This is a genomic window from Arcobacter defluvii, assembly GCF_013201725.1.
Lineage (GTDB): Bacteria > Campylobacterota > Campylobacteria > Campylobacterales > Arcobacteraceae > Aliarcobacter > Aliarcobacter defluvii.
The window spans coordinates 748,191-1,209,563 of sequence record NZ_CP053835.1; the positions used below are offsets into that span (position 1 = coordinate 748,191).

The window sequence follows — 461,373 nt, forward strand, 5'->3', positions numbered from 1 at the left end:
GTTGCATCATCACTTAATAATATAGTGTTACAGTTTTGAAATGCTTTTGTAAATGGTGCTGTTTCATTTACAATAGATTTTATTTTTACAACAGCTTTTGAACTATCTTTTAAAGAATTCTTATAGTTTATTGAACTTGTAGAATTTTTTTCGTTATGCACTGTTTTTACTAAAGTTGCAGTTGTTGAATCATTTGATAATTTAGTCAATCCATTTAATTCATAGTTCACAAACTCTTTATTTATAATATTTTCAAAACTATTTACTATAAAACCATCACCAAACTCAAGATTTGTTATTTCAAGATTTGAGCTTTTTTCTTGTTTTATACTATTTGCAAAAATCATAGAATTTGAAGCATTTATATCTTGAATTTTTACATATTCCAAAGAGGCATTTTCTTCTAAAACTATATTTCTATTTACTGTAAAAGCAGAGTTTGTAGAACTGTTTACAAAAACTTCTACAACTTGAGCTTTGATATTTTCTTTTACTTCTATTTTTAAAGAGTTAGAAAAAAGTGTTTCATCTTCTTTTATTTTATGAATTAAAAAAATTGGTTCAGCAATATTTTTATCTATAGTTAAAACTTTTTGATTTTCATCTAAACTTTTTGTAATATTAAATAAAACAGATTCATAAGAGTTTTCATCTTTTATAGTTTTTAAACCCATAATATCAAATTCATAAGTTTTAGTTTCTTTAAATTCAGTAGAAAACAAAGAATCAAAATTTATTTTTAAAAACTCTTCATCTTTTTTATTTGGAAGATTGGTGTTTAATTCATTTATTTTCATCTTTTATTCCTATTGCTTCATAACCTTTTTCATCTAGTTCTAAAGCTAAGTTATAATCTCCTGTTTTAGCAATTTTTCCATCATTTAAAATATGAACAAAATCAGGTTTAATAAGTTCTAAAAGTCTATCATAGTGTGTAATCATTAAAATTGATCGTTTTCCATCAAGCATTGAGTTTATAACATTTGCAACAGTTTTTATAGCATCTACATCAAGCCCTGAATCTATCTCATCAAGTATTATTAAATCAGGTTTTAGCATAAGTAGTTGGATTAATTCATTTCTTTTTTTCTCCCCACCACTAAATCCATCATTTAAATCTCTTTGTAGTAGTTTTCTATCAATATTAAATTTTGAAGTTTCTTCTTTTACAAGTTTTAAAAATTCCATTGCATCAAGCTCTTTTAGTCCTTCATATGCTCTTTTTTCATTTATTGCTGTTTTTAAAAAGTAACTATTGTTAACACCTGGAACTTCAACAGGAGTTTGAAAACTCATAAAAATTCCTTCATTTGCTCTTTGTGCTACATCCATTTCAAGTAAATCTTTATTTTTATAAGTTATTTTCCCTTCAGTTACAATACAGTCATAATGAGCACTGATTGTTTTTACCAAAGTAGATTTTCCTGCTCCATTTGTTCCCATAAGAACATGAACTTCACCTTCATTTATCTCTAAATCTATACCTTTTAAAATCTCTTTATCTTTTATATTAACTTTTAAATTTTCTATTTTTAATAATCTATTTTTCATAATTTATCCCACACTTCCTTCAAGCGATATATTTAATAACTCTTTTGCTTCTGCTGCAAATTCCATTGGCAATTCTTTTAAAACTTCTTTACAAAAACCATTTACAATCATAGCAATAGCATCTTCTTCTGCAATTCCTCTTTGATTTAAATAAAATAGTTGTTCATCAGAAATTTTTGAAGTTGTTGCTTCATGTTCTATATTTGCACTGCTATTTCTTATCTCATGATATGGATAAGTATGCGCATGACATTTATTTCCAATCAAAAGTGAATCACATTCAGAAATATTTCTTGCATTTGAAGCATTTTTTCCAACTCTAACAAGTCCTCTATAAGCATTTACTCCGTGCATTGCAGAAATACCTTTTGAAATAATTGTTGATTTAGTATTTTTACCTAAATGAACCATTTTTGTTCCAGTATCTGCTTGTTGTGCTTTTGAGGCAATTGCAACTGAATAAAACTCTCCAACGCTATTATCTCCTTGAAGTATACAAGAAGGATATTTCCAAGTGATTGCACTTCCAGTTTCAACTTGTGTCCAAGAAATTTTAGAGTTATCACCTTTACATAAACCTCTTTTTGTTACAAAGTTTAATATTCCACCTTTTCCATTATCATCACCTGGAAACCAGTTTTGAATAGTTGAGTATTTTATTTGTGCATTTTTTAAAGCGCATAGTTCAACAACAGCTGCGTGAAGTTGTCTTTCATCTCTTGTTGGAGCAGAACATCCTTCATTGTAAGAAACATAACTTCCTTCATCACAGATTATCAAGGTTCTTTCAAATTGTCCTGTATTTAAAGCATTTATTCTAAAATAAGTTGAAAGTTCCATCGGACATCTAGTATTAGGTGGAATATATACAAAACTACCATCAGTAAATACTGCACAATTTAAAGCTGCAAAATAGTTATCAGTTGGTGGAACAACACTTGCTAAATATTCTTTAACAAGTTCAGGGTATTTATGTGCTGCTTCACTGATTGAACAAAATATAATTCCTAATTTTTCAAGCTCTTCTTGATATGTTGTTTTAACTGAAACAGAATCAAAAACAGCATCAACTGCAACACCTGCAAGTTGTTTTTGTTCTTCAAGTGGAATACCAAGTTTTTCATAAGTTTTTAAAATTTCAGGGTCAACTTCATCCAAAGAATTTAAAGCTCGTTTAGGAGCAGAATAGTAAGCAATATCTTGATAATCAATTTTTGGATATTTCAAATGAGCCCAAGTTGGTTCTTCCATCTTTAGCCATTTTTTGTATGCTTTTAATCTAAAATCTAAAAGCCAAGATGGTTCATTTTTTTTTGCACTTATGGCTCTTATTACATCTTCATTTAAACCTTTTTCAAAAGTGTCACTTTGAACTAAAGTTTCAAATCCGAGTTTATACTCTTTATTTATTACGTCATGTATTTGTTGATTCTCACTCATGACTTCTCCAATATAATATTAATTTTTTAAATAAGATAAAAATTATCCTATTTAGAATACTATCATAAAGTAGTATACAATGTAAAGATAAATTATTTTATAAAAATTATATAAATCTAATAAAGATTATTTTCAAAATATATTATTTATTTCAAATAAAATTTTAATAAAATTTGTTATAAGATTAAAAAAACTTATAATTGAAAGCCACAATGCACATAGAAAAATTCAGAAATTTTATAGAAGAATCAATTTTAACAATTGTTATTTTTTTCTTTTTATTATTCACATCTTTTTTTTATTTTAAATTTCAGTTAGAAAAAGAGATACAAACTTATTTAACTAATTTAAAACAATTATATGCAACACAATATGATACTATTTACGATAATTTTAACAAACTTTCTCAAAATAGTTTTTATGGAATTATAAATAAACCAGAAATTTATGATTTAGTAAAATATGCATATAAACAAGATAGTGAACTTCAAAGCTTTTATCGAGAACGTTTGTATCAAAAATTAATATCTGATTATATTAGATTAAAAGAGTACAAATTTTATCAAATTCATTTTCATTTCCCAGATAATACAAGTTTTTTAAGAATGCACGAAAAAGATAAATTTGGAGATAATCTAACAAAAGATAGATTTAGTGTAAAAGAAGTAAATGAAAATTTAAAACCAGTATATGGTTATGAAATAGGGAAAATGGTTGATGGATTTAGATTTGTATATCCTCTTTTTGATGAAAAACTTTTTCATATAGGAAGTGTTGAATTATCTGTTAGCTCAGATTTTTTTGAAAAAAATTTTGAAACAAGTTTTGATGTTGATGTTCATTTTTTAATTAAAAAATCTATCGTTGAAGAAAGAGTTTTTAAAGAGTATTTGAAAATTTTTGACATTAGTAATGAAAATGATGAATATTTATATAAAGAAGATAAAACTAAAGAGTTAAATCATTTTACAAATGAAAATTTCTATACAAATGAAGAAAGAAATCTTATTAAAATAAAAATGAAAAATAGTGAAAATTTTTCAATTTATAAAAAAATAAATGGAAATTATATTGCAATTTCATTTTTATCAATAAAAAATACTCAAAATGAAAAAAATGCAGCTTATATGGTTTTATATAAAAATTCAGATTTTATAAAACAAGTTATGAATAATTATCATAAGATGATTTTGATATTAATTTTAATCTCTATAATTTTTGTTTTTTATATAAATTATAGATACAAAAAAATACAAGAAGAAAAGAATAAAGAGTATATTTTATCTCAACAGACAAAAATGGTAGCTCTTGGTGAAATGATACAAAATATTTCTCATCAATGGAGACAACCTTTAAGTGTTATATCTGTTTTAGCAAGTGGATTAAAACTCAAAAAAGAGGTTAATATTTTAGAGGACAAAGAATTTTTTGAAAGTTTGGATGGAATACTACATAATACTACTTATTTATCAAATACGATAGAAGATTTTAGAAATTATTTTAATGAAAGTTTAGAAAAAAGAGCTTTTAATTTAAAAGATACAATTTTACAATGTACTGCAATGTTCAAAGAAGATTTGAATGCAAAAAATATAATTTTAATTGAAAATTTAATCGATATAGAATTATTTACTTATGAAAATGATTTAAAACATGTACTTATAAATCTATTAAAAAATGCAAAAGATTTTACGAAACAAGGTGTAATTCTTGTTGAAATGAAAGAAGAAAAAAATGAAATTATTATTGAAATACAAGATAGTGCAGGGGGAATCCCAAAAAATATAATTGAAAAGATTTTTGAACCATATTTTTCTACAAAACATAATTCATCGGGAATAGGCTTAGGATTATATAGTGCTTATGAAATAATCACTAAAAAATTTAATGGAAATATTTTGGTTGAAAATAGAACTTTTGATTACAATTTTGAGAGTTATAAAGGTGCTTGTTTTTCAATAATTTTAGACAAAAAGAATTTACAATAAGGTATGTTATGAAAAATAGTTTTAGTTTAAAGATTTCATTTTTAGTAGGAGTTTTAACTTTTATAGTTGCTTTAATGGTAGGATTTTATTCTAATTATATATCAACACAACAACTTGAAGTAAATTCAGGTGAATCATTGCTTAAGTTATCAAAAAGAGTAAATGATATTCTTGATAGAGAGATGTTAGAAAGATTTAGAGAAATCAGATTTGCTGCATCTTTACCAATAATGACAGATGAAAATAGTTCAATAAACGAAAAAAGAGAATTGATTCAAAAAATCAAAGATAATTATAATCACCATGAATGGATAGGTTATGCACTTCTTGATGGAACAGTTGAAGTTGGAACAAATGGTTATTTAGAAGGTAAAAATGTAAAAGCTAGACCTTGGCATCCAAATGGTTTAAATGGTCCTTATATTGGCGATGTTCATGATGCTTTATTATTGGCTAAATTATTACCAAATAATAGTGGTGAAGCTATTTATTTTTCTGATGTGGCATTTCCAGTTATAAATAAAAATGGTAAAACACTTGGTGTTTTATGTACACATTTAACTTGGCAATGGACAAGAGATGTTATAAGAAGTATTCAACAAGAGCATGGTGTAGAAATCTTTTTATTATCTAAAGATGGATTGATTTTAGTAGGACCTGAAAATACTGAAAGAGCTAATATCTCAGATATATCTTTAAATGTAGCTCAATTACTTAAAACAGATGAAGAATCTTTTAAAATTCTAAATTGGAATAATAATGTTAAATATCTAACTGCAAGTAGTGTAAGTAAAGGATTTGAAGAGTACAAAGGTTTTTCTTGGAAAGTAATAGTTAGACAACCAGTTGATGAAGCTTTTAAAATAGCTCATAAAAATACAAGTTTAATTCTTTTAATAAGCGTATTTTTAGGAATTTTAGGTGCGATAATTGGAATTATAATATCAAATAAAATCTCAAAACCACTTAATAAGTTAAATCAAATAGTAGATGATATTACTAACAATAAAGAAGTAAAATTTTTGAAAAATGTTTCAAATGATGAAATAGGAAAATTACATAATGCTTTAGAAAATTTATATAAAAATTTAATTGAAGAATCTAAAGATAAAAAAAATGCGCAAATTAAAGTAGAATTGTCATTAAAAATATTTGAACAAGCTTTAGAAGGGATTATTATTTGTGATAAAAACAACAATATAATCTTAGTAAATAGAGCTTTTACTCAAATTACAGGATATGAATTAAATGATATTTATGGAAAAAATCCATCAATATTAAATTCTGGTTTACAAAATCAAGAGTTTTATGAAAATATGTGGAATAGGTTAAGAAAAGATGGAAAATGGGATGGACATCTGAAAAATAAAAGAAAAGATGGAACAATTTATGATGAGTATTTAAAAATCTCAACTCTAAAAGATAGAAAAGATGAAATTGTAAACTATTTAGCCACATTTAATAGCGGGTTTTAAAACTTTGATTAGTATAATAAAACTTACTGTATAAATAAGATAAAAACAATTAAGACAAGATTTATCCTATTTTCATTAAAATACGAAAAAGTTTTTATTTGTAACAATTAATTTTGGAATAGTTATTGCAAATAGAATTAAAAAATATAGGAATGATAAAAATGGAAGTTTATTTAGATAATAACGCAACAACAATAGTAGATCCCAAAGTTTATGAAGAAATGAAACCATTTTTCTGCGACATATATGGAAATCCAAATTCATTACACAAATTTGGAGCTGGAACTCATCCTAAAATGGTTGAAGCATTAAATTTTTTATATGAAGGTATAAACGCAGCTGATGAAGATGATGTAATCGTTACAGCAAATGCAACAGAAAGTAATAATACTGTTTTAAAAGGTATTTGGATAGATAAAATTTTAAATGGTGATAAAAAACACATTATAACAAGTGAAGTAGAACATCCATCTATTACTGCTGTTTGTAAATTTTTAGAGTCTCAAGGTGTAAGTGTAACTTATTTACCTGTAAATGAAGAGGGTGTTTTAGAAGCTTCTTTAGTTAAAGATTTTATAAAAGAAGATACAGCTTTAGTATCAATTATGTGGGCAAATAATGAAACAGGAAAAATATTCCCAATCAAAGAAATAGGAGCAATTTGTAAAGAAGCAGGAGTTCCATTTCATACAGATGCAACTCAAGCTATTGGAAAAATTCCAGTTGATGTTCAAGACTGTAATGTAGACTATTTATCATTCTCAGCTCATAAATTCCATGGACCAAAAGGTGTTGGTGGTTTATATGTAAGAAAAGGTTTCTCTTTAACTCCTTTACTTCACGGTGGTGAGCAAATGGGTGGATTAAGAGCTGGAACAGTTGATGTGGCTTCAATGGTTGGAATGGGATGGGCTATGAAATTAGCAACATCTACTATGGCAATTGCTTATGAAAAAAATCATGTTAGTAAATTAAGAGATAAATTAGAAGCAGCAATTTTAGAATTACCTGAAACAATTGTTATTGGTGGAAAAGAGAACAGAACTCCAAATACAACTTTAATCTCTTTTAGAGGTGTAGAGGGTGAATCAATGCTTTGGGATTTAAATCAAGCAGGAATAGGTGCAAGTACAGGAAGTGCATGTGCCTCTGAAGATTTAGAAGCAAATCCAGTTATGAATGCTTTTGGAAGTGATAGTGAATTAGCTCATACAGGAGTTAGATTTAGTTTAAGTAGATTTAATACTGAAGAGCAAATAGATTATGCAATAGACGTTATTAAAAAAGCAGTTACTAGACTTAGAGCAATTTCAAGTTCTTATGCTTATGCTCCATCGTGTCATAAGTCTGGATTATAATAGAAAATCGAATAATATTTAAAGGAAAATAAGATGGCAAAAAATAGTTTAATAAGCGGATCGATTTGGGATGAATACTCAAATCAAGTTGTAAATAGAATGAACAACCCTAAACATCAAGGGGAAATTACTGAAGAAAAAGCTGCAGAACTTGGAGCAAAATTAATTGTTGCAGATTTTGGAGCGGAATCATGTGGTGATGCTGTAAGACTTTATTGGGCAGTTGATGAAAATACAGATAAAATTTTAGAATCAAAATTTAAATCTTTTGGTTGTGGTACTGCAATCGCATCATCTGATGTTATGGCTGAATTATGTATTGGAAAAACAGTTGATGAAGCTGTAAAAATTACAAATATTGATGTTGAATTTGCATTAAGAGATACTCCTGATGTTCCAGCTGTTCCACCTCAAAAAATGCACTGTTCGGTTATGGCTTATGATGTTATCAAAAAAGCAGCAGCTGAATACAAAGGTGTTGATATGGAATCTTTTGAGGAAGAGCAAATCGTTTGCGAATGTGCAAGGGTTTCATTAGCTACTTTAAAAGAAGTAATCAAAATCAATGATTTAAAAACTGTTGAAGAAATTACAGATTATACAAAAGCAGGAGCTTTTTGTAAATCATGTATTAAACCAGGTGGACATGAAGCAAAAGATATCTATTTAGTAGATATTTTAAAAGATGTTAGAGCTGAAATGGAACATAATAAATTAAAAACAGCAGCAGATGCAAGTGCAGCTGGTGAATTAACATTTGATAAAATGACATTAGTTCAAAGAATTAAAACTATTGATTCAGTTTTAGATTCAGACATTAGACCAATGTTAGTTATGGATGGTGGAAATATGGAGATTATTGATATCAAAGAAAATCTACCACATTATGATATTTATATCAGATATTTAGGTTCTTGTTCAGGATGTTCGTCTGGAAGTACAGGAACTTTATTTGCAATTGAATCTGTATTACAACAAAAAATTGATGAAAATTTAAGAGTTTTACCAATCTGATTTTTCCAATTTTTTAATTTAAAAAAGGGACTTGTTTTTTCAAGTCCCTTTTTTTATATTTTATAAATTATCATCAAAGCTACAAACGTAAGAAAAACTGCAGAGATTTTTTCTATTAGATAAATATATCTATTAAAAAGTTGTTTTATTTTTTTTAAATTTAAAATATAAACTATAAAAACATCCCAAATTAGAACTGCAAAAAACATCCATAAACCATAAATAGTTTGAATAAAAAAAGGTGTATTATTTTGAAATGTTATACTAAACATAGAAAAATAAAAGATAAAATTTTTAGGATTTAAAATGGCACTTAAAAAGCCTTTGAAAAAACTTGATAGGTGATTGTCAACTTTTCTATTTTTTGATACATTTTCAAACAAATTTTTTCTCTTTGATTTAAATAAATAATATGAAATATAAAATAGATACACACAACCTGAAAGTTTTAAAAAGTTAAAAATAAATAGATTGTCTTTTATAAACATAATTCCAAAAAGAGCTAAAAGTATATAAACTAAATTTGCAATGGCAATTCCAAAAGCTACTATTATTCCAGCTCTTTTACCATTTTTTATAGTTGAATTAATGATAATAAAAAAATCAACTCCAGGACTAATCAAAGCTAAAAAATGAGCGAAAGCAAGTATAAAAAAACTTTGTAAATAAATCTCTATTTCCATAAATCCCCTTTTATTTTGAAGATTGTATAAAAAGAGAAGAATTAATTATTGTATAAAATTGTCCTGATACTCTTTTGGAGTAATTGCAACTATTTTTTTGAAGTTTCTATGAAAATGACTTTGGTCAAAAAAGCCACATTCAAGGGCAGTTTCTACTATGGAAAAACCTTTCTTTAGTAACTCTTTTGCAAACTCAATTTTTAGATTTATAAAGTATGAATGAGCTGAAATATTAAGTTCTTTTTTGAAAAGTTTTATGATATAAAAAGTTGATAGATTAAACTCTTTTGATAAACAATTTAAACTAATATCTTCTTTTAGATGATTTTTCATATATAAAATGATATTTTCAATTTTTTCACTGGTTTTTAACTCTATTTGTATATTTTTGTTATATTTTGTGTATAAAGAGCAAAAAAAGTCAATAATACAACTCTCTTTTTCCAAAATCAAAGCATTTGAAAATAGTAATTCACAAAGAGTTATAAACTTTTTATATAGAGTTTTATTTTTTAATATTTCATTTGAAAAAGGAATAAACTCATTTATGTTTGGAAATATACTTTTTTGAAGCTCAAAACACCAGTTTTTATCTAAATATAACATATAAATTTTATTTACAATTTTTGAAGAGGAGTTACAACTATGAATAGTATTTGGGTTTATGATAGCTAGTTGATTTTTTTCTAAAGTTATAGTTTTATTTTTATTTGTATAGATTCTTTGTCCATCAAGTATTGCACCAATTGAAAGGCTATTATGAATATGTTGTTTATAACATTGATTTGATATTGAGTATCTAAGTTCTAAAAAATCCAATTTTTCATAGCTAAAATATAGTGTTTTATTCATTGGAAAATAGTAATGTAAAATTTGTTATAAAGCCTTTAACAAAAACGTAAATTTTTCTAAGTTAAAATCCCAGATGGAAATAGCAAAGTTAAAAGAACTATGCCTAAATCAGGCACAATTTTATTATGAATATGTAAAAAAATATAGTGAAAACAATGAAAAAAGTATAGACAAAGTTGTATCTATAAAATACCAAAAAGATAGTTCACCAAAACTCTATGAAATAAAACTCGAAAAAGCTATTTATGATTTTGAAAAGACTTATTATAAAAACAATCAAACAAATGAATATTACTTTAATAAAAAAGATATTTTAATCAAAGAGTATGATGAAAAAAATAGGCTTTTGTATGTTCAAGTTTTAAATCCTGATATTGAATTTGAAAAGATAAAAAGTGATGATTTTTTTGTTGTTACTGATTTACTTTTTTTGATTAAAAATTTGATTGAATGGTATGAAAAAAATTCACATAAACTTACTTTTGATGATAAATTAACTTTTGATTTAAAACCAAATTTAGAGATTTTAAAAGATACAAAACTAAATCAAAATCAAATTGAAGCTGTAAGTTCTATATTTAAAAATTCTTATTCTTACATTTGGGGACCTCCTGGAACTGGAAAAACAAAAGCTGTTTTATCAACTGCTTTGATAAACTATATAACTTCAAATAAAAAAGTTTTGATTGTTGCTCCAACGAATATTGCCTTAGAACAGATACTTTTTGGAGTTTTAGAAAATACTGAAAAACTTCAAATCCAAAATGAAAAGATTTTACGAATAGGAATTCCTTCAAAAGATTTTTTTGATAAATATAGTGAAGTTTGTGAAACAAAAGGAATAGAAAGAGTTTTAGAATCACTTGAAAATGAGATAAATATATTAAGTAGAGTGATTAAATATCGAGAAGGTAGAATAATCAGTGAAGATTTAGAAAAAATCTTAGAGCATTTTTCAAAACTTCAAGAAAACAAAATAAAAATTATAAAACTTGAAAATGAAAAAGAGTATCTTCAACCTTTGATAAATCTTTTAACTTTACCTTTAAAAGCTTATCATTTTTCAAATAATTCAAGAATGATAAAAGATGCGATTAAAAAACATGAAAAAAATTATTGTATAAATTATGATGAAAAACTTATTGAAGAAAATAGATTAAAAGAAGTTGTAAATATAGATTGTATTAGAAAAGAGTTAGAAAATAAAGATGAAAAGATAAAAAAAATAAATCAAGAAAACTTTGAAATATTAACACTTTGTAAGAAAATAATAAAAAGTGAAAAGATTTATAATGAGATATTTAAAGATTTAACTCAAACAAATCTAGATGAAAAACAACTTCAAATTAATCAAAAAATATCCCAATTAAATCTTTGGTGCAAAAGAAGTTTAGAATCAATCAAAACTTTAGTAATGCAGACAAATGATGAGTTGATAAATCAAGCTTTAGATATACATCATAAAAATTTTGATGATAAAAAATTAAAAGAGAAATTAGCTTTTTTAATCGATGAAAAAGATTTATTGATTGAACAAAGTACAAAACAAAGAGTAAAAAATAGTTTAGTAATTGCAATGACTATTGATGCATATATTCAATACACAATAAATGAGAATATTGAAGTAAATCATATCTTTTGTGATGAAGCTGGATATATGTCAACAATTAAGGCTTTGAGTTTATTTAAGTCTAATAGTTCAATTACATTTTTGGGTGACCATATGCAGCTTCCACCTGTTAGTGAAATAAAAACAGATGATATAAACTCATATAAAAAGAGTTTTTTATGGAGTCAATCTGCACTTTTCTTTGAGACACTTTTTTTGAAAAATAGTGTTGAAGAGATTTATTTTGACTTTACAAATAATACAACGCCAAAGTTTGAAAAAACATCACAAGTAAATCTACTTTCAACTCATAGATTTGGAAAAAATTTAGCACAAATTTTAAATAAATTTGTTTATAAATTTGGTTTTGAGTCAGCTTTGAATATTGATACAAATCTATTTTTTATAGATAGTAATTCAAATGTAGATGAAGCAATTGAGCGTTCATCTTTAGAAGAAGTAATTATAATAAAAGAGTTAGTAAAAAAGTTTGAAGGAAAATCTTTTGTTATATTAACTCCATATAAAAAGCAAGTGAAACTGCTAAAAGAGCATTTAGGTAGAAAATATTTTGAAAATATTATGACAATACACAAATCCCAAGGAAGTGAATGGGACAATGTGATTTTTAGTGTTGTAGATGATTCAAATAGTGGAAAAAGAAGAATGTTTTTTACAAATACTATAAATGAAAACTTTAAAGGTTTAAATCTAATAAACACAGTTGTAAGTAGAACGAAAAAAAGATTAATCATTGTTGCAAATGAAGACTTTTGGATAAAACAAAAAGATACTCAATTAATAGGAAATCTAATCTTTAATTCGAAAAAAGTTATAGCTTGAAAAAATTATTAACTATTTATCAAATAATCTGTATCATCATACTATCAATAAGGAGTAAAATATGTTTGCAATATATAATAATGGAAGAGTAGGTTTTAGAAGTACTGTTGATAATTTATATAATTTAAAAAATGTTGATGAATTAGATAAAACTAGATTTAAACCTGATGAGGGATTAATCCAAAGTTTTTCAAATGAAGAAAAAGAAGAACAAAAAAAAGAATTTTTAAATTCATATAAAAAAATGGCAAATATTGATACTCTTGAACCTGTATATTATATAAAAGATATTATGACTAGAGATGTTTTTTCATTGGATAATAAAGCAACTATTGAAGATGCGTATAATTTTTTGAAAGATAATAAAATTACACAAGCTCCAATTATTGATTTTGGGAAAAAAATAATTGGAATGATTAATAAAAAAATAATACTTAATTTACTGATGGAAGATATTGAAAATATAAAATCAATTTTAAATAAAAAAATAGAAGATATTTATCTTCCAGAAGTAATAACATCTGAACCACTTTCTGAAGTAAGAACAGTTGTAAAAGTGATGTTAGATTTTAAACTTGAAGCAATACCAATTGTTGATGAGGATGGTATTTTATTAGGAATTGTTTCTCAAACAAATATTTTAAAAGCAGTTGCACATCTTCCAAAATTACAATTATGGTCATAAAAAATATTATTTTATGAAATTTTTGTATAACTTTTATATAATTTTTTGATATACTTCGCAAAAAAATAAAGAGTATATATGGATTTTTTACAAGAAATAACCACTTTGTGGATTATTATTTTTATGATTACGGGATTTGTTGCAGGTTATATTGATTCTATTGCTGGTGGAGGAGGAATGATACAAGTTCCTGTTTTACTTTATAGTGGTATTCCTCCTATTTTTGTTTTAGCAACTAATAAAATTGCATCTCTATTTGGAACTTTAATGGCAACAATAAAATATTTTTTAAGTAAAAAAATATCATTTAGAATTGTTGCTATTGGTTTGATTCCTTGTTTATTAGCTTCTTACATTGGAAGTAAACTTGTTATGTATATTCCAGATTATGTTATAAAATGGGCAATATTAATAGCAATTCCAATTGCACTATTTTTTTTATTAAAAAAGAGTAAAAGTATAGCTGAAGAAAATACAAAATTAACGAATAAAAATATAATACTAGCAACTGCACCAATAGGGTTTTATGATGGTATTTTAGGACCTGGAACGGGAACTTATTTGACTATTTCTATGAAAAAGTTTTTACATTTAGATTATATTATTGCAACTGCGTCAACTAAACCTTTAAATTTAGCTACAAATGTAGGTTCTGCTATTGCTTTTATAATGGCAGGAAAAGTTTTATGGATGATTGCAATTCCTATGGCAATTTCAAATATGTTAGGTTCTTATGTTGGAAGTCATTTTGCAATTAAAGGTGGAGAAGTTTTTATAAAAAAAGTTTTGATTTTTGTATTAATTTTTATGCTGATTGCAAATATAATAAAGATTATTCTATCTTAATAGAATAATCTTTTTATATCTCTATTCCATTATCAAAGATTATTTTATCTCTTCCTTTATGCTTAGCTTCATAAAGTAACTCATCGGCTCTTTTTTTAGCTTCTAGAAAAGAATCATATTTATTTCTATAACTAATTCCTGCTGAAAATTTTATTTTTATTTCAATATCTTTGTATATAAAATTACAGTTTTCAATAGTTTTTTTTACTCTTTTTAAATATCTTTGAACTTCTACTTCTTCTTGATAATTAATAAGTGCGATAAACTCTTCACCACCATATCTAGCAATAATATCTTCTTTTCTTGTTAAATCTTTCAAAATACCTGCAAAACTTTTTAAAACTAAATCTCCGCATGAGTGTCCAAATTTATCATTTATATCTTTAAAGTGGTCAATATCATAAAAAACTATTGCATAATCTGCATCAAAAATCGAAAATTTCTTTTCCATTTTGTCAACTTCTTGATGATAAGCTCTTCTATTTAAAATATTAGTTAAATAATCAATTTGATGTTCTTCTTTAACTAAAACTAACTCTTTTTGAAGATCTTCTATTTGTTTATTTAAATGCTCAAATTTTTCTCTACTATTAGTAATAATTTTACGATTTTCTTTTATAGAGTTTTCTAATTTATAGATAGTATCTATAAGTTTTTTTTGTACAATTTTTAATTCTCTATGTGAAGAATTTGATATATTCAGATTGATTAACTCATCTTTTATTTTTAATATTTCTTCTGTTGAATTTTCACCTTCACTTAAAGTTTTGTCAAAATATCTACTCATTAAAGATGTAAGTTTTACTATGTCATCTGTTTTATCTTTTAAAACTTTTCTATCTGCGTCTATTCTATGTTTTGAAAGTTCTTTTAATTTTGAAATAGAGTCAGTTGATGTTAATTTTTTAGGATCTTTTAAAATTTTCAGGATAAATTCTTCAATATCTTCAATAAAACTAAAATCAACAGAAGGTATTAAAATATCATTAAGTGCTTCAACTAACTGTTTTAATTCTTCAGTACTTGTTCTTTGTATTAAGATATTTGCTAAATCATTGAAAGATTCTAGTTTTGAAGATTTTTTTTCTTCTTCTGTTAAATTTTCTTTTATTTTTTCAAATAATTCAAATTCTTTTAAATTTACATTATTTAATTTTGCTTGTTTTTTGAATTCTATAAAATAGTGTTCAGGCGTAGTGGCGATATTTTCTTCTTTTAATTGAAAAAGTGTATCTTTTGTTAGTTCTTTAATATTTACCAAATAATAATACCTTATACTTTTAATGTTACTAATTATAGCAATTAATTAATAATAATAAAAATAAAAAGGAATAAAAATGACAGCACAAGATAAAGAATTGGCTCAACTTCACGATGCTATCGTAGATGATGTTAAATTATTAGTTGATAAATATATGTCAATTATTGGTTGGGATGTTCCAGAAAATGATGAAAATAATGCAAAAAGTAAACTTTTATATATTATAAAAGATGCAATAGAAGAAATTGAGGAAGAAGAAAATAGTATTGATTAATATCAATTAAAAAGATTTTTAATTACTTTATAATTTAAGAAAAATAATAAGGTAGATATTATGAATACGATTTCAGAATTTTTAACAACTGATCATAGATGTTGTGATGAAAGCTTTGCAAGTTTAGAAAATAGTGTTGCAATTCAAAACTGGGAAGAAGCAAAAGAAAAAATACAAAAATTTTCTTTTGATTTATTACATCATTTTGATATGGAAGAAAAGGTAATGTTTCCAACCTTTGAAGAAAAAACTGGTATGACTCAAGGTCCAACTATGATTATGACAATGGAACATAATCAAATGAGGCAACTTTTAAGTGTATTAGAAAATGATATTGAGAAAAAAGATAAAAATCATTTTTTTGGAGTTAGTGAAAGTTTGATGATGTTAATGCAACAACATAATATGAAAGAAGAGCAAATGCTTTATAAAATGGCTGATGCACATCTTGGAAGTTTAGTAAATTCAGTTATTGAAAAGATGAAGGCTTTATAATTATGTTTAATCAAGGTCTAAGTCTTGACCAAGCACCACCTATTTCTATCCCATTTCGGTTTTTTCTAAGTGCTCCTTTTTTTGGAGTACTTATATCTTTAGTTTTTTTGATTTTCCCTTTTGATGAAGTATCAAATCAATACATACATTTTGCAGTAGGAGTTGTTCATCTTTTTACTTTGGGAATTTTAACAATGATAATTTTTGGAGCGATGCAACAAATGATGCCAGTTCTTGCAGGTGCAATAATTAAAAAACCACAAGTATTTGCAAATATTGTACATTCTTGTTTAGTCATTGGAACTTTAGGTTTAAGTTTCTCTTTTATTTTAGAGTTGAAATTTTTACTTTATATGGGTGTATTATTTTTATCTATTTCTTTTCTTACTTTTTTTATTGTTTCAATAAAACTTTTATTTCAAGTAAGATTTATGACTTCAACAGTAAAAGCCATGAGGCTTTTTTCACTAGCTGGAATAATTACTTTTATTTTTGGATTTTATTTGGCAGTTTGTCACATAAATTTAAATTTAGGTGAGCATTATTTTGCATTTATTAATATACATATTTTATTTGGATTTTTTGGTTTTGCATTTTTACTTATAATGGGTGTTTCCTTTCAAGTTATTCCTATGTTTTATGTTGCATTAGATTTTCCAAAATTTATTCAACATAAATTTCCAGTATTAATATTTATTTTACTTTTCATCTCTTTTTTATTTTTTTATTTTGATATAAATTTTTTAATTTTAAAAATTTTATTTGTTTTATTGATTTGTTTCTTTACATATTTTGCTTTAAAATCTTTAAATAATAGAAAAAGACCTGTTTTTGATGTGACCTTATGGTATTGGAAATTTTCTTTAATATCTTTATTTATAAGTATGATTATTTGGTTATTTGATATTTTTGATACAAACTATGTTCTAGCAATCATTTTTGCTTTTGGATTTTTATATTCTCTTTTACAAGGAATGGTTTATAAAATAATTCCATTTTTATCATGGTTTCATTTAAATTCAAAAGGATATTTTTCTATTCCAACAATTAGAGAGTTTATAGATGAAAAATATATAAGGATTCATTTCTTTCTTCATATTCTTTCAATAATATTTTTTGTAATAGCATATTTTCAAAATATTTTTATCTATTTTGCTTCAATTATATTTTTAATATCAAATATTTTGTTTTTTATAAATTCAATGATAGCAGTAAAAAAATATATAAATATCTCAAAAACTAATCCTATGGATTTTTCTTCTTTTAAATAATATCACTTGTGTTATAATGTTGCCACAATTTAAAGGCACATTATAATTTTAGGAAACCAAATGGCAAATCAAAATAATCAGATTTTAAAAAATACAAATGCACAAATCTTAGATGAGTTCAATGCTTCAATAATGTTTGATAAAGAACTTTATGCTCAAGATATTAGAGGTAGTATTGCTCATTCACAAATGTTAGCTCAACAAGGTATTTTAACAAGTGAAGAGCAAAAAGCAATAGAAACTGGACTTTTACAAGTTAAAGAAGAGATTGAAAGTGGAGAATTTAAATTTACATTAGCTTATGAAGATATTCATATGGCTGTTGAAACAAGACTTACTGAAATCATTGGAGAACCTGGAAAAAGACTTCATACTGCACGAAGTAGAAATGATCAAGTTGCAACAGATTTTAGACTTTATGTTCAAGATAAATCTTTAAGTATAAAAGAGCAATTAAAAGAGTTAATTGAAACTTTTGTAAATGTTGCAGGCAAATATACAACAACTTTAATTCCAGGAATGACACATTTACAACATGCTCAACCTCTTAATTTTGGTTTCCATTTATTAGCTTATGCAAATATGTTTAAAAGAGATTATGAAAGATTTGAAAGTTCTTATGATAGAAATAACTATTGTCCTTTAGGAAGTGCTGCACTTGCTGGAACACCACACAATATAAATAGAGAATTAACATCTTCTAAACTGGGATTTATTTCTCCTACACTTCATGCAATGGATACAGTATCAGATAGAGATTTCGCTTTAGAAATTTTATTTAATATAAGTACAACAATGATGCATATTAGTAGAATTTCGGAAGAGTTGATTTTATGGTCATCTTATGAGTTCCAATTTGTAAGAATGAGTGATGAATATGCAACAACAAGTTCAATTATGCCACAAAAGAAAAATCCAGATGTGCCTGAACTTCTAAGAGGAAAAACAGGTCGAGTTTATGGAAATTTAATCTCTCTTTTAACAGTGATGAAGGGTTTACCATTAGCTTATAATAAAGATACACAAGAAGATAAAGAAGGAGTTTTTGATTCAGTTAAAACAGTAGAAATTTCAATTTCAATTTTAAATGAAGTTATAAAAACTATGATTGTGAATGTTGAAAAAATGGAACAAGCTTGTAAAATAGGGCATTTAACAGCAACTGATTTAGCTGATTATTTAGTACAAAAACAAAATATGCCATTTAGAACTGCTTATTATATTACAAAAGATGTTGTAGCTCTTGCAAATAAATTAAATAAAGATATTAGTGAATTAAATATTTATGAAATTAGAAGTGCAAATGAAGAGTTAAAAAATGTAAGTGATGAAATTGTTATGTACTTAGATTTAAGAAACTCAATGAATGCAAGAAATTCATTTGGTGGAACTTCGACAATTCAAACAGAAAGTCAAATTAAATTTTTTGAAGAGTGGTTAAAAAATATATGAATAAGATGAGTTTTATTACTCATCTTATTTAAAAAAAGTTATTTTAATAAGAATTTTTTAGTTAATTTAAAAAGACTTGAAATATCAGTTTTTCCAACAAAACCATCAACTCCAACTTGATTCATTTTACCTCTTACTGCATCTGTTGTCATTGAAGAGTTTACAATGATTGGAATATGTGCTAAGTTTTTATTATTTTTTATAAATGATGCAACTTGATAACCATCAGTTCCTGGCATTTCAATATCTGTAATTACCATACCAATTTTATCAGGATTTAGTTCTTCTAATCTTTTTATTAATAATGTACCATTTGTATAAATTTCATAATCAAGACCTGTTTCTTCAAAAAATGAACTTAAAACTTCTCTAGCAACACCTGAATCTTCAGCTGCCAAAATTAGCTTATCAGAATGAAGTTTTTCTTCTACATATTTTTTGATTTCGTCAGAACCATCATCCGTCCATTTAATATCTCTTAAAAGTTGTTCAGCATTAAATACAGTACATAATTCATCTTTATTATTTACTTTTACATATGTTGTGTAAGTTATTTTTGAATTTGTTTCTTCTGTATGTCTTAATTCCTGAGTTGTTTTTTCAACTATATCAAGCATATCTTTTACTAAAAAACCAATTTTTTTATGATTAAATTCACAAAAGATAATAAGTTTATAATCTTTTACAGCTAATGCTGGAAGTCCTAACCAAGCATCAAGATTGATTAATGTTACAGGTTCTCCTCTGATTGTTGCAATTCCTGCAATAACATTAGTATCTTTTGGAGTATCATTAATTGCTACTTCTTCTGTGATTATAAAAGCTTTAACTTTTGCTATATTAATTGCGTAAATATTATTATGACCAGTGTAAAATACTGCTAATTGTTGAACATTTCTTAAATGTCCTTGCGTCATTTGCTCTACACTACCGCTAATACCGCTCATGTGAATCCTTTTTCATGTAAGTTAATTATTATATATCTTTTAAACTTTGAGTATCTTTAAGTTATTTTTCCATCTTTTTTAATAATTTTTGTACTGTAACAGATGCCATCATTAAACCAAATGAACCAGTAACTCCCTCAAAACTACCCTTTTCAATACATTTTGGATTTTCCGATGAAAAAATTACTTTAAATTTTTTCTTAAATCCTTGTTTCTTTAACTCTTCTCTAATCTTTTTAATAAATGGATCATTATATGTATCCCAAATAGAAATATATTCTATTTTACTTGGATCAATTCTTTTTGCTCCACCACTTGTACTAATAACTTTAGTAAAGTATTTTTTTATTAGATGAACTTTTGGTCTTATATCATCAATTGCATCTAAAATATAATCATAAGATGAAAAATCAAAATCATCAATCCATTCTGGCGTGATTTTTACATGAATAGGAGTAACAGTTGGATATTTTTCTTTTAAAGCTTCAACCTTTATTTTTCCAATATTTCCATGGCTACCAAGTTGTCTATTCATATTTGATTCTTCATAGGTATCAAAATCAACTATTGTGATATCTGTAATCCCAGTATTATAAAGAGCATCAAGTGCAAAACTTCCAACACCACCAACTCCTAAAAGTATTAATTTGGCATTTTTCAAATTTTCAAATGCCTCATCACCAAATAGCTTTTTTGTTCTATCATATCTCATCTAAACTTCTCTTTTACTATTTTTAGGTATTATAACATAAATAAATTTATTGGAGATGTTGATGGATAAAGAACCAATGACAATGGCTGGATATAATAAAATTACAGGAGAATTGGAGTTTTTAAAAAAAACTGAAAGACCAGAAACTGTAATTGCATTAGACGAAGCTAGACAATTAGGAGATTTAAAAGAAAATGCTGAATATCACTCTGCAAAAGATAAATTAGCATTAATTGATTCTCAAATTGCTGAATTAAATGCGGTTATTTCAAAAGCAGTAATAATCGATCCTTCAACTCTTCCTCATGATAAAGTAAGTTTTGGTTCAACTGTTAGTTTAGTTGATGTAAATACAAATGAAGAATTTACTTATACAATAGTTGGTGGAGTTGAGTCTAATGCTGATAAAGGAATGATTTCTTTTAATTCACCACTTGCAAAACAATTAATGGGAAAAGAAGAGGGTGATGAAGTAAGAGCAACACTTCCAGGTGGAGTTAAAACTTATGAAGTTTTAGCTGTAGGTTACAAGGATATAGCGTTACTATGAATATAATTATTTTTGAAATTTTTAATAATTATCAAAAATTTAATATTTTATATGCCATAATTCAAAATATTAGAAGAACTGCAAGATAGCTCATGGATTTTTTTATAAAACAAGGAGCTATTTTTGTAGCTGACTCACATTTTAATCAAAAAAATAAAGAATTTTTGATACTTCTAAAAAAAATAGAAAATAAAGAAATTTTACCTCCTCAAATCTTTTTAATGGGTGATATGATAGATTTTATTTCAAGTGAATGTAAATATTTTGTTAAACAAAATATGGAGATAATAGAACTTTTAAATAAATTATCTAAAGATATTGAAATTGTTTATTTAGAAGGAAATCACGATTTTAATTTGAAAGAACTTTTTTCAGAAATAAAGATTGTAAAAAGAGAGAATCAACCACTTTTAGCAAAATATGAAAATAAGACTGTTAGTTTATCTCATGGTGACAATTTTATAAATTGGAAATATGATTTATTTTGTAAAATTGTAAGAAATAGATTTTTTTTGAAATTTATGAATTTTATAGATGTAAACTTTTTTATTTCAAAAAAAATAGAAGAGGTATTATGTAAAAAAAATATTTGCCATAAAATAGATAATTTTGAAAAGATAGTTTTGAAAAGATTAAAAAATTACAATACAGATATTGTAATAGAGGGACATTATCACCAAGGAAAAATTTTTTTTATTGAAAATAAGAAATATTTAAATGTTCCATCATTATGCTGTCAAAAAAAATATATGAAATTTAATAATTCAAATTTTGAAGAGGAAAGTATATGCATCTTACCATAATAGGTATAGTAATAGTAATTACTATCTTATTGTTGATTATTTTAATTTATTTATTAATGAACAATGAAAATAGTACAAATCCTAATAATAAAAAAGAGATGGTACAATCTATAAAAATTGTAAAATTAGAAGAGATAAAATTTCCTAAAAATGTGGAAAAGATGAATATTAATGCTTTATCAAAAGCTTGTAGAGTTATTTTAGATTCTTATAGAGCATTGGATTATGTAAGTAAATTGCCAAGTGCAATGGATAAAATAGAGTGGCATACTTGGCAAGTTTCTATTCTTTTACATTTTTTAAAAACTGATGGTAAATTAACAGTTTCAAATAGTGATAATTTTTTTCATATAACTATTTTAGAGTTAAGAGATGAACTTAGAAAACAAGATATGCAAAGAATTTTAAATAAATATTTGAATAATGCAAATATTGAAAAAGATAGAGATACTTTAAGTCGAGATGTTATTTGGACAGCAAGAGATGTATCAATTATTTTATATGAAATCCTAAAAGATAGATAAAGGAGTTCCCATAGCAAATTTTAAAGTAGTAAGTGATTATGAACCAAGTGGAGACCAACCAAAAGCAATAAAGGCTTTGAGTGATAGTATAGAAGCTGGAAACCAATATAACACGCTTTTAGGAGTTACTGGAAGTGGTAAAACTTATACAATAGCTAAAGTTATTGAAAAAGTTCAAAAGCCAACTCTTATAATGACTCACAATAAAACTTTAGCAGCTCAGCTATACTCTGAATTTAAACAATTTTTCCCAAACAATCATGTTGAATATTTTATTTCTTATTATGATTATTATCAACCAGAAGCTTATATTCCGAGAAGTGATTTATTTATTGAAAAAGATAGTTCAATAAATGAAGAATTAGAAAGATTAAGACTTAGTGCAACAGCTTCACTTTTATCTTTTGATGATGTTATTGTAATTGCTTCTGTTTCTGCAAACTATGGTTTAGGAAATCCTGCTGAATATAAAGCAATGGTTCAAAGAGTTGAAGTAGGTTTTGAGTATTCACAAAAAGAGTTTTTATTAAAACTTGTAGAAATGGGTTATAAAAGAAATGATAAATTCTTTGATAGGGCTGATTTTAGAGTAAATGGTGATGTAATAGATATTTTTCCTGCTTATTTTGAAGATGAATTTATTAGAGTTGAATTTTTTGGTGATGAGGTTGAATCTATTTCAAAACATGAATATATCACAAATAATAGAGTAAAAGATTTACAAGAAGTAATAATTTATTCAGTTAATCCTTTCGTTGTTTCAAATGATAAACTTGCAAATGCTGTAAAAGAAATTGAAGAAGAGTTAGATGAAAGACTTGAATACTTTCAAAAAGAGCAAAAGTTAGTTGAATATCAAAGGCTAAAACAAAGAGTTGAGTTTGATTTAGAGATGATTGAAGGAACTGGAATGTGTAAAGGAATTGAAAACTATGCACGACATCTAACAGGTCAAAAACCAGGTGAAACTCCTTATTCTTTACTTGATTATTTTGAACAAATGGAAAAAGATTTTTTACTTGTAGTTGATGAATCACATGTTTCACTTTCTCAATTTAGAGGAATGCATGCTGCTGATAGAAGCAGAAAAGAGGTTTTAGTAGAGTATGGATTTAGACTTCCTTCTGCACTTGATAATAGACCATTAAAATTTGATGAGTTTATAAAAAAAGCTCCACATTATGTATTTGTAAGTGCAACTCCAAATGAACTTGAACTTGAGATGAGTTCAGTTGTAGCTGAGCAGATTATCCGACCAACTGGACTTCTTGATCCAGTTATTGATATTGTTGATAGTGAATTTCAAGTGGAAAAACTTCACGATGAAATCAAAAAAGTAATTGCAAAAAATGAAAGAGTTTTAGTAACTGTTTTAACTAAAAAAATGGCTGAAGAGTTAGCAAGTTATTATGCTGATTTAGGAATAAAAGTAAAATATATGCACTCTGAAATTGATGCGATTGAAAGAAATCAAATAATTAGAGAATTAAGACTTGGAACTTTTGATGTATTAATCGGAATTAATCTTTTAAGAGAAGGTTTGGATATTCCTGAAACTTCTTTAGTTGCTATTTTAGATGCAGATAAAGAAGGTTTTTTAAGAAGTCGTACTTCACTTATTCAAACAATAGGAAGAGCAGCTAGAAATGAAAATGGAAGAGTTATTTTATTTGCCAAAAAAATCACAGCTTCAATGCAATTTGCAATAGATGAAACAAATAGAAGAAGAAAAATCCAAGAAGAACACAATATCAAAAACAATATAACTCCAAAATCTACAAAAAGAAAACTAGATGAAAATTTAAAACTCGAAGAGTATGATGATGTGGCTTGGAAAAAACAAAAACTTGAAAAAATGCCAGCAGCTGAGAGAAAGAAAATCTTAATAGAATTAAATAAACAAATGAAAAAAGCAGCTTCTGATTTAAACTTTGAAGAAGCTATTAGATTAAGAGATGAGATAGCTAAGATTAAAGAGATATAAGATGAAAAAAGCAACAAAACAAGATATAGAAATAATCAAACAAGCTTTTATTGAAAAGTATAGTGATGCAGTTACAGAGCTAAATTATCGAAATGATTATGAATTATTAATAGCTATTATTTTAAGTGCTCAATGTACAGATAAAAGAGTAAATATAATAACTCCAGCACTTTTTGAAAAATATCCAAGTGTTAAAGAGTTGGCTGTTGCTGAACTTGATGATGTGAAAGAGTTATTAAAATCTTGTTCATTTTTTAATAATAAAGCAAAAAATATCATTAAAATGGCTCAAAGTGTTTTGATGAATTATGATGGTGAGATTCCCCATGACCAACAAAAACTAATGAAATTAGCAGGTGTTGGAAACAAAACTGCAAATGTTTTTATGATTGAGTTTGAGGGTGCAAATCTTATGGCTGTTGATACTCATGTTTTTAGAGTTTCTCATAGACTAGGACTTAGTGACGGAAAAACAGTTGATATAACTGAAGCTGATTTGGTTAAAAAACTAAAAGGGCATGATTTACATATTTTTCATCAAGCAATGGTTTTATTTGGAAGATATATTTGTAAAGCTGTAAAACCTGAGTGTGAAAATTGTTTGTTTCCTCAGGTTTGTAAAAGTAAAAGTGGATTTAAACCAGCATAAAAGAAGAGTTACTTTAACGTACATTCTTCTTTTAAATTTGAGAAATCTTTAAATACAAAATTATTTTCTATTTTGTCTATTTCAACATTTGAAGATACACATAAAAACTCTTTGTCATTTTTCTTTATAAGATATGTAAATTTATAAATAAATTTTGTTTTAGAACTTACTACTTTGTTGTTTAATAGTTCAGCTGTCAATCCTTCTATACTTACATTTTTTTCTTTTTCATATTTTTCTTTAAACATTTTAGGAAAAAAGTTCTCTTGGTTTTTTTCATATACTATGAAAGCAACAGTAGAAATAATAATAATCAATAAAAGGATTATAAACTCTCTTTTTTCAAATTGGCTATTTACTTTATACAATATCAAAGTAATAGCTATGATTAAAATAGCAATGGCAATAATTATTTGCATTTAATTCCTTTTTATTTATTTTTATTATATCCTAGCTTAGCAAAAAGCTTTTTTTAAATACCTTTAATTGAGAAAAATATGATAAATTCAATAGATGAAAACTATGATATTGTTGTGATTGGCGGTGGAGCTGTTGGAAGTGGAATATGTCTTGATGCAACACTTAGAGGTTATAAAGTTTTACTTTTAGAAAAAGATGATTTTGGAAGTAAAGCTAGTTCTAAAAGTTCAAAATTAGTTCATGGTGGAGTTAGGTATCTTGAAAAAGCAATTAAAGAGTTTGATAAATCTCAATATAATTTAGTAAAAGAAGCTTTAAAAGAAAGAGCAATTTTTTTAAAAAATGCTTCAAATATATCAAGAAAATTAAAAATAAATATTCCAAATTATTCTTATTTTAGCCTAATTAAAAACTATATAGGTTTGTTTATTTATAAAATAATTTCATTTAAAAATAGTTTAGGTAATAGCACTTTTTTAAATAAAGTTGTTAGTAGCTACTATTTTAAAAATTTAAGAAAAAAGAATTTAAAAGCATGTATTTCATTTTACGATGGAACTTTTTTAGATTTTAGAATGATAATCTCACTTATACAATCAGCTTTTGAAAATGGTGCAGTTGTTAAAAATTATTGTGAAGTTAAAAATTTTTTATATGATGATAATCATAATATTTTAGGTGTGAAGTATTTTGATAAAGTAAAAAATGAAGAGTTTGAAATCAAATCAAAAGTTATCATAAATGCAACAGGTGCAAATGTTGATAATATGAGATTTTTAGATAATGAAACAAAAGAAGTTTTAACTTTAAGTAGTGGAATTCATATTGTTGTTTCAAAGGATTTTTTATCTTCTGATGAAGCAATTTTGATACCAAATACAAGTGATAATAGAGTTATTTTTGTATTGCCTTTTTTAGAACATTGTTTAATAGGAACAACAGATAATAAAACTTTTTATGAGGAAAATTCAAAAGTAAAAGATGAAGAAATAGAGTATTTATTAAAAGAGGTAAATAATTATTTTGATAAAACTTTATCAAAAGATGATATTTTATCTTCATGGAGTGGAATTCGACCTCTTGTAAAAAGTGACAAATCAAAAACAGAACAAATAAACAGAGAACATTCGATTTTTACTTCAAAAAGTGGTTTAGTTTCGATTTGCGGTGGAAAATGGACTACTTATAGAAAAATGGCAAATGATATGATGGATTATTTAATAAAGCAAGAAAAAATTGAAAAGAAAGAGCTGTGTAAAACAAAAAAATATAAACTTGTAGGAAATAAACAAAAGAAAAAAAACTTAGAAAAATTAACTTCATTTTATCCTATTTCAAAAAAAACAAAAAAATCTTTGATTTCACTTTATGGAGATAATTCAACAAAGATTTTAGCACTTGCAGATGAAAATAAAGATTTTGATTTATTACATGAAAGATTTCCTTATTTAAAAAAAGAGATAGAATATTGTATAAAAGAAGAGTTTATTCAAAAACCAATAGATTATTTAGCAAGAAGAATAGGGCTTTGTTTTGTAGATAAAAAATCTTCTTTAGAACTTGTTGATATTGTTTGTGAAAAAATGGCAAAAATTTTGAAATGGGATATTGAAAAAAAAGAAAAAGAGAAATTTGAAGCAAAAGAGTTTATTCAAAACTATTTTTAATAATTAACAGTAAATTAACAGCTCTTTGTAATACTTTCATAAATTTTTAATACAAGGTAAAATTTATGAATAGAATTATTTCTCTATCACTTGTAACAACTGCTGTTTTATTTGCAAGTGAAACTAATACATTGGAAACTATCAGTGTAGTTGAAACTGCAAACTCAAAAATAGTAAAAGATGTTAGCAGTGAACAAATAAAAAGTGCCGATTTAGCAGAAGCATTGATGAAAAATATACCATCAATTTCAATTGTAAGAAGAAGTGGAATAGCAAATGATATTATTTTAAGAGGACAAAAAAAAGATAATATAAATATTTTACTTGATGATGCAAAAATTTATGGAGCTTGTCCAAATAGAATGGATCCAGCAACATCTCATGTTTTAACTAATAATATTGAAAGTGTAAAAGTAATTGAAGGTCCTTATGATGTTGAAAACTTTGGAACTTTAAGTGGTTTAGTTCAAGTTAAAACTAAAGAACCAACAAAAGATCTTCATGGTGAAATTAACTTAAATGCAGGAAGTTATGGTTATACAAAAGCTAGTGCAACTGTAAGTGGTGGAACAGATAGATTTAAACTTTTAGTTTCTGCTTCAACTGAAAGAAGTGATCAGTATGAAGATGGAAATGGGAATGATTTTTATGAACAACAAATATTAAAAGGAATGAATGCTATTCCAAATGCAATGAATCCAATGATGCCAGCAACTAATGCTACATATATTAATCCAAACCAAAAAGCATATGAGAAACAAACTGTTTTAACAAAAGGTCAATTTAATATAGATGATGATCAAGAAATAAAACTTTCTTACACAGCAAATAGAAGTGATAATGTTTTATATCCAACAGGAACAATGGATGCTGATTATGATGATTCAAATATTTATACAGTTGGATATACTGCAAGAAATTTAGGAGATTTTTCTAAACAATTAGATTTAGATTATTACTATTCAGATGTTGATCATCCTATGAGTACAAGATTGAGAAATAGTGGATTAACAACTTATAATACTGCTCATTATAAAACTTCAATTTGGGGAACTAAAATAAAAAATAGCGTTGAAGTTGCAGATTCATTAGTTACTGTAGGATTAGATACAAGTGTAAGAAACTGGAGAGGTGAAAACTTTAGAACGGATACAACAACAGGAATTACAACTTATACAGGTTCTAGTTTAGCATCAACTGATACAACAAATAAAGCCATTTTTTCAAAAATTGAAAAATCATTTGGAAAATTAGATTTAGAAATGGGTGCAAGATATGATTATACAGATATTGATTCATCAAGTATTTTAAAAACTGATAAAAAATATGCTTCATTAAATGCAAATATTTTTGGAATTTATAATGCTGATGAATATACAAAATATTTTGCAGGAATAGGAAAATCAGCAAGAGTTCCAGATGCAAGAGAACTTTATACAACTGGTATGGGAACTCAAGGAAATTCTGATTTAGAAGATGTAAAAAATTATGAAGTAGATTTAGGATTTGATAAGACTATTGGAAATTTCAATATAAGACCAAAATTATTTTATTCAGTGCTAAAAGATTATATTTATAATACTGGAAATAAATTTGAAAATATTGATGCAAAAATTTATGGATTTGATGTAAGTGGACTTTATGTAGTTACAGATAATTTTTCATTTGATTATGGTATAGCTTACCAAAGAGGTAAAAAAGATGAGGATGTTACTGATAAAGATTTAGCAGAAATACCACCATTAAAAGTAAATCTAGCTTTAAATTATGAACAAGATAAAGCTAAATATACAGCTGAGGTTATTGCAGTTGATAGATGGGATAGTTATGATGATAGTGCCAGAGAACAAGAATTAGGTGGTTATGCAGTTGTTAATTTAAAATATACAAATCAATTACATAAAAATTTTAGTTTAACACTTGGTATTGATAATATATTTGATAAAACTTATGCTTCAACAAATACATATCAAGATATTACGTATGCAACAATTAATTCAGAAAGAGTGTTACTTAATGATCCAGGACGTTATGGATATGTAAACTTAAAATATAGCTTTTAAAAGCTATATTTTAATCAAAATCCATTCTAGCTTGTGTTTGTCCTGTTGTTCCAAATTCATAATCGATTTGAGTAGCAATTGCTTTGAAATCTATTCCTTGAATCTCTTTTAAACTTTTTAAAATCTCTTTTTTACCACTTATTAATTCTTTAGATTTTATTCCATGTGAGATTGATAAACTAGCTTCCACAAATGCTGATAATTTATCACACTGTTTTAATGCAAGTCCATCAATTGCTTCATATTTATCAATGTTATATTTTGAAATATCTTCTACAACTTCAATTTTTCCATTGTGTTTGATTTTATTTGTAAATTCTTCTTTAATTCCATCATAAAGACCTAAGATATAAGAAAACTCTTCATGCAAAGTTTCTGGAATATTTGGCAGAATATCATCTTCAATTTTTTCTATTTCATACTCTGCAATTATGTCAGATAATTCATCAACGCAGTATTTTACAGGAGTAATAATATCTCGTGTTAAAGCTTCAGGTAAATCATGAAATAAAGCTGTAAAAAAATTGTTTTGTAATCTTTTATCACAAGCTTTTACTTCAAGTGAGAAAAAATATCCAAATATTGCAACAGTAAGCATATGTCCTAAAACTGATGTTTCAGGGATTCTTGGAGTTTGAGCCCATCTTTTTTGGAATCTTAATCTACCACTTAAATCTACAATTTTTCCTAATTTTTTATTTAATGCAATTTTTCGCACTCCAATTAATTCATAATAATCTTCAAGCTCTTCATCAACACTTTTTTTTACATCTTCAATATCATTTAAAAATTGACTTGTTTGATAAACTATTGAAAACTCCCATTTTGTTGCAAGATATGAAGCTGCTTTTAAAATAAATCTCTCTTTTTTATACATTTCTGGATTGTTTAAAAACTCTTCAAATTTTTGTAAAAAAGTTCCATTATCAATATCTTTTATAGAAGAAGATAATTTTGAAATAACCCAACTATTAATCTCTTTTGATTTTTTTTGTAAAGCTTTTCTAAAAACATCAGGTCTTATATCAGTTACAACTACACGTCTTAAAAATTCAAAAATACCAGCTTCTATTAAGTGTGTAAAATTTATATCTTTTTCCAGTTTTGCTATAAAATAAGCAATTATAAATTTGTGAGCTTGTTTATCAAGTTCTACTAGTTCAACCATTCTTGGATAATCATTCCATCTTTGAATAGATGCACTTGAGAAAATATAATCTATAATCTTTGGATTTATCAATTTTTATCCTTTGGATCTTTTTTATCATCGTTAAAAAACATCATTTTTTTGCCAAGTAACATTAAACTAACAACAATAAACATCATTAAATATACTTGCCAATCATTCATAAAATATGCCTTTTTAAATTTGTTTGATTATGTCATAATATTGATAAATAGGCACTTATAAGAAATATTTTATCACTTTGATGCAAAATCAAAAATTAGATGTATAATTCGCAAAAAATTTCTTAAGGAAAAAACAAAATGTCAACTTTGACAATAAACAATCATACTTTAGAACACTTTGATTTAAGTGCAAAAGATACGATGAATGAATACTTAAAATTAATAAATGTTGATTTAAGTGATTATACATTTGCTGGAAATTACATATGGTTATCAACAGCAACAGGATTTTATGCAATAGTAAATGATACTTTTTGTCTGTTTATTCTAAATTCTGGAACATTAACTATGCTTTTACCTCCAATTGGTAAAAAAGAGAATACTTATGAAGCAATGCTTAAATGCTTTGAAATAATGAATGCACATAATAGTAATAGAAATTATTCAAAAATAGAGTATGTTCATGAAGAGTTACTCGAAGGTTTTGTTGATTATTTAGAAGAGGGGACTTTAGTTTATGAAATGCTAAAAGATTTTATTGTAGAGAAGAAACTTGTAGATTATATTTATAAAGTTGAAGATTTAATAGATTTAAAAGGCGATTCATACAAATCAAAAAGAAATGAAATAAATAGATTTAGAAAAGTTTATCCAAATCATAGATTAGAAATTTTAGACAAAGAAAAACATTCAAAAGAAGTTTTAGCTCTTTTTAACAAATGGGTAAAAGATAGAACAACTTATATGCCAAAAGAAGAGGTTGAAGCTTTTTTAGATGGAATATATTTTGAAAGATTTGCAGTTAAAAGACTGATAAATGATTATGACAAATTAGATGTTATAGGTTTAGTAATTTATATAAATGATGAAATAAAAGGTTTTACTGTTGGTGAAAAAATAAATGAAACTACAGCTAGTGTAATTATAGAAAAAACAGATTTTGAAGTTTTAGGTTGTGCTCAGTTTATTTTTAGAGAGTTTACAAAAATACTAAAAGATAAATATGCAATCGAATATATTAATGTTGGTGATGATATGGGATTTGAAAATCTTAAAAAAGTAAAAATGTCATATAGACCTAAAAAAATTGTTCCTAAATATGTAATTTATCAAAAATGATTAAAAAAGCAAAAAAAGAAAATCTAAAATTTTTATATGATTTAGAAAACAAAGTTTTTACAAATGACCCTTTTTCTTTAAGTAAAGAGTCTTTTAAATATCATATTTTGAAAAACTATTTATATGTATTTGAAATAGATGAAAAAATTGTTGGTTATATTTTATGGCTTGAAAGAAAAAACTATTTTAGATTATATTCTTTAGCAATTGATAGTGATTTTCAAGCTTTAGGAATTGCTTCAAAATTACTTGAATATAGTTTTGAAAATCTCAAAAATAAAAATTACTCATTAGAAGTTAAAATAACAAATATAAAAGCAATAAAATTATATGAAAAATTTGGATTTAAAATAAAAAAAGTTTTAAAAGATTATTATGAAGATAGTGATGGATATTTGATGGTAAAGTAGAGCATAATATTATGCTCTACAACTTCCCATTTTCCCTAAGGCATTGATTTTTTCAACTCTTTGAGAATGTCTTCCACCTTCAAATGAAGCTTTATCCCAAGCATCAACGATAGCTTCAATCATTCCATAACCTGAAACTCTTTCGCCTAAACAAATAACATTTGCATCGTTATGTTCTCTTGCCATTTTTGCAGAGTATTCATTGTGGCATAAAGCGGCTCTTATTCCATCAAATTTATTTGCAGCCATACTCATACCTATTCCTGAACCACAAATTAAAATTCCTTTAGAACCTTCATCTTCTAATACATTCTTACAAACAAGTGCAGCAAAATCAGGATAATCAACTCTATTTTTATTATTTGGACCTAAATCTATAACTTCATGTCCTTTTTTCTCAAAAAGTTCTTTAACATAAGCTTTGATGTCTATTCCCGCATGATCAGCACCAATATAATATCTCATTAATAGATTCCTTCTTGATGATTTATTTCTATATTTTTTGTATCCATATTTTCTTCAATACTTTTTACACTTTTTAGAACTCTATCCCATCTGATTTCTTTATTCTCATCCCAAGAAAAATATACAAACCAAGGTGTTCCTACAATAAATTTATATGGAACTGTTCCCCAAAATCTTGAGTCATTTGAGTGATCTCTATTGTCTCCCATCATAAATGTTTCATCTTCAGGAACAATTATAGGCATCATATTAAATAATTCACTAGGATTTAAACCATTATTTACAACAGATGGATCATGATGAATTCCAGGATGTTCATGCATATAAGGATCAACAACCCAAAGTTTATCTTCAACTTCAATAATATTTTCTTTTGGATAATTTGCTTTTACAAATTCATTACCTTCTTTTGGATGTAATAAAAGATGTTTATCTTTTATTGCAACTAAATCTCCACCTGTTGCAACTGCTCTTTTTACATAGTGAATTGTTTCATTTTTAGGATATCTAAAAACAACAATATCACCACGTTTTGGTCTTTCACCTTCAATTAAATGACCATTTCCATTAAAATCAGGTAAAACTTTTATTTCAAGCCATGGAATTCTTGGTGTTGGAATTCCATATGAAAATTTTTTTACAAAAAGCATATCTCCAATAAGTAAAGTATTTTTCATACTTCCACTTGGAATTACAAATGCTTGTGCAATAAAAAATATAATTGCAAGAACTATTACTATTGTTCCCGTCCATGAAGAGGACCAGTTATATATTTTTTTTAACATTTATTTTATTTCTCTTTTATCTCTTAATTTAGCAGCTTTGATAGTATTTTTTAATAACATAGCAATAGTCATTGGACCAACTCCACCAGGAACTGGAGTTAAAAAAGAACATTTATCTTTTAAACCTTCAAAATCAGCATCTCCAACTAATTTTCCAGTTTCAAGTCTATTAATACCAACATCAATAACAACAGCGCCATCTTTTACCATATCAGCTTTTAATAGATATGGAACTCCAACTGCAATTACAACAATATCAGCTGCAAGTGTATGAGCTTTTAAATCTTTTGTTCTTGAATTACAAACAGTTACAGTTGCTTTTGCATTGATTAAAAGTGAAGCCATTGGTTTTCCAACAATATCACTACTTCCAATAACTACAACATTTTTTCCACTTAATTCAATCCCATACTCTTCAAACATTCTCATAACACCAAATGGAGTTGCAGGTAAAAAGGCATCAAGATTTGAAACCATTCTTCCTACGTTGTATGGATGGAAACCATCAACATCTTTTAAAGGATTAATTGCTTCAAGAACAATTGTTGTATCAATATGTTTAGGAAGTGGAAGTTGAACTAAAATACCATCAAGTTTTGGATTTTCATTCATTCTTGCAATTGTTTCAAGTAATTCTTCTTGAGTTATACTTTCAGGCATTTCATGAACAACAGAGTAGATTCCTGCATTTTTACATGATTTTGCTTTACTTGCTACATAAGTTGCACTTGCTGGATCATTTCCAACTAAAATTACTGCAAGTCCTGGAGTTATTTGTTTCTCTTCTACAAGTTGGGCAACTTCAACTTTAACTTCTTCTTTGATTTTTTCAGATAATGCTTTTCCATCTAATAATATCATCGGATTTTAACCTTATATTTGTTTTTTATTGAGGTAATTATGTTATCTAAAATTCTATTAATAAAAGTTAAATAAATAATTAATAAAAACTTAAACCAATATTTAGTTAAAATTAAATATAATCCCGTCTCAAATTATAAAATTAAACAAAAGGATCGTTATGTTAGAGGGTATCATTAGAGATAGTATGACAAAACAAGCTACTAAAACTTTAAGAAGAGAAGGATATTTAATTGCAAATATCTACGGTAAAGGTTTAGAAAATATTTCAGCTGCATTTAAAAGAAATGAATTTATTAAATTCTTAAGAAATAAAGAAACATTAGCATTTGATGTTAATTTATCTGGAAATGTATTAAAAGTTGTAGTTCAAGAGTATCAAAAATGTCCATTAACTTCTGAGTTATTACATGTTGATTTAATGGTTGCACAAGCAGGTGTTAAAACTTCATATAAAATTCCAGTTAAAACTACAGGTATTGCTAAAGGTCTTAAAAATAAAGGTCTTTTAATGGTTCATACAAAAAGAGTACCTGTTAAATGTACAATTGAAGAATTACCAAACAATATTACTTTAGATGTAACAAATTTAGATACAGGTGATAATATCTTAATTAGAGATTTAACTTTACCAGAAAATATAGATTGTTTCTTAGATCCAAGAGTACCAGTTGTTGGTGTAATTAAAGCTAAATAATAAAAATTTATGCATTTAATCGTAGGTCTTGGAAATATTGGTGAAAAGTATCATTTAACAAGACATAATATAGGATTTTTAGTTATCGATGAGATGACTAAAAATCTTTCTACTTCAAATATAAATAATTCAAATTTCCAATCAACACTTTTAAAATCAGGATATAACCTTTTTGCAAAACCAACAACATATATGAATAATTCGGGTGTTGCTGTTCATGCTATAAAAGAGTATTACAAAATTGAGTTAGAGAATATTATTGTAATTCATGATGATTTAGATTTACCATTTGGAACAGTAAAGTTTAAAATTGGTGGTGGGCATGGTGGACACAATGGTCTTAGATCTTTAGATTCTCACATTGGAAAAGATTATATTAGGGTTAGAATAGGAATTGGAAAACCAACAGATAAAAATGATGTTGCAAATTATGTATTAAGTAACTTTTCAAAAGAAGAGTTAAATAAATTGCAAGATATAATACCACATACTATAAAAGCGATAGAAGCACTTAAAACTGAAGAAATCGATTATGTAAAATCTAAATTTACATTGAAGTAAACATGAGCATATTAACAAAATATATTTTAAAAAGATACATACTTAATTTTATTATTGTCTTAATCTCTCTTGAACTATTTTTTGTTGGAATTGATTATTTACAAAATTTTAAAAATGTTCCAACATCAGCAAATTTACAATTACTTTATATTTTATACAACAGTTTTTTTACTTTAACTTTAGCCTTACCCTTATCGATAGTTTTTGGTTGGGTTATTACTTTAGTAGTTTTTGTAAGAAATAATGAATTTGTTGCATTTAATGCTCTTGGTGCTACAAGAAAAGAGATATTTATGCCAGTTGTTTCAATTTCAATTTTACTATTATTTTTATTGATTTTTTTACAGATGACACCTCTTGCTTATTCTTATGATCAAAAAAGAAAGATATTAAATAATGAATATTTCACAAGTACAAAAAATGATATTTTTTTAAAATATAATGATTATTATGTATATTTTGAAAAATTATTACCTTTAGAAAAAAGAGCTGAAAATATACATATCTTTAGAGTAAATAATAGTGATGTTGTTGAAAGTATTATAGGAGAAAAAGCATATTTTCAAAATAATAGATGGTATGTTGTTAATGTTAAAATAATAAATAAACCCGAAAATATTGATGTAGATAATTCAAAATTAGATATAAAATATGAAAAATTTTTACATACTTTAGATGGATTTAAACCAAAAATTTTAGATAATGTATATGAAAGTAAAACAGATTTTTCTATTTTTGATGCAATTTCTGCATTGGTTTTATTAAAAGAACAAGGTATAAATACCCAAAAAATCAGAGGAGTGCTATATAATCAATTAGTTATTCCATTTTTTGTTATTCCTATATTATTATTAATTTATGCATATGCATCTTTAAATAGTAGATTTTTTAATATTGGAAAGTTTACTTCTCTTTCAATTTTTGGAACATTGATTGTATGGGGATTTTTCTTTATGTTATTCAAACTTACAAGTTCAGGCAGTATTACTCCTGAAATATCTTTATTATTACCAATGTTATTTTGGTTGATTTTCTCTACATCTGTTTATAATAAAAAAATAAATTCTTAAAAGGCTAAAACAAAATGAGATCTCATGTTAAGGCATATGGTGTTGTACCATATATGGTAAAAGGTGATGATATAAAAATATTATTATGCCGTTCAATTGCAAGTAAAGATAAATGGGGTTGTTTAAAAGGAACAAAAAATAGAAACGAAACAGCTTATGAATGTGCAAAAAGAGAGTTTATTGAAGAGAGTTCAATAAATGTTGATATTGCATTATTTGAAGATTATTTTGAACAAATAAATATAGACAAAGATATTGGTATTTGGTTAGTAAATAGTAAAAATATTGAAGATTTAGAAAAATATTTTTTAAATGATACTTTAAAAAGTAACTATTTATCTTGGGAAAATTCAAAAGTAAAGTTTTTTTCTTTAAATAATCTTCCAAGAATTAAAAATAAACAAGAGATTTTAATAAAAGAAATTACGGATTTTTTAAAAAGTAAGAATCTACACCATTAGCAATTCCATTTGCTAATAGTTGTTGATACTCTTTATTATACAATCTACGACTCTCTTCAGGATGAGATATATATCCTAACTCAACTAAAATTGATGGCATTTGTGCTCCAACTAAAACCCAAAATGGTCCTTCTCTTACACCTGAGTCACCTACATCTTTATATTTAGTACGAGCTGATTGCAAAATTCCAGCTTGTACATCAATTGCTAATTTATGAGATGCAGTTATTCTTGGACGATTTAATGATTCTAAAAATACATCTTTAGAAGAAGAACTCATTTCTCTTATATCTGATTTATTTTCAAGTGCTGCTACTCTTTTTGCTCTTTCACTTCTTGCTGGACTTAAGAAGAATGTTTCTATTCCAGCAACTTCATGAGCTTTTTCTTTTGGTACAGCATTAGTGTGAATAGAAATAAATATATCAGCATTTTTCTCATTTGCCAAAATAGTTCTATTCATAACTTTTATAAATCTATCATTGTTTCTTGTTAAAAATACTTTGTAACCTCTTTGTTTTAAAATAGTATATAAATATTTTGAAACATTTAGGTTTATAACTTTTTCATATTTTTTGTTTGGTCCAACTGCTCCAACATCATCTCCACCATGTCCAGCATCTATAACAATAATTTTATTTATTATTCTTTGTGGTGTAGTTTTAACAGCAGTATCTGTAGGTGTATTTACTGTAATTATTAATTCTCTTTGATTTAAAGAATAATTAATTTTACTATTTACTTTATTCGTTAATCTAATTCTTACTAAATTATTGCCATTTTGTGTTGAAACTATTTTGTCAATACCTAGAATATTTAATTTTAAAGGAACAATATATTTGTATTTTCCATCTATATCAAAAATATTTTCATAGTTTCCATTTTGTTTAAAAGCTCTAAACTTGATATTGTTTTTTGAATAATTTTTATTAAATTTAACAATGATTTTATTATCTTCAGTTGTTATTAATCTAATAGAATTTTTTTCATCAATAAAATCATTTGTTGGATTCTTTACTTCTTTTATAGGAGTAATTTCTTCTATTTTTTTATCTAATATTGGTTCTTTTATCTTATTAGATGGAAGATTATTTACTGTAATAATAATTTGCCGTTTATTTATACTTATTGATGAACTGATAGCTTTTTTATCTGATAATACTATTCTCAAAACATTTGGTTTAAATTGTCCAAGAGTTATTTTATCTAATCCATTAATATCAAGTTTAGTAGGTATTGCATCTTTAAAATAACCATTTATATCAAACACATCTTTATATAAACTTGTTTGATTTAACTCAAAAAATTTAATATCATTTTTATCAATATCAACATTAAAATCAATAATAATTTGATTATTTGACGTATAAACAGATTTTATAGAGTAAATAATATTAGATGAATTACTATTTTTCTTATTATCAGATGCTTTTTCTATATTAATTGAAGAAGATGTATTGTTTTGAGAATTTTTATTTTGACGAGAGATAAGAATTTCTAATTTTTTCTTATCAGGGCGAACATCTTTTTTTAATTTTTCACCTAATTCAATCACTTTTTTTAGTTCATCAATCTTTAGCTGCTCATCTTTTTTCAAAGCAGCTTTTAAAAACTCTATTTTTGCTGCTCGATATTGTTGTTCTAAATTATCAATATAAGAATTTGCAAATAACAGATTAAATGTGATGATTAGAATAAAAAATTTTTTAAAGATTTCTATTCTCCCATAGTTAATTTTTGCATTAATTCTTTTACTGTAATTATTTTATCAATTCTATAACCATTTGAACCTGAGAAAAATAGACCAGTTTCAAGATCACCTTTATATGCTGCTCCTAGTCTATCTGCAATACAATATCCAACAAGTTTAGCTTCATGACCTCTATTACATGGACTTACACAATTTGAAACACACTGAACTTTAGGTGCAGTATGATTTTCAATCGAAAATTGCAGATTTGTTCTTACACCACGTGCTGGAAGTCCAACAGGAGATTTCATAAGTTGAATATCTTCTTTTTTAGCATTAAGTAATACATTTTTAAAGTTTGCATCAGCATCACATTCAAATGTTCCTATAAATCTAGTTGCCATTTGAACACCAGCACAACCCATTGCTAAAAATTTGTCTATGTCTTTTTTATCCCAAACTCCACCAGCTGCAATAACTGGAATATTTCCCCATTTTTTTGCTTCTTCTATTACTGGAGGAACAATATTTTCTAACTGGAACTCTTCTTTATAACAATCTTCATATTTAAATCCTTGATGTCCACCACTTAGAGGTCCTTCAACAATAATTGCATCAGGAATTTTGTTATATCTTTCCCATTTTTTACAAATAAGTTTTAAAGCCCTTGCACTTGAAACTATTGGTACAAGTGCAACATCAGGATAATCTTTTGTAAATTCAGGCATATTTGTAGGAAGTCCAGCACCTGTAATAATAATATTAGCACCTGCTTCACAAGCATCATGAACAACTCTTCCATAATCATTTATTGCATACAATACATTACAAGCAAGTGGAGCATCTCCACAAATTTTTCTAGCATTATCAAAAATCTCTTTTAAAGCATCTTTACTATAAAAATTGATTACATCTTTAGGCTTATCTTTTTTTGTAATTATGTGAACATTCTCACTTTTATTTTTATAATATCCTGTTCCAACAGCTGAAATTACACCAAGTCCACCTTCTAAACTAACGCTTCCAGCTAATTGATCCCAACTTATTCCTACACCCATTCCACCTTGTATGATTGGATGCTTTATTTCATACTTTCCTATTCTCAAAATTAGCCTTTCTATTTTATTACTATCTTAGCGAAACTTTTTTTACCTTTTTGTAAAATATATTCACCTTTTTCTAAATTTAACTTATCATCATTTATTTTTTCTTGATTAATTGATACCGCATTTGCTTTTATATCCCGTCTTGCTTGTGAAGTTGAATCAACTAATTTTGAATCAACTAAAGCTTGACAAATCCAGATAGAATCTTCAAAAATAAATTCTGGCATATCTGTTGGAATGTCTTTTTTTGCGAATACTCTTTCAAATTCTTCTTTTGCTTTTTCACCAAAACCAGCACCATGGAATCTATCTACTATTTCCATTGCTAATTCTTCTTTTACTTTTTTAGGATGTAATGTACCATTTTTTACACCATTTTGAATATCTTCAATTTCTTTTAAAGATTTTGAAGATAATAATTCAAAATATCTCCACATTAGTTCATCAGAAATTGAAAGAATTTTTCCAAACATATCAAAAGGTTCATCTGTAACTCCAATATAGTTACCTAAAGATTTAGACATTTTTTGAACACCATCTAATCCTTCAAGAATTGGCATCATTAAAACAGCTTGTTGTTTTTTACAATTGTATGCTTTTTGTAAAGTTCTTCCCATTAGAAGATTGAATTTTTGGTCTGTTCCTCCAAGTTCAATATCTGTATTCATAGCAACAGAATCATAACCTTGCAATAAAGGATATAAAAATTCACTTACAGCTATTGGTGTATTTGATGCATATCTTTTTGAAAAATCATCACGTTCTAACATTCTTGCAACTGTTAAATTTGAAGCAAGTGCAATTAAACCACCTGTTCCTAACTCTTTTAGCCAAGAACTATTAAATACTACTTGAGTTTTATTTGAATCTAAAATTTTAAATACTTGTTCTTTATATGTTTCTGCATTTTTTAATACTTGTTCACTACTTAAAACTTTTCTTGTTTCACTTTTCCCTGTTGGATCTCCAATAGTTGCAGTAAAATCTCCAATCAAAAATTGAATAATTCCACCAAATTTTTGAAAAGTTGCAAGTTTTTGAATTAATACTGTATGTCCTAAATGTAAGTCAGGAGCAGTTGGATCAAAACCAGCTTTTACAAAAAAATTTTCACCTGTTTCAAAATATTTTTTTATTAATTTTTCAATTGCTTCAATATCAATTATTTCTGCGCATCCTCTTTTTATTTCATTTAATGCTTCTTTAATTCTATTTTCCATTAATTTTTTAACCCTTTAATTATTTATTATAAGCATCTTTTTTTGAAAAGAACTCGATAACTTTAACTTTTTTCTCTATTATTCTTCTTACTTCATCAATACTTGATTTATTTGTTTCAAATTCAATATCACAATATTGAATATATGAATGTTTTTGTCTTCCAAATTCTACACCTAAGATATAAAATTCATATTGTGCCATATAAGTTAAAACTTTGGCTAATTCACCTCTCGTATTTGGAATACTTATTACCATTTTGTATTGATATACACTATTTTGAGTCCATTTACAAAAAAGCATTTCTTGATTTGTTTTTATTTTATTGTAAGCTTTATCACACATTTTGTGATGAATTATAGCATCATTACCATTTCTAAATGCTACTATGTCATCTCCAAATTTAGGATGACAACAATGGTCAAATGATACAGAACTTATACTGAAATTTGAATATATTAAGATATTGTCAAATTTATACTCTTTTATTTTACTTGTTAATATCTTAAATCTAGTCATTAGACCTTTATCTCTAATTATATTTTTTTCAATAATTAATTTTGTATGTTTGAAAAAATCTAAAATTTGAGGTATTTTATACAATGATTCAACAGGATAAATTTTTGTTATATCTTCATAATATCTTGAAAAAACAGTATTAATAATATTTTTACCAGATAATTCATCAATCTCTTTTTGTCTATGTGCACAAAGTAGTTTTATCTGTTTTTTAGCACGCGAAGTTTTAATCATTTCTATCCATGAACATCGAACAACAGTCTCATCTCCAATTTCAATTGATACAATATCGGTACTTTTTAAAACAGTTAAAAGAGATTTCTTTATTTTGTTAATATGACAAGAAACAGCACGTTTACCAATATTTGTGTGAACTGCAAAAGCAAAATCATAAGCAGTTGAACCAACTGGAAGTGTAAAAACTTCTCCCTTTGGTGAATAAACTATAATCTCTTCATTATACAAATCAGCTTTTGTTTCTTGATAAAATTCTTCTATATTTTCATTTGAAAATTCTAATGATTTTAACCAGTTAAGATTTGTTGTATTTTTTACACCAGTTTTATAAATCCAATGTGCTGCTATTCCATATTCTGCAATCTTATTCATTTCAAAAGAACGAATTTGTATTTCATAAACTTTAGAGTTATAAAATACTGTAGTATGAATTGTTTGATAACCATTCTCTTTTGGAGTTGCAACATAATCTTTAAATCTTGAAATTAAAGGTTTATATTCTAAATGAATAAATCCTAAAACTTTATAGCAATCTATGTCTTTATCAACTAAAATTCTAATTGCAAATAAATCTAAAACTTCTTCAATAGAAATACCTTTTCTTTGCATTTTTAAATAAATTGAATAGTGATGTTTTATTCTTGAGTATATTTTTATTTTATCTAAATCAAAACCATTTTTTTCTAATAAATTTTTAGTAGTAGTAATAAAATTATTAAAACTTAACTGCATTGCATGTTCATGTTCTTTTAAAAAAAGATCAATTTTTTTATATTCATTTGGATAAATATAAAAAAAGGCTAAATCTTCAAGAGAATTTTTTAAAGTTGAAATTCCTAATCTATTTGCAATTGGAACATAAACAACCAATGTTTCTTCAGCAATTCTTTTTTGTTTATTTGGAGGTAAAACACTAAGCGTTAGCATATTATGAAGTCTGTCACACAGTTTTACAACTAAAACTCTTGGATCATCTATTGATGCAATAAGCATTTTTCTAAAAGTTAGTGCAGAAGAGATAATCTTAGAATCATTTGCATCTTTTGAAGTTACAAATTCATGTTCTCTTATTTCAACAATCTTTGTAAGTCCATCAACCATATGTGCAATATCACTACCCCAAGCATCATTTACAAAATCTAAAGAATATTCTGTATCTTCTACTACATCATGTAGTAAAGCAGTTGCGATGATTGCTTCATCTTTTGAAAAACTAGCAGTTACACAAGCAACTAGTATTGGATGAACACAATAAGGCTCACCACTTTTTCTAAATTGACCCTCATGTGCTTCTATAATAAAGTTAATAATTTCATATAACTTAGGTGATATATCAATCTGAGTTTTTAGTTTGTTAATAGCATCTTCAACACTATTTATGTGCTGAATTTCTTTGAAAAATTGCTCCATGTTATTTGAAACCTAAAGATAAGTTTTTTAACTTATCTTTATTTTTTATCAACAAATCCTTCAATTTTAAGAAGTCCACTTGCAATTTCATCTATTGCAATATCTGTATATTTCATTTTTTGAGTATTTAATTCTAATAAAGGTTTTGCACCTTTACTTAATTCATCTGCTCTTTGACCAACTGCAATTGCTAAAATATATCTGTCATTATCAACTTGTTTTAATGCTTTTGAAATTCTCTCTTCTAATCTTATCATACACTTTCCTTTGTATTTTTTTATTTAACGATTGAACATTTACTATAATCACCACTAATGATTTTAAGTAAATTGCCTTTTTCACTCATATTTGCAACAACTATTGGAAGTTTATTGTCTTTTGCCAATGCAATTGCTGTATCATCCATAACTTTGATATGGTCTTCTAATGCTTTATCATACGATAAAGTTTCTAATTTCTTTGCATCAGGATATTTCATTGGATCTTTATCATAAACACCATCAACTTTTGTTGCTTTTATTAACATTGATGCACCAATTTCTGTTGCTCTTAATGTTGCACCTGTATCTGTTGTGAAGTATGGATTTCCTGTCCCAGCTCCAAATATCACAACTCTACCTTTTTCTAAATGTCTCATTGCTTTTCTAACAATAAATGGTTCAGCTATTTGTTCCATTTTTATCGCAGTTTGAAGTCTTGCACTAAGCCCTTTATACTCTAAGGCTTCTTGCATTGCTATACCATTTATAACAGTTCCTAACATTCCCATATAATCAGCACTTGTTCTTTTTATTACACCATCAGCAGCGGCAGTTACACCCCGAATAATATTACCACCACCAATAACAATACCAACTTGAATATTGTTTTCTACTAAACTTTTTATCTCTTCAGCTATATAATCAAGTATTTGAGTATCAATACCATAACCTTCAGCACCAGCTAGTGCTTCACCAGAAAATTTAACAAGTACCCGTTTGTTCATATGTTTTTTTCCTTCAATAATTTTTGGATTTTATCTAAAAATATATTAACAAATTCTTAGCTTATAGCCCATTCATAAAAAGGAATTACATTTATTTTAATTTTTGGGTCATTAATTTTTTCACTATTTGAAATAGTTATTATATTTATTTCATTTATATTTAATTCAGATGCATTTTTTATTATTTTTTTTACTAAATTATTATTTAAAGAAGTATTAAAGAATGGAATTGAAACTATTGCTATATTTTTAGATTTTATATAAAAATCAATATTATCTAAATAAAAAATTTCGTCATTTTTATTTAAAAGTTCTAAAAAAATCATATTTGAAAATTCATTTTTAAACTTTTTCGTATATGATATGGCATTTAAAAAAGAGTAATTGTAGCAAAAGATTTTTTTTGATGTTTTTTCTTGATTATATTTTGATAAAAAAAATATAATTTTATTATTTTCTAAAATTTTGCAGATTTCATAAAATTTATCTTTTGAGAGTTTGATTTTTGTTTTTAGTGAATTAAACAATTGAAAAAGGGATTTTTTTTCATCAATATTTTCAATCATTATTTTAATTATTTCATATTGTGTCTCATCTTTACAAATAAGTTTAATAATCTCTTGTAACCGTTGAATTTTTTTATGCTCCTCAAGATTTATAATTTCAGGAAGATTTCCAAATTTTAAAAAACTATTAAAACTTTGAGTAATATTTTGATGTTTATTATCATGTAAAAGATACTCTTCAAAATCTAATGCATTTAGATTTATTTGCTCAAAACCTTCAATATTTTGTTTCGAGGTTGTTGAAATTATGATGTTCTCACATTGAGGAAGTAAGAAAGAAAAATCAAAATTTTCTAAAATTAAAACACTAATTTCATTTTTTTTTATAAATTCTTGTAAATTTTTTGAAATATCATTTAAATCATTTCTCAAATCTGAGAAATCTACATAAAGATAATCTTTTGCTTTAAAATTTGATAAAAAATCATAAATTAAATAACTTTTTCCTGTCTTTGGAGCACCACTTATGATAGTTTTTGGATTTTCAATTTTGACTTTTCTTTCTATAAAATTAATTTTCGAAAAATTAATTTCATAGCAAGCTTCTAAATTTTTCATTTTTGTTTTGATACTAAATTTATTGCTTCTTTTATTGCATTTATATAACTTTGAGTATTTACATTTTCATTTTTATATGCAATGTTAAATGCAGTTCCATGGTCAACAGAAGTTCTAATTATTGGTAAATTTAGGCTTACATTTATACTTTCATCAAAATATAAAGCTTTGAGTGGAGCTAATCCTTGATCATGATACATAGCAACAAAATATGTATAATTTTTTCTTGAAAGAGGAGAAAATGCTGTATCTGGAACTAATGGCCCTTTAAAAATATCTTTTCCTAAATGTTTATTTGCTTTTTTTATAGCTTTAAAGATTTCTACCTCTTCATCACCTAAAACACCATTATCACTAGCATGAGGATTTAAGCCTAAAACACCGATATTATCATTTTTTACATTGTTATAAAAATCTATTAAAAATTGAGTTAGATCTTCTTCATTGATTTTTTTTGCAACTTTTCTTAAAGCAATATGTTCTGTAAATAAAGCTACAAACATTTTAGAACAACCAAGCATCATAATGGCATTTTTACCAAAATAATCTCTTAAAACTTCTGTATGACCTTTGTATCTTATTCCAGCTTTATTCCAAGATTCTTTATTAATAGGAAGTGTACATATTGCATCAACTTCTTTTTTATTTGCTAAATTTATTGCATCCATAAATGAATCATAAGAGTATTTACCTGATTTTTTTGTAACTGTTCCTGGTTTTATTTCAAATTCACCTTTTGTTTTATGAATTTCAAAATTTTCTGGAATTTTAGTTTTCAACTCTTCAGAAGCTTTTTTTAACATTTTATTATTAATGCAATAAATTGGGTGACAAATTTTTGAGATATCATCATGACATTTAAATGCTATTTCAATTCCAATACCATTTAAATCACCTATACTTATAGCTATTTTAGGTAGTTCTTTAGTCATTTTTTATTAATTCTTTCATATCAATTATTGCTTGATTTAATCCTGTAAAAATAGAACGTGCAATTATACTTTGACCTATATTTAACTCTTCAATTTCAGGTACTTTTGAAATAAAAGTCACATTTTGATAGTTTAATCCATGCCCCGCTGCAACTTTTAAGCCTAATTTTTTTGCAAGTTTTGAAGAATTTTCAATCTCTTTTATAGATTTATTAAGTTTTATTTTTAATTCACTTTTACTTAATTCTAGCTCTTTTATTGAGTGATGAGTTGAACTTAAATTTGAATAAAGCATTGCATAAATATTCGCAAATGTTCCAGTATGAAGTTCAACCCATTCAACTTCTAACTCTTTTGATAATTCAATAATTTCATCTTTTGGATCAATAAAAAGAGAAACTTCAATCTCATTTTGGTGAAGTTTATCTATTACTTTTTGTAATTTTTCAAAATTTCCTTTGACATCAAGTCCACCTTCTGTTGTAACTTCATTTCTATTTTCAGGTACAAGAGTAGCCCTTGTTGGTTTTAATTTACAAACTATATCTATAATATCACTATTTATTGAACATTCTAAATTTACTGGAAGAGAAGAATTATTTATTATAGCAATCGCATCTTCATCGTGAATATGACGTCTATCTTCTCTTAAATGAATAGTTATTTGGTTTGCACCAGATAGTTTACATATATTAAGTGCATCAAGGGGATTAGGGTCGTTTATCTTTCTAGCTTCTCTCAAAACTGCAATGTGGTCAATATTTACACCAAGTAACAAATTGTATCCTTTAATATTGGCTTTTTAGTATGAAATAATAGCCAATATTAAATTAAGAAATTAAGATAAGTCTTTTAAAGTTGAGATATTAGCTGCAAGTTTATTTTGAACTTCAAGATATTCAAGTTCAGGATTAGAATCAGCAACAACTCCAGCACCTGCTTGGAAAATTACTGTATCATCAGTTAACATAGTAGTTCTTATTGTAATTGCACTATCCATATTTCCATCAAAACCAAAATAAGCAATACTTCCAGAATAGAAGTTTCTTTTTATTCCTTCAAATTGTGCTATTAATTCCATTGCTCTTATTTTTGGAGCTCCTGTCATTGTCCCAGCTGTAAAAGTAGCCATAAATAAATCAAACATATCGTATTTGTCATCAATTATAGCTTCAACATCAGAAACCATATGCATAACGTGAGAATATCTCTCCACTCTCATCAAGTCTGTTACTTTTACAGTTCCTGGCCGTGCAACACGTCCTACATCATTTCTCCCTAAATCTACAAGCATGATATGTTCTGCTCTCTCTTTTGCATCATTTACCATCTCAAGTTCAAGTTCTAAATCTCTATCAGGATTTTTCCCTCTTTTTCTTGTACCTGCAATTGGTCTTAAAAGTAAATGCCCATCAACAAGCCTAATCATAACTTCTGGACTACTCCCTGCAATAGTGAATCTTTCAAATTCAAGTAAGAATAAATAAGGACTTGGGTTTTTACTTCTTAATGCTCTATAAAAACTTAAGTGATCCACGATAGCTTTTTGAGTGAATCTATTTGACATTAAAATTTGAAAAACATCTCCTGCTTTAATCATCTCTTTAGATTTTGAAACCATTTCAAAAAATTTTTCTTTTGTAAAATTGAATTTACCTTCATCTAAAATAGTTGCTTTTTTTAAAGGAGCATATGAATAAGTTGTATAGAGAATATCTTCAATTATATCTAGTTCATTTTTTTTAGATTCGACAGATGTAACCATAACAAGTTTTGAAGTTTTATGAGAAAATCCTAAAATTATATTTGGTCTTATTAAGTCCAAATCAGGAATATCTAGTTGATCAACTAAATTATTCATTGAATTTTTTAATTTTGGTTCAAATTCTTTTCCAATATCATAACCAACATTCCCAATAAAACCATCTATTAAACTAATTCCTAATTCTAAAGCTTTATCTTTGTATATTTGTTTATCAAAATTTTTATAATATTTTTTTAAAAAAGCTAAAGGATTTGAATCTACAATTTGAACATCACCTTGTTCATTTTTATAATAACAAGTATCTTTGTCATACCAAACTCTTTCTCTATCTCCTATAATTATATAAGAGTAACTCCCTTCATTCGAATTAGTATTAATTGTACTTTCGAATAAAAAAGTAATCTCATTTTGATATAATGATTTTACTTTTTCATAAATTGAAACAGGTGTGAATTGGTCTAAAAAAAGTTCTTTTGTGTAAAAATTCATAATTTTCTCTTTTTAAAATTTAACAACAAAGGCACTTGTAAGATTAAGTTTTTGTTTTATGTCTTCCACACTTTCAGATGCAGCTGCTTTTGATGAATATGGTCCAATTAAAACTTTATTATATGTTACGCCTTTTATTTCTTGTTGATAAACTTTATATTTAAATTTGGCATTTCTTATTGTATTTATATAACTATCAGATGGTTTTTTTGTAAAAGCTCCAACTTGAACAAAATATCCAGATGAAATTGATGAAGAAGATGGCGAATCCATTAAATCTCTAACAGATTTTTTTTGTTCAACATTTCTTTCACTAACTTCTTTTACTGTATTAGCTTTTTTTTCTGATGTTTGAACTACTTTTTCTTTTTGAGTAGATTTTTTTTCTTCTATTTTTTTTATAGTTTCATCTAAAGTTTCATTAGAAATATTAGAAGGTGCTTCCTCTTGAATAGTTTCTCTTTCTTGTTGAGGCTCATTATCTGTTGTTTGTTGCATATTTTGAAGCCTTTGATCTGCTGGAATTGCATTTTCAGGGATCATTGGTTCATTTGAATCTTTTTTTACTCTTTCATTAATAATTTTTTGGAAATTTTCCTCAATATTATTATTTTCAGATAATTTTTTTATTTCTGAAGAGTTAGCATTATTTGATGTGAATTGATCATCCTTAGCTGGATCATTTGTAAGAAGTCTTATAATAATAATAGTTAATAAAAATAGTACTACAAGAACAATACCTAAGATTAGGTATTTTTTCTTATTTTCTTCATTATTATCATTTGAAGTTCCAAGCATAATATTATCAAGTTCATGTTCATTTGATTCAAATTGCGTATTTCTATTTAAACCAATTGAATCATTATTCATATTTAAATTATTATTAAGATTAATATCGTTAATTGAAACTTCAACTTCTTCAAGTTCACTTAGCTTTCGCTCTAACTCTTCTCTTTCTTGTTGAAGTTGAACTTTTTTTATGAACTCTTCACCTTTTATTTGCATAACTTATCCTTATTTTATCTCTAAATCCTAGAAAGTCGATTGATTGTAAATCACAAAGTTTGAAGCAAGTTCTTCTAACTCTTTGCTGATTTTAGCATGTAATGCTGAATCTTCAATGTTATCTAATACATCACAAATTTTGTTTGCAATAATTTCAAACTCTTTTTCTTTCATCCCACGTGCAGTTAATGCTGGACTTCCTATTCTAATCCCTGATGTTACAAATGGACTTCTTGTCTCACCTGGAACTGTATTTTTATTTACAGTAATCCCTGCATTTCCTAAAGCTGCATCTGCATCTTTTCCACTGAATGGTTTATTTAAAAATGATACTAAAATTAAGTGATTATCTGTTCCACCACTTACGATGTCATATCCTCTTTTTGTAAGTACTTCTGCTAATACTTTTGCATTTGCTTTTACTTGTTTTGCATAATCTTTCCATGATGGATCTAAAATCTCTTTAAATGCAACAGCTTTTGCAGCAATTACATGAACAAGTGGTCCACCTTGTAATCCTGGGAAAATAGCACTATTTATTTTTTTAGCAATGTCTTCATCATTTGTCATAATCATACCACCTCTTGGACCTCTTAAAGTCTTGTGAGTAGTAGTTGTAACAACATCAGCATATGGAAATGGACTCATGTGTTCACCAGCAGCAACAAGTCCTGCTATGTGAGCAATATCAGCAAATAAAATAGCACCAACAGCATCAGCTATTTCTCTGAATTTTTTAAAGTCAATTTCTCTTGCGTATGCAGAAGCACCACATACAATGATTTTTGGTTGACATATTTTTGCAATTTCCATAACTTTGTCATAATTGATTCTACCATCTAATTCAACACCATAATAAAAAGCAGAATAGTTTTTACCAGAAAAAGAAGGTTTAGAACCATGAGTTAAATGTCCACCATGAGATAAATCCATACCTAAGATTTTATCACCAGCACTTAATAATGCAGCATAAACAGCACCATTAGCTTGGCTTCCTGAATGAGGTTGAACATTAGCATAAGTACAACCAAAGATTTTACAAGCTCTATCAATTGCTAATTGCTCAACAGCATCAGCAAACTCACAACCACCATAATATCTTTTATAAGGATAACCCTCAGCATATTTGTTAGTAAAAACAGAACCCATAGCTTGCATAACAGCAGGACTAGTGAAGTTTTCACTAGCAATCATTTCTAAATGATTTGTTTGTCTTTTTAATTCATTTTCTATTATTGAAAATACTTCATTATCTGCTTCTTTTAGATTTGCGCTTGATACAAAACTCATCTTCTCTCCTATTTCTTTTATTTTATATTTCTTGATCTGATAAAAGATCTATTTCTTGTTTAATTGGTTTCATTGCTGGGAAAAGTAATACATCTCTAATAGAGTGTTCATTTGTTAACATCATTACTAATCTATCAATACCAATACCTTGACCCGCTGTTGGAGCCATTCCATAAGATAATGCATTTACAAAATCTTCATCCATTTCATGTGCTTCATCATCACCACTATTTTTTGCTGCCATTTGTCCTTCAAATCTTTGAAGTTGGTCTAATGGGTCATTTAACTCACTAAAGGCATTTGCAATTTCTTTACCTGCAATAAATAACTCAAATCTATCTGTTAAATGTGGTTTTTCATCATTTCTTCTTGCAAGTGGAGAAATTTCTACTGGATATTCAGTTATAAATGTAGGATTGATTAATTTTTCTTCAACATATTCATCAAATAATTCACCTTGTAGTTGTCCTAAATTCATATTTTCATTTGCTTCAAGATTATTTGCTCTTAAAAATGCAAGAATTTTATCTTTATCTTCAACTATGTCTTGTGGTACTCCACCAATTTCATATAAAGATTGAATTAATGGAATCTCTGTAAATTTATTAAAATCAATTTTTAATTCACCATAAGGTAGAAGAGTTGGTAAATTTAAATGTTCAAATAAATATTCAAAATATTCTTTTGTAATAACAATTAAATCTTTGTAAGTTTTATATGCCCAATAAAATTCAATAGAAGTAAATTCTGGATTATGAGTTGCATCCATTCCTTCATTTCTAAAGTTTCTATTAATTTCAAATACAGCTTCGAATCCACCAACTATTAATCTTTTTAAATATAATTCTGGTGCAATTCTTAAAAATCTATCAACACCTAAAGCATTGTGATGAGTAACAAATGGTTTTGCATTCGCTCCTCCTGCAATTGGGTGCATCATTGGAGTTTCAACTTCTAAGAAACCTTTGTTTTCAAAGAATCTTCTTGTAAGACTTATAACTTTACTTCTAATTTGAAAAGTTTTTCTAACTTCACTATTCATAATTAAATCTAAATATCTTTGTCTATATCTTAACTCTTTATCTTGGATTCCATGATATTTTTCAGGAAGTGGAGAAATGGCTTTTGTAAGTATTTTTAAACCATCAGCGTGAAGTGAAAGTTCTCCTTGTCCTGTAACAAATGGGAAACCTGAAACTTCTATAATATCTCCAACTTCAACATTTTTTTTGAAAATGTCATTGTAAAAACCTTCTGGTAAATTATCTCTTGATACATAAATTTGAAGCATTCCACTTTCATCTTCTATTTTTACAAATGCAGCTTTTCCCATAAGTCTAAAAAATTTAATTCTACCTGCAACTGTATAATTTCTATTTTCATCTCTTTTTTCTTCGATTTGTAAAATATCACTATTTACATTTAGATATTTTGCAATTGTACAATTTCTTGAACTTTCATTTGAATAAGGGTTAATCCCTGCTTCTCTTAACTTCTCTGCTTTTTCTATTCTTTGTTGTATATAATTATTTTCAAACAATATTAAATCCCTTTATTGATTTTCTTCTGGTTTATTTGCAATATTTTTTAATTTTTCTTTTATCGCATCTACTTGTTCCGAAGTTTTATTTGTAGAATCTTCTATTTTTTCTTCTACTTGTTGTATAACTTCTTCTTTCACAGCTTCTTGAACATCATTTACAGTTGAATTAACTTCTTCTTTGATATTTGAAGTAGCATCTTTAATAATTGGAGCATCTTTTACCGTTTTTACAGCTTTATCAAAACTATTAGCAATAGAATCGGTATCTAATTTTATGATATATGATCCAACGCTAATTAGATGTGGCATTACAATAGAAGTTGCAAATTTCTCATCAATAACTTTTCTGAAAGAATGAACTTGATAAAGCGCATAGGCAATAACTGAAAAAATTAAAAATATTTTAGCTGCACCAAATACAAATCCTAAAATTCTATCAATTATTCCTAATCCACTTGCAGAAAATATTTTACTAACCACAAGTCCAGCACTATAAACAACAAGCCAAACACCAACTAAAGCAACTACAAATCCAATTAATTTGATAGTTGCTTCATTTTCTAATACTAATATTGGAGCTAATAAATCACCTGTTTCTTTTGAAATCCTTGAAGCTACAAAAATTGCACCAATGATTCCAATAATTCCAAAAACTTCTTTGATAAGCCCTCTAAATAGACCTTTTAATCCTAAAATAAGAGTAATAGATATTATTATTAAATCAAAAATAGCAAAACCTTGCATAAAAATCCTTTTCTTATTAATGCGGGTATTGTATCTAATCTTTTCAAAATAGAAGTTTAATTAAAATCAATAATAAAATTAGTTCCAGAATATTCTTTATTCTCATAGTCAAAGGTTACATTTTTAATATCAATTTTATAAGCTAAATTTTTTACAAAAAATTCTTGAACTACATAAAGACCTAATCCAACGCCAAAAGCTTGGTGTTTTGTAGTAAAATATGGTTCTAGTATTTTTGAGAGTAATTTCTCATCTATTCCATTTCCTGTATCTTTTATTTGTAAGATTTTATTTGTAAAATCAATAAAAATATATCTCTCATCTTCCTGTTTATTTTCTATCAAAGCATAAACTGAGTTATCAAGAATATTTAAAATTGCTTGAGAAAAGTCATTTTTATTACAATCCAAAATCATATCATTGTCATAAGTAAATATGCATTTTATTGAATTTTTTTCAAATATTGAGTCAAAAAAATTAATGGTGTTTTTTATTGATTCTACAAAGGAAAATCTTACTATGCTATCATCTTTATTGAAAAAATTTGTAAAGTTTTCTATTGTATTTGAAAGTCTTTGAGTATTATCTATTATGGTATTGCAAGAGTTATTAAAATCTTCATTAGTTAAAGAATTTAACTCTTTTTGGATTTTCATTCCACTTGCTATTGTACTTATTACACTTAAAGGTTGTCTCCATTGATGAGCAATATTTTTTAAAGTATCTGCAATCGCAGCTATTTTTGATTGTTGATAAAGCAATCTATCTTTTTCTTTATCTTTTTCTATTTGTTCAACTTCTTTTGTTATATCTGTAAATGTAGCTATTATGTAATTTTCATTATTTATCATTGAAGCTTTTAATGAAAAATGAGTAATTTTATCATTTGAGTTTTTTATAGCAACTTTAAAATTTTTATCTTCATTATTTAAAACATATTCCGCCCAATTTTTGCCACCATAATCTTTTTTTATTATATAAAATTCATTGTCCATATCAAGAAAAGTATTACAAATACAAACATAATTCTTTCTAAATTCTTCTAGATTATTTGCATCTTTAAAAAAATCATATAATTTTTTATTTGCATCAATTATCTCTTCACCATTTGTAATTACGATTATATTTGATTGAGAATCTAAGATTGATTGTTTTTTATTTTCTTGAGATTTTATCTCTTTTAGATGAGATGAATATAAATAGATTAGAAATGAGAAAAATATTATGATTAGTGCAATTACAGAAACCATGATAATTTGAACTTTAAATGATTTTACAATTTGTAAATCAATATTATTTAAATCCATAAAATTTATAATGTAAGCTAATTTTTCATTATTCTTGTTATATAAAATAAAATTTGAAATTAGATAACCATTTTCAACAATATAATTTGGAATATTGATATATTTTTCTACATCATTGTTTTTTACATAATTTACTAAATCCATATTCGCATTTTTATTTGCAATATAATAATCATCTATAAAAATATTTGTATATGGATATTTTAATATTTTTCTATATTTTTTATCAGTGATTACTAAACAATCAATATTATTTTCTTTTAAATCTTTGGAGATAGAATTGAAGTGAGTGATAACTTCTAAAGCTCCTAAAAAATTGTTGTTATAATCAAAAATAGGTGTTCTTGCTTTTAATGTAAGATTAAATAAAGCTACACTTATTGAAGTAGAAACATTTTGATTTGTTAAAGTGTTTTTTAAATCTTTTCTAAAAAGTAAATTATCACCTTTTAAATCAGTCCAAGAACGATAAACACTTTTTCCATTTTTATCAACTATTTGAATCCAAACATTTTTATATTTTGAATATTGATTTAACTCATCTGAAATTTTTTTATATTCTAATTTATCATAATCTTTATTTTCCATAAGTCTATATAAACTATCATTTTTTGCAAGTGCAAGAGCTATTGCTAAAGTAGTATTTTGTTTGTCTTTTATAAGATTTTGAGTCGTTTTTACAATATTTATATGTGTTGAATTATAAATAGATTTTAAAAGATTCTCTTGTTTACTTGAAATATAATAATAGGTTCCTAAAATTATGAAAGTTGTAAGAGTTAAAAATAATAAAATTATGATGTAGATATTCTTTTTTGATGTCATATGATTACAGTAACTTATTGCTAAATTTATTAGCTTTGATTATATAAAATAACTTCTTTTTTTTTTATTAAAATGTTTCATATTAAATTAATATTTTTGTGATAAAATCTCGTTTATGATAAAAAGATACCCAACAAAACAGATATTCGTAGGAAATGTTCCTATTGGTGGTGATGCACCAATTCCAGTACAATCAATGACTTTTTCAAAAACATCAGATGTTAAAGCAACAGTAGAACAAATCACAAAATTACATTTTGCTGGTGCTGATATAGTAAGAGTTGCTGTTCCAAATATGGAAGCAGCCTTGGCATTAAAAGAGATTAAATCACAAGTAGAATTGCCACTTGTAGCAGATATTCATTTTCATTATAAATTAGCTTTGGTTGCTGCTGAAGTTGTGGATTGTATTAGAATCAATCCAGGAAATATTGGTGATAAAAATAGAGTTCAAGAAGTTGTTAAGGCTTGTACAGAGCGAAATATACCTATTAGAATTGGAGTAAATTCTGGGTCGCTTGAAAAGCAATTTGAAGACAAATATGGACAAACGCCTCAAGGTATGGTAGCTAGTGCTGATTACAATATCAAGTATCTTGAAGATTTAGGATTTACAAATTTAAAAGTTTCACTAAAAGCAAGTGATGTTCAAAGAACAGTAGAAGCTTATAGAATGTTAAGACCTATGAATAATTATCCATTTCATTTAGGTGTTACAGAAGCTGGAACTCAATTTCACTCAACTATTAAATCATCAATAGCTTTAGGTTCACTTTTACTTGATGGAATAGGAGATACTTTAAGAGTATCTATGACAGGAGAACTTGAAGAAGAGATAAAAGTTGGACGTGCAATACTAAAAGATGTCGGAATTGCAAAAGAGGGATTAAATATCGTTTCTTGTCCTACTTGTGGAAGAATAGAAGCAGATTTAGTAAGTGCAGTTACAGAAATAGAAAATAGAACAAAACATATTAAAACACCACTAGATGTTTCAGTTATGGGATGTGTTGTAAATGCAATAGGTGAAGCAAAAAGTGCAGATGTTGCAATTGCATTTGGAAAAGGAAGTGGACTTGTAATGAAAAAAGGTGAAATCATAGCCAAACTTTCAGGTAGTGAATTAATAAACAAATTTATTGAGGAAGTAGAAATAGAGGCAGAAAAAAGAAAATAATGCAAACTGCAAAAGCTAATTTTCAATTTTTTTTGGCGACTGAAGTTGAATCTATCACTGATGAATTTTTGAAGAAGTATATTATAAATGTGCGAGATATTGAAGATGAAGAGTTTGAAGAGATAAAAAACTTTTTTTCTTTGATAATAAAATACATTTGTACAAGCCAGATAGATAAAGCAGTTATAATTTGTAAAGAGTTGATACATAACAACATTGGATTGGGCATTCCATATGTTATGTTGACTCATGAATTAATCAATCTAATAGGCTTGATTATGAAAAAGTTACTTTATAAAAATGCAAAAAATGAACTTTATGAATTGTATCAGTTACAAGCAGTTTTTGAAGATACTATCGCAAAAATCTATTTAGATAAATATGTAAAAGATTTACAAAAGAAAAATTCTTTGAGAATATCAGGACTTAGTGATATATATGAACAAAATATTATTTTGTATTATAAATCTCATTTAGAATGGCTAACAGATTTATCAACAGCAGTTTCTCTAAGAGAAAATAGATTTTTCCCTGAAACAAATCATAATTTATGTGTTTTTGGTAAATGGTTATTAGATTCAGGAAAAAATATAATACAAAATAATTCAAAATATAAAAATATTTCAAAGTTACATGAAAATTTACATTTTATTGCAAAGCAGATTCAAAATTATATTTTAGAAGAAAAACCAAATAATCATATAATATTGACATATTTAGAAAAATGTGAAATGTTGTCTTTATCTTTGGGAACAGAATTGGCTTTGATTGATAATACTTTGATAAATTCTCAAGCTTCAAAAGACCCTTTAACAGGTGCTTTAAATAGACAAAGATTAAATAAACTTTATACAAATCAACTAGAAATATCTTTTGCCACAAGCGAGCCTTTTGTTCTTGCTATGTGTGATTTTGATTTTTTTAAAAAAATAAATGATAATTATGGTCATATAGCAGGAGATAAAATGCTTGAAAATTTTGTCCCATTAGTGAAACAAACTCTTAGAACTTCGGATATGATTATTAGATATGGTGGTGAAGAGTTTATATTTATTTTACCTGCAATAAAAGAGAAAAAAGCAAGAGAATTATTGAATGAAGTAAAAGAAAATTTTGCAAAATTTGTATTAGATTATGAAAATCATAAAATATCTACGACTTTAAGTATAGGGATGTATGAAATCAATCCTGAAAATTGTGATAGAAGTTTTTTTAGAGATTCAAATAATGCAATCTCAATAGTCGATAAAAAATTATATGAAGCAAAAAATAGCGGTAGAAATAGGGTTTGTTGATACTTTAATTTGCTTTTAGATACAATCATTTCCTTAAAAAATTGGAGACGGAATGGATAGTGTTTATAGTATAAATATTGAAAGAGCTGTATTAAGTTCTATTTTATTTAACCCAGAAGAGTTAGAAGATGTTTTAGGTGTATTAAAACCAAAAGATTTTTATCTTCCAGCTCATAAAAAAATTTTTGAAGTGATGGTAAAACTTCATAATGATGATATGCCAATAGATGAAGAATTTATACGAAAAAGACTTGATTCTAAAGATGTTGATGACTCTATCTTACTTGAAATTCTTTCTGCAAATCCAATAACAAATACTTTAGCTTATGTAAGAGAAATCAAAGATGGTGCGGTAAAAAGAGAATTAGCCTCACTAGCAACAACTATAAAAAAAGTGGCTATTGAAGAAGAAGTAAGTGCAAATGAAGCACTTGATACTATTCAAGGTGAACTTTATAAAATATCAACAGATAGTGCAACTAGCGAATTAAAAGATATGCATACTATCACTCATGATACTTTATCTTATATTGAAAAGATGAAAAAACTTGGAAATAAACATCTTATTGGTGAAACAACAGGTTTTGATGCACTTGATAGAAGAACGACAGGTTTTAATGAAGGGGATTTGATAATCATAGCAGCACGGCCAGCTATGGGGAAAACTGCCCTTGTACTTAATATGGCACTTAAAAATGTGGAAAGAGGAAAAGGAGTAATATTTTTCTCTCTAGAGATGCCAGCAGAACAACTAATGCTTAGGATGTTGGCTGCAAAAACTTCTATTCCTTTACAAAATCTTAGAAAAGGTGATATGGATGATTCTCAATGGTCAAATCTTAGTGCAGCTTTTGATGATTTAAATAAAAAGAAACTTTTTGTTGATGATGGTGGAAGTATTAATATCAACCAACTTAGAGCAAGAGTGAGAAAGTTAGCTCAAAATGAAGCAAACAATATAAAACTTGTGATTATTGATTATCTTCAACTAATGCAAGGAACTGGAAATAAAGATAGACACCAAGAAGTTTCTGATATTTCAAGAGGTTTAAAAATGCTTGCAAGGGAGATGAAAATACCTATTATTGCACTTTCTCAGCTAAATAGGGGACTTGAAAATAGACCAGATAAAAGACCTATGTTAAGTGATTTAAGAGAATCTGGAGCTATTGAGCAAGATGCTGATATCATCATGTTTGTTTATAGAGATGATGTTTATAAAGAGAGAGACGAAGCTAAAAAAGAAAAAGAAGCAAAAGATAAAGGTGAAGATTATAAATCTAAATTTATAAATAAACCAGTTGAAGAAGCAGAAGTTATTATAGGTAAGCAAAGAAATGGTCCAATTGGAACAGTTAAACTTGATTTCCAAAAAGCACTTACAAGATTTGTTGATAAAGAAAATGAAAATAGTGCAGCTCCAATAGAAGTGATATTTGAAAATATTGCTGATACAGAAAAAGAGACAAATATTGATATACCTGATATTTTGTAATTTAGAATAACAATAATTTTTAAAAAATAATATAATTATCCCTTATAATTAGTTACTAAATGACACATAAAATGAGATTTGTTTGAGATTTTAATATTAAATTTTCAATATTTAAAAAAAGAGTCCAAAAAGAGTCATTTACAAGTTATAATAACAACTAATTTTAGAATAGGGAAGATAGAGTTTTGCAAGAAAAAGAATATATAGTTGAAGATGAAATAGATTTGAAAGAGTTATTTAAAGTACTTTGGAACAAAAGAGTATTTATTTTAATTATTACAGCAATTATTACACTATTAGCAATAATTTATGTAAATATAAAAACACCAATTTATGAGGTAAAATCAGTAGTACGAATAGGTTATATTGGTGGAGCTTTAGTTGAAAATAGTAATGTTTTAGAAAAAAAATTAAGGCTTATTTTTAATGTTGATATTCCTCAACAAATAACAAAAGATGAAGCTATAGTATCAAATATCGCAGCAGTTAAAAAAGTAGAAAATTTTTTGGAAATCGCTACTTTAGGATATTCAAATGATCAAGCCTTAGCAAAAAATAAAGAAATTTTAGATTTCTTACAAAATGAATATAAATATAAGATAGATGAATATATCTTAAATACAAATTTAAATATAAAAAATCTTGAAGAACAGATAAAATATATAGAAAATGTAACAAAAGTTGAAAAAGAAGAACAGATAAATTTTTTAAATAGTATTGAATTAACAACAATAGAAAATAAACTAAATTTCAATAAAGAAAAATTATCACAATATCAAGAAAATATAAATCAAATAACAAAAAGAAGAAGTTCTGATAATACACAAAATATGTTATCAGCGATGGAAATATTGAATTATCAAAATTTGATATTAAATCTTCAAAATCAAATCGAGAATTTAAATAAAGAAAAACAAAATATTTTAAATGAAAAAATACCAAATCTAAAAAGAGATTTGGAATTTGATATAAAAAATAGAATAGAAAAAATAAAAGACAATATCTCACTAGAAAAACTAAAACTTACAAACAATATAGCAAAAAATAGTGAAGTTGTTGGAGATGTTTTAGTAGATGATAAACCAATAAAACCTAAAAAATTATTGATTATAGTTGTTGCCTTTGTAACAGGATTTATACTTGCTATATTTGCTGTATTTTTTATGCAATTTATAAATAATATTAAAAATGATTAATTCAATATTATTTAACAATAATGTTAGGAAGATGTGGGTATAATCCCGCATTTTATTTGATAGGAACAAGTTTGGATAATAAAGCAGATATTTTGGAAGATGAAATAGATTTGAAAGAGTTGTTTAAAACAATTTGGAATAAAAGAGTGTTTATTTTGATCGTTACATCAGTTATTACATTGTTAACAATAGTTTATGTAAATATTAAAACGCCAATATATGAAGTTAAAGCTTTAATTGAAATAGGTACTTATAAGACTGAAACAAATCAAAATATATCAATAGATGATGCGGATATTCTTGCAAAAAAACTGTCTACAATATTTATAGATTTAAGAAAAAATATAAATGATAAAGAGTTTGAAATTACAAAAACAATTCCTTTAAAAGGAATGAAAAATTTTATTGAAATTTCAAGTGAAGCAAAATCAAATACAGATGCAATCAATGGATTAAACGAAGTTATTGAGTATATAAAAAAAGATCATTTATTAATTTTAAATGATATTAAAGAAAAAAATGAAGCAGAATTGAAAAATTTAGAATTAACTATCAAAAATATAAAAGAAGATAAAATTGTTAATATAGATAAAAAGATAGAGTTATATACTCAAAATATATTAAATCTTGAAGAACAAATGAAATATGTAACTGAAGTATTACAAAATATAACAAAATTAGATCCTTCTATATCTGCTCTTAAACTTATGGAAAAAAGAGACATATCAAATGCAATAATAGAAAATAAATCAACTTTATTTGATTTAACTGAGCAAAAAGAAAATTTATTGAATGTACAAATAAATAAATTATTAGAAAGAAAAAAATTATTTGAAGCTTTATTGTTGCCTTATAATTTAAAAAATAGTGAAATTGTTGGAAAGATTTTAGTAGATGACAAACCAATAAAACCTAAAAAATTGTTGATTATAGTTGTTGCCTTTGTAACAGGATTTATACTTGCTATATTTGCTGTATTTTTTATGCAGTTTATCAATAATATGAGAAAAGAAGAAAAATAAAATATGAAAATTTTAATAACTGGTGGAGCTGGATATATAGGTTCACATACTTTAGTCGAGTTAAATAAAGTAGGTTATGATTTCATAGTTTATGATAACTTATCAAACTCTTCAAAAGAGAGTTTAAAAAGAGTAAAAAAGATAACTGGTAAAAAAGTAGATTTTGTAAAAGGTGATATAAGAGATAAAAATAGTTTAGAAAAAGTATTTAAAAAATATAAAATTGATTCGGTTATCCATTTTGCTGGACTTAAAGCAGTAGGTGAAAGTGTAGAAAAACCACTAAAATATTATGATAATAATGTAAATGGAATCTTAGTTTTATTAAAAGTGATGGAAAAGTATAATTGCAAAAAAATAGTATTTTCTAGTTCTGCAACTGTATATGGAAATCCTAGTTCAAATCCAATAGATGAGACTTTTCCTGTTGGAGCTACAACAAACCCTTATGGTACAAGTAAATATATTTGTGAGAGGATTTTAGAAGATGTTTATACTTCAAATAACACTTTTAAAATAGCAATTTTAAGATACTTTAACCCTGTTGGAGCACATGAAAGTGGTATGATAGGAGAAGACCCAAATGGGATACCAAATAACCTTATGCCATATATTTCTCAAGTAGCAGTTGGAAAAAGAGAGTATTTGAATGTATTTGGAATTGATTATGATACTTTTGATGGTACAGGAGTGAGAGATTATATCCATGTTGTTGATTTAGCAAATGCTCATGTAAAAGCCATTGATTATTTAAATTCATTGAATAATAATACTAAACCTCTAATTGTAAATATAGGAACAGGTATAGGATATAGTGTACTTGATATGATAAAAGCTTTTGAAAAAGTATCAAATAAAAGCATACCATATGAAATAGTTTCAAGAAGAGCTGGAGATATAGCAACATGTTTTGCAAATCCAACAAAAGCAAAAGAAATTTTAGGCTGGGAAGCAAAAAAAAGTATAGAAGATATGTGTGCTGATAGTTGGAGATGGCAGAGTAATAATCCAGATGGATATATTAAAACCAAAGGAGAAAAATAAATGAAAGGGATAATACTAGCCGGAGGAAGTGGGACAAGATTGTACCCGATAACAAAGGGTGTCTCAAAACAATTAGTTCCAATCTATGATAAACCAATGATATATTATCCACTTTCAGTTTTGATGTTAGCAGGAATAAAAGAAGTATTAATAATAACAACTCCTCAAGACCAACCAAGCTTTATTAATCTTTTAGGTGATGGAAAAGATTTAGGAATGAGATTTGAATATGTAGTTCAACCAAGCCCAGATGGATTAGCACAAGCATTTATCTTAGGTGAAGAATTTTTAAATGGCGATGATGCATGCTTAGTATTAGGTGATAATATCTTCTATGGTCATGGATTAACAAACCTTCTAGCTCAAAGTATAAAAAATATTAAAGATGAAAATAAAGCAACAGTGTTTGGATATTATGTAAGTGATCCAGAACGATATGGGGTTGCAGAATTTAATGATAGTGGAGATGTAATCTCTATTGAAGAAAAACCAAAAGAGCCAAAATCAAACTACGCAGTTGTAGGATTGTATTTTTATCCAAATGATGTAGTAAAAAAAGCAAAAGAAGTAAAACCAAGTGATCGTGGTGAATTAGAAATCACAACACTAAACCAAGATTACCTAAATGAAAATAGATTAAAAGTAGAATTGATGGGAAGAGGGTACGCTTGGCTTGATACAGGAACTCATGAATCTTTACTAGAAGCTTCAAGTTTTATTCAAACAATAGAAAATAGACAATCTTTAAAAGTTGCATGTTTAGAAGAAATAGCATATGAAATGGGATATATAACTAAAGAGAAACTTTTAGAATTAGTAGAACCCCTAAAAAAGAATCAATATGGACAATATCTAATATCAAGAGCAAATCATCCAAGAAGGATGAAATAATATGCAATTTATTAGAACAGCTATTCCTGATGTAATAATTATCGAACCAACCGTTCATGGTGATAGTAGAGGATACTTTGTTGAAACTTTTAGGCAAGATAAACTTGAAGAATTTTTAGGATATAAAATAAACTTTTGCCAAGATAATGAAAGTAAATCTTCAAAAGGAGTTCTAAGAGGACTTCATTATCAACTTCCACCTCATGCTCAAACGAAACTTGTAAGAGTAATTCACGGACGAGTTCTAGATGTAGCAGTTGATATTAGAAAAAACTCACCAACATTTGGAAAATATGTAGCAGTAGATTTAAGTGGTGAAAATAAAAAACAACTACTAATTCCTAGAGGTTTTGCTCATGGATTTGTAGTGCTTGAAGATGATACAATATTTGCTTATAAAGTAGATAATTACTACAGCCCACAATGTGACAGAGGAATAGCTTTTGATGATAAAAATCTAAATATAGATTGGATTTTAAATCATAATGAATTAAATCTATCTGCTAAAGATACAAAACAACCAAAACTAAATGAAACAAATGACTTATTTGAATTTGGAGTAGATTATTATGCTTAATTCAAGCTCTTTAACTACTACTTACAATATACTTGTAATAGGTTCAATGGGTCAGCTTGGAAGTGAAATAAAAGAGCTTTCTTCAAACTATAATTATAATTTCTTTTTTACTACAAGAGATGATATTGATATTACAGATAAAGAAAATATTAAATCTTTTTGTGAAAAAAACTCTATTAATGTAATTATTAACTGTGCAGCATACACAGCAGTTGATAAAGCTGAAAGTGATGAAATAAATGCAGATTTAGTAAATAGAAAAGCTGTTAAAAAATTATCAATCGTTGCCAAAGAGTTAAATATTAAATTAATTCATATCTCTACAGATTATGTGTTTGATGGAAAAAACTTTAAACCATATGTTGAAGAGTTTCAAACAAATCCACAATCAGTTTATGGTAAAACAAAACTTGATGGTGAAAATGAAATCAGAGATATAAATCCATTAAACTCTATTATTATTAGAACTTCATGGGTTTATTCATATTACGGTAATAACTTTGTAAAAACAATGCTTCGATTAGGAAAAGAAAAAGAAGAATTAGGTGTAATATTTGATCAAGTTGGAACACCAACTTATGCAAAAGATTTAGCTAAAACTATTCTTGATATCATTCCACAAATAGAAAATTCTAAAGTAGAAATATACAACTACTCAAATGAAGGAGTTCTATCTTGGTATGATTTTGCAAAAGAGATTATGAAAATGGCAAAACTAAATTGTAAAATAAAAGCAATAGAGACATACCAATACCCAACACCAGCTAAACGACCACATTTCTCACTTTTAAATAAAAGTAAAATAAAACAGAAGTTTAATATAGAAATACCATACTGGAAAGATGGATTAGACGATTGCTTAAAGAGATTAGGTGAGAGAAGATGAATAACAAACTCATTGTTCAAGAAACTTTAATCTCTATTGGTCAACACGAAAAAGAGGATTTTATATCTCTTACAGATATTGCAAGAGCAAAAAATTCTGATGAACCAAAAGATGTGGTAAAAAATTGGTTAAGAAATAAAAATACAATAGAGTTTTTAGGACTTTGGGAGCAAATAAATAATCCAGATTTTAAAGGGGTCGAATTCGACGGGTTTAAAAATTCTGCAGGTCTTAATAGTTTTACAATGTCACCTGTTAAATGGATTGAAACAACAAATGCAATAGGAATTATTAGTAAATCAGGAAGATATGGTGGAACTTTTGCTCATAAAGATATAGCGTTTGAGTTTGCTAGTTGGATTAGTGCTGAATTTAAACTATTTTTAATTAAAGAGTTTCAAAGACTCAAAAATGAAGAGATAGAAAATAAATCATTAGAATGGAACTTGAGCAGAAGCCTTTCTAAAATAAATTATAAAATCCACACAGATGCTATAAAAGAGCATCTTGTACCAAATATACTTTCAAGACCAAAAGATGGATTTGTATATGCAACTGAAGCTGATGTATTAAATATTGCACTATTTGGACAAACAGCAAAAGAGTGGCGAGAAAATAATCCAAAGCAAGATGGAAATATAAGAGATTATGCAAGTGTAGAACAGCTTATCGTGCTTTCAAATATGGAAAGTGTAAATGCAGAACTTATAAAGCAAGGTATGCAACAAGCTGATAGATTGCTAGTGCTAAATAGTATGGCAATATCTCAGATGAAATCTTTAATAAATAATCCAACTATAAAAAAATTAGGAAAATAAAATGTTCAATAATAACAATAAAACAATACTTGTAACTGGATGTGCTGGATTTATAGGTTCAAACTTTGTGCCATATTTTTTAGAAAAATACCCAAACTATAACTTAGTAAATCTAGATCTTTTAACATATGCTGGAGATTTGGAAAATCTAAAAGAGTGTGAAGCAAATCCTAGATATAAATTTATAAAAGGTGATATCTGTAATAGAGAATTAGTTGAATTTATATTTAATGAATATGATATAAAAGGTGTTATTCACTTTGCAGCAGAATCTCATGTAGATAACTCTATTAAAAATCCAGGTGTATTTGTTCAAACAAATGTAAATGGAACATTTACTCTGATTGATGTAGCTTATAAATATTGGATGGAGAAACCATTTACTTATAAATCAGAATATCAAGACTGTAGATTTCATCATATCTCAACAGATGAAGTATATGGAACACTTACTCTTGATCCAAATGATCTGTTCACTGAAAAAACTCCTTATGCTCCAAACTCTCCATACTCTGCAAGTAAAGCTTCAAGTGATATGATAATAAGAGCATATAATGAAACCTATGGATTAAATACAGTTATTACAAACTGCTCAAATAACTATGGTCCAAAACAACATGATGAAAAATTAATCCCTACGATTATAAGAAATGCTTTGAAACAAAATCCAATTCCAATTTATGGGGATGGGAAAAATATAAGAGATTGGTTGTATGTACTTGATCACTGTAAAGGTATAGATCTGGTTTATCATACTGGAAAAAATGGTGAAACTTATAATATAGGTGGAAGAAATGAAAGAACAAATCTTCAAATAGTTGATACAATAACAACTATTTTAGATAAAGAAGTTCCACAATCAAACTTCTCATATAAAAGTTTAATAACTTTCGTTGAAGATAGAGCAGGACATGATAGAAGATATGCAATAGATGCGAGTAAACTAGAAAATGAACTTGGATGGAAAGCAGATGAGAATTTTGATAGTGGGATTGTTAAGACTATTGAGTGGTATTTGAATAAATATGGAATAAACAAATGATTTTATATCTTATAAGAAAAGAAAAAGTCAATAAGCTTTTTAAAGATAGAATCAACAAAAAACAAAAGATTATTTTTCAGAAAATAATTTAAAAAAACAAATTGAAAGACTATTTAATGAATAATGTATTAATTGTGATTACAGGGACAACGCAAGGTTTAGGAAAAGAATTAGAAAGAGTATTTATTAATAACAATATTTTGACACTAAATAGGAAATCAAAAGAACATACTAATAATTTAATATTAGATTTATCGGAAAAGAATATTAATTTAGATGAGTTTAATAATATTATTGATAAATATGAAAAAATATTTTTTATTTCAAATGCATCTATTGTAAAACCAATAAAAAATATTAAAGATATAACAAATAATGATTTAGATATTTCTATTCATACAAATTTTATAAATCAAGCAAAAATTATTATGAAAATAGTTCAAAGTAATAAAAAATATTCTATATTAAATATTACATCAGGAGCAGCTTTTACTTCAAATGCTGAACTCTCTTTATACAGCTCTTCAAAAGCTGCTATGCATAGATTTATTGAGATATTAAAAAAAGAAGAAATAAATAATCCTAATGCATTATATATAGATAACTTTGATCCAGGTAGAATGCAAACAGAGATGCAAAAAGATTTGATGAGTCAGAAAAAACTAAATATAAACATAGAAAATTTAAAAACAGTTGAAGAAGTGGCAAAAGATATATATCAAATATTAGGGAAATATATAAATGAATGATAAGATTAGAGTTTTAGTTGATGGTGTAGGCGGAGATGTTGGGCAAGGTATTTTAAAATCTCTTTTAGATACTAAATTAGATATTGAATTATATGCTTCGTGTATTAGTGATAAGAGTAGTTGGTTATATAAAATTAAAAATAGTTATATATTTCCATTAGTAAGCGATGATAATTTTATAGATTTTTTGGTTGATTTTATTAATAAATACAAAATAGATGTATATTTTCCTACTGTTGATTCAACTTTATTAAAAATATCTAAATATAAAGAATTTATTGAGAGTAAAACAAATGTAAAAATATTTATAGATAATTTAGAAAAAATAGAAATTTGCGACGATAAATATCTTACAAATAAATTTTTAGTTAAAAATAGTTTTTATGCTCCTAAAACAGTTAGTATGGATGATTTAAATTTAAATGAATTTTTATCAAAAAATAATTATCCATTAATCTTAAAAACAAAAAGTGGGAATGGTGCTAAAAATGTTATAAAGGTAAATAATTATAAAGAATTGAAGCCTTTTATAGGCAATTCATCTTGGCTTTTACAAGAATTCTTAAATATTGAAAATGAAATTACAAGTGGAATATATATAGGAGAAGATAAAGAAATAAAGGGAATTTATATTTTAAAAAGAACTTTAAAATCAGGTTCTACCCATCATGCTGAAAGAATTATAGATGAAATTTTAGAAAAACAGCTTATAGATATTGCAAAAAAGATGGATATGAAATATTTAAATATTCAAGCTATATATGAAAACAATAAAGTTTTACCTTTTGAATTTAATGGAAGATTATCAGGAACAACAGGGGCTATGAGACAGATTTTTAATGTTCCAGAGATGTTTATTAAAGAATGTATATTAAAAGAGTATATAACTCCAAGTGATAATAATGAAAAAATATTTTTTACAAGATACAATGAAGAGATTATTTATACTCAAAAAGATATAGACAATCTAAAAACAAGGAGCGATTCTTGAAAAATAAATTAGTAATATTCGATTTTGCTGATACTATTGCAAAATTATCACCATCAAAAGAAGAACTTTTTCATAGATTTATATTAAATGAATTGAATTTAGATATTCCATTAAAACATATTGAAGAAGTTTATCATTATGCTACAAATTTACTTTTTTATAGTTCAGTAAATATACAAAAAATAGATTCAAAAAAAGAATTTTATAAAAAGTTTAATAATGATATTTTATCTTTATTAGGTATTGCTCATTTAATTGATTCAGAAAAATTGTTTAATTATTTTAATGAAAATGGACAACATTGGGTACTTAAAAATGGTGTTAAAGAACTTTTTATAAGTCTTAAAGAAAAAGGATTTATAATCAGTCTTGTTTCTAATTTTGATGAAAGATTAAATCAAGTTTTAAAAAATTTAGAAATTTATGATTTATTAGATTCTAAATTTATTTCTCAAGAAATAGGTTTAGAAAAACCAGATATAGAATTTTTTAAATTACCATTAAAGAAACATAACATAGATGCTAAAGATACTTTTTTTATAGGAGATAGCTATTTTTTAGATTTTATTCCATCTCAAAGTTTAGGAATTTTTCCAATATTGTTAGATGAAAACGATAGATTTCCTTTAATTCAAAAAATTAATAAAATTTCCAATATAATCGAATGCAAAGATATAATATTTGAGAGAATTTCAAAATGAAATTAGTTATTTATGGAAATAGTGATTTTGCAGAATTGATGTATTATTATTTCACAAATGATAGTAAATATGAAGTGGTTGGATTTTGTGTTGATAAGGATTTTATAAAGAGCGATAAATTTTTGGATAGACCACTTGTGCCATTTGAGGAAATTGAAAAAATATTCCCCCCAAATGAGTATAAAATGTTTGTAGCAGTTGGATATAAAAATATGAGATTACGAGCAAAACTATATAAAAAAACTGTTGATAAAAAATATGAACATATAAACTACATAAGTAGCAAATCAATAATTGATGAATCAAATATAATAGGTAAAAATAACGCAATACTACATGGAGTAGTTTTAGAGCCTTTTGCAAAAATAGGTGATAATAATATTATAAATACAAATGTAACTATTTGTCATCATGCAAAGATTATGAATGATTGTTTTATTGCTGCTAAATCTTTAGTAGGTGGCTTTACAACTATTAAAAATAACTGTTTTATAGGTTTTTCTTCTACAATATTACAAAAATTAATAATTGAAGATGAAACCTTGGTGGCAGCAGGTTCTATTGTGAATAAAAATTCATCTAAATTTGATTTTTTAGCAGGAATACCTGCTAAAGTTGTATCAAACCATAAAGAAAATGGGATAGAGATAAAAGGATAAAAAATGAAAATTATGACTAGTTATTATAATTTTATAAAAAAGTTATATGAAAAAGAGGAATCAGGGTTAGCTTTAGCTTTGTTTAGAATAGTTTATGGTTTAGTAGTACTTGCCGAAGTTTGGCAAATATTTTATTTTAGACATCTGATATTTGATCCTATTCCTTATGTTCAAACTGCTTCTTTTATGATTCATCCAATGTTAATTATTTGGATAATTTCTATAGTATTTATTACGGTAGGTTTGTTCACTAGAAAGGCAACTATAGTAAATTATCTTTTTACAGTATTATTTATGGGATTTACATTTCAATTTACTGGACTTGGTAATGAATTTGATTATCATATAGATAAAGAGTTTATACCTGTAGCTTTTTTACTTATGTTTATGCCTATTTCAAGAAGACTCTCTTTTGATAGATTAATTGAAAAAATAAAATATTCAAATACAAAACAAGAGTATAATCCAAAGACTACAGTATCGAGTTTAAACTATATTATCTTAATTATAGCAGCTGGTTTGATATATTTCGATTCTATTTTTTATAAGCTTTATTCTCCTATGTGGTTAGGTGGATTAGGTGTTTGGTTACCTGCTTCTTTACCTTGGGCAACTTGGCTTGATTTAAGTTTTATTTTAAATCAGGAGCATTTGATTAAGTTTTTAGGTTACTTAACTTTATTCTTTCAAATTACATATATCTTTTTTGTTTGGTTTAAAAAATTTAAAGTTTTTTATTTATTGGTTGGAATAGGCTTACATATAGGAATAGCTTTGGCATTTCCAATTCCTTGGTTTGCTTTAGCTATGGTAGCTTTGTATATAGGAATAATACCTTCTAGCTTTTATTCAAATTTATATGAAAAAATATTTAAAAGTAAAAAGAAACCAACACTTAAATTTTATTTTGATGAAAATTGTCCTTTATGCAATAGATTAAGAATTATTGTTCAATATTTTGATAATAGCAGAAATATAGAGTTTTTATCTACACAACAAGAAGCTCATAAAAATGATTTACTTAAAAATATACCTCTACAACAACTTTTAGACAATGTTTATAGTGTAGATAATAAAAACAACGTATTTAGTGGAATAGAGACTTATGTAAAAGTTTTAAATAAAGTTTGGATTTTTAAACCAATAGGAATATTACTATATATCCCTTTTATAAAATCAATAGGTTCAAAAATATATGGATATATAGCACAGCATAGGATAACTTATGGATGTACAGAAGATAGTTGTAGCATGCCTATACATAATACTGTTTATATAGAACAAGATGATTCAAAAATCAAAATACTTCAAAACTTAGATTTAAAAACAATTAAAATATTTTTTATAGCTTTTTTTATAGCTTGGTTGAGTATATCTCAATTATTAATGATACAAAGTTCGCTTTTGATGAATCATATTTATTCAAAATTGAACATATCCAATGAAACACTTAGATATATAAATGGGGGGGCAAATTTGTATAAAAATATTTTTTATCCTTTTACGGGGTTATCTCAACATGCAGTTTTTATGGATTATCATTTCCAAAATTATAATCATACAGTTGCTATTACATATTTTGATGGTAAAGAAGATATATTTTTGCCTATTATCGATGAAAAAGGTCATGCTTCTTGGTATGATAGTGGACGGCAGTGGGTAAATTATAGCTTTAGAGTAAGTAATAAAGATTTTAATTCAAAACAATATTCACATGGAATTAAAAAATATATTTATTTTTGGGCTTATAAAAATAATATTGATTTGAATAATGCAACTTTTAAAGTTAAATATAAATATAACGAAGTTCCTTATAAGTGGGAAAAAGATTTATTAAAAAAAGGACTGAATAAACCTTGGCAAGAAGCAGGAACATTAGGTTGGAAAAATGGCGAGTTTTTTGCAAATATAATAGAAATAGAAAATCAAAAGGATTAAATAAAATGATACCATTTAATAAACCACCATATACGGGTAATGAAGAAAAATATGTTTTAGAATCAATTAAAAGTAGTAAAATTTCAGGAGATGGGGAATTTACAAAACGATGCCATAAATGGTTTGAAGAGAAGTTAAATTGTAAAAAAGTTTTATTAACTACTTCTTGTACACATGCTCTTGAAATGGCTGCTATTTTATTAGATATAAAAGAAGGTGATGAAGTGATAATGCCTTCATATACTTTTGTATCTACTGCAAATGCTTTTGTATTAAGAGGCGCTAAAATAGTGTTTGTAGATATAAAACCTGATACCATGAATATAGATGAAACAAAAATAGAACAAGCAATTACTTCTAAAACAAAAGTTATTGTTCCAGTTCACTATGCAGGTGTTGCTTGTGAGATGGATACTATTATGGATATTGCAAAAAGATACAATCTTTTTGTAGTAGAAGATGCAGCTCAAGGTATGATGAGTACATATAAAGGTAAAGCTTTAGGTACTATTGGACATCTTGGTGCATATAGTTTTCATGAAACAAAAAACTATACAAGTGCAGGAGAAGGAGGACTTCTTTTAGTAAACGATGATAAATTTGTTCAAAGAGCAGAAATTATAAGAGAAAAAGGAACTAATAGAAGTTTGTTTTTCCGTGGTATGGTAGATAAGTATTCTTGGGTAGATTTAGGAAGTAGCTATCTTATGAATGATGTAAGTGCAGCATATCTTTGGGGAAATTTAGAAAAAGCAGATGAAATAAATCAAAATAGATTAAATACTTGGCAAAAATATTATGATGGATTAAAAATATTAGAAAAAAGAGGGATAATTCAGCTTCCGAAAATCTCTGAAGAATGTATTCATAACGCGCATATGTTTTATCTAAAAGTAAAAGATTTAGAGGAAAGAACAAAACTATTAGAATATCTAAAAGAAAATGGTATTTTAGCTGTATTTCATTATATCCCTTTACATTCTGCACCAGCAGGTTTAAAGTTTGGTGAATTTAATGGTGAAGATAAATTTACTACAAATGAAAGTGAAAGATTGATTAGATTACCAGTTTGGTATAAAATTCCAATTGAAGATATAAATATAATAATTAAATTTATATATAATTTTTACAAATGACAATTAAAAAATTTTTGGTTTTGGCTTTGGGACCAATTGGTGCAGCATTTTTTAGTTTAATTACTTTACCATTTATAGCTTGGTTTTTTAATGCAGAAGATGTTGGTCGATTTAATATGCTACAAGTTTTTTTAGGTTTAACTGTAACAATATTTAGTTTACAAATGCATCAATCATATGTCAGAGAATATTATGAAGAAGAAGATAAAGAGATGTTATTAAAAATGACTATATTGCCAGGTTTTTTTCTTTTAATCATTGCAATTATTTTATTGTTTATATTTTCATTTTCAATATCTAAAATATTATTTGATGTTGAATCTTTTGAAATAGATATATTAGTATTATTAACAGTAATTAGTAGTTTCTTTATAAATTCTTTTTCCCATGTGATTAGAATGATGGGAAAAGAATGGTTTTTTGCAATTAGTCAAATTTTTCCTAAAATAATTTTATTCATTTTATTAGGAGTAATACTTTTATTTAATTTTGAATATAGTTTTCTTATTCTTATGAACATCAATACAATAACTTTGGTATTATCTACTATTTTATTTATTTATTTATCTAATACTAGTTGGAAAATTTTTAAATTAAATAAGATTAATTTATTACTTTTAAATAAAATAGTTAAATTTAGTTTACCTTTAGTTTTAGGTGGATTAGCCTATTGGGGATTATCATATATAGATAGATTTTTCTTAAAGAATTATTCAGGATTAGAAGAAGTGGGTATTTATTCAATAGCATCAACTTTAGCTGGTGTTATTTCTATTTTTACAACAGTATTTGCAACTATTTGGCATCCTTTGATATTTAAATGGATAAAAGAAGGGATAGATCCTAAAAGAGTTCAGAATGTAATTAATATTCTTTTTGTTTTCATTACATTTATTTGGAGTATTTTTGGTTTGTTTTCATGGATAATTCCTATTTTTTTACCTGAAAATTACGAACTTGTTCAATATATAATTGTAGGTTGTACAGCAGGATCATTATTATATTTACTTTCTGAAGCTACTACAGTTGGGATAGGTATTTCTAGACGTTCTATCTTTTCATTATTGTCCTCATTTCTAGCTTTTGTAGTTAGTGTAATTTTGAATTATTTATTAGTTCCTTGTTTTGGTGGAATAGGCGCTTCTATATCTATCATGATTTCTTTTTATATATTTTTTATTATAAGAACTGAAGCAACAATTTATTTATGGCATTTTTTAGATAGAAAATTGATATATGCTATGTTATTTTTATATATATTAAATACGATTTTTATGTTAATTATAAAACCAAATTCTATGATGTATAGTATAACATGGATTTTTTTATTTATATTTTCTTTGATACCGTTTTATAAAACAATATACAAAATTATAAAAAATAGAGGAGTATAGTTATGTTGTTTATTTATAGTTCACTTCAATTGGGAGGGATAGAAACATTTATTATGCGAATGGCTAAGGCTAGATTTTTGATAGGTAAAAAGACTAAAGTTTTATTATTAGATAAAAAAATTAAGAATGATCACTATTTGATTAGTGAAACAGAGAAATATGCTGATATTTTTTTTCTAGAAGATTTTTACAAATATAATTTTAATAAATATTTACCAATTCATTTACTTTTAATAAAAAATATTAAATTTCAGGAATTATATTTTTTATTTAAGGATATATCTCAAATTCATGTTACAAATTCTATATGTGGACTTTTTTATAAAAAAATAGCCGATCAACTTAATTTGGAAATACCACTTACTATAGGAATTTATCATGCTAAAGAGTTTACTTGGTATATAGATAAGTTACCCTATTTTGAAAAGCTTAATAGAGAATTTTTTAGAAGAATACTTTCTTCTAAAGGAGTAATATTTTTTAATGAAATGCTTCCAAAAATTTATTCTAAATATTATAATATTTCTTTCAATGATTTAAATTTATTTCCTTTAGGTGTTATTGCAGATAATAAATATAATGTAGATCCAATTTTACACAAAGATAAACAAATTATAAAGATTGTATCTGTTGGACGATTAGTCAAATTTAAAACATATAATTTATATATGTTGGATATTATAAATAAACTTAAAGATAAATATAAAATAGAGTATCATGTATATGGTACAGGACCTTTGGATAAAGAAATGATGGAAAAAATAAGAAAGTATAATCTTGAAAACTATGTATTTTTAAAAGGGGAATTACCTTATTCACAGTTTTCCAAAACGCTTAAAGAATTTGATATATTTATCGGTTCTGGTACATCTATCGTAGAAGCTAGTTCATTAGGACTTCCCTCTATTATTGCAATTGAAACGAATATAGAGCCATTAACATATGGATATTTATCTGATATAAAAGGATTTACCTATCATGAAGATAATTTGTATGATAAAGTATCAGTAGAACATTTGCTAATAGATTTTTTTAGTTATAGTTCAAATAAAGTTACTGAGCTTAAAAATCTTCATATAAAATGGACAAAAAAGTTTTTAATGAATGAATGTGTAATTAATTTTGATAAAGTTGTTTCTATGAATGATAATTTTCTTAAAATAGATTTTAAAATGACGAATAGGGAATGTTATATGTATTCCCTAAGTTTTCTAGCTTTTGAACTTTATCATATGATAAGGGGTAAAAAATCTAGTCAAACTATATATAGTTAGATAGGGAATATTCAAATTATTTAATATAAAATATTTAAGTGTTTTACTTTTTATTTTTTTTATTTTAAGGCTTTAAATGTTATTAAATTTTTCATTAATTATTGCAACTTTGGGAAGAAAAAAAGAGTTGTTTGATCTTATAGATTCTTTGAGAAAAGGTGATTATTATACTAGTAAAATCCAAATTATAATTGTTGATCAAAACGAAAAAGGGTTTTTAGATAAACAGTTATTGTCAGAATACAAAGATTTAGATATAAAATATATCCATTCTGATACTAAAGGTTTATCTTTAAATAGAAATATAGGTTTGAAATATGCCACTGGAGATATAATATGTTTTCCTGATGATGATTGTAAATTTTATAATGATACTTTAATTGAAATATCAAACATACTTTTGAATCCAAATATAGATTTTTGCATGGGTCAAATTTATGATAGAGAAACAAAAAAAGATATAATTAAAAGATGGTCAAAAAAGGACTTAAAAGTAAATAGATTTAATTCATACTTTATAAATTCTTCTATTACAATGTTCATAAAAAAGAATTTGGTTTTAGATTTTGATGAAAATTTAGGCGTTGGTGCTAAGTTTGGTTCTTGTGAAGATGCAGATTTTATCTATAGAATTTTACAAAATAAAGCAAATGGCATTTATACTCCTAAAATAGAACTTTGGCATCCAGAACCAAATTATCAAGAGATATCTTTGGAAAAAGTAAAAAATTATGCTTCTGGATTTGGATATTTTATTAGAAAAAATATAGATACCATTAAAATTTTATTATTTATTTTATTGATTGGTAAAAAAATGATGCAATTTATCCTAAATATTTTTAAAAAAAGATTCCCAAAAGGATATTTTAAATCTTTTTTTAATGGATTATATATTGGAATAAAGGAATATAAATTATGCTAGCATATTTGGGAGTATACTTTTTCATAATATTTGCATTATTCTTGAATTATATGTATAAAACCAAGTATTTTATATATTTTACTTTTGTATTATTACTATTATTCTCATCTTTAAGGTTTGAAGTAGGTGCAGATTATTTAGTTTATTATGATATGTTTATTGATTTTAAAAAAAATATTGCATTATTTGATTTTGAACCTTTAAATATGTTGATTATAAATAGTGTAAATTTTTCTGATATAAATGTTTATTTTATTTTTTTTATTTATTCATTTCTAATTTTATGTGGAATTTATTATTTTATATTTAAATTAAGTTTATCAAAAGAAATATCAATAATTCTTTTTTTCTTAATAGGAATATTTTATCTATCTACTCTTAATGGAATAAGACAATGGGCTGCTATTTCTATGATATTAGTTGCAATAGTGAATATAATAAATAAACAAAATTTTAGAGGATTCTTTTTTATATTTTTGGCGATGATGTTTCACTCATCCGCAATAGTTTTATTTGTACTATTTTTTTTGAAGAGAAAATTTAAATTAACTACATTATTAATAATATTAATAATAGTAGTTATAGTTTCTGGGTTCTTAGTTGATGCTATAACTAATACAGGTTATCGAAGATATTTAATTGAAGGACTTTATACTCAAAGCGTAAATCTAATTCTACTATCTATATATATATTTAGTTTAATGATATTTCCTTTTTTATTTAAATATTTTAATAAAAATGTAGAATTATCCAATAAAATGGTATTTCTTTTAAATATGAATTTTGTATCAGTGTTAATTTTGGTAATAGGGTATATTTTAGAATTAAGTATGATATCTATAATGAGAATAAATATGTATTTTCAATTACAGATTATCATATTAATTCCTGAGTTTCTTTTAATTATAAAAAATAAATACATTAGGTTTTTATTACAGTATTTAATGATTTTAGTTTTATCTATATATTTTTTCTATACATTATTTGTTAATGGAGAACTATATAAATTAGTCCCATATAATACTTATTTAGGTTAAATATCATGGCAAAAATATCAAATAACTTCGACATCCTAAGACTTATATTGGCCATCTTAGTATTTTTTGCCCATTGGAACATTTTAACATCACAAGATATATCAAATCCACTTTTTAATCTTAGTGGATATGCTGTTCATATGTTTTTTATAGTGAGTGGATTTTTAATATTTTGGAGTTTTGATGCAGATCAAAACAAAAAGCATTTTTATATCAAACGATTTTTTAGGATATTTCCTCTTTATGCTTTTTTGATTATTTTACAAACACTGTTTTTTATAGGTTTTTCAGATGGAAGTACATTTGAGGTTATAAAGTATTTTATAGCAAATATATTCTTTTTAAACTTTTTAGCTCCATCGGTTGGTAGCACATTGAGTAGTTTGGAAGTAAATGCAATAAATGGAAGTCTTTGGACACTTAAAAATGAAGTGGTTTTTTATCTTATTGTTCCTTTATTGTTTATGTTCTATAAAAAATGGGGGGGGTACATTCTTTTGATACTTTATAGTTTATCTGTTGTATATATGTTTGCTGTGGATTATTTAGGTATAGAAAAGTTATTAGTTCAATTTCCAGCTCAAGTTCGACTTTTTATGGTTGGAATTTTACTGTATATACTATTTGATAAATTTAATAAAAACAATATATATTTATTAGCTATTGTTAGTTTAATTTTACTGATAGTTTTAAAAGACAATACATATTTTAACTATATTTTATACCCTTTTTGTATAGGTTTTATGATGATATTTTTAGTATATTTTGTAAAAAATATCAAAGTAAATTTTGATTTTTCATATAGTTTTTATATTTTGCATTTTCCAGTTATTCAGTTGGCTTTGTATTTTGAAATAAACCCTACAAATCCAATAATCTCTTTTGTAGTTTTATTTGCTGTGATTTTAGTATTGAGTTATTTTAGTGAAAAATATATAGAGAAAAGATTTATAAAAATAGGTAGAGAAATAGTAAAAAAGGATAGAAGTGAATAAAAAAATAGCAGTATTATTAGCTTCATACAATGGAGTAAAATATATAAAAGAGCAAATAGATAGTATCTTAAATCAAAAAGAAGTAGATGTTACTATATTTATAAGTGATGATTTATCTACAGATGGAACTATTGAATATTTACAAGATATTTATAAAGATTTTAAAAATATAGTTTATCTACCTAGTGGTTCAAAATTTGGAGGAGCTGGAAAAAACTTTTTTAGACTTATAAGAGATGTAGATTTTAGTTCTTTCGATTTTATCTCTTTTGTAGATCAAGATGATATTTGGTATGAAGATAAACTAATACGAGCTATTAAAACTATAGAAGAAAAACAAATAGATGCTTACTCTAGCAATGTTTTGGCATTTTGGGAAGATGGTAAAGAGATGGTTATAAATAAATCAAGCTCACAAGCTAGATATGATTATCTATTTGAGGCAGCTGGTCCTGGATGTACTTATGTGTTAAAAAAAGATTTAGCTATTTTTTTGCAAAAGTTTATTTGTGAAAATTGGGAAGATGTAAATAAAGTAGAACTTCATGATTGGTTTATATATGCATTTGCAAGAGAAAATAACTACAAGTGGCATATAGATGAAAAACTATCTATGAGATATAGACAACACACTTCAAATCAAGTTGGAGCAAATGATGGTTTGAAAGCCAAACTAAAAAGACTTAAAAAAGTTTTTTCATCTTGGTATAGAGAAGAGATAATAAAGATTATAAAAGTTTTAAGATTGGAAAATAAATATAAATTTTCTAAATATATTTTAAATAAGAGTTATTTGAATAATCTTTTGCTTTTAAAATATAGTTTTGAGTTTAGAAGAAATAAAAAAGAGAAATTATTTTTAAGCTTATTAATACTATTAGGAATTTTTTAAAATGAAAAAACTATTAATCACTGGCTCAAATGGTTTTGTAGGAAATTACTTTATAAATAAATATAAAAATAAATACGATATCAAAACATTCAGCTTTTTAAAAGATAATATTAATACTTTAGATTGTAATAATATAGATGTAGTTTTTCATTTATCAGCTTTGGTTCATCAAATGGGTGGAGCAAGTACTGAAGAATATGAAAAAGTAAATGTTATTCAAACTTTAGAGCTTGCAAAGAAAGCTAAAGAAAGTGGAGTAAAACATTTTGTATTTATGAGTACTGTCAAAGTCTATGGAGAAGAAACAAATAATGTATACACAGAAACTACTATTTGTAATCCAGAAGATGAATACGGGAAGAGTAAATTAAAAGCTGAATTAGAATTATCAAAACTAGAAGATGAAAATTTTAAAGTAAGTATTCTAAGAACTCCTATTATTTATGGATATGGAGTAAAAGCAAATATCAAAAATCTTGTAAACCTAGTAAATAAAATTCCAGTTTTACCTTTTGGTGGAATTTTAAATAAAAGAAGCATGGTATATATAGGAAATATTTGTCATTTAGTTGATGAAATTATTAGATTCCGTATCGAGTACGGAATGACAGGTGAAAATATATTTTTAGCTAGCGATGATGAACCACTTAGTACTTCAAGATTAATTGAACTAATAGCTAAAAATTTAGATAAAAAAATATATTTAGTCAAAATACCATTTTTTGAAAGTTTATTGAAGATATTAAAACCATCATTTCACAAAAGACTTTATGGAAGTTTAGAAGTGGATAATAGTATTACTAAAGAGAAGTTAAATTTAGTCAATCCTTATAGTGTAGAAGAGGGGATTAGGTTGATGATAAAAGAAGAAAAATATTATAAAAGTTAAATTATAGTATGATATAGAGTATGAATAATAGTAAGATAAAGGAGATGATAATGTTAAGAAAAACAGTAACAATAAATGACTCATTATATGATGTATTAAAATCAACTAATATAACAAAACAATATAGTTCTTTTTCAGAGTTAGTATCAAATGCTTTAGAGTTATTAATAGAAAAAAATAAAAAAGAGCAATATAAAAAGGCCATGATAGAAGCTTCACAAGATAAGCTTTATATTCAAGACATGGAAGATATTATAAATGATTTCAAATATGTTGATTTCGAAGAGAAATAGATGAATCAGTATGATATTTATTTAGCTGATTTAAATCCAATTGTTGGAAGAGAACAATCAGGAACTAGGCCAGTTTTAGTAATATCAAATGATTATGAAAATATTTTAGATATTATTACAATTATTCCCATAACTTCACTAAAAGATGGAAGAAAAATTTATCCAAATGAACTTTTACTAAAAGATGAGTTAGAGAAGCCTTCAATACTTTTATGCCAACAAATAAGGACTATTTCAAAAAATAGACTTATAAAAAAACTAGCTTCAATCTCAAGTATTAAAACACAAGAAAAGATTTTACAGATACTTTGTCAAAGATTTGAAAGGATTTAAGAATGTTTAGAACCTTGAAAGTAAATTCAATATGTCTTATGATATAATGTACAAAATAATGTAAGGAATAAATATGCAAGTAGTAAGTATGACAGAGGCTAGAAATAATTTCAAAGCGATATTTGATGCTGTTTATAATGATAATGATGAAGTAATTATTCATAGAAAAGGGAAAGAAAATGTCGTAGTAATACCTTTTAGTGAATACAATTCTATAAAAGAGACAAACTATTTATTAAGTAATAAGAATAATGCAAAAAATTTACAAGAGTCTATAAAACAATTAAGAGAAGGTAAAGTTATTCAAAAAGAGTTAGTTGAATGAATTTAATATTTTCAGATAAAGCTTGGGACGAATATATGTATTGGCAACAAACAGATAAACAAATTTTAAAGAAAATCAATCAACTAATAAGAGATATAAAAAGGGAACCATTTGATGGTATTGGTAAACCAGAACCATTAAAATATGAATTAAGCGGTTTTTGGTCGAGAAGAATAAGTGATGAACATAGATTAGTATATGAGGTTAGTGAAAGTTATATTGCTATAGTATCTTGTAGGTTTCACTACTAATGGTTTACATAATATTATTTCTAATTTCATTTTCTTTAACATATATTATAAAAAACTATATGATAAAAAAGTCATTGGTGGCAAGTGTAAATGAGCGAAGTTCACATACCATTCCAACTCCTCATGGTGGAGGAATAGCAATAGCTATTACTTGGTTTATAGGTTTATTTTATCTTTATTTTGCTGGGCAAATAGAACAAAATCTTTTTTATGCTTTACTTTTTGGAGCAGTTATATCTATAGTGAGTTTTTTTGATGATATATATGAATTAAGCCCAAAGTTAAGACTTATAGTCCAAGCTCTTGTAGCTATAGGTGGATTATATTTTCTAGGTGGATTTGAAACTCTTACTTTTGGAATTTTTAATATACAAAACCATATTTTTACAAATATTTTTGCTTTTTTTATGATAATTTGGTTTATAAACCTTTATAACTTTTTAGATGGTATAAATGGCTATGCTGGAAGTGAAGCGGTATTTTTAGCAGTAGCTGGATTTATTTTATTTGGTGGAAATCATTTTTTAGTTTTAGCTATGGCAGTTTTAGGATTTTTATATTGGAATTGGAACAAAGCTAAAATATTTATGGGAGATGTAGGAAGTACACTTCTTGGATATAATATAGCAATTTTTACAATATATTATACAAATCAAGAACCAACAAACTTTTGGGTATGGATTATTTTATTTAGTGTTTATTGGTTTGATGCAACTTTGACTTTAATAAGAAGAAAATTAAATAAAGAAAAACTCTCTCTTGCCCATAAAAAGCATGCATATCAAAGACTTACCCAAGCAGGATGGAGTCACTATAAAGTGACGAATTATTCTATTGGATTAAATATATTATTATTAGGAATTGTATATTTCCTACCAAATATTTTAGTAGCAATTATTGTATCTTTGTTAGTTATAATCATAGTTATGAAATTTATAGATAATAAAAAGAAGTTTGAATAATGACATATAAAAGACTTGAAATACCTGAGTTAGTGCTATGTGAACCAACTTTCCATGAAGATAATCGTGGATTTGTTTTCGAATCATTTAAAAAAAAATCTTTTGACGATTTTTTAGGATTTAAAGTAGATTTTTCTCAAGATAATATCTCTTATAGTAAGTATGGAGTTGTAAGAGGACTTCATACAAATACTTATGAATTTGCCCAATCAAAGCTGATAAGTGTTTTAAAAGGTAAAATCCTTGATGTAGCAGTTGATTTTAGAGTAGGAAGTCCAAGTTTTGGAAAAGTAGTAAGTGTAGAGTTAAATAGTGAAGAAAATAAACAACTTTTCATACCAAGAGGTTTTTTACATGGTTTTTCAGTTTTAAGTGAAGATGCACTTGTTATGATAAAAATTGATAGATATTTTGCAAGTGGTGAAAGTATAGGTATCAGATATGATGACAAAGATTTATCAATTGATTGGAAAATAGATGAAAAATTTGTTATTTTATCTGAAGCTGATAAAAAATTATCAAATTTTAAAGACATAAAATCACCATTTGTTTATGGTGAAAATTATTATTAGAAGGCTTTTATGAATTATCTAAGAGATAAAAGATTTTTAGGGATTATAGCAACGATTGTTATATCAATTTTTTCATTTTTTTTGGTTACATTTTTGTTAGCCAAAGGTGTTTTTTTAGAAGCTTTAATCATTATTCTTATTTTTAGAGTGATTGCATCATTTTTATTTTTTGATGATTATAAATTATCTTGGTCAAAAGCCTCTACAAAAACTGGACTTATGAAAGTTATACTAGCTGTTATAAGTTTTGTTGTTTATATGCCTATCTTGTATTATTGGTTTAAAATACCTTTTAATCTTATGTTTATTGATTTGATATTTTATACTTTTATAGTAAATATTTTAGTATATGTTTACAAGTATTATCATACAGTTGGAAGAAATCAAAAAACAAAAAAACTTGTGATATATGGTGCAGGAAAAGCTGGTTTGCAACTTCAAAGAGAATTTTTAAATAGTGAGTATCATTTAGTTTGTTTTATTGATGATGATGAAATCTTACATCATAGAAGTATAGATGGTATTTCTATTTATTCTCAAGAAAAATATTATAGTTTATTTCAAGAAGAAAAATTTGATATGATGGTTATAGCTATGCCATCTGTCTCAAAAGATAGAATAAAAAATATTTATGAAACTATGCAAGGAAACTTTGATAGAATCAAAATCCTACCAAGTATTCAAAATATCTTGAAAAAAGAAGAGTTTACAAAACAACTAAAAGATATTTCAGTTGAAGATTTACTTGCTCGTCATCCAAAAGATTTGGATAAAAAACAAATAGAAAATTTTATAAAAGATAAAGTAGTCCTTATAACTGGTGCAGGTGGAAGTATAGGAAGTGAGATAAGTAGACAATGTAAAGCTTATGGAGCAAAACAATTAATACTTTTAGATCATAGTGAGTTTAATCTTTATTCTATTATGGAAGAATTAAAAGATGAAAATGTTATTCCAGTTATGCAAACAGTTAGAAATTTTGGTTTTATAGAAAATACTTTTGAAAAATATAAACCGCAGATTGTTATTCACGCAGCTGCTTACAAACACGTTCCTTTAGTTGAACACAATATTTTAGAAGGTATTTCAAACAATATAATTGGAACTAAAAATTGTATAGATTTATCTATAAAATATGGAGTTGAAAAATTTGTATTAATCTCAACTGATAAAGCTGTTCGTCCAACAAATGTAATGGGAACAACAAAAAGAATTTGTGAATTATATGCTCAAAATGTAAATGCAGAAAATACAGAAATAGTAGCAGTTAGATTTGGTAATGTTTTAGGAAGTAGTGGAAGTGTTATTCCAAAATTCAAATCTCAAATAGAACAAGGTAAAAATATAACTGTTACTCATCCAGATATTACAAGGTATTTTATGCTTATTCCTGAAGCTTGTGAACTTGTACTTCAAGCAGCAAGTATTGGAAAAGGTGGAGAAATTTTTATACTTGATATGGGTGAACCTATAAAGATAGTTGATTTAGCTAAAAAAATGATAGAACTAAGTGGAAGAAATGAGATAAATATTGAGTTTTGTGGCTTAAGACCTGGTGAAAAACTATATGAAGAATTATTGATAAATGATAGCGATCAAAAAACAAAGTATGAATCAATCACAGTTGCAAGCCCAACGAATTTTGATATAAATAAACTAAATCAAAAAATTGATGATTTACTTGTTTGTGATGATAAAATAGCAAAATTAAAAGAAATTGTTCCAGAATTTAATCATCAGCTTAATAATTAATAATATTATCTTAAGAAACTATAACTTATAATCTTTTAAATTATTATTTAAAGGATTTAGTTATGAAATCGGCCTTTTCTTTACTAGAATTGATTTTTGCGATAGTTATTTTGGGGATTATTGCATCTTTTGCTGTTCCAAAATATATGGATACAAAAGATAGTGCTTTGGTATCAACTATAAAAAGAGATATAAATACAGCTATAAATTCTATTCAAAGTTATTATTTATTAAATCAAAAGATAGAAAAAATAAGTGATACTATGAATGTAAATGATACAAACTGGACAATTGCTGATTTAAAAATGACTGATAAAAATTCTTGTTTAAGTTTAGAAGTAAAAACAGATTCAAATAGTACAAAAACTTTAGAATTAACTATTGATGATACAAAAGATACAACTATTTGTAAAAAGATTCAAAATTCAGGTTTAGTAAGTAAAACTTATGAATTGTATTAAAAGAGTTTTACTCTTTTTTTCTAATTCTTAAAAAAGAGGCAAATTTTGGTTTGTTGTTTTTTGTAAATCCATAATATTTAAAAGTTATGATTTCACCAATTTTTGGTGGGTTAAGTCTTTCTTTATTTGAAAAACCACCGCCAAGATTGAAAACTATACCGTTTTTTAGTTTTATAACTAAACTTTTAAAGTTTTTCTCTTTATTATAATTATGACCTATTACAACTCCCTCATCATCGAAAAATGTTTTTACTTTTAAAATATTATTTGTTCTTCCATTTTCATAGTTTAAATATGGATTTTTTAAAATTATTCCTTCTGCTTTTTTATTTACTAATTCTTCTAAATATTTATTTAAATGTTTTTTATCTTTACAAATTATTTGAGGAATAATTTTTATGAAATTATTTGGATTTTTATTTAACCAAATTTTTATTTTTTCTAATCTTTTATCAAAATTTCCTTTTATATTGGGGACTTCAAAGATATTATACGTTATTTGTTGCCAATCTTTTGATGGATTTGTATCAAGAACTATATTTTGAATATTCTCGAAATCATCTCTTTTTGTATAAAGTTCCCCATCTAGTTCAAATGGTGGAAAATTTTTTGTAAACCAAATTGGTGCATAGATTTTATTTCCATTTTTACTAAGTAGTTCTTTACCATTCCAATAAGCTCTAATTCCATCTAATTTTTCACTCATATACCATCCGTTTATTTGATGTTTAGTTTCATCATAAATATTTGCTTTTTGTAAATCTAGTGCATACATTGAGATATTTAGTAAAAAGATAAGTATAAGTTTCATTTTTAAATCCATTAAATAATATAATTTATTATATTTATAATATTCTTAAATATTTGAAAAACATCATAAAACCATAATAAATATTTAGCTAAAATAATCCACTTTTCAGAAGAAATAGATATAAAAGGACTCAAATTGGGTGAAAATAAGATATTAGATGAAAATAGCAAAAAGATATTATTAGATTCAATTAGAAGTGTAAAAGATTTTCCAAAAGCGGGCATTGTATTTAAAGATATTACGACTTTATTAAATAACAAAGATGCATTTAAACTTTTGATGAATCACTTAGAAGATAGATATAAATCTTATAATTTAGATTATATTGCTGGAATTGATTCAAGAGGTTTTATATTTGGTTCAGCTTTAGCAGATAGATTAGGTGTTGGTTTTGTTCCTGTTAGAAAAAAGGGAAAATTACCAAACACAACTGTTTGTGAAAAATATGAGTTAGAGTATGGTTTTGATGAGGTTGAATTACATCTTGATGCTTTCAATAATCAAAAAAATGTAAATGTTTTATTAATTGATGATATTATTGTAAGTGGTGGAACTGCATACGCAGCAGCAAATTTAATAAAAAAACTTGATGTAAATTTAGTTGAAATGTGTTTTTTAATGAATATTCATATTTTAAATGGTGCAAAAAAATTAAGTGAAGTTGCACCTGTATATTCTGTATTAGAAATTTAATAAAAAGAGAAATAAATGAGTAATTATATTCCAAAACCTAGTATTTTTGATCCTGATGATAAAGGACAATTTGGTATTTTTGGAGGTCAATATGTACCTGAAACTTTAATGCCAATTTTAAAAGAATTAGAAGCAACATATAAAAAATATAGATTTGATGAAGAGTTTTGGGCAGAAGTAAATGCTTTATTAAAAGATTATGTAGGACGAGAAAATCCACTTTATTTTGCAAAAAATATAAGTGAAGAAATAGGTGCAAAAGTTTATTTAAAAAGAGAAGATTTAAATCATACGGGCGCTCATAAAGTAAATAATGTTATAGCTCAAGGATTACTTGCTAAAAGAATGGGCAAAACGAAAGTAATTGCAGAAACAGGAGCTGGGCAACATGGAGTTGCAACTGCTACAATTGCAGCACTTATGGGATTAGAATGTACAGTGTTTATGGGTGCAAAAGATGTAGAAAGACAAGAATTAAATGTATTTAGAATGAAACTTTTAGGAGCTAAAGTAATAGCAGTTGAAAGTGGAAGTAAAACTTTAAAAGATGCAATGAATGATGCTATTAGATATTGGGTTACAAACGCACGTGATACATTTTATATAATTGGAACAGTTGCTGGTCCTCACCCATATCCTATGATGGTGCGAGATTTTCAAGCAGTTATAGGTTATGAAGCAAGAAAACAGATTTTAGAAAAGGAGGGAAAACTTCCTGATTATGTTGTTGCATGTATTGGTGGTGGATCAAATGCAATAGGTATGTTTTCACATTTTTTAGAAGATAAAGAAGTAAGTTGCGTTGGTATTGAAGCTGGTGGTTTAGGGTTAGATACTGATAAACATGGATGTAGTTTGGAAAAAGGAAGTCCTGGAGTATTACATGGACAATGTTCATATTTACTTCAAGATGAAGATGGACAAATTTTAGAAGCTCACAGTATAAGTGCAGGACTTGATTATCCAGGAATTGGACCTGAACACGCTTTTCACAAAGATAATAAAACAGTAAGTTATGATTCTATAACTGATAAAGAAGCTTTAGATGCTTTTGTATGGTTGAGTAGAGCAGAGGGAATTATTCCAGCTTTTGAATCATCTCATGCAATTGCATACTTAAAAAAAGCAAAAGAAAAATTAAAAGGAAAAATAGTTATCATAAGTCTATCTGGACGTGGAGATAAAGATATGATACAAGCAAAAAGTTTGTTAGATTTTAAGTAGTAGGGATAAAATGTGAAAGAACTTTTTAGAAAGATCCAGCCTTATTCAGGGAAGATATTAACTATTATTTTAATAGTGTTTTTCTCTTTTCTTATTTACAATTTATATCAAGCTCCTGTTGAAGGAATTGAAGAAAAGTTTATATACCTACTTAAAAAATATGGTTATATAATTCTTTTTGCCTGGGGAATGCTTGAAGGTGAAGCTGGTCTGATTATGGCTGGATTATTGTCTCATACCGGTGATATGAATTTATATATAGCTATTTTTGTAGCTGGACTTGGTGGCTTTGCTGGTGATCAAGTCTATTTTTATATTGGAAGATTTAATAAATCTTATGTTCACAAAAAATTTAAAAATCAAAGAAGAAAATTTGCCCTTGCTCATTTATTACTTAAAAAGCATGGTTGGCCTATAATTTTTATACAAAGATATATGTATGGAATGAGAACAGTTATTCCCATTTCAATTGGTCTTACAAGATATAGTGCTAAAATGTTTGCGTTTATAAATCTAATATCAGCTTGGTGTTGGGCTGCCCTTACAATAGTACCAGTTTGGTATTTTGGAAATGAAATATTAGTTGTATTAGAGTGGATAAAAGAGCATTGGTATTTAGCTATTCCAATTGCTGCAATATTTGGTGGAAGTATTTTATACTATATAAATCAAACTACAAAAAAAGTAGAAAAAAGAGGTCAAAATGAAGATTAATTTAGTAAAAAAAAGTGAAAAAGTTAGTTCAGAAATTGAAATAATTTTTGTAAAAGAAATTGATAGTATTGATAATGACAAAGAACTTTTAGAAATTCTTGATTTTAAAGCAAAAGATGAAACTTGTGTTTTATTAGCTGAATCTAAAAAAGTTTATGTAGGATATGAAGAAAATAGTTATGATTGCATTGCAATAGCAGTAGCAACAGCAATTAAAAAAATCCAAACAACAAAATTTAAAAGTGCTAAAATTGAATTAACACCTGAATTAGAAGAACATTTTAAAGCTTTAGTTGAAGGTGCAGTGTTAGGTGAATATAAATTTACTGATTATAAATCAGAAAAAGATGAAAAAATAAAATTAGAGTTAGATATAGTAGTTGAAGAAAAATCATCTAAACTAGAAACAATTTTAAAAGATTCAAAAATCATTGCAAAAGCTGTAAATAAAGCAAGAAATATGGTAAATACAGCTCCTGCTGATTTTTATCCTGAAATTATGGCTTCTATGGCTGAAGAAATTGCAAAAGATGTAGAAATAAAATGTGAAATACATGGTGAAAAATATTTAGAAAAACACAATATGATGGCAATGCACAGTGTTGGACGTGCCTCTATTCATGAATCAAAACTTATTCATCTAACATATAAACCTAAAAATCCTAAGTTTAAAATTGTTTTAGTTGGAAAAGGTTTGACATATGATTCAGGTGGTTTATCTTTAAAACCAAGTGATTTTATGGTTACAATGAAAGCTGATAAATCAGGTGGTTGTGCAGTTTTATCAACACTTTGGGCAATTGCAAAATTAGAACTTCCTTTTGAAGTTCATGGAATAGTTGGTGCGGTTGAAAATATGATAGGTGGAAATGCATATAAACCTGATGACATTTTAACAGCAAGAAATGGGAAAACAATAGAAGTAAGAAATACAGATGCAGAAGGAAGATTAGTTCTTGCAGATTGTTTATGTTATGCTCAAGATGAAATAAAAGATATTGATTATATTTTTGATTATGCTACATTAACAGGTGCTTGTGTAGTTGGTGTTGGTGAGTATACAACAGGAATTATGGGGAATAATGAAGTATTAAAAAGAAATACAGTTGCAAGTGCTTTAAAAGCTGGAGAATATGCAACATCGTTAGATTTTAACAGATATTTGAAAAAAACTATTAAATCTGAAATTGCAGATATTTGTAATGTTGCAAATACAAGATATGGTGGAGCAATAACTGCTGGAATGTTCTTAGACAATTTTATTTATGATGAAAATAAAAGTAAATGGGTACATTTTGATATAGCAGGTCCTGCATATGTAGAAAAAAATTGGGGATATAACTCTATTGGAGCAAGTGGAGCAGGGGTAAGAACTACAATTGGATTTTTACAAGATTTATTAGAAAATTAAAATAATGGGGAAAACCCCATTATTATTTTTTAGGTTCAGTAACAAGTGAGATATTAAAAAAATCATTTTTTTGTAATATTTCTAAAATCTCAACTATCTTTTCATATTTTACATCTTTGTCAATTCTAAAGATTATATTTTTTTGTTTATTATCTATTAATTCTATCTCTTTTTCTAGCTCTTCTAAAGTTGTCTCTTTACCAAAAAGTGCAAGCTTTTCACCATCAAGTTCAATAACCAACTCTTTTTCTTTTAATTCTATTTCTTGAGCTGTTGAGCTTGGAAGATTTAAAACTAAAGCAAGTTCATCTTTTTTGAATACAGAAGATACAATGAAAAATATAAGTAAGATAAAAACAACATCAATAAGTGGCGTAATATCTGGAGTTAATATTTCTCTTTTTTTCATATCTTTTTAAGAACCTCTTTTTGAATTTTTAGTTCAATATCATCTAAAATTCCTACAATATAGTTGTATCCAATATAATGAGGAATCGCTACAATTAAACCAGCTATAGTTGTGATTAACGCAACAGAAATTCCATTTGAAAATATAGATGGATCACCTAAACCACTTTTTGTAATAGAATCAAATGAATCTAAAACACCAATAACTGTACCTAAAAGACCAAGTAAAGGTGCAACAGATGCGATTATTTTAACAGTATTTAATCCAAATTCTAATTTTCTAATTTTTCTATTGATATAATTTTCAATAGAATCTTTTTTAAATTCTTGACTATTTGACTTCGCAAAATTAATGATTTCAGATATCAGAAGTTCTCTTTTATTTCCAGATAACGCAATAACAACAAGTTTCCAAAACATAATTGTAAAACCTATAATATTTAGAAAAATAAGTATATAAACTATTATTCCACCCCTATCAATATAATTGATTAAATCAATTCCCATTCATTAGCTCCTTGTGATTTGATAAACAATTGGTACAGTAATTTCCCAAGAGTTTTTATTTAATTTTTCTGGTATTGGTTCAAAATTACTAATTTTGGTTAAAATCTCAATTGCTGCTTCATCTAACTTTTCAAAACTTGATTTTTTAACTATTCTTATGTTTTTGATTTGTCCATCTTTTGAAACAACAAAACAAACATGAACTTTTCCCATTTGGTTTAATCTTTTAGCAGATTTAGGATAGATTTTATTTTTTTCTATCAACATTCTAATTTTGGCTAAATATTCATTTTCCAAAGCATCTTTTAAAGATGGATCAATATCTTTTTTTACACTTTTAATATCAGAAGAACTCTCAAGTGGAATAACTTCTTTTATTTCCTGTTTAACTTCTTTTATCTCCTCTATTTTTTTTTCAACCTTTTTTTCAACTTTTTTCTCTTTTTTATGATGTTCTTTTTTCTTCACTTGTTTGATTTTGTTTTTACTTTCAGTTTTAGGTAAAGGTTTAATTTCAACAGGTTTCTCAATAACTGGTTCTACCACAGGTTCAGGCTTTTTTAATACTACATTTTGTAAATTTATCTTTGTAACTTGAGCAGGAGGTTCAGCAGGTAATTCCACCTCTTCAGTGACTTTTAAATTTGCAAATAGTAACAAATGTGCTGATATTGTTAGTGTTAATATAACTAATAGACTTTTTTTGTTTTCCATAAGTGCAATTTTAATACAATATTGATAATAATTATCTTAATTGAAATTAAATATTAAAAAGTTGTTAAAAAATCATTAAAAGAAAATATATATAATTCAACTGAATAAAAAAGAAGGATTGTCATTTGCGTAAAATAATAGTATGCTCACTATTTTGTAGTTTAGCCTTTGCAAATAACCTAGATATTTTGCAAAAAGATAAAAAAGAATCAAGAGAACTCGAAAAGAAATACATTGAATCAAATTATGAGAGTAATAAAAATGATTGGATTTCTCCTATAAATTTAAATTCAAGTTTAAATAGAAGTCATTCAATATCTAGTGATAATGATAAATTTTCAAAAAGTGTATCCATTGGATTTACACAAAGTATTTATGAATCAGGTGGCATAGAATTTACTATTCAGTATGCAAAGGATAAACTAAAGTATGATTTATTATCTTGGGAAAATCAAAATTCTCAACTTCTAGAATCAATTTACGATACATTGCTTGAAATATCAAAATTAAAATTGCAAATTGAACAAAGTCGTTATAAACTTGAAAATAAAGATATAGAATTAATTATAAAAAAGATTCAATATGAAGCAGGAAGAACAGATATTGTAGAGTTAAATAATGCAATTATGGCAAAAAACACTCAATTTAAAGATAACATTTCTTTAGAAAATTCTTTAAAAGATAAAGAGTATGAGTTATCAAAATATACAGATTTAAAATATGATGAAATAGAAATCTTAGATTTTAAAAATGTTTCGAAAGAGGATTTTATTAATTATAATTTAGATTTTTTACAAGAAGATTCAAAAGTTGAAATGTTAAATACAAGTTATAAAAAAACAAAAACAAACTATCTTCCAAAAGTCTCTTTAGGTGCAACAGGTTCTTATTCTAATATAGATGATTTGATAAAAAATGCAAATGAAGATGAAACTTCTGCCTCAGCATCTCTAACGCTTTTGGTTCCTTTATATGATTATAATAAATCAAATAAATTACAAGATTCAAAATTGGAATATTTAAAACAAAGAAGCCAAGTAAATGATTTGAAAAATGAAATTGCATATGAATATGAACAGATATTAAATCAAATAGATACATATGAAAAATATAATAAAACTATAGATGATAATATTAAATTATATAATGAATTAATAAGTGCAAATATAAGTTCAAATGAAGCTGGAATGACTTCTGTATATGATTTAGATATATTAAAAAATACAAAAAAAATAAACGAGTATGATATGTTGATAAATGATATAAATATCAAATTAGAATACTCAAAACTATATTTTAAGATTAAAGGCTAAAGTAAATGCAAGATACAAAATTGATTAAAGAATTAGATAATTATGGAAATAAGAAATCAAAAAAAGTATATTTTTGGATGATTTTGATTGGCTTATTAGTATTAGTTGGAGCGTATTATTATTTTATATATAAAAAGAATCAAAATGTTCAAACAGTTGAATACTTAACAAAAAAAGTTACTAGAGGAGATTTATCTGTTGTTGTAAATGCAACGGGAAATTTAAATCCTACAAATAGCGTTGATATTGGTATTGAGGTATCAGGAACGATAAAAGAAATTTATGTAGATTTTAATGATGAGGTTGAAGTAGGGCAAGTTTTAGCAAAACTTGATACAACAAAATTACAATCAGAAGTTGATAGTTTAACAGCATCATTAACTATTGCAAAAGCAAACCAAAAAGAGAGTGAAGTAAATCTTAGAAATAAAAAGTCTGTTTATGATAGAACTTTAAAAATGTTTAAAAGTTCAGGTGGAAAATATCCATCACAAAATGAATTAGATGATACAAAATTCACTTATGAAGCTGCAATATCATCTTTGGAAGCTTCAAAAGCTAAGGTTGAGCAAGCAGTTTATAATCTAAAAACAGCTCAACAAAATCTTGAAAAAGCTGTAGTAAAATCTTCTATTAAAGGTATTGTTTTAAATAGAGAAGTTGAAGTTGGACAAACTGTTGCTGCTTCAATGTCAACTCCAACTTTATTTACTTTGGCAAAAGATTTGACAAATATGGATTTGATTGTAAGTATAGATGAAGCGGATGTTGCAGATATTAAAAAAGATTTACCAGTTAGTTTTTCAGTTGATGCATATCCAAATAGAATATTTCAAGGGAAAATAAAACAAGTAAGATTAAATCCAGTTGATGTAAATGGAGTAATTACTTATGAAACAGTAGTTTCAGTGAATAATGAAGAATTACTTTTAAGACCAGGTATGACAGCAACTGCTAAGATTATTACTAAACAAAGCAAAGATAAGTTAATTATTCCAAATGGTGCTTTACGATTTAAATTAAAAAATCAAACTTTAGAAAAACAAACAACAATGAATTTTGTAGGACCTCCAAAACGTCCATCAGGTGATAATGGAGCTAAAAATATAGCAAAAAAAGAGTTTTCTACAATATATGTTTTAGAAAATAATCAGCCGAAAAAAATGATGATTAAAGTTTTAGATACAGATGGTAAATCAACAACAATTGAATCAAAAGATTTAAAAATTGATGATGAGGTAATAATCTCTCAAAAGAGTGATAATGGAAACTAAAAAAACTATCATTGAATTTAAAAATATTGTAAAAACTTATGGTGTAGGAGAAGCTCAAACTTTTGCTTTAAATGGAGTAAGTTTTACAATAAATGAAGGTGAATTCATCGCTATCATGGGAGCAAGTGGTAGTGGAAAATCAACTTCTATGAATATGATAGGATGTTTGGATAAACCAAGTAGTGGCGAATATTTTTTTAATGGAATTAATGTTGAAAAATTAAATAGAAATCAAATGGCACTTTTACGAAGAAATTATTTAGGATTTGTTTTTCAAGGCTTTAATTTATTAGGAAGAACATCAGCATTAGAAAATGTTGAATTACCTTTGATTTATAGAAAAGTTCCAGCAAAAGAAAGAAAAACTTTAGCATTTGAAGCTTTAAAAAAAGTTGGTCTTGAAAGTGTTGCTCATCATACTCCTGCTGAATTAAGTGGTGGACAGCAGCAACGTGTTGCAATTGCAAGGGCAATTGTAACAAATCCTTTAGTTTTATTAGCTGATGAACCAACAGGAAATCTTGATAGTATAAAAAGTTTAGAAATTATGAATTTATTAAAACAGTTAAATGAAGAATCAGGAATTACTATAATTATGGTAACACATGAGGAAGAGATGGCAAAATTTGCAAATAGAGTTATCTATTTTAGAGATGGTCATATTGAAGATAGTTTGAAAAAAGGATTTAAATAATGTTAGTAAATGCCTTTTTAATTGCTTTAAAAGAGATACGAAGAAATATATTAAGATCTTTTCTTACAATATTAGGAATTGTAATTGGAGTGGCTTCAGTTATTGCTATGGTTATGATAGGTGATGGAACAACTGAAAATGTAAAAGAGAGTATTTCGAAATTAGGAACAAATATGTTAACTTTAAGAGTGGGACAAGAAAGACGAGGACCACCACGAGAAGATAATAGTTCTAAACCTTTTACAAATGAAGATATAACAGCAATAAAAAATGAAGTTCAAAATATAAAAGCAGTTGCAGCTGAAAATTCTGCAACAGTTAATGTGGTATATGGAAATAAAAGTAATAGTTCTTCTGTAATTGGTACAAGTAATGATTATTTTATTATAAAAGATTGGGAAGTAACTGATGGAAGAACATTTGATGATGCTGAGTTAAATAGTGGAAAATCTTCTTGTATAATTGGTACAACAATAGTAAAGCAACTGTTTGAAAATGAAAATGCAGTTGGTGCAAATATTAGATTAAAAAATTTCTCTTGTAATGTAATTGGAGTATTAAAATCAAAAGGTGCAGCAGCTTTTGGTAGAGATCAAGATGAAATAGTTATCGTTCCTCTTAAAATGTTTCAAAGAAAAATAAAAGGAGATAAAGACATATCTTCAATTCTTATTTCCATAACTGAGGGCAAATATATAGAAAATGCAAAAACTGAAATTACATCACTTATGCAAGAAAGAAGAAATATAAAAATAGGAGAAACTGATAATTTTTATATAAGAGATATGGAAGAAATACTTTCAACAATGACATCAACTACACAAATGTTAACTTATCTTTTGGGTTCAATAGCTGCAATTAGTTTACTTGTTGGTGGTATTGGTATTATGAATATTATGTTAGTTTCTGTAACTGAAAGAACAAGAGAGATAGGTGTTAGACTTGCAATTGGAGCAATGGAAAGTGAAGTTTTACTTCAATTTTTAGTTGAGGCAGTTGTTTTATCAACTTTAGGTGGAATGATTGGAATATTATTTGGACTTGCAATTGGATATATTGTTGTTCATTCAATGAGCTTAGCATTTATTATAAATAATCAAATAATTATGATTTCATTTTTCTTTTCAACTTTAATTGGTATTGTATTTGGATATTTCCCAGCTAGAAAAGCTGCAAGATTAAATCCAATTGATGCTTTACGATATGAATAAATTTTAAGTAGAAATTCTAAAGATTTCTACTTAATTATTTAACTCTTTGAATTTTTCTATTAGAAAATCAATTTTTAGATTGTTTGCAAGATTTATTGCACTATTACCTAAAAAATCTTCGTGTTCTATATTTGCACCATTTTCAATAAGATAACTTATACTATTTTGTTTATTGTATAAAATTGCATAAATCAAAGGAGTAGAGTTTATATCATCTATTTCATTTATATCTAAACCACAATTTTTTAGGCATTTGATAATTTTTATATTATCTTTATAAACAGCATAATTAATAGCAGATAAATTTTGAGAAACTTCTGTACTTATATTTAGTTCAAGTAACTTTTTTATTATATCTGTTTTGTTTTTGGAAATTGCCCAATATAGAGCATTTCTTCCCCTATAATCTCTTGCATTAATATTTAAGACACGTAGTCTAAACATCTCGATTAACATTTCCCATTTTTCACTATTAATAAGTGATGAAAATATATTTGCAACAATTTTTTCATTTAAATTCTTTTCAAGAAGATGATTATTAGACATACTAATCCTTTATAAAAATGATAATTGTTATCATAATATAAAGAATCTTAAGTGGAGTTGAAGATATTAATTAAGTTGAGTTTTTTGTTCTTTTGAATTTTTTATTTGTTTAGATTTTTTAGGTTGATAAAGCATATGATGCCAAAGTGCAAAACCACAGAAAGCAACACCTGCAACAACATGAGTTTTTTTAGCAATAGAATTTTTCATAAACATTGACGTAACAACTGTTGCACCAAGTGTCGCAGTCATTCCAATTTTTGCAGCTTCTTTTTGAAGTTCTAAATCAAATTTCATCTCTTAGTTTCCTTTTTTTTCTTTTTTCCATAGTTTTTACTGTTTTATTTACTGTTTTAACTGTTAAAATTGCTGTTAATGCTGTTGCAAATAATAATATAGGCATAAAAAAATCCTTTTGATAATAATTATCACAATTCTATCTATTTATACTTAAATAAAACCGATAACTATTATCATAATTGTTAGATTTTTACACCTTTTATTGAGTTAAACAATAATCCAATAGTTGTACCATTGTGTAAAACTGCTGTTACAATTGGAGAAAATACTCCAAAAGTTGCACCTGCTAAAATACAAGAGTTTATTCCTACTGTCGCATTGAAATTATTGTTTATTAAATTCATAGTTTTATTTGCATACTCTTTAGCTTCAATAACTGCTGCAATATCATCTTTTAATAGACTTATATCAGCAGTTGCTTTTGCTATATCTGCACCTCTACTCATAGAAATTCCTACATGAGCAGAGATTAGTGCAGGTGCATCATTTATTCCATCACCTACAAATGCTACTTTTTTACCTTCACTCATAAGCTCTTTTACAATATTAGCTTTATCTTGAGGTAAAAGTTCTGCTCTTACTTCATCAATACCTAGTTCATCAGCTAGCATTTGAGCTTTTTGTTTCGTATCACCTGTTAGCATAATGATATTTTTTACACCAAGTTTTTTTAGTTTTTTTATCGATTCTTTTGCATTAAATCTTAATTCATCAGCTAAACCAATAGTTCCTAAAAGTTTTCCATCATATCCAATGTAAAGTAGAGTTTTCCCATTTTTTAATGAATTTTCTATTTTATCTATATGTTCACTAAAATCAATTTTTTCATCATCTTCAACAAAATGACGACTTCCTATAACAACTGATTTTCCATTTACTTCGGTTTTTACTCCATGTGCAACTATAAATTCAACTTCTTCATGGTGCATATGTACAAAACCTCTTTGTTTTGCAGCTTTTACAACAGCTTCTGCTACTGGATGAAAGTAATGTTCTTCTGTTGAAGCTGTAAGATTTAGTAATTCTTCTTCACTCCATTTATCACTGTAAGATTCTACACTTATAACTTCAAGTTCACCTGCTGTTAAAGTTCCTGTTTTATCAAATACAAAAGTATCTGCATTGCTCAATGCTTCTATTGATTTTGCACCTTTTATCATAATTCCATTATGCCCAGCTTTTGAAATAGTTGATTTAAATGCAACAGGAGTTGCTAGTTTTAGTGCACATGAGTAATCAGCTTGTAAAATAGAAGCAACTCTTTCAAAATCTTTTGCAAATATATAAGAAACACCTGCAAGTCCAAGAGTAACAGGAACTAATTTATTTGCTAATTTATTTGCTTTTAGTTGAACAGATGATTTTTCATTTAATGAGTTTTCTATATAGTGTTTTATTCTTTGGGTTGCTGTATTAGCTCCTACATGTTCAGCCCAAATTCTAAATCTTCCTTCTTCAACAATTGTTCCAGAAATTACTCTATCGCCTCTATATTTTATTACAGGTTCAGCTTCTCCTGTCATAGAAACTTGATTTACACTTCCAGTTCCTTCTACTATATGTCCATCAACAGGGATGGTATTTCCAATCCCAACAACAACAATATCTCCTACTTCTACATCAGAACTTTTTATTAAAATTTCTGTAACTTTTCCATCAATTTTTCTTTCAACCCAAGCTTCTTCTACATTTGGTTTTGAAAGCTCTTTTAATAAATCATCACTTTTATGAACAGTTGTTTCTTCTATATATTCACCTAATTCAAGCATTGCATTTGTTGAGTTTGCAGCTAAATAATCTTTTCTGTATATTGAAATTGCAACTGCTGCACTTTCTAAAACTTTAGATGTTAAACCATTATTTAATAGTTCTTTTGAACCTTCAATCAATAAAGGAATGGAAGCAGCAGTTGTAATACCAGCTTTTAAAGTATTATTTGTAATAAATCTTTCAACAATTAAAGCAGAACTAGCTCTTATTATTCCTTTTAAAGAAGGTTCTTCATTACTTACGCAAGATACACAAACAGCTGCAATTTCTTCTTCATAAGATTTTAGTAATTCTTCAACTGTTAGAGTATCCAAAATTTTTTCTATTTTATTTGTAATATCACATTTAAGTTCAAAGATAATACTGTAAGCTTTTTTATTTATTCTTATATTTTCTATCTCTTTTATTTTTTTAAAGTAATTTTTTAAAACTTCTTCATCAATAAATTTTTCTTTTAATAAAAAGAGTTTATATCGAACTCTAGAAGCTGTTTGATGTACTTTTAGAAAATTTTTTTTCATTTTTATTGTTCTTGCTGAGCTTGCATTTGAGCTTTTGCATCTTCATATCTTTCTTTTAATTCTTCAATTCCAGCACTAAATAATTCACTTCCTTTTCCAAAAGCTTTTAAAATAGTTTCTTGTGCATTTTTATTAGTAAGAAGATAAGTTACAGCTGCACCTAAAAGAGCACCTTTTATAAAATCACCATTAGTAAATCCATTATTTTGTGTTGTTGATGGATTTTGAATAGGTGTTTGTAAAGGATTTAAATTTTGATTTATATATGGATTTTGATTTATATTTGCTCCTGATTGAATATTTTGAGCTCTGCTATTTTCAATATTTAAATCATATTGATTATTTGGTATATTTTGTTTATTCATAATCTTCTTCCTCAACTGTAAAGTTTTCATTTGTCAAATATTTTTGATCAAGTTTTTCTTCAATTACCTCAATTGCATATATTCCCATCATTCCAATAGAAGCAGCAGTTATTGCTTTGAAAAATCCACCTTTTTGACCTAAATAATTAGCAGTTGCAATTGCACATCCTGTTGTAATTGCTCCTTGGGATGTTCTTTTAATAGTATCTTTAATAGCTTCTTTTTTTGTAATTTGTCTTGCTTGAGCTTTTTTATAATTGATTGCACCACTTATAACAGCACTAGCAACTGCACCACTTATAACGTGTCCTAGTACATTTCTTGGTGTTCCTGTATCAATAGTTATCTCTTTCATTCTGCTTCCTTAACTTTAGGTTTTCTTTGATATTTTCTTGTTTTTGGTTTTTCCGTAGTTTTTTCTTCACTTTTTTTTTCTATTTTTTCTTCAATACACTCTTTTGTTGCACATAATTTATCTTTTATCTCTTCAACACCATCTTTTGTTTTTTCAAATAATTCAGAAGTTTTCTTTTTTAGTTTATCTTTATTGCTAAAAGCAACAACCGCACCAGCACCAACAGCCAATCCTAATATAAATGGTAAAGCCATTTTTTACTCCTCTTCTTTTTTATCTTTTTTAGAGATATAGTTATTTAAAAGTGCAATAACAGCACCACCTAAAACAGCACCACTAACCATAGATAAGTTTAATTTTGAAAAGATTTGAGATATAGAATTTTCATCAATATTTCCAGACATAATATCATCTAAAATAACTTGATATTCTCCAAGTTTCTCTATGATGTTTTCTTGAGATATATTTGATGTATTTTCAATATTGTAGTGATTTATTACACAATTTCTAAAAGCAGGTAAATGATTATTAAATGAAGCTGCTTGAAGTTTAAAAAGTGTATCTTTTATATCTGCATCTATTGTATAACTCAATAAATTATTATACATTGCAATGTTATTTATTTCTGCAGCAACTCCCATTTCACAACATTCAATCAAAGTGTTTGGAATTTCTATTTTTGAAGCCCAATTATTTATAGGAACTTCAATATTATATCTTTGCATAAGTTGAATAAGCGCTGCGTAATGAATAGCTTCTGCTTCTTTTATATTTACAAAAGGTTGAACTAAACCAAATTTTTCAATTATTTTTGTATAAGTTTCATAAGCTTTAAATTCATCATAAACAGCAATTCTTAGAATTTGTGTTCTAATATCAATATCGCTATTAGTATCAATTCTTGCGTTTATTAATAACTGTTCATCAATATTTTCTTCCATTAAATTACCTCCTTTGCAAGTTCGTTTATTAATATAGATATCTCATCTATATTTTCATTTTTTACTAAATCTTCCCAAAGTTTTGGTTTGAAAATATTTGGGTCATAAGTAATTGTTACTGAGGCAATAATCTTATTTATTTTAATATGATTTATTCCATCAATCTTTTTTGGTAAATCTTCTATGTCACTTAAAGAGATATTTCCAGCATTTTGTGTTATTTTTGGATTTACTCTTACTCTTAATCTTCCTGGAGTATGTGCAATAATAGAAAAAAAACTAGCAATTTTTATAATATCATCTGTACTAATCAAAATAATCCTTTCTAAGATGTATTTTTTCTTTTTTAATATTAAATGGAACTTATTATAAACTAATAATTATTATCATGATTTATTGACAATCTTCACATAAACCATAAATTGTCATAACATGTTCTTTTAATATAAAATTATTTTTTGTTGCAATTTTAATTTGATTTAATTCAATTAAATCATCGTTAAATTCAATAATTTTCCCACAGTTCGTGCAGATTAAATGGTCATGATGTTCTGTAAGATTAAGTTCATATCTTAAAATACCATCTCCTATATCTAACTGATTTACTAATTTCATATCATGAAAAAATTTCATTGCTCTATAAACAGTGGCAATTCCTATTGATACATTATAAATAGATTTTATTTCATTTGATATTTCTTCAGCTGTTAGATGTTTTTTAGAAAAATATAATACTTTTAAAATATAATCTTTTTGGATAGAATTTTTTAAACCAATTTTAGAAACTTGTTTTTTAAAGTTTTTTAGAAAAATATTAAATGCTATATCTTGATTATTTTCCATTAATTTATCCCTTTTATTAATATAAAAATTATGCTAAAACTAAGAGTTAAACCATAAAGTTTCCACAAGTTCTTATGGATTTTAATATTTCTTTTGTACAAAGGTGAATTTGTTATTTCATTTTGATTATTTAGATTTTCCACATTAACTCCTTTTATAATCAAAAGGATATCATAAAATTCTTAAAAGAATATTGATTGTAATTATCATTTTAAATCAAATTTTAAGTATTTCATAAATATAATCAAAAAAACAAAAAAGGATTTTTATGTTGAATGTTACACTTTTAACATCTGTTGCAAAAAGTGCTTTAGTTGGAGCAGTAGCTACAAAAATAGTTGATACTTTAGTTTCTTCAAAAATAAATAATAAAATTGAACAAACAAAATGGCTTAGAAACACAAAGTTAGATCTGTTTTCAAAACTAACAGAAGAGATAATGCTAATAGATAATGAAAATTTTAAAACACAATTAAAAGATATAAAAAGAATATCAGCAAAAATAATTCTTTTAGTTAATGATAGAAAATTGGAAGATAAAATAGAAGATTATATAACTAGATTAAATAGATTTTCTCAAAATGAAAAGATTGAAAGAAATGCTTTATCTTTGGTAAATAAAGATATGATCTCTTTTTTACAGAAAAATATACGTTTATAAAAAATTAAATAATTATTAAGATATTATATATAATAATGATACTCTATATCAATTAATAGGAAAAACAATGGATTTTAGAATTGAAAAAGATACAATGGGTGAAATTAAAGTTCCAAATAATCAATATTGGGGTGCACAAACTCAAAGAAGTTTAGAAAACTTTCCAATCGGTGGTGAGAAAATGCCTAAAGAGATAATTGAAGGATTTGCTTATTTAAAAAAAGCTTGCGCTATTGTAAATAATAAATTAAATAGATTAGATAAAATAAAAACAGATGCAATTTGTGTAAGTTGTGATGAAATAATTCAAGGTAAATTAGCAAATGAATTTCCTTTGGTTGTTTGGCAAACAGGTTCAGGAACACAATCTAATATGAATGTAAATGAAGTAGTCGCTTCAAGAGCAACTGAAAACTTGGGAAAAGATTTTAGAGTTGAAAAACTTATTCATCCAAATGATGATGTAAATAAAGGACAAAGTTCAAATGATACTTATCCAACAGCTATGAGAATAGCATTTGTTCTTGAACTTCAAAAAAGATTGATTCCATCTATTAATGTTTTAAAATCAACTTTAGAAAATAAATCAAAAGAGTTTGAAAATATTGTAAAAATAGGAAGAACTCACCTTCAAGATGCAACACCTTTAACTTTAGGACAAGAAATTTCAGCTTATGTTGATATGTTGGATAAAGCTTTAAATCAAATTGATGATTCTATGAAATATATTGTTGAACTTGCTATTGGTGGAACTGCTGTTGGAACGGGACTAAATTCTCATCCAAATTTTTCACCTATGGTTTGTGAAGTTTTAAATATCTTAACAAATACAAAATATGAGTTTAAATCTCATCCAAATAAATTTCATGCTTTAACATCTCATGATGGAGAAGTTTTTTTAAGTGGAGCTTTAAATGCCCTTGCTTCAAATCTTATGAAAATAGCAAATGATATAAGATGGCTTTCATCAGGTCCTAGATGCGGAATAGGGGAGATTACAATTCCTGAAAATGAGCCAGGAAGTTCAATAATGCCAGGAAAAGTAAATCCAACTCAAAGTGAAGCTATGACTATGGTTGCTGTTCAAGTTATGGGAAATCATACAACTGTTAGTGTAGCTGCATCTCAGGGTAATTTTGAATTAAATGTATTTAAACCTGTAATTGCATTAAACATTATTCAATCAATAAGACTTTTAAGTGATACGATGCTTGCTTTTAATGATAATTGTGCAGTTGGAATAGAGCCAAATCTATCAAATATCAATAAATATCTAAATGATTCACTTATGCTTGTAACTGCACTTAATCCATATATTGGTTATGAAAAAGCTGCGCTTATCGCAAAAACAGCTCATAAAAATGGAACAACATTAAAACAAGAAGCATTAAATCTTGGGATTTTGACTGAATCAGAGTTTGATTCTTATGTAAAACCAGAAAATATGATTCATCCTACTTTATAATTTGGAGAAATGATTGAAAGATTTAGAAAAGTATTTTTTAATAGAAGATTTTGAAGATGGTTGGGGTATGGAAGATGAGTTTATTTGTGAGGAACAATTATTTGATTATTGTGTTGAAGCTTTATTTATTCCTGATGAAAAAATTGAAGAGTTAAATATGATTGATGGTGAGTTAGAAATTTTTTTAAAAGATTTAGACGTTGAAGATATATCAGAAGATTGGTATGTCAATCTTATAAAAAATTCTAAAGATAATTAAATGTAAAATAGCAGAATTTCTGCTATTTTACACTTCAATAGAAAAAGCAACACCATTTTGTTTATTTGTAACTAAAATATTACCTTTAAAATGGCTTTCAATAATCATTTTAGACATATAAAGTCCTATTCCACCAGCATTATCTAAAATACTTGTAATTGAAAGATTATTTTTTATATTAATTTCTATTTTTATTTTTGGATTTTTTATATTTCTTGAAATAATCGCATCTTTTGCATTAAAGAAAATCAATAAAATAGGAGTTTAGATGAAAAATATATTTATATTTTTAACAATTTGTTTATCAGTTAGTTTAAATGCTCATAATTTAATTATAAATGTTATGGATAATTCAGACAATACTATTACAGTAAGAGGTGAATTTAGTACAGGTGAAGATGCAGCAGGAGCTATGATAAGATTAGAATCACTTGTAAGTGGTGATATTTTATTTAAACAAAGGCTTCCTGCTGAAAGTGAACTAATTGTAAATATCCCAAAAGAACCATATCAAATAGTTCTTGATGGAGGTCCTGGTCATACAATAATAAAAGATGGAATAGCGCCACTTGAAGGATTTGCAGAAGAGTTAAAAGAGAAAGTAACTGATGTTAATACAAAACTATCAAAACCAGAAAATTTAAATAATGAATGGGATTTTCTAACAATTTTCTTTTTTACTTTATGTTTGATTTTATTTGCACTTTCAATATATTTTAGTAACAAAAATACAAATAAAATTTTAGAGAAAATAAAAGAAGTTTAAAGCTATAATATTGATATCAATTATCAATTTTATTAATTCTTAAGATTTCTTGCGTTAATATCCTATTTATAATTTGTTAAATAAGTTATTTAGGAAAAAAATGCAAGAAGAAAAAGAAAAAAAGATTGATAGTAAAGATATCTTTGAACATAAAACTACAATCACTATTGTTCATGAAGGACAAGAATATCAACTTAGAATTACAAAAGCAAATAAGTTGATTTTAACAAAATGATAGATTTCTCTTAAATTTTTTAAGAGAAATCTGTTTATTTATTGAGTTATATCTTTGCTTTTTATATAAACTTCATGTCCTTCACCTGCATCTAAAATAGCCGTAAATTCACCTTTTGGTTTTTTAAAAGTTACTTCACTATTTTCATTCATTTTAGTTTCATATATCTCTTTACCATCTTGTTCTATTATAAAATACACACCATTTGCACTACTGCCATCACTAAAGCCACCTTCACAAGTGATAGTTTCATCTGCATTATCAAAGCAGTTCATTATTGCAGAATGAGCAAATGCTGAACTTGCTAAGATTGAAAGTAAAAATATAGTTTTTTTAATCATTTTTTATCCTTTTTATTAAATTGATTTTTTTATTTTTCATATTGTTAAGAGTTTTTTAATCCTCCTTTCCAATTGATTGATTTATTGGGATACAGTCCTAATACTAGGGTAATTGTTAAAACTATAAAGTAGTAATAACTCATGGCTTCAAAGCCACTCAACGTATAAATATTTCCTAAAGTAAACACAATTGAAGCTATCAATATTCCTAAAGTTACAGGAAAAAATATTGCAAATAACATCCATTTGAAACTATTTGTTTGCATTTTTACAACTATCATTGTTGCTATGCAAGGAGGAGTTAAAAGCATAAAAATTATAATTGCAGTAGCATGAAGTGGAGTATATCCACTGTTAAGTGCCATCGCTTCTTCAGCTCTTAGATTATCTGCTTTATTGTTTTCATATAAAGAACCCAGCGTTGCAACAGCACTTTCTCTTGCTGCAAATGAACTTAAAAATGCAACATTGATTTTCCAATCAAATCCTGCAAATTGAGTGAGAGGTTCTATAGAACGTCCAGCCATTCCAAGAAGTGAATTTTCAACTTTTTCATTTTTTATTTCTCTTAAAATAGATTTTCTATCATTTGATAACTCTCTTAAAGCAATGTTGATTTTTTTTGCTTCAACATCTTTTAAAGGTCTTATTAATTTATAATATAAGGCATTTTCTTTTTTGAATTTTTCATCAACGCTACTTGATGAATTTGCCATTTTTTTAGTTCTATAATTATCATAATAGTTTAAAAGCTCAGATACTTTTTCTTTTGAATTTATATGTTCATAATATATTGAGTCTTTTATTTTTGAATCAAAATTTACTAAAGCATCATTTGACATATTTTCAAATTTAGTTTTAGATTCTTCTGTTAATCCTGGAAATTGAAGTAGGGCGAAAAGTACAATTGCAACAGCTAAAACAATCGTTACAACTTTTTTGATATATAACCAAACTCTTTGAGAAGAACGAATAATAATACCTTTTAGAGTTGGTAAATGATAAGGTGGTAATTCCATAACAAAAGGAGCTGTTTCTCTATTTTTTAAAACAGTGCTAGTTAAAATTTTTGCAACTATTAATGCTGAAAAAATTGTTATTGTAGAAATATAAAACATCATCAAAGCCATATCAGGTTTAAAAAATGCTCCTAAAAGTAGGGTGTAAAATGGAACTTTTGCTAAACAATTCATATAAGGAACTGTTAAAATTGTAGCCATTCTAGCTCTTTCATCTGCAATTCCTTTTGTTGACATAACAGCAGGAACTGCACAACCTCCAACCATCGCACCGCCAAGTACAAGTGGAAGAGTAGATTGTCCATGAAGACCAAATTTTCTAAATACTCTATCAAGAATAAATGCCATTCTTGGCATATATCCAACATCTTCCATGATAGCAATTAAGGCAAATAAAATAAAAAATATTGGAATATAATTTAGTAAAGCATTTGCACTATTTACCATCCAAATAGCAAAATCAGTTATCATTGGAACATCTGTAAAATTTGCATTAGGCATAATATCAATCACAAAATTTTTAATACTTGCTAAAATAGGCCAAGTATAATCTGTGAGTTTATAGCCATAGACAATAGATATTTCATAAACCAAAAACATCAAAGCAAATAAAATAGGTAAAGCCAAAAATCTATTTAAAATGATTTTGTCTGCTTTATCTGTTAGTGTTTCTTTATTTTTCTTCTCTTCAATAACATTTTTTTGATAAATTATTTCTGCACTGTCATATCTAAATGTTGCGAGAAAAGTAATGATGTTTTTATTATATTTTGTTTCAAAAAGTTGATTATCCTTTTCCAGTTTTTCTTCAATCTTTAAAAAATCTTTTTTTAGATATTCAATAACTGTTGAATCACCTTCTAAAGCTTTTATTGCAAGCCATCTTTTTGATAAATATGAAGTGGAATTTTTGATTTCATTTTCTATATCTAAAATAAAACTTTCTAACTCTTCATAATTTATTTTAAACTCTTCAAAATTTGTTTTATTTTCATGTAGATTTATAATAGTTTTCATAATCTCTTCACTACCAATACCTTTTGCTCCACTTGCTTCAACAACTGGACATCCAAGCATTAAAGAGATTTTTTTGCTATCTATTTTTATTCCTCTTCTTGAAGCAACATCCATCATATTTAAAACTATAACAACAGGAAGTCCCATTTCTAAAAGTTGAAAAGTTAGATATAGATTTCTTTTTAAATTTGAAGCATCAACAACATTTATTATGATGTCTGGATTTTCATTTAAAATAAACTCTTTTGCAACTCTTTCTTCTAATGAATAAGAACTAAAAGAGTAAGTTCCTGGTAAATCAACCATTTGTACTTTGTACTCTTCATATTTAAAAAAACCTGTTTTTTTATCAACTGTAACGCCAGGATAATTTGCAATATGTTGTTCTATTCCACTTACTAGATTAAATATTGTAGATTTTCCACAGTTTGGTTGTCCTGCTAATACTGTTTTTATATTTTTCATATTATTTCAATTTCTATTAATTTTGCTTCACTTTTTCTAAGAGTTAAATTGTAATTATGTATTTTTAACTCCATTGGATCATATAAAGGTGCTTCTCTTATTATTTCAATAAATGCTCCCTTTACAAATCCCATATCAAGTAATTTATAAAGTAGTTTTCCTTTAGCGTTTAATCTTAAAACTTTTACTTTATTTCCTTTTTTTACTTCATCCAATCCCATAAAATATTCTCCTTATTTTTAAAATGAATTTTTTTGATTTTTATAGTTATATAGTTGTTTTTATGTTATATAAGTAGAATATTAATTACAATATTTTATTTCTCATTTGATTTGCAAGAGTCTTTTCCACAGTTACAACTATTGTTTCTAAAAACTTTTTTATAAAGATAAAAAAGTGCTGCTAGTGTAATAATTAATAAAAAGAGATTTTCCATTATTTTTCCTAATTTTAAATAAATAAGATATTATCAAATTAAAACTTAAATATTAATGATACTAATTATCAATTTTATTTAAAATTAAGATTAACTCTGTTAATATTCCATTGATTTTTTGTTAATGATTAGTTAAATAAAGCGAACAAACTAAACTAACAAAAACATTTATAATATTTACTAGCTAGCAAAATTTCTAATTATGTTCTCCTAAAAAGTAGCCAGCCAAAAATCAAAATCAAACATAAAAAATATTTAATTTTCTTGGAGGAAAATAGATTGAGAAATTACATCGTAAGTAAAAAACACAAAACTACAAATTATTTAGGTGCATCAGTTGTATCAGCAACAGTGTTATTAACTGCACCAATTATGTTAAATGCAGAAGCAACTTTATTGGATAAAGTTGATGTTGTAAGTACTGCTTCTGGATATGAGCAAAATATTCAAGATGCTGCTGCAACTATTTCAGTTATTACAGCAGAAGAAATAGAAAAAAAATCTTATACCGATGTTACAGATGTTCTTAAAAATGTACCAGGTGTATTTGTAAATGGTGGAGGAAGTAATCAATCAATTTCTATAAGAGGTATGGGTGCTGATTATACTTTATTCTTAATCGATGGTAAACCAATGCAAGGAAATGATGCTTTTAATCCAAATGGAAGTTTTGGTGGAGCTCAAATCAATTTTTTACCGCCATTAGAAGCAATTGAAAGAATAGAAGTAGTTAGGGGTCCTGCTTCTTCTTTATATGGTTCAGATGCAATGGGTGGAGTTATAAATATTATTACAAAAAAACATCAAAATAAAGTAACCGCAAGTATAAAAGCGGAATATATTAAAGCGGATTCTTCAAATAAAGTAAATAATGATTCAAGAAATACAAATATATTTGTAAATGTACCTGTTGTAAAAGATTTATTATCAGTTCAATTAACAGCAGGACTTTTAGATACAGATGAAAGTGATTTTAATGCAGGTGGTTCAACAAAAAGTGCAGGGAGTGATCCTGATTTTAAAAGAGAAAATTTTGGTACAAAAGCAATCTTAACTCCAAATGAAGATAATACAATTACAGCTGAGTATAATTATAGTACGCAAGAAAGAACAACAACTCCTGGAAAAAGTATTTCAACAACTTCTACAGGTGAAGCAACTAAATTAATAAAATATAACTATAATTTGACTCATCAATTTAAAGAAGCTAAATTTTTACTAGATTCATATTTGAATTATGATAATGCAAATAATCCTTCAAGAACAAATTCATCAACAGGTAATGGTATAAAATTTGATACAATCACTGCAAATTCGCAAGGAACATATTTTTTTGATACAAATTCTTTAACAGTTGGAGCGAACTACAAAAAAGAAAAGCTTGAAGATGGAGCAACAAGTTCTTTAAATAATAGTATTGTAGAGATGCAAAGATACCAATGGGCACTTTTTGCAGAAGATACTTGGAATGTAACTGATGATTTAGCGTTAACTTTAAGTGGAAGATATGATTATAATGAAATTTTTGGAAGTGAATTTAGTCCAAAAATTTATGCTGTTTATAGTTTAACAGATAATTTAAATTTAAAAGGTGGTGTAACAAGTGGATATAAAGCACCATCATTAAGACAAGCAGCACCTGATTTTGCAGGAGTTTCAAGAGGTGGAGTTATGATTGGAAATCCAGATTTAACTCCTGAAACAAGTGTAAATTATGAGGCTGGAGTTTCTTATGATAATCCAGATATTGGTTTAGATGGAAGTTTAGTTGTATTTAAAACAGATTTTAAAGATAAAATTACAAGAACAGGAAGAATTTGTCAACCTAATACAGCTTGTACTTATAAAGGAACAATTTATGATGCTCATCAATATGGATATACAGCTTATGAAAATGTAGATAAAGCAGAAATCAAAGGTATAGAACTTACAACTGATTATTATATTTTAGATAATTTAAAATATAGACACTCTTATACATATACACATAGTGAACAAAAATCAGGAGCAAATCAAGGTAATCCTTTAAATGATATCTCAAAACATATGTTTAATGCTGGACTTGATTGGGACGTAACATCTAAAGTTTTATTATGGACACAAGTAAATTATAGAGGTAAAACAGCAGGTTCAAGTAGTAATGCAAGTGATAAAAATCCTGCTTATACATATGTAGATTTGGGTTCAGTATATAATTATGATAAAAAAATAAGTTTCACTGCTGGTGTTTATAATGTAGCAAATAAAGAGGTTACAAGTGAAGATGGATTTGATTATATTTTAGATGGAAGAAGATTTAGCCTAGCAATGAATGTTAAATTTTAATTAAAAGCAAGGATTTTTCTCCTTGCTTATGATTTCTAAAGTAATTATTTTAAAAAAATTATAAGGATAAAAATGAAAAATTTAACAAAGCTATTATTTATCATATCTTTTTTAAATCTTTATTTGTTTGCAAACTCTGAAATAAACGTACAAAAAAATATTTCTTTAGTTGGTGCTGAACAAAATCAAGAATTTGTCATATCTTCAAAATTTCATGAACAAAAATATTTAATACAAGTTTATAAACCTAAAACTAAAGAGCCAAAAAATGGTTATGATGTTGTATATATTTTAGATGGAAATGCAACTTTCCCTTATGCTTCTATTATGGCTCAAGTTATTGATAATATGTCTTATCGTACAAAAAAAACTCCACCTATTATAGTAGCTATTGGCTATGCTTCTAAAGATCTTTTTGATATAAAAGCTAGAAGTTATGATTATACACCACCATATAAAGGTGAGTTAAAGATTTTAGCAAATCGTGGAAGTTCTGAATATTTGCAAGGAGGAGCTGAGAAGTTTTATAACTTTTTACAAAATGAGTTAAAGCCAATAATTGAAGAAAATTATCCAATAAACACAAAAAAACAGACTTTGTTTGGACACTCTTATGGTGGACTTTTTACTCTATATGCTTTTCTAAATCATAGTGAAGATTTTCAAAATTTTATAGCAGCAAGCCCATCTATTTGGTGGAATGATTTTAATATCTTAAAAGAATTAAAAAATAAAAAATTTAAAATAAAAAATCCTAAGAAATTATATTTAAGTGTTGGCGAGATAGAAAATAAAGGAAAAAATCCCAGTGATATTGAAACTTTTGCTTCATATTTAAAAAATACTCAAAATTTAGAAATAAAGATTTTAAATATATCTAATGCTTCTCATATTGAAGCATTATTTCCAGCTTTGAATCAAATTTTTAAATTAGAATAATAAAATTAAAGATGCTTGTATTTTAGATTTTTTTTCGTCTATATTTTAAGTAAAATTTTACTTGATTTTATTCTTTTATTTCACCTAAAATTGTAAATTTTGCACCATTGTCAAAAGTATATGAAATACTTCCCATTAATTGATGTCTTACAATCATATCTATAAGTCTTAAACCTAATGTTTCATTTGAAATTATATTAAAATCATTTTTTAAACCTTTACCATTATCTTTTATTTCAACTAATATTTTTTTATTATTTTGATTAGAAATTTTTATATCAAGTTTTGGATTAATTATGTCAATAAATGCATATTTAAAAGAGTTAGTTATTATTTCATTTAAAATCAATCCATACGGCATAGCTGTTTCAATATTTAAATCCATATCTTCTATAAAGAAATTTATTTCTACATTTTTATTTTTATCATATGTGTTTGAAATAGCATTTATTAAGTCAACAACATAAATTTTAAAAGGAATTTTATTTAAATTTGTAGATTCATAAAGTTTTCTATGTAAAAGCTCCATAGTATAAATTCTTTCTTGTATATCAATCAATACTTTTCTTGTTTTTTCATCTTCAATTTCCTCTTCTTGAAGTTCAATTAAACTTATTGTTAAAGCAAGATTATTTTTAACTCTATGGTGAATTTCTTTTAACAATATCTCTTTTTCTTCAAGTGATTTTGAAATCTCTTTTGTTTTTTCTTCTACTTTTTTATCCAATGTTTTTATACTTTTTTCAAAAAAATCTAACATTGAGTCAAAAGATTGACCTAAAATCCCCACATCATCTTCACCTTTTACATGACTTCTAATATTTTTTTCTCCTTGATTTACTCTCATAGCAGTTTTTGTTAAAGTATTTATATTTTTTAATAATCTTTTAAAAATAAATAAAATTAAAATAAAACTTATTCCAATTGCAATAAGAGTTTCAAATAAAAATATTTCTGAAAGGTTATTTTTATTTTCTAATTGGCTTTTATTTATTGAATAAGCTAAAAATACATTTTTCGAAGGATTTAAATTTAAATCTAAAATCCAAGTTAAAACTTCTTTATTATCTATTTTATGTGTGATAGGTTTTCCACTATTTTTTGAATCTAATATTTGTTCAAGAGTCAAATTCCCTGTAGGAATATTTTTTACATTTGATAACATACTGATATGATATTTCTCTTTTCTAAGTTCTTTGTTCTCTTCTCTCAAAATATTATTTTTTGTTTTTAAAGCATTTGAATTAATCCAAAAAACAGCCATTTTTGTATCTTCAAGTTCAGAATCAATTAATAATTTAGTTTTTAAATGTTTTTTTAAATCCAGTTCAAAAGTCATATGATTAGGATTTAAAGAATTTTGAGAGCATATGAGTTCAAGTATAAAATTTGAGTTTTTTAATTTGTAGTTAAATAAAAAATTTTGTTCTTTTTTTTCCCATTTATTTAAAATATTATTGTTATTTAAAGATAAATTGTAAGTACAAAATTGTGAAATTGAACTTTTTTTCAACAAACTAAACAGATCTTTTTTTTCTAATAAATTATTGATTTTTAAATCTAAACTCTTTATTTCATTTTCAATAATATTTTTTGATAAGTTTATTTCTAAATCTGTTTGCATCTTAAGAGACTTACCAATAATTTTTATCTCTTCTTTTGTAATAAGTAAAGCTCTTGTGATATATTCAATTTCTCTATTTATTGCATTGCTCTGTATTTTTGGTGTAGTTAAAGTAATTTTTATCAATTTAAAAATTATTATAAATAATAAAAGAGAAAGTATAATTTTTGTGGAAAAAGAGTAATAATTAAAATTAAATATTTTTTTCAAAAGTTTTTATCCTGTATCCTTCTTCATATAAGTTTTCAAATGGATTAAAACCAAGTTTAGTTTTTAATCTATATATTAATGAACGTAATTTTGATAAATCATAAACATCTTCTCTATAAATAAAATTGAAAATTGTGTCAAAACTTACAACTTTTCCTTCTTGTGAAGTAAGAATATCAAAAAGCTTTTTTTCTGTTTTTGTTAAATTGAAAATTTTTTCATCAACATATAATTCTTGCTGAATTAAATCAAATTTTATATTTTTAGTTAAATAAATAAATTTGTTTTCTAAGGGTTTAAGAATATTTTTGTTTTTAAAAAAGAATTGATGTTTGTGCATGGATGTATTTATTGCTACTTTTAATTCTTCATTTCTACAAGGTTTTATTAAATATGCATAAGGTTCAGCTTCCATTGCTTGAGTTAAAATTTTGTCATTGTAGTAAGAGGTCAAAAAAATAATTGGAATATGAAAATTTTTCCAAATATATGTTGCTACATCTATACCTGATTTTGTTGAATTTAAATTTATATCTACTATTGCCAAATCAGGATGTCTATTTTGCATATGTAAAATAGCATTATCAGGAGTTGTAGCAATTCCACTTACTCCAAATCCAAGCTTTTTTAACTTAACTTCCATAGCCATAGCTAAAATAGGCTCATCTTCAACAATTAATATATCAAAATTTTTTTTTGAGAAAAAAGTATTAGACAATCTTGACTTCCATATTTTTTAAGAATAATAGTCTAATTCTTATTAAAAATATTTTAATTATAATAGTTATTATCAAAAAATCATTTTTTAATCATTATTCCTAAATATAATTTCATTCTAATGAATTTAAATCGCAAGCAAAAGTACATTTTCTACAAGTAGCCAGCTAAAAATCAAAACTTAACAAGGATTATTATGAAAATTAAAATTGCAAGTTCAGTTGCAGTATTGTTGGTTACTCAAACATTATTAGCAAATGAAACTACAACACTAGATGAAGTTCAAGTAGTATCTTCTGCTTCAGGATATGAGCAAAAAATAACAGATGCCCCTGCAAGTATTTCAGTTATAACTCAAGAAGATTTACAAAAAAAACCCTACACAAATCTATTAGATGCTGTAAAAGATATAGAAGGTGTTGATATTGGTGAAAGTACAGATAAATCTGGACAAGGTACGGTAAGTATAAGAGGTATGGGGGCTGATTATACACTTGTTTTAATTGATGGTAAAAAGCAAAATAATAATGGAGATATTTATCCAAATAACTTTGGTGGTTTACAATTTGCAAATATTCCACCAGTGTCTATGGTAGAAAGAATAGAAGTTGTAAGAGGACCAATGTCTACACTTTATGGTGCAGATGCAATGGGTGGTGTAATAAATATTATTACTAAAAAGATATCAAATGAATGGACAGGTTCTATAAATCATAGTAGAACTTTTCAAACAGAAAGTTATTGGGGAGATAGAGATACAACAGATTTCTCTATTATGGGACCTCTTATAAAAGATAAATTGGGCTTAAGTTTAAGAGGAAGTTATTATGATAATGAAGAATCAAATCCAGAATGGGCTAAAGATAGTTTCAATGGAAAAGATTCAAGTAAATCAAATAGTAGTTTTGGTGCAAATGGTAAAACAATGGATAACCAAAATTGGACATTTGGTGCAGGTTTAACTTTCACTCCAAATGAAAATCATACAATCAAAGCTGATTTCGATATAGCTAAACAAAAATATGATAATACAAATGGTAGTGTAGGAACAGTTGATAGCTATGATACTATATTTAGTACTCAAAGAGTTGGATATGCTCCAATTCAAAGAATGGAAAGAGAACAATATGCTTTAAATTGGGAAGCAAACTGGGACTTAGGTAAGAGTACAATAGGCGTTCATCATATAGAATCTTCAAATTTAGGAAGAAGTTTACCTTTAAATGCAAAGCAAAGACAATATATTAAAGATAATAAATCTAATTGGGCAAATTTAGATGCAGCTATGCAAGATCCTTATTTTGTTGCACTTATGCCAAGACCAACTAGAACTTTAGAGTCTAAAAATACAACATTTAATGCAAAATATGAGATGCCATTAAATAACCATTTTGTTGTTGTTGGGACTGAATATCTAAAAGCAGAATTACAAGATGGTGTATTTGGAATGAGTGAAGGAAAGTCAAATCTTACAAAAGAATATTATCAATATGGATTTTTTGCAGAAGATAATTGGAATATTATAGAACCTTTAACTCTTACTCTTGGTGCAAGATATGATAAGCATGAAGATTTTGGAAGTCATGTAAGTCCTAGAGCATATTTAACTTATAATGTAACTAATAATTGGACATTAAAAGGAGGAGTTGCAACTGGATATAAAACTCCTAAAACTACCGATTTACAAGAAGGTATTACAGGATTTGGTGGGCAAGGTACATCTCCTATGATTGGAAATCCAGATTTAAAACCTGAAGAGTCTGTAAGTTATGAATTAGCAGCTTATTATGAACATGAAAATAAACATAATTTTAATGTAACATTATTTCAAAATGATTTTAAAGATAAAATCGAGAGTGGTGATGTTATAGGTTCTATAGGTGATGAATGGCGAGCTTTAGGGTATGACCCTACGATGAAACAAAATGTTGGAAAAGCAACGATTAAAGGTTTAGAAGTTGCAGGAAAATATTTTATTTTAGATAATTTATCTATTAAAGCAAATTGGACATATATGGATTCTGAAATAGAATCAGATGATCCAAGTACAAATGGAAAACCTTTAAGAAGTAGTCCAGAACAAATGTATAATGCCACTTTAGATTGGCAAGCAACAACGAAATTTAATACTTATTTACAATATTCAGGAGAAGTTAACAGATTTAATTCAAGATATAAAGTAGGAAATGAGTATAAAGATTTGTATTATAAAGATTATTCTATTTGGAATTTAGGTTCTTCATATAAAGTTAATAAAAATTTAACTTTTAATGGTAGAGTTAATAATCTATTTGATAAAGATTTTATGGAATATAATGCAGTTGCAGAAGGTTCAGGAAGAACACCTTATTACTATGAACAATATAGTAATATCACTGCTGGTAGAAACTTTTGGATAAGTGCAAATTATACTTTTTAGAATAGTTAAATAAAATATAAAGTTTTAAAAAAGATAGGTAATTTTCTACTTATCTTTTTTTATTTTATAATTTAATTTCAATAACAATTATCATTTTTGTTAAAAAACCGTTAAAAATCATAAGTTAAAATTTGCACATTAAAAAAAGAGGAGTTACTTTGAAAAAATTAGTTTATTTGATATTCTTATCACTTTTTGCCACAATTAGTTTAAATGCCCATGAAATTTGGTTAGAACTAGATGATAAAAAAGATGAAGCAAAATTGTTTTTTGGACATTTTGATGGAAAACAGTTAGAAAGTGGTGAAAAATTTTCTAGGATAAAAGAAGGTGAGGTTTATCCTACAGAATTGCTAAAAGAAGTTAAAAAAAATAATAACAATATCACTTATGTATTAAATAAAAAAGGTGATATAACAATTGTTAGAACATCTGAACCTAGAAAGGCTAGAGATTCAGAAATTATAGAGAACAAAATTGCTTATTCAAAAGCAGGAAGAACAAATACACAGGTTGTTACTGATTTTGACATTATTCCAATTGAAAAAAATAGTAATACTTTTAAAATAGTTTTCAAAAATGAACCAATAAAGAAATCTAAAATTAGAGTTATTTCTCCAACTGGTTGGGAAAAAACTTTTGATTCAAATGACAAAGGTGAATTTACAATTCATACTCCTTGGATAGGAAAATATTTAATTCAAGCAAATTTTGAAGATGAAACAAAAGGTGAAATTGATGGAAAGGAATATGATAAAACAATTCACGCAATTACATACACTATAGATGTAGAACAAGGTATACCTTGGAATATAAAAAGATAAAGAAGTAAAATATGCATAAAAAAATATGGTTTAAGATACATTGGATTTTAGGAATAACAGCAGGGATAGTTCTTTTTGTTGTTGGAGTAACAGGGGCGGTATTATCTTTTGAAAAAGAGATAACAAGATTTATAAATCAAGATAGTTTTGTTGTAAGTGTTCCAGAAAATAAAACTAAATTATCAACAAAAGAGTTATTAGAAAAGTTTCAAGCAGGAAATCCTAAAGCAAAAATTAATAGTATCTCTATTTCTAGTGATTTAGATGCTTCAGTTGTTTTAAATGTTGAAGGAGAAGGAAAAGATGCTAGAAGAGGAGTAAATTATTATTTAAATCCCTATACAGCAGAAATTTTACCTGACTTAAAAGGAAGAGATTTCTTTTCATTAATGCTAAGATTACATAGATGGTTGGCTTTAGAGGGAGATGCGCGAGAAGTTGGAAAACAAACTGTTGCTATTTCAACAGTCTCTTTAATAATTCTTGTAATTAGTGGTATTATTGTTTATTGGGGAAGAATAAAACACTCTTTTTTCAAAAGTTTCACTTTTAAATTTAAACATAAGGGTAGAGCATTTTTATCAACAATGCATAGTGCAATAGGAATGTGGGTTATACCATTTTATTTGCTTGCTGCATTAACTGGACTTTACTGGTCTTATGGTTGGTATAATACAATGTTATATAAAATAGCAGGTGTTGAAAAACCTCAAAGAATGATGCCTCCAAAAGAACAGCAAAAAGTTGAGGGGCAAAAAGTAGAGCAAAAGCCAATAGCACAAGCACCTAGAGGAGAAAAACCAAAAAGAGATATTTCTCAAATGGGAGAAAATCCAAAAATGCAAGTTCAAAGGAGAGAAGAAAATTCTCAATCCAAATTTGCTGATGTTCAAAAAGCTATAGATATGTTTAATATTTTTATTCAAAAAGATTATTATTCATTTACAGTTAGATTACCTCAAAAAGGAACGATTTATAGTTTTACTTATTTAGATGATAAATCAGACTATTTTAGACATTCAAATACTTTAGAATTAGATATTAATTCTTGGCAATTATTAAAAGATGATAGATTTAAAGAAAAACCTTTAAATGAACAATTAATGAGAAGTATTTTGCCTTTACACACAGGTGAGTATTTTGGGATTATTGGTCAAATTGGTATGTTTTTAGCTTCATCTTTAATGGCACTTTTTGTAATAACTGGATTTATGTTATTTATAAATAGACATAAAAAGAAAAAAGCAAAAAAATAGTAAAGAAGTAGTAAAAACTACTTCTTTAGATTCTAATTAAATATCCTAAATCTTTAATAGTTATTATTACTTCTGTATCTAATTTTTTTCTTAATCTATAAACCATATTTCTCAATGTATTTTCATCAACATTTTCTTTAAAAACAATATTTTCGATAATCTCTTTTGTAACTAATTGATTTGATTTATCCAATAAAAGCTCTAAGAATAGTATTTCATTTTTACTTAGTGATATTTCTTGTTCATTTTTTATAATATTTTTTGTAATGAATGAATAACAAGTATTTTCATCAAGTTTTGTAAGAATTAAATTATTAGTTTCTAAAAAATGTATTACACTATCAAATGCATTTATTAAGTCATCATATAAAATAGGTTTTTCTAAATATTTTATTAAATTAATTTCAATTGCATTTAGTAACTTTTCTTTATCAGTATATGCACTCACAAGAATAATAGGGATCTTTTTATTTAATTCTCTTATAATTTTAGCTGTTTGGAATCCATCTAAATTAGGCATAACGTAGTCTAACATAAGAACATTAGGTTTTTTATTTTCATAGATTTTTAATGCTTCATTTCCATCAGATGCAATAAAAACTTCTTTAAAGAACATTTTTAAAATTCTTGTTATAGTTTCTCTAATTACTATGTCATCTTCTGCATAAAGAATTGATAATGATTTTAATATATTTATATTTTTAATCAAAGTTATAACCTTTTTTTAATAATTATAAAAAACAAATATCATTTTTATATCACGATTATTATTTTTTATCAAATAAAGTGATTTTTGCACCTGTTTTAGAATTTTCTATGATTATTCCCCAATCATTTTTTTCTAATATTTTAGAACTCATTTTTAATCCTAATCCTTTTTGTTCATTATTTAGGATTGTTTTTAATATATCTTTTTTGAAACCTTCACAATTGTCTCTAAAAATTATATTTTTTTCATTTATAAGTATTTCAATTTTCGGAATTTCAATATTTCTAATTTTAGAAATTTTAATACAATTTGTGAATAAATTTAACCAAATATGCATCCATTCATTTTTATTAGCACTTATTTTTAAAGGAAAATTTTCAATTATTTTAATATCAATTTTAGAATTTTTTATTTCAATATCAACTAATTTTAAAACCTCATTTATATTGTTTTTGATATTAAATTCTGAAAAATGATTCTCTTCTTTATAATAATTTAAAAATGTATTCATAGTATCAATCATAAATTTTATAGAATTTTCTGTATCTTTTAATCTATCATAAAAGGCTTCATTATTAATAAAATCTTCTTTTAGTTCATACATTAAAATCATCTCTAAATTCAATGAAGATATTTGTGTTAAACCATTTTTCCATTGATGAGAAATATTGCCTAGTAGTTCTCCAATTTCTGCTTTTCTTTTTTGTTCTATTAATTGCTGTTGTTGTTTTTGATTTTTCTTAATTTCGTTTTTTACTTTTTTATTCAGCATATAATTCCACAAAAGAATTATAAAAACAGCAATTAATAAAGTAGCTAAAATCCAAAGAGCAACCGTAAAAGTGGTAGTCTTTTCAATTACTATAGTTACATATTTATTTATAATGTTATCTATATCTTTTTTTGTGATTTTATTTATAGCTTTATTTAATATATCTCTTAAAATTGGCTCATCTTTTCTTACACCAATTCTTAGATTATTCTCATATCCTTTAGGTTCACCAATTATTTTAAGATTAAATATTCCATTTTTTTTGATAGTGTAAGCCGTAACTATCATAGATCGAAGCGTTAAATCTGCTTTTTGTTCTTCTACAAGTTTAAATGCCTCATCTTCACTATCTGTTGGTATGATTGTAAGATTTGGAAAATCTTTTGCAAAACGTTCAGCCATTGCTGTCTCTTTTGGAAGTGCTATTGATAAATTTTCTTTTGAAATATCTTCAATATATTTTCTTTCAACTCTTCCAACAAGGACATTTGGATCTTCAAATAAAACATCTGTAAATGTTAGCCATTCTCTTCTCTTTTGAGTATCATTTAAAAAACTTAAAATATCACATTTTTTCTCTTTTGAAAAAAGAATACTTTCATCCCAATTAGTTGTATAAATTAACTTAATTTTTATTTTTAATTTTTCTGAAATTAATTTTATTAAATCTGCTGCTATACCTTCATGAAATCCCTCTTTATTTATTTTTTCAAAGGGTTCCCAATCTGGGTCAACACACATAGTTATAGTTTTTTTTTCTTTTAAATAATTAATCTCTTTTTCATTTAAATTTATGTTTTTTGAAAAAAGTGAAGAAATTAAAAATAAAAAGATTAAAAAGATTTTTTTCATAGTTACTCAAATCATTTAAATTTTGCATATTTTACATAAATATGATTCTAAATGCAAAATAATCAAGTAAATAAGTGATATAGAAATGATATTAGAACTATATACTTTAGTGATAAATTTCTCTAATTAGGAAAATGAAATGATAAAATTTAATCATGATTTTAGCTCACGATTTAGAATCTTAAAAGGTGGGAAAATAAGTCTAGTTGTATCAGCAATGCTAGGAAGTGCAATAATAGCAAGTGCAAGTCCAACACAAGGAGTTGTAACAAGTGGAAATGCAATAATTTCTCAAAGTGGGAATACAACAAATATAAATCAAAGTACACAAAAAGCCTCAATAAATTGGAAAGACTTTTCAATAAAATCAAATGAAGTAGTAAATTTTAATCAACCAAATCAAAATTCAATCACTCTAAATAGAGTAGTAGGTAATGAGAAATCAGTAATAGATGGAGCATTGAACGCAAATGGACAAGTTTGGATATTAAACTCAAATGGAATATTGTTTAATAAAAATGCAAAAGTAAATACAGCAGGATTAGTAGCAACAACAAAAGAACTTGCAGATAAGGATTTTCAAGCAGGGAATTATAATTTTAAAGGTGATAGTACAAATAGCGTAATAAACCTAGGAACAATAGAAGTAACAAATAATTCATATGTAGTGTTAGCTTCAAATGAAGTAAAAAATTCTGGAACAATAAAAGCAATAAAAGGGAAAGTATATTTAAGTGGAGCAAGTGAATATACAGTAAACCTAAATGGGAATTCTATTGTAGATTTAGTAGTGTCAAAAGGAGTTCTTGATGCAATGGTTGAGAACTCAGGAACTATTGTAGCAAATGGTGGAGAAATATATTTAACAACAAATGCAGTAAATGAACTGTTAAAAGGAGTTGTAAATAATACAGGAGTTATAGAAGCTAATAGTTTAGATGATATTTCAGGTAAAGTAGAACTTGTAGCAAATAATGGAGATGTTATAAATTCAGGAACCATAGATGTTAGTTCTAATACTGGAAAAGCAGGAAAAATTATTGTAACAGGTGAAAACACAACTATAACTCAAACAGCTTCAATAAAAGCAGATGGAAAAACAGGTGGTGGAACTATTTACGTTGGAGGAAGTTGGCAAAATAGTGATAAATCAGTTTCTCAAGCTACAAAAACAATTGTTGAAAAAAATGCAAAAATCACAGCAAATGCAACAGACAATGGTGATGGAGGAACTATTGCTATTTGGTCAGATGTAACAAAATCAAATTCTCTTACAAAAGTAGCTGCTACACTTGAAGCAAAAGCTGGAAAAAATGGTGGAAATGGTGGAAAAATTGAAACATCAGGATATACACTTGATACTGAAAATATAAGTGTAACAGCAGCTGCACCAAAAGGAAAAGGTGGTTTATGGTTATTAGATCCAACTGATACAACAATAACGCAATCTGTAGCAAATAGTTATGTTAGTACTTTAAATGGTGGAACAAGTGTAGAAAATATAGTCTCAGGTTCTATGACAATTTCAAATGGAGTAATTATCTCTAAAACATCAGGAAATGAAGTTACATTAAAACTACAATCAACAGGTTCAGGTTATATTTATATAGGTTCAGGTGTACAAATTAGTGATACAGCTTCAAGTATATTGAATTTTACTATTGAAACAGCAGGTCCAGTTTATTTTGAAAACAATGGTAGTTCTAATCAAACTATAAATATACATGGAGATTTAGATATAGGGGCTGCTTCAAATGGGTATTCTGTTGGAAATACTACTTATGATGATGGTGTATATATAGGTAACTATAATAATTTCACAGCTGATAATATAAATATTAGAGGTAAAGGTTTTGATTATACTTCTAGTTCTTACAATGGACAAGGAAAAGATGGAGGAGAAGGAATATTTGTAGGTTCAAGTACTAATATTTTATCACTTACAGATATAAATCTTAAAGGACAAGGTGGAGCTGGTTCAAATGCAAGTGATGCAGCAAATGCTGAAAACAATGTAACTATTTCAGGTTTAACAGGTAATAACTATGATTATTCTGCAGGGGCTGCAAGTGGAGGGAATTATACTCAACCAAGTGCAGTTTCATCAGGTGCAGGTACTGATAGTCATGGTGCTGCAGGAAGATCATCTACTGGTGGACAAGGATCATCTGGAAGTAATGGAGATAGTGCTTCAAGTACTGCAGCAGCTGGAGGAAATGGAGTAAGAATCTCATCAAGTACAACTATTGAAGCTGGAAGAGACCTAACTGTAACAGGTATTGGTGGAAAAGGTGGAAATGGTGGAAGAGGTGGAAACGGTGGAATGGGAGACACCGGAGGAACTGCTTACAATGGAGAAGGTGGAGGTAATGCTAAAGGAGGAGATACTTCTGGAACATACCAACAATTTGACCATTATTCTTATCACTATGATGGGGCAGGACCTTATAATTCATCTGGTCAATGGGTTGGTTATGGTCAACCTGGAAGTGGATATTATCAACAAGCTAATTATATAACAGCTTATCACTCTGGCGGATATGCTTATGGAGGTACAGGAGGTAACTCTATTGGTGGAACAGGAGGAACAGGAGGTACTGGTGGAAACGGAAGTGCAGGTGCAAGTGGTGGTATTGGTATAAAAGTAACTAGTGCTACTTTAGAAGCCCGAAGAGACTTAAAACTTGAAGCAACTGGAGGAGCAGGAGGTACAGGAGGCTCTGGTGGAACCGGAGGAACAGGAGGAACCGGAGGTACTTATGCTACAGCTGGACAAGGAGGTAATGTAGAGCTTGGACACAACACTATTAGTGGCGCTAATTATGGCGGTTATACTTATGGTTCAAGTGGTTCAGCACATATGGGAGATGGTGGAACAGGTGGACAAGGTGGAACAGGTGGAGTTGGTGGAAACTCTGGATATGCAATATCTTTAGAATCAGCTACTTCAATTCATGCAGATGAAAATATTACTTTTGATACTACAAGAGGTGCTGCAGGATATGGAGGAAATACTGGATATGGAGGTACTGGAGGTACTGGTTGGAACAATGGAAGTTCAGGAAGTAGTGGCTCTTCTTGGGGTAGTGGTTATGTATATGCAGGTATTTATACAAATGGAGCTGCTGTAATAGGAGATACAAATTCTTCAGGTGGAACATATACAGGGAATATTAATCTTATAGCGGATGCAATTTCTTTAAATACAAGCACAACTATAAAATCTCTTGGTGGGATATTAAATATAAAAGCAAAAACTGATGGTACAAGTATAGGTATTGGAAGTTATGGAACACTTAATTTATCATCAAACTTTTTTTGGAATGGAACTTCAGGTATTGCAAAAGATGGTTTTAGTGTAATAAATATAGGAAGTGCTGATTTATCGAATCCTATTTCAATTTCAGGAAATGTTACAGCAACTGATAATTTAAATTTCATTACAAAATCTGGAACTTATATAGATTTATATACAGGAACTTTAACAAGTGATGATAATAATATCACTTTCAATGGTGCAGTTAGAGTTTTAGGAGGTCAAGATAGTACAATTAGTACAGGAAGTGGAAGTGGAAATATAGTATTTAATGATACTATAAATGGAAATACTACAAATTCTGGAAACTTAATATTAAATGCTGGTACTGGAAATATTGATTTTAATGGAGCTATAGGAAATAATACAACTTTTGCAAATTTAACAATCACAAATTCTGCTTTAACGAATTTTAATAGTACAGTAAATATTGGTACAAATCTTACTCAAACAAATGCAGCAACTAATACTACAACCTTTGCAAATACAGTAAATGTTGGTGGAGCAGCAACTTTAAGAGGTACTGTTTTTAATATAAACAATAGTTGGAATAGTACAGGAGCAACTTCATTTATAAATTCAGGATTAATTACTAAATCACAAACAGGAGATATAACTGCAAATGGTGGTTTTAGTACATCAGGAGATATTAATCTTGCTTCAAATATTAGTACAACAAATACAAACTTATCAATAGGTGGAAATTTAACTATTGCTGAAGGAAAATCTGTTCTTTTAAGTACATCAACGGGTGCAGGAAATATTACTGTTAGTGGGCAAACACAAGGAACAAGTGGTGGAACAAATGAAGCTTTAGCTTTAACTGCTGGTGCGGGAAATATTACTTTTTCTGATTTAGTTGGGAGAAAAGAGGATTTTGATTTAACTACTTTAACAATAAACTCAGTTGGAACAGCAACTTTTGATAAAAAAGTTGATTTAAAAGGAACATTTTCACAAATTGCTGGAAGTGTAGCTACAACATTTAATGATGAGGTTGATGTAGGAACTCTTACTTTAACTGGAACAGCTTTTAATTTTAATAATAATTTAAATTCAGATTCAACTACAACTATCACAAATAGTGGCTTAGTTACAAAATCTAATGTAGGAAATATTACATCAACAGGAGCATTTAGTACAAGTGGTGCATTAACTTTAGGTAGTGATTTAACAACTGCAACAGGTAGTATTTCTGTGGGAGGAGCCTTGACATTAAGTGTACCAACAGATGGTGCAAATGGGATAGTAACTATACTTGCAAATGATAGAGCAAGTAATATTACTATTAATTCTATAACTGGTGCAAATCAAAACTTAGAATTAATTTCAGGTTCAGGAAATATTACAGTTACAAATAATGCAACTGGATTAAATAAATTAATTTTACAAGAAGATGCTGAAACATCAACAGGAAGTGTTACTCTAAATGGAAATGTTGGAGTAGTTGATTTTGAAACTTATGCAAGAAGTTATGATGTCTCTTTATTAGGTTCTTCAAATACATTTACAAATCAAACAACTTTTTTAAATAAAGGTAACTTAGTTTTAGGAAATGCAACAGCTGATACATTTAATTTTACAAATGGTTTAAATACAGTTACAGCTTCAACAGATACAAATAAAAAAGTTCAACTTTTCTCTACAATCAATACAACAAATAGTGACATAGTTACAGATGATGTGACTTTAAATGGAAATACAATAATAAGTACAAATAGTGGAATTGGAAATATAGATTTCCAAGGAACAGTAGATGGAACTTATGATTTAACTTTAAGTGCTGGAACTGGAAATGTTACTTTTGAAGATAAAGTTGGAGAGACTAATAGATTAGCAAATTTAGTTATAAATTCTGCAACAAAAACAGATTTTAATGATTCTGTAAAAGTTGCAAGTGCATCACTTACAGGTGGAATTTTTAATCTAAATAATACTTGGAATTCTACAACTTCAACAGCATTTACAAATAGTGGATTAATCACTGTTAATCAAAATTCAGATATTACAACAGGAACTACATTTAGTACAACAGGAGATATTAGTTTAAATTCAAATATTACTACAACAAATAATAATCTTACAATTGGTGGAAATCTGAATTTACTTGCTAATACTGTTACTTTATCAACAGGAACAGGAGTTGGAAATATTAGTTTAAATTCAGCAACTGGAAATAATAAAAATCTAAAATTAATTTCAGGGCAAGGAACTATAACTTCAAGCGGAAGTATAAGTGGAATTGATACTTTAAGTATTCAAGAGGGAATTACTACAACTCCAGGAAGTGTTGTATTTAATGGAAATTTATCTGTAAATACTCTAAGTACACAAGCAAGTAATTATGATATAAGTTTATATGGAACAAATACAACTATACAAAATGCTATTACTTTTAATAATACTGGAAATTTAAATTTAGGAAATGGTTCAGACACAATAAATTTTGTAAATGGATTAAATACTGATAATCCAAGTTTAGTAAATATCAATGGAACTATTCAATCAGAGGGTACTTCAGTTATTTCATTAGGTGATAGTAACACAGCTGTAAAAATTTTAGGTAATTCAACAATTGGAGGAACTTCAACTGGAAATATTGATATTTCAGCAGTAACTTTAAGTGATGGAGCTACATTAACTTTAGGAACAGGAATAAATAATGATATTGCAGTTGATTCAATTACAGGAACGGCAAGTGGAGCAGTTTCAAATTTAGGAATTAACTCTATAGGAAATGTTTCAATTGGAAATATTGGAACAGATATAGGAACTATCACTATTACAAAAAGTGCAGATACAACATTTACAGGAACTGTTAATACTAATAACCTGACTATTTTAAACGGTACAGAAAATAAAACAATAGCTTTCGATGGTGATTTAACTGTAAATACAGCTATGTCTGCATCAGCTGGTAGCTCAAATTATAATATAGCATTATTAGGGAGTTCAAACTCAATAGCTGGAAATACAACTTTGAGTAATACAGGAAATTTAACATTAGGTGATTCTTCTACTGATACGACAACTTTTACAAATGGTTTAACTGCAACTTCTCAAAATAGTATAAATTTATTTGGTGAAACAAAATCGACTACATCAGCAGCTACAATTACACTAGGTAATAGTGAATTATTAGGTACTTCTAAATTAACTACAAATAATGGAAACATAAATTTAAATGGTAGATTAAATGGTGCAAATAATATCACTTTAACAGCTGGAACAGGAAATATTAATATAAATAATACAATTGGCGATACAGCTCGTTTAGGAGCACTTACAATTGCATCTGCTACTACTACAAATATAGCAAGTGATATTAAGGCAAATTCTACTTCAATTACAAGTGGTACGATTAATATTAATAGTGGAGCCGATTCCGTTGATACTACATCAACACAGCTTTATACAGGAGCCGTAGTCTTAGGACAAAACACAACTCTAACAGGAAGTGATGTAACATTTGGGGGAACATTAAACTCAAGTAATACAGCAGGAATAAGTGATTATAGAACATTAAGTATAAATGGGAATGGAATATTTAATGGAATAGTAGGAGCAACATACGCTTTAGGAAGTTTAGATGTAAGTGGAACAACTGCAATAAATAGTACAAGTGTAAGAACAAAAGATAATCAAACATATAATGGTGTGACAACTCTAGGAGCAAATACAACATTAAGTACAATAAATAATGGAACAATCTGGTTTAAAGATAATTTAGATAGTACAACAAGTGCAAGAAATTTAACTATTAATAATGGAAATGGGAATGTAATATTTGATGGAACTACAGGAAATACATTAGCCTTAGGAACAGTAGGAATAACAGGTAATAATGTAACAATAAATAAAGCATTTAATAGTGGAGCAATGAGTGTAACAAACTCAGGATTGTTTACAACAAGTAGTGAAGGAGATATAAACGCAAGTGGAGGATTTACACAAAATGGTGTAGGAACAAATAGCTTAGCAGGAGATATCACAACAGTAAATAATAATATAAGCTTTGCAAAAGCAGTAGTATTAACAGATGATGTTGTAATGAGTACAGGAAGTGGTGCTGGTAATATCTCTTTTGCTCAAACTATAGATGGAACAACACCATCAACTGAAACTTTAACTTTAACAGCAGGAACTGGAAATGTAGTATTTACTGGATTAGTTGGAAATACAACAGAATTAGGTGATATTATAATAAACTCAGCAACAAATGTAACTACAAATGGTATTAAAGCTGCAAGTTTTGAACAAAAAGCTGGAACTGGAACAACAACTGTTAATTTGGGGACATTTAGTGAAGTTGGACAACAATCACTTTATACAAGTGCTACAAAAGGGATTGATATAACTACTTCTACAATCTCATTTACAGGAGCAATTCAAACTGTTAATAATGGTAATTTAAGACTAAAAGCAAATAATAACTTATCTCTAACTCAAACTGCAACAGCAGATGGTTCAGGAAATGTTAATCTTGAAGCTGGTGGATTACTTACTATTGGAGCATTAGTTTCAACAGGAACAGGAAATATTACATTAATTGGTGGAACAGGTGTTACACATACTGGATCAGCTGGTGGACTTAGAACTACTGAAAATGGAGAAATAAGTGTTACAGCTACAACTGGAAATATCACAATGGCAGATGGAACAGTATATGAAGTTGATGATGGTGATGTTACATTATTAGCTGCAAATAACATTTTATTAGGTGAAATTAAAGCACAAAAAGTTGTTGGTGGAAATACTGTTGATGGAGATAGTTTAATAAGAGTTACTGCAACAAATGGAAATATTACAGATAATACAGCTTCTAGTAATCCAAATATCATAGGTAGAGTTGCAGCTTTAAATGGTAAAACAGGAGTAGGTGCTAGTAATAAATATATTCAAACACAAGTAAAAGAATTAAGTCTTAATGCAAATACCGGTGGAATATATGTAAATAGTTATGGTGATGTTGCCTTTGGAAGTGCTGATGGTGGAGTAACTGGAACTACAACTTCAGGAGATATTGTTGTAACTGCAACAGGAACAATTACTACTGCTGGTGAAGTTGTAACAAAAGGAGCTATTACTTTAGATAATTTAACGGCAACTGGTTCAGAAGGTATAGTTTTAAATGATAATATAACAGCTGATGGATTAGTAACATTTAAAACACATGGTGATTTTTCAATGCTTGGAGAAGCTGATATTTTTGCAAAAGGAGGTTTCTCTATTTTAGCTGATGGAGATACTAAATTAGCTGGAAAAATTAGAACTAACAATAGTGACATTACATTTAACAGTAAGTTTTATTTAGTTGGTGATTTAACTTTAGATACAAATACTGGTGCTGGAAATATTAGTTTACAAGAAGTTGAAAATGATGCAACAGCTTTAGGTAGTCCACATAGTTTGACTTTAGCAGCAGGAACAGGAAATGTTATATTCAATAAAACGTTAGGTGTTGATGCGCTTACAGGTAAACTTGATGAGTTAAAAATAACTTCAGCAAATAGTGTAACTTTAGATAAAGACCACCAAGTAAACTCTATAGATTGGACAGCAACAAATATTAATTTAAATAGAGCTAATTATGTAACAAGTGGTTCTCAAAGTTATAACGGAGCCGTAGTCTTAGGACAAAACACAACTCTAACAGGAAGTGATGTAACATTTGGAGGAACATTAAACTCAAGTAATACAGCAGGAATAAGTGATTATAGAACATTAAGTATAAATGGGAATGGAATATTTAATGGAATAGTAGGAGCAACATACGCTTTAGGAAGTTTAGATGTAAGTGGAACAACAGCAATAAATAGTACAAGTGTAAGAACAAAAGATAATCAAACATATAATGGTGTGACAACTCTAGGAGCAAATACAACATTAAGTACAATAAATAATGGAACAATCTGGTTTAAAGATAATTTAGATAGTACAACAATCGTAAGAAATTTAACTATTAATAATGGAAATGGGAATGTAATATTTGATGGAACTACAGGAAATACATTAGCCTTAGGAACAGTAGGAATAACAGGGAATGATGTAACAATAAATAAAGCATTTAATAGTGGAGCAATGAGTGTAACAAACTCAGGATTGTTTACAACAAGTAGTGAAGGGGATATAAACGCAAGTGGAGGATTTACACAAAATGGTGTAGGAACAAATAGCTTAGCAGGAGATATCACAACAGTAAATAATAATATAAGCTTTGCAAAAGCAGTAGTATTAACAGATGATGTTGTAATGAGTACAGGAAGTGGTGCTGGTAATATCTCTTTTGCAGATACTGTAAACAGTGATGATGTATCTACCCTAGAGATTTAACATTATCAACAGGAACAGGAACTAATAGTTTTGGTGGTGCAGTTGGAAATACAGCTGCTTTAGATGAATTAATAATAAATTCATCTAATACTTTAAATTTAAATCAATCTATTAAATCTTCTAAACTTAAAGCAAATAGTGATTTAATTACTTTAGGAAGTAATGCTGATATTCAGACTTCTGGAACACAAAATTATAATGGTGCAGTTGTTTTAAATGCAAATACAACATTAACAGGAAGTAAAATTACTTTTGAAAATACTGTGGATAGTGATAATACAGGTGGAGCAACACCAATATCAAATTATAGATTTTTAGACATTGTTGGAGATGTTGTATTTAATGGAGCAGTGGGTTCTAATTATGAATTAGGAACATTAAGTGTATCAGGTGATTCTGAAATAAATGGAGGAGTTGTAAAAACTAATGGAACTCAAACATATACAGGTGCAGTTACATTAGGAAATGACACTTCATTTGTTACAAATAATTCAGATATAACTTTTGGCAGTTCTATCGATGCAAAAGCTGGAGTTACACCTGCCCCAAATCTATCTTTTACAGCTGGAAATGGTGATATTTCAGTTTCAGGTGCAATTGGTTCAAATTCAGCTTTAGGTGATATTGAAATAGTATCAGCAAAAGATGTAACAACAAATGGAATTACAGCAGATAATTTTACACAGTTATCAGGTACTGGAACAAGTACTTTTAATGGAACAACAGATTTAACAGGAAATTTTGATTTTACAGGAACAAATTTAACTGTAAATGCTCCTATGAATATAGATGGAAGTGCTGAAATTACAAATTCAGGATTATTTACAACAAGTTCAAACGGTGATATTTTAGCTAAAGATGGTTTTGTTCAAAATGGAACAGGAGATAATAGTTTAGCTGGAGATATAACAACTGATGGAAATAATATTAGTTTTGCTGGAAATGTAACTTTAACTGATGATATTACTATAAGTACAGGAACTGGTCCAGGAGATGTGACATTTGCAAAAGAAGTTAATAGTGATGGTAGTACACCTGCAAATGGACTTACAATTAATGCTTTAGATGGAGTAGTTAAATTTGATGAAGCTATTGGAGGAACATCACCTTTAGGTAATTTTAGTGTTACATCAAATGAGTTTTTATTTAATGATTTAACATCAACTTCAAATGTTGATATAAATGTACAAGGTGATTTTGAATCAGGTAATATAACAGCTGGTGGAGATATGTCAATCTCTACAACAGGTGATATAACACAAAAAAGTGGTTCAAATTTGGTTATTACTGGCGATTCAACTTTTGAAGCAGTAGGAGGAGATTTAATTCTTACTGAAGCTGGAAATTCATTTACTGGTCAAGTAAATATGACTGCACAAGATATACAAATAGATTATGCAGGAGGAGATTTTACTGTTGGAAATGTATCTTCAACAAATCTTGATATTACTTCAACTACTGGAGATATAACTCAAGCGAGTGGAACATCTATCGTTGTATTAAATGAGACAACATTGGCTTCAACTTCTGGTGATATAACTCTTTCAGGAGAAAATGACTTCCAAGGAACAGTAAACGCAAGTGGAGCAAATGTAGCATTAAATGATGTAAATGGAATAGAATTAGGAACAATAAGCGCAAGTGAATCTTTAGGTGTAAGTGCAACAGATGATATAACACAAAGCCCAACATCAGTAATTACTTCAAATGGTGAAACAACATTGGCTTCAACAACTGGAGATGTAACACTAGATGGAGAAAATGACTTCCAAGGAACAGTAAACGCAAGTGGAGCAAATGTAGCATTAAATGATGTAAATGGAATAGAATTAGGAACAATAAGCGCAAGTGAATCTTTAGGTGTAAGTGCAACAGATGATATAACACAAAGCCCAACATCAGTAATTACTTCAAATGGTGAAACAACATTGGCTTCAACAACTGGAGATGTAACACTAGATGGAGAAAATGACTTCCAAGGAACAGTAAACGCAAGTGGAGCAAATGTAGCATTAAATGATGTAAATGGAATAGAATTAGGAACAATAAGCGCAAGTGAATCTTTAGGTGTAAGTGCAACAGATGATATAACACAAAGCTCAAGTTCAGTAATTACTTCAAATGGTAAGACAACATTGGCTTCAACAACTGGTGATGTAACACTAGATGGAGAAAATGACTTCCAAGGAACAGTAAACGCAAGTGGAGCAAATGTAGCATTAAATGATGTAAATGGAATAGAATTAGGAACAATCACTGCAAGTGAATCTTTAGGTGTAAGTGCAACAGATGATATAACACAAAGCCCAAGTTCAGTAATTACTTCAAATGGTAAGACAACATTGGCTTCAACAACTGGTGATGTAACACTAGATGGGAGAACTAATCAATTTAAGGGCAAAATAAATCTAAATGCAAAAAATGCAAAAATAAATGCGACATCAAAGCTCAATTTAGGTGATATAAAACTTAATACAAAACTTCAAGGAACAGGTGCCCCTAATGATACTTTGAATGCATCAGATATATCTAATATCATTACGAAAGATTTTTCAAATGTTGAAAAAAATATAAAAATAGTTACTGATAATTTAAAAAATTTATTTTCAAATAAATTAGAAAATAATAATTTAACAGCATCAATTATAGAAAGATTGAATTTTCCTAACACAAATAATATTTCATTAGTTTCAATTCCTCCTGAAAAAATAGAAGTTGAAAAAATAACTTTTAGTGAATTAGTTTTAATGAATGAAAAAAGCCAAAATAAAGATGTTAATAGTGACATAATTATAGCTTTAGCAGAAAATTCAGCTATCAAACTTATAAATAGTGGTGTAAATCTTCCTGAAGGTGTTGAACAAGAATTTTATGTAATTAAACAAGATAAAGATAACAAAGGTATAAATCAATGAAAAAAGTAATAATAGTTTCTTTTTTAGCTTCAAATATTTTATTTGGAGCTAATTTTCCAAATGTTGATGCAATACAAAACTCTATAAATCTACCAAAAACTGTTGAAGAAAAAAATTTAGAAAATAAAAATAATTTAATAGAAATAGATGGTAAAAAAAAATATGCTCCTATAATGATTGATGATAAAAGTGGTAAAAAGTTATATATAAAAAACTATACTTTTGAAGGAAATGAACATATTTTATCTATAGATTTAGAAAAATTAACAAACAGTTTTAAAGATAAAGAATTAAGTTTCTCTGAACTTCAAAATATAGCTTCTTTAATTACAAAAGAGTATAGAGATAGAGGATATTTTGTTGCGCGAGCTTATATACCCAAACAAAATATTCAAGAAAACGATAATGTTTTGAAAATAGCAATAATAGAAGGAAATTATGGGCAATTTAAATTAACAAATAATTCTTATGTAAAAGATTTTTTTATACAAGCAATATTGGATGATGCAAAAAGTAGAGATGATGTAATTGGTACAAATACTTTAGAAAGAAGTATGTTAATTATAAATGATTTACCAGGAGTAATTGTATCAAAAGCAAATGTAAAACCAGGAGTAGATGTAGGAACTAGTGATTTTGAGATAGAAACTCAAAAGACTTCATTTTATGATGGATATTTAGTGGGTGATAATTATGGGAGTAAATTTACTGGTAAGAATAGAATTATTGCAGGATTAAATCTAAATTCTCCATTACAGCTTGGAGATAAATTATCTTTCAATGGTTTGATAAGTAATGGAGAAAATATAAAAAATTATAAAATGGGATATAGTTTCCCTCTTATGGCAAACGGATTAAAAGCTGAGACAAGCTATTCAAAAACAAAATATGATTTAGTCAAATTAGATCAAACAACGCCAGATGGAATTTATGATGGATATACTTCAAATATTGAAGCAGGAATAATTTATCCTATCATTAGGTCAAGAATAGAAAATTTAAATATTTCAACTTATTATTCTAATAAAAAGTTAAAAGATTATTATGATGATTCTATATCAAAAAATAGGGAAATAAATAATATAAAAATAGGATTAGATTATACAAAAAATTATAGTTTATTAGGTTTTGATACATATACAAAATTAGAGTCTTTTTACACTTTAGGAAAGTTAAATATAAAGGATGCAGACTCAAAAGAACTAGATAAAAATGGTGTAAATACTCAAGGAAGTTATTCTAAAGTAAATTTAAATTTAGAATCAGAAATGATTTTCACTCCAGTGTATTCATTAAATACGAATATAAAAACACAATATGCTTTAAAAAATAAAAATTTAGATGGAAGTGAAGATTTTACATTAGGTGGAAGTGATGGAGTAAAAGTATTTTCAGATAGTGAACAAAGCGTTGAAAATGCATTGGTATTTAATGTAGAATTTTTTACAAAATTACCAAATATATCTGAACTTAATCATAAAATAGGTTTTTTTTATGATTTAGGTACAGGAGATATGAGTAATAGCTCAAAAGATACAGAATTTGAAAAAAGAACTTTACAAGATATAGGTATTGGATATTATACAAATTATAAAAATTCATTTACTAGATTACAATTAGCAAGAGTAGTTGGTGGTCAAGATATTGAAGTTGAAAGTGTTGGAAATATTTCTAGAGTTCTTCTTCAAATAGGAATAGTGTTTTAAAATATTTTAAATAAGGAATGATTTGTAGAATTTTATCAATATTTTATAAGTAAATTAAAATTAATTAAGCCTTTAGAAATAATATACATTTTATCTATTTCTTTGGCATTTTCAACTATAATATAGTTAATTGTTAAATATAAATATTTTATTTTGCTATTGAAAATAATGATAAAAGGAATATAATGGGATTAGGTGTAGGAATAGTAGGACTTCCAAACGTAGGTAAATCAACAACTTTTAATGCTTTAACAAAAGCTCAAAATGCAGAAGCACAAAATTATCCGTTTTGTACAATTGAACCAAATAAAGCGATTGTTCCCGTACCTGATAAAAGACTTGATGAGTTAGCAAAAATTGTAAATCCAAATAAAATTCAACATTCAACTATCGATTTTGTTGATATTGCAGGGCTTGTAAGAGGTGCAAGTAAAGGTGAAGGATTAGGGAATCAATTTTTATCAAATATCAGAGAAGTTGAAGTTATTTTACATATGGTAAGATGTTTTGAGGATGGAAATATTACTCACGTTGAAGGAGATGTTAATCCTCTAAGAGATATTGAAATCATTGAAACAGAACTTATTTATGCTGATATTTCTCAATTAGAGAAAAAAATAGATAGACTTAAAAAACAAGCAAAAGCATCAAAAGAAGCTGCTTCTCAATTAGTAATCGCAGAAGAGTTATATGCTCATATTGGTGAATTACAACCTGTAAAAACTTTTGAAAAACTAGAAGATGAATCATTTAAAGCTTTAGATAAAGAGTTAAGATTTTTATCAAATAAAGATGTGATTTATGGTGCAAATGTTGATGAAGATTCATTAGCTGATGGTGGGAATAAATTTGTTGATATGGTAAGAGAACATGCATCAAATGTAAATGCTGATGTTATTATGCTTTGTGCAAAAATTGAAGAAGAATTAGTTGGTCTTTCAGATGAAGAAGCAACAGAATTTTTATCTGATTTAGGTGTTCAAGAATCAGGATTAGAGCAAATTATTCATAAAGCATTTGATAAATTAGGTTTAATGAGTTATTTTACAGCTGGAAAAGTGGAAGTTAGAGCATGGACTATTAGAAAAAATACAAAAGCACCTCAAGCAGCAGCAGTAATTCATAATGATTTTGAAAAAGGTTTTATTAAAGCAGAAGTAATCTCTTATGCAGATTTTGTAGCTTTAGGTGGCGAATCAAAATGTAAAGAATCAGGTAAGTTAAGACTTGAAGGTAAAGATTATGTTGTTCAAGATGGTGATATAATGCATTTTAGATTTAATGTTTAAAATAAATTTATACGTAATTGATAATTTTTTAGTTAGAATGAACATTATAATTGAATTAGGAGTTTAAATTTGTTGTCTAATAATATCCTAGAAAAGATAGAATCTCTTCCTCCCTTGCCAAAAACAATAATAGAGATTGAAGAGTTTAGAAAAAAACCAAATAAAGAAGCCATTGATTTACTAAAAATAATTGAAAAAGATGCCTTAATAATATCAACATTGTTAAAAATCTCGAATTCTGCAATGTTTGGTTTTAGGTCAAAAGTTGAAACACCAAGTCGAGCTATTAATCTACTTGGAATCAATTTTACTATTTCTATTGCTATTGGTGGAACAGTACAAAATCTTTTAATGACAAATTTAGAACCATATGCTATTAATAGCGATGATTTTATGAGAGCTTCAAATATTTCTTCAACTTTAGCCAATATATGGCTTTCAAAAATTGATGCAGAATTAAAAGAAGATATTATTTTACCTGCGCTTTTACAAGAAACAGGAAAATTTATTTTAGCTGATATTATATCTAGTGAAGGAAAAGCAGATTTATTTAAATCAAAAATATCAGCTGGTGCATCTATTGAATCAGTAGAAAAAGAGTTATTAGATGTAACTACTTCACAAGTTACTGCTCAAATATTTAGATATTGGAAATTAAGTGAAAATCTTATAAATATGATTGAAAATGTAGATGATGTTTCAAAAGCTACACCTGAATATAAGAAAAAAACTCAGATTTTAGATGTTATTAAAACAGCAGCATATATAAAAGAACCATTAAGTGATGAAAATGTAGAAAGAGCTATAAAAAAAGCAACTTTATATGGATTTGATATAAAAAATCTAAAAAATGCAATAGAAACTCTACAAGATAGATTACTTGACGAATAGAATTTTTGTCAAGTAAATTATAAACCTAAAAGAATTATATTCCATAAGTATTCAACTTCTTCATCAGTTAGGTTTATAGTTTTTTTCTTTTCAAAGAGTTCTGAAATTTTATTTAACTTAAAAATTTTTCCTCTTGTACATTCAGTATGAAGGGGTAAAAATCCTCTAACTAACGATACATCTTCATAAATTTTTGTTTCGCACAATAAACATTCAAAGTCAGAATGAAGTCTTCCTTCAAATTCAAGTAAAGAGATATATGATTCACAAATTGCTCTTAAAACATTTTGTTTAGACATAATATGAACTAAGTTTTCTAAGGAGTAAAAATAAAAAGAATCTAACTCTTCAAGTTCTTTTAAATGTGGATAAAATAGTTTAATATATCGTTGCCAACAATACATTTTTTCATTATCAAGTATCCAAGGGAAACCAAGTTGAATTACATCTTTTAATCTTGGAATATTAGCCCTTGTATTTTCTAGTTCAAAATCAATTTTATAGCCTATATTTATATTTGAATGTCTAGCTCCATAAAATCTATAAGTTGTAAGAAGTTCATTTTCAGTTATTATAGTTACAATTAAATCATCATCTTTAACAGGTTTTATATCTATAATGTAACCTTGCATAAAAGTTATTAGTCCTCTAAATCTTCTTTTCTCATTTCATTTATTTCATCAATGATTTCTTTACACTCTTCATCATCAATGTCTCCATGAGTTAAATCAACTAACATTTCTTCAAAATCTTTTTTCATTTCTTGTATTTGTTTTAATTCTTCTTTTATATTATCATCATCTTTTTTTGCTGCAATAATTTCAAATAATTCATCAATATAATCTTCAATCTCAATAAGAACTTCATTTTTTATTAAATTCTCTAACTCTTCTTGAATAGTCATTTTTACACCTTTTTTAAAAATTTGGAAATTATAACAAAAAAGAACTACTCTTTTGCTTCAATATAATCATATAATTGTTGTGTTAAAATATAATAAATAATAACGTAAGGAAAGTAAATGGCAGAGTTTAAAGGTGTTTCTATTGCAAAAGCAGCAAATATTCTTTTTGAAGGTAATATTACAAGTAGATCTATCACATTTGAAGATGGTTCTAGAAAAACTTTAGGAATAATGCTTCCAGGTGAATATGAGTTGAACACAGTTCATAAAGAAATTATGGATATTCAAAGAGGTGTTTTAGAAGTTTTATTACCAGCTCAAGAATGGGTAAAATATGAAGGACCAGCATCATTTGAAATACAAGCTAATTCAAAATTCAAATTAAGAGTTCATTCTTTAGTTGATTATTGTTGTTCTTTTATAAAAAATCATTAATTGTTATTTGTTTCTTACAAACAATGCGATAGAATCGCATTGTAATGTAAGTTAAAATAACATTTCTTTTTTTATTTCTTCAAATTTTAAAACTTTTTTCCCAAAATGATCTTCCATAAATTTTTTTGCTTGATTCTCATTTTTAAACGGAATTAACTCTTCTCCCATTGGACCATAAACATTTGAACCTATTACAAAGTAAGCATTTTTTGCATTTGTAATTTCTAAAGTATAATAATCAGTTACATTTATATCTTTTAATTCATCTTTATTGTGAGTATGACCATATTTTGAAGGTTCAAAATAGAACTTCATCATATCTTTTACTCCATCAAAATAATGAGAGTGACCATCTTTTGTAGTAATTTGGGCAGCCCATTTTGGATATTTTGATACAAACATACCACAAACTGGGCATTTTGCATCTTTTGGTGTATCAATCATTTTAGATTTTTCACTTGCTAAAAGAGGATTACTTAAATAAACAGAAACAGCTTGAAGCATTTGTTTATCTAAATTTTTACAAACTTTATTATCAATTAGATATTGTTTAGCTTCTCCAATCGAATTAAAGTCTTTTATTTTATTGATGTCACACATTGATTCAAAAATTTTTTTTCCTTTTTTAGCAATAGGAACTCTTTTTTCATCTAAGATTTTATTATCATTTGGTAAATCTTCTAAAGCTATTTTCATCGTTTCATCAAAATTATGAATTTCACCACCAAACTCTTTTTGAAATTTTAAAGCATCATCTTTTGATATAAATGCATATTTACTCACTGGACTCATTGTCCCTTCTTTTGAGCTACCAATAACATAAAATGCTTTTGTTGCATCAATTAATTTTAAAGAATTTGTATCTACCACTTGGATATTTTTTATTTTATCTTTGTAATCTCTATAGATTTCTGCTTGACAATGAATAGAACAATATTGCTCTTTATGACCATTTTTAAATTCTGTTACATGATTTGTTTTATAGTATTTTGATAAATGCATACCACAAACATTACAAAACTCTTTTGATGAATCACTTTTAACTAAAGTTGCATCTTTGGGTTCAACTGTTTGAAACATTTCATTTGCATTTAAGTTTGTAAAGATTAATGCAAATAAAAACATAAGTAAACTTAGACTCTTTTTCATAATTTTTCCTTATAATAAATATATGAAATTATAGTTAATAGTAGTTAATTTTTTGTTAAATCAATAAACATTAAAGTTAAAAAAATCTTAATTTATTTGCACCAAAGTACAATATACATAGTTTAAAAAAAATTATATACTAGGATAAATAATTTGTAAGGAGTATATTATGGCTGGAGAAATTGGAAAAATCATATCTTTAAATGGATCTTTTTTTATAAAACATCCAAATGGAAGTGTAAGTACTGCAAAAGTAAATGATATCTTAAATGATGGCGATATTATAATTGGTAGTTCTTCAAATACTAATTCAAATATGCTTAAAGTTTTACTTTCTGATAATTCTGGTGATATACAAGTTGTTGGAAATAATGAACAACTTTTTGATGTAACTTTATTATCAGGTGAATTACCTGAAGATACTGTAGTTCAAAATAATGAAGTTAGTGATTTATTGGAGCAATCAACAAAAAATATTCAAGAAAATCCTGCACAAACTGATGAGCAAGCAACCCTTACTTTAGATCAAATTGAGAAATTAGATGCAGCAGCAGCTGGAGAAGATCAGACAACTACTGATCCTGTAGGAATTATCCCTCTAAGATTGGAAGATAGAACAGCTGGTGAAACAAATATTACAACAGATTTAAGAGATGCTGTATCTACTACAACTATAGTAGATGATACAGTTGCTACAAATAATACAATTTTAGTAGATGCAACATTAACGTTAACAGATACAACTATTCTTGAAGGAAATGAAAATGCAACAGTATCTGCTAGTTTAGATCAAACACCAAGAACTACTTTAATAGTAACATTATCAAATGGTGCAACAATTACATTTGGAACAGATTATGTCCCTGGAACATTAGTAGAATCAACTTCATTTCCAATTCAAGGTGATGATGTATACATTGATGCTGAAGCATATACTGTGAGTGGAACATCTTATGTTGGAGGTGGATTTAATAGTATTGTAGGATATCCATCAACAGTAACTATTAGTGATACAAATGATACAGTAACAGCAACATTAACATCTTCTTTAGCAACAGGAAGTAATGAAGATGCAGGATCAATCACATATACAATAACGTTAACAAATGTAGATGGATTACCAGTAGCTCCAACAGCAGTAGCAGGAGAGACATTTAGCTTTACATTAAATGATGGAACAGAAGTAAGTGTAGTAGTACCACAAAATGGAACAACAGGATCAACTACGTTAAACTGGTCAGCAAGTGCTTCAGACTTTACAGCATTAGCAGATGCAGATGTATTTAGTGATACAACAACAGTTAGCTTGAATGGAATAATAACATCAACAAATAATAGTGGATATGAAAACTTAGTAACAGCAGGAACAAGTAGTCATACAGTAGTAGATACAAATGATACAGTAACAGCAACATTAACATCTTCTTTAGCAACAGGAAGTAATGAAGATGCAGGATCAATCACATATACAATAACGTTAACAAATGCAGATGGATTACCAGTAGCTCCAACAGCAGTAGCAGGAGAGACATTTAGCTTTACATTAAATGATGGAACAGAAGTAAGTGTAGTAGTACCACAAAATGGAACAACAGGATCAACTACGTTAAACTGGTCAGCAAGTGCTTCAGACTTTATATCATTAGCAGATGCAGATGTATTTAGTGATACAACAACAGTTAGCTTGAATGGAACAATAACATCAACAAATAATAGTGGATATGAAAACTTAGTAACAGCAGGAACAAGTAGTCATACAGTAGTAGATAGTGAGGATACAGTAACAGTAACATTAACATCTTCTTTAGCAACAGGAAGTAATGAAGATGCAGGATCAATCACATATACAATAACGTTAACAAATGCAGATGGATTACCAGTAGCTCCAACAGCAGTAGCAGGAGAGACATTTAGTTTTACATTAAATGATGGAACAGAAGTAAGTGTAGTAGTACCACAAAATGGAACAACAGGATCAACTACGTTAAACTGGTCAGCAAGTGCTTCAGACTTTATATCATTAGCAGATGCAGATGTATTTAGTGATACAACAACAGTTAGCTTGAATGGAACAATAACATCAACAAATAATAGTGGATATGAAAACTTAGTAACAGCAGGAACAAGTAGTCATACAGTAGTAGATAGTGAGGATACAACAATATTAAAAGTAAATGAATCATTAAACAGTGATGGTTCTTATACATATACAGCTGTAGTTTCAAATGCTCCTGATACAGGAAATAATTTAGTTATAACTTTAGATAATGGTAAAACAATAATTTTGGATAGTTCTGTTATTACAGCAAGTGTAAATAGTGATACTCAGGCTTTATCAGTAACTTCAGTAACAGGTGGAAATTATGAAGATTTAAAAGTTGTCTATGGATTCGGTCAAGATATAATCATGAAAATTGCTGCAAATAATTCATTAGATGATGTTGATACAAATACTTCATATTTTGATTCAGATACTATAAATACTGAAATTGCACTTTCTTCTATAAAATTAACGCCACAAGTGGATGTAAATGGATATGCAATAAATATTAATGGAGATAGAATAACATCAACAGATAATATTGGTACATCACAAGAAACAACATATTATATAAAATATGATAATTCAAATCCAGATAATATAACTGCATATAGAGTTAGTTCATCAGGTACAGAATATACTTCCCAAGTTGTATTTACAATTTCTTCTGATACAACAAATGAAAACTATTCAATAACTTTAGGTACATATCCTTTAGATGGTGCAGCGTATACAATGCAAAATATTTTTGAATCATCATCAACTTCATATAATGGAGGAAATGAATTAAGTTTATTATTTAATGTTAATGATTTGTATGTTTTAGCATCTGCTACAAGTGATACAGGTGTTGCTGGAAGTGGAAATAATGCGTATCAAGTAAATTATTCTACAGGTAATGGATTAGGTGTTGATGATGCTGGAACAATAGGTACAGATGAAAAATTATATTTAAATTTTACGAATAGTACAATGAGTAGTAATCTATTATTGGGTGGAAATGGTAATGATACAGATGGTAATGATAATACAATAACAGATTCTGTAGATAATAGAACTTATGCTCAAAATAATGAACAATATTTGACAAATGCTATTTTTTCATTACAAAAATGGCAAAGTGGAGATCAAGCTATATGGCAAGCATTTAATGGTACAGTATTAATTGCAGAAGGAACAAAAGATTATGTAGCAAATGATTCAACATTGGCTGTTTCATCAGAAGTTTCTAATATAAATATCACAACAAGTGGAATTACTTGGAGTATGTATGACAATGTATTAACTAATGATAGTGGCAGTGCACAAACAGCTGATGTAAGTTATACGATTAATGAAGGAACGACCATTAAGTACGACTATTACATTAGATGCAGGTGAAAGTTTTAATTTTAATGCATTTAATGAAATTCAGTTTACAGCTGGATCTGGGGATTATAGTTTATCTTCCATGAGTGCATCAAATACTGAAAGTATTCCTCCTGAAAATCAAGTAATAAATGTAGGTATAGACACATATATTAATGGTACAGAACATTCTAGTGGTGTAATGCAAATTACATTTGATGGAGATGGAGCAATAGTTGGTACATCTGAAAGTGAAGTTATTGATTATACAGATGTAACATCAATTGATGGAGGAGATGGAATAGATACTCTTGTTCTAAGCGGTAATGAATCAATTGATTTTTCTTCAATCCCAGATAATTCAATTGTAAGTATAGAACACATTGATCTAACAGCAGATGGAGCACAATCAGTTAGTAAATTGACATTATCAGATGTAGTAGATTTAGTTCCTAATATATCAGGTATTACAGATACAGCTACAAATATTTCATCAAGTGACCACTTATTAAAAATTACAGGAGATGGAGAAGATAGTGTAAGTTTATTGAATACAACAGACAGTTGGACAAAAGCATCTTCTACATATACAGATGTAGATAGTATAGTATATGATGTATTTTCAAATAATGAAGATTCAAGTTATAAAGTTTTGATTCAACAAAACGTTCAAGATACAATTACAAATTCATAAAAATAAGAAAAGTAGATTTTCTACTTTCTTATAAAGAAAAAAAGGTAAAAGATAGAAATCTCTTACCTTTTTAATAAAAACATTATTCTAATTACTCAGTAACTTCAACAGTTACAGGTGTACCTTCCCAGATACCATGTTTTGTACAGTAACCGTGAGCAACTAAATTTAATTTTGAACCAGTTGGGATGATTGTAAATGTAGTTGTATTATGTGCTTTTACATTTCCTAATGTTCCTGGTACATAAGTAGCTTTTGCTAATAATGTTTCACCATTAAATAAAGAAACAGATTCGATGTAGTGATCAAAATCATCTGGATGAGTGTATTCGTTACCCATTTTAACAGTAACTTCAAATGGTTCACCTTTTTTTGCAGTTGAAGCACAGTGAATAAATGGACTGTGTCTATCAATTAAATCTTTTTTTGCTTCTCTTTCAACAGTATCAATATCAACATATTTGTTAATTTTTGGCATAGTATCTCCTAATAAAATTATTTTAAAAAGGGCATTATACTATAAATTTTATAAAATAAAGAGGATAGAATTTATCCTCTTTGTTAAATTTGATAAAAATTTATTTTTATCAAGTATATTTTACACATCTTTGATATAATTGCGTATGAATAAAGAAGAGTATTTTATAAATCAATTTTCAAATAAAAAAATTATTGGTGATGATGGTGCTTTTATTGATGGATTTGTTTATTCAATGGATGCTTTTTTTGAAAATGTACATTTCAAAAAAGAATGGATGAATTTAAAACAAATTGCTTATAAATCAATGATTGTAAATATTTCAGATGCCATAGTAATGAATGCAAAACCAATTTATGCACTTTTGAGTGTAGCTATTCCTAAAACATATTCTGAAAAAGATTTAATAGATTTATCAAAAGGTTTTAAAAAAGCTGCAAAAGAGTTTGGAATAGAGATAATTGGCGGAGATACAATATCAAATGAAAAACTTGATATAAGTGTGACTATTATTTCTAAAACATCAAATCCTATTTATAGAAATGGAGTTAAAAAAGGCGATTTACTCTGTTATACGGGAACTTTGGGATTATCAAAAGCTGATTTAGAAAAACTTTTAAAAAATAAAGAGATTTCTAAAAAATCAAAATTTATTAAACCTGTTTTAAATCCAGATTTTTTTTATGAAATTTCTCCTTATATAACTGCTTCAATGGATATTTCAGATGGATTATTTTTTGAATTAGAAAGATTATCAAAAGCTAGTAATGTAGGGTTTGAGTTTTTTTATAATATTGATGAAGAGATAGGAACTTCTGGAGAAGAGTATGAAATACTTTTTTCATTTAATGAAAAAAATTTAGAAAAAATAAAAAAAATAGCTCTAAAACATAAAATAAAATTAAATATATTTGCAAAAGCTATTAAAGGCAAATATAGAACAGATTGTAAAAATCACCATTTTTAAAAGATAATAAGGAAAAATATATTGGAACAATTACAAAGATATTTAAATCACTCAAAAATAGATGTTGTATTTAAACAAAATAAAGATGATTTTGTGGTTACTGAAATACCACTTTATGAATTTTCAGGTGAGGGCGAGCATTTAGTTTTAAAGATTAGAAAAAAAGATTTAGCAACTTGGGATGCTATAGAAATTTTAGCTAATTATTTAGGTTGTAGCACGAGAGAGTTTGGATATGCAGGGCTTAAAGATAAAAATGCGATGACAATTCAATCTATTTCAATTCATAGAAAATTTGAAGAAGCTTTAAAATCTTTTGAACATGAAAACATAAAAATACTTGAAACAACTTATCATAATAATAAAATAAAAGTAGGGCATTTAAAAGGTAATAAATTTTTTATTAGATTAAAAAGAGTTGGTCTTGTTGAAAAAAGAAAAATAGAAGAAGCTTTAGCTCAAATAGCAACTTATGGAATTCCAAACTATTTTGGTTTTCAAAGATTTGGAGTAGAAGGTGACAATTATAAAAAAGGTAAAGATATAATTGATGGAAAATTAAAAGAAAAAAGAAGAAACTTGAAACAAATGTATATCAATGCTTATCAAAGTTATCTTTTTAATAATTGGCTTTCAAAAAGAATTGAAATATCAAAACTAATTGATGCTTTTGAACCAAAAGAGATTTATCAAAAATTGAATCTTCCAGTTGAAATTGTAAAAAGAATGAAAAAACAAAAACATCCTTTTAAATTAATAACTGGTGATTTATTGTCTCATTATCCTTTTGGAAAGATTTTTACTATTGAAGATTTAGAAACAGAATCAGATAAATTTTATGAAAGAGATAGGGTTCCAACAGGTCTTTTAAGTGGAAATAGAGTTAAAACTTCAATCGATTTAGCTTATGAAATTGAAAAAGAATTTGAAGAAAAAACAGGTGAAGATGGAGCAAGAAGATTTGCTTGGATTTTTCCAGAAGAAATAGGGAGTAATTATAAAGAAGACAAAAATTGGATGGAATTACAATTTTACCTTCCAAAAGGTTCTTATGCAACTGAAGTAATAGCAGAAATAATTCATTAATAATAAAATCTAGTAAAAATTATTAAGTAAAAATAAGTTAAACTCTTCATACTTAAAATAGCAAGGGAAATAAATGAAATATGAAGAGTTGATTTCACAATTGTGTGAAGTGATAAAAGAATCAGAAAATAATGCACAATCAATTTATGAGAATACTGAAGATATAGATAATATCATAAATGATTTAGAAATTCCTTCACATAAGAAAAGTAAAATCCAAAATATTGTTTCAAATATTTATGGGTTATTACAAAATCAAGATTTACATAGACAAAAGATAGAAAGAGTAGTTAATTTTGTTTGTGAAAATAATAATATTGATAAAAGTAAATATAATTTAGCTCCTAGTGCAAAGAATATTGATGCTTCTGATGATACTTTATCACCAGATGAATTAGAAGAATTAATAAAACAAATGCAAGCTTAAACTAAATTCTTTAGTATATTGTCAAAAACAATATACTAAGTTTAGAAAATGTATTTATATGTTAAAAATCCATTTCTTGGTGCACCATAAATCATTCCATCACTTCCAATACCTTCGTAATATTTTTTATCAAATATATTATTTATATTTAATTGAATTTTTGAATTTTTATCTACATCATAAGCTAATAAGGCATTTGTTAGAATGTAACTTTTTTGTTCTATTAGGCTTTTCCCTTCTCCTGTGTAAAATCTACTTTTATAATTTAATCCAGCACCTATTTTAAAATCTCCTATTTTATAAGTAGTAAATAAATTGGATGTAGTTCTTGATGACTTCGTAGAATATTTTTCACCTTGTGCATTTTCAGCTGAAAAATTTGAGATACCATATTTTATATTTAATTTATCAGTAATATTCCCTGCTAAAATAAAATCAAAACCTTTACTCTCAACACCTTTTGCTGCTCTATAAGCTTGGGTAGAAGTTCCAGGGATATAAACTCCATCTATTGATTCTGCAACATTATCTTGTAGAATTTTAAATAAAGAAAATGAAGAATTTAATTTTCCATCAAAATATTCTCCTTTAATTCCCGTTTCATAGTTTTTACCTACAATAGGATCTAAATAGTTATCATTAATATCTCTTTGGGATTGAGGTTGAAAAATATCAGTATAACTTACATAAATAGAGTGTTGTTCATTTATATTATAAACAATACCAGCATATGGAGTTAGTTCATCTCTAAATGTTCTTGATTTATATCTTGGATCTTCATTTATTAGAGTATATTTTGATAATCTTGCACCTAATATCAGCTTTAAATTTTCTAACAGTGAGATTTTCTGATTTATATAAAAGGCTGTTTGAGTTGTATGATTTAGTGGTCTATATATTATCTCTGAATTTTTTGGGTATATTTCTTCAATGTAATAATTATAAAAATTTGGAATACTAATTTCATCCCAATCATTTAAATATGCTACTTTGTTTTTTAAAGTTGCATATTTATTGTATGAATATCCTAAAATAAATTCTTGATCCAAATTAGCAATAGTAAATGGAATTTTTGAATTTAAATCAAAACTTTCATCACTTACTCTTGATTCTCCTTCATAAGCTTTTGCAGACATTCCACTTCCATCAGTAGTATCTAATTGTCCCATAAACCATAACAATTTAGACTCTTTTTCTTTATTAGCAAAACTATAATTTGCATTTAATGAAATTTTATCTGTAATATATTGTTCTACATTTGTGAAAAAAGATGTAGTTTGAGTATTTGTATAAGTCCAATCTTCTGTAACAGATTGAGAACGATTAAAATCTATTCTATTATTATTTATATCAAATGCAGGAAGTCCTCCCCAAGCTACACCATTTTTATCTAATTTTTCAAAAGACCCACCAACTGAAAAATATGTTGTGTCTGTTAAATCAACATCAATTATTCCATATAATAAATTTTTTTCTTTTTCATATTTATTCATAAAAGAGTCTTCTTCTTGATGTTTTACGATAATTCTTCCTCTTATATTTCCTTTTTCATTTAATGCAGATGAAACATCAATCATTGATAAATAATTATCCCAAGAACCTGCACTTAAAGTTAAATCACCTTTAAATTCTTTACTATTTGCATGTTTTCTAATATAGTTTAAACTAATTGCAGGATTACCAGAACCAGTTGTTAAGCCATTTGCACCTCTTACTATTTCAATACGGTCAAACATTGCTAAATCTAAATCACTTGAAGATGAAAAACCATATTGAGTCATACCATCAATTTTGAAATAATCTATTGCAAAACCTCTTGATGTTGGACTAATACTTTCATCAACTCTATTAAGTGTAATTCCAGGAATCTCTTCTAATAATTTTTGATTTGTAGTAATATTCTTATCTTTTAATTCTTGTGTTGTCACAACACTTACAGATTGTGGAGTATCTTTTATTGATAAATCAAGTTTTGTTGATGTATTCATAGAACCAGTTGTATAAGAGTTTGTTCCTTCTGTTGTATTAAATAATTTATTTTCATAAATAAATATTTGTTCTAATTTTTCTTCAGAATGAAGATGGTTATTTAAAGTAATTATTGCGCATAATGAGAGCAAAAGAGGATTTTTTATATTTCTTTTCATATTATTCCTAAATGAATTGAATTAATAATGAATAAGTGAACATAATGTAGAAATTATAGTAATCAAAATTAAATCAAGCAATTGTAAGTTTTTTTTGTAAGATGAAATATTATTTTTTAACTGTTAATTAAGTGTTAAGTTAGGAATATAGGTAAAATAAAAGAAGTTAACTTCTTTTATTTTTTACAAGCTTCTCTTTTTACATTATTTAAATTACCAAAGATTCGTAATGCATCCATTTCAACATCTTTAGCTTTTTTATTTAGTTCTTCATTTTTTTCTTTATTTGAGTTTGCATCTACAAGTTCTTGAAGATTTTTATGGAATTTTATATTTAATTCTTCTATATTTTTCATTATTTCCATATCAATTCTTTTTCCTGAATTTACATGCTTTTCACACCAATCTTTTAAGCTTTGATTTTCTTCTATTTTAAAGGCTTTATAATCACCTAACTTCCCATAAACACTATCTTTTGTATTTAGTAAATCTACTTTTAGTAAAGCTGTATCATAAACTAGATCTACATCACAAACTTTATCTAATGAATCTTTTAAGAAATTAGCTCTTGCAGCAGCTGTAACAAGAGAGTTTGACATTAATGCTATATTTGATGCCATTGTCGATATTTGATCTGCAACTTGTGCATTTTTTTGTGTTGCTTGATCTAACATATTTATTGCATCATTTATTTGAACAATTCCTCTTTCTTGCTCTTTTGAAGCGTTTGCTACTTTATCAATAGTTACAATTGTATTTGAAATATTTTCATTTAATTCTTTATAACCATTTATCATATTATCAGAAATTTCTTTCCCTTCTTTTGCTTTTTTACTTGCAAGTTCTACTATATTTTTTATTTCACGTGCAGCTTCTGCACTTCTATTTGCTAGATTTCGCACTTCTTGTGCAACAACTGCAAATCCTTTTCCTGCTTCGCCAGCAGTTGCTGCTTCAACTGCTGCATTAAGTGAAAGAATATTTGTTTGGAATGCAATTTGATCAATTACTTCTATTGCTTCATTTATTGAACTTACTTCTACATTTATATCATCCATTGATTTTGCTGTTAAATTAGCTAATTCTTGACCATTTTTTGCAGAATGTGTAACATTTTGTGCAAGTTTTGACATATCTGTTGTTGCTTGAGTATTTGCTTGAATTGTCGCTGTTATTTCTTCTAACGCTGCAGCTGTTTCTTCCAAAGATGCTGCTTGTTGATTTGAAGATGTTGATAAATTATTTGATGCACCAGATAATATTTTTGTATTTTCATTTAATGAATTTCCAGTATTCATAACCATTGCTAAAATTTCTGAAGTATTATTCCCTACAAGTTTAATCCCAGAAGTTAGGGAACCTAAATTACCATAAATTCCATCATCATTTATTACAAAATCATATTTTGATTCAGAATAATATCTCAAAGCTTCATTTATTTTACCAACTGTTTCATTTGTTTTTAAAATCATTGAATTTAATTTATTTTTTAAATCTTCAACATGAGGGTTAGAAGCTTTCCCATTAACTTTATAAACGAAGAATCCATTTGCCGTTTTTTCTAATACATCACTCGCTTCTTCAATTACTTTTTCATCTTGTTTTAAGCCAGCTCGCACTTTATCCATGTAAGCATTAAATAAATTAGCAACTTCACCTATTTCATCTTTTGATTCTACATTTAAAGTAATGTTTGTATCGTTTGAATTTAATAAATTTTCAAATCCATCTTTTAATTTTCCTATTGGATTTGTCGCTTTTTTTACTATAAAAAATATCAATGCTATTGTTATAATTGCAAGAAGAATAGAAATAAATGCTATCCCAGTAACTAAACTTTTAATTTTTTTATCTGCTTCATCTAAAGAAAAAGTTAAATCCATTACTCCTATTACATCACCTTCATTTTGATTTGCATGACACATTAAACATTCACTTGTTGCAATCATTGGTTTTACCATTCTTAATGTATGTCCATTTTTGTCATCCGTTTGTAATAATAAAGGTTTTTTTGATTCAAAAGTACTAAGTATTGTTTCATCTGTTGTATAAGCTTCATTTGAAGGATAAAGTTCCATTAAAGATTTACTTTTAGCAACAGTTAAATTTCGTACACCTTTTATTTGTCTTGCATCTTCTTCAGCTTTTGCAATTTGAACAGGATCTCCTGTATTCATAGCATTTCTTAGACTTTGAAACATTGCTGCATTTAGCATTTCCAAGTTTTCTTTTGTTTTTACTATAGAATCTTCTGTTACTTTTGAGGTAGTAACAAATATAATTGTTAAGCTACTTAAAGACATTAATATAAATAATGCTACGATAATTTTATTACTTATCTTTTTTGTTATTATTTCTAACATCTCTCTTGCCTTTTTGTTTAAGTGTAATTATTATATAATGAAATTTATTTATTAAATATTAAATGGAAAATTTTATTAAACAAAGAGTAAAAATAATGATTGTAGGGCTTGTAGGAAAAATAACAAAGAAAGAACCGACGTTATTAAACATTAATGTAAATGGAATTATTTATGAAGTATTTGTATCAATTAATTGTAGTTCAAAAATTATTTCAGATGATGTGAAATTAGAAATAACTCACATAATAAGAGAAGATTCTCAGTCTTTATATGGTTTTTTAGATTCAAATGAAAAAAAACTTTTTGATACAGTTATTAAAATAAATGGAGTTGGTCCAAAAGTTGCACTTGCAATTTGCTCCACTTTCACACCAACATCATTTGCTCAAATCGTAAATGAAAATGATGTCTCAATGTTGAAAAGAGTTCCTGGAATTGGACCTAAAGGTGCTAGTCGAATTTTAGTAGAATTATCTGGATTTATTGTAGATTCTAATGACAGTGATGACAGTTCTAGTTTATCTTCATCATTTGAAGCGGCTCTTGCTTTAGAATCTCTAGGATTTAAAAAAGATATTGTAACTAAAATTTTAAAAACTTGTGTTAGCTCAAATACGAGTGATTTAGTAAAAGAAGCATTAAAAAAATTACAAAAATAAAAAAATATATTTATAAAAAAGGAATATAATGAAAGTAGCTATAGTTTTTGGTGGTGTTAGTTTCGAACATGAAATTTCAATTGTAAGTGCAATTGCAATGAAAGATGTTTTAAAAGAAGAATTAATTTATCTTTTTTTAGATCCTTCAAGAAATATGTATCATATCCCCACTAATATTATAAAATCAAAGCTATTTAGTTCAGGTGATTATAAAAAATTTGAAAAAGTTTATTTTCAAAAAGGTGGATTTTATAAAAAAGGTGGATTTCTTTCAAAAGATAAAGAAGTTGATTTTGATGTCGTTTTAAACCTTTCTCACGGTGGAGATGGTGAAGATGGTATTTTATCATCAGTATTAGATTTTTATGATATTCCTTTTATTGCTCCAAGAACAGAAGCTTGTGTTATAAGTTCAAATAAATTTTTAACAAAAGGTTATGCTTCAAGTGTAGAAGTAAATACTTTAGATTACAAATATTATACAAAAGGTGAAATTGTTTGTGTAGATTCTTTTCCTGTAATATTAAAGCCAGTTAAATTAGGAAGTTCAATAGGTGTTTCTATTGTTAAATCGCAAGAAGAGTTAGAATACGCACTTGATGTGGCTTATGAATTTGATAATGCAGTTATAATTGAACCATTTATTAGTGGTGTAAAAGAATATAACTTAGCTGGAACAAAAGTAAATGGGGAATTTAGATTTTCAATTATTGAAGAACCACAAAAAGCTGAGTTTTTAGATTTTGATAAGAAATATTTAGATTTTTCAAGAACTTCAAAAGCAAAAGAGGTTGATTTAGGTGAAAAATTAAATACACAGATAAAAGAATCATTTAAAAGACTTTATAATACATTATTTGAAGGTTCAATTATCAGATGTGATTTTTTTGTTGTAGATGATAAAGTATATTTAAATGAAATAAATTCTATACCTGGATCTATGGCAAATTATTTATTTGAAGATTTTGCAAATTTATTTGAAGAAGTTGCAAATAATTTACCTCAGAAAAAGCACATTCCAATAACTTATGAATATGTAAATAAAATACACGCAAGTAAGGGAAAATAAACTTTGGCAACAAAAAGTTTAACTATTAATAACAAATTTTTTGAAATTTCATATGAAATTGTAAATCCAACTGCAACTAAAGATATGGTTTTTTTACATGGTTGGGGTTCCAATAAAGATATTATGAAAAATGTATTTTCTTCTTATTTGAAAAATTTTAGACATATTTATATAGATTTTCCAGGTTTTGGAAAAAGTAAAAATGAATATGTTTTAAATACAAATGATTATGCAAATATTACAAATGAGTTTTTAAAACTTTTAAACTCATCAAAAGATGTGATAGTTGGTCATTCTTATGGTGGGAAAATTGCTACATTACTTAATCCAAAGAATCTTGTACTTTTAAGTAGTGCAGGGATTTTAGAAGAAAAACCATTTGATGTGAAAATTAAAATATTTTTTGCAAAAGTGTTAAATTTTTTAGGATTAAAAAATTTAACAAAAAGATTTCGAAGTAAAGATGTAAATACAATGAGTGAAAATATGTATGCCACATTTAAAAATGTTGTAAACGAAGATTTATCATCAAGTTTTTCAAATTTTTCAAATAATGCTTTGATTTTTTGGGGTGAAAAAGATAGTGCTACTTCATTGGAATCAGGTAAAAAAATAGCAAATTTAATAAAAAAATCAACATTTATATCATATGATGGTGATCACTTCTTCTTTGCTAAAAATGCAAAAGATATTACAACGAGAATCGAAAATGGAATATGTTAATATAATTACACACATAATATTGATTATGGCATTAGGTTGGTATTTAATTACTAATTTACAATGGTATAACTATAAGTTAGAAAGAGTTGTTTTTAAACATCATAAATGGCAATGGCACATAACATATTTTTTATCACCAATAGTTTTATTTTATATTATTCCTGAGCCTTATTTTGCAATTTACTTTTTTATTGTTTACATGACAAGTTTTGTTTTATGGAATAAAAAACTAGATAGACCAGTAGTTTTAACAGCTCGTGTAAAAAGATTTTTAGCTATTTTACTTTTTTCAACTTTTGCAATAACAGCACTTTGTTTATCAAATGAAAATTGTACAAATATGTTTGTTTTTACTCCACTAATTTTGACTTATGCAATTTCAACTATTATGGAAAAAATATTCTTTATTTCATTTAAACACAAAGGGAAACAAAGACTTCAAAGTATAGCGGGTTTACGAACAATAGCTATAACAGCTTCATTTGGAAAAACATCAATTAAAAATTATTTATACCATATTTTAAAAAATAAATTTAAGGTTTACAAAACTCCAAGAAGTGTAAATACAATAGCTGGAATAGTTCTTGATGTAAATAGAGATGTTCCACTTGATACACAAATATATATAGCAGAAGCAGGAGCTAGAGTAAAAGGTGATATTGAAGAAATTACAATGTTTTTAGAACCTCAAATCTGTATTATTGGAAGTGTTGGAGAACAGCATATTGAGTATTTTAAAACCTTGGATAATATAATACATACAAAAATGGAACTTTTAAAATCTCCAAAAATGAAAAGAGGATTTGTTCATGAATCTGTTCCAATAAAAGATTACCCAACTATTACAAAATTCCCAAATAATTTGCATATTACAAAAAGTAATTTAGATGGAATATGGTTTGATGTTGAAGTTGCTGGAAATATTGAACATTTTCATGCTCCAATTTTAGGAAGTTTTAATGCAATAAATTTAACAGCAGTGATTTTGGTATCTCATTATTTAGGAATGACAATTCCAGAAATTAAAGTTGCACTTACAACTTTACCTCAAGTTGAGCATAGACTTCAAAAGATTGAAGCAAATGGAAAAGTAATAATAGATGATTCATTTAATGGGAATTTAGAAGGAATGCTTGAAGCCATAAATATTTGTTCAAATCATAAAGGAAGAAAAGTAATAATAACTCCAGGACTTGTAGAATCTACAGATGAAGCAAATATTCTTTTGGCAAAAGCAATAAATGATACTTTTGATTTTGTTATTTTAACAGGAAGTTTAAATACACATTTATTTATAGCAAATATTGATAAAGAAAAAGTTCATATTTTAAAAGATAAAGCTCAAATGGAAGTAACATTAGCTAAAACTACAAGAGTTGGTGATTTGATTTTATTTGCAAATGATGCACCAAATTTTATATAGATAAAAATAGGAAATTATATGGAACATTTATATGCACCTTGGCGATATGATTATGTAAGTGAAGAAAAAATTGAAGGTTGTGTTTTTTGTCATATAGGAAAAAATTTAGAGGATGAAAAATTACAAGTTTTATTTAGTGATGAATATTGTTACGTTGTAATGAATAAATTTCCATATAGTCCAGGGCATATGATGGTTATTCCTTTTTTTCATACTGATAAAATTGAAGAATTAGATGAAAATACTTGGCAAGCTATGAGTAAAAGAGTAAGACAAGGTGTTAAACTTTTAAAAGAAATTATGCCATGTGAAGGTGTAAATATTGGGATGAATTTAGGAAAAGCAGCAGGTGCTGGAATCGAACAACATGTTCATTATCATATGTTACCAAGATGGCTTGGTGATACAAATTTTATAAGTTCTATTGGAGGAATAAGAGTTTATCCTGCTTCTTTTGAAGAAATTTTTAATAAACTTAAATTAAATGCTCCTAAATATTTTTTATAAAAATAACTTAGGATCATTCATGAAAAATTTTATTAAAAGTTTTTATACAAATAATTTTATCTATAAAGGTAAAGAAAAGTTATCTAAACTTACAATTTTAGCTCTTATTATTTTAGATATATTTGTACTAAGTACACTTTTCCAAGGAATAGATTTTCAAACTAAAGTTATAAATAATCCAAATACAAAATTCCCTTATGATTGTCAAGATGTTATAACTTATAGTTCTAGTATGGATGATTTTAATAGTTATCTATATAATAACTATAATTATGATTCAAAATACCAAAACATCAAAGATTTAGAAGTAGATGAAAGATGTAATACAATATTTGATAAAGTTGAATTGATTAAAAATAAAATTGATATTAAAAACTTAAAAAAACAAAATGAAGAACTAAATAATAAATCTTATAATTTAAGCAATCAGTTAACATATTTAAAAGATAACTACAATACTATTTTATTTGAAAAAATGAGTGAACAAGAGATCGATAAATCAATCATAAAAGGTGAAGTCTCAGCAGAAAATATAAAAGAAAAATATGAATTATTAACAAAAGAGTTAGAATCAATTGATAAAGAAAAAGAAAAATTATCAAATGAATTTAAAGAAGAAAATTTAGTAAAAGATTTGATAAGTTATTTAGCTTTAAATAAAGATACAATTTTAATTGATATTGAAAAAGCACAAAAGTTTTATTCTATAAAATATGAATTAGTAATATTATTATTTTTAATTCCTTTAGTAGCTATTTTCTTTTATTTAATGAAAAGATATCTTCATAAAGATAAATATATTTTGTATATTATTTTTAAAAATATTTTAATAGTAACTTTAATACCAACTTTTATCTCATTTTTTAGTTTGATAAATATTTTTATTCCTAAAATATTTCTTGAAAAAGTATTGATGTTTTTTTATAGTTTAGAAATACCTTTTATAGTTTATTATTTAGCTATTGCAATTGCTGTTTTGATATTTATTTTTATAATAATAAAAATACAAAAAAAATTTAAAGAAGATAATGAAAAATTAAAAAATAACAATATATCAATAATAGATGCCTATAATAAGAATATTTGTATAAAATGTGGAAATAGGGTAGATTTTACTCTTATGAATTACTGTCCTTGTTGTCAAAATCAACTAAAAATAGAGTGCAAAAGTTGTCATGCAAATACTATAAAAGGTTTGGATTATTGCTCTAATTGCGGTTCAAATATAGAAAAATAAATGTAGGAAATAACCTACATTTATTAATATTTTCCTTGATAAAAACCAGAAAATAAAAGAATATCATCACTATTTTTATTCTCTAAATCATTTACAATAAAATCTTTTAATATAGAAGCTAGTGCTGGACCAAAAGTCATTCCTAGCCAACCTAATCCCATACCATAAATCAAGTTTTTATATTTTTCATCTCTTCCAATAAGTGGCATATCATTAGGTGTTAAAGGTCTAAATCCAGTCCACTCAATAATATCTTCCATGATAAAAGGAACAGTATATTTTTTGAAATTTTCTTTTATACTCTCAATTTGTTTTTTTACTATTTGATGATTTGTTGAACCAATCTCTAATTTTGATGTAATTCTTACATCATCACGTCTTGGTGTCATAACAATAAATAAATCAGAAAATAGTGTAGAGGTAACTGGTTGCAATTCTTTAGGCATTTTAAAAGTGATACTATATCCTTTTGCAGGCGTCATCATAAGATTTTGATTTACTTTATCTGCTAAATGTGTCTGATGACCTGTTGACATTATATATGTATCTGCTTCATAAGTATTTAGAGCTGAACTAATAGATTCAATTTTTGAATCAGAATATTTGATATGTGAAATTCTTTCATTTAAAATAAATTCAGCACCGTTTTCTTTTAAATATCTTTTTAATTCTAACATTGTTCTTTTTGGGTCAAAGTGAGTATTTCTTTTAAAATGAATAGCACCTTTCGCATCATTTGTAATACAAGGTATAAATTCTTTTATTTTGTTTTTTTCAATAATTTCAAAAACATCATCATTTTTTATTGCATAATCAAGTAATTTTTTATCATAACTTTTTTGTTCCGTAAAAACAGATAACATACCCTTTCTATGAAAATCTAAATCTAAACCATCAATATTTTGCATCTTTTCATAAGCATCATTTGATATATGCCCATATTTTTCAAATAAAGCTAAAGTTCGTTTTAGTCTATCTTTATTAGCACTGTTTACAAATTTCCATAACCATTTATATATTTTTGTATCTAAAGTAGGATGTATATTTACAGGTGATTCACCTTTTATCATAAGTTTTAATGTATTAAAAACAATCCCTGGATTTGCAAGTGGTCCTTTATCAAATGCAGATAATAAACCAGCATTTCCAAAAGAGGTTGAATCTGTTATATCACTTTCATCTATAATTGTAACTTTTCTACCTGCTTTAAGAAGTTCGTATGCAGTTGTTAAACCCATAATCCCTGCACCAATTATTATAATATCTCGTTTCATTTATCAACTCCTTATTGAAGAAAAACTAAAAAATAATATACAATATTTATTCCTAAAAACAATAGTATTTGAGTTTAAAAAAAATAGTATTCTATATTTGTTAATAAAAGTAAAAGAAAAATTAGTAGAAAAACAATTTCTTAAAGAAAACTTACTATAGTACGATTAATAGTAATATTATCCTTTTTAAAAGGAAATAAAATTAGTAAAATTATTTATAAAGCCCCGTAATACTTGACATTTAACTACAATTAAGTTATAATCCGCGTCCACTAAATGTGGTTAGGGTGTTTTTTTACACATCTAACGAGTTCTTTAAAGGAAAATTAATGGAAAAAATCAGATTAAAGCTTAAAGCTTATGATCATAGAGTTTTAGACAGAAGTGTTGCTTCAATTGTTGAAGCTGTTAAAAGAACTGGTGCTGATTTGAGAGGTCCAATCCCTCTTCCTACAAAAATCAGAAGATATACAGTTATTAAAGGTCCTCACGTAAATAAGGATTCAAGAGAGCAATTTGAAATCAGAGTTCATTCAAGAATTATTGATATTATTGCTGCAACTCCTGATACTGTAGATTCGCTAATGAAACTTGACTTAGCTCCTGAAGTTGATGTTGAAGTTAGATCTATGGGTCAAGAATAAAAGAAAGGGTAATACAAGATGGAATTTATAGTTCAAAAAATCGGTATGAGTAGAACAGTTTCTGTTCCTAGTACAGCTGTTACACTTTTAAAAGTTCTTGATACTAAAGTATGTGAAGTATCTGAAGGTGTAGCACTAGTTTCTTATAGCAATGGTAAAAAATTTAACAAAGCTATTGAAGGTCAACAAAAAAAGTTCAACTTATCTAAAGAGTTTAACAGATTTGCAACAATTACTGTAGCAAATGGTGAAGCTGGTGATTTAGATGTTTCTGGATTAGGTGAAGCTAAATTAGTAAAATCAACTTTTAAAACTAAAGGTAGAGGTTTCTCTGGTGCAGTTAAAAGATGGAATTTTGCTGGTGGTAGAGCATCTCATGGTCACAGAATGGGTAAAAGAGTTGGTTCAATCGGTAACTGCGAATGGCCAGGTAGAGTTCAGCCAGGTAAAAAAATGCCAGGGCAATACGGAAATACAAATGTATCTGTAAAAAATGAAGTTATTTCATTTGATGCTGAGACAGGAATTTTAGTTCTTAAAGGTTCAGTATCTGGTGCAAATGGTTCATTAGGAAAAGTAAAGGTTGCTAAATGAGCAAAGCTATAGTATTAAACGAAAAATTTGAAAATAATGGTGAAGTAGTTTTACCAGCAAGTTATGAAGAGATTAACTCTCACAACTTATATTTATATGTAAAATCATATTTAGCAGCATTAAGATCAAATACAGCAAGAGCTAAAACAAGAGCAGAAGTAAGCGGTGGTGGTAAAAAACCTAAAGCTCAAAAAGGTTCTGGTGCAGCTAGATGGGGTTCAAAAAGATCTCCTTTATTCGTTGGTGGGGGACAAGCATTTGGACCTACTAAAAGAAACTATAACCAAAAAGTTAATAAAAAACAAAAAGCTTTAGCATTAAAATATGCTATTAATGCACAAGCTAACAATGGTTCGTTATTTGTTGTTGATTCTTTAAAAATTGAGTCAGGTAAAACAAAAGAGGCAGTTGCAGTTTTAAATAAACTAAATAAAAGAGATACATTAATAGTATGCGATGTTATTGATGAAAAAACATATTTAGCATTTAGAAATATTAAAAACTGTTATATGGTTGAAAAGCAAGAAGTTAACGCTTATATAATTGCTACATACCATTCAGTATTAATTGAAAAATCAGTGCTTGATGCATTAACAAAAGAGGCTTAAGATGGCAGATATTACAGATATTAAAGCAATATTATATACAGAAAAAACAATTGAGCTTCAAGAAAATGGTGTAATCGTTGTTCAAACTAGTCCAAGAATGACTAAAAGCGGTTTAAAAGAAGTATTTAAAGAATATTTTGGTGTTACTCCATCAAAAGTTAATTCTTTAAGACAAGATGGTAAAGTAAAAAGATTTAAAGGAAAATTAGGTAAAAGACCTGATTTCAAAAAATTCTATGTAACATTACCAGAGGGCGCAGCTATTGCGAACCTATCAGCTTAAGGAGTAGAAAATGGCAATTAAAAAATTTAGACCAATAACTCCTGCAAGAAGATTCATGTCTGTTATGGATAGTTCTGATATTACTTCTAAACCAACAGTTAAATCTTTACTTGTAAGAGTAAAAGCAGCAGCTGGTAGAAATAATAACGGTAGAATTACATCTAGACACAAAGAAGCAGGTGCTAAAAAATTATATAGAATTATTGATTTCAAAAGAAATAAATTCGGTGTTGAGGGTACAGTATCTACTATAGAATACGATCCATACAGAAACTGTAGAATTTGTTTAGTTACATATTTGGATGGGGATAAAAGATATATTATTCAACCTTCTGGATTAAAAGTTGGTGATAAAGTTCAAGCTTCTGAATCAGGTCTTGATATTTTACCAGGTAATGCAATGAATTTAATTAATATTCCTGTTGGAACAATGGTTCATAATATCGAAATGAAACCAGGAAAAGGTGGTCAAATCGCTAGATCTGCTGGTGGATATGCTCAAATTATGGGTAGAGAAGATAAATATGTAATCATGAGATTACCATCTGGTGAAATGAGAAAAATTCTTGGTGTTTGTATGGCTACAATTGGTGTAGTTGGAAATGAAGATTTCACAAATATGGTTGTTGGTAAAGCTGGTAGAAGTAGATACCTTGGTATTAGACCTCAAACTAGAGGATCTGCAATGAACCCTATTGATCACCCACACGGTGGAGGGGAAGGTAAAACTAACTCTGGTAGACATCCTGTTACTCCATGGGGTATGCCAACTAAAGGTTATAAAACTAGAAAGAAAAAAGCTAGTGACAAACTAATCATTTCAAAAAGAAAGAAGTAAGGGTTTAAGATGGCAAGATCGATAAAAAAAGGTCCATTCGTAGACGCACACCTAATGAAAAAAGTTATTAGTGCAAATAGTGCTAATGATAAAAAACCAATCAAAACTTGGTCAAGAAGATCAACTGTATTACCAGATATGATTGGATTAACTTTCAATGTGCACAATGGAAGAAATTTCGTTCCTGTAAATATTACAGAGAACCACGTTGGATATAAATTAGGTGAATTTGCACCAACTAGAACATTTAAGGGCCATAAAGGTTCTGTTCAAAGAAAGGCATAAGAATGGCTAAAGCAATATTAAAATTTATTAGACTTTCTCCAATCAAAGCAAGATTAATTGCAAGAGAAGTTCAAGGAATGAATGCAGAGTATGCAATTGCATCTTTACAATTTACTCCAAATAAAGCTGCTGGAATTATTTCTAAAGTTATAGCATCTGCTGTTGCAAATGCAGGTTTAGATCCAGTTGATGCAGTTATCACATCAGCTAGAGTTGATAAAGGTCCAGTTCTTAAGAGATTTACTCCAAGAGCAAGAGGTTCAGCTTCACCAAAGCACAAACCAACTGCACATATTATGATTGAAGTAGCTGCTGCAACTAAAGGAGATAAGTAATGGGTCAAAAAGTTAATCCAATTGGACTAAGATTAGGTATTAATAGAAATTGGGAATCAAGATGGTTTCCTAAATTTGAAACTATGCCAGCAAATGTTGCAGAAGATGACAAAATCAGAAAGTATGTTAAAAAAGAATTATACTATGCTGGAATTGCTCAAACTATTGTTGAAAGAACAGCGAAAAAAGTTAGAGTTACAGTTGTTGCAGCAAGACCTGGTATTATCATTGGTAAAAAAGGTGCAGATGTTGAAAAACTAAAAAATGCACTTTCAAAATTAGTTGGTAAAGAAATTGCTGTTAACATCAAAGAAGAAAGAAAACCACAAATCTCTGCTCAATTATCTGCTGAGAACGTTGCTCAACAATTAGAAAGAAGAGTTGCATTCAGAAGAGCTATGAAAAGAGTTATGCAAAATGCATTAAAAGGTGGAGCAAAAGGTATTAAAGTATCTGTTTCTGGAAGACTTGGTGGAGCTGAAATGGCAAGAACTGAGTGGTATTTAGAAGGTAGAGTTCCATTACATACTTTAAGAGCAAGAATCGATTATGGTTTTGCTGAAGCTCATACAACTTATGGTTGTATTGGTATTAAAGTTTGGATTTTCAAAGGTGAAGTATTAGCTAAAGGTATTCCAACTGAAAAAGCTGAAGAATCAACTTCTAAACCTAAAAGAAGACCAACTAAGAAAAGAGGTAAATAATTATGTTAATGCCTAAAAGAACTAAGTTCAGAAAAATGATGAAAGGCCGAAATAGAGGTATGGCTCATAGAGGAAACTCTTTAGCATACGGAGATATCGGTATCAAAGCAGTTGAACACGGTAGAATCGATTCAAGACAAATTGAAGCGTCAAGAATTGCAATGACAAGAAAAGTAAAAAGACAAGCAAAAGTTTGGATTATGGTATTCCCTGATAAACCACTTACTGCTAAACCATTAGAAACAAGAATGGGTAAAGGTAAAGGTTCTGTTGATAAATGGGTTATGAACATTAAGCCTGGAAGAATTTGTTTTGAAATGGCTGGAGTATCTGAAGAATTAGCGAGAGAAGCTTTAACTTTAGCAATGCATAAGCTACCATTTAAAACTAAAATTGTAACAAGAGATAGCGAAAATGAACTATACTGATTTAAAAGACAAAAACTTGAATGAACTTCAAGTATTATTAAAAGAGAAAAAGGTGCTTCTTTTTGAATTAAAAGCTAAGCTAAAAACAATGCAGTTAACAAATACTTCTGAATTAAGAGTTGCTAAAAAAGACATCGCTAAAATTCAAACAGCTATAACTGCTGCAAAAGCTAACTAAGGATCTAAGTATGACACATAAAAGAGAGATTCAAGGTGTAGTGGTAAAAAAATCAGGTGATAAAACTGCTTCTATTTTAGTTACAAGATCAGTTTTACATCCAAAATATCACAAAACTGTAAAGAGATTTAAAAAATATTTAGTTCACGATGAAAAAAATGAATTAAATGTTGGTGATAGTGTTATCGCTGTTGAGTGTAGACCATTGTCAAAGACTAAATCTTTTAGATTAAAGACGATAGTAGCTACAGGAGTTAAATAATGATTCAAAGTTTTACAAGATTAAACGTAGCTGACAACACAGGTGCTAAAGAGATTATGTGTATCAAAGTTTTAGGTGGGTCTAAAAGAAGATATGCAACTGTTGGTGATGTTATTGTTGCTTCAGTTAAAAAAGCTTTACCAACTGGAAAAATTAAAAAAGGTCAAGTTGTAAAAGCTGTTGTTGTTAGAACTCATAAAGAAGTTCATAGAGAAAATGGTTCATTAATTAGATTTGATGATAATGCAGCGGTTATTCTAGATGCAAAAAGAGAGCCAGTTGGAACAAGAATCTTTGGACCAGTTGCTAGGGAAGTAAGATATTCAGGTTTCATGAAAATCGTTTCACTTGCACCGGAGGTATTATAATATGGCAATTAAATTAAAAATCAAAAAAGGTGATACTGTAAAAATCATCGCTGGTGATGATAAAGGTAAAACTGGTGAAGTTTTAGCTGTATTACCAAAAGAAAGAAAAGTAATTGTAAAAGATTGCAAAGTTGCTAAAAAAACAGTTAAACCTGATCAAGAAAAAAATCCAGAAGGTGGATTTGTAAACAAAGAAATGCCAATTGACATTTCAAATGTAGCAAAAGTAGAGGGTAACTAATATGGCATCAAGATTATTTGAAAAATATAAATCAGAAATCAAACCAGCATTAGAAGCTGAATTTCCAAAAAACAAATGTTTAACAGCTAAATTAGAAAAAGTTGTTATCTCTGTTGGTGCTGGTGAAGCAATGAAAGATTCTAAATTAATTCAAAATATTGAAGATACAATCTCTTTAATTGCTGGTCAAAGAGCAGTTAAAGTAATTGCTAAAAAATCAGTAGCTGGATTTAAAGTTAGAGAAGGTATGCCAGTTGGTGTTAAAGTTACTTTAAGAGGTGAACAAATGTATCATTTCTTAGATAAATTATGTAACGTTGCATTACCAAGAGTAAAAGACTTTAGAGGTCTTAACAAAAATGGTTTTGATGGTAGAGGGAATTTCAATTTTGGTTTAGACGAGCAATTAATGTTCCCAGAAGTTGTATATGATAATATTATCAAAACACACGGTATGAATATTTCAATTTCTACAAGTTCTTCTAATGATGCTGAAGCATTCAGATTATTAGAATTAGTAGGAATTCCATTTACAAAAGGAAGAGCGTAATGGCAAAAAAATCTATGATCGCTAAACAACAAAGAACACCTAAGTTTGCTGTAAGAGCATACACAAGATGTTCTGTTTGTGGAAGACCTCACTCTGTTTATAGAGATTTTGGTTTATGTAGAGTTTGTTTAAGAAAAATGGCTAACGAAGGTTTATTACCTGGTGTTAGAAAAGCTAGTTGGTAGGAGAAAAAAGCTATGATGAATGATATAATCGCAGATGCTTTAACTAGAATTAGAAATGCTGCAATGAGAAAATTAGAAGTTGCAACATTATTACACTCAAATACAGTAGTAGGTGTTTTAAACGTTTTATTACAAAAAGAGTATATTACTGGATTCAAAGTTATTGATGGACAAAACAACAAAAAAACAATTCAAGTTGAATTGAAATATGATGATAATGAGAAATCAGTAATTAATGAAATTACAAGAGTTTCTAAACCAGGAAGAAGAGTTTACAAAAACGCTTCTGAAATTAAAAACTTTAAAAATGGGTACGGTACTATTATCGTTTCAACTAACAAAGGTGTAATTGCTAATGATGAAGCATATGCAGCTAATGTTGGTGGTGAAGTACTTTGTACTGTATGGTAGGAGAGTGTAATGTCAAGAATTGGTAAAAAACCTATCGCAATTCCTTCAGGAATTGAAGTTACAGTAAGTGGTACAGTAATTAGTGTAAAAAAAGGAAACAATGTTTCTACAGTTGAAACTCATGGAAGAGTTGGTATTGAAATTGCTAACTCTCAAGTTGTATTAACTAGAAATGGTGAATCAAAAGAGTCTTCAGCATTTTGGGGAACTTATAGAGCTTTAACAGCTAATGCTATCAATGGTCTTAATGTAGGATTTACAAAATCTTTAGAAATCAATGGAGTTGGTTATAGAGCTGCTGTAAAAGGTAATGTATTAGAACTATTATTAGGTTATTCTCACCCAATTAACTATGAAATCCCAAAAGGATTAGAAGTTACTGTTGAAAAAAACATTATTAATGTAAAAGGTGCTGACAAACAACAAGTTGGTCAAGCTGCTGCAATTATTAGAGGCTTTAGAAAACCAGAACCGTATAAAGGTAAAGGTGTTAAATATACTGATGAGAAAATCATCAGAAAAGCCGGAAAAACTTCTAAGAAGTAAGGTGTAACTATGAGTAGAGAAAAAGATTTAGCTAAAAAAAATGCTTTAAGAATCAAAAGAAAAAAAAGAGTTAGAAGTTCAATCTTTGGTACAGCTGAAAAGCCAAGAGTATCAATTTTTAAATCTAACAAATACGTTAGTGCACAAGCTATCAATGATGTTGAAGGTGTAACTTTAGCAGCAGTTAGCTCAAAAGCTATGGGTTTAAATGTGAATAAAGAAAATGCAATTAAAGTTGCAGCACAACTTGCTGAAAATTTAAAAGCAGCTGGAATCGAAGCAGTAGTTTACGATAGAAATGGTTATCTTTATCATGGTGTTGTAGCAGCATTTGCTGACGCATTAAGAGAAAACGGTATCAAATTATAAGGGTTAATGATGGCAGTAAATAGAGAAGACTTTCAAGAAGCAATCGTTAAAATCGGAAGAGTAACAAAAGTTGTAAAGGGTGGTAGAAGATTCAGATTTACAGCTTTAGTTGTTGTTGGTGATAAAAACGGTACAGTAGGATTTGGAACTGGTAAAGCTAAAGAGGTTCCTGATGCAATTAAAAAAGCATTAGATGATGCATTCAAAAGCTTAGTTACTGTTTCTATTAAAGGAACTACAATAGCACATGATATTGAACATAAATATAATGCAAGTAAAATATTATTAAAACCAGCATCTGAGGGTACTGGACTAATCGCTGGGGGAGCTGCAAGACCTGTTCTTGAGCTTTCAGGGGTTAAAGATATTATTGCTAAATCTTTAGGTTCAAATAATCCAAACAACCTTGTACAAGCTACTGTTGAAGCATTAGCTAAGATAAAAGGATAAGAATATGGCATTAGAAAATTTACAACCAGCAGCTGGTAGTACAAAAAATGTAAAAAGAATTGGTAGAGGTCAAGGTAGTGGTACAGGTAAAACTGCTGGAAAAGGTAACAAAGGTCAAAAAGCAAGATCTGGTTACAAAATGAAAAGAGGATTTGAAGGTGGTCAACAACCACTTTATAAAAGACTTCCAAAAGTTGGTTTCTTTTCAAGAGTAGTTAAACCTTATTCTATCAATGTTGATAAAGTATCTCAAATTGCAAAACTTGATGAAATTACATTAGATTCTATTAAATCAGTGTATAAATTATCAAAATCAGTTGAAAAAGTTAAATTAATTGGTTCAACTGCAAAAGATTTAGTAGCTAAGATTAAAGACGAAAACGTTACAACTACTGGAAAATAGCCATGAGTAAAGATCTAATAAATAAGATTCTTATTACATTAGGCTTTATTTTCCTTTACAGGTTATTGGCATACGTGCCAGTACCTGGAGTTAATATAGACGTAGTTAAAGAATTTTTCGACTCAAATGCAAATAATGCATTAGGTCTTGTTAATATGTTTAGTGGTAATGCAGTTGAAAGACTAAGTATTATTTCACTAGGAATTATGCCTTACATTACTGCTTCTATTATTATGGAACTTCTAGCAGCAACTTTCCCAGCACTTGGTAAAATGAAAAAAGAAAGAGATGGTATGCAAAAATATATGCAAATCATCAGATATACAACTATTGTTATTACATTAATACAATCAATTGGTGTTTCAGTTGGTCTTAATTCATTAACTGGTCAAAGTGGACAAGGTGCAATCTCAATTGATATGAATACATTTATTGCAGTTTCTGCAATTTCAATGTTAACTGGTACTATGCTTTTAATGTGGATTGGTGAACAAATCACACAAAAAGGTATTGGGAATGGTATTTCATTGATTATTTTTGCAGGTATCGTTTCAGCAATTCCAAGTGCAATTGGTGGAACTATTGAGTTAGTAAATAATGGTCAAATGAATTTCCTAACAGTTATTGGAATTTTAATTGTAATTCTTGCAACAGTAGGTGCAATTATATATGTTGAGTTAGGTGAGAGAAGAGTTCCTGTATCATATTCTAGAAAAGTTATGATGCAAAATCAGAAAAAAAGAGTTATGAATTATATTCCAATTAAAGTTAATTTAAGTGGAGTAATTCCAGCAATTTTTGCAAGTGCTATTTTAATGTTTCCTGCAACTGTGTTACAAGGAAGTCAAAATAAATATTTAGTTGCAATAGCTGATTATCTAAGTCCTAGTTCATATACTTTTAATTTATTTATGTTTTTATTTGTAGTTTTCTTTGCATTTTTTTATGCATCAATTACTTTTAATGCAAAAGATATTTCAGAAAATTTAAAAAAACAAGGTGGATTTATCCCAGGTGTTAGACCAGGAGCAAGTACAGCTGAATTTTTAAATGAAGTAGCAAGTAGATTGACTTTTTGGGGTGCAATTTATATGGGATTAATATCAACTTTACCTTGGCTTATTGTAAAAGCTATGGGGGTACCTTTCTATTTTGGAGGAGTTGCAGTATTAATCGTTGTTCAGGTTGCAATTGATACAATGAGAAAAATCGAAGCTCAACAATATATGAATAAATATCAAACATTAAGTGCGGTTGGACTGTAAAATGGCAATTCCATTAAGAAAACCAAATGAAATAGAAAAACTTCGTGTTGCAAATATTGCAGTTGCAAAAACTTTAAATTTCTTAAGAGAAAATGTAAAAGCTGGTATGACTTTAAAAGAAGTTGATGCTATGGGGGAAAAGTTCATGAGAAATCTAGGAGCTAGACCCTCATTTAAAGGTTTATACGGTTTCCCAAATGCAATTTGTACTTCGTTAAATGAAGTTATAATACACGGAATTCCTAGTGATGTTATTCTTAAAGAAGGTGATATTCTTGGTCTTGACATTGGTACTGAAATTGAGGGATGGTATGGTGATTCCGCAATAACAATGCCAATAGGAAAAATTTCAAAAGAAGATGAAGATTTGATTGCTTGTGCAAAAGATTCTTTGTATTATGCTATCGAACAAGTGCAAGAAGGTCTTAGATTTAAAGAGTTATCTAAATTAATCGAAGATTTTATTGTTGCAAGAGGTTATCAACCGCTTGTGAGATTTTGTGGGCATGGAATTGGTAAAAGACCACATGAAGAACCAGAGATTCCTAATTATTTAGAAAATGGAAATACAAAATCTGGACCAAAGATCAAAAATGGAATGGTATTTTGTATAGAACCAATGATTTGTTGTAAAGATAGAAATCCTGTTATTCTAAAAAATGGTTGGGATGTTGTCTCAGCTGATGGATTAAGAGGTAGTCATTATGAACATACAGTTGCTGTTATTAATGGTAAAGCAGTTATTTTAAGTAATTCGGAAGATTAAGGGGAAAATGTGGCAAAAGATGATGTAATTGTAATTGATGGTAAAGTAATTGAAGCTCTACCAAATGCTATGTTTAGAGTTGAATTAGATAATGGACATGTAGTTTTATGTCATATCTCAGGAAAAATGAGAATGCACTATATCAAAATATTACCTAATGATACTGTAAAAGTAGAAATCACACCTTATTCACTAGATAAAGGTAGAATCACTCATAGATATAAATAAATATCTATAACAATATTAAATAAGGAAAGATTTTCCTTATTTATGTCTAATATAAAATTCTTATTAAAATTTATTTTAAATACAAAAAACTATGAAGCCAAAATAAATAATACTTCGCACACTTTAAAAAAGTTATATTATTATGTTAGCTCCATAACTTTTCATACTAAACTATTCTATTCTTTGTAATGTCAATCTCTTTTTCAATAATTTCTTTTTGTTCCATCAATAATTCTAAATGCTTTTTTAGAATTTCTCTATTTTTATAAGATTCCATAATAAATTCAAATAATTTTGGTCTATTTCTTTTCCAATTGTGTAAAGTTGTCTTATTTACTTCTAAATCAAATTCTAGTTTTCTTAAACTAGGCATACTCATTTTTATTCCTATTATTAAAACATTTATTATTTTATAAAATATTGGAACAAAAGTCAAGTAAAATTATATTTTTGTTTTATATATTGGAACAAATAATTGTTCAAGAAGTTTTTTTGTACAATTCCATATGACAAAATTAGTTAAAAATCAATTATTAAAGTATTTATACAATTTAAAATCATTTGGCTTTGAGTATCACGAACCTTTAGATTTTTTTTCAACAGAATTAAAAAATATTAAATTGCCCAATAATTTAATAGAATTAAAAAATAGTGTTGATCACTGTTATTTATGTGAACTTTCAAAATGTCGTAAAAATGTTCTTTTTGGTTATGGTAATTTTAATTCAAAAGTTATGTTCATAAGTGATGAACCAACTAAAACAGAAGATGAGTTAGCTTCTTATTATGTTGGAAAAACTGGTGAACTTTTGGCTAAAATGATAGAAAATGTATTAAATATTAAAAAAGAAGAGATTTACATAACAACTTTGGTAAAATGCAAAAGTTTAAATGGTGCTACAAACTCTAATATGGATGTTTGTAATGATTATTTGTTAAAACAAATAGAGCTTATTAAACCTAAATTAATAGTGGCTTTAGGTGAAAAAACATACACTTATTTGTTCAAAAATAGTGATAATTTTTCACAAATAAGAGGTAAAGAGCTTAGTTTTAATGGAATTAGTTTACTTCCAACATTTTCACCAACTTTTTTGTTGAGAAATCCATCTTTTAAAAAAGATGCATACTATGATATGTTAAAAATAAAAAATTTTATGGAGGCTTTAAATTGAAACAAATATTAGCATTAATTTTATTTGTATTCGTTTTCTTTGGGTGTACACAAAAACAAGTTGTAGAGTTGAAATTACCAAATAAAAACAAAATAGAAAAACAAGTTCAAAAAGAAAAAAAAGTTGAAGAAGATTCAGTTACAATCGTGGAAGAATTTACTCCTATTGATATAAAAGAAAGTGATATTAAAGAAGAAACTATTCCAAATGGCAGTATGAATACAATAGATGAAGAAAATATAAATATTCAAATTGATGAAACAAAAGCAAAAATCAAAATTGCATTTATTTATCCCTCATCTTTAGTTTCAAAATATGCAAAAAATTCTATGAACACTATTTCAGGTTATTTATCTTATAAAAAAGCTGATTATAATTTAGTAGTAATAGATTGTGAAAATGAAAGTTACGATAAAATCAGTTCTGCCTTCTCAAAAATTGAAGAAGAAGGCATTACTAAGGTTATCGCATTATTTACTCCTAATGCAATAAATACTCTAAACAAAGTTGTTTCAAATGATTTAAAAGTGTATCTTCCTTTAATTGAAAAAAAAGATTCTTTAGAAAATAATGATAATTTAATTTTTGGTTCTATTTCGTATGATGAGCAACTTAAAAAATTAAGTTATTATTCAACTGGAAATAATGCGATGTTTTATCAAGACACATATTTAGGTTCTAAACTAAAAAGAAGTTACGATAATGTTGTTACTAATACAACAGTTAGAAAAGAGATAAAAAAAAATGAAACAAATTTTAAAAATATAGTAAATGATTATAGGTTAAAAAATTCATCACTTTTTTTAAATACTGACTTAGTAAAAACATCTTTAATTTTATCTCAATTAAGAGCTTATGATGTTTATCCTAAGATTATTTTTTCAACTCAATTAAATTATGATCCTATGCTTATGATATTAACACAAGATAAAGATAGAGAAAAGCTTGTAATTGCAAATTCAATTGATAGTGTTGATGCAAAACTTAAAGATGAAATAACAACTTTTGGAGGAAATATAACTTATGAATGGGTTGACTATTCAACTTTAGTTGGAATTAATTATTTGTATAATGATGGTAATTCATCTTCAATCCCAACACAAATAGTAGACAATGAAGTTATTTACACTCCTAGATTGTTTAAAAGTACTGAAGTAGGCTTTTTAGAAATTAAGTAAAAATTAGATAAAATCGCGAATATTTATAGAAATGGAGTTAGACTTGAGAACACATTATTGTACAGATGTAACTGAAAATATTATAGGTGAAACTGTAACTGTTGCTGGTTGGGTAAACAGTAGACGTGACCATGGTGGAATTATATTTATTGATTTAAGAGATAAAAGTGGATTAGTTCAACTTGTAGCAGACCCACAAGATTGTAAAGATGCTTTGGCTGTTGCTGAAAATGTAAGAGATGAATATGTATTAATTGCAACAGGAAAAGTAAGAGCAAGAGGTGAGGGATTAGAAAATCCAAATTTAGTTACTGGAAAAATTGAAATCATTTTAGAAAAGTTAGTAATTGAAAATAAATCAAAACCTATGCCATTTGATATTAATGATGAAAAAGTAAATGATGAGATCAAATTAAGAAATAGATTTTTAGAATTAAGAAGTAGAAAATCATTTGAAATTTTCCAATTAAGATCTAAAGCAACTATTCAAGTAAGAAATACACTTGATGAATTAGGATTCTTAGATGTTGAAACACCAATTCTTACTAAATCGACTCCAGAAGGTGCAAGAGATTATTTAGTTCCTTCACGAGTTCATCCAGGTGAATTTTATGCACTTCCTCAATCTCCACAATTATTTAAACAATTATTAATGGTTGCAGGTTTTGATAAATATTTTCAAATTGCAAAGTGTTTTAGAGATGAAGATTTAAGAGCTGATAGACAACCTGAATTTACTCAAATTGACGTAGAAATGTCTTTTTGTACACAAGAAGATGTTATCGCAGTTGCTGAAAGATTAATTTACGATGTATTCACAAAATGTGGTAAAAATGTTCCTTCAACTTTTAGAAGAATGAAATATTCTGAAGCTATGGAAAAATATGGTTCTGATAAACCTGATTTAAGAATTGATATGCCACTTGTTGATGTTATTGATATTTTTGCAAACTCAACAAATGAAATTTTTGCTGATATTGCAAAAGATAAAAAGAATAATAGAATCAAAGCTTTAAAATGTAAAAACGGAGATAATATTTTCTCTAAAAGACAAATGAAAGGTTTTGAAGATTATGTTAGAAAATTTGGAGCTAAAGGTTTAGGTTACTTCCAAATGAAAGAAGATGGATTAAAAGGTCCATTAACTAAATTCTTTAGTGATGCTGATTTAGAAGAAATTGTAAAAGTAACTGAACTTGAAGTTGGTGATGTTGTATTCTTTGGAGCTGGAGCTAAAAAAGTAGTTTGGGATTATATGGGAAGATTTAGATTATTCCTAGCTCAAGAGATGAATATAGTTCCTGAAGATGCTTATGAATTTTTATGGGTTGTAGATTTCCCAATGTTTGAAGTTGAAGATGGAAGAACAAAAGCTTTACACCATCCATTTACAATGCCAAATGTTGAAAAATATGATTTAGATAATATCGAAGATTTAGAAGAAATTGAATCAATTGCTTATGATATTGTTTTAAATGGAACAGAACTTGGTGGAGGAAGTATAAGAATCCACAAAGAAGAAATTCAATCAAAAGTATTCAAATTAATGGGAATTAGTGATGAAGAAGCTAAAGATAAATTTGGATTCTTACTTGATGCTTTAGCTTATGGTGCACCAAGCCATGGTGGATTTGCAATGGGTCTTGATAGAATGATTATGCTTTTAGCTGGAACTGATTCAATCAGAGATGTAATTGCATTCCCTAAAACTCAAAAAGCTCAATGTTTATTAACTCAAGCTCCATCAACTGTTGATGAAGAACAATTGAAAGAACTAAATATTAGATTAAGAAAAACAGTAGCTGATATTTAATTTTTTTGGAAAGAAGAGTATGAAAAAATTTTTATTTATTTTATTCTTCTTTCCAGTTTTTTTATTCTCAAAATACCAAGTTATTACTTATTTCCCTTTAGAATCTTATTTAGTTAGAAAAATAGCACATGAAGAGGTAAAAATAAGAGAAATTTCCAATAGATATATTTCTGAATATCAAGAATTACCTTATTCTGAGATTTCAAAACTTTCAAATGCAAAAGCTTATTTTCATTTTTCTTTAGATGTAGAAAATAAATATGCAAAAATATTAAAAGAAAAAAATCCAGAAATAATTCTTGTTGATCTTTCTTCTAATATTTTTAAAATTGATGATAATCCTTATGTTTGGACAGATCCTTTACTTTTACGTGAAGTAGCAAAAAATATATATGAAACATTAGTAATCATAAACAAAGATAAAAAAGACTTTTATAAAAAAAATTATGAAATTTTTTTAAATGAAATTGATGATACATTTTTAAGAATCAAACAAAAATTTAGAAGTAGTGAAACAAATGTCATTTATGTTTTTGATGACTATTGGGAATATTTTACAAGAAGATTTAGAATTAAAACTATTAGAAGAGAGAAAAAATATATAAGTATACAAGATGTACCAGAATTAATTAAATTTACTCAAAAAAAAGATGTAAAAAAAATATTATTTCTTGATAATTATGATTACAATCTTGCCCTTTCTCTTGGTACAAATTTAAATATTCAAATTGTCCAAGAAGATATATTTAATTCAAACTGGCAAATAAATTTATTAGAACTGACAGATAAACTTTCAAAATAAGCAAAAAAAATTATTTTTCATAATATGTTATTTTATATACAGCTGTATATTTAAAAAAAATTTTAATTGCAATATAATCTTATTATAGAAAAAAATAGGAAATAACAGATGTCAAATAATAATATTATTAATTACAAAGGAATTAATATAAAAGCTGATTTGTATCCAATAATAAAACATATAGAAGATGTTGATAAATACAAAGATGAATTAGGAAGATTGAGCTCTTCTTGGGATATGTTAGCCCTGTTAGGACAATTAGGTGATATAAATATTGATATAGGTAAAACAAAAGAAAATTTTTTAAATTTAACTTCAACTTTATTAAATCATTTAAGTGAACAACAAGTAAAAAGAGTTGCACAAGAAATGAAATTTAAGGCACAAGTTGCAATAGATGTACTTATTAGAAATCTTTTTGAAAGAACAGCAGATATTGGATTTTTAGCAACTGATGATGATATAAGAATATTTATTCAAAATTATGTTTCAAAATATAATGATGAAAGTTTAGTTTTAAGACAAAATATACAAAAAAGATTTAAAGAATATGTATCAAAATATTCAGTATATTTTGATATTGTTTTATTAGATACTTATGGAAAAATAGTTGTAAGATTAAATGATGATATTAAAGTAGAAAAAGTTGATACTTCATTTGTTCAAAAAGTTTTAAATTCAAATGATGATTATGTTGAAACATATAAATATCATGATTTTATTCCTCAATATAAAAAGTCTTTAGTTTATTCATACAAAGTTACAAAATCAAATGATTCAAATTCAGAAAATTTAGGAGTATTAGCACTTTGTTTTAAATTTTCAGATGAAATGAATGGAATTTTCAATAATTTAATTGATGAAAAAAATAAAGAGTGTTTAGTAATATTAGATGAAGATGGATATGTAATAGCAAGTAGCGATAAAGAACATATTGGTTTAGGCGCAAAACTTCCAATTATTTTAAATGAAAACTATAAAATCATCTCTTATGCAGGACGTGATTATATAGCAAAAACATGTGAAACAAATGGTTATCAAGGTTTTTATGGTTTAAAATGGTACGGACATATTATGATTCCACTTGAATATGCTTTTTTAAGTGATGAATTAAATTCTATAAAAGTTGATAATAAAATCATAAATGCAATGATGGAAAATGAACAACATTTTTCAAAAGAGTTAAAAGAAGTTTTTAATAAAAGTAGAACTATTCAAGATAATTTGACAAGAGTTATCTGGAATGGAAATATTGTTCAAAGTAAATTAAATTCTGTAAATAGAGAATTTTCAAAATCTTTATTAAATGAGATAGGAATTACTGGTAATAAAGCAAACTCTTCATTGGAAAATTTAAATCAAACAATCATATCTGCAATATTAAAAGATAGTGAATTTTTATCATCTTTAGCAATTGATATAATGGATAGAAATTTATATGAAAGAGCTAATGATTGTAGATGGTGGGCATTAAACTCATATTTTAGAGAAACATTTGATAATTATTCAATTTTACATAATAAAAAAAGTGAAATTACATCAATTCTAAAATATATAAATGAACTATATACAGTTTATACAAATCTTATTATTTTTGACAAATCAGGAAAAATAATAGCTGTTTCAAATGAAAAAGAAGACCATTTAGTAGGAAAAATTTTAACTCAAGAATGGGTAGAAAAAACTTTAAATTTGAAAGATACATCAAAATATACAGTATCAAAATTTGAAAAAACAAATCTTTATAACAATGAATCAACATACATTTATAGCAGTGCAATTAGATCTTTAAAAGATGAAAAACAAATTACAGGTGGAATTGCTGTTGTTTTTGATTCTACTCCACAGTTTTATTCTATGTTAGAAGAGACAATGCCTAAAGATGCAAATGGAGAAAAAGTTCCTGGTGTATTTGCTATATTTACAGATAAAAATAAACAGATAATTTCTTCAACAAATGATGATTTAGAAGTTGATTCTTATTTAAATATTGATGATATGTTTTTTACTTTAAAAAATGCACAAAATATGAGTAAAATTATTGAATTTAATGGCTCATATTATGCTGTAGGTGCAAAATGTTCAACAGGATATAGGGAGTATAAAAGTAGAGTTGATGATTATAAAAATGATGTAATATGTTTTGTTTTTGTTTATATTGGAAGTATAAATTGTTATACATTTCTTGAAAATACAAAATCTAAATTTTTATCTTCAGTAAAAACAAAATTTACTCCTTCAAGTATGGAGTTAGCAACTTTTTATTTAGGAAAAAAATTTTTAGCTGTAAATGCAAAAAATGTAATAGAATCAATTGGAATTGAAGAGTTACAAGAATCAATAGATATGGACAAAAAGAACCATTTTAAAGGTATGGTTTTATATAAAGATAAATTAGTTTCAGTTTTAGATATAAGAGATTTTGTAAATGAAGAAATTACAAATGAAAAACTAACAAATATAATTTTAGTTGAATATGATAAAGATAATATTCAACATTGTGTTGGAATTATGGTTTCTTCTTTAGAAACAGTTTGTGTTGTTGAAGAAAAAACTATTCAACATATTCAAAATCATTTCTTAGGAGCAGGAACTTTAATAGAAAGTTTAGTTGAGATTAAAGAGTTAGAAGATTCAAAAATAGCAATGATGTTAGATATTAAAAAACTTGATACAAATTTAACAAAAAGAGTTTAATTTTTTATAGTAGGGGTTAAAATATATTCAGGCACAATACGAAAAAACTAATATATTTTATAAAGAAGAAAAATGAATAATTCAGAAAAATTAAATAAATTTTTACCTACTACAAAAAAAGAGATGAATGAACGTGGTTGGGATGAACTTGATGTCATCCTAATCACAGGTGATGCCTATATAGATTCTCCATTTATGGGAATTGCAGTTGTTGGAAGACTGCTTGAAGATATAGGACTTCGTGTTGGAATTATAGGTCAGCCTGATGTAAATAGTGATGTTGATATTAAAAGATTAGGCGAACCAAAACTGTTTTGGGGAGTAAGTGGTGGAAGCATTGATTCAATGGTTTCAAACTATACTGCAACTAAAAAATTTAGAAATGATGATGACTATACTCCTGGTGGAAAAAACAATAAAAGACCAGATAGAGCTACTTTAGTATATACAAATCTAATCAGAAGATATTTTAAAAATACTGTTCCTATTGTTCTTGGTGGAATTGAAGCAAGTCTTAGAAGACTTACTCATTATGACTACTGGACAAATAAACTTAGAAAACCAATATTATTTGATACCAAAGCTGATTATATGGTTTATGGTATGGCTGAACAAGCAATAATGGATTTGGGTAATTATCTAAAAGAAGGAAAAGACCCAAGAACTATAAAAGGACTTTGTTATATCTCAAAAGAACCAGTAAATGATTATCTACAAATTCCATCACATCAAGAGTGTTTAGATTTTAAAGAAAAATATATTGACCTTTTTAAAACTTTTTATGACAATAATGACCCAGTTTATTCAAAAGGTTTATGCCAAGAGATTGATGGACGATATTTAATCCAAAATCCACCAAGCAGGCATTTGGAAGAAGAAGAGATGGATCATATTGCATCTTTTCCATATCAAAGAGATTTACATCCATATCATGCAAAAGAGGGAAAAGTAAAATGTCTTGAAACTATTAAGTTTTCTATTATGACTCACCATGGATGTTGGGGAGAGTGTAACTTCTGTGCAATTGCTGCTCATCAAGGAAGAACTATACGAACTAGAAGCGAAAAAAATATTTTAGCTGAAGCAAAACACTTTACAACAATGAAAGATTTTAAAGGAATTATTTCAGATGTTGGAGGACCAACTGCTAATATGTATGGATATGAGTGTAAGAAAAAAATAAATCTTGGAACTTGTGTTGATAATAAAAGATGTGTAGATGCTCACAGACTTTGTCGAACGATGAAAGTTGACCATAGTAGAAACATACAACTTTTAAAAGATATTAGAGCTGTTCCTGGAATTAAAAAAGCATTTGTGGCTTCAGGCGTTCGATATGATTTAATCACAGCTGATAAAAAGCATGGAAAAGAGTATTTAAAAGAGATGATAGACCATCATATTTCAGGGCAAATGAAAGTAGCACCAGAACATACAAATGATGAGGTTTTACATCATATGGGAAAACCTGGAAAACAAACGTTAATTGATTTTAAAAAGATGTATGATGATTTAAATAAAGAATCTGGTAAAAAACAGTTTTTAACATATTATTTAATTGCTGCACATCCAGGTTGTGAAGAAAAACATATGCATGAGTTAAAGCAGTTTACAACACATGAATTAAAAATGAATCCAGAACAAGCTCAGGTATTTACTCCAACACCAGGGACTTACTCAGCTGTTATGTATTACACAGAAATGGATCCATTTACTAAGAAAAAAATATTTGTTGAAAAAGACCAAAGAAGAAAAGAGAAACAAAAAGAGATTGTAGTTGCAAAAAATAAATTTGCAACAAACAATAAAAAGCCATTTACTTCTGGAATGCAAGGCTAGAATTTTTAATAATTTTAAATAAAAAAAAGGGGCAACTAAAATTAGTCCCCTTTTTACTTTTTTAAAAAAGAGTTTACGCTAAAGCGTTGAACATATCTGCTGTAACTTCTGAAACATCTTTTGTTCCATCAAGTTCCATAAATACACCCATTTTTGTATAGAATTCAATTAATGGTGCAGTTTGTGTGTGGTATGCATCAAGTCTACTAATAACAGTTTGGGCATTGTCATCTTTTCTGATGATTAATTCACCACCACAGTAGTCACAATCATTTTCTTTTTTAGATGGATTAAATTCTACATGGAAAGATGCTCCACATTTTGAACATACTCTTCTTCCTGTAATTCTTCCAACGATTAATTCATCAGGAACATTTAATGAGATAACTTTATCTAAAGAGATTCCCATATTTTTCATTAGTTCATTTAAAGCCTCAGCTTGAGCTAAAGTTCTTGGAAAACCATCAAGAATAAAACCATCTTTACAGTCAGACTCAGCTAATCTATCTTTAATAATACCAATAATAGTAGAATCTGGAACTAACTGTCCAGCGTCCATAAATTTTTTTGCTTCCATTCCCATATCAGTTTTATCTGCAATAGCTGCTCTTAAAATATCGCCTGTTGAGATTTGTGGAATGTTATATTTTTCGATTAAAAATTTTGCTTGTGTCCCTTTACCAGCACCAGGTGCTCCAAATAGCATTAAATTCATATTTCGTTTCCTTAATTTTTCGTGTATTGTATAAAAAAAGCTTTTAATAATACATAAGCTCTAAATACTACATCAAGAATTTAAATGATTTTTGATACAATTATTCCCTCAAAATTCAACTAAGGTTATAAATGAAAAAATTATTTTTAATTATTGGGGCACCTGGCAGTGGCAAAACTACTGATGCAGAATTAATTGCAGTAAATCACAATAATATAACTCATTATTCAACTGGTGATATGTTTAGGACAGAAGTATCAAGTGGATCTCAAAGAGGTCAAATAATTGAAAAATATATAAGTGCAGGAAATATTGTACCAATTGATATAGCTATTGAAACAATTATTGGAGCTATAAAAAAAGCATCAACAGATATTGTGATTATCGATGGATATCCAAGAAGTATAGAACAAATGGTTGAATTAGATAAATATTTAGCAAATGAAGATGAAGTAGAGTTAGTAAACTGTATAGAAGTTGAAGTTAGTGAACAAGTTGCAAGAGATAGAGTTTTAGGACGTGCAAGGGGAACTGATGACAATGTTGAAGTATTTAACAATAGAATGAAAGTTTTTGCTGAACCATTAGAAGAAATTAGAGCATTTTATTCAAAAAAAGATTTATTAAAAGTAATAAATGGGGAAGGAACTATTAAAGAAATTGTAGATGAAATGGAAAAATTTATCCAATCGAGAATTTAATGAGTACTCAAAAAATCAATTTTTATTCAGTGATTATTGGTACTGAATTACTAAATGGACGTCGTAAAGATGCCCATTTTTCTTTCTTAAACGAACAACTTTTAAAAAGAGGTTGGGAACAAAAAGGCTCTTTTGTAATAGAAGATGACCAAAAACTTATGTTTGATATTTTTAATCTTATAAAATCTGATCCAAATTCTGTTATGTTTTGTTTTGGTGGGATTGGAGCTACACCTGACGATTATACTAGAGTTGTAGCTGCAAAGGCATTTACAAATGGAAAAATGGAATTTCATGAAGAGGCAAAAAATAGAATTATAAATCAATTTAAAGAAGAAGCTTATCCTCACAGAATAAATATGGCATATCTGCCAATAAATGCAAAACTTCTTACAAATGTAGTAAATGATGTAGCTGGATTTTATCTTGAAGATAGATTTTTTTTCACTCCAGGTTTTCCATCTATGAGTCAAGCTATGGTAATGGAAGCATTAGATAAATTATATCCAAAATCAAATATTGAAAAATATAGAAATACAATGACTATAGAAACAAGTGAAAATGATTTGATTGATACTATGAAAAAAATTCCTTCACATCTTGATTTTTCATCATTACCTAAAATAATAGCAGATAAAAGAAAAGTTGTGATTAGTCTTGCTGGATATGATAAAGATGAAGTTGATAAATATTTTCAATATTTTATAGAATTTTGTGAAAAAAATGAAAAAGAGTTTATCTTAGAAGATATAAGTTTATAGTTTATTTAACAGGCTCATTATAATCACCAATTTTCCAACCATCATCTTTTGGATATTTTCCTAGATTATAGTCATTCCAAACTTTTACACAAAGTTTGTTCCCTTTTTGGTACTCATCATTTGCAAAAACATGAGCTCTTCCAAAATTTGGAAAAACTCCCATTCCTGCTGCATACATATATGCAATATAGCAGTTTGCTTCGTACTCTTTTTGTTTTGAAGCTAGTTTGAAGTAGTGTAAAGCTTTTTCATAATCTTTATCTACTATTTCTCCCATCAAAAGAAATCTTCCTATCATCATTTGAGATTTTGCATGACCTTTATTTGCTGCATCAACAAAAAAATTATAGGCTTTTACTAAATTATAATATTGAGTTGATTTTGATAGATGAATTTTTCCAAGAACATAAGTCGATTCTAAAAATCCTAAATTTGAAGCTTTTGTGAAATATTCATATGCTTTATTTACATTTTTAGCTATTCCATCACCAGTTAGATAAATAATACCTAACTCATGGATAGCTTTTGGATTATTATCTTTCTCTAACTCTTTATAATAACCCAATGCTTTCATTGTTCCTTGCACTTTATGAATAGTATAAACTTCTTCAAATGTCATTGCATTTGAAAGAGTTACTAAAACAAAAAGTGAAAGAACAAATTTTTTCATACTATTTCTTTTTCTATATTTGGATTTAGTGTTGTTGTGATTTCATAAGTAATTGTATCATGAACTTTTGCTAAAGCATTTACATCATCAAAAATACAAACTTTTTCATCATCTGTATTTAAAGATAAATTATCCATTGATACTCGACCTAAAACTTTATAACCTTTTGGAGTAGTATAAGTTTTTCTTTCATTTAATCTTAAAAAACCATCTCCATAACCAACATCATAATTTGAAACAATCATATCTTCAGTTGCTGAAAATTTACCACCATAACCTACACTTTGACCTTTTTTTAAAGTTCTAGTTGAAATTCTATTTGCCCAAAGTGACATAACAGGTTTTAATTTTGGAAATTTAAATACATCTGCATTATCTATGTATCCATAAGTTGCTATTCCCACTCTTGCAAAATCTTCATCAAAATCTGATGTTCTAAAAAGTGCTGCTGAGTTACAAGAATGGAAAGCCGGAATAGGTAAAGAAAGTTGTTCACATATTTTTTTCACATTCTCTTTAATACTAGAAAAAACGGCTTTTTGCCAGAAAAAGTTTGTTGATAATTCATCAGCACCTTTATGATGTGTGAATACTCCTGTAATGTGTATATTTCTCTTAGAAAGCCCTAAAATAGCCTTTTCTAGCTCAGAAGGTTTTATTCCACTTCTGTGCATTCCTGTATCAATTTTGATATGGACATTTGAATTTATGGGTAGTCTTTCAATGTCTTCACATGTGTTGAGTGCTATGTGAAAAGTATGTGAATAAGTGTGAAAAGATTTTTCTGCAAGTATTACAATATAATCAAAGAATTTTTCAATTTTAAGTGCATCATCTATTGTTCTAACGACTGCTTTTTTAATTCCATATTCACTTGCAAGTTTTCCTATTTCAATAAGTCCATGTCCATAAGCATTATCTTTTAAAACAACTGCAACCTTTTCAATTGAGCCAGCTTTTTTTGAAATAATATCTAGATTGTAAAATAGATTTTCTTTTCTTAATAAGATTTTTGCCAAAATTAATCCTTTGAGGCTATAAAATAATTTAAAATTGTATTTGCATCTTTTTCATTTAATACATTTTTTAATTCTTCTAAAGATGCATTTTTTATTTTTTCAAATTCTCCAAAATATAAAAGAAGCTTTTTGATTTTTGCTTCACCAATTCCTTTGATTTGTAATAAAGAAATTTGTTTATCTTGGGCTCTTTTCTGTTTTTTATGGAATGTTATAGCAAATCTGTGAGCTTCATCCCTTTGTCTTTGAACGAATTGTAATCTTTTATCACTTGTTAATAAGTTAAAACTTTTAAATTCACCATTTTTATTTTTATAATGAATTATATCTTTTGCTGCACCTTTTGCTCTGTGAGCTTTTGCATCAAGTTTTTCTTTTGCAATTGCAATAATATCAAGATTAACTCCAACAGATTGTACTATGTCATATGCCAGTTTCAAAAGAGTTTCTCCACCATCTATTATCCACAAATCAGGTGCCGGATTTTTTTCAAAACTTTCAACTCTTCTTATTAACATTTCTCTCATTTGAGAGTATTCGTCTTTTGATTCAAGATTATAGTGTCTAAAAGCTTTTTTATCAAAAGAGTTTAAAGTTTCATTCCAAACTATCATAGCTCCAACAGTTGCTTGTCCCATCATATGAGAGTTATCAAAACTTTCAATTATATATGGAAGAGTTTGAAGAGTAAATAACTCTTTTAAATCCTCATAAATAGAAGTTTGATTTTTTGATGATTCTAGTCTTAAAAGTTCATCACAGTTATTAAAGGCAATTTGAACAATATCTTTTTTCTTATCTTTTTTAGGATTTATAATTTTTATCTTTTTATTAAATCTTGTATATAAAAATTCTTCAATCTCTTTTGTTTCTTCTAATTCACATCCAACTAAAATCTCTTTTGGTAAAAGAGGAATTTCATTGTCATAATAGTTTATAATAGCTCTTTTATAAGCCTCTTCATAATCAAAATCAAACTCTTGTGTAAAATTATCAATTTTTAAAAAGTCATGACTTGATGAAGTTAATTTTCCATCTCTTAAAAACATTCGTACAATTACTGCTTTTTTATTGTTTGTAGTTATTACGAAAATATCAATATCTTCATTTGTAGCTAAATCAATTCCAGTTTTTATTTGTGATTTTTCAATAGTTTTGATTCTATCTCTTAAAGTCATTGCCTCTTCAAATCTAAAATCATTTGAATATTGAAGCATTTTTTCATTTAGTTTAGAAATGAGTTTTGTTTTATTATAGATAAATTCTAAGGCATTTTCTACTATTTTTGCATAATCATCTTTTGAAATCTTATTTTCGCACGGAGCATAACATTTTTGTATTTGATGAAATAGACAAGCTTTTTTACCTTTTACACAAGATTTTTTTTGAACTAATGGAACAATCTCATAAATGCTATCAAGCATATCTTTTGCACCTGTTGAATAAGGTCCAAAATATTTTATATTTTTGCTTTTATGTATTTTTCTTGTGATTTCAAGTCTTGGAAAATCTTCATTGTAATCAATAAAAATATATGGATATGTTTTATCATCACGAAGTAAAATATTATATTTTGGTTTTAATTGCTTGATTAATGAATTTTCTAAAATAAGTGCATCATGTTCATTTGGTACAACAATCCACTCAAGAGCTTCAACTTCGCTAATCATTTTATAAATTCTTGGACTTAGTTTATCTGCTGGTTGTAGTTTTGGCACAAATTTAAAATATGACTTAACTCTATTTTTTAGAACTTTTGCTTTTCCAATATAAAGTAAATGACCATCTTTATCAAAGTATTGATAAACTCCCGAATCATTAGGAAGTTGTTTTAGTTTCTCATGTAAATTCATTTTAGAATAATACCCTAAAGAGTTTTAAATATGTAAAAAAAATTCATGTATATAATATAAACAATTAATATCTCTAATCTTTATAAAATAAGACTAGAATGAAAAGAAGGATAAAAAATGAAAGTTATTGAATTAAACAGAGAAGAGTATCTTATCTCAGTAAAAAAAATTGCTGATTTTAAAAGTTTATCATTTTCAAAAAATGCTCTTGAATGGTGGGATAATTATTATAGTTGGGAAAAATTTCCACCAATTTGTTTAATTAATGATAAAAACAAACATTTATGTTATTTATTTTACTCTATTTCAAAAGATAATGAATATTTAACTATTCATAATTTATTAACACCAAATATACATAGACATAATGGATATGCTTATAAATTATTAAAATATCTTTTTAATCATTTATCAAATCAAGATATTAAAAGATTTAAGATGAATTGTGTGAGTTCGTCTTTAGATTTTTATAATAAATTAGGATTGGAATATTGGGGAATAAATGATTTATCTCAATATTATTGTGATTTCAAAATGCCAAATTTAGATATTAGTGAAATTCCTCAAATAGTAAAAGATTCAAAATTAAGTGAATTAAGTGATGAAAGAGTTTTACAAATATTTGAATCATTAAAAAACAACGGAACAACATTGGATGATAAGATGAAAGAAAAATTTGAAGATTCTAAAGAAAAACTAAAAGGCAAATATCATTTTGATTTACTTCTAAAAAGAGCTATAAAAGTTAAAAATGATATATGACAGTTTTATTTCTTGAATCTTTTTTTGCAATATAAAGCGCTCGATCTGCTCTTAATATAATAGAATCTAAATCTTCATCATCATCTTTTAGTTGGCTAATTCCTAAGCTAATAGTAATTTTTACATCAATTTCATCATTTTTATAACTTGAAGTTTCGACTATATTTCTTAGTTTTTCTGCAAGAATAAATGCGCTATTTTCATTAGTATTATTTAATAAAATAGTAAACTCTTCTCCACCAGTTCTTGCAAGAATATCTGATTTTCTTACACATTTTGACATTTTATTTGCAATAAGTTTTAAAATTTCATCTCCAATATGATGACCATAATTATCATTTATTTGTTTAAAAAAATCAATATCAATACAAATTATTGATAAATCATTTTTTTCTCTTTTTGCTAAATGAAAAGCTTTTATTCCAATATCAAAAAAATGTCGTCGATTTGATAAATTTGTTAAATAATCAATAGTTGAAATTTCTAGTAATTTTTTATTTGCTCTTCTTAACTCTTTTGTTCTTTGATTAACTTTACTTTCAAGAGTTTTATTTAGTTTCATGATATTTAATTCTCTTGTATAAATAGAATGAATTGTAAATGTAATAATTATTATGAATATAATCGAAGTAAAAAATGTAACAAGATAAAGTAAATTGGTTTTTGAGTTTATAATCTCTATATTTTCTGTATAATGTTCAGTTGGAATACTAACTCTTATTCCTCCAATTATATCTCCAACTTTATAGTTATTTGTATTATGACACTCCAGACAAGATACTTCAACTTTTAAAGGTGCAACAAAATCATATTTATATTTTCCTATACTTGTATAAAATTCTTCATTACTATTTTTCAAACTCTTTAATGCAAGTTTTTCAAAATCATCAGGAGCATTTATTGGATTCAGAGGGTTCAAACTGGTAATTTTGAAAAAATAATTTTCTTTTTTGTTAGACATTTCTGATATTTGTCTTGTCATCCAAGCAGGATTCATTTTTATAAGTAATTCACCATTTTTAGTATATTCATGATTATCTTGTAAATAAGGATTTGGTTTTATTCCATCATGTGCTTTTATATAAACTGCACCGTGATCAGAACTCCATTTTCTGGTATTTACTATGTTATTAAATAGTGTTGATGCTTGTTGAAATAATATTTTTTCAGAAATCTTTTGATAATCATTTTTTGTATCACTTATATATTTTATTATAAAAAGTGTAAAACAAAATATCATTGTAACTGTAAAATAAATAAGTAAATTTTTATTTTTCATAGACATCTTTTTAATTATTTTATAATAATTATAGCATAAAAATAATTTTTTATGCTAGTAAAATATAATATTGTTATTCATAATTTATAAACCATAAAGTACAAAGATTTTTATATATTTTTTTATAAAGTTCTAATTTTTTAATATCATTTTTTTTAATTTTTTTTAAATATGTTTTTAATAATATTTTTTCTTCTATATTATTTAATGAAAACTCTATACAAACAGAAGCTAAATCAAAAAATTTATCATTTGTTCCAACATATTCCCAATCAATTATTTTTATTTTATTATTTCTAAAAATTATATTTTTGGGATTTAGATCATGATGCGTTAAAACTAATTCTTTTTTGTACTTTTTTAATATATTGAGATTTTTAAAAGAGTTTTGTAAAAGTTTTTGACTTTTTTCATCTTTTAGAATTTTTTTATATGAAAGTAAATCTTTTTTTATATTATAAGATATAGTTTTTATTTTTATTTGATGTAGTTTTTTTATTTTTAAAACAAGAGTTTTAAGTTCATGAGTTTTCAATTTTGTTTTATGAAATCCCTTTTGATATTCATAAACCATAAATTTATTATTTAAAAAAATAGGTTTTGAACAAATATCTTTTTTGTATGCAAGTTTTTGGATTTTAAATTCAAATTCTCTACTAATATTTACACTACTATTTGATTTGAAAACTCTGATTACATAAGAGTTGATAGATGTTTTTAAAAGATAACTTATATTATTAAACCCTTGATTTTTTAGTAATTCAAGGCTTAATAATTTTTCTTTAAAAATATTATATGTTTCTAATTCTTCAATAGTCAAAACTTATATACTCTTTTTTCCATTGTTTAAATGCAATTATTGCAAGAATAGTATATATTGAAAATAAAACAGCTGTTAAATAAAAACCTTTATGTATATAAATATAAATCGAAACAGCATCTATAACAACCCAATAAAGCCAATTTTCTAATACTTTTTTTGTAAGCATATAAGTAGCAAAAACAGCAAAAACAGTTGTAAATGTATCTAAATATGCATAATCTGCTCTTGTATAATTTGCCATATAATATCCCAAACATAAAGAGATAATTGTCAAAGAAAGGATGATTTTTATATTTTTAGAAAAACTATAACTACTTATTTCAAGTTCTTTTTCTATTTGGGTTATATTTCCAAATTTCCAAGAATACCAACCATAAAGAGCCATTATTAGATAAAAAATATTTAAAAAACTATCCATCAAAAGTGAAGCATCAAAAAACAAAATACTATAAATTAATGTACTAAAAAATGCAGCAGCCCAACACCAAAGATTTTGTTTTATAGCAAGTACTAGATATGTAATTGATAAAAAAACTGCTAACATCTCCCAAGAAGTCATATATGAAATTGCTTCTTGGATATTATTTAAAAAATTTTCTATTTTTTATCCTTTTATAAAAGATTTAATATATCTTTTTCTATTGATTCAGGAGTCGTAGAACTTCCATATCTATTTACAATATTTCCATCTTTATCAACTAAAAATTTTGTAAAGTTCCATTTTATATCTTTTGTTCCTAAAATACCTTTTTGTTCATTTTTTAAAAAAGTATATAAAGGAGATTCATTTTTTCCATTTACATCTATTTTTGCAAACATATCAAATTTTACATCATATGTTAAACTACAAAACTCTTTGATTTTTTCATTTGATTCAGGTTCTTGATTTGCAAATTGATTTGATGGAAATCCTAAAATCATAAAATCTTTATTTTTATATTTCTCAAAAAGAGTTTCTAATCCTTCATATTGACCTGTAAATCCACATTTACTTGCAACATTTACAATCAAAAGAACTTTGCCTTTATATTTTGACATTGAAATCTCTTTACCATCAATTGTTTTTACATTAAAATCATAAATACTCATATTGTTCTCCTTTGAAAATAATGAACTAAAAATCAGCAAAATTAAAAGTAATATCTTTTTTATCATTATAATTCCTTTATTAAATTTTATCTTATCTAAGAGAAATTTTATCCTATTTATCTTTATTTAATATAATGATATATTTACGCTATATTTGTTTGATATTAAAGATTAATTTAAAAATGATACTTTTATAGTATTATCGTTTAGTATTATTATAATTTAGAATTGAGTCATAAAATAATGAGAAGTTTTGTATATACATAAGAGCTTCTAAGCTTTTAATATAAATTTATAATAGGAAAAAAAATGCTTAAAAATTTAAAAGTTGCAAAAAAACTTATTTTGGGTTTTGGAATAGTATCTTTATTAATAGTTGTTTTAGGAATAGTTTCAATAATAAAAATGGAAACAGTTAACGAACAATCTACAATAATGGCAGAAAATTGGATGCCAAGTATTGTTATAACAAATAAAATCAATACAGAAACATCGGATTTTAGGATATTTGAATATGATCATATTTTATCAAAAAGTGATGAAGAAATGGCAAAAGATGAAGTTCAGATGAAAGAAACTTTGGAAGTTATGAAAAAAGATTTTCAAACATATGAAAGTTTAATATCTTCAGATGAAGAAAGAGCAATCTATGGAAAATTTACTGAAAGATTCAATGAATATTTAAGACTACATGAAAAGCTTATTTCTGCTTCGAGAGAAAATAGAACAGAAGATGCACTTAAATTGGTTAGAGAAAGTAATAAGGTATATAATGAATTTTCTTCAATATTAATAAGTTTAGTTGATTTAAATATTAAAGGTGGACAAGAGTCAAGTCATGAGGGTGATGTTATATACTCAAATGCAAAAATATTACTTATAAGTATTATTGTTATTGTTATTTTAATATCTATTATAATTGCATTTTTCATTACAAATTCAATAACAAATTCTCTTAAATATTTACAACAAGGTTTATTTAGTTTCTTTGCATATTTAAATAAAGAATCATCAAATGTTGAATTAATTAAAGCTGATTCAAAAGATGAATTTGGAGAAATGGCTGTTGTAGTAAATGAAAACATTGAGAAAACAAGAACAGTTATTGAAGAAGATAATGCTTTAATTGAAGATGCAAAAGTAGTAATGAGCAGAGTAAATAATGGATGGTATGGACAATTTATTGAGAAAAAAACTTCAAATACATCATTAGAAGAGTTTAAAAATAATGTAAATAAAATGATTCAAGATACAAGAAATAGATTTACTCATGTAAATGAAGTTTTAACTCAATATTCAAACAATGATTTTAGAAAAGCTCTTCAAATGGAAGAAAATGATGAAAAAGGTGGAGTTTTTGAAAACTTAGTAAATGGGTTAAATTCTTTGCAACAAACTTTAACTCAAATGTTAATAGATAATAAAACAAATGGATTAACATTAAACGCAAGTTCTGATATATTGTTATCAAATGTAGATAAATTAAATTTAAGTTCAAATGAAGCAGCAGCATCTTTAGAAGAAACAGCAGCAGCACTTGAGGAGATAACTTCAAATATTAGAAATAATACACAAAATATAGCAAAAATGGCAAAATTATCTAATGAAGTTACGTCTTCAGCAAATCAAGGTGAAAAACTAGCAAATCAAACAACAAATGCAATGGATGAAATAAATAATCAAGTAAATCTAATCAATGAAGCTATAAGTGTAATTGACCAAATTGCTTTTCAAACAAATATTCTTTCACTTAATGCAGCAGTAGAAGCAGCAACTGCTGGTGAAGCAGGGCGAGGATTTGCAGTTGTTGCACAAGAAGTAAGAAATCTAGCATCACGAAGTGCTGAAGCAGCAAAAGAGATAAAAGCAATTGTTGAAAATGCAACAAGTAAAGCAAATCAAGGAAAAGAAATAGCTTCAAATATGATTGATGGATATAAACAACTAAATGAAAATATATCTCAAACTATTAATTTAATTCAAGATATAGATATGTCTAGTAAAGAACAATTAAGTGGAATAGAACAAATAAATGATGCAGTGAATCAATTAGACCAACAAACACAACAAAATGCTATGGTAGCAAATCAAACTCATGATGTAGCTGTTGTTACAGATGAAATTGCAAAATTAATTGTTGCAAATGCAAATGAAAAAGAGTTTAATGGTAAAAACGAAGTAAAAGCAAAAGATATGAATTTAACTTCTAAAAAAGATACTCATACAATACCTGTGAAAAAAACTACATTAAAACCTTCTTCAACAACTTCAGCAAAAAAAGATACAAAAATAGTATCTACAAAAATAAATAACGATGAGTGGGAAAGCTTTTAGGCTTTCCTTTTATTTAAAAGATTAATCTTTTTTTTGTTTTGTTATTTGTTTGTAATTCTTCTAAAAAGATATTGTTGTAATACTATTTTTCGCTATAATTGCGAAAAATTATACAAATAGTTAAAAAATAATCAGGAGTTTATTAATGTTGCAGAATTTAAAAACCAAACTAAAGTTATCAATACTTTCTTTTGTTGCTTTGGTTGGAATTATCATTTTAGGTGCTTTAGGAATAATTCAACTAAAAGAGGTAAACAATGGTTTAGAAAGAGTTTATAATGATAGAGTTGTTCCATTAGAACAATTAAAAATAATTGCAGATGAATATGCTGTAAATATTGTTGATACGACACATCAAACAAGAAATGGTAATTTTGAATTTGAAAAATGTATATCAAATATCAATAGTGCTCAAGAAAAGATAAAAAATAATTGGAATAAATATTTATCAACATCTTTAACTAAAGAAGAAGAAACATTAGTAAAAGATGTAAATCATTTAATGGATATAGGTAATAGTGAAGTAAATAAAATAAAACAAGCCTGTGAAGATAAAAATCTTGATTTAATCTCAAAAATAACTATTGAAGAACTTTATCCAAATATAGATCCAATTGGTGAAAAAATTTCAGCATTAATTACACTTCAACTAGATGTTGCAAAAAGTGAAACTCAAATTGCAGAAAATATTTATAGCACAAGTATAACAGTGATTATAATGACGATTTTAGGTTCTTTTTTAATAATTTTATTTTTATCATATACGATTATTACTGATATTACAGGAAAACTAAATAGCTTTAAAAAAGAGTTATTAAATTTCTTCTCTTTTTTAAATAAAGAGACTTCAGATGTAACTCTTTTAGAAATTAAATCAAAAGATGAATTTGGTGAAATGGCTGATGTAATTAATGAAAATATAATTAAAACTCAAAAATTAATTCAAGAAGATAATTTCTTAATAGATGAAGCAAAAATAGTAATGACAAGAGTTAATAATGGTTGGTATTCACAATTTATTGAGAAAAAAACTTCAAATAGTTCTTTAGAAGAGTTTAAAAATAACGTAAATAAAATGATTGAAAATACAAGAACAAGATTCGAGCATGTAAATGAAGTTTTAAATTCTTATTCTCATAATGATTTCAGACCTAAGTTCAAAATGGAAAAAGATGATGAAAAAGGTGGAGTGTTTGAGACTTTAGTAAATGGTTTAAATACATTACAAGAAACATTAACACACATGCTAAAAGAGAATAAAACAAATGGATTGACGTTGGATGAAAGCTCGGATATATTATTGGCAAATGTAGATAAATTAAATATAAGCTCAAATGAAGCAGCAGCAAGTTTAGAAGAAACAGCAGCAGCCTTAGAACAAATAACTTCAAATATAAGAAATAATACACAAAATATAGCGAAAATGGCTAGTTACTCAAATAGTGTAACAAAGTCAGCAAGTGATGGTGAAAAACTTGCAAATCAAACAACTCAGTCAATGGATGAAATAAATAATCAAGTAAATCTAATCAATGAAGCAATAACAGTAATTGATCAAATAGCATTCCAAACAAATATACTTTCACTTAATGCAGCAGTAGAAGCAGCAACAGCAGGTGAAGCAGGGAAAGGATTTGCAGTAGTAGCACAAGAAGTAAGAAATTTAGCATCTCGTTCAGCAGAAGCAGCAAAAGAGATAAAAGTAATAGTAGAAAATGCAACAAAAAAAGCGAATGATGGAAAAGAGATAGCATCAAATATGATAAGTGGATATAAAGAATTAAATCAAAATATATCACAAACAATAAACTTAATACAAGATATAGAGATGTCAAGTAAAGAACAATTAAGTGGAATAGAACAAATAAATGATGCAGTAAATCAATTAGACCAACAAACACAACAAAATGCAGCAGTAGCGAGTCAAACACATGATGTAGCAATAATAACAGATGAAATAGCAAAATTAATAGTAAATGATGCAAATGCAAAAGAGTTTGAAGGGAAGAATGAAGTAAAAGCAAAAGATATAAAAATAAATAAAAAAGATAATTCAAATCCAATAAAATCAAATTCAAAACAAAAAGATACACAAACAAAAAAAGATACAAAAGTAGTATCTAACAAAACAAACAACGACGAGTGGGAAAGCTTTTAGGCTTTCGCACTTTTTCAAAAAAACTATTCATCCCAAAAAAATATTTACAACTGTTTAAAAAATAATATATTTAGAAGTTTTATTTTTCAATAAAAATGATATTATAATGTTATTAAAAAGAATTATATTTCTAAATAATAATTCTATACCAACTACTCGAGGAGTAAGAATGAATAAGTTGAATTTTGGGACAAAATTATTACTAATTTTAGTTTCAACAAGTATAGTTTCTCTTAGTTTAATGATATATATTGTATCTTCATATTCTTATGAAAATTCAAGAAATGATGCCCAACATTATATAAATGAATTAGCTAAAAAGAATGCTTTAGATATTAGAAATACTCTTGATAAAGCAATAGTTATTTCAAATACAATATCGAATAAATACGAAAGTGCTATTGAACATCATGAAAAATTGTCAAAAGAGGGAACAATAAAATATTTTAAATCTCTTTTAGAACAAAATAAGTTTATTTTAGGTGTATGGTTTACTTTTGAAGATGGAACATTAGTATATGAAAAAAATGATGGTACAGATAAAGAAAATTACTATACAAAAAAAGGTGCATTTCAACCTTATGTTGTAAGAAATAGTGATGGTTCTTTCAATATAGAGCCTTCTTCTGATTTTAACATAAACTCTGAATGGATAAATCTTCCTTATAAAAATAAACAAGTTTCTATAACACAACCATATGATTATGATATAAATGGGAAAAAGGTACTTTTAACTACAGTTTCTTCTCCTGTGTATTTTCAAGGTAAATTTATAGGTGCAGTTGGAGTTGATTTTTCTTTAGATTCATTTAATAAAAAAGTTAATGAAATTAAATTATTTGATACAGGATATGGAACAGTTGTTGATGCTTATGGAAAAATAATTAGTCATGCAAATCCTGAAAATTTAGGAAAAAGTTTAAAAGATTTAACAAAAAATGAAAATATTTTAAAATCGCTAGAAATGTCTAAAAAAGGTGAAGATTATTCATATCTTGCAAAAAATCTAAAAAGTGGTGAAGATTCTTACTCTTATGCTTATCCATTTGAATTTGGTGAAACAAAAAATTATTGGACATTTATAGCTACTGTTCCAGAAAAAGAGTATTTAAAACAATCAAATTTTATTAGAAATTTTTCGATAGTTTCAGGTTTAATAGTATTAGTAGTTATTGTTCTTGTATTGATTTATAGTATGAGAATTTTAAATAAAAATTTAACAACAATAAAAAATGGATTATTAGATTTCTTCTCATATTTAAATAAAGAGAGTAAAGTTGCAAAATCAATACAAATAGATTCGTTAGATGAATTTGGTCAAATGGCAAAAATGATAAATGAAAATATCAAGAAAACGGAAAAATTAATTATTCAAGATAATGATTTGATAGAAGATGTAAAAAGAGTTGTTAATGAAGTAAAAAATGGGAAATTCAATAAACGAATAGAAAAATCAACTGAAAATGAAAATCTTGAAGAGTTAAAAAACACATTTAATGAAATGCTTGAAACAACTAAAAATTCTGTATGCGAAGATGTAAACAACGTAATAAAAGTTTTAGATAATTTTGCAAAACTTGATTTTAGAGGAAGAATTGATGATAAAGGTAATATTTCTGTTGGAATAAATAACTTAGCTCAAATAATTAATACAATGCTAAAAGAGAATAAAACAAATGGATTGACGTTGGATGAAAGCTCGGATATATTATTGGCAAATGTAGATAAATTAAATATAAGCTCAAATGAAGCAGCAGCAAGTTTAGAAGAAACAGCAGCAGCCTTAGAACAAATAACTTCAAATATCAGAAATAATACACAAAATATAGCGAAAATGGCTAGTTACTCAAATAGTGTAACAAAGTCAGCAAGTGATGGTGAAAAACTTGCAAATCAAACAACTCAGTCAATGGATGAAATAAATAATCAAGTAAACTTGATAAATGAAGCAATAACTGTAATTGATCAAATAGCATTCCAAACAAATATACTTTCACTTAATGCAGCAGTAGAAGCAGCAACAGCAGGTGAAGCAGGAAAAGGATTTGCAGTAGTAGCACAAGAAGTAAGAAATCTAGCATCTCGTTCAGCAGAAGCAGCAAAAGAGATAAAAATAATAGTAGAAAATGCAACAAAAAAAGCGAATGATGGAAAAGAGATAGCATCAAATATGATAAGTGGATATAAAGAATTAAATCAAAATATATCACAAACAATAAACTTAATACAAGATATAGAGATGTCAAGTAAAGAACAATTAAGTGGAATAGAACAAATAAATGATGCAGTAAATCAATTAGACCAACAAACACAACAAAATGCAGCAGTAGCGAGTCAAACACATGATGTAGCAATAATAACAGATGAAATAGCAAAATTAATAGTAAATGATGCAAATGCAAAAGAGTTTGAAGGAAAGAATGAAGTAAAAGCAAAAGATATAAAAATAAATAAAAAAGATAATTCAAATCCAATAAAATCAAATTCAAAACAAAAAGATACACAAACAAAAAAAGATACAAAAGTAGTATCTAACAAAACAAACAACGACGAGTGGGAAAGCTTTTAGGCTTTTCTACTTTCCCTAAATATTATTATTTTTAAGCTAATTTAATTTTAAATGTTAGTTATTTTATGATTTTATAAACAAATAAATATCTGCTTTTAAAAGACTTTTCCAAATTTTTTATAATTATTTAATTATGTATAAATTATGTATTAATAAATTATTAATTATATATTAATTATCATACATATTAAAATTAAAAAAAGGGAAAGTATGAAAAATTTTTCTATAAAGAATAAATTACTCATAATAGTGATTGTAACGATAGTTCTTGTTGCTACAATGATTGCATTGAAGTCAATTTATGAGATTAATAATCTAACAAATAAAAATATTGAAGAGTATAAAGAAAATACTTATGCAACAACTCAAGAAGAGTTGAAAGTTTATACAAGTTTTGCAAAAAATATTGTTGAAAACCTTTATAAACAATCACTTCCAGAAAATGTAAAAGAAAATGTGAAAGAAGACTTGAAAGCTCAAACAGATTTTTTATTTACAATGTTAACAAAATTATATGATGAAGAAAAAGATAAAGTTTCAGAATCAGAACTAAAAAAAATGCTTTTAGATACTATTGGAGCTGTAAGGTATGGAAAAAATAATGATTATTTTTTTGTTTATGATAAAAACTCAACAATTTTAAAATTACCATTAACTCCTCAAAGAGAAGGAACAAAAAATACAGGGAAACATATTTTAGAATTTATTGATACAGCATTTAATAAAGGTGAAGGATTAGTTCCTTATGACCAAGTTATTCCAAATAAAGCTCCTAGAAAAAAAGTATCTTTTGTTAAATTATTTAAACCATTTGATTGGGTAATTGGAACAGGAACATATATAGATAATGTAACAGAAGATTTGCAAAAAAAAGCTTTAGAAGAGATTTCTCAACTTAGATTTGGTAAAGATGGTTATTTTTATGTTTATGATTATAATGGTGTAAATTTAATGCATCCAATAAAACCTGAACTTGTAGGAAAAAATTTAATAGACTTAAAAAGTAAAAAAGGTGTTTACTATATAAAAGATTTAATTGAAGTTGCAAAAAAAGATGGTGGAATAGTAAATTTTGATTTTGAAAAAACAGGTGATGATAAACTATATGAAAAAATAGGTTATGCTGTAGGTTTTAACCAATGGCAATGGATGATTGGAACAGGTTCATATAATGATGAAATAGAAAAAAATATAGAGATATTAAAACAAAATTCACAAGATAAAATCAGTTCAATAATATTTGGAATAATTTTAATAGCAATTATTGTTTCTATAATTATCATTTTATTTGTAACATTCTTTATAAATAAAGAGATAATTGTGCCTTTAAATAGATTTCAAATAGGTCTTTTAGATTTCTTTAAATACTTAAATAAAGAGACAAAAACAGTAGAAAAAATTTCAATTAAATCAAATGATGAAATAGGTTTAATGACTGAAATTGTAAATAAAAATATTGAAAAAACAAATCAATTAATTGAACAAGATGAAAAATTAATATCAAATGTTAAAGCAGTTGTTTCTGAAATAAATAAAGGTAAATTAAAAAATAAAATTGAAGGACAAACTGACAATCAAAGTTTAGAAGATTTAAAAAATATTTTAAATGAAATGTTAGTTTTAATTTCAAGTAAAATAAATGATGACTTAAAAATCATTGATGATGTTTTAGCTAAATATAAAAATATGAATTTTACTTATAGAATAGAAAATCCTCATGGAGAAGTCGCAAAAGCTATAAACTCTTTAGCTGAAACAATAAATCATATGTTAGTAGAGAATAAAACAAATGGATTAACATTAAATGAGAGTTCACATATACTTTTATCAAATGTAGATAAGTTAAATATGAGTTCAAACGAAGCAGCTGCAAGTTTAGAAGAAACAGCAGCAGCAATAGAAGAAATAACATCAAATATAAGAAATAATACTCAAAATATAGCAAAGATGGCTAGTTACTCAAATAATTTAACAAAATCAGCAAATGATGGTGAAAAACTTGCAAACCAAACAACAAGTGCTATGGATGAAATAAATAATGAAGTTAAACTAATCAATGAAGCAATAAGTGTAATTGATCAAATAGCATTCCAAACAAATATTCTTTCACTTAATGCAGCCGTTGAAGCTGCAACTGCTGGTGAAGCAGGGAAAGGATTTGCAGTAGTAGCAGCAGAAGTAAGAAATCTTGCTAGCAGAAGTGCAGAAGCAGCACGTGAAATAAAAACAATAGTTGAAAATGCAACTTCAAAGGCAAATCAAGGAAAAGAGATTTCAAATAATATGATAGTTGGTTATAAACAATTAAATGAAAATATCACACAAACGATAAACTTAATACAAGATATAGAAATGTCAAGTAAAGAACAATTAAGTGGAATAGAACAAATAAATGATGCAGTAAATCAATTAGACCAACAAACACAACAAAATGCGATGATAGCTTCTCAAACTCAAAATGTTGCAACATTAACAGATGAAATAGCAAAACTAATAGTAAATGATGCAAATGCAAAAGAGTTTATAGGTAAAAATGAAGTAAAAGCTAAAGAGATAAATTTAGATAGTTCAAAAAATGAGAATAATATAATCAAAGCAAAAAAATCTACTTCAAAAATAGATAAAACAACTAATAAAAATGAGATAGATGAGTGGGAAAGCTTCTAAGCTTTCTTCACTTTTCTTAAAATATTTTAGATATTTTTATACATCTTCTTTAGAAACTTTTTCAAATAATTAGATAGAATAAAACCAAAACAAAAAAAGGGAAAAAAGTGTTTAAGAAGTTAGAAGTATTAAATAAAATTCAACATAAAAATAAAGGAATAGAAGAAGTAACAAATTTTTCTTATTCAAAAGAACTGATTAATGCTCCAGTTGCAATATCAGAATTTTTTGAAGCTTGTAAAAATTATCCTATATTTTTTGCAAAAGATAAAGACAATAATTGGTTTGCATCTGTTTTACTTGGTTACAAACAAGGTGAAAATCTTTTTATAGATAAAAAAGGAAACTGGAAAGAATTACACTATATTCCAGCATTTGTAAGAAGTTATCCATTTATTTTAGTGAATAAAGAAAATCAAAAAGATTTAGTAATTGCTATTGAAGGTGAATATTTAAGTGATAAAGAAGATGCCAAAAAACTATTTGATGAAGAAGGGAATAATAGTGAGTTTTTAAATAGTGCTTTAAATTTTTTAAATCAATATTATGCAGATTCTCTTTCAACAACACAATTTATAAAACAACTTGAAGATTGGGAACTTTTAGAAGAAAAAATTGCAACAGTTGTAAATACAAAAGGTGAAAAATTTAGTTTAAATGGTTTTTTTGTAATCAATGAAGAGAAATTAAAACATTTAAGTAAAAAGAAAAAAGATGATATTTGTGCAAAAAATGCCTATTCATTAATCACAGCTCATTTGATTTCGCTTTCAAATCTTCAAAAATTAGGTGCAATTAAATAAAAGAAATGTTGGCTATTTTATAAGTTTATAGCCAACTCCTCGTAAGTTTAAAATCATTCCATTTTTTAGCTTTTTTTTGAGTTTATGAACAATAGTTCTCATACTTACAGTTTCCATTTCTTTACTATCCCAAACATATTCGTGAATCATTTCATTTGTTACAGTGTTATTTATATTTTTTACTAAAAGAGTTAAAAGAAGTTTTTCTTTGTTTGTTAGTTCTATTTCAAATTTTGATTTATGTAAAGTTTGCTCCATCAAATTAAATGAAAAGTCATATCCTAAATCAACTATAAAATCGCTATTTTCATCTTTTTTTATGTGACTTAAATGATATTGTATTCGTAAAAATAGTTCTTCAAAATCAAAAGGTTTTTTTATATAATCATTACAACCTAAAGTGTAAGATTTTTTGATATTTTCTATATCAATTTCTGCACTTATCATAATAATTGGAACATTTAAATCATCATTTCTAATAAATTCTAAAACCTTATGACCATCAAATCCTAAAACATTTAAATCTAAGATATACAAATCATATTTACTATTTGAGATAAATTCTATTGCTTTATAACCATCTGTAAAACTATCCACATAAAAACCTCGATTTTGTAAAGATTGTTTTATGATTTTATTTAAAGCAAAATCATCTTCTAGTAAAAATATTTTCATAAATTAATCTCCTTTTATAACTCTGTTTTGTGGAAAAATATATTTAAAAACAGTGTTGTTTTTTTCTGAACTTAGTTCTATTTTTATTTCATTTTTGTCACAAATCTCTTTTACAATACTAAGTCCTAATCCTAAACCAATATTTTTATCTTTTTGTTGATAGTAGGCTTGAAATACAGCTTTTGTATCAGCTATTCCTATTCCTTCATCTTTTATTGAAAGGATATAGTTTTCATCTTCTTTATCTAAAGTTATCTCTATAGTTGAGTCTTCAAAAGAGTATTTAATAGCATTTGAAATTGTGTTATCAATAACCCTTTCAAGTTCATAAGAATCCATAAAAACGTCAAACTCTTTATGAATATCCAAAGCTATATCAATATTTTTTATATTTGCCATTTCATCAAAAAAAGCAACCCTTGAAGATAAAAATCGCACTAAATTTATACTTTTTTCTTCAATAATTCTTTTTTCTTTTTTTGTTAAGTAATATAAATCATTGTAAATAGAAGAAAGGGATTTTGAAGAAGCTTTTATAGCTTCAAATTGTTCTTTATATCCTAAAGTTGATTCTAAATTGTCAATATTTAAACCAATGATACTCAAAGGTGTATTCATCTCATGGATTATTTTTTTTAGGAAAAAGTCTTGTTGTTCAAGTAATTTTGAAATAGTATTTTTACTTTCAAATATTTTTAGTTGAGTTTTAACTCTTGCAATTACTTCTTCTTTTTCAAAAGGTTTAGTTATATAATCAACACCACCTTCATTTAGAGCTTTTACTTTACTTTGTGTGTCATCTAAAGCACTAATAAATATGATAGGAATCTCTTTTAAAACTTCGTCTTCTTTTAATATTTTACAAACTTCAAAGCCACTGATATTTGGCATTTTTATATCTAAAAGTATTAAATCAGGTGGATTTAACCTTGAAGAGTTTATAGCAAAGTTTGCATCAGTTGTTGCTCGTATTAAAAAATTTTCTTCTTTTAAAATAGTATTTAAGTAGTGTAAGTTTTCTGATTTGTCATCTATTATCAGTATTGTATAGTTTTTATCCATTTAGTTATTCTTTTTACAAATTCATATTTGTTAAGATTATAGGAAAAAACTCTTTAGGATTTTGTTTGAAATTAAAAAAACTTTTTATGTTGCTGTTTATTTTAAATACAGTCTCTTTCATAAGTGTTGCAATTGTGATAAATAAATATCAGAAATCAACAATAAATCTTGAAGATGCATATAACATGCAATATAAATCTTTGATTTTAGCAGATGAGTTAAGACAAAGTAGTGATGACTTGACAAGAATGGCACGAACTTATGTAATAACTGGAAATTCTATGTATGAAGAGCAGTATAAAACAGTTTTGGCTATACGAAATGGAGAGTTACCAAGACCTAAAAGATACAATGGAATTTTTTGGGATTTTTTATCAATTGATGGAAGTATTCCAAAACTAGATGGAGAAAAAATACCTCTTCGAGAGTTGATGAAAAATGCAAATTTCCCAGAATCAGAACTAAATATGCTTTTTACTTCTCAAAATGAATCAGATGATTTAACAAAACTTGAACATAAAGCTATGAATGCGATTAAAGGTATATTTTTAGATAAAGATGGAAATTACACTATAAAAGGTAAACCAGATTTTGCACTTGCAAGAGAACTTATGCATTCAAAAGAGTATCATGAAGCAAAAATTAGAATCATGGAACCTTTAGATAGATTTTATAAAGCTTTTGAAAATAGAACAAAACAAAAAGTTGATGAAGCAAGAGCAACAGTAAAAGAGTTGGAGTTTTATGTAAATGTTATAGTTTTATTTTCAATAGTTTTCTTTTTGATGTCATTTTTTATAATTTTATTTAGAATTGTTTACCCAATTGATTTATTAAGACGAGTGATGTTAAAACTTTCAAAAAATGATATGAGTGTAGAAATAGATAAAAATAAATTTGATGATGAAGTAGGGGATATGATAGGGGCTGTTGAGATTTTTAAAGAAAATACTCAAAAACTTCTTACAAGTGAACATCAAATAAAACAAGCAATGCAAGAAGCAACAACAGCAAATAAAGCAAAATCAATCTTTCTTGCTCGAATGAGTCATGAACTACGAACTCCACTAAATGCCATATTAGGTTTTACAAATATTTTACAAAAATCAATGAATGCAACTACAGTTGAAAAAGAGAACTTAAATGTCATAAAAAGAAGTGCTGACCATCTTCTAAATATTATAAATGAAATTTTAGAGTTATCAAAAATAGAAGCTGGAAAAATGGAGTTGAGTCTTAAAAATTTTAATTTATTTGAGTTAATAAAAGAGATAGAAGATATTTTTGCTTTTAGATGTGAAAATAAAGGCTTAAAATTTAAAATAGAGACTTTGAATCTTCCAAAATATATAAAAGCTGATGAACAAAGATTAAGACAAATTTTGATTAATCTTTTAGGAAATTCTTTGAAGTTTACAAATGAAGGTGAAATTTCTTTGTATATTTATGAATTAAATAAAAAACTATTTTTTGAAGTAAAAGATAGTGGAATTGGAATAGATAAATCAAATCTTGAAAAAGTTTTTAAACCTTTTGAACAAGTAAAACAAGATAATTATACACAACAAGGTACAGGATTAGGGTTATCTATTACCAAAGAGTTAGTTTCTTTGATGGGTGGAAATATCTATTTAAAAAGTCAAGTTGGAGTTGGAAGTGAATTTTATTTTAGTATTAATTATGAAAAAGCAAATGAAGAAGAACTTTCAAAAGAGAATAATGCAAAAAATATAGTTGGAATTAAAAATGAAAATTTCACTAAAACTATTTTAGTTGTAGATGATATAAAAGAAAATAGAGATTTGATAACTTTACTTTTAAACTCTTATGGGTTTAAAACTTTAGAAGCTACAAGTGGGAAAGAAGCTTTAGATGTTTTTGAAAATGAAAAACTTGATTTGATTTTTATGGATATTTTGATGGAAGGAATGGATGGTTTAGAAACTATGCAAAATATCAGAGCTTCAAAAAATGGTAAGGATATTCCCATTATTGCACTTTCAGCCAATGTTTTTGAAGAAGATAAAAAGGAAGCTATAAAAAATGGTGCAAATGACTTTTTAGCAAAACCTGTGGAAGAAAAAGAGATTTTATTGATTTTAGAAAAATATTTGCATATAGAATTAGAGTATGAAAATAAAGAAAAAAGAATCAATGTGAAAAAAGAGTTAGAAACTTTACCTCAAGAGTTTGTAGAAAAATTAAAAGAAAAAGCACTTCTAATGGATAATGATGGAATTTTTGAACTACTAAAAGAGTATGAATTATCAAATGATTTAAAAATTTATATCAAAAATTTAGTTGATGAATTTAAGTATCAAGAGTTGCTAAATCTAGTTTAATTTCCTTTTTTTATCTTTTTGTTACAATACACAAAAATACAAAAGGTTATTTATAATGGAAATAGAAATTTCAACACCTGCTTTATTATTCCCAGCTATTTCGTTACTTCTTTTAGCATATACAAATAGATTTTTAACAACAGGACAACTTATTCGTTCAATCTCTCATCAAGCAAGAGAACACGGTGGACAAGAATTGGCTGGACAAATAGAAAATCTAAAAAAAAGACTCGAACTTACAAAATGGATGCAATTTTTTGGAGTAGTATCGATTCTTTTATGTACGATGTCAATGTTTTCTCTTTTTTTAGAATTTCATAATTTTGGAAAAGCGATATTTGGATTGAGTTTAGTAACTATGTGTTTGTCTTTGTTTATCTCTTTATGGGAAGTTTATATCTCTTCAAATGCTTTGAATTTGGAGTTGAAAGATTTATATGAGAAGTGTAAATGAAAAAGATTATATTTTTAATTTTACTATCAGTTTTAAATATAAGTTTATATGCAAATGATTTTAATTTAGCATTAGAACTTCAAAATAAAGGTGAAATAAATAAAGCAGTTAGTTTATTTGAAAAGGCTTGTAATAATGATGATTTAAAGGCTTGTTATAATCTAGCAATTTTATATTTTGATGGAAAAGAGATAAAACAAGATTATTCAAAAGCTAAAAATTTATATACAAAATCTTGCGAAGCAGGGCATGTTTCTAGTTGTTATAATTTAGGACTGATGTATGACAATGCAAATGGTGTAACAAAAGATATATTAAAAGCAAAAGAATTATATATAAAAGCTTGTGATGCTGGCGATCCTTATGCTTGTATTAACACAGGATATATTTATGAAAATGATGAATCTTTAAGAGATTATGAAAAGGCTAAGAAGTATTATCAAAAAGCTTGTGATAAAGATGATTCTTCAGGATGTCATAATCTTGCAGTTATGTATATAAAAGGCTTAGGAACAGAACAGAGTTATAAAAAAGCAAAAGAGTATTATCAAAAAGCTTGCGATATGGCTTATTCTTCAAGTTGTATAAATTTAGGTGTAATGTATGCAAAAGCTCAAGGTGTAAAACAAAATAGTTTTAAAGCTAAAGAGTTATTTAAAAAAGCTTGTGATGCTGGAGATGCTAAAGGATGTAGAAACTATTCTGTTATGAATAGATAAAACACTATTTTAGATTTTTAAAAAATCTAAAATAATTTGTTTATGGTCAAAAACAAGTTTTTCAAGTGGTATTTCATCTAACTTATAGACATAAACCTCTTTTGCATCATCTTGTGCAACAGGTTCTCCATAAGCTTTACAAATATAAACAATAGATGCTGTATGAAATCTTTCATCTCTTGCGGGATCTGAATAAACTCCAAGAAGTTTTTCAATCGTAACATCCAAAGAAGTCTCTTCTTTCATTTCTCGAACAACTGCATTTTCAACTGTTTCACCAATATCAACAAATCCACCAGGAATGGCAATACCTAAAGGTCTATTTAATCTTTCAATCAAAACAATTCCTTTAAAATTTTCATTTTCATCATAAAGTTTTATTATTCCATCAACGGCTAAAAAGGGTGTTTTTATCATAGTTATCTCTTATTTAAGTGTTTTATTGAAAGGAGTTTATCATATTTTTCTAAGTTTTGTTTTTAAGAGAGATTTCAAAACTCCATCTATGAAGATGAAGTTTTATAAAAAATAAATAGTATTAGTTAAATAGTTTAAACTAAAACCATTTTCAATCCAACACAAGCTAAAAATACTGCAAAAGCAACTTTAAGTTGTTTTACATTTAAGCTATATGCTAATTTTACACCATATGGTGCAAAGAACATTGTCATAGGAACTAGTACTGCAAATGCTAGCCAATTTACATATCCAGTTGAAGCTAAAGGTAAATTTTCTACATTCCATCCAACAATTATATAACCAATTGTTGCAGGAACGCTAATAATCAAACCAAACAAAGATGCTGTACTAACTGCTCTATGAATAGGAAAAGAAAATAGTGTTAGTAAAGGAACCATAATAGTTCCTCCTCCAATTCCAAGTAATGAAGCAAATCCTCCAACAAGTACAGCAAAAATAGATTGTAAAAATCTTCCTGGTAAAGAATCTGCTATTACTAGATTTTTAAAACTACTAATAATCATATTTATTGATACTACTAAAAGTAAGATACCAAACATAAATTTTAAGTTCGCTCCATCTATATATTTTGATGTGAAAGAACTTATTAAAACCCCAAGAATTACAAAAGGAATCCATCTTTTAGATAAATCCCAATCAATTCCACCTTTTTTATGGTGAGAACGTGCAGATATAATTGAAGTTACAACAATAGTTGATAAAGATGTACCAATTGATAAAGGCATAGCAATTGAGATATCAATATTCATATAGATAAATATATGATAAAGCATAGGAACAATTACAATTCCTCCTCCAACACCAAGTAATCCTGCTAGTAAACCAGCAACTACTCCACTTGCTAACAAAATTGGTACTAAAATTAATAATTCATTCATAAAAATTTGTCCTTATTTAAAAGCCTGAAGCTTTTCCATCACTTCTTGGGTCAAATGCCCCTTTTATTGTTTTTGATTTATCATAAACTAAAGCTCCAGCATGTCCAACAGCTGAATCAAATTCTCCTAAGATTTCAACATCATGCCCTTTTGCTTTTAATTCTTCAATTAACTTTTTATCAAATCTTGATTCAAGTTTTAAACTTTGAGATGAATTACCCCATGTTCTTCCTAAAAGCCATCTTGGATTATTTATGCAAGTTTGTAAATCTTCATTATAATAAGCATATCTAGAAAATATTGCTGCTTGTGTTTGAGGTTGTCCATCTCCACCCATTGTTCCATAAGCCATAACTCTTCCATCATCAAAAAGAGCAATCGCAGGATTTAATGTATGAAAAGGTTTTTTATGTGGCTTTAAAGCTTGAATATGTGTTGAATCAAGTTTAAAGCTACAACCTCTATTTTGCCAAACAATACCAGTTTTAGGAAGTGTTAATCCACTTCCAAACTCATGATAAATACTTTGAATCGCACTTACAACTCTTCCTTCATTATCTGAAACTGCAAACCAAGTAGTATCGCCTGGTGCTGCATTCTCACCCCAAGGCATAGCTTTTTCTAAATCAATTTCTTGACTTAATTTATCTAAATATTCAGGTTCAAGCCAAGCTTGAAGTTCTTCGGGAGTTGCAGCTGTATTCATTTTATCTCTATGTTTAAAAGCAATTTTTGTTGCTTCAACCAATAAATGAACATGGTTAGATGAATCCTTTTGTGGCAATTTTTCAAGCCATCTATCAAATAAACCTAAAATCATCAGTGATGCAACTCCTTGTGTTGGAGCTGAAGCATTAAATAATTTTGCATTACTCGTTTTCATTTCTAAAGGTGTATTCCAAGAAGCATGGTGCTCTTGTAAATCTTTTTTTGATAATAAAGAATCTCTATCTTCTAAATCTTTTGAGATATTTTGAGCTAAAGTTCCTCTATAAAAATCATCAAATCCATTAATTCCAAGAGTTTTTAAAGTATTTCCAAGTTTTTCTTGTATTAGACTTTCACCTTTTTGTGGTACTTTCCCTTTTGGATAATAGATATCTGCAAAATATGAATCTACTATTAACTCATCTTTTTTCTCTTCTAAAGTTTGAGATAAAGATTGTGTTACAACTATTCCATTTATAGCTGAATCAACTGCTTCTTCAACAAGTTTTGATGTTGAAAGTTTTCCATTCCACTTTTTTTTACTTTTTTCATAAGCTAAATTCCAAGCTGAAACTGCACCAGCTACACTATTTGCAGCTAATCTTCCTCTAAAAGGAATGTCTTTTAAACCTTTATATTGATTCATATTAACATCAAAACCTGAGTAACCTGATGCTTCAATAAAACTTACGCCCTCTTTAGGGTCATAAATTAGCCAAAAGGCATCTCCACCAATCCCAGTCATATGTGGGTAGTGAACTGCCAACGATGAGGCAACTGCAATTGTAGCTTCAATTGCATTTCCTCCTTGTTTTAAGATTTCAAGTCCAGCATCAGATGCTTTATGGTGTGGTGAAACTACCATACCGTTGTTTGAAATTTGTGTTAAAGGTAAATTATTCATATTACATCCATCCTATTGCTTTGGGTAACCAAAGTGCTATTTCTGGGAATACCATAACAAGTACAATTACAATAATCTGAATTGCAATAAATGGTAATACCCCTTTATATATATCCATTGTTTTAATTTCTTTTGGAGCTACTCCTTTTAAGAAGAATAGTGACCAACCAAAAGGTGGGGTTAAAAATGAAGATTGTAAATTTAGTGCAACTAAAATTCCAAGCCATATCATATCTACATTTAGTGCGTGAAAAATCGGTAATACAAGAGGAAGCACTATATATGAAATTTCTATCCATTCTAAGAAAAAACCTAAAAAGAATAAAACAATCATCATAAATATTATTGCACCCCACATACCACCAGGTATTGAAGCAAATAAATCTTCAACTAAATAATCTCCATCTAATCCTCTAAAACTTAATCCAAAAACTTGAGAAGCAATTAAAACGAACATAATCATTCCAGTTACTTTCATAGTTTCATATATAGTTTCTTTTAAAATTTCTAAACTTAATCTTTTACTTATAAAAACTATTACTAAAGCACCAATTGCTCCCATTGATGCAGCTTCTGTTGGAGCTGCAAGTCCACCTATGATTGAACCTAATACGGCAAAAATTAGTAAAAAAGGTGGTGCAACAGATTTAAAGAACTCAATCCATAACTCTTTTTTTGAGTATTGTGAAATCTCTTCTTCATCAATAGCAGGTACATGATGAGGTGCAAATTTACTTAATAAAATAATATAAATTATATAACAAACACTCAAAAGTAGTCCAGGCATAAGAGCTGCTGCAAATAAAGGACCAATAGCCTCTCCACTAATATCAGCTAATAAAATTAAAACTAAACTAGGAGGAATAATTTGTCCTAAAGTCCCAGAGGCACAAATAGTACCACAAGCTACACTATGACTATAATTCCTTTTTAATAGTGTTGGAAGTGCTATCATAGTTAAAGTTACAACTGTAGCTCCTACAATTCCTGTTGAAGCACCCATTAAAATTCCAACTACAATAATTGCTATTGCCATACCACCAGGTTTTTTTCCAGATAATAGTCCTAATACATCAAGCATTCTTTCAGCTAAACGAGATTTTTCCAATAAAATACCCATAAAGACAAAAAGAGGAACAGCAAGTAAAGTATAGTTCGTTAAAACACCAAAAATTCTAGAAGGTAAAAGATTAAATAGATTTAAATCAACTCCAATAACTCCAAAAACTAAACCAGCTCCTGCAATTGCAAATGCAACAGGAACTCCTAATAAAATAAGTGCAAAAAGAGATACCACCATCATAATTGCTAATATTTGCGGATCCATTTACTATTTTTCCTCTTTTAGTTTAGATACAGCTTTTAATAAAACTGCTAACCCTTGTATTAAAATAAGTATAAATCCAATTGGTATTAAAGATTTAACTAAATATCTATAAGGTAAACCCCCCTGGGTCTGGAGAGATTTCCCCTGTATTGTATGATTGCATCACATATTCACTTGATAAATATATTATAAATATTGAAAAAGGAATAATGATTAATATAGGAACTAATATATCCATATATAGTTTTACTTTTTTACTATAGTGATTATAAAAAAGATCAACTCTTACATGTTCACCTTGTTGAAAAGTAAAAGCAGAACCAAACATAGCAATAGCTGCTAAAATGTGCCATTGTAACTCTTGTTCAGCAATTGAGCTAATATGAAAAAAATATCTAAAAAGAACATCTCCCGCAACCATTAAAACCAAAATAAGAATCAACCAAGAAGTTATTTGACCTGTGCGTTCTACGAACGCATCAAGTCTATTTGAAATATCTGAAATCATGATGACAACTTAGTCATTACTACTTCTTCACTTTTATTTTGCCACTCATCGTGCATTGCTTTAAAAGTAAAGTAGCTATCGTGAACTTTTTTAACTAAAGGATTTTCTGCTGTTAATTTATCATATGTAGCAAACGTAACTTCTCTTAATTTTTCAATAACAGAATCAGGTAATGTTTTTGCTTGTACACCTTGATTTTTAACTAAATCTTCTAAAGCTTCAGAGTTATTTGCTTCAGACCAAGATAATCCCATAAGATTACACTCTGCTGCAACTGCTCTTACGATTGCTTGTAAATCTTTTGGTAACGAATCCCACGCATCTTTATTGATTAAACACTCTGTTGTATTACTTGGTTCTCCCCATCCTGTTGTATAGTAATATTTTGCAGCTTTTTGGAATTCCATTTTTCTATCTTGAAATGGTCCCACAAATTCAGCAGCATCAATTACACCTCTTTCAAGTGCAGGGAAAATTTCTCCACCTGGAAGTAATTTAACACTAACTCCAAGTTGTTCTAATACTTTTCCAGCAAGTCCAGGAACTCTCATTCTAAGACCATTTAAATCTGCAACAGAGTTAATCTCTTTTTTAAACCAACCTGTCATTTGAACACCTGTATTCCCTGCTGCTAGTCCTATTACATTAAATGGTTTATAAACTTCATCCCATAACTCTTGTCCTCCACCAAATTGAAGCCAAGCATTTGTTCCTTGGAAGTTCATTCCAAAAGGAACAGCAGTAAAATATTGAGCTGCAAATGTTTTACCAGCCCAAAAAAATGAGTTACCCCAGTTCATTTGGATTGTACCTTTTGATACTGAATCAAAACCTTCCATTGCAGGAATAAGTTCACCAGCAGGATAGTGTTTAATTTTTAATCTACCTCCTGATAATTCATCAACTCTTTCACAAAAGTAACTTGCACTTCCAGGACCAACAGAATAAAATGGTGCTCCTGCTCCATAACAATTTGTCATTTTCCATCTAAAAGTTTTAGTTGATTCTGCACTTGCAATTGAGGGTATTGCAATTGCAGCACCAATACCAGCTAAACCTGTTTTCTTAATAAATTCTCTTCTATTATTAGTCATGTTATTCCTTTTTTCAAAAATTAGATTCATGATGAATCCACCTAATGACAACTCTTTTAAGAGCTAATATATTTAAAACATTAAAGAGTTACTTATATTTTTAGATAATTATCTCTTTCATAAATCTACACAATAATTAAAATTAAATTTTTGTAAGACGTTGTATCTCTAATATGTTTTCTGCTGCTATTCTATACCTTGCATGATTTTTTGTAAAGATATTTTTTAATAATATGTGTACATAAACTATGCATATATTTTATACAGTAGAATAATAAATTTTATACATCTATTTAAATATAAAAAAATATCCTATATGTAATTGAATTTATGATAAAATGTCACGATTAAACCGTTATATAGAGCAATTAGCTTGCATTATTTAGTATAAATAATTTTATTAAAATAGTAAGGTTTAGTATATAAAATATATAAGAGAAGATGAGTTGAAAATATAATATGAGAATAGAAATAAAACCAAAACCTCTAACAAGAGAAGCTTTTAAAAAATTCGGTGAAGTTATAGAAAAAGAGGGCAGAGAATCTATGATTATAAATAGAGGATCTGCTGAAAAATTTTATGAAGTATGTAATATGGATGCAAATGAAAAAGGAGTAAAATCAATTTTACATATTTATATAGGAAAAGGTAGAGAATTTCCTCTACATATAAATATGTTAGAAAAACATCCATACTTTTCTCAAACTTTTGTGCCAAGAAGTAAAGAACCTTTTTATTGTGTTGTTGCTTTGGGTGGTAGAGAACCAGATTTATCAACTTTAGAAATATTTAAAACAAATGGAGATCAAGGTGTTCATTTAAATAGAGGAACTTGGCATTTCCCTTTAATTTGTATAGAAGATAAACAAGAGTTCATCGTTTTGGATGGTGTAGGTATTAATCTTGATGAAAAAAAAGTAATCGAATGTGTAGAATATAATATGCAAGATAAAGAGATATTTTTAATAAAAGATTAAATAAATTTTATTTGTTGTTTAGTGCTTGTTATTATTAAATATTTTATTATGGTTAATGTTTAAAATATATACAACAACTTTTTAAATTACTATCAAAAACAACACTAAAACAACACTTCTTTTTTATACTTCGTTTAGAAATAAAAAAGGAGACTTAGATGAAAAGATTATTTGCAAAAGCAATTGTAACTTCTGCATTATTAGGTGGAATGTTAGTTCACGCTGCTGATACTATCAAAGTTGGAGTTTTACACTCTCTTTCAGGAACTATGGCTATTAGTGAAACAACACTTAAAGACACAGTTTTAATGCTAATTGATGAGCAAAACAAAAAAGGTGGAGTTTTAGGAAAAAAACTTGAACCAGTTGTTGTTGACCCAGCTTCAAATTGGCCTTTATTTGCTGAAAAAATGAGAAGTTTATTAACTAAAGATAAAGTTGATGTAACTTTTGGTTGTTGGACATCAGTTTCAAGAAAATCTGTTCTTCCTGTTGTTGAAGAGTTAAATGGATTATTATTCTATCCAGTTCAATATGAAGGTGAAGAGTCTTCTAAAAATGTATTTTATACAGGTGCTGCGCCAAATCAACAAGCAATTCCAGCAGTTGATTATTTGATGAATGAAATGGGAGTAAAAAGATTTGTTTTAGCTGGAACAGATTATGTTTATCCAAGAACTACAAATAAAATCTTAGAAGCATATTTATTATCAAAAGGTGTTAAAAAAGAAGATATTATGATTAATTATACGCCATTTGGTCACTCTGATTGGCAATCAATTGTAAGTGATATTAAAAAATTTGGTTCAACTGGTGTTAAAACAGCTGTTGTTTCAACTATCAATGGTGATGCAAATGTTCCATTTTATAAAGAGTTAGGAAATCAAGGTATTAAATCTGAAGATATTCCAGTTGTTGCATTTAGTGTTGGTGAAGAAGAACTTTCAGGAATTGATACAAAACCACTTGTTGGACATTTAGCAGCTTGGAATTATTTTGAAAGTGTAAAAACTCCTGAAAATGATAAATTCATTTCAACTTGGCATAAATTCATCAAAGATGAAAAAAGAGTTACAAATGACCCGATGGAAGCTACATATATTGGATTTAACCTTTGGGTAAAAGCTGTTGAAAAAGCAGGTACAACTAATGTTGATAAAGTAAATGAAGCAATCGTTGGATTATCTGTTCCAAATTTAACTGGTGGAACAGCAACTATGTTGAAAAATCACCATATTACAAAACCTGTATTAATTGGTGAAATTCAAGAAGATGGTCAATTTGAAACTGTATTCTCTACAAAAGAAGTAGCAGGTGATGCTTGGTCTGATTTCTTACCATCATCAAAAGATGTAATCTCTGATTGGACAGCTCCAATTAATTGTGGTAACTATAATACTGTAACAAAAAAATGTTCAGGACAAAACTACTAATAAAAATATAAAGAGGAGTTTTCTCTTCTTTATTAAATCTACATAGGACTAAAAAATGAAATTTTCAATTTTTAAAATAATCTTTCTTAATTTATTAATCCTATCATCTCTTTTTTCTTCAACATTTGAAGATGATTTAAAAGCAATAGACGGAAAAAATTTTAATGAAAAAGAAAATATTGTAACTCAACTTGCAAATAATTATATAGAAGATGATAGATTAACTTTAGTTTTATCTAAAATGCTTGATGGAGATTTATTCATCAAAAATGATGATAAAGATGTTGTTGTATTAGTTAAAAAAGAAGAAAATAGTTTATACACTAAATCTTTGATTAGTGGAAATGATTTAGAAAAACTTGATGAATCAAGATTTGAAAAAGTTAAAACTAACAATAAATTAAGAAGTGTTATAAAAAGCTTACTTGCTCAAATAAATCTTTTCTCTAAAGATGTAAAAAAAAGAGAGACATCAGCTAAAAATATTTTACAAAATGTTACAAAAGATGATGAAACAGTTATCTTAAAAGCTTTGGAAAAAGAGAAAAATGATGAGGTTAAAGAGCTTTTACTTGAAGCTAAAAATATCATTTTTGCTAAATATTACACCGGAGAAAAACAGTTAGAAGCTGTTCGTACTTTAGGTGATTATATCTCTTCAAACTCATTAGCAACTTTGAAAACTATAAGTGAATCAAGTGATTCATCACTTGAATTAAAAGAAGAAGCAAATAAATCAATATCTTCAATAGAGCGTTCTAGAAGTTTTTATTCGTTTATAGAAACAGCATTTTTTGGACTTTCTCAAGGTTCAGTTTTACTTTTAGCTGCAATTGGACTTGCTATTACTTTTGGGGTTATGAAAGTAATAAATATGGCTCATGGTGAACTAATCATGATTGGAGCATATACTACATATACAATCCAACAATTAATGCCAAATTTAATCGAATATTCGATTATCATAGCAATTCCTTGTGCTTTTATAGTGAGTGCTTTAGTTGGGATTTTAATAGAAAGATTAGTTATCAGACATTTATATGGAAGACCACTTGAAACATTACTAGCAACTTTTGGGATTAGTTTGATTTTACAACAAGTTGTTAGAACAATATTCTCACCACTTAACCAAGAGGTAAAAACTCCATCATGGATGAGTGGAGCATGGGAAATAAATAGTGCCTTATCACTTACATATAATAGACTTTATATTGTGATTTTTTCAATCATTGTGTTTTTAGCAATTTTATATGTGATGAAAAAAACAAGTTTAGGATTAAAAGTTCGAGCAGTTTCTCAAAATAGACCAATTGCACGTGCAATGGGAATAAAATCAAGTTACATTGATGCAATAACATTTGGAATAGGTTCAGGAATTGCAGGAGTTGCTGGAGTTGCTTTATCTCAACTTACAAATGTTGGACCAAATCTTGGACAAGCATATATCGTAGATAGTTTTATGGTTGTTGTGTTTGGTGGAGTTGGAAATTTATGGGGAACTTTAATAGCAGCATTTTCACTTGGAGAAATAAATAAATTTATCGAACCAGTTGCTGGGGCAGTTTTAGCAAAAGTTATTATTTTAGTATTCATAATACTATTTATTCAGAAAAAACCAAGAGGGCTTTTCCCACAAAAGGGAAGAGATGTTGAGGATTAAGATATGAAAAAGCAACCATTAATTTTAAAAATTATGCAAAATGATAAAGGTGGAAAAATAGTTTTATCATCTCTTGCTGTTGTAGTATTTGTAGTTTCATTTTGTAATTTATTTGTTCCAGAAAATTCGATTTTTTATATTTCGACTTTTACAGTTACGATTTTAGGAAAATATTTAGCATTTGCATTACTTGCTCTTGCTCTTGATTTAGTGTGGGGATATTTAGGAGTTTTAAGCCTTGGTCATGGAGCATTTTTTGCTCTTGGGGGTTATGCTTGGGCTATGTATCTTATGCGTCAAATTGGTGAAAGAGGAGTTTATGGAAATCCAGATTTACCAGATTTTATGGTGTTTATGAATTTAAAAGAGTTACCTTGGTTTTGGTATGGATTTGATAATCCTTTATTTGCCTTTTTGATGGTTATGTTTGTTCCCGCACTTTTAGCTTTTATTTTTGGATGGTTAGCATTTAAAAGTAGGGTAACTGGAGTTTATCTTTCAATCATAACACAAGCTTTAACTTATGCACTTATGTTAGCTTTCTTTAGAAATGATATGGGATTTGGTGGAAATAATGGTCTGACAGATTTTAAAGATATTTTAGGTTTTGACTTATCAGCTGATACTACAAGAGTAGGGTTATTAATCATCACTTTTATAGCTTTAACTTTAGGATATTTACTTTGTAGATTTATTATAAATTCAAGACTTGGACGAGTTGTAATATCTATTAGAGATGCTGAAAGTAGGGTGAGATTTTTAGGATATAAAGTAGAACAATATAAACTTTTTATTTTTGTTGTATCTGCAATATTAGCTGCAATCGCTGGAGCACTTTATGTGCCACAAGTAGGAATCATAAATCCTGGAGTTTTTTCACCTTTATTTTCTATTGAACTCGTTATTTGGGTTGCAATTGGAGGACGAGGTACGCTTTATGGTGCAATCATAGGTGCAATAGTTGTAAGTTTTGCAAGTACATATTTTACATCTGCTCTTCCAGAAGTTTGGTTATATGCTTTAGGTGCACTTTTTGTTGTAGTTACTCTATATCTTCCAAAAGGTGTGGTTGGAATATTTACAATGTTTAAATCAAAAGTAAAAAAGGCTTAAGATGAGACTATTAAAACATGAAAATGAGCAAAGAATAGGTGATTTAAAAATAGGTGATAGAATCCTATTAGTTGATGGTGTTAGTGTTAGTTTTGATGGTTTTAAAGCCTTAAATAATCTTAGTTTTTCTATAAATTATGGAGAACTAAGATGTATTATTGGTGCAAATGGAGCTGGAAAATCAACTATGATGGATGTAGTTACAGGTAAAACAAAACCAGATGAGGGACAAGTTGTTTTTGGTGAAGCAGTTGATTTACTTTCAATGGATGAACCAAGTATCGCTCAAATTGGAATTGGAAGAAAATTTCAAAAACCAACTGTTTTTGCAAATCATACAGTTTTTGAAAATCTTGAACTTGCAATGAAAGATGATAAAAGATTTTTCAAAACACTTTTTTCAAGACTAAGTAGCGAACAAAAAGATAAAATTGAAGATACTATGAAACTGATTGGTTTAAAAGAGTTATACAATCAACAAGCTGGAATATTATCTCATGGTCAAAAACAGTGGCTAGAAATCGGTATGTTAATCATGCAAGAACCAAAACTTTTACTTGTAGATGAACCAGTTGCAGGAATGACACCACAAGAGGTGGAAAAAACAGCAGAGATTTTGACAAGTTTATCAAAAGAAAATGCGGTAGTTGTAGTTGAGCATGATATGGAGTTTATTAGAAGTATTGCAAAAAAAGTAACAGTTTTACATGAAGGGGCTGTACTTGCAGAAGGAAGTATGGATGCAATACAAAACAATGAAAAAGTACGAAAAGTATATCTAGGAGAATAGTGATGTTAAAAATAGAAAATGTAAATCAATTTTATGGACAAAGTCACACTCTTTGGGATTTAAACTTAGAGTTTAAAAAAGGTAGATGTACTTGTGTTATGGGAAGAAATGGAGTTGGAAAAACAACTTTGAGTAAAGTTATCATGGGTTTACTTCCAATAAAAGATGGTGGACTAATCTATAATGATACTGATATCTCAAAACTTCCAGACCACAAACGTGCAAGTATAGCAATAGGTTATGTACCACAAGGAAGAGAGATTTTTTCACAACTAACAGTTTTGGAAAATCTTCAAATAGGAGTTATGTCAAATAGACATAAAATCAAAAAAGTTCCAGATAAAATCTATGATTTATTCCCAGTTTTAAAAGATATGCAAAAAAGAAAAGGTGGAGATTTAAGTGGAGGTCAGCAACAACAATTGGCAATTGCAAGAGCTTTATGTATTGACCCAGATTTTTTAATACTTGATGAACCAAGTGAAGGAATACAACCAAATATCGTAGCTCAAATTGGCGAGGTTATTGATTATCTTACAAAAGAAGAGCAAATAACTGTTATGTTGGTTGAACAAAAACTTCCATTTGCTAGACGTCATGGTGATGATTTTTATGTAATAGATAGAGGAAGTGTAGTTGCTTGTGGTGAGATAGGGCAACTTAGTGATGAGATTATTAAGAAGTATATGTCGGTTTAGATTATTATAATGCTTAGGAATAAATACAAAATTAAATTTAAAGTTAAAATATAAATAAGATTAATTGCTGATAAAAAGAAGAATAAATGAAAATTTTATTATAAGAATTTCTAGTTATATGTCATATTAAATAAAAAAGTATAAAAATAGTAAATAATTCTAATTAGTATAAATTATACATAAAACTTTTTGATAAATAATATGTTATGAGGTATAATAATTCCTAAAATAATTGTAGACAATTTAAATAAATTTGAAGTTATTAAAAGGGAAATTATATGATGGAAGTAAATGATGTAATAACATTAGAAGATAATATAGTAAATTTTATTTTTGATTCAATTTTTAACAAAAAATTACATCCTGGAATTAAACTATCAGAAAGTGTTTTAGCAAAAGAATTAAATACAAGTCGAGATGTTGTTCGAAAAGCATTTAGTAAATTAGAAACGATGGGAATATTAACATACAAAAAAAATCAAGGTTTTCATGTTGTATGGATAAGTGAGGAAGATGCAAAAGATATTTTTTCAGCAAGAAAAATAATTGAAACAGGTGTTGTTGAAATAGTAACACAAAAACATGCTAATCAGAATATTGATTTATCATCACTTTTAGAAAATGTAAATACTGAAGAATATTTAAAAATATCACATAGAAATGGTGAATATGTTAAATCTTCTTGTGATTTTCATTTAAATTTAGCATCTTTAAGTGAAAATGAGTTTTTAATAAATGCTTTAAAACCTCTTATTCCATTAAGTATTCTTGCTGCATTAATTTATGAAGATGAAAATACACAATTTTCTTCATATGATGAACACAGAGTTTTAATTGACACAATAAAAAGTAATAATATTGAGAATGCAAAACGAGTGATGTTAGAGCATTTAGATCATTGTGTTGAAGTTTTAGATTTTGGAATTACACCAACAAAAAAAATAAAATTTATATTTGGTAAATAGAGAATATGAGTTTAAATTTTGATTTCAAAGATAATAAATTTAGCTTAAATAAATTAAATCTACCATCACGTTATTATTATTTTGATGAAATAGAAAATTATATAAAGTTATTAAACATTGGTGAAGGAATTTTTCCAAAAGATAAAATAAAAATCTCTTTTTCTTTGATTAATTCATCATTAATAATTACTACAGAATCAGCAACAAAAGTTTACCAATCGAAAAAAGAGTATGGAATAAATAAAATTAATATAAATCTAAAAAATTCAAATTTAGAATTTATAAATGATGAATTGATTTTATTTAAAGATTCACGTTATATTCAGCTTTTTAAATTAAATTTTGATGAAAGTTCAACTTTTTTTTATGTAGATATTTTAAGTCGTGGTAGAAGTTTTGAAAATTTTGATTTTTCGAATATGCTTATAAAAAATACATTTAAGCAAGAAAATAATTTAGAATATATAGAAAAATTTGATGTTCAAGGTGATGAACTAAAAGATTATATAAATAGAAAAGATAGTTCAAATTTTATTTTTGCAAAAATATATATAAAAGTAAAAAATAGTGAAGAGTTTATAACTAAAATTCATAATAGTTTTGAAAGTTTTGCCTTTTCACAAAATAAGAGCATGATTTTAGGTGTGATTAGTTCAGATAATATGTTTGATTTAAAAGCCAAAATGTATCAAATTTGGGAACTTTATAGAAAAAATCTAAATAAAGATAAATTCAATCTAGGGAAACAATAAAAAAGTTAATAAACTTTTTTACCATTTACAAAAGTAGCTTTGATGTTTCTGTCATCACCCATTATCATAAGTGCAAAGAGTTTTTCTTCTAATTCAGCTAAATCATCTTTGTTTTGCTCTTCAATTTTTTGCATTCTTAAGTTTTGAATTTCATCAGCTTTAAAATCAATCACCACAAAATCAGCTTCATAATTAGATGCTAACTTACCAATTTTATCTTCTAAATCAAGTGAAATTGAGGCTCCTAAAGTTATTTGATAAAAGCCTTCAAAAGCACTAAGTGCTTCTCTATTTTGAGCACTATTTTGCTCTAGTGAGACTATCTTATATGCTTCATTTAAAGTTTTAATCATGTTTAATGTTGTTCCAGCTCCAACGTCACTCCCAAATCCAATTTTAACTTCACAGTTTTCATCTTTTAGTTTTTTAATTTTAAATAAACCACTTCCCAAAAATAGATTTGAAGTAGGGCATAAACTAACACTTGCTCCTTTTTCATGTAGTGTTTTATACTCCTGCTCTTCCAAATAAATAGCATGTCCAAAAATGGCTCTATTTGTTACTAATCCAAAAGAATCATAAACATCTAAATAACTTTTTGCATTTGAAAATAGTGATTTTACCCATTGAATTTCATTCAAATTTTCACTTAAATGTGTTTGTATATAAGTTGTAGGATATTTTTCTTTTAATTTTCTTGCAAGCTCTAACTGCTCTTTTGTGGATGTAGGAGCAAATCTTGGTGTTATTGCATAAAGTAATCTATCTTTTTCATGCCATTTTTCAATTAATTCTAAACTATCTTCATAGCTACTTTTTGCATCATCAAGAAGTTCTTTTGGAGCATTTCTATCCATCATAACTTTTCCAGCAATTAGTCTCATTTTGTATTTATTGGCTACTTCGAAGATTGCATTTGTAGATTCTTTGTGAACAGTAGTAAAAACGGCTGCTGTTGTAGTTCCATTTTTAAAAAGCTCTTTTATGAAAAAATTAGCCATCTCTTTTGCATAAATTGGGTCTTTATATTTCATTTCCGTTGGGAAAGTATATTTTTCCAGCCAAGGTAAAAGTTGTTCTCCAAAAGAACCTATCATCTCTGTTTGAGCATAGTGTAAATGAGTATCAATGAAACCAGGCATTATTAGATTATCTTCATATTCAAGTGATATATCTTTTTTATCTATATTATAAAGTGATATTAACTCTTCATAATCACCACTTGCAAAAATCTTAGTTTCTTCAATAATCAACAAGCCATTTTTATAAAATTTAATTGAATTTTTTTTATTTTCACATTTTGACGGATCTTTTTCAAAATATAAAATTGATGTTTTAAAAAATTTTCTTTTATTCATAATAATATTTATCCTTTTAAAAACTTAATTATAGTTAATTATTTTAAAGATTGTATACAATTTTTGTATATAGAATTTAATAATTCTATAAAAAACTTCTTAAAATGTTTAAAAATTATTCAATAATTGTTCACAATTTTTGTAGACAATCAGATAATATTTACTGATATAAAAAAAACAAGGAAATTTTTATGGACATATTTAAATTGAAGAAGAATAGGAGTGATGTAAAAACAGAATTATTTGCAGGATTTACAATATTCCTAACAATGATGTATATAGTACCAGTAAATGGATTTATACTCTCAGATGCAGGTCTACCAATGGATGCGGTAATTACAGCAACAGCTCTAATCACTATCCTAGCAACACTTTTTAGCGGTCTTTGGTCTAATACTCCTATTGCAATGAGTGTTGGTATGGGTTTAAATGCTTACTTTTCTTATGGTTTAGTTTTAGGTATGAAAATACCTTGGGAAACAGCTTTAGGTATAGTATTTCTTTCAGGTATACTTTTTGTAATCTTATCTCTAACTAACTTTAGAATCTGGATAATGACTTCAATTCCTATGAACCTTAGACGTGCAATAAGTGCAGGTATAGGAACATTTATAGCCTTTATTGGTCTAAAACAAATGGGAATGATAAGCGCAAATCAAGCTACATTAGTAAGCTTAGGAGACTTTTCAAAACCAGAAGTCCTTCTTGGTGTGTTAGGTCTTGTTTTGTCTTTGGGATTTTATGCATATAAAATAAAAGGAGCATTTATCCTTGCTATTATTCTTACAAGTATAGTTGGCTGGATAGTAGGAATAGGTAGTGTTCCAACTCAAATATTTTCAATACCAGCTTCAATAGAACCAATTGCATTTAAATTAGATATCTTAAGCGCAATGACATTGTCTTTATTACCAGTAATAATCACTTTCCTAATCACAGATATGTTTGATACCTTAGGAACACTAACAGGTGTAGGAACAAGAGCAAAACTGTTCCAAGAGAATAATAAAGATGATAAATCATTACAAAAAACATTAGAAGCAGATGCTCTAGCAACAACAGCAGGAAGCTTATTAGGAGTTTCAACAACAACTTCGTTTATAGAAAGTGCAAGTGGAGTGGAAGAAGGAGGAAGAACAGGATTAACAGCAGTGTTTACAGCAATGTTCTTCGTAACAACACTGTTTATGTTGCCACTATTTAAAGCAATACCATCAAATGCGATTTATCCAGTTTTAGTAGTAGTGGGAATACTAATGTTTACAGAATTAGGGAAAATAGAATTTGACAAAACTGATTTTGCAACAAAAGCAGGGATATTTTTAATAGTAATGCTAATGCCATTGACATTTTCAATAACAAATGGAATAGCAGCAGGATTTTTAATATATACAATAATAAAATTAATAAAAAAAGAACAAAAAGATTTAAACTTAGGTATTCTAGTTATTACTTTTATTAGTGCTTTAGCTTTTATTTTATAAAAATTATAAGGGAGTTCTCTCTCTTATAATTTTTTCTTCAAAAAATATACAAAAATATTATCAAGAAATTAATTTTTAAATTGAATAAAAAATATACATATTTTGTAAACAATTATTGTAGACAATCTGATAAAATTATCTCATATAAAAAAGGTAATTATTTATAATTAGCTTTGTTTTTTGAAAGAGTAAGAGATGAATATAGAAAATTATCCAAGAGATATGGTTGGCTATGGGAATGAACCAATAAATCCAAAATGGCCAAATGGTGCAAAAATAGCTTTACAATTTGTACTAAATTATGAAGAAGGTTCTGAAAATTGTGTTTTACATGGAGATGTGGCGAGTGAAGTATTTTTATCAGAAATGAATAATCCTCAAGCATTTATAGGACAAAGACATCAATCTATAGAAACATTATATGAATATGGTTCACGAGTTGGAGTATGGAGACTATTAGAACTATTTAAAAGTTTTGATATTCCTTTAACTATTTTTACTGTTGCAATGGCTTTGCAAAGAAACCCAAAACTTGCTGAATATATCACAAAATATAATTACGATATTTGCTCACATGGTTATAGATGGATTAATTATCAACAAATTGAAGAATCAATTGAAAGAGATCATTTATATAAAAGTATTGAGATTTTAACAAATATGATAGGAAAACGTCCTCTTGGTTGGTATACAGGACGTGATAGTCAAAATACTAGAAAACTTGTAGTACAAGAAGGTGGTTTTTTATACGATAGTGATTCATACAATGATGATTTACCATATTTTGCACCCGAAATTACAACAAAACAGCACTTAGTTATTCCATATACAATGGATAATAATGATATGAGATTTATTTTTGGTGGATTTACATATAGTGAAGAATTTTTTCAATATTTAAAAGATAGTTTTGATTGTTTATATGCTGAAGGATTAAGTGGAACTCCCAAAATGATGACAATAGGAATGCATTGTAGAATTTTGGGAAAACCTGGACGAATAATGGCAATGAAAAAATTTTTAGAATATGTAAGAAAATTTGATGATATATGGTTTTGTACAAGAGGTGAGATAGCAAAACATTGGATTGAAAATTTTTCAGAAAAGGAGATTATTTTATGAAAAAGCCTTATGCTTTAGCAAATGAATCAAAAGATAAATATTTGGAAGTTTTTAAAGAACTTTATGAACATTCTCCTTGGGTTATTCAAAATGTTTATGAAATAGTAAAAAGTGATAAAAAGTTTGATGATATAGAAAAATTTCATGCTTTACTTTGTGAAGAGATGCTAGCTGCAAATGATTTTTTAAGAATGAATTTAATCAAAGCCCATCCTATGTTAGCAGGAAAAGAAGCACAAAAAGGAGAATTAACAGATTTTTCTACAATTGAGCAAAAAAGCGCTGGGCTTAATAGTTGTACAAAAGAAGAAATTGAACTTTTTAATAAATTAAATAAGAATTATTTTGAAAAATTCAATTTTCCATATATCTTAGCAGTTAAAGGTAAAAATAAAGAAGAAATTATTGAAGATTTTAATACAAGATTAGAAAATTCTTATGAAAAAGAGAAACAAATAGCATTAGAACAAATAAATAAAATTGCATTGATTAGAATAAAGGGTATTTATGGAAACTAAAAGAAATGAATTAATAAATGTAACAAGTTGTGAATTAAATTCAAAAATTATTTTTACAACAGATGAGTTTTTTGCAAGTGCAAATAGAATGCTTTTAGAAACAGAGGCAGTATTTAAAGATGAATTTGATGAAAATGGACATTGGATGGATGGTTGGGAAACTAGACGAAGAAGAAATGGTGGAAATGACCATTGTATTATAAAACTAGGAAAAATATCAAAAATCAACTCTTTTTTAGTTGATACATCTTTTTTTAGAGGGAATTATCCAAAAGCTATTTCAATCAAAGGTTTCAAGGCAAAAGATATGAGTGATGAAGAGTTTGTATCTAAATATGAGACATTAGAAACATTTGAATTATTAACTCAAAGTGATTTAGAAGGGGATAAAAAACAGTATTTTGATTCAAGTTATGTAAAAGAGTTAACACATTTAAGAGTTGACATTTATCCTGATGGTGGAATTGCAAGATTTAAAGCTTTTGGTGAAATCTGTTTTGATGAAAAACTTTATGATGAAGATAATATAAATGTACTTTCTATGTTAAATGGTGCAAGAGCTGTTTATACAAACAATGAGTTTTTTGGTCCTTTAAAAAATATTTTAAAAGAAAATGATGCTTTAAATATGGGTGATGGTTGGGAAACTAGACGAAGAAGGGAACCTGGATTTGACTGGGGAATTATAGAACTAGCAAAGCCAGCAATCATAGATAATATTATGATTGATACAAATTTCTTCAAAGGAAATTTTGCTGATAGTTTTTCTATTTGTAGTGCATATTTAGAAAATACAACAGATAGTTCAGTAATAACTCAAAGTATTTTTTGGGAAGAGTTGATTCCTAAACAAAAATTATCAATGCATAATAAACACTATTTTGATAAGAGTTTTTTACTTCACGATAAACCAATAACTCATATTAGAATCAATATTTTCCCTGATGGTGGAGTTTCAAGACTAAAACTATTTGGAAAATTTGTAAAAGTTGAGAAATAAAAAATGAAAAAAATTTTAAAACCTATTGATTTAAATATTGAGGTTTTCAAAGCTTATGGAGAAGTTTTAAGTACACAAAATAGTAAATCAGTAGTTATAAATAATGGTTTTGCACAAAAACACTATAACCTTTGCAACATTGATGCAAATGAAAATGGTGGAGTTGCAACTGTTCATTTATATATTGGGAAAAAAAGAGAGTTTCCATTGAAGATAAATATGATGGAAAAACATCCATTTTTTTCCCAAACTTTTATTCCAAGAAGTAATAATTCATTTTTAGTTGTTGTTGCATTAGGTGATGAAAAACCTGATTTAACAACACTAAAAGTTTTTAAAACAGATGGAAATCAAGGGGTTCATTACAATAAAGGAATTTGGCATTTTCCTTTGATTGCTTGTGAAAATGAAGAACAATTTATTGTAATAGATAGAAATGATTTAGGAAAAAAAGAAAACAAAGTTATTGATTGTATCGAAGTTGATATAGATGAAGAAATTAAAATTTTAAAGGATTAGTTTATGGAAACATATATTGTTGATTGGTTAAATACAATGATTAGATTTGCACATTTTATTACAGGAATTGCATGGATTGGAGCATCTTTTTATTTTAACTGGCTAGAAAATAATTTAAATAGAAGTGAAGGGCAAAAAGATGGAATTTCTGGACATTTATGGGCAGTACATGGTGGAGGATTTTATTATTTAGAAAAATATAAAACTTATCCAGATAAATTGCCAGAACATTTACATTGGTTTAAATGGGAAGCATATTTTACGTTAATTACAGGTTTTGGACTTCTATGTGTAGTTTATTATTACAATGCAACTTCATTTCTTTTAAAAGCTGGAACTTCTCTAAGTGCAACAAGTGGAATTTTGATGAGTTTAGCAGGACTTGTAATTGCTTGGCTTATTTATGATCAAATTTGTAAATCATCATTAGTAAAAAAACAAAATATAGTTGCTTTTATTATGTTAATTCTTGTATTTATTTCAGCACTATTTTATCAACAATTTTTTACTCCTAGAGCAGTTTTTTATCAAATTGGAGCAATGATTGGAACAATAATGGTTTTCAATGTATTCTTTGTAATTATGCCATCACAAAGAGAACTTGTAAAAGCATGTGTTGATAAAACAAAAGTAGGTGAAGAAGTAGGTTTTAGAGGTTATATAAGATCACGAAATAATAATTACTTTACACTACCTGTTTTATTTATTATGTTAAGTGCTCATTTTCCAATGTTTTACACTGGAGTTAATCCTGCAATTATGCTAGTTTTAGTATTTATAACAACAGTTCTAATAAGACACTATTTTAATTTAAGAGGTGAAGGTAAAGGTGGCAAAACAATAACTTTAGTGGTAGCAGGAGTTATAACACTTGCAGTGTTTATAACTTTAATACCAAGTAAACCAAAAATTGATGTAAATTCCCAAATAGTTACCTTTGAACAAATAAAACCAATAATAGAAAATAGATGTGCTACTTGTCACTCAAAAAATCCAACAGATGATACTTTTACTATTGCTCCAAGTGGTTTTATACTTGATACAAAAGAGCAAATTATAAATGCTAAAGATGTAATTTATTCGAGAACTGTTGCCACAGATTCTATGCCATTGTCAAATAAAACAAATATGACAAAAGAAGAAAGAGATATGTTAGGAAACTATATTATTTCACTTAGATAAGGAGCTAAAAAATGGGAAAATTATCAACACATATATTAGATACAACAATTGGAAAACCAGCAAGTGATTTAGAAATCAAACTTTATAAAAAAGTTGAAAATAACTATGAATTAATTAAAACAGTTTTTTCAAATAATGATGGAAGATGTGATGAAGCATTACTTGAAAAGGAAAATCTACAAAAGGGAGGATACGAGTTAATTTTTGATGTTGAAACATATTTTAATAAACAAGGAATAAAAACAGAGTTTTTAAAAGATGTTGTTATTCGATTCTATATCGAGGATGTTGCGCAAAATTATCATGTGCCATTATTAATTACACCATATAGCTATTCTACATATAAAGGGAGCTGAAATGAATAAGGTATTTGAAGCTTATAATTCTACATAAATATGACTTTTAAGTTTTCACAAAAAAGTCATACGGGCAATATGATTATAAAGTATACAATTTAAAAACATTATTAAAAAAGATAAAAAAAGGAAATAAAATGAAAAAAATAATAGCAACGATTTTAGGAATAAACTTATCAGTATTTGCATTTAGTACAAGTAGTATTTCACTTTTAAATGGAAAATTTGATGGAAATAGTGCAGTTTACGATACTCAAGGTGGTGGAAATAAAACAACTATGACATTTGAAACACTTACAAAAGGAAATGTTGGAGATGTATTTTTCTTCGCAGATTTTTGTAAAACAAGTGATGGTCAGTTATATAACTCAACAAATAAACAGTGGATTTATGCGGAAGTTGCACCAAGATTGAGTTTAAGTTACTTAACGAATACAGATTTATCTAGTTCATTTGTTAAAGATTATTTTATTGCAACACAATATAACTATGGAGATAACTCAGATTTTAGGGCTTCACTAGTAGGTTTAGGTACAGATTTAAATGTTCCTGGATTTGATTATTTTCAAGCAAATCTTTATTATAGACATGTAGATTTAACTATTGGAACTACAGATTATGAAAGAGATACATATCAATTTACACCTGTTTATGGTACAAAATTTGGGAATAGTGGTTTTTCATTTAAAGGATTTGTGGATTTAACAGGATATAACCTTGGAACACAAAATCAACTATTATATGATTTATTCAAAATTGAAGGGAAACCTGTACAAGTAGGTGTTGAGCATTTATATTATTATGAATTTAAAAATGATTTTACTTCAAGTAATCCTCATGTTCATACAAATGTTTTACAAGCAATGATAAAAATCAATTGGTAATTTTACCAAAAAATAAGGATTGATTATGAATAAAAATTCTGAATTAATATATAAATTAAATGATAAACCAGGTGCAAAAGAGTCATTTTTTGCGGCACTTCAACATGTTTTAGCAAGTTTTATAGGTATTATTACTCCTACACTTATTATAGGAGGAGTTTTAGGATTAGGAAGTGAAATTCCTTACCTTATTTCTATGGCTCTTATGGTTTCAGGTGTTGGTACAATTATTCAAGCAAAAAAACCATTAGGAATTGGTGCTGGAATGATTTGTGTTCAAGGAACAAGTTTCGCTTTTTTAAGCTCTGTATTAGCAGCTGGATTTATTGCAAAAGCCCAAGGTGGAGGACCAAATGAAATATTAGCAATGATATTTGGTGTATGTATGCTTGGAGCATTTATTGAAATCTTTTTAAGTCAATTTTTGGACAAATTAAAAAGAGTAATTACTCCTTTAGTAACAGGAACAGTTATTACAATTATTGGAATAAGTCTAATTAAAGTTGGATTCATAGACTTAGCTGGTGGAAAATATATAATGGATAATAAACCAGAATTATTTGCTAGTTTTGATAATTTATTATTGGGTGCTATTGTAATTATTACAATAATTATTGCAAATAAGTCTTCTAATCAATGGATTAGATTATCTTCGATTATTATTGGAATGTTAGTAGGATTTATTATTGCAATATTTATGGGAAAAGTAAACTTTGCTTTAATGGGACAAGTTCAATCATTTATTAGCATACCTGTACCACTTAAATATGGATTTGATTTTGATATTGCTGCATTTATTCCTATCGCTATTATTTATTTAGTTACAACAATTGAATCTTCAGGAGATATAACTGCAAACTGTATGATTTCAAAAGAACCTATTAAAGGTGAAACTTATATGAAAAGAATAAAAAGTGGTATTTTAGGTGATGGTATCAATTCTTTCCTTGCTGGTTTATTTAATACTTTTCCAAATACAACTTTTTCACAAAATAACGGAGTTATTCAATTAACAGGAATTGCAAGTAGATATATAGGTATTTGGGTTGGGGCAATTTTACTAATTTTAGGATTATTTCCTCATATTGGTGCAGCATTTAGAACAGTTCCTAACTCAGTTTTAGGTGGAGCTACACTTATTATGTTTGCAACAGTAGCAATTGCAGGTATAAAAATAATCTCAAAAACAGATTTAAATAGAAAAAATATGTTAATTCTAGCTGTATCTTTTGCAATGGGATTAGGTGTTTTATTAGTTCCCGAAGTTATAACAGCAATGTCAAATAATATTGGAGGAATCACTGGAAAAATAATTCAAAGTGTTTTTGGTTCAGCTATTACAGCTGGTGGATTAACTGCGATAATTGCAACACTATTTTTAGGTGAATATCCAGAAAAAGAGTTAGATTCTTTGAATAATGAAGTGATTTTAGAAGAAGAACCATCTGTAAATTTGGTTAAAGCTTAAAGGTTAAAGCATGAGTAATATTTGGATAAAAAATCCTTTAGCTATATTAGCTAAAGATGCAGATAATGGAATAGTTATTAGTGATAATAAAATTGTAGAATTAGTTTCTCAAAATTCTGAACCAAAACTAAAAATTAATGAGATTTTTGATGCTAGTAATAGTGTTGTTCTCCCAGGTCTTATTAATACTCATCATCATTTTTATCAAACATTAACTCGTGCTTATCCTGATGCTTTGAATAAAGAGTTGTTCCCATGGTTAAAAACACTTTACAATGTTTGGGAACATCTAGATAGTGAGATGATATATTATTCAACAAAACTTGCATTGTGTGAACTATTACTAACAGGATGTACAACTGCAAGTGATCATCACTATGTTTTTTCAAAAGATTTAGAAAATGCAATTGATATACAATTTGATGTTGTAAATGAATTAGGTGTTAGAGCAGTTTTAACACGAGGTTCAATGAGCTTAGGGCAAAAAGATGGTGGTTTACCACCTCAAAGTGTTGTTCAAAATGAAAAAGATATATTAGAAGATTCCATAAGACTAATAAAAAAATATCATGACAATACAATTGGGGCAATGAACCAACTAGCTCTTGCTCCTTGTTCACCATTTTCAGTATCTACTGAACTTATGAAGGAAAGTGCTAAGTTAGCAAAAGATTATGACATTTGTTTACATACACATTTAGCTGAAACAATAGATGAAGAGAATTTTTGTTTAAAAAAATTTGGTATGAGAACAGTTGATTATTTAGAGCATACAGATTGGTTAAATAATAAAACATGGCTTGCTCATGGAATTCATTTTAATGATGATGAAATTAAAAGATTAGGTAAAGCAAATGTTGGAATTTCTCATTGTCCAACTTCTAATATGATGTTAGCTTCAGGTATTTGTAGAAGTTTAGAACTTGAAAATGCAGGAGTTAAAATAGGACTTGGAGTTGATGGAAGTGCATCAAATGATGGTTCAAATATGATATTAGAAGCTAGAATGGCAATGTATCTACAAAGACTAAAATATGGTTCTTCAAAAATCACACACCAAAAAGCTCTTTCTTGGGCTACAAAAGGAAGTGCATCATTATTTAATAGAGATGATATTGGAGAGATTGAAGTAGGTAAACAAGCTGATTTAGCACTTTTCAAATTGGATGAAATCCAATTTTCTGGATCACATGATCCTCTTGCTGCATTACTTTTATGTGGAGCAACAAAAGCAAATGCAGTTATGGTAAATGGTAAGTGGAAAGTAAAAGATTCTAAATTAATAGATGTTGATTTAGATGAATTGATTTTTAATCATACAAAACAAGCTAAAAGATTATTTTTTAAAGCTAATAACAAATAAGGACAATTTATGCAAAGAATAAAAAGTGGTAATTTAAAAGTAGAAAAAATAGTTTTTGATTTAATAAATAATGAAATATTACCAAAAACAGAAATTTCAGAAAATGAGTTTTGGAAAAGTTTTGAAAATATTATAGAAACTTTAACTCCTATAAATAAAGAGTTGCTAAAAACAAGAGATGATTTACAAAAAAAGATTGATAATTGGTATAAAACAAATAAATATGATTCAACTAATTTAGATAAATATAAAAACTTTTTAAAAGAAATTGGATACTTAGTTGAACAAAAAGAAGATTTTAAAATAGATACAAAAAATATAGATGATGAGATAACTTTACAAGCTGGCCCTCAACTTGTTGTTCCTGTTAAAAATGCAAGATTTGCTCTAAATGCTGCAAATGCAAGATGGGGAAGTTTGTATGATGCTTTATATGGAACAGATGTTATATCAAAAGAGGGTGATTTAGCTATTACAAAAGAGTATAACAAAAAAAGAGGTGAAGCAGTTGTAACTTATGCAAAAGAGTTTTTAGATGAATCAATTACTTTGCAAAAAGGCTCTTATAAAGATGTAATTGAGTTTAAAATAGTAAATAATGAACTTATTATAACTTTAGAAAATGGTGAAACAACAACATTAAAAGATAAGGAAAAATTCTTAGGTTTTATTGGAGAAATTGAAAATTTAGAAGCACTTATTTTTAAAAATAATAACTTACATATTCAAATACAAATAGATAAAAATAGTTTTATAGGATGTTTAGATAAAGCCTTTATAAAAGATGTTATTTTAGAAGCAGCAGTTACTACTATTATGGATTGTGAAGATTCAGTTGCAGCAGTTGATGCAATTGATAAAGCAGAAGTTTATAAAAATTGGTTTGGGCTTATGAAAGGTGATTTAGAAGATAGTTTTTCAAAAAATGGAAAAACTATAACAAGAACTCTAAACGAAGATATAACTTATAAAACAATAGATGGAAATAGTAAAACTTTACATGGAAGAAGTCTGCTTTTTGTTAGAAATGTAGGTCATCTTATGACAAATCCTGCAATTTTAGATGAAAATGATGAAGAAGTTTTTGAAGGAATTATGGATTGTATGATTACTGTTTTATGCTCGATTGTAGATATAAAAGGAGCAAATAGTAAATCAAACTCAAGACAAAAAAGTGTTTATATAGTTAAACCAAAAATGCACGGACCAAAAGAGGTAGAATTTACAGTAAAAACTTTTGAAATGGTTGAAGATGCTCTAAAACTTCCTCGAAATACAATCAAAATAGGAATAATGGATGAAGAGCGACGAACAACTTTAAATCTAAAAGAGTGCATAAGAGCTGCTAAAAGTAGAGTTGTATTTATAAATACTGGATTTTTAGATAGAACAGGTGATGAGATTCATACTTCTATGTTTGCTGGTGCATTTGTTCAAAAATCAAAAATGAAAGAGCAAGTTTGGATTAAAGCTTATGAAAATTCAAATGTCGATATAGGTTTAGAGTGTGGTTTACAAGGATTTGCTCAAATAGGAAAAGGTATGTGGGCGATGCCTGATGAGATGGCAAAAATGATGGTTGAAAAAATCAATCATCCAAAATCAGGAGCAAACACAGCTTGGGTTCCATCACCTACTGCAGCAGTTTTACACTCAATTCATTATCATAAAGTAGATGTATTTGAAGTTCAAAATGCTTTGATTGGTAAAAAAAGAGCAACTCTTGATGAACTTTTAACTCTTCCACTTATGAAAGATATATCGATTTTAAGTAAAGAAGAGATAAAAAAAGAGCTTGATAATAATGCTCAAACAATTTTAGGTTATGTTGTTAGATGGATTGATTCTGGAATTGGATGTTCAAAAGTTTTAGATATAAATAATGTAGCACTTATGGAAGATAGAGCAACTTTAAGAATCTCTTCTCAACATTTAGCAAATTGGATTGAACATAAAGTTTGTACAAAAGATGATGTAATGGAGTCTTTAAAATCTATGGCAAAAGTTGTTGATGTTCAAAATGCTTCTGATTTGTTATATATAAATATGGCTCCATCTTTTGATGGATATGCTTTTAGTGCAGCTAGTGATTTAATTTTTAAAGGTATTTCTCAACCATCAGGTTATACTGAACCATTATTGCATAAATATAGAAGAGAATTGAAAGAAAATGGGTGATTATCATGAGAGATTATCTACTTTTATATATAAATGGGAAAAAACACATTATTAAAGCAAATGAAGCTAAAAAAAATTTATCTTCATATTTAAGAGAAAACTTAAATATGAAAGGTACGAAAATAGTATGTAGTGAAGGTGATTGTGGTGCTTGTACAGTTTTAGTAAAAAGATTCAATGATGAAAATTTTATTTCTGTAAATTCTTGTATCTTACCTTTATATTTGCTTGATTGTTGTCAGATTATTACTATTGAAGGAATAGAAAATGATAATTTACATCAAGTTCAAACTTTACTTTCTACTTATCATGGAACTCAATGTGGATTTTGTACTCCTGGTTTTGTAAATTCTATGGTTTACATGTGTGATGATTTAATCTTGAAAAAACAGTTAATAACTGAGCAAAAAATCAAAAATTATACTACTGGAAATCTTTGTAGATGTACAGGATATAAAGGTATTATTCAAGCTGGTATGAATTTAGATTTATCAAAAATAAAAACAATAAAACAAAGATATGAAACACAAGAGATAAAAGAGGCTTTTAATGAAGCTTTAGAAAATGAAGTTGTCCTATCAAATGGGGAAACTGAACTTATCTTACCTAAAGATATAACAAAAGCAATTGAGTTAAAAAAATCTGGATTTAATGTTATTTCAGGTGGGACTGATATAAGTGTTTTTGTAAATAAAGGTTATAACAAAAACAAGAAATTTGTATCTTTAAATAATATAAGTGAACTTTATATTATAAATGATGATGAAAAATTTTTAGAAATAGGTTCAAAAGTTACTTTAACATCTTTTGAGAAGGCTTGTAAAAAAGATTTCCCAACATTTACACAAGCTTTAAGGATATTTGCATCTCCTCAAATAAAAAATATAGGTACAGTTATAGGAAATGTAGCAAATGGTTCTCCTATAGGTGATACTATGCCTTTATTATATGTGAGTGATGCTATTTTAGAACTATCTGGAGGTAATTCAAGAAGAGAAGTTTTGATTTATGATTATTATTTAGGATATAAAAAATTTGATTTAAAAGATGATGAAATTATCACAAAAATAAAAGTGCCAAAAACTTCTAACGAGTTTAAATTTTATAAAGTTAGTGCCAGAAAAGATTTAGATATTTCGGCTGTTTCACTAGCAATATCATATAAAATTGAAGATGAAATCATAAAAGATATTTCAATTGCTTTTGGTGGAGTTGCTGCAACTACATACAAAGCAAAGCAGATTGAAGAGTTTTTAATAAATAAAGAATTTAGTTTAGAAAATATCAAGGAATCTAAAAAAATAGTATCACAGATTTTTACTCCTTTTAGTGATCATAGAGGAAGTAGCACTTATAGAATAAAACTTTGTGAAAACTTGTTATTAAAATTTTACAATGAAGTATCATCAAAAGTGGAGGTAGCATAATGTCTTTTCATGGAATGAATATACCACATGATTCAGCTTTTACTCATGTCACAGGTAAAAGTGTATTTATAGATGATAGAGAGTCTTTAAGTAGTGAGGTTTTTGTAGGATTTATCACTTCAAAATATGCAAAAGGGATCGTAAAAAATATAGATTTTAGTAAAGCATTAGAGTGTGAAGGTGTTTATGCTGGATTTACTAGTGAAGATTTTTATGATAATTCTTGGGGAACAATTGTTCATGACCAACCACTTTTAGCAAAAAATATAGAACATTTTGATGAACCTATTGCAATTTTAGCTTGTAAATCAAAAGAGATTTTTGAAGAGATTAAAGCTTTGGTTGAAGTTGAAGTTATTGAAGATAAATCTATATTAGATTTAGATGATTCAATAAAAAATAAAGAGTTTTTATATACTGCAAAGGCTTTTGTAAAAGGGGATACTAAAACTTCTTTTGAAAACTCAAAATATATTTTAGAGGGTGATTTTTACAGTGGTGGACAAGAACATTTTTATTTAGAATCACAAGCTTGTGTTGTATATCCACTTGAAGATGGTGCTGTGGAAGTTCATAGTTCATCTCAACACTCAAGTGAAGTTCAGCACGTAGTTGCTCATTCTTTAGGACTTCCTATGCATAAAGTATCTTCTATCGTAAAAAGAATGGGAGGAGGTTTTGGTGGAAAAGAGTCTCAACCTGCACTTTTTGCTACTTGTGCTTCTTTGGTAGCTTTAAAGTTAAATAGACCTGCAAGAGTAGTTTTAACAAAAGATGAAGATATGAAAATTACAGGGAAAAGGCATCCTACTAAAACTTATTATAAAGTTGCTTTTGATGAAACTGGAAAAATAGAAGCTTTAGAAGCAGATATTTATAGTGATGCAGGAGCTTATACAGATGTTAGTCCTTCTATTTTAGAGCGTTCTATGTTTCATATAGATGGAGCTTATAATCTAGAAAATGCACTTATAAAAGGGTATGTTTGTAAAACAAATTATCCTTCAAATACTGCTTTTAGAGGTTTTGGAGGACCACAAGGAACTTTTGTAATAGAAAATATTATAGAAGATATTGCAAATTTTTTAAATATTGATGCTTTAGAAATAAGAAAGTTAAATTACTACAAAGGAGAAGAGTGTACAACTCCTTTTGGACAGCAAGTAATAAATAACAAACTTCCTGAACTTTTTGAAAAAATTGAGCTAAGTAGTGAATATAAAAAAAGAAGAGAAGAGATAAATAAATTTAATGCCCAAAATAATGGTTATGTAAAAGGCTTATCTTTAAGTGCTGTTAAATTTGGTATTTCATTTACTGCAAGACATCTAAATCAAGGAAATGCTTTAGTAAATATTCATCTTGATGGAACTATTGAAGCTTCAACAGGTGCAACTGAGATGGGTCAAGGAGTAAATACAAAAATACTTCAAGTTATAGCAGAAGCTTTTAGTATCTCTCCATCAAAAGTAAAAATTATGGCAACTTCAACTCAAAGAAATGCAAATACTTCTGCTACAGCTGCTTCAAGTGGAAGTGATTTAAATAGTGCAGCAGCCTTAAAAGCTTGTGAAGCAATAAAAGAGAGATTAAAAAATCTTGCTTGGCAAGTTTTTTATACTCAAAAATCAAATGATGATTTTTTAAGTCAAATTGATGAAGATGTAACAAGTATAGAATTTAAAGATGGATTTGTAATTGATGAAAAAAATTCAAAATCAATCTCTTTATTAGAGTTACTTGATATTGCTTATAAAAATAGAATTTCTATTTGTGAATATGCACACTATAAGACAGAAAATCTAACTTTTAATAAAGAAAAAGGGTTTGGAAAAGCCTTTAATTATTTTACAAATGGTGTAGCAGTTAGTGAAGTAATTATAGATGAGTTTACAGGTGAAAAAAAGGTGTTAAGAAGTGATATTATCATGGATTTAGGAAGAATGATAAATCCAGGAATTGATGAGGGACAAGTTGCAGGTGGTTTTGTTCAAAGTTTAGGTTGGGTTAGTATGGAAAAACTTGTTTATTCAAACAAAGGTGAACTTCTAACATATTCACCAACAACATATAAAATACCATCTATCCATGATATGCCAGAAGTTTTCAATATAGATTTTATTGAAAATGATACAACAACTACAAATGTTAGACGTTCTAAAGCAGTTGGAGAACCTCCATTTTTATTAGGAATATCTGTTTTCACTGCAATAAAAGATGCTTTAAAATATAGAGCAAAAAATAATGAACTTGTAAAAATGAATTCACCAGCAACAAATGAAAATATTTTAATGACTTTAGAAAATTTAAAGGCTTAGAATGAATTTTTTATTTGATGAGTTTTTAAGTGCTAGTCAAAGATTAATGGAGAGTAGAAAATCATTTGTAATTGTAACACTTGTTGATAAAAAAAACTCCGTTCCTCAAGATATTGGTTCTAAGATGATAGTTTGTGAAGGAGTTATCTACTTTGGAACTATTGGTGGTGGAGCTTTAGAAAAAAGTTGTATAGAAGAAGCTATAAATATTTTAAATGATGATTCAACAAAAAGCTTATTAAAACAGATAAATTTAAATAGAGATTTAGGTATGACTTGTGGTGGAAGTGCAACTGTTTTTTTTGAGAAAATTGCTATAAATAATTCATGGAAAATAGCAGTATTTGGAGCAGGTCATGTATCACAAGCTTTATGTAGAATTTTAGTAAATTTAGACTGTAATATCACTTGTATAGATACTAGAAAAGAGTGGTTAGATAAACTTCCAAATACTAATAAGTTAAATAAGATATTTGTTGAAAATTATACAGATTATATAAAAGAATTATCTTATGATTCTTTTATTGTTATTACAACTTCTGGACATAAATTTGATTATCCAATTTTAAAAGAAGTTTTACAAATAGGGACTTTTCCTTATATTGGTGTAATTGGTTCAAAAATTAAAAGAGCTAGATTTGATTTTGATTTAAAAAAAGAGAACATTAAAGAGAACTTTTTCTGTCCTATAGGAGAAAATTTTGGAACAAATAATCCAAATGAAATAGCTATTAGTATTACTGCACAATTATTAAAATGTAGAGATACTTATGATTATAATATATACAGATGAAAAAATAATAATCGGTTTTAATTGGATAAAATCTATATAAATTAAAGTGAATATAAAATCTAAAAGGAGAATATATGTTCCTTACAAATCGTGAGCAAGAGAAATTATTGATTTATACAGCTTCAAAGCTTGCAATGGAAAGAAAAGAAAGAGGTTTAAAACTAAACTATCCAGAAGCAGTAGCAATAATTAGTTCATATATTATTGAGGGTGCAAGAGATGGAAAAAGTGTTGCACAACTTATGGTTGATGCTACAAAAGTTTTAAAAGAGGATGATGTACTTGAAGGTATTGCATCTATGATGTACATGGTTCAAGTTGAAGCAACTTTTGAAGATGGAACAAAATTAGTTACAGTTCATAACCCAATTTCTTATGATAAAAACAAATTAATCCCTGGAGAATATCTTGTAGATGAAGGTGAAATAGAACTAAACTCTTCAAAAGAAATTATTACAATAGAGATAGAAAACAAAGGTGACAGACCAGTTCAAGTGGGTTCTCACTATCACTTCTTTGAAGTAAATAAAGAGCTTAGTTTTGAAAGAATTAAAGCTTATGGGAAAAGACTTGATATTCCAGCAGGAACATCTGTAAGATTTGAACCAGGAAGTAAAAAAAGTGTAAACTTAATTGATTTTAGTGGTAAAAGATATGTTAGTGGATTTAATGGTTTAGTTGAAGGCTTTTTAGATGATGAGAATGTAAAAGCAAAAGCTATGCAAAATCTTTCAAAGTTTTTAGGAGAGTAACATGAAGATTAGTAAAGAAAAATATGCTTCTATGTATGGACCAACTGTTGGTGATAGATTCAGACTAGCTGATACTTCATTAATAGCTAAAATAGAAAAAGATTACACAACTTATGGTGAAGAAAGTAAGTTTGGTGGTGGAAAAACAGTACGTGATGGTATGGCTCAAAGTCCAACTGCTGTTGTTGTTGCTGATTTGATTATTACAAATGCAATTATTATTGATTATACAGGGATTTATAAAGCAGATATTGGAATCAAAGATGGGAAAATAAGTGCTATTGGAAAATCAGGAAATCCAAATCTTTGTGATGGAATAACAGAGGGTTTAGAAATTGGAGCAAATACTGAAATTCTTTCAGCTGAGGGAAAAATTATAACTGCTGGTGGAATAGATACTCATATTCACTTTATAAGTCCAGGTCAAATTGATGAAGCACTTAGTTCAGGAGTGACTACAATGATTGGAGGAGGAACTGGTCCAAATACTGGAACAAATGCCACAACTTGTACCCCTGGAGAGTGGAATATAAGTAAGATGATACAAAGTGTTGATGATTTACCTTTAAATTTTGGATTTATGGGAAAAGGAAATAGTTCAAGTTATGAAGCTTTAAAAGTGCAAATAGAAGCAGGAGCAATGGGATTAAAACTTCATGAAGATTGGGGAAGTACGCCAAATGCTATTGATACTTGTTTAAGTGTTGCAGATGATTTTGATGTACAAGTTGCAATTCATACAGATACTTTAAATGAATCAGGATTTGTTGAAGCAACAGTTGGAGCATTTAAAAATAGAACAATTCATACTTTTCATAGTGAAGGCGCAGGCGGAGGTCATGCACCTGATATTATGAAAGTGGCTGGGCTTGCAAATGTACTTCCATCAAGTACAAATCCAACTTTACCATATACAAAAAATACTATTGAAGAGCATCTTGATATGCTTATGGTTTGTCATCATTTGAGTCCAAAAATTCCTGAAGATGTTAGTTTTGCAGAATCAAGAATTAGAGGAAAAACAATAGCTGCTGAAGATGTGTTACATGATTTAGGAGCTATTTCAATCACAAGTAGCGATTCTCAAGCTATGGGAAGAGTGGGAGAAGTAATCATACGAACTTGGCAAGTTGCAGACTCTATGAAACAACAAAGAGGAACACTTGAAGGTGATGATGAAAAATCTGATAACAATAGAATCAAAAGATATATCGCAAAATATACTATAAATCCTGCAATTGCTTCTGGAATAGATGAATATGTTGGAAGTGTTGAAGTTGGAAAAATGGCTGATTTAGTTTTATGGAATAGGGCATTTTTTGGAGTAAAACCTGAAATTATCATAAAAGGTGGATTTATTGCACTTGCTATGATGGGTGATAGTAACGCTTCAATTCCAACACCAGAACCAAATATGTATAGACCTATGTTTGGAAGTCTTGGACGTGCTAGTAGTGCTACAAGTGCAATATTTACTTCAAAAGTAGCTAGTTCAAATCTAAAAGATAAATTAGGAATTTCAAAAGAAGTATTACCAGTAAAAAATGTAAGAAATATTGGAAAAGCAGATATGAAACTAAATGATTTTATAGGTGATATTGAAATAGATAGTGAAACATATGATGTAAAAATCAATGGAGAACTAATAGAATCAAATTATGTTGAAAAAGTGCCAATGGCAAGACGATATTTTATGTTTTAGGAAGTGATTTTGACATTTAGTGTAATAAAAAAAGTAATAGAAATAAAAAAAGATATACCATTTAGTGATGAGGTTGAGTTATCTTGGTTTGATATGCAAAAGCCAAATTTAACAGCTGTTACTAAAAAAGGAGTAAATTTGGTAGTAAAAGCTAAATTTACACATCTACATGAAAATGATATTTTAGTTTGCGAAGATGGAATGGGGATAAAAGTTAGTCGAAGTGTTGATGAGATTTTTGTTTTAGAGTTTAGTGATGCTTTAACTTTTGCAAAAATAGCTTATGAAATAGGAAACAGACATCAGCCAGTTATGATTGATGAGTTTAAAATCATAGTTTTAGATGATATCTCTTTAAGTGATATTATCAAAGATTGTTATGTAAATGAAAAAATAAAGTGTGAAAAAACAAAAGGTTATTTCAAACCAAATGGAAAAGCGCACCATAGCCATTAATATGCAAAAAACAAATCTAAAAAGTCTTAGTAGATTTATGCAAATACTTGATGGAAGTTTTCCCTCAGGTGTATTTGTACACTCTTTTGGACTTGAACCTCATATTTTAAAAGAAAAAGTAAAAGATATAAATAGTTTAAAAATCTATTTAGAAAATCTAATCATTGACCAATATTCTAAAATAGAGTTTGTTTATGTTAAAAAAGTTTATGAAGCTTTAGAAAAAGAGAAATTAACTATTTTAAATAAATTAGATAATGAACTTGGAGCTTATTTAACTTTTGAGTTTGCAAAGGCTTCACGTGATATTGGACAAAATTATTTCGTACAGATAAAAAATTTAGCAACAAAGAATATAGTAAAAGAGTATTTTTCATTTATTGGAAATAAATCTTGTGTTGGAAATGAGATAATTGTATTAAGTGCTATGGCTTTTGATATGGATATTTGTTTGGAAGATTTTATAGTAATGTGGACTAAAAAAAATCTTATAAACATTGCAGTTACAACTCTAAAGATTTCAAGAATAAAACCAAGTGAAATACAAAAGATGCTTTTTGAAATAGATGAGATTTTAGAAAAATTTGATTATAAAAATATAGAAAATAAAATCACAAATTTTAATCCACTTTTTGAAGAGATTATATTTAGTCATAAAAATTTAGAACCAAAAATGTTCACAACATAAAGGAAAAAAATGGCATTGAAAATAGGAATAGCAGGACCAGTTGGAAGTGGGAAAACTTCACTTATTGAAACTTTAACAAATTTACTAAAAGATAAATACTCTTTAGGAATTGTGACAAATGATATATATACAACGGAAGATGCAAATTATCTAAAAAAAACTCTTGATTTAGATAGTGATAGAATTATTGGAGTTGAAACAGGTGGTTGTCCTCATACTGCAATAAGAGATGATATTTCGATGAATCAAAAAGCAGTTGTTGAACTTGAAGAAAAATATAATCCTGATATTGTATTTGTTGAAAGTGGAGGGGACAATCTTAGTGCTACTTTTTCTTATGAATTAATTGATTATTATGTTTATGTAATTGATGTTGCACAAGGTGCTGATATTCCAAGAAAAAAAGGGGCAGGATTATTGTTTTCCGACCTTTTAATTGTAAATAAAATAGATTTAGCTCCATACGTTGATATTGATTTAGTTGATATGCAAATCGATGTAAAAGAAAACAGAAAAAATAAACCTTATGTATTTATTTCAAAAAAAGAGCCTCAAACTTTAATCCAAGTTGTTTCTTGGATTGAAGCTTTAATATAAAGAAGAGGATTATTCCTCTTCTTTATCTGTTAGAACTTCGTCATCTTTATGACCACTAAGTCTTGAGATTAAAACAAAGAATAGTGGAATAAATAAAATTGCTATAAATGTAGCAGTTAACATTCCTCCCACAACTCCTGTTCCAATAGAGTGTTTACTAGCAGCTCCAGCTCCACTACTAATAGCAAGGGGCATAACTCCAACTGTAAATGCTAATGAAGTCATAACAATCGGTCTAAGTCTTACTTTAGCAGCTTCAATAGCAGCATCAATTAGTTTTAATCCTTCTTTTTGTTTTTGTAAAGCAAATTCTACAATTAAAATTGCATTTTTAGCCGCAAGTCCTGCCAGAACTAATAAACCAATTTGGAAATAAATATTGTTATCTAAGTGTCTTAAATTTGTAGCAAGTATTGCTCCAAAAATTGCAAATGGTACAGCTAAAACAACCGAAATTGGTAATAACCATCTTTCATAAAGTGCACAAAGAATTAAGAATAAGAAAACAATACCAAAAATAAATGCTTGCGCAGAACTTCCTCCAACTTGTTTTTCTTGATAAGCAGTTCCAGTCCAGCTAATTGTATAACCTTCAGGTAAAACTTCATTTGCAACTTCTTCTATAGCTTTTAAAGAATCTCCTGAACTATATCCAGGAGCTGGTTGTCCTGATACTTTTGCAGCTTGGAAAAGGTTAAATCTTTCTACTATATCAGCTCCAACTACTTTTTTGTAAGTTATAAATGAATTAATTGGTAAAAGTTCACCTTTGTCTGATCTTACATAAACATATTGAAAATCATCTACATTATTTCTAAATTCATCTTTTGCTTGTAAGTTAACTTTATAAGTTCTTCCATAAAGTGAAAAATCATTTACATAAAAACTTCCAAAAGTTGCATTTATTGTACTATAAATGTCACTTATACTTACACCTTTTGCTTTTGCTTTTTCAGTATCAACATCAATTTTAAATTGAGGAATATTAGCTGCAAGTGCTGTTCTAACTCCCATTAATTCAGGTCTAGTTTTAGCTTTTTCTATTATTTGATTTACAATATTTCCTAAATCTTCAATAGTTCCACCTTTTCTATCTTGAACATACATATCAAATCCACCAGTAACACTCATCCCCATAATAGGAGGTGGTACAACGGCAAATGAGAATCCTTCACTTGTACCCATAAGTTGTTTACTAAATTTAGCTAAAAGTGCTTGTGCTTCTTGTTCTGGATTTGGTCTTTGACTCCAATCTTTTAATTTAATAATTGTTGCAACAGTATGGCTTCTTTGAGCAGAAGTTGTAAAGTCATATCCAGCAAGTGTAATGATATTTTTTACACTAGGATCATTTGCAATGATTTTATTTATCTCTTCACTTAATTCTAACGATTTAGACATAGAGTAACCTGGAGGGTTAAATCCAAATACGAAGATTGTTCCTTGGTCTTCATCAGGAAGAAGTCCAGTTTTCATAGATTTAAACATATCATAAGATACAAATAATAATCCACCATATAATAAAATAGAAATTAATGAAAATCTAATACTTTTTTTAACTAATACAGAATAACCTTTTGTTGCTTTTTCAAACATATTATTAAACCATTTGAAAAAACCTTTAGGTTCATGTTTTTTATTTTTTAAAATTCTTACACAAAGTGATGGAGTTAATGTTAAAGCAACAAATCCAGAAATAATAACAGAGATAACAATAGTAATAGCAAATTGTCTATACATCTCTCCACTTAATCCACCCATAAATGCAACAGGAATAAATACCGCACCTAAAACTAGAATAATAGCAATTAATGCTCCCGTTACTTCTTTCATAGCAATAAATGCAGCTTCTTTAGGAGTTTTTCCTTCTTCCATATGTCGTTCAATGTTTTCAATAACAATAATAGCATCATCAACAACGATACCAATAGCAAGAACTAAACCAAAAAGAGTCAGTAAGTTAATACTAAATCCTAAAGCATACATTCCAGCAAATGCTCCCACAATTGATACAGGAACAGCAATAAATGGAATAATAGTTGCTCTCCAGCTTTGTAGGAAAATGAAAATAATTAAAATTACAAGTAATAATGCTTCAATAAAAGTTTTAATAACATCATGAATAGAAGCTGAAATAAAATCTGTACTATCATAAGGAATACTATATGTTATATCATCAGGGAAGCTTTTACTCGCATCTTCTAAAGCTTTTTTTATTGCATCAGCAGTTTCTAAAGAGTTTGCACCACTTTGTAAAAATACTCCAATAGGAATAGATGGAGCACCATTTAATCTTGTTTGAACGCTATAATCACTAGCTCCAAGTTCAATAGTTGTAATATCTTTTAATTTTAAAGTACTACCATCTTCATTAGCTCTAATTACAATATTTCCAAATTGTGCAGGATTTTCAAACCTTTGTGGAGTTCTAATCGTATATGTATACATCTGTTTTTGTGCAATTGGCTCAGAAGCAATTTTTCCAGCCGCATATTGATTGTTTTGCTCTTTAATTGCATTTATAACATCAGTTGTTGCAAGAGAATATTTTGATAATTTTAAAGGATCTATCCATACTCTAATAGAATAATCTTTAGCTCCAAAAATCATCGCATCCCCAACACCTTTAACTCTTTTTAATGACTCAACTAAGTTTAATAAAGCATAATTTGATAAATATATTGAATCATAAGTATTATTTGGAGATTGAAGCATTGCAAACATTAAAATACTTGGACTTCTTTCACCTACAACAACACCTTGTCTTTGAACTTGTTCTGGCATTTTTGCTAAAGCTGCTTGAACTCTATTATTTACATCTATTTTTGCACTATCTGGATCTGTTCCAATTTCAAAAAATATATTTATACTTAATCTTCCACTATCTTCAGCAACAGAATTCATATAAAGCATATTTTTTGCACCATTTATTTGTTCTTCAAGTGGAGCAGCAACAGTTTTTGCGATAGTATCTGCACTAGCTCCTGGATATGAAGTACTTACAATAATTTGAGGCGGTAAAATTCTTGGATATTGTTCAATTGGTAAATTGAACATTGCAATTATTCCCGTCAAAAAAATTATAATTGATAAAACACCAGCAAAAACGGGTTTTTTTATGAAAAATGCGGAAATCATAACTATTTCTCTTCACTTATAATTTGAACTTTTGTATCAGGTCTAAGTTTTGCAAGATTACTTGTTACAATTTGTTCATTAGGTTTTAAACCATCTTTTATAACCATTCCATTTTTTACTAAATCCCCTGTAGTAACAGGTCTAACTTTTGCTATATTATTTTCATCTATTACATAAACAATAGTTGCTTGTGCAGTTTTTAATACAGCATTTTCAGGAACAATAAATACATCTCCTAAAGATAAGTTAGAAATAACTATTTTTGTAAAATTCCCTGCAATTAACTCATGATTAGGATTGTCAAATTTTGCTCTTAAAAGTAAAGTATCAGTATTTGTATCTATTGTTGGTGCAATATAATCTATTTGACCATTTTCATAAGTTGTGCCATTTGCAATTAGACTAATTTTTATATTTTTACTTTTTATTTGAGATAAAAAGTTATTCATATCATCTTTTGGCAAAGAAAATTCTGCATGAATAGGATCTGTATTTGTAATAGTTAAAAGTAATGAATTATCTTCATTTGTACCAACTAAATCACCAATATCATGATTTTTTATACCAATAATTCCATCTATTGGTGCAGTTACTTTTGTATAATTTAAATTTATTTGCGCTTCATCTAATGCAGCTTTTGTGCTGTCATATTGATAAGTATAATCATCAAAAGATTGTGGACTAATAGATTTAGAAGCAACTAATGATTTAGCTCTTTCATAATCTTTTTTTGCTTTTGTGAAATTTGCTTTTTTCATATTAAAATTTGCTTGATATAAATCAGGTTCGATTTTATATAAAAGAGTTCCCTTTTTTACTAAATCACCTTCTTTAAAATATTTTTCTTTTAGTGTTCCTGAAACTCTTGCAATTACATCAACTTGTTCATAAGCTTTTAAAATAGTTGGATAAGTTTTACTTGTAGTATTATTTTCTTTTACAATTTTAAAAGTTTGAACAGGTAAAGCAGGTGCTTCAGTTGCTACTTTTGTTTCTTCTGCAATTAAACCGTTGTATCCTAAGAAAAGGAAAGAAATTGCAACTAATGATTTTTTTATCATTTTATATACTCCTCTAATTTTTCACCATTATGGTAAATTATATTTGCTTTTTTAATTTCTAAATCATTAATAGATGTTTTTAATTGACTGATGGCATCAAATTTCTCAGTTAAACTTTCTAGATATGCTACATTATCAATTAAACCATTTTCATATTTTGATTTTATAACTTCATATGCACTTTCCGCAGCTTTTAGATTTGCTTCAGCTGATTTTATTTTTGCTTTTGCAATATCATAAGCTTTAAGTGCAAGTTGTAAGTCAACATTCGCTTTGTTTTTTTCATATTCATATTTTAATTTTGAAGCTAAATACTCTTTGTATTTTGATTCATATTTATATTTAGTCTCTCCAAATGAAAAAATATTCCATTTTAAATTTGCAGATAAAATATTTTGATGATCAATAGCATTATTTTCATAAGCTTTATCATCAAAATTTGAATCATAATATGTATAAGTATTATCAAGTGTTACTGTTGGTAAGTATCCACTTTTCTCAGCTCTTGAATTACTTAATTTTGTTTGTAAATCAAATTCCAAAGATTTAATATCAAATCTTTCACTATTTTGTGAAACTTTTTCTGATTCTTTTATATTAGAACCAGCTGTAATATCAATTTTAGTTCCAGTTATATATTCTAAATTATGTAATATAGTGATGATTTGAAGTTCAATCTCTTGAAGATTAACTTTAGCATTTTCAACTCTTGAGATGATTTTTTGTACTTCATCTTCAGTTGTTGTACCAGCTTTTAAAAATCTACTTAATCTTTCCATTTGTGAATCAAGCTGTTCTATCTCTTTTAACTTTGCATCTTTTTGAGAGATAAGAGATAAATAATCAAAATAGTAGTTTATCACTGTTAATGAAATATCATTTTTTAAAGCTTCAACAGATTCTTCTGTACTTTTGATAGTAGATTCATAACTATCATAAACATCTGATTTTTTACCACCATCATAAAGTAAATAATTTAAGCTTCCATATACATTTCCAGATTTTTTTGCCAAACTTGCCGTTTCTTCATCTGTTATTGCATATTTTCCTCCAACATCTAGTTTTGGTAAATATCCACTTTTTACACTTTTGTATTCATCTTTTATAGAATCCAAACTTTGTTGTGAAGCATTAACCAATCTATTTTGTATAGATAAATTAACTAATTCTTCCAAATTTTGGCTATATAAAAAAAGTGGTGTTAAAAAAATAAAATATATCTTTTTCAAAATAACTCCTTTTTATATTTAGGTTTGAAAGATAACAAAATTTTGCTTAAATATATCTTGCTAGAAAGATATATTTAATATTAATTTAGTTAAAATTGCTTCATGGATAAAAAATATATAGATAACTTTTATAATTCTACTGTTAAGTTAAAAGAGTATGAAGTTTTTGCTTTCACTCTACCAATAACAATGTTGCATAAACAAATGTATGCTGAAAATGAGCAATTTTTTAAAATAAAATATGATTTATTACATTCACATATTTCAGTTTTAGCATCTCTTTATTTTAATAAAAGTGCTTTATCTCCAACTGAGTTATATGATGCGACACTTTTTTCTTCAGGAGGAATGACAAAAGTTTTGAAAAAACTTGAAGATAGAAAATTGATTGAAAAAGTTCCTTCATTAAATGATAAGCGAAGTATGCTAATTAATTTAACAGATGATGGAAAAGAATTAATTCAAGAGTGTATGTCTTGTGTTGCGGAATCAACAGAAAAGATTTTTTCTGTTTTAAGTAAAGAAGAAAGAGAAGATTTTAAAAAAATCCTAGCAAAAATTATATATTCTATGATTTAAAAACAATGTACTTTTGCATTTGTAATTTTTTTAAAAATTTTTATGTTCTTTCTTAATGGAAGCCATTTTATTAAGATTGTAGCTAGTGCTTCCCAAAGTGAAACCCAACCTCCTACCATAGCACCTTCAGAAATTAGTTTATAAAAAAAGTTTTCATGTTCTGTTAGATTAAACGAAATTGATACAAAAACAAAGCCAATTATTAAAAATATTAGAGAATTTTTTAATTCTTCTTTCATATTTTTATGTTCTAAAAATTGTAAATATTCAAAATACTCTTTTATGCTATTTTTTAATCTTTCATCTGATGTAAAATCACTTTTTTCATCAAAATAAAAATCAATAGTAAAAGGATGATTACCAATTTCTTCAACACTTTCAATTAAATAATTTTCTAAATCATCTTTTAAATCTTTTTTTATGAAAGTTGATTTTTTATCATAATTTTCATATAAATCTTCAATCTTTGAAGTATATATCTTTATGATAATTTCACCATCTTGATTTTTATCATATCTATCAATAATATTATTTTTCATATTTAACCTTTATGTATAAATTTTATGGTAAAAGATTTTATTTTTTATTTTATCAAGTATTATAAGAAATTATGATTTAATATAGAAAATCTAATAAATTTATATAAAGTATTTTAATGAAAAAAATTATAATTTTCTTATTTTTAACAATTTTTTTATCTGCAAATGAGATAAAAGAGATAGATTTATCAAAAGTAAAATGGGAATATAGATTTGGAGATTCACCTTTTGAAAATAATTTACCTTTGTGGACCATTGAAAAAGATAATCAAAATTCTTGGAAAGAGATCAAATTTCCAAGTAATCCACCAAATAGAAATAATCAAACAAATGTCTGGTTTAGGGTAAAACTTCCTGATAATTTACCAACAAATCCTCATTTATATATTGTAAGTATAGATTTAATTACGCAAGTATATTATGAAAATAAACAAATATATCATTTTGGAGAATTTGATAAAGAAGGAAAAGGTGAATATATAGGATGGCCTTGGCATTTAATACCTCTTTACGTTGATAGTGCTGGCAAATATCTTTATTTTAGAATATATTCAAACTATGAAGATATCGGATTGTGGGGCGAAATAATAATCGCTTCAAAAAGTGATATTTTAGAAAAAATGTTAAATTATGATATACCAAAGATTATAGTAGGATCTATTTCTCTTTTTGTATCAATACTTTTTTTATTGACATTTTTATCAAAATTTAAAAGAATTGAACTTTTAATTTTAGGTTTATTATTTTTAACCCAAGGTTTAAATGTATTTTGTTCTGCAAAAATTATTGAATTATATTTATATTTTCCATTATTAAATCAATATTTGTTGGCTATTGCTTTTTTCTTTTTTCCAGTTGGAATGGCACTTTTTATGGATAAAGTAATAAATCAAAAAACACCATTTGATATAATTAAAAGAATATGGCAATTTCATTTAATATATCTTTTAGTAGCAATTATTGGTTCACTTTTAGGAATCTTTACTCTTCCTTCAACTTATGAGTGTTTTGATATTGTTTATAATTTTGTAACATTACCTATTTTAACTATTTTTATGATTTATTTCTTTTTTAAAGGTGATAAAGAAACAAAGATTATTACATTTAGTTTTTTTATAATTTCACTTTATTGGCTTTATTCTTCTTTAATTGCAGCTGGATTTGTTCCTTGGGAAGAGTATCCAAGCGATATTGCAGTTTTTATTTGTTTGTTATTATTATCATATTCAATTGTTAATAAATTAAATTATACAAAAGAGCTTGAAGAGGCAAAAGAAGAACTAATGATTCTATCTTCAACTGATTATTTAACAAAATTAAAAAATAGAAAAGAGATAGATTCAACTTTACAAATGTATGAAAGTTTTTATAAAAGGTATAAAGATGATTTTTCAATAATTTTATTAGATCTTGACGATTTTAAAAAAGTAAATGATAAATTTGGTCATTTAGTTGGAGATAAAGTTTTGATAAAAATTTCTGAAATTTTGACAACTTTTACAAGGCAAACTGATACAGTAGGAAGGTGGGGTGGTGAAGAATTTATAATCATTTGTCCAAAAACAAACTTAGATGATACTGCAAAATTAGCAGAAAATTTAAGAGAAAAAATATCACAACATAAATTTGAAAAAGTAGGATATAAAACTGCAAGTTTTGGAGTATCTAGTTTTAAAGAAAATGATACAATCACAGATTTTATCTTAAGAGCAGATAATGCTATGTATCTTGCTAAATCAAAAGGAAAAAATAGAGTAGAAAAGGAGTCTTAAAACTCCATTTCTAAGCCAATAGGACAGTGATCACTTCCTTCAATATTATCTAAAATATAAGCATCTTTTACAAAATCCTTTAAGTCTTCACTTACATAAAAGTAGTCTATTCTCCAGCCTACATTATTTGTTCTTGCATTTGCTCTATAGCTCCACCAAGAGTATTTGTCTTTTATATCACCATTTATCAATCTAAAAGTATCAATGTATCCAAAATCTAAAAATTTTGTTATCCAATCTCTTTCCATTGGTAAAAATCCACTTGTATTTTCATTTGCTTTTGGTCTAGCAATATCAATTTCAGTGTGTGCTGTATTTACATCACCACAAACAATGATAGATTTCCCATCTTTTTTTAAGTTTTCACAATGATTTAAAAATCTATCATAAAACTCCATTTTATAATCAAGTCTTTCTTGACTACTTTGTCCATTTGGAAAATATACATTAAAAAATGCTATATTTTTATCTCCTAAAGAAAAATGAACTTCGTTTATTCTTCCTTCATCAAGAATATCAACACTTGGACAGTTACATTCAAATGAAGTTTCTATATCTGTAAAAAGTGCCGTTCCACTTCTTCCTTTTATTGCTGATGCACTTGCAAATAGTGTTTTGTACTCTTTAGTAAAAATTGTTTTTGGAATTTGTTCTTTCATAGATTTTGTTTCTTGAACACCAAGCAAATCTATATTTGCTTCATCAACCCATTTTAAAGCATCTTTTTTATCAACTGCTCTAATACCATTTACATTCCATGATATAAATTTATATCTTGCCATTATTTAGTAATTTCCTTTTTTTCTTCTTTTTTTTCATTCTCTTTTATTAAAGCATTAGGTGCTTTTGGAGCTATTGGTTTTGTAATTCCAATATCATTAAAATTTGTATTTGACAAACTATTCTTTTGATTTAAAAGATTTTCACTTTTACCACCGTGCATATCGATTTTTCCACTATTTTGGTTAGTAAAAGCATAATTTGCAAATAAGATATTTGTTAAAAAGATAGTAACTATTAGTAATATTTTCATAAAATCTCCTATTTTTAAAAAATTGATTATAACCCTTTTTTGATAATAAAGGCTTTATTGGGTATTTTACGTTAATCTTTTTAATAGGATTTTTATATGACAGAATTAATTCTTGGAGTGATTACTTTTCTAACTTCAACAATTGCTGGAGTAGTTGGAATTGGTGGAGGGATGATGCTTATAGTTATTTTACCTTCATTTTTACCTTTAAATGCTCTTATTCCAATTCATGGATTAACACAAGTTTCAAGTAATCTAAGCCGTGCAATTTTTGGATATAAAGATGTAAAAGTTGAAGTAATCCCAAAATTTTTATTAGGTTCTTTACTAGGAATTGGTTTTTTTATGGGAATTTTGAGTTTTATCTCTTTAGAATATGTGCCTTTATTTATTGGTATTTATATACTTCTTTCTTTATGGTCAGCAAAATTTAATGAGAAAATCAAAAGATATGAAAACTATTATTTAGCAGGTTTTTTCCAAACAGGACTTTCAATGGTTGTAGGAGCAACTGGACCACTTACAATGACACTTTTACTTAAAGATTATAAAGATAAAAATGTAGTTGTAGCAACAGGTGCTGCACTTATGAGTATCAGTCATATTTTGAAAGTATTTGTATTTATGTATTTTGGTTTTGTATTTTTTGATTATATTGGAGTTATTGTTGCAATGATAATTGGAGCAGTTGTAGGAAGCTGGACTGGAACACAATTAAGAGATAAAATTGATGGTAAAAAATTTGTCATCATTTTAAAAGTGCTTTTAAGTGCACTAGCAATCAATGTAATCATTGGAGTATTTATTTGAAAAAAACATTTATCACAAGAATTTTTACTTCAAAAGAGGCTTTACTTTATATAATGACTATTTCAATGGTTGTCTCTTTTAGTGCGTGGACAAGTTTATTAAATAACTTTACTATAGAAGTAGCATCTTTTGATGGTAGCCAAATAGGAATTTTACAAAGTTTAAGAGAAATTCCAGGATTTCTTGCATTTACAGTTTTATTGGTTTTAGCTTTCATTGCTCAACAAAGATTAGTTTATTTATCTATTATGCTTTTAGGATTAGGAACAGCATCAACTGGATATTTCCCAACAGCAATTGGACTTTATATCACAACAATTATTATGTCAGTTGGATTTCACTATTTAGAGACTTTAAATCAGTCTTTATCTTTACAATGGATAGATAAAAATAAAGCTCCTATTGTTTTAGGAAAATTAAGTGCAGCAAAATCTTTCACTGGACTTTTAGTATTTATTTTGATTTATCTTTTTATGAACTATTTAGCTATGGAGTATAAATATGTTTATTTAATATTTGGTGGTTTTACTTTTTTATTAGGTATTTTTTCTTGGTATTTATTTACTCATTTTAAAGAGACAGTTATTCAAGATAAAAAAATTAGAGTAAAAAAAGAGTATTGGCTTTTTTATTTACTTACTTTTCTCTCCGGTGCAAGAAGACAGATATTTGTAGTATTTGCAGGATTTTTACTTGTAGAAAAATTTGGTGTTGATATTCACAATATGATTTTATTGTTATTTGTGAACTCAATTTTAAATATGTATTTAGCTCCAAAAATTGGTAAATTTATAGTTGCATTTGGAGAGAAAGTTACTTTAAAAATTGAATACATTGGTCTTATATTAGTATTTACATCTTATGCTTTTGTAGATAATGTATATTTTGCTTTTGCTTTATATATTATTGACCATTTACTATTTTCTATGGCTATCGCTTTAAAAACATATTTCCAAAAAATAGCAAATCCAAGTGATATTTCAAGTGCAAGTGCTGTAAGTTTTACTATAAATCATATTGCAGCAGTTTTTTTACCAGCATTTTTAGGTATGGTTTGGTTATATTCTAATTCTTTAGTATTTATTATTGGAGCAGTTATTGCATTTTGTTCTTTTAGTTTATCATTTTTAGTTCCAAATGAACCTCAAATGGGATATGAAACAACATTAAAAAAAGAGAGAAAATGAGATTTAGAGTTGCAAAAGAAGAAGATATAAAATCTTTATCAAAACTTTTAAACGAACTTTTTAGTTTAGAAAAAGAGTTTGTTCCAAATGAAGCTTTACAAATAAAAGCATTAGAAACAATAATCAAAGATGAAGAAGTAGGGCATATAATAGTTTGTGAAATAGAAAATGAAATAGTAGCCATGGTAAACCTTTTATATTCAATTTCAACAGCACTTGGAAATAGGGTTGTGATTCTAGAAGATATGATAGTTTCATCTAAATGTAGAGATAAAAATATAGGTTCAAAACTATTAGACTTTGCAAAAGAGTTTGCAAAGTCTCAAGGTATAAAAAGAATTACTCTTTTAACAGATAATGATAATTTTAAAGCTCATAATTTTTATGAAAAAAATGGCTTTAAAAAATCATCTATGATAGTTTTTAGAACTTTTTTAAACGAATAGTTTTAAAAATAGTATTATAAACAGTGCAGAAGCTAAAGTTTGCACTGTTATGATACTTGTCATAAGTGTTATGTCTCCACCAAGTTGCCGTGCAAGTATAAATGAACTTGGAGCTGTTGGTAAAACAGAGAATAAAACTAAAATTGAAATCATTATTTCATTTAATCCAAACATCATTCCAAAACTATAAATAAAAAAAGGCAAGATTATAAACTTTCCAATACAGCTAATAATCAAATCTTTTTTCGCACTATTTAACTCTTTTAATACTAAAGCATAACCAATAGATAAAAGTCCTAAAGGAAGAGCTGCTTTACTTAAAATTTCTATTAAATTTTCAATACTTACTGGAATTGGAATTGATAAAAAATTGATTGAAGCACCAATTGCACAACCAATAATCAAAGGATTTTTTATTATAGATTTTACTAAATATATAAAATCTAGTTTATTATTATCTGAATAAAGAGCAAAAATTGTTACACATAAAATATTTATAAATGGAATTGCAAAAGTTAAAATAATAGCACTTAAAACTAAACCTTCATCTCCAAAAATAGAACCACTTAAAGCTAAGAATACATAAGTATTAAATCTTATCCCACCTTGAATTATTGAAGTAAAAGAGTTGTTTTTTGTAGGGCTTATTTTATTAAAGATTATTAAAACAATCATTGTTAAAAATATTGCTATAAGTGAAACTAAAACAAAATTTATACTATTAGGTTCAAACTTTGCATTTGAAAGTTTAAATATCAAAAGAGCAGGCATTAAAACAAAGTATGTAAGTTTATCAGCCATTGGCCAAAATTCATGAGATGGAAAACTAATTCTTTTAAAAAAATATCCTATTAATATCAGTCCAAAAACAGGAACTAAACTAGAAAATAAATATTCCATAATTATACTGCTATTTTAAAAACAGCTTTTATAACTTTTTCATTTTTATCCACTTTAATACAAGGCATATGGGCATCGTTTGGATAAAAAATCGCTAGTTCATTTTTTCTAATAACTAAAGATGAAGAGTTAGGAGATTGGGCATATTTTGCATAATCTAAAGTTTCATCATACTCTTTTGTTATTTGAAGATTATTTGTATTTTCAACTTCCATTATCTCAGTTCCATCAAAAATATATTGAATATCTATATATTTTTTGTGAGATTCAAAAAAACAATCTTTTTTATCTTTTGAAATATAAGCTTGTTCAAGAACAAAACAGTTCTCATCAAGAACTATTTTGTTACAGTTATCAAGTTTAATATTTATTAAACTTTGATATTCATTTGAATTAATATCTTGCAATTTTTCCAAATATAAAAAGGCTTTATCAAATTTAGGATTATTTAATTGTCCTTTAACAGTTCCAATATCACCAAAAATTGCCATTTATTTTCCTAATTTTTATTTTTTAACATCTCTTTTAAGATGATTTTTCCACCTTCAACACCTGGTTGGTCATAAGTATTTATTCTTAAGAATTTTCCAACGATTGAAGTTAATAATTCATAATAAAATAAAAGTTTTCCAATTTCATATTCACTGATCTCTTCAATTTCAATTAAATCTATTGGAATATCTTTTTTATATTCTTTAACTGATGCAATTGTTGCATCTGCTTGAAGATTGATAAGTTCTTTAAAATTAAGATTATTGATGTAATCTAATTCTTCTAAACCTTGAAGTGTTGTTGGAGCTATTTTAGTTTCATCTTTAAAATCTTTGATTTTTATAAATGTTACAGTTTTATCCCTTTTACCTTCAACAATAAGTTGTAAGAAAGAGTGTTGGTCAACTGGCCCTAAAAGTCCAATTGGAGTTAAACCTTGGTTTGTATGATTTACATCAATTTTCCCAAGACTCTCTCCCCAAAGTTGGATATACCATTTATTAAAGCCTTCAAGTAATTGAGAATAAGAAAAAATTGCATTTACATTGTAAACATCTTTGAATTCATAATATGTTCTTGCTTTTTTGATTAAATGGTCATATAAATCATTTTGCTCAAAAAATGATGTTGATATTTTTTTTGCACCTTTTAATAATTCATCAATATTAAATCCTGCTAGATATAAAGGAACTAACCCAACATTAGATAATACAGAAAATCTTCCACCAACATTTTTAGGAATATCAAAAGAGTTAATATCATTTGCTTTTGCAAAAGTATTTAACTTACTATCATCTTCTGTAATTACTAATAAATTTGACTTATCAATTTTTGTAATTGACATTAAATATTTAAAAATAGAAATAGTCTCTATTGTAGTTCCAGATTTTGAAATTACTATAAATAAAGTATCTTCCAAATCAATTTGACTTAATGTTCCATTTAAATTAACAGGATCTGTACTTTCAAAGAAAAAAAGTTCTTTTTTTAAAGTTTTATTATGTTGTTTGTTATACTTCATAAAATTGTAAATTGCATAAGTCCCTAAAGTACTTCCTCCAATTCCAATGATAGCAATTTGTTTTTGAGTAAAATTTAAACTATCTAATTTAGCTTTTAAAAAAGTTGTATCTTCATAAGGAAGAGAGTAGTAACCTATATTCTCTCTTTCTTTTTTTATTTCTGCAAAGATTTCTTCATCACTTAATGATACTTGCGGATAATATAGGTTATTTTTCACTTATTTTGCTCCAGTCTCTTTTTTTTTCTCTTTTTTTGTTTCTTTATCATAAAAATAGTTTGTAGCTTTCACAAATCCATCAATACTTCCGCAGTCAAATCTTTGTCCATTGAATTTATAAGCTAAAACCATTCCTTTTTTTGCTTGAGTTAAAAGAGCATCAGTGATTTGAATTTCTCCACCTTTTCCTGGTTTTGTTTCTTTTAAAATATCAAAAATATCTGGAGTTAAAATATATCTTCCTATAATTGCTAAATTTGAAGGAGCAACTTCAGGTTCAGGTTTTTCAACCATATCTTTAATCATATAAATTCCTGGTTCAATTTCATTTCCAGAAATTACTCCATATTTATTTGTTTCTTCTTTTGGAACTTCTTCAATAGCAACAATTGAACAATGATATTTTTTATATAGTTCAATCATTTGAGATAAAACACCTTGAGTTGGAGCGTCACATAAATCATCTGCCAATAAAACTGCAAATGGTTGATCTCCAATTAAAGTTTCACCACATAAAATAGCATGACCTAAACCTTTCATTTCAATTTGTCTTGTGTATGAAAAAGTACATTTTGTAATAACTGATCTGATTTCAGTCAATAAATGTTCTTTGTTTGTTCCTTTAATTTGATGCTCTAATTCATAAGAAATATCAAAGTGATCTTCAATAGCTCTTTTCCCTCTACCTGTTACAATTGCCATTGTATCCATACCTGCCGCTAATGCTTCTTCCACTCCATATTGAATAAGTGGTTTTGTTAAAACTGGTAACATCTCTTTTGGCGTTGCTTTTGTTGCAGGTAAAAATCTTGTTCCATAACCTGCAGCTGGGAATAGACATTTTTTGATTGGATTTTCTTTACTCATTTATTTTCCTTTTATTTCTTCAAATAATTTAATTAAAACATTTTCGTATATTTTAGCATTTTCTTGTGTATCTGCTTCAAATCTTGTTACAAGTTTTGGTGTTGTGTTACTAGCTCTTACTAATCCCCAACCCTTTTCAAAAATAACTCTTATTCCATCTACAGTTATAATATCTTTGATTTTAGGAAAATATTCAGGTGGATTTGTTAAAGCATTTTTTAAATCATCAATGATTTTAAATTTTGTTTCTTCTGTAACAGTGATATTAATTTCAGGAGTTGAATAAACTTTTGGTAAAGCTTCATACTCTTTATCAAAATCAAAATTTTGATCGATTAATTCTAAAGCTCTAAATGTAGCATAAATTGCATCGTCATATCCAAAATATCTATCATTGAAAAATAAATGACCTGAAACTTCTGCTGCAAAATCAGCATTTGTCTCTTTAATTTTTACTTTTAGATTTGAATGACCTGTTTTATACATGATAGCTTTTCCATAAGAATTAATAGTATCATACATAACTTGTGTACATTTAACTTCACCAATAACAGTAGGATTTTTTATAAATTTAGAGAAGAATATTGCTAAAATATCTCCTTTAAAGTTATATTTTGGTGAAAGTAAAGCAATTCTATCTGCATCACCATCATAAGCAAATCCAAAATCAAATTCACCAGTTGCTAACTCTTTTTTTATATCTTCTAAAGTATGCTCATCACTTGGATCTGGATGATGATTTGGGAAATTTCCATCTGGTTCTTCAAATAAAATTTTATACTTAATATTTAATTTATCAAGAATTTCTCTTAATACAACGCCAGCAACACCATTCCCACAATCAAAAACAAATTTTTTATTTTCAAGTTTTAAGTGTGAAAAACTTTTTACTATATAAGCTATATATCTATTTTTAGAATCAATTACTATTGTTTCTTCATTATCTTCTATTATTGTATTGTCCGCTAGAATTTCTCTTCCAAGTGAATAAATATCTTCACCAAAGAATGGATCTTTATCTAATGTTATCTTGAATCCATTATATTCAGGTGGATTATGACTTCCTGTAATCATTACTGAACCATCACATTTTAAACCATCAAAGTCAGTGAAGTTTGCAAAGTAGTTTACAGGTGTTGGTACTAATCCCATATCTAAAATTTTTAATCCAGCTTTATTTATTCCTGAAGTTAACCAATTTTTCAAAGTAGGAGAATGAAGTCTTGCATCATAACCAACAGCCATATATTTTGCAGTTGGAACTTTCTTTTGTAAAGCTTTTGCTAAATAAAAACCAATTTTTTTTACTATATCTTCATTCAATTCTTTTTTGAATATTCCTCTTATGTCATATTCTCTAAAAATAGATGCACTCATTATATGTATATCTCCTATAATAAAATAACTATATGAAATTATTCTACTGTTATTTTTAATTTCCCCGTATTATAAAAACATAAATGAAATTTTATCAAATAATTGTTAAATAAAGGTGTATATTTTAAACTTGCATATTATAAATTTACAATTATTAAAGTAATTAAAACAAATAAATAACATAAAATAATAAAAACCCAAGTAAAACAAAGTAAAAATCACAAAAAACAAGAAAAAGTGATAAAAAGAGGATAAATTTAAAAATTTAAGCTACATTTCAGCGTTAAGGTATTGACAAGCTAATAAAAATCTATTATAATTCCCGTCCAATTTGACTGGAACGCTTCAAACGAAAAGTGAGAAGAGATACGCTTCAATCGAGAGGGAATGATCTTTAAAAATAATTATAAACGTTTGTAAAGTAATCTTTATAAACCGAATATGAGACTCTTATAAAAATCTATGTTTATTTAGATTAAAAATAAGAATAAATGTTAAATAAAAATATAAAAACAAGAGAATTTGGTAAAACAAATGCTTGTCTATAAAATTTGAGTGATAATTTTGTAATTGAAGAGTTATAAAATTTGTCAGTTTCAAAAGCTCTATAATTTATGGAGAGTTTGATCCTGGCTCAGAGTGAACGCTGGCGGCGTGCTTAACACATGCAAGTCGAACGAGAACGGATTATAGCTTGCTATAATTGTCAGCTAAGTGGCGCACGGGTGAGTAATGTATAGATAACCTGCCCTCTAGAAAGGAATAACAGATGGAAACGTCTGCTAATGCCCTATATGCCTTTAATACATAAGTATGCAAGGGAAACGCTTTAGTGCTAGAGGATGGGTCTGTATGGTATCAGCTTGTTGGTGAGGTAATGGCTCACCAAGGCAATGACGCCTAACTGGTTTGAGAGGATGATCAGTCACACTGGAACTGAGACACGGTCCAGACTCCTACGGGAGGCAGCAGTGGGGAATATTGCACAATGGACGAAAGTCTGATGCAGCAACGCCGCGTGGAGGATGACACATTTCGGTGCGTAAACTCCTTTTATATAGGAAGATAATGACGGTACTATATGAATAAGCACCGGCTAACTCCGTGCCAGCAGCCGCGGTAATACGGAGGGTGCAAGCGTTACTCGGAATCACTGGGCGTAAAGAGCGTGTAGGCGGGTATATAAGTCAGAAGTGAAATCCAATAGCTTAACTATTGAACTGCTTTTGAAACTGTATACCTAGAATGTGGGAGAGGTAGATGGAATTTCTGGTGTAGGGGTAAAATCCGTAGAGATCAGAAGGAATACCGATTGCGAAGGCGATCTACTGGAACATTATTGACGCTGAGACGCGAAAGCGTGGGGAGCAAACAGGATTAGATACCCTGGTAGTCCACGCCCTAAACGATGTACACTAGTTGTTGTGAGGCTCGACCTTGCAGTAATGCAGTTAACACATTAAGTGTACCGCCTGGGGAGTACGGTCGCAAGATTAAAACTCAAAGGAATAGACGGGGACCCGCACAAGCGGTGGAGCATGTGGTTTAATTCGACGATACACGAAGAACCTTACCTGGACTTGACATAGTAAGAACTTTCTAGAGATAGATTGGTGTCTGCTTGCAGAAACTTATATACAGGTGCTGCACGGCTGTCGTCAGCTCGTGTCGTGAGATGTTGGGTTAAGTCCCGCAACGAGCGCAACCCTCGTCATTAGTTGCTAACAGTTCGGCTGAGAACTCTAATGAGACTGCCTACGCAAGTAGGAGGAAGGTGAGGACGACGTCAAGTCATCATGGCCCTTACGTCCAGGGCTACACACGTGCTACAATGGGGTATACAAAGAGCAGCAATACAGTGATGTGGAGCAAATCTCAAAAATATCTCCCAGTTCGGATTGTAGTCTGCAACTCGACTACATGAAGTTGGAATCGCTAGTAATCGTAGATCAGCTATGCTACGGTGAATACGTTCCCGGGTCTTGTACTCACCGCCCGTCACACCATGGGAGTTGAACTCATTCGAAGCGGGGATGCTAAAGTAGCTACCTTCCACAGTGGATTCAGCGACTGGGGTGAAGTCGTAACAAGGTAACCGTAGGAGAACCTGCGGTTGGATCACCTCCTTTCAGAGAATTAAGTTAAGATTCGATTCTTAACTTAAAACTAAAAAGAAAGAGTTTTTATATTCGGTTTATAAAGATTATTTAAATAGGTAGTAAAAGGGGCCTATAGCTCAGCTGGCTAGAGCGCTCGACTGATAATCGTGAGGTCTCAGGTTCAAGTCCTGATAGGCCCACCATTAAATAATCTAGAAAGATTAATTTAGGTTGGGGAATTAGCTCAGCTGGGAGAGCGCCTGCTTTGCACGCAGGAGGTCAGCGGTTCGATCCCGCTATTCTCCACCACCTATTAAGAGTAAATGCGTAATAATTAATTTATAGAGTGATAAAGAAGTTAAATATAAGTTCAAAGGATATTGAATTTATATTTGATTTTCGAATCAAAATGATATTTAAAAATATAATGTTAAAGTCTTTAATTTTTTCGTAAGAATTAGATAACAGAAATGTTAAATAATTTAAAACAAAAAAAATTTCATATCTAAGAAATTAGATAGAACACAACATTATTTTATTGGATATATTTTAAATAATATGTTTAATAAGATAGTAGCCAAAGAATATTATCAAAAAGCGATAGAGTTTAACTCTATTTATTAATAAGCTATTAAGGGCTAATGGTGGATGCCTAGACTGTAAGAGGCGATGAAAGACGTATTAGGCTGCGATAAGCCTCGGGGAGCTGCCAAAGAGCTTTGATCCGGGGATTTCTGAATGGGGCAACCCAGTATATAGAGATATATATTACCCTACGGGGAGCTAACCTGGTGAAGTGAAACATCTCAGTAGCCAGAGGAAGAGAAATCAAACGAGATTCCGTCAGTAGCGGCGAGCGAAAGCGGATTAGGACAAACCCAATGCTTGCATTGGGGGTTGTAGGACCATAATGTGAGACTAAAGAGGATAGATGAAATACTTGGAAAAGTGTAGCATAGAAGGTGAAACTCCTGTAATTTAAATTCTCAATAGCTCTAATGGTATCCTGAGTAGGTCGGAACACGTGATATTTTGACTGAAACTGGGGGGACCACCCTCCAATCCTAAATACTACTTACAGATCGATAGTGAACAAGTACCGTGAGGGAAAGGTGAAAAGTACTCCAGCGAGGAGAGTGAAATAGAACCTGAAACCATTAGCTTACAATCATTCAGAGCCCTATGATTTATCAGGGTGATGGACTGCCTTTTGCATAATGAGCCTGCGAGTTGTGGTATCTGGCAAGGTTAAGTCAAGTACGAAGCCGTAGCGAAAGCGAGTCTTAATAGGGCGAATTAGTCAGATGCTGCAGACCCGAAACGAAGTGATCTATCCATGAGCAGGTTGAAGCTGGTGTAAGAGCCAGTGGAGGACCGAACCGATAGGCGTTGAAAAGTCTCCGGATGACTTGTGGATAGGGGTGAAAGGCCAATCAAACTTCGTGATAGCTGGTTCTCTCCGAAATATATTTAGGTATAGCCTTGTGTTGTAGCATATGGGGGTAGAGCACTGAATGGGCTAGGGCTGCTTACCGCGGTACCAAACCCTATCAAACTATGAATACCATATGTGGAATCACAGGAGTCAGGCGGTGGGTGATAAAATCAATCGTCGAGAGGGGAACAACCCAGACTAACAGCTAAGGTCCCTAAGTTACATCTAAGTGGAAAACGATGTGGAGTTACTGTGACAACCAGGAGGTTGGCTTAGAAGCAGCCATCCTTTAAAGAAAGCGTAACAGCTCACTGGTCTAGTGATTCTGCGCGGAAAATATAACGGGGCTAAGATGTACACCGAAGCTTTAGATTCAATTTTAATTGAGTGGTAGGAGAGCGTTCTATTCAGCGTAGAAGATGTACCGGTAAGGAGCGTTGGAGCGGATAGAAGTGAGCATGCAGGCATGAGTAGCGATAATTGAGGTGAGAATCCTCAACGCCGAAAACCCAAGGTTTCCTACGCGATGCTCGTCATCGTAGGGTTAGTCGGGACCTAAGTCGAGTCCGAAAGGGGTAGACGATGGCAAATTGATTAATATTTCAATACCAACATATAAGCGCGATGTGGGGACGCATAGAGTTAATCGAGGTCACTGATGGAATAGTGGCTCGAAGGACGTAGGCTGTTACTTAGGCAAATCCGGGTAACGTTAGGCCGAGATCTTACAGGCTCTTGACACTCTTCGGAGGAGATGGAGAATCGATGATACTGTCGTGCCAAGAAAAGCCACTAAGTATATTATATGTTGCCCGTACCGTAAACCGACACAGGTGGGTGGGATGAGTATTCTAAGGCGCGTGGAAGAACCCTGGTTAAGGAACTCTGCAAACTAGCACCGTATCTTCGGTATAAGGTGTGCCTACTATTGTATATGGACTTGCTCCAAAAAGCGATAGAGGTTGCAACAAAGAGTCCCTCCCGACTGTTTACCAAAAACACAGCACTTTGCTAACACGTAAGTGGATGTATAAGGTGTGACGCCTGCCCGGTGCTCGAAGGTTAACTGATGATGTCAGCGCAAGCGAAGCATTTGATTGAAGCCCGAGTAAACGGCGGCCGTAACTATAACGGTCCTAAGGTAGCGAAATTCCTTGTCGGTTAAATACCGACCTGCATGAATGGCGTAACGAGATGGGAGCTGTCTCAACCAGGGATCCAGTGAAATTGTAGTGGAGGTGAAAATTCCTCCTACCCGCGGAAAGACGGAAAGACCCCGTGCACCTTTACTACAGCTTGACACTGTAGCTTGGATATTCATGTGCAGGATAGGTGGGAGGCTATGATATATGGACGCAAGTACATATGGAGCCATCCTTGAGATACCACCCTTGAATATTTGAGTTACTAACTGCGTACAATTATCTTGTATCAGGACAATGTCTGGTGGGTAGTTTGACTGGGGCGGTCGCCTCCTAAAAAGTAACGGAGGCTTACAAAGGTTAGTTCATGGCGGATGGAAATCGCCAGTTGAGTATAATGGCATAAACTAGCTTGACTGTGAGACATACAAGTCGAACAGAGACGAAAGTCGGTCATAGTGATCCGGTGGTTCTGTGTGGAAGGGCCATCGCTCAAAGGATAAAAGGTACGCCGGGGATAACAGGCTGATCTCCCCCAAGAGCTCACATCGACGGGGAGGTTTGGCACCTCGATGTCGGCTCATCGCATCCTGGGGCTGAAGTAGGTCCCAAGGGTATGGCTGTTCGCCATTTAAAGCGGTACGCGAGCTGGGTTCAGAACGTCGTGAGACAGTTCGGTCCCTATCTTCCGTGGGCGTAGGAAAGTTGAAGAGATTTGTCCCTAGTACGAGAGGACCGGGATGAACGTACCACTGGTGTACCAATTGTTCTGCCAAGAGCATCGTTGGGTAGCTACGTACGGATGTGATAAGAGCTGAAAGCATCTAAGCTCGAAGCCAACTCTAAGATTAACTTTCCCTGAAGTTCCCAGCAAGACTAGCTGGTTGATAGGCTGGATGTGTAAGCGTTGTAAGGCGTTTAGCTGACCAGTACTAATAGAACGTTTGGCTTATTTTAAACAATTCTTTGGTTTACTATCTTATTAAATATATTTCTTATATTTAATATATATTGTGAAAAGACTTTAACATTATTTTTTCTTAACTCCTTTATGAGTTGAGTGTAAAGAGTATTTACATATTGAATCTTTCTTTATGTTTCTTCTTACTTTTTTCACTCAACTTTGCTGGTGGCTATAGAGAAGTGGAAATACCCAGTCCCATTCCGAACCTGGAAGTCAAGCACTTCATCGCCGATAATACTGCCGGGTCCCCTGGTGGAAACGTAGGCCGCTGCCAGCTCTTGAGTTTTTTATTTACCAAGCTTTTACTAATTTGAACTTCTTTACAGTTCCTCTTAGCAAAAGCTTTTTTTTTGCCCCTCTATCCCTCTCCCTCTCTTTTTCCCCTTTGTTGGTTTTTATCCTTTACCCTTTTTTTTGGTTTGTTTTGATATTATTCTTTCTTTTTTGCTTGCATAGCTCCAAAGGTAGAGCAATTCCATGGTAAGGAAGAGGTTATCGGTTCAACTCCGATTGTGAGCACCATTTCATATTTTCTAAATATATTTCAGAATATTTTTATGTAAAAATTTTATTAAAGGGATTTTTATGGATTTTTTTAAATTAAAAGAACATAATACTTCTATTTCAAAAGAATTTTATGCAGGATTTACAACATTTTTAACAATGTTATATATTGTTCCTGTTAATGGTTTTATTTTATCAGATGCAGGACTTCCAATTGATGCAGTTATAACTGCAACAGCTTTGATAACAATACTTGCAACTTTATTTTCAGCTTTATGGTCAAATACACCAATTGCCATGAGTGTTGGAATGGGATTAAATGCTTATTTTTCTTATGGACTTGTTCTTGGTATGAAAATACCTTGGGAAACTGCTTTAGGTATTGTTTTTTTATCTGGTATTTTATTTGTATTATTATCTTTAACAAATTTTAGAGTTTGGATTATGACTTCAATTCCTATGAGTCTTAGACGTGCAATTAGTGCTGGTATTGGTTCATTTATAGCGTTTATTGGTTTAAAACAAATGGGAATGATTGTTTCAAATGATGCAACGTTAGTTACTCTTGGAGATTTTTCAAATTCAAATGTTTTATTAGGAGTTTTAGGTTTAATTTTATCTTTTAGTTTTTATGCCTATAAACTAAGAGGTGCATTTATTTTATCTATTGCAATCACTTCAATAGTTGCTTGGACTTTTTCACTTAATACAACACCAACTGATTTCTTTTCAGCTCCTTCATCAATTTCTCCAATATTTTTGAAATTAGATATTTTAAGTGCATTATCATTATCATTATTACCTGTAATTATTACATTTTTGATTACTGATATGTTTGATACATTAGGAACATTAACAGGTGTTGGAACAAGAGCAAATCTTTTTCAAGAAAATAATAAAAATGATAAGTCATTACAAAAAACACTAGAAGCTGATGCAATTGCAACAGTAAGTGGAAGTTTGCTTGGTGTTTCTACAACAACTGCATTTATAGAAAGTGCAAGTGGAGTTGAAGAGGGTGGAAGAACAGGATTAACAGCAGTTTTTACTGCATTATTATTTGTAACTACACTTTTTATGTTACCTTTATTTAAATCAATTCCTTCAAATGCAATTTATCCTGTATTAGTTGTAGTTGGTGTTTTAATGTTTACTGAACTTGGGAAAATAAATTTTGAAGAGACAGATTTAGCTACAAGTGCAGCAGCATTTTTAATTGTTATTTTAATGCCTTTAACTTTTTCTATTACAAATGGAATAGCTGCTGGATTTTTGATTTATACAATTATTAAGCTTGTAAAAAAAGAGTACAAAGATTTAAATATTGGTATTTTAGTTATTACATTTATTAGTGCATTAGCATTTATTTTTTAAAAAGGATTTTTATTTGGAAAAATTATATTATAGTTATGAGTTATTTAAAAAAGACACACAAATTTTAGTTGATAAGTGTAGAGATTATGAACCAGAAATTTTACTTGCTGTTGCAAGGGGTGGTTTAACACTTTCACATTTGATGGCTCAAGCACTTGACATGAGAAATTTATATACATTAAACTCTATTCATTATGAAGGTGAATTAAAACTAGATTCTTTTAATATTTTTAATATTCCAGATGTTTCTCATGCAAAAAGAGTTTTGATTGTTGATGATATTGTTGATTCTGGTGAAACTATGAGAGAGATTTTGAAAGTATTAAAAGAAAAATTTCCAAATGTTGAGTTTAAATTGGCAACTTTATTTTACAAAAAAACAGCTGTTTTACAACCTGATTATTGTGTTAGAGAAGCAAATGAGTGGATTGATTTCTTTTGGGAAGTTGATGTTAAATAAATAGGAAATATTATGACTTTTATTGATTTTAAAAAATTACTTTTAGATGCAGAATTGAGTATTCCAAAGTTTACAGAACTTATTAAAGTTAGTGAAAAAAATATTCAAGCATACAAAAAGAAAAAACGTGTACCAAATACAATTGCAGTTATTGCAACTTGTTTTGCAAAAATGAATAAAGAAGAGATGGATTTTAAAACATTGATAAATGATTTAGAATTAGAAAAAAAAGAGAAAAAAGGTGCGGGTTTTTCAAAAAAGAAATCGCTAAAAGAAAAAATAAAAAAATAAATATATGGATTAAATATGATACTTAATAATAGAATAAAAAATTTTTTAGCAATAGCTTCTTTTTTAATGGCTTTAGGAATAGCTTTGGGAGCTTTTGGTGCTCATGGTTTAAAATCAATTTTAGATGAACATATGATGAATATTTATCATACAGGAGTAGAGTATCAATTTTATAATACTTTAGGATTATTTGCAGCAATATTTATTTATTCATTAAAACCCGAATCTAAAAAAATTTATGTTGCTTTATGGCTTATATTAATTGGAATGATTATTTTTTCATTTTCTTTATATTTTTTAACAATTTTAAATATGCCTATACTTGGGGCAATTACACCAATTGGTGGAAGTTTACTAATTATTGCTTGGTTAACACTTTGTTATGGAATTTTAAAAGATTAAATGAAAACTTTAACTATTTTAGGAGCAGGTTGGTTAGGATTTGAACTAGGTATTGTTTTAAAAAATCATTTTAAAATAAAAGTGAGTTCTAGAAGTAAAGAAACACAAAATATGTATGAAGATGAAGGTCTTTCTTCATATATTTTAAATGAAGAAAATCTTAGTAATCTTGATGAATTATTAGAAACTAACTATTTATTTATAAATTATCCTCCTTCAAAATTTGAAGATTATCTATCTTTTTTGAACAAAATTTATTCTCACGAAAAAATACAAAATATAGAAAAAATCATATTTATTAGTTCAACATCAATTTATCCAAATATTGAAGCTAATCTTGATGAAGAATTTGAAATAACAGAACCTAGTTCAAAGATTGTATTTGATGCAGAAAATTTGATAAAAGATAAAAGTGATGTGATTTTTAGAGTTGCTGGACTTGTTGGTGCAAATAGGTATTTTGGAAAAAGAAGTGCAAATAAAGTTATAGAATTTCCAAAAACACCAATAAATTTTATTCACAGAAATGATGTTATAAATGCAACTAAATTTGTAATTGATAAAAATATTTGTGGAATTTTTAATTTATGTTCAAAAACTCATCCAACAAAAGAGGAAATATATAGTTTTAACTCAAAAAAGTATAATTTTGAAAAACCAATATTTTTAGAATCGAAAGAATTTTTAAACAGATTAATAAGTGGAGAAAAAATAGAAAAAGAAGGATTTATATACAAATACAATAATCCTTTTGAATTTTAAAAAAGATTAGTTTTAACTAATCTTTTAGTGCGTATTAAATGCTCTATCTCCAGCATCTCCAAGCCCAGGTCTTATATAGTTGTTTTCATCTAATCTTTCATCAATTTGAGCTATAAACATATCAATATCAGGATGAGCTTCTGTTACTTTTTTTACACCAAATGGTGAACCAATAATATTTAAACAGATGATTTTTTTTGCTTTTTTTGTTTTTAGATATGTAATACCATCAATCAATGAACCACCAGTTGCAACCATTGGGTCAAGTAAAATAACAGTTTTATTTTCTAAATTAGGAATATTTTCATAAAAAAGTTTACTTAATGATGTCTCTTCATCTCTTTTCATTGCTAAAAAACCACTTTTTGCATAAGGTAATGTTCTTAAAATTCCTGTAAGCATTGGTTCTCCCGCTCTTAAAATAGGAACAAGAACAAGTTTTTGAACTTCAATTACTTCAACATCTAAAGGACCTTGCCAAGTGTTTATATTTTGTGTAATAGTTGGAAAATCATTTAATGCTTCTGAAACTAAAATTCTTGAAATTTCTTCAATTGTTAATCTAAATTCGTTTGAAGTAGTTCTCACATCTCTTAATCTATTAACTAAGTGTTTTACTACTACATTTGTACTTTCTTTATACATTTTAAGTCCTTTTAAAAGATTAATATTACAAAAAAATTGCTTATAAGTTATACATAAATTTAAAGTTTGTAATACGCAAAATTGGATACTATAAAATTTATAAAAAAATTAGAGGTAATAATGAAACCTACAGACTATAACTTTAGAGTTAAAGATTCAATTTTAGGCTTACAATTTTTATTCGTAGCTTTTGGTGCACTTGTTTTAGTGCCTATTTTAACTGGGCTTGACCCAAATGTTGCACTTTTTACTGCTGGAATTGGAACTTTATTATTCCAATTTGTAAATAGAAGTTGTGTCCCACCAATATTTTTGGCTTCTTCATTTGCATTTATTGCACCAATTTCTTATGGTGTGGCAACTTGGGGAATTCCTGCTACTTTAAGTGGATTAGTTGCAGCTGGATTTTTATATGTTGTACTTAGTTTTTTGATTAGATTAAAAGGAGATGAGTTTTTACACAAACTTCTTCCTTCTGTTGTAGTTGGACCTGTAATTATCTCTATTGGTCTTATTTTATCTCCAGTTGCAGTTAATATGGCTATGGGAAAAACTGGTGATGGAGTAGCTCAATTAGTACCATTTGATCAAGCAATTATTATATCAATGATTGCTTTAACAATTACTATTTTAGTATCACTATTAGGAAAAGGTATTTTTAAATTAATTCCAATTTTAATGGGAATTATTGGAGGATATATTGTTTCTTTATATTTCGGATTGATTGATTTTTCAAAAGTTCCAACAGCTGCTTGGTTTGCAATGCCAAATTTTGTTGCTCCTGAATTTAATTGGCAAGCAATTGTTTATATCTTACCAATTGCAATTGCTCCTGCTATTGAACATATTGGAGATATGTTAGCAATTTCAAGTGTAACAAAACAAGATTATTTAAAAAAACCAGGTCTAAAAAATACACTTTTAGGTGATGGATTAGCAACTTCAGTTGCTTCACTTTTTGGTGGACCACCAAATACTACATATTCAGAAGTAACAGGTGCTGTTACAGTTACAAAAGCTTATAATCCAGCAATTATGACTTGGGCAGCTATTTGTGCAATTTTATTAGCTTTTATTGGAAAACTAGGAGCAATACTTGCAACTATTCCAGTTCCAGTTATGGGAGGAATTATGTTGTTACTTTTTGGAATTATTGCAACTTTAGGAATTAGTACATTATCAAGAGCTAATATTGATTTTTCATGTCCTAGAAACATGGCAATTGTCTCTATGATTTTAGTATTTTCTATTGGTGGAATGACTTTTAATTTTGGTGGAGTTCCTTTTGCTGGAATTGGTCTTGGAGCAATGGTTGGAATATTCTTGAATCTTGTTTTACCAAAAGCTTTATAAAATAATGTTAGAATTTAATGAAATAATTGAAAAGGATAATAATGGCAGCAAAAGAACATCAATTTGATATTTCAGCAAAATTAGATATGCAAGAGATGAAAAATGCAGTAATTCAAGCTCAAAAAGAGATTGATAATAGATATGATTTTAAAGGAATAAGTAAAGAAATAGATTTAAATATTGGAGCAAAAACTTTAATATTAGTATCTTCAAGTGATAATAAAATCGATGCAATGATGGATATTTTAATCTCAAAAATGAATAAAAGAGAAATTTCTATTAACTCTTTAGAAGAGATAAAAAAAGAGGATTCTAGTGGTGGAAATAGAAAATATACTTTTAAAATAGTTGATAGTATTGAAAAAGATGAAGCTAAAAAAATTCAAACAGAAATAAAAAATTTAAAATTAAAAGTTACAGCTGTAAATCAAGGTGACGAAATAAGAGTTACTGGAAAAAATATTGACGATTTACAAACAATCATGAAACACCTAAGAAGTTTAGAACTAAAAGCTCCTTTAGTATTTGATAACTTCAGATAAAAATCTTACTTATATATAATTTATGTGTAATTAATATATAATTCATTCTTTATTTTAAAGGATGAATTATAGAACTATTAATAATAAAATCAATCGCAGTTGTATCACTTGTTTTAAGTTTAAGTTTTATTGCTGAAAAAGTAAGTCCTAGAATTTCTGGGATTTTATCTGGGCTTCCTGTTGGAAGTGCAATTACACTTTTGTTTTTTGCAATAGAAAATGGTGTTGATTATGTAACAAATGTTGCTTTATATAATATTCATGGACTTTTTGCGGCTTTAGCCTTTTCTATTGGTTATTATATAAGTACTTTTTACAAAGGAAAGTTAGAGATATTTTTATCTTTACTCATCTCTTTTATTTCATATTTAATTATTGCATTTATCTTAGCAAATGTTCCACCTCATGTGGTTTTAACTCCTGTTATTGTTATTACTTTAATGTTAATTGCAACTATATATTTTGCAAAAAAAGAGAATTTTGCTATTGATAAAAAAATAAAAACTTCAATAAGTGATATATTTTTTAGGTCACTTTTAACTATATCTATATTTTTGATAATTTCTAGTTTACCAAAATATGTACCATCAAATATCGCAGGAATTTTTTCATCTTTTCCTACAATTCTTTTACCTTTAATGTTAATAATTCATTTTAGACATAGTAGATTTCAAGCAAGAACAGTAATAAAAAATACTCCTTATGGATTAAGTTCAGTTGTTATTTATTCTTTAGTTGTATATTTTGCTTATGCAAAAATAGGTATTGTTTTTGGAACAATAATAGCGCTTATTTGTTCAGTTTTATATGTAGTTATTCAAGGAAAAGTTTTAAGATTTTTTAAATTAATTAAATAGTTGCATACACACTAAATAAACAAAAGTTTAATATAATAAAAATTATATATTAGGATTTTATATGAAAGTTTTGTTATTAGAAGATGATGTTGCCTTAAGTGATTTACTTAATGAACATTTAGTGGATAAAGGTTATGAAGTAACTTTGTGTGCAAATGGACAAGATGCTTTGGAATCTTTAATTGATAAAAAATTTGATATTGCATTACTTGATATTAATACTCCTACAATTTCAGGAATTGAGGTTTTAAAACGTGTACGAAATGAGTATAAAAATAATACTCCTATTATTATTTTAACAGCTTATCAAGATACAAAACATTTAAAAGAATCTTTTGAAAATGGTGTAGATGATTATATAAAAAAACCTTTTGATTTAGAAGAATTAGACCAACGTATTTTGAAGCTTTGCAGACAATTTTTAATAGAACAAAATAATAAAATAAAGATTGATGAAAATATATTTTTTGAGCCTCTTTCTTGCCAAATTTTTAAAAATAATGAAACAATCAATTTAGCTCAAAAAGAAAGAGATATATTAAAATATTTTTGTACTCATAAAAATAGAATAATTTCAAATGAAGAGTTATTACAAAATATTTGGGTTTATGATGAAATGCCTACAGATGCAACAATTAGAGTTTATATAAAAAATTTAAGAGAAATTATTGGAAAAGAAAAAATTACAACAATAAGAGCAGTAGGATATAGATTTGAATAGAGATGAAAAAAAAGCACTTATTAGTTTTTTAACAATTTATGTAGTTTCAGCAATTTTATTAATAGGTGTAATTTTGTATATTTATTATAAAAATGAAACAAAAATGCTTGAAGAGAGTTGTACGATGGAATTACATAACGCTTCAATGCACATAAAAAATGAAATTATAAATAAATATATGAAAAATCAAAAGTTTAATCCAAATAAATTGGAAAATATAAATATAAAATATGGACTTTTTAATAAAGATAAAAAAGTGATTTTTTCATATTTAGATAAAAATTTTGAAGTTGATTTTTCAAAAGATAGTTATGTAAATGAGTTTTATAACTATTTTATTACAACTTTAGATGAAGAAAATATTCCAATAAAATATATTGTTTTAGAAACTTGTCAAGAGGTTCAAAATAAAAATAAACTACAAATTTTTATTTTAGTAATTTTATTTTTAAGTGCTATTTTTATTGGTTTTATTGGTTATTTGTTATCTAAAATTTTATTAAATCCTGTTAGACAAAGAGTTGAAGCATTGGATAAATTTATAAAAGATTCAGCCCATGAGTTAAATACACCAATTTCAGTTTTGATGACTTCTGTTTCTATGTTGAAAAATGGAAAGAATCCTCAAAAAATGATGAAATATATTTTAAGTAGTTCAAAACAGATTTCTCAAATTTATAATGATATTCATTTTTCAGCTTTTAATGAGTTAAATGAAGATGTTTTTGAAGAGTTCAATCTCAAAGATTTAGTTGGTGAAAGTATAGAGTTTTTTAATGATATTTCAATAACAAAAGATATTACAATAAATTCAGATTTAGAGGATTGTTTTATAAAAATGGATAGAACAAAAACTCAAAAAATTGTAAATAATCTTCTTTCTAATGCTATAAAATACAGTAAAAAGGATTCTGTTATAGAAGTTTCTTTAGAAAAAAATATTTTAAAAGTAAAAGATTTTGGAATAGGAATTAGTAAAGAAGATCAAAAAGAGATTTTTAAAAGATATAAAAGAGGAAATAACACAGAAGGTGGATTTGGAATAGGATTAGATATAGTAAAAAGAGTTTGTGATGAATATAATTTATCTCTTGAATTAAAATCTTTTGTTGATAAAGAAAGCACTTTTAGTATAGATTTTTTATCAATTGTCATTAAAGATATTTTACAAAAGTAAAATGAATATTTTTTTTGTTAGAATACGAAAAAATTTATAAAAGATTATTTATGATAAATATTATTGACAATTTTAAAATTTCAGAATTAAAAAACACAAAATATATTAATCCAATAAAAGTTACATTTTCTCAAAATGGAAAAGAAAAAACTTGGGAAGCTGTAAAAAGTCATGATAGTGTATCAATACTTTTATATCATAAAGAAAAAGAGTCTTTTTTATTAGTAAAACAATTTCGTGCACCTGTTTATTTAAATGATAATTCGATTACTTTTACATATGAATTATGTGCAGGATTAATTGATAAAGAAAAATCAATTGAAGAGATAGTTATTGAAGAAATAGATGAAGAGTGTGGATATAAAGTTCATATAAATGATATTTCAAAAATTACATCATTTCATACGAATGTTGGAATTAGTGGAGCAAAACAGTATTTATATTTTGCAACAATTGATGAGTCAATGAAAATTCATCAAGGTGGTGGAATAAATGATGAAGAGATTGAATTGTTTTTTCTTCCTTTAAATGAATGTGATGATTTTATTTTTGATGAAAAAAAAGCAAAAACTCCAGGATTGATGTTTAGTTTTTACTGGTTTTTAAAAAATAAAGAAAAGTTAGGATTTTAAATGTCAAAAATTGTTTTTTTATTTTTTTTATCAATTCTAAATGTAATAGCACAAGAAACTGTAACAACAAATGAATCTATACCAAATTTGGATATTAATAATTCATTTATTACAAAATATGAATATGGAAAAATGCTTTATAATAATCCTAGAGGAATAGGGTGTAATAGTTGTCATGGAGATGATGCAAGAGGTAAAAAAATTGTAGAATTTAAACATCAACCAGAATATGAAAAAAAAGTTTATAATTGTAGTTTAGTTGCACCTGATATAAAAGATATAGATTATGAAACTTTTTCTACAAAAGTTAACTCTAAAAAAAATCCAAATTTTAAATTTGATAAAGAACAAGTTTGCGATAAACTAATTTATTATGCAAATGTAATGCCTACATATTTTTTAGTTGAAGAAGAAATAGAAGCAATTTATTACTATATAAAAAATTTAAAAAAATAAATTATCTAGAAAAAACTATTCCTATTCCAATTTTATTTATTTCTCTATCATAATCAATTAGATTATTCCCATAACCTGAAAATAGTTGTAAAAGACCATAAGTGTTTTTTGTTGATAAAAATTCAGGAAGAGGGAATGTCCAATTTAGCTCAACAGCACCTTTATTTGAGTCATTTAATTTTAAATTATTTCTTAATAAAAGTTCAAATGTATGTTTTTTATAAGCAAAAAATAAAGTCAAATCTCCATATCCATAATAATCCTCTATATCTGAATTATCATCACTTCCTTTTTCTTCTGGAATTCTATACCAAATTCTTGGAATTAAGAATAAATTAGAAAATTGAAAATATCCTTCAAGATATAATCTATTCCAAGATCTTGATTCTTCTTCATTTTTACCATTTGAAGCATGTAATAAAGAAAATTTATAAGCTTTTAAAATAGAAGTTTCTTTATATGGTAATGTTACAAAAATCTCTGGTTCGTAGTTAGTTTCTCTAAAAGGGGAAGAATCTTTTGTTGTTTGCCAAAAAGATTTTTGTGTATAAGCTGCACTAATTGATTCATCTAAACCAAAAAAATTGTAAGAAATAGGTTTCTCAAGACTTATTTGAAAAGTTGTTTCTGTATTTTTTCTACCTTCAATATCATTGAAGCTATAATTTACTGGCAATAAATAATTCTTTTTATAAGGATATAAATTAAAATCTTTAGTTATAAGTTGTTCTAAACTTTTTTCAGTCTCTTCATCATCTAATCTATCTATTTGTTTTAGGTAAAACTCTTTTTTCATTGTAGTATAAGTTCTATCTTCTTCATTTTCATGATTTTTTTTTAGATTAAATAGATATGTATCTTCTTTTGAAATGTTTAATGTTGCAGCTTTTTTGTATAAAAGCATAGCTTCTTTATAATTTCCTAACTCTTCTTGCTTTTTTGCTTCTTCATAGATATTATTTATATCTTCTGCTAAACAAAAACTACATATCAATAAGGATAAAAATTTTTTCATAAATTACCATTTTATTTTTTTATTTTATTATACACCAAAAGATATTATATACAAATTTTTATACTTTATAAAAGAGTTTTAATGATATAATCGGCAAAAATTAGAAAAAAAGGTTATTTTCAATGCTTGTTGCACCTTCTATATTATCTGCAGATTTTGGAAATTTAGCAAATGAAATAAAAGCTATTTGTGATGGTGGATGTGATTTAATTCACGTTGATGTAATGGATGGACATTTTGTTCCTAATATGACAATTGGTCCAGTTGTAGTAAATCCTGTTGCTAAAGTAGCAACAAAACCACTGGATATACATTTAATGGTTGAAGATAATACATTTTTCGTAGAACTTTTTGCACCTTGCAAACCAGAATATATCTCTTTCCATATTGAGAGTGAAAAACACCCTCATAGACTTATACAAAAAATAAGAGATTATGGAATAAAACCGGCTATTGTTTTAAATCCTCATTCAACACCTGAATCAATAGAGTATTTATTAGAAGATTTAGATATGGTTTTATTAATGTCTGTAAATCCAGGTTTTGGAGGACAAAAATTTATTCCTTCAGTTATTGAAAAAGCAAAGAAATTAAAAGAGATAATAAACAAAAGAAATCCTAACTGTCTAATTGAAGTTGATGGTGGAGTTAATGATAAAAATATTTATGATTTAAAAGAAGCTGGAGTTGATGTTGTTGTTGCTGGATCTTATGTATTTGGGAATGATGATTATAGTAAAGCTATAAAAAGTTTGCAGGTGTAAAATGAGAGTAAAAATTTGTGGAATAACAAATCTGCAAGATGCACTAGAAGCAATAAATGCTGGTGCAAGTGCATTAGGTTTTGTATTTTATAAAAAATCACCAAGATATATTGAACCTTTAAAAGCAAAAGAGATTGCTGAAAAACTTCCTCCTTTTGTTCAAACGGTTGGTTTATTTGTAAATGAAACAGAAGAATTTATCAATGAAGTTTGTAATGATGCAAAAATGCAATTAGCTCAGATTATAGATGATTTTGATGTTTTAAATTATGAAAAAATTTCTTCTAAATATATAAAAGTAATTAGAGCTAAAGATAAAAAAGATTTATTGAATTTAAATAAAGAATATTATTTAGTTGATGCTTTTGTTGATAGTTTTGGTGGTGAAGGTAAAAGAATAGCCCTTGATTGGTTTGAAAGTATTGATTGCTCTAAATTTATACTTGCTGGTGGATTAACAACTGAAAATTTAAAAGAGATAAATGGTTTTGGTTTTTATGGTGTTGATGTAAGTTCTGGTGTAGAATCAGAAGTTAAAGGAATAAAAGATAGACAAAAAATGATTGATTTTGTAAAAGAGGCAAATGAAATCAAATAAAAGGATTATTCCTAAATCTCAAATAAAATTACAAAATATTTTACAAAGATTATTAAAAGAACCTATTTTGTATACTGAGTTTTTTGAATTATTAGAAAAAGCTAGTGATACAATATATGAAAATCCTGAATTAGAATTTGAATTACTTATATCAAATGGTTTGCCATTAGATTTTGATGATAAATATGTATTTCTAAGAACAACAAAAACTCTTATAAATGAACAAGTTTTTTGTATAGTTGATATAGAAACAAATGGTGGGAGTGCAAAAAAAGGTTATCAAATTATTGAATTGGGAGCTGTAAAATATAAAAATGGAGAAATTATTGATAAATTTGATTCTTTAGTTTATGCAAAAGAGATTCCTCCTTATGTTCAGGAAGTTACAAAAATTACTCCAAATATGTTAGAAAATGCTCCAAGATTAGAAAAAGTTTTACAAGATTTTAAGATTTTTTTAGGAGATGATGTTTTTGTTGCACATGATATTAAATTTGATTATACATTTATTTCTGATTCTTTTGAAAAATATAATTTAGGAAAATTATTGAATAGAAAACTTTGTACTATTGATTTAACAAAAAGAACTATTCAATCTGAAAAATATGGATTAAGTTCTTTAAAAGAAGTTTTAAATATTAATGTTGATAATCATCATAGAGCTTATTATGATGCTTTAACTACAGCAATTGTTTTCCAAAAAAGTTTAGAGAATATAGATAAAAATAAAATAAAAACTGTAGAAGAGTTAATTAATTTTTCAAAAAGTGATAATATAATTAATAATCAGCAAAAAAAGGATTAGATAGTGTTTTCACAAGATAATTATACTGAAATTTTAGAGTTTGCTACTTTGGCACATGGTGAACAAAAAACGCCAAAAGAATTACCTTATCTTTTTCATATAACATGTGTTGCAATGGAAGTTATTAATGCTTGTGAAAAATCAAAGTTAGATGAGAAAAAAGCAGATTTAGCAATAAGTTGTGCATTATTGCATGATATTATTGAAGATACAAAGATTACTTATGATGAATTATATGTGAAGTTTGGTCCTTTGATTGCAGATGGTGTTGAAGCATTAACTAAAAATAAAACATTAACGTCAAAACAAGAACAAATGAGAGATAGTATTGAGCGATTACTTACTCAACCTTATGAAATTCAAATAGTTAAACTTGCTGATAGAATAGTAAATTTAGCTATTCCTCCAAAACATTGGAGTAATGAAAAAATTAAAGATTATCAAAAAGAAGCAAGTTTTATTTTATCATGTTTAGGAAATTCAAATATCTATTTAGCAAAAAGATTAGAAAAAAAAATTGAAGAGTATAAAAAGTATATAAAAAATGATTAATGCTAAAACAAAGCCTTTTGGCTTTGTTTTATGCAGATTTCTCAGCTGCTTCTTTAGCGTATTTTAAACCTAAATCAAAAGCTTTATTATTGATTTCATGTACTTTTTCAGGTACTTTTGAAAGCATAGTTTTTCTTAATATTTCATTTGGTACAGTTTCACCAGTAAAATAATTAGCCATTGCAAGTGCTAAAACTGATTGAGTAATAACATTTCCAACTTCTTCTTTTGCAATAGTAATAATTGGAATCTCATAGATTTTCCATTTTTTTCTATCTTCTTCAGTTGGTGTTACTAGATTTGGTTCAACAACTATAACTCCACCTTCTTTTACACCTTTTTTAAATTGATTATATGAAACTTGTGCAACTGATAACATAAAATCAATTTCTCCATCATTTGCATAAGGATATAAAATTTCTTCATCTTGTAAAGTAATATCAACAACAGTTGGACCACCTCTTACTTGAGAAGTATAAGTAGCAGTTTTTAATCCATATCCACCGTTATTGATTTTTGCAGCTGCGAAAATCGCACCTGCAAGAAGTACACCTTGTCCACCAACACCTGTAAATCTCATTAATGTTCTATTTGCTGCCATGTGTAACTCCTTCTTATAATTGAACCATAGTTTTATTTTTTTGAGCTTCTTTTACTTTTTCATAAGCTTCACAATATTCCATAGCTTCTGTATCTTGTTTTAAAATACCAGTAGGGAAAATTCCTTTTTGCTCTTCTGGCTCTAATTTATCAAATTTAGTTTTTGACATAGAAATAGAATCAATCCATTCTAAGTTTGCCATAGCTGTTGCCATTTTATTTTTTCTTCCTAAGTTAACGTGACAGTTAGAGAATACTTCAATAAATGAGAATCCTTTGTGTTCAAAAGCTTTAACTAAAGTTTTTTCAAGTTTTTTAGGATCAATCATTGTCTCTCTTGCAACAAATGAAGCACCTGCAGCTTCAACTAGTTTACAAGCATCAAAAGTAGGGTCAATATTTCCTCTACTCATTGTTACTGTCCACATTCCTTGAGGAGTTGTAGGACTTGTTTGAGAGTTTGTTAATCCATAAATAAAGTTATTGATAATAATATAATTTAAGTCAATATTTCTTCTTGAAGCATGAATTGTATGATTTCCACCAATTGCAAGACCATCACCATCTCCACCAACAACAATAACTTTTTTGTCTGGATTTGCTAGTTTAATTCCAGTTGCATAAGCTAAAGTTCTTCCGTGAGTTGTGTGAACAGTATTACAGTTAATGTATGAAGAAAATCTTCCAGAACATCCAATTCCTGAAACAACACAAACATCATCCATATTCCATTCAAGTTTTTCAATGGCTCTAATAACAGCTTTTAAAATAACTCCATCACCACATCCCCAACACCATAATGTTGGCATTTTGTCTGTTCTTAAATATTCATCGTAATTAAAAGCCATGATTACATTCCTTTCACTTTTTCAATAATTTCTAGTGGAGATAAAGGTCTTCCATTTGCTTTGAATAAAGTATCAAAATCAGATCTTCCAGATACTCTTTGTACTTCTTCTACAAATTGACCCATATTTAACTCAGCAACTAATACTTTGTCAAATTTTTTCATTAATTCATTGATTCTTTTTGCTGGGCTTGGCCAAATAGTTAATGGTCTGAACATACCAACTTTGATACCTTCTTTTCTTAATCTATTAATAGCTTCTGTAACACCTAATGAAACTGAACCATAAGCAATAATCATAATATCAGCATCATCTAACATATATTCTTCATTTAATTCTAATTCATCTAAATGTGCATCAACTTTTTTGAATAATCTTTTCATTAATGCATCACAAACTTCAGCATCTTCAGTTGGATGACCTGTAGGTCCATGATGAAGTCCTGTAAAGTGATATCTATAACCTTCAAACATTGGATTTAAAACTGCAGGTTCATCTGACTCAACACCATAAGGTTTATAATCTTTTTTATCACCATCAAATCTTTTTCTTACAATTTTACTTTTTTCAATTTCTTCTAATTCTGGAATTATAGCTTTTCCACTCATATGTCCAATAGTTTCATCTAATAAAACAAAAACAGGTTGCATAAATCTATCAGCTAAATTAAATGCTCTTACAGTTTCTGTATAGCATTCACTTAAATTTCCTGGAACTAAAGTAATAGATTTAACATCACCATGAGTTGGATTTTTAGCTTGTAAAATATCACCTTGAGCAACTCTTGTAGGAAGACCAGTTGATGGACCACCTCTCATAACGTTTACAACAACTAAAGGAACTTCTGAAATATATCCAACACCTAAATTCTCTGCTTTTAAAGAGATACCAGGTCCTGAAGTTGCAGTCATTGCTCTTTTCCCTGACATTGCAGCACCTAAAGCTGTGCAAATACCAGAAATCTCATCTTCCATTTGAATAGAAACTCCACCTCGCGCAGGTAACGCAGAAGAAAGTACATGCATTATTTCACTTGAAGGAGTAATTGGATAACCACCAAAAAACTCACAACCTGAATCAATTGCAGCTTTTGCTGCAAGTTCATTTCCTGTTGAAATTACTTCTCTTGACATCAATTCTCCTTACAAATCTTCATCTAATATTCTATAGTTATTTTTAACTATTTTTTCTTTTCTTTCTTTTGCATCACTTGATAATTTTGCAAATTTGAACTCTTTTTTATCAGCAACGTAAATTGCAAAATCTGGACATGTTAATTCACAGTCCATACAACCAATACATGATTCTGGATGAACAACTTTTATCATTGAACCTAAAGTAGAATGAACTTCTTGTCTCATCGCAAGTACACCGGCTGGACAAACTGAAACGCACTTATCACATGCCTTACATCTAGCTTCATTTACCCATACAGGAGTATTTGCAGGAGCTTCCATATTAGACATAATCTCTCCTTAAATTATTTTAAAATCAATACTTGAACAAACTCAATATATTATCTTTGAATAATAGCAATAAACATTCCAAAGATAAATAAAATTTATGATTTTCTTAAGTGAATTTAAGTCTTGTTACATTTTGCTACAACAAAAAAAAGTATCTGAAAAAAAGCCACTTCAATATATAAATAAGCTTAAAAAATTAATCTAATTTAATATTAGAAGAGTTAATTAATAATATAATTAAAATATAAATTTGTAAAACTTAGATATAATTATAATAAATTAGAAAAGGAAGATTTTTGGTTTTATATCAGCCTAAAAATGGTTATTGCTATAACAGTGATACTCATTTTTTGTTTTATTTTATTTGTGAAAATTTTAAAAAATATAAAAATATAAAAGGTGAGCTTTTAGATATTGGTAGTGGTAGTGGAATTTTAGGTTTATTAGTTTCCAATGAATATAGAAAATTGAATTTAAATCAGTGTGAAATTCAAGAAATGTTTCAATTTTTCTCAACTAAAAATGCACAGATTAATCAAATTAATACAAAAATGTATATTGGTTCATATGATCAGATAAGTTTTGAAAAAAAGTTTGAAATCTGTATTTCAAACCCACCTTTTTATCACTGTGATGTAATTAAAAGTGAAAATAAATCTTTAAAAATTGCAAGATACAATGACTCTTTACCTTTAGAAAAATTAATTAAAAGAAGTTATGAGATTTTAAAAGAAGATGGAAAATTCTTTTTTTGTTATGATTCTAAACAAATAAATGAAATATTATTGTTATTAAATAAATATAAATTTAATCTTGAAGCTTTACAATTTGTACATCCAAAAGTTTCAAAAGATGCAACTTTAGTTTTGATTTATGCAAAAAAGAATTCAAAAACATTAACCAAAATTATGAATCCTTTAGTTGTTTTTGATGAGAATAATAGTTTTACAAAAGAAGTAGAATCAATATATGAAAAATCTTCTACATATAGCATAAAGGCAGATTTTGAGTGAATTATTAAAAAAAGAAGGATTTAATTTTGCATTTGATCCAAAGGGCTGTGACTCTTGTAAGGGAAATTGTTGTATAGGAGAAAGTGGATATATTTGGATTAATGCTCAAGAGATTCAAGCTTTAGCTTTTTATCTAAATTTACCAGTTGAAGAATTAAAAATTAGATATTTAAATAAAATAGGTTATAAATATAGCATAAAAGAGGTAAAATTAGGTTCAAATAATTTTGCTTGCTGTTTTTTTAATTTAGAAAAAAAACAGTGTTCAATTTATCCCGTAAGACCGATGCAATGTAGAACTTTCCCTTTTTGGGATTATTTTAAAGAAAATGAAGAAGAGGTTTATAAAGAGTGTCCAGCTATAAAAAATCTTTAATTTTTTATTCATTACTATTAATTTTTAGTGGATGTAGTACAAAAGATATTAATTTAGAGAATAAAGAAGTTAAAAAAACAAATTTTGTAAAGGTTGAAACAAAACCTTTTGATTTAGAAGATTTCTATATTATTTATGCTTTAGAATCAGAAAATCAAAGAATGTATTTAAACGCAAGGGATATTTATTTGAAATTATTTGAAAATACAAATAATTATGAATATTTAGTTAAATATCTTACATTGGCAACACAATTAAAAGAGTATTATTTAGTTAAAGAGAATGCTTCTAAATATATGAAAGATAATATTAAAGAAGAAGAGATAATTTTAAGATTATATGCTTTTTCTTTATTTAAATTACAAGAAAAGCAAGAAGCTATTTTTAATGCAGAAAAATTAATTTTTTTATATAAAAACAGTATTAATTATGAATTATTAGGAAGTATATATCTTGAAGATAAACAATATTTAAAAGCTTATGATGCTTTAAGAAATGCTTATTTTTTAAATAATTCAATTAGTACATTATTAACATTAACTAATATTCAATTTTTTAATTTAAATCAAAAAGAAGAAGCAATAAAACAGCTTGAAAATTATGCGCATAAAAATGATTATGATTTTAATTTATCCATTCAATTATTGAGTTTTTATGAAAATTTAAAAGCTCAAGATAGATTGGTTAATTTTCTAAAAGAGATGTATTTTTATTACAAAAAAAATGATAATCAATTATTAGTAAATAAAACAAAAGCACTTTTTCTAAAATATGTAATAAACAATGATGTAAAAACTGTTATTGATTTTTGGGAACAAAATGGTGAAGAAGATGAAATTTTGTTAAATTTATATAGAATGACAAATCAATCACAAAAAGCTTATAATTTATTAAATAAATTATATAAAAATTCTAATAATATGGATTTTTTAGCTCAACAAGCAATTTTAGAATTTGAAATGGCAAAAGATAAAAAAAGTATATTATTTGATGTTATCTCAAAATTTGATAAAGTATTACAAACAGAAGATAATCATATATATCAAAACTATTTAGCATACATTCTTATTGATTTTGATATTGATATACAAAAAGGGCTTTTATTAGTAAAAAAAGCTCTTGAAAAAGATCCTACAAATGTAGCTTATCTTGATACATTAGCTTGGGGAGAATATAAAATAAAAAATTGTAAAGATGCCTATACTTATATGAAACAAGTTGTTGATGAAGTAGGCTTAGATGATGAAGAGATAAAATTACATTGGGAAAAAATTAAGGAGTGTAAAGAGTGATTTTAGATGAGATTATAGAAAAAACAAAACAAGATTTAGAAATTAGAAAAAAAGAGATAAGTTTAGATTTATTAGGAAGAACATTATCTTCAAATCCATATACTCCAAGAGATGTAAAACCATTTTTAACTTCAACAAAAGATGAACCAATTAGGATAATTGCCGAAGTTAAAAAAGCAAGTCCAAGTAAAGGGATCATAAAAGAGGATTTTGATCCTTTAGTTATTGCCCAAGCTTATAGTAATAGTGGAGCAAATGCAATTTCAGTTTTAACTGAACCTCATTATTTTAAAGGTAATTTAGAGTATTTAACTCAAATTAGAAGATATGTGCCAACTCCACTTTTAAGAAAAGATTTTATTGTTGATAAATATCAAATTGTTGAAGCTTTAGTTTATGGAGCAGATTTTATTTTGCTAATTGCAAAAGCACTTGGAACAAAAGAGTTAAAAGAGCTTTATGATTATGCAATTCACTTAGGACTTGAAGTTTTAGTTGAAATTCATGATAAAGAAGATTTAACAAAAGCTATCAAATGTGGAGCTACAATTATTGGAATAAATCATAGAAATCTTGATACTTTTGAAATGGATATGAGTTTATGTGATAAATTAATTCCATTAATTCCAAATGGAAAAATAATTGTTGCAGAATCTGGAGTTTCAGATGTAGAAGTTATCAAAAGATTGAACTCTATAGGAGCTGATGCCTTTTTAATTGGTGAACATTTTATGAGAGTTCCATCAATTGAAGAAGAATTAAAAAAATTCAAAAACGCTTTAAATTAAAAGATAAAAATCCTAGAATTTGAAATTTTCTAAATAGTTTTTTATTCTAGGAAGATTATCTTTTCTACAAACCATACAAGTTGGAAGATTTACAATATCTTTTGATAGTTCAGTAATTTTTAAATCTTTTTCATAGTTTAGCTTTTTTATTATACTAAGTGGCAAAATACTTTTTCCCATACCAGCTTTTATACAACCTAAGATAGTTTCATAGTTTCCAAATTCAAGATTTTTCAACTCTTTTTCAGAAATGTTTTTTAGATATTCTTGTCCAAAGTCATTATATGCACAACCATTTTTAAATGATAAAAAAGTATTTGATGTATTTTCTTCTTTTGATTCAACTAAAACTATATTTTCTTCAATTTTATTTAATATAATTAATTCGTCATTTTTTGGAAAACCACTTATAAATGCAATATCAACTTTATAATCCAAAACTTTTTTTGTGATTTCTTTTGTAGTATTTGTAATTAATTCTAAACTCATATTTGAAAAATCTTCGTGAAGTTGTAATAAAAAAGGAATTATTCTTGTACTTGCATTTGATTCTGTTGAACCAATTATAAGATGTTTTTGTTGATTTATATTTTTCATTTCATAATTTGCAAGTTCAATTTTTTTTACAATTTCAAGTGCATATGGGTAGAGCTTTTCTCCTTCTTTACTTAAAATTACTCCTTTGGGAACTCTATAAAAAAGAGTTGTTTCTAAAGATTTTTCTAATTGCTTTATTCTTGAAGTTACATTTGATTGTGCAAATTCTAAGTTAATTGCAGCTTTTGAAATGCTTTTTTCATTTGCAACTTCAACAAAAACTTTTAATAAATTCGAATCCATATCACTTTTCCTTATATCAGTAATCATTATTTTATATTTGACTTAGCATCACTTTTATTGATATTATATAAAAATTTAATTAAAGGATTACAATGCCAGTAATAAATATAAAAATGACACATGAAGATGGTGGCGCAACAAAAGAGCAAAAAGAAGAATTGTCAAAAGGTATTACTGAACTTTTTGCAAAAGTATTTAATGGAAGAGGAGCTTCAACGGCTGTTGTAATTATAGAAGAAGTTAGTGCAGATAATTATGCAATAGGTGGAAAAACTATCACTAAAATAAGAAGTGAGAAAAATTGTTCCTAATATAAATTTAGGAACAATTTTAAATAGTTATTTTTCATTTTTATTTAGTTTTTCATAAAGTTCACTAGCTTCATTTATCTCTTCTTGTGTAGCTTTTCTTCTGCAAGAAATGAATCCTTTTGTACCTTCTGATGTTATAGTTGGAAAAATAGTTGCATAAACCCAATAATAGTTTCCTGATTTTGTTGAGTTTTTTACATAACCTGTCCACACATTACCTTTTTGTATTGTTGCCCATAGATCTTTAAATGCAGCTTTTGGCATATCTTTATGTCTTATAACATTATGTGGTTTTCCAATAAGCTCATCTACACTGTATTCAGCAAGAGTACAAAAATCATCATTTGCAAATATAATATTTCCTTTTTCATCTGTTTCACTTACTAAAAAAGCAAAGTCATCTAATATAATTTCTTGATTCATTGTTTTTCCTCTTAACTTACTTTTTTACTTTTTGCATCTTTAACTAATAATTGGGCCATTACAAGTGTTTCATTTGCAATATTAGCCACAATATTAGCTTCATTTGCATTTTCTTGTGTTACTTTATCTAACATAGAAATCGCATGATTAATTTGTTCTATTCCTGTTAATTGTTCATTTGAAGCTGTGCTTACATCTTGAATTATATTAATAGTTTGTGAAATAAGTTGATTTAAATTATCATATCCTTTACTCATCTCATCAGATATTTTTTTACCTTCACTTGTTTTTGATGTAGCATTTTCAACTAAATCTTTGATTTCACGTGCTGCTTCTGCACTTCTACTTGCAAGGTTTCTTACTTCTTGTGCAACAACAGCAAATCCTTTTCCAGCTTCTCCTGCTGTTGCTGCTTCAACTGCTGCATTAAGTGATAGAATATTTGTTTGAAATGCTATTTGATCAATTATATTTATTGCTTCATTTATTGCTTCAACTTTTTCATTTATTTCATCCATAGATGATGCTGTTTTATATGCAAGTTTTTCACCTAAAATTACAGAATCTTTTACATCTTTACTTAGATTTGCCATTTTTGAAGCATTTTGCGTATTGTTTTTTGTAATAGATGTTATTTCTTCTAATGATGCAGCAGTTTCTTCTAATGATGCAGCTTGTTCATTTGCTTTTGAAGCCAAATTTTCAACAGACTTATTCATCATTGTAGAATTCTTTTCTAATAAATTTCCATTTTGTAAATTTTGTTTAGCATTTTCATTTAATTCTTTACCTAATTGATTAATCCTTTGCATTGTAATAAGCATTTTTCCTTTTAAAATAGGATTTATTTTCATTTGAGAACGATAATCTTGTTGAGTATATTTTTCTACAATTGAAACTAATTCTTCCATGTTATCATTTGATTTTGATAACATATCATTGACTACTTTTTTTAAAGCATGAATCATAAAATTACTAGAATCAGAGTGTATTTTTGATGTATATATACCTTGAGAAACTTTATTAAGAGCAATTACAATTTCTCCTAATACGTGCATATCATTTTTTCTCATTTCATCAAATTTATCTACATAAAGATTTAATTCTTTTAAGATATATCCTATATCATCATTTTTAATATATTGAGCTTTTCTAATATGGTTTGTTCTAAAAAAAACAAAATCCATTAAATCATCAAGATATTTTTTAAGTCTTTCAATTCCTCCTACTATTCTTTTCATCGAGTTGTAGCTGATATATGTAATAATAATTGTAAAAACAATATTTATGCTAATTATTGCAGCAATCTTATAATCACTTAATATAGCAACAGTACTAATTATTGCAAATCCTAATTGACTAAGAAGCATATTAAGTAATATTCTTTTTTTCGTATGCAAGTGTAAAAACATTAAATTTCCCTTTTTTTGTTTTTTAACAATAAAATGTTGAGTGTTATTATAAAATAATTTTGTCATAATTCATATATAATTATGTATATTTAGTTAAATTAATTAAAAATAAAGTTATAGAAAAAGAAAAATAATTTATTTTACAATCAAATAATATAAAAAAGGGAGAGAAAATGAATGATTATTTAAAGAAATTAATCTTTAAATAAAGTTGAACCAACACGTATCATATTTGAACCACATGCAATTGCTAATTCAAAATCGCTACTCATTCCCATTGAACAATATTTTGCTCCAAGAGGAACTAATTCATCATAGATTTTTTTAGTTGTTTTAAAAGATTCTTTTATGATTTTTTCATCTTCAGTATGTGCACCAATACTCATCACACCTTTTAGTAGGATATTTGGGCATTGTTCAATTATTTGTTTATAAGTTTCAATAGCTACTTTAGGTGATACTCCTGATTTTGTCTCTTCATCAGCTGAGTTAATTTGTAGTAGGGCAGAAAGTTTTTTGTTTTTAATCTCTAACTTTTTATTTAGTTCTATAGCTAAATCTAAAGAATCCAAAGAGTGAATTAAAGTTGGGTTTAAATCAATTAAATTATTAATTTTATTTTTTTGTAAAGTTCCTACAAAGTGCCATTCAATTGGCAAATCTTTTAGTTCTTCACTTTTTGTTTTTAAATCTTGTACTTTATTCTCTCCAAAAGCTCGTTGACCTGCCTCATAAAGAATTTTTATATCTTCTATAGATGAGTATTTCGAAATACCAATAATTTTTACAATATGATGCTCTGAAATTCTCAGTCTTGCACCTTCAACTTTTGTTATAACATCATCTAAATTTTTTGTTGCAGTTTTTTTATCCATTTTATCTCTTTTAATTATTTAAAAATATTCTATTTATGTCATTATAAATTCCAAGAAGCATTAGACTTCCTAAAATTACCCATCCAAAAATAGTCAAAAATAAAAACACTTGGTCACTTGGTTTTTTTCTAGTTATCATTTCATATAAATTAAACATAATATGTCCACCATCAAGTGCTGGAATTGGAAGAAGATTTAAAACACCAAGATTTACAGATATTAATGCTGTTATTGCAAATAGTGCAATTATAGAACTTTCACTTGCATCAGAAATCACTTTTCCAATACTAATTACTCCTCCCACTTCACTACTTGGGATTACACCTTGAATTAGTTTTTGAACACCTTGAAAAATCATAGTTGATGCAAAAATTGTTTTTTCATAAGCATAAACTAAAGCTTGAGGAAATGTTAATTCAAGAGTTATGATTTTTCCAGACGGTGATATCCCAATCATTCTTTTTTTAATTTTTTCTTTAAACATATTTTCACTATCAGAGATTTGAGGACTTATAGTTTTTGCAATAATTTGACCATCTCTTTTTATGAAGAATTTTAAAGCTCCCTCTGTATTGATAATGGTCTTACCAATTTCATCCCAAGAAGTAATTTCAGTATCATTAATTCTAAGAATTTCATCATTTGGAAGGATTCCAGCTTGATATGCCGGTGAGTTTTCTTGAACTGTTCCAACTTGTGCAGCCCAAGTTGTAGCTCCCATTAATGCAATAATAAAATATAAAACAGCAGCAAGTATAAAATTTGCAAAAGGTCCAGCAAATAAAATTATAATTCTCTGCCAAGGTTTTTTTGTATTATATGAATCATCACCATCTTCTTTTAATGCTGGATTTGAATCATCTTGACCTTTCATTTTTACATATCCACCAAGAGGAATTAATGCAAATTGCCAAGTCGTTCCCATCCATTCTTTTGCATAAAGTTGTTTTCCAAATCCAATTGAAAATACGTGAACTTTAACTCCAAAAAAACGAGCAGCAATAAAATGCCCTAATTCATGAAAAAAAACTAAAAATGATAAAACAAGTAAAAATGTTATAGTACCCAAAAAAAACCTTTAATATTTAAAATAGTCTCTAGTATATTCATATCCAGAATAGATTGTCAAAATAACAGCTAGCCATAAAAATTCAGTAGCAAAAGGCCAATTCATTGTTAAAAAACCAATAGCAATCATTTGAACAACAGTTTTTATTTTTCCTGCCATTGTTGAGGCTACGTCTTTACCTTCACTAACTGCAACAACTCTAAGTCCAGTTATAAAAAATTCTCTTGAAAGAATTAAAAATACTGCCCAAGCACTGGCTCTGTCTATTACCATTAATCCTAGAAAACCAGCTAAAACTAACATTTTATCTGCAAGTGGATCTAATATTCCACCTAATTTTGTCATTTGATTCCAGTTTCTAGCTATAAAACCATCAAAGAAATCAGTAACAGAGGCAATTACAAAAATTAAACCTGCAAAATAATCAAACCAAGATGGATGCCAAGAAGAAAAAATTGGATTATTTCTATCCACAAAAAACCATAGCATTAGCGGAGCTAATGCTATTCTAAAAAGTGCTAATATATTTGGTAAATTTAGTGCTTTTGACATTATTTAAATGTTGTCCCACCATCAACAATTAAAGTATGTCCTGTAATCCATGAAGCATCATTTGTACATAAAAAATAACAAGATTGAGCTAAATCTTCTGGTTGACCAATTCTATTTAATGGTGAATATTCAGCAGTTTTTGCTTTTACTTCTTCATAATTTGTGAATGCTTTAAGTGCATCTGTATCAATAGGACCGCCTGAAACAGCATTTACTCTGATATTAAATTCACCAAGTTCAGTTGCTGCATATCTAACCATAGCTTCAACAGCAGCTTTATTTGTACCATGACCTGCATAGTTTTCAATATAAACTAGATTTCCTGTTGAGGATAGAGAAACAATCGCTCCACCTCCAATTTTTTGCATTCTTTTTGCAGCTTGTTGAGCACCACATACAAATGCATTTACAGTTGCAGTATAAATGTTGTTTAGTCCTCTTGGTTTTAATTTCATAAATTTACCATAACCACCAACAACAGCTCTTCCATAAATCATTGCATTTGAAATAAAGAAATCAATTCTATCAAAATCTTTATCAATCTCTTCAAATAATTCACTATATTTTTCAGGCTCTAAGATATTAAAAGGATAAGCTCTACATTTAACACCAAATTTAGTCTCAACATCTCTACAAATTTCTTGTGCAATTTCACCATTTGAATTATATGTAAATGCAATATTTACTCCATTACTTGCAAACTTATAAACACACTCTTTACCAATTCCTTTTGTTCCTCCAGAAATTACTAAAGTCTTCCCCTTCATATTATTACTCATTATTTAATTACCTCATATTTTACTAAAGTTTTTTCTAATCTTTTCATCGTTTCATTACTTGGACTTGTTAGTGGAAGTCTATACTCTAATGTATCAAGTAATCCTGCTATATACATTGCAGCTTTAATAGGAATAGGATTACTTTCACAAAATAATACATTATTTAGTTCATATAAATCTTCACTCAATTTTCTTGCACTATCTAAATTACCTTCAAATACATCTTTAACTAATTGAGATTTTAAGTTAGGTAATAAATTTGCTGTTACTGAAATGATTCCTTTAGCTCCAGTTACAAGCATAGGAAAATCAACTGAATCATCACCAGAAATTACAACAAAATCTTTTCTTTGAGATAATAAAGATATTGCTCTTTCTAATGAACCTGTTGCTTCTTTTATGGCATAGATGTTTTTTACATCATCAAATAATCTTATTGCCGTATCAGCAGATAAATCAACACTTGTTCTTCCAGGTACATTATAAAGCATAACAGGAATTTCAACTGAGTTAGCTATTGCTTTATAATGTTGATATAAACCTTCTTGAGTTGGTTTATTGTAGTATGGAGTTACTGATAAAAGTCCATCTGCACCAACATCTTGTGCATGTTTTGCTATATCACATGCTTCATGTGTAGCATTTGAACCAGCTCCTGCAATTACCTTTACACCACTTCCTTTACAAACCGCAACAGCTACTTCTATACATTCTTTATGTTCACTATGTGATAAAGTTGCACTTTCTCCTGTAGTTCCTACTGGAACAACTGCATCTATTCCTTGCGCTATTTGTCTTTTTATTAAAGACTCATATTTTTGTAAATCTACTTTTCCATTTTTAAATGGTGTGATTAGTGCGGTCATTGCACCGGTAATAATATCCATATTTATCCTTTTTTTACTACTAAATCTTCTAATTCTTGTCTTTCATCAACATTTACAGTATGTTTTGAGAATGTTTCTAGAAAATTCCAAAAACTTTGTTTTGCTTCATCAGAAATATCAATTTTTTTTAAAACTTCTTCCATACAACCAAGCCATTCACGTCTTGCTTTTTCAGTTATTGAAAATTGTTTATGAGTTTTTAACATATCAAAATGTCCTACAGCATTTGAATAATGTTTTTCTCCACCACAAGCCTCAATAAAAAATTTAACATTATGCGCTTTTACTTTTTCTAACTCTTTTTCATCTTGAGGAAAAAAATTTCCAATGTCACTATCAATTATTAAATCATAAAAATCACTAAATAGTTTTTTTAATCCATCTTCTCCCATTTCTTCTAAGAAGAGAGGTTTAGGATATTCAAACTCAGGTTTTTCTCCAAAATTTGTTTTACTAATAGAATAGTCCATTATTTTTTTTCGTCCTTTAAAATAACTGTTGTAGAATTGTTTTTATTTAAATATTTATTTGCAACATTAATCAAATCTTCTTTTGATAGTTTTTCTACATTCTTTTCATAATCTAAAAGAGGTTGAATATTATCTCTAACTAAAAAAGAGCCATATAAAGAAGCTACTTCACTTGAGCTTTCTAATGAAAAAATAAAATCAGCTTTTGTATTGATTTTTATTTTATCTATATCTTTTTGAGAAATTTCACCTTTTTTGATTCGCGCAATTGTATCTAAAATTTCTTTTTCAATTTCTAAAGCAGAAATTCCTTCATTTGCAACTGCTATAAACATAAACAATCCAGGGTCTTTTAATTCCATATTATAAGCATAAATTGTGTTTACTAATCTTTTTTCATCTATTAGTCTTTTTTGTAAAATAGAACTTTTTCCACTACTTAAAAGTTCACTTAATGCACTTAATGCAACTTGATCTTTATCTTCAAAATTTGGAATATGATAAGTAATTGCTATCATCTGTACAGCAGAATCTTTATGTACAGTTACTCTTTTTTCTCCATCTTGTTTTGGCTCAACTGTATGAAGTTTTGAAGGAATCTCTTTTGTATTTTTAATATTTTTAAAATGTTTTTCAACTGATTTAAAAACTTCATTTTCATCTATATCACCTGCAACTACAACAATTGCATTTTTTGGTTGATAATACGTACTATGAAAATCTCTAATATCTTCGATTGACCAATTCTGAATATCACTCATAAATCCAATTGGTGTCCAATGATATGGATGATAGATATAAGCATTATTAAACAATCTAAATTGCAAATATCCCATTGGATTATTGTCTGTTCTCCAACGTCTTTCTTCTGCAACTACGTCACGTTCTGGTTGAAATTCTTCATCTTTAAGTGTAAGATTTTCCATTAAATCTGAAAAAAGTTCTAATGATTTATCCATATTTTTAGAACTTGATTTGATAAAATAATGTGTATAATCAAAAGATGTAGAGGCATTATTTACTCCTCCAAAACCTTTTACTATTTCATCAAATTCTCCAGCTTTTAAATTTTTTGTAGATTTAAAATTTAGATGCTCTAACATATGAGCAATTCCACTTTTACCCATTTTTTCATTTCTACTTCCAACTTTGTAAAAAATATCTGTTGATATTACATTTGAACTATTTTTCATAGGAATTGCGACAATTTCTAATCCATTTTCTAATGTTTTTGTATAATATTTTGGTAAATTACTTCCCATAGATTCTCCCGAAATCATTATTAATAGTGAAAATTGAATAGCAAATAGTTTAAATAAGTTATTGATTTTTGTACTATTCATTATTTTTCCTTTTTATTTTAAATTTGCTCCAATAGCATCTTTGATATTTTCAAAACCATCTTTTGAAAGAAGTTCTAAAATTTCTTCATTTATCTTTCTAACCATTGAAGGACCTTCAAAAATTAACCCAGAATATGCTTGAACAAGTGTTGCTCCATTTTTTATTCTTTCATAAGCTTGAGCACCATTTGAAATACCACCAACAGAGATTAAAATAGTTTTTCCAAATAGTTCACGTGCTAATTCTTTAAATAAATTAGCAGATTTTTGTGTTAAACAAGCACCACTTAAACCACCAAAATTTTGACAATTTGGAACTAAACTATAATCAATAGTTGTATTTGTAGCTATGATTCCATCTGCACCTGCATTTACTGCACATTTACATAAATCAATAGCAACAGATGCTTCCATATCCGGAGCAATTTTTAACAAAATAGGTTTATTTGTCATCTCTTTTGCCATAACAAAAAGTTCAGTAATAAACTTTTCATTTTGTAAATCTCTTAAGTTTGGCGTATTTGGACTTGAAATATTTATAACTAAATAATCATTTGTTGTTTCAAATTTTTTAATTAAAGTTTTATAATCACTTAATGCAAACTCTTCTGGAGTAGTTTTATTTTTACCTATATTTACACCAATTGGTATAGAAAAAGGATAAACTTTTTTTAAGTTTTTTAAAACAGTATGCGCTCCTAAATTATTAAATCCCATGGCATTTTGAACTGATTTTTGTTCAGGATATCTAAACATTCTAGGTTTTGGATTACCATCTTGTGGACGAGGTGTCATTGTTCCAATTTCAGTAAAACCAAAACCTAGAGATTTCATTGCTTTTATCATAGTTGCATTTTTGTCAAAACCAGCAGCAAGTCCAACTGGATTAGCAAATGTTACACCAAAAACTTCTTGAGTTAATTTTGGATTAGAAATATAATTTTTCTTTTCCATATATGCTTTTGCAATTCTACATTTTCCTAAGGCTTTAAGTCCAAATTCTGCAATGTGATGGGCAGTTTCTGGCTCAAATTTGAACAAGATTTTTTTTAGTGTTTCATAGCTAAACAAATTTAATCCCTTTTTTAAAATTGAGGCATTTTATCCAAAAATCATCAAATATTAGCTGAATTATACAATCTTTGATACTCATTAGAAGAATTTAATAGTTCATTTTCTGTTCCAATAGAAACAATTTCACCATTTTTAAATACAGCAATTTTATTTGCATTTTTTATTGTACTTAATCTATGTGCTATTATAAATGTTATTTTATTTTGACTTACTTCGTGAATTACTTCACTAATAATTGATTCACTTTTATTATCAAGTGCTGAAGTTGCTTCATCCAAAATTAAAATTTTTGGATTTTTATATAAAGCTCTTGCTATTGCAATTCTTTGTCTTTGTCCTCCACTTAGATTTGTTCCAAACTCATCTAAAATTGTGTGAATACCTTTTTTCATTGCCATAACAAAATCGTAAGCATGAGCTTGTTTTAAAACTTCAATAACTCTGACTTCATCAATTTCATGACCATAAGCGATATTAGCTGCTATTGTGTCGTTAAATATATAAACTCTTTGTGTTACTATTGAAATATTTTCCCTTAAAGATTTGGTATCAAAATCTTTAATTGAAATTCCATTTATCAGTAAATTTCCTTTAGTTACATCATAAAATCTAATTATTAAATTTATAAGTGATGATTTTCCACCACCACTATCTCCTACCAGTGCAACAATTTCACCTTTTGTTGCATTTAGATTTATATTTTTTAAAGCAGTAAAATCTTCATATTTTAGTTCTACATTTTCAAATTTAATCTCATTAATATCTTTTGGTGCTTTGATAGTTCCTGATATAATAGTTGGTTTTTTTGAGAACATATCATTGATTCTTTCATTTGCTGCAATTGCATCTTGCATACTATTATAAAGACTTGATATTTTTTTAATGGGAGTGTATAACATAAATAAAGCAGCTATAAATGAACTAAATGTTCCAGTTGTTAATTCTCCTGAAATTACTTTTGAACCACCCACTAAAATTACTGCTGCAAATGCAAATGCTCCAATAATTTCCATTACAGGTGAAGTTAGTTCATTTGTTCTAACTGATTTCATATTGTATTTAAAAAATATCATATTATGAACTGAAAACTTTGTCATCTCAATTTTTTCAGTTGAATTTGCTTTAATTATTTCAATATTATTAAAAGATTCGTTTAGACTTGTAGTAATATCTGAATTACTTTCTTGAGATTTGAAAGATAGTTTTTTCATTTTTTTTGCAAGAATTGATAATGGATAAATGGCAAGTGGTAAAACAACTAAACCGTAAAATGCCAATTCAGGAGAGTGATAAATTACAAGTCCAATTAATCCAACAACAGTTAAACTTTCTCTGATAAATTCTGCAATACTATTTGATACGGCTCTTTGGATTCTATTTATATCATTTGTAATTCTACTTACAAGTTCTCCTCCATGAATTTTTTGAAAAAAATCCATATCTAAAGTCAAAACGTGTGAAAATAGTTTATCTCTTACAATTCTAGTAATATCTTGACCAATATATGAAATATAATAAGCTTGAATATATCGTCCAAACCCTTTAGCTGTGTATAATATAACAACAAATAAAGGCATCATATAAAGCATTTTTTCATCTTTATTAATAAAAATTTCATCTAATAAAGGTTGAATTGCATAAGCAGTTCCTGCTGTTGAACTTGCAACTAAAATTATCCCTATTAATGAATAAAAAAATTCTAATTTATAATTTTTGTAATATGGAATATATTGTTTGAAAAAGTCTTTCATAGAAATCCTAGTATAATTGTATGTAAAGCTTTTATTATAGCTTAATCTTGCTAAATATAACTAAATTTAAAATGTTAAAAAATAGTAATCTATTTTTTGAACATTTTTATAAATTTATCAAAACCAAAAGCTTTAATAGTTAGAAAAAATAAAATAAATCCACTTAATGTACTTGCAAAGGCAAGACCAGCAGCTCCAAATGGTTTGATTAATATTAAAGAAAAAATAATATTCCAAGCTAAACTTTTCATTGATATTTTTGCACTTAAAAATTGTTGTTCATTTGAATATAACCAAAGTGAGAAAATTTTTGCTAAACCAAAAGGTAAAAGACCAATTAGATACATAGTTAATATCAAAGCAGTATTTTGTGTATCATTACTTGTAAAAGCTCCTCTTTCAAAAAGAAGTTTAATAATAAATTCATTAAATACAATTCCAATTAACATAGAAAAGAATAAAACGGCAAATAAAATAATAGATGATTTTTTCATTAGATGTAAGGCTCTGTTTTCATCTTTATTTTTTATTGCACGTGCTACCATTGGAAATAGGGCAATTGAAGTTGCAATTGCAAAAATAGCCAAAGGAAGCTGGAAAACTCTATTTGCATAATAAAGGTATGAAATAGAACCACTTATTAAAAAAGAGGCTAACCAAGTATCAATAAAAGCTGAAAGATGCATAGTTGATGAACCTAATGTTGCAGAAAAAAAGTTTTTATAAAATTTTGTTTCTTCTTTTTTCTTATGCTTTTTAAAGTGAAAGATTTTACATAAGTTTGCTCTTTTAACTGCAATCAAATGAACAATAATTTGTAAAATTCCTCCAACGATAACCCCATAAGATAAATAAAAAGTAATTTCATATTTATCCATATTTTTAGAAATTAATAGTGCAGCAATCATTCCAAGATTTAAAAGCGCAGTTGAATATGCACTTGTTGCAAAATGGTGTTTGTATTGTAAAAGCGCAGCCATAAATGTAACTGTGAAAATAATTGGCAAATAGTAAAAGTTTATTGCAAATAGTGGAGCAGCTAAATCAACTGTTTCTTTTGAAAAACCAATCGCAAAAGCTTTTGCAACAATATGAGAAAACATAGTTACAATCAAAGATAATATGATTAAAAATCCAAATAATTGTAAAAAAACAACTGATGAAAATCTGATTTTATGTTTTGATTTTGCATAAGAAGGAATAAAAGCTTGAGTAAAAGCTCCGTCAGCAAAAATACTTCTAAATAAATTTGGTAATTTAAAAGCAATAAAAAAGATATCAGAATAGATATTTGCTCCTAAAATGGAAGCAGTTAGTAAATCTCTTACAAAACCTAAAATCCTTGAAACTAAAATACCTGAACTATTTGTAAAAATTGATTTAATTAACATTAATTTCCTACTTTGTAATCAGTTTTTTTATGAATTATAATTTGCATATTTCCTCTGTATGAAGCTAGATGAGCATTTAAAATAGTGATTTTATCTCCATTTTTAGGAAGTAAATCTCTATTTTTTGCATAAAGTTTTATATATTTGTTTTCATCTAAATAAAGCCTTGAATTTTTAACAGTACCTTTTAGATTTTTTATAATTTCATTTTCATACTTAAAATCAAAAATATTTATATTAGAAGTATCTAAAAATAGTGATTTATAATCAATGAAATTTTTTTCTTCTTCAACAATAAAATCTTTTATCTCTTTTAAGCCAAAATATGTATTTATTTGATTTACTTGAATATTGTATGAAAAACCAAGTTTTAGATTTTGAGCGTTTTTATAGATATAAATTGCTCTATCATTTTCTCTTTTTACAATAGCCTTATCTTCATCTTGATAAATAACAACAACATTATCTAAAAAAATTGGCTTAGTTAATTTTTCTTCTTTATATAAATCTTCTATGGTTTTTATTTCTTCTTTATTCTTTTCTATTTTTTTTATAATATTTCTATCATCTTTTTTTATAGAAAATTGGGCAATGATAGGAAGATGGTCTGAATAACCTTTCCCTTTGTGAATTTTTAGAAATCTATCATCACTCATTTTCCATCTGTTTATTTGACCATTTTCATATAAATAAGTTGGTTTAAAAACATAAAAAGATTTTGGTATATATGAAAGTTTTTTATTATCAAATAAAGCAGGAGGAACAAGTATACTATCAGGAGTGTTATTTTGATTTTTAAATTTTGTTGAAAATCTTTCACTTGGATTTAAATCTAACCATAAATTATAATGAACTCTTTTCTCTTCTTTTAAAATATTAGAATATGTAATAAATTTATCATCTAAGGTTGTATTTAATACTTGATTTATTCCTGTTATTCCTGAAGTATTATTTAATTTTTGACTTCTTTTAAAAGTTTCAAATTCATCATAATCAGAGTTAAAATCACCTAATAAAATGTAATCATAATCTTTTTCTATATCTTTTACTCTATCTTGTAAAGTTTTAGCATATTTAACCCTATAACTTTCTCCAACAGCTTTTGAAGGCCAATGATTATTAAAAACTTTAAATTCAATATTTTCATAAACAAAAGTTGTTTCAAGTATTGGTCTAAAAACTCTTGTTCTAAATTTTACATCAATATGTTTGGTGTTTTCTATTTTGACTTTTGATAAAAATCCCAATCCTATTGCTGAATTAGAATATTTTACAAAAGAGTAATATTTATATTTTGGAAGTTTTTTTTGTAAAAGAATCATTAAATCTCTATTTTCAACTTCTTGAAGTGCAATGATATCTGCATCTAAATCTTCTAACACTTGTATAAGATTATTAAGTTTTATATTGAAATTTCTTTGATTCCATTGGGATTTTCCATTGGGGATAAACTCAGTATATTCATCATTATCATTTTTTAAATCAAATAAATTTTCTACATTGTAAGTTGCAATTTTTAAATTATCAGCATTTAAAGAGATAAGAAAAATAAAAAAAATAAAAAATTTAAGCAAGAAACAAACTCCGATAATTTTGTATGTAATCTTATCGAAGATATTATTTTTAAGAGGTAAAACTTTAAGAAGTTTTACCTAATTTAGATTTTATCCAACAGTTACATCTTTTGATTTTTTCTTGAAGTACTCTTTTTCAACTCTACATAAAGGACACTCTTTTGGTGGTTTTTTACCTCTATGAACATGTCCACATACTTCACAAACCCACTCTTCTTCCTCTTCTGATTCAAAGAAACCTTCATCTTCTAAAGCTTGTAAAAGTTCTCTATACTCTTTTTCGTGTTCAACTTCAACTTTTCCAATAGCTTTAAATAATCTTGCAATCTCTTTTAATCCTTCTTCTTTAGCAATTGCTTCAAAATTTGGATACATTTCTTCATGCTCATATTGTTCTCCATCTGCTGCTGTTATGATATTTTTAGCAGTTGAATCAAGTTCATAATCATTTACTAATTTATTGTAAGCTTTGTATTCTGCACGTGCATGATATTTTTCATTAACTGCAGCTTCATGGAAAAACTTTGCAATTCTATGATACCCTTGTTCGTAAGCAATATCACCATATAAATCATATTTATTTCTTGCCATTGATTCACCTGCAAATGCTTTCATCAAATTAACAGCTGTTAAATTTGTTGTAATCATTTCCATTTCTTGACCACAGCAGTGTAAAGTTCCTCCACCAACATTTTGTACTTCTACTTCATTGCCACATTTATTACATTTATAAGTTTCGTATTGTTTCATTTTTTTCCCTTTATTTTTTTAGTCTTTTTATTATAACATTATATAAATAAAACTTTAATAATTAATTTTATTAAAGGATAATATTTATTATTTGAGAATTATAAAATATTAAAACTTAAAAGAAAATTATTTTCCAATAGTAAAATTTATGCTATAATAATAGCATAGAGAATCTTTGAAAAAATATCTCTAAAAAGCTATGTAATTTATGTGGAAATAAATATTAAAGTAGTATGATTCCGCGAAAGGAAGAATTTATGACAAATTATACGAATTTATTAAAAGAATATGATTTAAAAGTTACTCCTCAAAGAGTAGCAATCGTTGAAGAACTTTATAAAAATGGTCATATGAACATTGATGATTTATACAAAAAACTATTATCTAAGTTCCCTTCAGTATCATTAGCAACTATTTATAAAAATATTAATGCAATGGTTGAAAAAGTTTTTCTATCAGAAGTTAAGTTGCCAAATTCAAAATCTGTTTATGAATTGGTAAAAACTGAACATGCACATTTAGTTTGTTCTTCTTGTGGTTATATCGAAGATATTATGCTTGATGCATCAAGTATTCAAGAACAAGCAAACAAATTGAGTTCATTTAAAATTGACTCAACAAGTATTGTTTTAAGTGGACTTTGTCCTCATTGTTCAAAATAGTCTAGTTGTAACTAGGCTATTTTATTAAGAATTTCTTACTATTAAACTGTCAGGTAAATTAAACTCTTTTATTAACTCTTCTTCTTTTGCTCTATGTTCACCTTGATCAACTTCGTGGTCATAACCTAAAAGATGCAATATTCCATGAATAAATAAAAGTGATAATTCTTCATTAAAACTATGTCCATACTCTTTTGATTTTTCTTCTACAAAATCTGTTGAAATTACAATAGAACCTAAAGGCATATTTGGCATTTCAAAATCCATAGGAAAACTTAAAACATCAGTTGCTTTATCTATATTTCTATGTTCTTTATTTAATTTTTTAATTTCATCATTTTTTACAACAAGAAGTTCAATATCTTTTTTTGTTAGTGTTTTTGCGATATTTTCTAAACTTAAAATATCTATTTCAAATTCTGTTCCATTATCTAAATCAATCATTTTATTCCTTAAAATAGTTTTATCATTTTTGAGACATAAATTCTAAAATAATTCTATCATTTTAGAGACTTCATCAACTGCAAAAGTCTTAATATCAAGTTTTAAATTTGTTTTTTGAGCAATAACAGCTTTTTTTATACCTTGAGCTTGGGCTTCTTTTAATCTTAAATCAATAGAATAAACATCTTTTATTTCACCTGTTAGTGAAACTTCACCTATAAAAGCTGATTCTTTTGAAATAGGTCTATCTCTAAATGATGAAATAATAGCAGCAATTACAGCTAAATCAGCTGAACTCTCTTTGATTTTTATTCCACCGCTTATGTTTATGAATACATCATAAGTATTTAGTGGTAAATCTATTTTTTTCTCTAAAAGTGCAAGAAGCATAGTAAGTCTATTTGCATCAAAACCTGTTGCACTTCTTTTTGGATTTGGATAAGTACTTTCTGTTACAAGTGCCTGAACTTCAAGGATAATTGCACGACTTCCTTCCATAGTTACAGTTAAAGCTGAACCACTTTGAGATTTACTTTTATCAAAAAATTTTGAAGCTATATCTTTTGCACTAATAAGTCCTTCTGCTGTCATTTCAAAAATACCAATTTCGCTGGTACTTCCAAAACGATTTTTAAAACCTCTCAGCATTCGTAGTTCCCTGCTTGCTTCTCCTTCAAAGTATAAAACAGTATCAACCATATGTTCTAAAACTCTAGGACCTGCAATACTTCCATCTTTTGTAATATGACCAATAATAAACATAGCAATATTTGACTCTTTTGCTTTTCTCATTAACTCAAATGTTATTTCTCGAACTTGTGAAACACTTCCTGGTGCGCTTGTTAGATTTGAAGAATAGATAGTTTGAATAGAATCTATAATACAAACTTCATAATTTTCTCTTAAAAGTTCATCTTGTATCTCTTCAAGTTTTATTTCGCTTAATAAAAAGAGTTCATCATGATTTGCTTCAAGTCTATTTGCTCGTAGTTTTATTTGACCAGCACTCTCTTCACCAGAAACATAAAGAACTTTTTTCCCTGATTTTGCGATACTTCCAGCAACTTTTAGTAATAGTGTTGATTTTCCAACTCCTGGACTTCCACCAATTAAAGTTAAACTTCCTGGAACTATTCCTCCACCCAAAACTAAGTCAAATTCATAGTTAAAAGAAGAAAATCTTGTAACATCATCTTGTTCTATTTGGGTTATTGGTTTTGCTTTTGATGTTGTATTTATGATTTTTGAAGAGTGTTTTAAAACTTCTTGTTGTTCTTGGTTTAATTCAATAAAACTATCCCAAGAGCCACAATTTGGACATTTTCCAAGCCATTTCGTAGATTGTTCTCCACAATGTTGACATTCAAAAAGTGTTATTTTTTTCTTAGCCATTTTCTATCCTTCTAAACATAAGCGCAATTATAATCAAATTTTTTATGTGCTTTATAAAATATGACACTTTGTAATATAAAAGATTGTATTATCTTTTATGAAAAATATAAAATTATTTACTGATTCAAGTGTAAATCCACAAGAAAAAATTGGTTTTGGAAGTTTTTTGATTATTGAAGATGAAAATTTATCTTTTGAAAATTTGAGAAAAACTATCAAAACAAAAAAATTTGAAAATACAAGTTCCACAAAACTTGAACTACAAACTCTACTTTGGGCTTTGGATGAAATAAAAAATAAAAACTCTTTAATAGAAATTTATACTGATTGTCAAAATATCATAAACTTAAAAGATAGAAGAGAAAAATTAGAAAAAAATGAGTACAAATCATCTAAAGATAAATTAATAAATAATCATGAATTATATAAGCTATTTTTTGAAAAATCTGATAAGTTAGATTTAGTTTTTATAAAAGTAAAAGGACATAAAAAAAATAGTTTAAAAGATGAAATTGATACTATTTTTAATCTTGTTGATAAAGCATCAAGAAATGCTTTGAGAAATCAAATATAACTTATCTAAAATAGATAAGCTATATTTATTCCTCCCCAATTTTCATTTTGGTTGTACTCTTTTGATAAATTAATTTTTGAAGTTTTAAAGCTAAATGATAAAACAAATTTATCAAGATAAGTATCCAATGAAATAACTTGAACTAAGCTATCTTTTAATTCATCTAGTTCATAAGATTTGTCATGATTATTCACATAAAAATAATCTGTATAAGAGTAACCTAAACCATAAGATAATGACCAACCTAAATTTTTATTTGTTTTAGAGTCAAGATTTAAAAGTTTATTTTCATTTACACCTATAAATTTTCCTACACTATTAAAGTTATTTGGAAAGTTATTACCATATCTAATCATTGTCCCAGCCATTAAAGATCTATTATAATTTCCAACATTTGCTCTAATTGTATTTACTAAATCCATTTTTCCATAAGAGAATTCATGTTTCAATGCTCTATAACCATAAGAGTAGGAAAAGTTATATAAAAAATCATCTTTTAATTGATTGTCCCATCCTTGTGGTTCAGTACTACCAATTGTATTATGAAAAGATTTTTGAAAAGAGTCAGTTTTTGTACTAGGTCCAACAGCCCCTAAAGTAATAGTATATTCATGAAAAAAATCTTCTTCCCATTTGAATAAAATAAAATCAAGAGTAGCAACTCCTGCATAAGGTAAATCACCTATAATTTTTTCTTTTTTATCTATATCACTTGGTGTAAAGGCATAATGTGAATAAGTCAAACCTAAAGTTTGATATTTTGTATCATTATTGAAAGTTGGAATTTTAGAGATTAAGTCAAAAAAACTATTATTATATTTAGAAGAATTATTTGTATCTTTGTTTGTTAAATAACTCAAATAAGTTCCATTTGTATAGTGTTTGTCATCTCCATTTATTACATCATTTTCCAAAAAAACTGAAAAAACTTGTGCATTCAGATTTAAAACTAGAAAAGATGAAGTGAAAATAATTTTTGAAAATAATTTCATTATCAAGCCTTTTATTGTAAAATTGCATAATTATATAATAAAAAAATTGGAAGAAAATAAAATGATAATATACATTCATGGATTTGCAAGTTCGGGCTTTGGTTCAAAACCACAAAAATTTAAAGAGTATTTTGAAGAAGAAATAATAACAATTTCTCTTCCTACTATTCCAAATTTAGCAATTGACACATTAGAACAAATAATAGAATTTTCTTTAAATAAAGAAGAGCCAGTTTATCTAGTAGGTTCTTCTCTTGGTGGATTTTATGCCCTTTATTTAGCAAATAAGTATGATTTGAAAGCTGTTTTAATAAATCCAGCAGTTAATCCTTGGGGAACTTTGCATAGATATGAAGGAGTGGAATTTGTTACAAATTATTATGATAATTCACGATTTGAATTCACATCAAATCATATAAAATCATTAAAAAATTATGAAGTACAATTTATAAAAAATCCTCAAAATTTTATCACTTTATTACAAGAAGAAGATGAGGTTTTAGATTTTAGTGAAGCAGCTTTAAAACTAGAAGAGACAGATTTGATAATAGAAGAGGGAGGAAGTCACTCTTTTGATGGAATAGAAAGATATTTTAGAAAAATAAATAGTTTTTTTTATAACTAAGAAATAATATATTTATCAAATATTTTAAAAAAATTAGATATTATATATACCATTATTAAGCTGTATAAATATATTTAAGGGAGAACTCTAATAAAATGAAATCATTTAGAGTTATAGATACGAGATTTCGTATTTTAAAGGGTGGTAAAATAGGATTAAATCTATCTATTTCTTTAATAGGTAGTGCTTTGATTTTTGGTAATACAAGTAGTTATGCAACTGATTATTTTACTGATGTACAATCTACTATTTCTGATTCTACGACAACTCCATCAGGAGGAACAAATCCAATTACAGTAGAAAAAGCTGTAAATAGTGGAGTTTTATCTAGTACAAGAACAGAAAATGATACAAATCCAGTAGTTTTTAAACCTACTTCTTGGGCAAATAGTTCTTATACTGATCCATCATTTGCTGCTGCTCAGACAGATCCTATGTATACACTTTATCCTGCAAGATATTATTTAGGAAGCCAAAGCTTTTCTCCATTAGAATTAAATTTAACTTTTACAACTGGAGCTACTTCAGGAAGTATTTCAAAAAATAGTACAACTTTTTATAATACAAATATAATACCTTCTAGTTATATAACTGATGCTCCTGGTATTCCTACTCAAACTTTAAGTTCAATCTCATCAAATAGTTATACAGCAAATTTAATTTTTGATGGTTCAAATACCGTTTCAGGTTCAACAAATATTGAAGATGGAAACATAAAAATAAATGGAACAGTAAATTTTAATGGAGCAGTTACAGCAGGTTCTATTGATATGGATACTACAAATACAGCAACTTTTGCTGGAGATGTTTCTTTATCTTCAGGAACAGGAAATTTGAATTTTAGTCAAGATGGAGATATTATTTTAAATTCAAATTTTTCTGGAAATATTACTAATACTGATTCAGGTGATGGAAATATAACAACAATAGGAATAAATAATATTAATGGAAATATAGGAAATAATTTAAATTTTTTAAATACTTTAAGTATTGGTAATTTAACTACAATTTCAACAACAACTGTTAATGGAGATATATTTGTAAATAGTACAATTTTAAATAATACAACAACAAATAGTTCAACCTTGATACTTTCAAATGATAAAAATATAACTTCAACAATAACAACATCACATGATAATAAGGGGATTTTAACATTATCTGGTGGAACACAAACTGTAACAGGACAAGTAGGAACAGATGCAAATAAATTGAAAGAGATAAACGCAGGAGCGAATAGTTCAAACTCAACATTTAGTGATGATGTGTACGCAACAAACCTAGATGTAGAAGGAACAGGGACAGTAAATTTAGATGGGAATTATAAAGGGACGTCAATAAGATATAACGCAGATGGAACAGTAGTTTTAGCAGATAATAAAAATATAAACTCTTCAATAGTAACAAATAGTACAACTCCAACAGGAACATTAACTTTAGAAGGAAGTTCAACAGTAAGTGGAACAGTAGGAACAGATGCAAATAAATTGAAAGAGATAAACGCAGGAGCGAATAGTTCAAACTCAACATTTAGTGATGATGTGTACGCAACAAACCTAGATGTAGAAGGAACAGGGACAGTAAATTTAGATGGGAATTATAAAGGGACGTCAATAAGATATAACGCAGATGGAACAGTAGTTTTAGCAGATAATAAAAATATAAACTCTTCAATAGTAACAAATAGTACAACTCCAACAGGAACATTAACTTTAGAAGGAAGTTCAACAGTAAGTGGAACAGTAGGAACAGATGCAAATAAATTGAAAGAGATAAACGCAGGAGCGAATGGTTCAAACTCAACATTTAGTGATGATGTGTACGCAACAAACCTAGATGTAGAAGGAACAGGGACAGTAAATTTAGATGGGAATTATAAAGGGACGTCAATAAGATATAACGCAGATGGAACAGTAGTTTTAGCAGATAATAAAAATATAAACTCTTCAATAATAAATAATAGTAGTACAACTCCAACAGGAACATTAACTTTAGAAGGAAGTTCAACAGTAAGTGGAACAGTAGGAACAGATGCAAATAAATTGAAAGAGATAAACGCAGGAGCGAATGGTTCAAACTCAACATTTAGTGATGATGTGTACGCAACAAACCTAGATGTAGAAGGAACAGGGACAGTAAATTTAGATGGGAATTATAAAGGGACGTCAATAAGATATAACGCAGATGGAACAGTAGTTTTAGCAGATAATAAAAATATAAACTCTTCAATAATAAATAATAGTAGTACAACTCCAACAGGAACATTAACTTTAGAAGGAAGTTCAACAGTAAGTGGAACAGTAGGAACAGATGCAAATAAATTGAAAGAGATAAACGCAGGAGCGAATGGTTCAAACTCAACATTTAGTGATGATGTGTACGCAACAAACCTAGATGTAGAAGGAACAGGGACAGTAAATTTAGATGGGAATTATAAAGGGACGTCAATAAGATATAACGCAGATGGAACAGTAGTTTTAGCAGATAATAAAAATATAAACTCTTCAATAATAAATAATAGTAGTACAACTCCAACAGGAACATTAACTTTAGAAGGAAGTTCAACAGTAAGTGGAACAGTAGGAACAGATGCAAATAAATTGAAAGAGATAAACGCAGGAGCGAATGGTTCAAACTCAACATTTAGTGATGATGTGTACGCAACAAACCTAGATGTAGAAGGAACAGGGACAGTAAATTTAGATGGGAATTATAAAGGGACGTCAATAAGATATAACGCAGATGGAACAGTAGTTTTAGCAGATAATAAAAATATAAACTCTTCAATAGTAACAAATAGTACAACTCCAACAGGAACATTAACTTTAGAAGGAAGTTCAACAGTAAGTGGAACAGTAGGAACAGATGCAAATAAATTGAAAGAGATAAACGCAGGAGCGAATAGTTCAAACTCAACATTTAGTGATGATGTGTACGCAACAAACCTAGATGTAGAAGGAACAGGGACAGTAAATTTAGATGGGAATTATAAAGGGACGTCAATAAGATATAACGCAGATGGAACAGTAGTTTTAGCAGATAATAAAAATATAAACTCTTCAATAGTAACAAATAGTACAACTCCAACAGGAACATTAACTTTAGAAGGAAGTTCAACAGTAAGTGGAACAGTAGGAACAGATGCAAATAAATTGAAAGAGATAAACGCTAATGGAATTACTGGAAAAACTGTAACATTTGAAAAAGATGTATATGCAATAACTACAAATATTAATTCTTTAGAAATAAAATTTGAATCGGATTTAACAAGTAATATAGTTGCAAATATGAGTGATCAAGGAGTGGTAAGTTTTATAGGTGATAATAGCGGAAAATCACAAATTATTACTGGAAATATAGGAAGTTCTGGATCATTTATTTCAACTTTAAATATTGGAGAAAGTGGAAATTCAACAAACTATTCAACTACAACAATAAATGGAAATATATACGCAAACAGTACAGTTTTAAATAATAATGGAACAGCAAATAGCTCAACATTAGTTTTAGCTGATGGAAGTGATATTACATCGACAATTACAACAGCAGATGCAAATATGGGAATACTTACTTTAGAAGGAAGTTCAATAGTAAGTGGAACAGTAGGAACAGATGCGAATAAATTAAAAGAGATAAATGCAGGAGCGAATAGTTCAAACTCAACATTCAGTGATGATGTGTACGCAACAAACCTAGATGTAGAAGGAACAGGGACAGTAAATTTAGATGGGAATTATAAAGGGACGTCAATAAGATATAACGCAGATGGAACAGTAGTTTTAGCAGATAATAAAAATATAAACTCTTCAATAGTAACAAATAGTACAACTCCAATAGGAACATTAACTTTAGAAGGAAGTTCAACAGTAAGTGGAACAGTAGGAACAGATGCGAATAAATTGAAAGAGATAAATGCAGCAACAGATGGGGAAACTGTAACATTTGAAAAAGATGTATATGCAATAACTACAAATCTTGGTTCAGGAATTACTAACTTTAATACAATTTCTGGAAATACAACTTCAAATATAGTATTTTCAGGAGTTGGAAAAGCAAATTTAAATGGATATTTAGATGGAAATATAAACTTTGCTGGAAATGATGCAGTTGTAAATATTGCTGATGGAAAAGGAATTTTAGGTTCAGTTGAAACATTAGCAAATAATACAGGAATTTTAAATTTTAGTGGAGATGGTGTTGTTGATGATCTTATTGGAAGCGCACTTTATGGTATTAATGAGTTAAATATTAATACAAATGATGAACAAGATAAAGATAGTAATGGAACAGTAACTTCAAATGGATTATTAGCAAGAAAAGAAATTTTTGCAGATATTATAAATTTAAGAAATAATGCAACTTTAACATTAGCAGATAATGCAAATATTACAAATACAGGATTAAATAGTTTAATCATATCAACAGATAATGCAAATACTGGAAATTTAGTATTTGAAGGAAGTTCAAGTGTAACTGGAACTGTGGGAAGTAGTAGTAAAAATTTAGAAAGTATAGTTGCTGGAGCAAGTGGTGAAACTGTAACATTTAATAATATGGTTTATGCAAGTAATTTAAATTATGCTTCAGATGGAACAGTTATCTTAAAAGGTAATAATGATACAAATAATGAAGGTTTTATAGGAAATGTAGATTTTAATTCAAATGCTGGAACTTTAGAAATTGCAGATAATGTAAATCTTACAACAGGAAGTTCAGGAATAGAGTTTACAAATGCAAATGATGCAACTTTAACTTTTAATGGAACTTCAACTGTTTATGGTGTTTTAGGTGGAAATACAACTGGAAATTCAACTTTTGAAAGAATTTATGCAGGAGCAAATAACGAAATAGTTACTTTTAAAAATGATGTGTATGTTGAAGAAAGTAATGATACTACATTTCATGTGAGTGGTAATGGAGTTGTAAATTTTGAAGGTGATTTATATGGGGATTTAATCTTTGATGCAGATGGAATAGTAAATGTAGATGATTCAAAATCCATAATTGTTTCAAGTGTACCAACATCAATAAGAACAAAAAATGATGGAAAAGGAACAGTAAATTTTGAAGGAACAACGACTTTATACACTGATATAGGTGAATCTTCTTCTAAACTTAATAGCGTTTATTTTGCTTCAAATGGGACATCAGCTGATACTTATACACAAGACCTTGGATATAATATTTATTCTTTAGATACAACAATTGGGAATAATTTAAATAAAACAACTGTGAATATAAAAGATGATATAGCATTTGGTGGAAATTTAACTTTAAATGATAATTCAACATTAAATGTTAGTAATAATGATATTTCAATAGCTGATAAATTAAATATAGGTAAGGATTCAACTTTAAATTTTAAAGTTTATACAACAGATTTAAGTGCGGGACAAGCTGTAGAAAATGGTGCTTCTGGAAGTATTACAGCTTCTTCTTTAACAATAGATAATAGTTCAAAAATTAATATTGATTATGAAGGAAGTTGGGAAGGTGCAGGGCAATATAATCTTATTACAACATCAAATTATTTAATTTCAAACTATTATGGAACAGAAGATAATGGTTTGGTTACGGATAATAGTATTATAGATTCAATCGTTACAGTAAATGGAACAAATCTTACTTTATATGCGGATAGAACAAGTGGAGGCTCATTTAATCCAGAAGATTTATATATTGTAAAATCTGAAATAGGAAAAGATTATTCAAATGGTGCTTCACAATCACTTGCTGGATATGCAAATGAAGCTGATAGAGCAGGAGCTTTAGCAGATATTGTTAGAAATATGGAAAAATATGATGGTGGAACACAATTATCAGCAGAGAAAAAACAAGAGATGATAAATACTCAAAGATTACTCGCTCCAACGGCAAATAATTCAAATATGCAAACTTCTATAACTGCTTCAAATTTAGCAATAACAACAATAAGAGGAAGATTATCAGATATTAGAACAACAGAAATGAATAATTTCACTCCTAATATTTATAAAATGGGATTATCATCAGGAGATTATTATAGTTTTGATACATCATTTTGGTTAAAAGCAATGGGTGGAAAAGCAACTCAAGATAAAGTAAATGAATACGATGGTTTTGATACAACTACTTATGGTTTTGTTGGTGGTATGGACAAAATTACAAATGATGGAACAATTTTTGGTGCGGCTGTTGCTTATTCTACAACAAAAACAAATCAGGACAATCTTGCTTCTGATAGTTCAGATACAACTAGTATTCAAGCAACACTTTACTCTTCTTTAGCTTTTGAAAATGCTTATGTAGATAGTTATTTATCTTATGCAAAACATAAAACTGACGGTACAAGAACTGCAAATTCAGGAAAATTAACGTCAACAGTTGATGCTGATCAGATTTCAGCTAAAGTAGAAACAGGATATTCAATTCCTGTTAATGATGGAATTTCTGTAACGCCTTTTGCATCTTTAGAGTATAGTTTATTAAATCAAAAAGGTTATACAGAAAAAGGTACAGCTTATCAAAACGATGCTTTAAAAGTTGATAGTCTAAAATTAAATAGAGGAACAGTTGAAGTTGGAGCAAAACTTACTTCAAATATAGAGTTAGAAGATACTTTGATTATTCCTCAGTTATCTGCAAGTGTATATAACTCATTTGGAGATAATAGCGCAGATATAAAAGCACAATATATAGGTGGAGGGAAAGAGTTTATTACACCAGCTAGTGAACTTAATAAAACTATGTATAACGTTGGATTAGGAGTAGAAACAAAAATATCTGATTCAACAAGTTTAATTTTTGATATGGATTATGATAGAAGTAAAGATGGTAAATTCCAAGGATATTCAGGAACAGTAACATTTGGTATTAGTTTCTAAAAAGATTTAATTTAAGGATAAATGATGATAGTAAAGAAAATATCTCTATATATATTTTTAGCTTTTTTTAGTATTAATATATATGCAAATGAAATAGCTTCATATTCAGCTATAAAATATCATGCTGATTATGAAAAACAAAATCCTAAAATGAAAGAATCTTTAGCAAAAGAATATTCAAAAGTTAGAAATTTAGCAAAAACTTTAGAAGCTACGGTTATGAAAAATGATGTTGATGTAGAAGTTGCAAAAAATTTAGCAATTGTTGATATTTGGTCGAATAAATTTATACAAAGTTATAAGCCAACTCAAAAAGAGTTAGAAGAACTTTATAAATTAGAAAAACCAAGAACAGTTGCAAAATATGAATTAAGAAATATTTTAGTTTCTTATGAAAAAAATGCCGATAGAATTATTGAAATGCTAAATGAAATAAAAAATAAACAAGAAAAAAAAGATTCATTTATCAAATATGTAAGATCAGTTTCAAATGATGTTGCTTCAAAGCAAAACAATGGTTTAACGGCATTAGTTGATGAAAATAAATTAAATCCTCAAATAAAAGAGTCTTTAAAAGGAAAAAAAGAGGGTGAGATAGTAAAAGTAACTTTAAAAGATTTAGGAACACAAATTTTATATATAGAAAAATTTATTCCAGAAAAAGTTGCAACATTTGAAGAATCAAAAGATGCTTTAATAAATTTAGCAAAGAAAAAAGCTTTATTGAGAGAGATTGAATTATTATCAAAATAAAAAATGAAATATATAAATTTTTTATTAGTAATTTTTCTTTTAACAGGTTGTATAAAAGATATTCCAACACCAAGTGAAAGAAAAAATAGTGTTTTATCTCTTGCAACAACGAAAAATTTTGATGAAATTGATATTTCTACTTCAACTTTTTCTTTATTTTCTTTGCAAAAACCAAATATCAACTGTCAAAATAAAAATCTAAAAGTTTACATTGAAGGTGATGGTTTAGCTTGGTTATCAAGAACCATAATTTCAAAAAATCCTACACCTCTAGATTCAACAATTATAAAACTAATATTTGATGATAATAGTGAATGTAAAGTCTATCTTGCCCGACCTTGTCAATATATAGATTCAAATATATGTAATAATAGTTTTTGGACTAATAAAAGATTTTCAGATGAAGTAATAAAGAGTTTTGATGAAAGCTTAAATATATTAAAAACAAAATATAAAAATAAAAATTTCACTTTAATAGGTCATTCAGGAGGAGGTGCTGTTGCAACTATATTGGCTTCAAAAAGAAATGATGTAGATTTACTTATTACAATAGCTGGAAATTTAGATATAGAAAAATGGACTACAATGCATAAAATTTCTAAATTGGAAGGTTCTTTAAATCCAGCAGATTTTTCAAAAAATTTAGAACATATTAAACAATATCATTTAATTGGAACAAAAGATAAAATTATTCCTAAAGATATATTTTTATCTTATTATTCAAAATTTTCAAAAAAAGATAATATAAAGTATAAATATTTTGATGCTGAACATAATTGTTGTTGGGAAGATCCATATAAAAAAATATTAGAAGAATTAAAATAAATTTTAGATAAAAAAAAGTAATTTGAGAGTAATTTGTAATATATAATTAAAAAAAATTCTAAGGAAAAGTATGTATTCATTTTTAATGAACGAATCATTGAAAAATTTAATAATTCACCGCGTTGCACTTTTTAAAGCTTTAATAATCCCATTTATCTTATTAACAATGATAAATATGATTTTTGATAATTTTATGATTTATGATGAAGTACAAGGGAGATTAGTATTTGCTAATGAAGAAGAAAAATATTTAGTATATTTTCTTTTATTTTTGACTTTCTTGATTAATATCTCAATTGCAGTATCTGTACATAGAATACTTCTAATAAATGAAGATATTTCGCCATGGCAAAGTGTTAAAACAACAAAAAGAGAATGGAAATTTTTCTTTAAATCTTTTTTGATTTTTCTTTTTGGAGCTTTAACTTTTTTATTGATTTTTTTCTTTTCAACAGCCTTATTAAAAATCTTTATTGCAAATTTTACATTTCCAGTCTCTTTACTTTTATCTTTAATATTTACTCTAATAGTAATTAGCAGAATTTCTATTGTATTACCAGCAATTGCAACAGATGAAGAGCTGGGCTTTTATGAAGCTTTCTCAATTACAAAAAATTATAAATTTTTATCTTTTTACATGGTAGGAATTTTCCCTACAATTATTTCTGTATTAGTTTTTTTTGTATATGGTTTAATTATAAATTTTTTGACAGTAGTTGTTTCAAATTATTTTGAATTACTTTATTCTTTATTGAATATGTTTATTACGGCTTTTGTAATTAGTTGTTTATCTGTAACATATAAATATTTGAAAGAAGAAAGTTTGAGAAATATAGAGCAAATAGAAGAATAATTTATCTATACATAAAAATATTATTTTTATGTATAGAATTTTGTAAATTATATAAATAATACTTATTAATCATATGTAGTTAAATAGCAAAATCTTATAAATTAATTATTAATATTATATAATATAATAATTCTAATTTAGGTGTTATTTTGTTGAAAATAATTTGTTATATATTTCCCTTGGTAATTTATCTATTTGCTAAAGAACCAATATCTCCAATTCCTTTAAATATAAAGGTAAATATAGAAAAAGCAGATTTAGGAAAAGAACTTTTTTTTGATACTATTTTGTCTAAAAATAATACAATTTCTTGCCATACTTGTCATTTATTAAATCAAGGTGGAGTTGATAATCTACAGTTTTCCGTTGGCATTGATGGAAAATTAGGAAATATAAATGCACCTACCGTTTTAAACTCTATTTTTAACTTTGTACAATTTTGGGATGGAAGAGCTAAAAATCTTCATCAACAAGTATTTGGTCCAGTAACTAATCCTGTTGAGATGGATAATAACTTTGAAAATTTAATAACAAAGTTAAATAAAACTGATTATAAAAATAAATTTGAATCTATTTATAAAGATGGAATTACAAAAAATAATATTGCAGATGCAATAGCAGAATATGAAAAAACATTAATTACCCCAAATGCTCCTTTTGACAGATATTTAAGAGGGGATAAAAATGCAATTAGTGATGAAGTAAAACAAGGATATGTTTTATTTAAAACTCAAGGTTGTATTGCTTGTCATCATGGAATAAATATAGGCGGAAATTTATATGCGAAATTTGGAATTGTATCTGAACTTAAAAGTAAATCAAAAGGTAGATATGAAGTAACAAAAAATGAGTTAGATGAATATTATTTTAAAGTTCCAACTTTAAGAAATATTGAATTAACAGCACCTTATTTACACGATGGGCGAATAGATAATTTAGAGGATACTGTCAAGTTTATGGCTCATTATCAATTGGGCAAATCATTGAATGAAGATGAAGTTCAAAAGATAGTTCTATTTCTAAAATCTCTAACGGGACAATTATATAATCATGAATAAAATTCAGAAATTTCTTTTTAAATATCTTGATCCAGTTTTGATATTTTTATTTTTATTCATAATTGTATCAACACTTTTTATTTACAATCTTACTTTACTCAATAGTAAAATTAAAAATTTCAATTATTATTTAAATACTTTAAGTAATATAAAAATATTACATAATGAATTCGAATCTCTTTTTGATAATAAAGCTACTTTTATAAATTATGATAAGATAGTTAAAAAAACACAAGAGATGAATAATTTAATAGATGAATTTAAAAATGAAAAATTTTATAAAAAATTTGGAAGTAAATTAAGTACAAGTATTGAGCTTTTAGAAGAAAAATGGAATGAAAAATATGAAAATATTGAACGTTTTAAATCTAATAATTCTGCAATAATCGGTTCTTTAAGTTATATAATAGAGTTGAGTAAAAAAATCAAAACAACTTACATAGTAGATAATTCAGCTGATATTTTAACTTTTGATAACAGCTTAATTACTTTAATCAAACTGTTTGTAAATAATATTGAACTTGAAAAGGAAGCTATAGAAGAAAGCCTAAAAAATCTCTCTTTTTTAGCTAAAAAATATAATAATCAAGATTTTAATTTTTTAAATAAAACAGTTAATTCAACAGTTGATAATTTAACTAGATTAAATAACATAAAACAAGAATATATTTCTATTGATATGAAAAAAATAATAGATTTTATAGAATCAACTTTGATAAAAGAATACAATAGCAATATAAAGAGTCAACAAAAGACTGCTTGGGTTTTATTTTTTATTTCCTTATCTCTTCTAATTACGTTAATTATCATTTATATTAAATCAATAAAAACAAAAAAAGAGTTAATAGCATTTAAATATGCAGTTGAAAATAGTGATAATTCAATCGTAATGACAGATAAAAATAGAAGAATTATCTATGTAAATGAATCTTTTGAAAAAGTAACAGGATATAAAAGAGAGGAAGCTTTAGGAAAAGATCCAAGTATATTAAAATCTGGTAGATTATCAAGTGAATTTTATAACAATATGAATGAAATACTTAATCGAGGAGAAAAATGGACAGGAGAGTTTATTAATGTAAATAAATATCATGAAATATATTATGAAACGGCTTCTATTACTCCAATTATAAGTGATGATGAAATTACTGGTTATCTTGCAATAAAACTAAATATAACTGATTATGTAAGACAACAAGAAAAAGTTGAATTTTTAGCTTATCATGATAATTTAACTCTATTGCCAAATAGAAGAAGTTTAGAAAAAAAGTTAAATGAACTAATATCTAAAGCTACTAAAAATGATAAATTAGCAGTTTTATTTCTAGATTTAGATGGTTTTAAAATCATAAATGATAGTTTAGGTCATGATATTGGAGATTTATTATTAAAAGAAATTGCAAAAAGATTTCAAGAATCTTTACATAGTGATAATTATGTTTTTAGAGTAGGTGGAGATGAATTTGCAATTATAATTGAATATACGAATGATAATAGTAATGAAATAATCAAAGATATTGCAAAAAATATTATAAAAAATATTAATAAAAATATAGTTATTAAAAATAACTCTTTACAAGTTGGTTGTAGTATAGGAATAGCAAAGTTTCCAGAAGATGGAGAAAATCTAACAAATTTATTAAAACATTCAGATACAGCTATGTATAAAGCAAAACAAAATGGAAAAAATAGATTTGAATTTTATACAGAAGATTTATCAAATAGTGTACATACAAGATTAAATATAGAACAATCAATGTCTAAAGGTTTGAAAAATGGTGAATTTTATCTTGTTTATCAACCAAAGTATAATCTTCAAACAAGAAAAATATTTAGTGTTGAAGCTTTATTAAGATGGAAAAGTTCTATCTTAGGAAATATAGAACCAATGAACTTTATTTCAATTGCAGAAGAAACAGGATTTATTAATCAATTGGGTCTTTTTGTATTCAAAAAAGCTTGTGAAGATTTTAAATATTTACAAAAAGAGACAAACTTAGAAATGATTTCTATAAATGTATCAACTGTGCAATTGATGGATTCTGAATTTATTAAAAATCTTAAAGATATTTTGTTTGAAACAAAACTAAATGCTTCAAATATTGGAATTGAAGTTACAGAAACTTTTATAATTAAAAATATGGAAGAAATTTTAGAAACATTAAATGAATTGAGAAAAATAGGGTTTAAAATCATAATAGATGATTTTGGAACAGGTTATTCTTCTATGCAATATTTACAAAAACTTCCAATAGATGTAATTAAAATTGATAAATCATTTATTGATGATTTATCTTCTAATAATCAAGAAATTATAAAAGCAATAGTAGCTATTTCAAAAAGTTTTGGTTATCTGACTGTTGCAGAAGGAATTGAGTTAAAAGAGCAAGAAGAGAATTTATTGAAATTAGGAGTAGATTTAGGTCAAGGATATTTTTTCTCTAAACCAAAAACATTACAAAAACTCATTAACTATTTAGCTTAAAAAAGCTAAATAGTATAATTTAAAATTCAATTTTCATTCTAAAATATCTTGGAAAATTGTTTTTAATTGATTCATCCATCATAACAGGAAATGAATTATAAATTGAATTTTTAATTAATTCATAATTCTCTTTATTTCCACCCATAAAAGTTAATTGTTCATATCTACCATCTTTTAAAATAGTTACTCTTATATTTACAGATTCTTTATTTTTTAAAGATGTTTTATCAATATTCTTTTCTATATTTGAATAAATTTTTTCTCTTATTGTTTGATAAAATGCTTCAATTTTTGCTTTTTCATCAAGTATTTGTTCTTCTTTTTGTAGAGGTTTTTCTGATAACTCATCTACATTAGGTTTATTTTCTATTATTTTTTCAGTAGTTATTATTGGTTCTTCTTTTTTTATCTCATCAATAATAGGTTTATTTTCTGTTCTTTCTACATCATTTGTAGTTTTATCATTATCAGTAGGTGTTGGTTCAATTAAAGTAGTAGAAGGTTCTTTTTGCGTTTCTGTAATAGTCTCTTCAACTTTTTTCTCTAACTCTTCATCTTTTATTTCATCAACAATTGGTTTTGAAAAATTGTCATTTTCAACACTTTTTTCTATAACAGGTTTATTTTCAACAAATTCATCTTTTTCTTCATCAGAAAAAACGAAACTATAAATTGCATAAATGATTATTCCAAGTACTAAAAGTACAAATAAATCTTCAAAAAAAGTTTTAGTTTTTGTTGTCAAGGTCTATTCCTTTTTATTTTTCTTCAGGCGTATAAATTTCATCAAGTAAACTATCAACAAAATTTTCAGGAGAAAATTCTATTAAATCATCTTGTTTTTCACCAATTCCAACATAAAAAATTGGAAGTTCAAGTTGATTTGAGATAGAAAATAAAGCACCACCTTTTGCAGTTCCATCTAATTTTGTAACAATTATTCCATCAATTCCTATCATTTCATTAAAAGCTTTTGCTTGTGCAATTGCTGTATTTCCTTGTGTACCATCTAAAATCATTAGTTTTTGATGTGGCGCATCGTTCATTGCTTTAGAACAAACTTTTACTATTTTTTTTAGCTCATTATTTAGGTTTGTTTGTGTTTGTAACCGTCCTGCTGTATCAATAATAACATTATCAATATTTCTAGCAATTGCAGCACTTATTGTATCAAATGCAACGGCACTTGAATCATGTCCTTGTTTAGTTTTAATAATAGGAACATCTAGCTTATTTGCCCAAGTAGAAAGTTGCTCAATAGCAGCAGCTCTAAAAGTATCACCAGCACCCAATATTACAGATTTACCTTCTTTTTTACATTTATTTGCAAGTTTTGCAATAGTCGTAGTTTTTCCTGCACCATTTACTCCAATAATCAATCTTACAAATGGTTTTGGAAGATTTGATAAATCAACTTTTGGAGCATGTTCAAAAAGCATTACAAGTCTATGTCTTAATTGTTTTCTTGTAATTTCATCAGGAAGACCATTCATAGCTTTTTCTATGATTTCATATTCCATATCTGCTTCAATTAAAAGTTCTTCAATATCATCAAAAGAGATTTTTTCCTTTTTTTGAGGAACTACATTTTTAATGCTTGCAAAAGTTTTTTCTAATGCTCTTGATAAAAAACTTTTTTTCTCTTCTAGAATTTCTTGTTTTTCTAAATTTTGATTTTCTTCTTCTTTTATTTCAACTGGATTTGCATATGCTTCATCATTTAGTGTTGAATTTTCTAAAGTTTCTATCTCTTTAGTTACTTCTGTTTGTTCAACATTTTCTTCTTTTTTCTTTTTAAAAAAACTAAACATTTTTACCCTTATTTTTCTAATACTTTTTTAATATCTATTTCCATCATTTCAGCTGGAACTAAACCTACATATTTTTGGAAAATTTTTGAATTTTTATCTACTAGAAACATAGTTGGAATTGATTTAATTCCTCCTAAACTTTTGGCTAAATCAAAACTATCAGGAGTATTTACAACTGTATAATTTATATCAAAGCTTTTAATAAAATCTAAAATTTCTTCGTTTGTTTTCATCTCTTCAAGTAATACAGAAATTACTACAAAATCATTCTTGTAATTTTCTTGTAGTTTTACTAGATTTGGGATCTCTGCTTTACAAGGTGGACACCATGTAGCAAAAAAGTTTAATAATACTATTTTATTTGGATAATCTTTTAAAATGATTTTATCATTTTCAAGTTTTAAATCAATTATCGTGTTATCTGTGGTTTTTAGTTGAAAATCTGTTTTTCTATCAACTTTTTCAATTTTTGTTTCATTATTGTTTTCATTTTTATCTTTAGAATCACACCCTGTAAAGAATAAAATAAATAAAATTGATAAAAATGCTAAACTTTTAAACTGCATTTTAAGTCCTTTGGGTAAAATTATTTGTTGGGTAGAAATTTTACCCAAGTGAGGCTTAAATATGAAAAATGATCACAAAAGTGATTTTAGAAAATCGTGTATAAAGAAATTAGAATTTATCAGCCTTTTTTCAAAGTATTATAAAAACAAAATTATTGTAAAAAAATTAGAAAAATTTATAAAAATAAGTGAATCAAAAAATATTTTATTATATATACCTTTAGGCATAGAAGTAGATGTAAAACCTTTGATTGTAACTTTAAGAAAGATGAAGAACAAAAATGTCTATGTTCCATTTATGCAAGGGGATAGTTTTAAAATTGTAAAATTTAGATTGCCTCTGTATAAAAAAAAGTTTGCTATAAAAGAGCCAAACAACTCTTTTTTTAAACCTAATAAAATAGATATAGCTATAGTTCCTGTGGTTGGGATAGATGCTATAAATAAAAGAATAGGTTATGGAAAGGGTATGTATGATAGATTTTTTGATAGATTGGATTACAAACCAACAATAATTTTCACCCAATTAATACTTTGTAAAAGTAAGGAGATTCTATCTGATAATTACGATATTCAAGCTGATAATATAATTACAAGTTAAGGTTTTTGAATATGGAATATATGATAGTGACAGTTTTTGTCGGAATTTTAAGTTCGGCAATTAGTATATTTGTGATAAAAAAATTAGATAAAGCAAAATTTCAAATTTTTATAGAACAAGCAAAGGCCAAAGCCAAGGTTATTGAACATGAGGCAGAAGTTGCTTTAAAAGATGCTCAATTAAAAGCTAAAATGGAATGTGATAGAGAGTTTAAAAATGCTCGTAGAGAGTATGAAATAATGCTTTCAAAGATAGAAAAAAAAGAGAGAGATTTAAACGAACATTTAGAATCTGAATTAAAAACTATAAAAGTTGAAAAAGAACAAATTGTAGAAAAAAATAGACAAATTACTACTTTAAAAGAGGGATTAGAACAACAGAAAAAAACATATGAAGAAAAAACACTAGAAGCTATTAAAATTTTAGAAAATGCTTCTGGATTAACTCAAAGTGAAGCAAAAGAGTTAATGATTAAAAAAGTAAAAGAAGATTCAAGAGCTGAAATATCATCAATTTTTAGAAAAAAATATAAACTTGCAGAACAAAATTCTAAAAATGAAATAAATAATATGTTTTCTATGGCTGTTACAAGATATGCTGGTGAGTTTGCTGCTGAGAGATTAATCAATAATATTCCTTTAAGTGATGAAGAGACAAAAGGTAAGATTATAGGAAAAGAAGGAAGAAATATAAAAGCATTAGAGATGCTTTTAGGTGTTGATATTATCATTGATGATACCCCTAATACTATCACTATTTCATCTTTTAATTTATATAGACGAGCAGTTGCTACAAAAACTATTCAAGAATTATTAGAAGATGGAAGAATCCAACCAGCTAGAATAGAAGAAATTTATAAAAAAGTAAAATCCGAATTTGATAAAAATATTCAAAAAGAGGGTGAAGATGTAGTTATGGAACTTGGAATAAAATCTATGCATCCTGAACTTATCAAACTTGTTGGAAGATTAAGATATAGAGCAAGTTATGGTCAAAATGCATTAGCGCATACACTTGAAGTTGCACATTTATCTGGATTATTAGCAGCTCAAATGGGTGGAGATGCAATTCTTGCACGACGAGCTGGATTATTACATGATATTGGTAAAGCTTTAACACATGAAGCACCAGGTTCACATGTACACTTAGGTGCTGAAATCTGTAAAAGATATGATGAATGTGACACAGTAATCAATGCAATTTATGCTCATCATGGTCATGAAGAACCAATAAATGTTGAATCAGCTTCTGTTTGTGCAGCTGATGCTTTAAGTGCTGCAAGACCAGGTGCTAGAAGAGAAGTTCTTGAAAGTTTCCTAAAAAGAGTAGAAGAAGTTGAAAATATTTCAACAAGTAAGCTAGGTGTTTTAAATGCTTATGCGATAAATGCAGGGCGTGAAGTTAGAGTTATAGTAAAAGCTGAACTTGTAAATGATGATGAAGCAGTTTTATTAGCAACAGAGATTGCAAAAGAGATAGAAGAAAAGGTACAATATCCTGGTGAAATAAAAGTTAACGTTATTAGAGAATTAAGAGCAGAAAGTTACGCAAGATAAATCTTTTACAAGGCAAAGCATATGAAAACGGATAAACCAACTACAAAAATAATTGCAGGGGCGTATAGAGGTAAAGTTTTGGAACTTCCTTCTTTGGATGTGACAAGAAGTTCAAAATCTGTTTTAAAAGAATCTTTATTTAATGTTTTACAATTTGACATAATTGATAAAATATTTATTGAATCTTTTGCAGGAAGTGGTTCTATTGGTCTTGAAGCGATAAGTAGAGGTGCAAAAAGAGCTTATTTTATTGAACTTGATAAACAATCTTATCAAATTTTATTAAAAAACTGTAAATTAGTTGATATAGAAAAATGTCAAACAATCCAAGGAAATACTTTTGTTCAAACACCTTTAATCATAGATTTTATGAGAAATTCAAAAGATGAAATTATTTTGTATGTAGATCCACCTTTTGATTATAGAGAAGGAATGGAAGAAATATATAATAAATCTTTTCATATGATTGAAAATATTGAAGTTGATAATATTTATATGATTATTATAGAGCATGTTTCAAGTTTAGAAGTACCAAAAGTTTTAGGAAAGTTTTCTTTAGATAAGACTAGAAAATTTGGTAAGAGTTCACTTTCTTATTATACTTATACAAAAGAATAAGTTAGATGTTTAAAGTTGCATTATATCTTTTGATAGCTGTAATTTTAGCTATTTTTTTTCTTCCTTTTTTTTATACAGTTTCACCATATGAGTTAAATCCATTGAGGATTTTAGAAGCTCCATCTTTGCGGCATTTATTTGGTACTGATAGGTTAGGACGTGATGTTTTAGCTAGAATTTTGGAAGGTGGACAAACATCTTTAATCATTGGATTTTTAGCAGCTTCTATATCATCTATAGTTGGATTATTTATAGGAATAACTGCTGGTTACTTCAAAGGAAATATTGATAAAACAATTACAATTGTAATTGATTTATTTTTAACTTTTCCTACATTTTTTTTACTTTTAGCTTTGGTTTCTTATATCCAAGCATCTTCAATTATTTTAATTATAGTAATATCAATAACTGGATGGATGGGAATGTCAAGAATGATAAGGAGTGAAAGTTTTGCAATAAGTAATAAACCATATATTAAAATTTTAAAAATTTCAAATGTTTCAACATTTAAAATTATATTTAAATATTTTGCACCACTTCTTGCACCTATTTTTTTAATTTCTTTTACTTTTGGAGTTGGTGGAGCTATTTTAGCAGAATCTGGTTTATCATTTTTAGGACTTGGTATAAATCCTCCACAAATGTCTTGGGGAAGTTTACTTAGTGATGGAAAAGCTGTGATTGATATAGCTTGGTGGGTTAGTTTCTTCCCTGGATTTATGATATTTATAATTACATTTTGTTTAATACAAATAAGTGATTATTTACAAGGTTTGGCAAATAAAAAAGAGATGATAAAAAACTAAAAGGAGTCTTTTATGAAATATTTAAATCAAGTTTTTTTGATTTTTTTGATGGCTTTTTTTTCTGCGTGTAGTTCAAAACAAAATTTAAATCTCAACGAAATAAATTCAATATCGTTAAATAACAATATTATTGTTGCAGGAGTTCCTCAGACTTATAGAAGCCCTGTTTCTGTAGGTTTAGGTGTTGGTGGATTAGTTTCTCGACATGTGGGAATTGGTGTTAATACTTTTTTTACTCCTGAATTTTCAAATAATGAAGATTTAAGAATGCAAGATGCTTTTTATAGAAATAATATATCAATAGCTTCAATGATAGAAAATGAGTTTGAATTTCAAATGAAAAATGATGAAGTTTTTAAAAATCGATTTACTCCTTTTGGAAGTGATTATATGATTTATCTTTTTGTTCCAAAATATAGTTTAGAACAAGCAACTTTTTCCTCAAAAGTTCAAGTTAAAATCACAATAGAGTTGAAAATTATTGATAAAAACAATAAGATAATTTATGAAGATAAAAAAGATAATATTTTATTTTCTGATAATTATATTTTTAATGAAAGTGAAATTTTTTATTCAAAAGAGGCTTTACTAAAAGCCTCAAATCTTGCAATTAGACAAGTAGTTACAAGATTGATTTTACAGATGAAAAAGAATTAGATTTTATTTAATAGTTTATCTAAAAGTGAAGTTGATAAAACTCTTTTGAAAAAGCCTAAGATATGTGTAGCAAATGTGACATAATATCTAGGTTTTGGTTTTTTACTTTTCATGATTTTTAATACAACATTTGCAACACTCGAAGCTGGAAGATTAAAAGGCGCTTTATCTTCAGTTGTTTCAAGTCTAGCTTTTAACTCTTTTTTATAAGTTTCTTCCCAAAAACTTCCTTCAACTGTGATATTTTTATTGAATTTTTTTAGGGCATTTTCTCTAAACTTTGAAGTAACTGGTCCTGTGTTTATGGTACTAATATATATTTGACTTCCAAGAACTTCTTGTCTTAAAGTGTCATTTATTCCTTCTATTGCATATTTACTAGCGTTATAAGCTCCTCTAAATTTCAAAGATATTATTCCAAGAATGGAACTGTGTTGGATAATTTTTCCATATCCTTGAGTTCTAAATATTTTCATAGCTTGAATTGTTACTTCATGAAGTCCAAAAAAGTTTGTATCAAACTGCTTTTTTAAAACTTCTACACTCAAATCTTCAACAGCTCCTGGTTGTCCAAAACCTGCATTGTTAAAAACTGCATCAAGTTTTGAATCATTTCTTAAAATAGTTTTTAATGCATAATCTATCTCATTTTTATTTCGTACATCTATTTTAAAAGTTTCAAAACCTAAATCTTTTAACATTTCAACATCTTTATCTTTTCTTGCACTTGCATAAACTTTGATTCCATTTTTTTTCAATATAAGTGCAGTTTCAAGTCCAATTCCACTTGAACATCCAGTTATTAGTATATTTTGCATATTTTTAATCCATATAAATTTTTGAAATGGTATTATAACTTTATAAATATAAAAGCACTTTGGATAAAAATGACAAAAAAAGATAAACAGATTAAACAACTTTTAGATATTGAAGTAGAAAATAGAAATAAAAATGATGAAATAAGTTACGATAAACCTGACCCTTTGATGGTTGCAAGAAGATATGATGATGAATTTATTATACTTTTATGTGCATTGTTTGCTTATGGAAATGCAAAGTTGATAGTGAAATTTTTAGATAGTTTGGATTTTTCATTGTTAAATCAGAGTGAAGAAATAATAGAAAAAGAGCTTAAAAATCATTATTATAGATTTCAAAATAGTTTAGATGTGATAAATATATTTAAAACTTTTAGACGAATGAAACAAGAGAATAGTCTAGAAAACTTATTTTATGAAGCTTATAAAAAAGAGAACTCTATCTTAGAAGGAATTGATGCTTTAATTCAAAAGATTCATAATCTATCAAACTACAATTCTCAAGGTTTTACTTTTTTAGTTTCTAGCCCTTTTAAAAGAGACAAAGTTGGACTTATAAAAGAAAATGGAAATGCTCCATATAAAAGATGGAATATGTATCTTAGATGGATGGTACGAGATGATAATCTTGATTTAGGACTTTGGAAAAATATAGATAAAAAAGATTTGATACTTCCACTTGATACTCACACTTTTAAAGTAAGTCAAAAACTTGGGTTATTAGATAGAAAAAATTATGATTTGAAATCTGCTTTATTAATAACAGAAAAACTAAAAGAGTTTGATAATCTTGACCCGATTAAATATGACTTTGCGATATATAGGTTAGGACAAGAGAAAATTATATAAATAATCTTAAATTTGATTAATTTAAATTAAATACAATTTAGATAAAATAACTAAAAATTATATTTAGAAAGTTATATTTAATCGATGGCAAAAGAAAAAAATAATAAAAATCAAAAATCTATGGAAGAAACTCTTTGGGAGAGTGCAAACAAACTAAGAGGTAGTGTTGAATCAAGTGAATATAAACACATTGTTTTAGGGCTAATATTTCTTAAGTTTGTTAGTGATACATTTGAAGAACGAAGAGAAAAACTACTAGCTGAGGGTAAAGAAGCATTTATCGATATGGTGGAGTTTTACGCTATGGAAAATGTATTTTATCTTCCTAGTGAGTCAAGATGGTCATACATAAAACAAAATGCAAAGCAAGATGATATAGCTCTCAAAATCGATACAGCTCTTGCAACCATAGAAAAAAACAATCCTAGCCTAAAGGGTGCATTACCTGATAACTACTTCTCAAGACTAAATCTTGATGTGAGTAAACTTTCAAGCTTAATAGACACTATCAACAACATCAACACAATAGAAGACAAGGGACACGATGTAGTAGGTCGTGTATATGAATATTTCTTAGGTGAATTTGCACTTGCTGAGGGAAAACAAGGAGGGCAATTCTATACTCCAAAATCAATAGTAAATCTTTTAGCAAATATGATAGAACCATACAAAGGAAAAATCTACGACCCTGCTTGTGGAAGTGGTGGTATGTTTATCCAATCTTTGAAGTTTATAGAAGTTCACAAAGGAAATAAAAAAGATATTTCTATCTATGGGCAAGAGTTTACAGCTACCACTTATAAACTAGCAAAGATGAACTTAGCTATTAGAGGAATATCTGCAAATCTTGGAGCTGTTCCAGCTGATACATTTTTTAAAGACCAACATCCTGATTTAAAAGCTGATTATATTATGGCAAATCCACCTTTTAATCAAAAAGAGTGGAGAGGTGTAAATGAGCTACTAGATGATCCAAGATGGGCTGGATATGATGTACCCTCAACTTCAAATGCAAACTATGGTTGGATTCTTCATATGCTTTCAAAACTATCTGAAAATGGAATAGCTGGATTTGTACTAGCAAAAGGAAGTTTGACAAGTAACTCAAGCAACGAAGGAGAGATAAGAAAACAACTAATAGAAAATAATCTAGTTGATTGTATAGTAAATCTTCCTGCAAAACTATTTTTTAATACTCAAATTCCTGCGTGTTTATGGTTTATTAAAAAAAATAGAAAAACAAATGATATTTTATTTATAGATGCAAGAAATCTAGGGCATTTGATAAATAGAAAAAACAAAGATTTTAGCCCTGAAGATATAGAACAAGTTGCATCTACTTATCACAACTGGAAAGTAAAAGAAAACTATGAAGATATAAAAGGGTTTTGTAAAAGTGCTTCTTTAGAAGAGGTTCGAGAACTAAACTATGTTTTAACTCCTGGGCGATATGTAGGACTAGAAGAAAGCGAAGATGAGTTTGATTTCAAAGAGAGATTTGAAAGCCTACAAAATGAACTGATAAACCAAATGAAAGAAGAAAAAGAGCTAAATGATAGGATATTGGCAAATTTAGCAAAAGTAAATTTGGTGGCTGTTGATGAGTAGTTGGAGAGAGTGTAAGTTGGGGGAATGTATAGAAGTGATTAATGGATATGCTTTTAAATCACAAAATTTTCTTGAAGAACAAATTGAAAACTCATTGCCAGTTATCAAAATTAAAAATGTAGCCAATGGTGATGTGAATCTAAAAGCTGTTCAATTTCATTTATTTGATAAAAGTTTAGAAAAATATCTAATACAAAAAAATGATGTTTTAATTGCTTTGACAGGTAATCATCCTCAAGCAATAACACAAGTTGTAGGAGAGGCTTCTAAATATAAACTTAATGAACTGGCATTTTTAAACCAAAGAGTCGCAAAAATAAAAGCCAGAGACAATATGTCTAATGATTTTCTTTACTATTTTTTGAAAGATGACGCCAGTCATGATTATTTAGCAAGTCAATCTTCAGGAAGTGCAAACCAAGCAAATATTTCTAAAAGTGATATTGAAAATATGCCAATTTCCCTTCCACCCCTTGAAGAACAAAAAGCAATAGCAGAAGTATTAAGTAGCCTTGATGATAAGATAGACCTTCTACATCACCAAAACCACACCCTAGAATCCCTCGCCCAAACTCTTTTTAGACAATGGTTTATCGAAGAAGCAAAAGAGGAGTGGGAGGAAAAACCGCTTGGTAAAATTACTAATATTACCATAGGAAGAACTCCTCCACGAAAAGAAGAAGAATGGTTTTCGACTGATCCTCAAGATGTTAAGTGGATTTCAATTAAAGATTTAGGTAATGATGGAGCATTTATTTTTAAAACGTCAGAATATTTAACACAAGAAGCAGTTGAAAGATTTAATGTACCAGTGATTCCAAAAGATACAGTTGTTTTAAGTTTTAAAATGACTGTTGGAAGAGTAGCTGTTACAACAGAAGCAATGTTATCAAATGAAGCAATAGCACATTTTAAATTTAATGATAAAACACCTATCAGCAAAGAATATCTTTATTTGTTCCTAAAAACTTTTCCATATGAAAGTTTAGGAAGTACATCTTCAATAGTTACAGCTATAAATTCAGCAATGATAAAGGAGATGATGATTTTAATTCCAGATGAAAAAACTATCAAAGATTTTTCATCTATTGCAGAACCACAATTTGAAAAAATAAGACAAAATCAAAAACAAATTCAAACCCTTGAAAACTTGCGAGATACACTCTTACCTAAGTTTTTGAGTGGAGAAGTGAGGGTAAAGTTTGACAATTAATCCATTAACTCATCATATTATTAATATAAATAATAATGTAAATTTACATATACTTGAGCTACAAGAAATAACAGATGAAATCAAAAGTTTTATAGATTCTAAAATTGTAAATATTACTAATGGAACAAGAAAAATAGATTTAAAAATCGTTAAAACTAAACTCAAAAACTTTCTAGCTTCAAAAAAAGGTAGCACTACAGAAATGGGTGCTATAGCTGAGTTTTTTATTCATTTGTATTTATCTACTCAAGAATATAAACAGGAGTGTTTATTTTTTAATTTAGAAGAAAATTCAATTAAAAAAGGATTTGATGGTTACTATTCAAAAGAAACTTTAGAATGGATTATGGAAAGTAAATCTGGTTTAAGTAGTACAAAAGGAATTTCTCATAAATCAAAAATCAAAGAAGCTTATGATGATTTAGATAATAAATTAAAAGGTAATGTATCAAATAATCCTTGGGAAAATGCTTTTCGACATGCAGATCAAAAAAGTGTAAATACGCAACAAAATATTGTTACAAATATAGATAATTTTTCTAATGAATTTGAACTTGGCATATTTAAAGATATAAAAGATTTTAACATTATTCCGACTGCTACAATTTTTTTAGATGGCAGTTGGAGTAATGATATTGAAAAAATAAAACAAGAAATTACAACATTAATATCAACATTACAATACCAGAAGCTTGAAGTGATTTGTTTTACAAAAAAATCGTTAAATATATTTATTGACTATTTAAATTTGAAAGATTAATATGAATCAAGCAGAAAAAACAAACTTAACGAATCTTGGCAAAAATCAAAAATTTAATGATGTTATGGAAAAATTAACTAAAAATATTCAATTAACAGAAGAAGAAAAAACTTATGTTCTAACGATTGCATTAATTTTTTTAAGATATTACGATAATGATAAAAAGTTTACTACATATATTGAGTTTGCATACTATATCATTCTAAAATATTCTATACAGTATCAAGATTATAAACCACTTTATGACTTTTCTACAGAGTTTGGTTTTTTTCCTATAACAAAAAATATACTACTAAATAAGTTACTTGATAATTTGAGTATCAAAGATATTTTAATAGATTCAGAAATAGATTTTTATAACTATAAAGACCAATATATTCAAACAATAGAACAGTTTGATATTCATAAAAATCTTTTAGAAGAAAATTTTCAAGATATTGCTTTCATTGCTCCTACTTCATATGGTAAAAGTTCTATTATTGTTGATTTTATCAAAAAATATAATACGGATGATATAAAAATAGGTGTAATTGTACCAAGTAAATCTCTTTTAATTCAAACATTTAATTTATTGAAAAAAGAGGATTTAGAAAAAAGACTTTTGCTTCATGATGAAATGTATGATAATGATAAAAGTTTTATAGCAATATTTACACAAGAAAGAGCATTAAGGCTTTTAAAAAAGAAAGATGTATATTTTGATATTTTATTTATTGATGAAGCACACAATCTTTTTAAAAAAGATTCACGAAGCATCCTTTTATCAAGACTTATAAAAAGAAATTTACAAAGTAAATCAGATTCAAAAATAATATATTTATCCCCTCTTGTTCAAGAAATAAACAATCTTAAGGTTGGAAATACACAAGTTATAAATGAACAAAGAATTCATTTTAATATAAAAGAACCTGAAATTTTTGAGTATCTTACAAATGGAAATATTAGACAATACAATAGATTTACTGGGCAATTTTATGAAGTAGGTAATAGTTCAAACTATTTGGAATATATTAATAATAATTCTTTAACAAAAAACTTTCTTTATTTAAAACGACCTAAAATGGTTGAGCAATTAGCAAATACATTAGCTGATAACCTTCCAGAAATAAAGGGTATACAAAGTTTAATTAATATACTAAATGAAAATGTTCATGAAGAATTTTATATTTCAAAACTACTTACTAAAGGTGTCATCTATATTCATGGTAAACTTCCAGATATTATCAAAGAATATTTAGAATATAAGTTTAAAACAATTACATCATTAAAATATATTGTTGCTAATACAGTTATTTTGGAGGGTATTAATTTACCAATAGATAATATGTTTATATTGAATGTTCACGAGTTATCAGAGAAAGATTTAACAAATTTAATAGGTCGAATCAACAGACTTGATACTATTTTCACATCTAATTCCAATAATTTATATAAATTACTACCAAAAGTCCATTTTGTCAATACTGATGAATATGGTCGAAAAAATGGGAAGATGCAGACCAGTATAGAAAAATTAAGAAGTAAAATCTTTAAAGATAAAATTCAAAATCCGACTTTAGAATCATTTGATTTTGATGAACTTGATAAAAAGATTGAAAAAGCCAAAAAAGAGAAAGATAAAGAGTCGGCTATAAAAATGAAAGAAAGAATCATAGAATTGGTTGCAAATGAAAATTATTTATATCAAAAGTCAATAACTGAATTCGATAAATTAAAAAAATATTTCATAGAAAATGAACTAAATACATTTTATAAAAATTTTGATTCTACTATAGAAAAGATAAGTTTGAAAATTCAGAATATCAATTTATCTGAGTGGCAACAAAAAAGGTTGCTTGATAAAATTTATAGTATTTTTATTGAAGGAATTGAAAACGACATCTCAAAGTATGAATTTAAACGATTGGAATTTGAGCCAACAAGAAATTATTATTCAGTCTATATTGACAGAAGTCATCAAAATACACTAAAAGAAAATATAAATCATTTATTTGAATATTTTAAAAAAAGAATTAAAGAAAAGAATAGTGAATTTTATTTTGGTGAATCTTATGGTGAAATCCCTAAGAGTACATCATCTTATACTGGCTATTCTAAACCTGTGTATGTTGATTTAGCTAAATACAAAGACGATAGTAACAAATTAATCAATTTAGCAATCGTAAAATTACAAATGGAAGATAATTTTATTAGCTACAAATTAAATAAATTCGTTGAGATGATGTATGACTATAAGTTAATTACCGATGAAGAATATAATCTTCATATCTATGGCACAGAAAAACCTAAAAATATTAATTTAATAAAATTTGGATTAAGTAGTAGTTTAATTTCAAAATTGGATGCTGATGAACAATTAGGAAATCTGTATATTGATGATTATGGTAATTTAAGATGTAATAATCTATTTGAAAATTTTTTAGAAAATATAGATGATTTTTATAAATTCCAGATTGAAAAATATATTTCAAAAGGTTTTGTAAATGAATAACTACATTCCACCATACAAAATAACCTCAAAGATACTAAAGCTATTAATCCAAACTATTTTGAAAAGTGACCAAAAAAGTAACTATAAAAGTGACCGAAAATTTGTTTATTTTGAAGTAAAGGAATAAAAAATGGATAAATTTATACGAAATAGCACCGCTGAATTTTTAATTTTTACTTCACAAAACAAAGAAGATAGTATTGAAGTAAAAGTTTTTGAAGAATCTGTTTGGCTTACTCAAACTATGATAGCACAGCTTTTTGATGTTCAAAGACCAGCTATAACAAAACATTTAAAAAATATCTTTGAAAATGGTGAATTAGATGAAAATCAAGTTAGTTCCATTTTGGAACATACTGCAAATGATGGTAAAACTTACAATACAAAATATTATAATTTAGATGCAATTATTTCCGTTGGATATAGAGTAAACTCAAAAAAAGCTACACAGTTTAGACAATGGGCTACAAGTGTATTAAAAGAGTTTGCTATAAAAGGATTTGTTCTTGATAAAAAAAGACTAGAAAATGGTTCATTTTTAGGTCAAAACTATTTTGATAAACTACTTGAAGAAATAAGAGAGATAAGACTAAGTGAAAGAATGTTTTATCAAAAGCTAACAGATATTTACTCTACAAGTGTTGATTATAATAAAGATGATGAAACAACTAAAAACTTTTTTGCAAAAGTACAAAACAAACTTCATTTTGCTATTCATGGACAAACAGCAGCTGAATTGATTTTCAATAGAGCAAATAGCGAAAAAGAGAAAATGGGATTAACTTCTTGGGATAATGCACCTGATGGTAAAATATTAAAATCTGATGTAACAATTGCAAAAAATTATCTTAGTCGTGATGAACTTGAATCCCTTGGACGAGTTGTCAATGCTTTTTTAGATTTAGCAGAAGATAGAGCAAAAAGAAATATCCCAATGACTATGGAAGATTGGGCTACAAGACTTGATAAGTTTTTAGATGCAGATGATAGAGAAATTTTAAAAGATAGTGGAAAAATTACTAAAAAGATAGCTGATGAAAAAGCAATAACTGAATTTGAAAAATATAGAGTAATTCAAGATAGATTGTTTATGAGTGATTTTGACAAATTACTACTTGAAATGGAAATAAAATGAGTAAATTTACAGAAGAAAAATTAGAGTTAGCATTTATAGAGCTACTTGAAAATCAAGGTATCACTTATCAATTTGGAAAAGAAATTATAAGAAATGAAAGTGAAGTTTTACTAGAAGATGATTTAAAAAAGTATTTAAAAAGTAGATATAAAACTGAAAATATCACTGATAGTGAAATCACGGGGATTGTTCGAAAACTTCACTCTTACCCAGCAAGTGATTTGTATGATTCAAACAAAGCTATAATGAAACTAATCTCTGATGGATTTATTCTAAAAAGAGAAAAAGCTGATGATAAAGATATTTATATAGAGTTTATAAACTATAACGATGTAAACTCGAACAACTTTAAAATAGTAAATCAACTTGAAATTATAGGCTATGAAAAAAGAATACCTGATGGAATACTATATATAAATGGTATTCCATTGGTTGTGTTTGAGTTCAAAAGTGCCATAAGAGAAGAAGCAACTATACATGATGCTTTTGTACAGCTAACAGTTAGATATAGAAGAGATATTCCAGAGCTTTTTAAATACAACGCATTTTGTGTAATAAGCGATGGAGTAAATAATAAATCAGGTTCATTTTTCTCACCTTATGAGTTTTTTTATGCTTGGAGAAAAATTACTGGAAATGAAATAGATGTAGATGGAATCGCTTCTATGCACTCTATGATTCAAGGAATGTTTGATAAAGAAAGACTTGTTGATGTAATTCACAACTTTATTTATATGCCTGATAAATCAAAAAAAGAAGAAAAGATAGTTTGTCGTTATCCTCAATACTATGCTACTAGAAAACTATATGAAAATATAAAAGTTCATCAAAAGCCACAAGGGGACGGAAAAGGTGGTACATACTTTGGTGCTACTGGATGTGGTAAAAGTTTTACTATGCTTTATCTTACTCGTATGCTTATGAAAAGTATTCATTTCTCAAGTCCTACAATTATACTTATAACTGATAGAACAGATTTAGATATACAGCTTAGTAGTCAGTTTTCAAATGCAAAAGGTTTTATCGGTGATGATGGAATAGTAAGTGTTGAAAGTAGGGTAGATTTAAGAGCTAGATTAAATGGAAGAGAAAGTGGGGGAGTATTTTTAACAACTATACATAAGTTCACAGAAGATTTAGAGATTCTAAGTCATAGAACAAATATTATAGTGATTTCAGATGAAGCCCATAGAAGCCAAATTAACCTAGACCAAAAGGTAAAGGTAACTGATAAAGGTGTTAAAAAAACTTACGGTTTTGCAAAATACTTGCATGATTCACTACCAAATGCAACTTATGTTGGATTTACTGGAACTCCTATTGATGCAACACTTGATGTGTTTGGAGATGTTATTGATAGTTATACTATGACTGAATCAGTTAGAGATGAAATCACAGTTAGAATTGTATATGAAGGAAGAGCAGCTAAAGTTTTACTTGATAACTCAAAACTTCATGAAATAGAAAAATATTATGATGAATGTGCAACTCTTGGAGCAAATGAACATCAAATAGAAGATAGTAAAAATGCTATGGCAAATATGAGTCAAATTCTTGGTGACCCAGATAGAATAAAAGCAATAGCAAAAGATTTTGTAGAACACTATGAAAAAAGAGTAGAAGAGGGTGCAACACTAAAAGGAAAAGCTATTTTTGTATCAAGTTCAAGACCTATTGCTTATGCACTTTTTAAAGAACTAATAGCATTAAGACCATCATGGAATGAATCAAGAGTTTGTGATGAGGGAATAGAGCTAAGTGATAAAGATAAAAAAGAGATTCTTCCTCTTGAAAAACTAAAAATGATTATGACTCGAAATAAAGATGATGAAAAAGAGTTGTATGATGCACTTGGTACAAAAGAGTATAGAAAAACTTTAGATACACAGTTTAAAAATGAAAAATCAAACTTTAAAATAGCTATTGTTGTTGATATGTGGCTAACTGGATTTGATGTACCATTTTTGGATACTATTTACATAGATAAACCTATACAAGAACACAATCTAATCCAAACTATCTCAAGGGTAAATAGAAAATATGCAGGAAAAGAAAAAGGATTAGTAGTTGATTATATAGGTATAAAAACTGCTATGAATAAAGCTTTAAAACAATTCTCAAGAATAGACTCTCAAAACTTTGAAGATATTGAAGCTTCAATAGTTGTAGTAAGAGACCAACTTGATTTACTTGCTAAACTATTTTATAAATTTGATACTAACAAATATTTTAGTGGAAGTGCCTTAGAACAATTAGAGTGTTTAAATCTTGCTAGTGAATTTGTACAACTTACTAAAGAGCTTGAAACTAGATTTATGTATATAGTAAAAAGACTAAAATCAGCTTATGATATTTGTTGTGGTAGTGAAGTGTTTAGTCAAAAGGAAAAAAATTATATTCACTTCTATTTAGCTGTTCGTTCAATCGTTGTTAAACTTACAAAAGGAAAAGCTCCTGATACAGCTCAAATGAATGCAAAAGTTGCCCAAATGATAGAAGAAGCACTAAAAAGTGAAGGTGTAGAAGAAATCTTCAAGCTTGGAAGTGAAGATGAAAGCAAGATTGATATTTTCGATGAAGATTACATAAACAAAATAAATAAAATCAAACTACCAAATACAAAGATAAAACTACTTCAACAGCTACTAGCCAAAGCTCTTGAAGAGTTTAAAAAAGTAAATAAAGTAAAAGCAGTGGATTTTTCTAAAAAGTTTAATGCCCTTGTAGAAAAATACAATGAAAGAAAAGAAGAAGATGTACTTGTCAGTGAGGTCTTAAATGACTTTACTGATGAGATAATTGACCTTTATCATGCTTTACAAAAAGAAAAAGAATCATTTGGTGATTTAGGTATAGACTTTGAAGAAAAAGCTTTTTACGATATTTTAAAAACAATAGCTATTAAATATGATTTTTCATACCCTGAAGATAAACTTCTATCACTTGCAAAAGAAGTAAAAATTGTAGTTGATGATAAATCAAAATATACAGATTGGAATATAAGAGAAGATATAAAAGCAGAGTTAAAAGTAGATTTGATAATGCTTTTAGCAAAACATGGTTATCCACCAATTACAAAAGATGAAGTATTTAAAGAGATTTTTGAACAAGCTGAGAATTTTAAAAAATTTAGAAAATAACAAAATGTTACTTTCAAGTTATATATAAATGTTATACTTCTTCTATCAAAATAGTAGGGGGAAATTATTTATGAAAAAAGTTATAGTTATAGCAACATTATCTGCTTTATGTGCAAGTTTTTTATCAGCTAATGAAGTTCAATTTGATGCGAAAGTATTAAAAGAACGTTCAAATAATGGATATAAAACTGATGCAAAATTAGAATACAAAGTTCCAGATGTAAATACAATACCAAATAATCAATTTGGTGATTTAGTAAAATACGGAAGAGAACTTATAGTTCATACTTCAAAATATATAGGTCCAGAAGTTGATGACCCAAAAATGAGATTTGCTGGAAATAACAACCAATGTCAAAACTGTCACTTAGATGCAGGAACAAAAGCATATTCAGCTCCATTTGTTGGAGTATTTGCTGCATTTCCACAATATAGACCAAGAGAGAATACAATTGGTACTTTAGCTGATAGAATCAACGGTTGTATGGAAAGAAGTATGAATGGTTATAAATTACCTGTTGATAGTAAAGAGATGAAAGCTATGGAAGCTTATATGTTCTGGTTGAGTCAAGGAGTTCCAGTTGGTGGTGCTAATGCTTTAGAAGGAAGAGGATTAGCAAAAATTGATAGAAAAATGATAAAAAAACAAGCAGCTGACCCAGAAAAAGGAAAAGTTGTTTATGAACAACAATGTGCAGCCTGTCATGGTATGAATGGGGAAGGTATCAAAAACGAAGGAAAAGCAAATGGATATATGTATCCAGCACTTTGGGGTACAGATGATACTTATAACAAAGGTGCAGGAATGTATAGAGTTCTTAAAGCAGCAGATTTTATAAAATCTAATATGCCTTTAGGTGCTACAAAAGAAGCTCCAATTTTAACTGATGAAGAAGCTTATAATGTTGCTGCGTATATAAATATGGATTCTCATTATAGACCTGAAAAAATAAATAGAGTAAATGATTTCCCTGATGATGTTGTAAAAGCACCAGATGTTTATAGACCATCAATTGAATCAAAAGAACATCAAGTTGGTCCTTTTGGAAAAATTATAAAATAAAAAAGAGGAATATCTTAGGATATTCTCTTTTTTATTTAGTTAGAATTACTTATGAGTAAAACATACAAAAACTTTATCTTACTATTCATTTTAGTAGTTATTACACTACTTTACTTTTTAAATAAATACAATAATATTATTCATAAAAATCAAATAGATATACTTGTTTCAAATAGAGTTGAAATGGTACAAAATGAGCTAACAAATCAAAAAAATCAAGCCTTGTCATTGGCAATTTTATTTTCAAAAAATCAAAATATAATAAATAATTTAGAACAAAATAATCCAAAAGAATTAAAAAAAGAACTTTTAAAGCTACTTGATAATATAAAAACATATACAAATCAAAATAATATACAGGTACAAATTCATACAAAAGATTTAAAGGTCTTCGTACGAAGTTGGGAAGATAAAGATGTTGGATTAAATTTAGAGAGTTTTAGAAAAGGATTAGTAAAAGTAAAAGAGACAAAAGAGCCTTTTGTTTCAAATGAATTAGGAAAAAGATTTAATATAAAAGCAATCTCTCCGATTTTTAATAAAAATGATGAATACATCGGAACGATTGAAGTTATTATGGATTATAGTGATTTGAAAAATCGATTAAAATATATGGGAATAGAGATAATTCCTCTTTTAGAAAAAAAATATTTACAAATAGCAGAATATTATAAAGATAATATAACTTTGGCAGATTATGTTGTAATTCAACAAGAATATGATAAAAAGTTATATGATTTTTTATTACAACATAAAGAGTATTTATCGAATGAAAATTTTTATTATGAGAATAAAAATCGAATAATTACACAAATACCTCTTGGAAATATTGATAATCAAAGTGTTGGAGTTATGGTGATTTGTTTTGATAAAAATGAGCAAAACTTTAACTATCTACCAAAATATGAATATTTAGGTGACATAAATACAAAATCAAATTTTAAAAATATTGAAGAAAAAGATAGAAAAGAGATTATTATAAAATGATTAAAATTTTATTATTAGAAGATGATTATTTATATAAAATCTCAATCAAAGAGTTTTTAGAAGAGTTAGACTTTTATGTTGATGATTTTGAAAATGGTGATGAAGCTCTTGATGCTATTTTTGAAAACTCTTATGATTTACTTTTATTAGATATCAGAGTTCCTGGAATGGATGGCTTTTCATTAGTCGAATATGTAAGAAAAGAGAAACTTGATGTTCCTATTATTATTTTAACTTCCTTAACTGATATAGCTGATTTAAGTAAAGGTTATGAACTTGGTTGTAATGATTATATAAGAAAACCCTTTGATATGATAGAGTTAAAATTTAGAATTGAACAACTTATAAAAAACTGTTTCAAAACAAATGAAGATTTGATAGTTTTAACAAATTCTTTTAAATTTGATGTAAAAAAATCTATTTTATATAAAAATGATAAGATAATTGATTTAACTCAAAAAGAGAGTGAATTAGTAGCTCTATTAGTTTTAAATAGAGGTTTTTTTGTATCAATTGAAACGTTACATGAAAAAATATGGGAAAGTAAAGAAATCTCATATTCAGATATTCGAATGTGCATAAAAAGAATTAGAGAAAAGACAGATAAAGATTTTATAAAAACAAAGAGATTTGTAGGATATAAAATTGATAAACAATAAATATGAAATAAAGTATATACTTATACAAGTTATTTTAACTTTGTTTATTGCTTTTATCCCTATATATTTTTATTTAGATGCCTCTTTTGAAAATCAATCTATAAAAGATAAAATGGATTTGAAAAATTATGCAACTTCTATTATTTTAAAAATAGAAAATTTTGAAAAAGAAAATAGCGAGATTTTTTATTATCCACGTTCAAATATTTTTACTTCTGCTGTATTTGATAAAAATAATAGTGAAATTTTTTCATTGCTAAAAACTAAAAACCTTAATTTTGATGAAGAATTTAAAAAAACTAAAAATCAACTTTGTTATAAAGAGTATCTTCTTGAAAATATTTTACAAGGAAAAACTCTAATAGTTTGTAAAGAGATTGATAATTCATTAGTTATTTACAATGCGATTATTTTACTTTTAACTATTAGTTTTTTCATCTTTTTATCTTCTTTTTTCATTATAAAACAAAGTATTGAACCATATAGAAAACTAAATCAATATTTAGATGATTTTTTAAAAGATGCAATGCATGAACTAAAAACTCCTATTGGTGTTGCTAGAATAAATGTTGATATGTTGCAATTAAGACTTAAAAATGATAAAAATATTCTAAGAATAAAATCTGCACTAAAAAATATGACAGTTATTTATGAAGATTTAGAATATTATATGCAACAAAACGCTGTAAAAGATGAAAAAAGAGATATTGATTTTTCATCTTTTTTGGCAAAAAGAGTGGAATTCTTCAATGATTTAGCAATCTCAAAAAATATCACTTTTTACAAATATATTGAAAAAAATATTAGTATAAATTTTAATGAAATAGAACTTTATAGAATTATAGATAATAATCTTTCAAATGCAATAAAATATTCAAAAGATAGCTCAAATATTACTGTATCTTTGAAAAAAGAAGAAAATTTAGTGAAACTTATTTTTCAAGATGAAGGAGTTGGCATAAAAGATACTTCAAAAATCTTTCAAAGATATTTTAGAGGTGATAAAATCACTGGAGGCTTTGGAATAGGGCTTAGTATAGTGAAAAATATTTGTGATAAAAATGGTATAAAAATAGAAGTAAATTCTCAAGTAAATGAAGGAAGTTCTTTTATGTATATATTTTAGTCTTTTTTTTAGCTTATCGTTATATATTTATGTATATAATGATATTTTTAAAATAACTTTTTGAAGGAATAAGGTAATGACACGAGAAAAGATTATGACTGAACTTTTTGAGTTCTCATCTCCAACATATTATAAATGGACAAAACAAGATAAAAGAAAGATTTTTGATTTGTTAAATTATGCATTTACAAACAATGAATTAGAAGAGTTTATAAAAACAGGAAAAATAAATAAGATTGAAGAGTTAGGAAATCAAGCTCAACTTTTTGAGTTGGCTATTAGATTTTATAAAACTTCAAGACATATAACAAATTTCAAAATTGCAAAAAATTTATTATATTTATTAGAAAGAAGTTATGAACAAAACAATAATAGTGTTGTTATTGAAAAAATTGCAGAAGCTATTTATAAATCTGATAGAGAGTTATTTGAAAAAAGTGATTCAAATAAAAATTTTGAGATTATTACTTCAATGAAATTAGCTTTACTAAACTTAATACAAAAACAAGATATTTTCGTATTAGAATATATTTGTAAAAATAGAAAAGAGTTAGAAAAAAGCTCTCTTAGAAAATCAACTACAAAATATATAAATAAAATAGATTTTTCTTATGCAAATTTAGCTTACAGGGCATAAATTTTAACGGGATTAGATTTCCATCCCGTTTTCTAAAATTATTTTATTTCTTCCTGCTTCTTTTGCTTGATATAAAAGCATATCAGCTTTTTGTAAAGTATTTTCATAAGATGGATAACTACTTCTTATTGCAACTCCAGCTGAAAATGTAACTTTTATCTTTTTATCTTTGTATAAAAAACTATTTTCAGTTACTATTGTTTTTATTCTTTTTAAAAATTGTAATAATTCTCTATTTAAATTGAAGTGAATAATAGCAATAAACTCTTCACCTCCATATCTTCCTACGATATCATGATCTCTTACACTTTTATTTAAAATTTTTCCAAATGTAGAAAGTACAACATCTCCACATTCATGACCATATGAATCATTTAAATTTTTGAAGTGATCTAAATCAAAAAAAACTACAGCATATTGTGTATTTATTCTTTTAAATGAACTCTCTATTCTTTTTATTTCTTCACTAAAAGCTTTTCTTGTAAGAAGACCTGTTAGATGATCTCTCATATTCTCAGATTTTGTTCTATTTAACTCTTCTTCTAAAGTTTTTACTTTTTCTTCAAGTTCTTGAACTTTTGATTTCCCTGTTTCTAGTTTACTTGTTACTGTGTGCATCTCTTTTTCAATAGATGCTGCTGCATTCACAAGTTCATTTTGAAGTTTAGTTAGAGATTCTATTCCATTCTCATTTACATCAATAGCTGCAATTCTTTCTCTAATATTAAAAACATTTTTTGTTCCTGAACCATTACTTGAAATAGCTTCATTTAAGTATTCTTCCATAAGTAAAACAAGTTTTGAAATATCAGAAGCTCTTTCTATAACAACTTGTTTATCTCTTTGAAATCTTTTTGCAGTAAATTCTTCAATTTTATGTTGAACATTTCTATCAAATAAGAGATTTGGTTCTTTATCAATTTGTGTAAAAAGTTTATCTATTTCTTCATTTGTTTCTATGCAAATAGAAGGTAATAAAGATTGTTTTATAATTGCCGCTAAAACATGTACATTTTGTGGATGAACTCTTTTTAATAAAAGAGGGATTAATTTTATTGCAGAATCTATTTGATTTGATTCTACTTCAATCTTTTCTTTTTCATCTAATTGATTTAAAATATTTTCAAATTCTATATTCATATAAACATTCCCTAGATTTTTTTATTTAAGCTAATAGTTTTTTTACCATTTCATTTATTCTTTTTCCATCTGCAACACCTGCAAATTTTTTAGTTGCAGCTCCCATAACTTTACCCATATCTTTAACTGATGTTGCACCAGTTTCTGTAATAATTTCTTTCATTCCAGCTTCTAATTCTTCATCACTTAGTTGTTTTGGAAGATATAACATAAATACATCAACTTGCTCTTGTTCTTTTTGAACTAAATCATCTCTTGAAGCAGCTTTATATTGAGAAATAGCTTCTTCTCTTTGTTTGATTCCTTTTTGAATTAGTTTAATAATATCTTCATCATTTAACTCTTTTCTTTCATCAACTTCAATTTGTTTAATCATTGTATTAATAGCTCTAATTGAATCTCTTTTTACAACTTCTTTGTTTCTCATTGCAGTTTTTAAATCTTCGTTTAATTGCTCTTTTAGGCTCATTTGAATCCTTTTAATTGTTATTAATATATTTAAATATTATATCTTTTTATGAATTAAAGCTTTCAATTAACTCTTCAAGTTCTAAAAATCTTTCTACTTTTTGTTCATAAATTTCTTTTGTCTCTTCAAGCTCTTTTGACATGGCAACGATTCCTTTTTGTTCGTAACATTTTGGATCCATTAAACATGCATTTATACTTTCTAGTTTTTGCTCTAAATCTTCAATCTCTTTAGGAAGCAAGTCATATTCCCTTTGGTCTTTATATGAAAGTTTAGTTTGTTTTTTTGCAGTTTGTGTAACTTTTGGTGTGTTATCTTCTTTTGAAATTTCAGTTTCAAGTGAACTAAGGTCTTTTAACTCTTTTTCAATTTCAAGATATTCAGTATAAGGTTGGAAACTTTCCATGATATTTCCATTTCCTTGGAATACAAAAAGTTTTTTAGCAATTTTATCTACAAAATATCTATCATGAGATACAAAGATTAATGCACCTTGAAAATTTTGTAAATACTCTTCTAATATATTAATTGTAGGAATATCTAAATCATTTGTAGGCTCATCAAGGATTAAACAATCAACTTTTCTAGTAAAAAGTAAAGCTAATGCCACTCTATTTTTTTCTCCACCACTTAAAACACCAACTTTTTTATCAAGATACTCTCTTGGAAATAAAAAGTTTTTTAGATATCCGTAAACATGCATGTTTCTTCCATCATCTAAAATAACTCTATCTCCACCATTTGGACAGAAAGTTTCCATCAAGTTTTTATTGTCATCTAAGCTATCTCTTTGTTGGTCAAAATATCCAATATTAAAATCACCTTTTTTGAAATTACCACTATCTATTTTCATTTTTTCCATAAAGATTTTTAGTAGTGTTGATTTTCCACTTCCATTTGGTCCAACTATTGCGATTGTATCTTTTTGTAAAATTCTAGTTGTAAAGTTTTTGATTAGTTGTTTGTCACCAAGAGTTTTACAAACATCATCTAATTCATAAAGCATTTTTCTTTTATTTTGTTGTTTTTCTTCTGTATTAAAAGCTTTTTGTTCCCTTTGTAACTCTAAAGACATTTTTCTAATTGCAGCTGGATTTGAACGTGCTTTTTGTTTTAAATCAAAATATTCTGATTTTCTTCTTTCATTTCTTTTTCTTCTTGCAGTAATTCCATGTTGCATCCAGTGAGCTTCACGTTTTACCATTCGAAGTAAATTTTCATGCTCTTTTTGCATATTTTCTAATATTTGAGATTTTTGTTCTAAGTATGAAGAATATCCACCATTAAATCTTCTTAAAACTCCACCATCAACTTCAACAACACTTGTTGCAATATTATCAATAAAATATCTATCGTGAGAGATAAAAAGTAGGGTGAAATTGTTTTTTAGTAAAAGTTGTTCTAGAAACTCAACCATATAAACATCAAGGTGGTTTGTAGGCTCATCTAAAAGTAAAACATCAGGTTTTTTTAAAATTAGTCCAGCAAGGCTAACTCTTCTTTGTTCTCCTCCACTTAAAAGGTTTACATCTTTGTATTCATATTGTTTTAATTGAAACTCAACTAAAACTCGCTCAATCATATTGTCTAAATCCCAAGCATTATGAAACTCTAAAAAAGAAGCAAGTTCACTTTGTCTTCTAATAAGATCTTCATTTTCATAATCTGTCATTAATTGATTAGTGATTTTTTCATATTCATTTTTTGCAGTTTTTAATTCTGTCAATTGATTTTCAATTGCATCTCTAACATTTAGATTTGCTTTAAACTTTGGTTGTTGGTCAAGCATTTCAATTTTTAAAGATTTATCAATAGCCATTTCTCCGCTATCTGCTTCTACTTGTCTCATAATTATTTTAAAAAGTGTTGATTTTCCTTGTCCATTTTGACCAATAACAGCAATTCTTTGTCCTTGGTTTAATGTAAAGTTAGCATCTTTTAAAATAACTTTTGTGTCGTATTGTTTTGAAATGTTTTGTAAGTCGATTAGTGCCATATTTGTTTAGTATTTCCTAGTTTTTTGTTGCGTAATGTAGCATTTTTAGCGTTAATATTTGCTTTTTGTAGATAAAAAAAAGGAAGTTATAAGTTCATTAAAAAAAGAATAATTATCTTTTTTTAATGATGTAAATCATTTATTTTGAAATCATCATATGGATCCATATGAATATTTATAATCCAATCTCTAGAGGTATCTAATTTTTTTATTTTATTTTCTATTGAATCACTTGCTCTATGTGCATCCATCAAAGTAATTAAACAATCAAATACAAGATGAACTTCAACAAATGTTTGATTTGCAGCTTCTCTTGTTTTTAATAAATGGTAAGTATTAACTTTATTATTTTCTTTTATAATTTCTTCAATTTTTGATACAACTTCTTCATCAACAGCTCTATCTAATAAAACTAAAATCCCTTCATGAATTAATTCGTAAGCGGAATAAATAATATAAATTGCAATTCCTCCACCAACAAAAACATCAATGATTTCATATCCAGTGAAAGTTACAAGTAAAAGTGAAATTAGAACAGCAAGATTACTAAAAACGTCAGTTTTATAGTGTAATGCATCAGCTTTAATAACCATAGAATTTGTTTTTTTAGCGACAAAATTTAAATAAGTTACTAATGAGATAGTGATGATTAAAGAAATAATCATAACATATATAGAAATATCAAGATATTGGGATGTTTCACCAACAATTGCTTTTTTTATTGCTTGATAAAGTAAAAAAAATCCAGATAAGGTAATAATAGTACCTTCAATAACAGAAGCTAAGGCTTCAATCTTTCCTCTACCATAATTAAAATTTTTATCAGCTGGTTTTTCAGATTTTGAAATTGCAAAATAGTTAAATATAGATACAAACATATCTAAAATAGAATCAACAGCAGATGCTAAAACAGCTACAGAACCACTTGCAAATCCAATTATAAGTTTTAAAAGAGTAAGTACCGCTGCAACACTTGATGAAACAACGGTAGCTTTTTTTTGAGAAGTCATTATTTACTTTCTACAAACTCTTTGATTCTTTTGATACCTTCTTTAATAGTATCTAAATCTGTAGCAAAAGAGAATCTTATATATCCTTCTGTACCAAAGGCAAGTCCAGGTACTAAAGCAACACCTTTTTCCTCTAATAAATCTGCGCAGAATTTCATAGAATCATTTGAAACTTCTTTGATATTTACAAAAAGATAAAATGCACCATCAGGTTCAATACAAGATAAACCTTTGATATCATTGAATGCTTTAACAGCATAATTTTTTCTTTTTTCAAATTCAACTCTCATCATCTCAATATCTTTATCAGCATCACCTTCAAGTGCAGGAATAGCAGCATATTGAGTCATTGTATTGATATTTGAAGTTACTTGTCCTTGAAGTTTAGTTAAAGCTTTTGCAAGTGCAGTATCGCAAGTTGCAATATATCCAAATCTCCATCCAGTCATAGCAACAGCTTTACTTAAACCATTGATAGTTACTGTTCTTTTAAACATATCTTCAGATACTTCAGCACAAGCAGTAAATTTTTTACCATTGTAAATAATTTTTTCATACATTTCATCTGATAAAATGATAATATCTGTTCCTTTTAAAACTTCTCCAAGTGCAGTTAATTCTTCTTTTGAATATACTGAACCAGTTGGGTTTGAAGGTGTATTTAAAAGTAAAATTTTTGTTTTTGGTGTGATAACAGCTTTTAATTGAGCAGGTGTAATTTTAAATTCTGTTGAATCATCTGTATCAATAAATACAGGAACACCACCTGAAAATTTTACTTGTTCTGGATAAGTTACCCAATAAGGTGCTGGAATAATTACTTCATCACCATCTTCAACAAGTACTTGGAATAGGTTAAATAATGAGTGTTTTGCACCGTTGCTAATTACGATACCATCTAACTTATAATCTAAATTGTGGTCTTTTTTTAGTTTGTTAATAATTGCTTGTTTGGTTTTGATAATACCTTCTACGGCTGTATATTTAGTTTGTCCTTCATTAATAGCTTTTATTGCAGCTTGTTTAATTAATTCAGGTGTATCAAAGTCAGGTTCTCCTGCACTAAAACTTAGTATATCTTTACCTTGAGCTTTAAGCTCTCTTGCTAGGGCAGTTATTGCCATAGTAACCGATGGAGATAAGTTCTCCATTCTGTTTGCAATTTTCATTAGCATTTTCCTCAATAAAATTAACATTATACTTTTGATATAATAGTTCGGGATTTTAACAAATAAATACTTAAGGAATAAATAGTTTGAGTTTTCAAATTGAAATAAATAAAAAAATTGTAACTGTAAAATTGGAAAATAAAAAAAATATAAAACATTGTTATATGAGAGTAATAAAAGATGATTTGATACATATTCGAGCAAATTTTTATTTTACTATTTATGATGCCAAAAGTTTGGTAGAAAAGAAAAGAGAATGGATAGAAACTTCAATAGCTAAATTATCAAAAAATATAATAAATGAAGATGAATTTTTATATTTAGGTGAAAGAAAAAAGATAGAAGATTTTAGAATAAAAAATTTAGATCTTTTTTACAAAAAAGAAATTCAAAAAATATTACCAGCAAAATTAGAAGAGTATTCAAGAAAAATGAGTCTTTTCCCAACTTCAATAAGTTACAGAAAAAATAAAAGAACTTGGGGTTCTTGCAATTATAAAAATGGATTAAATTTTAATATTTTACTTATGAAATTCCCCATTGAAGTTATGGAATATGTAATCGTGCATGAATTAGCTCATATAAAACATAAAAATCATTCTAAAGATTTTTGGAATTTAGTAGCTGTTTATTGTCCAAACTATAAAGAGATAGAAAAAAGATTTAAGAATTTTTTATAATTTCTCTTATCTTTTCAAATTTCTTGAAGATTTTTTCATCTTTCGCTTTATTTTCAAAAATACCATAAGAACGCTCTTTATAAAGTGGTTTTTCTTCTTCTATTATCTCTTTTTTTTCAATTACATTGGTCACAAAAAATCCTATATCTTCAACATTTGCAATCTTGAAATTTTTTAATAATGATTTTATATCTGCTTTGTTATACTCAAATTCCATTTTATAAACAGGATGAGTTAATACAAAATATAAAGTTTGGTTCTTAACATAGCCAAATTTTACACCTTTTTTAAGTTTTAACGGAAGTGCTTCTATAAACTTACTTATTAAAGAAGAAGTATTAATCTTTCTAAATTCAGGATTATTTTTAAGATGACTAAGTATTTCATTAATTTTTTTCATGTGCTAATTATAGCAAGTTTTATATTATCATTAAGTGGTTGTGGATATAAAGATGATCCAACATATATCCAATCTGATTCAAAAGTTGCTCAAAATAATAAAGTTGAACAACAATGATATATGATTATGTAATAATAGGTACAGGTGTTGCAGGATTAAATGCAGCTAGATTGATCCCAAAAGATAAAAGAGTTTTAATTTTATGTAAAATGTCTACTTGGAATTGTAATACTTTTTGGGCTCAAGGAGGAATAGCAAGTGCTGTTGATGAAAGTGATATTCCCACTCATATAAAAGATACTTTAACAGCTGGAGTTAATTACAACGATAAAGAAGCAGTTGAACTTTTAAGTAAAAAATCAATTTCAACAATAAAAAGTCTTATTGATGCAGGTATGAAATTTGATTTAAATGACAAGGGTGAATTAGCTTATACAAAAGAAGCAGCTCATAGCAGAAATAGAATTTTACATGCTGATGGTGATGCAACAGGTAGAATGATGCATATCTTTTTGCTAGAAAATTGTCCTCATGAGATTGTAACACAAGCAGTTGTTTGTGATTTACTTATTGAAAATGATATCTGTTATGGAGTTCAATATTTTACTAATGAAACAAATCAAAAAATAGTTTATGCTCACAATACAATAATTGCAAGTGGGGGAGTAGGTTCAATCTATAGATACCATACAAATTCAACTGCAAATGCAGGAGAAGTGCAAGGAATTATTGCAGAAAAAAATCTTCCATTAAAAGATATGGAGATGATGCAGTTTCACCCAACAGTTGTAAGAGGTACAAACTTTGCTAGAAAGCCTCTTTTAAGTGAAGCTTTAAGAGGTGAAGGGGCATATATTGTTGATGAAAACGGATATAGATTTTTATTTGATTATCATAAAGATGGTGAATTAGCACCAAGAGATGTAGTTAGTCGTTCTATTTTTGATTACAATAAAAAAACAGGTTTGGGAGTTTATTTATCTTTTGAAACTTTTGAAAAAAAAGCTTTTAAAAAACGATTTCCAAATATTTATTCTAATTTGAAAGAATTAGGATATGAATTACCTTTTGAAAGAGTTCCTATTTCACCTGCATTTCATTATTCAATGGGAGGAATAGAAGTTAATTTAAACGGAAAAGTAAAAGGAATGAAAAATCTTTATGCAATAGGTGAAGTAGCTTGTACAGGAGTTCATGGAGCAAATAGATTGGCTTCAAATTCTTTGCTTGAAGGTTTAGTATTTTCCCAAATAGCTGTTGAAACTTCATTAAAAGAAAATTTTAAAATTAATCCAGAAAGTTATGATAAACCAATTATTAATTATGTAAGAAATAAAGATATTGATAAAGATATAAAAGATAATTTAAGAGAGATTATGTGGACTTATGCATCAATAGTAAGAGAGCCAAAAAGTTTGGAAAAATCCCTAGAAACCATTGAAGAGTATCTAAAAAAAGATGTAGGTAGATTACTTTTTTTAAGGCTACTTACGGCAAAATCTATTCTAAAATCTGCATTAAAGCGTAAAGAATCGCTTGGTGCACACTATATTAAGGAGAATTGATGTTAAAAGTTATAATGACTTTGCTCTTAGGAACTTTATCTTTATTTGCTAGTTCAGCAAGTGAAAGTGAAATTCCTAATTTAACTATGACTTGGGTTGGGTTCGCAACTTTAATTATATTTGTAATTGGTTATTATTTTGTAGCTGCGGAAGAAAAATATGCAATTGATAAAGCAAAACCTGCTTTATTTATAGGTACATTTATGTTTATTCTAGTAGCTATTTATTATTCATTAAATGGCTTAGATATGAATTTAGTTCACACTCAAGCTCAACATTTGATTTTAGAAATTGCTGAAATTTTCTTCTTCTTATTTGTTGCCATGACTTATATTGAATCATTATTACATATGGGTGTATTTGATAGATTAAAATATAATCTAATCTCAAAAGGTTATACATATAGAAAACTATTTTGGGTAACTGGATTTTTAGCATTTTTTATCTCTCCAATTGCAGATAACTTGACAACAGCACTTATTTTATCAACTGTTTTAATCACTATTGAAAAAACTAGAAAAGATTTCCTAGTTCCAGGTGCAATAAATATTGTTGTAGCTGCAAATGCAGGAGGTGCATGGTCACCTTTTGGAGATATTACAACACTTATGGCATGGACTGCTGGAAAAGGTGTATTTACAGACTTTTTATATTTATTTCCATCAGCTATTATAGGTTATGGAGTTACAGCATTTTTATTATCAAGATTTGTTCCAAAAGTAGTACCAGAATTTGATGCAACAAAAGAGAAAAAACCTGAAATGGTTGAAGGTGCTAAAGTTGTTATGATTCTTGGAATATTTACAATCTTCTGTGCGGTTATGTCTCATCAAGTATTACATTTACCTGCAATGTGGGGTATGATGTTTGGTTTAGCTTTATTAAAAGTTTATTCTTATGGATTAAGTAAAAAATATGGGAAAGAACATTTTAATATTTTTCATTCAATGGCAAAAATTGAAAATAATACTTTAATGTTTTTCTTTGGTATTTTAGCTGCTGTTGGTGCATTATATTTTGTTGGATGGTTAGCTTTAGCAGCAATAGTATATGATCCGTCAGTATTAGGTGCAACTTGGGCAAATATTGGTGTTGGATTCTTATCTGCTATTGTTGATAATGTTCCAGTAATGAGTGCAATATTAAAAGCAAATCCAGAAATGGGACTTGACCAATGGATGTTAGTTACATTAACAGCAGGAGTTGGTGGTTCATTAATCTCTTTTGGATCGGCTGCTGGTGTTGGAGTAATGGGTAAATTACACGGAATTTATACTTTTGGTTCTCATATGAAATTTGCATGGACAGTTCTTATTGGTTATATAGTTTCTGTTAGTATTTGGTATTTCCAATATCACATTTTGGGAATTAGTCACTAATAAATTATTATTAAATATTTGAAAGGCTATTAGAAGATTTTTTCTAATAGCCTTTTTTTTTAGCTATTTTTTTACTTAACCAATTTTTTACAACTCTTTAGATAAAATATCTAACTTAAATTTGTAATATTCAAGCACTTAAGTGTAAAATACGAAGGAAACAATATATGAAACATGTACCAATAGTAGTATTAGATTTTGGTAGTCAATATACTCAAATCATTGCTAGAAAATTAAGAGAGGCAGGTGTTTACTCTGAAATAGTTCCTTATAGTGAATCTATCGAAGATATTATGGCTAGAACTCCAAAAGGAATTATTCTTTCAGGAGGACCTGCTTCTGTTTATGCTGATGATGCTTATCATCCTGATACTACAATATTTGAACTTGGTCTTCCAATTTTAGGTATTTGTTATGGAATGCAGTTAATTTCTCAACACTTTGGTGGAAGCGTAATTCCTGCAAGTCATCATGAATATGGAAAAGCTAAACTTAAATTTGAAGTTGAAAATCCAATTTTTAAAGATACACAAGACGGTCAAATAGTTTGGATGAGTCATGGAGATAGAGTAGAAAATATTCCATCAGGATTTGAAAAAATCGCAACAAGTGAAAATTCGCCTTTTGCAGCTATTGCAAATACTGAAAGAAATATCTATGCTTTCCAATTTCATCCAGAAGTTTACCACTCAGTTGAGGGAAGTAAATTATTAAAAAACTTTGCAAAATATATTTGTGGTTGTGAATCTACTTGGAATATGGGTTCATTTGCTAAAGAGCAAATAAAAAGAATTCAAGAACAAGTTGGAAATAAAAAAGTTCTTTGTGGTGTTTCAGGAGGAGTTGATTCTTCTGTTGTAGCAACACTTTTAGCTGAAGCAATTGGTGAAAATGTAATTCCAGTATTTGTTGATAATGGATTATTAAGAGCAAATGAGAGAGAACAAGTTGAATCAATGTTCAAAGCACGTGGTGTAAAACTTATCACTGTTGATGCAAGTGAAGAATTTTTAACTAAACTTGCAGGTGTTACAGACCCTGAAACAAAAAGAAAAATCATTGGTGAAACATTTATCGAAGTATTTGATAAAGAAGCAAAAAAACACCAAGGTATTGAGTTCTTAGCACAAGGGACTTTATATACAGACGTTATTGAATCAGTTTCTGTAAAAGGTCCTTCAAAAACTATCAAATCTCATCACAATGTAGGTGGACTTCCCGATTGGATGAAATTTGAATTAGTTGAGCCTTTAAGAGAAATCTTCAAAGATGAGGTTAGAGCTTTAGGATTAGAACTTGGACTTCCAGCATCTATGATTGGACGTCATCCATTCCCAGGACCAGGACTTGCTATTAGAATCATGGGAGATGTAAATAAACCTGATTTAGAGTTATTAAGAAAAGCTGATGTTATTATGCTTGATGTATTACATGCAACTGGTTATTATGATAAAACTTGGCAAGCATTTACAGTATTATTAAACGTAAAATCTGTAGGTGTTATGGGTGATAATAGAACTTATGATAACACTGTTTGTGTAAGAATAGTAGAAGCAACAGATGGAATGACAGCAACTTTTGCACATATTCCACATGAAATACTTGAAACAATCTCTAGAAGAATTATTAACGAAGTTGATGGAATTAATAGAGTAGTGTATGATATATCATCAAAACCACCAGCAACTATCGAGTGGGAATAAAATAAAGCAGTATCTTTTAACTTGATACTGCGTCAAATAAGAAAATCAACTCAATCACATACTTATTGTATGCTCAATCGTTGATTTTCTTCTTTTCCTTGTCTGAAGCTAAAATTTACAGCTTTATTTAAAATCATTCAACTTTTTTATTATATGGAAACTCAATGGCAAATAATTGGAATATACCTTCTTCTTTAGAACAAGAAATTAGACAAAGAGATAAAGTTTGTGTTTATTGTGGTGTTGAATTTACATCAGTTAAAATTTCAAAAAAGACGGCTGCAAGTTGGGAACATATAATCAATGATGCCAAAATTATAACAAGAGAAAATATAGCTTTATGCTGTTGTGGTTGTAATGCTAGTAAAGGGCAAAAACAACTTTCAACTTGGCTTCAATCTAAATATTGTAAAGATAAAAATATCACTTCTGAAAATGTTGCACAAATTATAAAAGATGCAATAAAAAATGGACAATAAAAAAATATTATCCTTTTTAATTACCCTTAATTTCTTTCTAGAATGAACAACTAACATGTAAAATACTTGATCTGTTTGTTTTTTGATATAATATTTACTAACTACACATTAGTTATAGTTTTTAAAGGAGTAAATTTTGATAAGAAAAGCTAAAGTTTCTGATGCTCAGCAAATCTGTAATATTTTACGTAGATCAATAATAGAGTTATGCGAACTTGACCATCAAAAAAATCAAAAAGAGCTAGATGAGTGGCTTGCAAATAAAACTATACAAAACTGTAAAGCTTGGATTAATAATAAAAAGATAAATTTCTTTGTAGCTGAAAATGATGGAAAATTAGTTGGCGTATCAAGTATAAATCACAATGGATTTTTAGAACTTTGCTACATTTTACCTGAAGCTAAAGGTTTAGGTTTTGGTAGAGAGTTATTAAAAGTAGCGGAAAATAGTATTTTAGATTTGGGTATTCAAGTATTTACTCTTGAAAGTACATTAACAGCTAAAGGATTTTATGAACATTTTGGTTATATACAAACTGGTATAAAAGAAAATAGTTTATGTTATATGAAATTTACTAAATAATATAAGATTATATAGATAAAAACTAATTTGTACTTTTCTATCCCAACATTAAAGTTGGAATAGATATTAAACTTAATTTCTTTTACGACGAACAACTAACATGTGATATACCAGCTATTCCAAAAAAATCTGAAGGTTTTTTTATATAATATTTTTCTTCTATCTCTTCTGTTTGTTCTTCATATGGTTTTGTCATTATCTCTTGCAACTCTTGCACTGGTTGATAATTTCCATTTTCAGCTTCTTGATACGCCCAAACTAGATGCCATTCTCTTAGAGTGTATTTTGGATTGGTAAGTTTCATTTGCTTTGATAGTTTTTGTTTTGATTCTTCATCATTTACATTTATAAGTGATTTCCAGCTTTCAAGCCAACTGTTCCATCTTAATTTGATATTTTCATTTTGTGTTTTTCCATAAAAACTTTTTTCAAGGCTACTTATATCATCAGGGATATTTGATAACTCTCTAAAAAATATAGTATAGTCAACTTTTGTATCTATCATAAGATTGATTAGTTCTTCGAACAACTCAACATCAAACTTATCAAGTCCAAGTTTTTTAGCCCACATATTTTCCATCTTTTCTTGCATAACTTTGCTAAAGTTATTTTCGATTTTTTCTAGTTCTTCTAAAGTTTCTTTATTTGAACTAAGTAGTGGTTTTAATGCACTACAAAATGATTTGAAGTTTTTAAAAGCAGCAACTGGTTGATTGAAAAATGAAAAGTGATTTCCTCCACCAGTCCAAGATTGATATTTAGGGTCGAACATCTCTATAAATCCAAAAGGACCATAATCAAGTGTAAAACCACCAGCTGCACAGTTATCACTGTTAAAATTACCTTGGCAATATCCAACTCTTATCCAGTTGGCTACTAGTGATGTAAGACGATTTTGAAACTCAATTGCAAGTAATATTATCTTTTCTTCTAAACTCAAATTTTGATTGATTACTTCACTATATTCTCTTTCAATCAAATGTAAAACAATCATTTCTAACTCTTTTAAAGCATTTTCATGTTCATTTTTTCTAGCTCGTCTGCCAAAAAGTTCTAATTGACCAACTCTTAAAAAAGAAGTTGCAACTCTTGTAGTAATTGCTACATCTTCTTCTATCATAACTTCTGGGTCTTTTGAGTATGAATTATCTCTAAACCAAGGTCTAGTTACTTGCTCTTTTGTTGAAGTAAAAAGGGTTAAAGACCTTGATGTTGGAATACCAAGTGAGTGCATATGTTCTTGAGCTAAAAACTCTCTTACACTTGACCTTAAAACTGCACGTCCATCTGCACCTCTACAATATGGAGTTTTTCCTGCACCTTTTAGTTGAAATTCCCATCTTTTATCATTTATTAGGGCTTCTAAAACTGAGATTGCTCTACCATCTCCATACCCATTTCCAGTTTGAAAAGGACATTGTGCATAATATTCAGTTCCATAAATAGATAAGGCATATCCAGTTGCCCAACCTTTATTTTGTGAAAGATTAGAGATATTAGACATATCACCTGAAAATAGTTTGATAAAATCATTTGATTTTAGTAAGTTCTCACTAAAACCTAACTCTTTAAAAAAATTCTCACTATGAGAAATATATATCGGGTCTTTGATAGCAGTTGGACTTACTGGCACATAATGTCCAGTAAAAACCTCTCTTGGAAATTTATTATCTCCACTATATTTTGCGTCTGGGTCAGCATTTAGCTTATTTGTAAAAGAGTAATCACTTAGATTGATAAGTTCTTCAAAAGTTTCTATATTATTTTTATTCATTATTGTATTTATCCATAAATTTATTTATTAAGATTTTAATATAGTAAATTTGTACTTAAATATAGAAACTAAAGCTACTATTAATTAGAATACAAAAAACAAATTAAAGCGATTATCATGGCAGTAACAAGACAAATAATATTTTTAGCAAAAAGAGATTGTATAGAAGAACTAAAAGCATTACTTAAATCAACTATAGAAGATACAAAAAAAGAAGAGGGTTGTTTGATGTATGAAGTTTTTCAAACAAAAACAAATCCAGTAGAATTTATCGTGATTGATTCATGGGAAAGTGAAGAAGCTTTAAACAAACACTATGAAACTCCTCATTACTCACACTTTATAAATAACTTCAAACAATACAATGCACATATTGAGCCTTTTGAATTAGAAGTTTTATAGGAAATATAAATGCAAGAAAATGAACTAAAAGCTTACATAAAAGAAAATTCACCTTTGATATTTGAGTATATCAATAAAGAAATATTAAAAGATATTGGTGTTATGTCATCAAATTTTTTTGTTAGATTACTTGATGAATTTTTCAATAAACAAAAAAGAGTTTATGATGAAAAGATTACAGCTGATACCCTTGGATATTATCTCATAACTGAAGTTTTAGGAGATGCAAAACAAGCTTTTCCATTTTTTAGAAAAGATACTTTGAGTTTAGATGAGATTTTTAAAGAAGCAAAGGTTTATTTTAATCATGTGAAATTTACTATAAAAGATGATATTTTTACTATCTTATTAGTTCAAACAAAAGCAGGGGTTTCTACACTTGATGAAGAGATTATAAAGTTCTCAAAACAATTTCCAATTAAAACTTTTGGTTTAGAAGAATTTTTATCAAAAAACTCTAATATCACTTTAGATGAAAGCATGCAAAAACTAAAAGAAGATGTAAAAAACATTCTTTAAAGGAAGTAAATGAAAATCTCTTATCATCGTAGACGAAAAATAAAAACGAGAAGAATTGCAATAAGAGATTTGATTTTAAGAGGTATAGAAGATCCTATTGATTTAGCAAAAGAGTTAAAAGTCACAGTTCCTACTATAAAAAGGGATTTAGAAGCTATTAAAACTATGGATGAAGAGGATTTTACATTTCAAACAAGACAAACATCAGAGCAGTTACTTGAGAAAAAAGACTTAATACTAAAAATGTTAGATGATGAAGAGTACTATACTGAAAAAGGTGAACTAAACATCAGTAAAATTATGGATGAACTTAAAACAAGTAGAGCAACTATAATGTCAGTTTTAAATGGTGATTAGATATATTTAAAACAAATTTTAAGGAGTATAACAATGAAAATTCATAGAATCAACCCATGCAAAAGATGGTCAGATGTGACAGTTTTTAATGGAATTGCAACTTTTACAGAAATTGCAGATACAGATACAAGTGCAGATATAAAAGGACAAGTAAAACAAATATTTGACCAAGCCCAAGCTTCACTTGCTTTAATAGATAGTGATAAATCACGAATTTTAGCAGTTACGATTTATATCACAGATTTTGCAAACTTTGATGGCTTAAATGAGATTTGGGATGAGTGGTTCCCTGAAAATTGTGCGCCAAGTAGGGCTTGTGTAAAAGCTGAATTGGTTGATCCAAATTTATTGGTTGAAATGACATTTACAGCAGCTGCTGGTGAGAAGTTTCAATAATATGAAGCCATTAGATATTGGTAATTCTTACAATCAAATTACCCATATATGGGAAAATGAAAAATTTGATAAAACAAATGGAATTATACAACATAAAAAAGCAATAAATTTTGCCAAAAATCGAGGGAAAGCACTAGATATTGGTTGTGGTTGTACAGGAAGATTTATAGATTTACTAATAGATGAAGGTTTTACTCCAAGTGGAATTGATGTATCTAGTAAAATGATAGAATTAGCAAAAGAACGTCATCCTTCTATTGATTTTTATTATGGAGATATTTGCGAATATGAATTGTCTGAGAAGTATGATTTTATTACTGCATGGGATAGTATTTGGCATATTCCTTTATCAAAACAAGAAAAAGTAATCGCAAAAATAATTGATAGCTTAAATGTTGGTGGTATTTTTATATTCTCTTTTGGTGGTACAATTGATTCTGGTGAACATATAGATGATTATATGGGAGCAGAAGTTTATTATTCTTCCCTTGGAATAAATGGTTTTCTAAAATGTTTTTTAGATTTAGGTTGTATTATAAGACATTTAGAATTTGACCAATATCCAGAATTACATACATACTTAATTGTAGAAAAAGCTTGATATTGGCTTTTATTTAACTCTTCGAGTTAGTTTTAAATTAAAAGTTAGAAGCAATATAAGTGTCTAAGCTCTTTATGTTACAATACTTTTTTAAAAATGCTTGTATTAATTAGGAGCTTAAAATCAAAATAATAAATGTAATCTCTAATGAAAATAGATTAAATCTAATTCGAAATTATTGTGAAGATGATTTAGAAAATAAAGTAGAAAATGTTTTAAAAAATATTTTAGAAAATGGTTCTACTTCTTTGAAATCAATGATAAAACTTTTTAATTTAATGGATAATTCACTTGATAGTGATTTACAAGTTTCTTATACAATAGGTAATAGAACAATAGAGGTTGTTAATACTTCTGAACAATTAGAAAATGTAATGAACTCAATCCAATTAACTCCTTTTATTGGTTTTGACAGTGAACAAAAACCAACTTTTAAAAAGGGTCAAGCAGATAATGGTGTTTGTCTAATTCAATTAGCTACAAAAGATAAGTGTTATCTTATTCAAATTAAACAAATCAAAAATTTAAAATCACTTATAAATTTTTTAGAAGATGATAAAATAATAAAAATTGGAACGGGATTAAAAGGTGATAATGAAGCACTTTTTAAACAATTTAATCTAAGAGTAAAATCAATGATTGATTTAGAAGATATATTTAAAAAATTATCATCAAAAAATCAAATCGGGGCTAAAAAAGCTGCTTCAATAATTTTGAATAAAAAATTACAAAAATCAAAAAATATGTCAAGATCAAATTGGGAAAATAAAGAGCTAAGTTCTGGACAGATTAAATATGCTTCAGAAGATGCAACAGTTGTATATGATGTAATGGATAAAATTTTAGAACAATATCCTTTTGTAATGAAAATGATGCCTGAATTTTTTCAACTACACTATTTGCAAAAATGAAAAATTTATTAAAACTAAACACCATAGATAAAGGTGTTTTATTTATGCTTTTAAGTGCATTAATAGGTGCACTTAATGGTGCTGTTGCCAAGTATTTATCTCAAAGTATGGATCCAATAGAGATAGTTTTTTATAGAAACTTAATAGGTGTTTTAATTGTACTTTATAGTTTTAAAAAATTTTCTGTTTCTATTGATACATCAAAACTTCATCTACTTTTTTTAAGAGGAGTTTTTGGAGCACTTGCTATGGTTTTATTTTTTTATACAATAGCAACTATTCCTTTGGGAGAAGCTGTTGTATTAAATAAAACATCACCTTTTTTTGTGACTATTCTTGCATACTATTTGATGAAAGAAAGTATTACTCTTCGTACATTTTTTGCTCTTATTATTGGGTTTATTGGAATTGTTTTTATTATGAAACCGTTTGGAGTTGAAATATCTATTGAGCATATTTTGGGAGTCTTGGGTGGTTTTTTTGCAGCTTGTGCTTATGCTACTATTAAAAAGATAAAAGATATTTATGATGCCAGGGTTATTATGCTTTCATTTATGACAGTTGGAGTATTAATTCCTTTAGGATTGTTTTTATTTACGCCTTATGTTCATTTTAAAATACATACAGATATTTTTATTTGGGCTTTGATAATTTTTATGGCGATTATTTCAACTGCTTCTCAATGGTTTTTAACAAGAGCTTACAGTATTAGTCGTGCTAGTATCATCGGAGTTGTTAGTTATTCTAATATTCCTTTTGCTATAGGATTTGGAGTGATACTTGGAGATTCATTACCTGATTTATATACTTTTTTAGGTATTGTTCTTATAGTTATTGGTGGGATTTTAGTTAGCAAAAAATCATCAAAGTAAATATATAAAAAGAGAAAAATGTTTAAAACAAATGATTATTGGGAAGAAGAGTTTATAGATTTAGAAGAAAAAGAGTTAGACTCTATATATTTTGATAATTGCACTTTTGTAAAGTGTAATTTTTCAAAAGCAGTTATTTATAAATGCAAATTTACAGAGTGTAGATTTGTAAATTGTGATTTATCACTTGCTGTTTTAAAAGCTTCTACTTTCAACGATGTTTCATTTGAAAACTGTAAATTGATTGGTATTTCATGGAGTGGTTGTGATGAACCATTTGATGTTACTTTCAGCTCTTGTAATCTTTCTCAAAACTCATTTCATCTTATGGATTTAAGACAAATAAAATTTATAGATTCTCTTATAAAAGATAGTGGTTTTGAAGAGTGTAATATGGAAAAATCTCTTTTTGATAATTGTGATTTACAATTATCATCTTTTATAAAAAACAATCTAAAAAAAGCAAATTTTGTAACATCAAAAAACTACTTAATTGACCCAAAACAAAATGATTTGACAAAAGCTTCATTTTCTCTTCCCGAGGCTTTGAGTTTTCTTTCTTTACTTCCTATAGAAATAAAATAACAACTGTTTTTATACTTTTAACGCTATTCTAAATAGCTGTATGATATGATTAGCGACCACTTTTATTTAAGAAAAATCAATTAAAAATTAGGAGAATCATGAGATTTATTGTTATATGTGTTATTTTTTTTATTCCACTTTTTGCTGCAAATAAGGATTTTACTCTATACAAAAAAGAAGGGAATATAAAAGGTAATACACTTTTAATTATTGGAGGGATTCACGGCGATGAACCAGGAGGATATTTTGCACCTGCTTTTTTGGAGAAACATTACAAAATAAAAAAAGGTAATGTTTGGATAGTTCCAAATATAAATGCAGATAGTATCATTGCTAATAAAAGAGGTCTTTACAATGATATGAATAGAAAGTTTAGTGTTATAGAAAAAGATGATCCTGATTATTTAGTTGTAAACAAGATAAAAAAAATTATTTTAGATAAAAAAGTTGATTTAGTTTTAAATTTGCATGATGGTCATGGTTTTTTTAGAAAAAATTATGAGAATGCAATTTTTAATCCAAATGCTTGGGGACAAGCAACTATAATAGACCAAGAAAAAATAAATGGTCTTGAAAAGTTTGGAAATCTTGATGAAATTGCCACAAAAGTGAATAATGCTTTAAATAATGATAAATTGTTTCAAGATTTTCATTCTTTTGGAGTTAAAAATACAGAAACAAAGTTTAAAGATGAACAAATGCAATTATCTTTAACTTTTTTTGCTGTTACTCACAATAAACCAGCATTTGCCATAGAAACAAGTAAAAATATTACAGATTTAGCCCATAAAGTTATATATCAATTAAAATCAATTGAAGAATTTATGAAAGTAATGAACATTGAATTTGAAAGAGATTTTGATGTAAATAACTATGAAGAGGTAAGTAAAAAACTTTTTGATTTTGGAAAAGTAAGAATTAATAATAATATGATTTTTGATTTAAGTGATATTAAGAAAACGACAAGATTTGTACCTTTAAAAAATGATAAAAATGATTTTAAGTTTGAACATATTTTAGCAGATACTAAATTTATAGATAATCGATATGAAATCTATATTGGAAATTTAAAAGTATCTGATTTTTATCCTCAAATTTTTCCTATTGCAGAGTATAAAAAAGATATAAAAATAGAAGTTGATGGAAAAATTATAAATACAAAATTTGCTGAAGAAGTAAATATTAAAGAAAATTTTAAAATTCTAAAAACAGATTTTAGGGTTAATATTATTGGATTTAGTAAAACGGGTGTTGAAAGTGAAGATGATATCTTAGTTAAAAAATCTGATATTTTAGATAATTATTCAGTTGATAATGGGAAAACAAAATATAGAGTTGAATTTTATAAAGATGGTAAATTTTATGGAATGATTATTTTGAATTTCCTTAAAGATGATATATAATTATTTTAAAACTAAAATGAAAAAGGGAAGATTTTAAATCTTCCCTTTTTTTATGATTTTGTTTTTGGTGTACATTTTTTAGAAATAATACAAACAGGACAAAAGTCAATAATTCCTACAACTAAAGGAATAATTCCTAAATAGAACCAAGCAATCCCTGTAAAGTATCCAATTGCAATTAATACAATACCTAAAACTATTCTAAATGGTCTACAAAAAGCTCTAATTTTATCAAATTTATTCATAATTAATTTCCTATAATATTTTTTATTTGAGATTATTATATAAGTAAACTTAATTTACTATAAATAATAAAAACTTATTTTTATTAAAAAATCAGAATAAGTTACATATTCTGATTAAGTGATTTTTTTGTACAATTTTTATAAATTTAATTGATATTGGTAAGTAATGAAAGAGAAAATATATTTTATTCCAGGGCTTATGACAGATGAAAGATTATGGAAAAGAGTTATTCCTTTTTTAGAAAAAGAGTACGAAATAATACATATTCCAATACCTGAGAGTTCAGATTTTGATGAAATAATAGATATTTTATATGGTACTTTTGTAGAAGAAAAAATAAATCTTTTAGGATTTTCTTTAGGTGGATATATTGCTTCATATTTTACAATAACTTATCCTAATAGAGTAAAAAAACTTTTTATGGTTGCTTCAACTCCTGGTGCTACAAATGAAGCTGAAATTGAAAGAAGAAAAGAAAAATTTACAATCATTGAAAAAGAAGGTTTTGGGTTGACTTATGAAAAAGCTTTATCTTTAGTTGAAGAACAAAATAAAAATGATAAAGATTTAATTCAAACTATTATGGATATGTTTCATGATTTGGGAAAAGAAAAATTTATTTCTCAATTAACTTCAACTTTTTATAGAAAAGATTTATTTGAAGATTTAACTCATTTAGATATTCCAATTTGGATGTTTTATAGTCTAAATGATAGGCTTTTAAATAAACAAGCAATAGAAAAAATTTTGAAAACAAAACATAATATAACTGTAATTTCACGAGAGGGAACAAGTCATAATATACCTTTAGAAGTTCCCTTTGAATTTGCTATAAATATAAAAAAATGGATGGAAATTAATTGATATGAAATTGTTTTTTATATGACTCTTCTAATGAAGTTTTATCTTTATAATCAATAATTTCTCCAATTTCTATCTCTATATTTAAATTTTTACTTCTTTTATTTATTGCCTCTTTCAAAACTTCATTTGCATGAGTTTTTATATAAACTGGTAAAATATTAATTTTATTTTTTAAAGCAATTAATTTTGCTCCTTCTTTAAAACTACTGATTTGATTATCTGTTTTATTTCTTGTTCCTTCTGGAAAAATAAATATAGAATTACCTTCTTGAATAACTTTTTTTGTATCTTTAAAAAAAGATGACATATTTGCTGATTCTCTATCTAATAGGATTGAATCTGCATTTTTAGTAAAAGAGCCAAAGAAAAAAGAGTTATATAACTCTTTTTTAGAAACCCAAAAACCATGAATTGGAGAATCTTTTAGTGCAATTTCAATAATAAGTGGGTCAATTATACTTCTATGATTTGCTACTAACAAATATTGACCTTCTTTAGGAAGATTTTCTTCATTTAAAACTTTTATATTAATATTTAGTTTTGATAGAAGTATTTGAGAATATTCTAATCTTAATTTTCTCTTTTCTTGTGATGTTTTGGCTCTTTTTAATTTAAAACCAAATTTGTTTGTTAAGTATGTTGCATATATTGCAATGCTTATTTGTTTTAAGTTCAATATAATCCTAATAATATTTTTGCAATTGTATCAAAATGAAGATATATTTGAAGCTTTTTTTATAAAAATTTCATCAAGATTTATTGCTGATTGATAGACTAAAACTTCAACACCGTTTTTGGTCACTTCTTTAAAAGTTTCACAATATTTTTTATCAATTTCGCAAGCTAATCTAAAAGGTAATTCATCATCTCTTTGAATGATGTATAACATTACAGCTCGATGACCAAGTTTTACCATATCTTCAAGTTCTTTTAGATGTTTAGTTCCTCTTGAAGTTACAGCATCTGGAAAGGCTAAATAGTTATCTATTTTTAAACTTACACTTTTGATTTCAACATAACATTTTTGTTTTTCATTTTCAAGCAAAATATCAATTCTACTATTTTGACCATATTTTTGTTCAGGTTTTAAAGAGTTATATCCTTGAAGCTCTTTTATTGTTCCTTCTTTTATAGCTTCAATTGCTATTTTATTTGCAACACCTGTATTTGTACAAATTATATTTTCATTTATTTTTGTGAGTTCCAATGTATATTTTAATTTTCTTTTTGGGTCATCGTGAAAACTTACCCAAACATCACAATTATCTTCTATACAGCTAGTCATTGCTCCACTATTTGGTACATGAGCAGTTATCATTTCACCATTTTCTAAAATAATATCAGCTAAAAATCTTTTGTATCTTTTTATTAATTTTCCATGTATGAGTTTTTCAAATTTCACTAAATTACCTTTTTTTATAATCTTTTAAATCAGAATTATTATACTATCTGAACTTCGATTTTGTTTTTATAAGGAAAAGTGATGGATGACATTCATAGAAAAAGAGATAAAACCTTAGGAATTCCAGAATTAATTGCAATTGCATTAGGTGGAATGGTAGGTGGAGGAATTTTTACAATTTTAGGAATTTCTGTCTCTATGATTGGAGCATATACTCCGTTTGCTATTATTTTAGGAGGAATAGTTGCCGCATTAGCTGCATATTCATATATAAAATTAGGAGTTTATTATCAAGATGAAGGAGCAACATACTCTTTTTTTAAAAGAACCTTTCCAAATTCAGCTTTTGCAGCTTCATTGATTGGTTGGTGGGTTATTTTTGGATATATAAGTACACTTTCTTTATATGCATATACTTTTTCTTCTTATGCTCTTAGTAGTTTTTCTTATGCAAATGATGAGATTATTAGAAAATTAGTTGCAGGAGTTGTAATCTTTGTTTTTACACTTATAAATCTTTGGAGTGTAAAAGGTATGGGAAAAATTGAAGATTTGATGGTTTATACAAAATTGGTTATTTTGATTATCATATCTTTTGTATTAATTAACCATAGTAATACAACTATTCCAAATTTATTAAATGAAAGTAAAGATGTAGAATTTTCAGCTATTTTAATCGTTGCTTCAATTACTTTTGTGGCATATGAAGGTTTTCAATTAGTTATAAATGCTGTAAATGAGATGGATAATCCACAAAAAAATATTCCAATTGCTATTTATAGTGCAATTGCATTAGCCATTTTACTTTATGTAGTTATTTCTTTTGGGGCAATTTTAGCAATATCATTTGATGATATTATTGCAAATAAAGAGTATGCTTTAGCTTCAGGAGCTAATAAAGTTTTAGGACATTGGGGAAATGATTTGGTAATTATTGGAGCTTTACTTGCTACAAGTAGTGCAATAAGTGGTACTCTTTTTGGTGCTTCAAGACAAATGTCAATTGTTGCAAAAGATGGATTCTTCCCAAAATTTTTAGAAAAAAGAAATATATATAATATTCCAACAAACTCTATTTTGATGATGAGTTTTTTAGCTTTTTGTTTGATTTTAAGTGGTTCATTAAAATTGATATTAGAGTTTGGAAGTGTTACCTTTTTGATTGTATCTTTGCTTATGGCAATTGCAAATTTCAAAATAAGAGATAAAACTGATTCTTCTTTTTTTATTACAATTTTAGCAATTGTTTTATTGTTGGCAAGTACAATATTAATAATTTTCTACGAGTTTCAAGTTGAAATGGAACAAATGTTTTTTATAGTGTTTCTTTATGTAGTTTTAACTTTTTTATCTTGGATTTATTCAAAGAGAAAATAACTTTAAGGAATACAAATTGCATTATTAGTTTCCAAAGTAGGAGGAACTAATGAGAGTATTAAAGTTATTAAAAAAAGAGAATCATCTTCTAAACAATGAGTTAATTGATACTTTACATATGGAGTTTATTGATATTTATAATAGTGTAGATATTAATTCAAATGAGAGTATAAAATCAAAAGCAATTGCATTACTTGTGCATACAAGAAATCATTTCAGAAAAGAAGAAACTTTAATGAATAGATACAAATATCCAAGAAGTACAGAACATAAAAATGAACATAACAAAGTTATTGCAGAGTTGGAATTTTTTATTGATAAATCTTCAAGTATATTTGGTATGAATATTTTAAAATCATACTATTTAGAAAAACTTCCTTATTGGTTTAATTATCATTTATTAAGTATGGATAGTGATTTAGTAGCTTTTTTAAGAACATCAAAAACTTCTTTTCACAAAAAAAAATTAGAAGTAAATTAGAAATAGATAAAACAAGCATATAATTAAATAAATGACTTTTATATAAGTGCTTAATAATGGATTTTAAGGTATTATGTCGCCCAATTGAAGAATAAAATTTGATTATCCTCACAAGGAAATTAAGTTATTTTTTAAGAAATTATCTTAGAAATCTGGAGGTTTAATGCCTATTACGCTTACTGATAATGTTGCATTATCAACAAATATAGTTATTGCTGTTTTATTAACGGTTTTATTTCTTACATTTAAGAAGTCTCAACATACGGATGTTTTTCCTATTTCTGTTACACAGGAGTTAAAAGGTTTAGGAATTTTAACAGTTGTATTTGCTCATTTTGCATATATGAAGGTTACAAATTCAGAGTTTTTATTTCCTCTTTCTATTATTGCAGGTGTTGGAGTAGATTTATTTCTATTTATGTCTGGTTATGGTTTGAGTGTTGGAATGCTAAAAAGACCTATGTCTGCTTTAGAGTTTTATAAAAGAAGATTAATCAAAATATTTATACCATTTTGGGTAGCTTTAATTATAATTTTTGCAGCTGATGCGATATTTTTAGGGACTTTCTATTCTGTACCATATATGATTCAATCACTTTTGGGTTGGTTCCCAACAGCAAGAGGTTTTGGTGATGTGAATTCACCATTTTGGTATATTACTTGGATGATTATGTTTTATGCTCTTTTCCCACTATTATTTAGTGTAAAAAGACCTTGGTTAACAGCTTTAATTTTAGCTGTAATTGCAACACTGATTGGAACATTTAATCCTTTAAATTTAGAGGATAATTGGCTACATAGATTACATACTTTAGCTTTTCCTATGGGGATAGTTGCTGCTTGGTTATTACAAGAAAGTAAAGATAAAGAAAACAAACTTGTAAAATATATCAAAGAGTTTAGAAATAATTCTAAAGGATTAGCTAGATATATAGTAATTATTTTGATGTTTGCAGTTGTAGTTTATATGTCATTGCATACAAGTGCAAATCATTGGCCAACTATTGCTTCTATTTTGGGAAAAGGTTTCTATGTTGAACAATTATCTTGTTTGATAATAATGTTAGCATTTATAGTAATCTTCTCATTGAAAAAGCTTGACAATAAGTTTTTAGCAGTTTATGGACTTTACTCTTATGAAGTTTATTTAATACATTGGCCACTAATTGGAAGATATGATATTTTCTTTGATTATTTGCCAGCATGGGCAGCTGTAATTGCTTGGATGTTTGCGTTTATAGTTGTTAGTTGGTTATTAACAAAAATTGTAAATCCTATAAGTGCATGGGTTGATAAAATAGCAAAATAAGATAATAATTCCAATCTTTTGATTGGAATTATTTTTTAGGAACAAATCTTCCAAAGTCCTCAGGAACATTTGTATTTGCATCATTGAAAATTCTTGCAAGATATAAATATAGATACTCTTGTTTTATATGGGAAGAATCTATATATTTTTCTTCATCATTACTAATACTATTTTCATACATAAAATCCCAATAAGGTGTTATCTTAGCTATTTCATATTTCCATTTATAGTAAATATCCATTTTATTTACTTCTTCTAAAATTTTTAATTGTGAAGTATGAATTGCAGTTGTGAATACTTTTAAATTTACATTATGTTCTTTACATAATTCAACCATCTTTTTAAAGTAGTTTAAGTTTGTATCTCCCCAAACTAAATAGTCTTTATATTTAGTTTTATATCCACTAAGAGAAGCTTCCCATCTTGGTTTTTTAGGTTCACTTAAAGTCATCTGTTCTTGATAAGCTGTAATAGCTCCATCTTTGTAAAAAGGCTCTTTTAAATCAGTTGTTAATACATATCTTAAATATTTAAATAAAGGCACTTCTAAATAGTGTTTTATCTGTTTTGTAAAAGTAAATCCATCTTCAAATAACTCTTTATCAAAATCACTATTGTTATTTGGTAATTTTTCACTAAATGGATAAAGATTCAATCCAATTATTACATTTTTTATTTCAAAGTGTTCAAGTGAATATTTCAAAAAATAGTATTGCTCTTCTAAGGTACCAAATGGGAAACCTAGATTATATACTCTGTCTTTTGTATATTTTTTTACATCTTGTGGATTCATATAGTGAACTCTACTTCCTCCTAATATGATTGTATTAGGTTTAAATTCATTTAATTCAATAAACTTTTGAGTTCTATATGCAAGTGCTGTATCTTTAAATAAACCTGTGTGAAATTTATTATTTAAGCCAACGGGGTCAATTATATATCTTACAGCTATTCCTAAGGAGAAAAGAATAAATGTAAAGATGATAGTTAAAACTAGATAGTGTTTATGTTTTCTTTTCATTTTTTCTTCCTAGAATTGAAAATATAAGAATTCTTTTGCACTTGAAAAAGTAAACAAAGATGCAGTTAAAAGAATTACTGTATAAAATATGTATTTGAAATTTGGTTTGAAATTTTGTGCAATTTCCATACTGTTTTTACAAGCAAGTGCTAAAAATAGTGCTAAGACTATATAAAAACTTTGTAAATATGGGTCAATATGCATAAGATTTGAAAAACTTAAATTTGAAATATCAAATAGCGTTGTTGATACATACCAAGCATCACTAAAATTATTTGAAACAAACAGAATTCTTGTGATTATTAATCCTAAAAACATCAAACTCCAAGCTACATAAAAGTTCATTTGTAAATTTGCTCTTTTCATCATATGAGCCATAACAACAAAAATACCATTTAATAATCCCCAAACAACAAATGTCCATCCAGCTCCATGCCAAAAACCTGATACAAAAAATGTAATCATAATATTTAAGTACATAACCCAAGCAATAGTTTTATTTCCTCCAAGACTTTTATAAATATAATCTCCTAAAAATCTAGAAAGAGTGATATGCCATCTTTTCCAATAATCAGCAAAGTTTCTTGCTTTGTATGGACTATTAAAGTTTTTAGGAATATCAATATTGAACATTTTCCCAATTCCTATTGCCATATCAGCATAACCAGAAAGGTCAAAATAGTATGATAAAACATAAGATGTTGAAGCATACCAAGCTTCAATCATTGATAGTTTTTGAGCATTATCAAAACCATATTGGGCAAAATCTGTAAGTGGATCCCCAATTAAAGTTTTTTTAGCCAATCCAATAGCGAAAATAAACAATCCTAAAGATACATTTTCCCATTTTATATAAGATTTCCATCTTGTTTGAAATTGTGGAATAATCTCTTTATGGTGCATAATAGGTCCCATAAGTAATTGAGGGAAGAAAGTAATAAATAAAGAGTAATTTAGAAAGTTGTACTCTTTTGTTTCACCTCTATAACTATCAACTAAAAAAGCTATTTGTTGGAAAGTAAAATAACTAATAGCTAAAGGAAGAGCTAAATGTAGTAAATTTACATCTTTATTTAAAACCCAGTTAAAATTTTCTATAAAAAAATCAGCATATTTAAAATATCCTAAAAGTGCTACATTTCCAACTATCCCAAAAGTTAGCATAAATTTTGAGTTCTTTTTACCTAATTTTTGTCCTACTAAAAAGTTAAAAACCATACTTCCTAAAATCAAAGGAAGATATATTGCATTCCACCAAGAATAAAAAACTAAAGAAGCAACAACTAAAAAGATTTTACTAAGAGTAACAAGTCTTTTGGAGTTTAAATAAAAATATATGAAAAATGTAATAGGTAAAAATAAAAAAACAAATTCATATGAGTTAAATAACAAAAGATACCCTTTTAGTGATGTGAAAAAATTGTGGAAATTTAATTGAAAATTGTGAAATAATTGCTAAATTATTTAATTACTTGTTTTGAAGAGAATTTATAAATAATATCCAAAAATTTAAACTCTAAATAATCTGCTTGTAACATCAATCTTTTTGCTTTTGTAACTTCTTCTCTTTTTTCATTTGAAATCTTTTTATTTAAAAAATCATTTGCAAAATTCATATCAACACCATAAAGTGTATCTCCAATTATAGAGTGACCAATAGAGTCTAAATGAACTCTTATTTGATGTTGTCTTCCTGTTAGTGGAATAGCTTCAACTAAAGTTTGATTTTTATTTTTATCATAAGATATAGGAGTTATCAACGTTGTTGAGTTTTTACCGTTTATATCAGTTTTCATTTTTAGTTTTATAATTCCATCATCATTTGTGATTGGTGTGTCTATTTTTATAGGTTTATCTATTTTTCCAAAAACAATAGCTTTATATTTTTTTATGTACTCTTTTTCTTCAAACATAGCTTTTAAAAACATATCACTAAAAGCATTTTTAGCAACTAATACTAATCCTGATGTTTCTGTATCAATTCTATGAACTAAAGAAGCATTTTCTCCTAAATAAAATCTAATTTCATCTAAAAGAGTATATAGGTTTAGTTGATGAGTTAAAGGATGAACAGTTACCCCACTTGGTTTATCAAAAATAGCAAAATGAAAAGTTTCAAATATTGGTTTTAAACCATATGAGAGAGGTTCAAAAATAGTTATATAAATATAGTTTGATTTTAAGATTTGATTTTTTTGTAAACGATTGTTATTTTCGTCACTTATTTTGCCTTTTTCAAGTAAAGATAGAGTTAGTTTTAAATCAAGATTTAAAGTTTGCAAAAAATCTTCAATCTTTTTACCTTTTATTGTTTCAAACTCTTTTTTTATATACGGCAAATTAAATTCCTATAGAAAAATATAGTTAAATATAAATACCCTTAAAATAGATATTTTTAGATTTATTTAAGAGTTAATGTAAATATAACTGAATATAATTATACATAAATAAACTTAATTTAGTATACTTTATAGTATACTAACAAGTATACTTTAAAAAGGTTTGGCATATGAATAAATTTGTAAGCATCAATATTGATAAAAAAGATTGCAAAGGTTTATACTTATATTGTGATACAGAATTAAAATCAATTAATACAGCAGATGAAGCTACAAAACTAATAGGAAACATTTTTAAATTGCAACTCAAAACTAGAGTTGATGGAAAACTATTTAAAAAAACTTTCTCATTCAATAAAAATAAAAAATCATTTATAAAAGCATTGGAATATGTAGCAAGTCAAAGAGATGATTTAAGAGCAAAGATTAAAATTGATGGAACAGTTAGAGAAATAAAGAGTAATGAAGAAAATACTATAACCAAAAAGATTACATTTTTAAAAGCAGTTGAAGAATATCTACAATTAAAAGAAGTATCATTAAGGGCAAGAACTTTAGTATGTTATGAAACAGCTTTATTAAATCATTGTAAAGAGTTACACAATAGAGAAATAACAACTATAACAACTTACGATATTCAAAAAGTAGTAAATGCTCTAATTAGTAAGGGACGACAACCTGGAACAATTAAAACCTTTGTTATGACCATGAAGGGTTTTTTTACATTTGCAAGTGATAGATATAATATAAATGTAAATCTCAAAAAATTAGAGTTGCCAGAAGTTGATAATAAAGTAGAGTATAAATTATCTTTAGATGATACAAAGAGAATAATTAAAGTTTTGAGAGAGTATTCAAAAATAGATTTAGGAAATGGCGAAGTGTTCTATCAATTTGAAGAGATGAAAAATATTTTTGCTTTTTCACTTACTGGAAGAAGAATATCAGAAATACTTAGTTTAAGATTTAGCAATTTTGATTTAGATAATAATTCATATTTTATTGCTTCATCAGATGCAAAAGGAAAAAAGAAATTAGATTTTGCATTAGATGAATATTTATTACAAGCATTGAAAAGTCAAGCAAGATTAAGAAAGGTTGATTTTGATTCTAAAAGTGAAGTAAAATTATTTACTTACAACAGAGAAAGTGCAAGAAAGCATTTTCAAAATTTACTTAATTCTTTAAATTTACCAAGATTAAGACTTCATGATATAAGGCATATGTTAGGAACGACTCTTGTACAAAATGGAGTACCAATTCAAGATATAAGTAGAATGTTAGGACATAGTAGTATTTTAATTACAGAGCAAAGATACGCAAAAACAAACAAAGAACAAGCAAGTAGAGCAACGACTGCATTTAATAAATTAATGGAAGACTAAAATATGAAAAAGAAAATTGATTTACCAAAAAGAAGTAATGATATTTATAAAGAGATAGAGGGCTTTAGAGAAGATAATTCAATAGGGTTTCAAGAATATGAATATACTAATTGTATAGCTTATGAGATGGCTATTAGGAATAAAGATTTTTTAAATTTATCAAAAAAGATAAATAAAGATTTTTTAAATTTTATTGAATTTGAGCAGGAATTAGAGTTTTTTGGATTTGAATTGTCTAATTTTCCATATCCACTTGCGAATATGCTAAAAATAGATACGGAGATTCCAGGTAAAATTATTAGTGCTATAAGATTGAAAAATAAAATAGATGCCTTGAATATTATATTTAACTATGCAATTTCAAATAATCTTATTTATAAAATTGATTTAGAAAATGAACAATGTAAAAAAGTAAAACTAACAATAAAAGCATTAACTGAAAAATATAAACACCCTTTAGATTCTATTATGTATGCTATAAAAATGGGGAAAGCATATATTCCTCTTAAAGGTATTCCTAACACAATTATTAACACATTTGATAAAGAATTAATCGAGTTACTAGATTTAAAGAGTTTTGATGTAAATGCAGGTATTATTTATTCAAGACCTAAATTAATTAATTCTTTCAAAAAAGAGATAAAGATTGAATTAAATTTAGCATTACCCCTTGATGAATTAATTGCCTATGTTTCTAAGATAAAAAATGAATATGATAAAGACAATTCAATAGTTAAAAATCCACTTGAATTATTAGGGGAAGATTTAAACAAAGCAGATGAAAATTTACTTATTCATAAGGGAACAGGAAAATATAATAAGTATAGAGTAGCTGATATGTTTTTCATTTATGATGGAATGAAAAAAGGAATGAAAAAAGCCAAAATCATCAATGAATTAAATTACTATTATTACGATAAAGATAATAAAAATACTAACTTCACATATGATACATTAAATACTTATTACGAAAAAGCAATAGAACTTATAGACAATCTCAAATATAAAGAACTTATCACAGGTGTTAAAATTACGAATTAGCACCTAGTGTAATTCGTAAGATTTATAAGTAAAACAAAACTTAAAATTAATAGACTACATTTTTACTACAATTACTCTTATAAATACATAGGAGTACATATAATGAATATACAAACAAACTACAACAAGCTTATTCCTGAAAAGGTTTTATTTCCATTATCGGAAGTACAAGACATAGGAATTTTAAAAATATCAACAGCTAAAAAGATGATTGATAAAGGATTACTTGAAATTGTTAGAATTGGAAATAAAATACACATATCAAGAACAGAGTTAATTAGATACTTAGAAGATAATACAACAGAGAAAACAGCATAAATCTTAAAAATTTCATTCGTGATTACATTACTTAGAATTTTGAATGATAATATTGTTTAAATCAAGAGAAAAGGAGTGAATTATGAGCAAGACATAAAAGACCTCATCAAAGTTTATTATTGAAATATTGATGAGGTTTATAGTTAACTTGGATTTTAATTATATCATATCTTATTATCAATATTTCTAATCAAAAAACTTAATTTATAAATTTGTTAAAAGGTGGCTAAAAAGCCCAAATAATAGTTATCGAACTATTAACCAAGAATATTTTATTGCCTGAAAAATAGGCTTATTAAACAATAAGGAGTAGATATGAGTAATCAATTAAGAATAGAAATACTTAGATTGATAACAAAACAAAGTGGAAAACTAATAATTGTATTTTTACTGGATGGCAAAAGAATGGAATTAGAGAATTTAGAGTTTGAAAAAAGATTTGGGAACTTTGAAGATTATCAAAGAGAAAATAAAGGAGTTGAATATGTCGAGCAAAAACAATCAAAACCTAATTAATGATAAATCTATTGCACAAAAAGAGTTTGAAGCAAATAGACTGGAAGAAATTGCAATAAACAATATAAAACTAATTCATACAGATAGATTTAACTTTGTCGTTGAGCAAAATAGATTTAAAGGTTATTTTGGAACTCTAAAATATGCACTTAGAAGATTTTATAAGTTGCTACATGGGAAATCATCAATGAGATTTGAAGACTTTACAAATCAGTACGGCAATTTAAAAGCATATATGCCATGTAACATGATTGATATTGATCTGATTAAAAAAGAATTAAGTAAAGAGGTAGAAGATGAAAAAGCCTAAAGGAGTCTCACATTATTTAGTGTTGCGAGATTTAATCAATGGAATTGATGTTAGAGAAAAAAGTGATGTTTTATTTTATTTAACATCACGAATTGAAAATATTAAATGTGATTTGAACAAAAAAGGTATAGATTTTATTGAAGATATTACTAAAGAAAGTACATATTCAAAATACAAGCCTTATATTTTAAAACCATCAAAAGACAATATTCAAAAGGCAGAAGATTTAATCCAAATATATGCAACGGATGAAGTGTTAGAATTTTTAGAGAAAGCAAAAAATACAAATAATGGCAAGTAATTTATCTTTTGGAAACGACAAAGATGGTTATGCAACTATTGATGAATTTTATAAGTCTTTAATGTTTCAGCAAATAATGGATTCAGATTTAAACAGAAATGAAAGAGATGTGATGTTAGTAATCTTTAGGAAAACAATTCACTATGAAAAATGGAAAGATAGAATCAGTATGTATTGGTTATCAAAAGCAGTTGGGATAAGTGATGCAACATTAAGAGCTACTTTAGAAAGATTAGAGAATAAAAGTCTTATTGATATAACAAGATCAACAGGTGGAAAATCAACTAGCAATAAAAAATATAATGAGTTTAAAATACATACCTATTTTATAAATATGGTTTTCAAAAAATGGGAAAATATTAAAATGGAAAATGGTTTTACTATTGTAAGAGAAATTTAATTAATCATTATAGGGTATTAAATAAAGGGGGCTTTAATTAGTACCCTTTTAATTTATCCCCTTTGAATTAGTACACAACAAAGTATTAACTATTACAAAGTATTAATTATATTAAAAAGAAAAAAAGAAAGAGAGGTTGAAAATTCAACTAGACTCTTATATATGGTAAAAAAGAAGTTTAACAAAAGTTGATATTGAAAAGGAAAATGAAAATGTTAAATGATGAAGATATAAATTTGCCAATAAGTAAAAGATTTTTAGAAGAAATAAGTAATTTATCAAAAACAGCTATTAAAATTTATTTATCATTGGCATTTCATAGAAGCAAATTTATTGATAAAAAACGTCATGGAAATAAAATTAGTGTTAGTCATAGAGAAATAAGAATTAATAAGTTTTATCCCGATAGTTTTAATTCTAGTTTCTTAGGTGTATGTAATGATGAAAGAAGTTATTACAAAGCTATTAAGGAATTAGAAAATAAATCATTAATTAGAATAATAAGAACTCATACAAAGAACGGTAAGCCATTACCAAATATTTATATTTTTAATGATGTTAATAGTGGTAAAAAACAATGCCAAGATTAGGGCGAGGGTTTAGACCAAACAGCAAGGTTATAGCAAGGTTTCACCGTTTTGTTTCAAATGATTTGATTATGTAGCTATTTTATGATTGACGGTCGAAGAATCTAAGACCATTTGATTTGAAATCGAGCGGTATAAAAGAGCCTGATTTTTGAGAAGTCGAAAAATTTACGACTTTAAACTTAAACAATATTAAGGTTAAAAGATGGAACAAAAAAGAATTGTTGATATATGGGATAGAAAAGAAAATCTATGTAATAGACCAGTTTTAGCAAATAGAGATATTGAAGTAATTAAAAAAACACAAGAATTATTTAGTATCACCATAGGAGATGCAATAAGTGGATTAATGAAAGGATTATATTCTTATGATGAGGTACTAAAACAATTAAGAGATGAAGAATATCCAACTATTTAGGGTAACAAAAACATACCATATTTAATAAAAATTTATAAAGATAAAATAATAAAAAAGGAGATAAAAATGCCTAGATATGATGTACCAAAAGTAATGAGTTTTGGAGATGCAATACAAGCCAATCAATCAATGATGGATGGATTTAGACAGTTGGGTAGTATTTCTCAAAACTATCTTAATCAAGAAGAACAGAAAAAACAGAATGAGTGGAGCAATGCTTTTGAAGGTCAAAGAATAGAAATAGATGCAAATAAAAATAATATTGCACAACAAGAAATAGAATTTAAAAAGAATCAAGATGTAGCTAAAAAACAAGCAAACACAGAAGCACTTAAATTTGTTAATCCAGAACTTTTTCAAAGTATTCAATCTCAATATGGAGAAACTCCGAGTGTTGAAAATGCTAATAAAATGAATGATATAACAGGAAATATTAATTTAGATAAAGTAAAACCAATTAAACCAAATTATAAACTTGAAAAAACGGATAAAGGATTTGTTATGTTTAATACCTCTGATCCAAGTGCTGAGCCTTATCCTATAGCAAATTATAAACCATATTCTAAACCATCTAATAGTGCAGGAATAGAGAAAAAAACAACTGATCAATTAAATTGGTTGTTGTATAACACTGGGCGAAAAACAAAAGGATTAGATCCCATTTCTTACGATGAATTTTATGATCAAAAAATGAATACAAAAAGTATGGGAGTTGGGTTAAGAGATGCAAACAGTGTTGAGCAAGAAACAGGAAGAGTTGCAAAAACATTAAATTTAAATCCATATCAAATGAGTAGTTATGATTTTAGCAAACTACAACCAGAACAAAGATACGAAATGGATAATTTGATTACTACAAGAGAGCAAGGCTTAAAATCTAAAGTTCCTGATTGGATGAAAAAAAATCTTGATGATTTAAGTGCAGTTGTATATTCAGCTGGTGAAGTAAGTAAGAATATCAATTCAAATGATACAGGATTGATTGATTCAACATATAACAAAATCAATCAATACTTAGGAATGGGAGATAGTGCAGAGTTAGCAAAAAGGTCATTAACTCAGGCTAATTATCAACTTTATTCAAATTTTATGCTTAAATCAATGAGTGGATTAGCAGTAACTCAGCCAGAAGAAGAAAGATTTACAAAAGCATTTGGTAGTTTAATGCTGAATGATAGTGTTGCAGCTGTAAAAATAAAAACAAATATGGAAAATTTATCTTATAGATTAGAAAATATGAAAAAATCTTATGACCCGATAGCATTTAATTATAGATATGGACACTTACAGAAAGGTGTAGAAAATGCAATATCAAAAATGGATAAGATTTTACAAAATGGAAGTACAAATAATACAAATTTTGTAAATTCTGATGGAACTAAATATGAGGACAAAACACAAAATAAAACTATAGTTCAAACACTTAAGAACAAAACAACTGGTCAAATAATGAATAAATATAGTGATGGGAGTGTAAGTTATGAGTAGTACTTTTAATCCTGACGATTGGGAAGATATAACAATAAGTAAAAAAAATGAAAATACATTCAATCCTGCTGAATGGGAAGATATAACAAATAACAATAAAAGATTAAATAATCAAAATAAAAGTTTTATTGCACCTTCTGCACCAAATCCAAATAATGTAGGTCCAACTGAAAAACCCACATTTATTGAAAAAACAAAAAAGTTTGTGAATGATGGAGCAAAAGAAATTGGAGATTTTGCAAAAATAGGACTTGGAATAAATGAGAGTCCTTTTCAGAAAAAAACTAATGATCCAAGCTTTGAAACATTAACAGCTATTAAATCTTTAACAAAAACTGATGATGCTAATACTTGGAGAAAAAATACAGAACAAGAATTAACAAAAAGAGGTTATTCAAATGTTAGATTTTCAGAAGATGGAAATATTTTTGCAACAACAAAAGATGGGAAAGATCAGGAGATAACAGGAGGATTTTTTAAAGATGCTGCTGCGTCTTTGATTGGTGATAAATTTAAGGAAACGGGAGCATTAGCAGGAGCAGCAAAAGGATTCAATTATACTTCAAAGTTGCCAATTCCTAATCCTTATTTAAAAGGTGGCGCAATAGCAGTTGGAACAGCATTAGGTGCAGGAACGGGTGCTTTATTTGGTGATGGACTAGACCAAGCAGAAGCAAATATAAAATATGATGAGAATATTAACACTAAACAAAGTTTTAGTAGTGCATTTAATAGTGCAAATGATGGAATAAAAAGTGAATTGATAGGATTAGGATTTGGAAAAGCTTTTACGGCACTACCTGATGCAAAAAATGAAATAGTTACTAAAGCTAAGGATATGATAGCTAATAAGGTTTATGGTGAATTATCAAATTACCAAGACCCAAAGCAGTTAATAAAAATACTTGATTTAGCAGATCAATCAGGTGTAAAACTTGTTCCTTCTCAATTATCAGATAATAAGGCAATAGAGCAGTTAACAAATGTAATTGCACAAAATCCTGTTTTATCACAAAAGCTTAATACAGTAAACAAAGAAAACAAAATAGCAATGAACACAAGCATCAATGAATTACTTGATAAGATAGGAATAAATAGTGTTAAGTTACGAAATAAAGATAATATTGATCCTTTAGGTAAAGATATTCGCGATGGTTTAGCACAAGCTAAGAGTATTAGAAGTGGTCAGGTGAAAAATGCTTATGATTTGTTTGAAAGTTCTGTTAGTGGTAAAGCTAAAATAGGACTAGATGGTTTAGATAAACATATTCAAACAATGAGAGAGGAAGCCTTAACAATGCCAAATCCAGATAGTTTTAATAATGTTCTAAATGTTATGCAAAGTAGAGCTACGGAAATGTTTAACAAAAAGGGATATTTAGATGCAGTAGATTTAAATAACCTCAGCAAACAAGCTAATCAAATCTATAAAAGAAACTTTGATGACCCATCAAGCAGAAGTGCAACAATGATGATTAAATCATATATTGATAAAGATTTGGAAAGAGCATCGAAAATTGAGGGCGAAGATGTATATAATGCCTTACATAATGCTAAAGATTTACATATTCAAAAAGAAAACATATATGGGAAAACTAGTCAGCTTCCATTTAGAAAAACCATAGATAATCAAGCACTAGAAACAATAGTTGATGATATTTCAAAATCAAAACAAAGTATAACAAATACAAAAGCATTAAAAGAGGAGTTAAAACTTTTGCCTAATGGAGATAAGATACTAGGTAGTTTAGCAAGAAGTTTTATTGATGAATCATTGCAAAAAGCAAAATTAACTAATAGTGTTTATTCAGCAAAAGAGATAAATAGCAAAGAGTTATTAAAGGCTTTTGATAGTATGGATTATAGGCAGCTTGAAATATTAACGGATAAAGAAACAGTAGATAAGTTACATAATATAAGAAAATTAACAGAATTAATTATGAAGCAGGATAAGGTGTTAACTGGAACAGGTGGAGGACTTAATACAATGGGAATGGTAAGAAGTAGCATTGTAGATAAAGTTGCAGATTTTATGAAAATTAGAGCTTTTGGAAAAATAATTACTACACCAGTAACACAAGACTTACTTCATAAAGCATTAAAAAATGCAAGTGATAATAAATTAGATGAAGCAGATAGAGCAATTAAAGAATTAGATACATTAATAAAGGAGAAATAAAGATGTGTAAATTAATAGATACAAGAGGTTTAGATATAGAGGATATAAAAGTTTCACTTATAGCAAATGATGAGGTTGTTGATAGTAGAGATTATTCTGCATTATTGATTGATTATGGTATTTTATTAGCTATTTGCTGTAAAGCACAAGACGGAAATAATGAAGCAATAGAGTATCTAAAAAAAGACGTGATAGAAAGATTTAAAGATTTTGTTCCAGATAATCACAAAGAACATGTTTTAAAACGAGCTGACCAATTTTTGGGAGTTGAAGAAACTAATGTGTTGAGCAAAGATGAATTGATTAATCAGTATAGATTACATTTTAATCATTTATTATCTCTTACTGTATTAGCTGCTGCAGGACATGAAAAAGCTATTAAATATATAAATGAAAAATCAGAAGAAAATTTTAAAATAAATATGTCTGATTTAGAAAAAAAAGATTTTTTAATTGATGCTATTTCTATGTTAGATAGAATTTATCCAGATAGTATTTAACCTATAGAATTATCTATAGGTTAAATGTAAGGTTTGATATTATTAACAATTAAATCAAATTTTTTTGCTTTAATATAGTTTTCAAGCCAAGAGCTAACCCATACAGGTATAGGTTTATCGTTACCACCCCAACCATTAACAGTTACAGATGAAAGCTCCACTAAATTGCTAAATTCTTTTTTAGATAAATTAGCATCATAGAGTAATTTGTTAAATTCAGTTTTAGTCATTTTATATCCTATGAGATAATATTATTTATATAATTATATCATAATGGATATAAATTAAGTAATAATTAATAATTAATGATATATTATTTCAAAAATTAATATCATTAATGATATAAAACTAAAGGAATAAATATGTGTAAAAATGAAAAAATAGGAAAAGAGCTTAAAATTAATAGTGATTTAATTACATCAAGTGCAGCTATAAAACTTTCACTAATAGATAAAAAAATTTGTGATTTGAGTGTTTTATGTAGCACATTTAAATCTTTATGTAGATCAATAGAGTTTTCTGATTATACTGATGAAAAATTCTCATTTGGGGAAATAGTTAACATAATGAGAAAGCAAAATAAATTATTTAATGAAGCATTGATTAGTATTCAAGATGATATAGACTTATTAGGTTTCGATATTAATAAAATTGAAAAAGATAGCAAAGAAGATAAAAAAAGACTTGTTAGAGTAGCTTATGCTTTTATTAATAATGGAGAAATAGAAAGTGCTAAAAAAGAATTGGAAAAAATAATAGCAGAATAGGGAAGCAATCTCTCTATTCTTTTAATTCTTCAATCTTTTTTTCAAGATCTTCAATTTTACTTTCTAATAATTCTACTTTTTCTTGAAGTTCAATTTTTTCATCATATATTCTTTTTATGTTTTTTGCATTTAATTCTATTGCAAATGATTTTCCTAAAAATACAACGAGAATTAATGAGATTATTATAATCCATTTATCTATGATTAAAATATTGAAATAACTCAAAATAGCTAATATAAATATTAATAATATTAAAAAAAGTTCATCTTTAAAGCTTGTTAAACTAAACAAAATAATCCTTTTTATTAAGATCATAAATTATATATTTATTTATATAAAAAAAGAAATTGTAATAATATCTTTTACTAATAAAACAGAGAGATGCAATATGGTTGAAAAGAACTTATTGGTGAAATGCTTAAAAGAATAACAGACTTAATTACAGTTGAACATAACAAAGCAATGAAAACAGTTAAAAAGTTATCAATTGAAAACAGCTTTGGACAACTCGAAAAAATAGCGACTTGTATAACAGTTGGAAATGGTACAATTAATAGAGAAATTGAAACATACCTACTAACAAAAAAAGGAATTATCCAAATGAAAGACAAGCTAAATTATAACAATAACCAAGAAAGTGAATTAGGAATATTAGAATATTTAAAATATATCCCAAAATTGTTAGAAAAAATTGAAGCTTTAGAAAAAGAGATTGCATCTATCAAAGATGCAGTTGTTCCAGAACTTGATTTAACAAGAGCAAGTGGAGTAATAAAATATCTAAATATCAGCAAATCAACTCTTGATAGAAAAATAAGAGAGGGTGAATTAAAAAAAGGTATTCACTTCATTCAAAATGGTATAGGTGAAAATAGAAGATATATTCCAACTGCAATTCAAGAATACAAGAAGAACAAAAACAAATTTAAAGTAAAAGAATAAGCAATGCAAAGTGCTATCAATTAAAGATGATTGTATTGTTTTTATTGATAAGGAGAGACAGTGAAGTGGTGATTCACTGTCTCATTTCTTGCACACTAGTGTACAATTGCAAGTTTCAAATAAACTGCAAAGATTATAGCATAGCAAGCTGCTACAATCAGATAGGGAATGCTAAAGTCAATTCCTAAAAAGTGCATTGGATACCTCCTTTTTTGTACAAAAAAAGCTCCAAAAGGAGCAACAGTAATTAAGTGGACAAATATGCACCGACTTACTTTTCCACATCTGAAAGGTGCAGTATTATCAGCGATGAAATGCTTGACTTCCAGGTTCGGAATGGAGCTGGGTATTTTACCATTTCTCTATAAGCACATATTTTTTGCAAAAAAAAACCCAAGTATAATTAAATACTTGGGTTTCTTTGTCCACTCGTACTGTTCCAATGCAATTTAAAACAATAACTTTAACATCCACAAAGGTTCACCACAAACCTTAAAGGAGGTACAAAATGAACTAACTAACAGACAGTTAATTCATAAAAAGCACTATAAAAAATGCTCTCAGTGAATAAACTTAATAAATTAATATATAATACAAAATGCTAGCATGAAAAAAGTATTTTTTCTCAAACTAGCATTCTATTCGTTTCGTGTGTTCAGGTATTGTAATATATTTACAATATTATTTCAATAGGTATACCTATAAAATTTTTATAATTTTACAAATTCATTCAAAATGTAAAGTTAAGTTACATATTTTGTAACAATATGTAATTTTTTTTAAATTTATTACATATTATTTTAACCAAAAAGTGTTAAAAAAAGAAGTTATATTGATATATTTTTACTTTTTTAACCAAAAACAGTAAAAAGTATTTATAAGACAAACTTTAAAATATTATGCTTAGAGCCTAGTTTTTGGGCGATGTCTAATTTGGACAGCGTATTATAAAAAAGCCCCCTCCCTTAATTCAAAAGTTTAATTATCTCAATAATTTAGACCGTTACATTTCAAATATATCGGTCGAAAAAATTGCGACCGATACATTTGAAGTATCCAAAATGGCAACTTTAAACTTAAATCAATTTAAGATATAAGTAAAAAGTTTGTTCTCAAAAATGAATGAAAATACTAACATTTCATTAACGAAAAATAGTAAGGTTTTAGTAAGGGTTTACACCGAGGTTTAAAATCATTGTAAATTAAATACACTTCTTTACATTATCAGTATAATTTTTTAGACTATTATTGAAATGTCTAATAAATGTATTCTTAAAAGTATACTTTTAATTAAATTTATATTTTAAAGTATTATAAATAGGTAATATTTGCACTATTTTATATATGGCAAAGTAACTCCTCGTTTTAAAATCAAAGTATATCTCAACTGAACTTTGAAAGAAAGGGTATAAAAATTGCATATTTGTAAAGAAAAAATAGGTTGAAATATGGTAACTCCTGCAATTGGAACACAAGAATTATACAAACAATTACAAATATTACTAAAAAGTGATATTCCTGTATTTATACATGGAAGTCCAGGAATTGGAAAATCATATATAGTAAATGATATTGCAAAAAAGAATAATTTGGAGTTGATTGATGTTAGGCTTTCTCAACTTGATGCAGTTGATTTACGAGGAATTCCTGCAATTTTAGATAATCAAACAGTTTGGATGAGTCCAATTTTTTTACCAAAAGATGAAAACTCTAGTGGAATATTATTTTTAGATGAGTTAAACTCAGCTTCACTTTCTGTTCAAGCAGCAATTTATCAGTTAGTTTTAGATAGAAAAATAGGGGAGTATTCTCTTCCAAAAAATTGGAAGATAGTTTGTGCTGGAAATAAAATAAATGATAAAGGAATTGTTTTTAAACTTCCAAGTCCACTTGTAAATAGAATGGTTCATTTATTACTTGAAGCAAAATATGATGATTTTAAAAATTGGGCAATTTTAAATGGCATTCATTCATATATTTTAGGTTTTTTAGGATTTAGACCTGATTTATTAAGTAGTGAAGTTCCAAATTCTACTGAAACAAATCCTGCTTTTTGTACGCCAAGAGCTTGGAGTATGTTATCAACTATTTTAAAAAATGAGAGTGATGTATCAGTTATCTCACCAATTATTTATGGAACAGTTGGATATGCAGCTGCTATTGAGTTTATTTCATTTATTAAAGTTTATGAGACTTTACCAAATATAGATGAGATATTAGAAGGAACTTGTGAAGTAGTTCCAAACGAACCTAGTGCTTTATATGCTTTATGCTCAGCAGTTATTGAAAAATATAAAGATTGTAATCAAGCTGTAAATATATTTGCTTATAGTAAAAAGCTTCCAGTTGAGTTTGCAGTAATGCTTATTAAAGATTTAATTGTAAAAGATGAAGAGATTACAACATTAGGTGAATTTGATGAGTGGATTGAAAAATATGCAGACTACATCATATAAAGATGTATTTGAAAAAATAAGAGTTAATTTCTTATTTAATCATCCTTTTTTATCTGTTTTAGCTTTGAGTATAGAAACATCTTATGATGAAAATAAAAATAGTGCTTTTTTAACAAATGGTTTTAAAATAACTATTGATACAAATAAACTTGAAAAATACTCAAAAGAAGAGATAACTTATCTTTACGCACACACATTACTTCATATAGTTTTAAAACATCCATATAGACAAAAAACAAGAGATAGTTATATTTGGAATAAAGCTTGTGATATTGTAATAAACAATATTCTTTCGACTTTTACAAATATTGGTTCAAGACCAGCTGATGAGATTTTTGATTTAACATTAAAAGATAAGTGTGTTGAAGAAGTATATGAAATACTTTATAAAAAGAAAAAAGAAGAGATAGGAAAAACAAATCCTAATAAAGATGGAGCTTTAGATTCAAATGAATATGATAAATCAAAACTAGATTTAGATGAGGTGTATGTGAAAAATGAAAAAATAGATCAAGAAAAACTTGATGGAATTATTATTCAGGCTTTGAGTATTGCAAAAAAAGCTTCAAATTTATATGAGGGAATGAGTATCGAAATAGATACTTTGATAAAACCAGAAATAAATCTAAGTGATGAGTTAAAAGAGTATTTAATAAGCTCTTTTTTTGAAAAACAACTCTCTTATGAAAGACCAAATAAAAGGTTTATAAGTAATGGTATTTATATGCCAGGAACAAAAAAGCTAAACGATAATCTAAATATCTATATAGCTCTTGATAGTTCTTCTAGTGTAACCCTTGATGAATATAAAAAGTTTTTAGGAATTATAGGCGAAATTGCAGATAGTTTTTATGAATATAATGTAGAGATTTTACCTTTTGATTTAAAAGTGCGAAGTGAATATATCATAAAGTTTGATAGTTTTAATCCACTTTCTAGTGATGAATTATTAATTCCAAAATCAAATGGTGGAACATCTTTTGATGAGTGTTTGAGATATTTAAAAAAATCAAGTGAAGTAAGAAATGATAGTTTATTGATTGTTTTAAGTGATGGAGAATTTGAATTAACAGAATCTCTTTTATGTAATACACTTTTCATAATCAGTAATAAAAAAAATCTAAGAAAGTTTGAAAAAGATGGAAGAGTTATTCAATTTAACATATAAAGATGAGGTTGAAATACTAAAAGATGAAGATGATTTTGAAGCCTTAGGTGATGAAAAATATCTAAATCATCCAGATATGGAAGCCAGACTTTATTGGGCGTTTTGTCGACCAAATGGTTCATGTGAAGCTCAAATAAAAGATATCGACCCTCTTGTTTCAATAATGGCTTTTAATCACTCTAAATTAAATGCTTTAAAAAGATTTACTCTTTTACATAAAGAGGTTATAGAAAATCCAAATTTACGAGTAAAAATAAAAAATAGAACTAGAATGTTATTTCGTTCCCTTGTTGATGATGATTTCAAAGAGTTAAATAAGGTTTTGGATATTGTTCCAGTTTTTTTGGAAGTTGCAGTTGACCAGCTTAAAAATGGAAGAAAATGGAATGACATATTTGCAGATGAAATAGAAGCAACTATTTTTATGCAAAAAGCTGAAAAGTTTATAGATGATAGTTTTAAAGAAGCACTTTTTTTCAAACTAAAAGATTTAAGAGAACTTGACCAAGAAGAGTTAAAAGAACATTTAGAAGAAATAATAGAAAAAAAAGAAAAAATCCATACTTTGATATTAAAACATTATAAAAATGAGGTGGATAAATGGATTGAAAAATCAAATTTACATCTTCTTCAAAAAATGACAATAAAAAAGTTAGCAGAAAAGCTAATCTAAAAGTGGTATAAAAATTGCATATACTCTTATAAAAAGGGATTTTATGGGAAATTTTGCTTTTTATAAATTCACATTCTATGAAAAAACAGGATGTAGTGGTAATGCTAGACAAAAAGAGTTATTAAAAAGTTATGATATATCTTTTGATGTAAAAAGTTTACTTGATACAAAATGGACTTATGATGAGTTAAGTAAATTTTTTGAAAATTTAGAAGTTAAAGATATGGTAAATCCTTTTGCTCCTCAAATAAAAAATAATGAAATAGATATAAAAAATCTATCAAAAGATGAAGTTATAAATCTTATGATAAAAATACCAATTCTGATAAAAAGACCCTTGATGGAAATAAATGGAAATAAAATTTGTGGTTTTGATGTTGAAAAAATCAATAAAATTTTAAATCTAAAAATAGATACAGATAAAAAAATAAATAGCTGTTCAAGTAGTGACTCATGCACAAATGTTTAATAGAAATTTGTAAAGAGTTTGAGATGGTTCATGATTTTTTAACACAGCCTTCAACAGAAAAAGAGGAGTTTATTGAATCCTTGTTTTTGGATTTTATGGAGTGTTTTAGTTCTTTAAAAGAAGAAAAGCTTCATTATCCAAAAGAGTTTATAGATGATGTAAGACTTTTTAATGAAGGTAATTTTATGGTTGTTAGAAAGTTTCAAGATATTCAAATGCGATATTTGATGTTAAGTGATTTTTATGATTATGCCAGATTAACGAAGAAATATATAAAAAATTAATATAATTCTTTTATGAATAAAGATTTAATTACAAAAAATGGTTATGAAAAAATAGTTGAAGAGTTTAAAGCTCTACTAAAAGAGAAGTCTTTTTGGGTAAAAGAGAAAGAAATAGCAGCTCAACTTGGCGATAGAAGTGAAAATGCTGAGTATATTGCTGCAAAAGAGCAAATAAGAAACTGCGATAAAAGACTTAGATTTCTTGATAAAATTATAAATAATAGTGAAGTAATAGATATTACACAAATTCCCCATACAAAAGTAAATTTTGGTTCACATGTAGTTATAGAAGATTTAGATACAGATGAATTGAAAACTTTTATAATCGTTGGAACTTTTGAAGTTAATATAAATGAAAATAAAATCTCAAATAAATCACCTTTTGGAAGAGCATTATTGGGTAAAAGTTTAAATCAAGAGTTTGAATTTGAAATCAATGGTGATATTTATGAATACAAAATAATCTCAATAAAAGAGTATAACTTTGAATAAAATAGATTTAGAAAAACTAAAAGAGATTATTTTAAAAAATCTAGAAGATAAAACAAAAGAGATAAAAAGAGTTTTTCATGGACGAGGAAACTTTTATGATGATTTTAATTATTTAACTGTTGATAGTTTAGATGAGATTTTATTTGTTACTTTTTTTGAAGAAAATGAGAAAGAAAAAGAGATTATCAAACTTCTTGATGAGGTAACAAATATAAAAAAAATTGATACTTTTATTGTTCAAAGAAAATATAAAAACGAAAATCATAATGAAGCAATAAAAGGAGAAATCCCACCATTTTATATAGTTACAGAAAATGGTTTAAAATATAAAATTAACTTTTTCAATAAAAATATTGGAATTTTTTTAGATATGAAAATAGGGCGTGAGTATATTAGCTCTATTTGTAAAGATAAAAATGTTTTAAATCTATTTTCTTATACTTGTGCATTTTCTGTTGCTGCAATAAATGCAAATGCAAAACAAGTTGTAAATGTAGATATGGCAAAAGGCGCTTTAACAACGGGAAGAGAAAATCATCATTTAAATAATCTTGATGCTAAAAAAGTAAAATTTATGCCTTATGATATTTTAAAATCATGGAGTAGAATCAAAAAAGAAGCTCCTTATGATATTATCATTATTGATCCACCATCTTTTCAAAAAGGAAGTTTTGCAGCAACTAAGGATTATGAAAAAATCATAAAAAGATTAGATGATTTAGCAAGTGATAATTGTATTGTTTTATCTTGTTTGAATGCCCCAGAACTTGATAGTAACTTTATAAAAGAAAAATTCAAAGAATTAGCACCAAGTTTCAAATTTGAAAAAAGATTGGAAAATTTAAAAGAGTTTATTACAAATAATGAAGAAAAGTCATTAAAAAATCTTATATTTGTAAAACAAAACTCTAATTGATTTTTAGATATTATCCCAAGTTTTATTTTAGGAGTAAAGAAATGGTAGAAAAAAATCGTTGGCTTATGGCACTTAGTGCTGTAGGAGTTCATATTTGTATCGGTTCTGTATATGCTTGGAGTGTTTATGTAAAACCAATTCAAGCTCAAATGCAGTGGGATTTGACAGATGTAACAATTGCCTTTAGTATTGCGATATTCTTTTTGGGATTATCTGCTGCACTTATGGGAAAATTTGTTGAAAAAAATGGTCCAAGAGTTTCAGCTATTATAGCTGCGTCACTTTTTGGTTTAGGAACAATGGGTTCTGGACTTGCAATAATGATGGAATCAAAAATGTTACTATACTTCTTTTATGGAGTTTTAGGTGGATGTGGTTTAGGAATAGGGTATATTTCTCCTGTATCAACACTTGTAAAATGGTTCCCTGATAAAAGAGGTATGGCAACTGGACTTGCTATTATGGGATTTGGTTTTGCATCAGCTATTTGGGGACCTGCTATTAAGGTTTTAATTGAAGCTGTTGGAATTGCTGGAACATTCTTTATTTTAGGAGCTATATATTTTGTTGTTATGTTTGCTTCTGCTCTTTATTTAGAAAAACCACATGATGAATATTTACCTAAAAAATTTGAACAAAAAATCAAAGAGGGTAAAAAGAAATTAAAAGAGGATTTAGAAACTTTAACTTTAGCACAAGCTGTTAAAACACCAAGATTTTATGGTCTTTGGATAATGTTATTTATAAATATCACTTGTGGTATTGCTATTATTGGGGTTGCATCTCCCTTGCTTCAAGAAGTTTTAGGAATTTCTGCAATCGCAGCAGCAGCAGCTGTTGGTTTAATGGGAATTTTTAATGGTGCAGGAAGACTTATGTGGGCTTCAATTTCAGATTATATTACAAGACCTGTTGTATATGTAATCTTTTTTGCTACACAAATAGTTGCTTTTTATATGTTACCCTCGATTACTGAAATTGTAGTATTTCAAGTAGTGTTATATTTTATTATGACTTGTTATGGAGGAGGATTTGCTTCAATTCCTGCATATATTGGGGATATTTTTGGAACAAAAGAACTTGGAGCAATTCATGGATATATCTTAACAGCTTGGGCAGCAGCTGGGCTTGTTGGACCACTTATTATTTCTATTGTAAAAGATAGAACAGGTTCATATTCTGAAACACTTTATGTATTTGCAGGTTTCTTTGTAATAGCTTTAGTTGTATCTATTGCAATGATTTCAAATATAAAATCTATTCAAAAGAAAAAAGCAAAACACAATCACTAAAAACAAATCTAAACTTTGAATTATTCAAAGTTTAGAGCTTATTTAATATCTTTTACTAAAACTACAGAATAAAAATATCATTATAAATTTATTTGACAATTTTATAAATTTCTATTATTATTTTAACTTGTCCAATGATTGGATGAATTTTGAAAAATATTAGGAATTATAAATGCAAATTACAAAACCAGTTAAACAATCTTTACCAAAACAAATAACACTTGAAATAGAAAAAGCTATTAAAAATGGTATTTTTAAAGTAGGTGAAAAAATTCCTTCTGAACCTGATTTAGTAAAAGAGTTTTCTGTTAGTAGAAATACAATTCGTGAAGCTATTCAATCTTTGATTCAAGCAGGAGTTTTAGAATCAAGACAAGGTGATGGAACTTATGTCCTAACAAATGATAGATTTGAAGCAAATATTTTTACTCGTTTGAGTAACTCTAAAATTCAAGAAGTTCATGAAGTTCGTGTTTCTTTAGAAAAAGAAATAGTAAAACTAGCTGCACAAAGAAGAACAAAAGATGATTTAATCGAAATAAAAAAAGCATTAGATGAAATAAATGCAACAAATGGTTCTTTTGAAGAAAATAGTGAAGTAGATTTAAAATTTCACTTAGCAATTGCAAAAGCTTCTCATAATTCAATTTTTTATGATTTATATAAATCTATTTCTGAATATATTTGTTTTTCTGTAGCTAAAAGATTGGAATTAACACTTATTGAAGAAAAACTGATTTCTCAATTACATATAGAACTTTATGAAGCGATTTATTCTCAAAATATTGAAAAAGCACAAGAAACTATAGACAAAATTTTAGAAATTTAATAAAGGTAAAATATGAAATTAAATTCTCATTTATTTCTAGTTTTTCTAGGAATTGTTTTTGTCTCTTTTAATCTACGAGCTCCAATAACTTCTGTTGGTCCAGTTATAGATTTGATACAATTAAAATATGATTTAAATAGCAGTATGGCTGGATTTATAACAACTCTTCCTTTATTGGCTTTTGCAATAATTTCTCCTTTTGTTGCAAAATTAAATCATAAGTTTGGACATGGTCTAACTATGTTTTTTGGACTTTTATTGATTATTTTAGGAGAATTAATTCGTTCTTATACAGATATTTATGGATTATTTATTGGAACAGCTTTTATTGGAATTGGTATTGCTATTGGAAATGTATTAATCCCAAGTGTAATAAAACATAAATTCAAAAAGAATGTAGGAAATGTTTTAAGTATTTATATTACTTCAATGTGTATTTTTGCAGCTTTAGGTTCAGGATTAAGTATCCCAATGACAGAAATCTGGGGTTGGAATACTTCTTTAGCAATTTGGACAATTTTAACTGTATTTACTTTATTGATATGGTTGCCACAACTTAAAAAAAGTGGAGAATATAATAATAGTGATGATTTAAAAATAGAAGAAAAAATGAAAAGTAAATCTATTTGGAAATCGCCACTTGCTTGGTGGGTTACTTTATATATGGGAACACAATCATTGTTATTTTATACTTTAATTGCTTGGATTCCTTCAATTCTTTTATATAAAGATTTTGATGCTCATTTTGCAGGAATGATGCTTTTATTATTTCAATTGATAAGTTTGCCAGCTACTCTTTTAGTTCCTGCAATTGCAGATAAAATTAGACATCAAAAGTTAATTGCAACAATTATTACATTGATATATCTTGTTGGAATGGTGATATTTTTATTTGCAATATCTAAATCAAGTGTAATTATTTCAATGATATTTTTAGGACTTGGAATGGGAGGAACTATTAGTTTAGCTATTGGATTCATTTCATTACGAACTCCCCATGCAAAAAAAGCAGCAGAACTTTCAGGAATGTCACAATCAGCAGGTTATTTACTTGCAGCAGTTGGACCTATTTTGATAGGTTTTATTTATGATTTATCAAAATCATGGACGATACCAATTCTTATGTTGATTTTATTGATAATATTATTAATTTTCTTTGGTTTAAAAGCAGGAAGAGATGAAGTTACTCACCATTGATTTGAAAAATTAATATCTTTTTCTATAAATCAAATCTAGGCTTTGAGTATCTTCTTCAAAGCCTAGTTCTATATTCCAAAGTTTTGTAAGTTCTCTCATCAAAATAAGCTCACCACCAGTTGATTTGTTTTTTAAAACTATTTTACTTCTTTGAGATATATTTTTACCTACATAAGTTTCTATATATTGAGTTGTTGGGTCATATTGAAAATACAACATATCAATTCCTAACTCTTTTGCGTAATCTTTTGATAATTCATTTAGTAAAAATAATGAAGCTTGAGATTGTTTACTTTGTGTATTTGTTTGTGCGTTACTAGAAAAAGTTGTACCAAAAATCAAATAAGATAAAATATCTTTTTGACTCATAACTGGCGTTGAAGTAAGATTTATTCTAGGTTCATTTAAACTTCCACTTATTATGATTGAAATATCTATATCATTTACACTATAAGTTGCGTGAATATCTAAAAGTGGATCAATTGGCTCTAATCCTCTAAAATAGATATTTGAATCTTTTATAGTATAAGATTTTCCAAGTTCTGTAAATGTTCCTGAAGTATCTTGAAGTGAACCAAAAATCTTAAGATCTTGATAAAAATCTTTTTTCAAAAATAAAATACTTGAAGCTTTTAAATCGATATTTTTAACTTTATAAGTTAAATTATCTGCAAAAATTGATAATTGCAAAGCAATATCTTCAAAAAAAGTATCCTTTTCTTTCTTGTTTTTATTTTTATAAACGATGATTATATCTTTATCTTTACTGATACTCACAGAGGGTGTTTCATAATTTATATAAAGTTTATTTGCTCTTACTTCTCCTGTAATTAAAACTTTATTTAGAGGATTAATTTGAACTAAAAGATTTGATGATAAGGAACCTTTTCCATAGTTATCATATGAAATAGCTAAATCTTTTGTATCTATTTTGATATTAAAATCTTCATTTTCTTTTGATGTTGAAATTAAAATATTATCAAAATCAAAATTTCCACTTAATGATTCAATATTTAAAATTGCTTGATTTTTTAATGAGAAATTTTTTTCAAAATTTATATCATAAATTTTTGAGATATAAAAATTTAGGGTATTAAAACTAATAAAATTATCTTTAAAAGTTCCTTTTATATCTATTTTTTGGATTGCTTCTTTTTCAAAAGATATTTTAGAAGAATCTAGCTCAAAAGATATTTCAGAATTATCAATTTGAGCTTTTATATCTACTAAACCTTTTAAGTCTAATTTTGGCATTTCTAAGATGGTATTTAATTCTTTTTCAAAATCTTTTAACTCTTTTATTTGGGCTTTTATAGTTGTTTTTTCGTCTTTTATAGAAAAATCTGTTTCAAATGATTTTGAAGAAACTTTTCCTTTTATTTGCTCTTTATTTTTAAATAAATTTGTATTAATATCAAATGAATTATTTAAAACTAGATTTCCTTTTAGATTTAAATCATCTTCATATTCTGCACTTATTTTTCCTTTTAGATTTGAAATTTTTATCTTTTCATCAAGTTTATAAAAGTCATTTGGATTTATTTTTTTTATATTCAAATCAAAAAGATATTTTTTCAAATTTTTACTAGATATTGATAAATCTGCAAGTTTAGATTCAAGATTTATATCAAGTGAATTTTTTTTGTAAGTAGTATTTATATTTACATTACCAATAGAGTTTGGTTTTATATTTTGGTATGAAATCTCACTAATTACAGTTTTTGCTTTTATTAAAAAATCTTCTATTTTTGAACTATTTAGTTTTAATTCTATTTTTGATTTTTGTCTTAAAATATTTGATTTTAGATTTAAATCTGCAAAAATATCAATGTTATCATTATTAAATTTACTATTTCCTTCTAAATTCAAAGAGTCTATTTTGATATTTTCATCATTGATTTTTAAACTATTTGCTTCAAAATTATTTGTAAATTTTATCTCTTTTAAATTTCCTGATATTTGGCTTTTGATAAGCAAATCTTTTTGAAGATTTTTTAAAATATCTTTTTTTATTAAAGTATTTAAGTTTGAGTTGAAAACTAGACTATTTATATCATTGTTTTTTATACTTAGAGTTGCCTCTATATTTGAATTTATAAAATCATAATTTAAAATAGCATTTAGATTTGTAATATCAAGATTAAATGTTGAAAAGTCATAAGTTCCGGTTGTATTGATATTTTTTAAATCTATTGGTTTATTTGCTTTTAAAGTTAATTTTTCACTATTTATTTGAAAATTTATTTTCTCTAAATTTCCATTTGCTTCGAGATTAAAATTATTTGTTGTTAGATTTTCTATGATATTTTTATCTAAAAATTCTTTGATAAACTCTATATTTGATTTTAAAGTGTAGTTATTTTTATTTAGATTTATAAAAGCTGTTAAATTTGCTATATTTGATTTGGCACTAATCTCAAAATCTCCACTTAGATAACTATTTAAATCGCTTGTTATATTTTTTGATTTTAAAAATAGTTCTTCTATTTTATAATCTTCATAAGAGTAGTTATATATTGAAGCTTCAAGTTTTTTTATGATAAGTTTAAAAGGTAAATCAAAAGTAGTTTTTTCTTCTTGATTTTGTGTTGTCTCAAAAAGTTTGTTATCTAAAGTAATTCCATCTATTTTTAACTCTTTTATATATATTTCTTGAACTAATAAAGATAAAAGTTCTGGTTTTATATAAAAATCTTTTATTACTAGATTATTTTCATAGTTTAAATCTTTTATAGAAATACCACTATATAAAGTTCCTTTCAAACTTGTATATTTTAGAGGAACTTCTTTTGAAATATAATCAAATATCTTTTGAACAACAAAAGATGAGTTTATTAAATATAAAAAAGCTACTAAAAATAGTGCAATTATAGAAATAAATAAAAATTTTAAGATTTTCAAAATACTTGTCCTATTCCTATATGAAATACAAATCCACTATCTTCAAGTGGAAATCCAATATCAGCTCTTAATGGACCAATAGGAGTATAATATCTTAATCCAAATCCATAAGAATTATAAAAGTTATCATTGAATTTTTTAGCTTCTAAAGTTAACATCGTAGAATCAAAAAATGTAGCAATTCCTACATCTTTATAAACATTGTATTCAAACTCTAAACTGCTATCTATCATAGATAATCCTCCATAAGGATTATCATCACTATCAAGTAATCCTAACTTTTCGTAAGAATAACCTCTATTACTATAATCTCCTCCTGCAAAGAAGTGTTTAAATATCGGTAAATCTTTATCAAGTGTTCCGATTTTTGTTTTTATTGAGGTTGTTAATTTATCAAATGTTTTTATATATCTTAATTGAGTCAGAGTTTTTATATAATCCTCTTCACTTAAAATCATTTTTGTACCATTTTCAATATAAAAGGAGAGATAATAACCATTTTTAGGATTTAAAATATCATCCCTTTTATCCAAAATAACTTCATAAAAAAGAGAGTTTAAAAGATAATTCCCACTTTTGTATTCTTCCAAAAGAGAATTTATATTACTATGTTCTAGTAAAAATCCAACTGTATGTGATAAACCCAAAAAGTCTTTAGATAAAGAGATTTTTTCTTCTATTTTTTCTTGCTCGTAACTTGTATAATCCATATTTTCATAGTTTATGTCATTGTTAAAAGATAAACCATCAAAGTAAAAATATGGATTATTTATATTGTTATAAAATTCATAACCATCTTCATTTATTTTTGTACCAATTGTAAGCTTTTTTAGATTTCCCCAAAAATTATCATTTTTATATTGGGCTTTAAATCTAGCTTTTGTATCTGTATCATAACCTATACCATAAGTAGTTTCTCTATAATCACCAAGTAAAAGCTTGATATTTACAGGAATAGTATCATCTTGTGTATCTATATTTTGTTCTATTGAAATATATTTATATATTCCAAAATTATAAAGATTTTCGTAGGTTTCATCAACAAGTAAAGAGTTATATAACTCTCCTTCTTTAAACTCTATTTTTTCTTTTATATAATTTTCATCAACTTTTGCATTGTTTTCTAAGCTAACTTTTCCAAAATATTGAGGTGCATTTTTTGTAACTTTATAAATAATATCAACTTTATAATCTTCCATATCAACATAAGCTTTTGCATCAAGTGAAGCCTTTGCAAAACTTTTTTCATGAAGATATTTTTTAATAGCTTTTTTTGAGTTTGTAAAATTTGAAGCTTTGAAAAAATCACCAACTTTTAAATCAATAATATTTTTATATTCATTTTCTATTTCAATAGATGATATTTTTATTTGTTCATTCTTTTTTAGAGTAATTACTGCTTTGTCATCTTTGATTTCATAAGAAGTTTCAGCTTTATAAAAACCTAAACTTTGTGCATATTCATTTATTGATTCATTACAGATAATAATATCTTCTTTTGTAAAAGTTGGATTTTTTTGCCAAAATTTATAAAATGTAGGATATGAGATATTACAAACTTTTTCTAAATTACTTTTTGAAAAATCGCTTATTACTAAATCCACATCACCTTCAAAATCCAAAGTTTTTATCTCATTTGCCAATATAAATATAGGAAAAATAATAAGTATTAAAATTTTTATAAACATCGTATCATATTAACATATCTAAACTAAAATCAGTTAAGCTCAACTTCTCTTATATCCACGTAACTTCCTGTTGTAAAGAGATCTATTTTTGATATTAAATTATCTAGTTTTTCAGCTGTTTCTTGTGGAGTTTGAATTATGCCATTATTTAGTTTTTTTACTGATGGAAAAATTGTTTCATCAAGTTCAAATCTTATAAAATCAGTCATTGGTGTTTTTATAACTCCTGGAGCAACAGCTAAAATCTTTGTATTTTTCATCTCATTTGAGTATAAATTTACAAGTATATTAACTCCGGCTTTTGATAAAGAGTAAGCACCCCAACCAATATAGCCATTTTTTGAAGCACCAGAAGATATTATGATTATATTTTTAACTTCTAAAGTCATAAAAATATCTAAAAGTTCTTTGTTTGCATAAACATTTAAACTATAAACTTTATTTAATTTTTCGATAGTTAAATCTTTTAATAGTTTGATTTTTCCTAACATTCCGGCATTTAAATAAACAGTTTCAAACTTATGAACATCACTTAAAATTGTTGTTAAATTTTTTTTAATTTCTGAAATTTTTGATAAATCAAAAGAAAAATGAGTGAAATTTTTATCTTCAATATTTGGTCTGTTTCGACTTATCCCAAAAACTTTAAAGCCTTTTTGTAAATAGAAGTTTGTAAGTGCAAGTCCAAGTCCTGAACTACAACCAGTAATTAAAATATTTTTTTGCAAAACTCTGCCTTTTTTATTTTTTTTATTTTAGTAAAGCTTAGATTTTAGACAGTTTAGAAATCAAAAGAATTAAAAAAATAAATATAATTAATTTTTTAATTGAGGAAAAATATGAAAAATTTATATATTATAAAATGTGGTTCGACTTTTGATTCAATAAAAGATGATTTTAGAGATTTTGAAGATTGGATAATAGAAAAATTAGAAGATAAAAATAGAGATATTTTTGTACTTGATGTTCAAAAAGATGATTTTTTACCAAATTTAGGTAAAAATGATGCAGTTATAATAACAGGTTCTCATAGTATGGTGACAAATGAAGAGTCTTGGAGTTTGAAACTTGAAAGTTGGCTTCCAAAATTGATAGATGAAGAAGTTCCTCTTTTGGCTATTTGTTATGGTCATCAATTATTAGCAAAGAGTTTAGGTGGAGTTTCAGGATATCATGAAACTGGGATGGAAATAGGAACGGTTGAGATTAGTTTAGATGAAAATGCAAAAGAAGATGAACTTTTTTCTAAATTAGAAAATAACTTCAAAGCTCATACAATTCACTCTCAAACAGTGTTAGAACTTCCAAAAAATGCAGTTAGATTAGCTTCAAATAATCATGATAAAAATCATAGTTTTAGAGTTGGGAGTTGTGCTTGGGGAGTTCAGTTTCATCCTGAATTTGATGAAAATATTATGAATCTATACATAAGTGAAGTATCAAAAAACAAAGATTTAGATGTAAAAGAACTTATTTCAAAAAGTGAAAATACTAAAACTTCAACTTTAATACTAAAAGAGTTTGAAAGATTGTTTTTATAGGACAATCTTTCTTAATAACACATATAAAATATATAAAAAAATAATTGGCAATAAAATAGTTTGAAATACAAAAACAATAATCAAATCAATCATATAATTGCTTGAATTATCAACTGCATTTTTATAATCATCAACTTTCTTTTCATAAAAATTTATATCGAATTTTTCAGTGATTTTGTCAAAAAATGAACTCTCTTCTTGTTTTTGTTTTATAGTTTCTTGATTTATTTTACTTACATCATCAGTAACTTTTAAAATATTTTCATTTAAAGTTTCTATGTTGTATTGAGGTTTTACAAAATAGTTGTAAGAAATCTCATTTACATAGCCAATCATTGGAATAGAAAATCTTAAAAATAGAAGAATAAAAGTAATTCTAAAAAAGATACTTCTTATTTTTTCATCATTTGTAAATCTTTTGAATAACCAAATATTGAAGATGATAATAAAAGCGATTAATATGTAGTTAAATATCTCATTTGTTACAAAATTTAGTAAAATTTTTTGAATACCAAGTGATACTAAACTAGCTAACATTACAAAAGAAAATTGCTCAACCAAATCATTTATTGGGTCAAGTATTTGTCCAATTGCAACAGTGACAAAAGGTAAATCAAGCTCTGTTCCTTGAGCTAGAGAAATCACACCATTTAACGCTTTTGCACTTCCAAATACAATAATAGCTTGTTTAAATGAGTCATTTATTAGTTTTTTTGAACTATCATCAATAGTAAATGAAGTAGCAACTGCTAAAGCAATCAAAGTAAAAAATAGTAAAATAAGTTTGTTAATGTTGTTTAAAATAAATGTTTTCATAAAATGGATTATACAAAAATAAAGGATAAATTATGCAAACTATTATGATATTGATATATGTTGTTCTTTTTATCTTAGCTTTGATTCTGAGTTTTGCTAGTGTGAAGTATTTTATAACTATGTGGAAATTTAAAAATAGAAAAAATGATGGAAGTGAAGATGAAGATTTTAAGAGGTTTGATTGATTTTTTCTTAATTTAATCTCTTCAAAATCTCTAAACTTTTTATGTCAAACTTTGAAAATACAAACCATTTCTTACCTAAATCTTTAAGGCTTGCTCCTAAATGATAAACTTCATTTTTATCAATAATTAAAAATCTATCATGAGAACTTTTAAACTCTATAAGTTCTATATTTTGGTATTGAGTTTGATATTTTTTAAAATCTAGTTTTAGCTGTTTTGTAATATTTGATGTGTAAATTTGAACTTTAATATTTGGATATTTTGAAAATATTGTAAAAATAGTTTCATCTATATAATTATCAATCAAAATTACTTCATCAATTGCACTTTTTAGTAAATTATTTATAAAAACATAAGCATCAAAAATTTGTCCATCATAGAATATTCCTTGTTTTGGTTTTAGAGTTTTATCTTCTAAAGCTTTAAATAATTTATCAAAGTTTTCATCATGGATATTTAATCTTTGTTCTATTCTTTCAAATCGTTCAAACATAGAGATATTTTGTGATATTAGTTTTCTCATTTCAACAAATGTTCTTATAATTTTTATACTTATATTTATAGCTGTTTCACTTCTTAGAATTGAACTTAACATAGATACCCCTTGTTCTGTAAAAACATAAGGCAAACTTCCACCTAAATGTTGTTTAGATGGTATCGCATTTTGCGATACCATAAAATCTACTTCATTTTCACTAAGTTGAAACATAAAATCAACAGGAAATCTATCAATATTTCTTTTTACTTGTTCTCTAAGTCTAATTGATTTTACTCCATAAAGTTCTGCTAAATCTTTATCTAACATAACTTGATGGTTTCTTATATTGTAGATTTTGTTTTTTATGTTATTTTCATTTATTATAAGTTCTTGCATATTTTAGCCTTTTGAATTTATGAAAGAATTATATATATTTTTTTGATTAATAACTAAAAATATTACAATTTGTTATTTTTTCGTAATTTTGTTTCACTTAAGAGTTGAGAAAAGAAAAAAAGGTACCGGCACCTTTATTTACTTATTCTTTATTTTAACTATACCTTCTTTTGAAGCATTAGATATATAATTTAGTTTTTCATTTTTTAATGAATTTTGTTCTTTAACTTTTATATTAATTGCAGAACTTAAAGTACCTATTGCAGCTCCCAAAATTTTAATTAATTCAGTGTTATTATTAGATAATAGTCCTATTTTTTCACCAATAAATCCAATAAACTCTGCAATTCCATATCCTTCAAATGCTCCTTTGGATACATCTTTCATATTGAAATTTGTATTAAGAGAAAAATATCTAAATTCATTCCATTTTTCTTTTGAAACTTTTTGTAAATCTAAAATATTTTTATTTAAAGTATTAATAATTTTCTTTTTTGTTAAATCAGAATCAGGCGATTTAAGAATCTCTAAATATAATTCTTCTAAAGTATCATGAAGTATATTTAATTCATCTTTTCGATATTCTTTAAATTTCAAAATTTCTTCAAATGATATTTTTCCAACAGGAACAGGTAATAAATTATATAGTTCAATTATTAAATTGGTTCTAATTTCTACATTTTCATTATGCGTATAAATCTTATTTCCACCCATTTGATGTAAATTCCAAATAATTTCATTACTATTGCTATTTCTTTTTTCAAGTTCTTTATATTGTAAATCAAGTTGATATTTTGGATAGTCATTTGAATTAAGAGTACCTGTTATATTATAACGAGGTCTTTCAATTAGCTTCAAATTAATTAACTCTTCTTCTTGTTCTAAAGAAAAATGTATGAAATTATTTGTAGGTATTACCACCTGATCAAAATATAATGAGTAATATCTTATCTCATCAATATTAAGATTTCTTTCTTGTCTAAATCCACCACTTGGCAATTCTGTTAGAATTGAAGGAGTTGTAATTATTCCTCTTTTCATAAAAATTCCTTATATATAATATTATTGAAACTAGTATTTTCACATATAAATTTTCTTTGAAAAATGGTATTTCTAATTTGTGAAATATATTTATTATTAAATACACTCTACGATCTTAATCTCATCTTTTAGAAAACTATTTTGATATTTTTCCTTTTTTACTGTTTTTATATAAGCAGTTTTGATAAAAACTTTTGAAATCTTGCCCATCTAAAAGCCACCAAACTCTCATCTTGTTAATTACTGATTTTTGAAATATAAAGATGAAAATAAAACCTTTAGTGATTTTTTATTAATTTATTCTATCAAAATGAGATAAAAAGTAAGTTGATGATAAAATCCCTTTATGAAATTAAAAAGAGTATTAAAAAAAGAGTTTTATATAACACTATTTATCAAGCAAAACAAATGGCACAAATATGGAGTTTTACTACATACTTTAGCTGTTGCGATTCATACTTTTAAAGCTAAAAAATATAAGATGATACCAGCAGCATTTTTACATGATATTGGAAAACCTTATGTTGCATATCAAAATGAAAAAGATAAAAAAACAAAAGAGTATTCTTTTCATAATCACGAAGAGATAAGTTATCATATTATTAAAAACTGGAATCTTTCTGATTATACAAAAAATCTGGTACGTTATCATTATTTACTAAGAGGTATGCAAAAAGCAGAAGAGAGAAATCTTTTAGGCGTTTATAAAAGGATGAAAAGAAGTTTTGATAAACTTGATGATAATTTTATTGAAGATTTAAAACTTTTTATGAAGTTTGATGATATGGGCAAAGTAAGTTTTTTCAAAACTAAAGATAATATTTAAGCTATTTAAAATTTTTTTAGATATAATCAAAACCATTATAGAAATAGAAGAGAAAACTTGCAATTTACAATAACAGATAAAATAAAAAAATTAGAAATAGAAGATATAAAAGAGAATCTTTTTCATTATTCATACGATAACAAAAGTTTAAAGGCTTTAGTAAAAAACAATACCTCAAAAGAAGATATTTCATACATTTCAGCTTATAGTAGTTTCAAAGGTGAAATTTATGAAAATATCATATATGAATTACTACTTCAATATGTTTTAGAACAAGAAGAAATCACAAGATTTGTATTAAAAGGTCCATATCAAGATAAAGAGAATCTTTTTATAAAAAGTGGACTTTTAATAGATAGTAGTTCTCAAATAGTTTATAAATCAGCTTACAAAGATATTAGTGAATTTGATGCACTTTTTTTTACAAAAGATAGCCTTTATTTTGTGGAGATGAGTACATCTAAAAAAACAGCAAGTTTAAATAAAAGATTAGTAAAAAAATATGCACTTTTAAAGATGATTTTCCCAACTTTAAATATCAAAGCTTTGATAGTTGTAACAGAAGGTTCTGTTGGTCTTAAAAATTTTCCTTCTTATGCAACAATTTGGATAACAAAAGATTTAGATGATGAAGATTTGATAGAAAAGATAATTTTTGCAAAAAAAGTAAAAAATGATGTTCAAACCCTAAAAGCTCCTACAAATAAAAAATATATTGAAGCTTGTAAAATAAAATATAAAAAGTTTCAATATTTTCCAACTTTAGAATGGATTTTAAATACTTCAAGACAAAACCCAAAATTTAAAGTTGATTTAAAATTCTTTTCATCTGCAAAATTAGGACTTTTCTTTGATATTTATACAAAACTTTATATTGGATATATTACAACAGAAGAATTTTTAGAGCTTTATAAAGAATTTAATTTACAAGTAAAAACAAATAGAATCATAGTTACTATTGAAAAGGTAAATCAAAGTGAACTAGATATTGTTTATTATGTAAAAGAAGTAAATGGAAAATTAAAAAGAGTAAGACTTGAAGAAAATAATATTTCTATAAAAGATAAAGAACTTGATGGTTTTACAAATGCAGAAGTTAGATTTTTTATGAAGATTTTAGAAGAAAAACATCATCTGAATCCAAATGATATAAAACATATACAAAATAATATCTCTCTAATAAAATAAAAATATGGTATAATTTACCTTAAAAATTTAAAAAGGATTAACTTTATGAACTTAAACGACTCCTATCGTAGGTGTGGCTTATTTATTTCTTCTTTAGGGGCTAAAAAATGACCCTTTTATTTACCTATCTTATCATTGCATTATTTGTTTCTTTTTTATGTTCGATACTAGAAGCTGTTTTACTTTCTAGTACTTCATCTTATATAGAGTCTTTATCAAAAAAAGATAATACATCATCTGCTGTTGAATTATTAAAAGATTTAAAATCAAATATTGATAAACCAATATCATCTATTTTGATATTAAATACCTTTGCTCATACAATGGGAGCAGCTGGTGTTGGAGCACAAGCTCAAATACTTTTTGGTCAAGAGATGGAAACAATTATTGCTGTTTTATTAACTTTAGCAATTTTGTATTTCTCAGAAATTATACCAAAAACAATAGGTGCTGTGTATTGGAAAAAACTTTTAATTCCATCAGCATATTTGATTAATTTCTTTATAAAAATAACTTATCCATTAGTTTGGGTTTCTATGTTTATTACTCATCTTATTTCAAATGGAAAAACAAAAGAGTCAAATTTTTCAAGAGATGAGATTATGGCAGCAGTTACTATGGGTGAAAAAGAGGGTTCTATTCTTTCTAAAGAGAGTGCTTTAATTGAAAATCTTTTTAAACTTAAAAACATAAAAACACAAGATATTATGACTCCAAGAAGTGTGGTTTTTGCTTTTAAATCAACAACAAAAGTTGAAGATGCAATTGAAGATGATAAGATGTATGTTCATTCAAGAATACCAGTTTATGACGAAACAATAGATGATATAGTTGGAATAGTATTTAACCAAACTATTTTGGAAGAGAGTGTTGAAGAAAGAGATGATACTATTTTAAGAGATATTATGGTTCCAGTTCATAAAATATCTGAAAATGTACCTGTTTCATCACTAATTGATCAATTTATAAATAGAAAAACACATCTTTTTATTGTTGAAGATAATTATGGACAAACAAGTGGAGTTGTAACTTTAGAAGATGCTATTGAAACACTTTTAGGAGTTGAAATAGTTGATGAAATGGATGAAGTTGAAGATATGCAAGTTTTAGCAAAAAATAGATGTAAAATCCAAAATAAAATGTTTATAGACAAAAAAAGAATAGAAAAAAAATTAGACTTGCAAAAACAAGCCTAATTTTTTAGAACATAAGTTTCTCTTGAATCTTATCGTAGTTATAAATATCTTCTCTAAATTGTAATTTCCCGTTTTCATCTACAAATGAAGTTAAATATATTATGTGAACGGGAATTTTTTTACTCAATCCTATAGCTTTTTCTTTTTCAGTTTCTTCACTTAATATTTGATTTACTCTTTCTGAATTTATAGTTTTATCTTCATCTAAAATTGTTGAAAGTAATTCTTCTGGTTTAGAAAGTCTTATACAACCATGAGAATAAGCTCTTCTTGCATTGTTAAATAAAGATTTAGCAGGTGTATCATGTAAATAAACAGCATGTTTATTTGGAAACATAAATTTCATTCTTCCAAGTGGATTTTCATCACTTGGTCCTTGTGTAAATCTAAAATTTGGAACAGAATCAATATCTTGTAAAATTAAAGTATCTAAAACTTCTGTTGTTTCAACTTTTTCAGAATCTTTATGCCAACCTTGATAAATATCAATACCTTTTGATGCTAAATAATTTGGATCTTTAAGAAGTTTTGGAAGTATCTCTTTTTTTGTAATACTTTCAGGAATATTCCAATTTGGATTTAAAACTATATATGACATTTTATCTGAGAAAATTGGAGTAGGGTGTTTTCTTTCTCCTACAACAACTGCCATATTTAGTTTTATATCATTATTTTCAATCATTCTTAATCTATATTCAGGGATATTAATAAGAATATATTTATCTCCAAAATTTCTAGGAAGCCAACGCATTCTTTCTAAATTTAATCTGATTTGTTCAATTTTTTCTTTTGCACTTTTATTTAAAAATTTTTGAGTTTGAAGCCCTACAATTCCATCCGCGAAAAGCCCATGAGTTTTTTGAAAAGAGATAACAGCATTTTTTAAATCTTCATCAAAAATTTCTTCACAAGGAACACTTTCTTTCTCTTCAATTTGTTCTGTGGCTTGTTCTTCAATACTATTTGTAACTATATTTTCAGTATTTATAACATTTTCGCAAGTTTTATTTAAATCTTTACTTTGTGCTAATCTTTCTCTTAATATCTTTACTATTTCAGATTGATCACCAATTCTTAGAGTTTTAAATTCTGGTAATTTTATATAATCACCATTTTGAATGATAGTTTCTAAATCTGAAATTGCATTTATAAGTTTTTGTGCATTTGGATATGTAAAATCTAACTCTTTAAATGCCAATGATAAATCATTGTTTTCAATGGCAAGTTTTAATAACTCTTTAGGATTTCTTTTGATTTCATATCTATCCCATTGAGCATTAATTTCATCATCTTTTTCAAGTTCAGTAAGTTTTTCTTGAAAAGCCTTCCAATTTATAGAACCATTTAATAAATAAAAAGCATATTTATCATAAAGTTCAGTCATCATAAACTCAATTCTTAACATACTATCAATATAATTTTCATTTGATTTATCTAAAGAATTTAAACTGTTAATAACTTCATCAAATTTAAAAATTTTTGAGATATGAGCTTGTAAAACAGGATCATTTTTGATTTTTTCTAAAAGATTTAATGCAATATCTTTTATCTTTGCTTTTTCATCTATCCAATATGGTTTATATTGATTTATTTGGTAATAATCTTTTAATACTTTTTTATTGATTAAGAAAGTTGAATAATCTTTATCTAAAAGTCTTTTTATATTTTGTTCAAAAGAAATTTCTTGTTTATCTTTATTTTGTTCTTCTAAAGTGTCTGAAAATATAAAATTATTTATTAAAAATATAGAAACAATAATAAACTTTAGCCTATTCATAAAACAGTCTCCAATTCTTATATGTAAATTCAAAGTTTGTAAAATATCTAAAAAATCATTAAAAATTGCAATAAAAAAATATATTTTATTATGAATTTAAGAATATATTAAAATTATGATAAATGTACTATCTTTTTATAGGGTATTTTATATCTTGTCCTATTTTCATCATATGCACATTTTACTTGATATTCAACCATTTCTTCAAAAGGCTTCAAAAAATTTCCTAAAAAATCATTTGAAATTTCTTCCATTTTTTGGTTATTTAATTGTTCTAAAACACAAAGAGTCGATTCAATTGTAGATAAACAATATTGATTTGGTTGAGTTTTTATTTTAAATTGTGATGATTTATCATGCTCAAAACTTATCTTTTTTAGATTTTGTAGATTCTTGCTAAGTCTTAGCATCTTTTTTGAACAAGGCCAAGTTGAATCAATAATAAATATCAAAGATTTTTTATCACTTGGCAATTTTTGTGTATTTAATTTTATACTATTTGTATCAGGATATAAAACATAAGCTTCATAATCTTCATTTTTTAAAAGTTCATTTACTCTTTTGTGATTTGTAAAATCAATTCCAACATGTAACTCACAATTTTCTAAGGAGTTATTTGTCATATGTCCTGTACCATTTTTTGTTTTTCTAAACTCTTTTGGATGCATCAAAATGACAAATTTTGTATTTGTTTTTATTGGAGTTATTAGATGTTCACAAATGCAAGAAGATTTTGGTCTATAACATTTATAACAGATTTCTCTAGGATTCTCAATTTGCAATATTTATACTTTCTTATGGGCTTTTTTCTATTTAATTTGATATTATATTATTAAAATTTTTAAAGGCTGATTTTGGAAATAATACAAAGAGATACCAATTTTGCAAAAGCATTTTATTTTTTTGCATTTATATTTTTAGTTGTTTATGCTTTAAATAGTTTAAGCTCAATTTTAACACCAATTGCAATAGCTATTTTGATTTGGTTTTTAATAAATGCATTAGCTTCTCAAATCAAAAAGATACCTTTTTTAAGCCCAAAAATAGCCAATACTATTGCTATCCCTTTATCTTTGATTATAATAGTTTATTTTATGATAGAAATAGGTAGTTTTATAACTTCAAGTATGATGGAATTAAGTTCAAGTATTTCTCAGCTTGATGGAAAAGTAAATGCTTTAATTGCAAAATTAACGCTTATGACATCTATTGATTTTACGACTCCTTTACAAAAGTTTTTCCAAGAATTTAGTCTTTCTAGTGTAATAAATAAAGTTATTGCTGCTTTTAGTGCAATTTTTTCAAATCTTATACAGATATTTTTATATGTACTTTTTTTATTGATAGATCAGCAATTTTTTAGGGCAAAATTGGATGCACTTTTTCCTAAAAAAGAGAATAATGAAAGAGTTGAACATATTTTAACTTCTATTTCAAAAGGAGTAAGGACTTATATTTTTATAACAACTTCAATTAGTTTAATTACAGGTTTTTTAACCTATTTGATTTGTGAAATGTTCTCTTTACAAGGTGCAGTTTTATGGGGATTTATAGCTTTTGTTTTAAATTTTATTCCAACTATTGGAAGTATTATTGCAGTTCTAATTCCAACAATTTTTGCTTTAATTCAATTTCCTTTAATATCAGATGTTCTATTTTTATCTTTATCTTTAGTTGTAGTTCAATTTGTAATTGGAAATATAATTTATCCAAAACTTATGGGAAATAAATTAAATATTTCTCAGTTTGTTGTTATTTTATCTTTGGTTATTTGGGGTGCAATGTGGGGAACTATTGGAATGTTTTTATCAGTTCCTTTGATGATGATTTTATTGATTATTTTATCTCAATTTGATAGTACAAGAAGTTTAGCTATTTTAATTTCAGGTGATGGTACAATTTTTGATAAGAAATAGAGTTAATCTCTATTTTTTACCGTGACCTGTATTTCCAAAGTTTGCTCTATCTAAAAATTCATCAAAGTTTTTTCCACCAAGATTATAAGCTTTTCCAAATCCAAAAACAGCTTCTCCATAAAAAGGAGTAAATTCAAAAAGATAAAAATCTCCCATTTTATGAAGCATTGTTATCATCTCATTTCCAAATTTTTTACTAAATTGCTCTAAAATCTCTTTTTCTTCATTTGTATTTTGTTCTAATCTTTTAGTTGTACACTGAATTGATACTCTTTTTTTTGCAAAGATATTTTTACAATCTTGTTCATCTTCACAAAAAAAGATTGAAGAGTTTGGATTTTTTGTTAAGTTTGAAGAGTGTTTTGCCATCAATGATAAATAAACATAATATTTATGATTTATTTTAACAAATGGAGCATAAGATGAAAAAGGATTTCCTTTATCATCTAAAGAGCTAATAGTCAAACTTTTTATTGGTTCTAAAAATTCATCTAAACTATTTATCATAATTGTTCCTGCCATAAAAGTTCTAACTTAACATTGTAAATATCACTTCTTTTTGGTTTTATAAATAACTCTTCGATTGGAAAATTTGAACTTAAATTAGTAGAGTTGATTTTTTCAATTTCATTTTCAAGCATTGTTTTTAAACTGTTTCTTTGTTCTTCTAATTGATTTATTTCATTTTGTACATATTTAACATCATTTTTTTCTTTTAAGATTTTTGTAGCTCCTCTTGCACTGGTTGCTACTTTTCCAAGAGTTGTTGCTGTTGAACTTTTTCCAAAAAATGCACCTAAGATTGAAGTTCCTATTGAAATTATTGTATCAGTTGTTGTTGATGTTGCTTGTTGTTCTTCTCGTTCAAGTTTCTCATAAAGTTTTGATAATTTATTTTCTATTGAGTCATTCTCTTTTTGAAATTTTGTTTGAAGTTTTTCAACTTCTAAATCAATTTTTTCATTTAATCTATCTTGTAATCTAATTTTAAAATCACCTAAACTTTCATTTTGTTTTGAAGTAAGTTTTAACTCATCATTTTTATAAAGTGTAAGTTTAGAATTTCTATATATATAATCAACAAAATCTTTTTCAATAGTTTTTAACTCTTTTTCACTTTGAATAAAAGTTGGTAATTCATAATAGTGTGAATTTGGTCTCTCTTTTGTTTCAAAATTAGAGTTTTCTACTTCTTCTTTTTCATCAAAGTTTATATTTTTCATTTCTTCATCAAGATATATTTTGCAAGTTTCTGTTGTTTCTAAATCTATATTTTTAGTGCTATTTATATAATGAATATCACAAGAACAAATTAAATAAGGTTGTAAATAATAAGCACTATTTTGAGAACCATAAAGATATTTTTCATTTAGATTTGATGTAATTATAGGTTTAGAAATCCCTTTTTCTATATTTATTTGAGTAATTGTATCTTCATTTTTTTCTTCTTTTTTAGAAGATGAATTAGTTCTTTTATTACTCATTAGTTTTTTTATTCCATCTTTTGGAATAGGACCTTTTAGATAAGATAAAGCCCATCTAGTTTGAAAGATTTTTATTCCATTTTCATTTATATTTTTAAGAATAAAATTTCTTTTTTCAAGACTAGATATAAGATTCATTATCTCATCTTTATCTAAATTTCCTTCATTTGCACTACTTAATCCATCTATTACTTTTTCTTTATCTTGTTTTGTTTGAAGTCTTCCTATAAACCAAGTTCCAATATTTGCTAGACCTTTATAATCAATATCAACAGGATTTTGAGTAGATAAAATAATTCCAATACCAAAACTTCTAGCTTGTTTTAGAAGAGTAAGCATTGGTTGTTTTGATGGTGGATTTGCATTTGGTGGGAAATATCCAAAAATTTCATCCATATAAAGTAGGGCTTTAAGTGAAGTAGTTCCCTCTTGTCTTCTCATCCAAGAAACCATTTGATTTAAAAGAAGACTTACAAAAAACATTCTTTGGCTATCGTTTAGATGCGCAATTGAAAAAATAGAAACTTTAGCTTTTCCATTTTCATCATAAAGTAGGTTTGAAATATCTAAAGTTTCACCCTCTATCCAAGTTTTAAAAGATGGATTTGCAATAATTGTGTTTAATTTCAGTGCAAGTTTTAATCTCTCACTTTGAGCAAAAAATGTCTCTAAATCAAAAATTCCAATTTTTGCAAATGGTGGAGTAACTATCAAAGTAATTAGTTCTTCTAAAGTTAAATCTTTACTTTGAGTAAAATAGTTCATAAAAATTGAAGAAATTAATATTGATTCTTTTGAAGATGAATCATTTTGTTCTGCAATTAAAGATAAAATAGATGAAACAGTTGAATTTACAAGTGAAATTAATAAATCATTATCTTCTAAAACCTCTTTTGAAGGAGCTTTAAATGATGATAAAATTGATATTTGAACACCTGCATCGCTTCCTGGAGTATAGATAGTAAAATCAGCAGAATTTTTTAATTTTTCAATTCTTGAAGAGTTTTGAAAATCATTTTCAAGTCCAGTTTTCCAAAGATTTGCAGTGTTTATTGCAAATTCTTTTAACGTTTGTCCATTATTTTGAGCATCTTGTTCTTCAATCCAAGGTTCAAAATCACTTCCTTGTAGATTTGGAAAAGTAAGAAGTAAGTTTGTCATATCACCTTTTGGGTCAATAATAATTGAAGGAATATTATCAATAGCAGCTTCTTCTAATAAGGAAATACCAAGTCCAGTTTTTCCACTTCCTGTCATACCAATAATTGCAGCATGTGTTAATAAATCTTTGTTTTTATAGACTAAAGGAACAAAACTATTTTCAACTTTTTGTTTTCCTATATAAAAAAGTTTTAACTTTTCATAGTCAATTGTACTATCCATAATAGACCTTTTTTCAAATTAAGTTCATTTATTATATCAAAAAAAAAGTGAATGCCAATTTGACATTCACTTAAAAAAATAGAAATAAGAAATACTATTTATTATTTTCTTGAGTATTTTCTTGAATTTTCTCTTTTTCTTTTCTCTTTGCTTTCATTTTATTAAGTGCAAGCTTTCTCATATCAGCTGTTGTGTCTAATTCATCCATAATTTCTAAACCAAGTAAAGTCTCAATACAATCTTCCAAAGTTACAATTCCTTCTGTTTGATTGTATGAATCATGAACAATAAACATATGCTCTTTTTTTTGAATGAACATATTCAAAGCTTTTGCAACATGTATATTTTGATGAAGTGAAAAAACAGGTTTCATAATATCTTCAAGATTTTTATCACCTTCTGTTAAAGCTTGTTTAAAAATTTTTTTAGTTAAAACAATTCCTACAATATTGTCAATATTACCTTCATATACGGGAACTCTTGAAAATTTAAATGTTCTTTTATCTTCTACAATATCTTTTATTAAACTATTTTTTTCTATTGCATAAACAACAGAACGAGGAGTTAAAATATCTTTTAACTTTATACTATTTAAAGTAAGTGTATTTTCTATTATTTGAGATTCTAAATCTCCAATAATTCCTTCTTCTTCACTTAAAAGTGTAGAGTGGATTAACTCTTCTCTTGAAATAGAATCATTTGATTCTTTTCCAATTTTATTAGTAACGAATTGAGTTATTATAATAATTGGATAAGTAATAAAAATAAAAAAGTTTATAATTCTTGGTGCATAAGGAGCTAATTGCTTCCAATAAACTGCTCCAATTGTTTTTGGAATAATTTCAGCAAAAAATAGAATCATAAATGTTAAAACAATTGAAACAATCATAACTAAACTACTATTTCCTTCAAAAACATTTTGAGCTTGAACTCCAATTGCAGTTGCTCCTAAAGTATTTGCTATAGTGTTTAAAATAAGAATTGAAGCAATAGATTTATCAATATCTGTTTTTAATTTTTTTAATAATTTTCCAGCAGTAGGATTATTTTTTTCTAAAACTGAAATATAAGAAACATTTGTGGATAAAAGAATAGATTCTAAAATAGAACATAAAAATGATGTACCAATAACAGCAATAAATAGTAAGATTAAAATTTCCATTTTTTCTCACTTTTAACTAAACTTTGCCTCGGGGAATTATCTTCCAAGCAGGACTCCTTTTTTAAATCGATATAATTTGTAACTAATAATATCAAAATAAACTTAATAAATAAATTTTTTTTTGAAAAAAAATGATTTTTTATAGTATAATAAGCTTAATAAACAAGTTTTTATTATAAGGAGGTTATCATGGAATATGGATTAATACCAAAAATAGATCAGTATAGTGATAATAAAGCTTTAGAAATGCAAAAAGTTCAACCTTCTTCAAATTCATCTGAAATTAGAGATAAAGAGAATTTAAAGCAAATACAACAAGAAACTATAGTAAAAGCAAAAGAAGCTTCAGATGTAAAAGAAGCAAAAAATGAAACAACAACTTCCTCAAATAAATTTGAAGTTGTTTTATCTAATACAAACTTTGGATACAATGTCTCTTCGAAAGATTTTTATGTAAAAGTATCTCGCGGTAGTGTTGAAAATCAATATCCTACAGAAGAAATGATGAAGATGAAAGCATATATGCTGAGTTTAAGTGAGGAAGCTGTTACAGCTTAGAAAAATCAGGTAAAGTTCTACTACCTGATTTTTTTATTTAATTCTAAAAGTATCTCTTTTGCTTTAAAGTATTTTTCTTTTTCTTCAAAATCTACTGTATCTAAAAGTGGAATATATTTTTCAAAAGCAATCCAAACTTTTTTGTGACTTTCTGGTCTTTTTTTGATATAAAAAAGAGCAAGTGCAGTTGCTCCATTTATTAAACCTTTTAATACAAGTGATTTATTTATTTCGCCTTGTTTTTTATAAAAATTCCAATCATCTTCAAGTAATTCATGAGCTTCAACAAAATAGCCATTTTCTATTGCAAAAATAAATCTATCAATTGCTGTTTTTTGATTGAAAATATTATAATCTATTTTCATTTTTCATTTATCTCTTTGTCAAGATAGTAACCTGTATAAGAACCTGAGTTTTTATGATTTTGTGCTAAAAATTCTGGAGTTCCCTCATCTACAACTTTTCCACCTTTGTTTCCACCTTCAGGTCCAATATCTATAACCCAATCAGAATTTTTGATAACATCAAGATTATGTTCAATTACAAGCACAGAATTTCCAAGTTCAACTAAATGATGTAAAACTTTTGTTAATCTATCAACATCAGCAAAGTGTAAACCAGTAGTTGGTTCATCTAAAACATATAGAGTATTTCCCGTATCTTTTTTACTTAATTCTTTACTTAGTTTTATTCTTTGTGCTTCTCCACCACTAAGTGTTACAGCATTTTGTCCTAAAGTTATATATCCAAGTCCAACATCACTTAATGTTTGAAGTTTTGCTTTTAGTTTTGGAACTTTTGCAAAAAACTCTAATGCTTCATCAACACTCATATTTAAAACATCAGAAATATTTTTACCTTTGTACATAATCTCTAAAGTTTGTGCATTATATCTATGCCCATGACAAGCATCACATTTCACCATAATATCAGGTAAGAAGTGCATTTCTATTTTTATTTCACCTTCACCTTGACATTTTTCACATCTTCCACCTTTTACGTTAAAAGAAAATCTTCCTATTTTATAACCTCTAAGCATTGCTTCTTTTGTTTTAGCAAATAAATCTCTTATATCATCCATAAGTCCAGTATAAGTTGCTGGATTACTTCGTGGAGTTCTTCCTATTGGGCTTTGGTCAAGGTAGATAACTTTATCAAGTTTTTCAAGACCTTCAATTTCTACACCATCGACTTTTTTTACTTTTTTTGCTCTATTTAAAAGTTCTTTTGCAACAGGAAGTAAAGTTTGAAGTATCAGTGAAGACTTACCACTTCCACTAACTCCTGTAATAGCACATAAGTTTTTTAGTGGAATTTTTACATTAAGATTTTTTATATTATTTATATTTACATTTTTTATTTCTATAAACTCTTCTTGGGGACGATTGTGAACATAATCAATCTTTTTTGTTCCTGTTACATATTTTGCAGTTAGAGTTTTTGCCTTATTCATCTCTTTTAAAGTTCCAGCAAAAACTATTTCTCCACCAAATTTACCTGCATTTGGTCCAATATCAACTATATAATCGGCTGCTTGAATAGTTTCTTTATCATGTTCAACTACAATAACAGTATTTCCTTTTTCTTGTAAGGCTCTTAAAGTTTTGATTAGTTTATTTGTATCTCTTTCATGAAGTCCAATAGATGGTTCATCAAGTACATACATAACTCCTGTAAGTCCTGAACCAATTTGCGAAGCAACTCTTATTCTTTGAGCTTCTCCACCTGAAATTGTTCTTGCATCTCGTCCTAAAGTTATATATCCTAGTCCAACATCATATAAAAAATAAATTCTCTCTTTTATCTCTTTTAAAATAGGTGCTGCAATCATTTTATTTTGTTCATTTAAATAAGAGAAATTTTTTTCATCTTGGAAAAAAGCATGAGCTTCTTCAATAGGAATATTTAAAATATCAGGAATAGTTCTATTTGCTACAAAAACACTTTGTGATGAAGGTTTTAGTCTATTTCCATTACAAGCATCACATTTTTTTTCTGTCATGTATTCGCTCATCTCTTTTTCATCTTTTATCATATCATAAGCTAATTTTACTATCCCATCCCATTTTCGTACCAGTTTATGTTTTTTCCAAAAAAAAGTCACTTCATCAACAGTTCCATGCAAAATAGCTTTTTTTTGATGCTCTTCTAAAGATGCAAAAGGAATTTTAATATTTATATTGTTTTGTTCACAAAAAGCTAAAAGCATTTTAAAATAAAAACCTTTATTAAACCCATAGATGATTTTAATAGCACCATTTTCTATTTCTAAATCTTCATCAATTACTTTTTTCATATCTAATGCATATCTTATTCCTAAACCATCACAAGATGGACAGGCACCTTTTGGTGAGTTAAATGAAAAAGATAAAGGTTCAAGTGGTTCAAAAGAGATTTTACAATTAAAACAAGCCATATGTTCAGAATAATGTATAAACTTTTCAGTTCCTACTTCTTCATGGTTCATAATTTCAATTTCAAGTTCACCAAAACTCTCTTTTAAACCTTTCTCAACATCTTGAGCAATTCTTTCTTTATTTTCTTCTTTTACTGTAAGTCTATCTATTACAACTTTGATAGTATGCATTTGAGTTTTAGCTAATTCTATATCTTCATCAAGTCTTACCATAACTCCATCAACCATAGCTCTTACATAACCTTTGTTTTTAAGGCTTTCAAGTAAATCTGCAAAAGTTCCTTTTTTTCTATTTACTAAAGGAGCAAGTATTACGATTTTTGATTCATTTGGAAGAGATAAAACTTGATTTATTACATCACTTGCACTCATTTGAGAAATAGGTTGCCCACATTGGTGACAATGTTGTTTCCCAACTCTAGCATATAAAAGTCTAAAGTAATCATAAACTTCTGTAATTGTTCCGACAGTTGAACGAGGATTTTTTGAAGTTGTTTTTTGGTCAATTGCAATCGCAGGAGTTAAACCTTCTATTCTTTCAACATCAGGTTTTCCAACTTTATCCAAAAATTGTCTAGCATATGAAGAAAGAGACTCAATATATCTTCTTTGACCTTCTGCATATAATGTATCAAAAGCCAAAGTTGATTTTCCTGAACCACTAAGTCCTGTAAATACAATTAGCTTATTTTTTGGTATTTCTAAATTTATATTTTTTAGATTATTTTCTTTAGCATTAAATATTTTTATAGTATCTGTCATAGTTTTGCCTTTAAAATTTTGAAGCTGATATTATAGGATAGATATATATAATTGTCTATTAAAGGCATTTAGTTTATTAAGAAAAAAGATGCTATATAAAATATAATTATAAGTATATAAGGTATATGATGTTTTCATAAATAACTATATTACAAAGGAGATAATATGCATATTTATATAATTCATGGCTATTCTGCATCCGTTGAAGCACATTGGTTTTCTTGGTTAAAAGAGAAATTAGAAGAAGAAAATGAAGTTACAATTATAGACTTACCAACTCCTCAAAATCCAAATCCAAAAGAATGGAATGACGCTTTAAAAGAACAAATTAAATTCATTGATAAAAATTCATTTTTTATAGCTCATAGTTTAGGTTGTATTAGTTTACTCAAGTTTTTATCAGAAAGCAAAATTGAAGAAAAAATTGCAGGATATATACTAGTTTCTGGTTTTAATGAATCTTTACCTAGTTTAAAACAATTAGATCATTTTTTAGAAAAAAGATTAGATTATAAAAAGTTAGAAAAAATAACAGATAATAAAATTGTTATTGGCTCAAATGATGATTATATTGTGCCAGTTGTATTGACACAAAGACTTGCTTTTTTATTAAGTGCAAATTTTATTTGTCTTGAAAAAGGAGGACACTTTTTAGATAGAGATGGTTATACTAATTTTCCTCTTTTATTATCAGAATTTAAAAAAATAAAATTCAATGAATAGAATAAGAATATATTAAATAAAGTTTTATTTTTTATATTCTTGTGTTCTAATTCGTCTTTGTATTTCTCTTTTTACAGCATTAATAGCGTATTTTTTATTTCCACCTGGAATACTTGTTACTATTTGTGAGTCACATTTTTCACAAATAAAATCAGTTTTTACAACTTCTGTATATCTTGTATGACAAGAACTTTCATCATATACTAATATTGAATCACATTTAGGACAATAACATTGAATATCAATTATTTCATCTTTTTCCCATTTCCATCTCCAATTTGCATCATAGATAAAATCTTCTAAATATTTAGTATATTCTGCTTTTTTACTACTTGTAAGTAATAATAAAAATTTTATTATACTAACAAGTGCTAAAACAGAAATAATTAACAATAACCAGATAGGAAGAGTGTATGAAGTTAATAACATATTATAACTCCAAATAGTACCAGTATAAATTAGTGCTAATAAATCAACTATATATTCATGAGTTTGAGGAATAAAGAATAAAGCAATAATACCTATTATCAGTGAAAAAAGAATAATAAGGCTTATTTTTATTTTTGAATTTTTTATTTGAATACCTTTTTTAGGTTAGATTTTTTCGAATTATATAGTATGGAGACTAAAAAATAAATTTCTGAATTAAAGACATTTATAATTTTTTATTAAAAAAGAATTTAAAGAAATAAAGAAATGATAAAATAAATAAAAGGAAAATAGCAAATGAAAAGAACTTCTTATGAAAAAGATAGCAATGGTGAATACGCAGAACTTTTCCTAAATGTAAGAGATTTCATAAAAATCTGTATAGGAAATGATGCAAAAGAAAAACATTGTGAAAATATAACAACACTATATTCAAAAGAGGGTGGATTTTGTTATATAAAAGTTAAAGAAAATTATATTCATATTGGTTGGTTTAGAGGTCGATATATAAATGATAAATACAACTTTCTTTTTGGAAAAGGAAAAACTATAAGAGGACAAAAAGTTCATAAACTTGATAAAATTACAAGAGATTCTATAAAATATTATGTAAATGAGACTTCGATGTTTTTGTTTAGACATAATGCTTTGAAGAAATTATGAATATGAAATAAGGGAATTTATATTTTATGTATACAAAACAAGAAGTAATAGGTTATATTTGGCAATATTCACGATATTATGGAAATTTATTAATATCTTGTGAAGAAATAATTAAAGTTGAGAATTTTAGTGGTCATGATTCACTAATATATTTGTTTAATATATTAGAAAATATTGTTAAATCTCAAATAAAGAATTATGAACAAAATTTTGTGAAAATAATAGATGAACTTAAAGAAAGAAATTATATTAGTGAAATTGAATATAATTTTTTGAACAATAAAGAATATGGAATCAGAAGAATAAGAAATCCATTGGCTCATTCGAATTTATCAAAGTATAATATTATATTCTTATTTGAAGATACTAAACTTTTATTCCCTTTAACTGAAGATGCAACTTGTACAAAATTTTATGAATATTTTTCAGATATTTTATTTAATTTAATGTTGAAAATTATTAGTAATAATTTTATAACTCCAATTTCAATTAATTTAGATGAAGATATAAAAAAATTAAAAATAAGAATTCAAGAAATTACACCTGAAGAATTATTATCATATAAAGGTATTGATTATTAACAATTAAAAGGTTGGAATGAAATGTCGGAAGATAATAAATACAAAATGGTAGAAAATGCTTTAGATGTTAATATTTATACTCATATATTCAAAATGATGAATTTAGAAAATAAATTAAAATAAAATTCTATAAATAATTCTTTAAGCAACCATAAGCTAAACTTTTACCAAACAATCGTTTGGATAAAAATATGGCAATCAAAAAAACATCAAAAGAAGAGATTTTAAAAGAGTCTATTAAACTTTTTAAAATACGAGGATATTCAAATACTTCTATGGCAAATATAGCTGAGGCTTGTGGGCTTATCAAAGGAAGTATTTATCATCATTTTAAGAGCAAAGAAGAGATAGGTTTGGAGTCTTTAAAGTATATTCACAACTATTTTGCTGAGTTTATTTTTTCTATTGCTTATAGAAGTGATTTGAGTGATAAACAAAAAATCGAGCTTTTTGTAAAAAAAACTGATGACTATTTTTTACATAGTGAAGGTGGTTGTCTACTTGGAAATTTAGCTTTGGAAGCTAGTAGTTTAAATCTTGATTTTAAAGAAGAGATAAAGCTTTATTTTACAGATTGGGAAAATGCTTTGATAAAAATCTTTGAAAATAAATACTCAAAAATAGAAGCATCAAATCTGGCAAAAGAGTATGTAGCTTTAACTCAAGGTGCCATAATGATGATGAATTTATATGATTCATCACAAAATTATCTAAAAGTAGGCGAAAAAATCATTAGTTTAATCTAATGGTTTTTTTTTATCTTATTTAAACAAACAATCGTTTGGTTGTTTAAATTTATTAAAAAGGAAAAATATGAATTATCTTGAAAAATTTAAAGGGCAGGGTGTTGAACTTCCACCTAAATCATCTATATATGAAATTGCCTTTGCTTGGTTAGGTGGATTTATCTCTATATTTATTATTGGTTATCTTACAAAATCTTATGATAATCTTTTGGTTATGGGTTCTTTTGGAGCCTCTTGTGTTTTGTTATTTGGCTTTCCTAAAAGTCCATTTTCACAACCAAGAAATGTAATCTTAGGGCATTTCTTATCTACATTTATTGGTTTAGGTTTTTTACATATTTTAGGAAATGAATATTGGAGTATGGCTTTAGCTTTGGCAACTGCAATTGCAGTTATGCTTGCAACAAATACAGTTCATCCACCAGCAGGTTCAAATCCTTTGATAGTGTTTTTATTGGGTGTAAATTGGGATTATTTGGTATTTCCTAGTTTAATAGGTGCTATTATTTTAGTTATAGTGGCTCTTTTTTATAATAATTTACATAAAAATAGAGCTTATCCACAATATTGGTTTTAAAGGTTTATTATGGAAATTTTTACACAAGAACATCTAATAGCAAGAGAAAAATACGGTACGACAAAACAAGCGGAGCTTATACTTGAAAATATGGATACAAGAACTCCAAATGATAGGATGATAAAATTTATTGAAAATATGAACTATTTTTTTCTAGCAACTTCTAGTAAAGATGGAAGAGTTAATGTAAATTTTAAAGGTACAAAATCAAAAAGTTTGATAAAATTTTTAGATAAAAATAGGCTAATTTTCCCTGATTTTGATGGTAATGGAATCTTACATTCAGTAGGTGATATTGAATCAAATCCACATGTTGGATTATTGATAATTGATTTTTTGAATGATATTAGAATAAAAATAAATGGTAAAGCTAAAATAATAGATGATAAAAATGAAATTATAAACTATTTAGATATCTTTGATTCTTTTAATTTTTCAAGATTGATTGAAGTGCAAATAGAATATATCATACCAAATTGTTCTGCAAACTTAAGTGTTGTAAGAAATTCGATTTTAAGATATTGACATTTATGTCAATATCTTTGATATTTAAAATTCAATTTCTTTAGGTGTTGATAAATTTGTATCAACAATTTTTAAAATCATTTCTTCATAAGACATATTTTCATTTATAAAAAATGCTTTATAGAAATAACCTTCATCAAGACTTGGCATAAAATCAGCTGCTAAAAAATGAAAAATACCATTGAAACTCATTTTTATATCAATTTTACCAATACCCTTTCCACCCAAAGCCCTAAAAGAGTTTATTGCAATTGAAGATACTTCTTTTCTGATTTTTTTATCAGTTATAGCTATAATTTCTTCTAAATTACTCTTTCTTGCATCAAAATCTAAAATCTTGTGACCATTTTTATTTTTGCAAGCAATGATTTCAACAGGTAAAATCATTAAAATATTTTTTGATTTATTTTCTAAAATAGAAACGCTATATTCTTTCCCTGATAAATAATTTTCTACTAAAGTACGAGATTTTTGATTATTATAAATATCCAAAACCTTTGCTTGGTATTTTTTAAAATCAAAAACTACTGATTGGGCATTTATATCTTCTGGATTATTCTTTTTTTCAGGTTTTAAAAACAAAGGAAAAGTTACAGGAAGTAAACTTTCTATTTCATGTTCATTTGGTTGTGTTGTAAAAAAATTTGCTGTGTTTATGTTCTCTTTTTGTACAATTTGTTTTGCAAGATTTTTATCATATTCATTTTCAAAAGCATTTTTATTTGATGAAATATAATTAATATTATGTTTTTTTAGATAATCTGAAAACCAAATTTTTTCTTTTTTAAAATTAAAATATTTAATACGAGAAAATACCAAATCAGGTTTTTTTGTTATTAATGTTTTTAAATCATCTTCATTTTTTATAGTAGTAACTAAAACTTTTTCATAGTTTTTAGATAATATCTCCAAAATTAATTCTACATTTAAATCATCTTTCATATCTGTTTTTGTTAGAGAATTTGGAGTTGTTACAATCTCTATATATTTATTGATTTTAGAAAAAGGTTTGATAATAAAAACTTCTTGATCACTAAGAGTATTATTTTGTATTATCATTTCGATATATTAAAATATCTTTTTTGCATATTTTGTCCTTGTTAGGTAGTTTTTCATGATTAAGTAGTTTATTTTTGATTGAAAGAACTACCTAAAGTTATCTAGGGTAGCGTAAATAGTATTAATTACATATTTGTATTTTTTTCTTTTAAATATTTAATATATACAAAAAAATTGGATAATTTTTAAATTGCTTGAATAAAGGCAAATAATCATAAAATAGCACAATTCAAATATAACATAATCAAAGGACTTTCTATATGCCATTTTTAAAACTAAATCTTTTAGCCCAATTAAATAAATCTTTAGTTGAAAATGATTATATAAATCCTACTTTGATTCAAGAAAAAGTGATTCCTCTTATTTTAGAAAAAAAAGACATCATAGCTAAAGCACAAACTGGAAGTGGAAAAACAGCAAGTTTTGTTTTACCTCTTCTTCAACTTTGGACAAATGAAAATTATGAAGGAAAAGCAAAAATAAAAGCTTTGGTTTTAGCTCCAACAAGAGAATTAGCTTTACAAATTTCTTCTAATTTTGAAATGTTTTCAAAATATTTGGCAAAAAAACCAAAAATTGTTAGCGTTATTGGTGGTGAAAATCTTGGTCAACAGCTTTTAGATATTCAAAAGGGTTGTGATATTGTAGTTGCAACTACTGGAAGATTGGTTGATATTATAAATAAAAAACAATTAGATTTATCAAAATTAGAGTTTTTTATTTTAGATGAAGCTGATAAAATGCTTGATTTAGGTTTTGAAAAGGAATTGGAAATTCTTTTGGAAATGATACCAACAAATAGACAAAATCTTCTTTTTTCTGCAACATATCCTACAAAAATTCAGAATATTATTTCAAAAATTACAAAAAAAGCTATTGAAGTATCTATTGATGAAATGCCAACTGTACAAAAAATAAATCAAAGAGCAATAGCTGTGAATATTGAGAATAGAAGTCCTCTTTTAAGGTATCTTATATCAACAAATAACTGGGAACAAATTTTAGTTTTTATGGCAAATAAAAGAGCTTGCGATAATATTGCTTTTAAATTTAGAAAATATAATTTTGATGCTCTCTCTTTTCACGGTGATTTATCTCAAGAAGAAAGAAATGAAACTTTAAAAGATTTCAAAAATAAAAAAATAAAGATTTTATTTGCCACAGATATTGCAGCACGAGGACTTCATATAGATGATATAAGTTGTGTTGTAAATTTTGATTTACCAAGAGCAACAGCTGATTATATACATAGAATAGGAAGAACAGGGCGTGCTGGTAAAAGTGGAGAAGCTATATCTTTTATAGGATTAAAAGATTTTGAGCATTTTGCATTAATTGAAAAAAGATGTAATATTAAGTTAGAAAAAGAACAAATTGAAGGTTTTGAACTTATAGGTACACCTCAAAAAATAGAATCTACCGCACCTAAAAAAGGGAAAAGAAAAAGTAAAAAAGATAAACTAAGAGAGCAGAATTTAAAAGATTAATTCTTTTAAATTAATTTCTCAGGCTCGTGTAAATAATATCCTTGTGAATAATCAATATCTAATTTTTTAACACATTCATATACTTCTTTGTTATGTACAAATTCAGCTACTGTTTTTATATTTAAAGCTTTTGCAAAAGTTACAATAGTTTCAACTGTTAGTTCTAAATTTTTATCTAAATGAATATTTTTTATTAAAGAACCATCAATTTTAATAATATCAATATCAAGTTTGATTGTATATTCAAAGTTTGAGTAACCAGTACCAAAATCATCAATTGCTATTTTACAACCTATTTTTTTTGCATTTATTATAAAATTATTTACTTCTTGAAACTCTTCAATACCTTCTGATTCTACAATTTCAAAGGTGATTTGCTTTGCAGTTTTTGTTTTTGAAATAGTATTAAAAATTGAGTTCATTGTATAACTATCTTTTAAATCTTCTAAAGTTAAGTTTAGAGTAAATTCAATATTCGTATCTTTAAAATAATTACAAGCTTTTTTTACTAATTTTCTTGTCATTGATAGATAAAGTTTTGCTTTTTTCGATGCTTCTAAAAATCTAAAAGGTGATAATATAGTTCCATCTTCAAGTTGTATTCTCATCAATGTTTCATATTTTATTTCATTTGTTTTGTTATTTACTATTTTTTGTCCATATACTAAAAGATTGTCTTTTAAAAGAGCATTTCTTAGATTTTTGATTAGTTGCCTATTTTCTTTTAGTTTGTCGTAAATATTCATATTTTCATCTAAAAATAAGATATTTTTATTGTTTTCTTTTGCAACACGAAGTGCAAATTCTGCTCTTGTTAATAAATTATCACTAATAAGTTCATTACTACATGTACAAGCAACACCAATTGAAATAGTTAAATAAAAATTATTTTCATTTACATGTATTGGTTCAAAATTTATATTTTTTAATAGAGTATTACAAACTTTTTTTAATTCATTTAAAGAAAAATTTCCAAAAGCTAAAAATACAAAAATATCATTTGAAATTCTATAAATATTTAAATTTGTAGATTTATATTTTAGTAAATTGTTAGCAAACTCTTTTAATAGTAAATCACCTATTTCAAAGCCATAAAAATCATTTATATTTCTAAATCTATCTATGTTAATTATTGCTATTTTAGGATTAATTAAGGTCTTTAAATCTTTTAATAATTTTTGTCTATTGTCTAATGATGTAAGTTCATCTAAAAATTGTTCTTGAATGATTTTTTCTTTTTCAAAAAGCTGAGTTATATCATGTCTAATTGCAATATATTCAAGAATATTATGGTTATTATCCATAATTGGAATTATTGTTGTATCAACATAATAAGGTTCACCATCTTTTCTTTTATTGGTAATTATCCCTCTAAATATCTCTTTATTTAATAGAGTATTCCACATATCTTTGAAAAATTCTTTTGTCATACTTGGATGACGAATGATATTGTGACTTTTACCTATAAGTTCTTCTTTTTTATATCCAGAAATCTCACAAAATCTATCATTTACAAAAGTAATAATTCCCTTATTATTTGCTTTTGAGACAATAGAACTCTCATCAATAGCATTTTTGTATTCATTTAATAAAAAAAGTGTATCTAAAAGTTTTTCTTTATCAACATCACTATTTTCAATAATTTCGTTAATTTTATGTATATATTCTCTTTTTTGAGATATTAAGATATTTTGTTTTTCTAACTCTTTTTCTAATCTTTTTATTTCATCTAGTTTTTTCCATTTTGCAAAAAAAACTTCTCTTCCTTGAAATATTATCTTTTTTAAAAATGTTTCAACATAAAAATTTTCATTTTTGATTGTTTTATGCAACCATTCAAATTTTATAAAATCTTTTTCTTGGCACTCATTTAAAAGGTTTTGAAATTTAATAGATGAAACTTGATTATCTGCTTGATATAAAGGAGAAATTTGAGAATGATGCATAGATTTTATATCATTTTTTGATAATAAACCAAGCGTTTCAATAGCAGATTGATTACATTCTATAAAATAATCTTTATCAAAGATAATTATTGGATCATCACAAAATTCAAAGATATTTTTATAGAAATAATCCTTCTCAAACATTAATTTCTCCATTTTTTTATAAGTATTAATTATATAATTAATTGATTTAATTTTCTTCTTTTTTTAATTCTTTATATGTTTCTATTGTTTTTATTATTTCATCTTGTGTAGCTTTTCTTCTACAAGAAAGATAACCTTTTTCTCCATCACAAGATTCAAAAGGATAAATAGTTGCATATACCCAATAGTATCCCCCCTTTTTAGTAGAGTTTTTTACATACCCTGTCCAAATTTCTCCTTTTTTTATAGTTTCCCATAAATTTTTAAAAGCAATTTTTGGCATATCTTTATGTCTCACCATATTATGAGGTTTACCTATTAATTCATTTATATCATATTCTGCGATTTTACAAAAATCATCATTTGCAAATTGAATAATTCCTTTTTCATTAGTTTCACTAACTAAAAAAGCATAATCATCTAAAATAGTCTCTTTTTCATTAATCATTTTTGACCTTTAAAATTTTTTTATTTTTGCTTGATTTACTAAATTTTGTGCTAATGTATTTACATTTATAGATATTTCTGAGAGATTTTCTGATTCTTTTGCATTTTCTTGTGTCAATTTTTCCATAGAGATAATTGCTTGATTAATTTGCTCTATACCATTTATTTGTTTTTTGTTTGAATTATTAACCTGATGAATTATCTCAATTGTATCTGAAATCTTTTCATATAACTTTTCATAATCAGTTATCATATTATTTGAAATATTTTTCCCATTATTAGCTTTTGTTGTTGCATCTTCAACAAGTATTTTTATTTCTTTAGCTGCTTGAGCACTTCTTGAAGCTAAATTTCTTACTTCTGAAGCAACAACAGCAAATCCTTTTCCAGCTTCACCGGCAGTTGCTGCTTCAACAGCTGCATTAAGTGAAAGAATATTTGTTTGAAATGCAATTTGGTCAATAACTATAATTGCTTCATTTATTGCATGAACTTTTTGATTTATTTCGTCCATTGATAAAACAGTTTGATTTGCTAGTTTTTGACCTTTTGTAACAGAATTTTTTACTTCATTTCCTAATAAAGTCATCTTTTCATATTCTAAACCGTTGTTTTTACTAATTTGAGTAATACTTTCTATTGAACTAGAAGTCTCCTCAATTGAAGTAGCTTGTTCATTTGTTTTAATAGATAAGTTCTTCATAGATTCTTTTAAAATTTCAGAATTTTTTTCTAGTTCCTTTCCATTTTCAGAATTTTGTTTTGCATTATTTGCTAATACAGTTCCTAACATATTAATTCCATCAACGACAGTTTTTAATCTAGCTTCAATATCTTTATTTAAGATAATCTTTTTTGTAAAGTTATCATTTGTATATTCATTTGTTACATCTTGGATATCTGCAAAAGTATTTTCTAAAGAATCTAAAGTTTTATTAATGCTATTTTTTAAAGTATAAATGATTGGATTTTTTGTATTTTGTTTAACTCTACATCTAAAAATACCTTTTTTTATTTTGTCAAATACTAAAATCATTTCACCAATAATTTTCATATCCATTTTTAAATTTGTATCAAAATCTTTTATAGCCTTATATAGATCTTCGTTGCTTTTTGAAAATTCATTTTTGTTAGTATTCAATTTTATATTGATTTTATTTTCTTTAAAAAAAATAAAATTAATAAAGTTATTTAGATTATCATTTATAAAATTTATATTTCTAGAAAATTCTTTCCAAAAAATAAAGTTTACTAAACAAACTATTATTATAAATAAAAAGATAAGAAATGAAACAAAATATAAATTAGCTATATCTGATAAAAATATGCTTAGTACACTAAATAAAAAAAATAAAACAAGTATAAAATTATTTATTATAAGTCTGTTTTTTAAATTCATAATTCTCCTATAGGAATGATTTCTGTAGAGAATTGTAGTTAAGTTATTTTTAAAATATCCTTATAGAAATAATTTCTATAGGAATAATAATGTTGAATTTGCCAGAAATAGCCACTGAAGAAGAAATAAATATCTTTTTTGAACAAATATCAAGAAATGTAAAAAGATTACGTATAGAAAGAAAGTTTAGTCAACTAGAAGTTGCATTATCCATAGGTCAGAAATCTTCAGGATTTTATGCTAATACAGAAAATAATGCTCATAATAAGCATTTTAATTTAGTACATTTATATAAGTTATCAAAATTATTTGAAGTGTCAATTGAAGAGTTTTTTAAAGAGATAAAATAAAAATATAAAAAAAGTTTTACTTTATAAATTTAAATTGTTTTATAAATCATAATTATTAAAACACCAATACTTAAAAGTAAAACATATTTTTTATATGAAGTTGCTTTTACGAGATGTTTTGCTTTTATTCCAAAATATACTCCAATAAGTGAAGCAATACCTATGATAGTTCCTTCATGGTAAAGCATTAATCCTTGTATTGATTGAGAAATAAAACCAGCTATTGAAGAAAAAATTACAAAAAATAGACCTAAAGAAGTTGCTATTTTTAAATCATATCTTAAAAATCCAACTAAAATTGGAGCTAAAATTATTGAACCACCAATACCAATACTCATAGCAATTGCACCAATAAAGAAACCTATAATAAAAAGAACAATTCTATGTTGTTCTTTTGTATCTTCATTTGTTCTTTCAGCAGGAGAATAAAATATTCTGATTATTGAGAAAATTAAAACAGCAATAAATACATATTGTAAAAATTCATTAGTGACATTTTTTACTATAAATCCACTTTGAAGACCTCCTACAAAGCCTCCTAGACCTATAATAAGTCCATCTTTTAAAACATTTTTAGCTTTTTTTACATTTAAAAAAGAGCCATAGATTGAAGAAAAAACCATTTGCATAATAGATATAGCTACAGCTTCTTTCATAACAAAACCAGCTAATACAAGTATAGGAACAAGTATCGTTCCTCCCCCAATTCCAAAAAAACCAGACATAAATCCCGCAATCAATCCAAACGAGAAAAGCTCAAATATCAAAATTAAGCCTTTTTGATTGAATTCATTGCTTCAATAAAATTATTATAATCTGTTTCAAGTTTTTCATCTTTTTCACTTACATCAATACCATCTTCTTCTTTTAATGCAACTTCAAGAACATGGATTCTTTCTAGTAAGTATTTAAACATCTCTTTATTGATATCTGGTAAATCACCATGAGCTAATTTACAATTTTTATTATCTTTTTTGATAATCTTAGCAGGAACTCCAACAGCTGTTGAATTTTCAGGTACATCACAAACTACAACTGAATTTGCTCCAATTTTTGAGTTTTGTCCAATAGTGATATTTCCTAAAACTTTTGCTCCACTTCCTATAACAACATTCGATTTTATAGTGGGATGTCGTTTACCTTTGTTTAAACTAACTCCTCCAAGAGTTACTCCTTGGTAAATTAGAACATCATCTTCAACAATAGTTGTTGCACCAATTACAACTCCAATTGCATGATCAATAAAAACTCTTCTTCCAATAGTTGCAGCTGGATGTATATCAGTTTTTGTAAAAAGAGAGCAGATTCCTACAAGTGCTCGTGCTAATTTTTTCCAACCATTATTATAAAGCCTATTTGCTATTCTATGATTGATAATAGCCCAAACACCTGGATAATTAAAAAATAATTCAAAACTTGAATCAAGTGCTGGGTCATTTAACTTTGGAACAGAAAAATCTTCTTTTATCTGTTGCCATAAAGAGATATTTTCTATATTTCCATTTATTTCATCATTCGTCATAATAACTCCATATAGTTTTTAAGTAACTGTTTTCATTTAGATATTTTTCTAAAACATTATAAGTTTCTTTAGATAAATGCTTTCCTAAAATAGATCTAATCTCACTTGTATCATAATCAATATCTTCTAGAATATCTATAATCTTTTGAGATTCAAGTATTTTTTCAAGTATTACTTTCCCATCTTTAAATACTATATTTACTTCAGTTGGGTGAGAGAATAGATTATGTTTCATTCCTAATGTATCTTGATAAGCACCAACATTAAAAAATCCTAAAAAATAGTCTTCTTGATTTAAGTTTACATCATGTAAGTAAAGAGGTTTTTTTAAATCAAATGGCAATTCTCCATCACTATCACAAGTAATATCCCATAAACAAGCACTTCTTGTTGGATTTTTATCTAAGTGAGTTATTGGCATTATTGGGAACTCTTGATCAATACCCCAATAATCAGGTAAAGATTGGAATAAAGAGAAGTTTAATAGATATTTTTCTTGAATATTTTCATCAAGTTTTTTTAATTCTTCATAATCATCTATTTGAAGTAAAGATATAGCTTTTTTAATAATTTGATGAGTTAAAATTTCAGCATTTGATCTATCTTGTAAATCAATATATCCTAAATCAAATAAAGTTAAAAGTGATTCCATATGATCAATACTATCGTGCATAAATTCATATGCAGTTTTTTTACTCATATCATTAAATAATTCATGTAATTCTTGTATTAATGGAGGATTTTCTTCTTTTAATTTTAGATGATCTAATTCGTATTCTGCTGAGAATAGTTCAAGTACAGGAGTTATTAAAACTGTAGATGCTGCACTTATAAATCTTCCAGATTCTGTAAAAATATTTGGTTCATCAACACCTTTTTGTTTTGCAATTTCTTTTAATGTAAAGACAACATCATTTGAAAACTCAGAAAGAGAATAAAACCTTGTTCTTTCATAAGCACTGTATTCAACAGCTAACCCACCACCAATATTGATAGAAGATAAATTTATTGCTCCTAAATTTTTAAGCTCAGCATATATATGTCCTGATTCTCTTAAAGCTTTTTTTAGTGGTTTAATTGAATTCATAGCAGAACCAATATGGAAATGAATCATTGTTAAATATTTAACTAAATCATTTTCTTCCATTAATTCATAAGCTTCAAGTATTTCTGTTGAAGTTAATCCAAATTTAGAGTTAATTCCTCCACTTTTTGCCCATAAACCACTTCCACCACTATGCAGTCTTACTCTTAATCCTATATTTGGACAAGCTAGTTTTGATTCTTTAAATACTTCAACAATCATTTCAAGTTCATTTAAACCTTCAATAATAATTGTTATATTATGTCCCATACTTTTTGCAATAAAACATAAATGAATCATCTCTTTATCTTTAAATCCATTTATAGTGATAGGCGAACCAATATTATTATATGTCATAGCAATAATTAATTCAGCTTTACTTCCAGCTTCTAGTCCATAATTATACTCTTTCCCTACACTTACAAGTGGATGAATAAAATTTGGTAATTGATTTACTTTTAAAGGGAAAACAGCATTGAATTTTCCTTTATAATCGTACTCTTTAATACTTGAATTAAAAGTGGTATATAATGTAGTTATCTGCTTTTCTGTGATATGTGGAAATCTCAATAATAAAGGACCTTTAAAATCCTGTTTTCTAATATCTTTAACAATAGATATCAATGAAGGTTTGCAATCAAAATTAACTTTTGCAACACCGTCTTCAATAATAAAATTACCATCACTCCAGATGTCTATACCATAATTGTTGTTCACTGCTAAAATTCCTCTAATTTTAAATTTGTTTCTTCTTTTGTTTTTAAATCTTTTACGTAAATTGTTCCATTTTTAAGCTCATTTTCTCCAATTAGAGCAACAATATTTGCTCCTAATTTTTCAGCTATTCCAAAATGTTTTCCAAAACTTCGTGGCGCGTATTCTACTAAAGTTTTTGTTGTTTTTCTCTTTTGATTTGCAACTTTTAGCACAGTATTTAAAGAATTTTCATCTAGTGCTCCTATGTATATCACATCTTGATTACATTGTGGCATCTTAATTAACTCTAATAATCTTTCTATTCCTATTGCAAATCCAATTCCAGCTGTACTTTTACCACCTAAAAACTCAACTAGTCTATCATATCTTCCACCACCAGCTATTGCACTTTGAGCTCCAATTTCATTGCTTACAAATTCAAATGCAGTTTTATTGTAATAATCTAATCCACGAACTAGGTTAGAATCTACTTCATACGAGATGTTATTGAAGTCTAAAATTTCTTTTAATTTTTCAAAATCAGTGTCACATGAATTACATAAACTTGTAGTGATTTTTGGTGCATTGTGTAATAATAATTGACATTTTTCATTTTTACAATCTAAAACTCTAATTGGATTAGTTAAAATCCTTCTATTACAATCTTCACAAAGTTCATCCTTGAAAGATGTTAAATGCTTAACTAGGTTTTCCTTATACGGAGGCATACACTCTTTGCAACCTAAAGAGTTGAGTTTTAAAGTAAATCCAATTCCAAAAAATTCAAGTATTTCTTTTATCATAATAATAATATTTGCATCTTCATAGACTGAATCAATTCCAAAAACTTCACAACCAAATTGGTGAAACTCTCTAAGTCTACCTTTTTGTGGTCTTTCGTATCTAAACATTGGACCATAATAATACCATTTATAGTTACCACCTGCACGGTCAAGCTTTTTTTCAACAAAATGTCTTACCACACCAGCAGTTCCTTCAGGTCTTAAACATACGTCATTTTCACCTTTATCTATGAATTGATACATCTCTTTATTTACAATATCACTACTTTCTCCAACACTTCTTTTAAACAAAGCTGTTTCTTCTAAAAGGGGTGTTTCAATATACGAAAATCCATAATTTCTTGCAATTCTAGAAGCATTTTCGACAAAATATGTAAATAAACTACTCTCTTCATTTACAATATCTTTCATACCTCTTAAACTTTGTATAGTTTTGATATTTTTTATTTCATTATTTGGCATTTATAAAATCCTCAATCTTTTGTTCTATCTCTTCTATTTTTAAACTAGCATCTATAAAAATATAATTTATATTTAGTTTTTTTATAGTTTCTTCCATTCTATTTTGAATATTTATTAAATAATCAATTCCTCTTAATTCAATTGAATCATTCTCTTTTTGCGATAATCTAAATTTTAATTCTTCAGGTGATAATTTTAATAAAATTACATGGCTAGGTAGAGTATTATTTGTTGCTATTAAATTCAAATTAATTAATTTATCAATATCAAGTTGGCTCGCATAAGCAATTCCTGAAATCATTGACCTATCAGAAATTATCATTTTATTTTCACTATTTTTTATAACTTCTTCTATATGTTCAGCACGATCTGCCAAAAATAAAAACATCTCTGCTATTTTTGATTTAGCTTCACCACTTAAAGCCATAGTTCTTAACTTTATACCTAAAGTCGTTCCACCTGGCTCTTTTGTAAAAGTTGCCTTTGGAAATTTCTTTTTAAGAAGTTCTAATTGAGTAGATTTTCCAGCTGTATCAATTCCTTCTATAACTGCATACATTCAACAACTCTTGCTGGAACTAAATGTTCAAATTTTCCATTAAATCTTATAATTTCTCTTACTATTGTTGAACTTACAAAAGCATTTTGTAGAGTTGGCATAAGATATAAAGTCTCTATTTTTTTATTTATTGAAGAGTTAGCATAACCCATTTGTAGTTCAAATTCAAAATCAGAAACAGCCCTTAATCCTCTAATTATTGTATGAACTTCTAATTCTATTGCTAAATCTACAAGTAGAGTATCAAATCCTAAAACACTAACACCACTTATTTCTTGAGTTGATGCTTTTACAAATTCAACTCTTTGTTCATGTGAAAACATAGGCTTTTTTAGTTCACTTTTTGCAACAGCAATAATCACTTCATCAAATATATTTGCTGCTCTTTTTATAATATCCAAATGACCATTTGTAATTGGGTCAAATGTACCACTATATATTGCTTTTTTATATGAATTCATAGTAATATCCCATTTTTTTTAACATATTTAATTCCATCTTTTATATAAATTATTATCTATTTTTAACAAATCAAACCATTTACCAATCAAAAATTTTTCCATCTCTTCCAAACTTTGTTGATTACTGTAATAGCCTAAAATTGGAGGAGCAATTATAACTCCTAATTTAGATAATTTCAACATATTTTTCAAAGTTATTGTATTAAGAGGCATCTCTCTTGGCGCGATTATAATATCTCTTTTTTCTTTTAACATAACAGAAAAAGCTCTTGTGATTAAAGAATCTGCAATGCCAACACTACATTTTGCAAGAGTATTTTGAGAACAAGGAAGAATAATCATTTTATCAACTTTAAATGAACCAGATGCAATACTTGCACCTATATTTGAATCTTTAAAAATAGTGATATTTTTATAATCTTTAAATAAATCATCTATTTGTAGATTATTTTCAAGCTTTAAAGCTTTTTTTGCACTTTTTGAGAATACCACAAATATTTCAAAATCTTTTGGTAACTCTTTTATAAAATTGATACCAAGATTAGTACCGCTAGCTCCTGAAATTGCTACTGTTATTCTCAAGTAAAACCTTTTATTTTTATATACGAAAACTGATAATATCAAAAAAAAACTTTCAATTATTTTAATATTATTTTAACATGATTTCTAAGTTGAAATTAATCTTATGAGTGATAACATTTTGTATAAATAATATATATAAAAATTAAACATAATGTTTAATAAAAAATATTTTAATTTACTTTATGTAAAAGGATTTTATATGTCAAAAATTTTTACTTATATAAGAAAAAATCAAAATAATGACAAATATACACAAGAACAAAAAGAGTCTATACAAAAATATATAGATAAACAAAATATTCAAGTATTTAAAAATATTGAAATAAATATTAGTACACCAAATGAAGAAAAAAATATTTTAGAATTATTACAAAACTGTGAAAAAAATTCTACTATTATTGTATCAAATTTGAATGTTTTTGGCAGAACAATAGAAACTATTTTAGAAATAGTAAAATTCTTATTATCAAATAAAATAAGAATTTTAGTTGTTGAACAAAATCTTGATTTATTAGATGATAAAGATATGTTGACACAAATGATATTAGGTGTTATTTCAATGACAGTTAGTTTAGAAAAAGAGTTAATGAGCTTAAGAACAAAAGAAGCATTAACAGCAAAAAAACTAAATGGTATGGCTTTAGGAAAACCAAAAGGAACTATACAAAAATCAAAATTTGATTTACAACGAGATAAAATAGAAGAACTTTTAGCTGTTGGTTTGAGTGTAAGAAAAATATCAAAATTATTAGGTTATAACAATCATATAGGATTAAATAATTATGTTAAAAAAAGAAAAATAAAAGCCAATCTAAATAAGCCAAAAGAGATATAAAATAGGCTTTTTATAATGATTTAAAAAAAATATAGTAAAATAAAATTAATTAAAATTGAATGGAGTTATTGTGAAAGTATTATTAACAAAAGATGTAAAAAGTTTAGGAAAAGCTGGTGAGATTAAAGAAGTAGCTGATGGATATGGAAAAAATTTTTTAATAGGAAAAGGTTTAGCTCTACACGCAACAACAGAAGTATTAAATAGATGGAAAGCAGAACAAAAAAAACAAGCTTTAAAAGAAGAACAAGAAATAGCAAATGCTAAAGAGTTAGCAGAAAAATTAAATGCAACAAAATTAACTGTAAAACACAAAGTTGGTGCAAATGGACAATTAATTGGTTCAGTAACAAATAAAGAAATAAGTGAAGAATTAGAAAATCAATTTTCAATTATGATAGATAAAAAGAATATCTCTTTAGATAAAAAAATCAAATCTGTAGGAATTTATGAAATTGATTGTAAATTAGGACATGCGATTCATGCAACTTTAAAAGTTGACATAATTGGAGAATAATAAATGTTTGATGCTACAACGATACTTGCATATAAAGGTGCAAACAAAGCTGTAATTGGTGGAGATGGTCAAGTTACTTTTGGAAATACAGTTTTAAAAGGTAATGCTACAAAAATAAGAACACTTTATAAAGACCAAATACTTGCAGGATTTGCAGGAAGTACAGCAGATGCTTTTAATCTTTTTGATATGTTTGAAGGGCATTTAGAAGCTTGTAAAGGTGATTTGTTAAAATCAGTAATTGCATTTTCAAAAGAGTGGAGAAAAGATAAGGTTCTTAGACGTCTTGAAGCTATGATGATAGTTTTAAATAAAGAAAAGATTTTTATTTTAAGTGGAAATGGTGATGTTGTTGAACCTGAAGATGGATCAATTGCTTCAATAGGAAGTGGTGGAAATTTTGCTATTTCTGCTGCACGTGCACTTGCTAAGCATTCAACTTTAGATGAAGAAGAGTTGGTACGTGAATCACTTATGATTGCAGGTGAATTGTGTATTTATACAAATCAAAATATAAAAATATTAAAGTTAGAGGATTAAAAAAGTATGGATATGACGCCAAAGCAAATAGTTGCCTACTTAGATGATTATATTATTGGGCAAAATAATGCAAAAAAAACAATTGCGTTAGCTTTAAGAAATAGATATAGAAGAATGAAAGTAGAGCCAAAACTTCAAGAAGAAATAATGCCTAAAAATATTTTAATGATAGGTAGCACAGGAGTTGGTAAAACTGAAATTGCAAGAAGATTAGCTAAAATGATGGGCTTACCATTTGTAAAAGTTGAAGCAAGTAAATATACTGAAGTTGGATTTGTAGGTCGAGATGTTGAATCTATGATTAGAGATTTAGTATATGAAGGAATAAATTTAGTTACACGTGAGTTTGAAGAAAAAATAAAAGATAAAATTGATGATGAAGTAAATAAAAAAATTATTGAAAAATTAGTTCCACCACTTCCAGAAAGTGCAAGTGAGAGTGCTAAAGAATCTTTTATTAAAACATACAATACTATGGAAAAAAAACTTCTAGAAGGTGTTTTAGATGATAAAAAAATAGAAATAGATATTCCTAAAAAAACACATATAGAAATTTTGGATTCATCAATGCCTTTTGATATGAGTTCTATGCAAGAAAGCTTAAATAAAATGCTTGGTGGATTAAACAAAGATACGATTAAAAAAGAAGTAACAATTAAAGATGCTAAAGTTTTATTAAGAGGTGTTGCAAGTGAAAGTTTACTTGATTCTGAAGCAATAAAAGTTGAAGCATTAAAAAGATGTGAAAATGGTGGGATTATTTTCTTAGATGAAATTGATAAAATTGCATCAGGTAAAAAAAATAATGGACAAGATCCATCAAAAGAAGGAGTTCAAAGAGATTTACTTCCAATAGTTGAAGGTAGTTCAGTTCAAACAAAATTTGGTCAGATAAAAACTGATCATATTTTATTTATAGCTGCTGGGGCATTTCATGTTTCAAAACCAAGTGATTTAATTCCTGAACTTCAAGGAAGATTTCCCTTAAGAGTAGAATTAGAATCTTTGGATGAAGAAGCATTATATAAAATTTTAACAAATACAAAAAATTCACTTCTTAGACAATATAAAGCGTTATTAGCAGTTGAAGATGTTGATTTAGAATTTGACGATGAAGCAATTCGAGCATTTGCAAAATATTCTGTAACAGCTAATGAAAAAACGGAAGATATAGGTGCAAGAAGACTTCATACAGTTATTGAAAAAGTTATTGAAGATATATCTTTTGAAGCTGATGAAAAAAAAGGTACAAAAGTTGTTGTTACAAAAGAACTTGTATCTGATAAATTAGATGACATTGTTGATAATGTAGATACAGCAAGATACATTTTATAAGAGTCAGAGATATTAATAATTTTTTTGATAGAATTAATATAATAAAAAAGGGGAGATAATATTATGAAAATTGTGACATTTTGTGAAATAGATGAATCTTTATTTAATCCTGAATTTACAGTTGAGTATTTTCATACAGGAACAAGTGGAGATGCAGATATTGTGATTTTAAATATTGATTCAATATTTGAGTTTGAAGAAAATAAATCAAAAATATGTAAAGATAAATTTGTTTCTATTGCTATAATTGATGATGAGAGTGATTATGAAGCTTTTAAAAATTTTGGAATAGATGCTTGGATTAAAGCCTCAGATATTTCTCAAATAAACAATATTATCAACCTAGTAAATAAAAGATTTTTATCATAAGTTAAGGATTTATCATAATTATAGATACCCATTGTCATTTAGACAACAAACAATATTATGAAGATATACATAATGTTATATCAAACGCACTTCAACATGGTGTAAAGGGATTTTTAATCCCTGGAGCTGATTTTAATGATTTACCACAAGCTATAAAGTTAGCTGAAAAATATGATGAAGTTTTTTTTGCTGTTGGGATACATCCTTATGATATAGATATGTATACTGAAGAAATGATGGAAAAATATGTAAATCATCCTAAATGTATTGCTATTGGTGAATGTGGATTAGATTATTTTAGGTTACCTGAAAATGAAGAAGAAAAAATTGCAAATATAAAAAAACAAAAAGAAGTATTTATATCTCAAATAGAATTTGCAAAAAAAGTTAAAAAACCTCTAATCGTACATATTAGAGATGCTTCAAATGATTCAAGACAAATTTTGATTGATAATAATGCAAAAGAAGTTGGTGGAGTTCTACACTGTTTTAATGCAAGTGAACATTTACTTCCTTTATCTGAACATAATTTTTATTTTGGAATAGGTGGAGTACTAACATTTAAAAATGCAAAAAAATTAGTTGAGATTTTGCCAAAAATTCCTAAAGATAAATTATTGATTGAAACAGATGCTCCTTATCTTACTCCTCATCCTCATAGAGGTGAAAGAAATGAACCTTTTTATACTACATTTGTTTCTCAAAAAATGTCAGAATTATTAAATATTAGTGATGAAGATATTCAACTACTAACTACAAATAACGCAAAAAAATTATTTAAAGAGTTTTCTAGTCTTTCTTAGATATAATCTAGGCTATATTAAGAAGAGAGGACTTTTTGAATAAATTTTTTTTCATACTACTTATTTTTGTAAATAATCTTTTAGCTAACATTTCAAATGAATCAGATTTAAAAATATTAAAAGACTTGGATTTAGATAGTTCTTTTGTAAATGAATCTTCTTTTCAAAGTATCTTTGAACAATACTCATCAAATAAAAATATAAATTATTACAATAATATATTAAAAAAATCTTCTTTAAATGCTCAAATCGTAAGAGAAGAAATTGAAAATGAAAATCTTCCAGAAGCAGTATTTTTTATTCCAATGCTTGAATCAAGTTTTGTAAATCATGAAAAAGGCAAGAAAAATCCAGCTGGTATATGGCAAATTATGCCTCAAACAGCTATAAATCTTAAATTAAGAAATGATGAATTTATAGATGAGAGATTAGATTTAGTAAAATCTACAGATGCAGCGAGTTCTTATATAAAACGGTATTATAATAAATTCAATAAATGGTATTTAGCACTTCTTGCTTACAATTGTGGAGAAGGGAGAGTTATCGAAGGTATTGCAAGAGCTTCTCTTGATAAATATTTAGAAGAAAATCCAAATTCAAATAATGATGGAACAATAAGAGTTTATAAAAGTTATTTAGAAGATTATAAAAAAAGTAAAAGTGGTTTAAGTAATTTATATGAAATTTATAATCAAATAGGAAAAAGACAAGGATATTATGATTTTTCTTATTTAGTAAAAAATAATAGTAAAAATTTATATCTTCCTACTTCAAGTTTAAACTATATTCAAAAAATAGTTGCATTTTCAATAATCGCAAATAGAGATTTATTTAAAAGTATAAATAACAAAAGTAAATATCAATTAGAAAAAGTTAAAGCACATAAAGGATTACAATTAAAATCTTTAGCAAATATTGTAGGAATGAATTACAATGAATTTAAAAGTATAAATAAACATATTAAAAAAGAGACACTTCCAACTGATTCAAAACTTTATAATATATATATTCCACATAATAAAGTAGAAATTTACAATCAAAAAATACTTTTTGTGAAACCAATAAAACAAGAAATAAAAGTAAAAGAACCTATAAAAAAAGTGGTAGAAAACAAGAAAAAACAAATAATATATATTGTAAAAAAAGGTGATTCTTTAGAGTTAATTGCGAAGAAATATAAAGTAAATTTAAAGAAATTAAAACTTGATAATAATAAAAAATCAAATTTAATAAAAATAGGAGAAAAAATTGAAATTAATAAATAATATGAGGATTAGTCTATTTTTAGTAATTATGAGTTTATTTTTATTTACTGGTTGTTCACAAAAAAATTATAGTGATGATTATATGAAATTTTATAAAGATACAAAAAATTCAAAAATTAATAATTCAAAAGAGATGCATAGATATACAATGAGACCTTATAGTGTATTTGGAATAAAATACTATCCATTTATTGCTAATATTGGAGATAGATTTGAAGGGATAGCATCTTGGTATGGACCAGATTTTCATACAAAAAAAACTTCAAATGGTGAAGTTTATAATATGTACGATATGACAGCTGCTCATAAAACTTTACCTATGAATACAGTTTTAAAAGTAGAAAATTTAGATAATGGAAAATCGATAGTTGTAAGAGTTAATGATAGAGGACCTTTTGTAAAGGGAAGAATTATTGATTTATCAAATAAAGCTGCAAATGAAATTGATATGGTAAGACGTGGAACAGCAAATGTAAAAATAACAGTTCTTGGATATAATGGTGAAATAGAAAATAAAGATGCACCTTATACTGAACTTGCTCAAAATGAGGTAAAACCAACTGTTCAAACAGAAAATATTGATGTTCTTGAACCTTTGGATATAAAAGAGGATAAGATTACAACAACAAATGTTATTATTCCATCAAAAGTTGGAACACCTGTTGTTACAAAAAGCACTACCAAAGCACCAGTTGTAACTACTAAAACAAAGTCAATTCCAGTTTCAAATGGAATATATAGTATTCAAGTTGGTGCATTTAGTAAAATAGAAGGTGCTCAAAAAACAAAAAGTGATTATCAAAGAAAATTTAGTTCAAATAAAGTTGAATCTGAAAAAGTATTTGTTAATGGAAAAACTTTATATAAAGTTTTTATAAAAGGTTTTAGAAGTTATGATGAAGCTCAAAGATTTAAAAATATAAATGGACTAACTAATGCAATGGTTATTAAATAGGATATAAAAATGGTAGAAATTAATAGAAAAACAAAAGAAACTGATATTAAATGTAAAATAAATTTAGATGGTTGTGGCAAATTCAACATAAAAACAGGTGTTGGTTTTTTTGACCATATGTTAGAAGCTTTATCAAAACATAGTGGAATAGATATCGATTTAATTTGCGAAGGTGATTTACATATTGATGCACACCATACAGTTGAAGATTGTGGAATAGTTTTAGGGCAAGCTTTAAAAAAAGCAATTTTTCCAATTCAAGCAGTAGAAAGATATGGAAATGCAACTGTTGTTATGGATGAAGCAGCAACAACTTGTGCATTAGATTTATCAAATAGACCTTATTTGGTTTATGAAGTAAATGTAAGTGGTAAAGTAGGTGAGTTTGATGTTGAATTGGTTGAAGAATTTTTTCATGCAGTTGCAGGAAATGCAGGATTAACAGTTCATATTATTCAAGATAGAGGAAGAAATAAACATCATATTTTAGAAGCTTCATTTAAAGCTTTTGCAGTTGCATTAAGACGAGCTTTAGTAAAAAATGAGAAGTTAGGGATTCCAAGTACAAAAGGTGTTTTATGATTGAATTAATTGTTTTAGATGTTGATGGTACTTTAACTGATGGAAAAATTACTTATTCTTCGACTGGTGAAGAGACAAAATCTTTTGATGTAGCTGATGGTTTAGCAATAGCTGTTTGGACGAAAAATTTTGGGAAAAAAGCTGCTATTATTACTGGACGAAACTCTTCATTAGTTGAAAAAAGAGCAAGAGAATTAAATATTACACATCTTCATCAAGGTGTAAAAAATAAACAAGAGGTTTTAGAAAATATTTTAAAGCAAGAAGGCTTGTCTTGGAATCAAGTTGCTGCAATTGGTGATGACTTAAATGATTATAATATGTTAAAAAAAGTAGGTCTTTCTTTTACTCCTGCAAATGGCACACACTATTTAAAAGATTTTGTAAATGTGATATGTGAAAGAAAAGGTGGAGATGGAGCAGTAAGAGAAATGCTTGAATATATTTTTAAAGAAGATGGATTAGAAGAGGCTTTTGTAAACGCATGGGCATAAAATCTTTTATATTTATTTTATTGCTTATTGCAGTAGCTTCTTATTTTATTCCTGTTAAAAATTTAGAAAAAAATGTAATGGGAAAAGATTTACCTTTAGTTGTCTTTGAAAAACCAGTTATGTATACTTTAGATGATAAAAGTGTACATAGAATAATAATAGCAGAACATGCAGTAAAATATGAAAAAAGAGATGAGATGTTTGATGCTAATATTACATTAAAAAATCAAGATTCTACAAAAGATTATAAAAATGAAAATCTAAAAGCTGATTTGATTATTAAAAGAGCTGATGTTTATACTTTAACTAATAATGTAAAGTATAAAAGAGATGATTTTATAAAATTAAATACAAATGAATTAATATATGATGATATTAAGAAAATAGCAAAAAATAGTAAACCTTTTGAAAGTATTTATAATACTCATCTCTTTAAAGGTACAAATTTATATTTAGATATTAATAATGATAATATCACAGCTAAAAATACACATTTTGAAATAGATCTTACAAAAAATTAAAAAGGAAAATAATGAGATATTTAATTTATTCTTTAATCTGTTCTACAATTTTATTTGCACAAACTGAAACTTTGGTAATTGATGCACAAAACTTTCAAGCAGATGATAAAAAAGGAATCTCTATTTTTACAGGAAATGTAAAAATTAAAATGGGACAAGATAAACTAAATGCAAATAGAGTTGATGTTTATTTTACTACAGATAAAAAAACAAATAATAAAGTACCATTAAAATATGAAGCTACTGGAAAAGCAGATTTTGAAATAGTTACAACAGACAAACATTATATTGGAAATGGTGACAAAATTATATATACTCCAGCAAAACAAGAGTATACAATAATTGGAAATGGATTTTTACAAGAAAAAAATGATGATAGAAAAATTTATGGAGATACTATTTATGTAAATCAACTAAGTGGTGAAGCTAAAGTAAAAGGTAGTGAAAATAAACCAGTTAGATTTATAATAAATGTAGAACGTGGTAATGAAGGAACAAAATAATGAAAATAGTTGATGCAAAATTTTTGCAATCTGCACAAAGTGTAAATGATTCACCTGCACCAAATGTAGCAGAAGTTGCTTTTTTAGGACGCTCAAATGTGGGGAAATCTTCACTTTTAAATACTTTGACTAATAGAAAAGGATTAGCAAAATCATCTTCAACACCTGGAAAAACACAGCTAATAAATTATTTTGAAATAAAATTTAAAACTGAAAATGAAGAGATGCCATATTTATTTGCTAGATTTGTGGATTTACCAGGATTTGGTTATGCAAAAGTTGCAAAAAGTTTAAAAGCTGAATGGAATAGAAATTTAACTGGATATTTAGAATTAAGACCAAATCTACAAATATTTGTACATTTAATAGATTCAAGACATCCTGAGCTTGAAATAGATAAAAATGTAGATGAATTTTTATTGGATATAAAAAGAGGTGACCAGATAATAGTTCACGCTTTTACAAAAACAGATAAATTGAAACAAAATGAACTAGCTCAATTAAAGAGAGTTTATCCTGATGGAATTTTTATATCAAATCTTAAAAAAAGAGGTATAATTGACCTTCAAAATAAAATAACAGGATATTTATTTGGAAATTAGATTTTATAAACCAACTGTAGCTGATATACCTCTAATGCAAGCATTAGTAAAAGAAGAGGTTGAAAAAGGAAAAATCTTACTTAGAACAGAAGATGAAATGGCAACAACTATTCGTTCTTATACAGTTGTTGAAGTTGATGGAAAATTAGCTGGTTTTACAGCAACACATATTCATTCTCCAAGATTAGCAGAAGTAAGAAGTTTAGTTGTTGGAAAAGAATTCCGAGGTTTAAAACTTGGTAAAAAACTTGTAGAAGCCTGTATCAATGAAGCAAAAGAGTATGGAATAAAACAACTTTTATCTTTAACTTATGAAAAAGGTTTTTTTGAAAGTTGTGGTTTTAGAGAAATTTCAAAAGAAGAGATCCCTGAGCATAAAATCTGGGCAGATTGCATTAGATGTAAGCATTTCCCAATTTGTGATGAAATAGCAATGGTAATTGACCTTTAAAAGGTTAAAAAATTTAAATTTTTATTGGATATAAATAGAAAATAAGTAATCTAAGGATACATATGCAACATTACAAAATTATCCATAGAACTTATTATAATTATTCTAATTATGTAAATCTAGAAGCTCATTATTTACTTTTGAGACCAAGAGAAAGCCATGAGTTAAGGATTGAATCTTTTAATTTAAAAACAGTGCCAAAATCCAAAATATTTTGGCATAGAGATGTTGAAGACAACTCTGTTGCAGTAGCAACTTTTGATATTTCTACAAAACAACTTTTTATTGAAAGTGAAGTTGTTATTCAGCATTATAATGAAACACCACTTGATTTTATCGTATCTGATTATGCAATAAACTATCCTTTTAGATATTTAGCAAATGACAATTTTATTTTATCTTCATATATGATTTTGCCAGATGAAGATACAAGAACTCTTTTAAATAATTGGATATATAATATCTATAAATATGGTGAAACAATTCAAACATATACTCTTTTACAAAAACTTACAACTTATATATTCAATAATTTTATCTATAAAGTAAGGGAAGAAACAGGAGTTCAAACAGCTAAACAGACACTTTATTATGGTTCAGGTTCTTGTAGAGATTTTGCATATTTATTTATGGAAGCTGTCAAGTGTTTAGGATTGGCTACGAGATTTGTAAGTGGATATTTATATGCACCTTTAATGTCTCACGAAGTAGGTTCAACCCATGCATGGGCTGAAGTTTATATTCCTGGTGGTGGATGGATAGGTTTTGACCCAACAATTGGAGAAATTGTAGGAAAAGATCATATTTCTGTAGCTGTATCAAGATTACCTGATAATATTTCGCCTATATCAGGTTCATTTGTTGGTTCATCAGGTTCAAGTTTAAATGTTGGTGTTTGGGTTACAAAAATATAAAAACAAAAAGTGAGAATTACTTTTTGTTTAATTTTTTCTTGAATTTAAACCTTTAGATTCTTCAAGTCCTAACATAATGTTCATACATTGAACAGCAGCTCCACTAGCACCTTTCCCAAGATTATCAAGTCTTGAAATAACTACCATATCAGTATCATTTTCATAAACAGAAATCTCTAAAGTATTTGTATTGTTACATTTCATTGGATTTAATAAACCTGCATCAAGATATGAATCATTGTTTTCTATTATATTTATAAAAAATTCATCTTTATAATAGTCTTTATATAAATCTAAAATCTCTTTTCTTGAAACTACTTTTTTAAAATCTTTTTTAACTAAATAACTCATCACAAGCATACCTTGTTTGAAGTTTCCAACGCTTGGAGTAAATAGAGGAGCTTCATCTAATTCTAAAACATATTTCATCTCAGGAAGATGTTTATGGTGAAGTGTTAGGGCATAAGGTCTTTGACCTCCAATATCTTCAAATTTTGCTTTTTCATAATCATCAATCATAGCTTTTCCACCACCACTAAATCCAGTAATTGAATGGCAAATTAATTTTTGAGAATTTGCTAATATCCCATTTACAATCAAAGGTTTCATAGCCATGATTAATCCACTTGCATGACATCCTGGAACACAAACTCTTTTAGAATTTTTGATTTTTTCTCTTTGAGTTGGAGTTATTTCAGGAATTCCATAAGTCCAAGAAGGATTTGTTCTAAAAGCTGTGCTTGCATCAATTACTTTTACATTTTCATTTGTGATTAAACTAACTGATTCAATAGAAGCAGCATCAGGAAGACATAAAAATACTAAATCAGCACTATTTAAAAGCTCTTTTCTTTTATTTAAATCTTTTTTCTCTTCTTCTTTTATAGATAAAAGTTCTATTTCATCACGTCCATCTAACATTTCATGGATTTTTAATCCTGTAGTTCCGTGTTGTCCATCTACAAATATTTTATATTTCATTTTTTCCTCAAAATTTATAGTAATTAATTTTTTGATAGTTTATCTAAAAGGTTCTTTTTTGTGATTTAAAAGTGTAGTTAAATATCAATTTTAGTAATAATTGATTTTACAAAAGGGGATTTCTCTTTTCCATATTCTTCTTGTTCAATTATTCCTTTTTTCAAAATCTCTAATTTTTTGTTTTCATACTCTTTTCTTGCGCTTGGATTTGAAAGCATATATTCTTTGTATTTTATCTGTTTTATATGTTCTAGTGAATTGTTTTCTATAACATGCAGATGAATAATATATTTTGAATTATTAAAAATAACTATTCCATCTTTTCTAGGACGTTCTTTTGGAAAAGGATTTTGGCTTATTTGGTCTTGAAAACCTAAAGATTTTATATGATTTATGGCTTTATTTAAATCATTGTTTTTATATAAAATTGATAAATCAATTATTCCTTTTCCACCAACCATAAATGAAGTTGAACCAATATGTATAACTTCAAACTCTTTTGTAGATATAAACTCAATTAAAGCTTTTGCAACATCAAAATAATCCTCATTCCAAGGTTTAAAAGAAGCTTCTATTTTTTCATATTTTAAAATTTTCAATAGATATCCTTTTTACTAAAAATTTATTTTAAACTTTTTTAACTTCAAACCAAATTTCACTAAAAGTTTTTATTGCATTTTCTATTTCAAACTCTTCAAAACCACCAAATCCCAAAGCTATTACTTTTTCAAGATTAAAAAACTCTTTAAAATAGATTTTTACATCTTTTTGTTGAGCTGTTTTTTCAAGCTTTTCATAATCAATATCAATAAGTGGTTTTATCAATAAATTTAAGCCACTTCCTTCTCTTATAATTTTTATCTCATTTTTTAAATAACTTTTTAAATACTCTTTCATTAAATTATGTTTTTTTCTATTTGAATTTCTGATTTTTCTAAGATGTTTTTCCCAATAACCTTCTTTTAAAAAAAGTGTCAATGTTTTTTGAATATCTATTGGAACTTGTGAAAATACAAAATCAAAAACATCATGATAAATATCCAATAAACAGTTTGGCAAAACAATATAAGATACTCTTAACGCAGGAGAAAGAGCTTTTGAAAAAGTACCTAAATAAATAACTCTATCACTATTTTCTAAACTTTGCATAGATGGAATAGGGCGATTATAATAGCTTAGTTCACTATCATAATCATCTTCAATGATAAAAGCATTATGTTTTTTTGCCCAATTTATAAGTTTTATTCTATTTGCAATTGGCATTGTTATTCCAGTTGGAAATTGATGTGAAGGAGTTGTATATAAAATCTTTGAATCAGTTTTTTCTAAAAAATTAAAATCCAAACCATCTTTATTTACAGGAATGTCATTTATTTCAAAAGAAGATAACTCAAATACTTTTCTTGCAACTTTATATCCAGGAGATTCAATAGCAACTTTATTTGAAATTCTTTTTAAAATATTTGTTAAAACAAACATAGAATTAGAAAATCCATTTGTGATGACAATTTGTTCTGTATTACACAAAACTGCTCTTGAGTTTAAAAGATATTTTTTTATCTCTTTTCTTAGTTCATAATCACCTTGAAAATTTGAATATACACCATAATGAACATCTTCTTTTACAACTTTATTATAAAGTTTTAACCAAGTTTGTTTAGGAAAAGAGTTTTTATCAAGACTTGCAGGAAAAAAGTTTATTTTATAGTTTTTATCCTCTTTTACTTCATCTTTCTTATTTTCAATTTGAGTGTTGAATTTCTGGTAAATCTCTTCACAAACATAATAACCACTTTTTTCAATACTTTGTATATATCCTTCGCAACAAAGTTGATTATAAGCAGTTTGAACAGTTGTTTTACTAAGTTTATAATCATTTGCTATTTTTCTTATGGAAGGGAGTTTCACTCCAGCTTTTAGCTCATTTTTTATTTCATTTTTCATTTGTTCATAAAGTTGAATATAAAGAGGTGAATTGTTATAAAATTTATACATAACTGTCCTTATTAAAAAACTAAAAAGTGTATCTTTTATTAGGTACAAAATATTGATATTATACGAATAATTACTTAAAAAGGAAAAAAATGAATGAAAAAATAGAAAATATTTTGAATCATGAAGGTGTTTTTAGTGTAGTTGCTAAAGGAGAAGATTTTCCTCATATTGTAAATACATGGAATTCTTTTGTTATTTTTAAAGACAATAATCTTTTTATTCCAGTTGGAGGAATGGAAATAATGGAAGAAATATTAGAAAATGAAAACAGAGTAATTGTTGTTATTGGGACAAGAGAGCTTGAAGGTTTACATGGAATGGGTATTGGAGTTAAAATAATAGGAAAAGCAGAAATATTTCAAGATATAGAAGAATATGAAGTGATGAAAAATAAATTTGAGTGGGCAAGAGCAGTTATGAAAATAGAAATACTTGAAGCTTATCAAACAACATAAGAAGGAAAAAGATGAGAAGAGAAGAGTTTGATGTAAAAGATGAGAATAGTATAAATGAGATATTAAAAATTTGTGAATATGGCACTTTAAGTTTAATAAGCCAGGGAAAACCATATTGTGTAGCTTTGAATTTTGTATTTTTTGAAAATTCTATCTTTTTTCATGGTGCAAAAGAAGGAAGAAAAATAGAAGCTATAAACTCAAACCCAAACGCAGCTTTTTTAGTAGTAAAACCATACTCTTTTATACCTTCATATTTTAGTGATACAATTGCAGCTTGTCCTGCAACTCAATTTTTTGCTTCAGTTTTATTTGAAGGAAAGTTGGAATTTATAATTGATGGAAATAAAAAAGCTGATGTTTTAAATGCTTTGATGAAAAAGTTTCAAAAAGAAGATAGTTTTGAAGAAATTGCTTATAATAAAGCAATGTATACAAAGATGCTTGATAAAACTGCAATTATTGAGTTAAAAATTGAAACTCAAAGTTGTAAGATAAAAGTAGGACAGAACTTAAATGAAGAGAGAAAAAGTAAAGTTATGGAAAAACTAAAAAATAGAAATTTACAGATAGATGATGAAACAATAAAACAGATGAAAATACATAGTTAAAAAAGATTTATAAAATCTTTTTTAACTGATTTTTTATAATAACAGGCACAAAAAACATAGAAACAACATAAGAGATAAGTGTTCCTCCTATTAGTGCAACTCCAAGCCCTCCAAATACTGCATCATTTGCAATCAAGGCACTAGCAAATACCATCGTTAAAACTGTTAAAATAATAGGTTTTGATCTTGTAGCTGTTGCTTTTGCTATTGCTTCATTTATTGTAAGATTTTTTTCAATTACAAGTTGTTTTGAAAAATCTATAATTAATGTTGAATTTCTTGAATTTATTCCAATAAGCCCAATAAATCCTATAAGTGAAGTTGCTGTTAAATAAAATGTATCTGGTGTTATTAAATCCATAATTACATGAGCAAAGATAACTCCAATAATTGAAATAAAACTAGATAATACAATTCCACCTGATATTGCAAAACTTTTATAATACATAACCATTAAGAAAAATATTAAAACAAGTGCAATGATAAAAGCTCCACCTAAATCAATAAATGTATCAATTGTAACTTTTAATTCTCCATCAAATACTAAATCAAATCTCTCTTTTGTTTTTTTATCGATAAAAGATAGGTTTAGAAGGTTTGTTTTTATCACTTCATAATCATTATTTAAAGTATCTAACATCTCATCTCTTGCATTTAATAGAGGATAAATTTGGCTATCTTTAGAAGTTTCAGCAATAACATTTATCATTAGATTTAGATTTTTTGATGTAATTGTTGGCTCTTTTATAATTTCATTTATTTTTACTAATTCAGAAATATTTATCATATTTCCATCTTTATTCATAAGTTTTAGATTTTCTAATTTAGCGATTAATGCCTCTTTTGAAGAATCTTTTAAAGTTCTAGAATCATCAAGCCTTAAAAATACTGGAATCTGACTTTGTATATTTTTATTATTTACAACAGCAACATTCATACCTTCAAATGCTAAATATAAGATATTTTTTAATTGGTCTAAATCAACTTTACTCATGATAACTTTACTATTATCAACTTCAAGCTCATACATTATAAAATCATCATCAGCTAATACATCAATATCAACTAAAGTTGTTTGATGTTTTAAAATTTGAGCTATTTTTAACGCAAAATCTCTTCTACTTTCGAAACTATTTCCACCATAAATTTCAGATACTATGGAAGCTAGAACTGGAGGACCAGCTGGAAGTTCAATGAATTTAATATTTGCATTATATAAAGCACATTTTTCTTGAACATTTTTTCTTAATTGACTTACTAAATTGTAACTTGTAATATCTCTATCTTTTGCTTTTTTAATATTTACCATTATTTCAGCTTGAGATTCTTTATCTTTTAAAGCACTTTGTTTAACTAATGCTGCAAAATCAAGAGGTTGACCTTCTCCTAAAAAAGCTGAAATATTTGTAATGTTTTCATCTTTTTGAAGATTTTTTACTATACATTGTGTTACTTCTTTTGTTTGACTTAAACTTGAACCATCTTTTAAGTCAACATAAATTGAAAAAGTATCTGAATCTTTACTTGGAAGCATTTTTGCTTTTGTTATGTGTGTTGGAAAAGTTAAAACACTTAAAACAAATAAAATAAAAGTTATTAAATAAACTAAATATGACTTTGTTTTGCTTTGTAAAATATTATATATAAATTTTTCTAATTTCATTTTAAATACCTTACAAAATTTTTTTTACAAAATATGGAGTAAAAGCATAAGCAACAAACAGTGACATAGCCAAAGAAATAGGCACAAACACTGGAAGTGGATGCATAAATTGACCCATCATACCACCAACAAAAAACATAGGAATAAATGTCATTATAATAGCAATCGTAGCTATATTTGTAGCATTTCCTATCTCATTTGTTGCATTTATTGATAAAATAGTTATATCTGTATTTGGAGACTCTTTTTTATGTCGATGAATATTTTCAATTACGATAATAGCTGCATCAACTAACATTCCCAGTGATACAATCAATGCAAAAAGTGTAATTCTATTGATAGTTTCGCCTAAAAAGAAGCCTGTAAAAAGAGTTAATGATAAAATCATTGGAACCATCAATGAAACAATCATTGCTTCTTTTAAACCTAAAGTAAAAATAAGTAATATAGCTATGATTATTATAGAAATTAATAGATTCATAACAAGTTCATTTACAGCATTATTAGCAGTATATCCATCATCTCTTGTAATAGTGTATTTTATATTTTTTGCTAATAATTCATCTTTTATTGAATCCATATAAGAAAAGATTTCTTTATTAATTGTAACAGAATTTGAACCTTTTAATTTTGAAGCACTAAGAGTAATTTGATTTGATTCTTCAAAATCTTCAATAACATCTCTTAAATAAATCAAAGCCTCTTTTTTATTTTGTATATCATAAGATTTTTCTATTGTTGCTATATCTTTTAAATAAATTGGTGTTTGGAAATTGTAAGAGATGATTAGGTTTTCTAAATCTTTTACATTTTCAATTGCTTGTTTTATTCCAAAAACAACAATGTTTTTATCATTTGTATTTGTTGTAATATTTGGTGTTTGATATGATAAAGCTTGAATTTGTTTCATAACTTGTCCTAAAGATAAGTTATAGCTTGAAAGTTTATTTGAATCAACTAAAACATTAAATTGGTCTTTATGTTCACCTTTCAAATCAACAAGAGCAACATTTTTTATTTTATTTATCTCTTTTGAAATACGACTAACTTCATTATAAAGTTCAGTTTTTGAAACTAGATCTTTATCATCTTGTTTTGCACTATAAAATGCAATTGTAGCTATTGGAATATCTGTATCAATATCCATAGTTTTTATTATTGGTTGCATTGTATTTTGTGGCATTAAATCCATATTTCTCATAACTTGATCATAAAGTTTTAGATTTGAAATCTCTTTATTTTCTCCAATATAATATTGAACTTGTACAATTCCCACTGAATCTTTTGCAAAAGAGTAGATATTTTCAACCCCTTGAATCTCTCTAATTTTCTTTTCAAGTGGTTCAATAACTACTTTTTGAATTTCACTAGGTTTTGCTCCTGGAAGTGCAACTATAACAACTCCACCACTTACTTTTATTTGTGGATTTTCTTCTCTTGGCATTATTAGAAGTGAAATATATCCTAAAGCTAAAATAAATATTCCAAAAATCATTGTAAGAGGATGATTTATAAAAGATAAGGAAAGTTTTCCTGCGATATTCAAATTTTTATCAAAATTATTATTCATCAACTCTTCCTAATTTTCTAAATTAAGTAAAATTTTTGAATACATTCCAGGATAGATATTAAAATCTTTTTTATCAAAACTAATTTTTAGTATAAATGAGTGCGTTAAATCAACTGTATTTGGAATAACAGCACTTATTGTTCCTTGTGTTTTAAAGTTTTGAGAAGTGATTTCAACATCGACTTTTTGACCAAGTTTTATATTATTTAGATTTGATTCTGAAATATTTGTTTTTATTAATAAAGTTGATAAATCAGTTAAAACAAACGCTGGCATTCCAGGCATCGACATTTCACCAGCTTTTATAGATTTTTTGATAATTAATCCATCATTTGGAGCTTTGATTTTTAGATAATCATATTGTGTATTTATCTCTTTTAATTTTGCTTTTGTAATATCTAACATATTTTTTGTATTTGCTAAATTTAACTCCATTTGTTCAACTTCATAACGTGATACTAAATCTTGCTCTAATAGATTTTTATATCTTTTTAGATTTACTTCTATATTGTTTTTTTGATTTTGTAAAATTTGAAGATTTAGTTCTATCTCTTTTTTATTTGAATCAATATTTGATGAGTCAATTTCATATAAAATATCACCTTTTTTTACATTTGAACCTTCTTTTACATAAACTTCTTTTATGTAACCCATATTTCTGCTTGTTATGATTTTTTCATTATCTGATTCTACAGTTCCTGATAATTCTATTTGATTTCCAGCAAATAAATTTATACAAAAAAGTGTTGTTAAAAGTGCTTTTATCATTAGTTATTTTCCTCTTTAATATTTTGCCCTAAAATAAGATTTATATTTGCTAAAGCAAGAGATTTTTCATATCTTGCTTGAATTAACATAGATTCATTTTTTCTAAAATTTGCTTCTTGTGAAAGTAGAGTTGTCATAGAAATTAATCTATTTTTATACTGTAATTTTGCTTGCTCTAGTACATTACTTGCTAAGTTTTTTGCTTCAACTTTCTCTTTTAAAATAGCATCTTTAGCTTCTAAATCTAAAATTGCTTTTTTTAGTTCTAGTTTTATTGCATCTTTTAATTTTTCTTGATTTAAAGTTGCTTTTGCATATTCAATTTTTGATTTCTCTTTTTCAATATCTCTTGTTCCATCAAATAAAGTAAGTGAAATTCCAACTAAAGCCATATAATAATCTTTATCATCATCAAGTGTTAATTTATTATCGTTATAACCATATTCTAAATGAGAATAAACAGTTGGATAATATGCACTTTTTGCTATTTCAATACTTTTTTTAGTTGCATTTACTTGAATATCTTGCATTTTAACTTCATCTCTATTTTCTAATGCTTTTTTATATAATTCTTTTTCATTTGGGAAATGAAAATATCTATTTTCAAGTTCTTGTACATCATTTATTTCATCATTTGAACTAAGAAATCTAAGGTATGCTAAGGCTAATTGAAAATTATTTTTTGCTTCAATTAAACTAGCATTTATATTAAGCTCATAAACTTTTGCTTCATTTACATCAATCTTTGTAACAAAGCCTTCTTTATGAAAGGCATTTGCACCTTCAACTATTTTAGAAACAGCAATTTTTGCTTTTTCTAAAGCTTGTACAAAATCTTTTGCAACAACTGCACTATTGTATGCTTTTAAAACTTCAAGTTCTAAAGTTTTTTTATCAAGATTATATTTTAGTTCATTTGCTTTTTCTTGAAGTTTTAAAATATCTTTTTGATTAGATAGTTTAAAACCAGTAAAAAGTGGAATGTCATAAGTGATTTTTGTATTGAAATTGTTTCTAGCATCTGGATAATTTAAATCTACAGGCATTGTATTTAAACCTTCATTCATTTGAGCAAAACCAAAATCTCTAAAAGTTGCTTCTCTTGAAGAGAGTTTTGAGTTAAAAACATATCCAGCATGATCTGTTCTGCTAAATTCTTCAGTTATAGCTAATTTTCCATAATTTATAGAATCAATCATTTGTGAATCAAGTTTAGAAGAATCAATATTTAATTGTTGTTGTTGTAAATCTTTACTATTTTTCAAAGTTTGTTTCAAAACTTCATCAAAGTTTACACTTTGAGCATAAGTCATAGTTGCTAGGATTAAAGATAAATAAATCTTATGCATAAAAAGTATTCCTATTTTAATTTAAGTTTCTTATATTATATTGTAAAAAAGGTAATTATATCATTTATATTATAAAATAAAATTATATATAATTAATAGTTTTTATAATTATAATATATGATTATTTAAAGAATTTTATAGATATAATTATTTTTTTAAATTTGATAAAAAAACTTTTAATATTTTAATAAATATTTTAAACTTATGTTTATCTATTTTTTCTTAAAATTTATAGTTTTTGTATAAAAGGTCTATAATGAAAAAAATGTCCAAAATACCACTTGTGATTTTTCTTTTAATTTCATATTTATATTCAAATTCTCAAGAAAGATTAATACCAGCTATTACACCTATTGAGTGGCTAAAAACAAATATAAATAATCCAAAAGTTGTAATTGTTGATTTACGTCCTTATGATGAATATCAGAAAGGTCATCTTAAAAATGCAGTAAATATTCCAGGTTTAAAATCCTTATTTGATGAAAACTTTTTTATGCCAAAACTTGATATTTTAAAAAAAATATTTAGTGATGCAGGAATAGATTCAGAAAAATTAGTTGTTGCATATGATAATGGTGATTTTATTTGGGCAGCTAGATTTTATTGGATACTTCAAACTTTAGGTCATGAAAATGTTGGGATTTTAAAAGTTGCTTATGGAAAAGAACTGATGAATAATTTTGAAATTTCAACACAAGACACAGTTGCTTTAAAAAGTGAATTTATTCCAAGAATTGATAACTCAAAAATAGAAACAAAATTAAGTACTTTACTTTCAATAGGAAATAAAACTATTATTGATGGAAGACAAGAAGAACATTATGATGGTAAAAAATCAATAGCAAAAAGATTTGGACATATTCCAACAGCCAAAAACTATGCTTGTACACAAAATTTCCAAGTAAATACAACAGGAAATAAAATGAGAGAACTTTCAGAGTTAAAAGAAATTTATAAAGATATACCAAAAGATAAAAAAGTTCTTTTATATTGTGATGGTGGTGCTGATGCAGCGTTAAATTATATAGTTTTACAAGAATTGGGATATAAAGCTGCTGTTTATGATGGTTCTTGGGCAGAATGGGGAAATGATGACTCTGTTCCAATTGAAAATCCATCTAAAAAGTAGTTTGAAAATATGAAAGATTCCATAAAAAGTAAATTAATTCTTATTATTTTAGCTGTAACTTCAATCACGAGTGCTTTAGGTTATATTGGATTTGTTTCTTGGTATATGAATGAACAGTATAAAAAAACCTTAGAATTATCAAATACTATTGGAATTGTTATCTCTCAAGATGTTGGAAAACTTATTCTTTTAGATGATGTATCAGCAGCAGCTGATATATCGACTCAATTAAAATCTTTTACAAATCTTCAAAAGTTAGTTTTATACAAAAAAGATGCAAATGCAATACTTCAGTACAATATAGATAATAAAAGTTTTCAGGTAGAAAAAATAAATTTTGATAATATTGATAAAATTCTTAAATTTGATAATTTAGTAAAAATCTATCATAAAGTAATCTATCAAGGAACTTATTTGGGTGTTGTATCCTTTGAGTTCAAAATAGAATCTTTAAGTGATATTATTAAAAGAGACATTTTCATAATAATCTTGATTTTTTTATATGCTTTAGGAGTTTCTTTTTTACTTGCAAATTTTTTTGCTACAAAATTTACAGAACCAATTTTAAAATTAGTTTGTTTTCTTGAAAGAATTGATAAAACAGAAGCGTTAAGTAAAAGAGTTATTACAAATGAAACAAATGAATTTGGGAAACTCTATAAAGAAGTAAATAAAATGTTAGAAAGAATTGAAAATTCTTATTATGTATTAAAGGTTGCTTCTGCTGCTTTTGAGACACAAAGTGGAATGATAATAACTGATGCAAAACAAAAAATAATTCAAGTAAATAAATCATTTACAAAAATAACGGGATATACTTTAGATGAAGTTATAGGAAAAACTCCAGCTATTTTAAAATCAGGATTACATGATATAAATTTTTATAAAAATATGTATGATTCTTTAGAAAAGAATAACTTCTGGATAGGAGAAATAAATAATTTAAGAAAAGATGGAACAATTATCAATGAACATTTAATTATTCAATCAGTTTTAAATGATAAAGGTGAAATAATTTATTATATAGCATCTTTTTTAGATACAACTAAACAAAAAGAGATAGAAAACCAACTAGAAATAAATCAACAACTTTTATTACAACAATCTAAACTTGCTGCAATGGGAGAAATGTTAGAAAATATTGCCCATCAATGGAGACAACCACTTTCAACAATCACTACATTAACCTCAGGTATTCTTTTAAATAAAGAGTTGAATATTTTAGACGATAATTTCTTGAAAGAAGGACTAAATAATATTACGAAATCAGCAAATTATATGTCTAAAACTATAGATGATTTTAGAGACTTTTATAACAATAAAATAGAAAAAAAAGAGTTCTTTATATCTGAATCTATTGAAAAATCTTTAGTGTTATTGTCTTCAAGACTTAGAAAGAAAGATATTGTAGTTATAAAGGATATAAAAAATATTTCTATTTTAGGTTTTGAGAATGAACTTATTCAAGTTTATATGAATATTTTAAGTAATGCAATAGATTCTTTAGAAAATCTGAATGAAAATGTAAAACTCATTAAAATTAGTTCAAAAATAGAAAATAATAATTTAATTTTAGAATTTTTAGATAATGCAGGTGGAGTTAGAGAAGATATTATAAATAAAATTTTTGATAGTCATTTTAGTACAAAAGATAAAAAAGTTGGCTCAGGAATAGGTTTATATATGTCTAAAATAATTATAGATAAATCAAAAGGTGAATTAAAAGTTTCAAATAAAACTTTTATGTATGAAAATAAAAGTTATATAGGTGCAAATTTTATTATTGTTTTACCTCTTAAATAAATCTAATATGTATTTATTTAAAGGATTGTGCTAGATTTCCAATTATTAATTGCCATCCATCAATTACAATAAAAAAGATAATCTTTATAGGCAAGGATATCATAACAGGTGGTAACATCATCATCCCTAAGCTCATAAGAATTGAAGCTACAATAATATCAATAACTAAAAAAGGTAAAAATATTAAAAATCCAATTTCAAAAGCAGTTCTTAATTCACTTACAATAAATGCTGGCATTAATAAAGTTAAAGGTACATCATCTATATTTTTAGGATTTGGTTCTTTTTTTATTCTATAAAATAGTGCTAAATCAGCTTCTCTTGTATTTTTAATCATAAAATCTTTAAATGGTTTAACACCTTTTTCAAAAGCTTCTTCATAACCAATCTTTTCATCCATATATGGAACTATACCATCTTTCCAAGATTGTTTTGCATAAGGTTCCATAATAAAAATAGTTAAAATTAAAGATAAAGAAATAACAACTTGAGTAGGAGGTGTTTGTTGTAATCCCATTGCTTGTCTTAATAAAGAAAATACTATTACAATTCTTGTAAATGAAGTAACCATAAGTATTAACGTTGGAGCTAATACCATTAAAGTTAGAATAATCGCAATATTGATAGTTTTTACAAATTGTGCTGGTTCATTTAGTGCTGCAACTGATAAGTTTACAATTGGTGCTGTATCTTCTGCAAATGCAAAAATAGAAAAAAACAAAAGAGAAATTATAATTTTCAAAAAAAATCCTATTTAAAAAATGAAGCCAATATTATCTAAAAAATCTTTAAAAGGGTATTCATTATTTAGTTTGCTCAGGAATAGAGATATATCCTAAATCATATAATTTATCATAAATTTTGCTTGCTATATCACCTGCTGCTTCTCCACCATGTCCTCCATGCTCTTCAATAACTGTTACTACATATTGTGGATTTTCAAATGGTGCATAAGTTGTAATCCACGCATGAGATCTTTCAAAATATTTTAACTCGCTCTCTTTCATTCTAACTTTTTCGGATTGAGGAATAGATACAACTTGAGCTGTACCTGTTTTTGATGCAATTGTAACTTTTGATCTAATATGTCTGCTTGCTGTTCCTTTTGGTGCATAAGAAACATCATACATACCTTTTCTCATAATATCCAAATATGATGAAGGAATATCAAGTTCTTTAGGTTCTTCATAATTTGCTTTATAAAAATGTGGTTTTGGAAGTTTCCCTGTAGCTATATAACTTGTATATCTTGCAATTTGAAGAGGTGTTACTAACATATTCCCTTGACCTATAGATGTGATAACTGTTTCTCCCACGTACCAAGGTTGATTGTACTTTTTTTCTTTCCATTCTTTATTTGGATTTACTCCTACAAACTCATTTATTTGATCAACTCCTGTTTGTTGTCCAAATCCTAATTTATCTAAAGTGTGAGAAATTTTATTTATTCCTATTTTTAGACTTCCTTTATAAAAAAAATCATCACAACTTTCACTTATTGCTTTTCTAAAATTAACTGTTCCGTGTCCAGTTGATTTCCAACATCTAAAATTTCTATTTCCAATAGGAAGAGAACCAGAGCAATTTACTGTAAAATTTTCTTTGATACCATTTTCTAAAAATGATAAACCAACTCCCATTTTTATAACTGAACCAGGAGGATATAAACCATTTATAATTTTATTTGTAAAAGGATGGTTAAAATCGTTTCTCATCTCATTCCATTCTTTTACAGAAATACCTCTTGCAAAGATATTATTATCAAATTCAGGAAAAGATGCTGCAGCAAGTAATTCTCCATTTCTTGCATCCATTACAACAATTGCACCACTTTTCCCTGTGAATAACTCTTGAATATATCTTTGAAGATTTATATCAAGAGTAATTTTAATATTGTTATCAATTGAAGCTTCTTTTTCATTTAATATTTCTATTTCTTGATTTAAAGCATTTACTTTAACATCTTTGTAACCCATTTCTCCTTGAAGTTTTGAGTTATAATATTTTTCTAAACCATTTTTCCCAATAATTCCATTATATGAAGATAAGCTATTATTTAAAATATCATATTTTGAGGCTTTACCTACATAACCAATTATATGTGAAGCTACTTCTTTTTGTGGATAATATCTTTTTGATGAAGATTCAATTTTTATATCATCTTCTGAAGCTAAAATGGTATATTTTGAAAAAAATTCTTCATAAGGAACAAAATCAATTATTTGAATAAAATCATGATTATATGAGGAATCATTTTTTTTATACTCTTTTATTAATTTATCTTTTTCATATTGAGGTAAATTTTTTACAATTAAATCAATAGTTTTTTCTAATTGTTCTTTATTTTTATATGAACTTAAATGTGGTTTTACTAATACAGAAAAACCCATTTCATTAATGGCCAATTTTTCACCATTTCTATCTTCAATAATTCCTCTAATAGGTATTTTATTAACTCTATTTATGTAGTTATTTTTAGACAATTCTTCATAATATGTATTTGATTTTATGCTTAAAAAATAGATTCTTGAAAGTAGGGTAACTATTATTGCTATGATTATTAAAAAAATTATGTTTAATCTTATGTTCAAAGAAAGACTCCAAAAAATATTAAATCTATGATTAAATTTACAACTAATGATAAAAATATTCGTTCATCCATACCAAAAGATAAAGACCACATAATAATTAGACCAATATAGAAAAAAAGTATATAAATATAACTATTTGTTAAATTATATGAAGTTGAATTATCAACTTTTGGCAGAATAAAAATATAAATAAATAAAGATAAAAGGCTTAATGAAAATGGTTTTAATCCACTATTAATTTCGATAAATAAAAATGCCAAAATAACAAAAGTTAATGAATACAAATATCTTTTTTTTAAACATCTATAAAAAGCTGTAAAAATTATTCCAGCAAGCATTATAAGTAAAAAATGTATAGATGCAATAGTATTAACAGTAATTGCAATAACTAATACAATAAATAAAAATAATGGATTATCTAGGTTGTTTCTTGTCATATAAATTTATGCTTTATTTTTTGATTGAGTGATGATTATATTATAAAAACTCTTATAAAACCTCAAATTCTATTTTGTGTTTTATTTTTTAACTTTTCATCAATATCTTTTTTATTATTTGATAAATCATAAATAAAGGAAAAAATTTCTGCAACAGCTTTATACATAGAACCTGGTATCTCTTTATCAATATCAATCTGAGATAAAAGTTCTATTAAATCTTCATCTTTTTGAATAGGAATATTATTTTCTTTTGCAATTTTTATGATATTAGATGCAGTTTCCCCTTTTCCTTTTGCTGTTAATTTTGGTGCATTATCTTTTTCAATATCATATTTTAGTGCAACGGCTTTTTGTACAAAGTTTTTATTTATATTTTCTTGCATTTTTATACTCTTATATCAATTCCAGAACTAATACTTTGATTATAGGCATTATTCATATAGACTTGTGTTGGTTTATTCTCTTTTTTTTCATCTTCATTCATATCAAGAAGTTTGATATTTACTGGAATTAAATTTACACTATTTAAAGCAATTTTTAATTTTTGCATATTATCTCTAATTGCAACTTTGAAATGTTCTCTTTGGGCATATATTGTTAAATCAAGTTTATTTTTATCATATAATCCCAGCATTAAATCAACTTTTCCAAAATCTTTTAATGTAAGATTAATTTGACAATAAAATTTATCTTCTTCACCTTTTTTCATATTTATTGTTCCATCTTCCATCATTTCCCAAAAAAATGGAAGATAAACATAATTTGAATTTGAAGTTAAAGAAGTTAATTGATGATAATCTATTTGCGTTAAAAGTTTATCAATTTGTTTTGATATATCTTGAGATTTTGCATCAGTTTTTGAAGATAAATCATCTTGCATTTGTAATAAAACAGATTTCATATCATCTGTAATTTTTACATCTGTTTTAGGATTATTTGATATATCTTGAATTATATGTTCAACTTTATCTACTAATTTTGTTAGATGATTTTGTAAATTTGAATTATTAGGATTTAATACTTCTAAGCTCTCTTTTAAATTGTTTAAAAGAGGAGTTAAATTTGATGCAAAATTATTTGAAAATGTACTTAAATTATTTGAAGAAGTAAGAAGATTTTGTAAATTCTCACCTTTTACAAATAAATCAGGCATTTTTAAAAGATTATCAATCATTGGTAAAATATTTTTATTTTGAAAAATAGGACTTTGAATAATATCATTTTTAATTTGACCTAATAACTCTTTAGTTTGTGTATTAATCACTTCTTTTGCTTGTAGATTTTGTAAAGGAGCATCTTGGGTCATCAAAGAATTTAGTTGAGTTGAAAGATTTGCTAAACTTTGTGTTTGAGTCGGAGTTAATGAATTATTTAAATTTTGTAAAGCTGTTGTAAGAGATTTTAAATTATTAGTAAATTCTACATTTGTATTTGTAGTTTGATTACTATTTTGTGGAGTTTGTAAAAGTTTATTTAAAAGCTCATTTACTTGTTTTGCTTGAGGTGTATTTATATCTTTTACTAAATTTTGAATTTGATTTAAAACACTATTTTCTACTTTTGATTCTACTAAAGAGCCATTATTTACCAAAGAATTTAGTTGAGTAGTAAGATTTGACAAATTTTGTGTTTGAGTTGGAGTTAATGAACTATTTAAATTTTGTAAAGCTGTTGTAAGAGATTTTAAATTATTAGTAAATTCTACATTTGTATTTGTAGTTTGATTACTATTTTGTGGAGTTTGTAAAAGTTTATTTAAAAGCTCATTTACTTGTTTTGCTTGAGGTGTATTTATATCTTTTACTAAATTTTGTATTTGATTTAAAATAGTTTCAAGTTTTGTATTTGAATTTTGTGATAATTTTGATTCTAAAAATACACCTGAATTTTTGAGTTGTTCTTTTAGTGTGTTTGCATCCATATCTTTTATATTTTTTAAAAAATTTTCAATTAATGGTTTAAATTTTTGTAAATTTTCATCTTCAGAAATATTTTCAAGTAAATTTGATAAGTTTGAAGATACATTTCCTAAATCTTTAAAAATATTAGAATTTTTTAAAATATTTTCAATAGTTGTGTTTGATTTTGTTCCATCTTTTAGATTAGTAAATAACTCTTTTAATACATCAGTTGCAGATGTAGAGTTATTTTTAACCATTTGTTCTAAACTTTTAGTATCTGCTTCTTTTAATACATCTTTTAGAACTTTGTTATCATTTGTAGTAAGAATATTTAATAAAGTACTATTTGAAACTAACATGAGTTAAGTATAACATAATCTAAACAGGAATTAAACACTTTTTTAGTTATACTTTTTTTATGAAAAGAAGAACTTTTATTAAATTTACTACTGCTTGGGCTCTTTTATTATCTTCAAATATAGTAATTGCAAGAATTATTTCAAAAAATAATTTAATCATTTTAGATGAAATACTGAATATAATCTTCCCAAAAACTTCAACAATGCCAAGTGCAAGAGAATTTAAAGCTTTAAATTATTTAGTTCAAAATATTTCACATAAAACTTTTGATGATGATGACAAGGTTTTGATTGTTGATGGAACAAAAGATTTTATTGAAAGTTTTCCAGAATTTTTGAATTTGAAAGAAGATGAAAAAAAAGAGTTGATTTTTAGAATTATAAAAAATAGTTCTTATGCAAAATCTTGGATTTCAAAACTTACATATTATGGAGTTGAAGCTATGTTTAGTGACCCAATTTATGGTGGAAACTTTGAACAAATTGGATGGAATAGTGTAAAACATAATATTGGCTATCCACGACCTTTAAAGACTTACGGACAAAAAATATGATATATGATGTTTGTGTTATTGGAAGTGGAGCAGGTGCTGGTCCAATAATCTATGAATTAAGTCGTGCTGGTTTAAAAGTTTGTGTTTTAGAAAAAGGTGATATTTACGATGAAAAAGATTTTTCAAAAGATGAAATTGTAGTACGCCGTGATATTTATACACCAAATTTAAAAGAAGAATATCATACTATTGAAGAGTTTATTGATGGTTCTTGGACTAAGTTTCCAACTTATGAAAGTGGTTGGAGTTTTTGGAATGGCTCACTTCTTGGAGGTTCTTCAAACTTTATGAGTGGATATTTCCATAGACTTAAACCAAATGATTTTAAATTAGCTTCAATTTATGGAGTCCCAAAAAATTCAAATATCGTAGATTGGCCTATAAGTTATGAAGAGTTGGAACCATACTATACAAAAGTTGAAGAGCTTGTTGGAGTTTCTGGAAAGGTTCAAGAATATGCTTTTTTAGAACCAAGAAGTACAAAAGATTTTATTTATCCACCTTTAAATGAAAATAAAATAGTTGATTTGATAGATAAAGTATGTAAAGATTTGGATTATACTTGTATAAAAACTCCAAGAGCAATTATTTCAAAACAAAAAGATTTTAGAAATCCTTGTTATTACTCAAATTATTGTGGTTCATATGCTTGTTCAAGTGGAGCAAAAGGAAGTTCACGGGCAAGTTTAATAAAAGATGCACTTCTTACAAATAATGTAGAAATAATTCCAAATGCTTTTGTTATAAAGTTAAATACAACAACAGATAAAAAGATAAAAAGTGCTACATATTTAACAAAAAATGGAACTAAAAAAGAGCTTGAAGCAAAACTTTTTGTAGTTGCTGCTCAAGCTGTTGAAACTTCAAGATTATTACTTAACTCAAAAGATGAAAATTTCCCCAATGGAGTTGCAAATAATAGTGGAAATGTAGGTAAAAATTTCCTTTCAAGTAGTGGTGGAATAATTAGTGCTACTTTTGATGAAACACATCTTCCTTTAAAAGATTTACATGCTTCTGGACTTTTTGTAAATAGGTCAATTATGGATTGGTATTATACAAAAGAGTTCAAAGGAGGAGTTATTGATGTACTTTTTGAACATCAAAATCCTATACGAAGAGCATCAAGTTTACGATGGGATGAAAATGGAGATTTAAGAATAGGAGAAGAGTTACAAAATACTATATTTGAAACCTTTACAAAAACTAGAACTTTAAATATGGAAATTTTTCTTGATTGGACACCAAATGATAATGCTTTTATAAGTGTTGATGAAAAATATAAAGATAAATATGGCATTCCTGTTGCAAATATAAGAATTGGCGCTCATGAAAGAGATTTGAAAATTGCAAATTTTATAAAAGAAAAAGCACTTAAAGTTTTTGAAAAAATGGGTGGTAAAAATATAGTTTCAGATATATCAGCACTTCCATCTTCCAATTTACAAGCTGGTG

General features: G+C 26.8%; 454 protein-coding genes, 3 tRNA genes, 4 rRNA genes and 1 pseudogene (2 of these 462 running past the window's edge). 295 read left to right on the forward strand and 167 right to left on the reverse strand.

The genetic code is table 11. The features are described from left to right. The 3 genes in view from ADFLV_RS03790 to sufB are tightly spaced (at most 3 nt apart) and all read right to left on the reverse strand, a layout consistent with a single transcriptional unit that may run on beyond the window. Positions 1 to 797: the 5' portion of a SufD family Fe-S cluster assembly protein gene (locus ADFLV_RS03790; RefSeq protein ID WP_129011035.1), read on the reverse strand. The gene continues 235 nt to the left of window position 1, outside the view; only the first 797 of its 1,032 coding nucleotides appear in the window; its start codon is at positions 795 to 797; its stop codon lies beyond the left edge, outside the window. Next, positions 784 to 1,551: a Fe-S cluster assembly ATPase SufC gene (sufC, locus tag ADFLV_RS03795; RefSeq protein ID WP_172658751.1), complete on the reverse strand. Its 768-nt coding sequence runs from the start codon at positions 1,549 to 1,551 to the stop codon at positions 784 to 786. The genes ADFLV_RS03790 and sufC overlap by 14 nt, the downstream gene beginning before the upstream one ends. A gap of 3 nt (positions 1,552 to 1,554) precedes the next feature. Further along, positions 1,555 to 2,991, reverse strand: coding sequence for a Fe-S cluster assembly protein SufB (gene sufB, locus ADFLV_RS03800; RefSeq protein WP_129011033.1), 1,437 nt, complete (start codon positions 2,989 to 2,991; stop codon positions 1,555 to 1,557). A gap of 212 nt (positions 2,992 to 3,203) precedes the next feature. Here sufB and ADFLV_RS03805 point away from each other — a divergent pair, with 212 nt between their 5' ends. The 4 genes from ADFLV_RS03805 (at position 3,204) to ADFLV_RS03820 (ending at position 8,826) form a co-directional block, all read left to right on the forward strand. After that, positions 3,204 to 4,979, forward strand: coding sequence for an ATP-binding protein (locus ADFLV_RS03805; protein WP_129011032.1), 1,776 nt, complete (start codon positions 3,204 to 3,206; stop codon positions 4,977 to 4,979). Between the two features lie 8 nt (positions 4,980 to 4,987). After that, the gene (locus ADFLV_RS03810) at positions 4,988 to 6,454 is read left to right on the forward strand and encodes a PAS domain-containing protein (RefSeq protein WP_129011031.1); all 1,467 of its coding nucleotides are present in this window, start codon (positions 4,988 to 4,990) and stop codon (positions 6,452 to 6,454) included. A gap of 161 nt (positions 6,455 to 6,615) precedes the next feature. Then, a complete protein-coding gene (locus tag ADFLV_RS03815) occupies positions 6,616 to 7,812 on the forward strand; it encodes a NifS family cysteine desulfurase (RefSeq protein ID WP_014473466.1) in 1,197 nt (398 codons plus the stop codon). A gap of 33 nt (positions 7,813 to 7,845) precedes the next feature. Then, positions 7,846 to 8,826 carry an iron-sulfur cluster assembly scaffold protein gene (locus ADFLV_RS03820; RefSeq protein ID WP_129011030.1) on the forward strand — a complete coding sequence of 327 codons (981 nt, stop codon included), beginning with the start codon at positions 7,846 to 7,848 and terminating at the stop codon, positions 8,824 to 8,826. A gap of 53 nt (positions 8,827 to 8,879) precedes the next feature. Here the strand turns inward: ADFLV_RS03820 and ADFLV_RS03825 are convergent, their stop codons facing one another. After that, a complete protein-coding gene (locus tag ADFLV_RS03825; RefSeq protein ID WP_129011029.1) occupies positions 8,880 to 9,509 on the reverse strand; it encodes a LysE family translocator in 630 nt (209 codons plus the stop codon). 45 nt (positions 9,510 to 9,554) lie between these two features. Beyond that, entirely contained in the window at positions 9,555 to 10,361 is an 807-nt protein-coding gene (locus tag ADFLV_RS03830) for an AraC family transcriptional regulator (RefSeq protein WP_129011028.1), read from the reverse strand. Positions 10,362 to 10,434: 73 nt separating this feature from the next. Here ADFLV_RS03830 and ADFLV_RS03835 point away from each other — a divergent pair, with 73 nt between their 5' ends. The 3 genes from ADFLV_RS03835 (at position 10,435) to ADFLV_RS03845 (ending at position 14,344) form a co-directional block, all read left to right on the forward strand. Then, entirely contained in the window at positions 10,435 to 12,813 is a 2,379-nt protein-coding gene (locus ADFLV_RS03835) for an AAA domain-containing protein (RefSeq protein ID WP_129011027.1), read from the forward strand. Between the two features lie 61 nt (positions 12,814 to 12,874). Continuing rightward, positions 12,875 to 13,498: a CBS domain-containing protein gene (locus ADFLV_RS03840; RefSeq protein ID WP_014473471.1), complete on the forward strand. Its 624-nt coding sequence runs from the start codon at positions 12,875 to 12,877 to the stop codon at positions 13,496 to 13,498. A gap of 78 nt (positions 13,499 to 13,576) precedes the next feature. After that, positions 13,577 to 14,344 carry a sulfite exporter TauE/SafE family protein gene (locus ADFLV_RS03845; RefSeq protein WP_014473472.1) on the forward strand — a complete coding sequence of 256 codons (768 nt, stop codon included), beginning with the start codon at positions 13,577 to 13,579 and terminating at the stop codon, positions 14,342 to 14,344. A 13-nt stretch (positions 14,345 to 14,357) separates the two neighbouring features. Here the strand turns inward: ADFLV_RS03845 and ADFLV_RS03850 are convergent, their stop codons facing one another. Further along, positions 14,358 to 15,605 carry a GGDEF domain-containing protein gene (locus ADFLV_RS03850; protein WP_129011026.1) on the reverse strand — a complete coding sequence of 416 codons (1,248 nt, stop codon included), beginning with the start codon at positions 15,603 to 15,605 and terminating at the stop codon, positions 14,358 to 14,360. Between the two features lie 76 nt (positions 15,606 to 15,681). Here ADFLV_RS03850 and ADFLV_RS03855 point away from each other — a divergent pair, with 76 nt between their 5' ends. From ADFLV_RS03855 to argH, 4 genes are read left to right on the forward strand one after another with little or no spacing between them, the layout of a single operon-like run. Continuing rightward, positions 15,682 to 15,879: a hypothetical protein gene (locus ADFLV_RS03855; protein ID WP_129011025.1), complete on the forward strand. Its 198-nt coding sequence runs from the start codon at positions 15,682 to 15,684 to the stop codon at positions 15,877 to 15,879. Between the two features lie 60 nt (positions 15,880 to 15,939). Next, the gene (locus tag ADFLV_RS03860) at positions 15,940 to 16,374 is read left to right on the forward strand and encodes a hemerythrin domain-containing protein (RefSeq protein ID WP_129011024.1); all 435 of its coding nucleotides are present in this window, start codon (positions 15,940 to 15,942) and stop codon (positions 16,372 to 16,374) included. 2 nt (positions 16,375 to 16,376) lie between these two features. After that, positions 16,377 to 17,645: a hypothetical protein gene (locus ADFLV_RS03865; RefSeq protein ID WP_129011023.1), complete on the forward strand. Its 1,269-nt coding sequence runs from the start codon at positions 16,377 to 16,379 to the stop codon at positions 17,643 to 17,645. A 60-nt stretch (positions 17,646 to 17,705) separates the two neighbouring features. Continuing rightward, a complete protein-coding gene (gene argH / locus ADFLV_RS03870) occupies positions 17,706 to 19,097 on the forward strand; it encodes an argininosuccinate lyase (RefSeq protein ID WP_129011022.1) in 1,392 nt (463 codons plus the stop codon). 38 nt (positions 19,098 to 19,135) lie between these two features. Here argH and ADFLV_RS03875 read toward each other — a convergent pair whose 3' ends face one another. Both ADFLV_RS03875 and ADFLV_RS03880 read right to left on the reverse strand, forming a co-directional pair. Beyond that, positions 19,136 to 20,044, reverse strand: coding sequence for a chemotaxis protein CheV (locus ADFLV_RS03875; RefSeq protein WP_014473478.1), 909 nt, complete (start codon positions 20,042 to 20,044; stop codon positions 19,136 to 19,138). A gap of 61 nt (positions 20,045 to 20,105) precedes the next feature. Beyond that, positions 20,106 to 20,756 carry a tRNA threonylcarbamoyladenosine dehydratase gene (locus ADFLV_RS03880; protein WP_129011021.1) on the reverse strand — a complete coding sequence of 217 codons (651 nt, stop codon included), beginning with the start codon at positions 20,754 to 20,756 and terminating at the stop codon, positions 20,106 to 20,108. A gap of 61 nt (positions 20,757 to 20,817) precedes the next feature. Here ADFLV_RS03880 and greA point away from each other — a divergent pair, with 61 nt between their 5' ends. The 5 genes from greA to nth all read left to right on the forward strand — a co-directional run bounded on the left by greA (position 20,818) and on the right by nth (position 25,266). Beyond that, the gene (gene greA, locus ADFLV_RS03885) at positions 20,818 to 21,306 is read left to right on the forward strand and encodes a transcription elongation factor GreA (protein ID WP_129011020.1); all 489 of its coding nucleotides are present in this window, start codon (positions 20,818 to 20,820) and stop codon (positions 21,304 to 21,306) included. A gap of 92 nt (positions 21,307 to 21,398) precedes the next feature. Beyond that, a complete protein-coding gene (locus tag ADFLV_RS03890; protein WP_014473481.1) occupies positions 21,399 to 22,109 on the forward strand; it encodes a UDP-2,3-diacylglucosamine diphosphatase in 711 nt (236 codons plus the stop codon). Beyond that, a complete protein-coding gene (locus ADFLV_RS03895) occupies positions 22,094 to 22,633 on the forward strand; it encodes a hypothetical protein (RefSeq protein ID WP_129011019.1) in 540 nt (179 codons plus the stop codon). The genes ADFLV_RS03890 and ADFLV_RS03895 overlap by 16 nt, the downstream gene beginning before the upstream one ends. Before the next feature lie 10 nt (positions 22,634 to 22,643). Beyond that, a complete protein-coding gene (gene uvrB, locus ADFLV_RS03900) occupies positions 22,644 to 24,617 on the forward strand; it encodes an excinuclease ABC subunit UvrB (RefSeq protein WP_129011018.1) in 1,974 nt (657 codons plus the stop codon). A 1-nt stretch (position 24,618) separates the two neighbouring features. Then, on the forward strand, positions 24,619 to 25,266 hold the full coding sequence (gene nth, locus ADFLV_RS03905; protein ID WP_014473484.1) for an endonuclease III: 648 nt from the start codon (positions 24,619 to 24,621) through the stop codon (positions 25,264 to 25,266). Between the two features lie 8 nt (positions 25,267 to 25,274). Here nth and ADFLV_RS03910 read toward each other — a convergent pair whose 3' ends face one another. After that, positions 25,275 to 25,685 (reverse strand): hypothetical protein, encoded by a 411-nt coding sequence (locus tag ADFLV_RS03910; RefSeq protein ID WP_129011017.1) that lies wholly within the window; start codon positions 25,683 to 25,685, stop codon positions 25,275 to 25,277. A gap of 78 nt (positions 25,686 to 25,763) precedes the next feature. Between ADFLV_RS03910 and ADFLV_RS03915 the strand changes: the two genes are divergently transcribed. Together ADFLV_RS03915 and ADFLV_RS03920 are read left to right on the forward strand one after the other, a co-directional pair. Next, positions 25,764 to 27,353, forward strand: a complete 1,590-nt coding sequence (locus ADFLV_RS03915; protein ID WP_129011016.1) for a glycerol-3-phosphate dehydrogenase/oxidase — start codon at positions 25,764 to 25,766, stop codon at positions 27,351 to 27,353. Between the two features lie 65 nt (positions 27,354 to 27,418). Further along, entirely contained in the window at positions 27,419 to 29,416 is a 1,998-nt protein-coding gene (locus ADFLV_RS03920) for a TonB-dependent receptor plug domain-containing protein (protein WP_129011015.1), read from the forward strand. Positions 29,417 to 29,426: 10 nt separating this feature from the next. Here ADFLV_RS03920 and ADFLV_RS03925 read toward each other — a convergent pair whose 3' ends face one another. Continuing rightward, a complete protein-coding gene (locus tag ADFLV_RS03925; protein ID WP_129011014.1) occupies positions 29,427 to 30,656 on the reverse strand; it encodes an HD domain-containing protein in 1,230 nt (409 codons plus the stop codon). 248 nt (positions 30,657 to 30,904) lie between these two features. Here ADFLV_RS03925 and ADFLV_RS03930 point away from each other — a divergent pair, with 248 nt between their 5' ends. Both ADFLV_RS03930 and ADFLV_RS03935 read left to right on the forward strand, forming a co-directional pair. Beyond that, positions 30,905 to 31,885 carry a DUF2156 domain-containing protein gene (locus ADFLV_RS03930; protein WP_129011013.1) on the forward strand — a complete coding sequence of 327 codons (981 nt, stop codon included), beginning with the start codon at positions 30,905 to 30,907 and terminating at the stop codon, positions 31,883 to 31,885. Next, a complete protein-coding gene (locus ADFLV_RS03935; RefSeq protein ID WP_129011012.1) occupies positions 31,882 to 32,295 on the forward strand; it encodes a GNAT family N-acetyltransferase in 414 nt (137 codons plus the stop codon). Before ADFLV_RS03930 ends, ADFLV_RS03935 begins: the two co-directional genes overlap by 4 nt. Positions 32,296 to 32,304: 9 nt before the next feature. Here the strand turns inward: ADFLV_RS03935 and rpiB are convergent, their stop codons facing one another. The 3 genes from rpiB to folD are packed head-to-tail and all read right to left on the reverse strand — an operon-like array spanning position 32,305 to position 34,406. Then, entirely contained in the window at positions 32,305 to 32,760 is a 456-nt protein-coding gene (gene rpiB / locus ADFLV_RS03940) for a ribose 5-phosphate isomerase B (protein WP_129011011.1), read from the reverse strand. Continuing rightward, entirely contained in the window at positions 32,760 to 33,545 is a 786-nt protein-coding gene (gene lepB / locus ADFLV_RS03945; protein WP_129011010.1) for a signal peptidase I, read from the reverse strand. Before lepB ends, rpiB begins: the two co-directional genes overlap by 1 nt. Further along, positions 33,546 to 34,406 (reverse strand): bifunctional methylenetetrahydrofolate dehydrogenase/methenyltetrahydrofolate cyclohydrolase FolD, encoded by an 861-nt coding sequence (folD, locus tag ADFLV_RS03950; RefSeq protein WP_014473493.1) that lies wholly within the window; start codon positions 34,404 to 34,406, stop codon positions 33,546 to 33,548. A 160-nt stretch (positions 34,407 to 34,566) separates the two neighbouring features. Here folD and ADFLV_RS03955 point away from each other — a divergent pair, with 160 nt between their 5' ends. From ADFLV_RS03955 to ADFLV_RS03970, 4 genes are read left to right on the forward strand one after another with little or no spacing between them, the layout of a single operon-like run. After that, positions 34,567 to 35,103, forward strand: a complete 537-nt coding sequence (locus tag ADFLV_RS03955; protein WP_014473494.1) for a 50S ribosomal protein L25/general stress protein Ctc — start codon at positions 34,567 to 34,569, stop codon at positions 35,101 to 35,103. Positions 35,104 to 35,112: 9 nt separating this feature from the next. Further along, positions 35,113 to 35,664, forward strand: coding sequence for an aminoacyl-tRNA hydrolase (gene pth / locus ADFLV_RS03960; protein ID WP_129011009.1), 552 nt, complete (start codon positions 35,113 to 35,115; stop codon positions 35,662 to 35,664). Positions 35,665 to 35,666: 2 nt separating this feature from the next. Then, positions 35,667 to 36,734: an LptF/LptG family permease gene (locus tag ADFLV_RS03965; RefSeq protein WP_014473496.1), complete on the forward strand. Its 1,068-nt coding sequence runs from the start codon at positions 35,667 to 35,669 to the stop codon at positions 36,732 to 36,734. 14 nt (positions 36,735 to 36,748) lie between these two features. Continuing rightward, on the forward strand, positions 36,749 to 37,195 hold the full coding sequence (locus ADFLV_RS03970) for an NUDIX domain-containing protein (RefSeq protein ID WP_041654664.1): 447 nt from the start codon (positions 36,749 to 36,751) through the stop codon (positions 37,193 to 37,195). On the opposite strand, the gene ADFLV_RS03975 is transcribed toward ADFLV_RS03970, so the two are convergent. From ADFLV_RS03975 to ADFLV_RS04045, 15 genes are all read right to left on the reverse strand, one after another. After that, positions 37,158 to 38,792, reverse strand: a complete 1,635-nt coding sequence (locus tag ADFLV_RS03975; protein WP_172658752.1) for an N-acetylmuramoyl-L-alanine amidase family protein — start codon at positions 38,790 to 38,792, stop codon at positions 37,158 to 37,160. The genes ADFLV_RS03970 and ADFLV_RS03975 overlap by 38 nt on opposite strands. 119 nt (positions 38,793 to 38,911) lie before the next feature. After that, entirely contained in the window at positions 38,912 to 39,991 is a 1,080-nt protein-coding gene (locus tag ADFLV_RS03980) for a nitronate monooxygenase (RefSeq protein ID WP_129011007.1), read from the reverse strand. A gap of 11 nt (positions 39,992 to 40,002) precedes the next feature. Beyond that, entirely contained in the window at positions 40,003 to 41,211 is a 1,209-nt protein-coding gene (gene tyrS, locus ADFLV_RS03985) for a tyrosine--tRNA ligase (protein ID WP_129011006.1), read from the reverse strand. Positions 41,212 to 41,230: 19 nt separating this feature from the next. Further along, entirely contained in the window at positions 41,231 to 43,375 is a 2,145-nt protein-coding gene (locus tag ADFLV_RS03990) for a RelA/SpoT family protein (protein ID WP_014473501.1), read from the reverse strand. 38 nt (positions 43,376 to 43,413) lie between these two features. Beyond that, positions 43,414 to 43,632: a DNA-directed RNA polymerase subunit omega gene (locus ADFLV_RS03995; protein WP_014473502.1), complete on the reverse strand. Its 219-nt coding sequence runs from the start codon at positions 43,630 to 43,632 to the stop codon at positions 43,414 to 43,416. A gap of 20 nt (positions 43,633 to 43,652) precedes the next feature. Further along, a complete protein-coding gene (gene pyrH, locus ADFLV_RS04000; protein ID WP_129011005.1) occupies positions 43,653 to 44,360 on the reverse strand; it encodes a UMP kinase in 708 nt (235 codons plus the stop codon). A 56-nt stretch (positions 44,361 to 44,416) separates the two neighbouring features. Next, complete coding sequence (locus ADFLV_RS04005) at positions 44,417 to 45,484, reverse strand: ATP-binding protein (protein ID WP_129011004.1); 1,068 nt, start codon at positions 45,482 to 45,484, stop codon at positions 44,417 to 44,419. Beyond that, a complete protein-coding gene (pdxA, locus tag ADFLV_RS04010; protein ID WP_014473505.1) occupies positions 45,481 to 46,416 on the reverse strand; it encodes a 4-hydroxythreonine-4-phosphate dehydrogenase in 936 nt (311 codons plus the stop codon). Before pdxA ends, ADFLV_RS04005 begins: the two co-directional genes overlap by 4 nt. Then, positions 46,409 to 47,194 (reverse strand): pyridoxine 5'-phosphate synthase, encoded by a 786-nt coding sequence (locus tag ADFLV_RS04015; protein ID WP_129011003.1) that lies wholly within the window; start codon positions 47,192 to 47,194, stop codon positions 46,409 to 46,411. The genes pdxA and ADFLV_RS04015 overlap by 8 nt, the downstream gene beginning before the upstream one ends. Before the next feature lie 60 nt (positions 47,195 to 47,254). Further along, positions 47,255 to 48,670 carry an anthranilate synthase component I family protein gene (locus ADFLV_RS04020; protein WP_129011002.1) on the reverse strand — a complete coding sequence of 472 codons (1,416 nt, stop codon included), beginning with the start codon at positions 48,668 to 48,670 and terminating at the stop codon, positions 47,255 to 47,257. Between the two features lie 12 nt (positions 48,671 to 48,682). Continuing rightward, a complete protein-coding gene (locus tag ADFLV_RS04025; protein WP_014473508.1) occupies positions 48,683 to 49,675 on the reverse strand; it encodes an SPOR domain-containing protein in 993 nt (330 codons plus the stop codon). Between the two features lie 27 nt (positions 49,676 to 49,702). After that, positions 49,703 to 50,965, reverse strand: coding sequence for a serine hydroxymethyltransferase (locus ADFLV_RS04030; protein ID WP_014473509.1), 1,263 nt, complete (start codon positions 50,963 to 50,965; stop codon positions 49,703 to 49,705). Positions 50,966 to 50,987: 22 nt separating this feature from the next. Next, a complete protein-coding gene (lysS, locus tag ADFLV_RS04035; protein ID WP_412486429.1) occupies positions 50,988 to 52,505 on the reverse strand; it encodes a lysine--tRNA ligase in 1,518 nt (505 codons plus the stop codon). Positions 52,506 to 52,517: 12 nt separating this feature from the next. Continuing rightward, positions 52,518 to 53,252 carry a CvpA family protein gene (locus tag ADFLV_RS04040; protein ID WP_129011000.1) on the reverse strand — a complete coding sequence of 245 codons (735 nt, stop codon included), beginning with the start codon at positions 53,250 to 53,252 and terminating at the stop codon, positions 52,518 to 52,520. Between the two features lie 56 nt (positions 53,253 to 53,308). Then, positions 53,309 to 55,384: an ATP-binding protein gene (locus ADFLV_RS04045; protein ID WP_129010999.1), complete on the reverse strand. Its 2,076-nt coding sequence runs from the start codon at positions 55,382 to 55,384 to the stop codon at positions 53,309 to 53,311. A 115-nt stretch (positions 55,385 to 55,499) separates the two neighbouring features. On the opposite strand from ADFLV_RS04045, the gene ispG reads away from it, so the two are divergent. The 32 genes from ispG to ADFLV_RS04205 all read left to right on the forward strand — a co-directional run bounded on the left by ispG (position 55,500) and on the right by ADFLV_RS04205 (position 85,353). Next, positions 55,500 to 56,561, forward strand: coding sequence for a flavodoxin-dependent (E)-4-hydroxy-3-methylbut-2-enyl-diphosphate synthase (gene ispG, locus ADFLV_RS04050; RefSeq protein ID WP_014473513.1), 1,062 nt, complete (start codon positions 55,500 to 55,502; stop codon positions 56,559 to 56,561). Continuing rightward, positions 56,561 to 57,856: a diguanylate cyclase gene (locus ADFLV_RS04055; protein WP_129010998.1), complete on the forward strand. Its 1,296-nt coding sequence runs from the start codon at positions 56,561 to 56,563 to the stop codon at positions 57,854 to 57,856. The genes ispG and ADFLV_RS04055 overlap by 1 nt, the downstream gene beginning before the upstream one ends. A gap of 52 nt (positions 57,857 to 57,908) precedes the next feature. Further along, positions 57,909 to 59,351, forward strand: coding sequence for a replicative DNA helicase (locus tag ADFLV_RS04060; RefSeq protein ID WP_129010997.1), 1,443 nt, complete (start codon positions 57,909 to 57,911; stop codon positions 59,349 to 59,351). Between the two features lie 185 nt (positions 59,352 to 59,536). Further along, positions 59,537 to 60,547, forward strand: coding sequence for a Wzz/FepE/Etk N-terminal domain-containing protein (locus ADFLV_RS04065; protein WP_129010996.1), 1,011 nt, complete (start codon positions 59,537 to 59,539; stop codon positions 60,545 to 60,547). 71 nt (positions 60,548 to 60,618) lie between these two features. After that, complete coding sequence (locus ADFLV_RS04070; protein WP_164968498.1) at positions 60,619 to 61,569, forward strand: Wzz/FepE/Etk N-terminal domain-containing protein; 951 nt, start codon at positions 60,619 to 60,621, stop codon at positions 61,567 to 61,569. A 3-nt stretch (positions 61,570 to 61,572) separates the two neighbouring features. Further along, positions 61,573 to 62,613, forward strand: a complete 1,041-nt coding sequence (galE, locus tag ADFLV_RS04075; RefSeq protein ID WP_129010994.1) for a UDP-glucose 4-epimerase GalE — start codon at positions 61,573 to 61,575, stop codon at positions 62,611 to 62,613. Then, positions 62,614 to 63,504: a glucose-1-phosphate thymidylyltransferase RfbA gene (rfbA, locus tag ADFLV_RS04080; protein ID WP_129010993.1), complete on the forward strand. Its 891-nt coding sequence runs from the start codon at positions 62,614 to 62,616 to the stop codon at positions 63,502 to 63,504. Between the two features lies 1 nt (position 63,505). After that, complete coding sequence (gene rfbC, locus ADFLV_RS04085; RefSeq protein WP_129010992.1) at positions 63,506 to 64,081, forward strand: dTDP-4-dehydrorhamnose 3,5-epimerase; 576 nt, start codon at positions 63,506 to 63,508, stop codon at positions 64,079 to 64,081. Next, on the forward strand, positions 64,074 to 64,967 hold the full coding sequence (gene rfbD, locus ADFLV_RS04090; RefSeq protein ID WP_129010991.1) for a dTDP-4-dehydrorhamnose reductase: 894 nt from the start codon (positions 64,074 to 64,076) through the stop codon (positions 64,965 to 64,967). The genes rfbC (ADFLV_RS04085) and rfbD overlap by 8 nt, the downstream gene beginning before the upstream one ends. Beyond that, on the forward strand, positions 64,964 to 65,785 hold the full coding sequence (locus ADFLV_RS04095) for a KilA-N domain-containing protein (RefSeq protein WP_129010990.1): 822 nt from the start codon (positions 64,964 to 64,966) through the stop codon (positions 65,783 to 65,785). The genes rfbD and ADFLV_RS04095 overlap by 4 nt, the downstream gene beginning before the upstream one ends. Before the next feature lies 1 nt (position 65,786). Next, positions 65,787 to 66,827: a dTDP-glucose 4,6-dehydratase gene (gene rfbB / locus ADFLV_RS04100; protein WP_129010989.1), complete on the forward strand. Its 1,041-nt coding sequence runs from the start codon at positions 65,787 to 65,789 to the stop codon at positions 66,825 to 66,827. A 116-nt stretch (positions 66,828 to 66,943) separates the two neighbouring features. Continuing rightward, positions 66,944 to 67,576, forward strand: a complete 633-nt coding sequence (locus tag ADFLV_RS04105; protein ID WP_129010988.1) for an SDR family NAD(P)-dependent oxidoreductase — start codon at positions 66,944 to 66,946, stop codon at positions 67,574 to 67,576. Then, entirely contained in the window at positions 67,569 to 68,567 is a 999-nt protein-coding gene (locus ADFLV_RS04110) for an ATP-grasp domain-containing protein (RefSeq protein ID WP_129010987.1), read from the forward strand. Before ADFLV_RS04105 ends, ADFLV_RS04110 begins: the two co-directional genes overlap by 8 nt. Continuing rightward, the gene (locus ADFLV_RS04115) at positions 68,564 to 69,268 is read left to right on the forward strand and encodes an HAD family hydrolase (protein ID WP_129010986.1); all 705 of its coding nucleotides are present in this window, start codon (positions 68,564 to 68,566) and stop codon (positions 69,266 to 69,268) included. Before ADFLV_RS04110 ends, ADFLV_RS04115 begins: the two co-directional genes overlap by 4 nt. Next, positions 69,265 to 69,927, forward strand: coding sequence for an acetyltransferase (locus tag ADFLV_RS04120; protein ID WP_129010985.1), 663 nt, complete (start codon positions 69,265 to 69,267; stop codon positions 69,925 to 69,927). The genes ADFLV_RS04115 and ADFLV_RS04120 overlap by 4 nt, the downstream gene beginning before the upstream one ends. 3 nt (positions 69,928 to 69,930) lie before the next feature. After that, positions 69,931 to 71,865 carry a DCC1-like thiol-disulfide oxidoreductase family protein gene (locus ADFLV_RS04125; protein ID WP_129010984.1) on the forward strand — a complete coding sequence of 645 codons (1,935 nt, stop codon included), beginning with the start codon at positions 69,931 to 69,933 and terminating at the stop codon, positions 71,863 to 71,865. Between the two features lie 5 nt (positions 71,866 to 71,870). Then, the gene (gene rffA, locus ADFLV_RS04130; RefSeq protein WP_129010983.1) at positions 71,871 to 73,001 is read left to right on the forward strand and encodes a dTDP-4-amino-4,6-dideoxygalactose transaminase; all 1,131 of its coding nucleotides are present in this window, start codon (positions 71,871 to 71,873) and stop codon (positions 72,999 to 73,001) included. Beyond that, entirely contained in the window at positions 72,998 to 74,395 is a 1,398-nt protein-coding gene (locus ADFLV_RS04135; RefSeq protein ID WP_129010982.1) for a lipopolysaccharide biosynthesis protein, read from the forward strand. Before rffA ends, ADFLV_RS04135 begins: the two co-directional genes overlap by 4 nt. Positions 74,396 to 74,397: 2 nt before the next feature. Continuing rightward, a complete protein-coding gene (locus ADFLV_RS04140) occupies positions 74,398 to 75,669 on the forward strand; it encodes a glycosyltransferase (RefSeq protein WP_129010981.1) in 1,272 nt (423 codons plus the stop codon). 76 nt (positions 75,670 to 75,745) lie between these two features. Next, positions 75,746 to 76,591 carry a glycosyltransferase family 2 protein gene (locus tag ADFLV_RS04145; RefSeq protein WP_129010980.1) on the forward strand — a complete coding sequence of 282 codons (846 nt, stop codon included), beginning with the start codon at positions 75,746 to 75,748 and terminating at the stop codon, positions 76,589 to 76,591. Continuing rightward, positions 76,585 to 77,628, forward strand: coding sequence for an EpsG family protein (locus ADFLV_RS04150; protein WP_129010979.1), 1,044 nt, complete (start codon positions 76,585 to 76,587; stop codon positions 77,626 to 77,628). The genes ADFLV_RS04145 and ADFLV_RS04150 overlap by 7 nt, the downstream gene beginning before the upstream one ends. 5 nt (positions 77,629 to 77,633) lie before the next feature. Continuing rightward, complete coding sequence (locus ADFLV_RS04155; RefSeq protein ID WP_129010978.1) at positions 77,634 to 78,623, forward strand: acyltransferase family protein; 990 nt, start codon at positions 77,634 to 77,636, stop codon at positions 78,621 to 78,623. Then, positions 78,616 to 79,515 carry a glycosyltransferase gene (locus ADFLV_RS04160; RefSeq protein ID WP_129010977.1) on the forward strand — a complete coding sequence of 300 codons (900 nt, stop codon included), beginning with the start codon at positions 78,616 to 78,618 and terminating at the stop codon, positions 79,513 to 79,515. The genes ADFLV_RS04155 and ADFLV_RS04160 overlap by 8 nt, the downstream gene beginning before the upstream one ends. A gap of 1 nt (position 79,516) precedes the next feature. Beyond that, positions 79,517 to 80,404 carry an NAD-dependent epimerase/dehydratase family protein gene (locus tag ADFLV_RS04165; protein ID WP_129010976.1) on the forward strand — a complete coding sequence of 296 codons (888 nt, stop codon included), beginning with the start codon at positions 79,517 to 79,519 and terminating at the stop codon, positions 80,402 to 80,404. Positions 80,405 to 80,454: 50 nt separating this feature from the next. After that, complete coding sequence (locus ADFLV_RS04170; protein ID WP_129010975.1) at positions 80,455 to 80,697, forward strand: hypothetical protein; 243 nt, start codon at positions 80,455 to 80,457, stop codon at positions 80,695 to 80,697. Continuing rightward, on the forward strand, positions 80,698 to 81,030 hold the full coding sequence (locus ADFLV_RS04175; protein WP_129010974.1) for a type II toxin-antitoxin system PemK/MazF family toxin: 333 nt from the start codon (positions 80,698 to 80,700) through the stop codon (positions 81,028 to 81,030). 73 nt (positions 81,031 to 81,103) lie between these two features. Beyond that, entirely contained in the window at positions 81,104 to 81,355 is a 252-nt protein-coding gene (locus ADFLV_RS04180) for a type II toxin-antitoxin system Phd/YefM family antitoxin (RefSeq protein ID WP_129010973.1), read from the forward strand. Then, the gene (locus ADFLV_RS04185; RefSeq protein ID WP_129010972.1) at positions 81,352 to 81,606 is read left to right on the forward strand and encodes a Txe/YoeB family addiction module toxin; all 255 of its coding nucleotides are present in this window, start codon (positions 81,352 to 81,354) and stop codon (positions 81,604 to 81,606) included. The genes ADFLV_RS04180 and ADFLV_RS04185 overlap by 4 nt, the downstream gene beginning before the upstream one ends. After that, complete coding sequence (locus tag ADFLV_RS04190) at positions 81,606 to 82,568, forward strand: MraY family glycosyltransferase (RefSeq protein WP_129010971.1); 963 nt, start codon at positions 81,606 to 81,608, stop codon at positions 82,566 to 82,568. Before ADFLV_RS04185 ends, ADFLV_RS04190 begins: the two co-directional genes overlap by 1 nt. Further along, positions 82,568 to 83,140: a dTDP-4-dehydrorhamnose 3,5-epimerase gene (rfbC, locus tag ADFLV_RS04195; RefSeq protein WP_129010970.1), complete on the forward strand. Its 573-nt coding sequence runs from the start codon at positions 82,568 to 82,570 to the stop codon at positions 83,138 to 83,140. Before ADFLV_RS04190 ends, rfbC (ADFLV_RS04195) begins: the two co-directional genes overlap by 1 nt. Before the next feature lie 9 nt (positions 83,141 to 83,149). Further along, the gene (gene pglF / locus ADFLV_RS04200) at positions 83,150 to 84,892 is read left to right on the forward strand and encodes a UDP-N-acetylglucosamine 4,6-dehydratase (configuration-retaining) (RefSeq protein WP_129010969.1); all 1,743 of its coding nucleotides are present in this window, start codon (positions 83,150 to 83,152) and stop codon (positions 84,890 to 84,892) included. 62 nt (positions 84,893 to 84,954) lie between these two features. Continuing rightward, positions 84,955 to 85,353, forward strand: coding sequence for a type II secretion system protein (locus ADFLV_RS04205; protein WP_014473540.1), 399 nt, complete (start codon positions 84,955 to 84,957; stop codon positions 85,351 to 85,353). A 7-nt stretch (positions 85,354 to 85,360) separates the two neighbouring features. Here ADFLV_RS04205 and ADFLV_RS04210 read toward each other — a convergent pair whose 3' ends face one another. Next, complete coding sequence (locus ADFLV_RS04210; RefSeq protein ID WP_129010968.1) at positions 85,361 to 86,164, reverse strand: DNA ligase; 804 nt, start codon at positions 86,162 to 86,164, stop codon at positions 85,361 to 85,363. Positions 86,165 to 86,299: 135 nt separating this feature from the next. Between ADFLV_RS04210 and ADFLV_RS04215 the strand changes: the two genes are divergently transcribed. Genes ADFLV_RS04215 through ADFLV_RS04230 form a run of 4 tightly spaced genes read left to right on the forward strand, consistent with a single transcriptional unit; the run spans position 86,300 to position 90,206 of the window. Then, positions 86,300 to 86,857: an adenine phosphoribosyltransferase gene (locus ADFLV_RS04215; protein ID WP_014473542.1), complete on the forward strand. Its 558-nt coding sequence runs from the start codon at positions 86,300 to 86,302 to the stop codon at positions 86,855 to 86,857. Positions 86,858 to 86,872: 15 nt separating this feature from the next. After that, on the forward strand, positions 86,873 to 88,081 hold the full coding sequence (gene trpB, locus ADFLV_RS04220) for a tryptophan synthase subunit beta (RefSeq protein ID WP_129010967.1): 1,209 nt from the start codon (positions 86,873 to 86,875) through the stop codon (positions 88,079 to 88,081). A gap of 12 nt (positions 88,082 to 88,093) precedes the next feature. Beyond that, entirely contained in the window at positions 88,094 to 88,795 is a 702-nt protein-coding gene (locus tag ADFLV_RS04225) for a DedA family protein (protein ID WP_014473544.1), read from the forward strand. Next, positions 88,785 to 90,206, forward strand: a complete 1,422-nt coding sequence (locus ADFLV_RS04230) for a leucyl aminopeptidase (protein WP_129010966.1) — start codon at positions 88,785 to 88,787, stop codon at positions 90,204 to 90,206. Before ADFLV_RS04225 ends, ADFLV_RS04230 begins: the two co-directional genes overlap by 11 nt. 22 nt (positions 90,207 to 90,228) lie before the next feature. On the opposite strand, the gene ADFLV_RS04235 is transcribed toward ADFLV_RS04230, so the two are convergent. From ADFLV_RS04235 to ADFLV_RS04245, 3 genes are read right to left on the reverse strand one after another with little or no spacing between them, the layout of a single operon-like run. Then, the gene (locus ADFLV_RS04235; protein WP_129010965.1) at positions 90,229 to 90,615 is read right to left on the reverse strand and encodes an ExbD/TolR family protein; all 387 of its coding nucleotides are present in this window, start codon (positions 90,613 to 90,615) and stop codon (positions 90,229 to 90,231) included. After that, positions 90,612 to 91,121, reverse strand: coding sequence for a MotA/TolQ/ExbB proton channel family protein (locus tag ADFLV_RS04240; RefSeq protein WP_014473547.1), 510 nt, complete (start codon positions 91,119 to 91,121; stop codon positions 90,612 to 90,614). Before ADFLV_RS04240 ends, ADFLV_RS04235 begins: the two co-directional genes overlap by 4 nt. Positions 91,122 to 91,124: 3 nt before the next feature. Beyond that, positions 91,125 to 91,835: an energy transducer TonB gene (locus ADFLV_RS04245; RefSeq protein WP_129010964.1), complete on the reverse strand. Its 711-nt coding sequence runs from the start codon at positions 91,833 to 91,835 to the stop codon at positions 91,125 to 91,127. A gap of 125 nt (positions 91,836 to 91,960) precedes the next feature. Between ADFLV_RS04245 and ADFLV_RS04250 the strand changes: the two genes are divergently transcribed. The 4 genes from ADFLV_RS04250 to ADFLV_RS04265 are packed head-to-tail and all read left to right on the forward strand — an operon-like array spanning position 91,961 to position 96,327. Continuing rightward, positions 91,961 to 93,148: a TolC family protein gene (locus tag ADFLV_RS04250; RefSeq protein ID WP_129010963.1), complete on the forward strand. Its 1,188-nt coding sequence runs from the start codon at positions 91,961 to 91,963 to the stop codon at positions 93,146 to 93,148. A 5-nt stretch (positions 93,149 to 93,153) separates the two neighbouring features. Beyond that, on the forward strand, positions 93,154 to 94,422 hold the full coding sequence (locus tag ADFLV_RS04255) for an efflux RND transporter periplasmic adaptor subunit (RefSeq protein WP_129010962.1): 1,269 nt from the start codon (positions 93,154 to 93,156) through the stop codon (positions 94,420 to 94,422). Continuing rightward, positions 94,412 to 95,116 carry an ABC transporter ATP-binding protein gene (locus ADFLV_RS04260; RefSeq protein ID WP_275402375.1) on the forward strand — a complete coding sequence of 235 codons (705 nt, stop codon included), beginning with the start codon at positions 94,412 to 94,414 and terminating at the stop codon, positions 95,114 to 95,116. The genes ADFLV_RS04255 and ADFLV_RS04260 overlap by 11 nt, the downstream gene beginning before the upstream one ends. After that, a complete protein-coding gene (locus ADFLV_RS04265) occupies positions 95,116 to 96,327 on the forward strand; it encodes an ABC transporter permease (protein ID WP_129010961.1) in 1,212 nt (403 codons plus the stop codon). Before ADFLV_RS04260 ends, ADFLV_RS04265 begins: the two co-directional genes overlap by 1 nt. 30 nt (positions 96,328 to 96,357) lie before the next feature. On the opposite strand, the gene ADFLV_RS04270 is transcribed toward ADFLV_RS04265, so the two are convergent. The 9 genes from ADFLV_RS04270 to ADFLV_RS04310 form a co-directional block, all read right to left on the reverse strand. Further along, positions 96,358 to 96,873, reverse strand: a complete 516-nt coding sequence (locus ADFLV_RS04270; protein WP_129010960.1) for an ankyrin repeat domain-containing protein — start codon at positions 96,871 to 96,873, stop codon at positions 96,358 to 96,360. Positions 96,874 to 96,939: 66 nt separating this feature from the next. Beyond that, a complete protein-coding gene (locus tag ADFLV_RS04275; protein WP_014473554.1) occupies positions 96,940 to 97,170 on the reverse strand; it encodes a hypothetical protein in 231 nt (76 codons plus the stop codon). 185 nt (positions 97,171 to 97,355) lie between these two features. Continuing rightward, positions 97,356 to 99,464, reverse strand: a complete 2,109-nt coding sequence (locus ADFLV_RS04280) for a heavy metal translocating P-type ATPase (RefSeq protein ID WP_129010959.1) — start codon at positions 99,462 to 99,464, stop codon at positions 97,356 to 97,358. Between the two features lie 2 nt (positions 99,465 to 99,466). Next, positions 99,467 to 99,829 carry a YtxH domain-containing protein gene (locus tag ADFLV_RS04285; RefSeq protein WP_129010958.1) on the reverse strand — a complete coding sequence of 121 codons (363 nt, stop codon included), beginning with the start codon at positions 99,827 to 99,829 and terminating at the stop codon, positions 99,467 to 99,469. Continuing rightward, positions 99,822 to 100,184: a magnetosome protein MamC family protein gene (locus ADFLV_RS04290; protein ID WP_129010957.1), complete on the reverse strand. Its 363-nt coding sequence runs from the start codon at positions 100,182 to 100,184 to the stop codon at positions 99,822 to 99,824. Before ADFLV_RS04290 ends, ADFLV_RS04285 begins: the two co-directional genes overlap by 8 nt. Next, positions 100,181 to 100,438, reverse strand: a complete 258-nt coding sequence (locus ADFLV_RS04295) for a hypothetical protein (RefSeq protein ID WP_014473558.1) — start codon at positions 100,436 to 100,438, stop codon at positions 100,181 to 100,183. Before ADFLV_RS04295 ends, ADFLV_RS04290 begins: the two co-directional genes overlap by 4 nt. A gap of 3 nt (positions 100,439 to 100,441) precedes the next feature. Next, positions 100,442 to 101,125, reverse strand: a complete 684-nt coding sequence (locus ADFLV_RS04300; RefSeq protein WP_129010956.1) for a ferritin-like domain-containing protein — start codon at positions 101,123 to 101,125, stop codon at positions 100,442 to 100,444. Beyond that, positions 101,125 to 101,439 (reverse strand): HMA2 domain-containing protein, encoded by a 315-nt coding sequence (locus tag ADFLV_RS04305; RefSeq protein WP_014473560.1) that lies wholly within the window; start codon positions 101,437 to 101,439, stop codon positions 101,125 to 101,127. Before ADFLV_RS04305 ends, ADFLV_RS04300 begins: the two co-directional genes overlap by 1 nt. 79 nt (positions 101,440 to 101,518) lie before the next feature. Further along, positions 101,519 to 101,968, reverse strand: a complete 450-nt coding sequence (locus ADFLV_RS04310; protein ID WP_014473561.1) for a Fur family transcriptional regulator — start codon at positions 101,966 to 101,968, stop codon at positions 101,519 to 101,521. Positions 101,969 to 102,236: 268 nt separating this feature from the next. Between ADFLV_RS04310 and ADFLV_RS04315 the strand changes: the two genes are divergently transcribed. From ADFLV_RS04315 to ADFLV_RS04325, 3 genes are all read left to right on the forward strand, one after another. Beyond that, positions 102,237 to 102,629, forward strand: a complete 393-nt coding sequence (locus tag ADFLV_RS04315; protein WP_129010955.1) for a hypothetical protein — start codon at positions 102,237 to 102,239, stop codon at positions 102,627 to 102,629. Positions 102,630 to 102,696: 67 nt separating this feature from the next. Further along, the gene (gene fumC, locus ADFLV_RS04320) at positions 102,697 to 104,094 is read left to right on the forward strand and encodes a class II fumarate hydratase (RefSeq protein ID WP_129010954.1); all 1,398 of its coding nucleotides are present in this window, start codon (positions 102,697 to 102,699) and stop codon (positions 104,092 to 104,094) included. A gap of 13 nt (positions 104,095 to 104,107) precedes the next feature. Then, positions 104,108 to 104,353, forward strand: coding sequence for a hypothetical protein (locus ADFLV_RS04325; protein ID WP_014473564.1), 246 nt, complete (start codon positions 104,108 to 104,110; stop codon positions 104,351 to 104,353). 27 nt (positions 104,354 to 104,380) lie between these two features. On the opposite strand, the gene ADFLV_RS04330 is transcribed toward ADFLV_RS04325, so the two are convergent. Beyond that, the gene (locus tag ADFLV_RS04330) at positions 104,381 to 104,605 is read right to left on the reverse strand and encodes a hypothetical protein (RefSeq protein ID WP_172658754.1); all 225 of its coding nucleotides are present in this window, start codon (positions 104,603 to 104,605) and stop codon (positions 104,381 to 104,383) included. A gap of 16 nt (positions 104,606 to 104,621) precedes the next feature. Here ADFLV_RS04330 and ADFLV_RS04335 point away from each other — a divergent pair, with 16 nt between their 5' ends. Both ADFLV_RS04335 and hemP read left to right on the forward strand, forming a co-directional pair. Continuing rightward, complete coding sequence (locus ADFLV_RS04335) at positions 104,622 to 105,119, forward strand: hypothetical protein (protein WP_129010953.1); 498 nt, start codon at positions 104,622 to 104,624, stop codon at positions 105,117 to 105,119. Positions 105,120 to 105,219: 100 nt separating this feature from the next. Next, a complete protein-coding gene (gene hemP / locus ADFLV_RS04340; protein ID WP_014473575.1) occupies positions 105,220 to 105,354 on the forward strand; it encodes a hemin uptake protein HemP in 135 nt (44 codons plus the stop codon). A gap of 38 nt (positions 105,355 to 105,392) precedes the next feature. Here hemP and ADFLV_RS04345 read toward each other — a convergent pair whose 3' ends face one another. From ADFLV_RS04345 to ADFLV_RS04360, 4 genes are all read right to left on the reverse strand, one after another. Further along, complete coding sequence (locus ADFLV_RS04345; RefSeq protein ID WP_014473576.1) at positions 105,393 to 105,695, reverse strand: hypothetical protein; 303 nt, start codon at positions 105,693 to 105,695, stop codon at positions 105,393 to 105,395. A gap of 44 nt (positions 105,696 to 105,739) precedes the next feature. Beyond that, complete coding sequence (feoB, locus tag ADFLV_RS04350) at positions 105,740 to 108,196, reverse strand: ferrous iron transport protein B (RefSeq protein ID WP_129010952.1); 2,457 nt, start codon at positions 108,194 to 108,196, stop codon at positions 105,740 to 105,742. Beyond that, positions 108,193 to 108,417 carry a FeoA family protein gene (locus tag ADFLV_RS04355; protein WP_129010951.1) on the reverse strand — a complete coding sequence of 75 codons (225 nt, stop codon included), beginning with the start codon at positions 108,415 to 108,417 and terminating at the stop codon, positions 108,193 to 108,195. Before ADFLV_RS04355 ends, feoB begins: the two co-directional genes overlap by 4 nt. 95 nt (positions 108,418 to 108,512) lie before the next feature. Beyond that, positions 108,513 to 108,632 carry a FeoB-associated Cys-rich membrane protein gene (locus ADFLV_RS04360; protein ID WP_102043401.1) on the reverse strand — a complete coding sequence of 40 codons (120 nt, stop codon included), beginning with the start codon at positions 108,630 to 108,632 and terminating at the stop codon, positions 108,513 to 108,515. Positions 108,633 to 108,911: 279 nt separating this feature from the next. Here ADFLV_RS04360 and ADFLV_RS04365 point away from each other — a divergent pair, with 279 nt between their 5' ends. Then, positions 108,912 to 110,957, forward strand: coding sequence for a TonB-dependent receptor domain-containing protein (locus tag ADFLV_RS04365; protein ID WP_129010950.1), 2,046 nt, complete (start codon positions 108,912 to 108,914; stop codon positions 110,955 to 110,957). A gap of 72 nt (positions 110,958 to 111,029) precedes the next feature. Beyond that, positions 111,030 to 111,896 carry an alpha/beta hydrolase gene (locus ADFLV_RS04370; protein ID WP_129010949.1) on the forward strand — a complete coding sequence of 289 codons (867 nt, stop codon included), beginning with the start codon at positions 111,030 to 111,032 and terminating at the stop codon, positions 111,894 to 111,896. Positions 111,897 to 111,963: 67 nt separating this feature from the next. Here ADFLV_RS04370 and ADFLV_RS04375 read toward each other — a convergent pair whose 3' ends face one another. Further along, entirely contained in the window at positions 111,964 to 113,730 is a 1,767-nt protein-coding gene (locus ADFLV_RS04375) for a sensor histidine kinase (RefSeq protein ID WP_164968497.1), read from the reverse strand. Continuing rightward, entirely contained in the window at positions 113,714 to 114,448 is a 735-nt protein-coding gene (locus ADFLV_RS04380; protein WP_129010948.1) for a response regulator, read from the reverse strand. Before ADFLV_RS04380 ends, ADFLV_RS04375 begins: the two co-directional genes overlap by 17 nt. A gap of 195 nt (positions 114,449 to 114,643) precedes the next feature. Between ADFLV_RS04380 and ADFLV_RS04385 the strand changes: the two genes are divergently transcribed. From ADFLV_RS04385 to ADFLV_RS04395, 3 genes are all read left to right on the forward strand, one after another. Further along, positions 114,644 to 116,866, forward strand: coding sequence for a TonB-dependent receptor domain-containing protein (locus ADFLV_RS04385; RefSeq protein ID WP_129010947.1), 2,223 nt, complete (start codon positions 114,644 to 114,646; stop codon positions 116,864 to 116,866). A 158-nt stretch (positions 116,867 to 117,024) separates the two neighbouring features. Further along, positions 117,025 to 117,690: a DUF4198 domain-containing protein gene (locus tag ADFLV_RS04390; RefSeq protein WP_129010946.1), complete on the forward strand. Its 666-nt coding sequence runs from the start codon at positions 117,025 to 117,027 to the stop codon at positions 117,688 to 117,690. 11 nt (positions 117,691 to 117,701) lie between these two features. Next, positions 117,702 to 118,946: a PepSY-associated TM helix domain-containing protein gene (locus ADFLV_RS04395; RefSeq protein ID WP_129010945.1), complete on the forward strand. Its 1,245-nt coding sequence runs from the start codon at positions 117,702 to 117,704 to the stop codon at positions 118,944 to 118,946. 25 nt (positions 118,947 to 118,971) lie between these two features. Here ADFLV_RS04395 and ADFLV_RS04400 read toward each other — a convergent pair whose 3' ends face one another. Beyond that, on the reverse strand, positions 118,972 to 119,655 hold the full coding sequence (locus tag ADFLV_RS04400) for a response regulator transcription factor (protein WP_129010944.1): 684 nt from the start codon (positions 119,653 to 119,655) through the stop codon (positions 118,972 to 118,974). Between the two features lie 58 nt (positions 119,656 to 119,713). Further along, the gene (locus tag ADFLV_RS04405) at positions 119,714 to 121,279 is read right to left on the reverse strand and encodes a transporter substrate-binding domain-containing protein (protein WP_129010943.1); all 1,566 of its coding nucleotides are present in this window, start codon (positions 121,277 to 121,279) and stop codon (positions 119,714 to 119,716) included. A 139-nt stretch (positions 121,280 to 121,418) separates the two neighbouring features. Between ADFLV_RS04405 and ADFLV_RS04410 the strand changes: the two genes are divergently transcribed. The 5 genes from ADFLV_RS04410 to ADFLV_RS04430 all read left to right on the forward strand — a co-directional run bounded on the left by ADFLV_RS04410 (position 121,419) and on the right by ADFLV_RS04430 (position 137,729). Further along, positions 121,419 to 130,928: a hypothetical protein gene (locus ADFLV_RS04410; protein WP_164968496.1), complete on the forward strand. Its 9,510-nt coding sequence runs from the start codon at positions 121,419 to 121,421 to the stop codon at positions 130,926 to 130,928. Between the two features lie 263 nt (positions 130,929 to 131,191). Further along, positions 131,192 to 133,843, forward strand: coding sequence for a beta strand repeat-containing protein (locus ADFLV_RS04415; RefSeq protein WP_172658755.1), 2,652 nt, complete (start codon positions 131,192 to 131,194; stop codon positions 133,841 to 133,843). After that, on the forward strand, positions 133,840 to 135,549 hold the full coding sequence (locus ADFLV_RS04420) for a ShlB/FhaC/HecB family hemolysin secretion/activation protein (RefSeq protein WP_129010941.1): 1,710 nt from the start codon (positions 133,840 to 133,842) through the stop codon (positions 135,547 to 135,549). Before ADFLV_RS04415 ends, ADFLV_RS04420 begins: the two co-directional genes overlap by 4 nt. Positions 135,550 to 135,734: 185 nt before the next feature. Beyond that, positions 135,735 to 136,838 (forward strand): redox-regulated ATPase YchF, encoded by a 1,104-nt coding sequence (gene ychF, locus ADFLV_RS04425; protein WP_014473634.1) that lies wholly within the window; start codon positions 135,735 to 135,737, stop codon positions 136,836 to 136,838. Between the two features lie 72 nt (positions 136,839 to 136,910). Then, positions 136,911 to 137,729: an HDOD domain-containing protein gene (locus ADFLV_RS04430; protein WP_014473635.1), complete on the forward strand. Its 819-nt coding sequence runs from the start codon at positions 136,911 to 136,913 to the stop codon at positions 137,727 to 137,729. Between the two features lie 17 nt (positions 137,730 to 137,746). On the opposite strand, the gene recO is transcribed toward ADFLV_RS04430, so the two are convergent. Beyond that, positions 137,747 to 138,361, reverse strand: a complete 615-nt coding sequence (gene recO / locus ADFLV_RS04435) for a recombination protein RecO (protein ID WP_014473636.1) — start codon at positions 138,359 to 138,361, stop codon at positions 137,747 to 137,749. A gap of 8 nt (positions 138,362 to 138,369) precedes the next feature. Further along, positions 138,370 to 138,633, reverse strand: coding sequence for a hypothetical protein (locus ADFLV_RS04440; protein WP_014473637.1), 264 nt, complete (start codon positions 138,631 to 138,633; stop codon positions 138,370 to 138,372). A gap of 117 nt (positions 138,634 to 138,750) precedes the next feature. Between ADFLV_RS04440 and ppnP the strand changes: the two genes are divergently transcribed. Next, a complete protein-coding gene (gene ppnP / locus ADFLV_RS04445; RefSeq protein WP_014473638.1) occupies positions 138,751 to 139,068 on the forward strand; it encodes a pyrimidine/purine nucleoside phosphorylase in 318 nt (105 codons plus the stop codon). Between the two features lie 51 nt (positions 139,069 to 139,119). On the opposite strand, the gene ADFLV_RS04450 is transcribed toward ppnP, so the two are convergent. Beyond that, positions 139,120 to 140,217 (reverse strand): nitrous oxide reductase accessory protein NosL, encoded by a 1,098-nt coding sequence (locus tag ADFLV_RS04450; RefSeq protein ID WP_129010940.1) that lies wholly within the window; start codon positions 140,215 to 140,217, stop codon positions 139,120 to 139,122. Between the two features lie 169 nt (positions 140,218 to 140,386). Here ADFLV_RS04450 and ADFLV_RS04455 point away from each other — a divergent pair, with 169 nt between their 5' ends. Further along, on the forward strand, positions 140,387 to 143,638 hold the full coding sequence (locus ADFLV_RS04455) for a beta strand repeat-containing protein (protein ID WP_129010939.1): 3,252 nt from the start codon (positions 140,387 to 140,389) through the stop codon (positions 143,636 to 143,638). Continuing rightward, the gene (locus tag ADFLV_RS04460; RefSeq protein ID WP_129010938.1) at positions 143,592 to 144,299 is read left to right on the forward strand and encodes a hypothetical protein; all 708 of its coding nucleotides are present in this window, start codon (positions 143,592 to 143,594) and stop codon (positions 144,297 to 144,299) included. Before ADFLV_RS04455 ends, ADFLV_RS04460 begins: the two co-directional genes overlap by 47 nt. A gap of 91 nt (positions 144,300 to 144,390) precedes the next feature. Here ADFLV_RS04460 and ADFLV_RS04465 read toward each other — a convergent pair whose 3' ends face one another. Next, a complete protein-coding gene (locus ADFLV_RS04465) occupies positions 144,391 to 144,777 on the reverse strand; it encodes a class II SORL domain-containing protein (RefSeq protein ID WP_128986812.1) in 387 nt (128 codons plus the stop codon). 145 nt (positions 144,778 to 144,922) lie between these two features. Here ADFLV_RS04465 and ADFLV_RS04470 point away from each other — a divergent pair, with 145 nt between their 5' ends. The 3 genes from ADFLV_RS04470 to ADFLV_RS04480 all read left to right on the forward strand — a co-directional run bounded on the left by ADFLV_RS04470 (position 144,923) and on the right by ADFLV_RS04480 (position 147,257). Beyond that, entirely contained in the window at positions 144,923 to 145,744 is an 822-nt protein-coding gene (locus tag ADFLV_RS04470; RefSeq protein WP_129010937.1) for a thiamine-phosphate kinase, read from the forward strand. Positions 145,745 to 145,765: 21 nt separating this feature from the next. Continuing rightward, a complete protein-coding gene (gene truD, locus ADFLV_RS04475; protein ID WP_129010936.1) occupies positions 145,766 to 146,830 on the forward strand; it encodes a tRNA pseudouridine(13) synthase TruD in 1,065 nt (354 codons plus the stop codon). A 73-nt stretch (positions 146,831 to 146,903) separates the two neighbouring features. Continuing rightward, positions 146,904 to 147,257, forward strand: coding sequence for a hypothetical protein (locus ADFLV_RS04480; RefSeq protein WP_129010935.1), 354 nt, complete (start codon positions 146,904 to 146,906; stop codon positions 147,255 to 147,257). A gap of 41 nt (positions 147,258 to 147,298) precedes the next feature. On the opposite strand, the gene ADFLV_RS04485 is transcribed toward ADFLV_RS04480, so the two are convergent. Both ADFLV_RS04485 and ADFLV_RS04490 read right to left on the reverse strand, forming a co-directional pair. After that, entirely contained in the window at positions 147,299 to 149,404 is a 2,106-nt protein-coding gene (locus tag ADFLV_RS04485) for a TonB-dependent siderophore receptor (RefSeq protein WP_129010934.1), read from the reverse strand. A gap of 176 nt (positions 149,405 to 149,580) precedes the next feature. After that, on the reverse strand, positions 149,581 to 151,767 hold the full coding sequence (locus ADFLV_RS04490) for a methyl-accepting chemotaxis protein (protein WP_014473675.1): 2,187 nt from the start codon (positions 151,765 to 151,767) through the stop codon (positions 149,581 to 149,583). Positions 151,768 to 151,862: 95 nt separating this feature from the next. Here ADFLV_RS04490 and ruvA point away from each other — a divergent pair, with 95 nt between their 5' ends. Genes ruvA through ADFLV_RS04520 form a run of 6 tightly spaced genes read left to right on the forward strand, consistent with a single transcriptional unit; the run spans position 151,863 to position 157,385 of the window. Then, entirely contained in the window at positions 151,863 to 152,426 is a 564-nt protein-coding gene (gene ruvA, locus ADFLV_RS04495; protein WP_014473676.1) for a Holliday junction branch migration protein RuvA, read from the forward strand. 28 nt (positions 152,427 to 152,454) lie between these two features. Next, positions 152,455 to 153,495 carry a D-alanine--D-alanine ligase gene (locus ADFLV_RS04500; protein ID WP_129010933.1) on the forward strand — a complete coding sequence of 347 codons (1,041 nt, stop codon included), beginning with the start codon at positions 152,455 to 152,457 and terminating at the stop codon, positions 153,493 to 153,495. Positions 153,496 to 153,498: 3 nt separating this feature from the next. Beyond that, positions 153,499 to 154,218 carry an alpha/beta fold hydrolase gene (locus tag ADFLV_RS04505; protein WP_129010932.1) on the forward strand — a complete coding sequence of 240 codons (720 nt, stop codon included), beginning with the start codon at positions 153,499 to 153,501 and terminating at the stop codon, positions 154,216 to 154,218. Beyond that, entirely contained in the window at positions 154,205 to 155,641 is a 1,437-nt protein-coding gene (locus ADFLV_RS04510; protein ID WP_129010931.1) for a Mur ligase family protein, read from the forward strand. Before ADFLV_RS04505 ends, ADFLV_RS04510 begins: the two co-directional genes overlap by 14 nt. A gap of 18 nt (positions 155,642 to 155,659) precedes the next feature. Then, the gene (locus ADFLV_RS04515) at positions 155,660 to 156,148 is read left to right on the forward strand and encodes an HIT family protein (RefSeq protein WP_129010930.1); all 489 of its coding nucleotides are present in this window, start codon (positions 155,660 to 155,662) and stop codon (positions 156,146 to 156,148) included. 19 nt (positions 156,149 to 156,167) lie between these two features. After that, positions 156,168 to 157,385, forward strand: coding sequence for an ABC transporter permease (locus tag ADFLV_RS04520; protein ID WP_129010929.1), 1,218 nt, complete (start codon positions 156,168 to 156,170; stop codon positions 157,383 to 157,385). A gap of 23 nt (positions 157,386 to 157,408) precedes the next feature. On the opposite strand, the gene ADFLV_RS04525 is transcribed toward ADFLV_RS04520, so the two are convergent. Continuing rightward, the gene (locus tag ADFLV_RS04525) at positions 157,409 to 158,659 is read right to left on the reverse strand and encodes an NAD(P)/FAD-dependent oxidoreductase (protein WP_129010928.1); all 1,251 of its coding nucleotides are present in this window, start codon (positions 158,657 to 158,659) and stop codon (positions 157,409 to 157,411) included. Positions 158,660 to 158,988: 329 nt separating this feature from the next. Here ADFLV_RS04525 and rpsJ point away from each other — a divergent pair, with 329 nt between their 5' ends. Genes rpsJ through infA form a run of 23 tightly spaced genes read left to right on the forward strand, consistent with a single transcriptional unit; the run spans position 158,989 to position 169,600 of the window. Continuing rightward, positions 158,989 to 159,303, forward strand: coding sequence for a 30S ribosomal protein S10 (gene rpsJ, locus ADFLV_RS04530; protein ID WP_014473685.1), 315 nt, complete (start codon positions 158,989 to 158,991; stop codon positions 159,301 to 159,303). Positions 159,304 to 159,321: 18 nt separating this feature from the next. Continuing rightward, positions 159,322 to 159,897: a 50S ribosomal protein L3 gene (rplC, locus tag ADFLV_RS04535; protein WP_014473686.1), complete on the forward strand. Its 576-nt coding sequence runs from the start codon at positions 159,322 to 159,324 to the stop codon at positions 159,895 to 159,897. After that, the gene (gene rplD, locus ADFLV_RS04540; protein WP_014473687.1) at positions 159,894 to 160,505 is read left to right on the forward strand and encodes a 50S ribosomal protein L4; all 612 of its coding nucleotides are present in this window, start codon (positions 159,894 to 159,896) and stop codon (positions 160,503 to 160,505) included. The genes rplC and rplD overlap by 4 nt, the downstream gene beginning before the upstream one ends. A gap of 1 nt (position 160,506) precedes the next feature. Next, positions 160,507 to 160,788 (forward strand): 50S ribosomal protein L23, encoded by a 282-nt coding sequence (locus ADFLV_RS04545; protein ID WP_014473688.1) that lies wholly within the window; start codon positions 160,507 to 160,509, stop codon positions 160,786 to 160,788. A gap of 10 nt (positions 160,789 to 160,798) precedes the next feature. Continuing rightward, positions 160,799 to 161,626, forward strand: a complete 828-nt coding sequence (rplB, locus tag ADFLV_RS04550; protein WP_014473689.1) for a 50S ribosomal protein L2 — start codon at positions 160,799 to 160,801, stop codon at positions 161,624 to 161,626. A 9-nt stretch (positions 161,627 to 161,635) separates the two neighbouring features. Next, complete coding sequence (gene rpsS / locus ADFLV_RS04555; protein ID WP_014473690.1) at positions 161,636 to 161,911, forward strand: 30S ribosomal protein S19; 276 nt, start codon at positions 161,636 to 161,638, stop codon at positions 161,909 to 161,911. Between the two features lie 2 nt (positions 161,912 to 161,913). Further along, positions 161,914 to 162,246 carry a 50S ribosomal protein L22 gene (gene rplV / locus ADFLV_RS04560; protein ID WP_014473691.1) on the forward strand — a complete coding sequence of 111 codons (333 nt, stop codon included), beginning with the start codon at positions 161,914 to 161,916 and terminating at the stop codon, positions 162,244 to 162,246. After that, positions 162,246 to 162,950, forward strand: coding sequence for a 30S ribosomal protein S3 (gene rpsC / locus ADFLV_RS04565; RefSeq protein WP_014473692.1), 705 nt, complete (start codon positions 162,246 to 162,248; stop codon positions 162,948 to 162,950). Before rplV ends, rpsC begins: the two co-directional genes overlap by 1 nt. Positions 162,951 to 162,952: 2 nt before the next feature. Further along, complete coding sequence (gene rplP, locus ADFLV_RS04570) at positions 162,953 to 163,378, forward strand: 50S ribosomal protein L16 (RefSeq protein ID WP_014473693.1); 426 nt, start codon at positions 162,953 to 162,955, stop codon at positions 163,376 to 163,378. Next, positions 163,365 to 163,556, forward strand: coding sequence for a 50S ribosomal protein L29 (gene rpmC, locus ADFLV_RS04575; protein WP_014473694.1), 192 nt, complete (start codon positions 163,365 to 163,367; stop codon positions 163,554 to 163,556). The genes rplP and rpmC overlap by 14 nt, the downstream gene beginning before the upstream one ends. Before the next feature lie 10 nt (positions 163,557 to 163,566). Then, a complete protein-coding gene (rpsQ, locus tag ADFLV_RS04580; protein WP_014473695.1) occupies positions 163,567 to 163,818 on the forward strand; it encodes a 30S ribosomal protein S17 in 252 nt (83 codons plus the stop codon). Next, complete coding sequence (gene rplN, locus ADFLV_RS04585) at positions 163,818 to 164,186, forward strand: 50S ribosomal protein L14 (protein WP_014473696.1); 369 nt, start codon at positions 163,818 to 163,820, stop codon at positions 164,184 to 164,186. The genes rpsQ and rplN overlap by 1 nt, the downstream gene beginning before the upstream one ends. A 1-nt stretch (position 164,187) precedes the next feature. Beyond that, positions 164,188 to 164,427, forward strand: a complete 240-nt coding sequence (rplX, locus tag ADFLV_RS04590; RefSeq protein WP_014473697.1) for a 50S ribosomal protein L24 — start codon at positions 164,188 to 164,190, stop codon at positions 164,425 to 164,427. Position 164,428: 1 nt separating this feature from the next. Then, positions 164,429 to 164,977: a 50S ribosomal protein L5 gene (gene rplE, locus ADFLV_RS04595; protein ID WP_014473698.1), complete on the forward strand. Its 549-nt coding sequence runs from the start codon at positions 164,429 to 164,431 to the stop codon at positions 164,975 to 164,977. Next, positions 164,977 to 165,162, forward strand: coding sequence for a type Z 30S ribosomal protein S14 (locus ADFLV_RS04600; protein WP_004510833.1), 186 nt, complete (start codon positions 164,977 to 164,979; stop codon positions 165,160 to 165,162). Before rplE ends, ADFLV_RS04600 begins: the two co-directional genes overlap by 1 nt. A 12-nt stretch (positions 165,163 to 165,174) precedes the next feature. Next, on the forward strand, positions 165,175 to 165,573 hold the full coding sequence (rpsH, locus tag ADFLV_RS04605) for a 30S ribosomal protein S8 (protein ID WP_014473699.1): 399 nt from the start codon (positions 165,175 to 165,177) through the stop codon (positions 165,571 to 165,573). Between the two features lie 9 nt (positions 165,574 to 165,582). Further along, complete coding sequence (rplF, locus tag ADFLV_RS04610) at positions 165,583 to 166,119, forward strand: 50S ribosomal protein L6 (RefSeq protein ID WP_014473700.1); 537 nt, start codon at positions 165,583 to 165,585, stop codon at positions 166,117 to 166,119. Between the two features lie 9 nt (positions 166,120 to 166,128). After that, complete coding sequence (gene rplR / locus ADFLV_RS04615; protein ID WP_014473701.1) at positions 166,129 to 166,488, forward strand: 50S ribosomal protein L18; 360 nt, start codon at positions 166,129 to 166,131, stop codon at positions 166,486 to 166,488. A gap of 9 nt (positions 166,489 to 166,497) precedes the next feature. Beyond that, positions 166,498 to 166,938, forward strand: a complete 441-nt coding sequence (gene rpsE, locus ADFLV_RS04620; RefSeq protein WP_014473702.1) for a 30S ribosomal protein S5 — start codon at positions 166,498 to 166,500, stop codon at positions 166,936 to 166,938. 4 nt (positions 166,939 to 166,942) lie between these two features. Further along, the gene (gene rplO / locus ADFLV_RS04625; RefSeq protein WP_014473703.1) at positions 166,943 to 167,341 is read left to right on the forward strand and encodes a 50S ribosomal protein L15; all 399 of its coding nucleotides are present in this window, start codon (positions 166,943 to 166,945) and stop codon (positions 167,339 to 167,341) included. A 2-nt stretch (positions 167,342 to 167,343) separates the two neighbouring features. Beyond that, the gene (secY, locus tag ADFLV_RS04630; RefSeq protein WP_014473704.1) at positions 167,344 to 168,606 is read left to right on the forward strand and encodes a preprotein translocase subunit SecY; all 1,263 of its coding nucleotides are present in this window, start codon (positions 167,344 to 167,346) and stop codon (positions 168,604 to 168,606) included. Position 168,607: 1 nt separating this feature from the next. Next, the gene (map, locus tag ADFLV_RS04635; RefSeq protein ID WP_014473705.1) at positions 168,608 to 169,372 is read left to right on the forward strand and encodes a type I methionyl aminopeptidase; all 765 of its coding nucleotides are present in this window, start codon (positions 168,608 to 168,610) and stop codon (positions 169,370 to 169,372) included. 9 nt (positions 169,373 to 169,381) lie between these two features. Next, positions 169,382 to 169,600, forward strand: coding sequence for a translation initiation factor IF-1 (infA, locus tag ADFLV_RS04640; RefSeq protein ID WP_014473706.1), 219 nt, complete (start codon positions 169,382 to 169,384; stop codon positions 169,598 to 169,600). A 166-nt stretch (positions 169,601 to 169,766) separates the two neighbouring features. Here infA and ADFLV_RS04645 read toward each other — a convergent pair whose 3' ends face one another. Further along, positions 169,767 to 169,979, reverse strand: a complete 213-nt coding sequence (locus ADFLV_RS04645; RefSeq protein ID WP_014473707.1) for a hypothetical protein — start codon at positions 169,977 to 169,979, stop codon at positions 169,767 to 169,769. Between the two features lie 127 nt (positions 169,980 to 170,106). On the opposite strand from ADFLV_RS04645, the gene ADFLV_RS04650 reads away from it, so the two are divergent. The 6 genes from ADFLV_RS04650 (at position 170,107) to ADFLV_RS04675 (ending at position 179,104) form a co-directional block, all read left to right on the forward strand. After that, positions 170,107 to 170,775, forward strand: a complete 669-nt coding sequence (locus tag ADFLV_RS04650; RefSeq protein WP_014473708.1) for a uracil-DNA glycosylase — start codon at positions 170,107 to 170,109, stop codon at positions 170,773 to 170,775. Next, positions 170,772 to 171,953, forward strand: coding sequence for a hypothetical protein (locus tag ADFLV_RS04655; protein ID WP_129010927.1), 1,182 nt, complete (start codon positions 170,772 to 170,774; stop codon positions 171,951 to 171,953). The genes ADFLV_RS04650 and ADFLV_RS04655 overlap by 4 nt, the downstream gene beginning before the upstream one ends. 43 nt (positions 171,954 to 171,996) lie before the next feature. Further along, on the forward strand, positions 171,997 to 173,766 hold the full coding sequence (gene aspS / locus ADFLV_RS04660; protein WP_014473710.1) for an aspartate--tRNA ligase: 1,770 nt from the start codon (positions 171,997 to 171,999) through the stop codon (positions 173,764 to 173,766). Positions 173,767 to 173,785: 19 nt separating this feature from the next. After that, entirely contained in the window at positions 173,786 to 174,568 is a 783-nt protein-coding gene (locus ADFLV_RS04665; protein ID WP_129010926.1) for a metal ABC transporter solute-binding protein, Zn/Mn family, read from the forward strand. Positions 174,569 to 174,676: 108 nt separating this feature from the next. Further along, positions 174,677 to 177,265 carry a chemotaxis protein CheW gene (locus ADFLV_RS04670; protein WP_129010925.1) on the forward strand — a complete coding sequence of 863 codons (2,589 nt, stop codon included), beginning with the start codon at positions 174,677 to 174,679 and terminating at the stop codon, positions 177,263 to 177,265. A 72-nt stretch (positions 177,266 to 177,337) separates the two neighbouring features. Further along, positions 177,338 to 179,104, forward strand: a complete 1,767-nt coding sequence (locus ADFLV_RS04675; RefSeq protein WP_129010924.1) for a YgiQ family radical SAM protein — start codon at positions 177,338 to 177,340, stop codon at positions 179,102 to 179,104. A gap of 73 nt (positions 179,105 to 179,177) precedes the next feature. On the opposite strand, the gene ADFLV_RS04680 is transcribed toward ADFLV_RS04675, so the two are convergent. Beyond that, entirely contained in the window at positions 179,178 to 179,819 is a 642-nt protein-coding gene (locus ADFLV_RS04680) for an adenylate kinase (protein WP_014473714.1), read from the reverse strand. Between the two features lie 131 nt (positions 179,820 to 179,950). Between ADFLV_RS04680 and ADFLV_RS04685 the strand changes: the two genes are divergently transcribed. Next, positions 179,951 to 180,520, forward strand: coding sequence for an adenylate kinase (locus ADFLV_RS04685; RefSeq protein ID WP_014473715.1), 570 nt, complete (start codon positions 179,951 to 179,953; stop codon positions 180,518 to 180,520). Continuing rightward, a complete protein-coding gene (locus ADFLV_RS04690; RefSeq protein WP_129010923.1) occupies positions 180,520 to 181,281 on the forward strand; it encodes a competence/damage-inducible protein A in 762 nt (253 codons plus the stop codon). The genes ADFLV_RS04685 and ADFLV_RS04690 overlap by 1 nt, the downstream gene beginning before the upstream one ends. 1 nt (position 181,282) lies before the next feature. Here the strand turns inward: ADFLV_RS04690 and ADFLV_RS04695 are convergent, their stop codons facing one another. The 3 genes from ADFLV_RS04695 to uvrC are packed head-to-tail and all read right to left on the reverse strand — an operon-like array spanning position 181,283 to position 184,823. Continuing rightward, the gene (locus ADFLV_RS04695; RefSeq protein WP_129010922.1) at positions 181,283 to 181,951 is read right to left on the reverse strand and encodes a tetratricopeptide repeat protein; all 669 of its coding nucleotides are present in this window, start codon (positions 181,949 to 181,951) and stop codon (positions 181,283 to 181,285) included. Continuing rightward, complete coding sequence (locus tag ADFLV_RS04700) at positions 181,948 to 182,970, reverse strand: alanine racemase (protein ID WP_129010921.1); 1,023 nt, start codon at positions 182,968 to 182,970, stop codon at positions 181,948 to 181,950. The genes ADFLV_RS04695 and ADFLV_RS04700 overlap by 4 nt, the downstream gene beginning before the upstream one ends. A 2-nt stretch (positions 182,971 to 182,972) precedes the next feature. Beyond that, the gene (gene uvrC, locus ADFLV_RS04705; protein WP_014473719.1) at positions 182,973 to 184,823 is read right to left on the reverse strand and encodes an excinuclease ABC subunit UvrC; all 1,851 of its coding nucleotides are present in this window, start codon (positions 184,821 to 184,823) and stop codon (positions 182,973 to 182,975) included. 117 nt (positions 184,824 to 184,940) lie between these two features. Between uvrC and ADFLV_RS04710 the strand changes: the two genes are divergently transcribed. Next, positions 184,941 to 185,585 (forward strand): N-acetyltransferase, encoded by a 645-nt coding sequence (locus tag ADFLV_RS04710; protein WP_014473720.1) that lies wholly within the window; start codon positions 184,941 to 184,943, stop codon positions 185,583 to 185,585. Here the strand turns inward: ADFLV_RS04710 and ADFLV_RS04715 are convergent. The 4 genes from ADFLV_RS04715 to ADFLV_RS04730 form a co-directional block, all read right to left on the reverse strand. Next, positions 185,569 to 186,864, reverse strand: a complete 1,296-nt coding sequence (locus ADFLV_RS04715; RefSeq protein ID WP_164968495.1) for a diguanylate cyclase — start codon at positions 186,862 to 186,864, stop codon at positions 185,569 to 185,571. The genes ADFLV_RS04710 and ADFLV_RS04715 overlap by 17 nt on opposite strands. Positions 186,865 to 186,937: 73 nt before the next feature. Then, a complete protein-coding gene (locus ADFLV_RS04720) occupies positions 186,938 to 187,684 on the reverse strand; it encodes a choline/ethanolamine kinase family protein (protein ID WP_129010919.1) in 747 nt (248 codons plus the stop codon). Continuing rightward, positions 187,674 to 188,231: a nicotinamide riboside transporter PnuC gene (gene pnuC / locus ADFLV_RS04725; RefSeq protein WP_228712373.1), complete on the reverse strand. Its 558-nt coding sequence runs from the start codon at positions 188,229 to 188,231 to the stop codon at positions 187,674 to 187,676. Before pnuC ends, ADFLV_RS04720 begins: the two co-directional genes overlap by 11 nt. Before the next feature lie 68 nt (positions 188,232 to 188,299). Next, positions 188,300 to 188,776, reverse strand: coding sequence for a glutathione peroxidase (locus tag ADFLV_RS04730; protein ID WP_014473724.1), 477 nt, complete (start codon positions 188,774 to 188,776; stop codon positions 188,300 to 188,302). A gap of 309 nt (positions 188,777 to 189,085) precedes the next feature. On the opposite strand from ADFLV_RS04730, the gene ADFLV_RS04735 reads away from it, so the two are divergent. The 5 genes from ADFLV_RS04735 (at position 189,086) to ADFLV_RS04755 (ending at position 199,307) form a co-directional block, all read left to right on the forward strand. After that, positions 189,086 to 191,110: a HAMP domain-containing methyl-accepting chemotaxis protein gene (locus ADFLV_RS04735; protein WP_129010917.1), complete on the forward strand. Its 2,025-nt coding sequence runs from the start codon at positions 189,086 to 189,088 to the stop codon at positions 191,108 to 191,110. Positions 191,111 to 191,255: 145 nt separating this feature from the next. Beyond that, complete coding sequence (locus ADFLV_RS04740) at positions 191,256 to 193,268, forward strand: HAMP domain-containing methyl-accepting chemotaxis protein (RefSeq protein WP_172658756.1); 2,013 nt, start codon at positions 191,256 to 191,258, stop codon at positions 193,266 to 193,268. A gap of 169 nt (positions 193,269 to 193,437) precedes the next feature. After that, positions 193,438 to 195,837 (forward strand): methyl-accepting chemotaxis protein, encoded by a 2,400-nt coding sequence (locus ADFLV_RS04745; RefSeq protein ID WP_172658757.1) that lies wholly within the window; start codon positions 193,438 to 193,440, stop codon positions 195,835 to 195,837. A 210-nt stretch (positions 195,838 to 196,047) separates the two neighbouring features. Further along, a complete protein-coding gene (locus ADFLV_RS04750) occupies positions 196,048 to 198,504 on the forward strand; it encodes a methyl-accepting chemotaxis protein (RefSeq protein WP_129012049.1) in 2,457 nt (818 codons plus the stop codon). Between the two features lie 107 nt (positions 198,505 to 198,611). Continuing rightward, on the forward strand, positions 198,612 to 199,307 hold the full coding sequence (locus tag ADFLV_RS04755; RefSeq protein ID WP_129012048.1) for a SapC family protein: 696 nt from the start codon (positions 198,612 to 198,614) through the stop codon (positions 199,305 to 199,307). A 12-nt stretch (positions 199,308 to 199,319) separates the two neighbouring features. Here ADFLV_RS04755 and ADFLV_RS04760 read toward each other — a convergent pair whose 3' ends face one another. Both ADFLV_RS04760 and ADFLV_RS04765 read right to left on the reverse strand, forming a co-directional pair. Beyond that, the gene (locus ADFLV_RS04760; protein ID WP_129012047.1) at positions 199,320 to 199,982 is read right to left on the reverse strand and encodes a response regulator transcription factor; all 663 of its coding nucleotides are present in this window, start codon (positions 199,980 to 199,982) and stop codon (positions 199,320 to 199,322) included. Between the two features lie 3 nt (positions 199,983 to 199,985). Beyond that, positions 199,986 to 201,044, reverse strand: coding sequence for a hybrid sensor histidine kinase/response regulator (locus tag ADFLV_RS04765; protein ID WP_129012046.1), 1,059 nt, complete (start codon positions 201,042 to 201,044; stop codon positions 199,986 to 199,988). Between the two features lie 65 nt (positions 201,045 to 201,109). Here ADFLV_RS04765 and ADFLV_RS04770 point away from each other — a divergent pair, with 65 nt between their 5' ends. The 3 genes from ADFLV_RS04770 to ADFLV_RS04780 are packed head-to-tail and all read left to right on the forward strand — an operon-like array spanning position 201,110 to position 204,559. After that, complete coding sequence (locus ADFLV_RS04770; RefSeq protein WP_129012045.1) at positions 201,110 to 203,386, forward strand: response regulator; 2,277 nt, start codon at positions 201,110 to 201,112, stop codon at positions 203,384 to 203,386. Between the two features lie 55 nt (positions 203,387 to 203,441). Beyond that, positions 203,442 to 203,840 (forward strand): DUF2721 domain-containing protein, encoded by a 399-nt coding sequence (locus ADFLV_RS04775; protein WP_014473733.1) that lies wholly within the window; start codon positions 203,442 to 203,444, stop codon positions 203,838 to 203,840. Continuing rightward, positions 203,837 to 204,559, forward strand: coding sequence for a tetratricopeptide repeat protein (locus ADFLV_RS04780; RefSeq protein WP_129012044.1), 723 nt, complete (start codon positions 203,837 to 203,839; stop codon positions 204,557 to 204,559). Before ADFLV_RS04775 ends, ADFLV_RS04780 begins: the two co-directional genes overlap by 4 nt. 9 nt (positions 204,560 to 204,568) lie before the next feature. Here ADFLV_RS04780 and ADFLV_RS04785 read toward each other — a convergent pair whose 3' ends face one another. The 6 genes from ADFLV_RS04785 to ADFLV_RS04810 all read right to left on the reverse strand — a co-directional run bounded on the left by ADFLV_RS04785 (position 204,569) and on the right by ADFLV_RS04810 (position 210,458). After that, on the reverse strand, positions 204,569 to 204,976 hold the full coding sequence (locus ADFLV_RS04785) for an NUDIX domain-containing protein (protein ID WP_129012043.1): 408 nt from the start codon (positions 204,974 to 204,976) through the stop codon (positions 204,569 to 204,571). A gap of 134 nt (positions 204,977 to 205,110) precedes the next feature. Further along, entirely contained in the window at positions 205,111 to 205,917 is an 807-nt protein-coding gene (locus ADFLV_RS04790) for a sulfite exporter TauE/SafE family protein (protein ID WP_014473736.1), read from the reverse strand. A 16-nt stretch (positions 205,918 to 205,933) separates the two neighbouring features. Then, entirely contained in the window at positions 205,934 to 207,529 is a 1,596-nt protein-coding gene (locus tag ADFLV_RS04795) for a gamma-glutamyltransferase family protein (RefSeq protein WP_129012042.1), read from the reverse strand. Position 207,530: 1 nt separating this feature from the next. Beyond that, a complete protein-coding gene (locus ADFLV_RS04800; protein ID WP_129012041.1) occupies positions 207,531 to 208,856 on the reverse strand; it encodes a TRAP transporter large permease in 1,326 nt (441 codons plus the stop codon). A 106-nt stretch (positions 208,857 to 208,962) separates the two neighbouring features. Further along, positions 208,963 to 209,364, reverse strand: a complete 402-nt coding sequence (locus tag ADFLV_RS04805) for a TRAP transporter small permease subunit (RefSeq protein WP_228712411.1) — start codon at positions 209,362 to 209,364, stop codon at positions 208,963 to 208,965. Beyond that, the gene (locus ADFLV_RS04810; protein ID WP_129012040.1) at positions 209,361 to 210,458 is read right to left on the reverse strand and encodes a TRAP transporter substrate-binding protein; all 1,098 of its coding nucleotides are present in this window, start codon (positions 210,456 to 210,458) and stop codon (positions 209,361 to 209,363) included. The genes ADFLV_RS04805 and ADFLV_RS04810 overlap by 4 nt, the downstream gene beginning before the upstream one ends. Before the next feature lie 459 nt (positions 210,459 to 210,917). Here ADFLV_RS04810 and ADFLV_RS04815 point away from each other — a divergent pair, with 459 nt between their 5' ends. The 8 genes from ADFLV_RS04815 to ADFLV_RS04850 all read left to right on the forward strand — a co-directional run bounded on the left by ADFLV_RS04815 (position 210,918) and on the right by ADFLV_RS04850 (position 218,847). Next, a complete protein-coding gene (locus ADFLV_RS04815) occupies positions 210,918 to 211,436 on the forward strand; it encodes an ureidoglycolate lyase (protein WP_014473741.1) in 519 nt (172 codons plus the stop codon). Positions 211,437 to 211,594: 158 nt separating this feature from the next. Further along, a complete protein-coding gene (gene urtA, locus ADFLV_RS04820) occupies positions 211,595 to 212,869 on the forward strand; it encodes an urea ABC transporter substrate-binding protein (protein ID WP_014473742.1) in 1,275 nt (424 codons plus the stop codon). A gap of 55 nt (positions 212,870 to 212,924) precedes the next feature. Further along, positions 212,925 to 214,529: an urea ABC transporter permease subunit UrtB gene (urtB, locus tag ADFLV_RS04825; protein WP_129012039.1), complete on the forward strand. Its 1,605-nt coding sequence runs from the start codon at positions 212,925 to 212,927 to the stop codon at positions 214,527 to 214,529. Positions 214,530 to 214,532: 3 nt separating this feature from the next. Further along, positions 214,533 to 215,642: an urea ABC transporter permease subunit UrtC gene (urtC, locus tag ADFLV_RS04830; RefSeq protein WP_129012038.1), complete on the forward strand. Its 1,110-nt coding sequence runs from the start codon at positions 214,533 to 214,535 to the stop codon at positions 215,640 to 215,642. 1 nt (position 215,643) lies between these two features. Then, on the forward strand, positions 215,644 to 216,432 hold the full coding sequence (urtD, locus tag ADFLV_RS04835) for an urea ABC transporter ATP-binding protein UrtD (protein WP_129012037.1): 789 nt from the start codon (positions 215,644 to 215,646) through the stop codon (positions 216,430 to 216,432). Between the two features lie 2 nt (positions 216,433 to 216,434). Next, on the forward strand, positions 216,435 to 217,130 hold the full coding sequence (gene urtE / locus ADFLV_RS04840) for an urea ABC transporter ATP-binding subunit UrtE (protein WP_129012036.1): 696 nt from the start codon (positions 216,435 to 216,437) through the stop codon (positions 217,128 to 217,130). Positions 217,131 to 217,408: 278 nt separating this feature from the next. After that, entirely contained in the window at positions 217,409 to 218,095 is a 687-nt protein-coding gene (locus ADFLV_RS04845; RefSeq protein ID WP_172658758.1) for a GntR family transcriptional regulator, read from the forward strand. A 5-nt stretch (positions 218,096 to 218,100) separates the two neighbouring features. Next, positions 218,101 to 218,847: an urease accessory protein UreD gene (locus ADFLV_RS04850; protein WP_129012035.1), complete on the forward strand. Its 747-nt coding sequence runs from the start codon at positions 218,101 to 218,103 to the stop codon at positions 218,845 to 218,847. Positions 218,848 to 218,852: 5 nt separating this feature from the next. On the opposite strand, the gene guaD is transcribed toward ADFLV_RS04850, so the two are convergent. Next, on the reverse strand, positions 218,853 to 220,205 hold the full coding sequence (guaD, locus tag ADFLV_RS04855; RefSeq protein ID WP_206731482.1) for a guanine deaminase: 1,353 nt from the start codon (positions 220,203 to 220,205) through the stop codon (positions 218,853 to 218,855). A 191-nt stretch (positions 220,206 to 220,396) separates the two neighbouring features. Here guaD and ADFLV_RS04860 point away from each other — a divergent pair, with 191 nt between their 5' ends. The 19 genes from ADFLV_RS04860 to ureG all read left to right on the forward strand — a co-directional run bounded on the left by ADFLV_RS04860 (position 220,397) and on the right by ureG (position 241,012). Continuing rightward, positions 220,397 to 221,689: an NCS2 family permease gene (locus ADFLV_RS04860; protein ID WP_129012033.1), complete on the forward strand. Its 1,293-nt coding sequence runs from the start codon at positions 220,397 to 220,399 to the stop codon at positions 221,687 to 221,689. A gap of 195 nt (positions 221,690 to 221,884) precedes the next feature. Further along, complete coding sequence (gene puuE, locus ADFLV_RS04865; RefSeq protein WP_129012032.1) at positions 221,885 to 222,811, forward strand: allantoinase PuuE; 927 nt, start codon at positions 221,885 to 221,887, stop codon at positions 222,809 to 222,811. Then, positions 222,808 to 223,329, forward strand: coding sequence for a 2-oxo-4-hydroxy-4-carboxy-5-ureidoimidazoline decarboxylase (gene uraD, locus ADFLV_RS04870; RefSeq protein WP_129012031.1), 522 nt, complete (start codon positions 222,808 to 222,810; stop codon positions 223,327 to 223,329). Before puuE ends, uraD begins: the two co-directional genes overlap by 4 nt. Continuing rightward, on the forward strand, positions 223,319 to 224,329 hold the full coding sequence (alc, locus tag ADFLV_RS04875; RefSeq protein WP_129012030.1) for an allantoicase: 1,011 nt from the start codon (positions 223,319 to 223,321) through the stop codon (positions 224,327 to 224,329). The genes uraD and alc overlap by 11 nt, the downstream gene beginning before the upstream one ends. 3 nt (positions 224,330 to 224,332) lie before the next feature. Further along, entirely contained in the window at positions 224,333 to 224,848 is a 516-nt protein-coding gene (locus tag ADFLV_RS04880) for an ureidoglycolate lyase (RefSeq protein WP_129012029.1), read from the forward strand. Positions 224,849 to 224,851: 3 nt separating this feature from the next. After that, entirely contained in the window at positions 224,852 to 226,030 is a 1,179-nt protein-coding gene (locus ADFLV_RS04885) for a urate hydroxylase PuuD (RefSeq protein ID WP_129012028.1), read from the forward strand. Positions 226,031 to 226,041: 11 nt separating this feature from the next. After that, positions 226,042 to 226,386 carry a hydroxyisourate hydrolase gene (gene uraH / locus ADFLV_RS04890; protein WP_129012027.1) on the forward strand — a complete coding sequence of 115 codons (345 nt, stop codon included), beginning with the start codon at positions 226,042 to 226,044 and terminating at the stop codon, positions 226,384 to 226,386. Positions 226,387 to 226,523: 137 nt separating this feature from the next. After that, positions 226,524 to 227,270: an outer membrane protein OmpK gene (locus ADFLV_RS04895; protein ID WP_129012026.1), complete on the forward strand. Its 747-nt coding sequence runs from the start codon at positions 226,524 to 226,526 to the stop codon at positions 227,268 to 227,270. Positions 227,271 to 227,295: 25 nt separating this feature from the next. Then, complete coding sequence (locus ADFLV_RS04900) at positions 227,296 to 228,738, forward strand: uracil-xanthine permease family protein (RefSeq protein WP_129012025.1); 1,443 nt, start codon at positions 227,296 to 227,298, stop codon at positions 228,736 to 228,738. Between the two features lie 10 nt (positions 228,739 to 228,748). Beyond that, positions 228,749 to 230,101, forward strand: a complete 1,353-nt coding sequence (locus ADFLV_RS04905; RefSeq protein WP_129012024.1) for an 8-oxoguanine deaminase — start codon at positions 228,749 to 228,751, stop codon at positions 230,099 to 230,101. 9 nt (positions 230,102 to 230,110) lie between these two features. Then, positions 230,111 to 232,279, forward strand: coding sequence for a malate synthase G (locus ADFLV_RS04910; RefSeq protein WP_129012023.1), 2,169 nt, complete (start codon positions 230,111 to 230,113; stop codon positions 232,277 to 232,279). A 5-nt stretch (positions 232,280 to 232,284) separates the two neighbouring features. Next, positions 232,285 to 233,706, forward strand: coding sequence for an FAD binding domain-containing protein (locus tag ADFLV_RS04915; RefSeq protein WP_129012022.1), 1,422 nt, complete (start codon positions 232,285 to 232,287; stop codon positions 233,704 to 233,706). Then, on the forward strand, positions 233,706 to 236,024 hold the full coding sequence (locus ADFLV_RS04920) for a xanthine dehydrogenase molybdopterin binding subunit (RefSeq protein ID WP_129012021.1): 2,319 nt from the start codon (positions 233,706 to 233,708) through the stop codon (positions 236,022 to 236,024). Before ADFLV_RS04915 ends, ADFLV_RS04920 begins: the two co-directional genes overlap by 1 nt. A 1-nt stretch (position 236,025) precedes the next feature. Beyond that, entirely contained in the window at positions 236,026 to 236,817 is a 792-nt protein-coding gene (gene xdhC / locus ADFLV_RS04925) for a xanthine dehydrogenase accessory protein XdhC (protein WP_129012020.1), read from the forward strand. A 74-nt stretch (positions 236,818 to 236,891) separates the two neighbouring features. Next, positions 236,892 to 237,569: an urease subunit beta gene (locus ADFLV_RS04930; RefSeq protein ID WP_129012019.1), complete on the forward strand. Its 678-nt coding sequence runs from the start codon at positions 236,892 to 236,894 to the stop codon at positions 237,567 to 237,569. 1 nt (position 237,570) lies between these two features. Further along, positions 237,571 to 239,271: an urease subunit alpha gene (ureC, locus tag ADFLV_RS04935; RefSeq protein ID WP_129012018.1), complete on the forward strand. Its 1,701-nt coding sequence runs from the start codon at positions 237,571 to 237,573 to the stop codon at positions 239,269 to 239,271. A 3-nt stretch (positions 239,272 to 239,274) separates the two neighbouring features. After that, positions 239,275 to 239,727 (forward strand): urease accessory protein UreE, encoded by a 453-nt coding sequence (locus ADFLV_RS04940; protein WP_228720428.1) that lies wholly within the window; start codon positions 239,275 to 239,277, stop codon positions 239,725 to 239,727. Between the two features lies 1 nt (position 239,728). Continuing rightward, positions 239,729 to 240,415 carry an urease accessory protein UreF gene (locus ADFLV_RS04945; RefSeq protein ID WP_228720429.1) on the forward strand — a complete coding sequence of 229 codons (687 nt, stop codon included), beginning with the start codon at positions 239,729 to 239,731 and terminating at the stop codon, positions 240,413 to 240,415. 9 nt (positions 240,416 to 240,424) lie between these two features. Continuing rightward, positions 240,425 to 241,012 carry an urease accessory protein UreG gene (gene ureG, locus ADFLV_RS04950; protein ID WP_129012016.1) on the forward strand — a complete coding sequence of 196 codons (588 nt, stop codon included), beginning with the start codon at positions 240,425 to 240,427 and terminating at the stop codon, positions 241,010 to 241,012. Between the two features lie 9 nt (positions 241,013 to 241,021). On the opposite strand, the gene ADFLV_RS04955 is transcribed toward ureG, so the two are convergent. Genes ADFLV_RS04955 through ADFLV_RS04965 form a run of 3 tightly spaced genes read right to left on the reverse strand, consistent with a single transcriptional unit; the run spans position 241,022 to position 246,440 of the window. Beyond that, complete coding sequence (locus tag ADFLV_RS04955) at positions 241,022 to 244,150, reverse strand: efflux RND transporter permease subunit (protein ID WP_129012015.1); 3,129 nt, start codon at positions 244,148 to 244,150, stop codon at positions 241,022 to 241,024. Positions 244,151 to 244,152: 2 nt separating this feature from the next. Continuing rightward, a complete protein-coding gene (locus ADFLV_RS04960) occupies positions 244,153 to 245,211 on the reverse strand; it encodes an efflux RND transporter periplasmic adaptor subunit (protein ID WP_129012014.1) in 1,059 nt (352 codons plus the stop codon). After that, on the reverse strand, positions 245,208 to 246,440 hold the full coding sequence (locus tag ADFLV_RS04965) for a TolC family protein (RefSeq protein ID WP_129012013.1): 1,233 nt from the start codon (positions 246,438 to 246,440) through the stop codon (positions 245,208 to 245,210). Before ADFLV_RS04965 ends, ADFLV_RS04960 begins: the two co-directional genes overlap by 4 nt. 102 nt (positions 246,441 to 246,542) lie before the next feature. On the opposite strand from ADFLV_RS04965, the gene ADFLV_RS04970 reads away from it, so the two are divergent. Further along, positions 246,543 to 247,019 carry a MarR family winged helix-turn-helix transcriptional regulator gene (locus ADFLV_RS04970; RefSeq protein ID WP_014473769.1) on the forward strand — a complete coding sequence of 159 codons (477 nt, stop codon included), beginning with the start codon at positions 246,543 to 246,545 and terminating at the stop codon, positions 247,017 to 247,019. Here ADFLV_RS04970 and ADFLV_RS04975 read toward each other — a convergent pair. Beyond that, entirely contained in the window at positions 247,016 to 247,558 is a 543-nt protein-coding gene (locus tag ADFLV_RS04975; protein WP_014473770.1) for a hypothetical protein, read from the reverse strand. The genes ADFLV_RS04970 and ADFLV_RS04975 overlap by 4 nt on opposite strands. A gap of 116 nt (positions 247,559 to 247,674) precedes the next feature. On the opposite strand from ADFLV_RS04975, the gene ADFLV_RS04980 reads away from it, so the two are divergent. Then, positions 247,675 to 249,330: a sensor domain-containing diguanylate cyclase gene (locus ADFLV_RS04980; protein ID WP_129012012.1), complete on the forward strand. Its 1,656-nt coding sequence runs from the start codon at positions 247,675 to 247,677 to the stop codon at positions 249,328 to 249,330. On the opposite strand, the gene ADFLV_RS04985 is transcribed toward ADFLV_RS04980, so the two are convergent. Together ADFLV_RS04985 and ADFLV_RS04990 are read right to left on the reverse strand one after the other, a co-directional pair. Beyond that, positions 249,327 to 250,112 (reverse strand): exodeoxyribonuclease III, encoded by a 786-nt coding sequence (locus tag ADFLV_RS04985; protein ID WP_172658759.1) that lies wholly within the window; start codon positions 250,110 to 250,112, stop codon positions 249,327 to 249,329. The two genes, ADFLV_RS04980 and ADFLV_RS04985, sit on opposite strands and share 4 nt — an antisense overlap. Next, positions 250,112 to 250,363, reverse strand: a complete 252-nt coding sequence (locus ADFLV_RS04990) for a hypothetical protein (protein ID WP_014473773.1) — start codon at positions 250,361 to 250,363, stop codon at positions 250,112 to 250,114. Before ADFLV_RS04990 ends, ADFLV_RS04985 begins: the two co-directional genes overlap by 1 nt. A 96-nt stretch (positions 250,364 to 250,459) precedes the next feature. Between ADFLV_RS04990 and ADFLV_RS04995 the strand changes: the two genes are divergently transcribed. From ADFLV_RS04995 to ADFLV_RS05005, 3 genes are read left to right on the forward strand one after another with little or no spacing between them, the layout of a single operon-like run. Further along, entirely contained in the window at positions 250,460 to 251,173 is a 714-nt protein-coding gene (locus ADFLV_RS04995) for a TSUP family transporter (RefSeq protein ID WP_129012010.1), read from the forward strand. Next, the gene (locus ADFLV_RS05000; RefSeq protein WP_206731481.1) at positions 251,170 to 252,360 is read left to right on the forward strand and encodes an MFS transporter; all 1,191 of its coding nucleotides are present in this window, start codon (positions 251,170 to 251,172) and stop codon (positions 252,358 to 252,360) included. The genes ADFLV_RS04995 and ADFLV_RS05000 overlap by 4 nt, the downstream gene beginning before the upstream one ends. Beyond that, the gene (locus ADFLV_RS05005) at positions 252,357 to 252,806 is read left to right on the forward strand and encodes a GNAT family N-acetyltransferase (protein ID WP_129012009.1); all 450 of its coding nucleotides are present in this window, start codon (positions 252,357 to 252,359) and stop codon (positions 252,804 to 252,806) included. The genes ADFLV_RS05000 and ADFLV_RS05005 overlap by 4 nt, the downstream gene beginning before the upstream one ends. Here the strand turns inward: ADFLV_RS05005 and ADFLV_RS05010 are convergent. Genes ADFLV_RS05010 through ADFLV_RS05030 form a run of 5 tightly spaced genes read right to left on the reverse strand, consistent with a single transcriptional unit; the run spans position 252,795 to position 257,682 of the window. Then, positions 252,795 to 253,706: an AEC family transporter gene (locus tag ADFLV_RS05010; protein WP_129012008.1), complete on the reverse strand. Its 912-nt coding sequence runs from the start codon at positions 253,704 to 253,706 to the stop codon at positions 252,795 to 252,797. The two genes, ADFLV_RS05005 and ADFLV_RS05010, sit on opposite strands and share 12 nt — an antisense overlap. 2 nt (positions 253,707 to 253,708) lie before the next feature. Further along, positions 253,709 to 254,197, reverse strand: coding sequence for a NanQ anomerase/TabA/YiaL family protein (locus ADFLV_RS05015; RefSeq protein WP_129012007.1), 489 nt, complete (start codon positions 254,195 to 254,197; stop codon positions 253,709 to 253,711). 8 nt (positions 254,198 to 254,205) lie between these two features. Continuing rightward, entirely contained in the window at positions 254,206 to 255,438 is a 1,233-nt protein-coding gene (locus ADFLV_RS05020) for a glucose-6-phosphate isomerase (RefSeq protein WP_129012006.1), read from the reverse strand. Further along, positions 255,439 to 256,305: a UTP--glucose-1-phosphate uridylyltransferase GalU gene (gene galU, locus ADFLV_RS05025; protein WP_014473780.1), complete on the reverse strand. Its 867-nt coding sequence runs from the start codon at positions 256,303 to 256,305 to the stop codon at positions 255,439 to 255,441. It lies immediately after the preceding gene. Further along, entirely contained in the window at positions 256,306 to 257,682 is a 1,377-nt protein-coding gene (locus ADFLV_RS05030) for a phosphomannomutase/phosphoglucomutase (protein ID WP_129012005.1), read from the reverse strand. A gap of 611 nt (positions 257,683 to 258,293) precedes the next feature. Here ADFLV_RS05030 and ADFLV_RS05035 point away from each other — a divergent pair. The 11 genes from ADFLV_RS05035 to ADFLV_RS05085 all read left to right on the forward strand — a co-directional run bounded on the left by ADFLV_RS05035 (position 258,294) and on the right by ADFLV_RS05085 (position 267,115). Next, a 16S ribosomal RNA gene (locus ADFLV_RS05035) occupies positions 258,294 to 259,811 on the forward strand. A 96-nt stretch (positions 259,812 to 259,907) separates the two neighbouring features. After that, positions 259,908 to 259,984, forward strand: a tRNA-Ile gene (locus tag ADFLV_RS05040). Positions 259,985 to 260,014: 30 nt separating this feature from the next. Continuing rightward, positions 260,015 to 260,090: transfer RNA gene (locus ADFLV_RS05045), tRNA-Ala, on the forward strand. Positions 260,091 to 260,402: 312 nt separating this feature from the next. Continuing rightward, positions 260,403 to 263,315 (forward strand): 23S ribosomal RNA (locus tag ADFLV_RS05050). A gap of 168 nt (positions 263,316 to 263,483) precedes the next feature. Then, positions 263,484 to 263,599, forward strand: a 5S ribosomal RNA gene (gene rrf, locus ADFLV_RS05055). Positions 263,600 to 263,768: 169 nt separating this feature from the next. Continuing rightward, positions 263,769 to 263,844 (forward strand) — tRNA-Thr (locus ADFLV_RS05060). Positions 263,845 to 263,907: 63 nt separating this feature from the next. Further along, positions 263,908 to 265,200, forward strand: coding sequence for an NCS2 family permease (locus tag ADFLV_RS05065; protein WP_129012186.1), 1,293 nt, complete (start codon positions 263,908 to 263,910; stop codon positions 265,198 to 265,200). A 13-nt stretch (positions 265,201 to 265,213) separates the two neighbouring features. Then, positions 265,214 to 265,660 carry a phosphoribosyltransferase gene (locus tag ADFLV_RS05070; RefSeq protein ID WP_129012185.1) on the forward strand — a complete coding sequence of 149 codons (447 nt, stop codon included), beginning with the start codon at positions 265,214 to 265,216 and terminating at the stop codon, positions 265,658 to 265,660. 12 nt (positions 265,661 to 265,672) lie between these two features. Further along, positions 265,673 to 265,951 (forward strand): hypothetical protein, encoded by a 279-nt coding sequence (locus tag ADFLV_RS05075; protein WP_129012184.1) that lies wholly within the window; start codon positions 265,673 to 265,675, stop codon positions 265,949 to 265,951. 15 nt (positions 265,952 to 265,966) lie between these two features. Beyond that, positions 265,967 to 266,353 carry a DUF423 domain-containing protein gene (locus tag ADFLV_RS05080; RefSeq protein WP_129012183.1) on the forward strand — a complete coding sequence of 129 codons (387 nt, stop codon included), beginning with the start codon at positions 265,967 to 265,969 and terminating at the stop codon, positions 266,351 to 266,353. Continuing rightward, entirely contained in the window at positions 266,354 to 267,115 is a 762-nt protein-coding gene (locus ADFLV_RS05085; protein WP_129012182.1) for a Rossmann-fold NAD(P)-binding domain-containing protein, read from the forward strand. 24 nt (positions 267,116 to 267,139) lie between these two features. Here ADFLV_RS05085 and upp read toward each other — a convergent pair whose 3' ends face one another. Then, positions 267,140 to 267,760 (reverse strand): uracil phosphoribosyltransferase, encoded by a 621-nt coding sequence (gene upp / locus ADFLV_RS05090; RefSeq protein ID WP_129012181.1) that lies wholly within the window; start codon positions 267,758 to 267,760, stop codon positions 267,140 to 267,142. 117 nt (positions 267,761 to 267,877) lie between these two features. Here upp and ADFLV_RS05095 point away from each other — a divergent pair, with 117 nt between their 5' ends. From ADFLV_RS05095 to ADFLV_RS05125, 7 genes are all read left to right on the forward strand, one after another. After that, a complete protein-coding gene (locus tag ADFLV_RS05095) occupies positions 267,878 to 269,113 on the forward strand; it encodes a uracil-xanthine permease family protein (RefSeq protein ID WP_412486705.1) in 1,236 nt (411 codons plus the stop codon). A gap of 41 nt (positions 269,114 to 269,154) precedes the next feature. Next, positions 269,155 to 269,655 carry a YajQ family cyclic di-GMP-binding protein gene (locus ADFLV_RS05100; RefSeq protein ID WP_014473789.1) on the forward strand — a complete coding sequence of 167 codons (501 nt, stop codon included), beginning with the start codon at positions 269,155 to 269,157 and terminating at the stop codon, positions 269,653 to 269,655. A gap of 200 nt (positions 269,656 to 269,855) precedes the next feature. After that, positions 269,856 to 270,512, forward strand: coding sequence for a hypothetical protein (locus tag ADFLV_RS05105; RefSeq protein ID WP_129012179.1), 657 nt, complete (start codon positions 269,856 to 269,858; stop codon positions 270,510 to 270,512). Positions 270,513 to 270,573: 61 nt separating this feature from the next. After that, positions 270,574 to 271,233, forward strand: a complete 660-nt coding sequence (locus ADFLV_RS05110) for a response regulator transcription factor (RefSeq protein WP_129012178.1) — start codon at positions 270,574 to 270,576, stop codon at positions 271,231 to 271,233. Beyond that, the gene (locus tag ADFLV_RS05115) at positions 271,226 to 272,410 is read left to right on the forward strand and encodes a sensor histidine kinase (protein ID WP_129012177.1); all 1,185 of its coding nucleotides are present in this window, start codon (positions 271,226 to 271,228) and stop codon (positions 272,408 to 272,410) included. The genes ADFLV_RS05110 and ADFLV_RS05115 overlap by 8 nt, the downstream gene beginning before the upstream one ends. Before the next feature lie 50 nt (positions 272,411 to 272,460). Then, positions 272,461 to 273,042, forward strand: a complete 582-nt coding sequence (locus tag ADFLV_RS05120; RefSeq protein ID WP_014473793.1) for an NUDIX domain-containing protein — start codon at positions 272,461 to 272,463, stop codon at positions 273,040 to 273,042. After that, positions 273,043 to 273,498, forward strand: coding sequence for a c-type cytochrome (locus ADFLV_RS05125; RefSeq protein ID WP_014473794.1), 456 nt, complete (start codon positions 273,043 to 273,045; stop codon positions 273,496 to 273,498). It abuts the gene before it with no gap. Between the two features lies 1 nt (position 273,499). Here ADFLV_RS05125 and ADFLV_RS05130 read toward each other — a convergent pair whose 3' ends face one another. Next, a complete protein-coding gene (locus tag ADFLV_RS05130; RefSeq protein WP_129012176.1) occupies positions 273,500 to 274,513 on the reverse strand; it encodes a phospholipase A in 1,014 nt (337 codons plus the stop codon). Between the two features lie 122 nt (positions 274,514 to 274,635). Here ADFLV_RS05130 and rpe point away from each other — a divergent pair, with 122 nt between their 5' ends. The 4 genes from rpe to ADFLV_RS05150 are packed head-to-tail and all read left to right on the forward strand — an operon-like array spanning position 274,636 to position 277,232. Beyond that, positions 274,636 to 275,277 (forward strand): ribulose-phosphate 3-epimerase, encoded by a 642-nt coding sequence (rpe, locus tag ADFLV_RS05135; RefSeq protein WP_129012175.1) that lies wholly within the window; start codon positions 274,636 to 274,638, stop codon positions 275,275 to 275,277. 1 nt (position 275,278) lies between these two features. Continuing rightward, positions 275,279 to 275,875 (forward strand): phosphoribosylanthranilate isomerase, encoded by a 597-nt coding sequence (locus tag ADFLV_RS05140; RefSeq protein ID WP_129012174.1) that lies wholly within the window; start codon positions 275,279 to 275,281, stop codon positions 275,873 to 275,875. Further along, positions 275,862 to 276,680 (forward strand): 3'-5' exonuclease, encoded by an 819-nt coding sequence (locus ADFLV_RS05145; protein ID WP_129012173.1) that lies wholly within the window; start codon positions 275,862 to 275,864, stop codon positions 276,678 to 276,680. The genes ADFLV_RS05140 and ADFLV_RS05145 overlap by 14 nt, the downstream gene beginning before the upstream one ends. Before the next feature lie 3 nt (positions 276,681 to 276,683). Then, positions 276,684 to 277,232 (forward strand): HD domain-containing protein, encoded by a 549-nt coding sequence (locus ADFLV_RS05150; protein ID WP_129012172.1) that lies wholly within the window; start codon positions 276,684 to 276,686, stop codon positions 277,230 to 277,232. Positions 277,233 to 277,260: 28 nt separating this feature from the next. On the opposite strand, the gene ADFLV_RS05155 is transcribed toward ADFLV_RS05150, so the two are convergent. From ADFLV_RS05155 to ADFLV_RS05170, 4 genes are read right to left on the reverse strand one after another with little or no spacing between them, the layout of a single operon-like run. Continuing rightward, positions 277,261 to 277,833: a 2-oxoglutarate:acceptor oxidoreductase subunit OorC gene (locus ADFLV_RS05155; RefSeq protein WP_014473800.1), complete on the reverse strand. Its 573-nt coding sequence runs from the start codon at positions 277,831 to 277,833 to the stop codon at positions 277,261 to 277,263. A gap of 13 nt (positions 277,834 to 277,846) precedes the next feature. Continuing rightward, complete coding sequence (locus ADFLV_RS05160) at positions 277,847 to 278,680, reverse strand: 2-oxoglutarate ferredoxin oxidoreductase subunit beta (protein WP_014473801.1); 834 nt, start codon at positions 278,678 to 278,680, stop codon at positions 277,847 to 277,849. A 2-nt stretch (positions 278,681 to 278,682) separates the two neighbouring features. Then, positions 278,683 to 279,813: a 2-oxoglutarate synthase subunit alpha gene (locus ADFLV_RS05165; RefSeq protein ID WP_014473802.1), complete on the reverse strand. Its 1,131-nt coding sequence runs from the start codon at positions 279,811 to 279,813 to the stop codon at positions 278,683 to 278,685. Between the two features lie 9 nt (positions 279,814 to 279,822). Beyond that, positions 279,823 to 280,146, reverse strand: a complete 324-nt coding sequence (locus ADFLV_RS05170; RefSeq protein WP_014473803.1) for a 4Fe-4S dicluster domain-containing protein — start codon at positions 280,144 to 280,146, stop codon at positions 279,823 to 279,825. 296 nt (positions 280,147 to 280,442) lie between these two features. Here ADFLV_RS05170 and ADFLV_RS05175 point away from each other — a divergent pair, with 296 nt between their 5' ends. From ADFLV_RS05175 to trpC, 4 genes are read left to right on the forward strand one after another with little or no spacing between them, the layout of a single operon-like run. Further along, the gene (locus tag ADFLV_RS05175; protein WP_129012171.1) at positions 280,443 to 281,159 is read left to right on the forward strand and encodes a tRNA1(Val) (adenine(37)-N6)-methyltransferase; all 717 of its coding nucleotides are present in this window, start codon (positions 280,443 to 280,445) and stop codon (positions 281,157 to 281,159) included. Then, positions 281,152 to 281,535 (forward strand): YkgJ family cysteine cluster protein, encoded by a 384-nt coding sequence (locus ADFLV_RS05180; protein ID WP_014473805.1) that lies wholly within the window; start codon positions 281,152 to 281,154, stop codon positions 281,533 to 281,535. Before ADFLV_RS05175 ends, ADFLV_RS05180 begins: the two co-directional genes overlap by 8 nt. Further along, positions 281,511 to 282,827 (forward strand): tetratricopeptide repeat protein, encoded by a 1,317-nt coding sequence (locus ADFLV_RS05185; RefSeq protein WP_129012170.1) that lies wholly within the window; start codon positions 281,511 to 281,513, stop codon positions 282,825 to 282,827. Before ADFLV_RS05180 ends, ADFLV_RS05185 begins: the two co-directional genes overlap by 25 nt. Next, positions 282,824 to 283,615: an indole-3-glycerol phosphate synthase TrpC gene (gene trpC / locus ADFLV_RS05190; RefSeq protein ID WP_129012169.1), complete on the forward strand. Its 792-nt coding sequence runs from the start codon at positions 282,824 to 282,826 to the stop codon at positions 283,613 to 283,615. Before ADFLV_RS05185 ends, trpC begins: the two co-directional genes overlap by 4 nt. Positions 283,616 to 283,627: 12 nt before the next feature. Here the strand turns inward: trpC and ADFLV_RS05195 are convergent, their stop codons facing one another. Then, positions 283,628 to 284,455 carry a LysR family transcriptional regulator gene (locus tag ADFLV_RS05195; RefSeq protein ID WP_129012168.1) on the reverse strand — a complete coding sequence of 276 codons (828 nt, stop codon included), beginning with the start codon at positions 284,453 to 284,455 and terminating at the stop codon, positions 283,628 to 283,630. A gap of 92 nt (positions 284,456 to 284,547) precedes the next feature. Between ADFLV_RS05195 and ADFLV_RS05200 the strand changes: the two genes are divergently transcribed. Further along, a complete protein-coding gene (locus ADFLV_RS05200) occupies positions 284,548 to 284,766 on the forward strand; it encodes a tautomerase family protein (RefSeq protein WP_014473809.1) in 219 nt (72 codons plus the stop codon). 27 nt (positions 284,767 to 284,793) lie between these two features. Here ADFLV_RS05200 and ADFLV_RS05205 read toward each other — a convergent pair whose 3' ends face one another. The 14 genes and pseudogenes from ADFLV_RS05205 to ADFLV_RS05270 form a co-directional block, all read right to left on the reverse strand. Beyond that, positions 284,794 to 285,189 (reverse strand): PAS domain-containing protein, encoded by a 396-nt coding sequence (locus ADFLV_RS05205; protein ID WP_129012167.1) that lies wholly within the window; start codon positions 285,187 to 285,189, stop codon positions 284,794 to 284,796. Between the two features lie 11 nt (positions 285,190 to 285,200). Continuing rightward, positions 285,201 to 285,929: pseudogene (locus ADFLV_RS15285) on the reverse strand (methyl-accepting chemotaxis protein); the annotation flags it as partial. Between the two features lie 866 nt (positions 285,930 to 286,795). Further along, positions 286,796 to 287,476 carry a YggS family pyridoxal phosphate-dependent enzyme gene (locus ADFLV_RS05215; RefSeq protein WP_129012165.1) on the reverse strand — a complete coding sequence of 227 codons (681 nt, stop codon included), beginning with the start codon at positions 287,474 to 287,476 and terminating at the stop codon, positions 286,796 to 286,798. A gap of 10 nt (positions 287,477 to 287,486) precedes the next feature. Beyond that, positions 287,487 to 288,545: an RIP metalloprotease RseP gene (gene rseP / locus ADFLV_RS05220; protein WP_014473813.1), complete on the reverse strand. Its 1,059-nt coding sequence runs from the start codon at positions 288,543 to 288,545 to the stop codon at positions 287,487 to 287,489. Positions 288,546 to 288,554: 9 nt separating this feature from the next. After that, the gene (pgsA, locus tag ADFLV_RS05225) at positions 288,555 to 289,097 is read right to left on the reverse strand and encodes a CDP-diacylglycerol--glycerol-3-phosphate 3-phosphatidyltransferase (RefSeq protein ID WP_014473814.1); all 543 of its coding nucleotides are present in this window, start codon (positions 289,095 to 289,097) and stop codon (positions 288,555 to 288,557) included. Then, positions 289,097 to 289,876, reverse strand: coding sequence for an enoyl-ACP reductase (locus ADFLV_RS05230; protein WP_014473815.1), 780 nt, complete (start codon positions 289,874 to 289,876; stop codon positions 289,097 to 289,099). The genes pgsA and ADFLV_RS05230 overlap by 1 nt, the downstream gene beginning before the upstream one ends. Beyond that, complete coding sequence (dapA, locus tag ADFLV_RS05235) at positions 289,876 to 290,763, reverse strand: 4-hydroxy-tetrahydrodipicolinate synthase (protein WP_129012164.1); 888 nt, start codon at positions 290,761 to 290,763, stop codon at positions 289,876 to 289,878. The genes ADFLV_RS05230 and dapA overlap by 1 nt, the downstream gene beginning before the upstream one ends. A 2-nt stretch (positions 290,764 to 290,765) precedes the next feature. After that, entirely contained in the window at positions 290,766 to 291,233 is a 468-nt protein-coding gene (locus ADFLV_RS05240) for a globin domain-containing protein (protein WP_014473817.1), read from the reverse strand. After that, positions 291,233 to 292,576 carry a M16 family metallopeptidase gene (locus ADFLV_RS05245; RefSeq protein ID WP_014473818.1) on the reverse strand — a complete coding sequence of 448 codons (1,344 nt, stop codon included), beginning with the start codon at positions 292,574 to 292,576 and terminating at the stop codon, positions 291,233 to 291,235. The genes ADFLV_RS05240 and ADFLV_RS05245 overlap by 1 nt, the downstream gene beginning before the upstream one ends. 12 nt (positions 292,577 to 292,588) lie before the next feature. Further along, positions 292,589 to 293,647 (reverse strand): quinone-dependent dihydroorotate dehydrogenase, encoded by a 1,059-nt coding sequence (locus ADFLV_RS05250; RefSeq protein WP_129012163.1) that lies wholly within the window; start codon positions 293,645 to 293,647, stop codon positions 292,589 to 292,591. A gap of 44 nt (positions 293,648 to 293,691) precedes the next feature. Next, positions 293,692 to 295,401, reverse strand: a complete 1,710-nt coding sequence (locus tag ADFLV_RS05255) for an ABC transporter ATP-binding protein (RefSeq protein WP_014473820.1) — start codon at positions 295,399 to 295,401, stop codon at positions 293,692 to 293,694. A gap of 89 nt (positions 295,402 to 295,490) precedes the next feature. Then, entirely contained in the window at positions 295,491 to 296,792 is a 1,302-nt protein-coding gene (gene murJ, locus ADFLV_RS05260) for a murein biosynthesis integral membrane protein MurJ (RefSeq protein ID WP_129012162.1), read from the reverse strand. Next, the gene (locus ADFLV_RS05265; RefSeq protein ID WP_129012161.1) at positions 296,792 to 298,366 is read right to left on the reverse strand and encodes an endonuclease/exonuclease/phosphatase family protein; all 1,575 of its coding nucleotides are present in this window, start codon (positions 298,364 to 298,366) and stop codon (positions 296,792 to 296,794) included. Before ADFLV_RS05265 ends, murJ begins: the two co-directional genes overlap by 1 nt. 90 nt (positions 298,367 to 298,456) lie before the next feature. Continuing rightward, positions 298,457 to 299,116, reverse strand: coding sequence for a ferritin family protein (locus tag ADFLV_RS05270; RefSeq protein ID WP_014473823.1), 660 nt, complete (start codon positions 299,114 to 299,116; stop codon positions 298,457 to 298,459). Positions 299,117 to 299,373: 257 nt separating this feature from the next. On the opposite strand from ADFLV_RS05270, the gene ADFLV_RS05275 reads away from it, so the two are divergent. Continuing rightward, positions 299,374 to 299,778, forward strand: coding sequence for a Fur family transcriptional regulator (locus ADFLV_RS05275; protein WP_014473824.1), 405 nt, complete (start codon positions 299,374 to 299,376; stop codon positions 299,776 to 299,778). Between the two features lie 24 nt (positions 299,779 to 299,802). Here the strand turns inward: ADFLV_RS05275 and ybeY are convergent, their stop codons facing one another. Both ybeY and radA read right to left on the reverse strand, forming a co-directional pair. Next, positions 299,803 to 300,222: an rRNA maturation RNase YbeY gene (gene ybeY / locus ADFLV_RS05280; RefSeq protein WP_129012160.1), complete on the reverse strand. Its 420-nt coding sequence runs from the start codon at positions 300,220 to 300,222 to the stop codon at positions 299,803 to 299,805. Between the two features lie 42 nt (positions 300,223 to 300,264). Beyond that, positions 300,265 to 301,614: a DNA repair protein RadA gene (gene radA / locus ADFLV_RS05285; RefSeq protein WP_129012159.1), complete on the reverse strand. Its 1,350-nt coding sequence runs from the start codon at positions 301,612 to 301,614 to the stop codon at positions 300,265 to 300,267. 97 nt (positions 301,615 to 301,711) lie between these two features. Between radA and ADFLV_RS05290 the strand changes: the two genes are divergently transcribed. Then, positions 301,712 to 302,188 (forward strand): ribonuclease HI, encoded by a 477-nt coding sequence (locus tag ADFLV_RS05290; RefSeq protein ID WP_129012158.1) that lies wholly within the window; start codon positions 301,712 to 301,714, stop codon positions 302,186 to 302,188. A 5-nt stretch (positions 302,189 to 302,193) separates the two neighbouring features. Here ADFLV_RS05290 and ADFLV_RS05295 read toward each other — a convergent pair whose 3' ends face one another. Beyond that, positions 302,194 to 303,180: a lipid A deacylase LpxR family protein gene (locus ADFLV_RS05295; RefSeq protein ID WP_129012157.1), complete on the reverse strand. Its 987-nt coding sequence runs from the start codon at positions 303,178 to 303,180 to the stop codon at positions 302,194 to 302,196. A gap of 61 nt (positions 303,181 to 303,241) precedes the next feature. Here ADFLV_RS05295 and ADFLV_RS05300 point away from each other — a divergent pair, with 61 nt between their 5' ends. The 7 genes from ADFLV_RS05300 (at position 303,242) to ADFLV_RS05330 (ending at position 316,642) form a co-directional block, all read left to right on the forward strand. Next, complete coding sequence (locus ADFLV_RS05300) at positions 303,242 to 303,805, forward strand: YqiA/YcfP family alpha/beta fold hydrolase (RefSeq protein ID WP_014473829.1); 564 nt, start codon at positions 303,242 to 303,244, stop codon at positions 303,803 to 303,805. 95 nt (positions 303,806 to 303,900) lie between these two features. Next, positions 303,901 to 310,668, forward strand: a complete 6,768-nt coding sequence (locus ADFLV_RS05305) for an autotransporter domain-containing protein (protein ID WP_172658760.1) — start codon at positions 303,901 to 303,903, stop codon at positions 310,666 to 310,668. A 24-nt stretch (positions 310,669 to 310,692) separates the two neighbouring features. After that, positions 310,693 to 311,421, forward strand: a complete 729-nt coding sequence (locus tag ADFLV_RS05310) for a peptidylprolyl isomerase (protein ID WP_014473831.1) — start codon at positions 310,693 to 310,695, stop codon at positions 311,419 to 311,421. Between the two features lie 3 nt (positions 311,422 to 311,424). Next, positions 311,425 to 312,246 (forward strand): lipase family protein, encoded by an 822-nt coding sequence (locus ADFLV_RS05315; RefSeq protein WP_129011159.1) that lies wholly within the window; start codon positions 311,425 to 311,427, stop codon positions 312,244 to 312,246. 70 nt (positions 312,247 to 312,316) lie between these two features. Then, positions 312,317 to 313,099, forward strand: coding sequence for a hypothetical protein (locus ADFLV_RS05320; protein ID WP_129011158.1), 783 nt, complete (start codon positions 312,317 to 312,319; stop codon positions 313,097 to 313,099). Positions 313,100 to 313,248: 149 nt separating this feature from the next. After that, positions 313,249 to 314,157 (forward strand): cytochrome-c peroxidase, encoded by a 909-nt coding sequence (locus ADFLV_RS05325; RefSeq protein WP_228712378.1) that lies wholly within the window; start codon positions 313,249 to 313,251, stop codon positions 314,155 to 314,157. After that, a complete protein-coding gene (locus tag ADFLV_RS05330) occupies positions 314,150 to 316,642 on the forward strand; it encodes an EAL domain-containing protein (RefSeq protein ID WP_129011157.1) in 2,493 nt (830 codons plus the stop codon). The genes ADFLV_RS05325 and ADFLV_RS05330 overlap by 8 nt, the downstream gene beginning before the upstream one ends. A gap of 19 nt (positions 316,643 to 316,661) precedes the next feature. On the opposite strand, the gene ADFLV_RS05335 is transcribed toward ADFLV_RS05330, so the two are convergent. From ADFLV_RS05335 to ADFLV_RS05345, 3 genes are read right to left on the reverse strand one after another with little or no spacing between them, the layout of a single operon-like run. Continuing rightward, positions 316,662 to 317,387: a hypothetical protein gene (locus ADFLV_RS05335; protein WP_129011156.1), complete on the reverse strand. Its 726-nt coding sequence runs from the start codon at positions 317,385 to 317,387 to the stop codon at positions 316,662 to 316,664. 13 nt (positions 317,388 to 317,400) lie between these two features. Further along, positions 317,401 to 318,453: a signal recognition particle-docking protein FtsY gene (gene ftsY / locus ADFLV_RS05340; RefSeq protein ID WP_014473837.1), complete on the reverse strand. Its 1,053-nt coding sequence runs from the start codon at positions 318,451 to 318,453 to the stop codon at positions 317,401 to 317,403. Positions 318,454 to 318,461: 8 nt separating this feature from the next. After that, on the reverse strand, positions 318,462 to 319,019 hold the full coding sequence (locus tag ADFLV_RS05345) for a TlpA family protein disulfide reductase (protein WP_014473838.1): 558 nt from the start codon (positions 319,017 to 319,019) through the stop codon (positions 318,462 to 318,464). 61 nt (positions 319,020 to 319,080) lie between these two features. Between ADFLV_RS05345 and ADFLV_RS05350 the strand changes: the two genes are divergently transcribed. From ADFLV_RS05350 to ADFLV_RS05370, 5 genes are read left to right on the forward strand one after another with little or no spacing between them, the layout of a single operon-like run. After that, a complete protein-coding gene (locus ADFLV_RS05350; protein ID WP_129011155.1) occupies positions 319,081 to 319,620 on the forward strand; it encodes a 5-formyltetrahydrofolate cyclo-ligase in 540 nt (179 codons plus the stop codon). A gap of 11 nt (positions 319,621 to 319,631) precedes the next feature. Continuing rightward, positions 319,632 to 321,176 carry a ribonuclease Y gene (gene rny, locus ADFLV_RS05355; protein ID WP_129011154.1) on the forward strand — a complete coding sequence of 515 codons (1,545 nt, stop codon included), beginning with the start codon at positions 319,632 to 319,634 and terminating at the stop codon, positions 321,174 to 321,176. A 21-nt stretch (positions 321,177 to 321,197) separates the two neighbouring features. Then, the gene (gene rsmD / locus ADFLV_RS05360; protein WP_014473841.1) at positions 321,198 to 321,794 is read left to right on the forward strand and encodes a 16S rRNA (guanine(966)-N(2))-methyltransferase RsmD; all 597 of its coding nucleotides are present in this window, start codon (positions 321,198 to 321,200) and stop codon (positions 321,792 to 321,794) included. Positions 321,795 to 321,799: 5 nt separating this feature from the next. Then, positions 321,800 to 322,600: an ABC transporter permease gene (locus ADFLV_RS05365; RefSeq protein WP_129011153.1), complete on the forward strand. Its 801-nt coding sequence runs from the start codon at positions 321,800 to 321,802 to the stop codon at positions 322,598 to 322,600. A 12-nt stretch (positions 322,601 to 322,612) separates the two neighbouring features. Further along, positions 322,613 to 323,257 carry a hypothetical protein gene (locus ADFLV_RS05370; RefSeq protein WP_014473843.1) on the forward strand — a complete coding sequence of 215 codons (645 nt, stop codon included), beginning with the start codon at positions 322,613 to 322,615 and terminating at the stop codon, positions 323,255 to 323,257. On the opposite strand, the gene ADFLV_RS05375 is transcribed toward ADFLV_RS05370, so the two are convergent. Then, positions 323,254 to 324,075 carry an SDR family NAD(P)-dependent oxidoreductase gene (locus tag ADFLV_RS05375; protein WP_129011152.1) on the reverse strand — a complete coding sequence of 274 codons (822 nt, stop codon included), beginning with the start codon at positions 324,073 to 324,075 and terminating at the stop codon, positions 323,254 to 323,256. The two genes, ADFLV_RS05370 and ADFLV_RS05375, sit on opposite strands and share 4 nt — an antisense overlap. A 69-nt stretch (positions 324,076 to 324,144) precedes the next feature. Here ADFLV_RS05375 and ADFLV_RS05380 point away from each other — a divergent pair, with 69 nt between their 5' ends. The 12 genes from ADFLV_RS05380 (at position 324,145) to ADFLV_RS05435 (ending at position 339,743) form a co-directional block, all read left to right on the forward strand. Further along, positions 324,145 to 324,924, forward strand: a complete 780-nt coding sequence (locus ADFLV_RS05380; protein WP_129011151.1) for a TIGR02757 family protein — start codon at positions 324,145 to 324,147, stop codon at positions 324,922 to 324,924. An 84-nt stretch (positions 324,925 to 325,008) separates the two neighbouring features. Next, positions 325,009 to 326,532 carry a type I restriction-modification system subunit M gene (locus ADFLV_RS05385; RefSeq protein ID WP_129011150.1) on the forward strand — a complete coding sequence of 508 codons (1,524 nt, stop codon included), beginning with the start codon at positions 325,009 to 325,011 and terminating at the stop codon, positions 326,530 to 326,532. After that, positions 326,525 to 327,745, forward strand: a complete 1,221-nt coding sequence (locus ADFLV_RS05390) for a restriction endonuclease subunit S (protein WP_129011149.1) — start codon at positions 326,525 to 326,527, stop codon at positions 327,743 to 327,745. The genes ADFLV_RS05385 and ADFLV_RS05390 overlap by 8 nt, the downstream gene beginning before the upstream one ends. Continuing rightward, entirely contained in the window at positions 327,735 to 328,505 is a 771-nt protein-coding gene (locus tag ADFLV_RS05395) for a Hachiman antiphage defense system protein HamA (RefSeq protein WP_206731469.1), read from the forward strand. Before ADFLV_RS05390 ends, ADFLV_RS05395 begins: the two co-directional genes overlap by 11 nt. 1 nt (position 328,506) lies before the next feature. Then, complete coding sequence (locus ADFLV_RS05400) at positions 328,507 to 330,996, forward strand: DEAD/DEAH box helicase family protein (RefSeq protein WP_129011148.1); 2,490 nt, start codon at positions 328,507 to 328,509, stop codon at positions 330,994 to 330,996. Between the two features lie 130 nt (positions 330,997 to 331,126). Next, complete coding sequence (locus ADFLV_RS05405; RefSeq protein WP_129011147.1) at positions 331,127 to 332,131, forward strand: virulence RhuM family protein; 1,005 nt, start codon at positions 331,127 to 331,129, stop codon at positions 332,129 to 332,131. Continuing rightward, positions 332,128 to 335,271, forward strand: a complete 3,144-nt coding sequence (locus ADFLV_RS05410) for a type I restriction endonuclease subunit R (protein ID WP_129011146.1) — start codon at positions 332,128 to 332,130, stop codon at positions 335,269 to 335,271. The genes ADFLV_RS05405 and ADFLV_RS05410 overlap by 4 nt, the downstream gene beginning before the upstream one ends. Positions 335,272 to 335,341: 70 nt before the next feature. Beyond that, entirely contained in the window at positions 335,342 to 336,334 is a 993-nt protein-coding gene (locus tag ADFLV_RS05415) for a c-type cytochrome (protein ID WP_129011145.1), read from the forward strand. Between the two features lie 51 nt (positions 336,335 to 336,385). Next, positions 336,386 to 337,321, forward strand: coding sequence for a cache domain-containing protein (locus ADFLV_RS05420; protein ID WP_129011144.1), 936 nt, complete (start codon positions 336,386 to 336,388; stop codon positions 337,319 to 337,321). Further along, on the forward strand, positions 337,318 to 337,980 hold the full coding sequence (locus tag ADFLV_RS05425) for a response regulator transcription factor (protein ID WP_014473849.1): 663 nt from the start codon (positions 337,318 to 337,320) through the stop codon (positions 337,978 to 337,980). The genes ADFLV_RS05420 and ADFLV_RS05425 overlap by 4 nt, the downstream gene beginning before the upstream one ends. After that, entirely contained in the window at positions 337,967 to 339,106 is a 1,140-nt protein-coding gene (locus ADFLV_RS05430; RefSeq protein WP_014473850.1) for a sensor histidine kinase, read from the forward strand. Before ADFLV_RS05425 ends, ADFLV_RS05430 begins: the two co-directional genes overlap by 14 nt. A 76-nt stretch (positions 339,107 to 339,182) precedes the next feature. Further along, the gene (locus ADFLV_RS05435) at positions 339,183 to 339,743 is read left to right on the forward strand and encodes a hypothetical protein (RefSeq protein ID WP_014473851.1); all 561 of its coding nucleotides are present in this window, start codon (positions 339,183 to 339,185) and stop codon (positions 339,741 to 339,743) included. A 12-nt stretch (positions 339,744 to 339,755) separates the two neighbouring features. Here ADFLV_RS05435 and ADFLV_RS05440 read toward each other — a convergent pair whose 3' ends face one another. From ADFLV_RS05440 to ADFLV_RS05460, 5 genes are all read right to left on the reverse strand, one after another. Beyond that, positions 339,756 to 340,883 carry a GGDEF domain-containing protein gene (locus ADFLV_RS05440; protein WP_014473852.1) on the reverse strand — a complete coding sequence of 376 codons (1,128 nt, stop codon included), beginning with the start codon at positions 340,881 to 340,883 and terminating at the stop codon, positions 339,756 to 339,758. Between the two features lie 25 nt (positions 340,884 to 340,908). Next, the gene (locus ADFLV_RS05445; protein WP_014473853.1) at positions 340,909 to 341,352 is read right to left on the reverse strand and encodes a GatB/YqeY domain-containing protein; all 444 of its coding nucleotides are present in this window, start codon (positions 341,350 to 341,352) and stop codon (positions 340,909 to 340,911) included. Positions 341,353 to 341,398: 46 nt separating this feature from the next. Next, positions 341,399 to 343,348, reverse strand: a complete 1,950-nt coding sequence (abc-f, locus tag ADFLV_RS05450; protein ID WP_129011143.1) for a ribosomal protection-like ABC-F family protein — start codon at positions 343,346 to 343,348, stop codon at positions 341,399 to 341,401. 122 nt (positions 343,349 to 343,470) lie between these two features. Beyond that, positions 343,471 to 344,358, reverse strand: coding sequence for a cation diffusion facilitator family transporter (locus tag ADFLV_RS05455; protein WP_014473855.1), 888 nt, complete (start codon positions 344,356 to 344,358; stop codon positions 343,471 to 343,473). Then, the gene (locus tag ADFLV_RS05460) at positions 344,358 to 345,527 is read right to left on the reverse strand and encodes a pyridoxal phosphate-dependent aminotransferase (protein ID WP_129011142.1); all 1,170 of its coding nucleotides are present in this window, start codon (positions 345,525 to 345,527) and stop codon (positions 344,358 to 344,360) included. The genes ADFLV_RS05455 and ADFLV_RS05460 overlap by 1 nt, the downstream gene beginning before the upstream one ends. Before the next feature lie 86 nt (positions 345,528 to 345,613). Here ADFLV_RS05460 and ADFLV_RS05465 point away from each other — a divergent pair, with 86 nt between their 5' ends. Continuing rightward, the gene (locus ADFLV_RS05465; protein WP_014473857.1) at positions 345,614 to 346,207 is read left to right on the forward strand and encodes a M48 family metallopeptidase; all 594 of its coding nucleotides are present in this window, start codon (positions 345,614 to 345,616) and stop codon (positions 346,205 to 346,207) included. Here ADFLV_RS05465 and ADFLV_RS05470 read toward each other — a convergent pair. Then, the gene (locus ADFLV_RS05470) at positions 346,191 to 346,607 is read right to left on the reverse strand and encodes a DciA family protein (RefSeq protein ID WP_014473858.1); all 417 of its coding nucleotides are present in this window, start codon (positions 346,605 to 346,607) and stop codon (positions 346,191 to 346,193) included. The genes ADFLV_RS05465 and ADFLV_RS05470 overlap by 17 nt on opposite strands. A 113-nt stretch (positions 346,608 to 346,720) precedes the next feature. Here ADFLV_RS05470 and nadB point away from each other — a divergent pair, with 113 nt between their 5' ends. From nadB to ADFLV_RS05495, 5 genes are all read left to right on the forward strand, one after another. Further along, positions 346,721 to 348,172: an L-aspartate oxidase gene (nadB, locus tag ADFLV_RS05475; protein WP_129011141.1), complete on the forward strand. Its 1,452-nt coding sequence runs from the start codon at positions 346,721 to 346,723 to the stop codon at positions 348,170 to 348,172. After that, entirely contained in the window at positions 348,172 to 349,551 is a 1,380-nt protein-coding gene (nhaD, locus tag ADFLV_RS05480) for a sodium:proton antiporter NhaD (RefSeq protein ID WP_014473860.1), read from the forward strand. Before nadB ends, nhaD begins: the two co-directional genes overlap by 1 nt. A 167-nt stretch (positions 349,552 to 349,718) precedes the next feature. Next, on the forward strand, positions 349,719 to 351,254 hold the full coding sequence (gene guaA / locus ADFLV_RS05485; protein WP_129011140.1) for a glutamine-hydrolyzing GMP synthase: 1,536 nt from the start codon (positions 349,719 to 349,721) through the stop codon (positions 351,252 to 351,254). Positions 351,255 to 351,418: 164 nt separating this feature from the next. Next, positions 351,419 to 351,733, forward strand: coding sequence for an HNH endonuclease (locus ADFLV_RS05490; protein WP_129011139.1), 315 nt, complete (start codon positions 351,419 to 351,421; stop codon positions 351,731 to 351,733). A 136-nt stretch (positions 351,734 to 351,869) separates the two neighbouring features. Further along, positions 351,870 to 352,316, forward strand: coding sequence for a GNAT family N-acetyltransferase (locus ADFLV_RS05495; RefSeq protein WP_164968502.1), 447 nt, complete (start codon positions 351,870 to 351,872; stop codon positions 352,314 to 352,316). Between the two features lie 82 nt (positions 352,317 to 352,398). Here ADFLV_RS05495 and ADFLV_RS05500 read toward each other — a convergent pair whose 3' ends face one another. Continuing rightward, on the reverse strand, positions 352,399 to 354,090 hold the full coding sequence (locus tag ADFLV_RS05500) for a protein adenylyltransferase SelO family protein (protein ID WP_129011137.1): 1,692 nt from the start codon (positions 354,088 to 354,090) through the stop codon (positions 352,399 to 352,401). Between the two features lie 117 nt (positions 354,091 to 354,207). On the opposite strand from ADFLV_RS05500, the gene ADFLV_RS05505 reads away from it, so the two are divergent. The 9 genes from ADFLV_RS05505 (at position 354,208) to ADFLV_RS05545 (ending at position 360,136) form a co-directional block, all read left to right on the forward strand. Beyond that, a complete protein-coding gene (locus ADFLV_RS05505; RefSeq protein WP_129011136.1) occupies positions 354,208 to 354,492 on the forward strand; it encodes a putative quinol monooxygenase in 285 nt (94 codons plus the stop codon). A 9-nt stretch (positions 354,493 to 354,501) separates the two neighbouring features. Continuing rightward, entirely contained in the window at positions 354,502 to 355,011 is a 510-nt protein-coding gene (locus ADFLV_RS05510; protein WP_129011135.1) for a hypothetical protein, read from the forward strand. 9 nt (positions 355,012 to 355,020) lie between these two features. Then, on the forward strand, positions 355,021 to 355,368 hold the full coding sequence (locus ADFLV_RS05515; protein WP_129011134.1) for a hypothetical protein: 348 nt from the start codon (positions 355,021 to 355,023) through the stop codon (positions 355,366 to 355,368). Positions 355,369 to 355,401: 33 nt separating this feature from the next. Continuing rightward, positions 355,402 to 355,764, forward strand: coding sequence for a RidA family protein (locus tag ADFLV_RS05520; RefSeq protein ID WP_014473868.1), 363 nt, complete (start codon positions 355,402 to 355,404; stop codon positions 355,762 to 355,764). Position 355,765: 1 nt separating this feature from the next. After that, on the forward strand, positions 355,766 to 356,365 hold the full coding sequence (locus ADFLV_RS05525) for a class I SAM-dependent methyltransferase (RefSeq protein WP_129011133.1): 600 nt from the start codon (positions 355,766 to 355,768) through the stop codon (positions 356,363 to 356,365). Positions 356,366 to 356,622: 257 nt separating this feature from the next. Then, the gene (locus tag ADFLV_RS05530; protein ID WP_228712379.1) at positions 356,623 to 357,276 is read left to right on the forward strand and encodes a 3'-5' exonuclease; all 654 of its coding nucleotides are present in this window, start codon (positions 356,623 to 356,625) and stop codon (positions 357,274 to 357,276) included. Further along, entirely contained in the window at positions 357,273 to 358,148 is an 876-nt protein-coding gene (locus ADFLV_RS05535; protein WP_228712377.1) for a DMT family transporter, read from the forward strand. Before ADFLV_RS05530 ends, ADFLV_RS05535 begins: the two co-directional genes overlap by 4 nt. An 18-nt stretch (positions 358,149 to 358,166) precedes the next feature. Then, positions 358,167 to 358,733 carry a pentapeptide repeat-containing protein gene (locus ADFLV_RS05540; protein ID WP_129011131.1) on the forward strand — a complete coding sequence of 189 codons (567 nt, stop codon included), beginning with the start codon at positions 358,167 to 358,169 and terminating at the stop codon, positions 358,731 to 358,733. Between the two features lie 98 nt (positions 358,734 to 358,831). Beyond that, positions 358,832 to 360,136 (forward strand): M99 family carboxypeptidase catalytic domain-containing protein, encoded by a 1,305-nt coding sequence (locus ADFLV_RS05545; RefSeq protein ID WP_129011130.1) that lies wholly within the window; start codon positions 358,832 to 358,834, stop codon positions 360,134 to 360,136. A 50-nt stretch (positions 360,137 to 360,186) separates the two neighbouring features. Here ADFLV_RS05545 and ADFLV_RS05550 read toward each other — a convergent pair whose 3' ends face one another. Next, positions 360,187 to 360,381, reverse strand: a complete 195-nt coding sequence (locus ADFLV_RS05550) for a YgaP-like transmembrane domain (RefSeq protein WP_014473874.1) — start codon at positions 360,379 to 360,381, stop codon at positions 360,187 to 360,189. A gap of 166 nt (positions 360,382 to 360,547) precedes the next feature. Here ADFLV_RS05550 and ADFLV_RS05555 point away from each other — a divergent pair, with 166 nt between their 5' ends. Next, the gene (locus ADFLV_RS05555) at positions 360,548 to 361,246 is read left to right on the forward strand and encodes an alpha/beta fold hydrolase (protein ID WP_014473875.1); all 699 of its coding nucleotides are present in this window, start codon (positions 360,548 to 360,550) and stop codon (positions 361,244 to 361,246) included. Here ADFLV_RS05555 and ADFLV_RS05560 read toward each other — a convergent pair. Further along, a complete protein-coding gene (locus ADFLV_RS05560) occupies positions 361,239 to 361,922 on the reverse strand; it encodes a lysophospholipid acyltransferase family protein (protein WP_014473876.1) in 684 nt (227 codons plus the stop codon). The two genes, ADFLV_RS05555 and ADFLV_RS05560, sit on opposite strands and share 8 nt — an antisense overlap. 30 nt (positions 361,923 to 361,952) lie before the next feature. Continuing rightward, the gene (sfsA, locus tag ADFLV_RS05565) at positions 361,953 to 362,648 is read right to left on the reverse strand and encodes a DNA/RNA nuclease SfsA (RefSeq protein WP_129011129.1); all 696 of its coding nucleotides are present in this window, start codon (positions 362,646 to 362,648) and stop codon (positions 361,953 to 361,955) included. A gap of 81 nt (positions 362,649 to 362,729) precedes the next feature. On the opposite strand from sfsA, the gene ADFLV_RS05570 reads away from it, so the two are divergent. From ADFLV_RS05570 to ADFLV_RS05580, 3 genes are all read left to right on the forward strand, one after another. Beyond that, the gene (locus ADFLV_RS05570; RefSeq protein ID WP_014473878.1) at positions 362,730 to 364,025 is read left to right on the forward strand and encodes an APC family permease; all 1,296 of its coding nucleotides are present in this window, start codon (positions 362,730 to 362,732) and stop codon (positions 364,023 to 364,025) included. 49 nt (positions 364,026 to 364,074) lie between these two features. Further along, on the forward strand, positions 364,075 to 364,506 hold the full coding sequence (locus ADFLV_RS05575) for a bacteriohemerythrin (protein WP_014473879.1): 432 nt from the start codon (positions 364,075 to 364,077) through the stop codon (positions 364,504 to 364,506). A 163-nt stretch (positions 364,507 to 364,669) separates the two neighbouring features. Continuing rightward, on the forward strand, positions 364,670 to 365,815 hold the full coding sequence (locus ADFLV_RS05580) for an acyltransferase family protein (protein ID WP_129011128.1): 1,146 nt from the start codon (positions 364,670 to 364,672) through the stop codon (positions 365,813 to 365,815). 28 nt (positions 365,816 to 365,843) lie between these two features. Here the strand turns inward: ADFLV_RS05580 and ADFLV_RS05585 are convergent, their stop codons facing one another. From ADFLV_RS05585 to ADFLV_RS05595, 3 genes are all read right to left on the reverse strand, one after another. After that, a complete protein-coding gene (locus ADFLV_RS05585) occupies positions 365,844 to 366,836 on the reverse strand; it encodes a hypothetical protein (protein WP_129011127.1) in 993 nt (330 codons plus the stop codon). Between the two features lie 9 nt (positions 366,837 to 366,845). Continuing rightward, complete coding sequence (locus ADFLV_RS05590) at positions 366,846 to 368,228, reverse strand: MBOAT family O-acyltransferase (RefSeq protein WP_129011126.1); 1,383 nt, start codon at positions 368,226 to 368,228, stop codon at positions 366,846 to 366,848. A 68-nt stretch (positions 368,229 to 368,296) separates the two neighbouring features. Beyond that, a complete protein-coding gene (locus ADFLV_RS05595; RefSeq protein WP_129011125.1) occupies positions 368,297 to 369,175 on the reverse strand; it encodes an RluA family pseudouridine synthase in 879 nt (292 codons plus the stop codon). Between the two features lie 170 nt (positions 369,176 to 369,345). On the opposite strand from ADFLV_RS05595, the gene ADFLV_RS05600 reads away from it, so the two are divergent. The 12 genes from ADFLV_RS05600 to ADFLV_RS05655 all read left to right on the forward strand — a co-directional run bounded on the left by ADFLV_RS05600 (position 369,346) and on the right by ADFLV_RS05655 (position 378,618). Further along, entirely contained in the window at positions 369,346 to 370,560 is a 1,215-nt protein-coding gene (locus ADFLV_RS05600) for a tyrosine-type recombinase/integrase (RefSeq protein WP_129011124.1), read from the forward strand. A 3-nt stretch (positions 370,561 to 370,563) separates the two neighbouring features. Continuing rightward, complete coding sequence (locus tag ADFLV_RS05605; RefSeq protein ID WP_129011123.1) at positions 370,564 to 371,601, forward strand: hypothetical protein; 1,038 nt, start codon at positions 370,564 to 370,566, stop codon at positions 371,599 to 371,601. Positions 371,602 to 371,703: 102 nt separating this feature from the next. Further along, the gene (locus ADFLV_RS05610) at positions 371,704 to 371,919 is read left to right on the forward strand and encodes a helix-turn-helix domain-containing protein (protein WP_228712376.1); all 216 of its coding nucleotides are present in this window, start codon (positions 371,704 to 371,706) and stop codon (positions 371,917 to 371,919) included. A 315-nt stretch (positions 371,920 to 372,234) separates the two neighbouring features. Beyond that, on the forward strand, positions 372,235 to 372,435 hold the full coding sequence (locus tag ADFLV_RS05615) for a hypothetical protein (protein ID WP_129011122.1): 201 nt from the start codon (positions 372,235 to 372,237) through the stop codon (positions 372,433 to 372,435). Continuing rightward, entirely contained in the window at positions 372,404 to 372,745 is a 342-nt protein-coding gene (locus tag ADFLV_RS05620; protein WP_129011121.1) for a hypothetical protein, read from the forward strand. The genes ADFLV_RS05615 and ADFLV_RS05620 overlap by 32 nt, the downstream gene beginning before the upstream one ends. Beyond that, entirely contained in the window at positions 372,732 to 373,046 is a 315-nt protein-coding gene (locus tag ADFLV_RS05625) for a hypothetical protein (RefSeq protein WP_129011120.1), read from the forward strand. Before ADFLV_RS05620 ends, ADFLV_RS05625 begins: the two co-directional genes overlap by 14 nt. Next, on the forward strand, positions 373,036 to 373,446 hold the full coding sequence (locus tag ADFLV_RS05630) for a replication protein (protein ID WP_129011119.1): 411 nt from the start codon (positions 373,036 to 373,038) through the stop codon (positions 373,444 to 373,446). Before ADFLV_RS05625 ends, ADFLV_RS05630 begins: the two co-directional genes overlap by 11 nt. Positions 373,447 to 373,658: 212 nt before the next feature. Then, positions 373,659 to 374,036 (forward strand): hypothetical protein, encoded by a 378-nt coding sequence (locus ADFLV_RS05635; protein WP_129011118.1) that lies wholly within the window; start codon positions 373,659 to 373,661, stop codon positions 374,034 to 374,036. A 202-nt stretch (positions 374,037 to 374,238) separates the two neighbouring features. Beyond that, positions 374,239 to 374,451, forward strand: coding sequence for a hypothetical protein (locus tag ADFLV_RS05640; protein ID WP_129011117.1), 213 nt, complete (start codon positions 374,239 to 374,241; stop codon positions 374,449 to 374,451). A 66-nt stretch (positions 374,452 to 374,517) separates the two neighbouring features. After that, the gene (locus tag ADFLV_RS05645; RefSeq protein WP_129011116.1) at positions 374,518 to 375,939 is read left to right on the forward strand and encodes a hypothetical protein; all 1,422 of its coding nucleotides are present in this window, start codon (positions 374,518 to 374,520) and stop codon (positions 375,937 to 375,939) included. Beyond that, positions 375,932 to 378,118, forward strand: a complete 2,187-nt coding sequence (locus ADFLV_RS05650) for a hypothetical protein (protein WP_129011115.1) — start codon at positions 375,932 to 375,934, stop codon at positions 378,116 to 378,118. Before ADFLV_RS05645 ends, ADFLV_RS05650 begins: the two co-directional genes overlap by 8 nt. A 2-nt stretch (positions 378,119 to 378,120) precedes the next feature. Beyond that, positions 378,121 to 378,618 carry a hypothetical protein gene (locus ADFLV_RS05655; RefSeq protein ID WP_129011114.1) on the forward strand — a complete coding sequence of 166 codons (498 nt, stop codon included), beginning with the start codon at positions 378,121 to 378,123 and terminating at the stop codon, positions 378,616 to 378,618. A gap of 20 nt (positions 378,619 to 378,638) precedes the next feature. Here ADFLV_RS05655 and ADFLV_RS05660 read toward each other — a convergent pair whose 3' ends face one another. Continuing rightward, entirely contained in the window at positions 378,639 to 378,848 is a 210-nt protein-coding gene (locus ADFLV_RS05660; protein WP_129011113.1) for an XRE family transcriptional regulator, read from the reverse strand. A gap of 132 nt (positions 378,849 to 378,980) precedes the next feature. Here ADFLV_RS05660 and ADFLV_RS05665 point away from each other — a divergent pair, with 132 nt between their 5' ends. Next, positions 378,981 to 379,385: a hypothetical protein gene (locus ADFLV_RS05665; protein ID WP_129011112.1), complete on the forward strand. Its 405-nt coding sequence runs from the start codon at positions 378,981 to 378,983 to the stop codon at positions 379,383 to 379,385. Positions 379,386 to 379,398: 13 nt separating this feature from the next. On the opposite strand, the gene ADFLV_RS05670 is transcribed toward ADFLV_RS05665, so the two are convergent. Beyond that, the gene (locus ADFLV_RS05670; RefSeq protein ID WP_129011111.1) at positions 379,399 to 379,677 is read right to left on the reverse strand and encodes a DUF5320 domain-containing protein; all 279 of its coding nucleotides are present in this window, start codon (positions 379,675 to 379,677) and stop codon (positions 379,399 to 379,401) included. Positions 379,678 to 379,800: 123 nt separating this feature from the next. On the opposite strand from ADFLV_RS05670, the gene ADFLV_RS05675 reads away from it, so the two are divergent. Beyond that, the gene (locus ADFLV_RS05675) at positions 379,801 to 380,328 is read left to right on the forward strand and encodes a hypothetical protein (protein ID WP_129011110.1); all 528 of its coding nucleotides are present in this window, start codon (positions 379,801 to 379,803) and stop codon (positions 380,326 to 380,328) included. Between the two features lie 258 nt (positions 380,329 to 380,586). Here ADFLV_RS05675 and rrf (ADFLV_RS05680) read toward each other — a convergent pair. Next, positions 380,587 to 380,704, reverse strand: a 5S ribosomal RNA gene (rrf, locus tag ADFLV_RS05680). A gap of 1,072 nt (positions 380,705 to 381,776) precedes the next feature. Here rrf (ADFLV_RS05680) and ADFLV_RS05685 point away from each other — a divergent pair. The 10 genes from ADFLV_RS05685 (at position 381,777) to ADFLV_RS05730 (ending at position 390,104) form a co-directional block, all read left to right on the forward strand. After that, positions 381,777 to 382,784 carry an ATP-binding protein gene (locus ADFLV_RS05685; RefSeq protein ID WP_129011109.1) on the forward strand — a complete coding sequence of 336 codons (1,008 nt, stop codon included), beginning with the start codon at positions 381,777 to 381,779 and terminating at the stop codon, positions 382,782 to 382,784. Beyond that, entirely contained in the window at positions 382,747 to 383,952 is a 1,206-nt protein-coding gene (locus ADFLV_RS05690; RefSeq protein ID WP_129011108.1) for a vWA domain-containing protein, read from the forward strand. Before ADFLV_RS05685 ends, ADFLV_RS05690 begins: the two co-directional genes overlap by 38 nt. Next, the gene (locus ADFLV_RS05695; protein ID WP_129011107.1) at positions 383,924 to 384,625 is read left to right on the forward strand and encodes a hypothetical protein; all 702 of its coding nucleotides are present in this window, start codon (positions 383,924 to 383,926) and stop codon (positions 384,623 to 384,625) included. Before ADFLV_RS05690 ends, ADFLV_RS05695 begins: the two co-directional genes overlap by 29 nt. Positions 384,626 to 384,668: 43 nt before the next feature. Continuing rightward, positions 384,669 to 385,094 (forward strand): ArsC/Spx/MgsR family protein, encoded by a 426-nt coding sequence (locus ADFLV_RS05700; RefSeq protein WP_129011106.1) that lies wholly within the window; start codon positions 384,669 to 384,671, stop codon positions 385,092 to 385,094. Continuing rightward, complete coding sequence (locus tag ADFLV_RS05705; protein ID WP_129011105.1) at positions 385,079 to 385,378, forward strand: hypothetical protein; 300 nt, start codon at positions 385,079 to 385,081, stop codon at positions 385,376 to 385,378. Before ADFLV_RS05700 ends, ADFLV_RS05705 begins: the two co-directional genes overlap by 16 nt. 12 nt (positions 385,379 to 385,390) lie before the next feature. Continuing rightward, positions 385,391 to 385,870 carry a GreA/GreB family elongation factor gene (locus ADFLV_RS05710; RefSeq protein WP_129011104.1) on the forward strand — a complete coding sequence of 160 codons (480 nt, stop codon included), beginning with the start codon at positions 385,391 to 385,393 and terminating at the stop codon, positions 385,868 to 385,870. Position 385,871: 1 nt separating this feature from the next. Continuing rightward, a complete protein-coding gene (locus tag ADFLV_RS05715; RefSeq protein ID WP_129011161.1) occupies positions 385,872 to 386,786 on the forward strand; it encodes a class I SAM-dependent methyltransferase in 915 nt (304 codons plus the stop codon). 41 nt (positions 386,787 to 386,827) lie between these two features. After that, a complete protein-coding gene (locus tag ADFLV_RS05720; RefSeq protein WP_129011103.1) occupies positions 386,828 to 388,078 on the forward strand; it encodes an L-lactate MFS transporter in 1,251 nt (416 codons plus the stop codon). Positions 388,079 to 388,250: 172 nt separating this feature from the next. After that, positions 388,251 to 388,907, forward strand: coding sequence for a FadR/GntR family transcriptional regulator (locus ADFLV_RS05725; RefSeq protein ID WP_014473890.1), 657 nt, complete (start codon positions 388,251 to 388,253; stop codon positions 388,905 to 388,907). A 12-nt stretch (positions 388,908 to 388,919) separates the two neighbouring features. After that, complete coding sequence (locus tag ADFLV_RS05730) at positions 388,920 to 390,104, forward strand: CynX/NimT family MFS transporter (RefSeq protein WP_129011102.1); 1,185 nt, start codon at positions 388,920 to 388,922, stop codon at positions 390,102 to 390,104. A 9-nt stretch (positions 390,105 to 390,113) separates the two neighbouring features. Here ADFLV_RS05730 and ADFLV_RS05735 read toward each other — a convergent pair whose 3' ends face one another. Genes ADFLV_RS05735 through ADFLV_RS05745 form a run of 3 tightly spaced genes read right to left on the reverse strand, consistent with a single transcriptional unit; the run spans position 390,114 to position 395,421 of the window. Next, positions 390,114 to 393,005, reverse strand: coding sequence for a translocation/assembly module TamB domain-containing protein (locus tag ADFLV_RS05735; protein WP_129011101.1), 2,892 nt, complete (start codon positions 393,003 to 393,005; stop codon positions 390,114 to 390,116). Continuing rightward, positions 393,002 to 394,693 carry an autotransporter assembly complex protein TamA gene (locus tag ADFLV_RS05740; protein ID WP_129011100.1) on the reverse strand — a complete coding sequence of 564 codons (1,692 nt, stop codon included), beginning with the start codon at positions 394,691 to 394,693 and terminating at the stop codon, positions 393,002 to 393,004. Before ADFLV_RS05740 ends, ADFLV_RS05735 begins: the two co-directional genes overlap by 4 nt. Before the next feature lie 29 nt (positions 394,694 to 394,722). Continuing rightward, on the reverse strand, positions 394,723 to 395,421 hold the full coding sequence (locus tag ADFLV_RS05745) for an SDR family NAD(P)-dependent oxidoreductase (RefSeq protein ID WP_129011099.1): 699 nt from the start codon (positions 395,419 to 395,421) through the stop codon (positions 394,723 to 394,725). Between the two features lie 111 nt (positions 395,422 to 395,532). Between ADFLV_RS05745 and ADFLV_RS05750 the strand changes: the two genes are divergently transcribed. Next, positions 395,533 to 396,234 carry a glutamine amidotransferase gene (locus tag ADFLV_RS05750; RefSeq protein WP_129011098.1) on the forward strand — a complete coding sequence of 234 codons (702 nt, stop codon included), beginning with the start codon at positions 395,533 to 395,535 and terminating at the stop codon, positions 396,232 to 396,234. On the opposite strand, the gene ADFLV_RS05755 is transcribed toward ADFLV_RS05750, so the two are convergent. Then, a complete protein-coding gene (locus ADFLV_RS05755; RefSeq protein ID WP_129011097.1) occupies positions 396,229 to 397,050 on the reverse strand; it encodes a hypothetical protein in 822 nt (273 codons plus the stop codon). The genes ADFLV_RS05750 and ADFLV_RS05755 overlap by 6 nt on opposite strands. A gap of 32 nt (positions 397,051 to 397,082) precedes the next feature. On the opposite strand from ADFLV_RS05755, the gene ADFLV_RS05760 reads away from it, so the two are divergent. Next, on the forward strand, positions 397,083 to 397,235 hold the full coding sequence (locus tag ADFLV_RS05760; protein WP_164968501.1) for a hypothetical protein: 153 nt from the start codon (positions 397,083 to 397,085) through the stop codon (positions 397,233 to 397,235). Positions 397,236 to 397,242: 7 nt separating this feature from the next. On the opposite strand, the gene ADFLV_RS05765 is transcribed toward ADFLV_RS05760, so the two are convergent. Continuing rightward, positions 397,243 to 398,109 carry an ORF6N domain-containing protein gene (locus ADFLV_RS05765; protein WP_129011096.1) on the reverse strand — a complete coding sequence of 289 codons (867 nt, stop codon included), beginning with the start codon at positions 398,107 to 398,109 and terminating at the stop codon, positions 397,243 to 397,245. Between the two features lie 138 nt (positions 398,110 to 398,247). Further along, the gene (locus ADFLV_RS05770) at positions 398,248 to 399,150 is read right to left on the reverse strand and encodes a DUF6236 family protein (RefSeq protein WP_129011095.1); all 903 of its coding nucleotides are present in this window, start codon (positions 399,148 to 399,150) and stop codon (positions 398,248 to 398,250) included. 346 nt (positions 399,151 to 399,496) lie between these two features. Between ADFLV_RS05770 and ADFLV_RS05775 the strand changes: the two genes are divergently transcribed. The 3 genes from ADFLV_RS05775 (at position 399,497) to ADFLV_RS05785 (ending at position 402,360) form a co-directional block, all read left to right on the forward strand. Beyond that, on the forward strand, positions 399,497 to 399,976 hold the full coding sequence (locus ADFLV_RS05775) for an HD domain-containing protein (RefSeq protein ID WP_014473900.1): 480 nt from the start codon (positions 399,497 to 399,499) through the stop codon (positions 399,974 to 399,976). Between the two features lie 57 nt (positions 399,977 to 400,033). Further along, positions 400,034 to 401,164: a hypothetical protein gene (locus ADFLV_RS05780; RefSeq protein ID WP_129011094.1), complete on the forward strand. Its 1,131-nt coding sequence runs from the start codon at positions 400,034 to 400,036 to the stop codon at positions 401,162 to 401,164. A 107-nt stretch (positions 401,165 to 401,271) separates the two neighbouring features. Further along, positions 401,272 to 402,360: a CNNM domain-containing protein gene (locus ADFLV_RS05785; protein WP_014473902.1), complete on the forward strand. Its 1,089-nt coding sequence runs from the start codon at positions 401,272 to 401,274 to the stop codon at positions 402,358 to 402,360. Positions 402,361 to 402,364: 4 nt separating this feature from the next. On the opposite strand, the gene ADFLV_RS05790 is transcribed toward ADFLV_RS05785, so the two are convergent. Together ADFLV_RS05790 and ADFLV_RS05795 are read right to left on the reverse strand one after the other, a co-directional pair. Further along, positions 402,365 to 404,137, reverse strand: a complete 1,773-nt coding sequence (locus ADFLV_RS05790; RefSeq protein WP_129011093.1) for a L,D-transpeptidase family protein — start codon at positions 404,135 to 404,137, stop codon at positions 402,365 to 402,367. A 113-nt stretch (positions 404,138 to 404,250) separates the two neighbouring features. Beyond that, positions 404,251 to 404,919 (reverse strand): tRNA-uridine aminocarboxypropyltransferase, encoded by a 669-nt coding sequence (locus ADFLV_RS05795; protein ID WP_129011092.1) that lies wholly within the window; start codon positions 404,917 to 404,919, stop codon positions 404,251 to 404,253. 72 nt (positions 404,920 to 404,991) lie between these two features. Here ADFLV_RS05795 and ADFLV_RS05800 point away from each other — a divergent pair, with 72 nt between their 5' ends. Beyond that, positions 404,992 to 406,053 carry an AI-2E family transporter gene (locus tag ADFLV_RS05800; protein ID WP_129011091.1) on the forward strand — a complete coding sequence of 354 codons (1,062 nt, stop codon included), beginning with the start codon at positions 404,992 to 404,994 and terminating at the stop codon, positions 406,051 to 406,053. A gap of 9 nt (positions 406,054 to 406,062) precedes the next feature. Here the strand turns inward: ADFLV_RS05800 and ADFLV_RS05805 are convergent, their stop codons facing one another. From ADFLV_RS05805 to ADFLV_RS05815, 3 genes are all read right to left on the reverse strand, one after another. Next, positions 406,063 to 406,560: a HugZ family pyridoxamine 5'-phosphate oxidase gene (locus ADFLV_RS05805; protein WP_014473906.1), complete on the reverse strand. Its 498-nt coding sequence runs from the start codon at positions 406,558 to 406,560 to the stop codon at positions 406,063 to 406,065. Next, complete coding sequence (locus ADFLV_RS05810) at positions 406,557 to 408,920, reverse strand: ATP-binding protein (protein ID WP_129011090.1); 2,364 nt, start codon at positions 408,918 to 408,920, stop codon at positions 406,557 to 406,559. Before ADFLV_RS05810 ends, ADFLV_RS05805 begins: the two co-directional genes overlap by 4 nt. 94 nt (positions 408,921 to 409,014) lie before the next feature. Then, entirely contained in the window at positions 409,015 to 410,082 is a 1,068-nt protein-coding gene (locus ADFLV_RS05815; RefSeq protein WP_129011089.1) for a CNNM domain-containing protein, read from the reverse strand. Positions 410,083 to 410,271: 189 nt separating this feature from the next. On the opposite strand from ADFLV_RS05815, the gene ADFLV_RS05820 reads away from it, so the two are divergent. Continuing rightward, complete coding sequence (locus tag ADFLV_RS05820) at positions 410,272 to 410,640, forward strand: hypothetical protein (protein ID WP_129011088.1); 369 nt, start codon at positions 410,272 to 410,274, stop codon at positions 410,638 to 410,640. A 20-nt stretch (positions 410,641 to 410,660) separates the two neighbouring features. Here the strand turns inward: ADFLV_RS05820 and ADFLV_RS05825 are convergent, their stop codons facing one another. Together ADFLV_RS05825 and uvrA are read right to left on the reverse strand one after the other, a co-directional pair. Next, positions 410,661 to 411,005: a DUF309 domain-containing protein gene (locus tag ADFLV_RS05825; protein ID WP_014473910.1), complete on the reverse strand. Its 345-nt coding sequence runs from the start codon at positions 411,003 to 411,005 to the stop codon at positions 410,661 to 410,663. Then, positions 411,002 to 413,818: an excinuclease ABC subunit UvrA gene (gene uvrA / locus ADFLV_RS05830; protein ID WP_014473911.1), complete on the reverse strand. Its 2,817-nt coding sequence runs from the start codon at positions 413,816 to 413,818 to the stop codon at positions 411,002 to 411,004. Before uvrA ends, ADFLV_RS05825 begins: the two co-directional genes overlap by 4 nt. 165 nt (positions 413,819 to 413,983) lie before the next feature. On the opposite strand from uvrA, the gene ADFLV_RS05835 reads away from it, so the two are divergent. Further along, complete coding sequence (locus ADFLV_RS05835) at positions 413,984 to 414,541, forward strand: RBBP9/YdeN family alpha/beta hydrolase (RefSeq protein ID WP_129011087.1); 558 nt, start codon at positions 413,984 to 413,986, stop codon at positions 414,539 to 414,541. A gap of 24 nt (positions 414,542 to 414,565) precedes the next feature. On the opposite strand, the gene ADFLV_RS05840 is transcribed toward ADFLV_RS05835, so the two are convergent. Continuing rightward, positions 414,566 to 414,970: a hypothetical protein gene (locus ADFLV_RS05840; protein ID WP_014473913.1), complete on the reverse strand. Its 405-nt coding sequence runs from the start codon at positions 414,968 to 414,970 to the stop codon at positions 414,566 to 414,568. Between the two features lie 297 nt (positions 414,971 to 415,267). Between ADFLV_RS05840 and ADFLV_RS05845 the strand changes: the two genes are divergently transcribed. The 5 genes from ADFLV_RS05845 to ADFLV_RS05865 all read left to right on the forward strand — a co-directional run bounded on the left by ADFLV_RS05845 (position 415,268) and on the right by ADFLV_RS05865 (position 418,062). Then, positions 415,268 to 415,633, forward strand: coding sequence for a hypothetical protein (locus ADFLV_RS05845; RefSeq protein WP_129011086.1), 366 nt, complete (start codon positions 415,268 to 415,270; stop codon positions 415,631 to 415,633). Between the two features lie 26 nt (positions 415,634 to 415,659). Further along, complete coding sequence (locus tag ADFLV_RS05850; protein ID WP_129011085.1) at positions 415,660 to 416,214, forward strand: hypothetical protein; 555 nt, start codon at positions 415,660 to 415,662, stop codon at positions 416,212 to 416,214. Positions 416,215 to 416,405: 191 nt separating this feature from the next. After that, a complete protein-coding gene (locus tag ADFLV_RS05855; protein WP_129011084.1) occupies positions 416,406 to 416,960 on the forward strand; it encodes a TetR/AcrR family transcriptional regulator in 555 nt (184 codons plus the stop codon). Between the two features lie 67 nt (positions 416,961 to 417,027). Further along, complete coding sequence (locus ADFLV_RS05860) at positions 417,028 to 417,537, forward strand: HPP family protein (protein WP_129011083.1); 510 nt, start codon at positions 417,028 to 417,030, stop codon at positions 417,535 to 417,537. Positions 417,538 to 417,546: 9 nt separating this feature from the next. Next, positions 417,547 to 418,062 carry a pyridoxamine 5'-phosphate oxidase family protein gene (locus ADFLV_RS05865; protein ID WP_014473918.1) on the forward strand — a complete coding sequence of 172 codons (516 nt, stop codon included), beginning with the start codon at positions 417,547 to 417,549 and terminating at the stop codon, positions 418,060 to 418,062. Between the two features lie 24 nt (positions 418,063 to 418,086). Here the strand turns inward: ADFLV_RS05865 and ADFLV_RS05870 are convergent, their stop codons facing one another. Then, positions 418,087 to 419,121, reverse strand: a complete 1,035-nt coding sequence (locus ADFLV_RS05870) for a D-alanine--D-alanine ligase family protein (protein WP_129011082.1) — start codon at positions 419,119 to 419,121, stop codon at positions 418,087 to 418,089. Between the two features lie 260 nt (positions 419,122 to 419,381). Here ADFLV_RS05870 and ADFLV_RS05875 point away from each other — a divergent pair, with 260 nt between their 5' ends. Beyond that, a complete protein-coding gene (locus tag ADFLV_RS05875) occupies positions 419,382 to 420,608 on the forward strand; it encodes a DEAD/DEAH box helicase (protein WP_129011081.1) in 1,227 nt (408 codons plus the stop codon). Positions 420,609 to 420,613: 5 nt separating this feature from the next. Here the strand turns inward: ADFLV_RS05875 and ADFLV_RS05880 are convergent, their stop codons facing one another. Genes ADFLV_RS05880 through ADFLV_RS05890 form a run of 3 tightly spaced genes read right to left on the reverse strand, consistent with a single transcriptional unit; the run spans position 420,614 to position 424,544 of the window. Further along, positions 420,614 to 422,698 (reverse strand): EAL domain-containing protein, encoded by a 2,085-nt coding sequence (locus ADFLV_RS05880; RefSeq protein ID WP_164968500.1) that lies wholly within the window; start codon positions 422,696 to 422,698, stop codon positions 420,614 to 420,616. Positions 422,699 to 422,744: 46 nt separating this feature from the next. After that, positions 422,745 to 423,146, reverse strand: a complete 402-nt coding sequence (locus tag ADFLV_RS05885; protein WP_129011079.1) for a PAS domain-containing protein — start codon at positions 423,144 to 423,146, stop codon at positions 422,745 to 422,747. 9 nt (positions 423,147 to 423,155) lie between these two features. Beyond that, complete coding sequence (locus ADFLV_RS05890) at positions 423,156 to 424,544, reverse strand: methyl-accepting chemotaxis protein (protein ID WP_041654729.1); 1,389 nt, start codon at positions 424,542 to 424,544, stop codon at positions 423,156 to 423,158. An 89-nt stretch (positions 424,545 to 424,633) separates the two neighbouring features. Here ADFLV_RS05890 and ADFLV_RS05895 point away from each other — a divergent pair, with 89 nt between their 5' ends. Then, positions 424,634 to 424,894 carry a helix-turn-helix transcriptional regulator gene (locus ADFLV_RS05895; protein WP_014473925.1) on the forward strand — a complete coding sequence of 87 codons (261 nt, stop codon included), beginning with the start codon at positions 424,634 to 424,636 and terminating at the stop codon, positions 424,892 to 424,894. Between the two features lie 29 nt (positions 424,895 to 424,923). Here the strand turns inward: ADFLV_RS05895 and ADFLV_RS05900 are convergent, their stop codons facing one another. Genes ADFLV_RS05900 through ADFLV_RS05930 form a run of 7 tightly spaced genes read right to left on the reverse strand, consistent with a single transcriptional unit; the run spans position 424,924 to position 431,063 of the window. After that, positions 424,924 to 425,661: a sulfite exporter TauE/SafE family protein gene (locus ADFLV_RS05900; RefSeq protein ID WP_129011078.1), complete on the reverse strand. Its 738-nt coding sequence runs from the start codon at positions 425,659 to 425,661 to the stop codon at positions 424,924 to 424,926. A gap of 2 nt (positions 425,662 to 425,663) precedes the next feature. Continuing rightward, positions 425,664 to 426,416, reverse strand: coding sequence for a serine O-acetyltransferase (cysE, locus tag ADFLV_RS05905; protein ID WP_129011077.1), 753 nt, complete (start codon positions 426,414 to 426,416; stop codon positions 425,664 to 425,666). Next, on the reverse strand, positions 426,406 to 428,217 hold the full coding sequence (gene speA / locus ADFLV_RS05910; protein WP_014473928.1) for a biosynthetic arginine decarboxylase: 1,812 nt from the start codon (positions 428,215 to 428,217) through the stop codon (positions 426,406 to 426,408). The genes cysE and speA overlap by 11 nt, the downstream gene beginning before the upstream one ends. Positions 428,218 to 428,219: 2 nt before the next feature. Further along, positions 428,220 to 429,461, reverse strand: coding sequence for a histidine--tRNA ligase (gene hisS / locus ADFLV_RS05915; RefSeq protein ID WP_014473929.1), 1,242 nt, complete (start codon positions 429,459 to 429,461; stop codon positions 428,220 to 428,222). Continuing rightward, positions 429,451 to 430,020 (reverse strand): dTMP kinase, encoded by a 570-nt coding sequence (gene tmk, locus ADFLV_RS05920; protein ID WP_129011076.1) that lies wholly within the window; start codon positions 430,018 to 430,020, stop codon positions 429,451 to 429,453. Before tmk ends, hisS begins: the two co-directional genes overlap by 11 nt. Next, positions 430,005 to 430,481 carry a pantetheine-phosphate adenylyltransferase gene (coaD, locus tag ADFLV_RS05925; RefSeq protein WP_014473931.1) on the reverse strand — a complete coding sequence of 159 codons (477 nt, stop codon included), beginning with the start codon at positions 430,479 to 430,481 and terminating at the stop codon, positions 430,005 to 430,007. Before coaD ends, tmk begins: the two co-directional genes overlap by 16 nt. A 27-nt stretch (positions 430,482 to 430,508) precedes the next feature. After that, positions 430,509 to 431,063: a UbiX family flavin prenyltransferase gene (locus tag ADFLV_RS05930; protein WP_129011075.1), complete on the reverse strand. Its 555-nt coding sequence runs from the start codon at positions 431,061 to 431,063 to the stop codon at positions 430,509 to 430,511. Positions 431,064 to 431,262: 199 nt separating this feature from the next. Here ADFLV_RS05930 and ADFLV_RS05935 point away from each other — a divergent pair, with 199 nt between their 5' ends. The 15 genes from ADFLV_RS05935 to ADFLV_RS06005 all read left to right on the forward strand — a co-directional run bounded on the left by ADFLV_RS05935 (position 431,263) and on the right by ADFLV_RS06005 (position 441,749). Beyond that, on the forward strand, positions 431,263 to 431,898 hold the full coding sequence (locus tag ADFLV_RS05935; RefSeq protein ID WP_014473933.1) for a recombinase family protein: 636 nt from the start codon (positions 431,263 to 431,265) through the stop codon (positions 431,896 to 431,898). A 70-nt stretch (positions 431,899 to 431,968) separates the two neighbouring features. Beyond that, positions 431,969 to 432,415, forward strand: a complete 447-nt coding sequence (rplI, locus tag ADFLV_RS05940) for a 50S ribosomal protein L9 (RefSeq protein ID WP_014473934.1) — start codon at positions 431,969 to 431,971, stop codon at positions 432,413 to 432,415. 3 nt (positions 432,416 to 432,418) lie between these two features. After that, positions 432,419 to 432,955, forward strand: coding sequence for an ATP-dependent protease subunit HslV (hslV, locus tag ADFLV_RS05945; protein WP_014473935.1), 537 nt, complete (start codon positions 432,419 to 432,421; stop codon positions 432,953 to 432,955). Between the two features lie 6 nt (positions 432,956 to 432,961). Then, positions 432,962 to 434,290, forward strand: coding sequence for an ATP-dependent protease ATPase subunit HslU (gene hslU, locus ADFLV_RS05950; RefSeq protein ID WP_014473936.1), 1,329 nt, complete (start codon positions 432,962 to 432,964; stop codon positions 434,288 to 434,290). Positions 434,291 to 434,353: 63 nt separating this feature from the next. After that, the gene (locus ADFLV_RS05955) at positions 434,354 to 434,659 is read left to right on the forward strand and encodes a hypothetical protein (RefSeq protein WP_014473937.1); all 306 of its coding nucleotides are present in this window, start codon (positions 434,354 to 434,356) and stop codon (positions 434,657 to 434,659) included. A gap of 14 nt (positions 434,660 to 434,673) precedes the next feature. Next, positions 434,674 to 435,462 carry a TatD family hydrolase gene (locus ADFLV_RS05960; RefSeq protein WP_129011074.1) on the forward strand — a complete coding sequence of 263 codons (789 nt, stop codon included), beginning with the start codon at positions 434,674 to 434,676 and terminating at the stop codon, positions 435,460 to 435,462. A gap of 35 nt (positions 435,463 to 435,497) precedes the next feature. Continuing rightward, positions 435,498 to 436,727, forward strand: coding sequence for a lytic transglycosylase domain-containing protein (locus ADFLV_RS05965; protein ID WP_129011073.1), 1,230 nt, complete (start codon positions 435,498 to 435,500; stop codon positions 436,725 to 436,727). After that, positions 436,711 to 437,682: a septal ring lytic transglycosylase RlpA family protein gene (locus ADFLV_RS05970; protein ID WP_129011072.1), complete on the forward strand. Its 972-nt coding sequence runs from the start codon at positions 436,711 to 436,713 to the stop codon at positions 437,680 to 437,682. The genes ADFLV_RS05965 and ADFLV_RS05970 overlap by 17 nt, the downstream gene beginning before the upstream one ends. A 9-nt stretch (positions 437,683 to 437,691) precedes the next feature. Beyond that, positions 437,692 to 438,264: an imidazoleglycerol-phosphate dehydratase HisB gene (hisB, locus tag ADFLV_RS05975; RefSeq protein ID WP_014473941.1), complete on the forward strand. Its 573-nt coding sequence runs from the start codon at positions 437,692 to 437,694 to the stop codon at positions 438,262 to 438,264. Beyond that, positions 438,261 to 438,758 (forward strand): KdsC family phosphatase, encoded by a 498-nt coding sequence (locus tag ADFLV_RS05980; RefSeq protein ID WP_129011071.1) that lies wholly within the window; start codon positions 438,261 to 438,263, stop codon positions 438,756 to 438,758. The genes hisB and ADFLV_RS05980 overlap by 4 nt, the downstream gene beginning before the upstream one ends. Further along, positions 438,749 to 439,279 carry a hypothetical protein gene (locus tag ADFLV_RS05985; protein WP_014473943.1) on the forward strand — a complete coding sequence of 177 codons (531 nt, stop codon included), beginning with the start codon at positions 438,749 to 438,751 and terminating at the stop codon, positions 439,277 to 439,279. Before ADFLV_RS05980 ends, ADFLV_RS05985 begins: the two co-directional genes overlap by 10 nt. 11 nt (positions 439,280 to 439,290) lie before the next feature. After that, on the forward strand, positions 439,291 to 439,782 hold the full coding sequence (gene lptA, locus ADFLV_RS05990) for a lipopolysaccharide transport periplasmic protein LptA (protein ID WP_014473944.1): 492 nt from the start codon (positions 439,291 to 439,293) through the stop codon (positions 439,780 to 439,782). After that, entirely contained in the window at positions 439,782 to 440,384 is a 603-nt protein-coding gene (yihA, locus tag ADFLV_RS05995) for a ribosome biogenesis GTP-binding protein YihA/YsxC (protein ID WP_014473945.1), read from the forward strand. Before lptA ends, yihA begins: the two co-directional genes overlap by 1 nt. After that, positions 440,374 to 440,835: an N-acetyltransferase gene (locus ADFLV_RS06000; protein ID WP_118917005.1), complete on the forward strand. Its 462-nt coding sequence runs from the start codon at positions 440,374 to 440,376 to the stop codon at positions 440,833 to 440,835. Before yihA ends, ADFLV_RS06000 begins: the two co-directional genes overlap by 11 nt. A 62-nt stretch (positions 440,836 to 440,897) precedes the next feature. Then, on the forward strand, positions 440,898 to 441,749 hold the full coding sequence (locus ADFLV_RS06005; protein WP_129011070.1) for a transglutaminase family protein: 852 nt from the start codon (positions 440,898 to 440,900) through the stop codon (positions 441,747 to 441,749). Positions 441,750 to 441,776: 27 nt separating this feature from the next. Here the strand turns inward: ADFLV_RS06005 and argC are convergent, their stop codons facing one another. The 3 genes from argC to pdxR form a co-directional block, all read right to left on the reverse strand. Further along, positions 441,777 to 442,730 (reverse strand): N-acetyl-gamma-glutamyl-phosphate reductase, encoded by a 954-nt coding sequence (gene argC / locus ADFLV_RS06010; protein WP_129011069.1) that lies wholly within the window; start codon positions 442,728 to 442,730, stop codon positions 441,777 to 441,779. A 77-nt stretch (positions 442,731 to 442,807) separates the two neighbouring features. After that, on the reverse strand, positions 442,808 to 443,329 hold the full coding sequence (locus ADFLV_RS06015; protein ID WP_129011068.1) for a GrpB family protein: 522 nt from the start codon (positions 443,327 to 443,329) through the stop codon (positions 442,808 to 442,810). A gap of 28 nt (positions 443,330 to 443,357) precedes the next feature. After that, a complete protein-coding gene (pdxR, locus tag ADFLV_RS06020) occupies positions 443,358 to 444,725 on the reverse strand; it encodes a MocR-like pyridoxine biosynthesis transcription factor PdxR (protein WP_129011067.1) in 1,368 nt (455 codons plus the stop codon). A gap of 89 nt (positions 444,726 to 444,814) precedes the next feature. Here pdxR and ADFLV_RS06025 point away from each other — a divergent pair, with 89 nt between their 5' ends. Next, a complete protein-coding gene (locus ADFLV_RS06025; RefSeq protein WP_129011066.1) occupies positions 444,815 to 445,180 on the forward strand; it encodes an FMN-binding protein in 366 nt (121 codons plus the stop codon). An 11-nt stretch (positions 445,181 to 445,191) separates the two neighbouring features. Next, a complete protein-coding gene (locus tag ADFLV_RS06030; RefSeq protein ID WP_129011065.1) occupies positions 445,192 to 445,791 on the forward strand; it encodes a pyridoxamine 5'-phosphate oxidase family protein in 600 nt (199 codons plus the stop codon). Positions 445,792 to 445,798: 7 nt separating this feature from the next. On the opposite strand, the gene ADFLV_RS15205 is transcribed toward ADFLV_RS06030, so the two are convergent. Genes ADFLV_RS15205 through ADFLV_RS06050 form a run of 4 tightly spaced genes read right to left on the reverse strand, consistent with a single transcriptional unit; the run spans position 445,799 to position 451,141 of the window. Further along, the gene (locus ADFLV_RS15205) at positions 445,799 to 447,454 is read right to left on the reverse strand and encodes an efflux RND transporter permease subunit (protein ID WP_129011064.1); all 1,656 of its coding nucleotides are present in this window, start codon (positions 447,452 to 447,454) and stop codon (positions 445,799 to 445,801) included. Positions 447,455 to 447,464: 10 nt separating this feature from the next. Continuing rightward, complete coding sequence (locus ADFLV_RS15210) at positions 447,465 to 449,024, reverse strand: efflux RND transporter permease subunit (protein WP_129011063.1); 1,560 nt, start codon at positions 449,022 to 449,024, stop codon at positions 447,465 to 447,467. Between the two features lie 9 nt (positions 449,025 to 449,033). Continuing rightward, complete coding sequence (locus ADFLV_RS06045; protein ID WP_129011062.1) at positions 449,034 to 449,792, reverse strand: efflux RND transporter periplasmic adaptor subunit; 759 nt, start codon at positions 449,790 to 449,792, stop codon at positions 449,034 to 449,036. Then, complete coding sequence (locus tag ADFLV_RS06050) at positions 449,792 to 451,141, reverse strand: TolC family protein (RefSeq protein ID WP_129011061.1); 1,350 nt, start codon at positions 451,139 to 451,141, stop codon at positions 449,792 to 449,794. The genes ADFLV_RS06045 and ADFLV_RS06050 overlap by 1 nt, the downstream gene beginning before the upstream one ends. 256 nt (positions 451,142 to 451,397) lie before the next feature. Between ADFLV_RS06050 and ADFLV_RS06055 the strand changes: the two genes are divergently transcribed. Together ADFLV_RS06055 and ADFLV_RS06060 are read left to right on the forward strand one after the other, a co-directional pair. Further along, positions 451,398 to 452,270, forward strand: coding sequence for a sulfurtransferase (locus tag ADFLV_RS06055; RefSeq protein ID WP_014473957.1), 873 nt, complete (start codon positions 451,398 to 451,400; stop codon positions 452,268 to 452,270). Positions 452,271 to 452,279: 9 nt separating this feature from the next. After that, positions 452,280 to 454,073, forward strand: coding sequence for a sensor histidine kinase (locus tag ADFLV_RS06060; RefSeq protein WP_129011060.1), 1,794 nt, complete (start codon positions 452,280 to 452,282; stop codon positions 454,071 to 454,073). Between the two features lie 13 nt (positions 454,074 to 454,086). Here the strand turns inward: ADFLV_RS06060 and fliP are convergent, their stop codons facing one another. From fliP to ADFLV_RS06085, 5 genes are all read right to left on the reverse strand, one after another. Continuing rightward, on the reverse strand, positions 454,087 to 454,815 hold the full coding sequence (gene fliP, locus ADFLV_RS06065; protein WP_129011059.1) for a flagellar type III secretion system pore protein FliP: 729 nt from the start codon (positions 454,813 to 454,815) through the stop codon (positions 454,087 to 454,089). A gap of 61 nt (positions 454,816 to 454,876) precedes the next feature. Next, positions 454,877 to 456,664, reverse strand: coding sequence for a penicillin-binding protein 2 (mrdA, locus tag ADFLV_RS06070; protein ID WP_014473960.1), 1,788 nt, complete (start codon positions 456,662 to 456,664; stop codon positions 454,877 to 454,879). Then, positions 456,661 to 457,101, reverse strand: coding sequence for a hypothetical protein (locus ADFLV_RS06075; protein WP_014473961.1), 441 nt, complete (start codon positions 457,099 to 457,101; stop codon positions 456,661 to 456,663). Before ADFLV_RS06075 ends, mrdA begins: the two co-directional genes overlap by 4 nt. Before the next feature lie 62 nt (positions 457,102 to 457,163). After that, entirely contained in the window at positions 457,164 to 457,487 is a 324-nt protein-coding gene (locus ADFLV_RS06080) for an EscU/YscU/HrcU family type III secretion system export apparatus switch protein (protein WP_014473962.1), read from the reverse strand. Positions 457,488 to 457,489: 2 nt separating this feature from the next. Then, positions 457,490 to 459,364 (reverse strand): flagellar hook-length control protein FliK, encoded by a 1,875-nt coding sequence (locus tag ADFLV_RS06085; RefSeq protein WP_129011058.1) that lies wholly within the window; start codon positions 459,362 to 459,364, stop codon positions 457,490 to 457,492. A 59-nt stretch (positions 459,365 to 459,423) separates the two neighbouring features. Between ADFLV_RS06085 and ADFLV_RS06090 the strand changes: the two genes are divergently transcribed. Together ADFLV_RS06090 and ADFLV_RS06095 are read left to right on the forward strand one after the other, a co-directional pair. Continuing rightward, positions 459,424 to 459,918 carry a gluconate 2-dehydrogenase subunit 3 family protein gene (locus ADFLV_RS06090; RefSeq protein ID WP_129011057.1) on the forward strand — a complete coding sequence of 165 codons (495 nt, stop codon included), beginning with the start codon at positions 459,424 to 459,426 and terminating at the stop codon, positions 459,916 to 459,918. Then, on the forward strand, positions 459,915 to 461,373 hold the 5' portion of the coding sequence (locus tag ADFLV_RS06095) for a GMC family oxidoreductase (RefSeq protein ID WP_129011056.1). Its footprint extends 197 nt past the window's final position; only the first 1,459 of its 1,656 coding nucleotides appear in the window; it begins with the start codon at positions 459,915 to 459,917; its stop codon lies off the right edge, out of view. Before ADFLV_RS06090 ends, ADFLV_RS06095 begins: the two co-directional genes overlap by 4 nt.

Coding starts and splice junctions, on each gene's coding strand:
- ADFLV_RS04270 (WP_129010960.1), bottom strand. CDS start 96,873: ATGTCTAATAATCATCTTCTTGAAAAGAATTTAAATGAAAAAATTGTT.
- cysE (WP_129011077.1), bottom strand. CDS start 426,416: ATGACGAATGATGAAATAAATGGAAATATAGAAAATATCTCTTTATGG.
- galE (WP_129010994.1), top strand. CDS start 61,573: ATGAAAATTTTAATAACTGGTGGAGCTGGATATATAGGTTCACATACT.
- rfbB (WP_129010989.1), top strand. CDS start 65,787: ATGTTCAATAATAACAATAAAACAATACTTGTAACTGGATGTGCTGGA.
- ADFLV_RS04670 (WP_129010925.1), top strand. CDS start 174,677: ATGTCAAATAATAATATTATTAATTACAAAGGAATTAATATAAAAGCT.
- ADFLV_RS04665 (WP_129010926.1), top strand. CDS start 173,786: ATGAAAAAATTTTTATTTATTTTATTCTTCTTTCCAGTTTTTTTATTC.
- ADFLV_RS05320 (WP_129011158.1), top strand. CDS start 312,317: ATGTATTCATTTTTAATGAACGAATCATTGAAAAATTTAATAATTCAC.
- ADFLV_RS05870 (WP_129011082.1), bottom strand. CDS start 419,121: ATGATAATACAAAATAATACTCTTAGTGATCAAGAAGTTTTTATTATC.
- ADFLV_RS05720 (WP_129011103.1), top strand. CDS start 386,828: ATGGTAGAAAAAAATCGTTGGCTTATGGCACTTAGTGCTGTAGGAGTT.
- ADFLV_RS04815 (WP_014473741.1), top strand. CDS start 210,918: ATGAGAATAGAAATAAAACCAAAACCTCTAACAAGAGAAGCTTTTAAA.
- ADFLV_RS04750 (WP_129012049.1), top strand. CDS start 196,048: ATGAAAAATTTTTCTATAAAGAATAAATTACTCATAATAGTGATTGTA.
- rplP (WP_014473693.1), top strand. CDS start 162,953: ATGTTAATGCCTAAAAGAACTAAGTTCAGAAAAATGATGAAAGGCCGA.
- ADFLV_RS05820 (WP_129011088.1), top strand. CDS start 410,272: ATGGAATATGGATTAATACCAAAAATAGATCAGTATAGTGATAATAAA.
- ADFLV_RS04105 (WP_129010988.1), top strand. CDS start 66,944: ATGAATAATGTATTAATTGTGATTACAGGGACAACGCAAGGTTTAGGA.
- ppnP (WP_014473638.1), top strand. CDS start 138,751: ATGGCAGAGTTTAAAGGTGTTTCTATTGCAAAAGCAGCAAATATTCTT.
- nadB (WP_129011141.1), top strand. CDS start 346,721: ATGATATATGATTATGTAATAATAGGTACAGGTGTTGCAGGATTAAAT.
- argC (WP_129011069.1), bottom strand. CDS start 442,730: ATGAAATATAAAATATTTGTAGATGGACAACACGGAACTACAGGATTA.
- ADFLV_RS05165 (WP_014473802.1), bottom strand. CDS start 279,813: ATGTCAAGAGAAGTAATTTCAACAGGAAATGAACTTGCAGCAAAAGCT.
- ADFLV_RS03935 (WP_129011012.1), top strand. CDS start 31,882: ATGATTAAAAAAGCAAAAAAAGAAAATCTAAAATTTTTATATGATTTA.
- ADFLV_RS04230 (WP_129010966.1), top strand. CDS start 88,785: ATGAAGATTAATTTAGTAAAAAAAAGTGAAAAAGTTAGTTCAGAAATT.
- ADFLV_RS05440 (WP_014473852.1), bottom strand. CDS start 340,883: ATGAATATAGAATTTGAAAATATTTTAAATCAATTAGATGAAAAAGAA.
- ADFLV_RS05650 (WP_129011115.1), top strand. CDS start 375,932: ATGAGTAGTACTTTTAATCCTGACGATTGGGAAGATATAACAATAAGT.
- rfbA (WP_129010993.1), top strand. CDS start 62,614: ATGAAAGGGATAATACTAGCCGGAGGAAGTGGGACAAGATTGTACCCG.
- ADFLV_RS05710 (WP_129011104.1), top strand. CDS start 385,391: ATGAATAAAGATTTAATTACAAAAAATGGTTATGAAAAAATAGTTGAA.
- ADFLV_RS04385 (WP_129010947.1), top strand. CDS start 114,644: ATGAAAATTAAAATTGCAAGTTCAGTTGCAGTATTGTTGGTTACTCAA.
- dapA (WP_129012164.1), bottom strand. CDS start 290,763: ATGGATATTATTACCGGTGCAATGACCGCACTAATCACACCATTTAAA.
- ADFLV_RS04500 (WP_129010933.1), top strand. CDS start 152,455: ATGAAAGTAGCTATAGTTTTTGGTGGTGTTAGTTTCGAACATGAAATT.
- ADFLV_RS04360 (WP_102043401.1), bottom strand. CDS start 108,632: ATGGAAAATCTCTTTTTATTAATTATTACACTAGCAGCACTTTTTTAT.
- ADFLV_RS04300 (WP_129010956.1), bottom strand. CDS start 101,125: ATGGAAGAAAATATTGATGAACAGTTATTAATAAACGCAAGAATTGAT.
- ADFLV_RS05410 (WP_129011146.1), top strand. CDS start 332,128: ATGAGTAAATTTACAGAAGAAAAATTAGAGTTAGCATTTATAGAGCTA.
- ftsY (WP_014473837.1), bottom strand. CDS start 318,453: ATGTTTAGTTTTTTTAAAAAGAAAAAAGAAGAAAATGTTGAACAAACA.
- ADFLV_RS04790 (WP_014473736.1), bottom strand. CDS start 205,917: ATGAATGAATTATTAATTTTAGTACCAATTTTGTTAGCAAGTGGAGTA.
- ADFLV_RS05750 (WP_129011098.1), top strand. CDS start 395,533: ATGAAAAATTTATATATTATAAAATGTGGTTCGACTTTTGATTCAATA.
- ADFLV_RS04285 (WP_129010958.1), bottom strand. CDS start 99,829: ATGAATAAACAAAATATACCAAATAATCAATATGATTTAAATATTGAA.
- ADFLV_RS06090 (WP_129011057.1), top strand. CDS start 459,424: ATGAAAAGAAGAACTTTTATTAAATTTACTACTGCTTGGGCTCTTTTA.
- ADFLV_RS04730 (WP_014473724.1), bottom strand. CDS start 188,776: ATGAGTATTTATGATTTTAATGTAAAAACAATTGATGGTAAAGAGATT.
- ADFLV_RS04005 (WP_129011004.1), bottom strand. CDS start 45,484: ATGAAAAATTTAGAAGCTTGCTATGAAATTAATTTTTCGAAAATTAAT.
- ADFLV_RS05875 (WP_129011081.1), top strand. CDS start 419,382: ATGCCATTTTTAAAACTAAATCTTTTAGCCCAATTAAATAAATCTTTA.
- ADFLV_RS04975 (WP_014473770.1), bottom strand. CDS start 247,558: ATGAAAAATAATATTATTGATAGATATGATAAAAATCAAGATGGTGAA.
- ureC (WP_129012018.1), top strand. CDS start 237,571: ATGAAGATTAGTAAAGAAAAATATGCTTCTATGTATGGACCAACTGTT.
- ADFLV_RS05505 (WP_129011136.1), top strand. CDS start 354,208: ATGGCAGTAACAAGACAAATAATATTTTTAGCAAAAAGAGATTGTATA.
- ADFLV_RS04030 (WP_014473509.1), bottom strand. CDS start 50,965: ATGAGTTTTGTATCAAGCGCAAATCTAAAAGAAGCAGATAATGAAGTA.
- ADFLV_RS03880 (WP_129011021.1), bottom strand. CDS start 20,756: ATGAGATATGATAGAACAAAAAAGCTATTTGGTGATGAGGCATTTGAA.
- ureG (WP_129012016.1), top strand. CDS start 240,425: ATGGCATTGAAAATAGGAATAGCAGGACCAGTTGGAAGTGGGAAAACT.
- ADFLV_RS05685 (WP_129011109.1), top strand. CDS start 381,777: ATGGTAACTCCTGCAATTGGAACACAAGAATTATACAAACAATTACAA.
- ADFLV_RS05845 (WP_129011086.1), top strand. CDS start 415,268: ATGAAAAGAACTTCTTATGAAAAAGATAGCAATGGTGAATACGCAGAA.
- ADFLV_RS05290 (WP_129012158.1), top strand. CDS start 301,712: ATGAAAAATATAAAATTATTTACTGATTCAAGTGTAAATCCACAAGAA.
- ADFLV_RS05300 (WP_014473829.1), top strand. CDS start 303,242: ATGATAATATACATTCATGGATTTGCAAGTTCGGGCTTTGGTTCAAAA.
- ADFLV_RS05835 (WP_129011087.1), top strand. CDS start 413,984: ATGCATATTTATATAATTCATGGCTATTCTGCATCCGTTGAAGCACAT.
- ADFLV_RS05470 (WP_014473858.1), bottom strand. CDS start 346,607: ATGAAAAAAATTAATGAAATACTTAGTCATCTTAAAAATAATCCTGAA.
- ADFLV_RS05525 (WP_129011133.1), top strand. CDS start 355,766: ATGAAGCCATTAGATATTGGTAATTCTTACAATCAAATTACCCATATA.
- pdxA (WP_014473505.1), bottom strand. CDS start 46,416: ATGACTAAAGAACTACCTAAAATAGCTATAAGTATAGGTGATTTAAAT.
- ADFLV_RS04470 (WP_129010937.1), top strand. CDS start 144,923: ATGAATAAAGAAGAGTATTTTATAAATCAATTTTCAAATAAAAAAATT.
- ychF (WP_014473634.1), top strand. CDS start 135,735: ATGGGATTAGGTGTAGGAATAGTAGGACTTCCAAACGTAGGTAAATCA.
- ADFLV_RS04355 (WP_129010951.1), bottom strand. CDS start 108,417: ATGGGATTGGATGAAGTAAAAAAAGGAAATAAAGTAAAAGTTTTAAGA.
- urtC (WP_129012038.1), top strand. CDS start 214,533: ATGAAAAAGCAACCATTAATTTTAAAAATTATGCAAAATGATAAAGGT.
- hslU (WP_014473936.1), top strand. CDS start 432,962: ATGGATATGACGCCAAAGCAAATAGTTGCCTACTTAGATGATTATATT.
- ADFLV_RS05635 (WP_129011118.1), top strand. CDS start 373,659: ATGTTAAATGATGAAGATATAAATTTGCCAATAAGTAAAAGATTTTTA.
- tyrS (WP_129011006.1), bottom strand. CDS start 41,211: ATGGAAAATAGAATTAAAGAAGCATTAAATGAAATAAAAAGAGGATGC.
- ADFLV_RS03915 (WP_129011016.1), top strand. CDS start 25,764: ATGATAAATTCAATAGATGAAAACTATGATATTGTTGTGATTGGCGGT.
- ADFLV_RS03820 (WP_129011030.1), top strand. CDS start 7,846: ATGGCAAAAAATAGTTTAATAAGCGGATCGATTTGGGATGAATACTCA.
- ADFLV_RS05015 (WP_129012007.1), bottom strand. CDS start 254,197: ATGGCAATTTTTGGTGATATTGGAACTGTTAAAGGACAATTAAATAAT.
- ADFLV_RS05010 (WP_129012008.1), bottom strand. CDS start 253,706: ATGGAATATTTATTTTCTAGTTTAGTTCCTGTTTTTGGACTGATATTA.
- uvrA (WP_014473911.1), bottom strand. CDS start 413,818: ATGACAGATACTATAAAAATATTTAATGCTAAAGAAAATAATCTAAAA.
- ADFLV_RS03970 (WP_041654664.1), top strand. CDS start 36,749: ATGAGATCTCATGTTAAGGCATATGGTGTTGTACCATATATGGTAAAA.
- ADFLV_RS05305 (WP_172658760.1), top strand. CDS start 303,901: ATGAAATCATTTAGAGTTATAGATACGAGATTTCGTATTTTAAAGGGT.
- yihA (WP_014473945.1), top strand. CDS start 439,782: ATGAAAATAGTTGATGCAAAATTTTTGCAATCTGCACAAAGTGTAAAT.
- ADFLV_RS05295 (WP_129012157.1), bottom strand. CDS start 303,180: ATGAAATTATTTTCAAAAATTATTTTCACTTCATCTTTTCTAGTTTTA.
- hslV (WP_014473935.1), top strand. CDS start 432,419: ATGTTTGATGCTACAACGATACTTGCATATAAAGGTGCAAACAAAGCT.
- ruvA (WP_014473676.1), top strand. CDS start 151,863: ATGATTGTAGGGCTTGTAGGAAAAATAACAAAGAAAGAACCGACGTTA.
- ADFLV_RS04175 (WP_129010974.1), top strand. CDS start 80,698: ATGAATCAGTATGATATTTATTTAGCTGATTTAAATCCAATTGTTGGA.
- uraH (WP_129012027.1), top strand. CDS start 226,042: ATGGGAAAATTATCAACACATATATTAGATACAACAATTGGAAAACCA.
- urtB (WP_129012039.1), top strand. CDS start 212,925: ATGAAATTTTCAATTTTTAAAATAATCTTTCTTAATTTATTAATCCTA.
- ADFLV_RS05615 (WP_129011122.1), top strand. CDS start 372,235: ATGAGTAATCAATTAAGAATAGAAATACTTAGATTGATAACAAAACAA.
- upp (WP_129012181.1), bottom strand. CDS start 267,760: ATGTATAAAGAAAGTACAAATGTAGTAGTAAAACACTTAGTTAATAGA.
- recO (WP_014473636.1), bottom strand. CDS start 138,361: ATGCAAGGTTACATTATAGATATAAAACCTGTTAAAGATGATGATTTA.
- argH (WP_129011022.1), top strand. CDS start 17,706: ATGGCAAATCAAAATAATCAGATTTTAAAAAATACAAATGCACAAATC.
- ADFLV_RS04800 (WP_129012041.1), bottom strand. CDS start 208,856: ATGGATCCGCAAATATTAGCAATTATGATGGTGGTATCTCTTTTTGCA.
- rplD (WP_014473687.1), top strand. CDS start 159,894: ATGAGCAAAGCTATAGTATTAAACGAAAAATTTGAAAATAATGGTGAA.
- sufB (WP_129011033.1), bottom strand. CDS start 2,991: ATGAGTGAGAATCAACAAATACATGACGTAATAAATAAAGAGTATAAA.
- ispG (WP_014473513.1), top strand. CDS start 55,500: ATGATAAAAAGATACCCAACAAAACAGATATTCGTAGGAAATGTTCCT.
- ADFLV_RS05555 (WP_014473875.1), top strand. CDS start 360,548: ATGAAAGAGAAAATATATTTTATTCCAGGGCTTATGACAGATGAAAGA.
- ADFLV_RS05490 (WP_129011139.1), top strand. CDS start 351,419: ATGGCAAATAATTGGAATATACCTTCTTCTTTAGAACAAGAAATTAGA.
- ADFLV_RS04120 (WP_129010985.1), top strand. CDS start 69,265: ATGAAATTAGTTATTTATGGAAATAGTGATTTTGCAGAATTGATGTAT.
- ADFLV_RS05510 (WP_129011135.1), top strand. CDS start 354,502: ATGCAAGAAAATGAACTAAAAGCTTACATAAAAGAAAATTCACCTTTG.
- ADFLV_RS05535 (WP_228712377.1), top strand. CDS start 357,273: ATGAAAAATTTATTAAAACTAAACACCATAGATAAAGGTGTTTTATTT.
- ADFLV_RS05065 (WP_129012186.1), top strand. CDS start 263,908: ATGGATTTTTTTAAATTAAAAGAACATAATACTTCTATTTCAAAAGAA.
- ADFLV_RS05540 (WP_129011131.1), top strand. CDS start 358,167: ATGTTTAAAACAAATGATTATTGGGAAGAAGAGTTTATAGATTTAGAA.
- pdxR (WP_129011067.1), bottom strand. CDS start 444,725: ATGTATAAATTTTATAACAATTCACCTCTTTATATTCAACTTTATGAA.
- ADFLV_RS05730 (WP_129011102.1), top strand. CDS start 388,920: ATGAAATTAAATTCTCATTTATTTCTAGTTTTTCTAGGAATTGTTTTT.
- ADFLV_RS04980 (WP_129012012.1), top strand. CDS start 247,675: ATGAAAAAAATTATAATTTTCTTATTTTTAACAATTTTTTTATCTGCA.
- ADFLV_RS03910 (WP_129011017.1), bottom strand. CDS start 25,685: ATGCAAATAATTATTGCCATTGCTATTTTAATCATAGCTATTACTTTG.
- ADFLV_RS05815 (WP_129011089.1), bottom strand. CDS start 410,082: ATGGAAATTTTAATCTTACTATTTATTGCTGTTATTGGTACATCATTT.
- rplE (WP_014473698.1), top strand. CDS start 164,429: ATGGCATCAAGATTATTTGAAAAATATAAATCAGAAATCAAACCAGCA.
- ADFLV_RS03875 (WP_014473478.1), bottom strand. CDS start 20,044: ATGAGCGGTATTAGCGGTAGTGTAGAGCAAATGACGCAAGGACATTTA.
- ADFLV_RS04990 (WP_014473773.1), bottom strand. CDS start 250,363: ATGAAAATATTACTAATAGTTACTATCTTTTTAACAAATATCTTATTT.
- ADFLV_RS04955 (WP_129012015.1), bottom strand. CDS start 244,150: ATGATTTCCGCATTTTTCATAAAAAAACCCGTTTTTGCTGGTGTTTTA.
- ADFLV_RS04255 (WP_129010962.1), top strand. CDS start 93,154: ATGCAAGATACAAAATTGATTAAAGAATTAGATAATTATGGAAATAAG.
- ADFLV_RS05380 (WP_129011151.1), top strand. CDS start 324,145: ATGACAAAAAAAGATAAACAGATTAAACAACTTTTAGATATTGAAGTA.
- ADFLV_RS05310 (WP_014473831.1), top strand. CDS start 310,693: ATGATAGTAAAGAAAATATCTCTATATATATTTTTAGCTTTTTTTAGT.
- ADFLV_RS04480 (WP_129010935.1), top strand. CDS start 146,904: ATGAAATATGAAGAGTTGATTTCACAATTGTGTGAAGTGATAAAAGAA.
- ADFLV_RS04190 (WP_129010971.1), top strand. CDS start 81,606: ATGGTTTACATAATATTATTTCTAATTTCATTTTCTTTAACATATATT.
- ADFLV_RS04715 (WP_164968495.1), bottom strand. CDS start 186,864: ATGAAAAATAAAAATTTACTTATTTATTTTACAGTTACAATGATATTT.
- ADFLV_RS04695 (WP_129010922.1), bottom strand. CDS start 181,951: ATGAAAAAATTTGTTCTTTCACTTTTTGTTTTAGTAACTCTTTCAAAT.
- ADFLV_RS04420 (WP_129010941.1), top strand. CDS start 133,840: ATGAAAAAAGTAATAATAGTTTCTTTTTTAGCTTCAAATATTTTATTT.
- galU (WP_014473780.1), bottom strand. CDS start 256,305: ATGAGTAAAGAAAATCCAATCAAAAAATGTCTATTCCCAGCTGCAGGT.
- ADFLV_RS05080 (WP_129012183.1), top strand. CDS start 265,967: ATGATACTTAATAATAGAATAAAAAATTTTTTAGCAATAGCTTCTTTT.
- ADFLV_RS05575 (WP_014473879.1), top strand. CDS start 364,075: ATGAGAGTATTAAAGTTATTAAAAAAAGAGAATCATCTTCTAAACAAT.
- rplC (WP_014473686.1), top strand. CDS start 159,322: ATGGAATTTATAGTTCAAAAAATCGGTATGAGTAGAACAGTTTCTGTT.
- ADFLV_RS04095 (WP_129010990.1), top strand. CDS start 64,964: ATGAATAACAAACTCATTGTTCAAGAAACTTTAATCTCTATTGGTCAA.
- ADFLV_RS05600 (WP_129011124.1), top strand. CDS start 369,346: ATGAATAAATTTGTAAGCATCAATATTGATAAAAAAGATTGCAAAGGT.
- rplV (WP_014473691.1), top strand. CDS start 161,914: ATGGCTAAAGCAATATTAAAATTTATTAGACTTTCTCCAATCAAAGCA.
- ADFLV_RS05700 (WP_129011106.1), top strand. CDS start 384,669: ATGGGAAATTTTGCTTTTTATAAATTCACATTCTATGAAAAAACAGGA.
- ADFLV_RS03840 (WP_014473471.1), top strand. CDS start 12,875: ATGTTTGCAATATATAATAATGGAAGAGTAGGTTTTAGAAGTACTGTT.
- ADFLV_RS04995 (WP_129012010.1), top strand. CDS start 250,460: ATGACAGAATTAATTCTTGGAGTGATTACTTTTCTAACTTCAACAATT.
- ADFLV_RS05460 (WP_129011142.1), bottom strand. CDS start 345,527: ATGAAAATTGCAAACAGAATGGAGAACTTATCTCCATCGGTTACTATG.
- ADFLV_RS06050 (WP_129011061.1), bottom strand. CDS start 451,141: ATGCATAAGATTTATTTATCTTTAATCCTAGCAACTATGACTTATGCT.
- ADFLV_RS05660 (WP_129011113.1), bottom strand. CDS start 378,848: ATGACTAAAACTGAATTTAACAAATTACTCTATGATGCTAATTTATCT.
- ADFLV_RS04810 (WP_129012040.1), bottom strand. CDS start 210,458: ATGACTAATAATAGAAGAGAATTTATTAAGAAAACAGGTTTAGCTGGT.
- ADFLV_RS05865 (WP_014473918.1), top strand. CDS start 417,547: ATGGAAATTTTTACACAAGAACATCTAATAGCAAGAGAAAAATACGGT.
- ADFLV_RS04680 (WP_014473714.1), bottom strand. CDS start 179,819: ATGAATTTAATGCTATTTGGAGCACCTGGTGCTGGTAAAGGGACACAA.
- ADFLV_RS05030 (WP_129012005.1), bottom strand. CDS start 257,682: ATGAGTGCATCTATTTTTAGAGAATATGACATAAGAGGAATATTCAAA.
- rplO (WP_014473703.1), top strand. CDS start 166,943: ATGGCATTAGAAAATTTACAACCAGCAGCTGGTAGTACAAAAAATGTA.
- ADFLV_RS06045 (WP_129011062.1), bottom strand. CDS start 449,792: ATGATAAAAGCACTTTTAACAACACTTTTTTGTATAAATTTATTTGCT.
- ADFLV_RS05425 (WP_014473849.1), top strand. CDS start 337,318: ATGATTAAAATTTTATTATTAGAAGATGATTATTTATATAAAATCTCA.
- ADFLV_RS06005 (WP_129011070.1), top strand. CDS start 440,898: ATGCAACATTACAAAATTATCCATAGAACTTATTATAATTATTCTAAT.
- ADFLV_RS05405 (WP_129011147.1), top strand. CDS start 331,127: ATGGATAAATTTATACGAAATAGCACCGCTGAATTTTTAATTTTTACT.
- ADFLV_RS05530 (WP_228712379.1), top strand. CDS start 356,623: ATGATAAAACTTTTTAATTTAATGGATAATTCACTTGATAGTGATTTA.
- ADFLV_RS05985 (WP_014473943.1), top strand. CDS start 438,749: ATGGGCATAAAATCTTTTATATTTATTTTATTGCTTATTGCAGTAGCT.
- ADFLV_RS04295 (WP_014473558.1), bottom strand. CDS start 100,438: ATGGCTTTACCATTTATATTAGGATTGGCTGTTGGTGCTGGTGCGGTT.
- rplN (WP_014473696.1), top strand. CDS start 163,818: ATGATTCAAAGTTTTACAAGATTAAACGTAGCTGACAACACAGGTGCT.
- ADFLV_RS06030 (WP_129011065.1), top strand. CDS start 445,192: ATGAGAAGAGAAGAGTTTGATGTAAAAGATGAGAATAGTATAAATGAG.
- ADFLV_RS05435 (WP_014473851.1), top strand. CDS start 339,183: ATGACACGAGAAAAGATTATGACTGAACTTTTTGAGTTCTCATCTCCA.
- ADFLV_RS05270 (WP_014473823.1), bottom strand. CDS start 299,116: ATGAAACAATACGAAACTTATAAATGTAATAAATGTGGCAATGAAGTA.
- ADFLV_RS05420 (WP_129011144.1), top strand. CDS start 336,386: ATGAGTAAAACATACAAAAACTTTATCTTACTATTCATTTTAGTAGTT.
- ADFLV_RS03830 (WP_129011028.1), bottom strand. CDS start 10,361: ATGAATAAAACACTATATTTTAGCTATGAAAAATTGGATTTTTTAGAA.
- ADFLV_RS06080 (WP_014473962.1), bottom strand. CDS start 457,487: ATGCAAGAAAATATAAATAAAAACTTTGTACAAAAAGCCGTTGCACTA.
- ADFLV_RS04885 (WP_129012028.1), top strand. CDS start 224,852: ATGGAAACATATATTGTTGATTGGTTAAATACAATGATTAGATTTGCA.
- ADFLV_RS05725 (WP_014473890.1), top strand. CDS start 388,251: ATGCAAATTACAAAACCAGTTAAACAATCTTTACCAAAACAAATAACA.
- ADFLV_RS03815 (WP_014473466.1), top strand. CDS start 6,616: ATGGAAGTTTATTTAGATAATAACGCAACAACAATAGTAGATCCCAAA.
- ADFLV_RS04235 (WP_129010965.1), bottom strand. CDS start 90,615: ATGAAAAAAAGAGAAATATTAACTCCAGATATTACGCCACTTATTGAT.
- ADFLV_RS05160 (WP_014473801.1), bottom strand. CDS start 278,680: ATGGCTTTTAATTACGATGAATATTTAAGAACAGACAAAATGCCAACA.
- ADFLV_RS04460 (WP_129010938.1), top strand. CDS start 143,592: ATGAAGGAACGACCATTAAGTACGACTATTACATTAGATGCAGGTGAA.
- ADFLV_RS05100 (WP_014473789.1), top strand. CDS start 269,155: ATGGCAGCAAAAGAACATCAATTTGATATTTCAGCAAAATTAGATATG.
- ADFLV_RS04690 (WP_129010923.1), top strand. CDS start 180,520: ATGAGTACTCAAAAAATCAATTTTTATTCAGTGATTATTGGTACTGAA.
- coaD (WP_014473931.1), bottom strand. CDS start 430,481: ATGAATTCATATAAAAAAGCAATATATAGTGGTACATTTGACCCAATT.
- ADFLV_RS05955 (WP_014473937.1), top strand. CDS start 434,354: ATGAAAATTGTGACATTTTGTGAAATAGATGAATCTTTATTTAATCCT.
- ADFLV_RS04335 (WP_129010953.1), top strand. CDS start 104,622: ATGAAAAATATATTTATATTTTTAACAATTTGTTTATCAGTTAGTTTA.
- ADFLV_RS05120 (WP_014473793.1), top strand. CDS start 272,461: ATGATAAATATTATTGACAATTTTAAAATTTCAGAATTAAAAAACACA.
- rfbC (WP_129010992.1), top strand. CDS start 63,506: ATGCAATTTATTAGAACAGCTATTCCTGATGTAATAATTATCGAACCA.
- rpsC (WP_014473692.1), top strand. CDS start 162,246: ATGGGTCAAAAAGTTAATCCAATTGGACTAAGATTAGGTATTAATAGA.
- ADFLV_RS04265 (WP_129010961.1), top strand. CDS start 95,116: ATGTTAGTAAATGCCTTTTTAATTGCTTTAAAAGAGATACGAAGAAAT.
- ADFLV_RS05455 (WP_014473855.1), bottom strand. CDS start 344,358: ATGACTTCTCAAAAAAAAGCTACCGTTGTTTCATCAAGTGTTGCAGCG.
- ADFLV_RS04525 (WP_129010928.1), bottom strand. CDS start 158,659: ATGAAACGAGATATTATAATAATTGGTGCAGGGATTATGGGTTTAACA.
- ADFLV_RS05140 (WP_129012174.1), top strand. CDS start 275,279: ATGAGAGTAAAAATTTGTGGAATAACAAATCTGCAAGATGCACTAGAA.
- ADFLV_RS04165 (WP_129010976.1), top strand. CDS start 79,517: ATGAAAAAACTATTAATCACTGGCTCAAATGGTTTTGTAGGAAATTAC.
- ADFLV_RS05645 (WP_129011116.1), top strand. CDS start 374,518: ATGCCTAGATATGATGTACCAAAAGTAATGAGTTTTGGAGATGCAATA.
- ADFLV_RS03855 (WP_129011025.1), top strand. CDS start 15,682: ATGACAGCACAAGATAAAGAATTGGCTCAACTTCACGATGCTATCGTA.
- hisB (WP_014473941.1), top strand. CDS start 437,692: ATGGTAGAAATTAATAGAAAAACAAAAGAAACTGATATTAAATGTAAA.
- ADFLV_RS15205 (WP_129011064.1), bottom strand. CDS start 447,454: ATGAAATTAGAAAAATTTATATATAATATTTTACAAAGCAAAACAAAG.
- ADFLV_RS05610 (WP_228712376.1), top strand. CDS start 371,704: ATGAATATACAAACAAACTACAACAAGCTTATTCCTGAAAAGGTTTTA.
- uraD (WP_129012031.1), top strand. CDS start 222,808: ATGAAAAAGCCTTATGCTTTAGCAAATGAATCAAAAGATAAATATTTG.
- rplR (WP_014473701.1), top strand. CDS start 166,129: ATGAGTAGAGAAAAAGATTTAGCTAAAAAAAATGCTTTAAGAATCAAA.
- folD (WP_014473493.1), bottom strand. CDS start 34,406: ATGATATTATTAGATGGAAAAGCATTATCTGAAAAAATCAAAGAAGAA.
- ADFLV_RS03995 (WP_014473502.1), bottom strand. CDS start 43,632: ATGATAAGATTAGAAGAGAGAATTTCAAAAGCATTAAAACAAGTTGAT.
- sufC (WP_172658751.1), bottom strand. CDS start 1,551: ATGAAAAATAGATTATTAAAAATAGAAAATTTAAAAGTTAATATAAAA.
- guaA (WP_129011140.1), top strand. CDS start 349,719: ATGAAACATGTACCAATAGTAGTATTAGATTTTGGTAGTCAATATACT.
- ADFLV_RS05550 (WP_014473874.1), bottom strand. CDS start 360,381: ATGAATAAATTTGATAAAATTAGAGCTTTTTGTAGACCATTTAGAATA.
- ADFLV_RS05760 (WP_164968501.1), top strand. CDS start 397,083: ATGCAAACTATTATGATATTGATATATGTTGTTCTTTTTATCTTAGCT.
- ADFLV_RS05415 (WP_129011145.1), top strand. CDS start 335,342: ATGAAAAAAGTTATAGTTATAGCAACATTATCTGCTTTATGTGCAAGT.
- nhaD (WP_014473860.1), top strand. CDS start 348,172: ATGTTAAAAGTTATAATGACTTTGCTCTTAGGAACTTTATCTTTATTT.
- ADFLV_RS05445 (WP_014473853.1), bottom strand. CDS start 341,352: ATGAGCCTAAAAGAGCAATTAAACGAAGATTTAAAAACTGCAATGAGA.
- ADFLV_RS05375 (WP_129011152.1), bottom strand. CDS start 324,075: ATGCAAAATATACTAATAACTGGATGTTCAAGTGGAATTGGACTTGAA.
- ADFLV_RS04245 (WP_129010964.1), bottom strand. CDS start 91,835: ATGGAAAACAAAAAAAGTCTATTAGTTATATTAACACTAACAATATCA.
- ADFLV_RS05500 (WP_129011137.1), bottom strand. CDS start 354,090: ATGAATAAAAATAATATAGAAACTTTTGAAGAACTTATCAATCTAAGT.
- ADFLV_RS05980 (WP_129011071.1), top strand. CDS start 438,261: ATGATTGAATTAATTGTTTTAGATGTTGATGGTACTTTAACTGATGGA.
- ADFLV_RS04310 (WP_014473561.1), bottom strand. CDS start 101,968: ATGGAAAATAATCAAGATATAGCATTTAATATTTTTCTAAAAAACTTT.
- ADFLV_RS05585 (WP_129011127.1), bottom strand. CDS start 366,836: ATGAAAAGAAAACATAAACACTATCTAGTTTTAACTATCATCTTTACA.
- lptA (WP_014473944.1), top strand. CDS start 439,291: ATGAGATATTTAATTTATTCTTTAATCTGTTCTACAATTTTATTTGCA.
- ADFLV_RS05860 (WP_129011083.1), top strand. CDS start 417,028: ATGAATTATCTTGAAAAATTTAAAGGGCAGGGTGTTGAACTTCCACCT.
- ADFLV_RS04915 (WP_129012022.1), top strand. CDS start 232,285: ATGAGAGATTATCTACTTTTATATATAAATGGGAAAAAACACATTATT.
- ADFLV_RS05705 (WP_129011105.1), top strand. CDS start 385,079: ATGCACAAATGTTTAATAGAAATTTGTAAAGAGTTTGAGATGGTTCAT.
- rfbC (WP_129010970.1), top strand. CDS start 82,568: ATGACATATAAAAGACTTGAAATACCTGAGTTAGTGCTATGTGAACCA.
- ADFLV_RS05240 (WP_014473817.1), bottom strand. CDS start 291,233: ATGGACTATTCTATTAGTAAAACAAATTTTGGAGAAAAACCTGAGTTT.
- urtE (WP_129012036.1), top strand. CDS start 216,435: ATGTTAAAAATAGAAAATGTAAATCAATTTTATGGACAAAGTCACACT.
- ADFLV_RS05935 (WP_014473933.1), top strand. CDS start 431,263: ATGTCAAAAATTTTTACTTATATAAGAAAAAATCAAAATAATGACAAA.
- ADFLV_RS04740 (WP_172658756.1), top strand. CDS start 191,256: ATGTTGCAGAATTTAAAAACCAAACTAAAGTTATCAATACTTTCTTTT.
- ADFLV_RS04900 (WP_129012025.1), top strand. CDS start 227,296: ATGAATAAAAATTCTGAATTAATATATAAATTAAATGATAAACCAGGT.
- ADFLV_RS05515 (WP_129011134.1), top strand. CDS start 355,021: ATGAAAATCTCTTATCATCGTAGACGAAAAATAAAAACGAGAAGAATT.
- ADFLV_RS03805 (WP_129011032.1), top strand. CDS start 3,204: ATGCACATAGAAAAATTCAGAAATTTTATAGAAGAATCAATTTTAACA.
- ADFLV_RS05790 (WP_129011093.1), bottom strand. CDS start 404,137: ATGAATAGGCTAAAGTTTATTATTGTTTCTATATTTTTAATAAATAAT.
- ADFLV_RS05315 (WP_129011159.1), top strand. CDS start 311,425: ATGAAATATATAAATTTTTTATTAGTAATTTTTCTTTTAACAGGTTGT.
- ADFLV_RS04685 (WP_014473715.1), top strand. CDS start 179,951: ATGAAAAAATTATTTTTAATTATTGGGGCACCTGGCAGTGGCAAAACT.
- urtA (WP_014473742.1), top strand. CDS start 211,595: ATGAAAAGATTATTTGCAAAAGCAATTGTAACTTCTGCATTATTAGGT.
- ADFLV_RS05675 (WP_129011110.1), top strand. CDS start 379,801: ATGCTTAAAAGAATAACAGACTTAATTACAGTTGAACATAACAAAGCA.
- ADFLV_RS04240 (WP_014473547.1), bottom strand. CDS start 91,121: ATGGGAATTGATTTAATCAATTATATTGATAGGGGTGGAATAATAGTT.
- ADFLV_RS05775 (WP_014473900.1), top strand. CDS start 399,497: ATGAAATTAAAAAGAGTATTAAAAAAAGAGTTTTATATAACACTATTT.
- ADFLV_RS03845 (WP_014473472.1), top strand. CDS start 13,577: ATGGATTTTTTACAAGAAATAACCACTTTGTGGATTATTATTTTTATG.
- ADFLV_RS04910 (WP_129012023.1), top strand. CDS start 230,111: ATGCAAAGAATAAAAAGTGGTAATTTAAAAGTAGAAAAAATAGTTTTT.
- ADFLV_RS05345 (WP_014473838.1), bottom strand. CDS start 319,019: ATGCAGTTTAAAAGTTTAGCATTTTTATCAATTTTATTTATTTTATTC.
- ADFLV_RS05690 (WP_129011108.1), top strand. CDS start 382,747: ATGAGTGGATTGAAAAATATGCAGACTACATCATATAAAGATGTATTT.
- ADFLV_RS04520 (WP_129010929.1), top strand. CDS start 156,168: ATGAAAAATTTTATTAAAAGTTTTTATACAAATAATTTTATCTATAAA.
- ADFLV_RS04860 (WP_129012033.1), top strand. CDS start 220,397: ATGGACATATTTAAATTGAAGAAGAATAGGAGTGATGTAAAAACAGAA.
- ADFLV_RS05895 (WP_014473925.1), top strand. CDS start 424,634: ATGTTGAATTTGCCAGAAATAGCCACTGAAGAAGAAATAAATATCTTT.
- ADFLV_RS05890 (WP_041654729.1), bottom strand. CDS start 424,544: ATGAATTTAAAAAACAGACTTATAATAAATAATTTTATACTTGTTTTA.
- ADFLV_RS05740 (WP_129011100.1), bottom strand. CDS start 394,693: ATGTTTATAAAAATTTTAATACTTATTATTTTTCCTATATTTATATTG.
- rny (WP_129011154.1), top strand. CDS start 319,632: ATGGAATATATGATAGTGACAGTTTTTGTCGGAATTTTAAGTTCGGCA.
- ADFLV_RS04450 (WP_129010940.1), bottom strand. CDS start 140,217: ATGAAAAAGAGTCTAAGTTTACTTATGTTTTTATTTGCATTAATCTTT.
- ADFLV_RS05630 (WP_129011119.1), top strand. CDS start 373,036: ATGGCAAGTAATTTATCTTTTGGAAACGACAAAGATGGTTATGCAACT.
- ADFLV_RS04210 (WP_129010968.1), bottom strand. CDS start 86,164: ATGAAACTTATACTTATCTTTTTACTAAATATCTCAATGTATGCACTA.
- ADFLV_RS05390 (WP_129011149.1), top strand. CDS start 326,525: ATGAGTAGTTGGAGAGAGTGTAAGTTGGGGGAATGTATAGAAGTGATT.
- ADFLV_RS04675 (WP_129010924.1), top strand. CDS start 177,338: ATGAATAATTCAGAAAAATTAAATAAATTTTTACCTACTACAAAAAAA.
- ADFLV_RS03895 (WP_129011019.1), top strand. CDS start 22,094: ATGCATCTTACCATAATAGGTATAGTAATAGTAATTACTATCTTATTG.
- ADFLV_RS04290 (WP_129010957.1), bottom strand. CDS start 100,184: ATGAAAGAGATAACTATTGATACAGGAACACCAAGAAATGTACTAGGA.
- ADFLV_RS04515 (WP_129010930.1), top strand. CDS start 155,660: ATGGAACATTTATATGCACCTTGGCGATATGATTATGTAAGTGAAGAA.
- ADFLV_RS04040 (WP_129011000.1), bottom strand. CDS start 53,252: ATGCAAGGTTTTGCTATTTTTGATTTAATAATAATATCTATTACTCTT.
- ADFLV_RS05695 (WP_129011107.1), top strand. CDS start 383,924: ATGGAAGAGTTATTCAATTTAACATATAAAGATGAGGTTGAAATACTA.
- pyrH (WP_129011005.1), bottom strand. CDS start 44,360: ATGAACAAACGGGTACTTGTTAAATTTTCTGGTGAAGCACTAGCTGGT.
- secY (WP_014473704.1), top strand. CDS start 167,344: ATGAGTAAAGATCTAATAAATAAGATTCTTATTACATTAGGCTTTATT.
- ADFLV_RS05625 (WP_129011120.1), top strand. CDS start 372,732: ATGAAAAAGCCTAAAGGAGTCTCACATTATTTAGTGTTGCGAGATTTA.
- ADFLV_RS04145 (WP_129010980.1), top strand. CDS start 75,746: ATGTTATTAAATTTTTCATTAATTATTGCAACTTTGGGAAGAAAAAAA.
- ADFLV_RS06085 (WP_129011058.1), bottom strand. CDS start 459,364: ATGTTAGTTTCAAATAGTACTTTATTAAATATTCTTACTACAAATGAT.
- pglF (WP_129010969.1), top strand. CDS start 83,150: ATGAATTATCTAAGAGATAAAAGATTTTTAGGGATTATAGCAACGATT.
- ybeY (WP_129012160.1), bottom strand. CDS start 300,222: ATGATTGATTTAGATAATGGAACAGAATTTGAAATAGATATTTTAAGT.
- ADFLV_RS05810 (WP_129011090.1), bottom strand. CDS start 408,920: ATGGATAGTACAATTGACTATGAAAAGTTAAAACTTTTTTATATAGGA.
- ADFLV_RS05245 (WP_014473818.1), bottom strand. CDS start 292,576: ATGAATAGTACAAAAATCAATAACTTATTTAAACTATTTGCTATTCAA.
- ADFLV_RS04055 (WP_129010998.1), top strand. CDS start 56,561: ATGCAAACTGCAAAAGCTAATTTTCAATTTTTTTTGGCGACTGAAGTT.
- ADFLV_RS04485 (WP_129010934.1), bottom strand. CDS start 149,404: ATGAAAAGAAATATAAAAAATCCTCTTTTGCTCTCATTATGCGCAATA.
- ADFLV_RS05850 (WP_129011085.1), top strand. CDS start 415,660: ATGTATACAAAACAAGAAGTAATAGGTTATATTTGGCAATATTCACGA.
- ADFLV_RS04125 (WP_129010984.1), top strand. CDS start 69,931: ATGAAAATTATGACTAGTTATTATAATTTTATAAAAAAGTTATATGAA.
- ADFLV_RS05640 (WP_129011117.1), top strand. CDS start 374,239: ATGGAACAAAAAAGAATTGTTGATATATGGGATAGAAAAGAAAATCTA.
- ADFLV_RS05605 (WP_129011123.1), top strand. CDS start 370,564: ATGAAAAAGAAAATTGATTTACCAAAAAGAAGTAATGATATTTATAAA.
- ADFLV_RS04455 (WP_129010939.1), top strand. CDS start 140,387: ATGGCTGGAGAAATTGGAAAAATCATATCTTTAAATGGATCTTTTTTT.
- ADFLV_RS04395 (WP_129010945.1), top strand. CDS start 117,702: ATGCATAAAAAAATATGGTTTAAGATACATTGGATTTTAGGAATAACA.
- rpiB (WP_129011011.1), bottom strand. CDS start 32,760: ATGAGATATTATATTGGTGCTGATCATGCGGGAATAGACATCAAAGCT.
- ADFLV_RS03810 (WP_129011031.1), top strand. CDS start 4,988: ATGAAAAATAGTTTTAGTTTAAAGATTTCATTTTTAGTAGGAGTTTTA.
- ADFLV_RS05655 (WP_129011114.1), top strand. CDS start 378,121: ATGTGTAAATTAATAGATACAAGAGGTTTAGATATAGAGGATATAAAA.
- ADFLV_RS05365 (WP_129011153.1), top strand. CDS start 321,800: ATGTTTAAAGTTGCATTATATCTTTTGATAGCTGTAATTTTAGCTATT.
- ADFLV_RS04795 (WP_129012042.1), bottom strand. CDS start 207,529: ATGAATAATTTACCTTTAACACAAATTTCAAACAACGGTATGGTAGTT.
- rffA (WP_129010983.1), top strand. CDS start 71,871: ATGATACCATTTAATAAACCACCATATACGGGTAATGAAGAAAAATAT.
- nth (WP_014473484.1), top strand. CDS start 24,619: ATGAAAAAAGCAACAAAACAAGATATAGAAATAATCAAACAAGCTTTT.
- ADFLV_RS04410 (WP_164968496.1), top strand. CDS start 121,419: ATGATAAAATTTAATCATGATTTTAGCTCACGATTTAGAATCTTAAAA.
- ADFLV_RS04370 (WP_129010949.1), top strand. CDS start 111,030: ATGAAAAATTTAACAAAGCTATTATTTATCATATCTTTTTTAAATCTT.
- ADFLV_RS03930 (WP_129011013.1), top strand. CDS start 30,905: ATGTCAACTTTGACAATAAACAATCATACTTTAGAACACTTTGATTTA.
- murJ (WP_129012162.1), bottom strand. CDS start 296,792: ATGTTAATTAAATCAATTTTTACAAATAGTTCAGGTATTTTAGTTTCA.
- rfbD (WP_129010991.1), top strand. CDS start 64,074: ATGCTTAATTCAAGCTCTTTAACTACTACTTACAATATACTTGTAATA.
- lepB (WP_129011010.1), bottom strand. CDS start 33,545: ATGTTAAAAAAAATATATAACTGGTCCTCTTCATGGACGGGAACAATA.
- ADFLV_RS05520 (WP_014473868.1), top strand. CDS start 355,402: ATGAAAATTCATAGAATCAACCCATGCAAAAGATGGTCAGATGTGACA.
- trpB (WP_129010967.1), top strand. CDS start 86,873: ATGAGTAATTATATTCCAAAACCTAGTATTTTTGATCCTGATGATAAA.
- ADFLV_RS03865 (WP_129011023.1), top strand. CDS start 16,377: ATGTTTAATCAAGGTCTAAGTCTTGACCAAGCACCACCTATTTCTATC.
- ADFLV_RS04805 (WP_228712411.1), bottom strand. CDS start 209,364: ATGATTTCAGATATTTCAAATAGACTTGATGCGTTCGTAGAACGCACA.
- ADFLV_RS06075 (WP_014473961.1), bottom strand. CDS start 457,101: ATGACAAGAAACAACCTAGATAATCCATTATTTTTATTTATTGTATTA.
- pnuC (WP_228712373.1), bottom strand. CDS start 188,231: ATGTTAGCAGTTTTTTTATCAATTACATATCTAGTACTTGCTATAAAA.
- ADFLV_RS04510 (WP_129010931.1), top strand. CDS start 154,205: ATGGAATATGTTAATATAATTACACACATAATATTGATTATGGCATTA.
- uvrC (WP_014473719.1), bottom strand. CDS start 184,823: ATGAATTTACATGAGAAACTAAAACAACTTCCTAATGATTCGGGAGTT.
- ADFLV_RS05880 (WP_164968500.1), bottom strand. CDS start 422,698: ATGTTTGAGAAGGATTATTTCTATAAAAATATCTTTGAATTTTGTGAT.
- ADFLV_RS05155 (WP_014473800.1), bottom strand. CDS start 277,833: ATGGCAGCAAATAGAACATTAATGAGATTTACAGGTGTTGGTGGACAA.
- ADFLV_RS04110 (WP_129010987.1), top strand. CDS start 67,569: ATGAATGATAAGATTAGAGTTTTAGTTGATGGTGTAGGCGGAGATGTT.
- ADFLV_RS04880 (WP_129012029.1), top strand. CDS start 224,333: ATGAAAAAAATTTTAAAACCTATTGATTTAAATATTGAGGTTTTCAAA.
- ADFLV_RS04850 (WP_129012035.1), top strand. CDS start 218,101: ATGAGTTTAAATTTTGATTTCAAAGATAATAAATTTAGCTTAAATAAA.
- ADFLV_RS04735 (WP_129010917.1), top strand. CDS start 189,086: ATGCTTAAAAATTTAAAAGTTGCAAAAAAACTTATTTTGGGTTTTGGA.
- ADFLV_RS05785 (WP_014473902.1), top strand. CDS start 401,272: ATGACCCTTTTATTTACCTATCTTATCATTGCATTATTTGTTTCTTTT.
- ADFLV_RS05825 (WP_014473910.1), bottom strand. CDS start 411,005: ATGAAAATAGATTATAATATTTTCAATCAAAAAACAGCAATTGATAGA.
- ADFLV_RS04600 (WP_004510833.1), top strand. CDS start 164,977: ATGGCAAAAAAATCTATGATCGCTAAACAACAAAGAACACCTAAGTTT.
- ADFLV_RS05580 (WP_129011128.1), top strand. CDS start 364,670: ATGCCTATTACGCTTACTGATAATGTTGCATTATCAACAAATATAGTT.
- rpsQ (WP_014473695.1), top strand. CDS start 163,567: ATGACACATAAAAGAGAGATTCAAGGTGTAGTGGTAAAAAAATCAGGT.
- ADFLV_RS04930 (WP_129012019.1), top strand. CDS start 236,892: ATGTTCCTTACAAATCGTGAGCAAGAGAAATTATTGATTTATACAGCT.
- feoB (WP_129010952.1), bottom strand. CDS start 108,196: ATGAAAAATATAAAAACAGTATTAGCAGGACAACCAAACTGTGGAAAA.
- abc-f (WP_129011143.1), bottom strand. CDS start 343,348: ATGGCACTAATCGACTTACAAAACATTTCAAAACAATACGACACAAAA.
- alc (WP_129012030.1), top strand. CDS start 223,319: ATGGAAACTAAAAGAAATGAATTAATAAATGTAACAAGTTGTGAATTA.
- ADFLV_RS04780 (WP_129012044.1), top strand. CDS start 203,837: ATGAAAAAGATTATATTTTTAATTTTACTATCAGTTTTAAATATAAGT.
- ADFLV_RS05620 (WP_129011121.1), top strand. CDS start 372,404: ATGTCGAGCAAAAACAATCAAAACCTAATTAATGATAAATCTATTGCA.
- ADFLV_RS05075 (WP_129012184.1), top strand. CDS start 265,673: ATGACTTTTATTGATTTTAAAAAATTACTTTTAGATGCAGAATTGAGT.
- ADFLV_RS05125 (WP_014473794.1), top strand. CDS start 273,043: ATGTCAAAAATTGTTTTTTTATTTTTTTTATCAATTCTAAATGTAATA.
- ADFLV_RS05805 (WP_014473906.1), bottom strand. CDS start 406,560: ATGATAAATAGTTTAGATGAATTTTTAGAACCAATAAAAAGTTTGACT.
- ADFLV_RS04155 (WP_129010978.1), top strand. CDS start 77,634: ATGGCAAAAATATCAAATAACTTCGACATCCTAAGACTTATATTGGCC.
- rplF (WP_014473700.1), top strand. CDS start 165,583: ATGTCAAGAATTGGTAAAAAACCTATCGCAATTCCTTCAGGAATTGAA.
- ADFLV_RS04745 (WP_172658757.1), top strand. CDS start 193,438: ATGAATAAGTTGAATTTTGGGACAAAATTATTACTAATTTTAGTTTCA.
- ADFLV_RS05385 (WP_129011150.1), top strand. CDS start 325,009: ATGGCAAAAGAAAAAAATAATAAAAATCAAAAATCTATGGAAGAAACT.
- ADFLV_RS04260 (WP_275402375.1), top strand. CDS start 94,412: ATGGAAACTAAAAAAACTATCATTGAATTTAAAAATATTGTAAAAACT.
- rsmD (WP_014473841.1), top strand. CDS start 321,198: ATGAAAACGGATAAACCAACTACAAAAATAATTGCAGGGGCGTATAGA.
- ADFLV_RS05230 (WP_014473815.1), bottom strand. CDS start 289,876: ATGAGTAATAATATGAAGGGGAAGACTTTAGTAATTTCTGGAGGAACA.
- ADFLV_RS06060 (WP_129011060.1), top strand. CDS start 452,280: ATGAAAGATTCCATAAAAAGTAAATTAATTCTTATTATTTTAGCTGTA.
- rplB (WP_014473689.1), top strand. CDS start 160,799: ATGGCAATTAAAAAATTTAGACCAATAACTCCTGCAAGAAGATTCATG.
- pgsA (WP_014473814.1), bottom strand. CDS start 289,097: ATGTCAAAAGCACTAAATTTACCAAATATATTAGCACTTTTTAGAATA.
- fumC (WP_129010954.1), top strand. CDS start 102,697: ATGGATTTTAGAATTGAAAAAGATACAATGGGTGAAATTAAAGTTCCA.
- ADFLV_RS04710 (WP_014473720.1), top strand. CDS start 184,941: ATGAAAGTTATTGAATTAAACAGAGAAGAGTATCTTATCTCAGTAAAA.
- ADFLV_RS04985 (WP_172658759.1), bottom strand. CDS start 250,112: ATGGCAAGATATAAATTTATATCATGGAATGTAAATGGTATTAGAGCA.
- ADFLV_RS03835 (WP_129011027.1), top strand. CDS start 10,435: ATGGAAATAGCAAAGTTAAAAGAACTATGCCTAAATCAGGCACAATTT.
- ADFLV_RS05330 (WP_129011157.1), top strand. CDS start 314,150: ATGAATAAAATTCAGAAATTTCTTTTTAAATATCTTGATCCAGTTTTG.
- ADFLV_RS05350 (WP_129011155.1), top strand. CDS start 319,081: ATGAAAAATGATCACAAAAGTGATTTTAGAAAATCGTGTATAAAGAAA.
- ADFLV_RS03965 (WP_014473496.1), top strand. CDS start 35,667: ATGAGCATATTAACAAAATATATTTTAAAAAGATACATACTTAATTTT.
- tmk (WP_129011076.1), bottom strand. CDS start 430,020: ATGTATGCAGTTATAGAAGGAATTGATACAGCTGGAAAATCTACTCAA.
- ADFLV_RS04345 (WP_014473576.1), bottom strand. CDS start 105,695: ATGATTAAAAAAACTATATTTTTACTTTCAATCTTAGCAAGTTCAGCA.
- ADFLV_RS04440 (WP_014473637.1), bottom strand. CDS start 138,633: ATGACTATTCAAGAAGAGTTAGAGAATTTAATAAAAAATGAAGTTCTT.
- ADFLV_RS05400 (WP_129011148.1), top strand. CDS start 328,507: ATGAATCAAGCAGAAAAAACAAACTTAACGAATCTTGGCAAAAATCAA.
- ADFLV_RS05195 (WP_129012168.1), bottom strand. CDS start 284,455: ATGGATTCGAATTTATTAAAAGTTTTTGTTGAAGTTGCAAATGAAAAA.
- ADFLV_RS05200 (WP_014473809.1), top strand. CDS start 284,548: ATGCCAGTAATAAATATAAAAATGACACATGAAGATGGTGGCGCAACA.
- ADFLV_RS05275 (WP_014473824.1), top strand. CDS start 299,374: ATGACAAATTATACGAATTTATTAAAAGAATATGATTTAAAAGTTACT.
- ADFLV_RS04920 (WP_129012021.1), top strand. CDS start 233,706: ATGTCTTTTCATGGAATGAATATACCACATGATTCAGCTTTTACTCAT.
- ADFLV_RS04765 (WP_129012046.1), bottom strand. CDS start 201,044: ATGGATAAAAACTATACAATACTGATAATAGATGACAAATCAGAAAAC.
- greA (WP_129011020.1), top strand. CDS start 20,818: ATGGATAAAGAACCAATGACAATGGCTGGATATAATAAAATTACAGGA.
- radA (WP_129012159.1), bottom strand. CDS start 301,614: ATGGCTAAGAAAAAAATAACACTTTTTGAATGTCAACATTGTGGAGAA.
- ADFLV_RS05765 (WP_129011096.1), bottom strand. CDS start 398,109: ATGCAAGAACTTATAATAAATGAAAATAACATAAAAAACAAAATCTAC.
- ADFLV_RS04280 (WP_129010959.1), bottom strand. CDS start 99,464: ATGAAAAAAAATTTTCTAAAAGTACATCAAACAGCTTCTAGAGTTCGA.
- rpmC (WP_014473694.1), top strand. CDS start 163,365: ATGAACTATACTGATTTAAAAGACAAAAACTTGAATGAACTTCAAGTA.
- xdhC (WP_129012020.1), top strand. CDS start 236,026: ATGAATTTTTTATTTGATGAGTTTTTAAGTGCTAGTCAAAGATTAATG.
- ADFLV_RS05855 (WP_129011084.1), top strand. CDS start 416,406: ATGGCAATCAAAAAAACATCAAAAGAAGAGATTTTAAAAGAGTCTATT.
- ADFLV_RS04185 (WP_129010972.1), top strand. CDS start 81,352: ATGAATTTAATATTTTCAGATAAAGCTTGGGACGAATATATGTATTGG.
- ADFLV_RS04490 (WP_014473675.1), bottom strand. CDS start 151,767: ATGTTAGAAATAATAACAAAAAAGATAAGTAATAAAATTATCGTAGCA.
- hisS (WP_014473929.1), bottom strand. CDS start 429,461: ATGCCAAATAATGAAATAAAAAATATCAAAACTATACAAAGTTTAAGA.
- ADFLV_RS05545 (WP_129011130.1), top strand. CDS start 358,832: ATGAGATTTATTGTTATATGTGTTATTTTTTTTATTCCACTTTTTGCT.
- ADFLV_RS04205 (WP_014473540.1), top strand. CDS start 84,955: ATGAAATCGGCCTTTTCTTTACTAGAATTGATTTTTGCGATAGTTATT.
- ADFLV_RS04140 (WP_129010981.1), top strand. CDS start 74,398: ATGTTGTTTATTTATAGTTCACTTCAATTGGGAGGGATAGAAACATTT.
- ADFLV_RS05130 (WP_129012176.1), bottom strand. CDS start 274,513: ATGAAAAAATTTTTATCCTTATTGATATGTAGTTTTTGTTTAGCAGAA.
- ADFLV_RS05255 (WP_014473820.1), bottom strand. CDS start 295,401: ATGAAAGACTTTTTCAAACAATATATTCCATATTACAAAAATTATAAA.
- ADFLV_RS05205 (WP_129012167.1), bottom strand. CDS start 285,189: ATGAATCAAGAAATTATATTAGATGACTTTGCTTTTTTAGTAAGTGAA.
- ADFLV_RS04905 (WP_129012024.1), top strand. CDS start 228,749: ATGAGTAATATTTGGATAAAAAATCCTTTAGCTATATTAGCTAAAGAT.
- ADFLV_RS04970 (WP_014473769.1), top strand. CDS start 246,543: ATGGATAAAAAATATATAGATAACTTTTATAATTCTACTGTTAAGTTA.
- ADFLV_RS05665 (WP_129011112.1), top strand. CDS start 378,981: ATGTGTAAAAATGAAAAAATAGGAAAAGAGCTTAAAATTAATAGTGAT.
- ADFLV_RS05005 (WP_129012009.1), top strand. CDS start 252,357: ATGAGATTTAGAGTTGCAAAAGAAGAAGATATAAAATCTTTATCAAAA.
- rpsS (WP_014473690.1), top strand. CDS start 161,636: ATGGCAAGATCGATAAAAAAAGGTCCATTCGTAGACGCACACCTAATG.
- ADFLV_RS06055 (WP_014473957.1), top strand. CDS start 451,398: ATGAAAAAAATGTCCAAAATACCACTTGTGATTTTTCTTTTAATTTCA.
- ADFLV_RS05110 (WP_129012178.1), top strand. CDS start 270,574: ATGAAAGTTTTGTTATTAGAAGATGATGTTGCCTTAAGTGATTTACTT.
- ADFLV_RS05215 (WP_129012165.1), bottom strand. CDS start 287,476: ATGGATAAAAAAACTGCAACAAAAAATTTAGATGATGTTATAACAAAA.
- guaD (WP_206731482.1), bottom strand. CDS start 220,205: ATGAATAAAAGAAAATTTTTTAAAACATCAATTTTATATTTTGAAAAA.
- ADFLV_RS03955 (WP_014473494.1), top strand. CDS start 34,567: ATGTTAGAGGGTATCATTAGAGATAGTATGACAAAACAAGCTACTAAA.
- ADFLV_RS03825 (WP_129011029.1), bottom strand. CDS start 9,509: ATGGAAATAGAGATTTATTTACAAAGTTTTTTTATACTTGCTTTCGCT.
- ADFLV_RS04315 (WP_129010955.1), top strand. CDS start 102,237: ATGTTGAATGTTACACTTTTAACATCTGTTGCAAAAAGTGCTTTAGTT.
- ADFLV_RS04060 (WP_129010997.1), top strand. CDS start 57,909: ATGGATAGTGTTTATAGTATAAATATTGAAAGAGCTGTATTAAGTTCT.
- ADFLV_RS04465 (WP_128986812.1), bottom strand. CDS start 144,777: ATGCCAAAAATTAACAAATATGTTGATATTGATACTGTTGAAAGAGAA.
- rpe (WP_129012175.1), top strand. CDS start 274,636: ATGCTTGTTGCACCTTCTATATTATCTGCAGATTTTGGAAATTTAGCA.
- ADFLV_RS05840 (WP_014473913.1), bottom strand. CDS start 414,970: ATGTTATTAACTTCATACACTCTTCCTATCTGGTTATTGTTAATTATT.
- ADFLV_RS04845 (WP_172658758.1), top strand. CDS start 217,409: ATGATGGAAGTAAATGATGTAATAACATTAGAAGATAATATAGTAAAT.
- hemP (WP_014473575.1), top strand. CDS start 105,220: ATGCAAGAAGAAAAAGAAAAAAAGATTGATAGTAAAGATATCTTTGAA.
- ADFLV_RS05755 (WP_129011097.1), bottom strand. CDS start 397,050: ATGAAAACATTTATTTTAAACAACATTAACAAACTTATTTTACTATTT.
- ADFLV_RS04025 (WP_014473508.1), bottom strand. CDS start 49,675: ATGCAAATAAAAGGTGAAGAGTTCATAAAAAAAGTTCAACTTCAACAA.
- rpsJ (WP_014473685.1), top strand. CDS start 158,989: ATGGAAAAAATCAGATTAAAGCTTAAAGCTTATGATCATAGAGTTTTA.
- ADFLV_RS05085 (WP_129012182.1), top strand. CDS start 266,354: ATGAAAACTTTAACTATTTTAGGAGCAGGTTGGTTAGGATTTGAACTA.
- ADFLV_RS04760 (WP_129012047.1), bottom strand. CDS start 199,982: ATGAAAATATTTTTACTAGAAGATGATTTTGCTTTAAATAAAATCATA.
- ADFLV_RS04135 (WP_129010982.1), top strand. CDS start 72,998: ATGACAATTAAAAAATTTTTGGTTTTGGCTTTGGGACCAATTGGTGCA.
- puuE (WP_129012032.1), top strand. CDS start 221,885: ATGAATATAGAAAATTATCCAAGAGATATGGTTGGCTATGGGAATGAA.
- ADFLV_RS04960 (WP_129012014.1), bottom strand. CDS start 245,211: ATGATAAAAAAATCATTAGTTGCAATTTCTTTCCTTTTCTTAGGATAC.
- ADFLV_RS06025 (WP_129011066.1), top strand. CDS start 444,815: ATGAATGAAAAAATAGAAAATATTTTGAATCATGAAGGTGTTTTTAGT.
- ADFLV_RS04020 (WP_129011002.1), bottom strand. CDS start 48,670: ATGAATTTTTACACAAAAGAACTTTTTTTAGACCAATTCACACCTGTT.
- ADFLV_RS04545 (WP_014473688.1), top strand. CDS start 160,507: ATGGCAGATATTACAGATATTAAAGCAATATTATATACAGAAAAAACA.
- ADFLV_RS05145 (WP_129012173.1), top strand. CDS start 275,862: ATGAAATCAAATAAAAGGATTATTCCTAAATCTCAAATAAAATTACAA.
- map (WP_014473705.1), top strand. CDS start 168,608: ATGGCAATTCCATTAAGAAAACCAAATGAAATAGAAAAACTTCGTGTT.
- ADFLV_RS04275 (WP_014473554.1), bottom strand. CDS start 97,170: ATGAAATTTGATTTAGAACTTCAAAAAGAAGCTGCAAAAATTGGAATG.
- ADFLV_RS04785 (WP_129012043.1), bottom strand. CDS start 204,976: ATGATAAAAACACCCTTTTTAGCCGTTGATGGAATAATAAAACTTTAT.
- urtD (WP_129012037.1), top strand. CDS start 215,644: ATGAGACTATTAAAACATGAAAATGAGCAAAGAATAGGTGATTTAAAA.
- ADFLV_RS04945 (WP_228720429.1), top strand. CDS start 239,729: ATGCAAAAAACAAATCTAAAAAGTCTTAGTAGATTTATGCAAATACTT.
- ADFLV_RS04645 (WP_014473707.1), bottom strand. CDS start 169,979: ATGAGTATGCCTAGTTTAAGAAAACTAGAATTTGATTTAGAAGTAAAT.
- ADFLV_RS04405 (WP_129010943.1), bottom strand. CDS start 121,279: ATGAAAAAAATCTTTTTAATCTTTTTATTTTTAATTTCTTCACTTTTT.
- pth (WP_129011009.1), top strand. CDS start 35,113: ATGCATTTAATCGTAGGTCTTGGAAATATTGGTGAAAAGTATCATTTA.
- ADFLV_RS05570 (WP_014473878.1), top strand. CDS start 362,730: ATGGATGACATTCATAGAAAAAGAGATAAAACCTTAGGAATTCCAGAA.
- ADFLV_RS05370 (WP_014473843.1), top strand. CDS start 322,613: ATGAAATATTTAAATCAAGTTTTTTTGATTTTTTTGATGGCTTTTTTT.
- ADFLV_RS15210 (WP_129011063.1), bottom strand. CDS start 449,024: ATGAATAATAATTTTGATAAAAATTTGAATATCGCAGGAAAACTTTCC.
- ADFLV_RS05885 (WP_129011079.1), bottom strand. CDS start 423,146: ATGATTAATGAAAAAGAGACTATTTTAGATGATTATGCTTTTTTAGTT.
- ADFLV_RS03990 (WP_014473501.1), bottom strand. CDS start 43,375: ATGGAGCAATTTTTCAAAGAAATTCAGCACATAAATAGTGTTGAAGAT.
- ADFLV_RS04650 (WP_014473708.1), top strand. CDS start 170,107: ATGACAAAATTAGTTAAAAATCAATTATTAAAGTATTTATACAATTTA.
- ADFLV_RS03920 (WP_129011015.1), top strand. CDS start 27,419: ATGAATAGAATTATTTCTCTATCACTTGTAACAACTGCTGTTTTATTT.
- ADFLV_RS05170 (WP_014473803.1), bottom strand. CDS start 280,146: ATGTCTAATATGGAAGCTCCTGCAAATACTCCTGTATGGGTAAATGAA.
- ADFLV_RS04045 (WP_129010999.1), bottom strand. CDS start 55,384: ATGACATCAAAAAAGAATATCTACATCATAATTTTATTATTTTTAACT.
- ADFLV_RS04170 (WP_129010975.1), top strand. CDS start 80,455: ATGTTAAGAAAAACAGTAACAATAAATGACTCATTATATGATGTATTA.
- ADFLV_RS03860 (WP_129011024.1), top strand. CDS start 15,940: ATGAATACGATTTCAGAATTTTTAACAACTGATCATAGATGTTGTGAT.
- rpsE (WP_014473702.1), top strand. CDS start 166,498: ATGGCAGTAAATAGAGAAGACTTTCAAGAAGCAATCGTTAAAATCGGA.
- ADFLV_RS04180 (WP_129010973.1), top strand. CDS start 81,104: ATGCAAGTAGTAAGTATGACAGAGGCTAGAAATAATTTCAAAGCGATA.
- ADFLV_RS04895 (WP_129012026.1), top strand. CDS start 226,524: ATGAAAAAAATAATAGCAACGATTTTAGGAATAAACTTATCAGTATTT.
- ADFLV_RS04775 (WP_014473733.1), top strand. CDS start 203,442: ATGGAAATAGAAATTTCAACACCTGCTTTATTATTCCCAGCTATTTCG.
- ADFLV_RS03890 (WP_014473481.1), top strand. CDS start 21,399: ATGGATTTTTTTATAAAACAAGGAGCTATTTTTGTAGCTGACTCACAT.
- rpsH (WP_014473699.1), top strand. CDS start 165,175: ATGATGAATGATATAATCGCAGATGCTTTAACTAGAATTAGAAATGCT.
- ADFLV_RS04150 (WP_129010979.1), top strand. CDS start 76,585: ATGCTAGCATATTTGGGAGTATACTTTTTCATAATATTTGCATTATTC.
- ADFLV_RS05770 (WP_129011095.1), bottom strand. CDS start 399,150: ATGAAAAGAGGAATAATTACAACTCCTTCAATTCTAACAGAATTGCCA.
- rplX (WP_014473697.1), top strand. CDS start 164,188: ATGGCAATTAAATTAAAAATCAAAAAAGGTGATACTGTAAAAATCATC.